General features: G+C 71.8%; 413 protein-coding genes, 7 tRNA genes and 1 pseudogene. 227 read left to right on the top strand and 194 right to left on the bottom strand.

From position 1 onward, the window contains the following. Positions 1-564: 564 nt before the first annotated feature. From H3H34_RS06705 to H3H34_RS06665, 10 genes are all read right to left on the bottom strand, one after another. Entirely contained in the window at positions 565-1,431 is an 867-nt protein-coding gene (locus H3H34_RS06705) for a DUF3883 domain-containing protein (protein WP_328831466.1), read from the bottom strand. After that, positions 1,431-2,033 (bottom strand): hypothetical protein, encoded by a 603-nt coding sequence (locus H3H34_RS13285; RefSeq protein WP_207790809.1) that lies wholly within the window; start codon positions 2,031-2,033, stop codon positions 1,431-1,433. Before H3H34_RS13285 ends, H3H34_RS06705 begins: the two co-directional genes overlap by 1 nt. 30 nt (positions 2,034-2,063) lie before the next feature. Continuing rightward, complete coding sequence (locus H3H34_RS13280; RefSeq protein WP_207790808.1) at positions 2,064-2,528, bottom strand: PDDEXK family nuclease; 465 nt, start codon at positions 2,526-2,528, stop codon at positions 2,064-2,066. A 15-nt stretch (positions 2,529-2,543) separates the two neighbouring features. Then, positions 2,544-2,828 carry a GIY-YIG nuclease family protein gene (locus H3H34_RS06695; protein ID WP_194744501.1) on the bottom strand — a complete coding sequence of 95 codons (285 nt, stop codon included), beginning with the start codon at positions 2,826-2,828 and terminating at the stop codon, positions 2,544-2,546. After that, on the bottom strand, positions 2,822-3,022 hold the full coding sequence (locus H3H34_RS06690) for a hypothetical protein (RefSeq protein WP_194751881.1): 201 nt from the start codon (positions 3,020-3,022) through the stop codon (positions 2,822-2,824). The genes H3H34_RS06695 and H3H34_RS06690 overlap by 7 nt, the downstream gene beginning before the upstream one ends. Positions 3,023-3,041: 19 nt before the next feature. Further along, on the bottom strand, positions 3,042-4,268 hold the full coding sequence (locus H3H34_RS06685; RefSeq protein ID WP_194744499.1) for a phospholipase D family protein: 1,227 nt from the start codon (positions 4,266-4,268) through the stop codon (positions 3,042-3,044). Continuing rightward, positions 4,265-6,037, bottom strand: a complete 1,773-nt coding sequence (locus tag H3H34_RS06680; protein WP_194744498.1) for a restriction endonuclease subunit S — start codon at positions 6,035-6,037, stop codon at positions 4,265-4,267. Before H3H34_RS06680 ends, H3H34_RS06685 begins: the two co-directional genes overlap by 4 nt. Next, positions 6,034-7,485 carry an HsdM family class I SAM-dependent methyltransferase gene (locus H3H34_RS06675; RefSeq protein ID WP_194744497.1) on the bottom strand — a complete coding sequence of 484 codons (1,452 nt, stop codon included), beginning with the start codon at positions 7,483-7,485 and terminating at the stop codon, positions 6,034-6,036. Before H3H34_RS06675 ends, H3H34_RS06680 begins: the two co-directional genes overlap by 4 nt. Next, the gene (gene hsdR / locus H3H34_RS06670; RefSeq protein ID WP_194744496.1) at positions 7,486-9,930 is read right to left on the bottom strand and encodes an EcoAI/FtnUII family type I restriction enzme subunit R; all 2,445 of its coding nucleotides are present in this window, start codon (positions 9,928-9,930) and stop codon (positions 7,486-7,488) included. Positions 9,931-10,177: 247 nt separating this feature from the next. Continuing rightward, positions 10,178-10,264: transfer RNA gene (locus H3H34_RS06665), tRNA-Leu, on the bottom strand. Positions 10,265-10,409: 145 nt separating this feature from the next. On the opposite strand from H3H34_RS06665, the gene H3H34_RS06660 reads away from it, so the two are divergent. The 5 genes from H3H34_RS06660 (at position 10,410) to gltB (ending at position 18,949) form a co-directional block, all read left to right on the top strand. Further along, on the top strand, positions 10,410-11,384 hold the full coding sequence (locus H3H34_RS06660; RefSeq protein WP_194744495.1) for a complex I NDUFA9 subunit family protein: 975 nt from the start codon (positions 10,410-10,412) through the stop codon (positions 11,382-11,384). Then, entirely contained in the window at positions 11,375-12,181 is an 807-nt protein-coding gene (locus tag H3H34_RS06655) for an undecaprenyl-diphosphate phosphatase (protein ID WP_194744494.1), read from the top strand. Before H3H34_RS06660 ends, H3H34_RS06655 begins: the two co-directional genes overlap by 10 nt. A 153-nt stretch (positions 12,182-12,334) precedes the next feature. Further along, positions 12,335-13,786, top strand: coding sequence for an NAD(P)-dependent oxidoreductase (locus H3H34_RS06650; protein ID WP_194744493.1), 1,452 nt, complete (start codon positions 12,335-12,337; stop codon positions 13,784-13,786). Further along, positions 13,786-14,364 (top strand): DUF2059 domain-containing protein, encoded by a 579-nt coding sequence (locus H3H34_RS06645; RefSeq protein WP_194744492.1) that lies wholly within the window; start codon positions 13,786-13,788, stop codon positions 14,362-14,364. Before H3H34_RS06650 ends, H3H34_RS06645 begins: the two co-directional genes overlap by 1 nt. Positions 14,365-14,413: 49 nt before the next feature. Next, entirely contained in the window at positions 14,414-18,949 is a 4,536-nt protein-coding gene (gltB, locus tag H3H34_RS06640) for a glutamate synthase large subunit (protein WP_194744491.1), read from the top strand. A 215-nt stretch (positions 18,950-19,164) separates the two neighbouring features. Here the strand turns inward: gltB and H3H34_RS06635 are convergent, their stop codons facing one another. Together H3H34_RS06635 and H3H34_RS06630 are read right to left on the bottom strand one after the other, a co-directional pair. Next, complete coding sequence (locus H3H34_RS06635; protein ID WP_194744490.1) at positions 19,165-19,590, bottom strand: acyl-CoA thioesterase; 426 nt, start codon at positions 19,588-19,590, stop codon at positions 19,165-19,167. Beyond that, positions 19,581-20,906, bottom strand: a complete 1,326-nt coding sequence (locus H3H34_RS06630) for a cytochrome P450 (RefSeq protein WP_194744489.1) — start codon at positions 20,904-20,906, stop codon at positions 19,581-19,583. The genes H3H34_RS06635 and H3H34_RS06630 overlap by 10 nt, the downstream gene beginning before the upstream one ends. 62 nt (positions 20,907-20,968) lie before the next feature. Between H3H34_RS06630 and H3H34_RS06625 the strand changes: the two genes are divergently transcribed. Beyond that, positions 20,969-21,667 (top strand): glutathione S-transferase N-terminal domain-containing protein, encoded by a 699-nt coding sequence (locus tag H3H34_RS06625; protein ID WP_194744488.1) that lies wholly within the window; start codon positions 20,969-20,971, stop codon positions 21,665-21,667. 34 nt (positions 21,668-21,701) lie between these two features. Here the strand turns inward: H3H34_RS06625 and H3H34_RS06620 are convergent, their stop codons facing one another. Genes H3H34_RS06620 through H3H34_RS06600 form a run of 6 tightly spaced genes read right to left on the bottom strand, consistent with a single transcriptional unit; the run spans position 21,702 to position 25,647 of the window. Then, the gene (locus tag H3H34_RS06620; protein ID WP_194744487.1) at positions 21,702-22,508 is read right to left on the bottom strand and encodes an acyl-CoA thioesterase; all 807 of its coding nucleotides are present in this window, start codon (positions 22,506-22,508) and stop codon (positions 21,702-21,704) included. Positions 22,509-22,558: 50 nt separating this feature from the next. Further along, positions 22,559-23,344 carry a peptidoglycan recognition protein family protein gene (locus tag H3H34_RS06615; RefSeq protein WP_194744486.1) on the bottom strand — a complete coding sequence of 262 codons (786 nt, stop codon included), beginning with the start codon at positions 23,342-23,344 and terminating at the stop codon, positions 22,559-22,561. Continuing rightward, complete coding sequence (locus H3H34_RS13845; protein WP_268978289.1) at positions 23,344-23,466, bottom strand: hypothetical protein; 123 nt, start codon at positions 23,464-23,466, stop codon at positions 23,344-23,346. The genes H3H34_RS06615 and H3H34_RS13845 overlap by 1 nt, the downstream gene beginning before the upstream one ends. 49 nt (positions 23,467-23,515) lie before the next feature. Then, entirely contained in the window at positions 23,516-24,196 is a 681-nt protein-coding gene (locus tag H3H34_RS06610) for a hypothetical protein (RefSeq protein WP_194744485.1), read from the bottom strand. A gap of 9 nt (positions 24,197-24,205) precedes the next feature. Beyond that, entirely contained in the window at positions 24,206-25,030 is an 825-nt protein-coding gene (locus tag H3H34_RS06605; protein ID WP_194744484.1) for a TrmH family RNA methyltransferase, read from the bottom strand. Beyond that, on the bottom strand, positions 25,030-25,647 hold the full coding sequence (locus H3H34_RS06600) for a DNA-3-methyladenine glycosylase family protein (RefSeq protein ID WP_194744483.1): 618 nt from the start codon (positions 25,645-25,647) through the stop codon (positions 25,030-25,032). Before H3H34_RS06600 ends, H3H34_RS06605 begins: the two co-directional genes overlap by 1 nt. Positions 25,648-25,729: 82 nt before the next feature. On the opposite strand from H3H34_RS06600, the gene H3H34_RS06595 reads away from it, so the two are divergent. Beyond that, on the top strand, positions 25,730-26,047 hold the full coding sequence (locus H3H34_RS06595) for a 2Fe-2S iron-sulfur cluster-binding protein (RefSeq protein ID WP_194744482.1): 318 nt from the start codon (positions 25,730-25,732) through the stop codon (positions 26,045-26,047). Between the two features lie 188 nt (positions 26,048-26,235). Here the strand turns inward: H3H34_RS06595 and H3H34_RS06590 are convergent, their stop codons facing one another. Continuing rightward, positions 26,236-26,736: an MmcB family DNA repair protein gene (locus H3H34_RS06590; protein WP_328831454.1), complete on the bottom strand. Its 501-nt coding sequence runs from the start codon at positions 26,734-26,736 to the stop codon at positions 26,236-26,238. 47 nt (positions 26,737-26,783) lie between these two features. Here H3H34_RS06590 and H3H34_RS06585 point away from each other — a divergent pair, with 47 nt between their 5' ends. Further along, positions 26,784-27,482, top strand: coding sequence for a DJ-1/PfpI family protein (locus H3H34_RS06585; RefSeq protein WP_194744481.1), 699 nt, complete (start codon positions 26,784-26,786; stop codon positions 27,480-27,482). Here H3H34_RS06585 and H3H34_RS06580 read toward each other — a convergent pair. Next, positions 27,464-28,831, bottom strand: coding sequence for a UdgX family uracil-DNA binding protein (locus tag H3H34_RS06580; RefSeq protein ID WP_194744480.1), 1,368 nt, complete (start codon positions 28,829-28,831; stop codon positions 27,464-27,466). The genes H3H34_RS06585 and H3H34_RS06580 overlap by 19 nt on opposite strands. Positions 28,832-28,836: 5 nt before the next feature. Further along, the gene (locus H3H34_RS06575; protein WP_194744479.1) at positions 28,837-30,066 is read right to left on the bottom strand and encodes a putative DNA modification/repair radical SAM protein; all 1,230 of its coding nucleotides are present in this window, start codon (positions 30,064-30,066) and stop codon (positions 28,837-28,839) included. A 150-nt stretch (positions 30,067-30,216) separates the two neighbouring features. On the opposite strand from H3H34_RS06575, the gene H3H34_RS06570 reads away from it, so the two are divergent. Continuing rightward, positions 30,217-31,077 carry an acyl-CoA thioesterase gene (locus H3H34_RS06570; RefSeq protein WP_194744478.1) on the top strand — a complete coding sequence of 287 codons (861 nt, stop codon included), beginning with the start codon at positions 30,217-30,219 and terminating at the stop codon, positions 31,075-31,077. Here the strand turns inward: H3H34_RS06570 and H3H34_RS06565 are convergent. The 5 genes from H3H34_RS06565 to H3H34_RS06545 form a co-directional block, all read right to left on the bottom strand. Continuing rightward, positions 31,065-32,468, bottom strand: coding sequence for a hypothetical protein (locus H3H34_RS06565; RefSeq protein WP_194744477.1), 1,404 nt, complete (start codon positions 32,466-32,468; stop codon positions 31,065-31,067). The two genes, H3H34_RS06570 and H3H34_RS06565, sit on opposite strands and share 13 nt — an antisense overlap. A 155-nt stretch (positions 32,469-32,623) precedes the next feature. Next, complete coding sequence (locus tag H3H34_RS06560) at positions 32,624-33,325, bottom strand: MgtC/SapB family protein (RefSeq protein ID WP_194744476.1); 702 nt, start codon at positions 33,323-33,325, stop codon at positions 32,624-32,626. Positions 33,326-33,402: 77 nt separating this feature from the next. Next, positions 33,403-34,071: a hypothetical protein gene (locus tag H3H34_RS06555; protein WP_194744475.1), complete on the bottom strand. Its 669-nt coding sequence runs from the start codon at positions 34,069-34,071 to the stop codon at positions 33,403-33,405. A 21-nt stretch (positions 34,072-34,092) separates the two neighbouring features. Beyond that, complete coding sequence (gene mgtE, locus H3H34_RS06550; RefSeq protein ID WP_194744474.1) at positions 34,093-35,478, bottom strand: magnesium transporter; 1,386 nt, start codon at positions 35,476-35,478, stop codon at positions 34,093-34,095. Between the two features lie 137 nt (positions 35,479-35,615). Then, positions 35,616-35,843 carry a hypothetical protein gene (locus H3H34_RS06545; RefSeq protein ID WP_194744473.1) on the bottom strand — a complete coding sequence of 76 codons (228 nt, stop codon included), beginning with the start codon at positions 35,841-35,843 and terminating at the stop codon, positions 35,616-35,618. 436 nt (positions 35,844-36,279) lie between these two features. On the opposite strand from H3H34_RS06545, the gene H3H34_RS06540 reads away from it, so the two are divergent. Together H3H34_RS06540 and H3H34_RS06535 are read left to right on the top strand one after the other, a co-directional pair. Then, positions 36,280-36,837: a TMEM165/GDT1 family protein gene (locus tag H3H34_RS06540; RefSeq protein ID WP_194744472.1), complete on the top strand. Its 558-nt coding sequence runs from the start codon at positions 36,280-36,282 to the stop codon at positions 36,835-36,837. Between the two features lie 294 nt (positions 36,838-37,131). Beyond that, positions 37,132-37,944: an abortive infection family protein gene (locus tag H3H34_RS06535; protein WP_207790807.1), complete on the top strand. Its 813-nt coding sequence runs from the start codon at positions 37,132-37,134 to the stop codon at positions 37,942-37,944. A gap of 88 nt (positions 37,945-38,032) precedes the next feature. On the opposite strand, the gene H3H34_RS06530 is transcribed toward H3H34_RS06535, so the two are convergent. Together H3H34_RS06530 and H3H34_RS06525 are read right to left on the bottom strand one after the other, a co-directional pair. Further along, a complete protein-coding gene (locus tag H3H34_RS06530) occupies positions 38,033-39,601 on the bottom strand; it encodes a cisplatin damage response ATP-dependent DNA ligase (protein ID WP_194744471.1) in 1,569 nt (522 codons plus the stop codon). A gap of 10 nt (positions 39,602-39,611) precedes the next feature. Then, a complete protein-coding gene (locus H3H34_RS06525; RefSeq protein WP_194744470.1) occupies positions 39,612-40,613 on the bottom strand; it encodes a ligase-associated DNA damage response exonuclease in 1,002 nt (333 codons plus the stop codon). A gap of 82 nt (positions 40,614-40,695) precedes the next feature. Between H3H34_RS06525 and H3H34_RS06520 the strand changes: the two genes are divergently transcribed. After that, on the top strand, positions 40,696-41,802 hold the full coding sequence (locus H3H34_RS06520) for a hypothetical protein (protein ID WP_194744469.1): 1,107 nt from the start codon (positions 40,696-40,698) through the stop codon (positions 41,800-41,802). A gap of 3 nt (positions 41,803-41,805) precedes the next feature. Here the strand turns inward: H3H34_RS06520 and H3H34_RS06515 are convergent, their stop codons facing one another. From H3H34_RS06515 to H3H34_RS06485, 7 genes are all read right to left on the bottom strand, one after another. Then, positions 41,806-42,960 (bottom strand): nitrilase-related carbon-nitrogen hydrolase, encoded by a 1,155-nt coding sequence (locus H3H34_RS06515; RefSeq protein WP_194744468.1) that lies wholly within the window; start codon positions 42,958-42,960, stop codon positions 41,806-41,808. After that, positions 42,957-43,844 (bottom strand): DUF1838 family protein, encoded by an 888-nt coding sequence (locus H3H34_RS06510; RefSeq protein WP_194744467.1) that lies wholly within the window; start codon positions 43,842-43,844, stop codon positions 42,957-42,959. The genes H3H34_RS06515 and H3H34_RS06510 overlap by 4 nt, the downstream gene beginning before the upstream one ends. 12 nt (positions 43,845-43,856) lie before the next feature. Then, positions 43,857-45,305, bottom strand: coding sequence for a flavin monoamine oxidase family protein (locus tag H3H34_RS06505; RefSeq protein ID WP_194744466.1), 1,449 nt, complete (start codon positions 45,303-45,305; stop codon positions 43,857-43,859). A gap of 2 nt (positions 45,306-45,307) precedes the next feature. Further along, complete coding sequence (locus H3H34_RS06500) at positions 45,308-46,159, bottom strand: hypothetical protein (RefSeq protein WP_194744465.1); 852 nt, start codon at positions 46,157-46,159, stop codon at positions 45,308-45,310. 4 nt (positions 46,160-46,163) lie between these two features. Further along, complete coding sequence (locus H3H34_RS06495; protein ID WP_194751879.1) at positions 46,164-48,806, bottom strand: TonB-dependent receptor; 2,643 nt, start codon at positions 48,804-48,806, stop codon at positions 46,164-46,166. A gap of 115 nt (positions 48,807-48,921) precedes the next feature. Then, positions 48,922-49,314, bottom strand: coding sequence for a c-type cytochrome (locus tag H3H34_RS06490; RefSeq protein ID WP_194744463.1), 393 nt, complete (start codon positions 49,312-49,314; stop codon positions 48,922-48,924). Beyond that, the gene (locus tag H3H34_RS06485; RefSeq protein WP_194744462.1) at positions 49,314-49,901 is read right to left on the bottom strand and encodes a DUF1330 domain-containing protein; all 588 of its coding nucleotides are present in this window, start codon (positions 49,899-49,901) and stop codon (positions 49,314-49,316) included. The genes H3H34_RS06490 and H3H34_RS06485 overlap by 1 nt, the downstream gene beginning before the upstream one ends. Before the next feature lie 110 nt (positions 49,902-50,011). On the opposite strand from H3H34_RS06485, the gene H3H34_RS06480 reads away from it, so the two are divergent. Genes H3H34_RS06480 through H3H34_RS06470 form a run of 3 tightly spaced genes read left to right on the top strand, consistent with a single transcriptional unit; the run spans position 50,012 to position 53,033 of the window. Beyond that, positions 50,012-51,415 carry an alanine/glycine:cation symporter family protein gene (locus H3H34_RS06480; protein ID WP_194744461.1) on the top strand — a complete coding sequence of 468 codons (1,404 nt, stop codon included), beginning with the start codon at positions 50,012-50,014 and terminating at the stop codon, positions 51,413-51,415. Then, positions 51,412-51,843 (top strand): OsmC family protein, encoded by a 432-nt coding sequence (locus tag H3H34_RS06475; protein WP_194744460.1) that lies wholly within the window; start codon positions 51,412-51,414, stop codon positions 51,841-51,843. The genes H3H34_RS06480 and H3H34_RS06475 overlap by 4 nt, the downstream gene beginning before the upstream one ends. Positions 51,844-51,881: 38 nt before the next feature. After that, positions 51,882-53,033 carry an Acg family FMN-binding oxidoreductase gene (locus tag H3H34_RS06470; RefSeq protein WP_194744459.1) on the top strand — a complete coding sequence of 384 codons (1,152 nt, stop codon included), beginning with the start codon at positions 51,882-51,884 and terminating at the stop codon, positions 53,031-53,033. Between the two features lie 3 nt (positions 53,034-53,036). Here H3H34_RS06470 and H3H34_RS06465 read toward each other — a convergent pair whose 3' ends face one another. Continuing rightward, positions 53,037-54,287, bottom strand: a complete 1,251-nt coding sequence (locus H3H34_RS06465; protein WP_194744458.1) for a CaiB/BaiF CoA transferase family protein — start codon at positions 54,285-54,287, stop codon at positions 53,037-53,039. 155 nt (positions 54,288-54,442) lie between these two features. Beyond that, a complete protein-coding gene (locus H3H34_RS06460; protein ID WP_194744457.1) occupies positions 54,443-55,201 on the bottom strand; it encodes an SDR family NAD(P)-dependent oxidoreductase in 759 nt (252 codons plus the stop codon). A gap of 75 nt (positions 55,202-55,276) precedes the next feature. On the opposite strand from H3H34_RS06460, the gene H3H34_RS06455 reads away from it, so the two are divergent. Continuing rightward, positions 55,277-55,663 (top strand): winged helix-turn-helix domain-containing protein, encoded by a 387-nt coding sequence (locus H3H34_RS06455; RefSeq protein ID WP_194744456.1) that lies wholly within the window; start codon positions 55,277-55,279, stop codon positions 55,661-55,663. On the opposite strand, the gene H3H34_RS06450 is transcribed toward H3H34_RS06455, so the two are convergent. From H3H34_RS06450 to H3H34_RS06425, 6 genes are all read right to left on the bottom strand, one after another. Next, entirely contained in the window at positions 55,570-56,382 is an 813-nt protein-coding gene (locus tag H3H34_RS06450) for an ABC transporter ATP-binding protein (protein ID WP_194744455.1), read from the bottom strand. The two genes, H3H34_RS06455 and H3H34_RS06450, sit on opposite strands and share 94 nt — an antisense overlap. Next, the gene (gene modB / locus H3H34_RS06445; RefSeq protein ID WP_194744454.1) at positions 56,375-57,040 is read right to left on the bottom strand and encodes a molybdate ABC transporter permease subunit; all 666 of its coding nucleotides are present in this window, start codon (positions 57,038-57,040) and stop codon (positions 56,375-56,377) included. Before modB ends, H3H34_RS06450 begins: the two co-directional genes overlap by 8 nt. Beyond that, on the bottom strand, positions 57,040-57,822 hold the full coding sequence (gene modA, locus H3H34_RS06440; protein ID WP_194744453.1) for a molybdate ABC transporter substrate-binding protein: 783 nt from the start codon (positions 57,820-57,822) through the stop codon (positions 57,040-57,042). Before modA ends, modB begins: the two co-directional genes overlap by 1 nt. A 215-nt stretch (positions 57,823-58,037) precedes the next feature. Beyond that, positions 58,038-58,124: transfer RNA gene (locus tag H3H34_RS06435), tRNA-Leu, on the bottom strand. 82 nt (positions 58,125-58,206) lie between these two features. Further along, on the bottom strand, positions 58,207-61,533 hold the full coding sequence (locus H3H34_RS06430) for a TonB-dependent receptor (protein ID WP_194744452.1): 3,327 nt from the start codon (positions 61,531-61,533) through the stop codon (positions 58,207-58,209). Positions 61,534-61,711: 178 nt separating this feature from the next. Beyond that, positions 61,712-61,784, bottom strand: a tRNA-Val gene (locus H3H34_RS06425). A 78-nt stretch (positions 61,785-61,862) separates the two neighbouring features. On the opposite strand from H3H34_RS06425, the gene H3H34_RS06420 reads away from it, so the two are divergent. After that, complete coding sequence (locus tag H3H34_RS06420; protein ID WP_194744451.1) at positions 61,863-63,056, top strand: serine hydrolase domain-containing protein; 1,194 nt, start codon at positions 61,863-61,865, stop codon at positions 63,054-63,056. On the opposite strand, the gene H3H34_RS06415 is transcribed toward H3H34_RS06420, so the two are convergent. Continuing rightward, on the bottom strand, positions 63,038-64,549 hold the full coding sequence (locus H3H34_RS06415) for a glucose-6-phosphate isomerase (protein WP_194744450.1): 1,512 nt from the start codon (positions 64,547-64,549) through the stop codon (positions 63,038-63,040). The two genes, H3H34_RS06420 and H3H34_RS06415, sit on opposite strands and share 19 nt — an antisense overlap. 112 nt (positions 64,550-64,661) lie before the next feature. Between H3H34_RS06415 and lepB the strand changes: the two genes are divergently transcribed. The 8 genes from lepB (at position 64,662) to H3H34_RS06375 (ending at position 73,621) form a co-directional block, all read left to right on the top strand. Further along, positions 64,662-65,462, top strand: a complete 801-nt coding sequence (gene lepB, locus H3H34_RS06410; RefSeq protein ID WP_194744449.1) for a signal peptidase I — start codon at positions 64,662-64,664, stop codon at positions 65,460-65,462. Between the two features lie 92 nt (positions 65,463-65,554). Beyond that, on the top strand, positions 65,555-66,190 hold the full coding sequence (rnc, locus tag H3H34_RS06405) for a ribonuclease III (protein ID WP_328831438.1): 636 nt from the start codon (positions 65,555-65,557) through the stop codon (positions 66,188-66,190). After that, positions 66,183-67,094 (top strand): GTPase Era, encoded by a 912-nt coding sequence (era, locus tag H3H34_RS06400; protein WP_194744447.1) that lies wholly within the window; start codon positions 66,183-66,185, stop codon positions 67,092-67,094. The genes rnc and era overlap by 8 nt, the downstream gene beginning before the upstream one ends. 25 nt (positions 67,095-67,119) lie before the next feature. Next, positions 67,120-67,857, top strand: a complete 738-nt coding sequence (recO, locus tag H3H34_RS06395) for a DNA repair protein RecO (protein ID WP_194744446.1) — start codon at positions 67,120-67,122, stop codon at positions 67,855-67,857. Between the two features lie 10 nt (positions 67,858-67,867). Continuing rightward, a complete protein-coding gene (gene parC, locus H3H34_RS06390; RefSeq protein WP_194744913.1) occupies positions 67,868-70,108 on the top strand; it encodes a DNA topoisomerase IV subunit A in 2,241 nt (746 codons plus the stop codon). 29 nt (positions 70,109-70,137) lie between these two features. Continuing rightward, entirely contained in the window at positions 70,138-71,475 is a 1,338-nt protein-coding gene (locus tag H3H34_RS06385; RefSeq protein WP_235945452.1) for a metal-dependent hydrolase family protein, read from the top strand. Further along, entirely contained in the window at positions 71,472-72,431 is a 960-nt protein-coding gene (locus H3H34_RS06380; protein ID WP_194744445.1) for an alpha/beta hydrolase, read from the top strand. The genes H3H34_RS06385 and H3H34_RS06380 overlap by 4 nt, the downstream gene beginning before the upstream one ends. Positions 72,432-72,562: 131 nt before the next feature. After that, positions 72,563-73,621 (top strand): hypothetical protein, encoded by a 1,059-nt coding sequence (locus tag H3H34_RS06375; RefSeq protein WP_194744444.1) that lies wholly within the window; start codon positions 72,563-72,565, stop codon positions 73,619-73,621. Positions 73,622-73,650: 29 nt separating this feature from the next. Here the strand turns inward: H3H34_RS06375 and uvrB are convergent, their stop codons facing one another. Then, positions 73,651-75,837, bottom strand: a complete 2,187-nt coding sequence (uvrB, locus tag H3H34_RS06370; protein WP_194744443.1) for an excinuclease ABC subunit UvrB — start codon at positions 75,835-75,837, stop codon at positions 73,651-73,653. 77 nt (positions 75,838-75,914) lie between these two features. Here uvrB and H3H34_RS06365 point away from each other — a divergent pair, with 77 nt between their 5' ends. Next, positions 75,915-77,351, top strand: a complete 1,437-nt coding sequence (locus H3H34_RS06365; RefSeq protein WP_194744442.1) for a DUF4403 family protein — start codon at positions 75,915-75,917, stop codon at positions 77,349-77,351. Here the strand turns inward: H3H34_RS06365 and H3H34_RS06360 are convergent. Next, positions 77,348-78,013, bottom strand: coding sequence for a hypothetical protein (locus tag H3H34_RS06360; RefSeq protein WP_194744441.1), 666 nt, complete (start codon positions 78,011-78,013; stop codon positions 77,348-77,350). The two genes, H3H34_RS06365 and H3H34_RS06360, sit on opposite strands and share 4 nt — an antisense overlap. Before the next feature lie 26 nt (positions 78,014-78,039). Next, entirely contained in the window at positions 78,040-78,891 is an 852-nt protein-coding gene (locus H3H34_RS06355) for an AAA family ATPase (protein WP_194744440.1), read from the bottom strand. Positions 78,892-79,007: 116 nt separating this feature from the next. Here H3H34_RS06355 and H3H34_RS06350 point away from each other — a divergent pair, with 116 nt between their 5' ends. The 16 genes from H3H34_RS06350 (at position 79,008) to H3H34_RS06275 (ending at position 100,009) form a co-directional block, all read left to right on the top strand. Next, on the top strand, positions 79,008-80,564 hold the full coding sequence (locus tag H3H34_RS06350) for a peptide MFS transporter (RefSeq protein WP_194744439.1): 1,557 nt from the start codon (positions 79,008-79,010) through the stop codon (positions 80,562-80,564). A 39-nt stretch (positions 80,565-80,603) separates the two neighbouring features. Next, positions 80,604-82,028 carry an amidohydrolase gene (locus H3H34_RS06345; protein ID WP_328831429.1) on the top strand — a complete coding sequence of 475 codons (1,425 nt, stop codon included), beginning with the start codon at positions 80,604-80,606 and terminating at the stop codon, positions 82,026-82,028. Then, positions 82,025-83,335, top strand: a complete 1,311-nt coding sequence (locus tag H3H34_RS06340; RefSeq protein ID WP_194751877.1) for an amidohydrolase family protein — start codon at positions 82,025-82,027, stop codon at positions 83,333-83,335. The genes H3H34_RS06345 and H3H34_RS06340 overlap by 4 nt, the downstream gene beginning before the upstream one ends. A gap of 93 nt (positions 83,336-83,428) precedes the next feature. Continuing rightward, positions 83,429-84,124, top strand: a complete 696-nt coding sequence (locus H3H34_RS06335; RefSeq protein WP_194744437.1) for an NnrU family protein — start codon at positions 83,429-83,431, stop codon at positions 84,122-84,124. Further along, positions 84,124-84,936, top strand: a complete 813-nt coding sequence (locus H3H34_RS06330; RefSeq protein ID WP_194744436.1) for an SDR family NAD(P)-dependent oxidoreductase — start codon at positions 84,124-84,126, stop codon at positions 84,934-84,936. The genes H3H34_RS06335 and H3H34_RS06330 overlap by 1 nt, the downstream gene beginning before the upstream one ends. After that, positions 84,933-85,676: a DUF3108 domain-containing protein gene (locus H3H34_RS06325; protein WP_235945436.1), complete on the top strand. Its 744-nt coding sequence runs from the start codon at positions 84,933-84,935 to the stop codon at positions 85,674-85,676. The genes H3H34_RS06330 and H3H34_RS06325 overlap by 4 nt, the downstream gene beginning before the upstream one ends. A 343-nt stretch (positions 85,677-86,019) precedes the next feature. Next, complete coding sequence (locus H3H34_RS06320; protein ID WP_194744435.1) at positions 86,020-87,357, top strand: ATP-binding protein; 1,338 nt, start codon at positions 86,020-86,022, stop codon at positions 87,355-87,357. Between the two features lie 178 nt (positions 87,358-87,535). Continuing rightward, on the top strand, positions 87,536-88,264 hold the full coding sequence (gene phoU, locus H3H34_RS06315) for a phosphate signaling complex protein PhoU (protein ID WP_194744434.1): 729 nt from the start codon (positions 87,536-87,538) through the stop codon (positions 88,262-88,264). 8 nt (positions 88,265-88,272) lie between these two features. Continuing rightward, positions 88,273-89,010, top strand: a complete 738-nt coding sequence (phoB, locus tag H3H34_RS06310) for a phosphate regulon transcriptional regulator PhoB (protein WP_194744433.1) — start codon at positions 88,273-88,275, stop codon at positions 89,008-89,010. 64 nt (positions 89,011-89,074) lie between these two features. Further along, positions 89,075-89,968: an SDR family NAD(P)-dependent oxidoreductase gene (locus tag H3H34_RS06305; RefSeq protein WP_194744432.1), complete on the top strand. Its 894-nt coding sequence runs from the start codon at positions 89,075-89,077 to the stop codon at positions 89,966-89,968. A 379-nt stretch (positions 89,969-90,347) separates the two neighbouring features. After that, the gene (locus H3H34_RS06300; protein ID WP_194744431.1) at positions 90,348-91,739 is read left to right on the top strand and encodes a hypothetical protein; all 1,392 of its coding nucleotides are present in this window, start codon (positions 90,348-90,350) and stop codon (positions 91,737-91,739) included. Between the two features lie 248 nt (positions 91,740-91,987). Further along, complete coding sequence (groES, locus tag H3H34_RS06295) at positions 91,988-92,302, top strand: co-chaperone GroES (protein ID WP_194744867.1); 315 nt, start codon at positions 91,988-91,990, stop codon at positions 92,300-92,302. A gap of 92 nt (positions 92,303-92,394) precedes the next feature. Then, on the top strand, positions 92,395-94,035 hold the full coding sequence (groL, locus tag H3H34_RS06290; protein WP_194744430.1) for a chaperonin GroEL: 1,641 nt from the start codon (positions 92,395-92,397) through the stop codon (positions 94,033-94,035). Positions 94,036-94,385: 350 nt separating this feature from the next. Next, positions 94,386-96,323, top strand: coding sequence for a S9 family peptidase (locus H3H34_RS06285; protein ID WP_207790806.1), 1,938 nt, complete (start codon positions 94,386-94,388; stop codon positions 96,321-96,323). Positions 96,324-96,378: 55 nt separating this feature from the next. Further along, positions 96,379-98,268 (top strand): PhoX family protein, encoded by a 1,890-nt coding sequence (locus H3H34_RS06280; RefSeq protein WP_194744428.1) that lies wholly within the window; start codon positions 96,379-96,381, stop codon positions 98,266-98,268. A 91-nt stretch (positions 98,269-98,359) separates the two neighbouring features. After that, positions 98,360-100,009 carry an acyl-CoA dehydrogenase family protein gene (locus H3H34_RS06275; protein ID WP_194744427.1) on the top strand — a complete coding sequence of 550 codons (1,650 nt, stop codon included), beginning with the start codon at positions 98,360-98,362 and terminating at the stop codon, positions 100,007-100,009. On the opposite strand, the gene H3H34_RS06270 is transcribed toward H3H34_RS06275, so the two are convergent. Then, a complete protein-coding gene (locus H3H34_RS06270; RefSeq protein ID WP_194744426.1) occupies positions 99,946-101,319 on the bottom strand; it encodes a Coenzyme F420 hydrogenase/dehydrogenase, beta subunit C-terminal domain in 1,374 nt (457 codons plus the stop codon). The genes H3H34_RS06275 and H3H34_RS06270 overlap by 64 nt on opposite strands. Continuing rightward, positions 101,240-102,979, bottom strand: coding sequence for an N-acyl-D-amino-acid deacylase family protein (locus H3H34_RS06265; RefSeq protein WP_194744425.1), 1,740 nt, complete (start codon positions 102,977-102,979; stop codon positions 101,240-101,242). The genes H3H34_RS06270 and H3H34_RS06265 overlap by 80 nt, the downstream gene beginning before the upstream one ends. An 80-nt stretch (positions 102,980-103,059) precedes the next feature. On the opposite strand from H3H34_RS06265, the gene H3H34_RS06260 reads away from it, so the two are divergent. Genes H3H34_RS06260 through H3H34_RS06250 form a run of 3 tightly spaced genes read left to right on the top strand, consistent with a single transcriptional unit; the run spans position 103,060 to position 105,601 of the window. Next, the gene (locus H3H34_RS06260; protein ID WP_194744424.1) at positions 103,060-103,902 is read left to right on the top strand and encodes a class I SAM-dependent methyltransferase; all 843 of its coding nucleotides are present in this window, start codon (positions 103,060-103,062) and stop codon (positions 103,900-103,902) included. A 14-nt stretch (positions 103,903-103,916) separates the two neighbouring features. Then, positions 103,917-104,921 (top strand): zinc-dependent alcohol dehydrogenase family protein, encoded by a 1,005-nt coding sequence (locus H3H34_RS06255; protein ID WP_194744423.1) that lies wholly within the window; start codon positions 103,917-103,919, stop codon positions 104,919-104,921. After that, positions 104,921-105,601, top strand: a complete 681-nt coding sequence (locus H3H34_RS06250) for a DsbA family oxidoreductase (RefSeq protein WP_194744422.1) — start codon at positions 104,921-104,923, stop codon at positions 105,599-105,601. Before H3H34_RS06255 ends, H3H34_RS06250 begins: the two co-directional genes overlap by 1 nt. Here H3H34_RS06250 and H3H34_RS06245 read toward each other — a convergent pair. From H3H34_RS06245 to H3H34_RS06230, 4 genes are all read right to left on the bottom strand, one after another. After that, a complete protein-coding gene (locus H3H34_RS06245) occupies positions 105,598-106,392 on the bottom strand; it encodes an enoyl-CoA hydratase-related protein (protein WP_194744421.1) in 795 nt (264 codons plus the stop codon). The genes H3H34_RS06250 and H3H34_RS06245 overlap by 4 nt on opposite strands. After that, on the bottom strand, positions 106,389-106,841 hold the full coding sequence (locus tag H3H34_RS06240) for a nuclear transport factor 2 family protein (protein WP_194744420.1): 453 nt from the start codon (positions 106,839-106,841) through the stop codon (positions 106,389-106,391). The genes H3H34_RS06245 and H3H34_RS06240 overlap by 4 nt, the downstream gene beginning before the upstream one ends. After that, positions 106,838-108,244 (bottom strand): carotenoid oxygenase family protein, encoded by a 1,407-nt coding sequence (locus tag H3H34_RS06235; RefSeq protein ID WP_194744419.1) that lies wholly within the window; start codon positions 108,242-108,244, stop codon positions 106,838-106,840. Before H3H34_RS06235 ends, H3H34_RS06240 begins: the two co-directional genes overlap by 4 nt. Before the next feature lie 118 nt (positions 108,245-108,362). Further along, positions 108,363-108,644 (bottom strand): 4a-hydroxytetrahydrobiopterin dehydratase, encoded by a 282-nt coding sequence (locus H3H34_RS06230; protein WP_194744418.1) that lies wholly within the window; start codon positions 108,642-108,644, stop codon positions 108,363-108,365. Between the two features lie 40 nt (positions 108,645-108,684). On the opposite strand from H3H34_RS06230, the gene H3H34_RS06225 reads away from it, so the two are divergent. Then, complete coding sequence (locus H3H34_RS06225; protein WP_194744417.1) at positions 108,685-109,086, top strand: metallopeptidase family protein; 402 nt, start codon at positions 108,685-108,687, stop codon at positions 109,084-109,086. Here H3H34_RS06225 and H3H34_RS06220 read toward each other — a convergent pair. Then, a complete protein-coding gene (locus tag H3H34_RS06220) occupies positions 109,083-109,790 on the bottom strand; it encodes an NAD-dependent deacylase (protein ID WP_194744416.1) in 708 nt (235 codons plus the stop codon). The genes H3H34_RS06225 and H3H34_RS06220 overlap by 4 nt on opposite strands. A gap of 91 nt (positions 109,791-109,881) precedes the next feature. Here H3H34_RS06220 and dapB point away from each other — a divergent pair, with 91 nt between their 5' ends. Further along, positions 109,882-110,676 carry a 4-hydroxy-tetrahydrodipicolinate reductase gene (gene dapB, locus H3H34_RS06215; RefSeq protein WP_194744415.1) on the top strand — a complete coding sequence of 265 codons (795 nt, stop codon included), beginning with the start codon at positions 109,882-109,884 and terminating at the stop codon, positions 110,674-110,676. On the opposite strand, the gene H3H34_RS06210 is transcribed toward dapB, so the two are convergent. After that, positions 110,673-110,846 carry a hypothetical protein gene (locus H3H34_RS06210; RefSeq protein WP_194744414.1) on the bottom strand — a complete coding sequence of 58 codons (174 nt, stop codon included), beginning with the start codon at positions 110,844-110,846 and terminating at the stop codon, positions 110,673-110,675. The genes dapB and H3H34_RS06210 overlap by 4 nt on opposite strands. 255 nt (positions 110,847-111,101) lie before the next feature. On the opposite strand from H3H34_RS06210, the gene infA reads away from it, so the two are divergent. The 4 genes from infA to H3H34_RS06190 are packed head-to-tail and all read left to right on the top strand — an operon-like array spanning position 111,102 to position 113,051. After that, the gene (infA, locus tag H3H34_RS06205) at positions 111,102-111,320 is read left to right on the top strand and encodes a translation initiation factor IF-1 (RefSeq protein ID WP_194744413.1); all 219 of its coding nucleotides are present in this window, start codon (positions 111,102-111,104) and stop codon (positions 111,318-111,320) included. A 22-nt stretch (positions 111,321-111,342) separates the two neighbouring features. Continuing rightward, positions 111,343-111,930: a Maf family protein gene (locus tag H3H34_RS06200; RefSeq protein WP_194744412.1), complete on the top strand. Its 588-nt coding sequence runs from the start codon at positions 111,343-111,345 to the stop codon at positions 111,928-111,930. Next, positions 111,923-112,873, top strand: coding sequence for a ribonuclease (locus tag H3H34_RS06195; RefSeq protein ID WP_194744411.1), 951 nt, complete (start codon positions 111,923-111,925; stop codon positions 112,871-112,873). Before H3H34_RS06200 ends, H3H34_RS06195 begins: the two co-directional genes overlap by 8 nt. Further along, complete coding sequence (locus tag H3H34_RS06190; protein ID WP_194744410.1) at positions 112,863-113,051, top strand: DNA gyrase inhibitor YacG; 189 nt, start codon at positions 112,863-112,865, stop codon at positions 113,049-113,051. The genes H3H34_RS06195 and H3H34_RS06190 overlap by 11 nt, the downstream gene beginning before the upstream one ends. Here H3H34_RS06190 and H3H34_RS06185 read toward each other — a convergent pair. Then, the gene (locus tag H3H34_RS06185; RefSeq protein WP_194744409.1) at positions 113,045-115,399 is read right to left on the bottom strand and encodes a TonB-dependent receptor; all 2,355 of its coding nucleotides are present in this window, start codon (positions 115,397-115,399) and stop codon (positions 113,045-113,047) included. The genes H3H34_RS06190 and H3H34_RS06185 overlap by 7 nt on opposite strands. Positions 115,400-115,534: 135 nt before the next feature. Between H3H34_RS06185 and H3H34_RS06180 the strand changes: the two genes are divergently transcribed. Genes H3H34_RS06180 through H3H34_RS06170 form a run of 3 tightly spaced genes read left to right on the top strand, consistent with a single transcriptional unit; the run spans position 115,535 to position 117,650 of the window. Next, positions 115,535-116,341, top strand: a complete 807-nt coding sequence (locus tag H3H34_RS06180) for a ThuA domain-containing protein (protein WP_194744408.1) — start codon at positions 115,535-115,537, stop codon at positions 116,339-116,341. After that, positions 116,338-116,886 carry a carboxymuconolactone decarboxylase family protein gene (locus tag H3H34_RS06175; protein WP_194744407.1) on the top strand — a complete coding sequence of 183 codons (549 nt, stop codon included), beginning with the start codon at positions 116,338-116,340 and terminating at the stop codon, positions 116,884-116,886. The genes H3H34_RS06180 and H3H34_RS06175 overlap by 4 nt, the downstream gene beginning before the upstream one ends. A gap of 5 nt (positions 116,887-116,891) precedes the next feature. Beyond that, on the top strand, positions 116,892-117,650 hold the full coding sequence (locus H3H34_RS06170) for an SDR family NAD(P)-dependent oxidoreductase (protein WP_194744406.1): 759 nt from the start codon (positions 116,892-116,894) through the stop codon (positions 117,648-117,650). On the opposite strand, the gene H3H34_RS06165 is transcribed toward H3H34_RS06170, so the two are convergent. The 5 genes from H3H34_RS06165 to H3H34_RS06145 are packed head-to-tail and all read right to left on the bottom strand — an operon-like array spanning position 117,647 to position 122,981. Next, positions 117,647-118,369 carry an SDR family NAD(P)-dependent oxidoreductase gene (locus H3H34_RS06165; protein WP_194744405.1) on the bottom strand — a complete coding sequence of 241 codons (723 nt, stop codon included), beginning with the start codon at positions 118,367-118,369 and terminating at the stop codon, positions 117,647-117,649. The genes H3H34_RS06170 and H3H34_RS06165 overlap by 4 nt on opposite strands. 7 nt (positions 118,370-118,376) lie before the next feature. Beyond that, on the bottom strand, positions 118,377-119,639 hold the full coding sequence (locus tag H3H34_RS06160) for a spinster family MFS transporter (protein WP_194744404.1): 1,263 nt from the start codon (positions 119,637-119,639) through the stop codon (positions 118,377-118,379). Positions 119,640-119,686: 47 nt separating this feature from the next. Continuing rightward, the gene (locus H3H34_RS06155) at positions 119,687-120,379 is read right to left on the bottom strand and encodes a TetR/AcrR family transcriptional regulator (RefSeq protein WP_194744403.1); all 693 of its coding nucleotides are present in this window, start codon (positions 120,377-120,379) and stop codon (positions 119,687-119,689) included. After that, positions 120,376-121,602 carry a cytochrome P450 gene (locus H3H34_RS06150; RefSeq protein ID WP_194744402.1) on the bottom strand — a complete coding sequence of 409 codons (1,227 nt, stop codon included), beginning with the start codon at positions 121,600-121,602 and terminating at the stop codon, positions 120,376-120,378. Before H3H34_RS06150 ends, H3H34_RS06155 begins: the two co-directional genes overlap by 4 nt. After that, a complete protein-coding gene (locus tag H3H34_RS06145; protein ID WP_194744401.1) occupies positions 121,599-122,981 on the bottom strand; it encodes an aromatic ring-hydroxylating oxygenase subunit alpha in 1,383 nt (460 codons plus the stop codon). Before H3H34_RS06145 ends, H3H34_RS06150 begins: the two co-directional genes overlap by 4 nt. 123 nt (positions 122,982-123,104) lie before the next feature. Here H3H34_RS06145 and H3H34_RS06140 point away from each other — a divergent pair. Beyond that, a tRNA-Gly gene (locus tag H3H34_RS06140) sits at positions 123,105-123,175 on the top strand. A gap of 43 nt (positions 123,176-123,218) precedes the next feature. Here the strand turns inward: H3H34_RS06140 and H3H34_RS06135 are convergent. Next, complete coding sequence (locus H3H34_RS06135) at positions 123,219-123,995, bottom strand: DUF2189 domain-containing protein (RefSeq protein WP_194744400.1); 777 nt, start codon at positions 123,993-123,995, stop codon at positions 123,219-123,221. 170 nt (positions 123,996-124,165) lie between these two features. Between H3H34_RS06135 and H3H34_RS06130 the strand changes: the two genes are divergently transcribed. Further along, on the top strand, positions 124,166-124,573 hold the full coding sequence (locus H3H34_RS06130) for a DUF1489 family protein (RefSeq protein ID WP_194744399.1): 408 nt from the start codon (positions 124,166-124,168) through the stop codon (positions 124,571-124,573). A gap of 148 nt (positions 124,574-124,721) precedes the next feature. Beyond that, positions 124,722-125,303, top strand: coding sequence for a murein L,D-transpeptidase catalytic domain family protein (locus H3H34_RS06125; RefSeq protein ID WP_194744398.1), 582 nt, complete (start codon positions 124,722-124,724; stop codon positions 125,301-125,303). Here the strand turns inward: H3H34_RS06125 and H3H34_RS06120 are convergent. Then, positions 125,258-126,469 (bottom strand): L,D-transpeptidase family protein, encoded by a 1,212-nt coding sequence (locus H3H34_RS06120; RefSeq protein WP_194744397.1) that lies wholly within the window; start codon positions 126,467-126,469, stop codon positions 125,258-125,260. The two genes, H3H34_RS06125 and H3H34_RS06120, sit on opposite strands and share 46 nt — an antisense overlap. An 80-nt stretch (positions 126,470-126,549) precedes the next feature. On the opposite strand from H3H34_RS06120, the gene H3H34_RS06115 reads away from it, so the two are divergent. After that, entirely contained in the window at positions 126,550-127,467 is a 918-nt protein-coding gene (locus H3H34_RS06115) for an isopenicillin N synthase family dioxygenase (protein WP_194744396.1), read from the top strand. Between the two features lie 178 nt (positions 127,468-127,645). On the opposite strand, the gene H3H34_RS06110 is transcribed toward H3H34_RS06115, so the two are convergent. The 7 genes from H3H34_RS06110 to dapA all read right to left on the bottom strand — a co-directional run bounded on the left by H3H34_RS06110 (position 127,646) and on the right by dapA (position 133,496). Then, complete coding sequence (locus tag H3H34_RS06110) at positions 127,646-128,149, bottom strand: CarD family transcriptional regulator (RefSeq protein WP_194744395.1); 504 nt, start codon at positions 128,147-128,149, stop codon at positions 127,646-127,648. A gap of 285 nt (positions 128,150-128,434) precedes the next feature. After that, on the bottom strand, positions 128,435-129,460 hold the full coding sequence (recA, locus tag H3H34_RS06105) for a recombinase RecA (protein WP_194744394.1): 1,026 nt from the start codon (positions 129,458-129,460) through the stop codon (positions 128,435-128,437). 130 nt (positions 129,461-129,590) lie between these two features. Beyond that, entirely contained in the window at positions 129,591-130,679 is a 1,089-nt protein-coding gene (locus H3H34_RS06100; RefSeq protein ID WP_194744393.1) for a hybrid sensor histidine kinase/response regulator, read from the bottom strand. 148 nt (positions 130,680-130,827) lie between these two features. Beyond that, entirely contained in the window at positions 130,828-131,487 is a 660-nt protein-coding gene (locus H3H34_RS06095) for a sulfite oxidase-like oxidoreductase (protein WP_194744392.1), read from the bottom strand. An 11-nt stretch (positions 131,488-131,498) separates the two neighbouring features. After that, the gene (locus H3H34_RS06090; RefSeq protein ID WP_194744866.1) at positions 131,499-132,044 is read right to left on the bottom strand and encodes a DUF2062 domain-containing protein; all 546 of its coding nucleotides are present in this window, start codon (positions 132,042-132,044) and stop codon (positions 131,499-131,501) included. Between the two features lie 79 nt (positions 132,045-132,123). Further along, on the bottom strand, positions 132,124-132,603 hold the full coding sequence (gene smpB, locus H3H34_RS06085; protein ID WP_194744391.1) for an SsrA-binding protein SmpB: 480 nt from the start codon (positions 132,601-132,603) through the stop codon (positions 132,124-132,126). 11 nt (positions 132,604-132,614) lie between these two features. Beyond that, positions 132,615-133,496, bottom strand: coding sequence for a 4-hydroxy-tetrahydrodipicolinate synthase (dapA, locus tag H3H34_RS06080; RefSeq protein WP_194744390.1), 882 nt, complete (start codon positions 133,494-133,496; stop codon positions 132,615-132,617). 93 nt (positions 133,497-133,589) lie between these two features. On the opposite strand from dapA, the gene H3H34_RS06075 reads away from it, so the two are divergent. After that, entirely contained in the window at positions 133,590-135,578 is a 1,989-nt protein-coding gene (locus H3H34_RS06075; protein WP_194744389.1) for a lytic transglycosylase domain-containing protein, read from the top strand. A gap of 24 nt (positions 135,579-135,602) precedes the next feature. On the opposite strand, the gene H3H34_RS06070 is transcribed toward H3H34_RS06075, so the two are convergent. Next, a complete protein-coding gene (locus H3H34_RS06070) occupies positions 135,603-137,111 on the bottom strand; it encodes an alanine/glycine:cation symporter family protein (RefSeq protein WP_194744388.1) in 1,509 nt (502 codons plus the stop codon). A 154-nt stretch (positions 137,112-137,265) separates the two neighbouring features. Here H3H34_RS06070 and H3H34_RS06065 point away from each other — a divergent pair, with 154 nt between their 5' ends. The 3 genes from H3H34_RS06065 to H3H34_RS06055 are packed head-to-tail and all read left to right on the top strand — an operon-like array spanning position 137,266 to position 139,755. Continuing rightward, complete coding sequence (locus H3H34_RS06065; RefSeq protein ID WP_194744387.1) at positions 137,266-137,931, top strand: ATP-binding cassette domain-containing protein; 666 nt, start codon at positions 137,266-137,268, stop codon at positions 137,929-137,931. Continuing rightward, positions 137,928-139,265 (top strand): ABC transporter permease, encoded by a 1,338-nt coding sequence (locus H3H34_RS06060; protein WP_194744386.1) that lies wholly within the window; start codon positions 137,928-137,930, stop codon positions 139,263-139,265. The genes H3H34_RS06065 and H3H34_RS06060 overlap by 4 nt, the downstream gene beginning before the upstream one ends. Positions 139,266-139,272: 7 nt before the next feature. Further along, positions 139,273-139,755: a DUF3299 domain-containing protein gene (locus tag H3H34_RS06055; protein WP_235945434.1), complete on the top strand. Its 483-nt coding sequence runs from the start codon at positions 139,273-139,275 to the stop codon at positions 139,753-139,755. 299 nt (positions 139,756-140,054) lie between these two features. Here H3H34_RS06055 and H3H34_RS06050 read toward each other — a convergent pair whose 3' ends face one another. Continuing rightward, positions 140,055-140,366: an usg protein gene (locus H3H34_RS06050; RefSeq protein ID WP_194744385.1), complete on the bottom strand. Its 312-nt coding sequence runs from the start codon at positions 140,364-140,366 to the stop codon at positions 140,055-140,057. Between the two features lie 215 nt (positions 140,367-140,581). Between H3H34_RS06050 and H3H34_RS06045 the strand changes: the two genes are divergently transcribed. Next, positions 140,582-142,768, top strand: a complete 2,187-nt coding sequence (locus H3H34_RS06045; protein ID WP_235945432.1) for a M3 family metallopeptidase — start codon at positions 140,582-140,584, stop codon at positions 142,766-142,768. Here the strand turns inward: H3H34_RS06045 and H3H34_RS06040 are convergent. Beyond that, entirely contained in the window at positions 142,754-143,950 is a 1,197-nt protein-coding gene (locus tag H3H34_RS06040; RefSeq protein WP_194744384.1) for a pyridoxal phosphate-dependent aminotransferase, read from the bottom strand. The genes H3H34_RS06045 and H3H34_RS06040 overlap by 15 nt on opposite strands. Before the next feature lie 28 nt (positions 143,951-143,978). Here H3H34_RS06040 and H3H34_RS06035 point away from each other — a divergent pair, with 28 nt between their 5' ends. Continuing rightward, the gene (locus H3H34_RS06035) at positions 143,979-144,416 is read left to right on the top strand and encodes an ABA4-like family protein (protein WP_194744383.1); all 438 of its coding nucleotides are present in this window, start codon (positions 143,979-143,981) and stop codon (positions 144,414-144,416) included. A 101-nt stretch (positions 144,417-144,517) separates the two neighbouring features. Next, the gene (ftsH, locus tag H3H34_RS06030; protein WP_194744382.1) at positions 144,518-146,476 is read left to right on the top strand and encodes an ATP-dependent zinc metalloprotease FtsH; all 1,959 of its coding nucleotides are present in this window, start codon (positions 144,518-144,520) and stop codon (positions 146,474-146,476) included. Positions 146,477-146,608: 132 nt separating this feature from the next. Here the strand turns inward: ftsH and H3H34_RS06025 are convergent, their stop codons facing one another. Next, entirely contained in the window at positions 146,609-147,529 is a 921-nt protein-coding gene (locus tag H3H34_RS06025) for a LysR family transcriptional regulator (RefSeq protein ID WP_194744381.1), read from the bottom strand. Positions 147,530-147,581: 52 nt separating this feature from the next. Between H3H34_RS06025 and H3H34_RS06020 the strand changes: the two genes are divergently transcribed. The 5 genes from H3H34_RS06020 to H3H34_RS06000 all read left to right on the top strand — a co-directional run bounded on the left by H3H34_RS06020 (position 147,582) and on the right by H3H34_RS06000 (position 151,808). Beyond that, the gene (locus tag H3H34_RS06020) at positions 147,582-147,722 is read left to right on the top strand and encodes a hypothetical protein (RefSeq protein WP_194744380.1); all 141 of its coding nucleotides are present in this window, start codon (positions 147,582-147,584) and stop codon (positions 147,720-147,722) included. 76 nt (positions 147,723-147,798) lie between these two features. Beyond that, entirely contained in the window at positions 147,799-149,808 is a 2,010-nt protein-coding gene (gene thrS / locus H3H34_RS06015) for a threonine--tRNA ligase (protein ID WP_194744379.1), read from the top strand. After that, the gene (locus H3H34_RS06010; protein WP_194744378.1) at positions 149,805-150,239 is read left to right on the top strand and encodes a TIGR01244 family sulfur transferase; all 435 of its coding nucleotides are present in this window, start codon (positions 149,805-149,807) and stop codon (positions 150,237-150,239) included. The genes thrS and H3H34_RS06010 overlap by 4 nt, the downstream gene beginning before the upstream one ends. Positions 150,240-150,270: 31 nt before the next feature. Further along, positions 150,271-151,155, top strand: coding sequence for an MBL fold metallo-hydrolase (locus tag H3H34_RS06005; protein ID WP_194744377.1), 885 nt, complete (start codon positions 150,271-150,273; stop codon positions 151,153-151,155). Continuing rightward, positions 151,152-151,808, top strand: a complete 657-nt coding sequence (locus H3H34_RS06000) for a DUF4230 domain-containing protein (protein ID WP_194744376.1) — start codon at positions 151,152-151,154, stop codon at positions 151,806-151,808. The genes H3H34_RS06005 and H3H34_RS06000 overlap by 4 nt, the downstream gene beginning before the upstream one ends. A gap of 175 nt (positions 151,809-151,983) precedes the next feature. Here H3H34_RS06000 and H3H34_RS05995 read toward each other — a convergent pair whose 3' ends face one another. Continuing rightward, the gene (locus H3H34_RS05995; RefSeq protein WP_194744375.1) at positions 151,984-153,537 is read right to left on the bottom strand and encodes an alkaline phosphatase D family protein; all 1,554 of its coding nucleotides are present in this window, start codon (positions 153,535-153,537) and stop codon (positions 151,984-151,986) included. Positions 153,538-153,583: 46 nt separating this feature from the next. On the opposite strand from H3H34_RS05995, the gene H3H34_RS05990 reads away from it, so the two are divergent. From H3H34_RS05990 to H3H34_RS05965, 6 genes are all read left to right on the top strand, one after another. After that, complete coding sequence (locus H3H34_RS05990) at positions 153,584-153,772, top strand: DUF1289 domain-containing protein (RefSeq protein WP_194744374.1); 189 nt, start codon at positions 153,584-153,586, stop codon at positions 153,770-153,772. Between the two features lie 9 nt (positions 153,773-153,781). After that, complete coding sequence (gene rpe, locus H3H34_RS05985) at positions 153,782-154,447, top strand: ribulose-phosphate 3-epimerase (protein ID WP_194744373.1); 666 nt, start codon at positions 153,782-153,784, stop codon at positions 154,445-154,447. 7 nt (positions 154,448-154,454) lie between these two features. Further along, positions 154,455-156,251, top strand: coding sequence for a heparinase II/III family protein (locus H3H34_RS05980; protein WP_194744372.1), 1,797 nt, complete (start codon positions 154,455-154,457; stop codon positions 156,249-156,251). Between the two features lie 101 nt (positions 156,252-156,352). Beyond that, a complete protein-coding gene (purH, locus tag H3H34_RS05975) occupies positions 156,353-157,930 on the top strand; it encodes a bifunctional phosphoribosylaminoimidazolecarboxamide formyltransferase/IMP cyclohydrolase (RefSeq protein WP_194744371.1) in 1,578 nt (525 codons plus the stop codon). A 4-nt stretch (positions 157,931-157,934) separates the two neighbouring features. Continuing rightward, on the top strand, positions 157,935-158,843 hold the full coding sequence (locus H3H34_RS05970) for a DMT family transporter (RefSeq protein ID WP_194751874.1): 909 nt from the start codon (positions 157,935-157,937) through the stop codon (positions 158,841-158,843). A gap of 80 nt (positions 158,844-158,923) precedes the next feature. After that, positions 158,924-159,706: an SDR family NAD(P)-dependent oxidoreductase gene (locus H3H34_RS05965; RefSeq protein WP_194744369.1), complete on the top strand. Its 783-nt coding sequence runs from the start codon at positions 158,924-158,926 to the stop codon at positions 159,704-159,706. 48 nt (positions 159,707-159,754) lie between these two features. On the opposite strand, the gene H3H34_RS05960 is transcribed toward H3H34_RS05965, so the two are convergent. The 6 genes from H3H34_RS05960 to H3H34_RS05935 all read right to left on the bottom strand — a co-directional run bounded on the left by H3H34_RS05960 (position 159,755) and on the right by H3H34_RS05935 (position 163,809). Next, a complete protein-coding gene (locus tag H3H34_RS05960) occupies positions 159,755-160,219 on the bottom strand; it encodes a fasciclin domain-containing protein (RefSeq protein WP_235945541.1) in 465 nt (154 codons plus the stop codon). Between the two features lie 125 nt (positions 160,220-160,344). After that, positions 160,345-161,718 (bottom strand): glutamate--tRNA ligase, encoded by a 1,374-nt coding sequence (gene gltX / locus H3H34_RS05955; RefSeq protein WP_194744367.1) that lies wholly within the window; start codon positions 161,716-161,718, stop codon positions 160,345-160,347. 86 nt (positions 161,719-161,804) lie between these two features. Further along, positions 161,805-162,212 (bottom strand): DUF6491 family protein, encoded by a 408-nt coding sequence (locus H3H34_RS05950; protein ID WP_194744366.1) that lies wholly within the window; start codon positions 162,210-162,212, stop codon positions 161,805-161,807. After that, complete coding sequence (gene gloB / locus H3H34_RS05945; RefSeq protein ID WP_194744365.1) at positions 162,202-162,936, bottom strand: hydroxyacylglutathione hydrolase; 735 nt, start codon at positions 162,934-162,936, stop codon at positions 162,202-162,204. Before gloB ends, H3H34_RS05950 begins: the two co-directional genes overlap by 11 nt. 1 nt (position 162,937) lies before the next feature. Continuing rightward, complete coding sequence (locus H3H34_RS05940) at positions 162,938-163,354, bottom strand: VOC family protein (protein ID WP_194744364.1); 417 nt, start codon at positions 163,352-163,354, stop codon at positions 162,938-162,940. Next, positions 163,351-163,809, bottom strand: a complete 459-nt coding sequence (locus tag H3H34_RS05935; protein WP_194744363.1) for an acyl-CoA thioesterase — start codon at positions 163,807-163,809, stop codon at positions 163,351-163,353. Before H3H34_RS05935 ends, H3H34_RS05940 begins: the two co-directional genes overlap by 4 nt. Positions 163,810-163,872: 63 nt before the next feature. Here H3H34_RS05935 and H3H34_RS05930 point away from each other — a divergent pair, with 63 nt between their 5' ends. From H3H34_RS05930 to H3H34_RS05900, 7 genes are all read left to right on the top strand, one after another. Further along, positions 163,873-164,580, top strand: a complete 708-nt coding sequence (locus tag H3H34_RS05930) for an SIMPL domain-containing protein (RefSeq protein WP_194744362.1) — start codon at positions 163,873-163,875, stop codon at positions 164,578-164,580. Between the two features lie 263 nt (positions 164,581-164,843). Next, complete coding sequence (locus H3H34_RS05925; protein ID WP_194744361.1) at positions 164,844-165,677, top strand: class I SAM-dependent methyltransferase; 834 nt, start codon at positions 164,844-164,846, stop codon at positions 165,675-165,677. Between the two features lie 70 nt (positions 165,678-165,747). Beyond that, positions 165,748-166,167, top strand: coding sequence for a hypothetical protein (locus H3H34_RS05920; protein ID WP_194744360.1), 420 nt, complete (start codon positions 165,748-165,750; stop codon positions 166,165-166,167). Between the two features lie 264 nt (positions 166,168-166,431). Then, complete coding sequence (locus H3H34_RS05915; RefSeq protein WP_194744359.1) at positions 166,432-169,314, top strand: TonB-dependent receptor; 2,883 nt, start codon at positions 166,432-166,434, stop codon at positions 169,312-169,314. Positions 169,315-169,414: 100 nt separating this feature from the next. Continuing rightward, entirely contained in the window at positions 169,415-170,848 is a 1,434-nt protein-coding gene (locus H3H34_RS05910; RefSeq protein ID WP_194744358.1) for a DEAD/DEAH box helicase, read from the top strand. 78 nt (positions 170,849-170,926) lie between these two features. Continuing rightward, positions 170,927-171,733: an enoyl-CoA hydratase-related protein gene (locus H3H34_RS05905; protein ID WP_194744357.1), complete on the top strand. Its 807-nt coding sequence runs from the start codon at positions 170,927-170,929 to the stop codon at positions 171,731-171,733. A 79-nt stretch (positions 171,734-171,812) separates the two neighbouring features. Beyond that, complete coding sequence (locus H3H34_RS05900; protein ID WP_194744356.1) at positions 171,813-172,277, top strand: flavin reductase family protein; 465 nt, start codon at positions 171,813-171,815, stop codon at positions 172,275-172,277. Here the strand turns inward: H3H34_RS05900 and H3H34_RS05895 are convergent. From H3H34_RS05895 to H3H34_RS05880, 4 genes are all read right to left on the bottom strand, one after another. Continuing rightward, positions 172,268-173,167 carry a DMT family transporter gene (locus H3H34_RS05895; RefSeq protein WP_328831390.1) on the bottom strand — a complete coding sequence of 300 codons (900 nt, stop codon included), beginning with the start codon at positions 173,165-173,167 and terminating at the stop codon, positions 172,268-172,270. The genes H3H34_RS05900 and H3H34_RS05895 overlap by 10 nt on opposite strands. Before the next feature lie 22 nt (positions 173,168-173,189). Then, positions 173,190-174,206: a threonine aldolase family protein gene (locus tag H3H34_RS05890; protein ID WP_194744355.1), complete on the bottom strand. Its 1,017-nt coding sequence runs from the start codon at positions 174,204-174,206 to the stop codon at positions 173,190-173,192. Between the two features lie 36 nt (positions 174,207-174,242). Then, a complete protein-coding gene (locus tag H3H34_RS05885) occupies positions 174,243-175,706 on the bottom strand; it encodes a replicative DNA helicase (protein ID WP_194744354.1) in 1,464 nt (487 codons plus the stop codon). A 110-nt stretch (positions 175,707-175,816) separates the two neighbouring features. After that, on the bottom strand, positions 175,817-178,069 hold the full coding sequence (locus H3H34_RS05880; RefSeq protein WP_194744353.1) for a S8 family serine peptidase: 2,253 nt from the start codon (positions 178,067-178,069) through the stop codon (positions 175,817-175,819). Between the two features lie 38 nt (positions 178,070-178,107). On the opposite strand from H3H34_RS05880, the gene H3H34_RS05875 reads away from it, so the two are divergent. Both H3H34_RS05875 and dapD read left to right on the top strand, forming a co-directional pair. Beyond that, entirely contained in the window at positions 178,108-178,803 is a 696-nt protein-coding gene (locus H3H34_RS05875; RefSeq protein ID WP_194744352.1) for a pyrimidine 5'-nucleotidase, read from the top strand. Beyond that, positions 178,800-179,618: a 2,3,4,5-tetrahydropyridine-2,6-dicarboxylate N-succinyltransferase gene (gene dapD, locus H3H34_RS05870; RefSeq protein ID WP_194744351.1), complete on the top strand. Its 819-nt coding sequence runs from the start codon at positions 178,800-178,802 to the stop codon at positions 179,616-179,618. Before H3H34_RS05875 ends, dapD begins: the two co-directional genes overlap by 4 nt. Before the next feature lie 37 nt (positions 179,619-179,655). Here dapD and H3H34_RS05865 read toward each other — a convergent pair whose 3' ends face one another. Genes H3H34_RS05865 through H3H34_RS05855 form a run of 3 tightly spaced genes read right to left on the bottom strand, consistent with a single transcriptional unit; the run spans position 179,656 to position 181,315 of the window. Then, a complete protein-coding gene (locus tag H3H34_RS05865) occupies positions 179,656-180,048 on the bottom strand; it encodes an HNH endonuclease (protein WP_194744350.1) in 393 nt (130 codons plus the stop codon). A gap of 49 nt (positions 180,049-180,097) precedes the next feature. Continuing rightward, positions 180,098-180,817 carry a dienelactone hydrolase family protein gene (locus tag H3H34_RS05860; RefSeq protein ID WP_194744349.1) on the bottom strand — a complete coding sequence of 240 codons (720 nt, stop codon included), beginning with the start codon at positions 180,815-180,817 and terminating at the stop codon, positions 180,098-180,100. Between the two features lie 12 nt (positions 180,818-180,829). Then, positions 180,830-181,315 (bottom strand): peroxiredoxin, encoded by a 486-nt coding sequence (locus H3H34_RS05855; protein ID WP_194744348.1) that lies wholly within the window; start codon positions 181,313-181,315, stop codon positions 180,830-180,832. 114 nt (positions 181,316-181,429) lie between these two features. Here H3H34_RS05855 and H3H34_RS05850 point away from each other — a divergent pair, with 114 nt between their 5' ends. From H3H34_RS05850 to pheT, 5 genes are all read left to right on the top strand, one after another. After that, positions 181,430-181,990 (top strand): YqgE/AlgH family protein, encoded by a 561-nt coding sequence (locus H3H34_RS05850; RefSeq protein WP_194744347.1) that lies wholly within the window; start codon positions 181,430-181,432, stop codon positions 181,988-181,990. 205 nt (positions 181,991-182,195) lie between these two features. Further along, the gene (rpmI, locus tag H3H34_RS05845; protein WP_194744346.1) at positions 182,196-182,399 is read left to right on the top strand and encodes a 50S ribosomal protein L35; all 204 of its coding nucleotides are present in this window, start codon (positions 182,196-182,198) and stop codon (positions 182,397-182,399) included. A gap of 10 nt (positions 182,400-182,409) precedes the next feature. Beyond that, positions 182,410-182,784 carry a 50S ribosomal protein L20 gene (gene rplT / locus H3H34_RS05840; protein WP_194744345.1) on the top strand — a complete coding sequence of 125 codons (375 nt, stop codon included), beginning with the start codon at positions 182,410-182,412 and terminating at the stop codon, positions 182,782-182,784. Positions 182,785-182,809: 25 nt separating this feature from the next. Beyond that, positions 182,810-183,883, top strand: coding sequence for a phenylalanine--tRNA ligase subunit alpha (locus H3H34_RS05835; RefSeq protein WP_194744344.1), 1,074 nt, complete (start codon positions 182,810-182,812; stop codon positions 183,881-183,883). Further along, entirely contained in the window at positions 183,880-186,240 is a 2,361-nt protein-coding gene (pheT, locus tag H3H34_RS05830; RefSeq protein WP_194744343.1) for a phenylalanine--tRNA ligase subunit beta, read from the top strand. The genes H3H34_RS05835 and pheT overlap by 4 nt, the downstream gene beginning before the upstream one ends. 10 nt (positions 186,241-186,250) lie before the next feature. On the opposite strand, the gene H3H34_RS05825 is transcribed toward pheT, so the two are convergent. Together H3H34_RS05825 and H3H34_RS05820 are read right to left on the bottom strand one after the other, a co-directional pair. Next, positions 186,251-186,934: an OmpA family protein gene (locus H3H34_RS05825; RefSeq protein ID WP_194744342.1), complete on the bottom strand. Its 684-nt coding sequence runs from the start codon at positions 186,932-186,934 to the stop codon at positions 186,251-186,253. 41 nt (positions 186,935-186,975) lie between these two features. Next, the gene (locus H3H34_RS05820; RefSeq protein WP_194744341.1) at positions 186,976-187,737 is read right to left on the bottom strand and encodes an alpha/beta fold hydrolase; all 762 of its coding nucleotides are present in this window, start codon (positions 187,735-187,737) and stop codon (positions 186,976-186,978) included. Positions 187,738-187,856: 119 nt separating this feature from the next. Between H3H34_RS05820 and H3H34_RS05815 the strand changes: the two genes are divergently transcribed. Both H3H34_RS05815 and H3H34_RS05810 read left to right on the top strand, forming a co-directional pair. Beyond that, positions 187,857-189,161 (top strand): hemolysin family protein, encoded by a 1,305-nt coding sequence (locus H3H34_RS05815; protein WP_194744340.1) that lies wholly within the window; start codon positions 187,857-187,859, stop codon positions 189,159-189,161. After that, positions 189,158-189,412 (top strand): hypothetical protein, encoded by a 255-nt coding sequence (locus tag H3H34_RS05810; RefSeq protein ID WP_194744339.1) that lies wholly within the window; start codon positions 189,158-189,160, stop codon positions 189,410-189,412. Before H3H34_RS05815 ends, H3H34_RS05810 begins: the two co-directional genes overlap by 4 nt. On the opposite strand, the gene H3H34_RS05805 is transcribed toward H3H34_RS05810, so the two are convergent. Both H3H34_RS05805 and H3H34_RS05800 read right to left on the bottom strand, forming a co-directional pair. After that, positions 189,402-189,875 (bottom strand): YcgN family cysteine cluster protein, encoded by a 474-nt coding sequence (locus tag H3H34_RS05805; RefSeq protein ID WP_194744338.1) that lies wholly within the window; start codon positions 189,873-189,875, stop codon positions 189,402-189,404. The genes H3H34_RS05810 and H3H34_RS05805 overlap by 11 nt on opposite strands. Further along, positions 189,875-190,489, bottom strand: a complete 615-nt coding sequence (locus H3H34_RS05800; RefSeq protein ID WP_194744337.1) for an SCO family protein — start codon at positions 190,487-190,489, stop codon at positions 189,875-189,877. The genes H3H34_RS05805 and H3H34_RS05800 overlap by 1 nt, the downstream gene beginning before the upstream one ends. 58 nt (positions 190,490-190,547) lie before the next feature. Here H3H34_RS05800 and H3H34_RS05795 point away from each other — a divergent pair, with 58 nt between their 5' ends. The 3 genes from H3H34_RS05795 to H3H34_RS05785 all read left to right on the top strand — a co-directional run bounded on the left by H3H34_RS05795 (position 190,548) and on the right by H3H34_RS05785 (position 193,019). Next, positions 190,548-191,132, top strand: coding sequence for an ankyrin repeat domain-containing protein (locus tag H3H34_RS05795; protein WP_194744336.1), 585 nt, complete (start codon positions 190,548-190,550; stop codon positions 191,130-191,132). An 85-nt stretch (positions 191,133-191,217) separates the two neighbouring features. Next, positions 191,218-192,477: an ActS/PrrB/RegB family redox-sensitive histidine kinase gene (locus tag H3H34_RS05790; protein ID WP_328831377.1), complete on the top strand. Its 1,260-nt coding sequence runs from the start codon at positions 191,218-191,220 to the stop codon at positions 192,475-192,477. Then, positions 192,462-193,019 (top strand): ActR/PrrA/RegA family redox response regulator transcription factor, encoded by a 558-nt coding sequence (locus tag H3H34_RS05785; RefSeq protein WP_194744334.1) that lies wholly within the window; start codon positions 192,462-192,464, stop codon positions 193,017-193,019. The genes H3H34_RS05790 and H3H34_RS05785 overlap by 16 nt, the downstream gene beginning before the upstream one ends. A 191-nt stretch (positions 193,020-193,210) precedes the next feature. On the opposite strand, the gene H3H34_RS05780 is transcribed toward H3H34_RS05785, so the two are convergent. The 5 genes from H3H34_RS05780 to H3H34_RS05760 form a co-directional block, all read right to left on the bottom strand. Then, on the bottom strand, positions 193,211-193,429 hold the full coding sequence (locus H3H34_RS05780) for a hypothetical protein (RefSeq protein ID WP_194744333.1): 219 nt from the start codon (positions 193,427-193,429) through the stop codon (positions 193,211-193,213). Between the two features lie 5 nt (positions 193,430-193,434). Next, on the bottom strand, positions 193,435-195,129 hold the full coding sequence (locus tag H3H34_RS05775; protein ID WP_194744332.1) for a patatin-like phospholipase family protein: 1,695 nt from the start codon (positions 195,127-195,129) through the stop codon (positions 193,435-193,437). Positions 195,130-195,131: 2 nt separating this feature from the next. Further along, positions 195,132-196,886, bottom strand: a complete 1,755-nt coding sequence (locus H3H34_RS05770; RefSeq protein WP_235945536.1) for an AMP-dependent synthetase/ligase — start codon at positions 196,884-196,886, stop codon at positions 195,132-195,134. Between the two features lie 92 nt (positions 196,887-196,978). Next, on the bottom strand, positions 196,979-198,847 hold the full coding sequence (ggt, locus tag H3H34_RS05765) for a gamma-glutamyltransferase (protein WP_235945430.1): 1,869 nt from the start codon (positions 198,845-198,847) through the stop codon (positions 196,979-196,981). Continuing rightward, entirely contained in the window at positions 198,831-199,859 is a 1,029-nt protein-coding gene (locus tag H3H34_RS05760) for a quinone-dependent dihydroorotate dehydrogenase (protein WP_194744330.1), read from the bottom strand. The genes ggt and H3H34_RS05760 overlap by 17 nt, the downstream gene beginning before the upstream one ends. A gap of 323 nt (positions 199,860-200,182) precedes the next feature. On the opposite strand from H3H34_RS05760, the gene H3H34_RS13985 reads away from it, so the two are divergent. Further along, a complete protein-coding gene (locus H3H34_RS13985; RefSeq protein WP_194744329.1) occupies positions 200,183-201,043 on the top strand; it encodes an AraC family transcriptional regulator in 861 nt (286 codons plus the stop codon). Between the two features lie 170 nt (positions 201,044-201,213). Here the strand turns inward: H3H34_RS13985 and H3H34_RS05750 are convergent, their stop codons facing one another. Continuing rightward, entirely contained in the window at positions 201,214-202,296 is a 1,083-nt protein-coding gene (locus tag H3H34_RS05750) for a phosphotransferase family protein (RefSeq protein ID WP_194744861.1), read from the bottom strand. A gap of 5 nt (positions 202,297-202,301) precedes the next feature. Continuing rightward, positions 202,302-203,570 carry a phosphoribosylamine--glycine ligase gene (gene purD, locus H3H34_RS05745; RefSeq protein ID WP_207790832.1) on the bottom strand — a complete coding sequence of 423 codons (1,269 nt, stop codon included), beginning with the start codon at positions 203,568-203,570 and terminating at the stop codon, positions 202,302-202,304. Positions 203,571-203,693: 123 nt separating this feature from the next. Here purD and xseA point away from each other — a divergent pair, with 123 nt between their 5' ends. From xseA to H3H34_RS05720, 5 genes are all read left to right on the top strand, one after another. Further along, positions 203,694-205,061, top strand: a complete 1,368-nt coding sequence (gene xseA / locus H3H34_RS05740) for an exodeoxyribonuclease VII large subunit (protein WP_194744327.1) — start codon at positions 203,694-203,696, stop codon at positions 205,059-205,061. Between the two features lie 50 nt (positions 205,062-205,111). Beyond that, positions 205,112-205,330, top strand: coding sequence for a DUF2093 domain-containing protein (locus H3H34_RS05735; RefSeq protein WP_194744326.1), 219 nt, complete (start codon positions 205,112-205,114; stop codon positions 205,328-205,330). After that, positions 205,327-206,181 (top strand): M23 family metallopeptidase, encoded by an 855-nt coding sequence (locus tag H3H34_RS13980; protein WP_194744325.1) that lies wholly within the window; start codon positions 205,327-205,329, stop codon positions 206,179-206,181. Before H3H34_RS05735 ends, H3H34_RS13980 begins: the two co-directional genes overlap by 4 nt. Before the next feature lie 173 nt (positions 206,182-206,354). Continuing rightward, a complete protein-coding gene (locus H3H34_RS05725; RefSeq protein WP_207790805.1) occupies positions 206,355-209,225 on the top strand; it encodes a TonB-dependent receptor plug domain-containing protein in 2,871 nt (956 codons plus the stop codon). A gap of 126 nt (positions 209,226-209,351) precedes the next feature. Next, positions 209,352-209,606 (top strand): hypothetical protein, encoded by a 255-nt coding sequence (locus H3H34_RS05720; protein WP_194744324.1) that lies wholly within the window; start codon positions 209,352-209,354, stop codon positions 209,604-209,606. Between the two features lie 15 nt (positions 209,607-209,621). Here the strand turns inward: H3H34_RS05720 and clpB are convergent, their stop codons facing one another. Together clpB and H3H34_RS05710 are read right to left on the bottom strand one after the other, a co-directional pair. Further along, positions 209,622-212,222 carry an ATP-dependent chaperone ClpB gene (gene clpB, locus H3H34_RS05715; protein ID WP_194744323.1) on the bottom strand — a complete coding sequence of 867 codons (2,601 nt, stop codon included), beginning with the start codon at positions 212,220-212,222 and terminating at the stop codon, positions 209,622-209,624. Positions 212,223-212,261: 39 nt separating this feature from the next. Further along, on the bottom strand, positions 212,262-212,756 hold the full coding sequence (locus H3H34_RS05710; RefSeq protein WP_194744322.1) for a hypothetical protein: 495 nt from the start codon (positions 212,754-212,756) through the stop codon (positions 212,262-212,264). 66 nt (positions 212,757-212,822) lie between these two features. On the opposite strand from H3H34_RS05710, the gene H3H34_RS05705 reads away from it, so the two are divergent. Then, positions 212,823-213,905, top strand: coding sequence for a PQQ-dependent sugar dehydrogenase (locus H3H34_RS05705; RefSeq protein ID WP_194744321.1), 1,083 nt, complete (start codon positions 212,823-212,825; stop codon positions 213,903-213,905). A 4-nt stretch (positions 213,906-213,909) separates the two neighbouring features. Further along, positions 213,910-214,482 carry a GNAT family N-acetyltransferase gene (locus H3H34_RS05700; RefSeq protein ID WP_194744320.1) on the top strand — a complete coding sequence of 191 codons (573 nt, stop codon included), beginning with the start codon at positions 213,910-213,912 and terminating at the stop codon, positions 214,480-214,482. 15 nt (positions 214,483-214,497) lie between these two features. Here H3H34_RS05700 and H3H34_RS05695 read toward each other — a convergent pair whose 3' ends face one another. The 3 genes from H3H34_RS05695 to clpA form a co-directional block, all read right to left on the bottom strand. After that, positions 214,498-215,418: a cyanophycinase gene (locus tag H3H34_RS05695; RefSeq protein ID WP_194744319.1), complete on the bottom strand. Its 921-nt coding sequence runs from the start codon at positions 215,416-215,418 to the stop codon at positions 214,498-214,500. Between the two features lie 122 nt (positions 215,419-215,540). Then, the gene (locus H3H34_RS05690) at positions 215,541-216,563 is read right to left on the bottom strand and encodes a right-handed parallel beta-helix repeat-containing protein (protein ID WP_194744318.1); all 1,023 of its coding nucleotides are present in this window, start codon (positions 216,561-216,563) and stop codon (positions 215,541-215,543) included. A gap of 448 nt (positions 216,564-217,011) precedes the next feature. Further along, entirely contained in the window at positions 217,012-219,348 is a 2,337-nt protein-coding gene (gene clpA, locus H3H34_RS05685; protein ID WP_194744317.1) for an ATP-dependent Clp protease ATP-binding subunit ClpA, read from the bottom strand. A 365-nt stretch (positions 219,349-219,713) separates the two neighbouring features. Here clpA and H3H34_RS05680 point away from each other — a divergent pair, with 365 nt between their 5' ends. Further along, positions 219,714-220,847 carry an endonuclease/exonuclease/phosphatase gene (locus H3H34_RS05680; RefSeq protein WP_194744316.1) on the top strand — a complete coding sequence of 378 codons (1,134 nt, stop codon included), beginning with the start codon at positions 219,714-219,716 and terminating at the stop codon, positions 220,845-220,847. Here H3H34_RS05680 and H3H34_RS05675 read toward each other — a convergent pair. The 7 genes from H3H34_RS05675 to H3H34_RS05645 all read right to left on the bottom strand — a co-directional run bounded on the left by H3H34_RS05675 (position 220,844) and on the right by H3H34_RS05645 (position 229,538). Further along, positions 220,844-221,575 (bottom strand): Npun_F0296 family exosortase-dependent surface protein, encoded by a 732-nt coding sequence (locus H3H34_RS05675; protein WP_194744315.1) that lies wholly within the window; start codon positions 221,573-221,575, stop codon positions 220,844-220,846. The genes H3H34_RS05680 and H3H34_RS05675 overlap by 4 nt on opposite strands. A 116-nt stretch (positions 221,576-221,691) precedes the next feature. Continuing rightward, positions 221,692-222,909, bottom strand: coding sequence for an acyl-CoA dehydrogenase family protein (locus tag H3H34_RS05670; protein ID WP_194744314.1), 1,218 nt, complete (start codon positions 222,907-222,909; stop codon positions 221,692-221,694). Positions 222,910-222,966: 57 nt separating this feature from the next. Further along, positions 222,967-224,067 (bottom strand): acyl-CoA dehydrogenase family protein, encoded by a 1,101-nt coding sequence (locus tag H3H34_RS05665; RefSeq protein ID WP_194744313.1) that lies wholly within the window; start codon positions 224,065-224,067, stop codon positions 222,967-222,969. Between the two features lie 70 nt (positions 224,068-224,137). Next, on the bottom strand, positions 224,138-224,782 hold the full coding sequence (locus H3H34_RS05660; protein ID WP_194744312.1) for a prolyl hydroxylase family protein: 645 nt from the start codon (positions 224,780-224,782) through the stop codon (positions 224,138-224,140). After that, complete coding sequence (locus H3H34_RS05655) at positions 224,748-225,071, bottom strand: hypothetical protein (RefSeq protein ID WP_194744311.1); 324 nt, start codon at positions 225,069-225,071, stop codon at positions 224,748-224,750. Before H3H34_RS05655 ends, H3H34_RS05660 begins: the two co-directional genes overlap by 35 nt. A gap of 12 nt (positions 225,072-225,083) precedes the next feature. Then, on the bottom strand, positions 225,084-225,554 hold the full coding sequence (locus tag H3H34_RS05650; protein WP_194744310.1) for a hypothetical protein: 471 nt from the start codon (positions 225,552-225,554) through the stop codon (positions 225,084-225,086). Between the two features lie 537 nt (positions 225,555-226,091). Continuing rightward, positions 226,092-229,538, bottom strand: coding sequence for an indolepyruvate ferredoxin oxidoreductase family protein (locus tag H3H34_RS05645; RefSeq protein ID WP_194744309.1), 3,447 nt, complete (start codon positions 229,536-229,538; stop codon positions 226,092-226,094). 136 nt (positions 229,539-229,674) lie between these two features. Between H3H34_RS05645 and H3H34_RS05640 the strand changes: the two genes are divergently transcribed. Both H3H34_RS05640 and tig read left to right on the top strand, forming a co-directional pair. After that, positions 229,675-229,758 (top strand) — tRNA-Leu (locus H3H34_RS05640). A 153-nt stretch (positions 229,759-229,911) separates the two neighbouring features. Then, positions 229,912-231,435, top strand: a complete 1,524-nt coding sequence (tig, locus tag H3H34_RS05635) for a trigger factor (protein ID WP_194744308.1) — start codon at positions 229,912-229,914, stop codon at positions 231,433-231,435. A gap of 40 nt (positions 231,436-231,475) precedes the next feature. On the opposite strand, the gene H3H34_RS05630 is transcribed toward tig, so the two are convergent. Next, positions 231,476-232,231, bottom strand: a complete 756-nt coding sequence (locus H3H34_RS05630) for a TorF family putative porin (protein WP_194744307.1) — start codon at positions 232,229-232,231, stop codon at positions 231,476-231,478. A 258-nt stretch (positions 232,232-232,489) separates the two neighbouring features. On the opposite strand from H3H34_RS05630, the gene parE reads away from it, so the two are divergent. Genes parE through H3H34_RS05615 form a run of 3 tightly spaced genes read left to right on the top strand, consistent with a single transcriptional unit; the run spans position 232,490 to position 237,122 of the window. Next, entirely contained in the window at positions 232,490-234,466 is a 1,977-nt protein-coding gene (gene parE, locus H3H34_RS05625; RefSeq protein WP_194744306.1) for a DNA topoisomerase IV subunit B, read from the top strand. Positions 234,467-234,512: 46 nt separating this feature from the next. Further along, a complete protein-coding gene (locus tag H3H34_RS05620; protein ID WP_194744305.1) occupies positions 234,513-236,267 on the top strand; it encodes a tetratricopeptide repeat protein in 1,755 nt (584 codons plus the stop codon). 9 nt (positions 236,268-236,276) lie between these two features. After that, a complete protein-coding gene (locus tag H3H34_RS05615) occupies positions 236,277-237,122 on the top strand; it encodes a 4-(cytidine 5'-diphospho)-2-C-methyl-D-erythritol kinase (RefSeq protein WP_194744304.1) in 846 nt (281 codons plus the stop codon). On the opposite strand, the gene H3H34_RS05610 is transcribed toward H3H34_RS05615, so the two are convergent. Both H3H34_RS05610 and H3H34_RS05605 read right to left on the bottom strand, forming a co-directional pair. Further along, positions 237,119-237,508: a hypothetical protein gene (locus H3H34_RS05610; protein ID WP_194744303.1), complete on the bottom strand. Its 390-nt coding sequence runs from the start codon at positions 237,506-237,508 to the stop codon at positions 237,119-237,121. The genes H3H34_RS05615 and H3H34_RS05610 overlap by 4 nt on opposite strands. Before the next feature lie 49 nt (positions 237,509-237,557). Continuing rightward, complete coding sequence (locus H3H34_RS05605) at positions 237,558-238,403, bottom strand: DUF815 domain-containing protein (protein ID WP_194744302.1); 846 nt, start codon at positions 238,401-238,403, stop codon at positions 237,558-237,560. A gap of 72 nt (positions 238,404-238,475) precedes the next feature. Between H3H34_RS05605 and yajC the strand changes: the two genes are divergently transcribed. The 3 genes from yajC to secF are packed head-to-tail and all read left to right on the top strand — an operon-like array spanning position 238,476 to position 241,384. Beyond that, positions 238,476-238,823: a preprotein translocase subunit YajC gene (gene yajC / locus H3H34_RS05600; protein ID WP_194744301.1), complete on the top strand. Its 348-nt coding sequence runs from the start codon at positions 238,476-238,478 to the stop codon at positions 238,821-238,823. A 7-nt stretch (positions 238,824-238,830) separates the two neighbouring features. After that, positions 238,831-240,423 carry a protein translocase subunit SecD gene (gene secD / locus H3H34_RS05595; protein ID WP_194744300.1) on the top strand — a complete coding sequence of 531 codons (1,593 nt, stop codon included), beginning with the start codon at positions 238,831-238,833 and terminating at the stop codon, positions 240,421-240,423. A gap of 10 nt (positions 240,424-240,433) precedes the next feature. After that, complete coding sequence (secF, locus tag H3H34_RS05590; protein ID WP_194744299.1) at positions 240,434-241,384, top strand: protein translocase subunit SecF; 951 nt, start codon at positions 240,434-240,436, stop codon at positions 241,382-241,384. Between the two features lie 374 nt (positions 241,385-241,758). Here secF and H3H34_RS05585 read toward each other — a convergent pair whose 3' ends face one another. From H3H34_RS05585 to H3H34_RS05575, 3 genes are read right to left on the bottom strand one after another with little or no spacing between them, the layout of a single operon-like run. After that, positions 241,759-242,730 (bottom strand): NAD(P)H-dependent flavin oxidoreductase, encoded by a 972-nt coding sequence (locus H3H34_RS05585; protein ID WP_194744298.1) that lies wholly within the window; start codon positions 242,728-242,730, stop codon positions 241,759-241,761. Then, positions 242,727-243,950, bottom strand: coding sequence for an NAD(P)/FAD-dependent oxidoreductase (locus H3H34_RS05580; RefSeq protein WP_194744297.1), 1,224 nt, complete (start codon positions 243,948-243,950; stop codon positions 242,727-242,729). Before H3H34_RS05580 ends, H3H34_RS05585 begins: the two co-directional genes overlap by 4 nt. Before the next feature lie 6 nt (positions 243,951-243,956). Continuing rightward, a complete protein-coding gene (locus tag H3H34_RS05575; protein WP_194744296.1) occupies positions 243,957-244,937 on the bottom strand; it encodes an isoaspartyl peptidase/L-asparaginase family protein in 981 nt (326 codons plus the stop codon). 99 nt (positions 244,938-245,036) lie between these two features. On the opposite strand from H3H34_RS05575, the gene H3H34_RS05570 reads away from it, so the two are divergent. Beyond that, a tRNA-Met gene (locus tag H3H34_RS05570) sits at positions 245,037-245,113 on the top strand. A 27-nt stretch (positions 245,114-245,140) separates the two neighbouring features. Here the strand turns inward: H3H34_RS05570 and H3H34_RS05565 are convergent. Genes H3H34_RS05565 through H3H34_RS05550 form a run of 4 tightly spaced genes read right to left on the bottom strand, consistent with a single transcriptional unit; the run spans position 245,141 to position 248,626 of the window. Continuing rightward, the gene (locus H3H34_RS05565; RefSeq protein ID WP_194744295.1) at positions 245,141-245,737 is read right to left on the bottom strand and encodes an ABC-type transport auxiliary lipoprotein family protein; all 597 of its coding nucleotides are present in this window, start codon (positions 245,735-245,737) and stop codon (positions 245,141-245,143) included. Further along, entirely contained in the window at positions 245,737-246,684 is a 948-nt protein-coding gene (locus H3H34_RS05560) for an MlaD family protein (protein WP_194744294.1), read from the bottom strand. Before H3H34_RS05560 ends, H3H34_RS05565 begins: the two co-directional genes overlap by 1 nt. Position 246,685: 1 nt before the next feature. Beyond that, the gene (locus tag H3H34_RS05555; protein WP_194744293.1) at positions 246,686-247,507 is read right to left on the bottom strand and encodes an ABC transporter ATP-binding protein; all 822 of its coding nucleotides are present in this window, start codon (positions 247,505-247,507) and stop codon (positions 246,686-246,688) included. 3 nt (positions 247,508-247,510) lie between these two features. After that, complete coding sequence (locus H3H34_RS05550; protein WP_194744292.1) at positions 247,511-248,626, bottom strand: ABC transporter permease; 1,116 nt, start codon at positions 248,624-248,626, stop codon at positions 247,511-247,513. Positions 248,627-248,677: 51 nt separating this feature from the next. On the opposite strand from H3H34_RS05550, the gene H3H34_RS05545 reads away from it, so the two are divergent. Both H3H34_RS05545 and H3H34_RS05540 read left to right on the top strand, forming a co-directional pair. Next, positions 248,678-249,169 (top strand): thermonuclease family protein, encoded by a 492-nt coding sequence (locus H3H34_RS05545; RefSeq protein WP_194744291.1) that lies wholly within the window; start codon positions 248,678-248,680, stop codon positions 249,167-249,169. Next, positions 249,166-249,813 carry an HAD family hydrolase gene (locus H3H34_RS05540; RefSeq protein WP_328831351.1) on the top strand — a complete coding sequence of 216 codons (648 nt, stop codon included), beginning with the start codon at positions 249,166-249,168 and terminating at the stop codon, positions 249,811-249,813. The genes H3H34_RS05545 and H3H34_RS05540 overlap by 4 nt, the downstream gene beginning before the upstream one ends. Here H3H34_RS05540 and H3H34_RS05535 read toward each other — a convergent pair. Together H3H34_RS05535 and msrP are read right to left on the bottom strand one after the other, a co-directional pair. Further along, positions 249,800-250,420, bottom strand: coding sequence for a protein-methionine-sulfoxide reductase heme-binding subunit MsrQ (locus H3H34_RS05535; RefSeq protein ID WP_235945428.1), 621 nt, complete (start codon positions 250,418-250,420; stop codon positions 249,800-249,802). The two genes, H3H34_RS05540 and H3H34_RS05535, sit on opposite strands and share 14 nt — an antisense overlap. Continuing rightward, positions 250,420-251,352: a protein-methionine-sulfoxide reductase catalytic subunit MsrP gene (gene msrP, locus H3H34_RS05530; protein ID WP_194744290.1), complete on the bottom strand. Its 933-nt coding sequence runs from the start codon at positions 251,350-251,352 to the stop codon at positions 250,420-250,422. Before msrP ends, H3H34_RS05535 begins: the two co-directional genes overlap by 1 nt. Positions 251,353-251,454: 102 nt before the next feature. Here msrP and H3H34_RS05525 point away from each other — a divergent pair, with 102 nt between their 5' ends. Then, positions 251,455-252,414, top strand: coding sequence for an alpha/beta fold hydrolase (locus tag H3H34_RS05525; protein WP_194744289.1), 960 nt, complete (start codon positions 251,455-251,457; stop codon positions 252,412-252,414). Here the strand turns inward: H3H34_RS05525 and H3H34_RS05520 are convergent. The 3 genes from H3H34_RS05520 to H3H34_RS05510 form a co-directional block, all read right to left on the bottom strand. Next, entirely contained in the window at positions 252,411-252,893 is a 483-nt protein-coding gene (locus tag H3H34_RS05520) for a hypothetical protein (RefSeq protein WP_194744288.1), read from the bottom strand. The two genes, H3H34_RS05525 and H3H34_RS05520, sit on opposite strands and share 4 nt — an antisense overlap. Positions 252,894-252,958: 65 nt before the next feature. Further along, the gene (locus H3H34_RS05515; protein WP_194744287.1) at positions 252,959-254,158 is read right to left on the bottom strand and encodes a pyridoxal phosphate-dependent aminotransferase; all 1,200 of its coding nucleotides are present in this window, start codon (positions 254,156-254,158) and stop codon (positions 252,959-252,961) included. Between the two features lie 67 nt (positions 254,159-254,225). Further along, positions 254,226-256,007 carry a chorismate-binding protein gene (locus H3H34_RS05510; RefSeq protein WP_328831347.1) on the bottom strand — a complete coding sequence of 594 codons (1,782 nt, stop codon included), beginning with the start codon at positions 256,005-256,007 and terminating at the stop codon, positions 254,226-254,228. A gap of 46 nt (positions 256,008-256,053) precedes the next feature. Here H3H34_RS05510 and H3H34_RS05505 point away from each other — a divergent pair, with 46 nt between their 5' ends. Next, positions 256,054-257,988, top strand: a complete 1,935-nt coding sequence (locus H3H34_RS05505) for a S9 family peptidase (RefSeq protein WP_194744286.1) — start codon at positions 256,054-256,056, stop codon at positions 257,986-257,988. A 7-nt stretch (positions 257,989-257,995) separates the two neighbouring features. Here the strand turns inward: H3H34_RS05505 and H3H34_RS05500 are convergent, their stop codons facing one another. From H3H34_RS05500 to H3H34_RS05490, 3 genes are all read right to left on the bottom strand, one after another. Then, a complete protein-coding gene (locus H3H34_RS05500) occupies positions 257,996-258,841 on the bottom strand; it encodes a mechanosensitive ion channel family protein (RefSeq protein ID WP_194744285.1) in 846 nt (281 codons plus the stop codon). A gap of 88 nt (positions 258,842-258,929) precedes the next feature. Then, the gene (locus H3H34_RS05495) at positions 258,930-259,217 is read right to left on the bottom strand and encodes a hypothetical protein (RefSeq protein WP_194744284.1); all 288 of its coding nucleotides are present in this window, start codon (positions 259,215-259,217) and stop codon (positions 258,930-258,932) included. Continuing rightward, positions 259,214-260,398, bottom strand: a complete 1,185-nt coding sequence (locus H3H34_RS05490) for a class I SAM-dependent methyltransferase (RefSeq protein ID WP_194744283.1) — start codon at positions 260,396-260,398, stop codon at positions 259,214-259,216. Before H3H34_RS05490 ends, H3H34_RS05495 begins: the two co-directional genes overlap by 4 nt. A gap of 150 nt (positions 260,399-260,548) precedes the next feature. Here H3H34_RS05490 and ahcY point away from each other — a divergent pair, with 150 nt between their 5' ends. Genes ahcY through trxA form a run of 7 tightly spaced genes read left to right on the top strand, consistent with a single transcriptional unit; the run spans position 260,549 to position 270,768 of the window. Beyond that, a complete protein-coding gene (gene ahcY, locus H3H34_RS05485; RefSeq protein WP_194744282.1) occupies positions 260,549-261,958 on the top strand; it encodes an adenosylhomocysteinase in 1,410 nt (469 codons plus the stop codon). Beyond that, a complete protein-coding gene (gene tsaE / locus H3H34_RS05480; protein WP_194744281.1) occupies positions 261,924-262,409 on the top strand; it encodes a tRNA (adenosine(37)-N6)-threonylcarbamoyltransferase complex ATPase subunit type 1 TsaE in 486 nt (161 codons plus the stop codon). The genes ahcY and tsaE overlap by 35 nt, the downstream gene beginning before the upstream one ends. Before the next feature lie 25 nt (positions 262,410-262,434). Continuing rightward, complete coding sequence (locus H3H34_RS05475) at positions 262,435-263,424, top strand: aminoglycoside phosphotransferase family protein (RefSeq protein ID WP_194744280.1); 990 nt, start codon at positions 262,435-262,437, stop codon at positions 263,422-263,424. Between the two features lie 58 nt (positions 263,425-263,482). After that, positions 263,483-264,175: a nucleotidyltransferase family protein gene (locus tag H3H34_RS05470; protein WP_194744856.1), complete on the top strand. Its 693-nt coding sequence runs from the start codon at positions 263,483-263,485 to the stop codon at positions 264,173-264,175. After that, on the top strand, positions 264,162-266,999 hold the full coding sequence (gene addB / locus H3H34_RS05465; RefSeq protein ID WP_194744279.1) for a double-strand break repair protein AddB: 2,838 nt from the start codon (positions 264,162-264,164) through the stop codon (positions 266,997-266,999). The genes H3H34_RS05470 and addB overlap by 14 nt, the downstream gene beginning before the upstream one ends. Beyond that, positions 266,990-270,400: a double-strand break repair helicase AddA gene (gene addA / locus H3H34_RS05460; protein ID WP_194744278.1), complete on the top strand. Its 3,411-nt coding sequence runs from the start codon at positions 266,990-266,992 to the stop codon at positions 270,398-270,400. The genes addB and addA overlap by 10 nt, the downstream gene beginning before the upstream one ends. Positions 270,401-270,447: 47 nt before the next feature. After that, on the top strand, positions 270,448-270,768 hold the full coding sequence (gene trxA, locus H3H34_RS05455) for a thioredoxin TrxA (RefSeq protein ID WP_194744277.1): 321 nt from the start codon (positions 270,448-270,450) through the stop codon (positions 270,766-270,768). Here trxA and H3H34_RS05450 read toward each other — a convergent pair. Then, positions 270,765-271,643 (bottom strand): glutathione S-transferase family protein, encoded by an 879-nt coding sequence (locus tag H3H34_RS05450; protein ID WP_194744276.1) that lies wholly within the window; start codon positions 271,641-271,643, stop codon positions 270,765-270,767. The two genes, trxA and H3H34_RS05450, sit on opposite strands and share 4 nt — an antisense overlap. Before the next feature lie 17 nt (positions 271,644-271,660). After that, positions 271,661-272,884, bottom strand: a complete 1,224-nt coding sequence (gene argJ, locus H3H34_RS05445; protein ID WP_194744275.1) for a bifunctional glutamate N-acetyltransferase/amino-acid acetyltransferase ArgJ — start codon at positions 272,882-272,884, stop codon at positions 271,661-271,663. A 219-nt stretch (positions 272,885-273,103) separates the two neighbouring features. On the opposite strand from argJ, the gene H3H34_RS05440 reads away from it, so the two are divergent. The 50 genes from H3H34_RS05440 to H3H34_RS05195 all read left to right on the top strand — a co-directional run bounded on the left by H3H34_RS05440 (position 273,104) and on the right by H3H34_RS05195 (position 314,581). Continuing rightward, a complete protein-coding gene (locus H3H34_RS05440) occupies positions 273,104-273,700 on the top strand; it encodes a PEPxxWA-CTERM sorting domain-containing protein (RefSeq protein WP_194744274.1) in 597 nt (198 codons plus the stop codon). Between the two features lie 145 nt (positions 273,701-273,845). Beyond that, positions 273,846-276,629 (top strand): preprotein translocase subunit SecA, encoded by a 2,784-nt coding sequence (secA, locus tag H3H34_RS05435; RefSeq protein ID WP_194744273.1) that lies wholly within the window; start codon positions 273,846-273,848, stop codon positions 276,627-276,629. A 66-nt stretch (positions 276,630-276,695) separates the two neighbouring features. Next, positions 276,696-277,526 carry a phytanoyl-CoA dioxygenase family protein gene (locus H3H34_RS05430; protein ID WP_194744272.1) on the top strand — a complete coding sequence of 277 codons (831 nt, stop codon included), beginning with the start codon at positions 276,696-276,698 and terminating at the stop codon, positions 277,524-277,526. Positions 277,527-277,588: 62 nt separating this feature from the next. After that, the gene (locus tag H3H34_RS05425; protein WP_194744271.1) at positions 277,589-278,848 is read left to right on the top strand and encodes an MgtC/SapB family protein; all 1,260 of its coding nucleotides are present in this window, start codon (positions 277,589-277,591) and stop codon (positions 278,846-278,848) included. 29 nt (positions 278,849-278,877) lie between these two features. After that, positions 278,878-279,657 (top strand): enoyl-CoA hydratase, encoded by a 780-nt coding sequence (locus H3H34_RS05420; RefSeq protein WP_194744270.1) that lies wholly within the window; start codon positions 278,878-278,880, stop codon positions 279,655-279,657. Next, the gene (locus H3H34_RS05415; protein WP_328831335.1) at positions 279,654-280,916 is read left to right on the top strand and encodes a Xaa-Pro dipeptidase; all 1,263 of its coding nucleotides are present in this window, start codon (positions 279,654-279,656) and stop codon (positions 280,914-280,916) included. The genes H3H34_RS05420 and H3H34_RS05415 overlap by 4 nt, the downstream gene beginning before the upstream one ends. Before the next feature lie 96 nt (positions 280,917-281,012). Continuing rightward, complete coding sequence (locus H3H34_RS05410; RefSeq protein ID WP_194751872.1) at positions 281,013-283,214, top strand: putative bifunctional diguanylate cyclase/phosphodiesterase; 2,202 nt, start codon at positions 281,013-281,015, stop codon at positions 283,212-283,214. A gap of 157 nt (positions 283,215-283,371) precedes the next feature. After that, positions 283,372-283,743, top strand: coding sequence for a 30S ribosomal protein S12 (gene rpsL, locus H3H34_RS05405; RefSeq protein ID WP_194744268.1), 372 nt, complete (start codon positions 283,372-283,374; stop codon positions 283,741-283,743). Between the two features lie 14 nt (positions 283,744-283,757). Then, on the top strand, positions 283,758-284,228 hold the full coding sequence (gene rpsG / locus H3H34_RS05400) for a 30S ribosomal protein S7 (protein WP_194744267.1): 471 nt from the start codon (positions 283,758-283,760) through the stop codon (positions 284,226-284,228). 36 nt (positions 284,229-284,264) lie between these two features. Next, entirely contained in the window at positions 284,265-286,337 is a 2,073-nt protein-coding gene (gene fusA / locus H3H34_RS05395) for an elongation factor G (protein ID WP_194744266.1), read from the top strand. Between the two features lie 51 nt (positions 286,338-286,388). Continuing rightward, on the top strand, positions 286,389-287,579 hold the full coding sequence (tuf, locus tag H3H34_RS05390) for an elongation factor Tu (protein WP_194744265.1): 1,191 nt from the start codon (positions 286,389-286,391) through the stop codon (positions 287,577-287,579). Between the two features lie 125 nt (positions 287,580-287,704). Continuing rightward, positions 287,705-288,019 carry a 30S ribosomal protein S10 gene (gene rpsJ / locus H3H34_RS05385; protein ID WP_194744264.1) on the top strand — a complete coding sequence of 105 codons (315 nt, stop codon included), beginning with the start codon at positions 287,705-287,707 and terminating at the stop codon, positions 288,017-288,019. A 97-nt stretch (positions 288,020-288,116) separates the two neighbouring features. After that, complete coding sequence (gene rplC, locus H3H34_RS05380) at positions 288,117-288,863, top strand: 50S ribosomal protein L3 (RefSeq protein WP_194744263.1); 747 nt, start codon at positions 288,117-288,119, stop codon at positions 288,861-288,863. Further along, positions 288,860-289,507 carry a 50S ribosomal protein L4 gene (gene rplD, locus H3H34_RS05375; protein ID WP_194744262.1) on the top strand — a complete coding sequence of 216 codons (648 nt, stop codon included), beginning with the start codon at positions 288,860-288,862 and terminating at the stop codon, positions 289,505-289,507. Before rplC ends, rplD begins: the two co-directional genes overlap by 4 nt. Before the next feature lie 2 nt (positions 289,508-289,509). Further along, positions 289,510-289,824, top strand: a complete 315-nt coding sequence (locus H3H34_RS05370; protein ID WP_194744261.1) for a 50S ribosomal protein L23 — start codon at positions 289,510-289,512, stop codon at positions 289,822-289,824. Positions 289,825-289,828: 4 nt separating this feature from the next. Continuing rightward, the gene (gene rplB / locus H3H34_RS05365; protein WP_194744260.1) at positions 289,829-290,665 is read left to right on the top strand and encodes a 50S ribosomal protein L2; all 837 of its coding nucleotides are present in this window, start codon (positions 289,829-289,831) and stop codon (positions 290,663-290,665) included. Positions 290,666-290,668: 3 nt separating this feature from the next. Then, complete coding sequence (gene rpsS / locus H3H34_RS05360) at positions 290,669-290,932, top strand: 30S ribosomal protein S19 (RefSeq protein WP_194744259.1); 264 nt, start codon at positions 290,669-290,671, stop codon at positions 290,930-290,932. Between the two features lie 3 nt (positions 290,933-290,935). Next, complete coding sequence (gene rplV / locus H3H34_RS05355) at positions 290,936-291,319, top strand: 50S ribosomal protein L22 (RefSeq protein ID WP_194744258.1); 384 nt, start codon at positions 290,936-290,938, stop codon at positions 291,317-291,319. 4 nt (positions 291,320-291,323) lie between these two features. Next, positions 291,324-292,019, top strand: coding sequence for a 30S ribosomal protein S3 (gene rpsC / locus H3H34_RS05350; protein WP_194744257.1), 696 nt, complete (start codon positions 291,324-291,326; stop codon positions 292,017-292,019). A 57-nt stretch (positions 292,020-292,076) separates the two neighbouring features. Next, a complete protein-coding gene (gene rplP / locus H3H34_RS05345) occupies positions 292,077-292,502 on the top strand; it encodes a 50S ribosomal protein L16 (RefSeq protein ID WP_194744256.1) in 426 nt (141 codons plus the stop codon). Between the two features lie 2 nt (positions 292,503-292,504). Continuing rightward, positions 292,505-292,726, top strand: a complete 222-nt coding sequence (gene rpmC / locus H3H34_RS05340; protein ID WP_194744255.1) for a 50S ribosomal protein L29 — start codon at positions 292,505-292,507, stop codon at positions 292,724-292,726. After that, complete coding sequence (gene rpsQ / locus H3H34_RS05335; RefSeq protein WP_194744254.1) at positions 292,726-293,007, top strand: 30S ribosomal protein S17; 282 nt, start codon at positions 292,726-292,728, stop codon at positions 293,005-293,007. The genes rpmC and rpsQ overlap by 1 nt, the downstream gene beginning before the upstream one ends. A 1-nt stretch (position 293,008) precedes the next feature. After that, positions 293,009-293,377 (top strand): 50S ribosomal protein L14, encoded by a 369-nt coding sequence (gene rplN / locus H3H34_RS05330; protein ID WP_194744253.1) that lies wholly within the window; start codon positions 293,009-293,011, stop codon positions 293,375-293,377. Further along, positions 293,377-293,694, top strand: a complete 318-nt coding sequence (gene rplX, locus H3H34_RS05325; protein ID WP_194744252.1) for a 50S ribosomal protein L24 — start codon at positions 293,377-293,379, stop codon at positions 293,692-293,694. The genes rplN and rplX overlap by 1 nt, the downstream gene beginning before the upstream one ends. Before the next feature lie 7 nt (positions 293,695-293,701). Next, on the top strand, positions 293,702-294,268 hold the full coding sequence (gene rplE / locus H3H34_RS05320; protein WP_408033950.1) for a 50S ribosomal protein L5: 567 nt from the start codon (positions 293,702-293,704) through the stop codon (positions 294,266-294,268). A 12-nt stretch (positions 294,269-294,280) separates the two neighbouring features. Then, complete coding sequence (gene rpsN / locus H3H34_RS05315; RefSeq protein ID WP_194744250.1) at positions 294,281-294,586, top strand: 30S ribosomal protein S14; 306 nt, start codon at positions 294,281-294,283, stop codon at positions 294,584-294,586. Between the two features lie 12 nt (positions 294,587-294,598). After that, positions 294,599-294,997: a 30S ribosomal protein S8 gene (gene rpsH / locus H3H34_RS05310; RefSeq protein ID WP_194744249.1), complete on the top strand. Its 399-nt coding sequence runs from the start codon at positions 294,599-294,601 to the stop codon at positions 294,995-294,997. A gap of 2 nt (positions 294,998-294,999) precedes the next feature. Next, entirely contained in the window at positions 295,000-295,533 is a 534-nt protein-coding gene (gene rplF / locus H3H34_RS05305) for a 50S ribosomal protein L6 (RefSeq protein WP_194744248.1), read from the top strand. Beyond that, entirely contained in the window at positions 295,533-295,886 is a 354-nt protein-coding gene (rplR, locus tag H3H34_RS05300) for a 50S ribosomal protein L18 (RefSeq protein ID WP_194744247.1), read from the top strand. Before rplF ends, rplR begins: the two co-directional genes overlap by 1 nt. A 2-nt stretch (positions 295,887-295,888) precedes the next feature. Further along, positions 295,889-296,581 (top strand): 30S ribosomal protein S5, encoded by a 693-nt coding sequence (gene rpsE / locus H3H34_RS05295; protein ID WP_194744246.1) that lies wholly within the window; start codon positions 295,889-295,891, stop codon positions 296,579-296,581. Between the two features lie 11 nt (positions 296,582-296,592). Beyond that, positions 296,593-296,781 (top strand): 50S ribosomal protein L30, encoded by a 189-nt coding sequence (gene rpmD, locus H3H34_RS05290; protein WP_194744245.1) that lies wholly within the window; start codon positions 296,593-296,595, stop codon positions 296,779-296,781. Positions 296,782-296,809: 28 nt separating this feature from the next. Next, a complete protein-coding gene (gene rplO, locus H3H34_RS05285) occupies positions 296,810-297,289 on the top strand; it encodes a 50S ribosomal protein L15 (protein WP_194744244.1) in 480 nt (159 codons plus the stop codon). A gap of 81 nt (positions 297,290-297,370) precedes the next feature. Then, positions 297,371-298,729 (top strand): preprotein translocase subunit SecY, encoded by a 1,359-nt coding sequence (gene secY, locus H3H34_RS05280; RefSeq protein ID WP_194744243.1) that lies wholly within the window; start codon positions 297,371-297,373, stop codon positions 298,727-298,729. 47 nt (positions 298,730-298,776) lie between these two features. Then, a complete protein-coding gene (locus H3H34_RS05275) occupies positions 298,777-299,418 on the top strand; it encodes an adenylate kinase (protein ID WP_194744854.1) in 642 nt (213 codons plus the stop codon). 200 nt (positions 299,419-299,618) lie between these two features. Next, complete coding sequence (rpsM, locus tag H3H34_RS05270; RefSeq protein WP_194744242.1) at positions 299,619-299,987, top strand: 30S ribosomal protein S13; 369 nt, start codon at positions 299,619-299,621, stop codon at positions 299,985-299,987. Beyond that, positions 299,987-300,376, top strand: a complete 390-nt coding sequence (gene rpsK, locus H3H34_RS05265; RefSeq protein ID WP_194744241.1) for a 30S ribosomal protein S11 — start codon at positions 299,987-299,989, stop codon at positions 300,374-300,376. The genes rpsM and rpsK overlap by 1 nt, the downstream gene beginning before the upstream one ends. 150 nt (positions 300,377-300,526) lie before the next feature. Continuing rightward, complete coding sequence (locus H3H34_RS05260; RefSeq protein WP_194744853.1) at positions 300,527-301,573, top strand: DNA-directed RNA polymerase subunit alpha; 1,047 nt, start codon at positions 300,527-300,529, stop codon at positions 301,571-301,573. A gap of 99 nt (positions 301,574-301,672) precedes the next feature. After that, entirely contained in the window at positions 301,673-302,086 is a 414-nt protein-coding gene (gene rplQ, locus H3H34_RS05255; protein ID WP_194744240.1) for a 50S ribosomal protein L17, read from the top strand. 82 nt (positions 302,087-302,168) lie between these two features. Further along, a complete protein-coding gene (locus H3H34_RS05250) occupies positions 302,169-303,314 on the top strand; it encodes an iron-containing alcohol dehydrogenase (RefSeq protein WP_194751869.1) in 1,146 nt (381 codons plus the stop codon). Next, complete coding sequence (locus tag H3H34_RS05245; protein WP_194744238.1) at positions 303,311-303,757, top strand: acyl-CoA thioesterase; 447 nt, start codon at positions 303,311-303,313, stop codon at positions 303,755-303,757. Before H3H34_RS05250 ends, H3H34_RS05245 begins: the two co-directional genes overlap by 4 nt. Before the next feature lie 22 nt (positions 303,758-303,779). Then, complete coding sequence (gene guaA, locus H3H34_RS05240) at positions 303,780-305,324, top strand: glutamine-hydrolyzing GMP synthase (protein WP_194744237.1); 1,545 nt, start codon at positions 303,780-303,782, stop codon at positions 305,322-305,324. A 62-nt stretch (positions 305,325-305,386) separates the two neighbouring features. Then, positions 305,387-306,724 carry an alkyl sulfatase dimerization domain-containing protein gene (locus H3H34_RS05235; RefSeq protein ID WP_194744236.1) on the top strand — a complete coding sequence of 446 codons (1,338 nt, stop codon included), beginning with the start codon at positions 305,387-305,389 and terminating at the stop codon, positions 306,722-306,724. A 32-nt stretch (positions 306,725-306,756) separates the two neighbouring features. Continuing rightward, entirely contained in the window at positions 306,757-307,143 is a 387-nt protein-coding gene (locus H3H34_RS05230) for an arsenate reductase family protein (protein WP_194744852.1), read from the top strand. Continuing rightward, positions 307,140-307,358, top strand: a complete 219-nt coding sequence (locus tag H3H34_RS05225; protein ID WP_194744235.1) for a hypothetical protein — start codon at positions 307,140-307,142, stop codon at positions 307,356-307,358. Before H3H34_RS05230 ends, H3H34_RS05225 begins: the two co-directional genes overlap by 4 nt. Before the next feature lie 32 nt (positions 307,359-307,390). Further along, positions 307,391-308,263: a 3-methyl-2-oxobutanoate hydroxymethyltransferase gene (gene panB, locus H3H34_RS05220; protein ID WP_194744234.1), complete on the top strand. Its 873-nt coding sequence runs from the start codon at positions 307,391-307,393 to the stop codon at positions 308,261-308,263. A gap of 88 nt (positions 308,264-308,351) precedes the next feature. Continuing rightward, positions 308,352-309,125: a tetratricopeptide repeat protein gene (locus H3H34_RS05215; RefSeq protein ID WP_194744233.1), complete on the top strand. Its 774-nt coding sequence runs from the start codon at positions 308,352-308,354 to the stop codon at positions 309,123-309,125. After that, positions 309,125-310,468, top strand: coding sequence for a PQQ-like beta-propeller repeat protein (locus H3H34_RS05210; RefSeq protein ID WP_194744232.1), 1,344 nt, complete (start codon positions 309,125-309,127; stop codon positions 310,466-310,468). The genes H3H34_RS05215 and H3H34_RS05210 overlap by 1 nt, the downstream gene beginning before the upstream one ends. Before the next feature lie 2 nt (positions 310,469-310,470). Beyond that, positions 310,471-311,850, top strand: a complete 1,380-nt coding sequence (gene der, locus H3H34_RS05205) for a ribosome biogenesis GTPase Der (protein WP_194744231.1) — start codon at positions 310,471-310,473, stop codon at positions 311,848-311,850. Continuing rightward, on the top strand, positions 311,847-313,346 hold the full coding sequence (locus H3H34_RS05200) for an AMP-binding protein (RefSeq protein WP_328831318.1): 1,500 nt from the start codon (positions 311,847-311,849) through the stop codon (positions 313,344-313,346). Before der ends, H3H34_RS05200 begins: the two co-directional genes overlap by 4 nt. After that, positions 313,343-314,581 (top strand): pyridoxal-dependent decarboxylase, exosortase A system-associated, encoded by a 1,239-nt coding sequence (locus tag H3H34_RS05195; protein ID WP_194744230.1) that lies wholly within the window; start codon positions 313,343-313,345, stop codon positions 314,579-314,581. Before H3H34_RS05200 ends, H3H34_RS05195 begins: the two co-directional genes overlap by 4 nt. Here H3H34_RS05195 and H3H34_RS05190 read toward each other — a convergent pair. The 3 genes from H3H34_RS05190 to fmt all read right to left on the bottom strand — a co-directional run bounded on the left by H3H34_RS05190 (position 314,578) and on the right by fmt (position 316,534). Continuing rightward, complete coding sequence (locus H3H34_RS05190; RefSeq protein WP_207790804.1) at positions 314,578-314,760, bottom strand: hypothetical protein; 183 nt, start codon at positions 314,758-314,760, stop codon at positions 314,578-314,580. The genes H3H34_RS05195 and H3H34_RS05190 overlap by 4 nt on opposite strands. 68 nt (positions 314,761-314,828) lie before the next feature. Further along, positions 314,829-315,629: a tRNA pseudouridine(38-40) synthase TruA gene (truA, locus tag H3H34_RS05185; RefSeq protein WP_194744228.1), complete on the bottom strand. Its 801-nt coding sequence runs from the start codon at positions 315,627-315,629 to the stop codon at positions 314,829-314,831. Beyond that, complete coding sequence (fmt, locus tag H3H34_RS05180) at positions 315,626-316,534, bottom strand: methionyl-tRNA formyltransferase (RefSeq protein WP_194744227.1); 909 nt, start codon at positions 316,532-316,534, stop codon at positions 315,626-315,628. Before fmt ends, truA begins: the two co-directional genes overlap by 4 nt. A gap of 15 nt (positions 316,535-316,549) precedes the next feature. Here fmt and recR point away from each other — a divergent pair, with 15 nt between their 5' ends. The 3 genes from recR to H3H34_RS05165 are packed head-to-tail and all read left to right on the top strand — an operon-like array spanning position 316,550 to position 318,550. Then, on the top strand, positions 316,550-317,158 hold the full coding sequence (gene recR, locus H3H34_RS05175; protein ID WP_194744226.1) for a recombination mediator RecR: 609 nt from the start codon (positions 316,550-316,552) through the stop codon (positions 317,156-317,158). 43 nt (positions 317,159-317,201) lie between these two features. After that, the gene (gene def, locus H3H34_RS05170) at positions 317,202-317,771 is read left to right on the top strand and encodes a peptide deformylase (protein WP_194744225.1); all 570 of its coding nucleotides are present in this window, start codon (positions 317,202-317,204) and stop codon (positions 317,769-317,771) included. Continuing rightward, positions 317,768-318,550, top strand: coding sequence for a polyphosphate kinase 2 family protein (locus H3H34_RS05165; RefSeq protein ID WP_194744224.1), 783 nt, complete (start codon positions 317,768-317,770; stop codon positions 318,548-318,550). The genes def and H3H34_RS05165 overlap by 4 nt, the downstream gene beginning before the upstream one ends. A 6-nt stretch (positions 318,551-318,556) precedes the next feature. Here the strand turns inward: H3H34_RS05165 and scpA are convergent, their stop codons facing one another. Continuing rightward, on the bottom strand, positions 318,557-320,716 hold the full coding sequence (gene scpA, locus H3H34_RS05160; RefSeq protein ID WP_194744223.1) for a methylmalonyl-CoA mutase: 2,160 nt from the start codon (positions 320,714-320,716) through the stop codon (positions 318,557-318,559). Between the two features lie 89 nt (positions 320,717-320,805). After that, entirely contained in the window at positions 320,806-320,964 is a 159-nt protein-coding gene (locus H3H34_RS05155; RefSeq protein ID WP_194744222.1) for a hypothetical protein, read from the bottom strand. Positions 320,965-321,138: 174 nt separating this feature from the next. Between H3H34_RS05155 and H3H34_RS05150 the strand changes: the two genes are divergently transcribed. Further along, positions 321,139-321,480, top strand: a complete 342-nt coding sequence (locus H3H34_RS05150; RefSeq protein ID WP_194744221.1) for a hypothetical protein — start codon at positions 321,139-321,141, stop codon at positions 321,478-321,480. 184 nt (positions 321,481-321,664) lie between these two features. Continuing rightward, positions 321,665-322,138, top strand: a complete 474-nt coding sequence (locus H3H34_RS05145; protein WP_328831310.1) for a PEPxxWA-CTERM sorting domain-containing protein — start codon at positions 321,665-321,667, stop codon at positions 322,136-322,138. On the opposite strand, the gene H3H34_RS05140 is transcribed toward H3H34_RS05145, so the two are convergent. The 7 genes from H3H34_RS05140 to rpmH all read right to left on the bottom strand — a co-directional run bounded on the left by H3H34_RS05140 (position 322,107) and on the right by rpmH (position 327,554). Then, positions 322,107-322,757 carry a peptidylprolyl isomerase gene (locus H3H34_RS05140; protein ID WP_194744219.1) on the bottom strand — a complete coding sequence of 217 codons (651 nt, stop codon included), beginning with the start codon at positions 322,755-322,757 and terminating at the stop codon, positions 322,107-322,109. The two genes, H3H34_RS05145 and H3H34_RS05140, sit on opposite strands and share 32 nt — an antisense overlap. 127 nt (positions 322,758-322,884) lie before the next feature. Beyond that, positions 322,885-324,303, bottom strand: a complete 1,419-nt coding sequence (locus tag H3H34_RS05135) for an NAD(P)H-dependent flavin oxidoreductase (protein WP_194744851.1) — start codon at positions 324,301-324,303, stop codon at positions 322,885-322,887. A gap of 67 nt (positions 324,304-324,370) precedes the next feature. Next, entirely contained in the window at positions 324,371-325,036 is a 666-nt protein-coding gene (yihA, locus tag H3H34_RS05130; protein WP_194744218.1) for a ribosome biogenesis GTP-binding protein YihA/YsxC, read from the bottom strand. Then, on the bottom strand, positions 325,033-326,781 hold the full coding sequence (gene yidC, locus H3H34_RS05125; protein ID WP_194744217.1) for a membrane protein insertase YidC: 1,749 nt from the start codon (positions 326,779-326,781) through the stop codon (positions 325,033-325,035). The genes yihA and yidC overlap by 4 nt, the downstream gene beginning before the upstream one ends. A gap of 7 nt (positions 326,782-326,788) precedes the next feature. Next, complete coding sequence (gene yidD / locus H3H34_RS05120; protein ID WP_194744216.1) at positions 326,789-327,061, bottom strand: membrane protein insertion efficiency factor YidD; 273 nt, start codon at positions 327,059-327,061, stop codon at positions 326,789-326,791. Continuing rightward, positions 327,058-327,381 (bottom strand): ribonuclease P protein component, encoded by a 324-nt coding sequence (rnpA, locus tag H3H34_RS05115; protein WP_328831657.1) that lies wholly within the window; start codon positions 327,379-327,381, stop codon positions 327,058-327,060. The genes yidD and rnpA overlap by 4 nt, the downstream gene beginning before the upstream one ends. Before the next feature lie 38 nt (positions 327,382-327,419). Then, positions 327,420-327,554 (bottom strand): 50S ribosomal protein L34, encoded by a 135-nt coding sequence (gene rpmH, locus H3H34_RS05110; protein WP_194744849.1) that lies wholly within the window; start codon positions 327,552-327,554, stop codon positions 327,420-327,422. 155 nt (positions 327,555-327,709) lie between these two features. On the opposite strand from rpmH, the gene H3H34_RS05105 reads away from it, so the two are divergent. Next, a complete protein-coding gene (locus H3H34_RS05105) occupies positions 327,710-328,852 on the top strand; it encodes an acyl-CoA dehydrogenase family protein (RefSeq protein ID WP_194744215.1) in 1,143 nt (380 codons plus the stop codon). A 164-nt stretch (positions 328,853-329,016) separates the two neighbouring features. Here the strand turns inward: H3H34_RS05105 and H3H34_RS05100 are convergent, their stop codons facing one another. The 9 genes from H3H34_RS05100 to H3H34_RS05060 form a co-directional block, all read right to left on the bottom strand. Beyond that, positions 329,017-332,373, bottom strand: a complete 3,357-nt coding sequence (locus tag H3H34_RS05100) for a TonB-dependent receptor domain-containing protein (protein ID WP_194744214.1) — start codon at positions 332,371-332,373, stop codon at positions 329,017-329,019. Positions 332,374-332,502: 129 nt separating this feature from the next. Then, the gene (locus H3H34_RS05095; RefSeq protein WP_194744213.1) at positions 332,503-333,249 is read right to left on the bottom strand and encodes a peptidase; all 747 of its coding nucleotides are present in this window, start codon (positions 333,247-333,249) and stop codon (positions 332,503-332,505) included. Further along, positions 333,246-334,115, bottom strand: coding sequence for a transglutaminase family protein (locus H3H34_RS05090; RefSeq protein ID WP_194744212.1), 870 nt, complete (start codon positions 334,113-334,115; stop codon positions 333,246-333,248). Before H3H34_RS05090 ends, H3H34_RS05095 begins: the two co-directional genes overlap by 4 nt. Before the next feature lie 39 nt (positions 334,116-334,154). Next, entirely contained in the window at positions 334,155-335,096 is a 942-nt protein-coding gene (locus H3H34_RS05085) for an alpha-E domain-containing protein (RefSeq protein ID WP_194744211.1), read from the bottom strand. Further along, a complete protein-coding gene (locus tag H3H34_RS05080; RefSeq protein WP_194744848.1) occupies positions 335,096-336,553 on the bottom strand; it encodes a circularly permuted type 2 ATP-grasp protein in 1,458 nt (485 codons plus the stop codon). The genes H3H34_RS05085 and H3H34_RS05080 overlap by 1 nt, the downstream gene beginning before the upstream one ends. 61 nt (positions 336,554-336,614) lie before the next feature. Beyond that, a complete protein-coding gene (locus tag H3H34_RS05075) occupies positions 336,615-337,292 on the bottom strand; it encodes a PEPxxWA-CTERM sorting domain-containing protein (protein WP_235945427.1) in 678 nt (225 codons plus the stop codon). Between the two features lie 98 nt (positions 337,293-337,390). Continuing rightward, positions 337,391-338,404: a DUF6600 domain-containing protein gene (locus H3H34_RS05070; protein WP_194744210.1), complete on the bottom strand. Its 1,014-nt coding sequence runs from the start codon at positions 338,402-338,404 to the stop codon at positions 337,391-337,393. Positions 338,405-338,418: 14 nt separating this feature from the next. Beyond that, positions 338,419-338,952: a GGDEF domain-containing protein gene (locus tag H3H34_RS05065; protein ID WP_194744209.1), complete on the bottom strand. Its 534-nt coding sequence runs from the start codon at positions 338,950-338,952 to the stop codon at positions 338,419-338,421. Continuing rightward, positions 338,949-339,530, bottom strand: coding sequence for an SH3 domain-containing protein (locus H3H34_RS05060; RefSeq protein ID WP_235945514.1), 582 nt, complete (start codon positions 339,528-339,530; stop codon positions 338,949-338,951). Before H3H34_RS05060 ends, H3H34_RS05065 begins: the two co-directional genes overlap by 4 nt. 77 nt (positions 339,531-339,607) lie before the next feature. On the opposite strand from H3H34_RS05060, the gene H3H34_RS05055 reads away from it, so the two are divergent. From H3H34_RS05055 to H3H34_RS05045, 3 genes are read left to right on the top strand one after another with little or no spacing between them, the layout of a single operon-like run. Further along, a complete protein-coding gene (locus H3H34_RS05055) occupies positions 339,608-340,612 on the top strand; it encodes a 2-hydroxyacid dehydrogenase (RefSeq protein WP_194744207.1) in 1,005 nt (334 codons plus the stop codon). An 18-nt stretch (positions 340,613-340,630) separates the two neighbouring features. Then, complete coding sequence (locus tag H3H34_RS05050; RefSeq protein WP_194744206.1) at positions 340,631-342,937, top strand: patatin-like protein; 2,307 nt, start codon at positions 340,631-340,633, stop codon at positions 342,935-342,937. Further along, positions 342,919-344,253 carry a serine hydrolase domain-containing protein gene (locus tag H3H34_RS05045; protein ID WP_194744205.1) on the top strand — a complete coding sequence of 445 codons (1,335 nt, stop codon included), beginning with the start codon at positions 342,919-342,921 and terminating at the stop codon, positions 344,251-344,253. Before H3H34_RS05050 ends, H3H34_RS05045 begins: the two co-directional genes overlap by 19 nt. On the opposite strand, the gene hisD is transcribed toward H3H34_RS05045, so the two are convergent. Both hisD and hisG read right to left on the bottom strand, forming a co-directional pair. Then, entirely contained in the window at positions 344,225-345,520 is a 1,296-nt protein-coding gene (gene hisD / locus H3H34_RS05040) for a histidinol dehydrogenase (RefSeq protein WP_194744204.1), read from the bottom strand. The genes H3H34_RS05045 and hisD overlap by 29 nt on opposite strands. Before the next feature lie 6 nt (positions 345,521-345,526). After that, a complete protein-coding gene (gene hisG / locus H3H34_RS05035) occupies positions 345,527-346,207 on the bottom strand; it encodes an ATP phosphoribosyltransferase (protein ID WP_194744203.1) in 681 nt (226 codons plus the stop codon). Positions 346,208-346,350: 143 nt separating this feature from the next. Here hisG and H3H34_RS05030 point away from each other — a divergent pair, with 143 nt between their 5' ends. The 5 genes from H3H34_RS05030 to rbfA all read left to right on the top strand — a co-directional run bounded on the left by H3H34_RS05030 (position 346,351) and on the right by rbfA (position 352,662). Beyond that, on the top strand, positions 346,351-346,932 hold the full coding sequence (locus H3H34_RS05030; protein WP_194744202.1) for an LSm family protein: 582 nt from the start codon (positions 346,351-346,353) through the stop codon (positions 346,930-346,932). Continuing rightward, positions 346,929-348,473 carry a transcription termination factor NusA gene (gene nusA / locus H3H34_RS05025; RefSeq protein WP_194744201.1) on the top strand — a complete coding sequence of 515 codons (1,545 nt, stop codon included), beginning with the start codon at positions 346,929-346,931 and terminating at the stop codon, positions 348,471-348,473. The genes H3H34_RS05030 and nusA overlap by 4 nt, the downstream gene beginning before the upstream one ends. A 42-nt stretch (positions 348,474-348,515) precedes the next feature. Continuing rightward, positions 348,516-349,292, top strand: a complete 777-nt coding sequence (locus H3H34_RS05020; RefSeq protein ID WP_194744200.1) for a DUF448 domain-containing protein — start codon at positions 348,516-348,518, stop codon at positions 349,290-349,292. Then, positions 349,289-352,162: a translation initiation factor IF-2 gene (gene infB / locus H3H34_RS05015; RefSeq protein WP_194744199.1), complete on the top strand. Its 2,874-nt coding sequence runs from the start codon at positions 349,289-349,291 to the stop codon at positions 352,160-352,162. The genes H3H34_RS05020 and infB overlap by 4 nt, the downstream gene beginning before the upstream one ends. Positions 352,163-352,230: 68 nt before the next feature. Further along, positions 352,231-352,662: a 30S ribosome-binding factor RbfA gene (rbfA, locus tag H3H34_RS05010; protein WP_194744198.1), complete on the top strand. Its 432-nt coding sequence runs from the start codon at positions 352,231-352,233 to the stop codon at positions 352,660-352,662. Here rbfA and H3H34_RS05005 read toward each other — a convergent pair. Beyond that, positions 352,659-353,858, bottom strand: coding sequence for an MFS transporter (locus H3H34_RS05005; protein ID WP_194744197.1), 1,200 nt, complete (start codon positions 353,856-353,858; stop codon positions 352,659-352,661). The genes rbfA and H3H34_RS05005 overlap by 4 nt on opposite strands. A gap of 581 nt (positions 353,859-354,439) precedes the next feature. On the opposite strand from H3H34_RS05005, the gene H3H34_RS05000 reads away from it, so the two are divergent. Beyond that, positions 354,440-355,216, top strand: a complete 777-nt coding sequence (locus H3H34_RS05000) for an SDR family NAD(P)-dependent oxidoreductase (protein WP_194744196.1) — start codon at positions 354,440-354,442, stop codon at positions 355,214-355,216. A gap of 89 nt (positions 355,217-355,305) precedes the next feature. Next, complete coding sequence (locus H3H34_RS04995) at positions 355,306-356,757, top strand: coniferyl aldehyde dehydrogenase (RefSeq protein WP_194744195.1); 1,452 nt, start codon at positions 355,306-355,308, stop codon at positions 356,755-356,757. 36 nt (positions 356,758-356,793) lie between these two features. On the opposite strand, the gene H3H34_RS04990 is transcribed toward H3H34_RS04995, so the two are convergent. The 4 genes from H3H34_RS04990 to mutM all read right to left on the bottom strand — a co-directional run bounded on the left by H3H34_RS04990 (position 356,794) and on the right by mutM (position 360,529). Continuing rightward, positions 356,794-357,126, bottom strand: a complete 333-nt coding sequence (locus H3H34_RS04990; RefSeq protein ID WP_194744194.1) for a hypothetical protein — start codon at positions 357,124-357,126, stop codon at positions 356,794-356,796. A 65-nt stretch (positions 357,127-357,191) separates the two neighbouring features. Continuing rightward, positions 357,192-358,553, bottom strand: a complete 1,362-nt coding sequence (gene dnaA / locus H3H34_RS04985) for a chromosomal replication initiator protein DnaA (protein ID WP_194744193.1) — start codon at positions 358,551-358,553, stop codon at positions 357,192-357,194. 795 nt (positions 358,554-359,348) lie between these two features. Beyond that, positions 359,349-359,618 carry a 30S ribosomal protein S20 gene (gene rpsT, locus H3H34_RS04980; RefSeq protein WP_194744192.1) on the bottom strand — a complete coding sequence of 90 codons (270 nt, stop codon included), beginning with the start codon at positions 359,616-359,618 and terminating at the stop codon, positions 359,349-359,351. A 98-nt stretch (positions 359,619-359,716) separates the two neighbouring features. Continuing rightward, positions 359,717-360,529: a bifunctional DNA-formamidopyrimidine glycosylase/DNA-(apurinic or apyrimidinic site) lyase gene (mutM, locus tag H3H34_RS04975; protein WP_194744191.1), complete on the bottom strand. Its 813-nt coding sequence runs from the start codon at positions 360,527-360,529 to the stop codon at positions 359,717-359,719. A 44-nt stretch (positions 360,530-360,573) separates the two neighbouring features. On the opposite strand from mutM, the gene H3H34_RS04970 reads away from it, so the two are divergent. The 6 genes from H3H34_RS04970 to H3H34_RS04945 are packed head-to-tail and all read left to right on the top strand — an operon-like array spanning position 360,574 to position 365,558. Continuing rightward, the gene (locus H3H34_RS04970) at positions 360,574-361,323 is read left to right on the top strand and encodes a class I SAM-dependent methyltransferase (protein WP_194744190.1); all 750 of its coding nucleotides are present in this window, start codon (positions 360,574-360,576) and stop codon (positions 361,321-361,323) included. After that, positions 361,324-362,844, top strand: a complete 1,521-nt coding sequence (gene ubiB, locus H3H34_RS04965) for a 2-polyprenylphenol 6-hydroxylase (protein ID WP_194744189.1) — start codon at positions 361,324-361,326, stop codon at positions 362,842-362,844. 50 nt (positions 362,845-362,894) lie between these two features. After that, positions 362,895-364,088 (top strand): bifunctional phosphopantothenoylcysteine decarboxylase/phosphopantothenate--cysteine ligase CoaBC, encoded by a 1,194-nt coding sequence (gene coaBC / locus H3H34_RS04960; RefSeq protein ID WP_194744188.1) that lies wholly within the window; start codon positions 362,895-362,897, stop codon positions 364,086-364,088. Continuing rightward, complete coding sequence (dut, locus tag H3H34_RS04955) at positions 364,085-364,531, top strand: dUTP diphosphatase (protein WP_194744187.1); 447 nt, start codon at positions 364,085-364,087, stop codon at positions 364,529-364,531. Before coaBC ends, dut begins: the two co-directional genes overlap by 4 nt. Next, a complete protein-coding gene (locus H3H34_RS04950; protein ID WP_194744186.1) occupies positions 364,528-365,283 on the top strand; it encodes a HesA/MoeB/ThiF family protein in 756 nt (251 codons plus the stop codon). Before dut ends, H3H34_RS04950 begins: the two co-directional genes overlap by 4 nt. Then, positions 365,259-365,558 (top strand): hypothetical protein, encoded by a 300-nt coding sequence (locus tag H3H34_RS04945; RefSeq protein ID WP_194744185.1) that lies wholly within the window; start codon positions 365,259-365,261, stop codon positions 365,556-365,558. The genes H3H34_RS04950 and H3H34_RS04945 overlap by 25 nt, the downstream gene beginning before the upstream one ends. 27 nt (positions 365,559-365,585) lie before the next feature. On the opposite strand, the gene H3H34_RS04940 is transcribed toward H3H34_RS04945, so the two are convergent. Then, positions 365,586-366,902, bottom strand: a complete 1,317-nt coding sequence (locus H3H34_RS04940) for an MFS transporter (RefSeq protein ID WP_328831291.1) — start codon at positions 366,900-366,902, stop codon at positions 365,586-365,588. Between the two features lie 50 nt (positions 366,903-366,952). On the opposite strand from H3H34_RS04940, the gene H3H34_RS04935 reads away from it, so the two are divergent. Then, entirely contained in the window at positions 366,953-367,567 is a 615-nt protein-coding gene (locus H3H34_RS04935) for a glutathione S-transferase family protein (protein ID WP_194744183.1), read from the top strand. Here the strand turns inward: H3H34_RS04935 and H3H34_RS04930 are convergent. After that, positions 367,564-368,445 (bottom strand): DMT family transporter, encoded by an 882-nt coding sequence (locus H3H34_RS04930; RefSeq protein ID WP_194744182.1) that lies wholly within the window; start codon positions 368,443-368,445, stop codon positions 367,564-367,566. The two genes, H3H34_RS04935 and H3H34_RS04930, sit on opposite strands and share 4 nt — an antisense overlap. 126 nt (positions 368,446-368,571) lie before the next feature. Here H3H34_RS04930 and H3H34_RS04925 point away from each other — a divergent pair, with 126 nt between their 5' ends. Beyond that, positions 368,572-369,147, top strand: coding sequence for a urate hydroxylase PuuD (locus tag H3H34_RS04925; protein ID WP_194744181.1), 576 nt, complete (start codon positions 368,572-368,574; stop codon positions 369,145-369,147). Positions 369,148-369,163: 16 nt separating this feature from the next. Here H3H34_RS04925 and H3H34_RS04920 read toward each other — a convergent pair whose 3' ends face one another. From H3H34_RS04920 to H3H34_RS04910, 3 genes are read right to left on the bottom strand one after another with little or no spacing between them, the layout of a single operon-like run. Next, the gene (locus tag H3H34_RS04920; RefSeq protein ID WP_194744180.1) at positions 369,164-369,802 is read right to left on the bottom strand and encodes a CoA transferase subunit B; all 639 of its coding nucleotides are present in this window, start codon (positions 369,800-369,802) and stop codon (positions 369,164-369,166) included. Then, a complete protein-coding gene (locus tag H3H34_RS04915; protein ID WP_194744179.1) occupies positions 369,786-370,751 on the bottom strand; it encodes an HAD family acid phosphatase in 966 nt (321 codons plus the stop codon). Before H3H34_RS04915 ends, H3H34_RS04920 begins: the two co-directional genes overlap by 17 nt. Positions 370,752-370,761: 10 nt before the next feature. Next, on the bottom strand, positions 370,762-371,469 hold the full coding sequence (locus H3H34_RS04910) for a CoA transferase subunit A (protein WP_194744178.1): 708 nt from the start codon (positions 371,467-371,469) through the stop codon (positions 370,762-370,764). Between the two features lie 64 nt (positions 371,470-371,533). Between H3H34_RS04910 and H3H34_RS04905 the strand changes: the two genes are divergently transcribed. Beyond that, the gene (locus tag H3H34_RS04905) at positions 371,534-372,166 is read left to right on the top strand and encodes a histidine phosphatase family protein (protein WP_194744177.1); all 633 of its coding nucleotides are present in this window, start codon (positions 371,534-371,536) and stop codon (positions 372,164-372,166) included. A 225-nt stretch (positions 372,167-372,391) separates the two neighbouring features. On the opposite strand, the gene H3H34_RS04900 is transcribed toward H3H34_RS04905, so the two are convergent. Next, entirely contained in the window at positions 372,392-373,105 is a 714-nt protein-coding gene (locus H3H34_RS04900; RefSeq protein ID WP_235945426.1) for a PEPxxWA-CTERM sorting domain-containing protein, read from the bottom strand. A 211-nt stretch (positions 373,106-373,316) separates the two neighbouring features. On the opposite strand from H3H34_RS04900, the gene rlmN reads away from it, so the two are divergent. Next, positions 373,317-374,498: a 23S rRNA (adenine(2503)-C(2))-methyltransferase RlmN gene (rlmN, locus tag H3H34_RS04895; RefSeq protein ID WP_194744845.1), complete on the top strand. Its 1,182-nt coding sequence runs from the start codon at positions 373,317-373,319 to the stop codon at positions 374,496-374,498. Positions 374,499-374,520: 22 nt separating this feature from the next. Here the strand turns inward: rlmN and H3H34_RS04890 are convergent, their stop codons facing one another. Together H3H34_RS04890 and nth are read right to left on the bottom strand one after the other, a co-directional pair. After that, positions 374,521-374,934 carry a hypothetical protein gene (locus tag H3H34_RS04890; protein ID WP_194744176.1) on the bottom strand — a complete coding sequence of 138 codons (414 nt, stop codon included), beginning with the start codon at positions 374,932-374,934 and terminating at the stop codon, positions 374,521-374,523. Continuing rightward, the gene (gene nth, locus H3H34_RS04885) at positions 374,931-375,644 is read right to left on the bottom strand and encodes an endonuclease III (RefSeq protein WP_194744175.1); all 714 of its coding nucleotides are present in this window, start codon (positions 375,642-375,644) and stop codon (positions 374,931-374,933) included. The genes H3H34_RS04890 and nth overlap by 4 nt, the downstream gene beginning before the upstream one ends. A 174-nt stretch (positions 375,645-375,818) precedes the next feature. Between nth and H3H34_RS04880 the strand changes: the two genes are divergently transcribed. After that, positions 375,819-376,310, top strand: a complete 492-nt coding sequence (locus H3H34_RS04880; RefSeq protein WP_194744174.1) for a DUF2244 domain-containing protein — start codon at positions 375,819-375,821, stop codon at positions 376,308-376,310. Here the strand turns inward: H3H34_RS04880 and H3H34_RS04875 are convergent. Continuing rightward, positions 376,307-377,008: an alpha/beta fold hydrolase gene (locus H3H34_RS04875; RefSeq protein ID WP_194744173.1), complete on the bottom strand. Its 702-nt coding sequence runs from the start codon at positions 377,006-377,008 to the stop codon at positions 376,307-376,309. The two genes, H3H34_RS04880 and H3H34_RS04875, sit on opposite strands and share 4 nt — an antisense overlap. Then, on the bottom strand, positions 377,001-377,354 hold the full coding sequence (locus H3H34_RS04870) for a ribose-phosphate pyrophosphokinase (RefSeq protein ID WP_194744172.1): 354 nt from the start codon (positions 377,352-377,354) through the stop codon (positions 377,001-377,003). Before H3H34_RS04870 ends, H3H34_RS04875 begins: the two co-directional genes overlap by 8 nt. A gap of 51 nt (positions 377,355-377,405) precedes the next feature. Here H3H34_RS04870 and hemB point away from each other — a divergent pair, with 51 nt between their 5' ends. From hemB to dksA, 4 genes are all read left to right on the top strand, one after another. Then, the gene (gene hemB / locus H3H34_RS04865) at positions 377,406-378,392 is read left to right on the top strand and encodes a porphobilinogen synthase (RefSeq protein WP_194744171.1); all 987 of its coding nucleotides are present in this window, start codon (positions 377,406-377,408) and stop codon (positions 378,390-378,392) included. Between the two features lie 6 nt (positions 378,393-378,398). Further along, positions 378,399-379,787, top strand: coding sequence for a leucyl aminopeptidase family protein (locus tag H3H34_RS04860; RefSeq protein WP_194744170.1), 1,389 nt, complete (start codon positions 378,399-378,401; stop codon positions 379,785-379,787). A gap of 10 nt (positions 379,788-379,797) precedes the next feature. After that, on the top strand, positions 379,798-380,709 hold the full coding sequence (locus H3H34_RS04855) for a C40 family peptidase (protein ID WP_235945425.1): 912 nt from the start codon (positions 379,798-379,800) through the stop codon (positions 380,707-380,709). A 395-nt stretch (positions 380,710-381,104) separates the two neighbouring features. Further along, the gene (dksA, locus tag H3H34_RS04850; protein WP_235945508.1) at positions 381,105-381,470 is read left to right on the top strand and encodes an RNA polymerase-binding protein DksA; all 366 of its coding nucleotides are present in this window, start codon (positions 381,105-381,107) and stop codon (positions 381,468-381,470) included. Between the two features lie 211 nt (positions 381,471-381,681). Here the strand turns inward: dksA and H3H34_RS04845 are convergent, their stop codons facing one another. After that, positions 381,682-381,840, bottom strand: a complete 159-nt coding sequence (locus H3H34_RS04845; RefSeq protein WP_194744168.1) for a YdcH family protein — start codon at positions 381,838-381,840, stop codon at positions 381,682-381,684. Positions 381,841-382,082: 242 nt separating this feature from the next. On the opposite strand from H3H34_RS04845, the gene H3H34_RS04840 reads away from it, so the two are divergent. Beyond that, entirely contained in the window at positions 382,083-382,280 is a 198-nt protein-coding gene (locus tag H3H34_RS04840; protein WP_194744167.1) for a DUF465 domain-containing protein, read from the top strand. Between the two features lie 21 nt (positions 382,281-382,301). Here the strand turns inward: H3H34_RS04840 and H3H34_RS04835 are convergent, their stop codons facing one another. After that, a complete protein-coding gene (locus tag H3H34_RS04835) occupies positions 382,302-383,456 on the bottom strand; it encodes an aromatic ring-hydroxylating oxygenase subunit alpha (protein WP_194744166.1) in 1,155 nt (384 codons plus the stop codon). 74 nt (positions 383,457-383,530) lie between these two features. Between H3H34_RS04835 and H3H34_RS04830 the strand changes: the two genes are divergently transcribed. The 3 genes from H3H34_RS04830 to H3H34_RS04820 all read left to right on the top strand — a co-directional run bounded on the left by H3H34_RS04830 (position 383,531) and on the right by H3H34_RS04820 (position 386,546). Beyond that, the gene (locus tag H3H34_RS04830) at positions 383,531-384,859 is read left to right on the top strand and encodes an AmpG family muropeptide MFS transporter (RefSeq protein WP_194744165.1); all 1,329 of its coding nucleotides are present in this window, start codon (positions 383,531-383,533) and stop codon (positions 384,857-384,859) included. A 101-nt stretch (positions 384,860-384,960) separates the two neighbouring features. Beyond that, complete coding sequence (locus H3H34_RS04825) at positions 384,961-385,818, top strand: GNAT family N-acetyltransferase (protein WP_194744164.1); 858 nt, start codon at positions 384,961-384,963, stop codon at positions 385,816-385,818. Between the two features lie 23 nt (positions 385,819-385,841). After that, complete coding sequence (locus tag H3H34_RS04820) at positions 385,842-386,546, top strand: M48 family metallopeptidase (RefSeq protein ID WP_194744163.1); 705 nt, start codon at positions 385,842-385,844, stop codon at positions 386,544-386,546. Here the strand turns inward: H3H34_RS04820 and H3H34_RS04815 are convergent. After that, entirely contained in the window at positions 386,543-387,142 is a 600-nt protein-coding gene (locus tag H3H34_RS04815; RefSeq protein WP_194744162.1) for a PEPxxWA-CTERM sorting domain-containing protein, read from the bottom strand. The two genes, H3H34_RS04820 and H3H34_RS04815, sit on opposite strands and share 4 nt — an antisense overlap. Positions 387,143-387,208: 66 nt before the next feature. Between H3H34_RS04815 and H3H34_RS13975 the strand changes: the two are divergent. Further along, positions 387,209-388,159: pseudogene (locus H3H34_RS13975) on the top strand (helix-turn-helix transcriptional regulator); the annotation flags it as partial. 89 nt (positions 388,160-388,248) lie between these two features. On the opposite strand, the gene H3H34_RS04810 reads toward H3H34_RS13975, so the two are convergent. After that, the gene (locus H3H34_RS04810; protein WP_194744161.1) at positions 388,249-390,237 is read right to left on the bottom strand and encodes a transglycosylase domain-containing protein; all 1,989 of its coding nucleotides are present in this window, start codon (positions 390,235-390,237) and stop codon (positions 388,249-388,251) included. A 125-nt stretch (positions 390,238-390,362) separates the two neighbouring features. On the opposite strand from H3H34_RS04810, the gene H3H34_RS04805 reads away from it, so the two are divergent. Next, complete coding sequence (locus H3H34_RS04805; RefSeq protein WP_194744160.1) at positions 390,363-391,598, top strand: argininosuccinate synthase; 1,236 nt, start codon at positions 390,363-390,365, stop codon at positions 391,596-391,598. A gap of 86 nt (positions 391,599-391,684) precedes the next feature. Further along, positions 391,685-392,752, top strand: coding sequence for an AI-2E family transporter (locus tag H3H34_RS04800; protein ID WP_194744159.1), 1,068 nt, complete (start codon positions 391,685-391,687; stop codon positions 392,750-392,752). On the opposite strand, the gene H3H34_RS04795 is transcribed toward H3H34_RS04800, so the two are convergent. Then, complete coding sequence (locus H3H34_RS04795) at positions 392,749-394,890, bottom strand: S46 family peptidase (protein ID WP_194744158.1); 2,142 nt, start codon at positions 394,888-394,890, stop codon at positions 392,749-392,751. The two genes, H3H34_RS04800 and H3H34_RS04795, sit on opposite strands and share 4 nt — an antisense overlap. A gap of 137 nt (positions 394,891-395,027) precedes the next feature. On the opposite strand from H3H34_RS04795, the gene H3H34_RS04790 reads away from it, so the two are divergent. The 3 genes from H3H34_RS04790 (at position 395,028) to H3H34_RS04780 (ending at position 401,843) form a co-directional block, all read left to right on the top strand. Then, positions 395,028-397,343 (top strand): ligase-associated DNA damage response DEXH box helicase, encoded by a 2,316-nt coding sequence (locus H3H34_RS04790; RefSeq protein ID WP_235945424.1) that lies wholly within the window; start codon positions 395,028-395,030, stop codon positions 397,341-397,343. A 167-nt stretch (positions 397,344-397,510) separates the two neighbouring features. Next, positions 397,511-399,076: a hypothetical protein gene (locus H3H34_RS04785; protein ID WP_194744156.1), complete on the top strand. Its 1,566-nt coding sequence runs from the start codon at positions 397,511-397,513 to the stop codon at positions 399,074-399,076. An 82-nt stretch (positions 399,077-399,158) separates the two neighbouring features. After that, positions 399,159-401,843 carry a TonB-dependent receptor domain-containing protein gene (locus H3H34_RS04780; RefSeq protein ID WP_194744155.1) on the top strand — a complete coding sequence of 895 codons (2,685 nt, stop codon included), beginning with the start codon at positions 399,159-399,161 and terminating at the stop codon, positions 401,841-401,843. Between the two features lie 96 nt (positions 401,844-401,939). Here H3H34_RS04780 and H3H34_RS04775 read toward each other — a convergent pair whose 3' ends face one another. From H3H34_RS04775 to gyrA, 6 genes are all read right to left on the bottom strand, one after another. Next, a complete protein-coding gene (locus tag H3H34_RS04775; RefSeq protein WP_328831278.1) occupies positions 401,940-403,022 on the bottom strand; it encodes a glycosyltransferase family 4 protein in 1,083 nt (360 codons plus the stop codon). After that, on the bottom strand, positions 403,019-403,834 hold the full coding sequence (locus tag H3H34_RS04770; RefSeq protein WP_194744842.1) for a UDP-2,3-diacylglucosamine diphosphatase: 816 nt from the start codon (positions 403,832-403,834) through the stop codon (positions 403,019-403,021). The genes H3H34_RS04775 and H3H34_RS04770 overlap by 4 nt, the downstream gene beginning before the upstream one ends. A gap of 226 nt (positions 403,835-404,060) precedes the next feature. Then, positions 404,061-405,053 carry an NAD(P)H-dependent glycerol-3-phosphate dehydrogenase gene (locus tag H3H34_RS04765; RefSeq protein ID WP_194744154.1) on the bottom strand — a complete coding sequence of 331 codons (993 nt, stop codon included), beginning with the start codon at positions 405,051-405,053 and terminating at the stop codon, positions 404,061-404,063. A gap of 4 nt (positions 405,054-405,057) precedes the next feature. Beyond that, positions 405,058-405,726: a hypothetical protein gene (locus H3H34_RS04760; RefSeq protein ID WP_194744153.1), complete on the bottom strand. Its 669-nt coding sequence runs from the start codon at positions 405,724-405,726 to the stop codon at positions 405,058-405,060. A 14-nt stretch (positions 405,727-405,740) separates the two neighbouring features. Further along, the gene (gene tsaD, locus H3H34_RS04755; protein ID WP_194744152.1) at positions 405,741-406,772 is read right to left on the bottom strand and encodes a tRNA (adenosine(37)-N6)-threonylcarbamoyltransferase complex transferase subunit TsaD; all 1,032 of its coding nucleotides are present in this window, start codon (positions 406,770-406,772) and stop codon (positions 405,741-405,743) included. Then, on the bottom strand, positions 406,769-409,519 hold the full coding sequence (gene gyrA / locus H3H34_RS04750; RefSeq protein ID WP_194744151.1) for a DNA gyrase subunit A: 2,751 nt from the start codon (positions 409,517-409,519) through the stop codon (positions 406,769-406,771). Before gyrA ends, tsaD begins: the two co-directional genes overlap by 4 nt. A 204-nt stretch (positions 409,520-409,723) precedes the next feature. On the opposite strand from gyrA, the gene H3H34_RS13550 reads away from it, so the two are divergent. Both H3H34_RS13550 and ettA read left to right on the top strand, forming a co-directional pair. Continuing rightward, complete coding sequence (locus tag H3H34_RS13550) at positions 409,724-410,353, top strand: PEPxxWA-CTERM sorting domain-containing protein (protein WP_235945422.1); 630 nt, start codon at positions 409,724-409,726, stop codon at positions 410,351-410,353. A gap of 110 nt (positions 410,354-410,463) precedes the next feature. Continuing rightward, positions 410,464-412,146, top strand: coding sequence for an energy-dependent translational throttle protein EttA (ettA, locus tag H3H34_RS04740; protein ID WP_194744150.1), 1,683 nt, complete (start codon positions 410,464-410,466; stop codon positions 412,144-412,146). A 155-nt stretch (positions 412,147-412,301) separates the two neighbouring features. Here the strand turns inward: ettA and acnA are convergent, their stop codons facing one another. Next, the gene (acnA, locus tag H3H34_RS04735) at positions 412,302-414,989 is read right to left on the bottom strand and encodes an aconitate hydratase AcnA (protein ID WP_194744149.1); all 2,688 of its coding nucleotides are present in this window, start codon (positions 414,987-414,989) and stop codon (positions 412,302-412,304) included. 124 nt (positions 414,990-415,113) lie between these two features. Here acnA and H3H34_RS13840 point away from each other — a divergent pair, with 124 nt between their 5' ends. Continuing rightward, entirely contained in the window at positions 415,114-416,199 is a 1,086-nt protein-coding gene (locus tag H3H34_RS13840) for a GGDEF domain-containing protein (protein WP_194744148.1), read from the top strand. Between the two features lie 118 nt (positions 416,200-416,317). Beyond that, the gene (locus tag H3H34_RS04725; RefSeq protein WP_194744147.1) at positions 416,318-417,064 is read left to right on the top strand and encodes a class I SAM-dependent methyltransferase; all 747 of its coding nucleotides are present in this window, start codon (positions 416,318-416,320) and stop codon (positions 417,062-417,064) included. Positions 417,065-417,072: 8 nt separating this feature from the next. On the opposite strand, the gene purB is transcribed toward H3H34_RS04725, so the two are convergent. After that, positions 417,073-418,389 carry an adenylosuccinate lyase gene (gene purB / locus H3H34_RS04720; RefSeq protein WP_194744146.1) on the bottom strand — a complete coding sequence of 439 codons (1,317 nt, stop codon included), beginning with the start codon at positions 418,387-418,389 and terminating at the stop codon, positions 417,073-417,075. A gap of 22 nt (positions 418,390-418,411) precedes the next feature. Then, entirely contained in the window at positions 418,412-420,037 is a 1,626-nt protein-coding gene (locus tag H3H34_RS04715) for an alkaline phosphatase D family protein (protein ID WP_194744145.1), read from the bottom strand. 58 nt (positions 420,038-420,095) lie between these two features. On the opposite strand from H3H34_RS04715, the gene H3H34_RS04710 reads away from it, so the two are divergent. Continuing rightward, entirely contained in the window at positions 420,096-420,278 is a 183-nt protein-coding gene (locus H3H34_RS04710; protein ID WP_194744144.1) for a DUF2256 domain-containing protein, read from the top strand. Further along, complete coding sequence (locus H3H34_RS04705; protein ID WP_194744143.1) at positions 420,263-421,039, top strand: class II aldolase/adducin family protein; 777 nt, start codon at positions 420,263-420,265, stop codon at positions 421,037-421,039. Before H3H34_RS04710 ends, H3H34_RS04705 begins: the two co-directional genes overlap by 16 nt. Positions 421,040-421,129: 90 nt before the next feature. Here the strand turns inward: H3H34_RS04705 and H3H34_RS04700 are convergent, their stop codons facing one another. From H3H34_RS04700 to trmB, 3 genes are read right to left on the bottom strand one after another with little or no spacing between them, the layout of a single operon-like run. Next, positions 421,130-421,579, bottom strand: a complete 450-nt coding sequence (locus H3H34_RS04700) for a (deoxy)nucleoside triphosphate pyrophosphohydrolase (RefSeq protein ID WP_207790802.1) — start codon at positions 421,577-421,579, stop codon at positions 421,130-421,132. After that, positions 421,572-423,017, bottom strand: coding sequence for a M48 family metalloprotease (locus tag H3H34_RS04695; protein WP_194744142.1), 1,446 nt, complete (start codon positions 423,015-423,017; stop codon positions 421,572-421,574). The genes H3H34_RS04700 and H3H34_RS04695 overlap by 8 nt, the downstream gene beginning before the upstream one ends. Then, entirely contained in the window at positions 423,014-423,718 is a 705-nt protein-coding gene (trmB, locus tag H3H34_RS04690) for a tRNA (guanine(46)-N(7))-methyltransferase TrmB (RefSeq protein ID WP_194744141.1), read from the bottom strand. The genes H3H34_RS04695 and trmB overlap by 4 nt, the downstream gene beginning before the upstream one ends. Before the next feature lie 96 nt (positions 423,719-423,814). Between trmB and H3H34_RS04685 the strand changes: the two genes are divergently transcribed. Then, the gene (locus H3H34_RS04685) at positions 423,815-425,188 is read left to right on the top strand and encodes an aromatic ring-hydroxylating oxygenase subunit alpha (protein WP_194744140.1); all 1,374 of its coding nucleotides are present in this window, start codon (positions 423,815-423,817) and stop codon (positions 425,186-425,188) included. Positions 425,189-425,228: 40 nt separating this feature from the next. Here H3H34_RS04685 and H3H34_RS04680 read toward each other — a convergent pair whose 3' ends face one another. Then, positions 425,229-425,486, bottom strand: coding sequence for a GlsB/YeaQ/YmgE family stress response membrane protein (locus H3H34_RS04680; RefSeq protein ID WP_194744139.1), 258 nt, complete (start codon positions 425,484-425,486; stop codon positions 425,229-425,231). Positions 425,487-425,516: 30 nt separating this feature from the next. Then, positions 425,517-428,006: an Rne/Rng family ribonuclease gene (locus H3H34_RS04675; RefSeq protein WP_194744138.1), complete on the bottom strand. Its 2,490-nt coding sequence runs from the start codon at positions 428,004-428,006 to the stop codon at positions 425,517-425,519. A gap of 403 nt (positions 428,007-428,409) precedes the next feature. Here H3H34_RS04675 and fliD point away from each other — a divergent pair, with 403 nt between their 5' ends. Next, the gene (gene fliD / locus H3H34_RS04670) at positions 428,410-429,849 is read left to right on the top strand and encodes a flagellar filament capping protein FliD (RefSeq protein ID WP_194744137.1); all 1,440 of its coding nucleotides are present in this window, start codon (positions 428,410-428,412) and stop codon (positions 429,847-429,849) included. A 25-nt stretch (positions 429,850-429,874) separates the two neighbouring features. After that, on the top strand, positions 429,875-430,306 hold the full coding sequence (locus tag H3H34_RS04665; protein ID WP_194744136.1) for a flagellar export chaperone FliS: 432 nt from the start codon (positions 429,875-429,877) through the stop codon (positions 430,304-430,306). 9 nt (positions 430,307-430,315) lie between these two features. On the opposite strand, the gene H3H34_RS04660 is transcribed toward H3H34_RS04665, so the two are convergent. Genes H3H34_RS04660 through H3H34_RS04650 form a run of 3 tightly spaced genes read right to left on the bottom strand, consistent with a single transcriptional unit; the run spans position 430,316 to position 434,038 of the window. Further along, on the bottom strand, positions 430,316-431,608 hold the full coding sequence (locus H3H34_RS04660) for an N-succinylarginine dihydrolase (protein ID WP_194744135.1): 1,293 nt from the start codon (positions 431,606-431,608) through the stop codon (positions 430,316-430,318). Continuing rightward, a complete protein-coding gene (gene astD / locus H3H34_RS04655) occupies positions 431,608-433,029 on the bottom strand; it encodes a succinylglutamate-semialdehyde dehydrogenase (RefSeq protein WP_194751866.1) in 1,422 nt (473 codons plus the stop codon). The genes H3H34_RS04660 and astD overlap by 1 nt, the downstream gene beginning before the upstream one ends. After that, complete coding sequence (locus H3H34_RS04650; protein WP_194744133.1) at positions 433,016-434,038, bottom strand: arginine N-succinyltransferase; 1,023 nt, start codon at positions 434,036-434,038, stop codon at positions 433,016-433,018. Before H3H34_RS04650 ends, astD begins: the two co-directional genes overlap by 14 nt. A 116-nt stretch (positions 434,039-434,154) precedes the next feature. Here H3H34_RS04650 and H3H34_RS13835 point away from each other — a divergent pair, with 116 nt between their 5' ends. Then, positions 434,155-434,643 (top strand): Lrp/AsnC family transcriptional regulator, encoded by a 489-nt coding sequence (locus H3H34_RS13835; RefSeq protein WP_194744132.1) that lies wholly within the window; start codon positions 434,155-434,157, stop codon positions 434,641-434,643. On the opposite strand, the gene H3H34_RS04640 is transcribed toward H3H34_RS13835, so the two are convergent. The 3 genes from H3H34_RS04640 to H3H34_RS04630 form a co-directional block, all read right to left on the bottom strand. Further along, the gene (locus tag H3H34_RS04640; protein ID WP_194744131.1) at positions 434,555-435,100 is read right to left on the bottom strand and encodes a TspO/MBR family protein; all 546 of its coding nucleotides are present in this window, start codon (positions 435,098-435,100) and stop codon (positions 434,555-434,557) included. The two genes, H3H34_RS13835 and H3H34_RS04640, sit on opposite strands and share 89 nt — an antisense overlap. A gap of 69 nt (positions 435,101-435,169) precedes the next feature. Then, positions 435,170-436,384, bottom strand: a complete 1,215-nt coding sequence (locus tag H3H34_RS04635; protein WP_194744130.1) for a hydrolase — start codon at positions 436,382-436,384, stop codon at positions 435,170-435,172. After that, positions 436,381-438,018 (bottom strand): thiamine pyrophosphate-dependent enzyme, encoded by a 1,638-nt coding sequence (locus tag H3H34_RS04630; protein ID WP_194744129.1) that lies wholly within the window; start codon positions 438,016-438,018, stop codon positions 436,381-436,383. The genes H3H34_RS04635 and H3H34_RS04630 overlap by 4 nt, the downstream gene beginning before the upstream one ends. Positions 438,019-438,079: 61 nt before the next feature. Between H3H34_RS04630 and H3H34_RS04625 the strand changes: the two genes are divergently transcribed. Continuing rightward, positions 438,080-438,170, top strand: a tRNA-Ser gene (locus tag H3H34_RS04625). A 135-nt stretch (positions 438,171-438,305) separates the two neighbouring features. Beyond that, on the top strand, positions 438,306-438,906 hold a 601-nt coding region (locus H3H34_RS04620; RefSeq protein ID WP_207790801.1), incomplete at its 3' end, for a tyrosine-type recombinase/integrase.

Below are 438,906 nucleotides of genomic sequence, written 5' to 3'. Positions count from 1 at the left end.
GGCCGTTCAGCCTAAGGTTCGGAGCATCGTCATGCCCCCCGGTAGCCGCGCTCCGGCTCTGAAAGCGCCGCCATGGAACCCATTGACAATCGGTTCCCCCGAAGCTCTTCGCCCGACACCGCGCCTTCAGGACGTCCAGTCCCGCACCAGTCCTGCCCAAGTCCCGCGCCTGTAGGGAACCCTGTCCCGGCCCAGTCCCGCGGCAGAGTCCTAGTGAATACAGAATATTTCCGATTAGTCAGCTAGTAAGACTGCACGGGCGCGTGCCCACGGTGTGACCATCCCCGGTAGAATCGACTGAAGGTCGTCCTATACGCCCCGGTTTTCGAGCCACGATCGAGGCGGGTTCAGGTCCACGAGGGCGTACCGCAGCCGCGGCCGCAAGATGTGGTTCCCGGGCTCTGCGAACGCCGAACGGGTTCCTACGCCAGGAACGTTGCTGACGCCTGTTCCTCCCAGCCGAGCCCGTCCGTTTCCCCACCTCGCAAGCCGCCCGCGACCCGGGCCTTGACCGCCCAACCCGTGGGCGCGCAACAGGGGCCGGGCCGGCAGCTTGGCCCGTCGTCAGTGCCAGCTGGCCATGAAGCTCGCAGGCGTAAGCGACACATGCGCATCGAGCGGCGGGCGGATTTCGAACGCCCTCGGATCGCGGCTGAAGTTCCACAGCCGCAAGAGACACCATTCGGCCCGCCGCTCGTCGGCGACGGCCAGTTCGTTGCGGCTGATATGAAAGGGTGTGCGTTCCCAGCCGTTGGTCGTCTTTACCTCGATCAGCCGGGCGCGGCCGTCGAGCTCGAAGCTGGCGATATCGAAGCCAGCGCCGTCTCCCTCTTCCTCAGCCACCCATCGCACCTTGCTCGCAAGGTCCTGGCGGCCGTGGGCGCTCAGATTGGCGCGTTCGTGCAGAAGCACCCGTTCTTCCCCCGCCCGGGCCAGCACCCGGTTGCGCGCATCACGGCCGGCCACGTCGAACTTCGCCGCCAGCGCACTCATCTGCTCGAGCTCCGGCGGCGGCGGCGTGTTGGATCGGGTGGGCGGTGGGCCGATCCAGAGCATGGCCCCCTCGGAAACGGCCGCGTGCATGCCATGGGGTCGCGCTGCCGTCCGCTCCAGCCATTGCGGGTTGCGCGCCAGCCAGCGCACCACTGCATCGACGAGCGACATCTGGAAGTTGAACGCCGGCTTGTAGCCCGGGATCCAGTCCTCCCCCAGGCCCTTCAGGACGGCGCTGATGTTCTGGTGCTTGAATTCGATCGAGCCCTTGCTCCGGCCCATCCGCGCCTGAAGCGCCCGGTTGTGCTCCGCCTTGTTGTAGGGCCGGCCCGCCACATCGTCGGCCAGCATCGCGAAATAGTCGGCGACGATGGCGTCATTCTCGGCCTCGGACCAGTCAGAGCCGTCCGTTCCGGTGCTGGATGATGCCCTCGCCACTATCCCACCTTGTCGAAATCGGGAAAGGCCAGCTTCAGGCGCTCGATCGTGTGCCGCCATTTCGGCGTCTTCGGTGCGCAGACGGTGTTCTGATTCCCGAAGAACCCCGGTTCGTCGATCGCGCGCTCTTCTGGAACGGTCACCGCCCATTGCACTGGAACGAAGTACTCGGACTTTTCAGGGTCATCCACATGCTCGCGGTGGTAGGAGGCGCCGTTCAGAACCTCCAGCGCTGGCATCATCTGGCCGTCCGGGCCGGGGAGCTCGAAGTCTCGCGCGCGCACCGGCGGGCCTGTCACTTTGCCGACGCCTACATAACCCTTCCCGGGGATTCTGACCCAGACTCGGTCGCCTTCCTTCAGCAGGTTGAGCGTGCCGCTGTACCAAGGGCCGCCGCCACCGCTGATAAAGCCGAAACGTCGGGCCTCCTCCCAGTTTCGGTGTTCCGGGCTCCCAAAAGACACATGGTATTCGCCGTTCCAGGGTTCCGTCTCACTCTTCCTGCTACCTGAGGAGGCCGCAAGCTGGGTGTCCACGGGGTCCAGCAGCCAGGCGCGGCTGAGCAGCTGTCCTTCCCCGGAGTCGAACACCTGGAAGCACATCACATTGATGGGAATGTCGCGCGCATTCAGCTAGCCGACGATTCGCTTGCTGCTGGCGTCCAGTTCCGCGGCCACGATCACGATCTGGTGGCTTTGGTTCAGGCTCTCCTCGTCCAGCGGCTGACCGAAGCGGGCCTGAAAGTCGGTCGCAAGGTTCCCGCCAGGCTTGAAGCGCCCATAGATCTGGGCAAGCGCCTGCGCATCCAGTTTTTCCGCCCAGGCGGCATAGTCGATGGCGTGCGCGACCACTTCGCGTGGCGTCCTGCCCTTCTTCAGTTCGATCAGGATCGCGCTGCCATCGGGCGCCAGGGCGAGCAGGTCGATCCGGCCGCCATGCCCCGTTTCTTGCTGCCGGCCGATGATCATCCACTCGGGCGACAGGATCGCTCGCTCGGCAACGATCATGCTTTCCAGCAAGGCTTCGCTGGCGATCTCTTTCTTCGGAAGGGGCGCAGGGCCTTGGCCGACGCGCCAGATGCTGTGGTGAATGGGCATGGGATCGCCGTCCGTTCAGGTTCGCTTGGCCTTGTTCCAGGCGGGATTGAGGCACCGGACCAGGCGCGCTTCCGCCGCCCGGCGGTCTGCGCGCGTGCTGCAAAAGCGGGTGAACCAAAGGTCGATCTGGTTTCCAGCCTTGGCCGCCTTCAGGATCGCGGCGTTGATCCGGCAGTTGGTCGGCTGCCCGCCTTTGAAGCCGTTCCGCGGCGACACATTGCCATAACCCCTTGGCCCCCAGCGCTGGCCGACATGATCGCATTCGCCAGCATAGACGGGGAACTGGTCGACGGTCAGCACATAAAGCCCGGGTTCGCTGCGTCCCCGGCCGATGCGGAACCGGCAGCAGGGCCCCTCACCAGAGGCGTGAACGGCAGCTGATTGACGTTTCGATAGCGCGCCTGCGGGAACAGTTCGAGCGGATTGCCACAGTTCTCCCGCTCCGGCTCGATCGAGCCGATGTGCTCCATCTCGAGACAGCCGATCTTCCGCAAGACCATCCTGCTTCTCCGGTTATTGCCGCCTGATCCGCTTTCTCGAGAACAGGATGAAGGAGCCCGAGTCCGGCGACATCTCGGGAAGCGCCTCGAACATCTCCCTCTGCGGCAACAGCTTTCGCTCCGGTTCAGCCCGGCCGGCTGCTTCAAAGCCGACCACCGGGCTCCACCGCTCTTTGCCCGCTTCGTCCGTCAGAACCTCCGGGCCGAGCAGTGGCTCCCACGTCGCTGCCTCCCGCTCGAAGCGATATTCGAAGCGGCTCTTGAGCTCGCCCCCGATTTGCGCGCGGACCTGCTGCTTGCCGGGGCTGAGCGTTGGGCGGAAGGGGCGAGACGTGGGCGTGAGCACCGGGCTGCGGCTGTCTCCGATGAACCAGTCGGCCTTCACTTCCGCCGAACCGGCATCGGAATCGATCGCCTCGACGTTGCCGACGAGAGACGTGGCCGCGTTCTGGAGACTGACCAGCGCACCGCTCGGCGAGGAGGGCAGGTGCGGGAAGAGGTGCAGGTGAACCTCGGTCTCGATGGCCTTCACCTCCTCGATCCGCCGGTCGAGTTCGAAGTAGATCCGTTGCCCTGGGCCAGGCCGGGCGCCGGGTGCCGCTTCTGCCAGAAGAATGATCGTCCGGCGGTTCTCGCCTTCGCGCGGCACGGCGCCTGTCTCGATGCGCAGCTGGTCGAGATAGTCCGCGTACCAGCGCGCATAGGCCTCCTTCATCGTCGTGTCGTAGGGCACCGCCTGGCGGAAGCTTTCGGCGACGTGGGCTCGCAGATCGGCGAAGACCGGTTCAGACGCGCGTCCCTCGATCAGCAGGCCTGCCTCTCCGTTGAGGCCGCGAAGGGCAAAGCCGGTCAGATTGTGCGAGCCGACGAGGGCGGCCGCCAAGCCATCGGCCATGTCGAACAGAAAGACCTTGCTGTGCAGCATCGGGCGCATCCGCGCGAAGGGGTGCTTGCGGCCGCCCGTCTTGCGGGTGTGACCGAGGTGCACGCGCGCCGCCTGTGCGGAGAGGCCGGCCCCGATCAGCGTGTCCAGAGCTTCGAAGGCCTGGAAGGTTGCCGCGCCCAGCACGAGGCGCGAGATCCTGCCCGCGGATGCGGATGTCCGCAGCGCATCGATGCCGTCTGGGGTGGCGAAGCCGGAGACGATCTGCGCCTCCCGGCAGCGCGCCAGCCGGTCGCGGATCATCGTGTCGACCCGGGTCTGCGGATGGGCGTGCAGAAGCGTGACGGTGACGCTCATTGCGCGGCTTCCCGTTCGGCAGGGGCGGGGGCGAGGGCCTCGTGCAGCAGGGCGGACAGCAGGCGGGTGCGGGTGGTGCTGGCGGTGACAAGGGCGGCTTCCAGTGCGTCGCAGAGCGCCATCAGCTCCTCCACCTTCGCCACGATCCGCCGCTGCTCGGCAAGTGGCGGGAGGGGGACAGGGATCGTCAATGCCTGAGCTTGGTTGAGTTTGGCTCTCGTTGCGCCCATCACCCTGCCGGAGTAGTCGAACACATTAAGATAATGGGCGACGAACTCTGGCAGGACCAGCACCGGTTGGAATACATGAGCATGGTTGTTCACCCAGCAGCGACCCCTGATGACATATGCCTTTGCGCGGAGCGGGTCGTCAAACGGAACGCCATCTTCACCAAGTAAGACAAACTCACCATCGAACAGGAAGTCGTCGATCCACCCCTGCTGCTGCGTGGCGCCGTAATAGGGAAACAAATCTCTCTGGTTTCTTCCTCTTATCCGGGCATCTCGCTCGGCCCCGTTCACGGGCACACGGCGATGGTCGAGACAGAACGTCACTTCCGCCAAACATGCGCACGCCCAATTAGTGGGCAGCCTAGAGTCAATCTCTGCCTCAACCCCTGCCCATGAAAGCTTGTCCGGCCTATGCTCCCCCGCCTTCACCAGCCGGGCCTTTTCGGCGGCGATGCGCTTCAGCAGTTCAGAGGCCGGTTCGTCGTTCGGGTCCTGCGGCACGAGTCTGCCGCGGACGGCGAGGTTGAGGATGGTCTGGCGCAGGGCCTTCACCTGGTCGGGGCGGGTGGTGAGGGGGCCAAGCGCATCGAGCGCGAAGCGGGCCGGGCCGGGGCCCGCGCCGCAGGCCGGCGCGGGGCCGGCGGTGCGGGGCTGGCCTTCGACGTCGGCGGCGGGCGGGGTGGCGGGTTCCTCCCCTTCGCCTGCCGGCTGGGGTTCGGGCGCGGTGAGGCGGGCGAGCGTGGCGGCGGTGAAGCGGTCGCGCGTCGCCTCGCGCGCCTGCCGGGCCGCCTCCAGCCGGTCGAGCAGCGCCATCAGCTCCTCCACCTTCGCCACGATCCGCCGCTGCTCGGCAAGTGGCGGGAGGGGGAAAGGGAGGACAGCGAAATCGGCATCGTTGATTGCCGGATAAGCCTGGCCGCGCTGACTTTCTTCAACGCACTCCACCATGAAGGGGCTGCGCAAGACGATCCATATGTATCGCGGCTCCACCAAGCCGTGGCCGTTCAGAACTGCGAACGCAGTGCTCGCAATAGGGGTTGGGTCAAAATCTTGGTCCAGAACCGCGACATTCAGCAAGTATGGGCGCACGCAAGAATAAAGAACGTCTCCTTTTCTGACAGCCTTGCGAGCACGACTTGGGGCTCCATCCTTCGATAAAATCTTCGGATTGGCGACGACCCCGACTTCTTTGTTGATAGAGGTTACGTCGATATAGGTGAAATCACGGTCGGGGACGCGCTGACCGCGGTCACTGGCAATCTCGCGTATGCGGACCCATCGCCAGTTGGCCGGCAACACAAATGGATCATCATCAACGGGTGGCAGCGCCTTCGCCTTGCTAATCTCTCCAGCCTTCACCAGCCGCGCCTTTTCGGCGGCGATGCGCTTCAAGAGTTCGGAGGCCGGCTCGTCGTTCGGGTCCTGCGGCACCAGCCTGCCCCGCACGGCGAGATCGAGCACGAAGCGGCGCAAGCGCGCGATGGCGTCGGGCGCATCCGCCACCCGCTCGTAGAGCGCCAGAAGGCGTTCGGCGTTCATCGGATGAGCGCCTCTTCGAGGATCGCCTTCAGCCTGGCGCGGAGCGCCGCCACCTCGCCCTCGGCCCGGTCGAGCTCGGCGAGCAGCGCTTGCGGGTCGCCATGGTCACCGGCGACGGTGTGGGGGTTTCTGATATCCAGGTTGTAGCCGCGCGCCCTGACGTCTTCCGCGCTCACCTTCCAGGCGCGTTCGCCCTCGGCCCGCCCCTCGCGCGCCGGGCCGCCCCACCAGGCCGCGCAGTCGGCCAGATGCTCGAGCCGGATCGGTTTCGTCATCGAATAGGCCTTCTGGCCTTCCGGCACCCGATGTTCCCAGAACCAGATGGTCTCCGTCGGCCTGCCCTTCTCGAAGAACAGCAGGTTGGTGCCGATCGAGGCATAGGGGCGGAACACGCTGTTGGGCAGGCGGACGATGGTGTGGAGGTTGCATTCGGCAAGGAGATGCTCCTTGAGCCGCGTCTTCACGCCTTCGCCGAACAGCGTGCCATCGGGCAGCACGACCGCGGCGCGGCCGCCGGGCTTCAGCAGGCGGATGATGAGCGCCAGGAACAGGTCCGCCGTTTCGCGGGTGCGAAAATGGGCGGGGAAGTTCGATTCGATCCCGTCCTCCTCCTTCCCGCCGAAGGGCGGGTTGGTGAGGATGATGTCCACCCGGTCCTTCGCCTCCCAGCTGATGTAGGGGCGGGCGAGCGTGTTGTCGTGGGCGATGAAGCTCGCGTCCTCGATGCCGTGCAGCAGCATGTTGGTGGTGGCAAGCATGTGGGGCAGCGGCTTCTTCTCGGTGGCGCGCAAGGATGCCTGCATCCGCGCCTCGTCCTCCGGGCGCTTCACATATCTGGCGCGCATGTGGCGGATGGCGCAGGTGAGGAAGCCGCCCGTGCCGCACGCCGGGTCGAACAGGATCTCGCCGGGCTTCGGATCGATCTGCTGCACCATGAAGGCGGTGACGGCGCGCGGCGTATAATATTCCCCGGCGTTGCCGGCGGACTGAAGATCGGCGAGCAGCTGTTCGTAGATGTCGCCGAAATGCTGGCGATCGGCGAGGTTGTTGAAATCGATCGCCGAGATGCGGTTCAGCACCTGGCGCATCAGCTGGCCCGATTTCATGTAGTTGTAGGCATCCTCGAACACGCCCTGGACGAGGCGGTGTCGGGCGGAGGCGACGGTGGGAAGCGCCTTCAGGCGCGGAAACAGGCGATCGTTGACGAAGGCGAGCAGTGCCTCGCCGGTCAGCCCTTCCGGATCGGCGGCCCAGGCCCGCCACTGGAGATCGGGCGGAATGGGCGAGCTGTAGTCATCGCGCAGCAGTTCCAGTTCCTGATCCTGATCGTCGATGATCTTGAGGAAGAACATCCAGGCCATCTGGCTGAGGCGCTGGGCATCGCCATCGACGCCGACGTCCTTCCTCATGATATCCTGGATCGCCTTGACGGTGGTGCGGACGGACATTCAGGCGACCTCTTCGTAAAGCTGGGACTGGAGCTCGCGGACGGCGGAATCAAAGCCGGCGCGGCCGCCGAACGCCTTCACCAGCTGCACCGGTGTGCCAAGCGCATTCAATGGCGCCAGGCGCAGGATGTTGGTATCGTCGAGGGTGAGGATGCCTTCGTCGGCATATTTGTCGAGGAGGGCCGCCAGCACGGCGCGGGCCTGCTCGCCGTGGCGGGTGAAGGCGTCCCGCTTCTTCACCTGCTCGGCGCGCTCGCGGCGGGTGAGGGGTTTCGCGTCGAAGGCGATGTGGCAGACGAGATCGAAGGGATCGAGATCCTTGCCGAGTTCGGCGGCGATGGCGTCGAGCGGAAGGCCTTCGGCCGCCAGTTCTTCCAAGAGCGCCTGCTTGCGCTGTTCGCCGTTCCAGCGCTTGAGGAAGGCATCGAGGCTCGCGAAGTGGCGGCGAAGTGCACGGCGGGTGAAATCGCGGAGCGATTCGGTGATGAGCCTGCCGTTCTCGTCAAGATACTCGACCCGCTCGGCGACGATGGTGGCGGAAACGCCATCGACATAGATCTTGGGGCGCCGGCCGGTGCCGTCGGGCATCGGTGGAGCCTCGCCATCGACGATCACTTCGTCTGGCGAGGGTTCGGCAGGAATGGGGCCGTCGGGATCGTCGGCATCGGCCCAGGGCGCGGCATCGGGCGGGGTCATGGGATCGCCGGGGCCGGGTTCGTAGATCTGCACCGGCTCCCCATCGAAGGCCGGGTCGGCGAAATGGCTGGTGGCGCCGCGGAAGTCCATCAGGGTGAAGTAGAATTTGCGGCTGTCTTCGTGGACGCGGGTGCCGCGGCCGACGATCTGCTTGAACTCGGTCATGGAGCCGACCTCGCGGTCGAGCACGATCAGGCGGCAGGTCTGCACATCGACGCCGGTGGAAAGAAGCCGCGAGGTGGTGACAAGGACGGGCCAGGGGCTTTCGGGATCGATGAAGTTGCCAAGCTCGCGCTGGCCATCGGGGTCGTCGCCGGTGATGCGCATCACGTAGCGGCTGTTCTGGGCGACGAGGTCGGCGTTCTCGTTGACAAGCGCCTGGCGCATCCGGCTCGCATGTTCCTGGTCGACACAGAAGATGATCGTCTTCTGCATCCGGTCGCCGCTCTCCTTCAGGAACTCGGTGACCTTGACGGCGACGAGCTTCGTGCGCGCGTCCAGCACGAGGGTGCGGTCGAAATCCTTCACGTTGTAGATGCGATCCTCGACCGGATTGCCGTCGCGATCGAGCTGGCCCTGTTCGGGGCGGTAGCCGAAGTCGCGGTCGATGTGAACCTTGATCACCTTGTAGGGAGCGAGAAAGCCATCGCGGATGCCCTGCTTCAGCGAGTAGCTGAAGACCGGCTTGCCGAAATAGGCGATGTTGGACGCATATTCGGTTTCCTTGGGCGTCGCCGTCAGGCCGATCTGGGTGGCGCCCGAGAAATATTCGAGGATTTCCCGCCAGGCGGAATCCTCGGCTGCGCTGCCGCGGTGGCATTCGTCGATCACGATGAGGTCGAAGAACCCGGGGGAGAACTCCCGGTAGAGCTTCTGCCGGTCCTCCGGCCCGGTGATGGCCTGGTAGAGGCCGAGATAGATTTCGTAGCTTGTGTCGATCAGCCGAGAAGGGCTCACGGCGGTGGTCAAGTCGGTGGTGGTGCCATCGGCGCGCTCGATCGTCTTGGCGCTGGTCGAGAGCTTCGCCATTGCGGGGCCGAATGGCTTGAAGTCGTTCACCATCGTCTGGTCGACGAGGATATTGCGGTCGGCCAGGAACAGGATGCGCTTCTTCGCGCCGGCCTTCCACAGGCGCCAGATGATCTGGAAGGCGGTGTAGGTCTTGCCGGTGCCGGTCGCCATCACCAGCAGGATTCGCTTCTGCCCCTTGGCGATGGCTTCGACGGCGGCGTTCACGGCGCTCACCTGATAGTAGCGCGGCTCCTTGCCGGACCCGTCGTCGAAATAGTTCTGGAGGACGATGGCTTCCGCTTCGTCCGTAAGCCCTTTCCAGATGCGGTAGCGATGCCAGAGTTGGGCGGGGCTCGGGAAAGCATCGGCTGCGAGCGTTCTTTCCCTTGGCCCTTCGGCGATGGTCCGGTCGTGAAAGACGAAGCCCGCGCCGTTGGAGGAAAAGGCGAAGGGGATGCCGAGAGTTTCGGCATAGTCGAGCGCCTGCTGGATCCCGTCTCCGACCGCATGGCTGCCGTCCTTCGCTTCGATGACGGCCAGGGGAATGTTCGGCTTGATGTAGAGGATATAGTCGGCGCGCTTGCCCTTGCCGCGCGAGACGAGCTTGCCGCGAACAATGATCCGGCCCTTGGTGAAGGAGACTTCCTGCCGGACCTGAAGAGCGAGATCCCATCCGGCGGCGACCAACGCTGGCGTGATCCGCTGGGTGCAGATATCCTGTTCAGAGAGCGCCGCCATTCTTCGCCGATTGTTACCAGCTTGGCGAACACCGGCAAGGCAAGGCTTGCTAGCGCGCTGGACAGGGATGGGCTCGCTTTGCCGCCCGTCGCGTCCTGTTGTCGGCCGGGAACGATGGCGCTCGCTGAAGCGTGGCCTGCCATGCGTTCACCGATTCACGGGCGTGCCAGATATAAGAAGGATTGTGGATGCAAGCCCGAGACAGCTTCTCAAAGCTGTGCGGCAGCAACGGCTTATGAGACAAAACTGGTGCCCAGGAAAGGACTCGAACCTTCACGGCCGCAAGGCCACTGGTACCTGAAACCAGCGCGTCTACCAATTCCGCCACCTGGGCAAGGGGCGCCGGGCGCGCGGCCCGCGAGCGCCGACGCCTACCCTCCGCGCCCCGGCCCGTCAACGGCGCGCCCGCGCCCTCATGCCTGCCCTGCCACCGCTCGCCCTGATTGCCGGGGGAAGGGCGCGCCGCTAGGAGCCCGTCCATGCAGCGGCTCGTCACCATCGTCGGCGGTTCGGGGTTCATCGGCCGCGTCCTCGTCGAGCGCCTCGCCCGCCGCGGCGACCGGCTGCGCGTCGCGGTCAGGAACCGCGCGCGCGCCATGCGCCTGAAGCCGCTTGCCGACGTCGGCCAGATCGAGATCCGCGCCGCCGACCTCCTTGATCCGCCCACGCTTGCCTCTGCCATGGAGGGGGCGGATGCTGCGGTGAACCTAGTCGGAATCCTCGCGCCTTCCGGCCGCTACGGCTTCGAGGCCGTTCAGGCCGAGGGTGCGGGTGCCGCCGCCCGCGCTGCCGCGGCCGCCGGCGTGCGCGCCTATGCGCATGTCTCGGCCATCGGCGCCGATCCCGCCTCGCCCTCGGCCTACGGGCGCAGCAAGGCCGAGGGCGAGCGCCAGGTCCGCGCCGCCATGCCCTCGGCCGCCATCCTGCGGCCGAGCCTCGTCTTCGGCCCCGACGACGGCTTCACCAACCGCTTCGCCGCTCTCATCGCGAGCGCGCCCGTGGTGCCCGTCATCGCCGGCGACACCCGCTTCCAGCCCGTCTACGTGGTCGACGTGGCCGATGCCATCATCGCCGCGCTCGACCGCCAGTTCGAGGGCCTGGTGCCGGCTCCTTCGGGCGAGACCTACGAGCTCGGCGGGCCCGACATCATGACCATGCGCGAGATCCTTCGTTTCCTCGCGCGTGCCACCGGCCATGCCAAGCCGTTCGTCGAAGTGCCGGATGCCGTCGCCCGTCTCATCGCCAGCTTCGGCTGGCTGCCCGGCGCGCCGCTCACCATGGACCAGTACAAGATGCTCGGTCGCGACAACGTGGCAGACCCCTCGCTCCCCGGGCTCCCCGAGCTCGGCATCACACCCACGGCCCTTGCGGCTGCGGCGCCGCAGTGGCTCGAGCGCTACCGCCCGGGCGGCCGCTTCGGCCGCCCCCGGCCGGATTCTGCCGCGTGGAGCTGAGCCCGCTTCTCCAGGCCATCCTCCTCGGCATTCTCGAGGGGCTGACCGAGTTCCTCCCCGTCTCCTCGACCGGCCATCTCATCCTTGCCTCCGAGCTCCTCGGCTTCACCGGCGAGGGTTCGGTCGCCTTCAAGGTCGCCATCCAGTTCGGTGCCATCCTCGCCGTCATCCTCACCTACTGGGGTCGCTTCTGGGGCGTGGCGGTCGGCCTGCTGTCGCTCCAGCGCGGCGCCGTCGCCTTCACCCGCAACATCCTCCTCGGCTTCGCGCCTGCGGTCGTCATCGGCGTCCTCGCCTATGACGGGATCCGCGCGCTGCTCGAGAACCCGGAGGTGGTCGCGGTTGCCCTCATCCTCGGCGGGCTCGCCATCCTCATGATCGAGCGGCTGGTGAAGACGGTGCGCGCGACCTCGGTCGAGACCATGCCGGCCGGCCTTGCCGCCGGGGTCGGGCTCGTCCAGTGCCTCGCCATGGTGCCTGGCGTCTCGCGCTCGGGCGCGACCATCATGGGCGGCCTCCTCATGGGCCTCGACCGCCGCACCGCTGCCGAATACAGCTTTTTCCTCGCCGTTCCCACCATGCTGGGCGCCACCGTCTACGCGCTGTGGAAGGAGCGCGAGCGCCTCTCGCTCGATGATCTGGGCCTGATTGCCATCGGCTTCGCAACCGCCTTCCTCGCTGCGCTCATGGTGGTCCGCTCGCTCGTCGGCTTCGTCAGCCGCCACGGCTTTGCGCCCTTCGCCTGGTACCGGATTGCGCTCGGCACCCTCGCGCTGGTCTGGCTCTGGGCCAGGTAGGTCCGGAACGGGACGAAAATGCGCACCGCGCAACCGGTCGTCGACGCGGAGGCTCGGCGCCTCGCATAGAAAGGTCAGCACATATGACCTATGGGGTAGCCTGCGGCGCGCGTGGCTGCTAGGGAGCGCGTCCGTCCGCAAGGGGTCCCCGCCATGGCAGACACGCCCATGCTCGCCTTCGTCCACCGGCCCGCGGCCGGTCCTGCCAAGCGGCCGGCGGCCGAGCGCACCCATGACTTCGCCGAGATCAGCGCGCCCTGGCCGGAACCCGAGGCGGAGGCGCAGGCCGCGCGCTGCTCGCAGTGCGGCGTCCCCTTCTGCCAGGTCCATTGCCCGCTCCACAACAACATTCCCGACTGGCTCATGCTGGCCGCCGAAGGCCGGCTTCAGGAGGCCTACGAGCTCTCCGCCGCCACCTCGACCATGCCCGAGGTCTGCGGCCGCATCTGCCCGCAGGACCGGCTGTGCGAGGGCAGCTGCGTCATCGAGCAGTCCGGCCACGGCGCCGTCACCATCGGCGCGGTCGAGAAGTTCCTGACCGACACCGCCTGGGAGAGGGGCTGGGTCGCGCCCCTCGTGCCGGGCCCGGCCACCGGCCAGTCGGTCGGGATCATCGGCGCCGGGCCTGCCGGCCTCACGGCCGCCGAGCTGCTGCGCCGCGAGGGCCACGCCATTCACGTCTACGACCGCCACGACCGCGCCGGCGGCCTCCTCACCTACGGCATCCCGGGCTTCAAGCTGGAGAAGGAGGTGGTGATGCGCCGGGTTGCCCGGCTCGAGGCGGGCGGCGTCCGCTTCCACCTCGGAACCGAGGTCGGCCGCGACATCGCCTTCGAGACGCTCCGCGCCCGCCACGATGCCGTCCTCGTCGCAACCGGCGTCTACCGGGCCCGCGAGGCGGGCGTTCCGGGCGCCGGGCGGCCGGGGGTGGTGAAGGCGCTCGACTATCTCATCGCTTCCAACCGCAAGGGGCTGGGCGATGCCGTGCCGCGCTTCGACTCGGGCGAACTCGACGCCCGCGGTCGGCGCGTGGTGGTGGTGGGCGGCGGCGACACCGCGATGGACTGCGTGCGCACCGCCGTGCGCCAGGGCGCTGCCTCGGTCACGTGCCTCTACCGCCGGGACCGGGCGAACATGCCCGGCTCGGCCCGCGAGGTCGCGCATGCCGAGGAAGAGGGCGTGGTCTTCCAGTGGCTTGCCGCGCCGCTCGCCTTCGAGGGCGAGGGCGCGGACGGCCCGGTCCGGGCGGTCCGCGCGCAGCGCATGCGCCTTGGCGCTGCCGACGTCTCGGGCCGCCGCGCCCCCGAGCCCGAGCCGGGAGCCGTCTTCACCCTGCCCGCCGATCTCGTGATCGAGGCGCTCGGCTTCGACGCCGAGGACCTGCCGGCCGCCTTCGCCGAGCCCGAGCTTGCCGTCACCCGCTGGGGGACCATCCGCACCTCGGGTGGCTTCGCGACCAGCCTGCCGGGCGTGTTCGCTGCCGGCGACATCGTGCGCGGTGCCAGCCTCGTCGTCTGGGCGATGCGCGAGGCGCGTGACGCGGCGGCCGAAATCGCGCAGTATCTGGCTGCCGCTGCATCCCGCGGCGCGAAGGAAGCTGCCTGATGACCTCCCGCACCCTCCCTGTCGCGGCGCTTGCCGCCGTCTTGGTTGCGCCCGTTGCCGTGCCGGCGCCTGCCGCCGCGCAGGATGCGACCGCCGCCGCCACCGCGCTCGTCGACCTCATCTCGCCGCTCGCCCAGGCCCAGCAGCAGCTCGAGGCCCAGCTCGGCGAGATGCGCAAAGGCGCAGCCGTGCGCGCCATGCTCGCCGGCAACCCGCGCTTCCAGATGGAGGCGGCCAAGAACCAGCCCGCCTTCAACCAGGGCATCGCCCGGATCGGGGCCATGCAGGCCGATGCCGTAGGGCCCATCATGCGCGAGATGGTGCCGGCCACCCGCAAGGCCACCATTGCGGCCTATGCCGCCGCCTTCACGCCCGCCGAGCTTGCCGCCATCACCGCCTTCTACCGGACGCCCGCGGGCCAGAAGCTGCTCCGCCTCCAGCCCCAGCTCCAGGCCGAGGTGAACAAGCAGATGGCCCAGCAGTTCGGCGCGCGCCTTGCCTCGGCGCAGCAGGCGCTCGCGCCCAAGATGGACGCCGAGCTGCGCAAGCTCTTCCCCGAGCAGGCGAAGCCCAAGTGAGGTCCGCCCTGCCCATGCCCGCCCGCCCGCTTGCCTGAAGGCCCTGCCGATGTTCGATCCGTCCCTCGAAGCCGCCCGCCGCCTCCTGGCCGAGACCGGCATGTACCGTCCGGAGTTCGAGGGCGATGCCTGCGGCGTGGGCCTCGTTGCCGCCATCGACGGAAGGCCCAGCCGCCGCGTCGTCGAGGCGGGCATCGAGGCCCTGAAGGCCGTGTGGCACCGGGGTGCGGTCGATGCCGACGGCAAGACCGGGGATGGCGCGGGCATCCACCTCGACCTTCCGGTCGCCTTCTTCCACGACTGCGTGGCACGCGCCGGGCAGAAGCTCCGGCCGGGCCTCACGGCCGTCGGCATGGTCTTCCTCCCCCGCACCGATCTCGCCGCGCAGGAGACCTGCCGCACCATCGTCGAGGCCGAGATCATCGCAGGCGGCCACGCCATCTACGGCTGGCGGCAGGTGCCGGTCGACGTCTCGGTCATCGGCCGCAAGGCTGCCGAGACCCGCCCCGAGATCGAGCAGATCCTGATTGCCGGCCCGGAGGACACGAGCGCCGCCGGCCGCGAGGCGTTCGAGAAGCAGCTTTACATCCTCAGGCGCCGGATCGAGCGGCGCATCGTCGAGGCCCAGATCCAGGGCTTCTACATCTGCTCGCTCTCGTGCCGGTCGGTCATCTACAAGGGCCTGTTTCTCGCCGAGAGCCTGTCGGCCTTCTACCCCGACCTTCTCGACCCGCGCTTCGAGAGCCGGTTCGCCATCTACCACCAGCGCTATTCCACCAACACCTTCCCCCAGTGGTGGCTCGCCCAGCCGTTCCGCTGCCTCGCCCACAATGGCGAGATCAACACCATCCGCGGCAACCGCAACTGGATGAAGAGCCACGAGATCAAGATGGCCGCCGACAATTTCGGCGACGCCTCGGAAGACATCAAGCCGCTCATCCCCGCCGGCGCCTCCGACACGGCTGCGCTCGACGCCGTGTTCGAGGCCCTCGTGCGCGCCGGCCGCTCGGCGCCCGAGGCCAAGGCCATGCTGGTGCCCGAGGCCTGGGGCAATGATGCCGACATGCCGGAGGCCCACCGCGCCATGTACGCCTGGTTCGCAAGCGTCATGGAGCCATGGGACGGCCCGGCCGCGCTCGCCATGACCGACGGCCGCTGGGTGGTGGCCGGCATGGACAGGAACGCGCTCCGCCCCATGCGCACCGTCGAGACCGAGGACGGTCTCCTCGTCGTCGGCTCCGAGACCGGGATGGTGCTGCTCCCTGAGGACCGGATCCGCGCCAAGGGCCGGCTCGGGCCCGGCGAGATGATCGCGGTCGACCTCGAGGAGGGCCGGCTCTACCGCCACCGTGACCTCGTCGACCGGATTGCTGCGCTTCACCCCTACGCGGACTGGGTGGCCGAGTTCACCGACTTCGCCTCCACCCTGCCTGAGGGCGGGCTGGTCCACGCTCCCCGGCTCGATGCCGACCGGCTCCGCCGCCTGCAGGTCGCCGCGGGGCTCACGCTCGAGGACATGGAGCTCATCCTCGCGCCCATGGTCGAGGACGCGAAGGAAGCCGTGGGCTCCATGGGCGACGACACGCCCTTGGCCGTCATCTCGGCCAACCCGCGCTGCATGAGCCACTTCTTCCGCCAGAACTTCAGCCAGGTGACGAACCCGCCGATCGACTCGCTCCGGGAACGGCGGGTGATGAGTCTGAAGACCCGCTTCGGCAATCACGGCAACATCCTCGACTGCGAGAACGGCCAGCCCGGAGTCATGGTGCTCGAAAGCCCCGTGCTGCTCAACGCCGAATGGGACCATCTCCGCCGCCACTTCGGCAGCTCGGCGCAGGAGATCGACTGCACCTTCGAAGTTGCCGACGGCCCTGCGGGTCTTCGCGCCGCCATCGCCCGGGTCCGCGCCGAGGCCGAGGAGGCGGTCCGCCGCGGCAAGTCCCAGCTCTTCCTGACCGACGAGCACCAGTCGCCGAGCCGCGCCGGCATCACCATGATCCTCGCTGCCGCCGCGGTCCACACCCACCTGGTCCGCCGGGGCTTGAGGACCTTCGCGTCCATCAACGTCCGCTCGGCCGAGTGCCTCGACACCCACTATTTCGCCGTCCTCATCGGCATCGGCGCGACCACGGTGAATGCCTGGCTTGCCGAGGAGGCCATCCACGCCCGCCACGCGAAGGGCCTGTTCGGCACCCGGCCGATCGCCGAGTGCCTCGAGCGCTACCGCACCGCCATCAACGACGGCCTCCTCAAGATCATGGCCAAGATGGGAATCGCCGTCATCTCGAGCTACCGCGGCGGCTACAATTTCGAGGCGGTCGGCCTCTCGCGCGCGCTTGTCGAGGACTTCTTCCCCGGCATGCCGTCGAAGATCTCGGGCGAGGGGTTCGCGTCGCTCTTCCAGTCCGCGCGCGACCGCCACGCGCTCGCCTTCCGCGCGGGCGTTGCGACCCTTCCCGTGGGTGGCCTCTACCGCTACCGCGCCGGTGGCGAGCCCCACGCCTGGGAGGCCCCGCTCATCCACACCCTCCAGGAAGCCGTCGCCACCGACAGCTACTCGCTCTTCCGCCGCTTCTCCGAAGGGGTGCGGAAGCTCCCGCCCATCTATCTGCGCGACCTTCTCGACTTCCGCCCCACGCGGCCGCCCCTGCCGGTCGATGCGGTCGAGTCGATCACGAGTATCCGCAAGCGGTTCGTCACCCCCGGCATGTCGCTTGGCGCGCTCTCGCCCGAAGCGCACGAGACGCTGGCGATCGCCATGAACCGCATCGGCGCCAAGGCCGTCTCGGGCGAGGGCGGCGAGGATTCCGCCCGCTTCCGCCCCTACCCCAACGGCGACAACGCCAACTCGACGGTGAAGCAGATCGCCTCGGGCCGCTTCGGCGTGACGGCCGAATATCTGAACGCCGCGACCGAAATCGAGATCAAGATCGCGCAGGGCGCGAAGCCCGGCGAGGGCGGCCAGCTTCCGGGCTTCAAGGTGACCGAGATGATCGCGCGCCTGCGCCACTCCACGCCGGGCGTCAGCCTCATCTCGCCGCCGCCCCACCACGACATCTACTCCATCGAGGATCTGGCCCAGCTCATCTACGACCTGAAGCAGGTGAACCCCGAGGCGCGCGTCTGCGTGAAGCTCGTCTCGCAGGCGGGCATCGGCACGGTTGCCGCAGGCGTCGCCAAGGCCCATGCCGACGTCATCCTCGTCTCCGGCCATGTCGGCGGCACGGGTGCCTCGCCCCAGACCAGCATCAAGTACGCCGGGACGCCCTGGGAAATGGGCCTCACCGAAGTGAACCAGGTGCTGACCCTGAACGGCCTGCGGCACCGGGTGCGCCTGCGCGTCGATGGCGGCCTCAAGACCGGGCGCGACATCGTGATCGCGGCCATCCTCGGCGCGGAGGAGTTCGGCATCGGCACGCTTTCGCTGGTTGCCATGGGCTGCATCATGGTGCGCCAGTGCCACTCGAACACCTGTCCCGTCGGCGTCTGCACGCAGGACGAGGCGCTGCGCGCCAGGTTCCGCGGCACGCCGGAGAAGGTCGTCAACCTCATGAGCTTCATCGCCGAGGAGACGCGCGACATCCTGGCCTCGCTCGGCATGCGCTCATTGGACGAGGTCATCGGCCGCACCGAGCTCTTGACCCAGGTCTCGCGCGGCGCCGAGCACCTCGACGACCTTGATCTCAACCCCATCCTCGCCAAGGTCGATGCGCCCGACCACCTCCGCACGCCGCCGGCCGGCTTCACCCGGAACCCGGTTCCCGACAGCCTCGACGCCGAGATCCTGAAGGATGCGCAGCCCCTCTTCGAGCGCGGCGAGCGCATGCAGCTCACCTACACGGTCCGCAACACCCACCGCGCGGTCGGCACCCGGCTTTCGGCCGAGATCACCCGCCGCTTCGGCATGACCGGCCTTGCCCCCGGCCACATCGCCGTGCGCCTGCGCGGCTCAGCCGGCCAGTCCTTGGGCGCCTTCGCCGTCCAGGGGGTGAAGCTCGAGGTGTTCGGCGATGCCAACGACTATGTGGGCAAGGGCCTTTCGGGCGCCACCATCGTGGTCCGGCCCATGGTCTCCTCGCCGCTGGCGACGAACGCCAACGCCATCATCGGCAACACCTGCCTCTATGGCGCAACCGCTGGCGAGCTGTTCGCTGCCGGCCAGGCGGGCGAGCGCTTCGCGGTCAGGAACTCGGGTGCCACCACCGTCGTCGAGGGCTGCGGCGCCAACGGTTGCGAATACATGACCGGGGGCACGGCGGTCATCCTCGGGCCCGTGGGCGCCAATTTCGCCGCCGGCATGACGGGCGGCATGGCCTTCGTCCTCGACACCGACGGCAGCTTCGAGCGCCGGGTCAACCCGGATTCGGTCGTCTGGCAGCGCCTCGCCTCGGCCCACTGGGAGGAGGTGGTGAAGGGGCTCGTTGCCCGCCATGTGGCCGAGACGGGCTCGCGCTACGCGGAAGGCCTCCTCCTCGACTGGGCAGGCACCCGTGCGCGCCTCTGGCAGGTCTGCCCGAAGGAAATGGTCGCCCGCCTCGCCCACCCGCTCAGCCAGCCCGCGCCCGCCCTCGCGGCTGCCGAGTGACGGTTCGCAAGACCGTCTCCGGCGGACCCTTTGCCGCGCGCCGTCGGGCCTCGACCTGCGGAGCCTAGGGGCCGGACGTGGCGCACGGCGCGGCCTGAGACCCCTGCCGGGCGCGGGGGAAGGGCATCGGCGCGCGGCCGGCAATGGGAGGGATGGCATGTGCTGCGGGCCAGGTCCTGTCCGCGCCCGCCTCCAGCGACTGCCCTCCTGCGCGCCTAGCCTGCGCTCACCGCGCGAGCCGCCAGCGCCGCCCGCATCGCCTCGCCCATGCCGTCCCGGTGGACCATCACGCAGGTCGCGAGCGCCATCGCCCGGCCCTCCTGGAACAGGCTGATGGCAAGCCGGTAGCTGCGGTTTCCGATGGCCTCGACTCCGACTCCGGCCTCGACTTCGGCCGGGTAGCTGCCTTGCGCCAGATAGTCGATGGCGATGTGGGCGATCATCACGCCCGCGGGGTCGATTGCAGACGCCTCGGCGCGCACCGCCATGTGGAAGCGCAGGCGCGCTTCCTCGAACAGCCGCGCGATCGCGACATTGTTGAGGTGCGCGTTCGCGTCCATGTCGCCATAGCGGGTCTGGAGGGAGGCGCGGAACGGGTAGGAGGCCGGCTCGCAGCGCCAGCCCTCGTCCTTCAGGCCCACCTGACCCGGACCGGCAGGGTCTTCAGCCCACTCACGAAATTGGCGATCGAGAGCTTCGGCTCGCCGGCAAGCTCGACGCTCGCCAGCTTCGGCAGCAGCTCCTCCCACAGGATCCGCATCTCGAGGCGCGCAAGATGCATGCCGAGGCAGATGTGGACTCCATGGCCGAAGGCGATGTGCGGATTGGGGTCGCGGTCGGCCCTGAAGACCATCGGGTCGGCGAACACCGTCTCGTCGCGGTTGCCCGACCAGTAGAACATGGCGAGGCTCTCGCCCTTGCGGATGAGCGAGCCGCCCACCTCGGTGTCTTCCACGCAGGTGCGCATGAAGTGCTTGACCGGCGTGGTCCAGCGGATGCTTTCCTCGACGAAGAGCGGGATGAGGCCGGGATTGGCCTTGACCTTCCTGAACTCGGCCGGGTTCCTCGCCAGCTCGCAGAAGCCGCCCGCAGTCGACGAGCTCGTCGTGTCGTGGCCGGCAGTCGCGGTGATCACATAGTAGGAGAGCGCCTCGCGCTCGGGGATGGGGGCGCCGTCGATCGTGCCGTTGGCAATCACGCTGGCCACGTCATCGCGCGGATGCGCGCGCCGGTCGGCCAGCATCTTGCCGAAATAATCGAAGAAGATGGCGGCGATCTTGAACAGGTCCACCTGCGGGTTGCCCGAGCCGCCCCAGTAGCCGGCCGCCTCGGTGATGTTGCGCGACCGGGCGACGACATCGGGGTCGATGGCGCCGAACAGCTCCTGCGTCAGCTTCAGCATCAGGGGCTCGTCCTCGCGCGGCACGCCGAGGATCATCATGATGACCCGAAGCGGGTAGAAGAGCGCGACTTCATTCACGAAGTCGAGCTCCGTGCCCTTCGCCTGCATGAGCGCGACATGCTCGCGCGCGATCTCGCGGATCTTGCCCTCGAGGTTCTGGCGCACGGCGCCGGGCTGGAACCAGGCGTGGGTGATCTGGCGGAGCTTGCGGTGCTCGGGGTCGTCGAGATCGACGAGGGTGCGGAAGAGGTGGGTGTCGCCCGAGACCTGGAGCGTCCACTGCTCGCCCTCGATGGGGGAGAGGTAGGTGCGCTCGCGGTTGATGAAGCGGTCGTTCGCCTTGGAGACGGCCACGATGTCGGCATGCCGCACGATCGCCCAGAAGGGCCTGTAGCCGCGGGGGCGGGCGAAGTGGAGGCCGGGCCGGTGGCGGAGCGCGGCATAGTCGGCGAACAGCTGCTCGGGCTCGGCGTAGAGATGGGGGTTGACGATCCGGTCGTCGATCGTCTCGGTCGTCCAGCCGGGGAACTTCTCGATCTCCGCCACGCTTGCCATCGCATCCCTCCGCAAACTTCCCTATGGGCCGCTGGCTTCTCCTTCCAGCCGGAGCCCGCCCCATGCCCGAGCCGCGCTACGATCTCCACTACTGGCCCACCCCCAACGGGCACAAGGTGACGCTGTTCCTCGAGGAGCTCGAGCTTCCCTACCGGCTCGTGCCCGTCAACATCCGAACTGGCGCGCAGTTCGACCCCGCGTTCCTGAAGATCGCCCCCAACAACCGGATGCCCGCCCTCGTCGACCGCGAGACCGGCATCCATCTCTTTGAATCCGGGGCGATTCTCCTGTGGCTCGCCGAGACGCACGGCGCCTTCCTGCCCGCCTCGGGCCAGCCGCGCGCCGAAGTGCTGCAGTGGCTCTTCTGGCAGATGGCGGGCCTTGGGCCGATGATGGGCCAGGCCGGCCACTTCCGCAACTACGCGCCCGAACCCGTGCCCTATGCGATCGAGCGCTACACCAACGAGTCGCTCAGGTTGCTGAAGGTGATGGACCGGCGCCTTTCGGACCGCGCCTTCCTTGCCGGCGATGCCTATTCGATCGCCGACATGGCCGCCTACCCCTGGGCCGTGCTCGCCGACCGGATCGTCGCCGAAGGCCCGGAAATGCCGCATCTCGCGCGCTGGATCGCGGCGATCCGGGCGCGTCCTGCCACGGAACGCGCCTATGCCAAGGCGAAGGACCCGATGTTCGAGACGGGCGAGATGACCGAGGAACAGAAGGCCATGCTGTTCCGCCAGTCGGCTGCGACCGTGCGCTAGGCTGCAGGGAAAATGTTCCACGTGGAACATTTTCCTACACGTCCCACAGGCGGAGGATCAGCGACTGGGAGGCGGTGGCGATGAGCTCGCCGGTCTCGGCGAAGATGTGCATCCGGCCATGGGCGAAGCCATGGGCGACGCCGTGGATCTTCACATCGCACAGAAGCCAGCGGGTCTCGACCATGCGGTGGAAGCGGATCGAGTTGTCGAGGCTGTTGCCGCCGGCGTCACGGCCGAGTGCCGGGCCAACGCCGCTTGGCACATAGTCTGCCACCACGCAGACGAAGGCGGTGTCGATGGGCCCCGCACCCGGCGCCGGCCGCGCCCAGAGCAGGATGTTCCCGTCCTCCACCCGGGCACCGCCGGCGCCGGGCCCGTGCATGGCCCCGCGGGCGATGCGGAAGTCCACGCGGGCATGGATGTCGTCGGGGTGGCGGCCGGGCCAGAGGGCGCGGGGCGGGCAGTCATCGGGCGGCGGCACGCGCGGGGCGAGGGTCCACTGCCCGCGCGCGGGGAGGTCCCGCCGGCCAAGGGCGGCGACGACGGTGAGGATCTCGCGGTCGCCGGCGGTGGCCGTGACCCGGGCCTGGCTCACCGCATTGCCCCGCACCCGTTCGGACACGTCGAACCGGACCGTCTCTCCCGGCCGTGCGTAGCTTTCATACTGGGCCGTGGCCCAGATCGCCGGCCGGCCCGTCACCGTCTCCAGCGCCCGGAGCGCGGCGCCAAGCCCCACGCCGCCGAACATGAACAGGCGGTCCGGCGGGCCGACGCAGACCGGCGGGGCAAGGGGAAGCTCGAAGGCGGTGGGCGAGATCTGGTGGAGAGCAATCCAGGACATGCGGCCGCCTCTCGCCCGGCCGGGCGCCGCCGGGCAACTCCCGCTTCTCGTCAGGCCAAGAGCTTCTCCCAGGTCTTCGGGCCGACGATTCCGTCGGGCACCAGGCCGTGCCGGCGCTGGAAATCCCGCACCCGGGCTTCCGTCATCGGGCCGAAGACGCCGTCCACGTTCGCGCCGGTGATGCCAAGCAGGCGCTGCAGCTCCTTCACGACGAACGGCGGGTTGCGCGGATTGCTGCGCCGCAGCGTCGGGCGCCCGTCGGCGGTCGCGGGCGGGATCTGCAGCGGCGGCGGCACGCCGTCGGCCAGGAGTGCGGCCACCTCGGCGCGGAAGGCGTTCATGTCGATCGTGTGCGGGTCGGGCTTGCGGCCCAGCGGGCGCGCATATTCCTTGTGGCCGACGCACATCTCGGCCGGCGCCCCCATGTGGCGCAGCAGGGCGGCGACGCCGCGCCGGTAGGCATCGAGCTGGACGGCCGGCCAGGGCTCGAAGCCGGTGTTCTCCGCCTCGATCCCGATGAAGGTCGCGTTGCCCGCAGTGATCCCGCGCCATTCGCCGACGCCCGCGTGGTTCGCCCGACCGGCGGCGACGATGTAATAGGTGCCGTCGCGCCCGAGGCCGAGCTGCGAGAGCGGGCCCGGAATGGCCGGGGTGCCGCTGACGAGCACCCGGAGCGACGGCATGTTGCCCTGGGCGGGCCCGGCGGTGTGGTGGCACATGACACCGCGCGCGCCCGGCATGGGGCCGCGGCCGCGGTTCACCCAGCCGTCCACCTCGGCAACCTTGAGGCCGGCCTGGCGGAGCACGGCAGGCATCCAGGTCAGCTCGAAGGCCATCAGGCCTCCCCGCCGACGGAGGCCGGAAGCTCCTCGTCGGCGCTGGTCTCGACCTCGCCTTCACCCGCGTTCCGGAACACGTCTTCGGCGTCTGCGCTCGGCTCGTCCTCCGGACCGGTCATCGTCATTCCCCCGAGATTTTGTTAACCATCCCATCGGGCCGGGGCGCCGTCAAGGACTCCAGCCGTCGGCCACGAGGCCGACCAGGCGCGGCGCACCCTCCGCCTCCCGGAACACGAGGCGGATCGCCCGCCGGCGGAAGTCGGCAAGCTCGGGGTCTCCATCCGCCTCCACCAGATACTCGACGACCCGTGCGCCCGGATAGACTTGCGCGATGTTGTTGAACGTGTTGCTCTGCCAGGCGGTGCCGTCGAGCGTCACGCGACGCTGGGCAAGCGCCTCTGCCGCGGGGACATGCTGCGCAACATAGGCTGCGGCAGAAAGGTCGATCGGGTCTCCGGAGCCCTCGGCGAAGCCCCAGCGTCGCGGGCGCGGGTCCTCGAACATGCGGGCAACCTCGGCCGGCGACAGGAGGACGTCGGTCTCCCGGTCGACGAAGGCGGAGGGCGAAACGCGCAGGCCCTGCGGGTGGACGTGTGTGGCGAGTGCCGCGCCGTTTCGCGTGGCAAGCGCGGCCAGCACCGAGTCCGCAGCCTCCCGGAGCGCGGCATCGGTCATCGCCTCGGGTGCGGGGACCGGGGCTGCGGCGGCGGAGGGGGCGGCGGTCGGGGAGGCCGCGGGCGGCGGCGCCACCGCGGGGGTGCCCTCGTCACGGCCCGCCCGGGCGAGCAGAAGGGCCGTCGCCGCCCCGGCGAGGAGGAGCAGGAGCGCGGCGGCAAGAGCACGGGGCATGCGCGCCTTCTAGCCGGGCGGACCGCCCGTGTCAGGCGCGGGCGGGGCGGGCGCCTCCTCGCGCAGCGTCTCGTAGAGGAGGAGCGCGCCGGCGATGGCGACGTTGAGGCTGTCGGCGCGCCCCCGCATGGGAATGCGCACGAGCTGGTCGCAGGCCTCGAGAAGGGCAGGCGGCAGGCCCTCGGCCTCGTTGCCGAGAAGGAGGAGGGCCGGCCGGCCGTAGGCGACGGCGCGATAGTCCCGCGCCGCGGGGTGGAGGGCGGCGCCCGTCAGCGTGGCGCCGTGGCGCGCCTTCCAGGCGAGGACATCGGCCAGGCTGGCATGGACCACGGGGACGGTGAAGATGGCCCCCATCGAGGCCCGCACCGCTTCCACCGAGTAGGGGTCGGTGCAGTCGCCCATGAGGATCATGCCCGAGGCGCCCGCGCCATCGCAGGTACGGAGCAGGGTGCCGAGGTTGCCCGGGTCGCGCAGCCGCTCGGCCGCGAGCAGGCGCGCGCCTGGGCGCAGGTCGGCAAGGCTGCGCGACGGGATGGGAAAGGCGGCAACCACGGCCTGGGGGTTGTCCTTGCCCGAAAGCGTGGAGAGCACTGCGGGCGTGCAGGGCAGAAGATCTCCCCGGCAGGCGCGCAGCAGACGGCGGATGAGCGGGTGGTCCTCGCGGTCGGCCGCGTAGGCCACCGCCTGCGGCGCCCAGCCCGCATCGAGCGCTTCGATGCCGATCCTGAGGCCCTCGGCCAGGAACAGCCCCTCGGCACGGCGGTGCTTCTTGTCCTTCAGCGCCCGGAGGCGCTTCACCCGGGCATTGGCGGCGGAGACGATGAGGTCGGGCATCAGAGGGGCGGGGCGCTGTAGCAGTGCCAGAGGAGATGGGCCGCGGCGCCCCGGTGCGGTCGCCAGGCCTCGGCCCGCGCGCGCAGCGCCGCCTCGCCCGGCCGCGCGCCGGCAAAGAACAGGCGCCCGGCCTGCACCCGGAGCGCGAGATCGGCCGCGGGGAAGGCATCGGGCCGGCCTTCGGCGAACAGGAGGTAGATCTCGGCCGACCAGCGGCCAAGCCCGCGCACCGCTGTGAGGAGGGCGATGGCGGCCTCGTCGTCGTCTGGCAGGGCGTGGAGCGGCAGACGACCTTCTGCCACGTGGGCGGCGAGGCTTCGCGCATAGGCCGCCTTCTGGCGGGAGAGGCCGGCCGCGCGCAGCGCGTCCACCGAGGCGGCGGCGATGGTGGCCGGGTCCTCGAGGTTGCCGAAGGCGGCGGCGAGCCGGTTCCAGATGGCGGCGGCGGCCGCGGTCGAGACCTGCTGGGAGACGATGGCGCGGAGCAGGCTGCCGTAGCCGCGCGGACGCTGGCGCGGCGGCGGCGGGCCGTGGCGGGCGAGCGCTTCGGCGAAGGCGGGCTCGACTTCAGCCAGTGCCCGGATGCCTTCTGCGAGCCGTGCGGTCTCGAGCCCCATCCTCTCCTTCCTCAGCGGCTTGCGCGGCCGCCGCGCGCCGCTATGGACTGCACCTGCGACCTTTCCAACCACGGGAGTGACCATGCCGACCCTCATCGTCGTCGACCGCAAGGGCAACGAGCGCGCAGTCGAGGGCGACGCCGGCCTCTCGGTGATGGAAGTCATCCGCGACAACGGGTTCGACGAGCTGCTCGCCCTGTGCGGCGGCTCGTGCAGCTGCGCGACCTGCCATGTGCACGTCGACCCGGCGTGGATGGAGAAGGTTGGCCCGCCGCATGCCGACGAGGCGGACCTCCTCGACAGCTCCGACCACCGGAACGAGCGGTCGCGGCTGTCGTGCCAGATCCGCTTCTCGGCCGAGCTCGACGGCCTCAAGGTGACCATCGCGCCGGAGGACTGAAGCCGAAGGCGGCTGGCGCCAGACGGAGCCTCGCTGCCAGCTTCGCCGCAGGCGCGGCCGGCCGGCGGGCCCGCTTCGCGGGCCTGGCCTGCGAACGTGGGCGCGACCGGACAGACGATTCCCGCCGAAGGCGCAGGGTGCCAGTGCGGAGCGCTGGCCGCCGGTGCGCCGCACGCCCGGCCGGCGGGCTAGCGGGCGGCGAACCCCTCGAAGCCCGGGTCGGCGAGACGGTGGGCGCGTTCGGCCGCGGTGCGGGCAAGCGCCAGCGTCACGGCGCGGCGGCGGGCCGCGGCAAGCGGGCGGGCGACCGGCGGCCGGACGAGCGCTGCCCCGTGGGCATCGGCCACGACGAGGCCAGCCTCCTCGGGAAGAAAGGCAGGCGCATCGAGAAGCGGGGCAAGATCCTCGGGTACCGCCCACAGGAAGGCGTCGCAGAAGTCACGATAGGCAGGCCACTTGCAGTCGCCGAGAAGATCGGCGCGCGAGGTCTTGACTTCGGCAATCCAGAGCGTTCCCTTAGGGTTCACTCCGAGGACGTCGGCGCGGCGGCCGTTGGCGAGCGTCACTTCACGCACGGGCGCGAAGCCGCTGAGCCAGAAGAGGCGGCAGACGCCGCGGGTGATGCCGGCCGTCAGGCCCTGCGGATCCGGACGGGAGGGCGCAGCCGGCAGGGGTTGCGGGCCTTGCACCGAGGTTCGGGGGGACGGCGAGGGAGGGTCTGGCAGGGGGGGCTGCAATGCGGGTCGTCTTCCTTCTCTATCCCGAGGTCACCCAGCTGGACCTGACCGGGCCGGCTCAGGTGCTGGCGCGGATGCCGGATGCCCGGCTCGACTTCGCCTGGAAGCGGCCGGAGCCGGTGATGTCGGACTGCAACCTCGCGCTCGTGCCGAGCGTGACGTTCGCCGACGCGCCGCAGGCCGAGGTGCTGGTGGTGCCCGGCGGCTACGGCGCAACCGACCTCATGAACGATGCCGAGGTGCTCGGCTGGCTCCGGGCGCAGGCGGCGGGGGCGACCTGGGTCTCGAGCGTGTGCACCGGCTCCCTCGTGCTGGCGGCGGCGGGGCTGCTCAGGGGGGTCAGGGCCGGCTGCCACTGGGCGTGGGGGCAGCATCTCGCGAAGTTCGGGGCGACCTTCGCGGCCGAGCGCTGCGTGCGGGACGGCCGGTTCGTGACGGCGGGCGGGGTGACCGCGGGGATCGACTTTGCCTTCCGGCTGGTCAGGGAGATCTGCGGGCCGGATGTGGCCGAGGCGATCCAGCTTGCGCTCGAATATGACCCGGCGCCGCTCGCCGGCGGGACTCCGGCGACCGCCCGGCCCGAGGTGCGGGCCATGCTGGAGACGGCGATGGCACCACGGATTGCCGCGCGGGTGGCCGCGATCGATGCGGCGGCCGCGGCGCTCCGGGCAGCGGAAGCTCACGCCGCGCGCGCCTGAGCCAGCGCCTGCGCAGCGCGGAGGTCGGCGACGAAGCGGGCGCGCTCGGCGGCGGCGGCCTCGGGGTTCTCGATCCGCAGCAGGAAGCTCGGGTGGACGGTGAGGAAGCCCCGCCAGCCGCCGGGAAGCCCGAGTTCGCGGCCGCGCTCGCGCCCCACGGTGACGGGCCGGCCGAGGAGCGCCCGGCCGGCCGAGGCGCCCAGCATGACGACGAGCGCGGGGCGGACGAGGGCGAGCTCCTGGTCGAGCCACCAGCGGCAGGCCTCGATGTGGCTGGCATCGGGCGACTGGTGGAGCCGCCGCCGGCCGGTTGCCACGAAGCGGAAGTGCTTGACCGCGTTGGTGACGTAGGCGCGGGCGCGGTCGATCCCCGCTTCTGCGAGGCAGAGGTCGAGGAGCTGGCCGGCGGGGCCGACGAAGGGGCGGCCCTCGAGGTCCTCCTGGTCTCCGGGCTGCTCGCCGACGAGCATGAGCCGGGCATCGGCCGGGCCTTCGCCGAAGACGGTGCGGCTGGCGGGGCCGTGGAGCGGGCAGCGGGTGCAGCGGGCGGCAGCGGCGGCAAGCCCCGCAAGGTCGGCGGGCTGCCCGGCCTCGAGCATCTCGGCCGTGCGGGCGGACGCCGCCGCGACCAGCCCCGGGATAGCGGCGGCCTCGGGGAGGTTCTTCCAGTATTTCTTCGGCATCTCGCCTGCCATGGCGGCCACCTTGAGGCGCGCGGGGTTGAAGATGGACCGGTAGTAGCCGGTCCAGAGCGCCTCGAGCGGGTCTTCTCCCGGCGCGTCGGCCTTCGTCGCGCCGGGGAGGATGTGGAGCCGCGCGCCGTCCCAGTGGGCCGAGGCCTCGGGGGTCAGGATGGTCCAGCGGTGGTTCGCGAAGCGGCGGATGAAGAAGCCGCAGTTGGCCCGGAGGATATGGTGCTCGGGCTCGAACCAGGCGACGAAGTGGGGGCCCTCGGGGTCGGCGAGCTCGCGGAAGCGGACGAAGGCGCGCATCTTGTGGATGTCGCGGCCGACCGCCTTCTCGAGCGCGAGGAGCCGGTCGGCGAGCGGATCGGCGCGGTCCTCGAGGAGGCGGCGGTCGGCGCGCAGGCGAAGCGCCGCCTCGTGGAGAAGGGCGAAGCGGGCGGGATCGGAGTGGCAGACGACCGCCTCGGCGAGTTCCGCAAAGCGGCGCGGGACGGCGAGCGGCGGCGCATCGGCCAGGCCCGGCGCCTCGGCGAGCGGCAGGGCCTCCTGCGGGCCGGTCTCCCACAGCACCTCGGCGGGGGGCGTGCCCTCGGCGACGAGGGCGCGGAGCGCGTGGCGGAAGCCCTCGAGGTCGGCAGGGTGGGCGAGGCGGACGCGGCGCATCCGCCTCAGCCGAAGAGGGAGAGCTGGCGCGGCGGCGGCGCGAGCGGGTCGGCCGTGTCGAGGAGCGCGGTCGGCCGCCAGTCGGGCGTGGTGACGAAGGGCTTCACCTTCGCCGGCGAGGCAACGAGGCGGGCAAGGTCGGCCCAGCGCAGCGTGCGGTGGCGGCGGCTCAAGAGGATGCGGCCGACGACCTTCGGCCCGAGGCCGGGGACGCGCAGCAGCAGCTCGCGCGGGGCCCGGTTCACATCCACGGGAAAGCGGTCGCGGTGGCGGAGCGCCCAGGCGAGCTTCGGGTCATGCTCAAGGGGAAGCCGGCCGCCGGGTGCCGCTGCGGCAATCTCCTGCAGGGTGAAGCCGTAGAAGCGGAGCATCCAGTCGGCCTGGTAGAGCCGGTGCTCGCGCGCGAGCGGCGGCGGTGAAGGCGGCAGGCTCGCGCTGGCGTCTGGGATCGGGCTGTAGGCGGAGTAGTAGACCCGGCGCATCGCGTGGCGGCGGTAGAGGCCGTCGGCAGTGGCGAGGATGGCGAGATCGTCGGCAGCATCTGCCCCGACGATCATCTGGGTCGACTGGCCGGCAGGGGCGAAGCGGGGGGCGTGGGCGAAGCGGCGGCTTGCGTCGCGCGCCTCGGCAATGCGTTCGCCAAGCACGGCCATGCTGCCCTCGATGCGCCCGGCGTCCTTCTCGGGCGCGAGCGCGCGGAGCGACTCGGCCGACGGCAGCTCGATGTTGATGGACAGCCGGTCGGCGTAGAGCCCGGCCTCGCGGACGAGCTCGGGCGAGGCGTCGGGGATGGTCTTCAGGTGGATGTAGCCGCGGAAGTCGTGCTCCTCGCGCAGCGTCCGGGCGACGCGGACGAGCTCTTCCATGGTGTAGTCGGGCGAGCGGATGATGCCCGAGGAGAGGAACAGGCCCTCGATGTAGTTCCTGGCATAGAAGCCAAGCGTGAGACGGACGACCTCGTCCACGGTGAAGCGGGCACGGCGCACGGAGGAGCTGCGCCGGTTGATGCAGAAGGCGCAGTCATACTGGCAGAAATTGGTCAGCAGGATCTTGAGGAGCGAGATGCAGCGGCCGTCGGGCGCGTAGCTGTGGCAGATGCCCATGCCTTCGGTCGAACCCATGCCGCGGCCGCCGAGCGCGGTGCGGCGGCTGGTGCCGGAGGAGGCGCAGGAGGCATCGTACTTGGCGGCGTCTGCCAGGATCTCGAGCTTCTCGCGCAGGGAGAGGGCCGGCATGTGTTCGGTCTATGTTCTCCGCGTGCGGGGCGCAAGGCGGAGCGCAGGGGGGCGCGGCGCCGAGGCGCGGCCGGCGCGGGGCGGGGGCCGGGTCTTGCCCCGCGCGGCCGGCCCGGCAAGGGGAGGCCTGCAACGGACAAGGGGGACGCCATGACGCCACTTGCGCGGCTCGTCGCACTGCTCGATGTCGAGGAGATCGAGGTCGACCTCTACCGCGGGACGAACGGCGACCCGGGCTGGATCCGCGTCTATGGCGGGCAGGTGGTGGCCCAGGCGCTTGCCGCCGCGCAGCGTACCGTGCCGGCCGAGCGGCCGGTTCACTCGCTCCACAGCTATTTCCTGAGGCCGGGCGAACCGAAGGTGCCCATCCTCTACCGGGTGGAGCGGGAGCGCGATGGCTCCAGCTTCACGACGCGGCGGGTGCAGGCCATCCAGCATGGCCGGCCGATCTTCTCGATGACGGCCTCGTTCCAGAGGGAAGAGCCCGGCTTCGCCCACCAGGCGCCCATGCCCGAGGCGCCGGCGCCCGAGACGCTGCTTTCGGAGCGCGAGCTCGAGGCGCGCAACCGGGAGCGGACGCCCGAGCCGTGGCGGACGCTCTGGGCGACGCGCGAGCGGCCGTTCGACTTCCGGCCGGTGAACCCGGTGGACCCCTTTGCCCCGACGCCGCGCCCGGCGCGCGCGCAGCACTGGTTCCGGACCGATGGCGAGGTGCCCGACGACCCGCGCCTTGCCGCGTGTCTCCTTGCCTATGCCTCCGACATGACTCTGCTCGACACCTGCCTCCTGCCGCATGCCGTGAGCTGGACCGACCCGAAGCTTCAGGCGGCGAGCCTCGACCATGCCATCTGGTTCCATGGGCCCTACCGGCCCGCGGCGTTTCACCTGATCGACCAGGCGAGCCATGTCGCCGGCGGCGGGCGCGGCCTGAACGAAGGGCGGATCTTCGCGCGCGACGGCACGCTCGTCGCCTCGGTCGTCCAGGAGGGGCTGATCCGCTACCGCAGCTGAGCCGGCCCGCCGATGGCAAGCGCGGCAAGGAAGGCGGCCCGGTCGCCCTGGGCGGCGTGCCGGCGGAGCCGTTCGGCCAGCCCGGCGAGCGCGCCGCCGTGCGGGCTCCAGGCGAGCGGCTGCAGCACGGCCTCGGCCTCGCTCAGCCGGTCCGCCTCGGCAAGCGCGTGGGCGTGGGCGAGGACGTTGGCGGGCACCTGCGGAGCGAGGGCCCAGGCGCGGGCGATGGCCTCGGAGCGCTCCGGCGCGCCGGCCGGAAGCGTGCCCGCAAGCATGGCAAGCGCCCGCCAGTCGGCCGGGTCGGCGGCCAGCGCGCGGGCGAGGAAGGCGCGGGCCCGCGCCTCGCCCTCGCCGACGGCGAGCGCCGCGGCCGCGCGCCAGCGCAGCAGCTCGGGATCGGCGGGCGAGGCGGCGACGAGGGCATCGAGCAGGGCGGTCCCCTTGCGCGCATCGCCGTGCTGGAGTTCGGCGATCGCGAGAGTTGCCGTGGCGAACGGGTCTTCCGGGAAGCGGGCGGCCTCGGTGCGGACTCGGACGAGGAGCGCCGGCGCAAGCCGCGGGTCGAGCGGCTCGGCCAGCACGACGCGCGGCAGGAGGAGGGTTTCGGCCGAGGAGGGAAGCGGGCGGACGGCAACGGGGACCTGCGCGGGCGGCGCGCGCTTCGCGCGGAAGAAGGCGAAGGCGCGGGGGTCTTCCCGGTAGCGCCGGAGCGTGCGCTCGAGCCTGTCGAGATCGGGCAGGATTTCGCTCCGGAACGCCTCGACCGGGTCCTCGCCGCGGCCGGTGCGCGCGAGGTAGGCGCGGAGCTTCGCCGGGCCGTCGCGCGTGCGGAAGAGCCAGTGGGTGAGGAGCCAGCTCTGGGCGTAGAAGAGTTCCGCCTGGCGGGGATCCTGCCGGTCGAAGGCGGCGCGGAGCAGGGCCTCCGGCCGCAGCCACTGGCCCTGGTCGATCCAGCGGAGCCGGTGCGGATCGGGGTGGCCGAACTCGATCCGGTTGGGCGCGAGGCGGGCGGTCATGAAATAGTCGGCGAAGCCCTCGACGTACCAGGCCGGGTAGGCGACGCGCGTGTCGGCGAACATGAAGTGATGGGCATATTCGTGGAGCAGGACGGTGCGGGCCTGGGCGGCGCCGGCGGCCGTCGAGACGAAGGCGGCGATTCCGCCGAAGGTCGCCCGGTAGAAGCCGGCGATGCCGGGGGGGAGCCGCTGGCCCGGCACCACGGCGGCAAGATCGGGGACGAGGTAGACATCTAGCCGGGGCAGGCCGGCGGGCAGGGCGCGGCCGGTGGCCTGGACGAGGAGGGCGCGATAGTCCTCGAGCTCGGCGACACGGGCGGCGGCCTCGTCCGCGCCTAGGGGTGCGAACAGGCGGAAGTTGGCGGATTCGGCCACCACCCAGCCGGCGCGGGCGGGCAGCGCGAGAAGGAGGAGGAGGCCGCAAAACGCTCGGGCAAGGGCGCCAGCGGGGGTGCAGAAGACGCGGCGGATGCCGCCTCGGCAGGCGGGCCGGTCCGGCCGCCTGGCTCGCCCGCAGGGACCTGCGGCCCTCATTCGGCGGGTGCTGGCGAAAGCCGCCAGCGCGCCGCCGTCACCTGCGGCTCGAGCGAAAGGCGGCCGATGATCTGCTCGATGGGGGCATCGGCCCTGCCCTCGCTCACCACCTCCGCCTCGACGGCGATGCGGTCGCTCTCCTCGATGTTCTGGCTGTCGAGGCGGCGCAGACGGAGGCCGGCGCTGGACACGCCCTGGAGGAGGAGGGCGCGGACATGGGCCTCGGCCTCGCCGCGGCTGACGACGGTGACGAGATAGCAGCGGTCGCCCTCGGGCTCGGGCACAGGCTGGGACTGGATGAAGCGCAGCACCGGGCGGAGCGCGACGTTGACCGCGATCACGAGCGCCGCGACGGCCGCGGCGCGCTCCCAGGCGCCGGCGCCGGCGAGCACGCCGACCGCCGCCGAGCACCACAGCGTTGCCGCCGTGTTGAGGCCGCGGACGTTGACTCCTTCGCGGAAGATGATGCCGGCGCCGAGGAAGCCGATGCCGGAGACGACCTGCGCTGCAACCCGGGTGGGGCTCGCTTCGCCGGGGAAGAGGTCGGCGAACAGGACGAAGCTGGCGGCGCCGAGGGCGACGAGCGTGTTGGTTCGAAGCCCCGCGAGCCGCTGCCGCCACTGCCGCTCGAGGCCGACGAGCGCGCCGAGGCCGACGGCGACGAGGAGGTTCAGCGCGGCGTCGAGCGTCTCGTCCATGGCCTTCCCCGATTCGGGCCCTACGGGAGCACCTGGTACCGCTGCCAGCAGCCCGGCGACGGGCGCAACTCCGAAGGCTAGAAGCGGAAGGCAGCCCCCAGCGTCATCCAGGTGGCGCGCTCGCCGCCGAGGTTGCGGCCGGCGACGAACTCGAGATCGATGTTGCCCGGCCGCAGCGTCGGGCGAAGCCCCAGCTGCATCCCCGGCCGCCCGGCGCCGGCGCCGAACAGCTCGGCGTGCAGCACGAGGCGCTCGGGGCGGAGCGTCTGCTCGAGGCGCGCCCCCCAGGTGACGCCGCCTTCGGGGCGCGCGATGAAGCCGCTCCAGCCGAGGTTCAGGTGGACGAGCGTGGAGCCCGTGGCCGCCCAGCTCAGCGCGGCGTTCGCGAAGGCCTCCGTATCCTCGCTGCGCGTGGGGACCCGCGCGCCCCCCGCAACCGACAGGCCGATCGCGCCGGCCTGCGCAGGCTCGGGCAGAAGGCGCGCCTTGGCCTGGACGCCGACGGCCGAGTCGCGCGCGCCCGAGAGGCGCTCGGTCTCGAGCGCGGCCGAGAACTCGAGGAAGGGCACGGCCCTTGGCGTGAAGGCGGGCACGAAGAAGACCCGGTGCCCGCCGGCCGTCACGGAGCCCCAGGTCTCGACCTGCCGTTCGCCGGCCGGCGTGACGAAGGAGTCGTCGGTGGCGTAGGGCCCCGACGCGCGCGCGGGGCAGGCGGCAGCGAGCGCCGCAAGGACGAGGAAGCGCATGGTCGATTCCCCCTTTGCCCGTCAGCCGCCGAGGAGGTCGGCGAGGAAGACGCTCGCGATGCCGAAGTAGATGACGACGCCGATGAGGTCCATGACGGAGGTGATGAGCGGCGCCGAGAGCGTCGCCGGGTCCACCTTCAGCGCCCGCGCGAGGAACGGGATGGTCACCCCGAACAGCGACCCGGCAACCGTGACGATGAGCATCGACAGCCCCACCACCCACAACACTTCGGGAAGCAGGCCTTCCTTGAAAATGAGGGCGAGCACCAGCTCGAGAACGGCCACGCCGATGCCGAGCGCGGCGGCGACCGGCACATCGCGCTTCAGGATCTTGAGCACGTCGCGCCAGACGGAATCCACCTGCCCCAGCGCCATGGCGCGGATGACGAGCGTGGCCGACTGGCTGCCGGTGTTGCCGCCCATGTCGATGATGGGGGCGATGAAGGCGGCGAGCACGATCACCTCGGCGAGGATCTCCTCCTGCGCGGCGACGAAGAGCGAGGAGATCATGCCGAAGGCGGTGAGGAAGGCGAGCCAGACGTAGCGCGCCCGGAACATGGTCCAGAAGCTCGAGCTGACCATGTCGATGTCGGGGCCGCCAAGGGCCGAGGTGCCGCCAAAGCGGGTGAGCCGGCGGGCGAGTGCTTCCTCGGCGACGTCGAGCGCGTCGTCGACCGTCACGATGCCGACCAGCATGTCGGACGAATCGATCACGGGAATGGCAAGGAGGTCGTAGTCGGCGATCTTCTCGGCGACCGATTCGCGGCTGTCGTCGACCCGGGCGAAGACGACGTCGGTCGTCATGATGTCGGCGACGCGCTGGTCGTCGGCGCTCACGAGCAGGTCGCGCAGCGAGACGACGCCGACGAGGCGGCGGTCCTCGTCGGTCACGTAGGCGTCGTAGATGGTCTCGCGGTCGGGCGCCTCGCGGCGGAGCGCCTCGATTGCCTCGCGCACGGTGAGCGAAGGCGCGAGGCGGGCGTAGTCCGAGGTCATGATCGACCCGGCCGTCCCTTCCGGGTAGCTCGCAAGCCGGCGGATGTCCTCGCGCTCGGCAGCGGCGAGGCCGGGGAGAAGCGCGTCGCGCTCGTCCTCGGGCAGCGACTTCCAGAGGTCGGCGCGCTCGTCGTGCGGCATGTCGGTGAACAGCCGCTGCAGCGCGGCGCGCGGCATGGCACGGGCGATCGCGACCTGCTGGGCGGGCGCGAAGTAGCCGAAGGCGCCGGCCGAAACGTCGGGCGGAAGGGCGGCCAGCACGGCGGCGACCTGCGCGGCCTCGAGCCCGGCGATCGTGTCGACGATGTCGGCCGGGGGCATGTCCTCGAGCGCGGCGCGGATGGCCTTGCTGTCGCCGGCGGCGAGGAGGGCGAGGAGCGCGTCCTCGGCGATCCGGGTGGTGGTTTCCATGGGGGTCTCCTGGCGGTCCGTGGGAGGAGCCGGCAGGAGCGGCGCTCAGCCGTCCCGCCGGGGCTGCGTCAGGGCGCCGGCCGCGCCGAAGGGCAGCGCGGCCGGCCGGGCTGGTCCGGGATCCATGGCCGGTCTCCTCAGGCAGCCGCGCGGGCGAGCGCCCGGTTTGCGAGCCGGGCCGCGAGACGCCGTGGTGCAGGCTTGGGCGCGCGTGCGAGCGGCCGCGCGGCGGCAGGCGCGAACCAGGGGTGGGCAACCTCGACCCAGCGGCAGACGAGCCCGCCAGGCGTTGCCTCCCACCGCATCTCGAGGCGGGCTGCTGGCGCCGCGCGGGCGCCATGGGGGAACTGCACGACCTTCGTCATGGGCCACCTCCTTTCCGCTTCCCGTGCGGGGGGTGGCCGGGGTGGCTCTAGGCGCGCACCTCGCGGCTCGTCCGGCCCGCGCCGGGAGCTTCGCTGCTGACGGGCGCTTCCGCGCCCAAACTCGAGCCTTCGTCCATCACGCTCTCTGTCGAGACACTCCGGTCCGGCCGGAGCCCGCGGCACATGGGCCTGTCGGCCTTCGGTGTCAACCCTTGCGTTGGCCGACGGGCGGGCCTAGGGCACGGGGGTCTTCGGGGAGTAGCCGACGGGGCGTGGTGCCCCGGCTCCGCGTCAACAGGCTTGGCCGTCCCGGCCTTTCGGGCGGCCATGGCGCGGAGGGCCGGAGGGCCTGGCGAGACCGACGGCGGGGGTGCCTGCCACGGGCCGGCGGGCGCGCCCGTCGTCGCCCGTCCCCCGGCCCCGGAGCGTTCCCGCCATGGAAGCCTTCCTCGTTTCCACGGGCCTCGTCGCCCTCGCCGAGATCGGCGACAAGACGCAGCTCCTTGCCATCCTGCTCGCCGCGCGGTTCCGCCGGCCCTGGCCGATCCTCGGCGGGATCGTCGCGGCCACGCTTCTCAACCATGCGCTCGCCGCAGCCGTCGGAGCAGCGGCGGCGGAGTGGCTTTCCGGGCCGTGGTTCGGCCGCGCGGTCGGGCTCGGCTTCCTCCTAATGGCCGCCTGGGCGCTCGTCCCCGACCGGGCCGACGAACCGCGCGTGCGCGACGGCGGGGTGTTCTGGACGACGGCGCTCGCCTTCTTCCTCGTCGAGATGGGGGACAAGACGCAGGTGGCAACCGCGCTTCTTGCCGCGCGCTACCAGGCGGTCGTCGCGGTCACGGCGGGGACGACGCTGGGGATGATGCTGGCCAATGCGCCGGCGGTGTGGCTGGGCGAGCGGATCACGCGCGTGGTGCCGCTCAGGTGGGTGCGCCTCGGCGCGGCAGGGGTGTTTGCGGCGCTCGGCCTCTGGGTGCTCGCCTTCGGCCTCGGCTGAAGGGGGCTGGGCTGTACGCGCCCAGCCGAGCGGGCGTCGGGCCGGGCGTTGCGCGGCCTGACCGGGCGTTGACCCTGTGGCGCCCAGTTCGGCGAGGCGTTGGGTATCTTGCAGACTTTTGTCCGGTTGCATTGATGCGGCTTTTGCGCATGCGCGCTCTCCTGCCCCGCCGTCTTCGCTCGAACGCGTGCGCTGAGCCTGTGCGAGATCGCAGCGGCGCGTGGGCTGAGGGCCTCGGAGGCTGATGTCGCGGCAGGGAAGACGCACGGCGCGAAACCAGATAGTCTGCTGGGCATGAGCATCGATGACGTCTTTAGTGCCCCTGCGCCAGGCCAGATTTCGGAGTTGCCAGCCGATCGACTGGAGCGGGCAATGGTCCTCCGCAATGGGTTGGTCGCCCTCTGCGAGGGAGCCAAGCGAATCGATGACGCCGTCTATCGGCTGCTGCGCCGGGAGCTGATGAACGACCCGGACGTTGCCCAACTGGTGCCGCCGTTCGTCCGCACGGCGCAGGACACCGGCGCGATGTGGGCGTTCCTTAAAGACCTCGCTCCTCAATGGGAGCCGCGTCGGCGGTTCGTCCGCGAACAGTTCGCCCCGCTCATCGAACGGCTGGAGCGAGGTGTACCACTGGCCGACTCGGTCATTTCCGACACGCTTACCGCATTCAATGCCGAGGCGGTCACTGCTGCATGGAACAAGGCCCTTACCCGCCGCGAATCCGATCCGACGGGCGCCATCACCATGGCCCGAACGCTGCTTGAGACGGTCTGCAAGCACATCCTCGAAGACGAGCAAGGAAATGCGTCCTACGCTCCGAACGACGACCTGCCGAAGCTGTATCGGCTGGTCGCGAAACGACTGAACCTGGCTCCAACGCAAGACACCGAAGAGGCCGTCAGGCGAATTTTTGGCAGCGCCATCAGCGTCGTCGAGGGGCTCGCCACGCTGCGCAATCGCGTGAGCGATGCGCACGCGCCGAACGGAAGACGGCCCTTCAAGGTCGCTCCGCGTCACGCCGCTCTGGCCGTGAACATGGCGGGAACTGTGGCCCTCTTTCTGGTGGAGACGGCGCAGGCGCGGTCGGCTGCACCCTCGGCATCATGAAAGGTTCTGCGCTGCGGAAAGCTGATCGGAGGACCGACAACCGGCGCCCCGTGCGTGTCCGGTCAGCAATTGGATGGGCAGGGGCCGGTCAGGGGCGGGCGAGTGCGGCAATGCGCTCGACCGTGTCGGCCTCGGCGGCCGGCTTGTCGGCGCGGATGCGGGCGATCCTCGGGAAGCGCAGCGCGATCCCCGACCTGTGTCGGGCGCTCGCTGCGACGCCCTCGAAGGCCACTTCGAGCACGAGCGCCTTCTCGACCTCGCGCACCGGGCCGAAGCGGGCGACCGTGTGTTCGCGCACCCACCTGTCAAGCCAGGCGAGTTCCTCGTCGGTGAAGCCGAAATAGGCCTTGCCGACGGGAAGGAGCGTGCCGTCCGGCCCCCAGGCGCCGAAGGTGAAGTCGGAGTAGAAGCTCGAGCGCCTGCCGTGGCCGCGCTGGGCATACATCAGCACACAGTCGGCCGTCAGCGGGTCCTTCTTCCACTTCCACCACAGCCCCGTCACGCGGCCGGCCAGATAGGGCGCGTCGCGGCGCTTCAGCATCACCCCCTCGATGCTGGCATGCGGCGGCCGGGCGCGGGCCTCGGCGAGCGCGGCGTGATCGGCCACGGGAACGAGGGGGGAGAGGTCGAAACGGTCGGGGGGAAGGCAGGCGATCACCCGCTCGAGCCTTGCCCTGCGCGCCGCCCAGGGGAGCGGGCGCAGGTCCGCGCCGCCTTCGGCGAGGAGGTCGTAGGCGCGCAGGAACACCGGCAGCTCCCGGAGCAGGCGGGCATCGGGCGCCTTGCGGTTCAGGCGCTGCTGGAGGGCATGGAAGCCGGCCGGGGTGCCATCGGGGCTGCGCACCAGAAGCTCGCCGTCGAGCGCGAGCGGGGTGTCGGGGAGCGCGGCGACGAGGTCGGGGAAGGCGGCGGAAATGTCGTTGCCGTCGCGCGAGAAGAGCCGGCGCTCGCCAGGTGCCGAGACCGCCTGGGCGCGGATTCCGTCCCACTTCCACTCGATGGCGTGCGCGGCAAGGTCGAGCGCCGCGGGCGCCTCGAGCGGGTGGGCGAGCATGAAGGGCCGAAAGCCGGCGCCGGGGCCAGCCTCGGGCCAGGGGCCGCGCCCCTCGGCCCAGGCGAAGAGCGCCTCGTAGGGCGGGGCGAGCCCGTGCCAGACTTCCTCCACCTCGGCGACGGGAAGGCCGAAGCGCTCGGCGAGCGCCACGCGGGCAAGCCGCGCGCCCGCCCCCACCCGCAGCGCGCCGGTCGCGAGCTTGAGGAGGGCGAAGCGGCCCGACGGGTCGAGCCGGTCAAGGAGTCCGGCGAGCACCTGGGGCGCGGTCGCGCGGGTGGCAGCGCGCAGGCGTTCGACCGCCTCGGCAAGGCTCGGGGGCTCGCCGCGCACCGGGCCCGGCCAGAGGAGGGAGACGGTCTCGGCGAGGTCGCCCACATAGTCGTAGGAGAGGCGGAAGAGGACGGGATCGACCCGCGCCTCGGCAAGCGCGCGGACGAGGGCCGGCTTGACCGCGGGAAGGTCGAGGCCGCCGGTGAGCGCCGCGAGCGCGAGGCCCCGGTCGGGATCGGGCGTGGTGGCGAGATGGTCGCCGATGAGACGGAGCTTGGCGCTGCGCTGCGGCGCGGTCGAGAGCGCGTCAAGCAGGGCGGCGAAGCGCTGCATTGGGGTCGGCTCAGTCCGCCTCGTCCTCGCGGCCGACGAGGTGGAGCGCGCGGGCGCGGAGCTGGCGCGTCTCGCACCAGTGGACGAGGGCGTCGTCACGGCCGTGCGTGACCCAGACCTCACGGGGGGAAAGCTCGGCGATGGTCGCCGTGAGCTCGTCCCAGTCGGCATGGTCGGAGACGATGAGCGGAAGCTCGGCGCCGCGCTGGCGGGCGCGGGCTCGGATCCGCATCCAGCCCGAGGCCATGGCGACGAGCGGGTCGGGCAGGCGGCGCGACCAGCGGTCGGCAAGGGCCGAGGGCGGAGCGAGCACGATGGCGCCCCGAAGTTCGTCCTTCGGCGTTCCGGCAACGGGGCGGAGATCGCCGAGCGGGATGCCATGGGCGGCGTAGAGCGCCATCAGCCGCTCCATCGCGCCGTGGAGATAGATGGGGGCCCGGTGGCCGGCCGCGCGCAGCAGGGCAACAAGGCGCTGCGCCTTGCCGAGCGCATAGGCGCCGACGAGGAGCGCGCGATCGGGGTTGGCGGCGCGGGCAGTGAGCAGGCGGGCGACCTCGCCCTCGGGCGGGGGGTGGCGGAAGACGGGCAGCGCGAAGGTCGCCTCGGTGACGAGGATGTCGCAGGGGATGGGCGCGAAGGGCGCGCAGGTGGGGTCGGGGACGCGCTTGTAGTCTCCGGTCACGACGATGACGGTGCCGTCGGGCCCCTCGAGGCGGATCTGGGCAGAGCCGAGGATGTGGCCGGCGGGGTGGAGGGAGACGGCAACGCCGGCGAAGTCCGCCCGTTCGCCACAGGCAAGGGGGTGCGGGGTGGCGGGCGCCTGGCCGCGCGCGGCCATGATGGCGAGCGTCTCGGCCGTGGCCCAGGCCTCGCCATGGCCGGCGCGCGCGTGGTCGGCATGGCCGTGGGTGACGAGCGCGCGGGCGACGGGGCGCGGCGGGTCGATCCAGACGTCGGCGGCCGGCAGGTGGAGGCCGTGGGGTTCGATGGCGATCCACGCGGGCGGGCGCATGGGGGAGACCTAGGGCCTCTTCCCGGCCGGTGCCAGTTCCGCGCGCTTGCGTCGCCGCCGCCGTTCCGGCAACGCGCGGCGCGTGGCTGCGCTCTTCGGGGGATTTGCCGTGATTCTTGCCTCTGCCGTTTCGGTTGCGGCCGCGGCCCAGGGCGGAGCGGCAGGGAGCGGGGGCCCCGGTTCGCAGGCCGATCCGCTGGCACCACGGGCGGGCGTGGAAGCGAAGGTCTCGCCGCTCGCCGAAGTGACGCTCGCCGTTGCCGATCTCGACGCGGTCGCGCGCTTCTTCGGCGACGGGCTTCGCATGGCCTGCACCCGCGCCCGGCTCGACGGCGAGCCAGCGACGCATTTCCGCCGCCACCATGGGCTAGCGGGCGACGGCCCGGTCGAGCTCCTCTCCTGCACGCGGCCCGGCGTGCCGGGTGCAGCGCGGGTGCGGGCCGTGCGCCTGGGGCCCGAAGCGCCGGCAGCGCGGCCGGGGCACGACGCAAGGCTTCCCGGCGGGCTCTCGCTCGGCTTTCCCTCGGCCGGCAACGCAGCGCTCCTCGAGCGGATCGAGGGGCTCGGCTTCCGCTCCTCGGCCGGGCTCACCAACATCACCCTGCCGCGCGGCGACGGCACGACCTACACGGTGGGCGAAGTCCATCTGCTGGCGCCCGAAGGCCTCTACGCGCTCGGCATCGACCGCGGGGAGATGGCCCCCGTCGGGCCGATCGACCATCAGGCAGGCGTGGGCGGGCCGGCCTATTCGGGCGCGATGGTCACCGACCTCGAGGCGGCCGCGCGCCTTCTGGGCTCGGTGGTCGGCTTCGAGAAGCGGCGCGAGGTCGAGCTCGAGAGCGCAGGACCCGAGGGCGGCCTCGGCCTTCCCGCCGGCACGAAGTTCGATTTCCAGCAGTGGTTCGCCCCCGGCGCGGCGAGCGGCTATGTCATCCTGATGCGCCTCAAGGCCAATGCCCGGCCGGCGGTGGCGCCGGGAGGGTTCGCAGCGCGCGGGCTTGCCATGTGGAGCTTCGAGGTGGCCGACGATCTTGGCCTTCGGGCGCAAGCCGCGCGGGCGGCGGGCGTTGCGGTTCGCGCCGGGCCGGCCGACGTGCCCGATGGCACCGGCTGCCGCCGGAGCCTGGTGCTCGACGGCGGCGACGGCCTCCTCGTCGAGCTTGTCGCGCGCACTGCCTCGGCCTGCTGACCCCTAGTTCCAGCGGCTCTGCCGGGAGAGATAGTCGAGCGCGGCCTTGCCGTCGGGCGGAAGGGTGCCGAGAAAGAGGCCGGGGGCATGGCGGGAGCGGTGCGCCTGGTATTCGGCCAGCACGAGATCGGTGTGGACGTTCGGCTGGCGGTGGCGGGCGCGGAACTCGGCGATCGGGATGGGCGCGAGCACCAGCTCCTCCACCTGGGTCTTCGCCTTCGCCACCACCTCGCCGCGGGGGCCGTAGAGCGCCGAGCCGCCGCCGCCGGCGGCCTCGAAGAAGCCGCGGATGCCGGGCGAGATGGCGTTGTTGCAGATGGCGGTGTAGACGCCGTTGTAGTAGCTGGTGGCCTGGACATCGAGCTCGGAGAAGCCGCCGCTCGCCGTGCGCAGGATGATCTCCGCGCCCTTCATCGCCATGGCCCGCACATATTCGAACTCGCGCTGGGTGGACGTGGTGGCGAGGTTGCCGAGCGGCGTGCGGGTGACGGGGACCACCGCGTCGCGGCCATACATCTCGACATAGCGGTCGAGCACATTGTGGATGGTGGTGGTGAACAGCTCGAAGCCGGCGAAGACGCCGATGATGTTGCGCGCCTTCCAGTGCTTGTCGGCGATCCGGCCCTCGCTGTCGATGAGCGTGGTGATGGAGAGCAGGTGGCCGGGCCAGTCCGGGTCGCGGGCGTAGGAGCCGAAGACAATCCAGCAGCCATGGCGGCGGGCGCGCGCGGCGATCGCCTCGGTCTCCTCGCCGGGGATGTCGATGGCGACGTTGAGCGCCTGCCGCCGGTCCCACTCCCAGGACCAGCCGGTGATCGGGAATTCGTGGAAGAAGAGGAGGTCGGCGCCGCCGCCATAGGCCTGGGCGGCGTCGATGAGCTCGAGCATGTGGGCGAGGTTCTCGGCCCGGCCGCGGCGGGCGGCGGCCGCGCTCGTGCCGTCGATCGGGCGGACCCGGCTCTGGACGATTCCGAGCCGCACCACCGGCCGGGCGAGCGGCACCGTCTCGTAGGTGCCGTCCGCGCGCACCGAGATGGCATCGGGCCCGCGCCCCATGGCGGCAGAGGCGGGGGCGGTCGGGAGGGCAGCGGCCCCCGTGCCGGCGGCAAGGCCGGTGAGAAGCGTCCGGCGGGAGATGTCTGCAAGCGGGTCGGTCATGGCTGGAACTCGAGCGGATCGGTGAGGATGCCCGGGTGCTTCGCTGCGACCTCAGCGAGGAAGGCGGGCGGGAGATCCTCGAGGCGGTGGGTCTTCATGCCGACCGCGCGCCAGAGCTGGGCGCCGGGCGTGCCGGGCGGCATCTCGAGCCAGGTCTGCCACTCGGTCTGGCTGGTCCAGGCGCTGGTCGCGGGAAGGCTGGTGCGCTTCGGGTCGAGGAGGTCGGCGGTTGCGACCACCCAGTCGTCCTGGGTATATTCGGTGCGGGCCCTGGTCGCGCCCTTGGGTGTCCAGCGGGTGAAGGCGACGCGGCTGACGAAGGTGACATCGCCCATGGTCACGAACTCGAGCCGCGGCGGCCGGCCGAAGACGGTCGACTCCATGGTGAAGTTGGCGCTGACCTTCGGCCCCGTGGGCGTGAGCACCGAGCCCGAGATGCCGCCGCGGAACGGCGGGACCGGCACGGTCCGGCCGGTGACCGGGTTGGTCCATTCGGAGAGATAGGCGCCCGTCTCCGGGTCGGTATAGAAGAGGAAGCTCCGCGAGACCGTCTCGACATTGCCGTCGGGGAGCAGGCGCGAGCGCGACACGCTGCCCCCCTCGTAATCGTAGAGGCGGCGGCCATAGTCGGCGATCGGCAGGCCCTCGCCGGGCGTCAGGCCGAACACCTTGCCGCGGCTGTAGCCGTAGAGCGGGCGGCCCGAGAGATCGCCCTGGAGCTTCGCAAGCGTCAGCATGTGGAAGCGCGGGTCGTCGAGCGGCAGGGAGGGGGCCGGACCGCGTGCGCGGCGGGGTGCGGCAGCGGCAGGCACGGCGGCGAGCGCCGCGGCGGAAAGGCCGGCGGCCGAGAGGCCGAGGAGGTGGAGGGCGTCGCGTCGGTCCATGGGGGCTCTCTCTCAGGCAGTCAGGATCTCAAGCGCAGCGCGCTGGCCGGATTCCATCGCGCCCTCCATGCCGCGGGCGACTTCGGCGGTGTGCTCGCCGGCGAAGTGGATCCGGCCCGCCGCCTTCGGCAGCGCGCTGGCGAAGCGGGCGATCTGGCCCGGCGCCCAGCAGGCATAGGCGCCGCCGGCAAGCGGGTCGCGCGCCCAGGAGAGGGTACGCAGCGGGCGCAGCGCCCCCCTGGTCGCGGGGCGGAGCCGGGCGAGGTCGGCGAGGATGGCGGCGGTGGCGGCAGCCGGCTCCATCCGGTCCAGCCGGTCGGCCTGGAAGCCCGAGACGAAGGCGACGAGGCTCGTCACCTCGCGCCGGTCGGGCCCGTAGCGCAGCGCGACGAAGCGGCCGGCGAGCGTGTCGGTCCACATCGAGGGCGGCAGGCCATCCTCCTCCCAGAAGCGGCGGCGGGGGACGAAATGGGCCTGGAACACGCGGTTGTAGGGCAGGAGGTCGATTCCTTCCTGCTGCAGCGGCGGAAGGGCTGGCGAGAAGCTGACGAGGCGCAGCGCGCTTGCCGGAAGGGTCACGATGACCTGCCCGGCGCGGAAGCTGCGGCCGTCTTCCGCGAGAAGGGTCACGCCCCGGTCGTCCGCCTCGATCCGGCGGACGACAGTGCCGAAGCGCACCTTCTCCCCGAGTGCGCGGGCCATGGCATCGGGCAGGCGCTGGTTGCCGCCGGCAATCGCGAAGGCGCCGGGCCCGGCAGCCGACATGAGCTCGGCGTTGCGGAAGATGTGGAACCACATGAGCGCCGACATGTCGTGCGCGGAGTTGGCGTAGCTCGGGTTGGTGGCGAAGCCCAGGCGGAGAGAGTCCGCGCTCCAGCCCTTCTCGAGGAGGAGGGCGGCAACCGGGCGGTCGTGGACCGCCATCGCCGGGTCGCGCCAGGCGGCCGCCTCGGGGAGCGGGTTGAAGGGGCGGAGCGCCGAGAAGCTGACGCTCCACGGCGGGCGCGCCCGCATCTCGCCCGAATAGGGGTTGAGAGGATGGCTCTCCCAGCGGGCGAGCGGGATGAGCTCGCCGCGCAGGCCGATCACGGTCGAGTCGGCGGTGAATTCGGTGCGCTCGCGCACGTCGACGAGGGCGAGGCCGAGGCTCCGGGCGCGGTCGACGAGCCGGGCATAGCCGCTGCCGATGCCGTTGCCGCCGGCCTCGGGCCGGCCGGGCACGTCGTCGAGGGTCCACAGCCGCCCGCCGGCGCGCTCGCGGCCCTCGAGCACGAGGACGCGCGCGCCCGCCTCGGCAAGGACGAGCGCGGCCTCGAGGCCAGCAAGGCCGGCGCCGACGACGATGACGTCGGCCGTCTCGGCAGTTCCGGAGGCGGAGGCGGCGGCCAGAGCGCGCCCGGGGGCAAGGGCAGCGGTGGCGAGCGCAGCGCCGGCGGCAAGAACGGTGCGGCGGTCGGGCATGGTCAGAACTCCGGCTCCGCCGCTTCGGGCGGCACGATCGCGCAGTTGACGAGCAGCTGCTTCAGGTTGAGGCCGATGCGGCCCGCGCTTGGCTCGGTCCAGCCATAGGCGATTTCACGGCGGGCGCCGTCCTCCACTTCGGCGACATAGAGGGTGAGCGAATTGCGGGTGAAGACGCCCGGCGCATTGTTGTAGGCCCAGGCGACGTTCCTCAGGCGGATGGCGAGCGTGCGCGGGGGCTCCTCGGCGGTGGTGAAGACGGCCTCGCCACCCTGGTCGGGAAGCGTGAAGGGCCCGTGGCGGCGGAAGGGGATGGCGCGGCCGCCGCCGACTCCGGGGATGTCGACATGGCAGGTGAAGCTGCGCGCGCGGCGGAAGCGGGCGAGGCGGGCGCGGTCGTCCCCCGGCCCCTCGAGGAGCACGCCCTCGGCAAGGAGCAGGGTGCGGCGCTCGCCGCGGCAGCCGGGGGCGGCGCTGCCGCCGAACTGTCCCGCCTCGCGGAGGAGGAGCAGGGGGCAGACGCCGGGGCGGTCGGTCTCGAGCCGGACGAGATCGCCCGCGGGCACGAGGCGCCAGGTCTCGGTGGCCGTACCGCGCGTCACGCGGAAGGCGCGGGGGTCGGCCGGGTCGGCGGCGATGGCAAGGGCCTGGCGGGGGTGGGTGACGGCGTCGGCCTCGGTGCCGCCGGGCCGGTTGCGGCGGCCCTCGAAATAGGCCTGCTCGATGGAATCCCACTGGCCCGGGAGCCAGCGGGCAATCACCATGAGGTCGCGCTCGGCCGGCGGCTGGTCGGTGCCCTGGGCCCGTGCCGCGGTGGTCACGGCAAGGAGGGCCGCCGCGGCGAGCGCCTTCACGCGCTTAGAACCGCTTGGCGAGCGTGGCGCCGACGTTGCGCAGCCGCGGCGGGGTCACCGCGAAGTCGCGGATGTTGGCCGAGGAGACGTTCTGGCCGAGGAGGAAGGCGATCGCTTCGCCGGGCCGCAGCGCCGGGCGGAAGAAGGTCTGGCCAGTGTCGATCGAGCGCAGGATGTCGACCGGCGTGCGATCATTGAGGGCGTTGGTGACGAAGACCGAGACGCTCCAGCCGTCGCGCTCGAGGCCGCCGCGGAGGTTGAGATTCCAGCTGTCGCCCGACCAGCCGAGGTTGTCGACCTGGATGAAGCGGCGGGATTCATAGGCAAGGTTGGCGCTCAGGAAGGCGGAGACGCGGTTGCCAAGCTCGAAGTCGGCGTCGCCTCCCAGCGTCAGCTGGTGCTTGGGCGAGCGCGGCAGCGTGTTGCCACGGGCATTGCCGCGCAGCGCAAGAAGCTCGTTGACGGCAGCGAAGCGGGCCGGCGCGGCCGCCGCGAGCGCGGCGAGATAGTCGGCATAGCCCGGCGAGCCCGGCGCCTGGAAGGGGGGCAGCGGTGCCCGGGCGTTGAGCGCGGCCAGATCGGCCGCAGTGATGTAGAGGTCGGCCTGGTCGTCGGCGATGAAGTTCTTGATCTTCGCGTCGATGAAGGCGTAGCCGAGGCGGAGCGAAAGCCAGTCGGTCGCCCGCCAGGCGCTCTCGAGCTCGAAGCCCTTCACTTCCGAGCGGCCGACGTTCGAGGTGAAGGAGAGCGAGCCGAGCACCCCGTCGCGGCGCTGGACCTGGATGGTCTCGGTCAGCTGCTGGTTCTTCCAGTCGATGTAGTAGAAGGCGCCATTGAGGGTGAGGCGGCGGTCGAACAGCTCGGTCTTGGCGCCGATCTCGTAGCTCCAGGCTTCCTCCTCCCTGAAGGTGTCGAGGCCGAGGCCGACGAGGCGGGCGACCTCGCTGTCGTCGTAGATGGCGTTGTAGGCGCCGGAGTTGAAGCCGCCGGGCTTGTTGCCCTTGGCCGCCACGCCGTAGACCATGACCGTGTCGGAGAGGCGGTAGTCGACGGTGAAGCGCGGCAGGAAGCTCTTGTAGGTGGCAACACCAAGCGGCGCCCGAATGTTACGGCGGAAGGTGGTGGTGCCGACGGTTGCCGTCGAGGTGCCGATGGTCTCGAGATCATCCTCCTGGTAGCGGCCCTCGGCCGAGAGGGTGAGGCCCTCGAACAGGTCGAACTGGACCTGGCCGAACAGCGCCCAGTTGTCGACGTTGTTGCGGAAGACCGCGTTGCGGACGATGCGGGCCGGGTCGTCGCCGATGACCCAGGGCCGCGGCGGAGGCCCGGGGAAGGTGAGTGCGGCGCTGAAATTGTCGCCGAGGCTGCGCTCGCGGTAGATGTAGGCGCCAACCAGGCCGCGCAGCCGCGTATCGGCAGGGCTCAGCAGCTTGACCTCGCCCGAGACGTCGCGCGCGCCCGAGCCGGTGATGGTCTCGAAACCGAGCACGCGCCGTTCGGTATAGTCCTGGTCGACGGCGGTCGTCTGGCGGAAGCGGTTCCAGGCGCCGATGCCAACCAGCGTCCAGTCCCCGAGCTCTTGGTCGATGCGCAGGCTGGTGCGGATGGTGCGCCGGTCGAGCGCGTGGGGGAAGCCGGCGGCCCGGTAGACGCTGGTGCTGAGGGAATATTGGTCGAGCGAGCCGATCTCGCCGCAGAAATAGCCGCGGGTGCGGGTGCGGGCGACCGGCCGGCGTGCCGGCGCCGGGCCCACGCCGATGATCTCGGGCAGGAAGCAGTTGAGCGCGCCGTTGTTGACGAGCTCGCCGGGGACGGGGAGCGTCTGGCCGGGGATACGGCCAAGCAGTGCGATGGGGAAATGCCCGTCCTGGTCCTCCATGTAGTGGACCCGGGCGACGATGTTCAGCGTCTCGTTGGGCGTGGCGCGCAGCGTCATGCCGACCGAGTTGGACTTCTCCCGGCCGAGCTTCTCGGCAGGATCAGCGAGATTCTCGTACTGGCCGCCGAACCGCCAGACGCGGCCGTTGATCTCGGCGTAGAGCCGGTCGCGCAGGATCGGCGCCGAGGCAAAGGCCGAGAGCTCGCGAAGCCCATCCTCGCCGAGGCTGAGCGCTGCCCGGCCGCGGAACTCGTTGTCGGGCTGGCGGGTGATGAAGTTGATGGCACCCGCGAAGGTGGCGCGGCCGAACAGCGCCGCCTGCGGGCCCTTGATGACCTCGACGCGTTCGAGCGTGTCGAGATTGTAGGCGGAGAGCGAGCCGAGGACGAACACGCCGTCGAGGAAGAAGGCGGCGTTGGGCGCGCCCTGGATGTTCGACATGCCGCGGATGACGGGGCGGTCGAAGTTGCGGCCGAAGGCCTGGCGGTAGGAAAGGCCCGGGGTCAGGTCGGCAATGTCGTTGACCGAGCGCAGCGTCTGCCGCTCGATCGTGTCGGCGCTGACCGCAGTGATCGAGAGCGGCACATCCTGCAACCGCTCCTCGCGCTTGCGCGCGGTGACGATGATGTCGTTGGGGGAGCCGGAGGCCGATGCCGTCTCCTGCGCGTGAGCAGCCGGCGCTGCGCCCGGCAGCGCGCCGAGCAGGAGGGCAACGCCAGCCACGCCGGAAAGAACGGCGCCCCGAACCGAAACATGATCCTCCAGCATCCCCGTCTCCCTGGCCCGAAGTGTTCCGGCTTCGCCGGATTTGTCCGGACAAGTTGCGGCCTTCGCGCGAACCTGTCAACAGGATGAACGGGCCGAAGCGTAGGCCGGCCGCAAGCTAGCGGGTGGCGGCCCTGAGATAGGCAATGACGGCCGCGCGGTCCTCGGGCTTCGGGAGGCCGGCAAACGCCATGGTGGTGCCGGGGACGGCCCGGCCCGGCCCTGCGAGGAAGCGGTCGAGCGCGGCTTCGTCCCAGAGGATCCCCGACTCGCGCAGGGGCTTCGAATAGGCGGCAAAGCCCGGCCGGCTGGCAGCCGCGGCACCGAACAGGCCGTGGAGATTGGGGCCCACCTTGTGCGGCTCGCCGGCAGCGAGCGTGTGGCAGGCGCGGCACTGGAGGAAGAGCAGGCGCCCGCGGGCGGCCGGGTCGGCGGTCTGGGCGGAGGCCGGAACAGACAGCGCCAGCAGCCCGAGCGCGGCGGTCGTGCAGGCGAGGCGGGCCGGGTGCATCAGCGCGGCACCTGCGGGATCGCGGCCGCCACCTCCGGGCCGGGCGTGCTGGCATAGGCGGGCGGCTGCACCCGGCCGGCCATGTAGGGCGGCGGCGGCAGCTCTGGGTGGACGGTGACGGTGAAGCTGCCGGCGGGCGGGTCGAGGCGGAGCGGGCGGATCCGTTCCTGGTATTCGCGCGAATACCAGAAGGCGCGCGCGTGGGCGAGGCAGGGGAAGCGCACGACGAGGATCGACTCGTTCGCCGGCGGGTCGCCTTCGAACACGTCCACCCGGCGCGGGTCGTTCAGATAATAGCCGTCGAGCGCGGGGTAGAGGCCCGAGGCGCGCAGCGCCTCCGCATAGCGGGCGAGGCGCTCGCGGTCGGCAAGCAGACCGCGCACGATCATGAGGACCGGCCGGCCGTCGCAGCGCTCGGGGTCGAGCGTCGGCTGCCCGGCAACCGGCGAAGGGACATCGCGCGGCGGCGGCTCCGCCGCCAGGGCGGGAAGGCCCGGCAGGGCGGCAAGGGCCAGAAGCACGGAAGGGACAAGGCGGCGCGCCGGCCCTGCCCGCCCCTTGCCCCAGCCAAGCGACGCGTCACCCATGCCGGCGCGCGCTATCCCCGGCGCGTGAGACAAGCAAGCCACCCGTGCCAGACGCCCGGAAGCGCAGCGGAGGTTGGTGTTCGCGCCGCGCCGGCCTAGGGTGCGGCGCGATGACCCTCGTCGAGATCGCCGCCGCCGCCATCGAGGGTCTGGCTGCGATCGTCTTCTTCTCGATTCCCGTCGCCGGGGTTCCGGTGCAGCTCATCGTGCTGTGGCTCGCCGCGGCGATGGTCTTTGCAACCTTCTGGCTCGGCGTGCCGCAGCTCCGCGGCTTCGCGCTCGGCTGGGGCGCGCTGTTCGGGAAGCGGCAGGATGCCTCCGCGCCCGGGGGAGTCTCGCAGTTCCAGGCGCTTTCGACGGCGCTTGCGTCCACCGTCGGGCTCGGCAACATCGCCGGCGTCGCCGTGGCGGTCGCGACCGGCGGGCCCGGGGCGATCTTCTGGATGGTCGTCATCGGTTTCTTCGCGATGGCGCTCAAGTGCGCCGAAGTGACGCTGGGGCTCATGTTCCGCGACGAGCTGGCCGGCGGCCGGGTGGTGGGCGGGCCGGCCACCACGCTGATGCGCGGTCTCGCCTCGATCGGCTTCCCGCGGCTCGGCCGGCGGCTGGCGCGGTTCCACGCCGTCTTCATGATCGTGGGCTGCATGTCGCTCTTCCAGGTGAACCAGGCCGAGATCCAGGCGGCAGCGGCCTTCGGCTTCGAGGCGCCCGCCCTGTTCGGCCTTGGCTTCGCCGTGCTGATCGCCCTCGTCCTCCTCGGCTCGATCGGCTGGATCGGCCGGGTGACCGGCCGGCTGGTGCCGGCCATGTGCCTCCTCTATGTCGCCGCCTGCCTGGCCGTGATCGGTGCCAACCTCGACGCGCTTCCCGAGGCGCTGGTCAAGATCGTCGCGCAGGCCTTCGATCCGGTCGCCGTGGCCGGCGGGGCGGTCGGCGTCTTCATCATCGGGATGCGGCGGGCCGTCTATTCCTCGGAGGCCGGAATCGGCACGGCCGTTGTCGCGCACGTCCAGGCGCGCACGCGCGAGCCGGCGAGCGAGGGGATGGTCGCGCTCATCGAGCCGTTCGTCGACACGGTCGTCATCTGCACGCTCTCGGGGCTGACGCTTGTCGTGACCGGCATGTACATGGAGGATCTGACGGGCGTGGCCATGACCTCGGCGGCGCTTGCCACCGTCATTCCCGGCGCACCCGCGATCCTCGCCGTCGTGGTCTTTCTCTTCGCCTATTCGACCGTGCTCGCGAACGGCTTCTACGCCGCCGAGGCCTTCCAGTTCCTGACGCGCCATTCGCGCTGGCACGAACTCGGCTTCAAGGCCGCCTACTGCGCGGCGCTGCCGCTTGGCGCGCTGCTCGAGCCGGGGCAGATCCTCGACATGGTGGACTCGGCCTTCTTCCTGATGGCCGTGCCCAATGTCATCGGCATCTATCTCCTCGCCGGGCCGCTGCGGCGCGAGGTGAACGGCTTTCTGGCCCGGCACGGGCAGGCGCGGGTGGTGGAGGAGAGGACATGAGCGCAGGCGAGATCGTGGCGCACGGCGCCGAGACGGGGGCGAGCGCCTATGCGCTGGCCATTGACGTGCGCGGCCACACCATCCTGGCGGACGAGCCGGTCGAGGAGGGCGGCGGCAACCTCGGGCCCAACCCCTATGATCTTCTGGTCGCAGCGCTCGCCGCCTGCACGGCGATGACGGTGCGCTGGTATGCGCTGCGCGAGCGCTGGCCGCTCACGCGCGTGGCCGTCGAGATCCGCCACCGCAAGGGCGGGCCGGGTGCAGCGAGCCCGCGGCAGGACGTGTTCGAGAAGTGCGTCACGATCGAGGGCCCCGAGCTCGACGAGGAGCAGCGCAAGAAGCTCCTGGACGTGGCGGCGAAGTGCCCGGTGCAGCGCACGCTCGAAGGCACGCCGCTCATCCTGACCCGCTGCGGGGACGCCGCCTGAGGTTGCCCTCGCCGCCCGGGCTTCCTATCGCCCCGGGCATGGCGGTCTCTCGGCGCACGGTCATCCTCGCAGGCGCGGGCGGGCTCGCGCTCGTCGGCGCGGGTGCGTGGTGGCGGGTGTCGCGGGTACCCGAGACGGCGACCGCGCCCTGGGATCTCGCCGGCCCGCCGCCCGCCGACGTGCGGCTCGATGCGTTCCGCCACGCCATCCTCGCCCCCAGCGCGCACAACCTCCAGCCCTGGCGCATCCGGCTCGATGGCGAGGACTCGGCGACGCTTTACTGCGACCTCGACCAGCGGCTGCCCGAGGCCGACCCGTTCGACCGGCAGCTGACCATCGGCTTCGGCTGCTTCCTCGAGCTCGCCCGCATGGCGGCGGCCGCGCGGGGAGTCGCGATGGAGATCGTCCCCTTCCCCGAGGGCACGCCGCCCGGCGGCCGGGAGGGCGGGCTCGATGCGCGGCCGGTGGCGCAGCTCACCTTCGCGCCGCGCGCGGGGCTGCCGCCCGACCCGCTGTTCGCCCATGTCGCCGCCCGGCGCTCGAACAAGGCAGCCTATGACCTGTCGCGCCCCGTGGACCGGCGCGAGCTCCGGCAGCTGACCGCGAACGGGCTCGACTGGCGGGTGCGCGGCACCACCACCCCCCGTTTCGTCGAACCCATCCGCGACCTGGTGCTCGAGGCGCTTGCGATCGAGCTTGGCACGCCGCGGGTCCATCGCGAGACCGTGGGCCTGATGCGGATCGGCGCGCGCGAGGTGGACGCCTCGCCCGATGGAATCGCGCTTACCGGCCCCGCCGTCGAGGCGGCGGCGGCAGTCGGCCTCATGACCCGCGAGGCGCTCGCCGAGCCGGGTTCGGCCATGTTCGAGACCGGCGCCCGGCAGCTTCGCGCAAGCCATGCCGCAACCCCGGCCTTCCTCTGGGTGGTGACCGACCGCAACGACCGCGAGAGCCAGCTGCGCGCCGGCCGGGTCTATGTGCGGGCCAACCTCGCCGCCACCTCGCTCGGCCTTGCCATGCACCCGGTGAGCCAGGCGCTGCAGGAATATCCCGAAGTCGCCGATGTCCATGCCCGCCTGCACGCGCTGCTGGTGCCCGAGGGCGGGCATGTGCAGATGCTCGCGCGTGTCGGCTACGGCCCTGAAGTGCCGCCCTCGCCGCGCCATCCGCTGGAGGCGAAGCTGGTCTGACGCCTATCGCGCCGCGGCAATCACGCCGGATGCCTCGAGCCGGGCGAGCTCGGGCTCGGCAAGCCCCAGCACCTCGGCGAGGATGGCGCGCGTATGCTCGCCGAGCCGGGGCGGGGCGGAGCGGACGCTGGCGGGCGTCGCCGAGAGGCGCTGCGGGTAGCCGACCACATGGATGGGCGTGCCGTCGGCCCGCGCAACGGTGGCGACCAGGCCGGTCGCTTCGACCTGCGGGTCAGCGAAGACCTCCGGCAGGCTGTTGATGGGGCCGGCCGGCACGCCGGCCTCGGTCAGCGCGGCCAGGAGCGCCTCGCGCGGGCGCTTCGCCGTTTCCGCCGCGATCTCGGCCTCGAGGAGCGCGCGATGGGTCTGGCGGCCGGCGTTGGTCGCGTAGCGCGGGTCTCCGGCGAGGTCGGGCCGGCCGAGCACGCGGGCAAGTGCTGCGAACTGCCGGTCGGAGCCGACGGCGATGATGAGCGTGCCGTCGGCGGCCGGGAAGTCGCGGTAGGGCACGACGGTGGCATGCGCGTTGCCCGAGCGCTGCGGCACCCGCCCGGCGTTGAGCCAGTTCGCCCAGTGGTTCGCGAGCATCGCCACCTGCGCCTGGAGGAGGCCGGCGTCGATGTGCTGGCCCTGGCCGGTGGCGCGCGCATGGTGAAGCGCGGCGAGCATCGAGATGGTGGCGTAGAGGCCGGTTGCGAGATCGGCGACCGGGATGCCGGCGCGCAAGGGGCCGCCGCCGGGCTCGCCGGTCAGGGACATGAGGCCGCCCATGCCCTGGATGAGGAAGTCATAGCCCGCTTCCTTCGCGCGCGGCCCGGTCTGGCCGAAGCCGGTGATCGAGCAGGTGACGAGGCGGGGGTTGGCCTTGCGCAGCTCGGCCGGGTCGAGACCGTGGCGGGCGAGGGTTCCGGTGCGGAAATTCTCGACGAGAAGGTCGGCATGGCCCGCGAGCGCGCGGATGAGGGCAGCGCCTTCGGGCTTTCCGAAATCGATCGCGAGCGCCTTCTTGTTGCGGTTGGCGGCGGCGAAGTAGCAGGCGTCCCCGCTGGCGTCGGGCAGGAAGGGCGGGCCCCAGCCGCGCGTGTCGTCGCCCGCGCCCGGGCGCTCGACCTTCCAGACGGTCGCGCCAAGGTCGGCGAGCGCCTGCGTCGCCCAGGGGCCGGCGAGCACGCGCGAGAGATCGAGCACGCGGACGCCGGCAAGCGGGCCGGGCGGGGCGGCTGGCGCAGGAGACGGCGGGGCGACGGAAGGCATGTGCGCGCCTTGCCGCCGGCCGGGGGAGCGTCAAGGGCCAGGGACGCGGGTCGCAGGGGCATGCCCCTCGCCCCTCCCCGCTCCGTTCGCGGATGCCGGCGGACCCGTTTGGGCGTCCCAAACGGTCCCTCGCCCGGCAGGCCGCCCGCTGGCGCTCAGAACTGGACGCGCTTGGTGTAGCCGCCGTCGATGACGAGGTTGGTGCCCGTCGTGTAGCTGGAGGCCGGGCTGGCGAGGAACACGACCGCCTTCGCCACTTCCTCGGGCGTGCCGAACCGGCCGAGCGCGAAGCCCGCAAGCGTTGCCTTGTAGAAATCGGGCATGGCGGTCTCGATCATCGACCAGTTGCCGCCCGGATACTTGATGGGGCCGGGGGTCACGACATTGACCCGGATGCCCTTGGGGCCGAGGGCCTGCGAGAGCTGCTTCGCATAGGTGATGAGCGCGGCCTTCAGCGCATTGAACGCCTGCGGCACGAGGAAGGTCTCGACCGCCGCGGTCGAGGACATGAAGATGATGGAGCCCGCGCCCGAGGCCTCGAGCGCAGGAGTGAGCGCATCCACGCCCTCGACGGCGCCGCGGATGTCGAGGAGGAAGGTCTTCTCCCAGTCCCCGGTGGCACCGGCGCCCGAGGAGGAGACGTTGTGGACGAAGATGTCGCAGCCGCCGAGCGCGTCGAGCGCGCGCTTCAGGAAATCGCGGTAGACCTCGACGCCGGTGAAGTCGAGCGCCTCGGCATGGACCTTGCCGCCGCGCGCGGCGAGGCTGGCCCGGGTCTCTTCGACCTGGTCGGGGTTGCGCGAGAAGAAGGCGATGTCAGAGCCCTCGTCGGCGAAGAGCTCGAGGCTCGCCCGGCCGATGCCGCGGCTCCCGCCCGACAGGATGACCTTCTTGCCCCTGAGACCGAGATCCATCGCTTGCCTCCCTTGCCGCTCCTGCTGCCCTTCTAGCGCCGGTCGGGTGGATTGCACCCGGCATTTCGGCGAGGCATGGAAGGGCGGGAGGTTGAGGTGGCGGGGAACGCCGGCAGGCTGAAGCTCAAGGCCCAGCTGATGCGCGGCGAGGAGATTGCGCTCGGGCCGGGCAAGGCCGATCTCCTCGCCGCGATCGCGGCCCATGGCTCCATCTCCGCGGCCGGGCGCGCGCTCGGCCTCAGCTACCGCCGCGCCTGGCTGATGGTCGACACGATGAACCGCTGCTTTGCCGCGCCGCTCGTCCGCACCCACCCCGGCGGGCGCCAGGGCGCCGAGCTGACCGACGAGGGGAGCGCCGTGCTCGCCTCTTACCGCGCGCTGGTCGCAACCCTCGAGGCGGCCGCCGGACCAGCAGCGGAGGGGCTCCTCGGCCGGCTGAAGCCGGAGCCTCCGTCCGGCTGAGCCGGAAGGTCGAGCGCGGCCCTGACCGCTTCGGAGGCGGGCGCGGCCAGCACCGCCTCGGGCGGACCCTCCTGCAGCAGCCGGCCGCCATCGAGGACGAGAAGCCGGTCGGCAAGCGCGCGCGCCTCGTCGAGATCGTGGGTGACGAGGAGGGTGGGCACGCGGATGGACGCGCGCAGCGCCTGAAGCTCGGCGATGAGCGCGCGGCGGGTGCGGCGATCGACGGCGGAGAAGGGCTCGTCGAGGAGGAGCACGGCGGGCTCGCGGGCAAGCGCACGGGCGAGCGCCACGCGCTGCTGCTGGCCCCCGGAAAGCTGGTGGGGCTTTCGCGCGCCGAGCCCCTCGAGGTGGACGAGGGCGAGCAGCGCTTCGGCGCGCGCCCGCCGCTCGCTGCGCGGGAGATGGCCCATCGCGGCCTCGACATTGGCGCGGGCGGACAGATGCGGGAACAGCGCATAGGCCTGGAACAGGAGGCCCACGCGGCGCCGGTGCGGAGGGAGGTTGAGGCCGGCCGCGCTGTCGGCCCAGATCTCGCCGGCGCAGGTCACGCGGGTCTCGGCCGGATGGTGGAGGCCAGCGATCGACCGCAGCACGCTCGACTTGCCCGCGCCCGAGGGCCCGACGAGCGCCACCAGCTCGCCGGGGGCAACCGCGAAGGCGAGATCGAGCGGGATGGGCGTGCTGGCGCGGAGCGCGACCGCCAGCCCCGGCTCAGCCATGCGCCTGGATCCGCCGGCCCAGCGACTGGACGGCGAGGATTGCGCCGACCGAGAGGAGGAGGAGGAGCGCCGACATCCGGCCTGCCGTCTGCATGTCGAAGGCCTGGACCGAATCGTAGATGGCGATCGCTGCCGTGCGCGTCTCGCCGGGGATGGCGCCGCCGACCATCAGCACCACGCCGAACTCGCCGATGGTGTGGGCGAAGGTGAGGACCATGGCGGTCAGGATGCCGGGAAGCGCCAGCGGCAGCTCGACCTTCAGGAAGGCGCGGAGCGGCGAAAGCCCCGAGACGGCGGCCGCCTCGCGCACCTCGCGCGGGATCGCCTCGAAGCCGCGCTGCATCGGCTGCACGGCGAACGGCAGGTTGGCGACCATGCAGGCAAGGAGCAACCCGGCGAAGCTGAAGGCGAGCGGGTGGCCGAGGAGCGCCTCGAAGAGCGCCCCGAGCGGCGCCGTGCCGGTGAAGGACTGGAGAAGATAGTAGCCAAGGACGGTGGGCGGCAGAACGAGCGGCAGCGTGACCAGCGCCTCGATGAGCCCCATGCCCTTCAGCCGGCCGAAGGCGAGGCTGCGGCCGAGCCAGAGACCGACGGGAAGGAGGACGAGTGCCGTGGCCCCCGCCAGCCGGAGCGAGAGGGCGAGCGCTTCGCCGTCCATCAGGGAGACTCGCCGGGCAGGACGAAGCCGTAGCGGCGCAGGATCGCGTGCGCCTCGGCCTGCCCAAGGAAGTCATGGAAGGCGCGCGCCGTGGCGCCGGCGCCCTTCATGAGCGCCATGCGCTGGCGGAGCTCGGCGTGCCAGTCGGCGGGGATGAGGGCGAAGCGGATCTTCGGCGCGATGGCCGGCGCGCGGGCGAGCGAGAGCGGGATGATGCCGCCCTGGGCTGCGCCCGAGACGGCGAACTGGGTGGCCTGCGCGGCATTCTCGCCAAGGACGAGCCGCGGCTCGACCGCCGCCCAGAGGCCGGCGCGGGTCAGCGCCTCGCGCGCAGCGCGGCCATAGGGGGCGTGCACCGGGTTGGCGATGGCGAAGCGGCGGATCCGGTCTCCCTTCAGTGCCTCGGCGAGGCCGGCAAGCTCCGGGTCGACCCGGACCGGCGAGCCGAGCGGCTGGGCATGGCCGATCCGGCCGATGGCGTAGAGGCGGCCCTCGTCCAGCGTGCGGCCGGCGGCGTGCAGCTTCGCGATGAAGCCCTCGTCGGCGGAGAGGAACAGCTCGAAGGGAGCGCCGGCAAGGATCTGCTGGGCGAAGCTGCCCGACGAGCCGAGGGTCACGCGGACGCTCGCGCCCGTCCTGCGGGTGAAGGCGGCGACCAGCTCGGGCATGGCGGCCTGGAGGTCGGCAGCAGCCGCCACCGGCGGGCCGGAGGCGCGCTGCGCGAAGGCCGGCGCGGCGGCGAGGGCGGCAAGGCCGAGGAGGGCGGAGCGGCGGGCGAGCATGCTGTATGCGTGCCGATACGGGAGCGCGGGCGGGCGCGCAACCGTGCCGGCCGGGAGGATGGGCGGCTGGCGGCCGCCCCGGCGGGAGGGAAGCCCCCGGGCCGGACGGGAAGCGCCGTCGGTCGGGCTCGAAGCAGGCCGCCCTGCGCGGCCGCCCGCACCCGGGCCGGACGGCAGGGTTGGTGTGGCGGCTGCCGGCCGGCCCGGCAGAAAGCTGGTGCGGGTGATCGGGATCGAACCGATACTCCGTTGCCGGAACCGGATTTTGAGTCCGGCGCGTCTGCCAGTTCCGCCACACCCGCGTGGCGCCCGGCTAGCGGTGCGAGCGGGCAAAGAAAAGGCCCGGCCGCGGGCAGCGGCCGGGCCCTGCCGCGCCAGACGCGCTCAGTAGGTGAAGCGCACGCCGAGCCGGACCGCCCAGGTCGAGATGTTGACGAAGTTGGTCAAGACCGGGTCCCGGAAGTTCGAGTAGACGTAGCGGGTGCAGGGCGCGGTGAGCGAGGTGGTGCCCTGGCAGGCCACGTTCACGATGGTGGCGTAGTAGGGAAAGGCGACCTGCCGGAGCGATCCGAGGTCGCTGTCGATCATGTTGAGGAAGTTCTCGAAGTCGGCGAAGGCCTCGATCCGCGAGCCGCGGAAGAAGGGGATCTGCTGGGCGACAGAGATGTCGAGCTTGTTGAACCGCGGCGACTGGCCAAGGTTCTTGGGAACGATCTGGCCCTGGTAGTCGGCGAGTTCCGAGTTGAGGACGAAGTTGCGGAACGCCTCGAAGGTGGCCGCATTGTTGTAGGTGACACGCGGGTCGGCGTCGATCGCCGACACGTTCGGCACGTAGAGGAGGTAGCGGTTGTTCGTGCCCGTGGTGCCGAAGACCGCCGAGCGGTTGGGCGTCGGGTCCTGGAAGGTGTGGCTGTAGCGCTGTCCGGCCACCGAGTTGAAGAAGAGGTCGATCCGGGTGGCGGCGTTCCTGAAGAATTCGCGCTGGTAGCCGAGGTTCACCCGGAAGGCGTTGTCGCGCTGGTAGATCGAGGTGCCGTAGGCGGCGTTGTTCGGGTCGGCCGAGGCGGCATTGTTGTAGTTCGAAAGCGCGACCGAGGAGGTGCCGGGGTTCTCGTCCTTGGCGCGCTGGAAGGTGTAGGCGAAGCCGAAGTCCAGACCCGACTCCCAGCGCTTGTCGAGGCGGGCGATGATGTTCCAGCTGTAGCCCTTGTCGGTGTTGGTGAGGAACACGTCCTGGTTGTTGCCCGAGGTGGGCGAGAAGGGCTGGTAGCGGGGCCGGCCGTCGGGAAGCGTGGGCTGCACCGTGTTGCGGACCGAGCGCAGGTCGGTCCAGGTCAGCGCATCGCGCACGCGCGAGTAGATGATGTCGCCGCCGAGGCGCCAGTCGTCGCCGAGCGGGCCGGCGTTCAGGCGGTAGTCGACGGTGCCCGAGATCCGCCACTGCGAGGGCAGCCGGAAGTCGGGGTCGAGCGCGTTGGTGGTGGCCAGCGCCGGCCCCTGGGCGCGGAGCAGGGTGAGGAGCTCGGCCGGGATGAACTGGCCGCCGCGGACGTTGTCGAGCGTGGCGGAGCCGAGGGCTGCCACCTGCGCGGGCGTAAGCCCCGGGATGCCGGGGATCGAGAAGGTGCCGTTGGCGTTGCGGATGACGAGCGTGGAGGCAAGGAGCGGCCCGGGGTTCGAGAAGCTGTTCGAGATCCAGACGTTGGGCGAGCCGCCGGCGAACAGGCCGGCCGAGCCGCGCAGCGTGAGCCGGTCGTCTGCCCGCCAGTTGATGCCGAAGCGGGGCTGGAGGATGCCACGGCCGTTGAGCGTCGCGTTGTTGGCGAAGCCGTAGCGGTCGGCGAAGGCCTGGTTGAAGAGCGGCCGGTCCCCGCTCTCGTAGAGGTCGTAGCGGAAGCCGTAGACGAAGGTGAGGTCGGGGCGGACGTCCCAGCTGTCCTGGCCGCCGAAGGTCCACTGGACGTTGGTGAAGATGGCCCGGACCGTGTCGATGTCGCCGCGCACGGGGGTGGCGATGAAGAGGTTGTTGGCGCGGCCCGCCTCGAAGTCGGCGATGGAGTCGAAGCGCCAGTTGCCCGAGACGTTCTGGGCGAAGAGGTTGTTGAAGCTCTGGGTGCGGCGCTCGAGGATCGCCTTCACGTCGTGGTTGTTCTGCCGCAGGCGGGCAAGGAACTCGATGCCCCAGGTCTTGACGTCAAGCTCGTTGGCCTGGCGGGAGATGTCGGGGCCGAACTGGATCCGGCCGGTGCCCGCCGGACAGGGCGGGGTGGGCGTACCGGTGGTCGGCCCGGGGGCGAGGCAGACCTGGAACTGGCCGAACTCGCGGCCGTTGTAGGGCACCTGGAGGCGCGTGTAGTCGTTGTAGCTGAAGCGCACCTGGGTCGAGAAGGCTTCGGTCCAGTCGCTGTTGAGCTGCAGCACCCCGTAGTGGTTGATGGAGCCCTGGTTGTAGGCGTTCGACTGCAGCGAGAGCGTCTCGTTGACGGCGCCCACCTGCGCAAGGCCGGTCTGGCCGGCAAGCAGGTTGCCCTCGTTGTAGATGTAGGTGGCCGCCAGCCGGTGGTCGTCGGTGATGTTCCAGTCGAGCTTGGCGACGAGCTTCTTGTCATCCTCCTCGACGTTGGTCGGCACGTCGAGCGGGTCGTAGTTGTAGCGCGAACCGCGGGCGATCTGCTGGATCCGGGTGATGTTCGCGCGTGTCACCGAATTGAGGGTGTTGCCGAAGCCCTCGCCGGCCGGGCCGACGAGTGCGGGCGTGGAGTTGTCAAGCTGCTCGTAGGTGACGGCGAAGAACAGCTTGTCCTTGATGATCGGGCCGGTCAGCTGGACGCCCCAGATCCGCGAGGTGAAGTCGCGGTTGACCTTCGTGCCACGGGTGTTCTTGCCCGAGAGGCTGTCGTCGTTGAGCGACCAGAAGCCGGTGAAGCCGAGCCGGTTGGTACCCGACTTCAGCACGGTGTCGACCGCACCGCCCTGGAAGTTGCCCTGCTGGATGTCGACGGGGGCGACCTGCACGGTAAACTCGCCGATGGCATCGAGCGGCACCGGCCCGCGCGCCGAGGCAAGGCCGCCAGCCTCGAGGCCGAAGGGGTCGCCGAAGGCGATGCCGTCGACGGTGATGCGGTTGAAGCGGTTGTTCTGGCCGGCGATCGAGATGGCGCCCGTGCCGTTGGTGGGATCAAGCACGACATAGGGGCTGCGCGCGGCGAGCGTGCGGACGTCGCGGTTGACGGTGGCGACGTCGCGGATGTCGTCTGCCGAAAGCACGAAGGCGGCGCCTGTCTGGAGCGAGATCGAGCTCTCCCGCGCCCGCGCCGCGGTCACCTCGATGGTCTGGCCCTCGGGAACAAGGAAGACGGCAAGGCGCTGCGGCTCGCCCGAGACGACGTTGGTAATGGTGGCGGTCGCCGAATCGAAGCCGGGTGCTGCGACCGTCACCTGGAAGGGACCGCCGATCCGCAGGTTGGCGGCGCTGAAGCTGCCCGAGGCATCCGAGGTCACGACCGAGCGCGTGCCGGTGGGCACGTGGACGATGGTGACGGTGGCGCCCGCGATCGGGGCGCCGGAATCGTCGGTCACCTGGCCGCGGATCGTGCCGGTGACGTCCTGCGCGAGCGCCGCGGGGGCAAGCGCAAGGGGTGCGAGGACGGCCGAGAGCGCGACGGTGGCGCGGAGGAGGCCGAGAAGGACCGGCGGACGCGTGGCTGCCATGGGAACTCCCGAATCGCTCAGCGGGGACAGGCACGCCGCCCCCGGAAAGTTGCCTTGCGACGCCTTTGGCCGGACTTCGTGAAGGAGCTGTGACAGCCGCCGGCAGCGCCGCCGACATGGCGGGCAACTGTTGTTGCGATGCAACGGCCAGGGGGCGGACCGAAACCCGGTCGGGCGGTGGGCGGTGACGGGATCGAACCGCCGACCTTCCCGGTGTAAGCGGGACGCTCTGCCGGCTGAGCTAACCGCCCATGTGGGCCGCCGGGCCTTGCCATGGCCGCCCCTGCTGCTAGCCGAGCGCCGCGCCGAGGCCAAGCGAGGGGACGAACATGCCGCACGGGTTCCGGGCCGGACGACTGGAGGCGATCGACCGCTTTCTTGCCGAACGCTACGTGGCACCCGTGCGGCTTCCGGGCACGCTGCTCCTCGTGGCGCGCGGCGGCGAGGTGGCGCTCCGTTCCGTGCAAGGGTTGGCGGACGTGGGCGCGGGGCGGCGCCTCGCGGAGGACACGATCTTCCGCATCTACTCGATGACGAAGCCGCTGACCTCGCTCGCGCTCATGATGCTTGTCGAGGAGGGGCGGATCGCGCTCGACGACCCGGTGTCGCGCCACATCCCGGCGTGGAAGGATCTCGGTGTGTTCGCCGGCGGCACGGCGCGGACCGGCTGGGTGACGGTGCCGCCGAAGCGGCCGATGCAGGTCATCGACCTCCTGCGCCACACCGCCGGGCTCACCTACGGCTTCCAGCTCCGCACCAACGTCGATGCCGCCTACCGGCAGAAGGGCATCGGCGAGATCGAGAAGCGCGGCACGCTTGCCGGCATGATCGAGGCGCTGGCGACGATCCCGCTCGAGTTCTCGCCCGGCGAGGCGTGGAACTATTCGGTGGCGACCGATGTCTGCGGCTGGCTCGTCGAGACCGTCTCGGGCCAGCCCTTCGCCGAGTTCCTCGAGGATCGGATCCTCGGGCCCGTCGGCATGGCGGACACCGGCTTCTTCGTGAAGCCTGGCAGCGAGGCGCGGCTCGCCACCTGCTACCAGCCGAAGCAGGGCGGGGGGATTGCGGTGCAGGACCAGGCCGAGACCTCGTCGTTCCTCGCCCCGCCATCGTTCGTCTCGGGGGGCGGCGGGCTCGTCGGCACGGCGGCCGACTATCTTGCCTTCGTCGAGGCGCTGCGCACCGGCGCGCACGACCTCGTCGGCCGCCGGACATTCGCCCAGATGACCGCGAACCACCTGCCAGGGGGCGCCGACCTGCCGGCGCTGTCGCGCTCGCTCTTCTCGGAAGCGGGCTATGCCGGCGTGGGCTTCGGCCTCGGCTTCGCGACGACCGTCGACTGGGTGCGGACGGGTCTTCCGGGCAACGACGGGGACTGGTTCTGGGGCGGGGCGGCGAGCACCTTCTTCTGGTGCGATCCGGCCGAGGAGCTTTCGGTCCTGTTCATGACCCAGCTCATCCCCTCCTCGACCTGGCCGGTGCGCCGGGAGCTGAGACAGCTCGTCTACGCCGCGCTTGCCTGACCCGGGCCGGCTGCCGCTTCGGCGATGAAGGCGCGCAAAGCCGCGGTGGCGGGGTCGGGCGGGCCGGCGCCGGCGCCGATGGCCTGCGCCAGTTCCTTGCCGAGCTCCACCCCCCACTGGTCGAACGGGTTGATGCCGAAGAGTGCGGCCAGGGCGACGGTGCGGGCCTCGGCAAGCGCGAGGAGGGCGCCGAGCCGGTCGGGCGTGAGCCGGTCCATGAGGATGGTCGCACTCGGCCGGTTGCCGGGGATGCGCCGCGCCGGGTCGGCGGCCTCGGGCCGGCCGAGGGCGAGTGCCGCCCCCTGCGCCAGGCAGTTGGCGAGCAGCTCGGCGTGGTGGGCCGGGTCGAGGCCGTGGCCAGGGGTGGCGACCGCCACGAACTCGACCGGGTCGGCGTGGGTGCCCTGGTGGAGCAGCTGGAAGACGGCGTGCTGCGCATCGGTGCCGGTGCCGCCCCAGAGGATGGGCGCGGTAGGGCCGTCGACCGGGCGCCCGTCTGCCGTGACCGACTTGCCGTTCGACTCCATCTCGAGCTGCTGGAGGTAGGCGGGCAGGAGCGCGAGGCGGACGTCGTAGGCGAAGACGGCGCGGGTGGGCCGGCCAAGCACCCGGGCGAACCAGAAGTCGGCCGTGGCAAGCCGGAGCGCGGCATTCTCTTCGAAGGGGGTCTCCAGCACATGCCGGTCCATGGCGTGGGCGCCGTCGAGGAGCGCTTCGAAGGCCGGCCAGCCGCACCGCACCACCAGCGGCAGGCCGACCGCGCTCCAGAGCGAGTAGCGGCCGCCCACCGTCTCGGGGAAGGCGAGGATCTGCGCGGCGGGGACACCGGCTGCGGCGGCCCGGCCGGGGCTGGCGGTGACGGCCGTGACCCGGGCCATGGGGTCTGCCACCCCGCCGGCGGCGAGCCAGCGGCAGGCGCTCTCGAGGTTGAGGCGGGTCTCGCGGGTGGTGAAGGTCTTGGAGACGGAGATGAGCCCGGTTCGCCGCGGGTCGAGGTCGCGCGTGGCCCGCGCGAGCGCCTCGCCGTCGACGTTCGACACCACCCGGACCTCGGGACCGTCGCCCCCGGTGCCGAGCGCGTCGAGGAGGAGCGCGGGCCCGAGCGCCGAGCCGCCGATGCCGAGGTGGATGAGGTGGGTGAGGCCGGAGGCGCGCAACCGCTCCGCCTCCGCCGCAAGCGCAGCGTGACCGCCGTGGGTAGCGCGGGTTGCAGGGTCGCGCAGCGCCATGTGGGTGGCGGCCCGGCCCTCGCTCGGGTTCACCTGTGCGCCGGCCGCAACCGCGGCGAGGAAGGCGGCCGCGCCGCGGCTCGCCGCGAACGCGGCGAGCGCTTCCACCACCTCGGCGCCGAGCCCGAGGCGCGACAGTTCGGCATGAAGGCCGCAGGCGGCGATCCGGTCGGCATGGCCCTCGGCCAGACGGTGCGCGAGCGGCGGTTGGGCGGCGGCGAGGCCTGCGAGGCGCTGGAGGGTGGCGGGGTCCGGGCCGGGCATGGCGCCCCCTAGCCGGGGCGCGGGGCGAGGAGAAGCCGAGCCGAAGGCGCGCCGCGCCGAACCGCCGTGTCGTGCTTGACACGGAAGGCGCGCGGAGCAACCGCAGGTTGCGATGCGCCCGTATCCCGACATGCTGATCGACCCTCCGCCGTTCGCCCCCGCGCGGGACCCGGCCGAGGTCGCGCGGCGGGCGCACGCGGCGAGGGGGCGGCGCATCGGCCGCGCTGCCCGTCGGCTGTTCGGCCTGGTCTCCGTGGCGGCAGCGCTAGCCCTCGGCGTTCGCGTTCTTGTCGCGGAGCCTGTTACCATCCCGAGCGGGTCGATGGCGCCGACGCTCCTCCCCGGGGACACGGTGCTCGTCGACAAGGCTGCCTACGGCTGGTCTCTGGCGTCGCTCCCGGCTCCGCTCCTGCGCCTGCTCGCGGCCCGGGTGGCGGTGGGCGAGGCCTCGCCCGAAAGCGCCGCTCCGGTCGCGCGGCTCGGGTCGAGGGCGGCGGAGCGCGGGGACGTGGTGCTCTTCGTGGCCGACCCGGCGTTGGGCATCGATCACGTGAAGCGGGTGGTGGCAGTGGGAGGCGACCGCGTCGCCATCCGTGGGGGGCAGCTCTGGCTCGACGGGGCGCCGGTGCCGTGCGAGCCCGTGGCGCCTGGCCTCTGCCGCGAGCGCATCGGCACGCGGGCCTGGACGGTGCGGATCGGCCCGGCCGGGCCGGACATGCCCGAGACCCGGGTGCCCGAGGGCCATTATTTCGTGCTCGGCGACAACCGGGCGGACAGCGCCGACAGCCGGGCGCAGCCCGGTGCAGGGGGCGTGGGGATGGTTCCGCACGGGCGGCTGGCGGGCCGGGCCGAGCGGATCCTTCCGTCCGCTGGCGGCAAGCCCGACGGGCGGCGGATCGGGTCCATCGAGTGATGGCGGCGGACACCTCCCCGGGCCGCTTGCCGGGACCCCTGGGGGAGGCCGCAGATGCGTCCGGCCTTGACGATGCCGCGTGGAGCCGGGAGGTGCTCGGGCACGACTTCGCCGACCCGCGGCTGCTGCTCCGGGCGCTGACCCACCGGAGCGTGGGCGCGGACAACTACGAGCGCCTCGAGTTCCTCGGCGACCGCGTGCTCGGGCTGTTCGTGGCCGACCATCTCTACCAGGCCTTCCCCGCCGCCCCCGAAGGCGAGCTCACGCGTCGCTTCCACCGCCTCGTCAGCCGCGAGACCTGCGCGGCGGTGGCGCGCGCGCTTGGCGTGCCGGAGCGCGTGCGGCTCAACCAGCAGGCCCGCAGCGACGGCGGGGCGGACAGCGACAACATCCTCGGCGACGTGATGGAAGCGCTCATCGGCGCGGTCTTCGCCGACGCCGGCCCCGAGCCCGCGCGCGCGCTGGTGCTCCGGGCCTGGGGGGACCGGCTGCTCACGCACGTGGAGTCGGCGAAGCACCCCAAGTCGGCGCTGCAGGAATGGGCGCTCGCCCGGAGCCTCGCGCCCCCGGCCTACGAGCTGGTCCGCCGCAGCGGGCCGCACCATGCGCCGCGCTTCGACGTGCGGCTGACGGTGGGCGACCTGCCCGCCGTCGAAGCCAGCGGCGGCTCGAAGCAGGAGGCGGAAACCCGGGCGGCGGAGCTGTTCCTCGGGCGGCTCGGTGGCTGACGCCGGCGGTGCGCCGCCCGCGGCCGCGCGCTGCGGCGTCGTGGCCATCATCGGCGCCCCAAACGCCGGCAAGTCGACGCTGGTCAACGCCCTCGTCGGCCAGAAGCTCGCGATCGTGAGCCCGAAGGTGCAGACGACGCGCACGCGCCTCATGGGGATTGCGCTGGCCGGGCCGGCGCAGCTTCTTCTCGTCGACACGCCCGGCCTCTTCGCCCCCCGCCGCGAGCTCGACCGCGCCATGGTGGCCGAGGCCGAGGCGGCTGCCCGCGACGCCGACATCCGCCTCCTCCTCGTCGACTCGGCGCGGGCCGCGCTGCCTGACACCCTTCCGGGCGCGGCGGGCGCGCCGGCCTGGCTCGTCCTCAACAAGGTGGACCTGGTGGCGAAGGCGCGGCTGCTGCCGCTCGCGGCCGAGCTTGCCGCGGCCCATGCGTTCGCGCGCGTCTTCATGATCTCGGCGCTGACCGGCGACGGCGTGGACGACCTCCGCGAGGCCCTGGCCACCGCAGTGCCGGAGGGGCCCTGGCTGTTCCCCGCGGACCAGCTGACCGATGCGCCGCAGCGGCTTCTCGCCGCAGAGCTCACCCGCGAGCAGCTGTTCCTCCAGCTCGGGGCCGAACTGCCCTATGCCTCCGCGGTACTCCCCGAGAGCTTCGAGACCCGGCCGGACGGCTCGGTCCTCATCCGCCAGCAGATCCTCGTCGAGCGGGAGAGCCAGCGGGCGATCGTGCTGGGCGAGCGCGGCCGGCGCATCCGCAGCATCGGCGAGGCGGCGCGGGCGGCGATCGGCGAGGCGCTCGGCACTCGGGTCCACCTGTTCCTGCACGTGAAGGTGATGCCGGGCTGGGCGGAGAACCCTTCCGTGCTGCGCGCCCTCGGGCTCCGGCCCGGGGCGCGGCGCTGAGGGGCAGACACGCTCACGGGGCCATATGGAGCGGCACGACGCGGCGCTGGTGCTGACCCTTCTGCCCCATGGCGAGCATGGCGCCGTGGTGCGCTTCCTCGGGCTGCGCGAGGGGCTGGTCGCAGCCTATGTCCACGGGGCCCGCAGCCGCGCCCGCCGGGCTGACCTCGCGCCGGGCAACCGCGTCCGCCTGGTGCTGCGCGGCCGCCTGCGCGAGCGCCTGCCGACCGCGACGCTCGAGGTGGAGGCGAGCCGCGCGCTCCTCGCCTTCGACCCCGCGCCCGCGGCAGCGCTTGCCTATCTCGTCGAGCTGCTGGCCGGCGCGCTGCCCGAGGGCGAGCCCGACCCGGCGCTCGCGGAACGGTTCGACGCGCTCCTTGACCGCATGACCGGTGGCGGCGATTGGCCGGCGGCGATGGTGCGCTTCGAACGCGACCTCCTCTCAGCGCTCGGCTTCGGGCTCGACCTCGGCGTCTGTGCGCTCTCGGGCCGGCGCGACGGCCTCGCGTTCGTGAGCCCGCGCTCGGGCCGCGCGGTCTCGGCCGCGGCCGCCGAGGGGCAGCCCTGGGCGCGCCGGCTGCTGCCGCTCCCCGGCTTCCTGTGCGAGGCGGAGGCCGAGGGCATGCCTGCGCCGGATGCGGAGGCCTGCGCGGCCGGCTTCGCGCTCACCGGTCACTTCCTCGCCCGTCACGTCTTCCCCGAGCGGCCGCGGGCGGAAGCGCTGCGCCGCGAGGCGCTCGCCCGCATGGGGCTTTCGGCCTGAGGCGCCCGGCGTGAGCGACCCGCCCGTGCCCGCCGTGCTTGATGCCCCCCTCGATGCGGCGCTTGCCGAGCGCTATCTCGTCTACGCGCTCTCCACCATCACTGCCCGCTCGCTCCCCGACGTGCGCGATGGGCTCAAGCCGGTGCAGCGGCGGCTCCTGTGGGCAATGCGCGCGCTGCGGCTTGCGCCCGACCAGGCCTTCAAGAAGTGCGCGCGGGTGGTGGGCGACGTGATCGGCCGCTACCACCCGCACGGCGACCAGTCGGTCTACGACGCGCTCGTCCGCCTCGCCCAGGGCTTCGCGCTTCGCTACCCGCTCGTCGAGGGGCAGGGAAATTTCGGCAACGTCGACGGCGATGGCGCGGCCGCCATGCGCTACACCGAGGCGCGCCTCACCCGCGCGGCCATGCTCCTCATGGAGGACGTGGACGCGGCCACGGTTCCCTTCCGCCCCACCTACAACGGCGAGGAGGAGGAGCCGGAACTGTTCCCCGCCGCCTTCCCCAACCTGCTCGCCAACGGCGCGCAGGGCATTGCGGTGGGCATGGCGACGGCCATTCCGCCACACAACGTGGCCGAGCTTGCCGCGGCTGCGACCCTTCTCCTCGACCGGCCCGAGGCCCCGCTCGCCGAGCTCCTCGCGCGGCTCCCCGGCCCCGACTTCCCGACCGGGGGCGTCATCGTCGAGCCGCCGGCGGCCATCGCCGAGGCCTATGCCGCCGGGCGCGGCGGCTTCCGCCTGCGGGCGCGCTGGCATGTGGAGGAGCAGGGCCGCGGCACCTGGGCGGCGGTCGTCACCGAGATCCCCTACGGCGTGCAGAAGGGCAAGCTCATCGAGGAGCTCGCCCAGCTCATCGCCGAGAAGAAGGTCGCAGCGCTCGAGGACGTGCGCGACGAGAGCGACGCCGAGATCCGCATCGTCCTCGAGCCGAAGTCGCGCAACGTTGAGCCTGCCGCGCTCATGGAGAGCCTGTTCCGCCTCTCCGCCCTCGAGGTACGGGTGCCGCTCAACCTCAACGTGCTCGGCCCCGACCGGACGCCGCGGGTGCTGGGGCTTCGCGAGGCCATCACCGCCTGGCTCGACCACCGGCGCGACGTGCTGGTGAAGCGCAGCCGGCATCGCCTCGCTGCCATCGCCGAGCGGCTGGAGCTGCTCGAGGGGTTCCTCGCCGTCTACCTCAACCTCGACGAGGTGATCCGCATCATCCGCGAGGAGGAGGAGCCGAAGCCGGCGCTCATGGTCCGCTTTGCGCTCACCGACCGGCAGGCCGAGGCGGTGCTCAACATGCGGCTCAGGGCTCTCCGCCGGCTCGAGGAGATGGAGATCGGCCGCGAGCGCGACCGGCTGCTCGCCGAGCGCGAAGGGCTCGAGGCGCTGGTGGCCTCGCCCTCCGCGCAGACGAAGGCGCTCAAGGCCGAGCTTGCGGCACTCGCGCGCGAATATGGGCCGGAGACCCCGCTCGGGCGGCGGCGCACCGGCTTCGGGGAGGCGGGCGAGGCGGTGGCGATTCCGAAGGAGGCGCTCGTCGCCCGCGAGCCCGTGACCGTGATCCTCTCGGCCAAGGGCTGGGTCCGGAGCCTCAGGGGCCACGCCGACCTCGGCGACTCCTCGGCGCTCAGGTTCAAGGAGGGGGATTCGCTCCACCTCTGGTTCCACGCCGAGACGGTGGACCGCATCCTCCTTCTCGCGCCTTCGGGGCGGGCGTTCACGCTCGAGGCCCACGCGCTTCCCGGCGGCCGCGGGTTCGGTGAGCCGGTGAGCCTCATGGTCGACTGGCCGGCGGGAGAGCAGCCGGTGGCGGCCGGCCCGGTGCGCGAAGGGGCGCGTTGGCTGCTCGTGGCGAGCGACGGGCGCGGCTTCGTGGCGCCTGCCTCCGCGCTGGTGGCCGAGACCCGCAAGGGCCGGCAGGTGATGACGCCGCGGGCCGGCGCGCGCCTCCTCGTGGCGCGCGAGGTGGGCCCGGGCCACGACCATCTCGCGATCGTGGGCGAGAACCGGAAGCTGCTCGTGATGCCGCTGGCCGAGGTGCCCGAGCAGGAGAAGGGCCAGGGCGTGACGCTCCAGAAGTACCGCGACGGCGGCGTCTGCGACGCCATCACGCTCCGGCTCGCCGACGGCCTCTCCTGGCCGATGGGCGGGGGCTCGGGGCGCATCCGGACCGAGAGCGACCTCGGGCCGTGGCTGGGCGCCCGGGCTGGCGCGGGCCGGATGGCGCCCACCGGCTTTCCGAAGGACAACCGCTTCCGCTAGGGAGCGGAAGGTCCGAGGGAGCGAGGCACATGGGCAGGATGGGTGCGCTGGTGAGGGCGGGCGTCGCCCTGCTCGTCGCGTGGGGCGGGGCAGCGGCGGCCGAGGAGCCGAAGCCGGCCGAGGTGCTGTTCCGGAACGTCCGGGTGTTCGATGGCACGTCGCCGCGGCTGTCGGCCCCGACCGACGTGCTGGTGCGTGGCAGCCGGATCGCCCGCATCGCACCAGGCCAGGTGGCAGCAGCGGATGCGCAGGTCATCGAGGGGCGGGGCCGGACGCTCATGCCCGGGCTCATCGACGCGCATGTCCACATGCACTTCACCTCGATGACGATGAAGTCGCTCTTGGCCCCCGACCTCACGCCGGCTGAGGCGGACGAGATGGCGGCGCGCTCGGCCAGGGAGATGCTGATGCGCGGCTTCACCGCCGTGCGCGATGTCGGCGGGCCGGTCTTTGCGCTGAAGGCCGGGATCGATTCGGGCAAGTGGCAGGGCCCGCGCATCTGGCCCTCAGGGCCCACCGTCAGCCAGACGGCGGGCCATGGCGACTATCGGCTGCCGAGCGAGGGCCCGCGCCGCTTCACCGGGCGGATGTCGCGCGCCGAGGCGTTCGGCGCCGGCTGGATCGCCGACGGCCGCGACGAAGTGCTGACGGCGGTGCGCGAGAACCTCCGCTTCGGCGCCAGCCAGATCAAGCTGATGGCCGGCGGCGGCACGTCGTCCGAATATGATCCGGTCGATGTCGCGCAATACACCTTCGACGAGCTGAAGGCCGCAGTCGAGGCCGCCGAGGACTGGAACAGCTACGTCACCGTCCACGCCTACACCGACCGGGCGATCCGCCGGGCGATCGAGGCAGGCGTCAAGTGCATCGAGCATGGCCAGATGGCCTCGGAAGAGACGCTGCGGCTGATGCGCGACCGCGGCGTCTGGCTCTCGCTCCAGGTGCTGCGCCCCACCACGCCCGACATGAGCCCGCTGCGCGCCGAGAAGCGACGGCCAGTGATCGAGGGCCAGCCGCGGGTGTTCGAAGCGGCGAAGCGGCTGGGCGTCAGGCTCGCCTGGGGCACCGACTTCCTTTTCGAGCCGGCGCTCAACAGGGAGCAGAACGCCAACCTTCTCGCACTCAGGCAGTGGTTCACGCCAGCCGAGATCCTGAAGCTCGTCACGCACGACAATGCCCAGCTCCTCGCGCTCTCGGGCCCGCGGAGCCCCTATCCGGGCGAGCTCGGGGTGGTGCGCGAAGGGGCGCTCGCCGATCTCCTGCTGGTGAACGGCGACCCGATCGCCGACATCGACCTTCTGGGAGACCCGGAGCGGAACTTCGCCCTCATCATGAAGGATGGGCGCATCTACAAGAACAGCCTGTGATCCGGCTGCTCCTTGTGCTCCTGCTGGCGGTGCCGGCGGCGGCCGAGCCCTGGCCGCTGCCAGGGAGCGAGGTCGTCTCCATCCCGGCACCGGAACTCGGGCGGAGCTACCGCTACGTCGTGGTGCTGCCCCCGGGCTACGAGAAGGCGCCGGAGCGCCGCTATCCCGCCCTCTTCTACACCGATGCGCCGCAGTCGACCGCGCTCATCGCCGGCATGGTGACGCGGCTTTCGGCAGGCGGCCGGGGGCTCGAGCCCGCGATCCTCGTCGGCCTCGGCTATGCCGAGGGCGACACGGGGCAGTACAGCCGGCGGCGCGACTATACCCCCACCAGGCACGGCGACATCGACGCGGTCTCCGACATGCCCGGCCGCCCGGTTGTCTACGGCGAGGCGGAGGCCTACCGGCGCCACCTCGAGACGGTGGCGCTGCCCGAGCTCGAGTGGCGCTTCCGCATCGACCCGGCCCGGCGCATCTACCTCGGCCACAGCTACGGCGGGCTCTTCGGGGTGCACGTGCTGCTGACGAAGCCGGAGATGTTCGCCCGTTACATCCTGATCTCGCCCTCGCTCTGGTACGACCGCCGCCTGATGCTGGCGCGCGAGCGGGGTTATGCGACCCTCAACCGGGACCTGCCGGCGAAGGCCCTCTTCCTCGTAGGGAGCCTCGAGACGGTGGAGGACCCCGACCCGGAGCCGTTCGGCGCGGCGCTCAACGCCATGGTGGAGGACCAGGAGGCGTTCGTGGCCGCACTGAAGGCCCGGCGCTACCCCTCGCTCGAGGTCGAGTCGCGGGTGCTCGAGGGCGAAGACCATGGCTCGGTCTATGTGCCGGCCGTGCGCATGGGGCTCGAATGGGCGCTGCCCGGCAGCGGCAAGCCGCCGCGCCTGCCCTGCCCGAAGGATGAACCCAACTGCCGCTACCCGCGCTGGAACCGGCTGGCGCCCGACCGCTGAGCCTGCCAGCTTCGGCCCCGGGGGCGCCTGGGCCAGCAGCAGGGATGCGCTCGGGCGACGCGGCAGGGGAGGGCAGTCGCGGCGGCAGGGCGAGCTTGCAGGCGCGCAAGATTTCGGCTGAACGCCCGGCAATGAAGGCGCTTCTTTCGCGGATCGTGGCGGGCCTCAGGACCGGTCTCTACCCGAACGAGAAGGCCGTCTCGACCAGCATCGTCGTCCCCATCCTGCGGCAGCTCGGCTGGGATGACTCGAACTCGTCCGAAGTCCGGCCCGAACATCAGACGGGCAGAGGCCGCGTGGACTTCGCCCTGTTCGGCTCGCCCCGCCAGCCGGGCGTGTTCGTCGAGGTGAAGGCGGTCGGCAGGGCAGCCGCGGCCGACGTGCAGCTCTTCGAATATGCGTTCCACGAGGGCGCGCAGCTTGCCGTGCTGACCGACGGCCGGGTCTGGAGCGTCTACGTGCCGGGCCAGCCCGGCAGCTTCGAGGACCGGAAGGTCCATCAGCTCGATCTCCTCGAGCGGACGGTGGACGACGCGGAGGCGCGGCTCGTCCGCGACCTGGCCAAGGATCGCGTCACGAGCGGCGCTGCGCTCCAGGATGCGCTGAGCGACTACCGGAGCAATGCCAGCCAGCGGATCGCGGCCGAGACGATCCCGAGGGCCTGGGCGGAGCTGCTTCGCGAGCGCGACATCCTCTTCAAGCTGCTGCGCGACCGCACCGAGGCGCTGTGCGGGCATGTGCCGGGCGAGGCTGCCCTGGAGGCGTTCGTCGCCACGCTGAACGGCGGCCAGCCGGTGCCGCCGCCTCTGCCCCAGCCGCCTGCGCCGCCGCCAAGCCCTCCTCCTCCCGGCGCTGGCCGGCTCGGCTGGAGGGTTCTCGACCGCCAGGCCTCCGCCCGAACCCAGAACGAGGCCCTTGCCGGGTTCCTGAACGAGCTGTTCCGGCGCTTTCCGGGCAAGGTGGAGCAGATCATCGCCGCCGTGGGCACCCGAACCCGGGCGCACATCGCCGATGCGCCCGAGCGCATCTACCCGAAGCGGCCCGACCTTGGCGTGAAGGGCCACGTCAGGCTTGCGACCGGGCACGTCCTCGGCACCCATGTCTCGCGGGAGGAAAAGCTGAAGATCGCCCGGCGTGCGGCGGCCGCCTCCGGCCTTGCCTGGGGTGAGGCGGCGTCGCTCGAGATCTGAGGCTCCGGGGCCGCCCGACCCGGGGAGCTTCAGGGCCGGCCCTTCATCCGCCGGGCCCTCGCCTTGCCCCAGCGGTCGGTGCGGGTGCCGGGCCTGCCGCCCTTCGCCTGAGGCTTGACGGGCGCCGCGGGGGGCGCGGCGAGCCCAAGCTCGCCAGCTTCGAGCCGGCGGATCTCGTCGCGCAGGCGTGCGGCTTCCTCGAACTCGAGGTCGGCTGCGGCAGCGTGCATGCGCTTCTCGAGCTCGGCGATGTGGGCGGCGAGGTTGTGGCCGACGAGGTGCGGGGTCTCCGCGTCGATCTCGACCGTCAGATGGTCCTTGGCTGCGACATGGCCCATGATGTCCGCGACCGCCTTCCTGACCGTCTCGGGCGTGATGCCGTGGGCCGCGTTCCAGGCGAGCTGCTTGGCCCGGCGGCGTTCGGTCTCGGCGAGCGCCCGCTCCATCGAGCCGGTGATGACGTCGGCGTAGAGGATGACGCGCCCCTCGGCGTTGCGCGCCGCCCGCCCGATCGTCTGGATGAGCGAGGTCTCCGAACGGAGGAAGCCCTCCTTGTCGGCATCGAGGATGCAGACGAGACCGCACTCGGGAATGTCGAGCCCCTCGCGCAGCAGGTTGATGCCGACGAGCACGTCGTAGACGCCGAGCCGGAGATCCCGGATGAGGGCGATGCGCTCGAGCGTCTCCACGTCGGAGTGCATGTAGCGCACCTTGAGTCCCGCCTCGTGGAGATACTCGGTGAGATCCTCCGCCATCTTCTTGGTGAGCGTGGTGACGAGCGTGCGGTAGCCCTTGGCGGCGGTTGCCTTCGCCTCGGCGATGAGGTCGTCCACCTGGTCCTCGACGGGGCGGACCTCGACCAGCGGGTCGACGAGTCCGGTCGGCCGGATCACCTGTTCGACGAAGACTCCGCCGGCCTCGGCCAGCTCCCAGGGGCCGGGGGTGGCGGAGACGCAGATGGTCTGCGGGCGCATCCGGTCCCACTCCTCGAACCTGAGCGGCCGGTTGTCGATGCACGACGGCAGGCGGAAGCCGTATTCGGCGAGCGTCACCTTCCGCGCCCGGTCGCCGCGGGCCATGCCGCCCACCTGCGGGATGGTGACGTGGCTTTCGTCCACGAAGAGGATGGCGTTGTCAGGCAGATACTCGAAAAGCGTGGGCGGCGGCTCGCCGGGCAGGCGGCCGGTCAGGAAGCGGGAGTAGTTCTCGATCCCGGCGCAGGAGCCGGTGGCGGCGATCATCTCGAGGTCGAAGCGGGTGCGCTGCTCGAGCCGCTGGTATTCGAGGAGACGGCCCTCGGCCTCGAGCTCCTTCAGCCGCTCGGCGAGCTCGTGGCGGATGGCGTCCACCGCCTGGGCGAGCGTGGGGCCGGGCGTGACATAGTGGGAGTTGGCGTAGACCTTGATGCGGTCGAGGCTGGCGATGCGGTTGCCGGTGAGCGGGTCGAACTCGGTGATCGCCTCGATCTCGTCGCCGAAGAAGGAGATGCGCCAGGCCATGTCCTCGTAGTGGGAGGGGAAGAGCTCGAGCGTGTCGCCCCGCACCCGGAAGCAGCCGCGGGCGAAGGCCTGGTCGTTGCGCCGGTACTGGAGGGCGACGAGCTTGCGCACGATCTCGCGCAGGTCCGCCGTCTGGCCCCTGGTGAGGCTGAAGGTCATGGCCGAGTAGGTCTCGACCGAGCCGATGCCGTAGAGGCAGGAGACGGAGGCCACGATGAGCACGTCGTCGCGCTCGAGGAGCGCGCGGGTCGCCGCATGGCGCATGCGGTCGATCTGCTCGTTGATCGAGCTTTCCTTCTCGATGTAGGTGTCGGTGCGGGGGACGTAAGCCTCGGGCTGGTAGTAGTCGTAGTAGGAGACGAAGTACTCGACCGCGTTCTCGGGGAAGAAGGACTTGAACTCGCCATAGAGCTGGGCAGCAAGGATCTTGTTGGGCGCGAGCACGAGCGCCGGTCGCTGCAGCTCCTCGATGACCTTCGCCATGGTGAAGGTCTTGCCGCTGCCGGTGACGCCCAGCAGCACCTGGGTGCGCTCGCCGGCGCGGACCTGGGCGACCAGCTCGGCGATCGCCGCCGGCTGGTCGCCGGCCGGCGCATAGTCGGAGACGAGCCGGAAGCGCCGCCCGCCCTCCGACTTCTCGGGGCGGGCCGGGCGGTTCGGCACGAAGTCTCGGCCGAGCGGGATCTCCTCGAGGCTGGTGCGGATCGCGATGGCCATTGAGCTTGGATGTAGGGGAGGGGGGCAGCCGCGGAAAGGACTTCGCGCGGGGCCGGGCAGCCGCTAGCGGCCGCTGGATGCCCTGCTCCCGGCTCCTGCTTCTCGGCCTGCCGCTGCTTGCCGCCTGCGGACAGCTCGCGACGCCCGCGCCGCCGCGCGCGGCCGCGGAGCCGGTGATCACGCCGCAGGTCTCGCGCGTGGGCCTCGTGCTCGAGGCCGGGCTGCCGGAGGTGCGCGCCGCCCTGGAGGCCGCCGTGCCGCGGACGGTCTATGCGGTGGACGAGGTGCGGGAGCGCTGCCTCCCGCCCAAGATCGCGTGCCGGCTGGTGGGGGAGGTGGTGCGCGGGCCCATCCGCGTCTCGGGCAGCGGGAGCGTCCTTGAACTCTCGATGCCGCTTGCCGGCGAGATCCGCGCCCGCGACATCCTCGGGGTCGTCGATACGCCCACGGCCACGGCCCGCGCCGTGGTGGACGCCAGCGTCCGCCTCTCCCTCGGGCCGGACTGGACTCCGGTACCGCAGGTGGACCTGCGCTGGCGCTGGGAGGAGGCGCCGGGCATGCGGCTGGGGCCGACGCGCGTCACCTTCCGCCACCAGGTGGACGCGGAGCTTGCGAAGCTCGCCCGCCGGATCGAGGCGGCGCTGCCGGCGGAGATCGAGAAGCTCCACCCGCGCGCGGCCATGGCCGAGGGCTGGGCGAAGGCGCACACCTCGATCCTCCTCAACCGGGAGAACCCCGAGGTCTGGATGCGGGTGACCCCGCGCGCCGCCGCGGTCGGCGCGCTTCGGGTGCGGGGCGGGCGGATTGCCCTGCCGCTGGTGGTGGAGGCCACCACCGAGACGTTCGTGGGCCACCGGCCGCCCGACCCGCCGGTGGGGCCGCTGCCGCCGCCCGCGCGCCTTGCCGCCGACGGCTTCCGGCTGGTCGCCCCCGTGGTGGCCGACTGGGAGGTTCTGGAAGGCGTGCTCGGCAAAGCGCTTGCGAAGGCGGCGGCGAAGGGCATCGTCGTCCCCGTGCTCGGCGAAGTCGACGCCCGCTTCGGCCGGCCGACCCTCTACGGCACCGAGGGCGGGCGCGTGGCCGTCGGCCTGCCGCTCGAGGCCCGCGCCGGGGTGGTGCGGGCCAGGGGTCTGGTCTGGCTGACCGGCGACGTCCGCAATGCGCCGAATTCGCGACAGGTCGAGGTCTCGAACCTCGAGGTGACGGGCGATCTCGAGGGGGCGCAGGGGCGGCTCCTGCTCGCGGTTGTCCAGGCCGAGCCGGTGCGCGAGGCGATCGCGGGCGAGCTTCAGCAGAATTTCACGCGCGATTTCGAGGCCCTCATGGGCAAGATCGACCGGGCGCTGACCGCCAAGCGCATCGGCGACTTCGTGCTCGACGCGAAGGTCCGCGAGGTCTCCCACGGCGTGCTCCGCCCGCTGGGGCAGGGGGCCTTCCTGCTCGTGGAGGCGAAGGGGGATGCCGAGCTGCGCTGGGCGCCCGAGCGGCCGCTTCGCCTCGCGATGCGCCGCTAGCGCCGCTGGAAGACGTAGGGGCCGGGGTTCGGCACCCTGAAGGCGACGCTGCCGTCGGGGAGCACGCCTTCCTCGGCGTAGGTCAGCGTGTCGCCGTCGAGGCGGATCTCGGCCGCCAGGGTCATGGTGCGGCCCGACTGTGCCGTCACGGTGCAGCCCGCGGGAATTCGGGCGACGAAGCCGCGCGCCGTTCGGCGGACGGGCAGCGTGCAGGCCTCGGGGTAGCCGATGACGTCGCGGGAGGTGAGCGTCCGCACGCGGTAGCCGTCGGCCGCGGCATCCCCGAGGCCGCCCGGCATGGCGGGCAGGAAGAAGTCCATGACGAGGCGGCCGCTTCGCCGGTCGCGGCGGAAGACCCAGAGGCGCTCGCGGCTCATCGGGCCGTCGGGGCCGCCGCTCCGCCAGAGGAGGTGGACGACGGTGCCGCCGGTGCCGGCGAGCGCGGGGGCCTCGACGATGCGGAACGCGGCGTGCTGGCGGTCGAGCCACTCGTAGGGCGTGCCGGCCGCGGGCGGGCGGTGGAGCGCCGGATCGGCGGCTGCGAACTGGGCGTCGTTCTCCCAGTTTCCGGAGAGCGCGGTGGCCGGGTCGGGGAAGGTGCCGAGCGTCTGGCAGCCCGTGGCGAGGACGAAGACCCCGAGCGCCGCGGCACCGCGGAGCATGCGCTGACGGGGGGACACGGGCCGACCTAGTTCCGCGCGCCCTCGCGACGGGCCATGAAGGCGAGCCGCTCGAAGAGCATCACGTCGGCCTCGTTCTTCAGAAGCGCGCCGTGGAGCGGGGGGATGAGCTTCCTCGGATCGCGCTCGCGCAGCATCTCGACCGGCAGATCCTCGTGCATGAGGAGCTTCAGCCAGTCGAGAAGCTCGGACGTCGACGGCTTCTTCTTGAGGCCGGGCACCTCGCGGATGTCGTAGAAGATGGTGAGCGCTTCCCGCACCAGCTCTTTTGCGATGTCGGGGAAGTGGACGCGGATGATGGCTTCCATCGTCTCCCGGTCGGGGAACCTGATGTAGTGGAAGAAGCAGCGCCGGAGGAAGGCATCCGGCAGCTCCTTCTCGTTGTTGGAGGTGATGATGACGATGGGGCGCTGGGTGGCCCTGACGGTCTCGCCTGTCTCGTAGACGAAGAACTCCATCCGGTCGAGTTCCTGCAGGAGGTCGTTCGGGAACTCGATGTCGGCCTTGTCGATCTCGTCGATGAGGAGGACGGGGACGGTGGGCGAGGTGAAGGCCTCCCACAGCTTGCCGCGGCGGATGTAGTTCCTGATGTCGGAGACGCGCGGGTCGCCGAGCTGGCTGTCGCGCAGGCGGGAGACCGCGTCATATTCGTAGAGGCCCTGCTGGGCCTTGGTGGTCGACTTGATGTGCCATTCGATCAAGGGGGCGTCGAAGGCCTTCGCCACCTCCTGGGCAAGCACCGTCTTCCCCGTGCCGGGCTCGCCCTTGACGAGGAGCGGCCGGCGCAGCGTGGCAGCGGCGTTGACCGCGACCTTGAGGTCGTCGGTCGCGACATAGGCGGAGGTGCCGGAAAAGCGCATGGAGGCTCCTTCTCGTGCCCGGAGGTGCCGCCCTTGTGGCCGCCGCGCCACGGCCATGCAATCGGAGATTTGGGAGGGCTTGCCGGGACCGGCCCCGCCGCGCAAGAGTGGCTGGCATGGCACCGCCCGCCGCCGTGGCCGAAGCCGGCCAGCGCACCCTTCTCGGCCACCCCCGCGGGCTCTTCGTCCTGTTCTTCGCGGAGATGTGGGAGCGCTTCTCCTACTACGGGATGCGCGCGCTCCTCATCTTCTACCTCACCAAGCACTGGCTCTTCTCGGACGGCGAGGCGGCGCTGGTCTACGGCGCCTACACCAGCCTCGTCTATATCACCCCGGTGCTCGGCGGCTGGCTTGCGGACCGCTACCTCGGCCAGCGCAAGGCCGTGCTCTACGGCGCCGTGCTGCTCACCATGGGCCACTTCCTCATGGCTTTCGAGGGCGACGGGGGGCAGGGGGACCCGGCCATCGCCATCTTCTGGGCGGCGCTGGCCTTCATCATCGTCGGCTCGGGGTTCCTGAAGGCCAACATCTCGGTCATCGTCGGCCAGCTCTACCCGCGGACCGATGTGCGCCGCGACGGCGCCTACACGATCTTCTACATCGGCATCAACGTGGGCGCGGCGCTCGGCACCATCGTCGCCGGCTGGCTTGGCGAGACCTACGGCTGGGCCTGGGGCTTCGGCGCCGCCGGGGTGGGGATGCTCCTCGGCCTCCTCGTCTTCGTGGCCGGCCGGCCGCTCCTCGAGGGCAAGGGCGAGAGCGCGAACCCGGCAGCGCTCGCGCGGCGCGTGGGCGGGCTGCGCTTCGAATGGGTCATCTACCTCGCCTCGCTGGGGGCCGTGGCCGGAATCTGGCTCCTCATCCAGTACCAGGGCTTCTACGGCCAGCTGCTCCTGGCCGGGGGCACCCTTCTCCTCGGCTACGTGCTGTTCGAGGCCTCGCGGCTCGACCGCGAGGCGCGCGAGCGGCTCTATGCCATCCTGTTCCTGATCGCGCTCCAGCCGGTCTTCTGGGGCCTCTTCGAGCAGGCCGGCGGCTCGATCAACCTGTTTACCGACCGCTACGTGGACCGGCAGGGCGTGCCCGCCACCCTCTTCCAGTCGATCAACCCCATCTACATCATCCTGCTCGGGCCGCTGTTCGCCGGCCTCTGGACCTTCCTTGGCCGGCGCGGGCTCGAGCCGTCGACGCCGGCCAAGTTCGGCCTTGCGCTCCTCCAGGTGGGCTTCTCGTTCGTGCTTCTCGTCTGGGGCGCGAAGGCGGCGGGCCCCGAAGCGCTGGTGCCTGTCATCTTCATCTTCCTCCTCTACCTCTTCCAGACGACGGGCGAGCTCTGCCTCTCGCCCGTGGGGCTTTCCGCCATGAACCGGCTGGCACCCCGGCACATGGCGAGCCTCGTCATGGGCGCATGGTTCTACGCCTCTGCCGGCGGCAACTTCGTCGCCGGGCTGATCGGCCGGGCGACCGGCGGCGAGGAAGGCGAGATGACGCGGGCCGGCGCGCTTGCCGTCTATGACCAGATCGGCTGGATCACCATCGGGGTCGGCGTGGCGGTCCTGGTGGTGGCGCCGTTCGTGAAGCGCTGGATGCACCTCGACACGCTCAGGGACGAGGAATCGCCCGAGACGGCGCCGGTGTCCGGGGCCCCGGGGCTCGAGGCGCGCGGGGCCTGAGGCGGGGACGCAGCCGCGTCGGGGGAGAGAGGAGAGCGCGTGGCGACAAGGGGAAGGTTCAAGACGTTCGGCACGGTGGTGCTTGCAGGCGCGCTCCTCTGCGCCTGCGCAACGACCGGCGAGCGGCAAGGGCGCGCGGCAGCCCGGCCTGCGGCGCCTGCAGCCGCCCCCGTGTCGAAGGGGGTGCCGGCGGACGCCGCCTTCGCCTCGACCTACCGGCCCTTCCCCGGCGTGCCGACCGTCATCGCCAACGTCACCATCTACGACGGCAGGGGCGGCCGCGTCGATGGCGGCGCGATCCGCTTCGAGAACGGCCGGGTGACGGCAGTGGGGCCGCAGGTGCCGACCGAGGGGGCAACCGTCATCGACGGGCGCGGCAAGTGGGTGACGCCGGGCATCATCGACGTCCACTCGCACCTCGGCAACTATCCCTCGCCCGGAGTCCAGGCCCATTCCGATGGCAACGAGGTGACCGGGCCGGTGCGCTCGGAGGTCTGGGCGCTGCACGCGGTCTGGCCGCAGGACCCGGGCTTTGCCCGAGCCCTTGCCGGCGGAGTGACCGTTCTCCACGTGCTGCCCGGATCGGCCAACCTGTTCGGCGGGCGGGGGGTCACCTTGAAGAACGTGCCCGGCGTCACCGCGCTCGACATGCTGATGCCGGGCGCGCCCTGGTCCTTGAAGATGGCCTGCGGCGAGAATCCGAAGCGGGTCTATGGCAGCCGCTCGCAGATGCCGGGCTCACGGATGGGGAATGTGGCCCTCATGCGCCAGACCTGGGCCAATGCCGAGAAATACCGCGCCGACCGGGCGCGGCCCTCGCCGCAGTTCCGCCGCGACCTCCAGCTTGAGACTCTGGCCGACGTTCTGGAGGGGAAGATCCTCGTCCAGAACCACTGCTACCGGGCCGACGAGATGGCGATGGTGATCGGCATGACGAAGGAGTTCGGCTACCGGGTTGCCGCCTTCCACCACGCGGTCGAGGCCTACAAGATTGCCCCGCTGCTCGCCGCGGAGGGCATCTGCGCGGCGCTCTGGGCCGACTGGTGGGGCTTCAAGATGGAAAGCTACGACGGCATCCGCGAGAACCTGCCCTTCGTCCACGCGGCCGGGGGGTGTGCCATCACCCATTCCGACGATGCGCATGGCATCCAGCGGCTGAACCAGGAGACGGCGAAGGCGCTCGCCGACGGGCGGCGGATGGGCCTTGAGATCCGCGACGAGGAGGCCTGGACCTGGATCGGCATCAACGCGGCGAAGGCGCTGGGGATCGCCGACAAGGTGGGAAGCCTCGAGCCCGGCAAGCAGGCCGACGTGGTCTTGTGGAACGGGGACCCGCTCTCGGTCTACTCCCGGCCCGAGAAGGTGTGGGTCGATGGCGCGCTCCTCTACGACGCGCTCGACCCGCGGCGGCGGCCGGTCTCCGACTTCGAGCTGGGGCACCCGGGCGAGGGGGATGTGAAGTGAGGCGGCGCGCCCTCGGTCTTCTGGCCGCGCTCCTCGTCCTGCTCCCCGCGCCCGCGGCAGCGCAGGAGCGGCTGGCACTCGCCGGCGGCCGCGTCGTGACGAACACGGGTGCGCCGGTCGAGGGCGGCACGGTGCTCCTCTCGGGCGGCCGGGTGGAGGCGGTGCTGCCGGCGGGCGCGGCCGCGCCGACAGGCTATCGTGTCATCGATGCTGCGGGCAAGTGGGTGACGCCCGGCATCATCGCCGGCATCTCGCAGCTGGGCGCGGTCGAGGTGCATGCGGTCGACGAGGCGAACGAGACGGTGGCGCGCACCGCGCCCGTCTCGGCCGCGCTCGCGCTCGAGGCGGGGCTCGACCCGGAAGAGACGGCGATCGCCATCACCCGGATCGAGGGGGTGACGGCCGCCGTCACGGCGCCCTTCCCGGGCCGCACGATCTTCGCAGGGCAAGGCGCCATCATCAGCCTCGGCGACGGGCGCCCCATTCGCCCGCGCGCCTTCCAGCATGTCGCCTATGGCGAGCTCGGCAGCCGGATCGCAGGCGGCTCCAGGCCTGCGGCCTGGGCCGAGATCCTGAACGCGCTCGACGAGGCGCAGCGCCTGAGGAACGGGCTGGTCTCGCCGATGCGGGACCAGCACCGCGATCTCCGTGTCACCCGCGACGATGCCGAGGCACTGGTCCCGGTGCTGACCGGCGCGCAGCCGCTTCTCGTGCGCGTCAACCGGGCATCCGACATCCGCCAGGTGCTGACTCTCCGCAACCGGTATCCCGGCGTCCGGCTCGTGCTCGTCGAGGCGGCCGAGGGCTGGATGGTGGCCGACGAGCTGGCGCGCGCCCGCGTGCCCGTCATCACCCTCGGCATGGACAATCTGCCCGGCCGGTTCGAGACGATCGGGGCCACCATGTCGAACGTGGGGCGGATGGTGGTGGCCGGAGTCACGGTCGCGCTCGGCACGCCCGACCTCGATGCGAGCTTCCAGCCCCGGCTCCTGCCGCAATATGCCGGGAACCTGGTGGCGCAGGGGCGGCTCCCGGGCGGGGTGGGCCTCTCCTGGGACCAGGCCTTCGCTGCCATCAGCCGGGCGCCGGCGGAGATCTTCGGCCTCGCTGACATGGGCCGGCTTGCGCCGGGCGCCCGGGCCGATGTCGTCATCTGGTCGGGCGACCCGCTCGAGCTTTCCTCGGCGCCCGAGGCCGTGTTCATCGCCGGGGTCGCCCAGCCGATGGAGAGCCGGCAGACGAAGCTCGCCCGGCGCTATCGGCCCGGCCAGCCGGAGACGGGGCTGCCGAAGGCCTGGATGCGCTGAGGCGCGCCGGCTGGGCGGGGTGCGCACACCAGCCGGTACCGGGGGGCTTTCGCGCAGGCGGCAGGGCTGGCAGAAGGGGCGGGGAGGCTGGCGATGGGGCTTTTCATCCTGCTGATGGCAGCGTTCGTCGTGACCCACATCGGGCTTGCGACTCCGCCGCTGCGCGATTCGCTGGTGCTGAGGCTCGGCGAGACCGGCTTCCGGATCGGCTACTCGCTGCTCTCGCTCGCCCTCCTCATCGGCGCAGTCCAGGTCTACAAGGGCCTGCCCGAGGATGCGCCGCTCTGGACTGCGGGTGTGGGCGCCTACCATGCCGCCAACCTCGTGATGCTCCTCGCCTCGATCCTGTTCGTCGGCGCGCTGACGCCAGCCAACCGGGCGCTCGCCGGCGTGCCGCAGCGGCCCGGGAACGAAGGGCCGACGGGGGTTCTGCGCTGGACCCGGCACCCCATGATGTGGGCCTTCGGCCTCTGGGCGCTGGTCCATGGCTGGCTCGCGGGCGACGCGCCAACCCTGGTGCTCGCCGCCGGCATCGGGACGCTCGCGCTCGTGGGTGCTGCCTTCCAGGATGGCAAGAAGGCGCGCCAGCTTGGCGCCGACTGGAAGATGTATGCCGCGCGCACGAGCTTCGTGCCGTTCGCGGCGATCGTGGCGGGGAAGCAGCCCGCCTCTGCGCTGTGGCCGGGCGTGGTGCCGCTGGTGGGCGGCATCCTCTTCTGGCTCGTCATGACCTTCCTCCACCCGAGCCTGATGCAGGCGCCGGTGGTTGGCATCTGGCAGTTCGTCTGATGGCGTTCGCCGGTCAGCGCGTGTGGGTGACGGGGGCCTCCTCCGGCATCGGGGCGGCGCTTGCTAGGGCCTTCGGCCGGGCCGGGGCCGAGCTCATCCTCTCGGGCCGGAAGGTCCCCGCGCTCGAGGCCGTGGCCGAGGCCGCCGGCGGCAATGCCGAGCTCCTGCCCTTCGAGGCCACCGACATCAACGCCCTTCCCGACATCGTCGAACGCGCGGGCCGAGTCGACCTCCTCGTCAACAACGCCGGCATCTCGCAGCGCAGCCTCGCCGAGGACACCGACTTCCAGGTCTACCGCACGATCATGGAAGTGGATTTCTTCGCGCCCATCGCGCTGACGAAACTGGTGCTGCCGCAGATGCTCGCGCGGGGCCACGGGCACATCGCGGCGGTGGCGAGCGTCGCCGGCAAGGTCGGCTCGCCGCAGCGCACGGGCTACTGTGCGGCGAAGCACGCGCTCATGGGCTTCTTCGACGCGCTCCGGACCGAAGTGGCGCACCGCGGCGTGAAGGTCTCGACCATCGTGCCGGGCTATGTGGCAACCCCGATTGCGACGCGGGCGCTGACCGCCGACGGCACGCCGCGGGGCGAGGGGGCCGACGAGGTGGACCAGGGGATCACGCCCGACGAGGCTGCCGCCACCATCCTCGACGGGCTTGCGAAAGGGCAGCGGGAGATCCCGGTGGGGGCGGAGGGAGGCATGGAGATGGCGCTTCTCGACATGAAGCGGCGGGACCCTGAGGGCCTGTTCGACCTGATGGAGAAGCTCGGCGCGGCGGTCGTCGCGAAGTTCGGAAAGGCCGCGGCATGAGCGGCTGGGCGATGCCGCACCGGACGATCTCGGGCCGGATCCGCTACACCAGCAACAAGCCGGGCCACGAGGGCCAGTGGCGCGGCCGGGAGGATTTCGCCTTCACCCACCATCGGGACGGGCGGGTGACGCTCCAGGCGCGCTGCGAGATCGCCGAGCCGGAGCCCGCGGTGCTCAGGCACATCGTCTATTCGCTCGACGAGAAGGGCCGGCCGTTCGACTGCCTGGTGCGGCTGGATGTCGGCGGGGCCTTCATGGGCTCGGGTCTCGTTGCCTTCGACTGGGCGGCGGGCACGGTCTCGTGCCGCAGCCACGGCCCCTCGATCGGCCGGCTGGAGCAGCAGCTCCCCATCGGCGAGGGGCTGGACGGCTTCGGCACCCACCCCATTGCCGGCGACGCCTATCTCACGAAATGCATGGACGTGGGCCGCGGCCCGCACCGGCGGCGCATCCGCGCGCTCCTTCCCTCCCCCGACCATCGCGGCGCGACCCCGCCGATGGTCGCCGAAGTGCGGATCGGCCTTGAATATGTGGGCGATGCCGAGGCCGAGTGCCCGGCCGGGCGCTTCCGCTGCCACCATTTCCGGTTCGTCGACGACGAGGGGCCCGGCATGGGTGGCAAGCCGCACCCGCCCTACGACATGTGGGTGACGGCAGACGCCGACCGGCTGTTCGTGAAGGGTGGCGTCGGCGGCGACATGGCGACCTGGTACGAACTGGAGACGCTCAGCCGGGACTGAGCGGCGCCCTGGCACGGAAGGGTGCAACGCCGGGACTGATGGGGATGCCAAGCAGTTGGAAGGCGGGAAGCACCGCCGCGCCCATGAGGAGGGGGATGCTGACGCGGCCCGACCTCGGGGCGAGTCGCCGCCGTGGTGGGCCCAGAGGGTTCCGGGGTTGGACCGGGCGAAGACGGCGATGATGTTGGCCGCGACGAGGGCGAGGGAGAGCAGCAGGAACAGGAGGACGGGGTGGGGCAGGCGGTTGCCGACCGCCTCGGTCGCCTTCGGCATCCGCGTGCGTCCGGCCGGACTGCCACGGCAAGGGTGGACAGGCTCAGGCCCGCTTTTCTAGGCTCGGGCCATGTGGATGCTGGCCGCGCCGCTTGCGGGGGCAGGGCTTGCCGCGTGGCTTGCCTGGCGTGCCGGGTCCGATGGTGCCACGGTTGCCGCCATCGGCGCGCTGTCGGGCCTCGGCCTTCTTCCCGCTGTCACACTGCGTCGCTATCACGTTGCGTCCCGCACCCCGATGCGCGACGAGGGAGAGGTGACGGCCAAAGCGGAATCCGGCGCGCGTCCGGTCTCTTCCGACCTCGTCTCGATTGCGGCGCTGGCCGAACCGGCGATCGTGGTCTCGGGCTCGTGGCGGGCGGCGGCGGCGAACGAGCAGGCCCGCACGCTGTTCGGCCCCCGGGTGGCAGGCAGTGACGTGCGCCAGTCGGTGCGCCACCCGGCGGTGCTTGACGCCTTGCGGCAGGCGATGGGCGGCGAGAGCCCAGCCACCCGGGAGGTGGGGGCGCTCGGCCACGCCGACGGCGCCTTCCGCGTGCGCGTGGTCGCGCTCGGGGAGGAGCGCTATCTCGTCACCTTCACCGACATCACCCAGGCCCGGCTCGCCGAACGGATGCGGGCGGACTTCGTGGCCAACGCCAGCCATGAGCTGAGGACGCCGCTCGCCAACATCTCCGGCTTCATCGAGACGCTGCTCGGGCCGGCGGCCGAGGACGAGCCGGCGCGCCGGCGCTTCCTCGAGATCATGGCGAAGGAATCGGCCCGGATGAGCCGGCTCATCGACGATCTCCTGTCGCTCTCGCGGATCGAGCTTGACAAATATGTCCGCCCGCAGGCCCCGCTCGATCTGGCGCCGCTTCTCGCCGACGTGGGGAAGACGCTCGCGATGCGGCTCGAGGCGGACGGGCGGCGCCTTCTCATCGACGTGGCGGAGGGCCTGCCGCAGGTGGTGGGAGACCGCGACCAGATCCTCCAGGTTCTGCACAACCTCGTCTCGAACGCCCTGAAGTACGGCCATTCGGGCACGCCCATCCGGCTCTCCGCGGCCCCGGTGGCAGCCAGCGCGCGGATGGAGGAGATGGTCCGCGTGAGCGTCGAGGACGTGGGCGACGGCATCGCGCCCGAGCACCTGCCGCGGCTGACCGAGCGCTTCTATCGCGTCGACACCGGCCGGTCGCGCTCCATGGGGGGCACCGGTCTCGGGCTTGCCATCGTCAAGCACATCGTCGAGCGGCACCGCGGCAGGCTCGAGATCTCGAGCCGCCAGGGCGAGGGCACCACCGTCTCGTTCACGCTGCCCGTGGTGCCGAAGCGGATCGATGAGCGGGTGGCCGAGGGCGGCGAGGAGGGGGGCGCGGCGACGCCGGACCGGGGCGGCGAGGCGCGTCATAAAACGGAAACGAAAGTGTAATGGGGGCCAAACAGGGCTTTCCTAGGGCGGGGAGGTGCAAAGCGATGGGTGCAAGGCGCAACGCCGGGCGGGTGGAGGAGCGGGCCGTTCGCGGCTGGCCGCGCGGCGTCGGGCTGCGGCTGGCGCGCGGGCGGGCGCTACGGGCACGGGGCCGACCCGGCGCCGGGTGGCGCGGCTGATGGCAACCGGGCCCGACGCGCCCCGCCCCTCGGGACGCTTCGACGAGGAGATCGACGAGCTCCGCACCCTTGTCTCCGAGATGGGCGGGCTTGCCGAGGCGCAGATCGCAACCGCGATCGATGCGCTGGTCCGCCGCGACGGCGACCTCGGCCTCCACGTGGCCGAGGCCGATGCCGAGCTTGACCGGATGGAGGCGGAAGCCGAGGCGAAGGCGGTGGCGATCATTGCCGGCACTGCACCCGGGGCCGAGGGCCTGCGGGAGCTCGTGGCGGCGCTCAAGATCTCCGCCATCATCGAGCGGATCGGCGACTATGCCAAGAACATCGGCAAGCGCGCCTCCTCCATGGCGGCGGCAGCGCCGGTGCAGCCGGTCGCCATCATTCCCGAGATGGGCCGGCTCGCCTCCTCGATGCTGAAGGACGCGCTCGACGCCTATGTCGAGCGCGATGCCCGCCTCGCGCTCGACGTGATGATGCGCGACACCTCGGTCGACGATCTCTACAATTCGCTGTTCCGCTCGCTCCTCACCTACATGATGGAGAACCCGCACCACATCACGCCGTCTGCCCACCTGCTGTTCATCGCCAAGAACATCGAGCGGATCGGCGACCACGCGACCAACATCGCCGAGATGGTGCACTTCCAGGTAACGGGCCAGCATCTCGTGGAGCGCCCGAAGGCCGACCAGACCCCCCTCTTCATCCAGCCCCGAACCGACAACCCCTGAGGTGACCGATGCGCGCCAGGATCCTTCTGGTCGAGGATGACAGCAACCTCGTCGAGCTCGTCCGCTACAACCTCGAGAAGGAGGGCTTCGAGGTGATTGCAACGCATGACGGCGAGGAGGCGTTGGCGCTCGCCGAGGACGAGCGGCCCGACGTCATCATTCTCGACTGGATGATCTCGAACCTCTCTGGCATCGAGGTGTGCCGCCGCCTGCGGCGCGAACCCGAGACGGCGGGCGTTCCCATCATCATGCTGACGGCCCGCGCCGAGGAGGGGGACCGGGTGCGAGGCCTCGAGACCGGCGCTGACGACTATGTCACGAAGCCCTTCAGCCCGCGCGAGCTGGTGGCCCGGGTGCGGGCGCTGCTCCGGCGGCTGCGGCCGGCGCTCTCGGGCGGGCAGCTCGAATATGGCGGCCTCGTGATGGACACGACCGCCCACAAGGTGACCCGCGACGGCGTTCCCGTGCAGCTCGGCCCCACCGAGTTCCGGCTGCTTCGCCATTTCCTCGAGCACCCCGGCCGGGTGTTCAGCCGCGAGCAGCTGCTCGACGCCGTGTGGGGCCGCGACGTCTACGTCGAGCAGCGGACGGTCGACGTCCACATCCGCCGCCTGAGGAAGGCGATCAACGGCGAAGACCTGCCCGACCTCATCCGCACCGTCCGCTCGGCCGGATACGCGCTTGATGCCGATGGCGTGACGGTGGCGGCCGGCACCGGCGCACCGGTCGGCGGCACGACGCGCTGACACCCTTCCTTCCCCGGCGCGCGGCCCCTATGGCCCGCCCCGACCACAAGAGAAGGGGTGAGACATGATCCGTTTCGACAATCGCGTCGCCATCGTGACTGGCGCCGGCGGCGGCCTCGGCCGGCGCTACGCGCTCGATCTCGCCGCACGGGGCGCCCGTGTGGTGGTGAACGACCTCGGGGGCGCGCGCGACGGGACCGGCGGCTCCGCCGCCATGGCGGAGGCGGTGGTGGAGGAGATCCGCGCCGCCGGCGGCGAGGCGATGGCGCATGGCACCTCGGTCACCGACGAGGCCGGGGTTGCCGACATGGTCGAGCGGGCGGTCGCGGCCTGGGGCCGCGTGGACATCCTCATCAACAACGCCGGGATCCTCCGTGACCGGACCTTCTCGAAGATGACGCTCGAGGACTTCCGCGCCGTGCTCGAGGTGCATCTCATGGGCTCGGTCATCTGCACCAAGGCCGTGTGGGACAGGATGCGCGAGCAGGCCTATGGCCGCATCCTCATGACCACCTCCTCGACCGGCCTCTATGGCAATTTCGGCCAGTCGAACTACGGGGCGGCCAAGATGGGCCTCGTCGGGCTCATGAAGACCCTCGCGCTCGAGGGCATGAAGTACAACGTGAAGGTGAACACCATCGCTCCGCTCGCGGCAACGCGGATGACGGAAGACCTGCTGCCGCCGGCCCTTCTGGAGCGGATGGGGCCGGAGACGGTCTCGCCGGCCGCCCTCTACCTGGTAAGCGAGGAGGCGCCGACGGCGGTGGTGCTGAACGCGGGCGGTGGCGGCTTCGAGGCCGCCCATGTCACGCTGACCAAGGGCATCCACGTGGCGCCCGAGGACATGACACCGGAGACGGTGGCCGCACGGATTGCCGAGATCCGCGACCGCACCGGCGAGCTGGTGCCCGAGACGGGCGCAGCGCAGGCGCAGGTCGCGCTCGCGGCGGGCGGCTGAGGCGCGCGCCCGGCCCGCCGTCTGGCAAGGCAGCCGGCACGCGGGCCTCGCGGGCACCTGCCGGCATTGCGGTTGACGCTGCGGCCCCCTGCAGGATGCCCGCGCACCCACGCGACCTCCTGTCGCGAGCGAACCTTCCCTGATCTGGCGGGCAGGTGCACTTGAGGGGCAGGTGCCCGAGGCCGGCCGCGCACCCTGCATGACGGGGATGTCCCGGGCAGCGGGCAGGCGATAGGGTCCATTCGTGGCCGAGGGGAACGGGGAGCCAAGGGTGCGGGCGTTCGGGCGCTCTCTTTAGGATTTTCTGCCGGTTTCCGAAGTCGAGCAGCGGCTGGTCGAGAATTGCCGCCGAGGGGAGCCAACGGAGCTAGGCGAAGCCGTGCCGGGCGCGATGACGGCGGGCACCCGCATCCGCGCCGGGCTGGTCCGGTTCCTCGCGCTTGGGGGAGACGACGGCCACCCGGTGCACGAGCGGGGAATTCAGCTTGTCGGCGCGTGGATCGACGGTGACCTCGAACTCCGGAACTGCGACCTGACGGCGCCGCTTCAGCTTCAAGCGTGCCGCCTTGGCCTGGTCGATCTTGGGTGGGCTCGGCTGCCCCTCCTGTCGTTGCGCGGGTCGAGGCTGGCAGGGGACCTCCGCGCCAACGGGGCCGAGATCAGGGGTGGCGTGTTCCTGAACGACGGGTTTCACGCCCGCGGGGAAGTGCGGCTGCTGGGGGCGAGCATCGGTGGCAGTCTGACGTGCCGCGGCGGGCGGTTTGAAAGCCCCGGCGGCGTCGTGCTCGGCGCCGACGGGGCCAGGATCGGGGGCAGCGTGTTTCTGGACAAGGGGTTTCACGCCCGCGGGGAAGTGCGGCTGATCGGGGCCAGCATCGATTGCAGTCTCGAGTGCAGCGGCGGGCGATTCGAGAACCCGAAGGGCAGGGCGTTCCTCTGCCAGGCCGCCCAAGTTCGCGGCGCGCTCGTCTGGCGCGACGTCGCGAGGGTTCAAGGCCAGCTCGACCTGACGGCGCTCAAGGTCGCGAACCTTGTCGATAACGCCGCGAGCTGGGAGACGGCGGACGGCGGCCTGATCCTCGACGGGTTCCAGTACGACCGCTTTGCCGGCGAGGCGAGCACCGATGCCGCCATGCGGATCGCCTGGCTGAAGCGGCAGGTGCCGACGCATCTGGGCGAGGCGTTCCGGCCGCAGCCGTGGGAGCATTGCGCGAAGGTGTTGCGGGAGATGGGCCACGCCGATGCCGCGCGCGCCGTGCTCATCGAGAAGGAGGCCCTTGAGCGGGCGGCCGGGCGGCACGGCGGGCGGTGGAGTCTCAGGCGGGCGCTGCACGGGTTCTACGGGAAGTCCATCGGCTATGGCTACCGGCCCGGGCCGCTCGTGGCTGCGACGTTGCTGGTCCATGCGCTGAGCACCGCCGTCTTCTGGCTTAAGGCCAACCCGTCGCGCCAGTGGTGGAGCGCGCCTGCCTATCTCATCCAGCCGACCGCGGCGGCCACGCAACTGCCCTGCCCGGCAGGCGATGGCTGCGGGCCGGAGGTGCCCGCCTACGACACCTTCTTGGCGCCGGCCCACGCGCTCGAGGTGATGATGCCGATCAGCAACCTCCGGCGCCCGCCGGAATGGAAGCTGCGGCTCCAGGACGAGCGGGGCGAATGGCTGACCGGCGGGCGGGCGCTGATGGCCTGGACATGGTTTCTGACGCTCTATGGCTGGCTGGCCGGCATCCTGCTGGTGCTGTGGGTGGGGAAGCTCATCAAGAAGGAGTGATGGCTGCTCGCCTGGCAGGCGAAGCGGGCCTTCGGGGGCGGCCGGCCTGGGCGGGGCGGCGGGCGCACGCGGGCGCTTGCCGGGCTGTCATCAAAATTTCGCGGAAGCGCGAGCGTGCGGCGTCTTGACCCGCGGGGGCCTTGCGCCTAACTGGATTGGCGTTGGCACTCGCAGGGAGTGAGTGCCAGCAGTATCCCCGGGGCGTGGTGGCGCCGCCGCCGGCCCCTTCGAAAGCCTGGAGGACACCAATGGCATTCACCCCGCTGCACGACCGCGTGCTGGTGCGCCGCATCGAGGCGGAAGAGAAGACCGCCGGCGGCATCATCATCCCCGACACCGCCAAGGAAAAGCCGCAGGAAGGCGAGGTGCTGGCCGTCGGCGCCGGCGCCCGCGACGAGGACGGCGAGCGGATCCCGATGGACGTCAAGGTCGGCGACCGCATCCTCTTCGGCAAGTGGTCGGGCACCGAGGTCAAGATCAACGGCGAAGACCTTGTGATCATGAAGGAAAGCGACATCCTCGGCATCATCACGCCGGCCGCGGAGGTCCGGAAGGCCGCCTGAGCGGCTGTGCCCGGCACGACGCCGGGCCGTGAGGCGACAACCGGCGGGGGCTGGAACCCACCGCCGCGAACGCGACTTGAGAGGAACGGAAGATGGCAGCCAAGGACGTGAAGTTCGGGCGTGACGCCCGCGAGCGCATCCTGCAAGGGGTCGACATCCTTGCCGATGCGGTGAAGGTGACGCTGGGGCCCAAGGGCCGCAACGTCGTCATCGAGAAGAGCTTCGGCGCGCCGCGCATCACCAAGGACGGGGTGACGGTCGCCAAGGAAATCGAGCTCAAGGACAAGTACCAGAACCTCGGCGCCCAGCTGGTGCGCGAGGTGGCCTCCAAGACCAACGATGTGGCCGGTGACGGCACGACGACGGCGACCGTGCTCGCCCAGGCGATCGTGCGCGAGGGCCTGAAGTCGGTCGCGGCCGGCATGAACCCGATGGACCTGAAGCGCGGCATCGACCTTGCCGTCGCCAAGGTGGTGGAAGAGCTCAAGGCGCGCTCGAAGCCTGTCTCGGGCTCCGCCGAGATCGCCCAGGTGGGCATCATCTCCGCCAACGGTGACCGCGAGGTGGGCGAGAAGATCGCCGAGGCGATGGAGAAGGTGGGCAAGGAAGGCGTGATCACGGTCGAGGAGGCCAAGGGTCACGAGTTCGAGCTCGACGTGGTCGAGGGCATGCAGTTCGACCGCGGCTACCTCTCGCCCTACTTCATCACCAACGCCGAGAAGATGCAGGTGGAGCTCGAGGAGCCCTACATCCTCATCCACGAGAAGAAGCTCTCGAACCTGCAGGCGATGCTCCCGATCCTCGAGGCAGTGGTCCAGTCGGGCCGTCCGCTTCTCATCATCGCCGAGGACGTGGAAGGCGAAGCGCTGGCGACCCTTGTCGTCAACAAGCTGCGCGGTGGCCTGAAGGTGGCCGCCGTCAAGGCGCCCGGCTTCGGTGACCGGCGCAAGGCGATGCTCGAGGACATCGCGACGCTGACTGGCGGCGAGATGATCTCCGAGGACCTCGGCATCAAGCTCGAGAACGTGACGCTCGCCATGCTCGGCCGGGCGAAGAAGGTGGTGATCGACAAGGACAACACCACCATCGTCGACGGTGCCGGCTCGGCCGAGGCCATCAAGGGCCGGGTCGAGCAGATCAAGGCGCAGATCGAGACGACCACCTCCGACTATGACCGCGAGAAGCTGCAGGAGCGGCTGGCCAAGCTCGCCGGCGGTGTCGCCGTCATCAAGGTGGGTGGCGCGACCGAGGTCGAGATCAAGGAGCGCAAGGACCGCGTGGACGACGCGCTGCACGCGACCCGCGCGGCGGTCGAGGAAGGCATCGTGCCCGGCGGCGGCACGGCGCTTCTCTATGCCACCCGCGCGCTCGAGGGCCTGAAGGGCGCCAACGAGGACCAGACCCGCGGGATCGACATCATCCGCCGGGCGCTCCAGGCGCCGGTCCGCCAGATCGCGGCGAACGCCGGCTGGGACGGCGCGGTGGTCGCCGGCAAGCTCCTCGAATCCAATGACACCAACCTCGGCTTCAACGCCCAGACCGAGGTCTACGAGGACCTGGTGAAGGCCGGCGTCATCGACCCGACGAAGGTGGTGCGGACCGCGCTCCAGGACGCGGCCTCCGTGGCCGGTCTCCTCATCACGACCGAGGCGACGATTGCCGAGCTGCCCGAGGACAAGCCGGCGGCCGGTGCCGGCGGCGGCATGGGCGGCATGGGCGGCATGGACTTCTGAGCCGAAGGCGGCCGGCGCGATGCCGCGAGGCATCGTCGCCGGACTCGCCGCAGGCCCGGCCGGCGGGTCCGGAAGGCCGCTTCGGCGGCTTGGCCGGCGGAAGGCGTGCCGGACCCCGACCGACGGGACCATGCACGAGGACGGGGCCGGGAGGGCGACCTCCCGGCCCTTCTCTTCTGTCCTTGAGCCTCTCCTCGGGCATCGCTATGCCGGCGGCTGCACCCGGCTCATGGGGGCCGGCGTGCCAGACCTGGGAGAGCCCCTTGCGGAGCCTGCGTCTTGCCGGGGCAGTCCTGCTCGCCGCTGCCCTCGCCTCCCATGCCCTGCCTGCCCAGTCGTCCGGAGCCCGAATGGACGAGACTCCCCTCATTGAACGTGCGCGGCTGTTCGGCAACCCGACCAGGGCGCAGGGCCTGATCTCGCCCGACGGCCGGTGGCTCTCGTGGATCGCGCCGTCGGAGGGCGTCCTCAACGTCTGGGTGGCGCCCGTCGATGCGCCCGGGAAGGCGCGCGTGCTGACGGCGGAGAAGGTGCGCCCCATCCTCCAGCACTTCTGGGCGCCCGACAGCTCGATGATCCTCTATGTGAACGACAGCGGCGGCGACGAGGATTTCCACCTTTACGGCGTGCCCGTGGCTGGCGGGCCGGCGCGCGACTTCACGCCCTTCCCGAAGACCCGGGCGCTTGTCGTCGGCACTTCGCACCGGCTGAAGGACCGCATCCTCGTCGGCCTCAACACCCGCGACCCGCGCTGGCACGACGTGCATTCGCTGGACCTGAAGTCGGGCAAGCTGACGCTGGTGATGCAGAACGACGGCTATGCCGGCTTCATCGCCGACGACGACCTCAACCTGCGGGTGGCGATCGGGCCCAACCGCGAGGGCGGGCAGGACTATTTCCGCATGAGCGGCACGACGGTGGAGGCAAAGCCTTTCCTGTCCCACGGGCTGGACGACAGCCAGACGACCCGGCCGCTGAACTTCACGGCCGATGGCAGGACGCTCTACTGGCTCGACAGCCGCAAGCGCGACACGGCGGCCGCCTTTGCCATGGACTTTGCGACGGGCCGGATGAAGCTGCTGGCGGAAGATCCCCGCGCCGACGTCGATCTCGCGCTGGTGAATCCGACGTCGGGCAGGCTCGAGGCGGTGTCCTTCACGTACCTCAAGCCCGAGTGGAAGGTGCTCGACCCGGCCGTCAGGGCCGATATCGATCGCCTCAACGGGCAGCTTGGCAACTGGCTGCTGCGGTCGCGCACCGATGCCGACGATCGCTGGACGGTGCAGGCCGATAATTCCGACAAGCCTTCGGCCACCTATCTCTACGACCGAAAGGCGGGCACGCTTTCGCTGATGTTCGTGAGCCGGCCCGAGCTGGTCGGGCTTCCGCTGGCGCCCATGCAGCCGGTCGAGATCCGCGCGCGCGATGGCAGGACGCTGGTGTCCTACCTGACGCTGCCGGTGGGCGCGGGCGATCCGCCGAAAGAGCCGCTGCCGATGGTGCTGCTGGTGCATGGCGGGCCCTGGGCGCGCGACCATTATGGGTATGTCCGCGACGTGCAGTTCCTGGCCAACCGAGGCTATGCCGTGCTGCAGGTGAACTTCCGGGGCTCGACCGGCTTCGGCAAGGCCTTCACCAGCGCCGGCGATGGCGAGTGGGGCAGGAAGATGCACGACGACCTGCTCGATGCGGTGAAGTGGGCGGTCGATCGCAAGGTGGCCGACCCGAAGCGGGTGGCGATCATGGGCGGTTCCTACGGCGGCTATGCGACGCTTGCCGGTCTTGCCTTCACGCCGACCGAGTTTGCCTGCGGCGTCGACATCGTGGGCCCGTCGAACCTCATGACCCTGCTGTCGACCGTGCCGCCCTACTGGGAATCGTTCAGGAAGCAGCTGATCGCGCGCATGGGCGATCCTGAAACGCCCGAGGGCCAGGCGTGGCTGAAGGAGCGCTCGCCGCTGACCTACTCCGACCGCATCCAGCGGCCGCTGCTGATCGGGCAGGGGGCGAACGACCCGCGCGTGAAGCAGGCCGAGAGCGACCAGATCGTCGCGGCGATGGAGGCGAAGAACATTCCCGTGACCTATGTGCTGTTCCCGGACGAAGGCCATGGCTTTGCCGTGCCGGCGAACAACATCGCCTTCATGGCCATCACCGAGAATTTCCTGGAGGCCTGCGTCGGCGGGCGCGCCGAGCCGATCGGGGCCACGGTTGTGGCCTCTTCGGCCCAGGTGCCGCACGGGGCGGAGTTCGCGCCGGGCCTGAAGGAGGCGCTTGCGGCACGCTGAGGCGCGCGACCGGCTGTCACTGGAGGTTCACGGGAGTCCGCCATAGGGCGGCGTCATGAGGCGACATCTGGCGGAGATCGTGGAGGCCCGGCTGAGCCGGCGGGGCTTCCTCGGCGGAGCGGCAGCGGCGGGGTTCCTTGCGACGGCGCCCGGGGTGGCGGCCGGGAGTGCGGTGCCGCCGTTCCGCTTCGACGAGATCGCCCACGGCGTGGACGCAACCCACCATGTGGCGCCGGGCCATGTGGCGCGCGTGCTGCTGCGCTGGGGGGACCCGATCCTGCCCGGTGCGCCCGCCTTCGCGCCGGGCGCACAGACGCCCGAGGCGCAGATGGGCCAGTTCGGGATGAACTGCGACTTCATCGGCGTGCTTCCGCTCGCCGACCGGGGCGGGCGCGAGCGGATGCTGCTCTGCGTCAACCACGAATACACCATCCCGACCCTCATGTTCCCGGACCTGTTCGACGCGGCCGGCCGGTTCGATCCGGCGCGCTACACCGCGCGCCACGCCGCGCTCGAGCAGGCGGCAACCGGCTGCTCGGTCGTCGAGGTGGAGCGCGGGCCGGACGGCTGGCGGCATCGGGTCTCGCCGCGCAACCGGGCGGTCAGGGCCTGGAACAGCGCCATTGCCATCTCCGGCCCCGCCGCCGGGGATGAGCGCCTCAGGACCGCCGCCGACCCGTCTGGCACGCGGGTCATCGGCACCTTCGGCAACTGCGCCGGGGGGATGACGCCCTGGGGCACCTATCTGACGGCGGAGGAGAATTTCCAGTTCTACTTCACCGGGACGCTCCCTGAAGGACATCCCGAGGCCGGGGCCTTCCGCCGCTACGGCCTTGGCGGCCGTGGCGACCGCTACCCCTGGGGCCGGTTCGACGCGCGCTTCGACATGGGCCGGGAGCCGAACGAGGCCAACCGCTTCGGCTGGGTGGTGGAGGTGGACCCGCTCGACCCCCGCGCCATGCCAGTGAAGCGGACGGCGCTGGGCCGCTTCTCGCACGAGGGCGCGGAGACCCATGTGAACGGCGACGGCCGGCTTGTCATCTACATGGGCGACGACGCGCGCAACGAATATCTCTACCGCTATGTCTCGAAAGGGCGGGTCTCGCGCGACCGGCGTGCGAACCGACGGCTGCTCGACGAGGGCGTGCTTTCGGTTGCCGTGTTCGACGAGAGCGGGCTCGACTGGCGGCCGCTCGTCTTCGGCGAGGGGCCGCTGACGCCGGCCAACGGCTTCCGCTCGCAGGCCGACGTGCTGATCGAGGCGCGCCGCGCCGCCGACCTCGTGGGTGCGACCCCGATGGACCGGCCGGAGGATGTGGAGGCGCACCCCACCAACGGGCGCGTCTACGTGATGCTCACCAACAACCGCGACCGGACTGCGCCGAATCCGGCGAACCCGCGGCTCGCCAATGCCTATGGCCAGATCCTGGAGCTGGTGGCGCCGGGCGGCGACCATGCCGCAGACCGCTTCGGCTGGGAGATGCTGGTGCTCTGCGGGCCGCCTGCGGACCCGGCAGCAGGCGCGCGCTGGGGGGCGGGCACGTCGGCGAATGGCTGGTTCGCCTCGCCCGACAACTGCGCGTTCGACCCGATGGGGCGGCTGTGGGTCGCCTCCGACCAGGGGAATGCCTGGCCCTTGACCGGCACGGCCGACGGCCTCTGGGCGCTCGGCACCGAGGGCCCCGAACGCGGAGTGGGGCGGATGTTCTTCCGCGTGCCTGTCGGCGCCGAGCTGTGCGGGCCACGCTTCGCCCGCGGCGGGCGCACCCTCTTCCTCTCGGTGCAGCACCCGGGCGCCGACGGCACGAAGGAATGGGCGCCCTTTGCGCGCGAGTCGACCTTCCACGACCCGGCGACGCGCTGGCCGGACTTCCAGCCCGACATGCCGCCCCGGCCTTCGGTCGTGGTGGTGGAGCGCGCGGACGGGGGCGTGATCGGGGCCTAGCGGCCGTCGCAGCGTCCCGTCCGGGGTGGGGCGTCGACGGGGGTTGCCCGCGGCGCCGCGCGGGCGCATGGGCCGTCGGGCAGGAGAGCCCATGCACCCGCTTCGCCCGCACGCGCGCCTTGCGACCCACGAGGTGTTCAACCAGCCGCCGCCGCGCGGCGACGAGGATCTGCTGGAGGGCGACCCCGTGCTGGCCCGCGGGCTCGCCGCCTTCGGCGGGGCGCGCTGGCGGGAGCGGATCGGGGCCTTCGCCCGCGCCTGCGGGGCGGCCGAGGTGCGCGAGGAGTCGCGCCTTGCCAACGCCAACCCGCCGCAGCTCCGGGCGTTCGACCGCTACGGCCACCGCCTCGACGAGGTGGAGTTCCACCCGGCCTACCACCGGCTGATGGCGCTGGGGCTCGAGGGCGGGGTCTCCTCGGCCGCCTGGGAGGAGGACGGCGGGCACCTGCTCCACGCGACGCTCCTCTATCTCATGACTCAGGCGGATGCGGGCGTCGTCTGCCCCATGTCGATGACCCATGCGGCAGTCGCCGCGCTCCGCCACGCGCCCGACCTTGCCGCGGCCTTCCTGCCGCGCATCCTCGCCCGGCGCTACGACCCGCGCGCCCTGCCGGCTTCGGACAAGGCCGGCGTGACGCTCGGCATGGCGATGACCGAGAAGCAGGGCGGCTCGGACGTGCGCGCCAACACCACGGTGGCCGAGCCCGATGGCGAGGGCGTCCGTCTCGTCGGGCACAAGTGGTTCTGCTCGGCACCGATGTCGGACGCCTTCCTGACGCTCGCCCGGCTGGACGATGCGCTGACCTGCTTCCTCGTGCCGCGCTGGCGGCCCGACGGCAGCCGGAACGCCTTCCACGTCATGCGCCTCAAGGACAAGCTCGGCGACCGGTCCAACGCGAGCTCCGAGATCGAGTATCACGGCGCCTTCGCCTGGCAGGTGGGCGAGGCGGGGCGCGGCATTCCCACGATCATCGGCATGGTGCAGGAGACCCGGCTCGATTGCGTCGCCGGCTCTGCCGCCGGGATGCGGGCCGCGCTCGTCGAGGCGGTGTGGCACGCCCGCCACCGCTCCGCCTTCCAGAAGCGGCTGGTGGACCAGCCGGCGATGACCGCCGTGCTCGCCGACCTCGCGCTCGAAAGCGCCGGGGCGACGGCGCTCGCGCTGCGGCTGGCGGCCGCCTTCGCCGACGCTGCCCGGGGCGACGAGCGCGCTGCCGTCTTCGCGCGGCTCGCCACGCCGGTTGCCAAGTTCTTCCTGTGCAAGCGGCAGCCGGGCTTCGTGGCGGAGGCGATGGAGTGCCTGGGCGGCGCAGGCTATGTCGAGGAAGGGCCGATGCCGCGGCTGTTCCGCCAGTCTCCGCTCAACGCGATCTGGGAAGGCTCGGGCAACGTCATCGCGCTCGACGTGCTCCGGGCGATCGGCCGGGAGCCGGAGAGCCTCGCGGCAGTCGAGGCCGAGCTTGCCGGGCTTGCCGGCCTCCACCCGGCGGGTGCGGCGCACCTCGAGCGGCTGGCCGCGTGGCGGGCGCCCGGAGCGCTCCACGAGGGGACGGCGCGCGCCTTCGTCATCGATCTTGCGCTGGCACTGGTGGCCGCCGCGCTGGTCCGGCTCGGGGAGGAGCGGCTCGCGGCCGCCTGGTGCGCCGGCCGGCTCTCGGCCGATGCCAGGCCCGCGCTCTACGGCGCCGGCGTGCCCGCGGCGGATGCCCGGGCGCTTGTCGAGGCGGTGGTGCCGGGCTGACCGGCTGCCGCCTGCGGCGACCTGAGGCCGTAGCGGGCGGCGATGGCGCGGACATGGGGCGGAACCATGTGGCGCATCTTTGCGGGCGCGTGGCGCTCAAGGTGGAGGAGCGTCTCGATCGCCTTCATCTCGACCCGCGCACGGGCGAATTCGAGGCCCTTCGGCGCGAAGCGGGGCATGAGCCGGCCGACGAGCGGGCGCAGCCACTTCGGCATCCGGCGCAGGGGGAGCCCGCCGGCCGCGCGGCGCGTGTTCTCGAGGAAGGCCTTCACATGGGGGATGCGGTCGCCCCGGTCGGTCACGGGCGAGAGGAGGATCTCGTCGCCGAGGAGCGCAAGCAGCTCGGCGCCGCGGCTGTTGCGGACGAGGAGCCACTGCTCGCCCTCGCCGCCCATGTAGCCGACGGTCAAGTCGGCGAGCGCGTTGGTGTAGTCGACGCAGGTGCGGCAGGTGAGCGGGAAGAAGTCGGCCGGCAAGTCCGCGATCGGCAGCTCAAGGAAGGGGATGAGCGTCTTCCGGCCGTCGTCAAAGCGGAGCTCGACCATCATGTCGGCGCGGAACTCGAGGTAGGAGATGGTCTCGGGCCTTGGCGACAGGAGGGCGAGGAAGCGGTGGAAGCTTTCGGTGGTGGTGTTGTCGGAGCAGGGGGTGCCGATCACGAAGATCGCCTCGAAGCCGAAGCCGGCCTCGATCTTCCGGAGCGCATGGACCTGGCAGGGGATGCCGATGACGGCGAGCCGGCGGTGGCCGCGATCGCGTGCCGGCTCGAGGAGGGCGAGGAGGGGCGCGTAGCCCATGCGCATGCCGCGCGCCGCCGCCATGGCGGCCGGCTCGGTGATGAGGGCGGGCACCGGCTTCCAGCGGTCGGCAGGGTCGGGAACCATGGCGAGCACGGCATCGACGGCGCGGGTCTCGAGCAGGCGCTCGGCGATGCGGGTGGTGATCCCCGTCCACTGCGCGCCGGGCCGCGGCGCCTTCAGGCGGGCGCGGTGCATGGCCTGGACCGGGCCGAAGAAGAGTTCGTCCGTCGACGTGTCGCGCGCCCGGCCATGGACCGCGCGTTCGGATGCGGCATAGTCGGGGCGGATGAACTGGCAGGCGCTCGCGCAGGCCCTCGGGTTGGCAAGGCGCGAGACGCCGCAGTCGGTGCAGAGCGCGCGGTGCGGCGCCGGCCGGAACGCCGGCGTCGCGAGCCCCTCGCGCGCGTCCCCGCGTGCCAGCCCGTCGCCCCTACTCGGCGGCGAGTGCCATGGGCCCGCGCTGCGGACCGCGGATGACCCTGCCGGGCCGGGCGCCCGTTGGCGCGCCATCGCGGAAGGTCACCACCCCCGACTTCAGGGTGGCGACATAGCCCTCGGCCTTCTGGAGCAGGCGCTTGCCGCCCGCGGGAAGGTCGAAGGCGAGCCAGGGCCGGCCCAGCTTCAGCCGGTCGAGGTCGATCACGTTGAGGTCCGCGAGCATGCCGGGTGCGATGACGCCGCGGTCGTCGAGGCCGTAGAGGCGGGCGGTGTCGTGGCACTGGCGGCGGATGGCAAGCTCGAGCGGGATGCGGCCGGACTTCCGGTCGCGCACCCAGTGCTGGAGGAGGAAGGTGGGGGAGGCGGCATCGCAGATGGTGCCGCAGTGGGCGCCGCCGTCGGAAAGCGAATTGACCGTGTCGGCGCGGCGGATGACGGGCTCGAGGAAGTCGAGATTGCCGTCGGCATAGTTGAGGAGGGGCAGGTAGATGAAACCGTTGCCCTCCTCTTCCATGAGGAGGTCGTAGGCGACTTCGGCGCCCGAACGCCCTTGCGCTGCGGCCAGCGCGGCGAGGCTTTCGCTACGGGGCGGCTCGTAGTCGAAGCCCTCGCCCATGCGATACTGGAGGAACCAGCCGCCGGCCACGATCATGAGGAGGCCCGCCACGTCGGTCTCGGGGAAGACCGATTCCTCGGCGATCATGCGGGCGCGGAAGGCGGGGTCACGCAAGCGCGCGAGCTTCCCCTCCCAGGGGAGCGGGGCGATCTCGGCCCAGGCGGGCTTGAAGAGGAAGGGGTGGACGGTGCCGCGCCAGTTCATGAGGATGCCGGTGGCACGCAGCGCGATCTGCGCGACGATGCGCGCGCCCTTCGCATTCTCGGCCTCCATGGCGGCGAGCTGCTCGGCAAGCGGCAGCTCCTTGGCCGGGCTCTCGAGCGCGGCGAAGGTGACGGGAAGCCCGGTCTCGCGCGAGAGCCGGCCCATCCACTCGAACTCGTTCCATTCGCGGCGGAGATCGGAGGCCATCTCGAAGACGCCATGGCCCACCCGGCCCATCGCGCGGCCGATGCCGAGGAGCTCCTCCGGCGTGGCGGTGGTGCCGGGCACCAGCTCGCCATCCACCGACTTGTGGAGGATGGTGCGCGAGGTGGAGAAGCCGAGCGCGCCGGCGCGCAGGCCCTCCTCGACGATCGCCGCCATGCGGGCGATGTCGGTCTCGGTCGGCGGTTCGTTCCGGGCTCCGCGCTCGCCCATCACATAGGCGCGGACCGCGCCGTGGGGCACGTGGGTGCCGACATCGACCGTGCGCGGCAGCTTCTCGAGCGCATCGAGATATTCGGGGAAGCTCTCCCAGTCCCACGTCATGCCCTCGGCAAGCGCGGTGCCGGGAATGTCCTCCACCCCTTCCATGAGCCCGATGAGCCACTGGTGCCGATCCGGGTGGGCGGGCGCGAAGCCGACGCCGCAATTGCCCATGACGACGGTGGTGACCCCGTGCCAGGCCGACGGGGCCATCTCCGGGTCCCAGGTGGCCTGGCCGTCATAGTGGGTGTGGATGTCGACGAAGCCGGGGGCGACGACGAGGCCCTTCGCATCGAGCTCCTCGCGGCCACGGCCGAGGTTCGTACCCACCGCGGTGATGCGGCTGCCGTCGATCGCGACGTCGGCCGCGAAGGCCGGCTTTCCGGTGCCGTCCACCACCGTTCCGCCGCGGATGACCAGATCGTGCATGGCTTGCTCTCCCGCTCCCGTTCGTCTTGAGACTAGCACGCCTGTGCCGGCCGGTCGCTGGCGAAAATGGGGAGCGGCGCATGGAGGACGACGAGGCAGGGCCGAACGCGGCGCAGATCGCCTTCTGGAACGAGGCTGGCGGGGCGGCCTGGGCGGGCTCCGTCGAGGCGCTCGAGCGGCAGATCCTGCCGCTGGGCGAAGCGGCGCTCGCGGCGCTCGGCCCCCGGCCGGGCGAGCGCGTCCTGGACGTGGGCTGCGGGGCAGGCGCGACGAGCCTGGCGCTTGCCGAAGCCGTGGGGCCGTCTGGCCGGGTGGTCGGCGTCGATGTCTCGCGGCCGCTCCTTGCCATCGCCGAGGCGCGCGGCGCTGCCGTTGCCAATCTCCGCTTCGTCGAGGCCGATGCGCAGACCCACGCCTTCGACCACGGCGGGTTCGATGCTGCCTTCTCGCGCTTCGGGGTCATGTTCTTCGACCAGCCGGTCGAGGCCTTCGCCAACATCCGCCGGGCACTCAGGCCGGGCGGGCGGCTGGCCTTCGTGTGCTGGCGGGCGCTCGCCGAGAATGGCTGGATGCGGGTGCCGCTGGCAGCGGCCATGCCGCTGCTGCCGCCCATGCCGCCGCCCGACCCGGAGGCGCCGGGGCCCTTCGCCCTCGCCGACCCGGCGCGCCTTGAGGCCATTCTCGGCGCGGCGGGGTTTGCCGGGCTCGCGATCCGGCCCCATGACGCCGAGATCGGCGGCAACGACCTCGATACCACGGTGGCGCTCATGCTGAAGGTGGGGCCGCTGGGGGCGGTGCTGCGCGAGGAGCCGGAGCTGGCGCCGAAGGTGGAAGGCGCGGTCAGGGACGCGCTCGCCCCCCATGTGCGCGACGGCGCCGTGTGGCTGCCCGGCGCAGTCTGGATCGTGACGGCAAGGGCCTGAGGAGGGAGGATCAGATGAAGGCGATGCGGCTGCGGCACCCGGCAGGAATCGACAGTCTCCGGCTGGAGGAGGTGCCGGACCCGGGCGCGCCGGGGAAGGGCGAGATCCGCGTCCGGATCCGCGCCTCGTCCCTGAACTACCACGACTACATCGTGGTTGTGGGCGGCATCCCGACTCCCGACGGGCGGATCCCCCTGTCGGACGGGGCGGGCGAAGTGGTGGCAGTGGGCGAGGGCGTGACCGAGTTTGCCGTGGGCGACGCCGTGGTCTCGACCTTCTTCCCCAACTGGCTCGACGGGCGCGCCATTCCCGGGGGTTTCGCCGGCGTGCCTGGCGACGGGGCCGACGGCTATGCAGTCGAGGAGGTGGTGGCGCCCGCCACCGCCTTCACCCGTGCGCCGAAGGGCTGGTCCCACGCCGAGGCGGCCACTCTCACCTGCGCCGGGCTCACCGCCTGGCGGGCGCTGGTGACCGAGGGCGGCATCAAGCCCGGCGACACGGTGCTGGTGCAGGGGACCGGCGGCGTTTCCATCTTCGCGCTCCAGTTCGCGAAGGCCGCGGGTGCGACGGTCATCGCCACCTCCTCCTCCGACGCCAAGCTCGAGCGGCTGAAAGCGCTGGGGGCCGACCATCTCCTCAACTACAGGGCCGTGCCCGACTGGGGGCAGGCGGCAGCAAGGCTGACCGGAGGCGGGGTGGACCATGTGGTCGAGATCGGCGGGGCAGGGACGCTTCCGGAATCGATCGCGGCCGTCAGGATCGGCGGGCATATTTCGCTCATCGGCGTGCTCGCCGGCTATGCGGGCCCCGTGCCGACGGTGCAGCTGATGGCCAAGCAGGTGCGGCTCATCGGCATCACGGTCGGCACCCGGCGCGAGCAGCAGGACATGGTGAAGGCGGTGGAAGCGAACGGCATCCGGCCCGTGATCGACCGGCACTTCCCGCTCGCCGAGCTGGGCGCGGCCTTCCGCCACCAGGAGTCGGGCGCGCACTTCGGCAAGATCGTGGTGGACATCTGATGGCCGCGCCGGGCGGGGAAGGGCCGCGCGTGCTGCGCGTCGACATCGTCTCCGACGTGGTGTGCCCCTGGTGCCTCATCGGCTTCCGCCAGCTGGAGAGAGCGCTCGCCGACCTCGGGGTCGAGGCCGACCTCCGCTGGCACCCGTTCGAGCTCAATCCCGGAATGCCGCCCGAGGGCGAGGAGGTGGCCAGCCACATCGCCCGCAAATATGGCGCGAGCGCCGAGCGGATGGCCGAGACGCGCGCGGCCATGGCGGACGTGGCCGCCGGGGTGGGCGTGGCCTTCCGGCCCGGGGTTCCGGCCCGCATGTGGAACACGCGCGACGCCCACCGGCTGCTGTTCTGGGCGCGCGACACGGGCAGGCAGACGGCGCTCGCGCTCGCCCTTTTTGACGCCCACTTCGGGCAGGGAGCGAACCTCGCCGACCATGGCGTGCTGGCCGATGCCGCAGACGCCGCCGGGCTCGACCGGGCGGAAGCCGCCGCCGTGCTCGCCTCGGGCCGGTTCGCCGATGCCGTCGCCAGCCTCGAGGCCCGCTTCGCCGAGATGGGGGTGACCGGGGTTCCGGCCTTCATCCTCGGCGAACGGGGCCTTGCGATGGGCGCGCAGGGGGTGGAGTGGTTCCGCCGGGTGCTGCCGCGCTTCCTCCCGGATGGGGTGCCGGGCGCGGCTGCCTAGCGGCCCTTCCAGACCGGCGCGCGCTTCTCGAGGAAGGCCAGCGGGCCTTCCCGCGCGTCCTCCGACGCGAAGACGCGCGCCGAGACCGCCTTCGAGACCTGCCACAGCTCGGATTCCGGGTGGTCGAAGCTCATCCGCGCAACCCTGAGCGACTCCCGGACCGACAGGGGCGCGTTCGCCATGATCGCCTTGGCCAGGGCCATCGCCTCGTCGAGCACCTTCTCTGCCGGCACCAGCCGGTTGACGAGCCCGAGCGCGTAGGCGCGCGGCGCATCGATGGGGTCCCCCGTTGCGACGAGCTCGAGCGCAATGCTCATCGGCAGCCGGCGGGTGAGGCGGAAGACGCCGCCGGCGCCCGCGTAAAGCCCCCGCTTCACTTCGGGCAGGCCGAAGCGCGCCGTCTCGGCTGCGACGATCATGTCGCAGGAAAGGGCGATCTCGCAGCCGCCGGCGAGGGCCGGCGCATTGACGGCGGCAATCCACGGCTTGGTGCGGGCCGCCTGGGCGAGGCCTGCGAAGCCGCCGTCCTTCGTGCCGAGGAGGTGGCCGCGGCCCTTGGAGATCTCGGCGAGGTCGGCACCTGCGGAGAAGGCGCCATCAGACGTGGAGCCGAGGATGACGACCCGGACCGCCTCGTCGGCCTCGGTTGCCTTGACGATCCAGTCGAGCGCCTCAGCGACGTCGCCGTTGACGGCGTTGCGCTTGTCGGGCCGGTTCAGGCGGACGAGGCCGACATGGCCGTCCACCACCTCGTAGAGAACTTCGCGGCCGACCGATTCGGGCTTGGTCAATGCTGATCTCCCTGTTGTGCCAAGCGGCGGGCGAGCGCGGCCATCGCGCCCGTGTCCCAGTAGAAGGGCCTGATGACGGCGACCTTGCCGTCGCGGAACTCGTTCACTTCCACGATGTCGTGGGCGAGGGGGCCGTCCGGCGCGTCGATCAGCATCCGGAAGAAGACGACGACCCGGCCGTCGCCGGCGGCCATGCCGAGCCGCTCGACCCGCGTGCCCGGCCAATAGCCGTACACGATGGCCGAGAGGCGCTGGAGCGCATCGCGGCCGCGGTAGACGCCGGCGTAGGGCATCGACTCGGCCTCGTGGATCTCGAGTGCCTCATGAAGCTCGGCTTCGGCTGCCGCCCAGTCGCCCCGGGCCGCGGCCTCGTAGAGCCGCCTGGCGGTTGCAAGGTTCGCGCGGTCCGCCTCTGTCATGCCGTCCCCGCCCGTGTCGTGCCCGCTCATGCCGCCGGCCGCCAGTGGCAGTGGAAGCCGCCCGGCACGCGCGCCGGCATGTGGATCTTCGCGACCGGCCCGGCGGCCACGTTCCTGGCATCGAGCACGGCAAGGAAGCTTGCGTTCTTCTGGCTGTCCCACACCAGGGCAAGGAGCCAGCCCTCGCCTTCGCCGGGCCCGTCGGCCACGAACACGGGCTCGCCGCAGTAGGCGCCCTCGCCGAAGGAGAAGCCGTCGCGCCGGCCGGTCTCGACGTCGATCGCGGCGATCATGTCGAAGCCGTCGATCCGGCCGGCGGTGGGCCGCGCCGTGCCGTTGACGAAGGCCTTGCGGTAGCGGCGGCCCTGCACCCGGTCATCGATGCGCGGGAACTGGATGTCGAGGCCGTCCACCTCCTCCTCGCGGAAATTGCCGTTGCCGCCGATCCGCCAGCGCTTCAAGGTGAAGCGGGTGTCCTGGTGCGAGGGGAGCGTGCCGTCCGCGGAGGGCATGAGCGGCGCGCGCTTCGAGCCGGCGACGTCGATGACGATGTCCTGCCCGTCGTCGAAGCTGCCGGCGACATGGAAGGCGAAGGTGGGGTCGGTCTCGAACCAGCGGACCTCGTCGCCGCCGTTGCCGCCTTTCGCCATGATGCCGAAGGCGGCGGGCTTGCCATCTTCCCAGGCAGCGACGGGAAGGCCCTGCATCGCCCGCTCGAGCGAGATGGTGACGGGCAGGCACGGGAAGACGACGTGGCGCTCGGTCAGCGCGAAGTCGTGCATCATCGAGGCATAGGGCTGGTCGAGCCAGGCGGTGTGGCGCTTGGCGCCGTGCGCATCGACGATGTCGTAGCGGATGGCGGTCGAGCCCGGGCCCTTCGCCCCGCAGCCGAAGGCGTGCATGGCGCCATCGGCCGGGTCGGTCTTGGGGTGGGCGGTAAACGGGCCGGTCACCGTGTTGCCGAAGGTCTCGTAGCCCTTCGTCTCGAGGGTGTCGGGGTCCATCGCGGTTGGCGGGCAGCCTTCCATGAGTGCATAGAGGGCGCCGGCGTGGGGCCAGATGTGGGTGTTGGCCGTGTTGTACTCCATCGGGCTCACCGACGGGTCATTGAAGCGCGGGTTGCCGAACACGCCGAACAGGCGGCGTCCGGCGGCGCGCTCCAGCTCATACTTGCGGGTGCGGACATAGCGGTTCTTCATGGAGGCGCGGCCATCGCCGATGCGGATGGCGTAGACCATGCCGTCGCCGTCGAAGACATGGTAGCGGTCCCCCTCCCTGGGCGGGTGAAGCGGGTCGGGCCCGTTGCGGTAGAAAGTGCCCGCGAGGCCTTCCGGGAGCCTGCCCTCGATGACGAGGTCGGGGGCGTCCATTTCGGCGCCGAAGGGCTGGTAGTAGCCCGTGAGATAGGGGTGGTCGGGGAAGGGCTGGGTCATGGGGCCTCCGCTGGCGCCGCCGGGGCGCTTCCTCGAGGGCGCGCCTAGCACGCAGGGGCGCGGCGCCAAGCTCTCGAAAACCGCTGCGCGCGCCGTGCGGCGGCTGCCCGGGCGCTGCTCAAAGGAGCGCGTCGATGGCCTTTGCCAGCGCGACGTCGCGCGCGGAGAGGCCGCCCGCGTCGTGCGTGCTGAGGCCGATTTCCACCCGGTTCCAGACGTTCGACCATTCGGGGTGGTGATCGTGGCGCTCGGCAAGAAGCGCGACGCGGGTCATGAAGGCGAAGGCCTCGGAGAAGTCACGGAAGCGGAAGCTGCGCCGCAGATGCTCGCCATCCAGCGTCCAGCCGGGCAGCTCGGTGGCGAGGGCGGCGCGGGCGGCGGCATCCAGCTTCTCGACCATGGCTGTTCCCCTGGGCTAGGAGGCGGAGAGGAGGTGACGCATGCCGACCATGGCACCGACGGCGGCGGAAATCGAGGCCCTGGCGCTGGCCGCGGCCGAGCGGCTGCCGCCCGCCTTTCGCGCGCACCTTGCCGACGTGGTGCTCCACGTCGCCGACTTTCCCGACGAGGAGGTCATGGAGGCGATGGACCTCGACAGCCCGTTCGACCTTCTCGGGCTCTACCAGGGCCACCCGGTGGGCTCGGAAGGCGCCGAGGCGACCGGCCGGCTGCCCCCCACCATCTTCCTCTACCGCCGGCCGCTGCTCGACGCCTGGGCCGACGGCGAGGACAGCCTCGAGGCGCTGGTGACGCATGTGCTCGTGCACGAGGTGGGGCACCACTTCGGCCTGTCGGACGCCGAGATGGAGGCGATCGAGGCGGCGGCGGGGGACGAGGGCTAGGCTGGCGCGCGGGCCAGCAGCTCGTCGACGAGGGCGGGAACGAGGGTTCCCGCGGGGCCGAGGCGGCGCTCGTGAAACCGCTCGGACATGGCGGATGGATCGAGGTTGAGCTCGAGCGTGCGGGCGCCGGCCGCGCGTGCCGTCTCGACGAAGCCGGCAGCCGGATAGACCTGCCCCGAGGTGCCGATGGCGACGAAGAGGTCGCAGGCGGCGAGCGCGTCGAGGATGCGGTCCATTCCGTAGGGCATCTCGCCGAACCAGACGATGTCGGGCCGGAGCGCGCGGGCACTGCACGCCGGGCAGGGCGGGAAGCCGGCGAGCGGCCCCGTCCAGCGGTGGCGTGCGTCGCAGGCGGTGCACCAGGCCGAGAGCAGCTCGCCGTGCATGTGGAGAAGGCGCCGGGCGCCGCCGCGCTCGTGGAGATCGTCCACGTTCTGGGTGACGATGAGGAGGTCTCCCGGCCATTCGCGGTCGAGGCGGCCGAGCGCAAGGTGGGCGGCGTTGGGCCGGACCTCGGCGAGGCGGGCCCGGCGGGCGTCGTAGAAGGCCTGGACCAGCGCCGGGTTGCGGCGAAAGGCCTCGGGCGTTGCCACGTCTTCCACGCGGTGGCCTTCCCAGAGGCCATCAGGCCCGCGGAAGGTGGGCACGCCCGATTCGGCCGAGATGCCGGCACCAGTCAGGATGACGATGCGCGGATAGGACATGGGCTGGACGCTAGGGCGCGGACGCGGGGAGGGGAAGGGGAGACTTGCGCCCGCCCCGCGCCTCGCCGAGGGAGGGCGCGAGGAGACGGCGATGCGCGGGGAGCGGCTGGCAATCGGGGTTCTGGGAGCGGGCGGGCGGATGGGGCGTGCGGTCATTGCCGAAGTGCTGGCGGCCGGTGACCTCGAGCTTGCCGGCGGCGTGGAGCGGCCCGGCCACCCCGCCTGCGGCGCTGCGCTCGGCAACGGCCTCGTGGTGGCGGCCAACGCGGCCGCCGTTGCCCACCGTGCCGACGTGCTCGTTGACTTCACCACGCCCGAGGCGCTCGCCGAGCATCTCCGCGCGGCCGAGGATGCAGGGGTGGCGCTCGTCATCGGCACGACCGGCCTGTCTCCCGCGCACCATGCGGCGATCGACGCGGCTGCGCGCAGCATCCCGGTGCTGCAGGCGGCCAACACCTCGCTCGGGGTCAACCTTCTGGTCGCGCTGGTCCAAGAGGCCGCGGCCCGGCTTCCCGGCTGGGACGCGGAGATCCTGGACCTCCACCACGGCGCCAAGCGCGACGCGCCCTCGGGCACGGCGCTGATGCTGGGCGAGGCGGTGGCACGCGGCCGTGGCGCCCGCCTTGAGGCCGTGCGGCTGCCGCCGCGCGACGGCCTCGGAGACCCGCGCCCGGCAGGCGGGGTTGGCTTCGCGGTGCTGCGCGGGGGGACTGCCGCCGGGGATCACCAGGTGCTGTTCCTCGGGCCTGGCGAGCGGCTGGTGCTGGGCCATGTGGCGGAGGACCGGGCGATCTTCGCGCGCGGGGCGGTGGCGGCCGCGCGCTGGCTCGCCGGCCGGGCGCCCGGCCGCTACCGCATGGCCGACGTGCTCGGCCTTGCGCCCTAGCGGGCCGGCAGGTCGAACCGAAGCAGGCTCAGCCGGCCTTCCGGGTCGCCCTGGCTCTGCGGCTGGGCCGCCGCGGCAACCGTTGGCTCTTCCTCGCGCTCGGCAGGCGCGAGCAGGAGGGTGCCGAGAAGACCCGCCACATAGCCGATCAGCAAAGCGCGCAGGAACATCGCTCCAACCTCGGATTCGCTCCTGCATCTTCTCTAGCCTTGGCGTGCGACGGCTTCCTGTATGGAATCGTCAAGAATCGTGAAGCGGGGCGGGGGGCGGCAGCCGGCCCAGCGGCGTGCGACTTGAATTCCGGACGTTTCTGGGCCATGTCTTGCAATCGGTGTGGCGCGTGACCGCCGCATGGCAGTGCTTGTGCCCGGCCGGTTGGCACTGCTCCAGGGGTCGAAACCGGCAGTCGTGATCAACTGAGGTGTATGCCGAAGGAAGAACTGCTCGAGATGCGCGGCACGGTGGTTGAACTGCTGCCGAACGCCATGTTCCGAGTCCGGCTCGAGAATGACCATGAGATCCTCGGTCACACGGCCGGCAAGATGCGCAAGAACCGCATCCGGGTGCTCACCGGCGACGAGGTGCTGGTCGAGCTCACCCCCTATGATCTGACCAAGGGCCGGATCACCTACCGCTTCAAGTGAGGCCGCCTGAGGGCGGCGCGGCATGACGGCCCCGCGGCTGGTTCTCGCCTCGGCGAGCCCGCGTCGGCTGGAGCTGCTGGCGCGCCTCGGCGTGGTGCCCGACTGCGTGGACCCTGCCGACATCGACGAGACACCGGCCAGGGGCGAGCGGCCCGAGCCCTATGTGGCGCGGATGGCGGCGCAGAAGGCAGCCGCGGTCGCCGCGCGCCACCCGGGCGCCGTGGTGCTGGCGGCCGACACGACCGTTGCCGTCGGCCGCCGGATCCTCGGCAAGGCGGAGACCGAGGCCGAGGCGCGCGCCTTCCTCGGGCTGCTGTCGGGGCGGCGGCACCGGGTGCTGACCGCGGTCACCGTGATCGATGCCGAGGGCCGCGCCCGGCATCGGCTCGACCGCACCCTCGTGGCCGTGAAGCGTCTGACCCCGGCCGAGATCACCGCCTATCTCGCAAGCGGGGAATGGCAGGGCAAGGCGGGGGGCTATGCCATCCAGGGCCGGTTCGAGGCGCATGTGCGCTTCCTCGCCGGCAGCTTCTCGGGCGTGATGGGTCTGCCGCTTGCCGCAGTGGCGCCGCTGCTTGCTGCTGCAGGCATCGCAAGATGCCATGGCTGAGGCCTTCCTCGATGAGCGGCCCGGCGAGACGCGCGCCGCCGTGGTGGAGGGGGGCGCGATCGTGGCGATGGACGTGGCCCGCGCCTTCGATGGTATCCAGCCGGGCGCAATCGTCGAGGGGCGGATCGGCCCCATGCTCGACGGGCGCGCCACGGTGCGGCTGGCCGGCGAGACCGGCCTTCTCGAGGGCCCGTGTGCGCTTCCCGAGGGGGCGGCGGTGCGGCTCGAGGTGGTGCGCGCGGCCATTCCCGAGGCCGGACGCTGGCGGCCGGCCAAGCTGCGCCTGGCAAGGCCGGGAGCGGCGCTGGCGCCGGCGCCGTCGCTTGCCGCGCGGTTGCGGGCCGAGGGTCTGGCGGTTCGCGCGGGCTTTTCCGAGGCCGTCGCCGAAGCGTGGGAGGCGCACTGGACCGAGGCCGAGACCGGCGAGGTGCGCATTCCCGGCGGGCGGCTGCTGCTTTCGCCTACGCCTGCGCTCCTCGCCGTGGACATCGACGGCCGGCCCGACCCCGAGGCGGCGGCGCGGGCGGTGGCGGCCGTCATCCGCCGCTTCGGCATCGGCGGGTCAATCGCCGTCGATTTTCCCACCCGGCCGGGCAGCGGATGGCGCAAGGCCGCCGCCGCCGCCTTCGATGCGGCGATGACGGGGATGGCCTACGAGCGGAGCGCGGTGAGCGGCTTCGGCCTCCTCCATGTGGTGCGCCCGCGTCTGCGGCCCTCGCTCCTCGACCGGGCCATGTTCGAGCGTGACCGCACAGCCGCACTCGCGCTTCTGGTGCACGCGCTTCGCGATCCGCGGCCGGGGCCGCTCAGGCTGGTGGCGCGGCCCGCCGTCATCCGCCTGCTGCGGGACCGGCCGGAACTTGTGGCAGCGGTCGAACGCGCGGCCGGGCGTCCGGTCGCGCTCGTGGCTGACCCGGCGGCGGGCGACGGGCATGTCGCCTGACGGGCCCCTCCGCTGCCCGCGCTGCCGGAAGGTCGCGGTCGAGGCGCACGCGCCCTTCTGCTCGGCGGCCTGCCGCGACCGCGACCTCCTCGACTGGCTCGAGGAGCGGTATGTGATTCCCGGCCCGCCGCTTGAGGACAGCGACGCCGGGCCAGACGGCGCGGCGCCGCCTCAGTAGTCGAAGGTGAACTCGAGCCCCCAGATGCGGCCGGCAGTGATGGTCGAGAAGTCGACGGGTGCGTTGGTGAAGGAGGCGATGGGGCGCGCGTTCGACAGGTTGCGGCCGAAGGCGATCACCCGGTAGCGGTTGTTGTCGGGCCCGCCGAAGCTGACGGTGGCGGCGGCATCGTAGAGCCAGACGGGCGGGATGCGGCCGCGCTGGCTGTTCAGGATCTCGCTGAACTGGGCGCTGGTGTGGCGGATGAGGCCGTTGACCGAGAGGTCCGCCCGGCCAAGCGACCGGAAGAAGGTGGGCGAGAGGGAGCCCGTCCACTTCGGGGCGCGGCGCAGCGCCAGCGGCGAGAAGTCGGCGGCGATGAGCGTGCCGGCCGGCTGCGGCCGAACCGAGACCCACTGGCCGCTCCCCGCGAAGGTGGGGAAGGAGCGGTAGCGCGCGTCGAGGTAGCCGAGCGAGCCATCGAGGCGGAACCAGTCGGCAAGCAGTGCATTGGCCTCGAGCTCGAAGCCGCGCAGCCGGGCAGAGGCGACGTTCCTGACCGTTGTCGAGGTGAAGCTGGGGGGCGGCGCGGGCTCGATCGCTTCCTCCTGCTTGTCCTTGTAGTCGTTCCAGAACAGCGCGCCGTTCACCCGCAGGCGGCCGGCGAGGAGATCGGCCTTGGCGCCAACCTCATAGGCGTTGACGAACTCGGGGTCGAAGGGCGTGGTCACGTCCCTGACAGTGCCGGCGCGGGCCGAGAAGCCGCCGGCGTTGTAGCCGCGCGAGTAGCTGGCGTAGAGGAGGATGCCGTCGGCCGGCTTCCAGTTGAGCGCGGCGCGCGGCGTGAACTCGAACCAGTCGGCCCTGGCGCTGCCGCTCGAGGTGAGCGGGCGGCCGGCAATGATGCCATCGAGGATCGAATAGGGCGCCGTGGGCGGCAGCGCGGCGCCATAGAACAAGGTCGAGATCTGCTTCTTGTCCCAGCTGGCGCGGCCGCCGAGCGTGAGCGTGAGGGTGGGCGTGATGTTCCAGTCCCCCTGGGCATAGAGGGCGGTGGTGCCGGCGCGGTGGAAATCCTCGTCGCCCGACCCATTGGCGTAGAGGACGCCGAGAGGCGCGGGAACGCCGGCCAGCGCCAGGTCGAGCTTGATCGCCTGGCGCAAGCTGTACTGGCTGTTGAACCAGAAGACTCCGGCGACGAACTGCACCGGGCCGGAAAGCGACGAGACGATGCGGGCTTCCGCCGACATCTGCTCGAAATCCTGGGTGCGGAAGACGTTGAAGGCGGTGCGCTGGGTGCCGTCGAAGTCGATGTAGACATCCTCGGTCGAGTGGCGCCAGCCGAAGACGGTCTCGAGTGCGAAGCGTTCCGAGAGCTCGAGATCGGCGTTGACGGTGAGCGCGTTGAGACGCGAGTTCTGGAAGTGGGGGTCGGTCACGCGGCTGCGGCGGTCGGCCGGGTTGTCGCAGTCGAGCGCCGGCGTGCCGCGCAGGCACAGGAGATCGGGGCCGAAGGCTGGCGTGACCGTGGCCGGGACCGGGGGCGTGCCGGTGAGCCGGTAGGGCAGCGGGTCGATCGTGGAGATCCCGCGCGGGAAATAGGGCGTGAGCTCGCTCTCGTCGCGGAAATGGTCCCAGGTGACGCGCAGCTCGCCGGGCCCGGCGCGGAGCATGACGGTGCCGGAGAGGCCCCAGCGGTCCTTGGCGCCGGTCGCGCCACCGGCGGGGTTCTCCCACAGGCCGTCATCCTGCTGCAGATAGCCGGCGATCTTGACCGAGAGCATGTCGCGGATGGCGGGCAGGTTCAGGACCGCGTTGACGTCGGTGCGGTCGGCGGTGCCGATGATCATCCGCGCCCGGAGGCCAAGTTCGCCGGTGGGCCTGGTGCGGAAGGCCTGGATCGCGCCGCCGGTCGTGTTGCGGCCGAACAGCGTGCCCTGGGGCCCGCGCAGCACCTCGAGCCGCTCGAGATCGAAGGTGTCGAGGAGGTTGAAGGCCGACGTGCCGAGATAGACTCCGTCGACGAAGACGCCGACGGCCGGATCGAAGCTCTTCTCCGGATCCTGCGAGTTCACGCCGCGGATCGAGATCTGCGAGAGCGACGGCCCGATCGCCACTTCGGAGATGATGAGGTTGGGGATGAGACCGGCGAGATCGCGGATGTCGCGGCCGTTGAGCCGCTCGATCGCCCGCTGGTCGAAGGCGGTGATCGCGATCGGCACGTCCTGGATGGCCTCGGCGCGGCGCTGCGCCGTCACCACGATGGTGTCGAGCGCGAGCGGATCGGCCGCCGCCTCCTGCGCCAGCGCCGGCGCGAGCGGCACCAGCGATGCCCCGGCCAGAATCCACCCTTGCCCCAAGCGCGCCATGGCCGTCTCCCTTGCCAGGATGGCCGGCACGAACCGTGGCCGCCCAACCTGTCTCCCTCGCCAGGAGCGCGATCGCTCCCGAAGTTTTATACAGGCCAGTATGGAAATCGCATCGCACCCGGGTAGCCGCAAAAAATGACAGCAGACTGTGGAGCTGGCGGCGGCACCGTGCAGCGCCGGATCGACGGGCATCTGGTGGCTGGAGGCAGCAGCCATGATTTCGACGCGGTGCGGCTCGACCTTCTCGCGCTGGCCGCGCGCGACCCGCGGCTGAGGCTCCGGGTTTCGGCGGGCTTCGAGGAGTTCCTCGACGGCGGCGAGCTCGCGCCGCCGGGCTTCCTCGTCTCCTACAGCTGCAATGTCGCGCCGTCGGACTCGGCGCTCGCGCGCCTCGCCCGCTTCGTCGCTGGCGGCGGCCGCTGGTTCGCGCTCCATGCCACCAATTCGCTCCTCGCGTGGCGCCCGGACGGCGTCTACTGCGAGGGGCTTTCGCATCCCTTCCTCGCGCTCTTCGGCTCGGCCTTCCAGGCCCACCCACCGATCGGCCCCTTCCGGGTGGAGCCGGTGTTGCCGCACCCGCTCACCGACGGGATCGGCCCGTTCGAGGTGACGGACGAGCTCTATCTCTCCGAGCTCTCCGAGGATGTGGTCGTGCTGCTGGGCACGCGCTTCTCAGGCCATGCGCCCGGCTTCGCGCGCGCCGACTGGACGACGGGGCCGGACCTCCGGCCGCTGATGACTCTGCGGCGCTTCGGCCAGGGCGAGATCCTCCATCTCGCGCTCGGCCACCGCCGTGGCCTCTACGATGCGCCGCACCGGGCCGCGGTGCTGCCGGCGCGCGAGGAAGGCGCCTGGGTGGTGCCGCAGTTCCGCACGCTTGTCGCGCGCGGGCTTGCCTGGGCGGCGGGCGTGGAGGCCGGCGCGCTCGAGGCCGCGGCGTGACCGCCCCGCGCCTTCCCGCGCTTGCCGATGCCGAGCTGCCCGAGGCGCTCGCGCCCGTGCTTGCGGCCTGGCCCTACCGGCTCCACCGCACGCTCGCCCATTCGCCCGAGAGTCTGCTGAAGTGGATGCCCTGGGCCGAGCATGTGCTGCTTGGCAACCGGCTGCCGGCGCGGGAGCGGGAGATCGTGATCCTGCGCGTGGCATGGAATGCGCGCTGCGCCTACGAGTGGGGCATGCACGCCATGGTCGCCCGGCGGGTGGGCATGAGCGAGGCGGACATCGCGGCGATCGTGGAAGGCGCGGCAAGCGCGCACTGGACCCCGGCCGAGGCCGCGCTCATCCGCGCCGTCGACGAGCTGATGGCCGAGAACCGGGTGAGCGATTCGACCTGGGCCATGCTTGCCGCACGGCACGAGCCCGCGGCGCTGGTCGATTTCCTCTGGCTCGCCGGCCAGTTCCTGACGATCGCCTGGATCCTGAACGGGCTTCAGATCGCGCCCGAGGCCGGGCTCGACCCGCTGCCCCCCGAACCAGCAGGAGCGTAACCGCCATGGACCTTGGCCTTGCCGGCAAGCGGCTCATCATCACCGGCGCGACCCGCGGGCTGGGGCAGGCGATCGCCCGCGAGCTGGTGGCCGAGGGCATGGAGCTTGCCTTCTGCGCGCGGACTGCCGAGGCGGTGGCAGAGGCCGAGGCCGACTACCGGGCGCGGGGGGCGAGGGCAAAGGGCTGGGTGCTCGACGTGCGGGATGCAGAGGCCTACCGCGCCTTCCTCGGCGAGGCGCTGGCCTTCCTCGGCGGCTGCGACGTGTTCATCCCCAATGTCTCGGCCAAGGCGGGTCTCGAGGGCGAGGCCCAGTGGCGCGCCAATTTCGAGGTGGACCTCATGGGCGCGGTGAGGGGCATGGAGGCGGTGGGCGAGGCGCTCGTGGACGCGAAGGGGGCGGCGCTGTTCCTCGTGACGACGGCCGCGCTCGAGCATTTCCCGGTGGTGCAGCCCTACAATGTGATGAAGGCGACGCTCATCGTCTACGCGAAGCAGCTGTCGCAGACGCTCGGGGCGAAGGGCGTGCGCGTCAACTGCATCTCGCCCGGCTCCATCTACTACCAGGGGTCGAGCTGGCAGCGCGCCGAGAAGGCCAACCCGGCCTTCTTCGAGATGGTGCGGAAATCGATTCCGGAAGGCCGGCTGGGCACGCCCGAGGAAGTGGCGCGGCTGGCCGCCTTCCTGGTCTCCCCGGCGGCCTCCTGGGTGAATGGCGAGAACATCGTGGTGGACGGCGGGCAGATCAAGCGCGTCCACTATTAGATGGTGGCACCCCCGTCGACCGGGAGGTCGATTCCGGTGACGAACCGGCTCTCGTCGGAGGCAAGGAAGAGGACGGCGTTCGCCACATCCTCTGGCGCCACGAGCCGGCCGAGCGCGCGGGCGAGCGGGTGGGCGGCCATGCGGCGGGCCCGGCCCTCGGGGTCGCCCGCGAGGTTGGCCGCCATCATCGGCGTCTCGGTCGAGCCAGGGTGGACGAGGTTGGCGCGGACGGGCAGGCCGCGGGCCGCGAAGTCGAGCGCGATGGCCTTCACGAGGTTGCGCTGCGCCGCCTTGGCCGCGGCATAGGCAGGCAAGGGGGCAGCGGGGCGCAGCGCGAGCGTCGAGCCGATGGCGACGATTGCAGCCGACGGCGCGGCCTCGAGCAAGGGACGCAGCGCCTGCGTGCCGGTGAGCACGGCGGTTGCGTGGACATCGAGGAAAGCCTGCCAGCGTTCGGGTTGAAGCTCGGCAAACGGCGTGAAACCGGAGATGCCGGCGTTGTGGACGAGGATGTCGAGGCGCCCCAATGGGGCCACATGCTGCGCGGCAAGCGCCTGCCACTGCGCGGCATCGGTCACGTCGAGGGGGAGGATTCCGGGCGCTTCGGCGCGGTCGGTGGCAAGCACATGGGCGCCCTCGGCCCGGAAGCGGGCGACGATTGCCGCGCCGATTCCGCCGGCAGCACCGGTGACAAGCGCGACCTTGCCAGAGAGCCTCATGCGCGCCTCACGCCGCGGCCGCCCGGATGGCGCGATAGGGGCGGAGCGCCAGCAGCAGGGCTGCCATGGCGAGCGGCGCGCAGGCGGCGTTGACGAGGGCAAGGCCGTAGCGGACGCCATCGGGGCCGGTGAAGAGCTGGTCGGAGAGCGCGCCGACGATGACCGGGCCGAGCCCGAGGCCGACCGTGTTGATGACGAGCATGTAGAGCGCGCTCACCTGGCCGCGCAGCTCGTTGGGGGTGGCGAGCTGGAGCGCGGTTGCCGCCATCGGGTAGGGCATGGTGCCGAGGAAGACGGATGGCGCGAACATGGCAAGCGCGAGTTCGCCAGACGGCATGAGGGGTGCAAGCCCGCCGAACAGGCCGGTGCCGAGGTAGCCGAAGGCGGCGACGCGAAGCGGCGCGTCGGTGACGCCGCGCGCGGCGAGCATGTCGCAGAGGCGGCCGGCGGCGAGCGCGCCGAGCGGCGCGAGCAGGAGGGTGACGAGCCCGTAGCCGAGGCCGACCTCGGCCGGAGTCCACTGGTAGGCGCGGGTGAAGAGGGCCGGAGTCCAGACGGCCGAGGCATAGCTCGACAGCGTGATGAAGGCGAAGCCGGCGAAGAAGGGGAGGAGGGCGGCGCGACGGGCGAGGACGTGGCCGGCGGCGTCAGCCAGCGGGACCGCACCCTCGCGGCCGCGGCCGCGCCGCGCCGGCTCGGGCATGACCAGGATGACGGGAGCGAGCAGCAGGCCGGGGATGGCGACGAGGACGAAGACGCGCTGCCAGCCAGCGAGATCGGGGAGGAGCGGCCATCCTGCGAACTCGGCCGCGCCGACGAGCGCCACGGTCGCGCCGCCGGCGACATAGGCAAGCCCGATGCCGATGAAGGCGGTCATGGTGAAGACCGACATGGCGCGGCCGAGCCTTTCGGGCGGGAACAGGTCGGCGATCATCGAGAAGGCGGCAGGTGCGAGCGAAGCCTCGCCGGCGCCGACGCCGACGCGGGCGGCGAACAGCTGGCCGAAGCTCCTGGCAAGCCCCGAGAGGAGCGAGCAGAGGCTGAAGACGAAGACCCCGGCGGCGATGATGATCTTGCGCGGCCGGGAATCGACGAGGCGGCCGATGGGAAGCGCGAGGAGCGTGTAGAACAGGCCGAAGGCGAGGCCCTGGAGCATGCCGAACTGGGTGTCGGAAATGCCAAGGTCGGCCTTGATGGGCTGGACGAGCAGGTTGACGATGATGCGGTCGAGGTAGGAGAGGATGTTGGCGGCGGCGAGGACCGCCAGCACGCCCCAGGCGAGCCGCGGCGCGGGCCAGCCGGGCGCGGCGGGCGAGGTCAGCGGCCGCCCTCCTCGGCGGCAGCAAGAGCGCGCGCGAGAAGCGCGCGGCCCTCGGGTGAGGTGACGAGAAGCCGCGTGAACGCGCGCAGCGCAGCAAGGCGACGGCTGCGGTCGCGGACGATGCCGTCCTGCTGGGTGACGCCCTCGACGAGGAACCGGACCGCGTCCCGCGCGAGGTCGAACCCGGCAACCGCGCGCAGATCGTCAGGGAAGATTCGCCCGGCGGCGTCGCGGCGGGCGTCGTCGAACGCCGCCATGGCGGGGCGGAAGAACTCCGCGAGCTCGGCGTCGGTGCGGGCGGCCTGGGCGAGCTCGGCGAAGGCCGCGAACACGGGCGATGCGGCCTGCTCCCAGGCGAGGTCGACGGCGCGCTCGGCGAAGTCGGGCCGGTCGCGCAGCCCTGCCACCCCCTCCTCGTAGAGCCGGACGCGCTCGCGCGTCACGTGGGCGACGAGCGCCTCGACCAGCGCCCGGCGGGTGGGGAAGTGGTAGATCATCGCCGGCCGCGACAGGCCGGCCTCGGCGGCCACTTCGGCGATCGAAAGGCCGGCGTAGCCTGAGCGGGCCAGGACCGCGATGGCCGCGTCGAGGATCCGGCGGCGGGTGCGCCCGCTCTTGGCGAACTCGCCCGCGCGCGGCGAGGTGGCGTCCGGAAGGTCGGGGAGCGGTTGGCGGCCGCGCAGGCTCATGCCCGGAACTCGAGCGGGAGCGCAAGCAGGTTGCGGTGGTGGAAATGGGTGCGGAAGGCAAGCGGCTCGGCACCTTCGGCGAGCGCGACGCCCGAGAAGCGGTCGAGAAGGGCCTCGAGCGCCATGGCCAGCTCGAGGCGCGACAGCGCCGCGCCGACGCAGAAGTGGAGGCCCATGCCGAAGGCGAGGTGGGGCGCAGGCGCGCGGCCGTCGAGGCGGATGGAGTCGTCATCGGGGCCGAAGACGGCCTCGTCGCGGTTGGCGGACGCGAAGCGGACGTGGAGCAGGCTGCCGGCGGGGATGGCGGTGCCGCCGAGGGTCTCGTCGGCGACGGCCTTCCGGAACTGGCCCTGGATCGGGCAGTCGAGCCGCAGCACTTCCTCAACGAAGCGGGGCAAGAGGGCACGATCGGCGGCGAGGCGCGACCAGAGCCCGGGCGTGCGGGCGAGCCGGAGCAGGGCGAAGGCAAGCGTCGCCGTCGTCGTCTCGTTGCCGGCGACGAGCAGCTGGGTGAGCAGCGAGAGGATCTCGCCCGGCGCAAGCGGCCGGCCTTCGACCTCGGCATTGGCAAGGAGCGTGATGGCATCCTCGCCCGCGCCGCCGCGGCGCGCCTCGACGAGCGCCATCATCGCCCGGTGGCAGGCGAGCGTCTCGCGGGCGATCTCGACTGCGCGATCATCGGAGGTCAGGAAGCCGAGCTCGTCGGCGAACGCGTCCGACCAGCGCTTGAGGGTCTCGTCTCCCAGGTGGCGCATGCCGAGAAGCTCGCCGATGACGGCGATGGGCAGCGGGACTGCAAGGGCCGAGACGAACTCGACCGGCTGGGCAGCCGGCAGGGCCTCGACCAGTTCGGCCACCCGGGTCTCGATGAAGGGGCGGATGCGGGCGAGCCCGCGCGGCAGGAAGAGCGGCGCAACCAGCGCGCGGAAGGCATCGTGGCTGGGGCCATCGTTGTGGGAGAGGGTGGGCGCAAGCGGCCAGCCCTGCTTGCGAATCTCGATCACCTCGGGTGGCAGGCCGCCCGCGCGCATGCCGGCGCGATCGACCGCGCTCGAGAAGCGCTCCGGCGCGCGCAGCACCTCGACGGCAAGCGCATGGTCGAGCACGTAGAAGATGCCGGTCTCGCGCTCGTGGAAGACGGGCGCTTTCGCACGCAGCGCCCGGTAGGCCTCGTGGGGGGCGGCCATGAAGCCGGGCGCACGGGGGGTGAAGGGGGCGGTCATGCCCGCGATCCCGCCTCGGCTTCGGCCATGAAGGCATCGAGGCAGGCGTGGAAGTGGCGAATCCGGGCTTCCTGGACGAGGCCGGTGACGGGGCCCGGGCTCGCCATCGCGTGGAGGCCCTTCTGGAGCGCGGCGAGGTTCGACATGTCCTCGTCGAACACGGCGGCGAAGCCGCCGAGCTCGGGCGCGGCGGCGTGGCTCTCGTCCGGGCCGATCTCGGTCACCTCGCGGGCGACGGGGATGGTCCTGCCCGGCGCCGGGGGCACCAGGAACATGACCTCCATGGTGCAGCAGTCGGGCGTGGCGCCCGGGAGGAAGCGGTAGACGAGGTAGGAGCCCCAGCCCGCCCAGAGCACGAGATTGGGGAAGACATGATACTGGATGGTGTCGATGAGCTCGCAGTCGGTTGCCTCCGCCACGTCGAGCCCCTCGGCGAGGAGCGCCCGGCGGCGCATGTCGGCAAGGGCAGCGCGGGCACTCATGCCGGGGGGAAGCTCGAGCGTGTCGGCCTTTGCGCCAAGCGCGGGCCGCATCCCGGCGCGGAACACCTCGAGCTCGGTGAGCGGCGGGCCGTTGGGGCTGGCAAGGCCCCGGGGCGAGATCATCCGGGTGGTGCGGCAGCCCTCCCAGACATCGTACTGGGTCATGGCATCGCCGAGATAGGTCATCGCCGAGCGGTGGGTCTCGGTGACGTGGAAGCTCTCGATGAAGGCTTCGAGCGCCACCTTCCAGTTGCAGCGGTGGTGCTTCTTCACATGGACCGCCTTGACCCGCGCCCCGAGGTCCCAGCCGCGCGTGGCATAGTGGGCGGGGAGGAACTCGAGGAAGCGGTCGAAGGGCTCCGGGTCGGGCGCGGGGTTGAGGAAGACGAAGCCGCCCCAGGTGGCGACATGGGCGCGGGGCAGGCGGAAGGCCGCGCGGTCGACGTGGGGGAAGTCCCAGCCGTTGACGAGGGCGCGGCAGCTGCCGTCGATGTTCCAGGTGAAGCCGTGGAAGGGGCAGCGGAAGGCCTCGGCATGCCCATCCGCCTCGCGCAGCATCCGGCCGCGGTGGAGGCAGGCGTTGACATGGGCGGCGACTTCGGTCGCGGAGACCCTGGTGACGAGGAAGGAGAGCCGGCCGACCGCGTAGACGACATAGTCGCCCGGTTCCGGGATGTCCTCGAGGCGGCAGGCCATCTGCCAGCAGCGCGGCCAGAGCAGCGCGGCCTCGCGGGCGGCGAAGGCAGGCGCGGTGTAGCGGCTGCGGTCGATCGGCTGGGCGGGCACGCGCGCCGTGCCGCAGTCGCGCAGCGCAGGCGGGACGGGCCGCGTCTCGGCATCGAGCATGGCCTGCACCGAGGGCTCGGGCGGGCAGGCGGATGGGCGCGTGGCCTCCATGTTGGCTCCGACTCTTTTCATACGACGATGTATGAAAGTCTGGGTCTCTGCAGCCTGCGCGATTGGGGAGGGGCGCTTGACCGGGGCCGCGTCCATCTCCTAGCTAGGCCTCGGCTGCCGGACGCGGGTATGATGTAGTGGTAGCCTGTCAGCCTCCCATGCTGAACGCGCGGGTTCGATTCCCGCTACCCGCTCCGGCGGTGTCGGCGATCGGACGCGGCCGGCGCGGTGGCTCGCTCAGGCGCCGCGGGCGGGCACCGCGCGGCGGTAGAGGTGCCAGGTCGCGTGCCCCAGCACCGGCAGCACCACGAGAAGCCCGAGGAACATCGGCAGCATCGCCGCGAACAGGAGCAGGGCGATGAGCGCGGCCCAGCCGAGCATCACGCCCGGGTTGGCGCGCACCGTCTGGACGCTCGTGATGATGGCGGTGATCACGTCCACCTCGCGGTCGACCAGCATCGGCAGGCTGATGACGGTGATGGCGAAGACGGCAAAGGCCATGAGCCCGCCGATCGCGCTGCCGACCACGAGCATGGCAAGGCCAGGGCCGGAGGAAAGGAAGGCGCCCGCGTCGCTGCCGAGCCCCGCCATGCCGGCATCGGCCAGGAAGATGGCGAGCACCCCGCGCGCGAGCACCACCCAGAAGCCGAACAGCACGAAGAGGAAGGCGCCCATGAGGATGAGCTGGTCATCGCCGCGGCCGCGCACGGCACCGAGGATTGCCGGCCAGCGCAGCGGGAGCCCGGCCTCGCGCCGCCGGCTCACCTCGTAGAGGCCGACGGCAGTAAAGGGCGCGATGAGCGGAAAGCCGGCCGCCGCGACGAGGAGCCAGGTGAGCCCGCCCCGGGCCATCACGCCGCGGGCGATGAGGACACCCGCCACCACGTAGACGGCCGCGAAGAACAGGCCGAACAGCGGCTGGGCCCGGAAGTCCGCCCAGCCTGCCGCGAGCGCGGCCCTGAGATCGCCGGCCTCGAGATGCCCGGCCCTGGTCATGGTGACTGCCGCAGCCATGGTCTCCCTCTCCTTGTCCCCGCCCCGATGGTGCGTCAGCCTTGGCCCGAAGGCAAGGGCGGGCACGAGGAGAACGGTGCGAGACACGCGCGCGGGCACCGTCACCCCCCGGGCCGGGCGCGACATCCCGGCCCTTGACCGCAGCCCGTCCGCGTCGCGAGCGGAAAGTCATGCCGCTTCACCTGACCCGCGTGGCCTTCGCCTGCCGGACGCTTGCCGACATCGCCGCCGCGGCCGAGCGGTTCGCCCTGCGGCTACCCGACGGCCGCCGCGTCGGCCGGGTCTCGAGTGCCCGCTTCCCGCGCCGGGCGGCGGAGCTTGCCGGTGGCTCGCTCTACTGGATCGTCGCCCATACGCTCGTCGCCCGGCAGGCCATCCTCGACATCGCCCCTTCGCCCGACGGGCCGGGCGTCGAAATCCGGCTGGCGCTCGACATCGTGGCGGTCGAGCCCACCCCACGCCGCGCCCATCAGGGCTGGCGCTACCTCGATCCGGCCGAAGCGCCCCCCGATCTCGACTCGCCGGACCCGCTGCCGCCCGCGCTTCGTCGCGAACTCGCCTCGCTCGGTCTCGCCTGAGCTGCCCGCAGTCTTGCTGCCGCGACATGCGGCGTGCTGCGAAGAGGCCGTGGTTCCGGCACTGCAATCCATCTCTCGCCGCGGTCTCCTCGGGCTTGCGGGCGCGCTTGCCTGCCTCGCCCCCGTGCGGCCTCTGGCTGCCTCGCCGATGTCCGGCCGCGACCGGCTGTTCGTCGAGCTTGCGCGCGAGGTGCTCGCGCGCCATGGCGCGCAGCGGCCGCTTGGCGACCGGGTAGGGATCGCGGACTTCGCCCTGCCCTCCCGCGCGCCCCGGCTGTTCCTCGTCGATCTCGAGGCGGGGCGCGTGTCTGCCCTGCTGGTCAGCCACGGCCGCGGCTCCGACCCGGGCCACACCGGCGTGCTCCAGCGCTTCTCCAACGAGGCCGAGTCGCACGCGTCGTCCGAGGGCTGCTTCCTGACGGGCGCGCACTACGTCGGGCGGCACGGCCGGTCGATGCGCCTCTGCGGCCTCGAGCCGAGCAACAGCAACGCCGAGGCGCGGGCCATCGTCGTCCACGCCGCCTCGTACGTGAGCCCGGCCATCGCCCGGGCGCAGGGCAAGATCGGCCGCAGCCACGGCTGCTTCGCCGTGGCGCCGGAAGACCTCGACCTGGTGCTGACCCGGCTCGGCCCGGGGCGGCTGCTGCTCTCGGGGCGGTTCCTGGGCGCGCCCGGCCCGGGCGCTCAGGCGGCGCAGTCGGCGCTTGCCGGGGTTCCGGCGGCGGCCTGAGCGGTCGAAGCGGCAGGCGGAGGGCTCAGGAGCGCGGCCGCGACCGCCGCGTCGCGGCCGTAGACGTCCGGCAGGAGGCGGAGCGTGCCATCGGGCGCGGCCTCGGCCGTGAAGTAGACCACGTACACCGGAACCGGCGCGGCCAGCGGCGCCTCGACCGTGCGGTCCGTCGCGACCGCCGCGTCGATCGCCGCCCGGTCCCAGGCGGTCCCGGCAAGCAGGCGCTCGGCAAGCTCGAGCGGCCGGTCGGTGCGGATGCAGCCATGGCTGAAGGTTCTGATTTTCCGCTCGAAGAGCGCCTTCGCCTGCGTGTCGTGCAGATAGACGGAAAAGGGGTTGGGCATCCTGAGCTTCATGCGGCCGAGCTGGTTGTGGGGGCCGGGCAGCTGGGTGACGCCCGTTGCTGTGCGCACGTAGCCGAGCGCGCGGGCGCGCGCGGGGTTGGCGGCCATGAGCCGGTTGACGCTCTCGCGCTGGATGCTCGCCGGCACCACCCACTCGGGGTTGAGGATGACGGCGGTAACGAGGGCCGAGAACTGGGGCGTGGGCGTTCCGGTCTTGCCGACGATGACGCGGTGCGTGGCCGTGACCTCGCCACCTTCCACAAGCCGCGCCTCGAAGGCAGGAACGTTGACGAGGAGATGGCGCTGGCCGAGGTCCCGCGGCATCCAGCGCCAGCGCTCGAGGTTGACGGCGAGGGTCTCCCTCGTGGTCGCGTCGGCGGTTGCGAGCGCCGCCTGGAGTGCCCGATAGGCGGCGTGGCGGGGCGGCAGGGAGTCGAGGGTTGCTTGCACGCCACGCCCACCGAGCGCCTGCGTCATCAGTGCGTCCAGCGTCTCGGGCCGGGCAATGGGCCCGGCAATGTGCCAGTGGCGGCGGGCCTCGGCCGGCGCCGCACCGGCGAGAAGGTCGGCGGCAAGGCGCCGGAAGGCGGCGGGTGCGAGCGCGGCGATGCGGTCCCGATCGGCCGCGCCCAGGGCCTGCCACAGCGCGTCGCGTCCGTAGCGGGCCGGATCGAGGCCGTGCGCGGCCGCGCCGTCGATCGCGGCAGCGAGTTCGGCCCCGGCGGCGAGCGTCCAGGCGTCGGCGGCCGCCGGTGCTGCAAGCGTCGCGGTAGCAAGGGCGAGGAGCGGGGCAACCACGCGGAAGATGCGGGCACGGACCATCGGCGGGCACCTGCCACGGCCGCCCCGGTCGCGTCCACCCGCGCTTGCAGGGGCGCGCCAGGGAGCCTAGCGCTTCCACCATGGTCGAAAGCCCGCTTGCACCCGTGCCGCTCGCGCTCGTCGAGGAGGATCTCGAGGAAGCTGCGCGGCGGCTGGGCGAGAGCTTCGCGGCCACGGGCTTCGCCATTGTCGAGGGGCACGGCATTCCGCCAGAGGTCGTCGAGGCTGCGATGGCCGAGGCAAGGGCCTTCTTCGCCCGGCCGCTGGAGGAGAAACTGGCGGCGCATGTGCCTGGCCAAGGCGGTGCGCGGGGCTACACACCCTTCGGGATCGAGACGGCAAAGGATTCGGACCTCTTCGATCTCAAGGAATTCTACCATGTGGGCCGGGAGCTTCCCGAGGGGCACCGGTTCCGGCCGTTCATGCCGCCGAACGTCTGGCCGGAGGGCCAGCCCGGCTTCCGCCCGGCGGCGCTTGCGCTCTTTGCGGCGCTCGAGGCCGTGGGCCTGCGCGTCCTGAAGGCGATTGCCGTGCATCTCGGGCAGGCGCCTGACGTCTTCGACGAGGCAGTCCGGGAAGGGAACAGCGTGCTCCGGCTGCTCCATTACCCGCCGGTGCCCGCGAATGCCCCGAACCTCCGCGCCGGGGCGCACGAGGACATCAACGTCATCACCCTGCTGCTCGGGGCCGAGGAAGCGGGGCTCCAGCTGCTGACGCGGCAGGGCGAATGGCTGGACGTGACGACGCCGGAAGGCGCGCTCGTCGTGAACGTCGGCGACATGCTCGAGCGCCAGACCGGGGGGCTCCTCCGCTCCACCACCCACCGGGTCGTGAACCCCGCGCCGGAGCGGCGGCACGTGCCGCGCTACTCCACCCCCTTCTTCCTGCACTTCCGGCCGGATTACCTGATCGCGCCGCTGGTGCCGAACCCGGAGATGCCGCCCATCACGGCGAACGATTATCTCCTCGAGCGGCTGCGCGAGATCCGGCTCATCTGACGGCGCGCGCCGTCCGGGGAAGCACCCGGGGCTCTCCCGCCGCTGGCGGCGCCGACCGCTGCGCCGGCCCGAGTTCCAGCGCCTGCCTGCCCAAGACTGTCGCGGGAGGTGGCCGGCGGGCCTGGCGGTGCGACGCTGCCGGTCGGCCCGCCGCCGGTCTCCGATTCCGGTCTCCGACTCAGGCCGCCTTCAGGACCTGCTCGATTTCCTTCTGCGCCGCCGGCTCGTCGATGTTCTTCATCGCCGCGAGCTCGCGGGCCAGCCGCGAGATGGCCGCTTCGTAGATCTGGCGTTCCGAGTAGCTCTGCTCCGGCTGGTCCTCGGCGCGGTGCAGGTCGCGCACCACCTCGGCGATCGAGACGAGATCGCCCGAGTTGATCTTCGCTTCATATTCCTGGGCGCGCCTCGACCACATGATCCGGCGGATCTTGGGCTTGCCCTTGAGCGTCTGGAAGGCGTTCATGAGCGTCGCCTCCGAGGAGAGCTTGCGCATGCCCACGGCCTCCACCTTGTTGACGGGGACCTTGAGCGTCATCCGTTCCTTGTCGAACCGGAGCACGTAGAGCTCAAGCTTCGCGCCCGCGATTTCGCTGGTCTGCACCTCGATCACGCGGCCCACCCCGTGCTTGGGGTAGACGACCGTGTCACCGACCTGGAACGCGAGCGACCGGGATGCTGCCATGTCCGTCCTTTCCTACTGGTCCTGCGCGGGTCGCGCCTCCGAAGGCCCGGCGGTCGGCCCGGGAACCATGAACCCGGCGACTGGCGTTCCGGTGGCGCAGGGCGCGGAGTCTCAGGGCTTCCTTGATCTCCACAACGGGCCAGCCTGGCGGAGCCGGGCCGGCTGCGGATGCCTCCGGAGGGGCCAAGCCGGGCTCGCATGCCCGACGCCGGCTTCCGGAAGCCTCATGCATAGCAGAATGATGACGGAAAGGCTACTGCCAATCCGCAGCCGGGTGCAGCCCTCTTACATCTCGTCGGCGGTGTCGGCCGTGGCCATCAGCGCCTCGGAGACGCCGCTCGCGTTCGCGCGGATGGCCGCCTCGATCCGTGCGGCAACGTCAGGATGCTCCTCAAGATACTTCTTGGCGTTCTCCCGGCCCTGGCCGATGCGCACGGACTCGTGGGAAAACCAGGCCCCGGACTTCTCGATGATGCCAGCCTTGACTCCAAGATCGAGGATCTCGCCGGTCTTGCTGATGCCGCTGCCGTACATGATGTCGAACTCGACCTGGCGGAAGGGCGGCGCCACCTTGTTCTTGACCACCTTCACCCGGGTCGTGTTGCCGATGATGTCGTCCCGGTCCTTGATCTGGCCGGTGCGACGGATGTCGAGGCGGACGCTGGCGTAGAACTTGAGCGCGTTGCCGCCCGTCGTCGTCTCGGGGTTGCCGTACATCACCCCGATCTTCATGCGCACCTGGTTGATGAAGATGACGATGGCGCGCGAGCGCGAGATGGAGCCGGTGAGCTTCCGGAGCGCCTGGCTCATGAGCCGGGCCTGGAGGCCAACGTGGCTGTCGCCCATCTCGCCCTCGATCTCGGCCCGGGGCACGAGGGCTGCAACCGAGTCGACGACGAGCACGTCGATCGCGTTCGAGCGGACGAGCGTGTCGGTGATCTCGAGCGCCTGTTCGCCGGTGTCGGGCTGGGAGACGATGAGATTGTCGGTGTCCACCCCCAGCTTCTTGGCATAGACTGGGTCGAGCGCGTGCTCGGCATCCACGAAGGCGGCGGTGCCGCCGGCCTTCTGCGCCTCGGCGATGACGTGGAGGGCAAGGGTGGTCTTGCCCGAGCTTTCCGGCCCGTAGATCTCGACGACGCGGCCGCGCGGCAGCCCGCCGATGCCAAGCGCGAGGTCGAGGCCGAGCGAGCCCGTCGAGATGGCCTCGATCTCGAGCGTCTCGCGGCTGCCGAGCCGCATGGCCGAGCCCTTGCCGAACGCGCGGTCGATCTGCGCCAGTGCCGCTTCCAGCGCCTTTTCCCGTTCCATCTTCCGTTCCGCCTCGCCAGAGCGACCCTTGGGATCTGGGCGTATCGGAACAAAGGGCGAAAGGGAAGGCCCCCGCCTCCGCCCCCGCCTCCCGGGCGCCTTGACTCCAGGGCTCGCCCCCCGGGCGCTGCTAGACCAGCGACTCGAGCGAGCGGCGGAGATCGGCGAGACGGTAGGGCTTGGGGAGAAAGGTGACGTCGAGCCCCTCGAGGGCTTCGCGGGCGCCGGCATCCGCGTAGCCCGAGACCAGCAGCACGGGGAGGCCGGGGCGGCGGGCGCGCAGCCGGCGCGCGAGCGCGATGCCGTCGAGGCCCGGCATGCGCACGTCGGAGACGAGGGCGCGCACCTCCGGGTGCCGGGCGAAGGCGGCCTCCGCGGCCTCGCCGCCCTCGACGGCGATGACCGCATAGCCCGCCTGCTCGAGGCCGCGCCGGGCGCAGGTGCGCAGCAGCTCCTCGTCCTCGGCAAGCAGGATGAGCGGCCTGGCGACCGGGCCTTGGTCCTCGCGGGCGGGTTCGGGGGGAAGTGCGGGCAGGTAGACGGTGAAGCAGGCGCCGCGGCGCGGGGCGTCGTCGAGGAGGAGGAAGCCGCCCGACTGCTTGACGAGCCCGTAGGCGGTAGGGAGGCCGAGCCCGGTGCCCGCGCCCTCGCCCTTGGTGGTGAAGTAGGGCTCGAAGATGCGGGCGCGAAGCTCGGGTGGCACGCCGGGGCCATCGTCGCTGACCGAGAGGGCCACATAGTCCCGGCTCGGCATGAAGCTCCGCGCCTCGGGCGGGAGGTCGTCCGCGGCCGTGCGCGCGAGCGTGATGGCGATGTGGCCGGGCCGCGCGCCGATCGCGTCGCGGGCGTTGGTGACGAGGTTCATGACCACCCGCTCGAGCGCCTGCGGGTCGGCCTCGACCAGGGCGCCGCGGCGGCTGGGGAGCGACAGCCCGATGTGGCGGCCGAGCAGCGCGCGGAGCATCGACTCCATCCGGCCGAGGAGGGCCGCGAGGTCGAGCCGGCAGGGGTGGAGCGTTTCCTGGCGCGAGAAGGCGAGGAGCTTCCTGATGAGGGCGCCGGCGCGTTCGGCCTGGCCGATGATCTCCCCCAGGTCGGCGGCAAGCTCGTCGTCGGGAGGGAGGCGGGCGCTCATCAGCTCGGCGGTTGCGAGGATCCCGCCGAGCATGGTGTTGAGATCGTGGGCGAGGCCGGCGGCGAGCAGGCCGACCCCCTGCATCCGCAGCGGCTCCGCGGCCGCGCCTCCGCCCGCGCCCTTCGTCCGCTCTCCCGCGACGGCTTCTCCCCGGAGCCCTTCCCCCCGCCGCGCTGTCCGGCCGGCGCCACCCCCTCGCCGTCGGCCGGGCGAGGCCGCGGCCCTTGGCCTCTCAGCCGTAGCGCTCCTCGGTCCAGGGGTCTCCGACATTGTGATAGCCGCGCACTTCCCAGAAGCCCGGCCTGTCAACGGCCGAAAACGCGATTCGGTTTAGCCACTTGGCGCTCTTCCAGAAGTAGTAGCGCGGGATGACCGCGCGCACCGGCCCGCCGTGCTCCCGCGAGAGAGGAACACCGTCATGGGAATGGGCGAGCAAACAGTCGTCTTCGGCGAAGTGCTCGAGGCGGAGATTGGTGGTGTAGCCGTCGTAGCCGTGGAGGATGACGTGGGCGGCCGACGGCAGCGGCTTCACGAGATCGAGGATGACCGAGGTCCGAACCCCGGTCCAGCGGTTGTCGTAGCGGCTCCACTGCGTCACGCAGTGAACGTCGGAGACATCTTCTGTCTGCGGCAGGCTGCGGAAGGCCTCCCAGTCGAGGGTGACGGGGTTGGCGACCGCGCCGTCAATGGTGAGCCGCCATTCGGCAAGCGGCACGTGCGGCTGGATTCCGAGATCGAGCACCGGCCAGCTGGTGACGAGCCGCTGGCCCGGGGGCAGGCGGAGCGAACGGTCCGGGTCGGGGTTGCCGGTGAGCAGCCGGCCGGCGCGCGCCCAGGCCTGCTTGGCCGCGACCAGCTTCGCCCGCGCGTCGGGGTCGTCGCCGCTACTCATGGGCGTGCCCGTCAGGCCGGCTCGACCGCGGCGCTGCGGCGCCGCAGGGTGCGCCGGCGCTGCCACTTGCGGGCGATCCAGAGGCGCCACCCGAGCTGGCCGGCGACGTAGCCGATCGCGGCTGCGGCCACGGCGAAGAGGATGAGGCCGAGGTAGGTGGTGCCCACCGTCTCGATCATAAGGGTCACCCATCGGTCGAGCGGGTTGTCGGTGGCGCCCAGCACGCGGTCGGCCTCGGCGCGGAAGTCGAGCAGCCACGCTCCGGCCTGGTAGGCGAGGACGTAGACGACCGGGAAGGTGACCGGATTGGTGACGAGGGTGGAAAGGGCGGCGACGGGCAGGTTGGCGCGGACGCCGAAGGCGAAGGCGGCCGCAAACGGCGTCTGCGCAATGGGGATCGCGAAGGCGGCGAACAGGCCGAGCGCCAGCCCGCGGGCGACGCCGCGGCGGTTGAACCGCCAGATGAGGGGGCTCGTCAGCTTGTGGGCAAAGGGGCGCAGGAAGCGGTTGCGCTCGAGCGCCTCGCGCGTGGGCAAACGCTTCAGCACCCAGTCCATCACGCCGCGGAGATAGTCCCTTGCCTGCCTGGACGGAAGGGCCGACCCCGCATGGCTGGCGCGCCGCCCCTGCAGCTGCTCAGCCCCGTTCGCGGAGCAGCCGGGCCTTCTCGCGCGCCCAGTCCCGGTCGCGCTCGGCCGCGCGCTTGTCGTGAAGCTTCCGGCCCTTTGCAAGCGCCAGCTCCACCTTCGCCCGGCCGCGGGCGTTGAAGTAGATCGAGAGCGGCACGAGCGTCATGCCCTCGCGGGCGACCGCGCCGTGGAGGCGGGCGATCTCGCGCGCATGAAGCAGCAGCTTGCGCGGCCGCCGCGGCTCGTGGTTGAAGCGGTTGCCGTGGCTCCACTCGGGGATGTTGGCGTTGACGAGCCACGCTTCCTCGCCGGTGACCTCGGCGTAGCTCTCGGCGATGCTGGCCTCCCCGGCGCGCAGCGCCTTCACTTCGGTGCCGGTCAGCACGATGCCGGCCTCGAACACGTCCTCGATGTCATATTCGTGGCGGGCCCGGCGGTTCTCGGCGGCAATCCGCGCCTTGACCGGCGCTGGCTTCGGGCGGGCCATGGCAGCGCGGCTCAGGGCGCGATGCCGGCGCGGGCGAGCGCGGCATCGACAGCCGCGCGCGCGGCCTCGCCTGGCAGCGGCACCGGCAGCCGGACCTCGGGCGACATGCCCCGCAGCAGCGCCAGCGCATGCTTGACGGGGCCGGGCGAGGGGTCGGCGAAGAGGGCGGTGTGGAGTGGCCACAGCCGGTCCTGGAGGGCGAGCGCAGTCGCGAAGTCACCGGCAAGCGCGGCGTTCACCTGCTCGGCGTTGAGCCGCGGGGCGACGTTGGCGGTGACCGAGATGGCGCCGTGGCCGCCGTGGGCGATGATGCCGAGGGTCATGTAGTCGTTCCCCGAGAGGATGAGGAAGTCGCGGCCGCAGAGCTCGCGGATCTCGGAGATGCGGTTGATGTCTCCGGTCGACTCCTTCACGCCGATGATGCGGGGGTGCTGGGCGAGCTCGGCCATCGTCTCGCTCGTCATGTCGATGCCGGTGCGTGCCGGGATGTTGTAGATGACGACCGGGATCGGGCTTGCGTCCGCCACTGCACGGAAGTGGGCAAGGAGCCCGCGCTGGCCGGGGCGGTTGTAGTAGGGGCAGACGACGAGCGCGGCATCGGCGCCGGCGGCGGCGGCGCGCGCGACGTGGTGGATGGCCACTGCGGTGTCGTTCGAGCCGCAGCCGGCGATGACCGGCACGCGGCCGCGCGCGGCGCGGACCGTGAGCTCGACGACGCGGTCGTGCTCCTCGATCGAGAGCGTGGCCGACTCCCCCGTGGTGCCGCAGGGCACGAGCCCCGCCGAGCCCTCCGCGATCTGCCACTCGACGAAGTCGCAAAGCGCCGCCTCGTCCACCCGGCCATCGCGGAACGGCGTGACGAGCGCGGGGAGGGAGCCGGAAAGGAAGGGCATGGGCGTCGGGTCCTAGGGCGTGGCGGGCAGGGGCGCCAGCAGTGGCGCGGCCGGTTCAGCCCGCCTAAAGCCTTGCCGATGCTTTCGCAACGGATGCGCCTTCCCGTCGTTTCCGCCGTTCTTGCCGCTGCCCTCGCCCTCGGTGCTCCGGCGGCCGCGCAAGGGAGCGAGGAGGCGTGGCTTGCCGCCGCCTTCCAGCGCAACGACATGGGCGCGGCAGCGCCGCCAGCCGGTGCGCCCACGCCGCTTGCCCAGGCGCTCGCCACCTGGGACTGGCTGCGCCGCGCGCGGAGCCCCGCCACGCGCCTGCCGCTTCCCGAGACGGCCGCCTGGCTTGCTGCCAACCCCGGCTTTCCCAACCACGCCGACATCCGCCGCCGTGCCGAGGTGCAGGCGGCCGACCCGGCGCTCACCTCCGACAGCGAGGCGCGCGCGTTCTTCGCCGCCGTCCAGCCCGAGACGGCAGCCGGGCGGGCGCGCTTTGCGCTCCTCACCCTCGAGCCCGAGCGGCAGGTCGTTGCCCGCCAGCAGGCCCGCGCCGCCTGGGTCTCGACCGGGGTGCCCGAGCCGCTCGAGCGCGCGCTCCTCGACCGGTTCGGACCGTTCCTGACCGCAGCCGACCATGCGGCGCGCGCGGACGCGCTGCTCTGGGCCGGCCAGACGACCGCCGCTGCCCGGATGCTGCCGCTCCTGCCCGAGGACGAGCGCGCGCTCGCCGCGGCGCGCCTTGCGCTGCGCACCAATGCGCCCGATGCCGAGGCGCGCGCGGCTTCGGTTCCGGCGAAGTTCCGCGAGCATGCCGGCCTCGTTCACGACCGGTCGCTCTGGCTCGAGCGCAACCGCCGGCTTGCGGACGCCGAGGCGCTGCTTGCCGGCGCCAGGGTGACGCCGGAGAGCATCACGGCGCCCCGCACCTGGCTGCAGCGGCGGCTCGCGCTCGGCCGCGCCGCCTGGCGGCGCGGCGACGCGCGGCTTGCCGAGCGGCTGCTCGCCAGCCACGGCATGACGATCGGCAGCGAGAGCCTTGCGCTGCCGCTTGGGGTGAGGGTCGATCTCTCCGACACCGAGTGGCTGGCCGGCTTCCTTGCGCTGCGGACGAACGGTCGGCCGGAGGAGGCCGCGCGCCACTTCGCCCGCTTCGGCCAGCTGGTGCAGACCCCCATCAGCCGCGCGCGCGGCGACTACTGGCTGGGGCGGGCGGAGCAGGCGCGGGGCAACTCGGCGGCGGCGACGGCGGCCTTCGAGCGGGCGGCGCAGCACTTCGACAGCTTCTACGGCCAGCTCGCCGCCGAGGCGCTGGGGCGCACGCCGGTGCTGCCGCGGGTCGCACCGGCTCCGGTTCCGGCGGAGATCCGTGCGGCGGTCGAGGCGCTGCCGCTTGCGCGGGCGCTGGTTCTCCTCGGGCGCATGGGCGATGGCGAGCGCCAGTCCCCCTTCGTGCGCGCGCTCGCGGCTGCCGTCTCCACGCCTGCCGAGCGGCGGGCGGCAGCCGAGCTCGGCCTCCGGCTCGACCGGCCGGACCTTGCCGTCTGGCTCTGGCGCGAGGCGCGGCCGGGCGGGGACCTCTCGCTTCTCGATCTTGCCTACCCGCGGCTGCCGGCCTCCGTTCCCGCCGACCGCTACATCTACGCCCACGCGATCGCCCGGCAGGAGTCGAGCTTCGACCGCTTCGCCCTGTCGTCGGCCGGGGCGCGCGGCCTCATGCAGCTGATGCCGGCGACCGCCGCGGATGTCGCGAAGCGCCTGGGGCTTCCGTTCGAGGCCCGGCGCCTCCTCACCGACCCGGCCTACAACATCCTCCTTGGCAGCGACTATCTCGGGCTCCGGCGGGACAATCTCGGCAACTGGATGCTGGCGGCCGCCGCCTACAATGCCGGCATCGGCAACGCGCGGCGCTTCATCGCCCAGAACGGCGACCCCCGGCAGATGGGGACGGAAGCCGTCATCGACTGGATCGAGGCCATCCCGATCGCCGAGACCCGCTCCTACGTGCAGCGGGTGACGGAGAACGCGGTCGTCTACTCCCTCCTCGAGCCCGGCCGGCCGGATGCCCGGCCACGGGCGTCCGCCTGGCTGCGCTAGGGCCTTGGCGTAGGGCGCGCGGCGCTAGAGCCGGGACTTGACCGGCTTCAGCGGATGCTCCGGGCCGGCGCGGCGGTCCCCGCGGGCAAGGGCGAACACCACGCCCGAAAGCGCGAGGAGCGCGACCAGGTTGGGCAGCGCCATGGCCGCGTTGGCGATGTCGCCGAGGCGCCAGACGAGCGTGAGGTCCTGGAAGGAGCCGACCCAGATGGCGAGGCACCAGAGGATGCGCCAGGCAAGGTGCAGCCGCCGCTCGCCCGCGGCCGAGGCGCCCGGCACCTGGTCATAGAGGAAGGTGATGGCCCGCTCGCCATAGTAGGACCAGGTGAGGAGCGTGGTGAAGACGAAGAGGACGAGCGCGACCGCGGCGACCAGGGTGCCGAGCGGGATCCCGGCCACGGGGAAGGGGAAGGCGGCGGCGAAGGCGCCCGAGGTCATGGCGAAGCCCGAGAGGTCGGACTGCCACGCGTGGGGGACCACGGCGACCGTGCCGTCGGGAAGCGCGTGGGTGAAGCGGCCCTCCACCGTCAGGATGACGAGCGCGGTCATGGTGCAGATGACGATGGTGTCGATGAAGGTGCCCATCATCGCGAAACGGCCCTGCGTTTCGGGATCGTCGGTCATGGCGACCGCATGGGCGATTGGAGTCGAGCCCTGGCCGGCCTCATTCGAGAAGAGGCCGCGGGCGACTCCGGCGCGGATGGCCATGATGATGGCAGCGCCGGCGAAGCCGCCGGTTGCCGCCTGCGGGCTGAAGGCGCCGGCGAAGATGCGCGAGAAGGTCTCGGGGATGGAGGGGAGGTCGAGGAGGATGGCGAGAAGCGCCATCAGGATGTAGGCGCCTGCCATCAGCGGCACGACGCGCTCGGCCACCGCGCCGATCGACCGGATGCCGCCCACGATCACCACGAAGACGAGCGCAGCCACCATGGCGCCGCCGATCGCATCGTCGAGCCCGGTCAGCTCGTTGATGGAGTCGGCAACGCTGTTGGCCTGGATGCCGTTGCCAGTGACGAGGGCGGAGAACAGCGTGCCGATGCAGAAGAGCGTGGCAAGCCAGCGCCAGCGGGGCCCGAGGCCCATCATGATGTAGGTCATGGGCCCGCCGCGCCAGTGGCCCTCCGGCGTCTTCTCGCGGTAGCGGATGGCAAGCGCGCCTTCGGCAAAGGCGAGCGCCATGCCGATGAGCGCCGTCACCCACATCCAGAAGATGGCGCCCGGCCCGCCAAGCGAGATGGCGGTCGCCACGCCGGCAAGGTTCCCGGTGCCGACCTGACCGGAAAGGGCGGTCGAGAGCGCGGCGAAGGGCGAGATCTCGCCGCTTCCGCTTCCCCGGCGGTCGCGCCCGAACAGCCCGGCGACCGCGCTGCCGAGCCGGCGCAGCGGGTAGAAGCGCAGGCCCGCCATGAAGAAGAGCCCGGTGCCGAGCAGCATGACCACCATGGGCGGGAAGGGGAGGACCTGCGCGCCGTTCCAGGTGCCCCCCCAGATGAAGTCGCTGAGGTTGACCACGCGGTCGATGACGCCTTCCATGGATGCTCCCTGCCTGATGCCCGGAGCCTGACGGGGCGGCGCGGAAATGTCGAGAGCCGGCGCGGGCGTCGCGGCGCGCGCCGGCCGTCCCTGTGGCAGGAGGGCCACCGCTGGCGGTTGCATGGCCCCGTGCCGATACCTTATCGCGCCGGTCATGCTTCTCGAGGTGGAGAACCTGTCCTTCCGCCACCCGGGCGGCGGCGGTGTCGGCCCGCTCGGCTTCACGCTGGCGCCTGCCGAGGCGTGCCTCCTCCTCGGCCCCTCCGGTTCGGGGAAGTCGACCCTCCTCCAGCTCGTCGCCGGCCTTCTCACCCCTGAGACCGGCACCATCCTGCTCGACGGCGAGCCCATGCACGCGCTCGGGCCCGCGGCGCGCGACGATCTCCGCCGTCGCACCACCGCGATCGTCTTCCAGTCTCTGCGGCTGGTCTCGGCCATCTCGGTCCATGCCAACCTCGCGCTTGCCCGCCGGCTCGCGGGGCTGCCGCCCGACCCGGGACGGATTGCCCGCCTGCTCGAGCGGCTGGGCCTGGCACCGCTTGCCGGGCGGCTGCCGCGGGCGCTCTCGCAAGGGGAAGCGCAGCGGGCGGCGCTCGCCCGGGCGCTGGTGACCGAGCCGCGGCTGCTGCTCGCCGACGAGCCCACCTCCGCGCTCGACGACGCCCAGGCGACGGCTGCGGCAACGCTGCTGCTCGACGCAGCGCGCGAGGCCGGGGCAGCGCTTCTCGTCGTGACGCACGATGCGCGCCTGAAGCCCCTGTTCGGCCGAGCCCTGGTGCTCGGTGCCGACGGCCGCCTCGCGGAAGACGCTGCGACGTGATCGGGCTTGCCCTTGCCTATCTGCGGGACCGCGCCGGCCAGACGGCGCTCAACGTGCTCCTGCTGGCGCTCGCGGTCGCCTCGCTCGTTGCCCTCCTCCTCGTCTCGGCGCGGGTGGAGGACCGGTTCGCCCGCGATGCCGCAGGCGTGGACCTCGTGGTGGGCGCGAAGGGTTCGCCGCTTCAGCTCATCCTCTCCGCAGTCTACCACCTCGACCAGCCGACCGGGAACGTGCCCGTGGAGACGCTGGCGCTGCTGCGCGCCGACCCTGGCGTCGCGCGGGCCATCCCGCTTGCGCTCGGCGACAATTTTCGCGGGTTCCGGATCGTGGGGACCGAGCCGGCCTTTCTCGCGCTCCATGGCTCCAAGCTTGTCGAGGGGCGCCTGTGGGAGGCGCCGATGGAGGCGGTGATCGGCGCCGAGGTGGCGCGGCGGACCGGCGCGCGCCTCGGGCAGAAGTTTCTCGGCAGCCACGGCCTCGGCGCGGACGAGGAAGGCGCGATGGCGCACGACCACGCCCCCTTCGTGGTGACGGGCATCCTCGCGCCGACCGGGACGGTCGCCGACCGGCTGATCCTGACCTCGGTCGAGAGCGTGTGGGACGTGCACGGCATCGCCCACGACGAGGCGCCCGGCTCTGCCCATGCGCACGACGACGGGCACGACCATGGCCATGCGCACGACCATGGCCATGCCCACGACCATGACCATGCCCACGCGGTGAAGGCGGACCCGGCGGGGACGGAAGGCGGCGCTGCCTCGCCGCTTGCGGCCCGGGGCGGGCCGGCGCCGGAGGTGACGGCGGTGCTGGTCTCCTATGCCTCGCCGGCCGCCGCCATCCGCCTGCCCGCGGCCATCAACCGCCAGACGGCGCTCCAGGCCGCGGTGCCGGCGCAGGAGACCGCCCGCTTCCTCACCCTCTTCGACGGGGCGATTGCCGGGGCGCGCGCGCTTGCGCTTCTGATTGCCGCGGCTGCCGCGCTCTCGATCTTCACCGTGCTGCTTTCGGCCGCGCGGGCGCGCGCCGGCGACCTCGCGCTGCTCCGGGTGATGGGGGCGTCGCCGGCCCGGGTGTTCGGCACCATCCTCGCCGAGGGGCTGCTGGTGGCGGCGGCGGGCGCCCTCCTCGGCCTCCTCATCGGGCACGCAGCGGTGGAGGCTGCCGCCCGGGCCTTCCCGACGCTGGGCGGGATCGGCCTTTCGGGGCTTGCCTTCCACCCGGGCGAGTGGGGCATCCTGGCCGGGGCGCTCGTCTTGGGCGCGCTCGCCGCGCTGGTGCCGGCGGCTGCCGGGTTCCGCACCGACCTTGCGGCAACGCTCGCCCGGGCCCAATAGGCGGCACATGCGCCAGATGCTCGCTCTCCTCCTCCTCGCGGCGGCCGCGCCGGCTCTTGCCTTCCAGGATGGCGGGCGGGCGCCGGTCGAGGACGTCTGGAAGCCGGCGCCGACGCCGAAGGGCGGGGTGTCGTGGCAGCTCCTCGAATCGACGAAGGAGACGACGCGGACGGATGCGCAGGGCTACATCCGCGCGAAGCCGGTGTTTCCGCCGGCGGTGAGAGCCCTTGCCGGCAAGCGGGTGCGGGTGGCGGGCTGGATGATGCCGCTCGAGAATGCGGCGCGGCAGCGCCACTTCGTGCTTCTCGCCTATCCGCCCGGGTGCCCCTTCCACTTCCACGCCGGGCCCACCCAGTTCATCGAGGTGAAGGCCGATACCGCCTTTCCGGTGGACATCGAGAACGCGCTCGTGGTGGAGGGGGTGCTGGAGCTGACCGGCGAGGACGAGAGCGGCATCTTCTACCGGCTTACGGGAGCGCGGCCGGGCTGAGGGGGGGCGGCCGGGCTGACGGGGGCGGAACACTGCGCCCCCCTGCCGCTGGCGCCCTCGCCGTTGCCGCTGCCGCCGCACCGCTGCCGCCCCTGCCGCCGCACCGCTGCCGCCCCTGCCGCCGCACCGCTGCCGCCGGGCGCGTGCCGCGAAGGCGGCAGGAAGGCGGGGGACGGGCCCTGCCACTCCGGCCCGCCTGCTCCTCGCTCCCGCCCTCGCCTCCGCCCTCGCTTCTGCCCTCGCGCCTGCCCCTCCTGGCCGGCCCAGCCCGCGGGGTGCTCCCCGTGCGGCTCAGGGGCTCAGTGCAGGCGGATGATCCCGTCCACGAGGCGCACCTCGGCCGGCTTCAGCAGCGCGGCATGGGCAATCCGGATCTCGTGGATGGTTGCCTCCACTTCGCGGCGCCAGTGGTCGAGGAAGCGCGCGAGCGCCGGGAACCTCGGTGCGACGTCGAGCGTCTGCCACACGAACTGCTGGAGGAGGGAGGGGTGGTCGGGCATCCAGTAATGGATTTCGGCCGTCAGGAGCCCGTGGCCCGCCAGGCGCTGCACGAAATCCGGATCCGCGCCCCGGTCCGACCCCCGGTGCGATCCCTGTCCGACATCCGTCATCATCGTCTCCCTTGCACTGGGTGCTCCGCTCCGCCGGACTTCTGTTCCTTCATCGCGCTGTCAGGTTGCTCCTGTCATGGCCCTGTCATGGCGATGCTTCCAGAGAACGGCGGCGGAGGCAAGACCCTGAGGTGGTAGGGGAAATCCGGCAGCACTCGGCAGAGCCGAGTGCCACGGGCTCGACACTGCCGCCGCCGCCTGTCAGGAGCGTGGCCATGCCCCCCGAGGCCCCCGACACGGAGGAGACTGACCCCATGGCCCTGCGCGCATCCGTCGCAGCCCTTGCCCTCGCGCTGGCCGCCGCGCCCGCCGCTGCCGAACCCGTCGCAGCCGATGCCACCGAGTCCGCCGCCGCCAACCCGCTGATCGGCGAATGGACGCTGCCCTACGGCGCGCCGCCCTACGACCGGATCCGGCCGGAGCACTACGAGCCGGCGATTGCCGCGGCCATGGCCGAGACCCGCCGTGCGCTCGATGCCATCGCGACCAGCCGGGCGCGGCCGACCTTCGCCAACACCATCGAGGCCATGGAGCGCGCGACCCTGCCCCTCTCGCGGGTGACGGCGGTGTTCTTCACGGTCACCGGCGCCAATGGCACACCCGAGATCCAGGCGATCGAGGGCAGGGTGCAGCCCATGCTCGCCCGCTTCCGGTCCGAGACCTACCTCGACCAGCGGCTGTGGCGGCGCGTGAAGGCGCTCCACGATCAACGGGACCGACTGAAGCTCACGCCGGAGCAGGCGCGCCTCCTCGAGGTCACGCACCGCAACTTCGTCCGCGCCGGGGCGGCGCTGGGCGACGCCGAGCGCCAGCGCATCGCCGCCATCGACGAGCGGCTCTCGGCGCTCGGAGTCGCCTTCGCCCAGAAGCTCGTCGCCGACCAGAAGGCCTCCGACCTGTTCCTGACCGAGGCCGAAGTGGCGGGCCTGCCGGAGGATGCGAAGGCCGCGGCCGCCGCAGCTGCAAGCGCGCGGGGGCAGGCCGGCTACCTCGTCGCCTCCACCCGCTCCGACGTGGAACCGTTCCTCACGCTCGCCACCAACCGCGCGGCGCGCGAGAAGGTCTGGCGCGCCTTCGTCATGCGCGGCGACAACGGCAACGCCAACGACACCAACGCCCTCATCCGCGAAACGCTCCAGCTCCGGCTCGAGCGGGCGCGCCTGCTCGGCTACCCCACCCACGCCCACTATGCGCTGGAAACGAGCATGGCGAAGACGCCGGAGGCAGCTCTCGCCCTCTCGCGCGCCGTCCTCGATGCGGGCCTCGCCCGGGCCCGCGAGGAGGAAGCCGAGCTCCTGAAGCTGGCCGCTGCCGACGGCCTCAACCGGATCGAGCCCTGGGACTGGCGCTTCTACGCCGAGAAGGTCCGCCAGCAGCGCTTCGCCTTCGACGAGGGGCAGCTGAAGCAGTATCTGCCCCTCGAGGGCATGGTCCAGGCGCTCTGGGAGACGGTCGACCGTCTCTTCGGCCTGAAGGTCGCCGAGCGCCCCGACATCCCGGGCTATGCGACAGGCGTGCGCGTCTTCGAGGTGAAGGAGGCGGATGGCCGCCACGTCGGGCTCTTCTATGCCGACTGGTTCACGCGGCCGACCAAGCGCCCGGGCGCCTGGATGAACGAGATCCGCACCCAGAACGGCCTCACCGGCGCCACCCCCATCGTCGTCAACAACTGCAACTATGTCGTGCCGGCCGCCGGCCAGCCCGCGCTCCTCTCGCTCGACGATGCCGACACGCTGTTCCACGAGTTCGGTCACGCGCTCCACGGCCTGCTCTCGGCCACGCGCTACCCCTCGCTCGCCGGCACGGCGGTCTACCGCGACTTCGTCGAGTTCCCGAGCCAGGTGCTCGAGCACTGGGTGACCGAGCCGGAGATCCTCTCCCGCTTCGCGAAGAACGCCCGTGGCGAGCCGATGCCGCAGGCGCTGCTCGAGCGCGTGCTGGCCGCCCGCACCTTCAACCAGGGCTTCCTGACCGTCCAGCAGCTCGCCTCGGCGATGGTCGACATGGAGCTTCACCTGCTGGCCGACATCCCCGCCGACTTCGACCCCCGGGCCTTCGAGGCCGCCACGCTCGCCCGGCTCGGCGTGCCCGAATCGGTCGGCATGCGCCACCGCCTCGCCCACTTCACCCACCTGTTCCAGGGCGGGGGCTATGCCGCCGGCTACTATGCCTACACCTGGGCCGAGGTGCTGGAAGCCGACGCCTTCGACGCCTGGAAGGAGGCCGGCGGCCCGTGGGACCGGACGGTCGCCGACCGCTACCGCCGCGAGATCCTGAGTGTCGGCAACAGCCGCGACCCGGCCGCAAGCTACGTGGCCTTCCGCGGCCGGATGCCGACCGCCGACGCGCTGCTCCGGAACCGGGGCCTCGCGGCGCCGGCGTCCGCGTCAGCCGCGCGCTGAGCGCCTCGCGACGAAGCCCGCCACCCGCCGGAGCCCCTCGGCAAGGCGCGCGTCTTCTGCCGTGAGGCTGAGGCGCAGGTGCCCTGAGCCTGCGCTGCCGAAGGCGGAGCCGGGCAGCGTGCACACCCCCGTTTCCTCGAGGAGAGCGCGGGCGAAGGCGATGTCGTCGCCGCCGACGCGGAGGAAGGCGAACATGCCGCCGTCGGGCGGAGCCAGCGTGCAGCCGGGCAGGTTGCCGAGGAGGGCGGCGGCCAGCCGGGCGCGGCGGGCGAAGCCGGCGCGGTAGGGGCCGAGCGCATCCTCCGGCAGCGCGAGGGCGGCGAGCGCTGCATCCTGCACGAACGGCGGCACGCCGAAGATCGCGGCAGCCGACCATTCCTCGAACGCGGGCATCAGCGCAGCCGGCGCGATCGCCCAGCCGATGCGGAAGCCCGTCATCGCGTGGCTCTTCGACAGGCTGTCGAGGACGATGGTGCGCTCCCGCGGCCCGTGGCGGAGCGCCGAGACGTGCGGCCCTCCGAAGGTGAGCGCGCCATAGACCTCGTCGGAGACGAGCCAGAGGTCGTGGCCAGAGCAGAGGTCCGCGAGCGCGGCGAAGCCTTCGGCGTCGATCGCGCGGCCGGTGGGGTTGGCCGGCGTGTTGACGAGCACGGCGCGCGTCCGCGGGGTGACTGCCGCGGCCAGCCGGCCGACATCGAGCGCGAAGCCGGGCGGCGCCATGGGCACGGCCACCAGCCGCGCGCCGGCGGCGGCGGCGGTCCCGGCGTAGGTGGCATAGTGCGGGTCGGGCGAGAGCACCTCGTCGCCCTCGCCGCAGACGAGGTGGAGGACCGCCGCGAGCGCTGCCTGGGCGCCGGGGAGCACGGCCACTTCGTCCGGGGAAACGCCCCGCGCAGCGGCGATGGCCGCCCGCAGCGCCGGCTCGCCCAGGAGCGGCGCGTAGCCGGTGCGCCCGGCCGCGAGCGCCGCGCGCGCGGCCTCGATGGCGGCCGCGGGCGGCGGATCCTCGGGCTGGCCGATCGAGAGCGCGATGACCTCGCGCCCCTCGGCGCGAAGGTCGCGTGCCCGGTCGAGGATGGCGAAGGCCTCGGCGGCGCCGGCTGCGAGCATTGGCGCAACGCGCGGCGCGAGCGGCGGGTGCGGCGGGCGCGTGAGGGGCGTGGCGGCCGGGCGGGTCGACATTGCCGGGCCGATAGGGCAGACGCGGCGCATGGCCAATGCCGAGATGCTCTTCTCGCTCGCAAGTGCGGCTGCTCTCCTCGGCTGGGCCATCCTTGCCGTCGCCGGGTTCCTGCGCGCCCGTGCGCCGCTCGTCCTTGCCGCCCGCCTCGTGGCGGCGGGGCTTGCCGGCCTCTATGTCGTGCTGCTCGCCCGCGGCGTCGCCCTTGGCCCCGGCCTCCCTGAAGGCGCTGGCTTCTCGACGCTCGCTGGCGTCGAGGCGCTCTTCTCCCGCCGCGAGGCCATTCTTGGCGGCTGGGTTCATTTTCTGGCCTTCGACCTCTTCGTCGGCAGCTGGGAAGCGGAGGACGCGGGCCGGCGGCGGATGCCGGGCTGGGTGCTCCTGCCCTGCCTCGCCCTCACCCTCTTCGCCGGGCCGGCCGGGCTCCTCCTCTACCTTCTCCTCGCGCTCGGCTGGCGCGCGCGCTGACGGCCGCCCCGGGCAAAGGGCCGCGGCATGGTAAGCCCGCGAGACTCCGATTGCGGGGGCCGCCGGCGCTGCCTACATTCGGCCTCGGAAACGGAGACCCCATGGCCGACAACCCGCGCAAGCCGCCCTCGCCGATGATGAAGAACCTGCTCCTGTGGGCGGGCATCCTCTTCGCGCTCGTCCTCGTGGTGCAGGTGGTGCAGGGCCCTTCGCGCAGCGAGCGCGGCGGGCAGGAGATCGCCTACTCCGAGTTCCTGAAGAAGATCGACGAAGGCCAGGTCCGCGAGGTGGCCATCTCCGGCCGCCAGATCACCGGCACGCTCACCAACGAGACCAGCTTCCGCACCTACAACCCGGGCGACATGCAGCTCATCGAGCGGCTGCGCACGCGCAACGTCCGCTTCGATGCCGTGCCCGAGGAGCGGCCGGGCCTGCTGCAGCAGATCGTGGTGGGCGCACTGCCCTTCCTCCTCATGATCGGCATCTGGATCTTCTTCATGCGGCAGATGCAGAACGGCCAGGGCCGGGGTGCCATGGGCTTCGGCAAGTCGCGCGCGCGCCTCCTCACCGAGAAGCATGGCCGCGTGACCTTCGACGACGTGGCCGGAATCGACGAGGCCCGCGAGGAGCTGCAGGAGATCGTCGACTTCCTGAAGGACCCGTCGAAGTTCCACCGCCTCGGCGGGAAGATCCCCAAGGGCGCGCTGCTCGTCGGCCCGCCGGGCACGGGGAAGACGCTGCTCGCCCGCGCCATCGCCGGCGAGGCGAACGTCCCCTTCTTCACCATCTCGGGCTCGGACTTCGTCGAGATGTTCGTGGGCGTCGGCGCGAGCCGAGTGCGCGACATGTTCGAGCAGGCCAAGAAGAACGCGCCCTGCATCATCTTCATCGACGAGATCGATGCAGTCGGCCGGCACCGCGGCGCAGGGCTCGGCGGCGGCAACGACGAGCGCGAGCAGACGCTGAACCAGCTGCTCGTCGAGATGGACGGGTTCGAGTCGAACGAGGGCATCATCATCATCGCGGCGACCAACCGGCCCGACGTGCTCGACCCGGCGCTGCTCAGGCCCGGCCGGTTCGACCGGCAGATCGTCGTCGGCCGGCCCGACATCGAGGGCCGCGAGAAGATCCTCCAGGTCCACATGCGCAAGGTGCCGCTCGCCCCCGACGTCAATGCGCGCGTGATCGCCCGCGGCACGCCGGGCTTCTCGGGCGCGGACCTTGCCAACCTCGTCAACGAGGCCGCCCTCCTTGCCGCGCGGCGGGGCAAGCGGCTCGTCTCCATGGCCGAGTTCGAGGACGCCAAGGACAAGGTGATGATGGGCGTCGAGCGCAAGTCCATGGTGATGACCGAGGAGGAGAAGAAGCTGACCGCCTACCACGAGGCGGGCCACGCCATCGTCTCGCTCCACGAGCCGGCCTCCGACCCCATTCACAAGGCGACCATCATCCCGCGCGGCCGGGCGCTCGGCATGGTGATGCGCCTGCCCGAGCGCGACAGCTATTCCTTCGCCCGCGACAAGATGTACGCGAACCTCTCCGTCGCCATGGGCGGCCGGGTGGCCGAGGAGATCATCTTCGGCGCCGACAAGGTGACGAGCGGCGCCTCGGGTGACATCCAGATGGCGACCGACCTTGCCCGCGCGATGGTCACGCAGTGGGGCATGTCGGAGAAGCTCGGGCCACTCAAGTACACCGAGAACCAGGAGGAGGTGTTCCTCGGCCATTCGGTGACGCGCCAGCAGAATGTCTCGGAGAAGACCGCCGAGCTGATCGACGCCGAGATCAAGCGCCTCGTGACCGAGGGCTATGAGCGGGCTCGCAAGATCCTTACCGAGAACATCGACCAGCTGCACGCGCTGGCCAATGCGCTTCTCGAGTACGAGACGCTGACGGGCGAGGAGATCAAGAAGGTGGTGGCCGGCGAGAAGATCGACCGTCTCGACCCGGCGAAGGCGAAGCCGGCGGTGGTGACCGGCGGCGTCGCCGGGATCCCGCGCGCGGGCAAGCGCCCGTCCGCCGGCTTCGGCGGCGATCCGGAGCCGCGTCCGGCCGCCTAGCCTGCGCCCGGCCCGGCGGGCAGGGCGGGCTCGGGGGGAGGCGGGGCTCGGGGGGAGGCGGGGCTCGGGGGGAGGCGCAGGGGGAGGCGGGCCTCGGGGGGAGGCGCACCGGTCGGACGGCCCGGCGCGCGGCTAGGCCGTTGCGGGTGCGACGGGGGGAGCGGGGCGCGGTCGGCGGCCTGGACCGAGGCCCTCGACGAGGGCATCGAACACGGCGCGGCAGCGCGGGCTCGTCTTCAGGTCCTCGTGCATGACGATGTAGAGCGGCAGCTCGGGCCGGACCGTGGCGGCGAGAAGCGGCACGACATCCGGCTCTCCCGCCACCGCCTCGACAAGGCAGAGGCCGATCCCGACCCCTGCACGGACGGCGGCCAGCTGCACCGCGAAGCTGTCGGTCGCAAGCCGGAAGGCGGTCCGTTCCGGCGCGTCCTTCCCCACGAAGTCCGCGAGGTCGATGGGCAGCCGGTCGGGGCCGATGAGATCGTGCGCGGCAAGATCGGCAAGGGTCTCGGGCGTGCCGCGCCGGGCGAGATAGGCCCGGTGGGCGTGGAAGCCCAGCCGGAACGGCGGCAGGCGCTTCGCGACGAGCGCGGTCTGGCGCGGCGCGAAGAGGCGCACGGCGATGTCCGCCTCGCGCTCGAGGAGGTTCTCGGCGGCATTGCTGACGGCAAGCTCGACCCGGACTCCGGGATGGCTGAGGGAAAGACGGGCGAGGATCGGTGGAAGCCAGTCCGCCGCGATGATCTCGCTTGCCGTCACGCGGACCACGCCGCTCGCGTCACCCGCGCCGGCGGTCGCCGTGCGGTGGAGGGCGGCGATCGCACGGGCCACGCTCTCGGCGTGGGGCCGAAGCGCCGCACCGGCGTCCGTGGGGACAAGGCCCCTGGGGGTGCGGACGAAGAGATCCCGGCCGATCTCCGCCTCGAGCGCGTCGACATGGCGGGCCAGCGTGGGCTGGGTGAGGCCGAGCGCCCGGGCCGCTGCGGAGAGCGAGCCGGTCTCGATGACGGCGAGGAAGCTCCGGTAGAGGCTCCAGTCGGGCGGCCGGCTCACGGATTTTCCTATAGCCGATCACCAAAGTTCTGCAATTTTGGTCGAGGCGGCAATGGGCGAGACAGGCGGTGCCGCGGGTGCCGGAATCGTCTGGCGCCGGGCGGCGAGGAGACGATCCATGATCCATGTTGTCACCATCCTGCTTGCGAGCTTCCCGCTCATCGCCCTGCTGACCGGTGTCGGCATGGCATGAGCCGGCCGGCGGGGTTGCCGGAGGCGGGCATGGGCCGCTAGGGCCGAAGGGGTCGAAGGTTCCGGAGACCCCGCCCGTGACGGCCCATGTCCGCATCTCGCTCCCCGACGGCTCCGCGCGCGAGATGCCGCGCGGAACGACGGCAGCCGAGCTTGCCGCGGCGATCGGGCCGGGGCTTGCGAAGGCGGCGCTGGCCGCCCGGGTCGATGGCGAGCTGGTCGATCTCGAGCGGCCCATCGAGCACGACGCCTCTGTTGCGCTGGTGACGGCGAAGGACGAGGCCGATGCGCTCGAGCTCGTCCGCCACGACTATGCGCACGTCCTTGCCGAGGCGGTGCAGCGGCTGTTCCCGGGCACCCAGATCACCTTCGGGCCCGCCACCGAGGACGGCTTTTACTATGACTTCGCTCCGCCGCCCGGGCGCGGTCCCTTCACCGAGGCCGACCTCCCCGTCATCGAGGAGGAGATGCGGCGCATCATCCGCGCCGACAAGCCGCTCCGCCGCGAGGTGTGGGACCGCGATGCCCTGATCGCCAGGTGGAAGGCCGAGGGCGAGCACTTCAAGGCCGAGTGGGCAGCCCAGCTTCCCGAGGGTGAGGAGATCACCGTCTACTGGTCGGGCGACGACTGGATGGACATGTGCCGCGGCCCGCACCTGCCGTCGACCGGCCGGCTGGACCCGGAGGCGTTCCGGCTGACCCGCGTCTCGGGGGCCTACTGGCGCGGCGACCCGCGGAACCCGCAGCTCTCGCGCATCTACGGCACCGGCTGGCTCAACCGGAAGCAGCTCGAGGCCCACCTCGCCCGGCTGGAGGAGGCCGCGAAGCGCGACCACCGCCGGCTGGGGCGCGAGATGGGCCTTTTCCATCTGCAGGAGGAGGCGCACGGCTCGGTCTTCTGGCACCCGAGGGGCTGGATGATCTACCGCCAGCTCGAGGCCTACATGCGCCGGCGGCTCGACGCGGCCGGCTATCTCGAGGTGCGCACCCCCCAGCTCATGAGCGCGCGGCAGTGGGAGCAGTCGGGCCACTGGGGCAAGTACCGGGAGAACATGTTCGTTGTCCCCGACGAGATCCCGGCCACGGAGGATGGGAAGCCGATCGTCTCGGGCAAGGGCGAGTTCCTGGCGCTGAAGCCGATGAACTGCCCGGCCCACGTGCTCATCTTCCGGCAGGGGCTCAAGAGCTACCGCGACCTGCCGCTCAGGCTGGCGGAGTTCGGCTGCTGCCACCGCAACGAGCCGCACGGCGCGCTCCATGGCCTCATGCGGGTGCGCCAGTTCACCCAGGATGACGCCCACATCTTCTGCCGCGAGGATCAGCTCGTCTCCGAGGTGGCGGCCTTCATCGACCTGCTCGACCGGGTCTATCGCGACCTTGGCTTCGCGCGCTACGCGATCAAGCTCGCGCTCCGGCCTGCGCAGCGCTTCGGGTCGGACGCGATGTGGGACTGGGCGGAGCAGTCGCTGAGGGACGCAGTGGCGGCGACCGGGCGCAACACGCCCGAGCACGGCTGGGAGGAGCTGCCAGGCGAGGGGGCCTTCTATGCGCCGAAGCTCGAGTTCCACCTCGAGGACGCCATCGGCCGCACCTGGCAGGTGGGCACCATCCAGACCGACACGGTGCTTCCCGAACGGCTGGATGCAAGCTACATCGGCGAGGACGGCGCGCGCCACCGGCCGGTGATGCTGCACCGGGCCATCCTCGGCTCGTTCGAGCGCTTCATCGGCATCCTCCTCGAGCACCATGCCGGGCGGCTGCCGATGTGGCTGGCCCCCGTGCAGGTGGTGGTGGCCACCATCGTCTCCGATGCCGACGGCTGGGCTGGCGAGGTCGCAGCGGCGCTTGCTGCGGCCGGGCTCAGGGTGGAGACCGATTTTCGCAACGAGAAGATCAACCTGAAGGTTCGGGAGCACAGCCTGATGAAGGTGCCGGTGATGCTGGTGGTAGGCCGGCGCGAGGCGGCCGAGCGCACGGTCGCGGTGCGCCGGCTCGGCGAGGAGCGGCAGGAAACGCTGCCGCTCGACACCCTCGTCCCGGCGCTCGTCGCCGAGGCCACCCCGCCCGACCTCAGGTCCGCAGCATGACCGCCGACATCCGCCGGCTCACCGACCGCTTCTCGGCAAGCCCGCAGATCACTCCGCAAGACGTGCCGGCGATCGCCGCGGCCGGCTTCGGCCACATTGTCAACAACCGCCCCGACGGCGAGGTGCCGGGCCAGCCGACGGGGGCCGAGATTGCCGCCGCGGCGGCCGCCGTCGGGCTCGGCTACACCGAGATCCCGGTCGACCACAGCGGCTTCTCGCTGGAGCAGGTGGCGGCCCTCAGAGCCGTGCTCGCGGCTGCCGACCGGCCGGTCCTCGGCTTCTGCCGTTCCGGCACCCGCTCGACCCTCCTCTGGGCCCTTGCCGAGGCGGCGGCCGGTGCCGAACCCGAGTCGCTCCTCGAGACCGCGGCGGCGGCCGGCTACGACGCGCGACCCGTGCTGCCGCTCATGCTCCGGCTGCGGCGCGCTTGATGGCCGCTCCGCCGCCCCCTAGGCCGGCGGGGTGAACGAGGCGTTCGAGAAGCTCGTGGCGGAGGCGCCCTACGGCAGGGCCGAGCCGCTCTCGCCTCTCGTGCGGCGGGTGCTGGCGCGCAATCCCTCGCCCTTCACCTTCACCGGCACCGGCACCTACATCGTCGGGCGGGGCGAGGTGGCGGTGATCGACCCCGGCCCGGCGGACGCTGCGCACATCGCCGCCATCCTCGAAGCGACCAAGGGCGAGACCATCGCCGCCATGCTCGTCACCCATACCCACCTCGACCATTCGCCCGGCGCAGTGCCGCTCAAGGCGGCGTGCGGGGCGCCGGTCTTGGGCTGTGCGCCGCTGATGCTTGCCGACGACGGCCCGCGGGCTGACGCCGGGTTCGATGCCGGCTATGCCCCCGACCGGGTGCTCGCCGACGGCGAGGCGGTCTCAGGACCGGGCTGGACGCTGCGCGCGGTCGCAACCCCGGGCCACACTTCGAACCACCTCTGTTTTGCACTGGAGGAGGAAGGTGCGCTCTTCACCGGCGATCACGTGATGGGCTGGTCGACGACCGTGGTGGCGCCGCCCGACGGCGACATGGCGGCCTACATGGCGAGCCTTGCGAAGCTGCTGGACCGGGACGACCGGCGCTACTACCCCGCGCACGGCGCGCCGGTCGAGGAGCCGCAGCGCTGGGTCAGGCACCTGATTGCCCATCGCCGCCAGCGCGAGGCGCAGATCCTTGCCCAGCTTGCGCGAGGGCCGCGGACGGTCCCGGAGATGGTGGAGGCCATGTATGCGGCCGTCGACCGCCGGCTGTGGGGCGCGGCGGGCCGGTCGGTGCTGGCGCATCTCCTTGATCTTGCCGCGCGCGGGGAAGTGGAACGCGGGGAGGGCGAGACCTGGGTGCGCCGGGCGTGAGGGCGGCGGCCGCGTTTCTTGCCGGGCTGGTGGTGGCGGCGACCGCGGGTGCGGCCCTGCTGCTGGCGGAGCCAGCGCTGCGGGCGCGCCTGCTGCCGGGCGCGGCGGTGCGGGGCGAGACGGTGGTGGCGGCGACGCTCGAGGCGGTGAGGCGCGAGCAGAAGCTCCTCGTGTTCGCGGCCTGGGTGACGGCCGACGTCACCTCGACGGTCCAGAAGACCTTCCTCGACCTGGCGGTGCCGGGAACCGCCATCACCAGGACGCTCATCGTGCCAGGCGAGGTGCGCTATGCGATCGACCTTTCGGCCCTGACCGATGCCGACCTTGGCTGGAACCAGGCAACCCGGACGCTCACGGTCCGCATGCCGCCGGTCGAGCCGCTCGACCCGGTGATCCGGCTGGAGCGGATGCGCATCTATACCGAGAAGGGGCTGCTCGCCGCCGTCACCGGCGTGGAGCAGATGGCAGACGAGATGAACCGGAAGGCGATCGCCCGCGAGCTGATGGCCCAGGCGAGGACGCCCGAGCTCATGCGGCTTGCCGAGGCGGCCGGCGCCGAGGCGCTGCGCAACAGCTTCCTCCTGCCGCTGCGCGCGGCGGGGCTCGAAGGCGTCAGCGTCGAGGTGGTGCGGCCGGCCGCGCGGGAGGAGTGACGGCAACGGCGGGGGCGATGCCGCACGCCGCGCGGAGCGGGCATGGCGGCGGAGCCGGCGCCGGGAGCGGCCGGGGCCAAGGGAGGCGGCGGGGCCGCAGCGAACCTCGCCCGCGCATGCTCCGGGCCGAAGCCGGTCTCCGCGCTCCGGCGGTCTGCCGCGGCGTGCCGCGCGCTCAGGCGCGCTCGAGCCGGGCTTCGCCGTCGGGCACGCGGAAGCGGGCGTGGGTGGAGAGCCGCCCGCCCGGGGCCCGCACCGTGTCCACCACCCGGAAGTCGCAGGTCCAGGCCTTGGGAGTCACCGTCATCACTGCATAGCCGCGCTCGTCGCGGACATAGGCGAGACCCGGGTTGCGGCGCAGGACCTCTGCGTGCTCGGGCCGCGTGCCCGGGCCGTCCGAGCCGGAGGAGATGGAGGTGGTCACGAACTCGACCGCCTGCGCCGGGCTGTCGGGCCGCGCGCCGGACCGGCGCACCTCGCCTGCCCAGTGCTGGTGCTCGTCACCGGTCAGCACCACGAGGTTCCGCACCCGCTCCAGCCGGCCGAGCAGCCGGTCGCGCGGGGCGAGATAGCCCGCCCAGCTGTCGACGTTCACGCCGCGCGGTTCGGGCTCGCGGCCGCGCTCGAGGTTCATCATCATCACCTGCTGGAGGAGCGCGTTCCACCGCGCCTCGCCGAAGCCCCGGACCAGCCAGTCCTCCTGCGCGCGGCCCAGCATCTCGGCCTTGGGGTCACGGATCTCGGGGCAGAGGCTTCCGAACCGGTCGCCGCAGGGCTGGTTGGTGCGGAAGGCGCGGGTGTTGAGGAGGCGCGCGTCGAGCAGGCGGCCGAAGCGGTACTGCCGCCAGGGCCCCGAGAGCGCGTTCCGCGGGAAGGCGTCGGCGCGCACCGGCATGAACTCGTACCAGGCCTGCATCGCCGCCGCCCGGCGCAGCAGGAAGAGATCGGCCGGCAGGTCCTCCTCGGGCGGGACGTCGCCGGCCCAGTTGTTCACCACCTCGTGGTCGTCGTAGCTCGCAAGCCAGGCCGCCGAGCGGTGCGCTTCCTGGAGGTCGAGGTCGAGCCTAATCTGGCTGTAGCGGCGGCGGTAGTCGTCGAGCGAGAAGGTCTCGGGGCCGTCGTGGCGGCGCACCGTCGGCACCATCTGGCCGAGCCCAAACGAGAAGACGGCCGCGCGCGGGCCGTATTCATACATGTAGTCGCCATAGTGGAAGATGGCGTGGCAGTCCTCGGCGGCGAGGTGCCGGAAGGCGGTGTAGAGGCCCGACTGATAGTCCTGGCAGCCGGCGACGCCGAGCCGCACCTCGGCCACCTCCGCACCCGGCGCGGGCAGGGTGCGCGCGCGCCCGGCAACCGAGCGTTCGCCGCCGGCCACGAAGCGGTAGTGGTAGACGCGGTCGGGGCGCAGCGTCTCGAGGGTCACGTGGACCGAGTGGCCGAGCTCCGGCCGCGCCACCACCTCACCCTCGGCCACGAGGGTCGAGAAGGACGGGCTCTCCGACACCTCGTAGCGGACGAGCGCCGGCCGGTTGCCGAGCCCGCGGTCGGGCTCCTGCGGCTTCGGGGCAAGCCGGGTCCAGATGACGAAGCCCCGGTCGTCGGGGTCGCCCGCCGCGACTCCGAACGGGAAGGGGAAGTCGACGAAGGACACGGGTGCGGCGAGGCGGGCGAGCGCGGGGGCGGCAAGCGCGGCACCGGCGGTGGCGAGGAGCGTGCGGCGGTCGAGCATGGCCCAAAGGCTTGCCCGCGTCGCGTGACAGGCTCAAGACAGGCCCATGCTGCTCGAGCCGAGCCAGGTGCCCTCGCCATGCCGAAACGTCTGCCGCCTCGAGCGGCGCATCTGCGTCGGCTGCGGGCGCACGCCGGACGAGATCGCCCGCTGGCCGACCGCCTCTGACCCGGAGCGGCGCGCCATCCGGGCCGCAGCCGCCGCCCGGCTTCCGGACTGCGCCCGCCGCCGCTAGGAGAGGGGGATGGACCCGAAGCCTCCGGTGCTGCTCGCGCCGTCCATCCTCGCGGCGGATTTCGCGCGGCTGGGGGAGGAGGTGGCGGCAATCGACGCTGCCGGCGCCGACTGGATCCACGTCGACGTCATGGACAACCACTTCGTGCCGAACCTCACCATCGGCCCGATGGTGGTGAAGGCGCTGCGGCCCTGGTCGGCCAAGCCGTTCGACGTGCACCTCATGGTGAGCCCGGCGGACGCGCTGGTCGAGGCCTTCGCCGAGGCGGGGGCCGACATTCTCTCCGTCCACCCCGAGGCTGGGCCGCACCTGCACCGGACGCTCGCGCGGATCCGGGCGCTCGGCAAGCGCGCGGGCGTGGTGCTGAACCCGGCCACCCCGCTCCAGGCGGTGGAGCCGGTGCTCGACATGGTCGACCTCGTACTGGTGATGTCGGTCAACCCCGGCTTCGGCGGCCAGGCCTTCATCGAGGGCGCACTGCCGCGGATTGCGGCGCTGCGGCGCATGATTGACCGCACGGGCCGGGCCATCGCGCTCGAGGTGGATGGCGGGATCGGCCCGGAGACGGCGGCCTCCGTCGTGGCCGCCGGGGCGACGGTGCTGGTGGCGGGCACGGCGGCGTTCCGCGGCGGGCGCGAGGCCTATGCCGGGAACCTCGCGGCCCTGCGCGGCTGAGGGCCACATGGCGGACGGGGAGGCGGACGGGGAGGCGGACGGGGAGGCGGGCGAGGAACGGCTGTTCCTCCGCCGGTCGGGCGAGGACCGCGGGCCCTCGCTGGTGGAGCGGATCGGCGACCGCCTGGCCGAGGCCGGGTTCAGGAGCCCCCTTCACCGGATGCGGCTCAAGGGCCGCTTCCCGCTCAAGCTTCTGGCCGTGCCGGTCGACCCGGTGCCGGGCGACCCCGACCGGGGGGCTCGGCTTGCGGCCGGGCGGCTGTTCCACTCGGGCTACGGCGTGCCCCTCTCTTCCGGGGCGCTTGACTCGCCCGATGCGCCCGCCCCCTGGCGGCGCTGGCTGCACGGGTGGGGCTGGCTTCGGGATGCGGCGGCGCGACCGCCCGAGGGCCCTGCCGAGGCCGAGCGGATCGAGCGCCTGGCGCGGCGCTGGCTCGAGCGTTTCCCCGACTATGACGCCGAGGCCTGGGCGCCCGACGTGACAGGGCGGCGGGTGCTCATGGCGATTGCGCACGCGCCGCTCCTCATGCCCCGGCATGACCATGTCCACCGCTCGGCGGTGCTGAACGGCATCGCACGCTGGACCAGGCACCTCGAGCAGGCGGTGCGGCGCCTGCCCGATGGCCTGCCGCGGCTGGAGGCGGTGGCCGGGCTTCTCGGCGGCGCGCTCCTGCTTCCCGGGCAGGACGAGCGGCAGGCACGGGCCGAGGCCATGCTCGCACCGCTGCTTTCGGCCCTGCTCGATGACGAAGGCGTCGCGGCCCTGCGCGGGCCGCTCGAGCTCGGCGCGGTGGGCGACCTTCTGCTGCTGCTTGCCGCCTTCTACGCGGCGCGCGGCCTGAACGAGGGGGCGGCCGTTGCCGGCGGGCTGGAGGCGGTGCGCCGCCGGCTGGGGGCCCTCGCCATGGGCGGCGGCCAGGTCTCCCCCTGGCATGGCGGCGCACCGAGCCCGGCCCAGCTCGCGCGGCTCGGGGTCCGCCCCTGCGGTGGCCCGGTGCTCTCCGGCGGCTTCGTCCGCCTCGAGGCGGGCGCCACGGTCGTGGTGATGGACGCGGGCCCGCCGCCCGCCGCCCGCCAGGCGCTTGCGCCGCACGCCTCGACGCTCGCGATTGCCGTGGCGGACGGAGGCGCGCCGCTCCTTGTCTCCTGCGGCGGGGCCTTCGCCACCGCCCCCGACGGGATTGCCGCGCTTGCCTTGCCCCAGGCGCTGGCCGAGGGCCTGCGGGCAACGGCGGCGCATTCGGCGCTCGTTCTTGCCGATACCAATTCCACGCCGCTGGCCGGTAGCGGCGCCCGCCGCCGGGGCGGCGTGGAGGAGGTTGCGATCGAACGGCGAAGCGGGCCCGAAGGGCAGCTCGTCGAGGCCGTGCACGATGGCTACCGGGGGCGTTTCGGCTTCCTCCACCGGCGCAGGCTGTGGCTTGCGGCAGATGGCGCCGATCTCCGCGGCGAGGATGTCCTCCTCCCCGCGCCCGGCCTTCGGCGCATCGGTGCGGGCGAGCCGCTGCCGCTTGCCATCCGCTTCCACCTGGCGCCGGGTACCGTCGTCTCGCTGACCGGCGCGGGAGACGGCGCGCTCGTGCGGCTCGCCGGCGCGAGGCCGCGCGAGGCGGCGGCCTGGGCGCTGCGCTGCAGGCTGCCCGAGGGGTTCCACCTGCGGATCGAGCCAAGCATCGCCGTCGACTGGCAGGGCGAGGTGCGGCCGACCAACCAGCTCGTGATTGCCGGCAGCGTCACCCGCGTACATCTTCCGGCCATCCCCTGGGCGTTCCGTCGCCAGTCGCGCGGCTCGGCGCACGGCTGAGGGCGCGCCCAAGTCCGGGCGCCGTGCATGGCTCACCGGCGCTTGCCGCCGCCGGCCGGCTGCGGCAGGTGGAACGCCTCTCGCGAATGCCGGGGGCCCCCATGACCGACCTTGTGCGCGTGCGCCGCGCGCTTCTCTCCGTTTCCGACAAGACCGGCCTCGTCGAACTGGCCCGGGCGCTCGCCGGCCATGGCATCGAGCTCGTCTCGACCGGAGGCACCGCGACCGCCCTCCGCGACGCGGGGCTTGCTGTCCGCGACGTGGCCGAGCTCACCGGCTTTCCCGAGATGATGGACGGCCGGGTCAAGACGCTCCACCCGGCCGTCCACGGCGGCCTTCTCGCGCTGCGCGGCAACCGGGCGCACGAGGCCGCGGCGGCCGCGCACGGGATCGCCCCGATCGACCTCCTCGTCGTCAACCTCTACCCGTTCGAGGCAACCGTTGCCCGCGGGGCGCCCGCGCCCGAGGTGATCGAGACCATCGACATCGGCGGCCCGGCCATGCTGCGCTCGGCGGCCAAGAACCATGAATTCGTGGCCGTGGTGACCGACCCGGCCGACTACCCCGCGCTCGTCGCCGAGCTTTCCGCGCATGCCGGGGCGCTTGGGCTCGCGACGCGGCGGCGGCTGGCGGCGAAGGCCTTCCGCCTGACCGCCGCCTATGATGCGGCGATCGCGGCGTGGTTTGCGGCCGGCGAGAGAGAGGCCTTCCCCGAGGTGCTGCCGCTCGCGGCCCGGCTGGTGTCGAGGCTCCGCTACGGCGAGAACCCGCACCAGTCGGCCGCCGTCTATGCCGCGCCGGGCGAGGAGGGCGGCCTCGCGCGCGCCGCACCGGTGCAGGGCAAGGAACTCTCCTACAACAACCTGAACGATGCCGAGGGGGCGCTCGCGCTGGTGGCGGAGTTCCGCGACGCGGGCCCGACGGCGGCCATCGTCAAGCACGCGAACCCCTGTGGCGTCGCGACCGCGGCCACCCTCGAGGAGGCGCTGCGGGCGGCGCGCGCCTCAGACCCCGTCTCGGCCTTTGGCGGGATCATCGCCGTCAACCGGCCGCTTGATGGCGCGACAGCGCGGGCGATCACGGAGCTGTTCACCGAGGTGGTCATCGCGCCCGAAGCCGACGCCGAAGCCCGCGGCGTCTTGGCGAAGCGCGCCAACCTCCGGCTTCTCCTGCTGCCCCTCCCCGACCCGGCCCGGCCCGGGCTCCTGCTCCGCAGCATCTCCGGCGGCTACCTTGCCCAGACCCGCGATGACCGGCTGCTGGACGAGCTTCGGGTGGTGACGAAGCGGGCGCCGACCGCGGCCGAACTCGCCGACCTCCGCTTCGCCTGGACGGTGGCGAAGCACGTGAAGTCGAACGCCATCGTCTACGCGAAGGACGGGGCGACCGCGGGGATCGGCGCGGGGCAGATGAGCCGGCTCGACTCGGCGCGGATTGCCGCCCGCAAGGCCGAGGAGGCGGCCGCTGCTGCCGGCTGGCCCCAGCCGCGCACGCTGGGGAGCGTCGTCGCGTCGGACGCCTTCTTCCCCTTCGCCGACGGCCTTGTCGCCGTCGCCGAGGCCGGTGCGACCGCCGTCATCCAGCCCGGCGGCTCGGTGCGCGATGCCGAGGTCATCGAAGCGGCCGACGCGCGCGGGCTTGCCATGGTCTTCACCGGCCTGCGCCACTTCGCCCACTGAGGCCGTGGACCGGCTGCGGGCACCCGGCCTTCTGCCTTCCGGCCTTGTCGGGCCGGCGTGGATGGTCGTCGCCTGCGTCGCCTTCGCCGGGCTCTGGGTCTTCATCCGCCTCGCCTCCGAGGCGATGCACCCCTTTGCGATCGTCTTCTGGCGCAACCTCATGGGGCTGCTCTGGCTTCTGCCCATGCTGCTCGCGACGCCCGGCCTGCTGCGGCCCGCCCGCGCGCCCGCCCATGTCCGCCGCGCGACCTCGGGGCTCGTTGCCACCTACGCCACCTTCTATGCGGTTGCGAACGCGCCGCTCGCGACCGTGCTTGCCATCAACTACACGGCGCCGCTGTTCGCGACCGTGGGTGCCGTGCTCTTCCTCGGCGAGCGGATCCGGCTGTGGCGCTCGGCGGCGCTCCTCCTGGGCTTTGCCGGCATGCTCCTGGTGCTGCGCCCCGGCGCGACCGAGATGACCGCCGGCCTCTGGGCCGCCGTCGTCTCGGCGCTCGCCACCGCCTTCTCGCTGGTGGCCATCAAGGCGCTCACCGGCACCGACGACCCGCGCGCGGTCGCCGCCTGGTCGTTCGTGCTGATGCTGCCGGTCTCCTTTCTCGTCGCCATCCCCTTCGGCCCGTGGCCGGAGGCGCGGCTGTGGCCGATTCTCGTGTCGCTTGGCGCCTGCGCGGCGGCCGGCCAGCTCGCCCTCTCGCGCGCCTTCGCCGCCGCCGAGGCAGGGGCGGTCATGCCCTTCGACTTCGTGCGCTTCGGGCTCATCACGCTGGCCGGTATCCTCCTCTTCGGCGAGCGTTACGATGCGCTGACGCTTGCCGGCGGGGCGATCATCCTCGGCTCGACCGTCTTCATTGCGCTTCGCGAGCGGCTGGCGCGGATTTCCGCGCGGCCGAGCGGCTCGCCCGACACCTGAGGCCCTCCCAAGCTCGGGAGGGGCAGGGGCGCCGGGCCGCGCCTAGGGCTCATGGCACTGGAAGCAAGGGAGACTGCAGAATGGAACTCCAGGGGTTGACGGCAGTGGTGACGGGCGGGGCGTCGGGCCTTGGCGCAGCAACCGCGCGGGCGCTGGCGAAGGAAGGCGTGAAGGTCGCCATCTTCGACCTGAACGCCGAGAAGGGCGAGGCCGTGGCCGCCGAGGTGGGCGGCGTCTTCTGTCAGGTCAACGTGACCGACGAGGCCTCGGTCGACGCCGGGTTCGCGAAGGCGCGCGCGGCCCTCGGCCAGGAGCGGATCCTCGTCAACTGCGCGGGCACGGGCAACGCCATCAAGACCGCCTTCCGCGACAAGCAGACGGGCGAGATCCGCCACTTCCCGCTCGAGGCCTTCAACCTCATCATCCAGATCAACCTCGTCGGCACCTTCCGCTGCATCGCGAAGTCTGCCGCCGGCATGATGACGCTCCCGCCCCTCAACGACTTCGGCGAGCGCGGCGTCATCATAAACACCGCGAGCGTCGCTGCCGAGGACGGTCAGATCGGCCAGGCGGCCTATTCGGCCTCGAAGGGCGGTGTGGTGGGCATGACGCTCCCGATCGCGCGGGACCTCTCGAGCGAGGGCATCCGGGTGAACACCATCCTGCCCGGCATCTTCGACACGCCGCTGCTCCAGGGCGCGCCGGAGAACGTGAAGGCCGCGCTCGCAGCGCAGGTGCCCTTCCCGAAGCGGCTGGGCCGGCCCGAGGAATATGCAAGCCTCGCGCTTGAGATGTGCCGCAACAGCTACTTCAACGGCGAGGACGTGCGTCTCGACGGCGCCATCCGCATGAGCCCGCGCTGAGCCTTCCGTCGACGCCCGGCCGGACGCGGTCCGGCCGGGCCATGCCGCCTAGCGGGCCGGCGGCAGGATGACGGTGTCGATCACGTGGATGACCCCGTTCGACGCGGCGATGTCGGGCGCGGTCACCGTCGCCTCGTTGACCTTGACTCCGTTCGTGCCGTCGATCCTGACCTTCGCGCCATTGACGGTTGCGACCTCGAGGGTCTTGCCGGCGAGCGCGGAGGACATCGTCTGGCCGGGCACCACGTGGTAGGTGAGGATCGCCGTCAGCTGCGCCCTGTTCTCGGGCTTGAGCAGGGTCTCGACGGTGCCGGCCGGAAGCTTCGCGAAGGCGTCGTCGGTGGGGGCGAAGACGGTGAAGGGGCCGGGGCCCTTCAGCGTGTCGACGAGGCCGGCCGCGCCGAGGGCCGCAGCGAGCGTCTTGAACTGGCCGGCGGCGACGGCAGTCTCGACGATGTCGGCAGCACGGCCGGCGGTTGCAGCAAGGGCGAGGGCGGCGGCAGTTGCCGCCATGAGCAGGGTCTTCATCAGGTACCTCCTGGGCAGGGCGGCCGGAGTGGCCGCCGGACCTGCGAGTTCGGGTCGCCGCGCCGGGATGCGACCTCGCGCAATCGGGAGGCGCGACAGGCTGCCGCCCCTCAGGCGCGCAGCCGGGCGAGCGCCTCGTGTTTGCCGATCAGCGGGAGGAGCGCGGCCATGTCCGGCCCGGAGGCGCGGCCGGTGAGCGCGAGGCGCAGCGGCAGGAAGAGGCTCTTCCCCTTGCGGCCGGTGCGCTCGGCAAGCGCGGCGGTGAGCGCGCCCCAGGTCTCGGGGCCCATCTCGAGCGTCTCAAGAAGGCGTGCCGCCTCGGCGAGGTAGGCAGCCTCCTCCGGCTGGGGCGGCGCGGCGACCGGCCCGTCGATGACCGCCTTCCACTCCGCCGCTTCGGCAAGGGTTCGGAGATTGCCGCGGACGGCAAGCCACTCCGCCTCGGAGAGCGGCACGCGGCCGGCGACCGCGGCGTGGGGCAGGGCGTGGAGGATCTTCGCGTTGAGCGCGAGAAGCTCGGCCTCGTCGAAGCGGGGGTGGGCACGGCCGAGGTGGGAGAGGTCGAAGGTCTCGATGAGCGGTTCATCGGACGTGACCGGCTCGACGGGGAGGCTGGTGCCGAGCCGGGCAAGCAGCGCCTTGACTGCAAGCGGCTCGATGCCGGCCGCGCGGAACTCCGCAACGCCGATCGAGCCGAGGCGCTTCGAGAGCTTGCCCTCGGTGCCGGTCAGGAGCGGCGCATGGCCGAAGGCCGGCGGCGGATGCCCGAGGGCCGCGAACATCTGCAGCTGGATTCCCGTGTTCGTCACATGGTCCTCGCCGCGGAGCACGTGGGTCACCCCCATGTCGATGTCGTCGACGACGGAAGGGAGCATGTAGAGCCAGCTGCCGTCGGCGCGGCGGATGACGGGGTCGGAGAGCGAGGCCGGGTCGATGTGGGAGGGGCCGCGGACGAGATCGTCCCAGCGGTGGGGAAGATCGGGGGAGAGGCGGAAGCGCCAGTGGGGCCGGCGGCCTTCGGCCTCGAGCCGGGCGCGGTCCGCTGCGGTCAGGGCCAGCGCGGCGCGGTCGTAGACGGGCGGGAGCCCCTGGGCGAGCTGGACCTTGCGCTTGAGTTCCAGTTCCTCGGGCGTCTCGTAGGCAGGGTAGGCGTGGCCTGCCGCGGCGAGCGCTTCCAGCACCTCGGCATAGCGCGCGAGCCTGTCCGACTGGCGGACCTCGCCATCCGGGTGGAGGCCGAGCCAGGCGAGATCCTCGCGAATGCTGGCCGCGAAGGCCTCGGTCGAGCGGGCGGCGTCGGTGTCGTCGAGGCGGAGCAGGAACCGCCCGCCGAGCTTCCGGGCCGTCAGCCAGTTGAGGAGGGCGGTGCGGATGTTGCCGACGTGGAGCCGGCCGGTGGGCGAGGGCGCGAAGCGGGTGACGACGGGTGCGCGAGCGGGGGCAGCGGCCGGAGCAGCGGGGGCCGGAGCGGGGGCGGAGGCCATGGGCGAGGCTCCAAGGGCCGGGGGCGAGCTGCTGTCAAGCGGAAGCGCGCGCCGCGCGGGCCGTGCCCATCGCCTCGCGCCCGCCGTCAGCGGGAGGCGAGGCGGCCGTTGTCCACCGGCTGGAAGGCGCCCAGCGTGCAGAAGCCGTAGCTGATGCTGCCGATGGGGTCGACCAAGTCGAACGGGTCTCCGGCGCAGACCTGGCCCGTGGGCACGCGCCACACGGCAATGCGGTTGTCGCCGATGGCCGGGCACGGCTCGGGGAGGGTGACGCGGAACCAGCGCGACGCGCTCTCGCGGACGAGGAGCGTCTTCTGGTCGATGAGGCGGGTTTCCTGGATATTGCGGAGCAGCATGCAGCGCCGCGGTGGATCGGTCTCGGGGAGTGCGGCGACGCGCGCGGATTCGGCAGCGCGCTCGGCGGCACGGTCGACCGCCCCGGCCGGTCCGGCGAGGGCCAGTGCCAGCGCAAGCACAAGGGGTTCAGAACGCATCCTTGGCTCTCCTCCGGGCCCCCAGTTCCGCCACGTCCGCCGCGCGGACGAAGGGGTTGGTGGCCAGCTCCTCGGCGAGCGTGAACGGAACCGTAGGTTCATTCCTCGCACGGGCCTCCTGAACGGCGGCGAAACGGGCGCGGAGGGCGGCGTTGTCGGGCTCGACGGTGATGGCGAAGCGGGCGTTGGCGAGCGTGTATTCGTGGGCGCAGAAGACGCGGGTATCGGCGGGGAGGGCCTTCAGCTTGCCGAGTGCCCTGAACATGTCTTCGGCCGTGCCCTCGAACAGCCGGCCGCAGCCCATGGCGAACAGCGTGTCGCCGCAGAAGAGCGCCTTCGCGGAGGGGAAATGGTAGGCGACGTGCCCGGCGGTGTGGGCGCCGACGAAGAGCACCTGTCCCTCGTGGGCGCCGAGCGTCACCGTGTCACCCTCGTCGACGGCGCGGTCGAGGCCGGGGATGCGCTCGGCCTCGCGCGCGGGCCCGATGACGGTGCAGCCGGTCGCGGCCTTGATCTCGGCATTGCCGCCGACATGGTCGGGGTGCCAGTGGGTGTTGAGGATGTGGGTGATGGCAAGCCCGGCATCGGCTGCCGCGTCGAGGACGGGCCCGGCAACGGCGGGGTCGACGACGGCGCAGCGCCCTGGCGCGTAGACGAACAGCCAGACGTAGTTGTCGGCAAGCACGGGCACGCGGAGCACCTCGGGGAGGGTGCCGGCGGCCATGTCACCAGGTTCCGATGTTGGGGGCAGAGGCCCAGGGCTCGCGCGGCGGCAGCGGCCGGCCTGCCTGGAGAAGCTCGATCGAGATTCCGTCGGGCGTCTTCACGAAGGCCATGCGGCCGTCGCGCGGCGGGCGGTTGATGGTGATGCCGGCGGCCGCGAGCCGGTCGCAGACCTCGTAGATGTCGTCGACGGCGTAGGCCACGTGGCCGAAGTTGCGGCCGCCGGTGTAGCCCTTCTCGTCCCAGTTGTGGGTGAGCTCGATCTGGGCGTCCTCGTTGCCGGGGACGGCGAGGAAGATGAGGGTGAAGCGCCCGGCCTCATTGTCGTAGCGGCGAAGCTCCTTCAGGCCGAGGATCTCGAAGAAGCGGATGGTCTCCTCCGGGTCGGAGACGCGGAGCATGGTGTGGAGATACTTCATGCGCCCTCCTTGAGCCGCCGGCCCTCGAGCGCCTCGACCGCGGCGGTGATCCACTCCGGCACCGGCGCCGGGCGACCGCGGGCCTCTGCCACATGCACCTGGACCTGGCGGATCGCTGCGCGAAGATCGTCATTGCCCTCGCCGTTCGCAAGGCCATGGAGCTCGCAGAGGAACTCGGCCGAGGTGCGGCCGATCCGGCCGGCGGCCACGCAGATGTCCACCTCCTCATCAAGAAGCATGGGGGCCCGATAGTCCACCTCGGCGCGGACGACGTGGAACTCGGCCTCGCCGCCGCTGATCGCGGTCCGCTCGAAGATGCCCGCTCGCCGCCAGTATTCGACGACGCCGACGTCGGCCCATTCGAGGTAGCGGGCGAAGTAGACGACGCCCTGGGCGTCGACCTCGGCGTAGCGGACGCGGCGGCGGAAGGCGAATCGGAAGTCGGCGCGCGGCATGGCTTGTCTTAGGCTGCCGTCGGGCGCAGGGCGAGCGGCAGGCGACCGGCGAGGGAGGCGGGCATGGCGGGCGGGCGCGAGACGCTGATTGCCGGCGCGCTGGTGGGCGTCGGCCTCGCCGCGGCCGGTCTCTTCATCGGCAGCGGCTTGGGGCGGGTGCGGGAGCCGGCGGCAGGAGTCACGGTGCGCGGTGTTGCCGAACGCGACGTAGAGGCGGACCTTGCCACCTGGACCCTGGTGACGCAGGCTGCCGGGACGGACCTCGCCGAAGTGCAGGCGCGGGCCGACCGCGACGCCGAGACCCTGAAGGCCTTCCTTGCCGCCCAAGGGTTTGCCCCGGCCGAGATCGCGGCACGGGGCGCGGGCGTCAACCAGTGGTATGATGGCCAGCGCGGCGTGATGAACATCACCATCCGCCAGCGCTTCCAGGCGCGCACCACCGATGTTGCCAGGATGGAGCGGGCGTTCGCGGCGCAGGCCGACATCATCCGCGCCGGCGTGGCGCTCGATGGCGACGGGGGTCAGCTCACCTACAGCTTCACCAAGCTCAACGACATCAAGCCGGAGATGATCGCCGAGGCGACGAAGGCTGCGCGCGAGGCGGCCGACCAGTTCGCCGCCGATTCGGGCGCGAAGGTGGGCGGCATCCGCACGGCAACCCAGGGGCTCTTCACCATCACCGGGCGCGACGGCGACCCTGGGCCCGGGACCGACACGCCGAACCAGAAGGTTCGCGTGGTGACGACCGTCGAGTTCCGCCTCGAGGACTAGGGGGAGGCGAGGCCTGCGAGAAGGCGGGCGAGCGCCACGAAGAAGACGAGGCCCGAGGCGATCATCAGGTAGTCCCAGGGAAGGAACGCGAGCGGGCCGATGGTCCGCCGGCGATCGGCGAGAGCGCAGCCGAGGGTGGCCGCCCCCGCGAGGCCAGTGACCGCGGCCAGCAGCGGGTCGAGCGCCAGCTGTCCCTCCCTCAGGGCTTGGAGCGGGCGGCCCGGCCGCCTAAGGAGCGCGCGGTCCAGTCTTCGGAGCTGCTCATGGTTCGCACCCTTCTCCTTGCCGCCGCGCTGGCGGCCCCTGCCGTCCTCGCCGCGCCTGCGCAAGCGAGGCGGGCGACCGAGGCCGAGGCGGCGGCCGCGCTCGATGCTGCCATCGCCGGGCCCTGGCGCTCCGAGGCGAACCGGGCGCGCGACCAGTATCGCCACCCGAAGGAGACGCTGCTCTTCTTCGGTTTCCGGCCCGACATGACGGTCGTGGAGATCGCGCCCGGCGGCGGCTGGTACACCGAGATCCTGGCCCCTGCTCTCAAGGGCCGCGGGCAGTACATCGCCGCGTTCAACAACCCGACCGTTTCCCCGGCGGCCGCGAAGGCGCGCGCCGCCTTCGTCGAGCGCTTCTCAAACCGCGACATCTTCGGCCAGGTGAACGTTGTGAACTTTGGCCCCGGCATCATGGCCTCGATGGCGGCGCCCAACAGCGTCGACCTCGTGGTTACCTTCCGCTCGATCCACGGGCTTCTCGGGAACGGCACGGCGGATGAGGCGTTCCGCGCCTTCTACACGGTGCTGAAGCCGGGCGGCCGGCTGGGCGTCGAGCAGCACCGGCAGCGCGAGGACCGACCGAACCTGCCCGGGGCCAACCAGGGGGGCTATGTGAAGGAAAGCCAGGTGATCGCGCTTGCCGAGGCCGCCGGATTCCGCCTCGTGGGCCGCTCCGAGATCAACGCCAACCCGAAGGACACGGCCGACTGGCCGAACGGCGTGTGGACCCTTCCGCCGACGCTCGCGCTCAAGGACCAGGACCGGGAGAAGTATCTGGCCATTGGCGAGAGCGACCGGATGACGCTCCTGTTCGAGAAGCCGGCTCGCTAGGTCCTTTCCGGACCGTTCGCGGCGGCGGGTTCAGTCGTCGTTCAAGCCGTTGGCGCGACGCCCTCGGGCCGTGTCCATCTGCCGTTCGTCCGCCTGCATCCGCTCGCTGGCGGCGTCTGTCGCAGTCGCGGGGCTTCCCGCGGCCGGGCAGATCGTCGGCGTGCCGGTGCAGCCGCTTTCGCCCGCGAGCACGACAGACGCCTGGGTTGCCGGCAAGCCGTCGAAGCGGGCCTGCATCGACGCGACCGCGATCGCGGGCGCCATCGTCATCGACCCGAAGACGCTCGAGCTCATCGACCGCAAGGGTCAGCACTTCCAGCTGACCTTCGGGCGGCCGTGCCCGCACCTCGGCTACTATGGCGGCTTCTATTTCCGCGCCGACGACGAGGGCCGGCTGTGCGCCTCGCGCGACCGGCTGCAGGGCCGCAGCGGTGCTGCCTGCGAGATCTCCGCGATCGCGCCGATGCGGCCCGCGCGGCCGCCCCGCTGACCTCGGGCGGCGGGACGGCGCCGCCAAGCCTGTCCTGTGGCGAATGGGCAACAGCTGACCGGCTGCGCTGCCCTGCCGGGCCTGGTCTCGAGCAGCGGCTGGACAAGCGCGCAGGAGGCTGTTTTGGTACCGCGTGTGCCCTGGGGAGGGACGCGGTGGGAGTTTCTGCGCTGCGAACGGCGCCGGCAGTGTCCGTTGCGCCCGCCATGCCTTCCCGGGAGGGCTTCGGCCGAACGGTCGGCCGCGAGGCGAGGGAGAGGGATCATGAACGGACGGTGGGGCACCAGGGCAGCAGCGCGGCTTCTTGCGGGCACGGCGCTGGCGGCGGCTGCGGCCGGCCAGGCACAGGTGGCGGAGACCACCGGCATCGGCGAGATCATCGTGACCGCCCAGCGCCAGGCGCAGAGCCTGCAGGACGTGCCGATCGCGATCACGGCCTTCTCGAGCGAGCTGATCGAGCGCCAGCAGATCAACGCGGCCCAGGATCTCCAGCTCTCGCTGCCCAACGTCGCCTTCACCAAGGGGAACTTCAGCGGCACGGTCAACATCACCATCCGCGGCGTCGGCGATGCCGCCGTCGCGACCTCGGGCGATACCTCGCTCGGCATCCACATCAACGAGATCCCGATCGGTCCCAACCTGTTCGAGGCCGAGTTCTACGACATCGAGCGGATCGAGGTGCTGCGCGGGCCGCAGGGCACGCTGTTCGGCCGCAACGCCACCTCGGGTGTGCTCAACACCGTGACCGCCCGCCCCGTGTTACGCGAGTTTCAGGCGCGCGGTCTCCTTGAGTATGGCAATTACGATTCGATCCGTGCCGAGGCGATGGTCAACGTGCCGGTGGGCGACACCATCGGCCTGCGCTTCGCCGGCAACTTCCTGAAGCGCGACGGCTTCACCGAGAACATCTTCACTGGCAACCGGATCGACGGCCGCGACCAGTTCTCGATCCGCGGCACGCTCAGGTGGGAGCCCTCGGAGCGCACCACGGTTGACATCATCGCCCAGCGCTTCGAGGATGATTCCAACCGCTCGCGGATCCAGAAGCAGCTCTGCCACCGCGACCCGACCGGCGTGCTCGGCTGCCTTCCCGACCGGCTGGAATATGAGAGCGTCAACGCCAACGGCACGCTCGGCGGCACCATCAGCAGCCGCGAGTTCTTCGGCGCCATCTCGGGCGGAGCGCTCGCGCCCTTCGGCATCGCCTCGGTCTACGGGCCGGACAACCACTTCGGCGTGGTCAACCCGCGCGACCTGCGCGTGGTGAACATCGACTTCGAGCCGCGCTGGCATTCGGAATCGACCTGGGTCCAGCTGAAGGCGCGCCAGGAACTGGGCGACAGCTTTACCCTGAACCTCTCCGGCGCCTGGGTGAAGGGCCGCCACCAGTCCGAGACCGACTACAACCTCATTGCCGGCAACCCGTTCAACTTCGCGCCTGGTGGCGGCATCTTCGCGCTCCGGAACTTCCCGCTGTTCGCGGCAGGGGCGGCGCGGCTGTTCCAGGGCAACACCATATGCGTCTCGTCGCCGAACCGCCGCTATGTCGGCTTCATCAACAACGAGATCGAGCGCTGTGCTGCGAACGACACCAACTTCGACAGCAGCCGCACCCACGCCGAGGCGTGGGTCGGCGAGGCGATCGTCGAATCGAAGTTCGATGGCCGCATCAACTTCCTGCTGGGCGGCATCTACATCCGCAACAAGGCGGGCTCGGACTATTTCGTGAACTCGTCGAGCCTCGACTATGGCGCGATCGTGCTCGGCGCAGCGAACGGCGGCCCGACCTCGGGGCTGGCCTCGCCCTTCTTCAACTCCGAGACCGACACCTATCGCCTGAAGGCCTACGGCATCTTCGGCGAAGTCTATTTCGACGTGACCGACAACCTGCGCTTCACCGGCGGTGTGCGCTACTCGAACGACGACAAGTTCGTCCGCGACAGGGCCTTCCTCTACAACCTGCCGGTACCCTACGGCACGCCGGACTTCACCGAGACTCCGATCTTCCGGGCGGCCTATGATGCCGACCCGTCGCGGCCCGGGCCGCAGCCCTTCCGCGAGGCCTCGGCGAAGTTCGACGCGGTGACCGGCCGGGCGGTCATCGACTGGAAGCCGACGACGAGCTTCACCGACGACACGCTCGTCTACTTCAGCTATTCGCGCGGCTACAAGTCGGGCGGTATCAACCCGCCATTTGACCCGACCCTGTTCACGGCACCCGCCACCTTCCAGCCCGAGTTCATCAACGCCTTCGAGATCGGCACCAAGAACACCTTCCGCAACGGCCAGCTGCGCGCCAACCTCACCGGCTTCTACTACGACTACAAGGGCCTGCAGCTTTCGCGGATCATCAACCGCACCAGCTTCAACGACAACACCGATGCCACCATCTACGGGATCGAGGGCGAGTTCATCGTGGCGCCCACCCCGCGCTGGCTGTTCAACGTGAGCGTCTCCTGGCTGCACACCAAGGTGAAGGAGCTGAGCCTCGTCGACGTGCGCGATCCCTCGGGCGGGCGCAACGACGCCGTCATCATCAAGGATCTGGCCGGTGGCGCCAACTGCGTCTTCCAGGTGCCGGGCAACCCGGGGCTGGCCAACGCCTTCGTCGCCGGGTTCAACGCGGCCGTCGGCCTCAGGCCGCCAGTGCCGGTGCCGGCGACCAACACGACGGGCGCCTTCTCGCTGTGCAACGCGCTGCGCGATGCCGCGCTCGGTGCCGGGATTCCGGTGGTGACCGAGGGCGCAAACCGCACGCTCCCGGCCGGCGTTCCCGTGCGCCTCGACGGCAACGAGCTGCCGAACTCGCCCGAGTTCAAGGTCATCCTGGGGGCGCAGTATACGCTGCCGCTGGGCAGCTCGGGCTGGAACGCAGTGATCCGCGCCGACTACAGCTTCACCGACGAGATCTATTCGCGCACGTTCAACCTGCCGATCGACCGGGTGCCCTCCTACGACATCCTTTCGGCGAATATCCAGTTCAACGCGCCCAACGACCGCTGGTTCATCCGCGGCTTCCTTCAGAACGCGTTCAACAGCGACGCCATCACCGGCCAGTATGTGACCGACCCTTCTTCGGGGCTCTTCACGAACGTCTTCACGCTGGAGCCCCGGCGCTACGGCATCGCGGTCGGCTTCAACTTCTAGCGTTCGGCGAGGGCCGGGCCGGGCAGCATCCTGCTGCCCGGCCTTTCGCTTCGATGAAACCGGCGCTAGAGGCGGACGCGTTCCCGCGAAGGCGTTGCCCTTGCCCTTCTCCGACCTGCATCTTTCCGAGCCCCTTCTCCGCGCCGTAGCCGAGGCCGGCTATACCGAGCCGACCGCCATCCAGGCCGCCGCCATCCCCCAGATCCTCATGGCCAAGGACTTGATTGGCGTCGCCCAGACCGGGACCGGCAAGACGGCAAGCTTCGTGCTGCCGATGATCGACATCCTTGCCGAAGGCCGGGCCCGGGCGCGCATGCCGCGCTCGCTCATCCTCGAGCCGACGCGCGAGCTCGCCGCGCAGGTGGCCGAGAATTTCGAGAAGTACGGCAAGCATCACAAGCTCTCGATGGCGCTTCTCATCGGCGGGGTCGCCTTCGGCGACCAGGACCGGGCGCTCGAGAAGGGGGTGGACGTGCTGATCGCGACTCCGGGGCGCCTGCTCGACCAGCACCAGCGCGGCAAGGTGCTGCTCTCGGGCGTGGAAGTGCTCGTCATCGACGAGGCCGATCGGATGCTCGACATGGGCTTCATCCCCGATGTCGAGCGGATCTGCGCCCTGCTCCGGCCCGAGCGGCAGACGCTCCTCTTCTCGGCGACCATGCCGGGGCCGGTGAAGACGCTGGCCGACCGGTTCATGACGAGCCCGAAGCTCGTGGAAGTGGCGCGGCCGGCCACGACCAACGCCGACATCACCCAGAAGCTCGTGCCGGTTGCCTCTCGCGACAAGCGCGCGACGCTGATCCGCCTCCTCAGGGCGCCGGAGGTGCAGACGGCGATCGTCTTCTGCAACCGCAAGACGACGGTGAGGGAGCTTGCCGGCGAGCTGAAGCGGGCGCGCTTCCGCGCCGGCCAGATCCACGGCGACATGGAGCAGGCCGACCGGATCCGCGAGCTCGAGCGCTTCCGCGCCGGCGAGATCGACGTGCTCGTTGCCTCCGACGTCGCCGCGCGCGGGCTCGACATCAAGGGCGTGTCCCACGTGTTCAACTTCGACGTGCCCTGGCACCCGGACGACTATGTCCACCGCATCGGGCGAACCGGGCGGGCCGGCGCCACCGGCACGGCCATCACGCTGGCGACGCCCGAGGACGCCGAGGCCGTCGCCGCGATCGAGAAGCTGACCGGCCTGAAGATCCCGCGCATGGGCGAGGGGGAGGGCCGCGCCGGTGCCGAAGGAGACGAGGCGCGCGGCGGCGACGCGGGGGCGGAGGCTCCGCCGGTCAAGGCAAAGGGCCGCGGGCGCGCCGGGAAGGGGAGGAAGAGCGAGAAGGCGCAAGAGGGAGAAGCCGGATCTGCCGCAGCGCGTGACGGCGGCCGCGGCAGGCGGCGCGGCAGCGAAGCGAAGCGCGCTGCGGGCGGCACGCGCCCGGCCCCTGCCGCACCCGCCTCGGAGCCCCGTGCCGCCGAGCCGGAGGCCGCCCACGGCTTCGGGGACGACGTGCCCGCCTTCCTCCTTGTCTCGGCACGGCGCTGAGGCTGCCGCTTTTGCCGGGTGAAGGCGGGCTGCTGCCGCCCTAAGCCGCGCGGCGCAACCGGGCCAAGGGGAGACCGCATGGAGTTCGAGCACATCCTCTGGAGCGAGGAGGACGGGGTCGCCACGCTCACTATCAACCGGCCCGACCGGCTGAACGCGCTCCACACCGGGGTGATTGCCGAGATGATCCGCGCGGTAGACCAGATCCGCGACGGCCAGTCCTCGGCACGCTGCCTCCTCCTGACCGGCGCCGGCCGTGGTTTCTCCTCGGGCGCTGACCTGGCCGGCGGCAGTGCCGGCGGCGGGGGCGGGGGGCGCTCCGGCCCGGTGGATGCAGGCGCCGTGCTCGAGACCCACTTCAACGTGCTCCTCGAGCGGCTCTTTGCGCTCCCCGTGCCGTTCGTGACCGCCGTCAACGGCGCGGCGGCCGGGGCCGGCTGCTCCTATGCGCTTGCCGGCGACATCATCGTGGCAGCGCGCTCCGCCTATTTCCTCCAGGCCTTCGTCAACATCGGGCTCGTTCCCGACGTGGGCTCCACCTGGATGCTGCCGCGCATGGTGGGCCGCGCGCGGGCGACGCGGATGATGATGCTGGGCGAGCGGATCCCGGCCGAGCAGGCCTACGAATGGGGCATGGTCTCGGAAGTCGTGGACGATGCCGAGCTCATGCCGCGGGCAACCGAAATCGCACGCAAGCTCGCGAAAGGGCCCACCCGCGCGCTTGCCCTCATCCGCACCGGCATTCGCGACTGCATGGACAAGACGCTGACCGAGGCGCTGATGGTCGAGCGGCGCAACCAGCTCGAGGCCGGCCGCACCGCCGACTTCGCTGAAGGGGTGATGGCCTTTCTCCAGAAGCGGCCGGCCAGCTTCTCGGGCCGCTAGGCTATCGGCGCCGGGGCGCGCCGGCCGTAGCCGGCCCGCCCGGCTTGCCTTTGGCCGCGCGGGCCGCTTTCAGGCGCCAATGGCGGATCATCGCGCGCTCCGGGATGCCTTCGGCTGCTTTGCAACCGGCGTCACCATCGTGACCGCGGTCGATGCACGAGGACGGCGCTTCGGCTTCACTGCGAACAGCTTCGCCTCGGTCAGCCTCGACCCGCCGATGCTGCTCGTCTGCCCGGCGGCGGGCGTCTCGAGCCTTCCCGCCATCCGCGAGACCGGGCGCTTCGGAGTCTCGGTGCTCGCAGGCGACCAGCGGGCGCTTGCCGAGCGCTTCGCCCGGCGCGGGGTGGACCGGTTCGCGGAAGGCGCCTGGGTCGAGGCCGAGTCGGGCGTGCCGCTGCTCGAGGGCGCGGCGGCCAACTTCGCCTGCGCGCTCGCGCACGACTGGCCTGCCGGGGACCATGTGGTGCTGGTCGGCCTCATCGAGAGCTTCCGCGCCGCGCCCGAGCGCGCGCCCCTCATGTACCTGCGCGGCCGCTACGCCTGAGCCGTGCGCGGCGGCGGGCTTGCGAGCGCGATGACCAGCCCGGCGAGCGCGAGTGCGGCGCCGAGCGCGGCGAGCGGAGTCCAGCGGTAGCCTTCGAGCGCGGTCGAGATGGCCATGGCGAGGACCGGAATGGGCACGCCGGTCCAGGCGGCCTCGGCGGGGCCGATCCGGCGGATGAGGTCGAAGTAGAGGCCGAAGGCGAGCGCGCTTGCCGCCAGGGCAAGGAACAGCAGGCCGGCGGCGTAGCTTGGCCGCGGGTCCCAGGCAGGCGGGCCGACGGTTGCAAGCGCGAAGACCGCGTCGACCCCGGCGCCCATCAGCATGGCCCAGCCGAGACCTGCGAGCGGCGGGAAGCGGGTGGCGGCCGGGCTTGCCTGCATGACGTTGGCGACCGAGGCGGAGAGCACCGCACCGCCCACGAGGAGGAGCCCGAGGCGTGCGTCGCCATCCCCGGCGGGCAGGGCAAGTTCGCGGGCGAAGAGGAGGCCGACGCCGACGATGCCGAGCGCCGAGCCGAGGAGAAAGCGGGGGGAGACGCGGCGGCCGAGGAAGAGCCGCGCAAGCAGGGCGTTCGGCACCATGAGGAGGGCGAAGGCGACCGCCGGGATGCCCGAGGGGATGTGGAGCTCCGAGCGGTAGACGAGGTTGAAGTTGAGGACGAACTGCATGAGGCCCAGCGCCGCGAGGAAGGGAAGGGACGCGCGCGGCACGGCCACCGGCAGGCCCCGGAGCCTCGACCAGAGGAGGAGCGCCGCGCCGCCGATGGCGAACCGGTAGGCCACCGACCAGCTGACGGGAACGGCTGCCAGCTGGTCCTTGATGACGATCCAGGTCGTCCCCCAGACGAGGACGACGGCGAGGAACTGGAGCGCGGCGCGGCGGTCGGGCACGGGCGGCAGCAGCCGGAGCCGGTCAGCCGAGCGCGGCAAGCGCCGCGGCGAGTGCCGCGACCGCCGCCTCGTCCTGGTCCCAGCGGACGACGAGGCGCACGGCCTCGGGGCCGGCGAGCTCCCAGTCGTAGAAGCCGAAGCCTGCAGCACGCAGCGCGGCCTTCTCCGCCGGCGCGAGGCGCAGGAACAGGCTGTTGGCCTCGACCGGCCAGAGGAGGCGCGCGCCCGCGGCCGCAGCGAGCCGGTCGGCAAGCGCGTTGGCGCGGCGCGCGGTCTCGAGCCACAGGCCCCCCTCGAGGTGGGCGAGGAGCTGTGCCGCAGCGAGCCGGCCCTTCGATGGCATCATGCCGGCCCGCTTGCGGCGGACCGGCAGCGTCTCGGCGAGGTCCGCGGCGAAGCAGACGATGGCCTCGCTCGTGCCGCCGCCGTTCTTGATGCAGCCGAAGCTCAGCACCTCCACGCCTGCCCGCCAGCTGAGATCGGCGGGGGCGCAGCCGAGCCGGGCGACGGCATTGGCGAAGCGCGCGCCATCCATGTGGACCCGAAGGCCGCGCGCCCTGGCGAAGCCGGCGAGGTCCGCTACCTCGGCGGGCGTATAGACGGTGCCGGCCTCGGTGGCGTTGGTGAGCGTGAGCGCGGCCGGCTGGACCTGGTGCACGTCGCCGCGGCGGCGGGCGAGCGCGGCCTCGAGCCCGGCGACATCGAGCTTCCCGGCACGTCCGGCCACCAGGATGTGCGAGGCGCCGTGGGTGAAGAAGGGGACGGCGCCGGCCTCGTCCACCTCGATGTGGGCTTCGGCATGGGCGAGGATCCCGCCCCAGGGCGGCACCATGGCGGCAAGGCCGAGCGCGTTGGCGGCGGTGCCGGAGGGGACGGGAAAGACCCGCACGGGGGCTTCGAACAGGGCCGAGAAGGCGGCATCGAGCCGGGCCGACCAGGGGTCGGAATCATAGGCGGCGGGCACGGCCGGCGCCGCCTCGGCGAAGGCGCGCGCGACGGCCGGGTGAACGCCCGCGGCGTTGTCGGAGAAGAAGTCCATGGCGGCCGGGTAGCAGGCGGGGGGCGGAAGGGAAGCTCAGGTCTCGTCGGCGGCGTCGCCGAAGCTCGCGAACTCGCTCATGAACACCATGTCGATGATGCGGGTGGCGCCGTGACGGTTCTTGCCGACGATGACTTCGGCCAGCCCGCGCAGCCGATACTCCTCCTCCTGCCAGCGGCGGAACTCGTCGGAGGCAGGGTCCGACGGGCGCTTCTGGGCGTGGTAATATTCCTCGCGGAAGACGAAGAGGACGATGTCGGCGTCCTGCTCGATCGTGCCCGACTCGCGCAGGTCGGCAAGCTGCGGGCGCTTGTCGGGCCGGGCCTCCACCTGCCGCGAGAGCTGGGAGAGGGCGAGCACCGGCACGTCGAGCTCCTTCGCCAGCGTCTTCAGGCCCCGGGTGATCTCGCTCACCTCCATCACCCGGCTGCCGTCGGCCTGGCGCGAGGTGCCCTGGAGCAGCTGGAGATAGTCGACGACGATGAGGCCGATCTTGTGCTGGCGCTTGAGGCGCCGCGCACGGGTGCGCAGCGCCGCGACCGTCAGCGCCGGCGTGTCGTCGATGAAGAGGGGCAGGTGCTGGAGCTCCTCGGCCGCGCGGGCCAGGCGGTTGAACTCCTCCTGGGCGATCTCGCCCTTCCGGAGGCGCTCGCTGTTGAGCTCGGCGCGCTGGGCGAGGATGCGGGCGGCGAGCTGGTCGGCCGACATCTCGAGGCTGAAGAAGGCGACGGCTGCTCCAGTGCCCGAGTTGCGGCCTTCCTCCTCGTCGAGCGCGCGGCGCCAGGCGGCGTTGAAGGCGATGTTGGTGGCGAGCGCCGTCTTCCCCATGGCCGGCCGGCCGGCGAGGATCACGAGGTCGGAGCGCTGGAGGCCGCCGAGCGTGCGGTTAAGGCCGGAGAAGCCGGTGGTGACGCCCGAGATGCTTCCGCCCGAGCGCTTCGCGCGCGCAACCATGTCGACCGCGCGGGTCGCGGCCTGGGCAAAGGACTGGGCGCCGCCCGAGATGTCGCCCGCATCCGCGATCCGGAACAGGTCCGCTTCCGCTGCCTCGATCTGCTCCCGCGGCGCGATGGCCTCCGACGTGTCGCAGGCGCGGTTGACCATCTCGGTGCCGAGGCGGATGAGGGCGCGCAGCAGCGCAAGATCATGCACCTGCCGCGCACAGTCCCGGGCGAGGAGGACGACGGCGGGATCCTCGGCAAGGCTTGCGAGATAGGCCTGGCCGCCGAGCTCGGCAAGCGCCGGGTCGTTCGCGAACAGCGGGGCCAGCGTGACCGGGCTTGCCAGCATGTTCTGGTCGACGAGGCTGCGGATGCGCGCGAAGATCCGGCCGTGGAGCGGCTCGGCGAAATGGTCCTCGCCGAGCGGCACGCCGAGCTCCTCGAGCAGCCGGTTCTCGACGAGAAGGGCGCCGAGCAGGGCCTTCTCAGCGTCGATGTTGAGAGGCTGGCGGGGCCCCGCGGGCGCCGTCTCGTCAGGCAGGCGGAGGAGGGTGGCCATGGCCGCTCTCTCGCGCGCATGGGCAAGCGGACGCAAGCCGGGACCGGACGATTGCGCAAGTCCGCTGGGGGCAGAGTGGGGGATGGCGTGGGGACGGGCTGGGGACAGGCTCAGAAGCCGAGGCGGAACCGGAGCGCTGCGCCGGTGTCGGCGAGGCCCTCCTGGTGCCCGGCGTGCGCCCGGTGGAAGAGCGAGAGGGCGAGCGGCCCGAACGCGTAGCTGCCCTCGACCGCCAGCTCGCGGGCACCCCCGCCGAGCAGGACCAGCCGCGAGTCGCCCGGCGCCGGCCTGATGCGAAGCGTGCCGCGGTCGAGCCGCTGCGGCGCGGCGGCCGCGAGCGCGAGCCGGCCCGGGCCCAGCGGGGCCTCGAGCCCGGCCGACCAGGCGGAGGAGCCGAGGCCGGACGCCTCATCGACGAGCCCGGCACCCGAGACCCGGAGCGCGTGCCAGCCGCGGCTGGCGGCGAGTCGCAGCGCGACGGGGCCAAGCCCGATGCGGGCGAGATCGACCGCGACGGCGCCGCCGAGGACGCGGCCCTCGGCACCGGCAATGCCGAAGGCAGGCCCGAGGCGGCTGCCGAGAAGGCCACCCTCCTCCGTTTCGGTGGCGAGCTGGACCGCGACCTCGACGGCGCCCCGCTCTGCCGCGAGCGCGAGGCTCGTGCGCGTGGTGTTGGCGTCTCCGCCGGCCGGTTCGCCGGGCCGCCGGCCGGGCTGGACGCTGCGGGTCCGCCCGAGGGCGAGCGACAGCGGGCCGACCCGGGTTTCGGCAACGAGGCGCTCGCGCAGCATCCCTTGTGCCGGCGAGAGGCCAAGCGCATCGGTGGCCACCAGCGCGGGGACGGCCCCTTCGCCCGGGAGCGGTGGTGCCGCGATCCCGCTGCCGGCGGCAAGCCGGAGGGGGCCGGCGGCGAGTGTGAGGCCCGCATCGGCCAGGCGGGCGCGCGCGGCGGCCGAGAAGGGCCCCAGGCCGCGGTGGGCAAGGCCGAGACCTGCATCCGGGTCGGCGCCGGGGGGAAGGCCGGGCAGGTGGCGGCGGGCGGTGCCGGTGAGCGCGAGCGTCGCCGCCCCGACGGAGAGGGACGCCGAGGCGGCCGCGGCCGGGCTTTCGAGAAGCGCGGCGCCGAGTCGCGCGGGGGAAGAGGGTGCAAGCGTCGCGCCGATGTCGAGCGTGTAGGGCCGGCCGTAGCCGTCCTCCACCATGATCTGGCCGAGCGCGGTGCCGAAGCTCGTGCCGAGCGCCGGGCCAGGGCTGCCGTTTGCGGTCAGCGAGACGGGGGTGCGGCTCCCGGCGAGTGTGGTCGGGCCCTGCGGCTGGAAGGCGCGGCCGATGTTGAGAAGGCCGCGGCCGGTCACCGGGTCGATTCCGGGTGCCCCGCGGTCATCGGCGGTGATGAGCAGGAGCTCGACGATCTGGGCGGCTGAGAGGTTGGGGAAGGCGCCGGCAAGGAGCGCGGCCGCCCCTGCCACGACCGGGGCGGCGAGCGAGGTGCCGGAGTAGAGGAATTCCTGGCCGGTATGGTCGAAGCTGCGGACGGCCGCGCCGGGCGCCAGGACATAGTTGTTCTGGGCGGCGCCCGCGCGGTTCGAGAAGCTCGCGATCTCGCCGGCAGCCGTCGCCGCGCCGACGACGATGACGAGCGCCGGGTTGGCGGCGGCGAGCGCCGAGCGGGGCAGGGGGTCGATCTCGGCTGCCGAATCATTGCCAGCGCCGATGACGAGGATGGTGCCATTCCCCGTCGCGCGTGCCCAGGCGGCGCGCACGGCCGAGGATCCGGAGGAGCCGCCGAGCGAGATGTTGAGCACCTTGGCGCCCGCATCGACGGCCGCATTGATGCCGGCGGCAAGCGAGCTGTCGGTGAAGCCGCAGCCGGCTTCGGTCGAGCAGCTTCCGGCGCGGTCGCCGCGCATCATGGCGATCGTCGCCTGCGGGGCGATGCCGACGATCGCGCGGTCGTTGCGGGCGGCGGCGATCACCGCGGCGACGGCGGTGCCGTGGCCGTCGTCGTCGCGGATGCTGCGGCCGGCACCAGTCACGTCGCGGCTCTGGGGCGCGATCCGGCCGGCGAACTCGGGGCTGTCGAGCGCGATTCCGGTGTCGACGAGGCCGACGGTCACCCCGCGGCCCTCGTGGCCGGCCGCCCAGACGGGGAGCACGTTCGCGCCCGTCGCTGTTCCCGTGCGGCGGTACTCGGGCGTGTCGAGGCTGTTCGCAGGAGTCGGGGCCGGGGGCGGGGGCGGCGGCGGAGGGACCGCTGCCGGCGCGACCGGGGGCGGAGAACCCCCGCCCGATGCGCAGGCGGCAAGCGCACTGCCCGCCAGCAGCAGCGCCAGCATCCGCCTCGTCCTGCCGCGGTCGGTCATGGCTTCACTCCCTCGCGTCCGCCTGCCAAAGGGCCCGCATGCACGGACCCGCGCCCGGCCTCCGCACCGACCCCCGCGCGGCGCTCGCCCATGTGGAGAGCTGGCTCTTCGACATGGACAACACCCTCTATCCGGCGTCCGTCAACCTGTTCGCCCAGATCGACCGGAAGATGGAGGCCTATGTCGGGCGCCTTCTCGGGCTTGACCGGGAGGGGGCTCGGGCGGTCCAGAAGCGCTACTTCCACGAACATGGAACGACCTTGAGGGGGCTGATGTTGAGTCACGGCGTCGACCCGCACGACTTTCTCGCCTACGTCCACGACATCGACGTCTCGGTGCTGGCGCCCGACCCGGCTCTGGCCGCGTCGCTGAAGGCCCTGCCGGGGCGGCGCTTTGTCTTCACCAATGGCGACCTCCCCTATGCCGAACGGGTGCTCTCGGCGCTCGGCATCCTCGACTGCTTCGAGGCCATCCACGACATCCACGCCATGGCCTATCACCCCAAGCCCGACGCGCGCGCCTACGACGGTCTCGTGGCGCGCTTCGGACTCGTGCCCGAGCGCTGCTTCTTCGCCGAGGACATGGCCCACAACCTGATGCCGGCCAAGGCCCGCGGCATGACGACGCTCTGGGTCAACAACGGGTCCGAGCGGGGGGCGCACGGCCATTCGCCCGCGTTCGTCGACTTCGAGACACATGATCTCGCCCACTTCCTCGCGGAGCTTGCGGCATGACGGAGGCGCTCGAGCAGGCCATCGCGGCGGCGTGGGAGGAGCGCGCGCACCTCACGCCCGAGACGCGCGGCCCTGCGCGCGCGGCCGTCGAGGCAGTGCTCGACGCGCTCGATTCGGGCACGCTCCGCGTCGCCGAGCCGCGCGACGGCGGCTGGGTGGTCCACGAGTGGGTGAAGAAAGCGGTGCTCCTCTCCTTCCGGCTCGAGGGGAACGCAGTGGTCTCGGGCGGCCCGGCCCCGGCCTATGACAAGGTGCCGCTCAAGACCGCGGGCTGGAACGAGGCCCGCTTTGCGGAAGCTGGCTTCCGGATGGTGCCGGGCGCGGTGGTGCGGCGCGGGGCCTTCGTCGCGCCGGGCGCGGTCCTCATGCCGAGCTTCGTCAACATCGGTGCGCGTGTCGGCGAGGGCACGATGGTGGACACCTGGGCGACGGTGGGCAGCTGCGCGCAGGTGGGCGCCAACTGCCACATCTCGGGCGGCGTGGGCATCGGCGGAGTGCTCGAGCCGCTGCAGGCCGCGCCCGTCATCATCGAGGATGGCGTCTTCATCGGCGCCCGCTCGGAAGTGGCCGAAGGCGTCATCGTCCGCGAGGGCGCGGTGATCGCGATGGGGGTGTTCCTCGGTGCCTCGACCAAGATCGTCGACCGGGCGACGGGCGCGGTCACGCGCGGCGAGGTGCCGCCCTATGCGGTGGTGGTGCCGGGCACGCTTCCGGACCCGGCGGGTGGCCCGGGCCTCGCCTGCGCGGTGATCGTCAAGCGGGTGGACGCGCAGACCCGCAGCAAGACCGGCATCAACGAGCTGCTTCGCGACTGACCGGGCCGGGCGCGCGGAAGCCGGGCCAGACTTCGTCTCAGGGGGGCAGCCGCGGCGGCGGCTCGCGCGTCTCGCCCGCAAGCCAGGGGCGCCAGCGGCGGAAGACCTCCGCGTCCATGTCGCGCTTCAGCGTGTTGCAGCGCTGGCAGGCGGCGACGCAGTTCTCGCGCGTGTCCGGCCCGCCGCGGGCGAGCGCCACCACATGGTCGATCGTTGCGCGCCGGTCGGTGCCGGCCTCGAAGGTGCAGCCGCAGTAGGCGCAGCGCTCGCCCTGGGCCTTGCGCAGCGCGACCAGCCAGCGCCGCCGCTGCTCGAGCATGGGAAGCGTGGCGGCATGGCGCGCCGCCCAGGCGGCCTCCATCTCCGCCTCCCGCTTCGCGGCAGCGCGGAGCGGCGCATGCTGCTCGGCATCGAGAAGAACGGCAGCCATTGCCGCGCGGCTGACCCCGAGGGCCAGTCGCGCGGGCGAGGCGCGAGGCTCAGGCGAAGACCTCGCGGGCGAAGAAGTCCTGCATCGCCTGCCACGAGCGGCGGTCGGTCCGCTCGTGATAGATGACGCCGGGGATGAGCTGGCCATTGGCTTCCGGGTTCGTGAAGCTGTGCATGGCGCCCGTGTAGCAGATCGTCTGGCAGTCGGCACCCGCAGCCGCCATCTCGGCCAGGAAGCCGTTCAGCTGCTCGTGGGGGACCAGCGGATCCTCCGCACCATGGCACACCAGGATCTTCGCCGTCACCTTGCCGGCTTCCGCCTTCATCGGCGTGTCGAGCGCGCCGTGGAAGGAGACGACCCCCTTCACGTCCGGGTTGCCGCCACGAGCGAGCTCGAGCACGGTCGAGCCGCCGAAGCAGTAGCCGATGGCGGCAATCCGGCCGTCGCAGGCGGCATGCGCCTTGAGCGCGGCAACCGCCGCGCCCGCGCGGGCGCGAAGCGCCGCCCGGTCGGCGAGCCACTTGCCGATGATCTCGAAGGCTTCCGGCGGAGCTGCCGGAATGTGCCGCTCGCCGAAGATGTCGGCGGCAAGCGCGACATAGCCGAGCTCGGCCAGCATCCGCACCCGCCGCTGCACCTGCTGGCCGAGGCCCCACGCCTCGTGGACGGCGACCACGCCAGGGAAGGGCCCGGCGCCGTCGGGCACGGCGAGGACGCCGAGGCAGCGGGTCTCACCGTCATGATATTCGAGATCGGTCACGGTCACCATCGTCTGCCTCCCTCAGCCGAGCTGTCCCACGAGGAATTCGGCCGAGGAGACCTTGAAGGCTCCCGGCTCCTCGATGTTGAGCTCGGTCACGATCCCGTCCTTCACCAGCATCGAGAAGCGCTGCGAGCGCAGGCCCATGCCGAAGCGCGAGGCATCCATTTCGAGGCCGAGCGCCTTCGTGAAGTCGCCGTTGCCGTCGGCCAGCATGGTCACCTTGCCGTCGGCCCCGGCGGCCTTGCCCCAGGCGCCCATCACGAACACGTCGTTGACGGCGAGACAGACGATCTCGTCGACGCCCTTCGCCCTGAGCTCGTCCGCCTTCTCGATGAAGCCGGGCAGGTGCTTGGCCGAGCAGGTCGGCGTGTAGGCGCCGGGCACGGCAAACAGGGCGACGGTGCGGCCGGCGAACAGCTTGTCGGTCTCGACCGGCTGCGGGCCGGCCTCGGTCATCGTCATGAGGGTGGCGCTGGGGACCCTGTCCCCTTTCTGGATCGTCATCTGCCGAATCTCCTCCGTGCCATCGGGCCACCGGCCTATGCCCGAGCGCAGCCGCGCGTGCCACCTGTTCAGGCGCGGAGGCGCGCCCTAGGATGCTACCTTGAGATGCAGGACATGCCCGACCCGCCCTACCTCGCCGGCCAGTTCCTCCTTGCGATGCCCGGGATTGGTGACCCGCGGTTCGAACGGTCGGTCATCGCCATGTGCGCGCACGACCCCGGCGGCGCCTTCGGCCTGTGCCTTCACGCCGAGCTCGAGGAGATTTCCCTCCACGAGCTCATGGCCCAGCTCGACATCGACCCCGGGGTGGCGCCCGATGCGCCGATCCTCGCCGGCGGGCCGGTCGAGCCGCAGCGCGGCTTCGTGCTCCATTCGCCCGACTTCGCGGGGCAGGACACGCGCTTCGTCGCCGGCCGCTGGGCGGTGACCGGCACGCGCGACGTGCTCGCGGCGATCGCCGAGGGCCGGGGGCCGCGGCAGTGGGTGGCAGCGCTCGGCTATGCCGGGTGGGGCGAGGGCCAGCTCGAGGACGAGCTCACGCGCCACGGCTGGTTCAGCTGCCCCGGGTCGCTCGCCCTCATCTTCGAGACCCCGGCCGCCGAGCGCTGGGCGCGCGGCTTCCGCGAGGCCGGCGTGGACCCGGCGATGCTGGTGGCTGACGCCGGCCGGGCCTGACCCGGCCCCGTCCCCGCGCCGGCCTCTCCGGCCCCGATCCGCCCGACGCCGCTGCGGCCGCAGCTGCCGCCGCAGGCGCCCGTACCGCTTGCGTTCCGCGCGGCGTTCGGTTAGGCGGCCGCGCTTCCCGGAGACACGGGTCGCCCGGCCACCCTGGGCTGCCGCGGCGACCGAAAGGCAGGCCGTTCCGGCCAAGGAGAGGAAAATGCCCAAGCTGAAGACCAAGAGCGGGGTCAAGAAGCGATTCAAGATCACCGCCACCGGCAAGGTGAAGCACGGGGTGGCCGGCAAGCGCCACCGGCTCATCAGCCATAACGGCAAGTATATCCGCCAGAACCGTGGCACCTCCGTGCTGTCGGACGCGGACACGCCCACCGTGAAGCTGTGGGCGCCCTACGGGCTGAAGTAGGAGATCCGACATGGCACGCGTGAAGCGCGGTGTGACCGCGCGCGCCCGGCACAAGCGGGTGCTCGAGCAGGCCAAGGGCTACTATGGCCGGCGCAAGAACACCATCAAGGTGGCCCGCCAGGCAGTCGAGAAGGCCGGCCAGTACGCCTATCGCGATCGCCGGGTGAAGAAGCGGACTTTCCGGGGGCTCTGGATCCAGCGGATCAACGCCGCCGTCCGCGACTTCGGGCTCACCTACGCGAGCTTCATGCACGGGGTGAAGCTCTCCGGCCTCGAGCTCGACCGCAAGATGCTCGCCGACATCGCCTTCCACGAGCCCGAGGTGTTCGCCGGGATCGTGGGGCAGGTGAAGGGCGCGCTGGAGTCCGCGCCGGCCACGGCCTGAGCGACGGCTCGGCGGGGGCCCGGGCATGAGCGAAGACGTGGACGCGCTGCGCGCGCGGCACCTGGCCGAGCTCGCGGCAGCGCAGACGCTCGAGGCGGTGGAAGCCGTGCGGGTCGCCGCGCTCGGCAGGGCGGGCACGGTGACCGCCCTCCTCCGCGCACTCGGGCGGATGCCGGCGGGCGAGCGGCTTGCCGCGGCGCCGCGCGTCCAGGCGCTGCGCGAGGAACTCTCTGCCGCAATCGAGGCACGGCGACGCACACTCGCGGCCGAGGCGCTCGCCCTCCGCCTGGAAGCCGAGCGCATGGACATGTCGCTGCCGGTGCCGCCGGAGCCGCAAGGGTCGATCCACCCCATCTCCCGGGTGATGGACGAGCTGGCCGAGATCTTCGCCGACCTCGGCTTCGCGGTGGCCGAGGGGCCCGAGATCGAGGACGACTGGCACAACTTCACGGCGCTCAACATCCCGCCCGAGCACCCGGCGCGGGCGATGCACGACACCTTCTACCTTGCCGGCGACCCGCCCGGCCGGGTGCTGCGCACCCATACCTCGCCGGTCCAGATCCGGACCATGACGGGCGGCCGCCCGCCCATCCGCATCATCGCGCCGGGCCGCGTCTACCGCTCGGACTCTGACGCGACCCACACGCCGATGTTCCACCAGGTCGAAGGTCTCGTCATCGACCGCGACACCCACATGGGCCATCTGAAGTGGACGCTCGAGACCTTCGTGAAGGCCTTCTTCGGAGTCGATGACGTGGTGCTGCGCTTGAGGCCCAGCTTCTTCCCCTTCACCGAGCCTTCGGTCGAGGTGGACGTGGGCTGCTCCTGGGAAGGCGGCCGGCTCCAGGTGGGCGGCGCGGCCTCCTGGCTCGAGATTCTGGGGGCCGGCATGGTCCACCCCAGGGTGCTGGCCAACTGCGGGCTCGACCCGGCGGAGTGGCAGGGCTTCGCCTTCGGCTGCGGGATCGACCGGCTGGCCATGCTGAAATACGGCATGACCGACCTGCGGGCCTTCTTCGACGCGGATCTCAGGTGGCTCCGGCACCATGGGTTCCGCGCGCTCGACGTGCCGACGCTCTCAGGCGGAATGGCGCCATGAAGGTGCCGCTCTCCTGGCTTCGCCGCTACCTCGAGACGGATGCGGATGCTGCCGCGATTGCCGATGCGCTGACTCGGCTCGGGCTCGAGGTGGAGGGCATCGCCAACCCGGCCGAGCGCCTTGCCCCCTTCACCATCGCCCGGGTGCTGACCGCCGAGCGCCACCCGCAGGCGGACAGGCTCCAGGTGCTGACGGTGGATGCGGGCATCGGCGAGGCCGTGCAGGTGGTCTGCGGCGCGCCGAACGCCCGCGCCGGGCTCGTCGGGGTGTTCGCGCCACCCGGCACCCATGTGCCGGGCATCGACCTCACGCTGAAAGTCTCCTCCATCCGCGGAGTCGAGTCGCGGGGCATGATGTGCTCGGCGCGCGAGCTCGAGCTCGGCGACGACCATGAGGGCATCATCGAGCTGCCCGAGGACGCACCGGTGGGCGCGGCCTATGCGCGCTGGGCGGGGCTCGACGACCCGGTCATCGAGGTGGCGGTCACGCCCAACCGGGCGGACTGCATGGGCATCTTCGGCATCGCCCGCGACCTTGCTGCCGCGAGGCTGGGCCGCCTGGTTGCCCCGGAGGTTCCCACGCTCGCGCCGGCCTTCCCCTGCCCGGTGCCGATCGCCATCGAGGATGCCGAAGGCTGCCCGGCCTTCTTTGCCCGCGCGCTCCGGGGGGTGCGGAACGGGCCTTCGCCGCAGTGGCTCAAGGATCTGCTCACGCGCGCCGGTCTCCGGCCGGTCTCGGCACTCGTCGATGTGACCAACTACATGTCGCTCGGCTTCGGCCGGCCCTTGCATGTCTACGACATCGCGCGGCTCCGGGGTGGCCTCACGGCGCGGCGCGCCCGCCCGGGCGAGACGCTCCTCGCCCTCAACGGCCGGACCTACGCGCTCGACGAGAGCATGTGCGTGATCGCCGATGAGGCGGCGGTGCATGACATCGGCGGCATCATGGGCGGCATGGACTCGGGCGTCTCGGAGGAAACGACCGATGTTCTGGTCGAGGCCGCCTGGTTCAGCCCGGCCCGCATCGGCGCCACCGGCCGGGCGCTTGGCATCGTCTCGGACGCGCGCGCGCGCTTCGAGCGCGGAGTGGACCCGGCCTTCGTCGGCCCCGGCCTCGATCTCGCGGTTGCCATGATGCAGGCGCTCTGCGGCGGCGAAGTCTCCGAGGCAGCCTGCGTGGGCGCACCCCCTGCGCTCGACCGGGTCATCCGCTTCGCGCCGGAGACGACGGCGCGGCTCTCCGGCCTCGACGTGCCTGCCGCCGAGCAGCGGGAGATCCTCGCGCGGCTGGGCTTCGCGGTGGACGGGGACCTCGCAGGGGACTGGGCGGTGCGGGTGCCCTCGTGGCGGCGCGATGTCGAGGGGCCGGCCGATCTCGTCGAGGAGGTGGTCCGGCTCGTCGGACTCGACCGGGTGGCGGCCGTGCCGCTGCCCCGGGAGCCTGGCGTGGCGAAGCCGGTCGCGACTCCGGCGCAGATGCAGGAGCGGCGCGTGCGCCGGGCGCTTGCCGCGCGCGGGCTCGACGAGGCCGTCACCTGGAGCTTCATCGCCGAGGCCGAGGCGGAGCGGTTCGGCGGCGCGGCCCATCGGCTTGTGAACCCGCTTTCGGCCGAGCTGGCCGTCATGCGCCCGTCGCTCCTGCCCGGGCTTCTTGCCGCGGCCCGGCGCAACATGGCGCGCGGCGAGCGGAGCGTGCGGCTGTTCGAGCTTGGCCGGCGCTATCTTGCCGAAGGCGAGCGGCCGACGGCCGGGCTCCTGCTCGCGGGCGACGCCGAGCCCCGCCACTGGAAGACGGGCAAAGCCCGGCCGGCCGACGCCTTCGATGCCAAGGCGGCAGCTCTTGCCGCGCTGGCGGCGGCAGGAGCGCCGGTCGAGCGGCTGGCGACGCGCCAGCCCGGGCCCGCCTGGTACCATCCCGGGCGCTCGGCCGAGTTGGTGCTGGGCAAGGCCGTGCTTGCCGCCTTCGGCGAGCTGCACCCGGCGCTCGCCGGCGACGTCGGTGCGGTTGCCGCAGCCGAGCTCTTCCTCGATGCCGTGCCGGCCTCGCGCGGGAAGCGGCCGCCCTACCGGCCGAGCCCGCTCATGCCGGTCCGGCGCGACTTCGCCTTCCTGGTGCCGGAGACGCTGCCGGCCGAGGCGCTGCTCCGGGCCGTCGCGGGGGCCGACCGCGCGCTCGTCGCCGAGGTCGAGCTCTTCGACCGCTTCACCGGCCCCGGCGTGCCCGAGGGCCAGGTGAGCCTCGCCATCGGTGTCACGCTCCAGCCGCGCGAGCGCACGCTCGCCGAGGCCGACCTTGCCGCGCTTGCGGAGGCGGTCGAGGCGGCCGCGGCGAAGCTCGGGGCGGTGTTGCGCGGCTGAGCGGCAGGGCTCAGCCGGGCAGGCGGCCGGCCTGGATCTGCTCCTGCGTCACCGGGATGAGCCGCATCTCGACCCGGCGGTTCCGCGCCCGGCCTTCGGGCGTGTCGTTGGAGGCGACTGGCTGGTTGAAGCTGAAGCCGCGGGTCTCGATCCGCGCCGGATTGACGCCAAAGCCGATGAGCGTGTCGGCGACCGCGCGGGCGCGTTCCTCGGACAGGCGCTGGTTGAGCGCGGCCGAGCCGGTGTTGTCGGTGTGGCCGAAGACGCCGACGATGGTCGAGGGGTAGCTGTTGAGGATGCTCGCCACCTGCTGCAGCTCGGAGCGCAGTTCGGGGCGCACCATCGCCGAGCCGGTCGCAAACGTGATGTTGTCCGGGAAGGTGAGCTGGATCTCGTCGCCGCGGCGCTCGACCTCGATCCCGGTGTTGGCGGTGGCGGCGCGCAGCTCGCGCTCCTGCCGGTCCATGTAGCCGCCGACCGCGCCGCCCACGATCGAGCCGACCCCGGCGCCGACGAGCGCGCCGGTGCGGCCGCCGATGGCGCCGCCGATGAGCGCGGCTCCTGCCGCGCCGGCGAGCGCACCCTTGCCGCCGCGGGTCATCTGCCGCTGGCCGGTGTCGGGATTGGTGGTGCAGGCGCCGGCCAGCAGCAGCGCTGCGATCGCGCCGGCGGCGGTCAGGGTGCGGGTCTCCATGTGCTCTCCTCTCTTGTCCCCCCGGTGGGGACGGCCCCCTTCTACTCCAGGCCGGCGCGGCGAAGCCAGCGGCGGATCATGGCCTCGACCTGCGGCATCGCCTCGAACTGAAGCATGTGCCCGGCGCACGCCACCTGCCCCGTTGCCACCCGCGGCGAGGCGCGTGCGAGGTCCGAGAGGCGGTTCACCGGCCGGTCGCAGCCGATGACGAGCGTCGGGACCTCGAGGGCCGCGAGCGCGGCGCGCGCGCCACCGTCCCCGTTCCAGGCGAGGATCGCGTCCCACTCGGCGCGGGCGAGCGTGGCGGGGGTGGCCGCCATGGCTGCGACCAAGGCGTCGAAGGCGGCCTCCGCCTCCGGGTCGAGCGGCCCGGTCAGCATCCCGCGGGCGAAGGCGGTCACGACCTCGGCCGGGGGGAAGCGCGCGAGCTTCTGGCCAAGCGCGCGGCCCGTCTCCATCGCCCGGTCGCTGGCGAGGAGGTGCGCCGGGTCGAGGAGGACGGCGCCCGCCACCCGCTCGGGGTGCCTGGCAGCGAACGCGAGCGCCACCTGGCCGCCCATCGAATGGCCGATGACGACGGCGCGCGCGGGCGCGACCGCGAGGAGCGCCTCGGCGTGGGCGGGAATGGAGACTTCGGGCCCCGGAGGGCTGGCGCCGTGACCGGGAAGGTCGACGGAGACGACCTCGCGCTCGGGGAAGGCTGCGGCGACCGGCGCCATCGCCCGATGGTCCGAGCACCAGCCGTGGACGAGGAGGAAGGGCAGGCCGCGGCCTGCGCCCCGGTGGCGCACGTGGTGGAGCATGGCCTGCGCCGTGGCGCATTGGCGCGGCGCTGCCAAGTGGCGGCCTCGCGATGCCGGGAGCCCCGCGTCGGCCGATTGTGCGCGGCCGGCCGACACGGCATAAGCGCGAGCGCCGCGCCATGTCCGCTTTTCCGTGGGGCGACGTCGCCCTCATCCTTGCCCTCATCCTCCTCAACGGGGTGTTCGCGGGTGCCGAGCTTGCCATCGTCTCCTCGAAGAAGCCGCGTCTCCAGCTTCTGGCGCGAAGCGGCGTGCGCGGGGCGGCAACGGCGCTTGCGCTCCACGAGGCGCCCGGCCGGTTCCTCTCGGCGGTGCAGGTCGGCATCACCCTCGTTGGCATCGCCAACGGCGCCTTTTCGGGCGCGCGCCTCGCAGGGCCCATCGCCGAGCGCCTTGCCGCGCTGGGCGCGCCGGCCGCGCTTGCCGGCCCGGTCGCGCTCTCGGTGGTCATCATCGTCGTCACCTATCTCTCCCTCGTGGTGGGCGAGCTCGTGCCCAAGCAGCTGGCGTTGAAGGCCCCCGAGCGGGCGGCCGCGCGCGTCGCGCCTGCGATGGCGGCGCTTGCCCGGCTGTTCGCACCCGTCGTCTCCCTCCTCGATTCCTCGACCGCGCTCGTCTTCCGCCTGTTCGGGGTCAGCCGCGAGGCCGAGACCACGGTGACCGAGGAGGAGCTGCGCTCGGTGGTGGCGGAAGCCGAGAGCGCCGGCGTCATCGAGGAGAAGGAGCGCGCGCTCATCACCGGCATCATGCGCATGGCCGACCGGAGCGCCCGGGGCGTCATGACGCCCCGGGTCGAGGTGGACTGGCTCGATGCGGATGCGCCCGAGGAGGTGGTGCGCGCGCGTCTTCGCGAGACCCCGCACAGCCGGCTGGTGCTGGCGGAGGGCGCGGTCGACCGGCCGATCGGGATCATCCAGTCGCGCGACGTGCTCGCCGCCCTCATTGCCGGCGGCCCGCTCGATCTGCGCGCGCTCATGCGCAAGGCCCCGGTGGTGCCGGATGTCGCGGATTCGATGGCGGTGCTGACCGCGCTCAGGGACTCGGGCGTGCCGATGGCGTTCGTGGTTGACGAATACGGCCACTTCGAGGGGATCGTGACTCCATCCGACCTGCTGGCCGCGATTGCCGGCGAGTTCCGCTCCGACCTCGACGAGGGCGAGGAGCCTTCGATCGTGACGCGGGAGGACGGCAGCCTGCTGGTGGCTGGCGGCATGCCGGCCGACGAGCTCGCCGAGCGCCTCGGGTTCACGCTCTCCGAGGAGAGGGACTACGAGACGGTCGCCGGCTTCGTGCTGGCCGCGCTCGAGCACATCCCCGAGACTGGCGAGCATTTCGACGCGCACGGCTTCCGCTTCGAGGTGGTCGACATGGACGGGCGCAAGATCGACAAGCTGCTCGTCCGCCGGGTCGAGGCGGAGGGATGAGACCCTGGGCGGCGCTTGGCCTGCTGTTCGTCCCGTGGACCCTCGTCGCCCTGCTGCTGCTGCTGGGGATGCGGCAGGGAAGCCGGCTGGTGTTCGACCTCGCCCGCTGGTCGGGCTACGCGGCCTCCGACGTCCAGCCGCTCGCCGACGCGCTCGGCGAGGCCGGGGTGGCGGGCCAGGCGCTCGTCGTGGCCGTCTGGCTGGCCGGCAGCGCGCTTCTCGTCGCGGTCGGGCTCATCTTCAGGCGCTGAGCCCGCCGGGTTCCGCCGGGCGCGGCGACTCGCCGACGATGTGGTCCTCGAGGTCGCCGGCTTCGGTCTCGCACACCGTCCAGCCGCGCACCGAAGCGCCCGCGCGGTGCACGGCCTCCGGGTCGCCGCAGACGAGGTGGTGCCAGGCCGGCAGCGGCCGGCCTTCCGCGACGAGACGGTAGGCGCAGCTCCGCGGCAGCCAGTCGAGCGTGGGCACGAGCTCGGGGCGGAGCTCGACGCAGTCGGGCACGCGCGCCTTTCGGTTGGCATAGTCGCGGCAGCGGCAGGTCTCGCGGTCGAGCAGCCGGCAGGCGACGTTGGTCCGGAACAGCCGGCCCGTCTCCTCCTCCTCGAGCTTGTGGAGGCAGCATTTGCCGCAGCCGTCGCAGAGCGCCTCCCATTCGGCGCGCGTGAGCTCGGCCAGGCCGAAGCGTTCCCAGAAGCGCTGGCGCAGCGCCGCCATCAGCGCACGTGCGCGGCAAGCATCGCCCGCACCGCCTCCGGCTTCGCCTCGGGGCCGGCGAGGAACGCCACCGGGCGGCCCTCGGGGTCGAACAGGTAGATGACCGCCATGTGGTCGACGAGGTAGGCGCCCTCGCTCGCACCTGGCACCTTCTTCGCATAGATGCGGAAGGCCTTGAGGGTCGCTGCGATCTCCTCCTCGCTGCCGGTGAGCCCGAGGAGCCGCGGGTGAAAGTTGGCGGTGAACGCGCGAAGTGCCTCGGGCGTGTCGCGCGCGGGGTCGACGGTGATGAAGAGCGGCAGCACCGTCGCGGCCCGGCGGGGGGCCTCCTTCTCGAACAGGGCGAGACCGGCGCCGAGGTTGGCGGCATCCACCGGGCAGACGTCGGGGCAGAAAGTGTAGCCGAAATAGACGAGGCGCCACTGGCCGGCGAGGCCCGACCAGGTGACACGCCGCCCCGTCTCATCGACGAGGGAGAATTCGCCGCCGATCGCGCTGCCGGCGAGGTTCCCCTTGGCGCTTCCGCCCGGCCGCAGGAGGACGAGCGCGACGGCAAGCGCCGCGGCAACGAGGAGGATGGCAAGCGCAGGCAGCTTCAGCGAACGGGTGGCCATTGGCCAGCCCTATGGAGTATCCGGATGCGCTGCGGTAGCCTTCCACAGCAGACCAGCCATGCCAAGACCGATCGCCCTCCTCCTCCTCCTCCTTCTCGCCGCGCCGGCGGCCGCCCAGTTCTCGGATGCGTTCAACTTCCTGAAGGCAGTACGCGACCGCGACGTGCTTGCCGCCAAGGGCCTCATCGACAAGCCGGGCAGCGTCGTCATCAACACGCGGGACCGAGACAGCGGCGACACCGCGCTCCACATCGTCACGCGCCGCCGCGATGCGCCGTGGATGCGGTTCCTGATCGAGTCGGGGGCGGATGTGAACGCCCGCGACCGCGAGGGGAACACGCCGCTCATCGTCGCCGCGCAGAGCGGCTTCACCGACGGAATCCGGCTCCTTGCCGCCTTCAAGGCCAACCCCAACCTGACCAACGCGCGCGGCCAGACGGCGCTCTTCCGGGCGGTGCAGCTGCGCGACGCCGCGGCCGTCGAGCTGCTGCTGGCGATGGGCGCGGACCCCGACATCCCCGAGCACCAGACCGGCCTCAGCGCCCGCGACATCGCCGCCGCCGACCCGCGTGCCGGGCCGGTCGGCAAGCTCCTCGCCGAGGCGCCAGCCAAGCGCCGCGCCGTGACCGGTCCCACCCTCTGACGGAGGCACGCGCGTGACGCCGGAGCCGACGCCTGCGCGTCCGCGCGGGGCCCGGCCGCTCGGCCTTGACCGGCCCGGCGTTCAGGTGCGCACGCTCATCCGGATCCGCTGGGCGGCGACCCTCGGCCAGCTGGCCACCACCCTCGTCGTCGGGCTGGGGTTCGGCTTCCCGATCCCGTGGTGGCCGGTGCTCGCAGCCGTTGCCGCCGGGGTCTCGCTCAACCTCGGGCTCATCTGGCTCTACCGCGCGCAGGACCGTCTCGACGGCGCCAGCGCCTTCTGGAACCTCGCCTTCGACCTCTTCCAGATCTCTGTGCTGCTGTTCCTGACCGGGGGGCTCCTCAACCCCTTTGCGCTGTGGCTCCTGGTGCCGGTCACCATCTCGGCGACGCTGCTTTCGCTGCGGGCCACGGCGCTTCTCGTGCTGATCGCGCTCGGGCTCCTCACCCTGCTCTGGCAGCGCGCCCTGCCGCTGCCCTGGGAGGACGGGGGCATCCACTTCCCGCCGCTCTATCACCTCGGCATCTTCATGGCGATCGGCCTCGGCATGGTGTTCCTCTCCGCTTACGCGTGGCAGATCTCGGCGCAGGCGCGGCGCCGGCAGGCGGCGCTCGTTGCCACGCAGGCCGCACTCGAGCGGGAGAGCCGCATGGGGGCGCTGGGCTCGCTCGCGGCGGCCGCCGCGCACGAGCTCGGCGGCCCGCTCGGCACCATCACGCTCATTGCCCGCGACCTCGAGGAGGCGCTGGGGAACGACCCGGCGATCGGGCCCGACGTCCGCCTGCTCGCCCAGGAAGTGGCACGCGCGCGCGACATCCTCGAGCGGATCGCCGCACGCGCCGAGGCGGAGGACCCCTTCCCCGAGGTGCCCCTGCCGGCGCTGCTCCGCGAAGTGGTCGAGCCGTTCGAGCCGACGCGCGTGCCGGTTGCGATCGACGTGCCGTGGCCGCCGCGCGGCGGGCCGGTGGTCCGCCGCTCTCCCGAGCTGCTGCACGGGCTTGGCAACCTGGTGTCGAACGCGCTCCGCCACGCCCAATCGGTCGTGCGGATCTCGGGTGGCGAATCGCCGCAGGAACTGTGGGTGACGATTGTCGACGACGGCCCCGGCTTCCCGGAAGAGCTGCTTCCGCGCCTCGGCGAACCCTTTCTCGGGCCGTCGTTTTCCGGCTCGGGAAGCACCGGGCTCGGCATCTTCATCGCGACCACCCTGCTCGAGCGGACGGGGGCGCGGCTGGCCTTCTCGAACGCGCCCGAGGGCGGCGCGCGCGTGGAAATCCGCTGGGCGCGCGCCGATATCGAGGTGGCCACGCCAGCGAAGGAGGAACGCCCATGGACACCAGCCTGACCGAGGCGCAGCCCGCGGCCCATGGCACGCTGCTTCTGGCAGACGACGATACCGCCTTCCGCCAGCGGCTCGCGCTTACCCTCGGGCGGCGCGGCTTTGCCGTGACGGCCGCCGCGAGTCTTGCCGAGGCGCGTAGCCTCATCCCCCAGCTAAAGCCCGACTACGCCGTGCTCGACCTGCGGCTGGGGGACGGCAACGGCCTCGATCTCGTGGCCGAGCTGCGACAGGCGCGCGAGGACACCCGCGTCATCATCCTCACCGGCTACGGCAACCTCGCGACCGCCGTGGCGGCGGTCAAGGAAGGCGCCATCGACTATCTGGCGAAGCCGGCCGACCCGGAGGACATCGTGAACGCGCTGCTTGCGCCCGAAGGCGAGAAGCCTGAGCCCCCTGCCGAGCCGATGTCGGCGGATCGGGTACGATGGGAGCACATCCAGCGCGTCTACGAGCTGTGCGACCGCAACGTCTCGGAGACGGCGCGGCGGCTCAAGATGCACCGCCGCACGCTCCAGCGAATCCTCGCCAAGCGCTCTCCGCGCTAGGACCTTGTTGCCCCAGCGCGGCCTCGGGGCGCACCGCGCTGCCTGGCCTCCCCGGCGCTCCTCGCCCCGCCTGCCTCCGGTGGCCCGCGGCCTCTTCCGCCTTCCCCGTCCCCGGTTCCGGCGGGCTGCCCTGCCGGGCACCGAGCCGTTCGCTAAAGGGGCTCCCCGCGCCGCGGGCGGGGCGGTGCGCGTCAGCTTCCGCCGTCGTCCGGCGCGGTGCCCGCGGCCTTGTCCAGCTGCTCGGCCTGGGCCTTCAGCAGGTCGGCGTAGGCTTCGGCGTGCTCCGGGTCGTGGCGCTGGGCGGCCATCGTCGCGACGAAGCGCTGGCCCTTCGCCAGCCGCGGCGGCAGGCGCCAGCCGGTCAGCTCGGCCGCGTCGAGGGTCGGAGGCTCCTTGTCCGTCTCCGCCATTGCGCTCACTCCTTCCGCGACTCGGCCTCCGCCTCCACCTTCGCCTCCGCCTCCGGCGGCGCGTCGGCAAGGAACGGCGCCATCCCCTGCGCGCGCCCCTGAAGCCCAGCGGCCCGCACCTCGTTCCCTAGCACGGCCTCCAGGCTTCGGTCAGCTTCCACGAGGAGAAGCCCGGCAAGCCGGCGGCTCCCGCCGCTGTCGGTGAAGATGGGAAAGCCGAGCTGGCCGTGCAACCAGTCGGGGAGCAGCCGGTGCTCGTCGGCCCGCATGAACATGGCGTCCGGACCCAGGCCCTTTACTACCACGTGCGCGGGCCCCTCGGCCGCCACCACCGCCCGCGCCACGGGGGAGAAGCCGCCGAGGCTCAGCACCGCGTCCGCATCCGCTTCCCGGTTCCAGGATTCGGCGACGGCCAGCTCCTCGTCGTCGGTCAGGCGGTAGAGGCTGGCGCGCAGGTGGGCGCCCGCATCGGCAGGGTCGAGTCCTTTGCGGACCTCGGCGGCGAAGGCGGCGAGCGCAGCGCTCGCCGCCTGCGGCCGCTCGACGAGCCGCCACGAGAGGACCCGCTTCGCACGGTCCTCCGCGTCGGCGATCGCGTCCTGCGCCGTCGTCCGGTCGAGGTCGAAGCGGGTGAGCTCGATGTCGGTTGCGAGCTTCACGACGATGACGCCCGGAATGAGGGCGAGTGCTTCGGCCTGGCTGCCGAAGATGCCGGTGCGCAGCACCCGGGGGAGGTAGCGCCAGATCCAGAGCCTTTGCTCCCCCTTGTGGCTCCCCGGCTCCTCGATCGCGAAGGCGATGATGGGAATCCTGAGGCCGAGCAGGCGCTCGCTGCTCCGGCGCTGGCTGGCGAGCGCGGCGACCGGCAGGTTGGAGAGGAGACCCCCGTCGACGAAGCGGGGCCCGGGCGCGGCGCCCGCCCGGTCCTCGCGCACCCGGGCAGGCGGGAACACGAGCGGGATGCTCATCGAGGCGATGACGGCATCTGCGACCGAGTGGAAGGGCGTGCGGGTCGCGTCGAACACCTGCATGCGGCCCGAATCGATGTCGGTCGCAATGACGCGCAGCGGCAGGAAGCGGTCGTCGATGAGGTCGATGAAGCGCACGAACGGCGCTTCGCGCGCCTGGTCGCGCGTGCGCCAGCGCGGGTTGGCGGCATCGAGCGCGCGGGAGAGCAGCATCTCGAGGAAGTCGCGGCCGCGCGCGCTCGGGAACCAGGCGAGGCGGACGAGGAGGCGGAGGGGCGCCGGCATGCCCCCGCGCAGGAAGATGATGCGGCTCGCGAGCCAGGTGACGCTGCCTGCGGCCACGAGGAGGGCGAGGGTGCCGAGCTGCCCGACCGCAAGCGAGACGAGGAGCAGGGGCAGGAGGAGCCGGAGCAGGAGCCAGTCGTGATTGCCGAGCAGGAAGATCGGGCTTTCCTGGTTGCGGCGGAAGATGTTCCAGTCGCACCGGGCGTCGCGGGCGACGATTGCATCGGGCCCGTAGCCTGCGGCAACCAGCGCAGCGACGATGGCGCCGGCCGATGCGCCGGCCACCCCGAGCGGCTGGATGCCGAGGGCCTGGAGGGCGCGGAGCGCGCCGACGTGGACCACGCCTGCCGCCCCGCCCCCCTGGAAGACGACGTAGGCGTAGCGCGGCACCGCCTTCGCCGGCTCGGTTGCGTCCGCCTCCGCTTCCACTTCCGCCGGCGCTGTCACGCCTAGGCCTTGTAGAGCGCGTCGAGCCGCGGGCCGTAGAGCTCCTTGAGCACGTGCCGGCGGATCTTCATCGACGGGGTCAGCTGCGCGTTCTCGACCGAAAACGGCGCATCGGCGAGGATGACGCGCCGCACCTTCTCGGTGACGGTGAGCTGGGCGTTGACCCGGTCGACCGCGGCCTGGACGGCGCGCAGCAGCTCGGGCGACGTGCGGGCGCTCTCGGGGTCGATGCCCTGGGTCCGCGCCCATTCGGCGACGAACTCGGGGTCAGGCACCACGACACCCACGAGATGCGGGCGCCTGTCGCCGTAGACCATGGCCTGGGCGATCTCGGGCTGGAGGGTGAGCATGCCCTCCACCTTCTGCGGCGCGATGTTCTCGCCCTTGTCGTTGACGATGATGTCCTTCTTGCGGTCGGTGATGACGATGTGGCCGTCGTCGTCGAGGAAGCCGATGTCGCCCGTGTGGAGGAGCCCGTCGACGAGCACGCGCTCGGTCTCCTCCGGGTTGTTCCAGTAGCCGTGCATGACGAGCTCGCCCGCGACGAGGATCTCGCCATCCTCGGCGATCTCGACGTGGACGTCGCGCAAGGGGGGGCCGACCGTGTGCATCTTGAGCTTTGCCGCCGGCCGGTTGCAGCTGATGACGGGCCCGGCCTCGGTCTGGCCGTAGCCCTGGAGGATGGTGAGGCCGAGCGCGGAGAAGAAGCGGCCCGCCTCGGGGTTGAGCGGCGCCCCGCCCGAGACCATGGCTTTCAGCCGGCCGCCGAAGCGGGCGCGGATCTTGCGCCGGAGCGTGCGCTCGACGAGGAGGTCGGCCGGCCGGTCGAGGAGGCCGAGGCGGCCGCGGGTCTGCCGCTTCGCCTCGAGCCGGCCCGCGAGCGCGAGCATCCGCGGCGCCAGCCCGCCCTGCTTCTCGATCGCTTTCAGGATCCGCGCGCGCAGCACCTCGAACAGGCGCGGCACCACCACCATGATGGTGGGCGAGACTTCCTCGATGTTGGCGGCGAGCTTCTCGAGCCCCTCGGCATAGGCGATTTCGCCGCCGAGGCCGATCGGCAGGAACTGGCCGGCCGTGTGCTCGTAGGCGTGGCTGAGCGGCAGGAACGAGAGGAAGCGTTCGCGGCCCGTGTCGGGGAAGTCGGCGCGGATGATCTCGATGCAGCCCGCGATGTTGTGGAGGATGGCGCCATGGTGCTGGCGCACGCCCCGCGGCGCGCCGCCGGTGCCCGAGGTGTAGATGAGGCAGGCGAGGTCGGCGCGCCCCATGCTGGCCTCGGCTGCCACCTCGGCAGGCGCGGCCGGATGGCGGGCAATGAGATCGGCCATGTCGTGGAACGCGAGCGCCTCGGCCTGGACCCGCCGCAGCGGCTCCATGCCGACGAAGGTGCGGCAGGTGCCGGTCTGGAGCGCAGCCTCGACGACGCCGCGGGCGAGTTTCGCCGTCGAGACGATGGCGGCCGAGGCCCCGCTGTTGGCGAGGATGTGCGCGTGGTCGCGCACCGTGTTGGTGGTGTAGGTCGGAACGGTGATGGCGCCCGCCGCCATGATCGCGAGGTCGGCGAGGGCGAACTCGGGCCGGTTCTCCGAGACGAGCGCCACCCGGTCCCCGCGCTGGACCCCGATCGCCCGGAGCCCGCGGGCAAGGCTTGCCACCTGCCGCGCGGCCTCGGCGTAGGAGAGGCTGCGCCACGCGCCCTCTGCCTTCCGCAACAGGAACGGCGCGTCGCCCTGCCGGACCGCCTGGGTGAAGAACATCTGGACGAGGTTGTTCCAGCGCTCGGTGTCGCGGCCTTCGGCGCGCTGGGCGGCCCGCAGCCGCTCGGCCTCGAGGATGTCGTCACGCCGGCTCATGCTCCCCCTCCGCGTGGTTGGCTTGCGCCTGCGCCGGCCAGCGGCGCGGCGATCGCCGCCCCCTCGCTGCGGGGGTCGGCCGCGCCTATCCAGCCGCTGCCGGCCCGGGCGACGGCGTTGGCCTTGAGCGGCAGCGTCGCGGGCTCGACCTGGTGGCCGAGGGCCTTCCAGGTGGCGGCCATGCCCTCAAGCCGCGAGCCGGCCTCGTAGCGGATGCCGCGCCGGTCGGCCATGATCCCGGGCACGGCGAGCGCCTGGTCCACCGGCATGCCCCAGTCGATCATGGCAATCACCGCCCGGGCCACCTGGGCGATGATGGTGGCGCCGCCCGCTGCCCCGACCGCTGCCTCGAGCCGGCCGTCGGGGGCGAAGACGAGCGTCGGCGTCATCGACGAGCGCGGGCGCTTGCCCCCTTCCACCCGGTTGAGCGCCGGCCGGCCGTCGCGGGTGGGGGAGAAGTCGAAGTCGGTCAGCTCGTTGTTGAGGAAGAAGCCGCCGACGAGGAGACCGGAGCCGAACGGCGCCTCGATCGTCGAGGTCACGTTCGCCAGCCGGCCGGCGGAGTCGGCGGCGACGAGGTGCGAGGTGGCCGGCACGTCGGCAAGCCGTCGCATCGCCCTTGGACGTTCGCCATCAGGGGTGCCGGCGGTGACGGCCGGCATGGCCCGGTCTGGCCGGATGAGCGCCGAGCGGCGGGCGATATAGTCGGGCGCGAGCAGCCCGGCGACCGGCACGGGGGCGAAGTCGGCATCCCCCGTCCACGCCTCCCGGTCGGCGAAGGCGAGCCGCATCGATTCGGCAATGAGGTGCCAGGCGATGGGGTCGTCGGGCCCGCGGGCGGCAAGGTCGAAGCGCTCGAGCTGGCCGAGGATCTGGAGAAGCGCGATGCCGCCGGCCGACGGCGGGCCCATGGAGCAGATGCGCCGGCCGCGGTAGCGGCCGCAGAGCGGCGGGCGTTCGGTCACCTGGTAGGCAGCGAGGTCTTCGGCCGTGAGAACGGCGGGGTTGGCGAAGGCGGTCGCAACCGCGGAGCTGATCGCGGCCGCGATCGGGCCGGTGTAGAAGGCGTCGGGGCCATCGCGGGCGATCGTCTCGAGGGTTGCGGCAAGGTCCGGCTGGCGCAGCAGGTGGCCTTCCGGCCAGGGCCTGCCGTCGGGCCCGAGGAAGACCGCCGCGGCGGCGGGCGAGGCCGCCAGCAGGTCGGCGCGGAAGGTGGCGAAGCGGGCGAAACGCTCGGAGATGATGATGCCGTCGCGGGCCATGGCGATCGCCGGCTGGAACAGCTCGGCCCAGGGCAGCCGGCCCCAGCGCCGGTGCATCTCCGCGGCGAGGCGGACGACGCCGGGCACGCCCACCGACCGGCCGCCCGGCACTGCCTCGCGGAAGCTCATGGGCGTGCCGTCGGGCTTCAGGAAGCGGTCGGGCGTGGCCGAGGCGGGCGCGCGTTCGCGGCCGTCGAGTGTGACAAGCTCGCCTGTGGCGGGGTCGTGCCAGACGAGGAAGGCGCCGCCGCCGATGCCGCTCGCCTGGCCCTCGACGACGGTGAGCGCAATCATGGTGGCGACCGCGGCGTCGGCGGCGGTGCCGCCCTTCGCCAGCATGAGGGCACCTGCCTCGGCCGCGCGCGGGTCAGCCGCCGAGACGACCGCGGGGCCGGTTGCGGAGGCAACGGGGCGGACCCGCTGGCCCCACTGCGGCTCGTAGGTGGCAATGCCGGCCGCGGTCTCGGCGGACGGCAGAGGCGCGGGGCGCGGCTGGGGGGCACAGGCCGCGAGTGCAAGTGCCAGAAGGCCTGGAAAGAGGCGCGAGAGCATCCGCCGCCTCGCATAGGGCCGGCGGCCGGCGCGCTCAACCTGTGCCGACATCGAGCCCCACGGCGTCTGCGACCTGCGGCAGGCCATCGCGCGCGAGAAGGGCAGCAAGCCCGGCGTTGAGGCGTGCCGGAAGGTCGATGCCCTCGAAGACGAGCGCGGTGTAGAGCTGGACGGCGGAGGCGCCGGCACGGAGTTTGGCGTAGACCTGTTCCGCAGTTGCCACGCCGCCGACGCCCACGAGCGGGAGGCGGCCGCGCAGCCTTCGTGCGAACCCGCGCAGCACGGCAGTCGAGGGCGTGAAGAGCGGTGCACCCGAAAGCCCGCCTGCCTCGCCCCGGTGGCGCGAGCGAAGGCCCGGGGGCCGGGCAAGCGTCGTGTTCGAGACGATGAGGGCGGCAACGGGTGCCGCAAGCACGGCCGCGGCGATCGCGTCCATCTGCGTCTCGTCGAGATCGGGCGCCACCTTCAGGAAGAGCGGCGGGCCGCCCGGGCCCCGGGCTTCGGCAGCAGCGGCGAGCAGCTCGGGCAGCGCCTCGCCCTGGAGGCCGCGCAAGCCGGGCGTGTTGGGCGAGGAGATGTTGAGGGTGATCCAGGCGGCCCGGTCGCGCACGGCAGCGACGGCGGCGGCATAATCGGCCACCCGGTCCGGGCTGTCGCGGTTGGCGCCCACGTTGACGCCCATGCGCGGGTGCGCGCGGAGCCGGGGCAGGGCGGCCGCGATGCCGCCGTTGTTGAAGCCGAGGCGGTTGATGACGGCGCGGTCCTCGGCGAGGCGGAAGACCCTGGGCTTCGGGTTGCCGGCCTGGGGGCGCGGGGTGAGGGTGCCGACCTCGACGAAGCCGAAGCCCACCCGCAGCATCTGCTGCCAGACGCGCGCATCCTTGTCGAACCCGGCGGCGAGGCCGATGGGCGAGGGGAAGGCGAGCCCGGCGAACCGGGTTGCGAGCGACGGGGGCGGGGGAGGAGCATCGGGAAGCCCGAAGGCCTCGATGCCCGCAAGGGCAAGCGCGTGCGCGCGTTCGGGCTCGAGCTGGCGCAGCAGGCGGGAGACGAGAGTGCGCATCGAACGGTCGCGATGGCGGGCTTGTCGGATTTCTACAATCCTTCCCACCCGAGATGCGCTATATGAACGCTGCGACCCAGGGACGGGGTCCGGCAGCCGCGGCGGTCGTCCGCCGCGACCGTCGGCCCCGCCCCCACTCTCCGGCCCCGGTGCGGCCTTGCCGGCCCCCGGGGCATCTTTTTGCTGCGTCGCAGTCTCGCGGATTTGACCTTTGCCGGCGACACGCGCAGGAAGGCCCGGCCCAGACGACGAAGCTAAGGGGTCGCGATGGCAAGGCTGCGGAGCGGTTGGCTGACGGCGACTCTCGCGCAGGCGAGGGCCGGGTGAGCGCGCCCGGGATCGCGCTTCGCTACTACCCGCCGGCGCCGTCGCTGCGCGCCTTCCTCTCGAGCTACTACGTCTTCGAGTTCCCGGCAGCGGAGATGCATGACGTGCTTCGTGCCGAGCTCGCCCAGGCGCGCTTCGTCGTCGCCGGTCACGGCAGCATCGCCTATGGCAACCGGCTGTTCCAGCCGATGCCGGCTGCCAGCCTTGCCGGCCCCTCGGGGGCAGCGATCCGGTTCCACGCCTTCGGCCCCTTCCGCCTGATCGGCGCCGGGCTCCTGCCCGCCGGCTGGGCGGCCCTCGTCGGCGAGGAGGCCGCCGCCTACGCCGACCGACTCGAGGACCTCTCGGGGCTGGCTCCGGCGCTGGTTGGCCGTGCCGTCGAGCGGATGCGCGACGCGCGCGACGATCGGGCGCTCGTGGCGGCTGCGGATGCGATGTTCGAGGGGCTCGCCGCCCGGGCCCGCACGCCCCCTCTCTGGCTCACGCGGACGACCGACCGCTGGCTCGTCGAGACACCGTCGCCCGACGTCAACGTCCTTGTCGAGCGGCTCGGCATGTCGTCCCGGCAGGTCGAGCGCGTGGTGGGCCGCGTCTATGGCGCGAGCCCCAAGTTCCTCGCCCGCAAGTACCGCACGCTCCAGGCAGCGGTCCGCCTCGGCCTGGAGCCGGAGCAGGGCTGGCAGGGAGCGGCCGGCACCGCCTTCTACGACCAGTCCCACTTCATCCGCGAGTTCCGCCAGTTCGTGGGCATGACCCCGGGCCAGTTCGTGGCACGGGGCGCGCCGTGGATCACCCGGCTGGTGATTGCCAAGCGGAGCGGTGCCGAAACGCTGCCCAGGCTCATCCGCGCGAGCTGACGCGGCGGCCGACCGCCCTTCACCCCATCCTTCCGGGCAACGCTCCCCGCCGTTTCGGCCCACTTTCCGTCGCGACCCGCTTCCCGGCTTCTCCTCGCCAACCCGGCCGACGTCGCGTTGGTCGCGCCCCGGCCGCCTGCCGCGAGCCGCCCCGGCCTCCCCCCCTTCCGTCAGCGGGCGCCGGCTTTGAGCGCCTGTTCCCACGCCCGCTCGGCCAGCGGCTCGACGGTGGCCGCCATCGCCTTGGCGTGCGGGTTGGACGCCGTGCCGCGCGCCACCCGCCCGCGGATCCCGTGGACGATCGCCGCCAGGCGGAACATGTTGTAGGCGATGCAGAAGTCCATGATCGCCGCGACCTCGGCCGGGTCGCGGCCGGTGCCGGCGCAGTAGCGGGCCACATATTCCGCCTCGGTCGGGATATCGAGGGCGGCTAGGTCCGCCTCGGCCAGTCCCACCGTGCCCGACGGCGGCATGCGATACATCATGAGATGGTAGGAGAAGTCGGCGAGCGGGTGGCCCAGCGTCGAGAGTTCCCAGTCGAGCACGGCGAGCACGCGCGGCTCCGCGGGGTGGAAGATCATGTTGTCGCAGCGGTAGTCGCCGTGGACGATGGCGGTCTCGTCGCCTTCGGGAATGTTGTCCGGAAGCCAGGCCACCAGCCGATCCATTGCCTCGACCCGGCCGGCGTCGGGGATGTCCTCCTGGTAGCTTTTCGACCAGCGTGCGATCTGGCGCGCGAAGTAGTTGCCCGGCCGGCCGAAGTCCCCGAGGCCGACGGCGTCGGGGTCGATGGTGTGGAGCCAGGCGAGCGTGTCGCACATCGCCTCGAAATGGGCCCGGCGGGTCTCCCGGGGCACGTCGGGGAAGGTGCCGTCCCAGACGATCCGGCCTTCCACGCACTCCATCACGTAGAACCAGGTGCCGATAACGGAGTCGTCCGTGCAGAGGCCAAAGGGGCGGGCAACCGGAAAGCCCGTGGGGTGGAGCGCGGAGATCACGCGATACTCGCGGTCGACCGCGTGGGCGGACTTCAGCAGCTGGCCCGGCGGCTTGCGCCGCAGCACGTACGACCGGCCTGGCGTCACCAGCTTGTAGGTCGGGTTCGACTGCCCGCCCCTGAACTGGCGCACCTCGAGCGGCCCCTCGTAGCCTTCGACGTTGGCCGCCATCCATTGGGCGAGCGCGCGCTCGTCGAAGCGATGGGCCTCGCGCACGGCATCCGTGCCCTCGAACTGCCTCTGGCGGCTTGCCATCTCGGTCATGCGCTTCTCCCGCCCGCCTCCCGGGCCAGCTCCCGCCAGCCGATATCGCGGCGGAAGCAGGCATCGGCAAAGCTGATCCTTTCGATGGCGGCATAGGCTTGCTGCGCCGCCTGGGCCAGGGTCGGGGCGTGGGTGCCGACGGTCAGCACCCGACCGCCGGCCGCCACCAGCCGGCCGCGCTCGCGCCGGGTGCCGGCGTGGAAGACGGTGGCGCCGCACCCCTCGAGCCCCGAAATCTCGCCGCCGGCCGCTGGCGCCCCGGGGTAGCCGCGCGCTGCCACCACCACGGCGATGGCCTTGCCCGGCTTCCAGAGCACCTCCGCGCCGGCGAGGTGGCCGGTGGCCGTGGCATGAAGGAGGGAGAGCAGGTCGCTCTCGAGCAGGAGCATGAGCGCCTGGCACTCCGGGTCGCCGAAGCGGACATTGTATTCGACGAGCTTCGGCCCCTCGGCCGTCAGCATCAGCCCGGCGAAGAGCACGCCCGAGAAGGGGGTGCCGCGCGCGGCCATGGTGGCGAGCGTCGGGCGGATGATGCGCTCCATCGTCTCGGCCGCAAGCGCCGGCGTGAAGACCGCAGCGGGTGCATAGGCCCCCATGCCGCCGGTGTTGGGGCCGGTGTCGCCCTCGCCGAGGCGCTTGTGGTCCTGCGCGGCAAGAAGCGGCACGGCATCGGTGCCATGGGCCAGCACGAAGAAGCTCACCTCCTCGCCTGCGAGGCACTCTTCGATGACCACCCCGGCGCCGGGGGAGGCGAACAGGGCCTCGAGCGCGGCCTCGGCCTCGGCCAGCGTGGCCGCCACCGTCACGCCCTTGCCGGCGGCAAGGCCATCGGCCTTGACGACGATCGGCGCACCGCAGCGGCGGACATGGGCGAGTGCTGGCGCAAGCGCGTCGAAGCGGGCCCAGGCGGCGGTCGGGATTCCGGCCTCGTCGCAGAGCGCCTTGGTGAAGGCCTTGGAGGCCTCGAGCCGGGCGGCCGCTGCCGAGGGCCCGAAGACGGGGATGCCGGCTGCAAGCACCGCGTCGGCAACGCCGGCGACGAGCGGGGCCTCCGGGCCGACCACCACGAGGTCGACGCCGCGGTCCCGGGCAAAGCGGGCGACAGCCTCCGGGTCGAGGATGTCGAGCCCGGGCTCCACCATGCCGAGCGCGGCCATCCCGGGGTTGCCGGGGGCCGAAAGCAGCCACCCAAGGCGCGGCGACTGGGCCAGCTTCCAGGCCAGTGCATGCTCGCGCCCGCCGCTGCCGAGGAGAAGAACGCGCAACCTGTCCGTGGGCCTGTCCATGGCCGCGGCGCCTAGGCGAGGCGGGGCGTGGCGAAAAGCCCCGGCAGCGCGTGCCCGTGGGAGGCCCTTGGCGGGTCGTCCGCGTCCGGGCTAGGCAGGGGCATGGCGAGCGCGCCTGCGAACATTCCGGAGCTCAGCGTCTCCGAGCTGTCGGCGGCCCTGAAGCGCACCGTCGAGGCCGCCTTCGGCCTGGTGCGGGTGCGGGGCGAGATCTCGGGCTTCAAGCGCCATGGCTCGGGCCACCTCTACTTCGCGCTGAAGGACGCCGACGCCGTGCTCGACGCCGTGATGTGGCGCGGCACGGCGCAGGGCCTGACCTTCCGCCCGGAGGACGGGCTCGAGGTGGTGGCAACGGGGCGGCTCACCACCTACCCCGGCCGCTCGCGCTACCAGATCGTGGTCGAGCGGCTCGAGCCCGCAGGCGTGGGAGCGCTGCTGGCGCAGGTGGAGGAGCGCAAGCGGCGGCTTGCCGCCGAGGGCCTGTTCGACGCTGCGCGCAAGCGGCCGCTGCCGTTCCTGCCCGAGCGCATCGGAATCGTCACGTCGCCGACCGGCGCCGTCATCCGCGACATCCTCCATCGCCTTGCCGACCGCTTTCCGCGCGAGGTGCTGCTGTGGCCGGTGCCGGTGCAGGGCGAGGGCGCGGAGCAGCGCATCGCCGCGGCCATCCGCGGCTTCGCCCGCCTGCCCGCTGAGCGTCGGCCCGACCTCCTCATCGTGGCGCGCGGCGGCGGCTCGATCGAGGACCTGATGCCATTCAACGCCGAGGAGGTGGTGCGGGCGGCAGCCGAATCGCCGATCCCGCTCATCTCGGCCGTCGGCCACGAGACGGATACGACGCTCATCGACTTCGCGGCCGACCGGCGCGCGCCCACGCCCACGGCGGCTGCCGAGATGGCCGTGCCGGTGCGCGCGGACCTCGAGCTCCGGGTGGCGGAGACGGGGCTCCGCCTGCGCCAGGCCATCGCCCGCCGGCACGGCCTGCTCGCCGAGCGCGTCGCCGGCCTCGGGGCCCGGCTGCCGCGGCCGGCCGCGCTCCTCGAGGTCCGCCGCCAGCGGCTTGACGACGCCGCCGAGCGGCTGCCGCGGGCAGTGCGGGCCCTTGCCGGGCGGGCGCGCGAGCGGTGCGACCGGGCTGGCGCGGCGCTTCCCGGTGCGCTTGGCCTGCGCGTCGCCCGCGCGCGGACGCGGCACGCGGCGGTTGCCGGCCGGCTGCGGCCGGAGCTGCTTCTGGCACGGCTGGAGCGGGGCCGGCAGGCGCTCGAGGCCACCTTCCGGCTCGCCGCCTCGCTCTCGCCCGATGCAACCCTTGCGCGGGGCTACGCGCTGGTGCTTGGCCCGGATGGCAGGCTGCTTCCCGACGCTCCTGCCGTGCGGAAGGCGGGAGATGTTCGCCTGCGCCTGCGCGACGGCGAGGTGGAGGCGAGGGTGGGCGGGCCGCAGGCGCCGGCTCAGGGCCGGCTGTTCTGAGGGTCTGGCGATGGGCGGGCCGAGGAGACGAACGACGTGAGGTGCAGGGGATGCTGAACCTTTCCGCCGGCCGACGGGCGCGGCTGCGCTACCTGCCCGGTTCCTACGAAGTGCTGGAGCAGGGCGACCACGTGGTCTGTGCGGTGACCGGCGAGCCCATTCCGCTCGCCTCGCTGCGCTACTGGAGCCGGGAGCTGCAGGAAGCCTACCGCGACGCCGAGGTTGCCAACCGCCGCTACCGCGAGGCGCGCGCCCTCGGGCTGCTGTGAGGCGCCGATACGTTCTGGCAGCCGGGCTGCTTCTCGCGCTGGGAGCACCTGCGCTCGCCGCGCCGTTCCGCATCGAGGGCCGCTTCACCCCTGGCGGGCTGGTGCGAGTGGAGCTGCCGCCCGGCGCGCGCGACTTCCGCGCGAACGGCGTGGCCGTGCCGGCGGCGGCACCGGGCGTCCATCTCCTGGGCTTCGGTCGTGACGAAACAGGCACGGTTCGCCTCACCGCCCGCGCAGCCGACGGCACGCTCCTCGTGACCGATGTTCCGCTTACACCGCGCACCTTCCGGGTCCAGCGGCTGCCCGCGCTCGGCACCACGGATGCCCCTTCGCCCGAATGGGTGGTGCGGCGGGAGACGGAGATTGCCCGCACAATCGCCGCCAAGCGGGTGATCGCGAGCCGGCCGGGAGAGGCGAGCGGCTGGCGGGAGCAGTTCCGCCTGCCAGTCTCGGGGCGGATCACCGGGGTCTACGGCTCGCAGCGCATCTTCGGCGAGCTGCCGCGCAACCCGCATTGGGGGCTCGACATCGCTGCACCCACGGGAACGCCGGTCCGGGCGCCGGCCTCGGGCATCGTCCGGCTTGCCGACGGGCCGTTCCTGATCGAGGGCAACCTCGTGCTCCTCGACCACGGTGCCGGGCTGGTCTCGGTCTACATCCATCTCCACGAGCTGCGGGTAAAGGCAGGGGATGCCGTCCGCGCCGGCGACGTGCTCGGCACCGTCGGCAGCACCGGCCGCTCGACGGGGCCGCACCTCCACTGGGGCCTGTCGCTGCTCCGCGCCGGAGAGGGTCAGGCGCCGTTCCAGGAGATCCGGCTCGACCCGGCGCTCCTGGTCGAGGCGCGCTGACCCGAACTGTTGCGGGCGCGCCACAGCGCCCTGGCCTCCGCGCGTCGGTCATGCGTCGGCCGCTTTACAGCTTTGCGGCAGTTCGGAGATAGGACGGGCGTTGAAGGCAGCCGGAAGGGCTCCGCTGCCGCTTGCGCCGGCGCCTCGCGCCGGATCGGGAAGGGGATCAGATCATGACCTATGTCACGCGCGTGGCGCTCCGGGGCGGGGTGGCCTCGCTTGCGCTTGCCATCGGGGCGTTCACGGCGCCCGCCGTTGCCCAGAGCACGGCCTCGGCGGAAGCGTCCGACACCATCATCGTGACCGGCACCCGCATCGTCCGGCCGAACATCGAGCAGTCCAGCCCGGTCTCGGTCATCGACGAGACCGAGATCACCTTCCGCCAGCCGCTCGCGGCCGAGGAATTCCTGCGCGAACTGCCGGGCGTGGCCCCCAACATCGGCCCGGCGGTCAACAACGGCACCAACGGCTCGGCCCAGATCGACCTGCGCGGCCTCGGCGCCAACCGGAACCTTGTGCTCCTCGATGGCCGCCGCGTCGTGCCGGCGACGACGGCGGGCGTCGTCGACCTCAACAACATCCCGGTCGCCCTCATCGAGCGGGTCGACGTGCTGACCGGCGGTGCCTCCACGCAGTACGGCGCCGACGCGATTGCGGGCGTCGTCAACTTCATCACCCGGCGCAACTTCACCGGCGTCGACAGCACCTCGACCATCGGTCTCGCCGAAGAGGGTGACGGGCGGATCTTCCGGACCGACCTCACGCTCGGCGCGAGCTTCGACGACGGCCGCGGGAATGTGGTGCTCTCGATCGGCTACTCGGATTCGAACCCCGTGCTCCAGGGCGACCGCCCGTGGGGCTTCGAATCCCTGTCGTCGACCACCGGGCGGCCCCAGGGTTCGGCGACGGCAACGCCGGCCACCATCCTCTTCCCGTTCACTGCAGCCGTGAACCCGGAAGCGGGCCGGCTCGACCTCGGGCGCACCACCAACTACAACTTCAACCCGCTCAACGTCTACCAGACGCCGCTCGAGCGCTACTCGATCTTCGTCAAGGGCAACTACGAGATCTCCGACCGGGTCGAGGTCTATGCCCAGGCGCAGTATGTGCAGTCGATCGTCGACCAGCAGATCGCGCCCTCCGGCACCTTCTTCTCGACGGTGAACCTGCCCATCTCGAACCCATTCCTGACGCCGACGATGCGCGAGCAGCTCTGCGCGGGCTACGGCATTTCGCCCGCGGATTGCGCCGTCGCAGCCACGGTCACCAATCCGAACGCGCCGGGCTACATCGAGCGGCCGATCCAGATCGGCCGGCGCTTCACCGAAGCCGGTCCGCGCCGCACCAACTTCAACACCGACATGTTCCAGGTGACCGCCGGCGCGCGCGGGCCGCTCACCGAGAACATCGACTGGGACGTCTATTTCTCCTACGGCGAATCCCAGCGGACGAACACGTCGCAGGGTCAGGGCCTGCGCTCGCGTCTCCAGCAGGCGCTTCGGGCGCGTGACCGGAACACCTGCGTCGACACGTCGAACGGGTGCGTGCCGATCAACCTGTTCGGCGCCGACGGCTCGATTACGCCGGCCATGTTCAACTTCCTGAACGTCGCGACCTTCAGCTTCAACAAGCAGCAGTTCATGACGATCCAGGGCACGCTCACGGGCGACATCGGCTACACGACGCCCTGGGCCTCGAACCCGATCGCCTTCGCGTTCGGCGGCGAATACCGGAAGTACAAGGGCGCAACCGGCGGCGACGGCCTCTCGGCCATCTCCGGCGAAGTGCTCGGCGCTGGCGCGCCGGCCCTTCCGATCCGCGGGCAGTATGACACCCGCGAATTCTTCGTGGAAGTGAACGCTCCGCTTGTTGCCGACAAGCCGTTCATCCAGGAGCTGACCATCGAGGGCGGTGCCCGCTTCTCCGACTATTCGACGAGCGGCACCAACTGGACCTACAACGCCGGCGGCGGCTGGTCGCCGGTGCCGGGGGTCCGGATCCGCGGCAACTACGCCCGCGCCGTGCGCGCCCCGAACCTCGGCGAGCTGTTCCAGCCGCAGGTCACCTTCCTCACCAACCGGACGGTGGACCCGTGCCAGCTGGCGCTTCCGCTCGGCAACCCGACCGTCCGCGCCCTCTGCGAGGAGCAGCTCCGTCTCGTCGGCGCGCCGCTCAGCCTCATCGGCACGATCCCGGCGCCGATCGCCGGCCAGATCAATGCCACCTCGGGCGGCAACCCCGATCTCGACCCCGAGATCGGCACGACCTGGACGGCGGGCGTGGTGCTCCAGCCGAGCTTCCTTGCCAACTTCACGGCCACCATCGATTACTACAAGATCCGGGTGGCCGATGCGATCAGCTCGCCCTCGCAGGCGGACGTGATCGACGGCTGCTTCGGCCAGTCCGACCCGCGCGACCCGCGCTGCCTCTCGATCCGGCGCAACCCGCTGACCGGGAGCCTCTCGGGCCCGAACGACACGACCTTCGGTCCGTTCCTCGGCTCGTCGAACCTCGGCAAGATCGCGACCGACGGCATCGACTGGTCGCTCAGCTGGCGCGCACCGATCGGCGAGCACACCTTCGGCATCTCGATGATCGGCAACTACACGATCTCGAACAAGTTCCAGGCGACCCCGACCTCGCCCAACCGCGAGTGCGCCGGCTACTATTCGATCTCGTGCGGCCCGATCCTGCCGAACCTGTCGTTCCAGGTGCGGCCGACGCTGAGCCTCAAGACCGGGACCGACATCTCGCTTCGCTGGCGCTACATCGGGGCGGTGGAACTGGAGCCGCTGGTCAACAAGGCGACCATCTTCGACGCCTACGAGTCGATCGACGCCTACAACTACATCGACCTCGCCATCGGCCAGCAGATCGGGGAGAATGTCCGGGTGACCTTCTCGGTCGAGAACCTCGCCGACAAGGATCCGCCGGTCGTCGGCAACACGGTGGGCACGACCGCCTTCAACAGCGGCAACACCTACCCCACCACCTACGACGCCATCGGCCGGAAGTATCGCCTCGGTCTCAACCTTCGCTTCTAGTCGGGGCGTCTCATCGGGGATGGGGGCGGGTCTGGCAGCGGGCCCGCCCCTTTTCGCTGCCCGGGTGCTTGACAGCCGGGCCCTGCGTCCGCGAGGGGCGTCGCCATCCCAACCGGAGGGCTCCCGTTGCGCGTTCCCGTCTTCGCCACCCTGTGCCTGCTGGCCATGCCTGCACGTGCCGAGGAGCCCGCGCCGGCGAAGCTCGACCGCAGCCATCCCGACTATGTGCGCTGCGAGACGATCACCGCGATCGGCAATCGTGCGAAGCGCGAGCGCGTCTGCAAGACCAACGCCGAGTGGAAGCGCCTGGCCGAGAACGCTCGCGGCAACGCGCGCGACGTGCAGGAGCGGGGGACGACCCTCTCCAACCCCGGAAACTAGGGAAGGGCTGCGGGCCTAGGCCGCCCGGCTCACGACTTCCGCCTCGACTTCCGGCACCAGGAGCAGCGCGCCGTCGGCGTCCTCGACACGGATGGTCGTGCCGTCGGGGACGGTGCCCGAGAGCAGCAGGTCGGCAAGCGGGTCGACCAGGTGGCGCTGGATCGCGCGCTTCAGCGGCCGGGCGCCATAGACCGGGTCATAGCCGACGCGCGCGAGCCACGCCCGCGCCGCCTCGGTCACGTCGAGGCGGATCTTGCGGTCCTTGAGCAGGGCTTCCACGCGCCTGAGCTGGATGTCGACGATCTTCCCCATGTGCTGCGGCGCGAGCCGGTGGAAGAGGATGATCTCGTCGAGCCGGTTGAGGAACTCGGGGCGGAAGGCAGCCCGCACCGCCTCCATGACCTGGGGCTCGGCCTGCTTCACGTCGGCGCCGTCGGGAAGCGCGGCGATGTACTGCGAGCCGAGGTTCGAGGTGAGGATGATGATGGTGTTCGAGAAGTCGACGGTGCGGCCCTGGCCATCGGTCAGCCGGCCGTCGTCGAGTACCTGGAGGAGCACGTTGAACACGTCCGGGTGCGCCTTCTCCACCTCGTCGAAGAGCACCACCTGGTAGGGCCGGCGGCGCACGGCTTCGGTGAGCACGCCGCCCTCGTCATAGCCGACATAGCCCGGAGGCGCGCCGATGAGCCGGGCGACCGAGTGCTTCTCCATGAATTCCGACATGTCGATGCGGACCATCGCCTGGTCGCTGTCGAACAGGAACTCGGCCAGCGCCTTGGTGAGCTCGGTCTTGCCGACGCCGGTGGGCCCGAGGAACAGGAAGGAGCCGAGCGGCCGGCCCGGATCCTTGAGCCCCGCGCGCGAGCGGCGCACCGCGCGCGCCACCGCCCGCACCGCGTCATCCTGGCCGACGACGCGCGCGGCAAGCCCTTCCTCCATGTGAAGGAGCTTCTCGCGCTCGCCCTCCATCATCTTGGCAACCGGCACACCCGTCCAGCGCGAGACCACCTGGGCAATGTCTTCCGCCGTCACCTCCTCGCGCACCATCGCCTCGGCCGAGGCCTTCTCGGCTTCGGCCAGACGCCGCTCGAGGTCGGGAATGATGCCGTAGGTCAGCTCGCCGGCGCGGGCGTAGTCGCCATTGCGCTGCGCCTGCTCCACCTGGAGGCGGGCAGCCTCGAGCTCCTCCTTGAGGCGCGTCGCCGCTGCGAGCTTCTCTTTCTCGGCCGCCCAGCGGGCCGAAAGCTCGGCGGCTTCGCCTTCGAGCCGGGCGAGTTCGGCCTCGAGGGTGGCGAGCCGGTCCTTCGAGGCAGGGTCGGTCTCCTTCCGCAGCGCCTCGCGCTCGATCTTCATCTGGATGATGCGGCGGTCGAGCGCTTCGATCTCCTCGGGCTTCGACTCCACCTCCATCCGCAGGCGCGAGGCAGCCTCGTCCATGAGGTCGATCGCCTTGTCGGGGAGGAAGCGGTCGGAGATGTAGCGGTTCGAGAGCGTGGCTGCCGCCACGATCGCGCTGTCGGTGATGCGCACGCCGTGGTGCAGCTCGTACTTCTCCTTCAGCCCGCGCAGGATCGAGATCGTGTCCTCGACCGAGGGCTCGCCCACGTAGATGGGCTGGAAGCGCCGCTCGAGCGCCGGGTCCTTCTCGACATGCTTCCGGTATTCGTCGAGCGTGGTCGCGCCGATGCAGTGCAGCTCGCCCCGCGCCAGGGCGGGCTTCAAGAGGTTCGAGGCATCCATCGCGCCCTCCGACTTGCCCGCGCCGATCAGCGTGTGCATCTCGTCGATGAAGAGGAGGATGTTGCCTTCATCCGCGCGGACCTCGTCCAGCACGGCCTTCAGGCGCTCCTCGAACTCGCCGCGATACTTGGCCCCGGCGATGAGGGCGCCCATGTCGAGCGCGAAGAGCGACTTCTGCTTGAGCCCGTCGGGCACGTCGCCATTGACGATGCGCTGGGCGAGCCCCTCGACGATCGCGGTCTTGCCCACCCCCGGCTCGCCGATGAGGACGGGGTTGTTCTTGGTGCGCCGGGCGAGCACCTGGATGGTGCGCCGGATCTCCTCGTCGCGGCCGATGACGGGGTCGAGCTTGCCCTCGCGGGCGGCGGCCGTCAGGTCGCGTGCATATTTCTTCAAGGCCTCGTAGCTGTCCTCGGCGGTAGCCGATTGCGCGGTGCGGCCCTTGCGAAGGGCCTGGATCACCTGCTCGAGCGCCTGCGGCGTCACGCGTGCCGCCTGCATGGCCCGGCCCGCTTCGGTGCCGGTCTGGATCGCGCAGGCCTGCAGCAGCCGCTCCACCGTCACGAAGGAGTCCCCGGCCTTGGCTGCGGCCTGCTCGGCCGCGTCGAGCACGCGCACGGCATCGGTGTCGAGCCCCACCTGGTTGGCTCCCGACACCTTCGGCAGGCTGGCGAGCTGGCGCTCGACCTCGGCGCGGGCCGCGGCGGCATCTCCCCCGGCGCGGGCGATGAGCCCGGCCGCCACGCCCTGCTCGTCATCGAGCAGGGCCTTCAGCAGATGGGCGGAGCCGATCCGCGGGTGTCCCTCACGGATGGCGATGGTCTGCGCCGCCTGGAGGAACCCGCGCGCCCGCTCCGTGAACTTCTCGAGATTCATGTGCTGCTGCTCCTGTTTGCCAAGGATATAGTGTGGCCGTCAGGCAACAGAAGGGGGCAGGCGACGGCCGACCAGCCACGCGAAGACGAAGCCGCCCACAAAGCCTCCCAGGCTCATGAGGAGGAAGCCGGGCACGGTACGGGCACCGGCAAGCGCCGAGAAGCCGAAGGCCAGGCGCAGCCCGAGCAGGAAGGCGGTAGTCGCCGCCCAGCCGGCGAGCGGGTAGGCGAGCGCGGAGAGGAGCTTGCCCACGCGCCGCCGCAGGACCGCGGCGACTGCGAAGGCGACGAGAAGGGCCCCGGCGATCACCGGCGCGAGCGTGGGGGCAAGGCCGAGGAGGTCCCGGGCGATTCCGGAAAGGCGCACGGGAAGGGGGAGCGCGACGTCAAGGTCGGCGAGCGCGGCCTGCACCATCAGGCTGTGGGCAAGGCTCATCGCTGCGAGCGTGACGAGAACCGCCGCCGCGAAGGCAAGGAGGCGCCGCCCCCAGCGCGCTGCCATGCCGCCCGCCTTCTCCGCTGCCATGCCCGCCATCGGCCCTCCTTGCCCCTGCCGCAGGCCCTCGTGTAGCGGAAGGTCAAACCGGCGGCGAGGGGCCCCATGCGCATCATCCTGTGGCTGCTGTTGCTGTTCGCGGCTCCGGCAGCAGCGCAGGCGCTCCGGACAGAGGTGGTCGCCGGCGGGCTGGACCACCCCTGGTCGATTGCCTTCCTGCCCGACGGCAGTGCCCTCGTCACCGAACGCGCTGGCGGCCTGGTTCGGATTGCCGGCGGCCGGGTGATGCGCATCCGCGGCGTGCCGCGGGTGCTGACGGGCGGCCAGGGCGGCCTGTTCGACGTGCGCCCTCATCCGCGCTTTGCCGAGAACCGCCTCGTCTATCTCTCCTATGCTCACGGTTCCCCCCGCGCGAACGGCACCCGGCTTGCCCGCGCCCGGCTCGAGGGGGACCGGCTCGTCGGCCTCGAGGTGCTTTGGACGGCGACTCCAGCGAAGCGCGGCCTCGTCCACTATGGCGGGCGCTTCCTGTTCCTGCCCGACGGCACCATTCTGCTGACCACCGGCGACGGCTTCGACTTCCGCGAGGACGCGCAGCGCCGGACGAGCCCGCTTGGCAAGGTGATGCGCCTGACCGAGGCAGGCCGGCCGGCGCCCGACAATCCCTTCGCCGGCACGGAGGGGGCGCTTCCCGAGATCTGGACGCTCGGCCACCGCAACCCGCAGGGCCTCGCCTTCGATGCCGTGCGCGGGCTGGTCTACGCTCACGAGCATGGCCCGCGCGGAGGCGACGAAGTGAACATCCTCGTCCCCGGGCGCAACTATGGCTGGCCGGTGGCGACCCGCGGCCGCGACTATTCGGGCGCGACCATCTCGCCCTATCGGCGCTATCCGGGCATGGAGGAGCCGCTCCTCGACTGGACGCCCTCGATCGCGCCGTCGGGGCTCGCCGTCTATCGTGGTGCCATGTTCCCCGAATGGACAGGAGACCTGCTCGTCGGCGCCCTCGTCGACCGCGAGGTCCGCCGCGTGCGGCTGTCTCCCGACGGGCGGCAGGTGCTGGGCCAGGAGTCCCTGCTCAAGGCGGCAGGCGCGCGGATCCGCGACGTGGCGGTGGCACCCGATGGCGCGGTCTGGCTCGCCACCGACGCGCCCGACGGCCAGGTGCTGCGCGTGTCGCGGCGCTAGGGCGATGACCATCCGCCACCCCGGCGCGGACGAGGCCGACGCGGTCATGGCAACGCTCGTGGCTGCCTTCGCGACCGACCCGGTTTCGCGCTGGGTCCTGCCCGGCCGAGCCCAGTATCTGCGCCTCTTCCCGCACGTGCTCAAGCACATGGGCGGCGCAGCGCTCTCGCTCGGGACGGCCCTCGCGACCGAGGATGGGCGCGCTGTCGCGCTGTGGCTGCCGCCCGGCCACGGCCCCGACATGGGCGCGCTGGCCATGGCCTTCGCCGACGCCGGGGTGATGCCGCCGGACGACGCGCCCGCCTTCTTCGCCGCCATGGCCGAGGCGCACCCCGGGGTGCCCCACTGGTATCTGCCCTTCATCGGAGTCGACCCGGTGGCGCAGGGGCGGGGCCTTGGCTCGGCGCTGATGGAGGCGGCACTCGCCCGCCTCGACCGCGACCGTCTCCCCGCCTATCTCGAGAACAGCAATCCCAGGAACCGCGCGCTCTACGAGCGCTTCGGCTTCCGGGTGGTCCGCGACATCCAGATCGGTGCGAGCCCGCTCATGCAGCCGATGTGGCGCCCGGCCCGCTGACGCGCCCACTGGCCTTCAGGGCGTCGGCGCGGCGGGCGGGGGAGAGCGCGGCGGGGCGCGGGCCGGGTCGGCGAGGAAGCGGAGCGAGAGGCCGCGTACGCCGAGCACCGCTCCCGGCTCCGGTCGGGCCCGGCGCGCATCGACGACGGTCACGAGGCCGCTGCCGACGACCGCGAGCCGGCCCCCCGCGACGACGAGCGCGGTGTCCTCGTCGATGCCGTAACCGAGGCGCGCCCGCGGCGGGAGCGCCATCAGCGCGGCGACGAGCCGGGGCAGCCGGTCGCGCGCGTTGAAGTGCTGGTCGACGAGGCCGGTGGCAAGCAAGCCGAGGCCGGGCGCGAGATCGACGAACCCGGCCCCCTGCCGGCCTGCAGCGGCTGCGGCGAGGGGGTCGCCGCCGGCGATCATCGGATCCGACATGGCGGCTGCGCCCGCCGACGTGCCGGCGATCACCGCTCCCTCGCGGTGGCGGCGGCGGATGAGGGCGAGCATGGGGGTGTCTCGGCCGTCGGGCGCCCGGAGCAGCCTTGCCAGCACTGCCTGGTCACCGCCGGTGAACCAGATGGCGCCGGCGTCGGCGATCTTCGCCAGTTCCGCGTCGCTCGCGCCACCTTCCGCCCACTGCGTCTCGTCTTCCGGCGTTGCCGGGTCGTCGGCGGCGGCGATGCGGACGAGGCGGATGTCCGAAGGGTCAGCGCCATGGGCCAGGAGCAGGGCGCGCGTGCGTTCAAACGCCTCGGCAGGCACGCCGGAAGCCGCCGGCACGATGGCGATGGCAGGGTTGCCCGCGGGGCGGCGGTCGAGGACGGCGCGGACCAGTGCCGCGTTGGTGTCGGCAATCGCGCCGCCGGCCATAACGAGCGGGCCGCGCGCGGCTGCGGATGCAGGAAGGGCGGCAGCGAGGAGGGCGACGACGAAGGCGGCCGGGGGACGCATGGTGCCCGCCTGCGCCAGAGCGTCCGGCGCTGCAAGGCCCCCGTATGCCTGCCCGCGGAGCCGAACGGAAGGCCCGCCCTTCCAAGGGAAGGGCGGGCCCGGGGCGGAAGGGATCAAGCTCGTCAGGAGCAGGGCTGGGTGCCGAAGGTCTTCAGCGGATGGTTCGTGATCACCCGGTTGTTGCACGCCACGGTGCCGGGGTTCGGGAACTCCGCCCGCTGGGTGATGTAGGGAAGGCCGAACCGCTCGATCCCCTCGATCAGGTTGCCGCGGACCTCGCAATCGGTGCAGTGCGCAAGGGCAATGCCGTGCGCGTGATCGGTGCGGACGGTGTTGTCGAGGAAGCGGACTCGCTCGGCGCTGAAGGTTCCGTGCATGGTCAGCCCTTGGCAGGCACCAAGCCCGGGCGCGTGCACGACGTTGCGGGCGACAAGGATGTCCCTGAGCGGGGGGCTTCCTGCCCAGTTCCACATTTGCAGGCAGTCCGGATGGTCGCCGTCGCGCCAGGTGCCCTCAAGCGCCGTGCACGCGCTGCGGGAAATCGGGCTCGAGCCGATGCGGACACCGTCCCGCCAGCAGGTCGACCAGCGCGGGGAGAAGTTCTCGAAGCGGTTGCCGCGGATGACCGCGCCCTGGACCCCGGCAAGGTTGATGCCATCGGACAGAAGCCGGGTGAACAGCGAGTTCGCGACCGTCACGTTGTTCGAGCGGGTGAAGGTGGCAGCGCGCATGGCGTGGCGGAAAGTGACGCCGCTGAAGCTGAGGTTCTCGCCGCCGTCGACGCTCAGACCCCGCTGGTTGATCCAGTTTCCGTCCGGCTCGAGGCCGCCGATCGCCTCGATCGTGCCGCCGATCCAGGTGAGGTTCCTGATGCCGTTCATGCGCAGGCCGATGATGGTCGCCGGGCCGCGCTGGCCCGTGGCGAGAATGGTGATCGGCAGCGTGCGGCCGCTGAGCGCCATGTTGGTGCAGGTGCCGTGGATCTGAACGACCGCATTGGCGGGGGCGGTACGAAGGACGCCGGGCAGTTCCGAGCAGTGGATGACGGTGGCGCCGGCGAGCGTCGCTTGCGCGTGGGTTGGCGCGGGGGTGATGAGGGGAGCAGCGAGGGCAGCCGCCAGCGTTCCCAGAAAGATGGGCTTCATGGATCGTCTCCTGCCGAACAGTCTGAAGCAGTTGCGTGACGTGATCTGTCACGCTTCCGCCCTGCTCTGGAGACGGCGGCGGATGGTGCCAATAAAGAACAATCGTCGTGAGCGCGAACGTAATTCTGACAGTCTTTAGCGTAGTCTGCTAGAAGTATTTACCTTGGATTTTCGTGAAAGGTGAGAACCATGAACAAGTTCTTGGTTTGCAAGCAGGAAGATAACGCCGGTTTTCCGAACGGAGATTGAGGCCCCGCGATCGCCCCGCCGCCGGGGCAGGGGGCGGGGCCAGCCAAGGCACGCGGCCCGGGCGTCCGTGGACGGGACCGGCCCGCGCTTCTGACGCGGTCATGCCAAGGAGCGACGGCGCGCCGACGAGCCGCGCGCTTATGCGCCGGGCCTTCGTGCGGCGGGACGGCCTGCCGCCCGCACGGCGCCTCTCCGGGCGTCAGGCCTTGTGTTCGCTCGGTGTCCGGCGGGCGCTGCGGCCCTTGCGCGTCTTGCGGCTCGGGGCTGCCGGCGTGATCTCGAACGCGAGCTTTCCGTCCTTCAGGTGTACCCGCACCTCACCCCCGTGGACCAGCTTGCCGAACAGGAGCTCGTCGGCGAGCGGGCGCTTGATCTCCTCCTGAATGAGGCGCGCCATGGGCCGCGCGCCGTAGAGCTTGTCGTAGCCGCGCTCGGTGAGCCACGCCTTCGCCTCGTCGGAGAGTGAGATGTGGACATCGCGGTCCGCAAGCTGGAGCTCGAGCTCGAGGATGAACTTGTCGACCACGCGGGCGACGACCTCGGGCGGGAGATAGTCGAAGGCGACGACGGCATCGAGCCGGTTGCGGAATTCGGGCGAGAACATCCGCTTGATCGCCTCCTGGTCCTCGCCCTCGCGGCTGACCGCGCCGAAGCCGATCGCCTCGCGCGCCATGTCGGCGGCACCCGCGTTGGTCGTCATGATGAGGATGACGTTGCGGAAGTCGACCGTCTTGCCGTGGTGGTCGGTCAGCTTGCCGGCATCCATCACCTGGAGGAGGATGTTGAAGAGGTCGGGGTGGGCCTTCTCGATTTCGTCGAGGAGGAGCACGCAGTGCGGGTTCTGGTCGACCGCGTCGGTCAAGAGGCCGCCCTGGTCGAAGCCGACATAGCCCGGCGGCGCGCCGATCAGCCGGCTGACCGAGTGCCGCTCCATGTATTCCGACATGTCGAACCGGTGGAGCGGGATGCCGAGGAGGGCAGCAAGCTGGCGCGCGACCTCGGTCTTGCCGACCCCGGTGGGGCCGGAGAAGAGGTAGGAGCCGATCGGCTTGTTGGGGTCGCGAAGGCCTGCGCGGCTGAGCTTGATGGCCGAGGCCAGCTGGGTGATCGCCGTGTCCTGGCCGAAGACGACGCGCTTCAGGTCCTGCTCGAGGGTGTGGAGGAGCTTCTTGTCGTCGGTCGAGACCGACTTCGGCGGGATGCGCGCCATGGTCGCGACCACCGCCTCGATCTCCTTCACGCCGATGACGCGCTTCCGCTTGGCCTCGGGCAGCAGCATCTGCGCCGAGCCGGATTCGTCGATGACGTCGATCGCCTTGTCGGGGAGCTTGCGGTCGTTGATGTAGCGCGCCGAGAGTTCAACCGCCGACTTGATGGCATCGGGCGTGTAGCGCACCTTGTGGTGCTTCTCGAAGGCCGCCTTGAGACCGGTCAGGATCTTGACCGTGTCTTCCACCGAGGGCTCGTTCACGTCGATCTTCTGGAACCGGCGCAGGAGCGCCCGGTCCTTCTCGAAGTGGTTGCGGAACTCCTTGTAGGTGGTCGACCCGATGCAGCGGATCGTGCCGCCCGAAAGCGCGGGCTTGAGCAGGTTGGAGGCGTCCATCGCCCCGCCGGAAGTGGCGCCGGCGCCGATCACCGTGTGGATCTCGTCGATGAAGAGGATGGCGTGGGGAAGCTTCTCGAGCTCGGCGACCACGTTCTTGAGGCGCTCCTCGAAGTCGCCGCGGTAGCGGGTGCCGGCGAGCAGCGCGCCCATGTCGAGCGCGTAGATGACGGCGGGCTTCAGCACGTCGGGGACGTTGCCCTCGACGATCTTGCGCGCGAGGCCCTCGGCGATGGCGGTCTTCCCCACGCCCGGGTCGCCGACGTAGAGCGGGTTGTTCTTGGACCGGCGGCAGAGGATCTGGATGGTGCGGTCCACTTCCGCCTCGCGGCCGATGAGCGGATCGATCCGCCCGGCCCGGGCCTTCTCGTTCAGGTTGACGGTGAACTGCTTCAGCGCGGATTCGGGCTGCTTGCGGCCGTCGGCCCTCTTCTCCTCGCGCGGCTGCTCCTCCTCCGCGCCGCGCGGAGTCTTGGGCTCCGACATGCCCGGTGCCTTGGCGATGCCGTGGCTGATGTAGGAGACGGCATCGAGGCGCGTCATGTCCTGCTGCTGCAGGAAGTAGACGGCGTGGCTCTCGCGTTCCGAGAAGAGGGCCACGAGCACGTTGGCGCCCGTCACTTCCTCGCGGCCCGACGACTGGACGTGGAGGATGGCCCGCTGGACGACGCGCTGGAACCCGGCGGTGGGCGAGGGGTCGACGCTCGAGTCGGCGCGCAGGCTGCCGAGCTCGGTGTCGAGGTAGCGGGTGACCTGGGCCGAGAGCTCGTCGAGGTCCACGCCACAGGCCTTCATCACCACCGAGGCGTGGGCGTCGGTGATCAGTGCAAGCAGCAGATGTTCGAGGGTCGCATATTCGTGGCGGCGGCGGCTGGCTTCGGCAAGCGCGTTGTGGAGGGTGGTTTCGAGATCGCGGGAGAAGGAGGGCATGCGGGTCTCCAGCTGGCCGCCGGGGCGGTCCCGACGGGTTACGACTGGAATGTCACCCTGCTTGAGCGAAAGTGCAAGGGGGCGAGACGGGGCGCGACGGCATGACGGGCAGGGCGCCGATGCCGGGCGACGGAACCCCTCTCCGGCTCCGCCGCCCGGGCGTCTTTCCGCCACCGCTCAACCCTGGACCCTCGTGCGACCTCCATGGTGGCACCAATTGTTAAATGCGCTGTCCAGCCGGCGATTGCAACCCGTCCCGGCTCGGTCCGTCGCACGCTCGCGCGCGTCTGCCGTGCCATTTCCCTGTCATGATTCGGTCAGAAGCGGATGATAGCGGCTCCGTTTGGGGGAAGGGGGAGTGCGTCGTGGACGGGTTCAAGCTCACGGCCTGGAACATCGCCTGGGCCGATACGCTTCTCACCGAGCTCGGCAGGCCGGGCGAGCCGGGGGCGGCCGCGGCCCTCAGGGCAGAGGCCATCGCTGCCCAGATCCGGCTGATGGACCCCGACATCCTCCTCGTTGGCGAGGGGCCCCGGGGCGAGGCGCGCGCGGCCGAGTTCATCGAGCGCGTCGCGCCGGCCTACCGGCTCGTCACCCGCGGCGATGACCGGCTCTACGGCATCCAGGGCCGGCAGTGGCTGTGGTTCCTCCTCCACGAGCGGCTGGGTGCCACGGCACGCCTCCTCCACCTCGACCGCTGGATCGGGCTGACCGAGGCCGGCTCGGGCGGCTTCTTCGGCGGCCGCAACGGCCCCCGCTGGCCGGTCGCCATGCCGCGCTTCGTGAAGGAAACGGGGCCCGACGGCCGGCCGAGCCTCTCCTACGACCCGGCGCGGATGCACCAGCACTACCGCAGCCCGCAGGTGCTCCTCGTCGAGATCGAGGGCTTCCGCTTCGAGATCATCGGCTGCCACCTGAAGTCGAAGCACATCGGCATGTCCCCGCCGCGCGGGGTTCTCGCGCCCGACGGCTTCGCGCAGCACCCCGAGTTTGTCGCGAAGGTGGTGGAGGCGCGCGCCAAGCTTGCAACCGAGGCGGCCAATGTCCGCGCCTATCTCGATGCCCGCTTCCTCGAGGATGCGGAGCATGCCGCGATCGTGGCCGGCGACCTCAACGACGGTCCGGGCAAGGAGCGGATCGAGCGGCAGTTCATGCTCCACGATCTTGTCACCAACATCCAGGGGGACGTGTTCTTCGCCTCGCGCTTCCTCAACCATGCCCTCTTCGACATGGCCGACGAGCAGCGCTGGACGGCGCGGTTCCGCGACACGCTCGATCCCCGCAGGCGCCCCGAGATCCTGCTCGACCACATCCTCTTCACCCAGGCCTTCACCGGGCCGGATCGGCCTTGCGCCGCGCCCTTCCGCGCCATCCGCCACGGCGGCCTTGTCGAGCATGGCGCGCACCACGAGGCCAACGCCGGCCTGCCGGCGGCGCTCACCACGAGCGATCATCGCCCCGTCTCGATGCGCTTCGCGCGCCGGTCGGCGGAGCCCTAGGCCCCGGCGCTCAAGGTGTCGCGGCGGCGGCGCATGGCAAGGCCGATGAGGCCGAAACCGACGATGAGCATCGCCCAGGTGCCGGGCTCGGGAATCGCGTTCCCGCTCATGTGCGTGAAGTAGCCCACGGTGTGGTTGTCGCTCTCGAAGCCAGTGCCGCCGCCGCTGTTGGTGAAGACCACCCGCGTCAGCCGCTCGGAGCCGGTCATGAAGAAGTTCACGAACACGAACGGCTCGTGGCAGGCGCGTCCGAAGGGCGCGTTGGGGTTGCAGAAGTGCTGGGGGGTGACGTTGGCCAGCACGTCGGCAGGCGTGAAGGTGAAGAAGAGGCTGGGCCCGTCATAGAAGCGGAGCAGGTTCCGCGAATCGAGCGCGGACAGCCAGAAGCCGAAGTAGTTCACGCCCTCCGGGCGGCTGGTCGCGAGCTCGAGCTCGTACTCAGCGGTGCCGAAGTTGACCGGATAGCGGCCGCTGCCCCCGGCGCCGCCCCAGAGGTCGGCCGGGATGATCTGGACGTTGCGGTAGGTGCCGGTGATGGCGCTGCCGCCGAAGCTGGTGGTGAAGGTCTGGCCGGGGCCGAGCGGGCGGGACTCGAAGGTCTCGACCCCCATGAAGTCGAAGGTGGCGGTGGAATTCTGGACGCCGGGGGCCTCATAGGTGACGACGACCACCGCGGCGGCCGGCGCGGCGGCGAGGACAGGCAGAAGAAGCAGCAGGGCAGGGGGCATGGGAGACCTCCGACCCCTGTCACGGCCACTGCCGGCAGATCTTCAGGGCGAAAGGGGGCGCCTTGCCACGCAGCCGGACGCCCCTTCGCGGCAGCGTCCCGACCGGGGCGGCCCGCTCAGAGCGGCTTCAGCTGGCTGAAGGGCGTGTCCTTGTCGGGCCGGAGGTCGCCGGGCAGGCCCAGCACCCGCTCGGCGATGATGTTGCGCAGGATCTCGTCGGTGCCGCCGGCGATCCTCAGGCCCGCCGACCACATATAGCTCTGCTGCAGCCGCTCGAGATCGGAGCCGGGGGTGACGGCGAGCCCGGCGCCCTCGGCGAGATCGAGGGCGAAGGCCGACATGTCCTGCATGGTCTTGGCCACGACCACCTTGGCGATCGACTGCTCGGGGCCGGGGATCGCGCCCTTCGAGAGCGCCGAGAGCGCGCGCATCTGGGTGAGCTTCACGCCTTCGTCGGCGATGTAGGTGTCGGCGATCCGCTGGCGCACGTCGGCCCGCTCGATCGCCGGGCCGGTGTCGGTCTCGATGCCCTTCGCCACCTCGAGAAGGGTGCGGTAGCCGGGCGCGTGGCGCGGCTTGCCGCCGACGGCCAGGCGCTCGTGCATGAGGGTGGTGAGCGCCACCTTCCAGCCATCCCCCACCGCGCCCAGGCGATGGCTGTCGGGGATGCGGACGTCGGTGAAGAAGACCTCGTTGAAGTCGGAGGAGCCGGACATCTGGCGGATGGGCCGCACCTCGACACCGGGCGCCTTCATGTCGACGATGAACATGGTGAGCCCCTTGTGCTTGGGCGCGTCGAAGTCGGTGCGCGTCACGATGATGCCGAAGTCGGAGCGGTGGGCGAAGCTGGTCCAGACCTTCTGGCCATTGACCACCCACTCGTCGCCGTCGCGCACCGCCCGGGTGCGGATCGAGGCGAGGTCGGAGCCGGCGACGGGCTCGGAGAAGAGCTGGCACCAGACCTCCTCGCCGCGCAGGGCCTTCGGTACGTAGCGGGCGATGATCTCGGGCGTGCCGTGGGTGAACACGGTCGGGATGCACATGCCAAGGCCGATGGAGTAGAGACCGGTCGGCACGTAGGTGCGGCTCTCCTCCTGGTTGAAGATGATCTGGTGCATGGGCGAGAGGCCCTGGCCCCCCACTTCCTTCGGCCAGGTGAGCCCGGCGTAGCCGGCGTCATGCTTCTTCGCCTGCCACGCCTTCGAGCGGGCGACGAACTCGTCGAGGCCGTAAGGCGCGGCCGGCGGCTCGAGATACTCGGCCGCATTCGCCTCGATCCACGCCCGGACCTTCGCGCGATATTCGGCTTCGGCGGGGGTGTCGTTGAAGTCCATGGCGTCCTCCTTCCCGTCGTCTCGTCTTCCCTCGGCCGTGGCCGGGCTTCCTCCCAGTCAGGCCGCGGCCCGGTTCCTGAGTTCCAGCGCGCGCACGAGCCGGTCGGCCCAGTGGGCGCGGGAACCCAGCGCGCCTGCGATCTGCCGGGCCCGGCGGTAGTAGAGCTGGCAGTCGTGCTCCCAGGTGAAGCCGATGCCGCCGTGGAGCTGCACCGACTCCTCGGCCGTGAAGCGCAGCGCATCGAGCGAGGCAACGCGCGCTGCTGCCGCAGCCTGGGCGAGCTCGGGCGCGTCCGAGCCCCAGGCCCAGCAGCCGTGCATGGCGTGCGCCCGGGCGAGCTCGCCCTTGATGTACATGTCGGCCAGCTTGTGCTTGACCGCCTGGTAGCGGCCGATGCGGAGACCGAACGCCTGCCGCTCCTTCGCATAGGCGAGCGTCATCTCCATCGCGGCTGCCGCCGTCCCCAGAGCTTCCCAGGCGTGGAGCACGGCGAGCCGCTCGGAAAGCGTCACCCAGTCGCCGGCCATGCCCAGCGGCTCGGCAGCGGCGCCCGCAAAGGTGAGGGTCGCCGCGCGGCGGACGAGATCGAGCGTCTCGGCTGGCGCGACCGTCACGCCGGGGGCCTCGAGCGGGACCAGCGCCATCGCCGGGCCGTCGGGGCTTGCGACCGTCACCACGGCGACCGTTGCCGAACGGCCGTCGGCAACGGGGGACTTGGCGCCCGTCAGCCTGCCGTCGTCGAGCCGCGCGTCCGGCATCTGCGCCGGGGATTTCGCGCCCTCGCTCCAGGCAAGGCAGCCGATCGCCTCGCCGCTGGCAAGCTTCGGCAGCCATTGCGCCTTCTGCGCCTCGGTTCCGGCGAGCAGCAGCGCCTCGATGACCGCCATGGTGGAAAGCAGCGGCACGGGCGCGAGGCTGCGGCCGACTTCCTCGGCGAGCACGCAGGCCTCGTCGGCGCCGAGCCCGAGCCCGCCGAAGGCCTCCGGAACGCGTGCTGCCGGCCAGCCCTGTTCCACCACCTTCGCCCAGAGCGCCGCGTCATGGGGGGCGTCGCCCTCCATCGCCCTGCGCGCGATGGCGGGGCCCGCCTCGGCGGCGAGGAACTTGCGCGCGGCCTCGCGCAGCGTCTTGGCGTCGTCCGACAGGTCGAAGTCCATGGTGCCTCCTCAAAGGCCCGACTAGGAGCGGCGGCCCGCCTTTGCGACCCTCCCCATAGCGGGAGGGCGGTCAGGCCGTCAGCGGCCGCTCGCGGTACCACTTGGTGATGACGTGCTTCACCCCCCGGTAGACCTTCATGCCCGCATGAAGCGTCTCGAAGTTGGGCCGGCCGCGGGCATCGAGGTTGTGCCAGGCGACGAGCTTGCCGGTCTCGGGCTGGATCGTCTTGTTGATCCGCCTGAAGCGGGTGGCGCCGCCTTCCTCGGGCACGTCGAGGTAGACCATGAGCGTCCAGGTGCGCTGGCCGCCTACCCGGCAGAAGCGCTCGAAGTCGGGCCCGTCGGGCTCGTAATAGTCGGTGTGCCAGCGGAATTCCTGCCCCGGGCCGTAGCGCTGGCCCTGGATCTGCTCGCCGTGGGCGTGCGGCTGGCCGGCAATCGCGTCCAGCATGGCATCGACCCGGGCGACGAGCGGGTCCTGCGGATCAAGCATGCAGGTCTCCGACGTGCGGTAGAACGGATCGCCGTTCGAGTCGGCAACGAGCGATGGGCGGCGGTCGGCGTCGATCCGGTGGACGAGGGCGGCGCAGGTTTCGGGGTCAAGGAAGTTCCGGCGGATGTAGAGGGTGAGGCGCCGGTCGGGCACCTTCTGGCAGCCGGCAAACGGGGCGGGGGCCGGGTCAGTCGCCACCGCCGCCTCCGTCCCCTCCGCCATCGCCCCAGCCCCCCGATGCGCCGCCGCCGCCGAACGTGCCGCCGCCGCCGGCAAAGCCGCCACTCCCGGAGGACGCACCGCCGCCGCCCCCATCCGCGCCGCTGTCGTCGCGCTGGAGGCGCTTCCGGCTGCGGCCCCCCGAAAAGGCGGTCCAGACGAGGAGCAGGCCGAACAGCACGAGGAAGAGCCCGACGCCCGGGATGGCCGCGCCAAGGAGCAGCAGCAGAAGACCGACGACGAGCAGCGGGCCGTTCGGTTCGAGCAGGATCGTGCGGCGCCCGCGCGTCATGGGCGCCGTCTATCAGGAACCGGGCGGCGGGTCAGCCTTGCCCCTGCCCAAGGTCTTGAGGGCCAGCCAGAGCGCGCCGGCGGCGGCGACGAGGCCGGCGAGCGCCTTCAAGAGCGTGGTGAGCGCGCCCGTCGGCTCCGTCACCGACTTGATTGCCCGGTCCGCTTCGCGCGCCGTCTCCTCGATCGCCGCGGTCCCGGCAACATAGACCTCGACGGTGCGCGAATCGGTGAAGGGCGTGCCGCGCGGGGCAAAGCTGCCGTCCGCCCGCTTCGTCATCACCCGGGTGCGGTTGGTGAGGTCGTGGCGGCCGGTTTCCTCGGCAGTCACCGTCCAGCGCCAGAGTGCCTGGTCGCTGGCGTAGAGATCCTGGAGCGCCGGGGTTGCGGGATCGATGGCGACGGCAAGGCCGGGGCCGGGCAGCAGGCTCGCCTCGATGTAGCGGCCGACTGCAGGGGCGAAGCGGCCTTCCCTGCCGGGCACGCCGGCGAGCGCGCGCGGGCGCGTCGCTGCCTGCGGTGCGCGAGACGATGAGCGTGACGCTGTCCCGGTCTCCCTTCCGCATTCGCTCGGGTGTCCGGAAGGCGCCGGTGCCCCGCGCCACGTTCCGGAGCATGGCGCAGTCCTCGGCCGGCATCCGCTCCTTGACGATGTCGCAGAAGGGAAGCTCTGTGCCGCTGCTGGCGGGAGGGGCAGGGCGGGCCGGCGCCGGCGTGGCCGGACGCGGCGCATCCGGAACCGGTGCGGGCGGCCCGGCGTCTTCGGGCGCGCTTCCGGCCGAGCCGCCCGGGGGCCGGGCCATTGCGGGTGGCCCGGCACCGGGCACGGTCGTTGCCGGCGGCGGGGGCGGGGGCGGCGGGGGCGGGGGCGGCGCCGCGAGGTTGCCGCAGCCGGCCGAAAGGAGAAGCGCGGCGAAAGCCACCATCGAACGCCCGGCCACGCGCTTCATGTCTTCCGCCTCCCCGCTGGCGCAAGGTGAATTCCAGCTGGGGGCGATGCCACCCGCCTGCGGGGTCCGGATCAGGCGGCGGCGCGGGCCGCGCCTTCGGGCGAGTCCCAGCGGGCCCAGAGCGCGGCCCGGCGCTTTGCCACGGCCTCCGCCGCTGCCGCCTTGACCGGGCCGAAGCCGCGCACGTCGAGCGGCAGGCGGGCGATCTCCACGGCAAGCGGCAGGCGTTCGGCCGAGAGGTCCGCGAGCAGCCGGTCCACCTCGGCCTCGTAGGCCGCGACCGCCTCGCGCTCGCTCCTGCGTTCCGGGTTGCGGCCGAAGGGGTCGAGCGCGGTGCCGCGGAGCGGCTTCAGCGCGCGCAGCAGCCGGAAGGCCGGAAGCGCCAGCCAGCCAGGAATGGCGTATTTCCGCGGCCGGCCGGTCGCCGGGTCGGTCCTGGCGAGGAGGGGCGGGGAAAGGTGGAAGGTGAGGGACGCGCGGGTGGCGAAGCTTGCCTCGAGCAGCGGCTCGAGATGTGCGAGGTGGAGCCGCGCCACCTCATACTCGTCCTTGTAAGCCATGAGCTTGTGGCCCGCGCGCATGACCGCCTCGGTCAGCGCGGTGGAACCGGGCGCGACGGCTGCCTCGGCCGCGCGCACCCGCTCGACGAGGGCGGTGTACCGTCGCGCCCAGGCGGCGTTGCCCCAGGCCTCGAGCCGGGCTGCGCGCGCGGCAATGCCAGCGTCGAGGGAAAGCGGCTGCGGCTCGGGCCGGAGCAGGGCTTCCACCCGCTCGGGCGCATGCGCAAGGAGCCGGCCGAGCGAGAGCGCCCGCCGGTTGAAGCCGACCGCGACGCCGTTCAGCTCGATCGCCTTCTCGATGGCCGCGAGCGGCAGGGGGACGAGGCCCTTCTGCACCGCGTAGCCAAGGAGGAGCATGTTGGCGCCGATCGCGTCGCCGAGGAGTTCGGTCGCGATCCGCTCGGCGGGCACGAAGTCGGCACTGCGCGCCGCTTTCTCGATCTGGCGGCGCACGAGCGCGGCACGGAAGTCGAAATCCCGGTTCCGCACGAAGTCGGCCGTCGGCGCGATGTCGGCGTTGGCAACCGCATGGGTCCGGGCGGTCGAGAGCATGTCGGCGGCGGCCCGGTCGGCGGCGACGACCGAGTCGCAGGCAAGGAGCAGGTCGGCCCCGCCGGTCATGATGCGCGGGGAGAGCAGCGCGTCGTTGCTGGCGGCAATCCGGACTGCGCTCCACACCGCGCCGCCCTTCTGGGCGAGGCCCGCCATGTCGGCGGTGGTCGAGGCAAGGCCGGCGATGTGTGCGGCCATGCCGAGGAGCGCCGAGACGGTGAGCACGCCGGTACCGCCGATGCCGGTGACCAGGATCGAGTGGTCGTGGCCGAGCGGTGCCGGGGCCGGCTCGGGAATGGCGGCAAGCGGAAGGGCGGCCGGGTCAGGCTTGCGCAGGGTCGCGCCGGAGACGGTGACGAAGCTTGGGCAGAAGCCCTTCAGGCACGAGAAGTCCTTGTTGCAGCTCGACTGGTTGATCCGCCGCTTGCGTCCGAGCTCGGTCTCGAGCGGCTCGATCGAGACGCAGTTCGACTGGACGGAGCAGTCGCCGCACCCCTCGCAGACCTCGGGGTTGATGACGACGCGGCGGTCCGGGTCGGGCATGAGGCCGCGCTTCCTGCGCCGCCGCTTCTCGGCCGCGCAGGTCTGGTCGTAGATGATGACGGTGGTGCCGGGCGTCTCCCGGAGCTCCTTCGAGACGGTCTCGAGCGCGCTCCGGTCGAGCACCGGCACGTCGGCGGGCATGTGGTCCGCCCCGCGGTAGCGGCCGACGTCCTCGGTCAGCACCACCACCTTCGCTGCGCCCTCGGCCAGCATCTGCCGGGCGATCCGCGCGACCGTGAGACCGCCCTCCACTGGCTGGCCGCCGGTCATGGCGACCGCATCGTTGAAGAGGATCTTGTAGGTGATGTTCACCTTCGCCGCGATCGCCTGGCGGATGGCGAGGATGCCGGAGTGCTCGTAGGTGCCGTCGCCGAGGTTGGCGAAGACATGGGGCTCGTCGACGAAGGGGGCCTCGCCCACCCAGGTTACGCCTTCGCCGCCCATCTGGGTGAAGGTCTGGGCACGGTCCATCCACAGCGCCATGATGTGGCAGCCGATGCCGGCGAGCGCGCGGCTGCCCTCGGGCACCCTGGTCGACGTGTTGTGCGGGCAGCCCGAGCAGAACCAGGGCGAGCGCTTGAGCGGCGGCGCGAAGGCCTTCGCCAGCGCCTCGCGGCGGGCGAAGTAGGCAAGCGCCTCCCTGACCCGGTCGGTTGCGTGGAAGCGGCTGATGCGCGCGGCGATCACGTGGGCGATCATGCCTGGCGTCAGCTCGTTGTCGGGCGAGAGCAGCCATTCGCCCGCCTCGTCGTGCTTGCCCACCACCACCGGGCGCACGTCGGGCTTCCAGTTGTAGAGCTGCCACTTCAGCTGGTGCTCGATGAACTCGCGCTTCTCCTCGATGACGAGGATCTCCTCGAGCCCTTCGGCGAAGGCGCGCACGCCGTCGGGCTCGAGCGGCCAGGGCATGCCCACCTTGTAGACGCGAAGCCCGATGTCGCGGGCGACGGCCGCGTCGATGCCGAGTGCGTGGAGCGCCTCCAGCGTGTCGGTGTAGGCCTTGCCCGTCGTCAGGATGCCGAAGCGGGGGCGGGGGCTGTCGAAGACGAGGCGGTCGATTCCGTTCGCCCGCGCGAAGGCCTGGGCGGCGAAGCCCTTGAAGCGCTGGAGGCGCGTGTCCTCCTCGCGCCAGATGTCGTTGGGCCGGATGTGGACTCCACCCTCGGGGAAGGCGAAGTCGGGGAAGACGATGGCGCGGCGCTCGGCCGCGGTGTCGACGGTGGCGGAGGTCTCGACCGTGTCGGCGGTGGCCTTGAGGCCCACCCAGGTGCCCGCGAAGCGGCTCATGGCCAGCCCAAGCAGGCCGTACTCCACGATCTCGTGGACCGAGGCCGGGGCGAGGAAGGGCACGAAGGCGGCGAGGAAGTTGTGGTCCGACTGGTGGGGAAGGGTGGAGGACTTGGCGCCATGGTCGTCGCCGACGATGGCAAGCACGCCGCCATGGCGCGAGGTGCCGGCGGCGTTGGCATGCTTCATCACGTCCATCGCGCGGTCGAGCCCCGGCCCCTTGCCGTACCAGATGCCGAACACGCCATCGTGCCTCGCGCGCGGGTTAAGCGCGGCCATCTGCGCGCCCCAGACGGCGGTTGCGGCCAGCTCCTCGTTGATTCCGGGCACGAAGACGATGTTGCTGGCGGCGAGCTCGTTCTTTGCCCGCCACAGCTCCTGGTCGAGGCCGCCGAGCGGCGAGCCCCGGTAGCCGGAGATGAAGCCGGCCGTGTCGAGACCGGCGGCGGCGTCGCGCGCGCGCTGGACGAGGGCAAGCCGCACCAGCGCCTGCGTGCCCGACAGGAAGATCCGCTCGGCCGAAAGGTCGTAGCGGTCGGCGAGGCTGACCTCGCGCAGGGCGGTGGCGACGTTCATGGCGAGTCTCCCGATTGGTCAGCTATACTGTCCTTTCTGCGAGGATGCAAGGCGCGCGGGGGCGCTGCAGCTGCGGCTTGCCTCGCCCGGCGTGCTTGCGATAGGGGCGCCGGTCGCTTGCCTCGGGTCTGCGAGCGCGGGTGTGGCGGAACTGGCAGACGCGCCGGATTTAGGTTCCGGTGTCCCTGACGTGGGGGTTCGAATCCCTCCACCCGCACCATCCGGCTGGCGTGCCCCGGGGTGCGGAGCCGGGCGACGGGGCCGGTCGCGCGGGCACGGAGGCTGGCAGCGGAGGCCCGGCGCGGCGGTGGCGGAGATCGGGCCGGAGAGCGGAGATCGGGTCAGAGACCGGGCCCAGGACGAGGATGAGATCATGCAGGTGACCGAGACCCTGAACGAGGGGCTGAAGCGCGGCTTCTCGCTCCGCATTCCCGCAGCCGACATTGACGCCCGGGTCGAGAACGCGGTCGCCGAGGTGGCGCCGCGCGTCCGCATGCCGGGCTTCCGCCCGGGCAAGGTGCCGGGCAACCTCATCCGCCGGATGCATGGGGCAGCGCTGCGGCAGGAGGCCATCCGGGAGGCGGTGGACGAGGGGCTGAAGGCGCTCATCGGCGAGCGGCAGCTGCGCCCGGCGATGCAGCCCTCGGTCGACCTCGACCGGCTGCCGGACGACGGCGAGGACCTCGTGGTCTCGGTCGACATGGAGATCCTGCCCGAGGTGCCCGAGGTCCTGACCGAGGGCATCGCGCTCGAGCGGCTGGTGGTCGAGGTGGACGAGGCCGAGGTCGAGGCGGCACTGGCGCGGCTGGCCGAGCAGCAGAAGCGCTTCGTCGAGGCCGAACCCGGCCATGCCGCGCGGCGCGGAGACCTTGTCGTCATGGACTTCCGCGGCACGGTCGGCGGCGAGCCCTTCGAGGGCGGCACGGGCACGGGCATGGAGATCGCGCTCGGCTCCGGACGGCTCATTCCGGGCTTCGAGGCGCAGCTGGAGGGGGCCATCGCCGGCGAGGAGCGCACCGTCAGGCTCACCATTCCGGCGGACTATCCCGCGCCGGCGATCGCGGGGAAGGAGGCCGAGTTCGCGGTCACGGTCACGGCAGTCCGGGTGCCCGAGATTCCGGCCGTCGACGATGCGCTCGCGAAGAACCTCGGGCTCGACGGGCTCGGGACGCTGAGGGAGCTTCTGAAGGAGCAGCTGGAGCGCGAGCTCGCGCCGCTCACGCGCACCTACATGAAGCGGAAGCTCCTCGACCACCTGGCAGCGCAGGTGGACTTCGACGTCCCGCCCTCGATGGTCGAGGCCGAGTTCCAGACCATCTGGGCGCAGCTGACCGAAGGCATGTCGGAGGAGGAGCGCGCGGCCGCCGAGGCCGAGCGCGGCGACTACATGCGCATCGCCACCCGGCGGGTGCGGCTCGGGCTGCTCCTCTCCGACATCGGCCAGAAGGCGGGCATCGGCATCACCCAGGCCGAGATGAACCGGCTGGTTGCCGAGGAGGCGGCGCGTTACCCGGGCCAGGAGGCGGAGGTGCGCAAATATTTCGCCGAGAACCCCATGGCCGCGGCCCAGCTGCGCGCGCCGCTCTACGAGGAGAAGGTGGTGGACCATCTGCTCGCGAAGGCGGCCATCACCGAGCGCCGGGTGACGCGCGCCGAGCTCGAGGCGGCCATCGCGAGCGAGGACGAGACGCCGCTTTCCCGCCTGCCGGCGCACGGGGAGCCCGGCCATGTCCACGGCCCTGACTGCGACCACGCCGATGCCCGCGCCGAGCCGGCGAAGCCGAAGCGGGCGGCGCGGGCGAAGGCGGCGGAGGCTGAGGAGGGCGGGGCCGACGCGCCCGCCGCGAGCGAGCCGAAGCCGACCCGCAAGCGGGCGCCGAAGGCCGGGGCGGAGTAGCGCCTGGCGGTCCGGGCGTGCCCGGGCCGCAACGGAAGCGTCAGAAGCTCGCGCCGATCGAAAAGACGAAGCCGCTCCGTGCGTAGCTGTTGAGACCGTTGCGTCCCCGATCGGGCAGGTCGTTGCCCGAGTAGGCGAAGCCGATGGTGAGCGGGTCGAAGCCGATGGCCGAGCCCGAGATGTCGACACCGATCAGCCAGTCGAACTTCCTGCGGGTCTGGCCGGTGTTGTCGACGACGACGGAGCCGCGCTCGGAGCCGATCGATCCCTTCACGGTAATGGGCGTCTCCGGGATCTGGAAGGCGGCCGAGCCGAACAGGTAGCGGCTCGAGCCGGCGAGATTGCCCTGGTCCGGCGCCCAGTTGAGGCCGGCGGTCAGCGACAGCGTGCCGATCTGGTAGCCGAGCGAGCCATAGACCTCGAAGAAGTTCACGCCGACGCCACCGGGGTAGAGGTAGGAGTAGAGGCCGACGGTGGTGGACAGCGGCCCGAGGTTGCCCGACCAGCCGCCGAAGACGTCCACTTCGGTGGTGGAGCCGCCGTAGGGCGAGATCGAGGAGGCCCAGGTGCCGATGAAGAGGCCCGAGCTGTGGCTGACCTGGAGCCCCCCCTGGATCGCCCAGTCCCGGTTGGAGAGGGTGACGCCGCGCCAGCGGTAGTCGGACACGAGCGTGACCGAACCCGAAAGCGTGAACGGCTTTTCCGCCTCCGCGTCCTGCGCGCGGACCGGCGGGCTCGCCGCGAGAAGCGTTGCGAGCGCGAAGAGGCCTGAACCCCCGAAGCGATGTCTCTTCATGTTGTTCTCCCAGCGAATCGACAGGTATGCCGCGGGTTCCTGCGCGCCGGGTTTCCCTCGCGGGGCGTGTCCCACCCTCTTGTCTCGCAACATGCCTGCCGATTGTGCGCTGCACAAGCCGGAATGTTCGTCAGGTGGCGCATCCGGCGCCTCGGCCGTCGGCTGTGGCGGTTGAGCCACATTGCCCGCAACTCGTTCCCCCGATGTTCCGCGCGGGCGATTCCCCTCGCCCCCCGACCGGGCTAGGGTTCCCTGGCAATGACCGACCTCTTCGCCGCCCCTGCTCCGGATCCGTCGGGCTACGATGCCCACCAGATCGAAGTGCTCGAAGGTCTCGAGCCGGTGCGGCGGCGGCCAGGCATGTACGTGGGCGGCACGGATGCCCGCGCGCTGCACCATCTCGCCGCCGAGGTGCTCGACAATGCGATGGACGAGGCGGTGGCGGGGCACGCCACTCGGATCGAGGTGGCCCTCGAGTCTGACGGCACGCTCGCCATCAGCGACAATGGCCGGGGCATCCCGGTCGATCCGCACCCGCGCTTTCCCGACCGCTCGGCGCTCGAGGTCATCCTGACGATGCTGCACTCGGGCGGCAAGTTCTCGGGCAAGGCCTACCGCACGGCGGGCGGACTCCATGGCGTCGGCATCTCGGTCGTCAATGCGCTTTCGGAGTCGCTCGAGGTGGAAGTGGCGCGCAACCGCACCCTTTACCGGCAGCGCTACGCCCGCGGCGTGCCCCTGGCCCCGCTCGAGACGGTGGGTCCGGCGCCGGCGCGGCGCGGCACCACCGTCAGGTTCCGTCCCGACCCGCAGATCTTCGGCGAGGGCGCGCGATTCTCGCCCGAGCGCCTGTGGCGCCTCGCGCGGAGCAAGGCCTATCTCTTCGGCGGAGTCGAGATCCGCTGGCGCTGCGCGCCGGGCCTTGCCTCCGAACGGGTGCCCGAGAGCCAGACCTTCCTCTTCCCTGGCGGGCTTGCCGACCATCTCGCCGAAGCGGTGGCCGGCGACGCCACCGTCACCAACCAGCCATTCGCCGGGCGGCTCGCCTTTGCCGACGGGCAGGGTCAGCTCGAGTGGGCGGTGCACTGGACGGTGGCCGGCGAGGGGCAGGCGAGCTGGTACTGCAACACCATCCCAACGCCCGACGGCGGCACGCACGAGGCAGGCTTCCGCGCCGCGGTCACGAAGTCGCTCAAGGCCTTCGCGGGGCTCGTCGGCCAGAAGCGGGCCGCCGAGCTGACCGCCGAGGACGCGCTCGCCGGCGCCATCGTCATGCTCTCCCTCTTCATCCCCGAGCCGCAGTTCCAGTCGCAGACCAAGGATCGCCTCACCTCGCCGGAGGCGGCGCGGCTGGTCGAGGGCGCGATCCGCGACATGCTCGACCACTGGCTTACGCAAGACCAGGAGCGGGGCCGGGCGCTCCTCGCCCACGTGCTCGACCGGATGGAGGAGCGGCTCGCCCGGCGCCAGGCGCGCGACGTTGCCCGCAAGACGGCCGTGCAGCGCCGGGCGCTCAGGCTGCCGGGCAAGCTGACCGACTGCGTCCGCCAGGAAGCGGAGGGCACCGAGCTCTTCATCGTCGAGGGCGACTCGGCGGGCGGCTCGGCCAAGCAGGCGCGCGACCGGCAGACCCAGGCGATCCTCCCCATCCGCGGCAAGATCCTGAACGTCGCCTCGGCGGCGGCCTCCAAGGTGCGCGAGAACCAGGAGCTCGCCGACCTCGCGCTCGCGCTCGGCTGCGGCACCCGCGAGCGCTTCGACCTTGCGGCGCTCCGCTACGAGCGCGTCATCATCATGACCGACGCCGACGTTGATGGCGCGCACATCGCCACGCTCCTCATGACCTTCTTCTTCCGCGAGATGCCGGGCCTCGTCGCTGCCGGCCGCCTGTTCCTCGCCCAGCCGCCGCTGTTCCGCCTGACCGCCGGCAGCGAGAGCGTCTATGCCCGCGACGAGGCCGAGCGGGACCGGCTGCTCGCCACGCGCTTCCGCGGGCGGAAGGTCGAGGTGGGGCGGTTCAAGGGCCTCGGCGAGATGCTGCCCTCCCAGCTGCGCGAGACCACGATGGACCCGGCGCGGCGCACCCTCATCCGCGTGACGCTGCCGTCCACCCACCAGGAGCAGCACGCCGTGCGCGAGCTCGTCGAGCGGCTGATGGGCCGGTTGCCGGAGCACCGCTTCGCCTTCATCCAGGCGCACGCCGCCGCCGTGGACGCCGAGGAGATCGACGCCTGAGACTTAGCCCTTTTCGCGCGCGCCTCGCTCCGGCATGATGCTTGGGATGCGCACCCGTCTCCTTGCCGTGCTCGTCTGCCTTGCGCCCGCCGCGCCGGCGCTCGCGACTGCGCGGCAGGATGCAGCGCTTGCCGCCTACCTGCGCGGCCGGGTGGCAGCGGGCGAGGACGATCTTGCGCGCGCCTCGGCCAACTTCGGCGTCGCGCTGGCGACCGACCGCGAGGTGCCCGAGCTGCGGCTCAACGCCTTCGAGGCGGCGCTGGTCTCGGGCGACCTGCGCACCATGACCCGGCTTGCCGACGAGCTTGCGGCCAATCCGCCCGAGCCCGGCGCGGCCTCCCGCTTCGGGTTCGGCGCGCCGGTCGTGGCGCTTGCCCGCGCAAGCGCCGCAGCGGCCGCGCGGGACTGGCGCGGCTTCGACGCCGCGCGCGCCGGCTTCCGAGACCCGCCGGGGGCGGCCACGCCGGTCATCTCCACCCTGCTCGAGGCGTGGAGCCGGGCGGCGCGCGGCAGGTGGGACGAGGCGCTCGCACCTCTCACCGGTGCCGAGGGGAACCCGCTCGCGCGCTCCTACTTCCTCGAGCATCAGGGCCACATCCTTGCGCTGGCCGGCCGCTACGCGGAGGCGGCGGAGGTCTATGCCCGGATCGTCGCGGCCGAGGGGGCGAGCGTGCCGCGCCTGCGGCTGCAGGCAGCCTCGACCGCGCTCGAGGCTGCGCGCGCGGAGCCTGCGAAGGCGGCTGCCTGGCGGGAGAAGGCCGTGCTGATTCTGGGGGGCGGGCCGCCGGCCGACCCGCTGCTCGCGGACGCCCGCGCGCGGCTTGCCGCCACGCCCGGGCTCGACGGCCGGCGGCTCGGCGGCCTCGTCCAGTCTCCGGGCGAGGGGCTTGCGCTCCTCTTCATGCGGCTTGCAGCCGACGCCAGCCGCGACCGGCCGCAGCCCTCCTCGCTCGCCTTCGCGCGCTTCGCGACCTTCGTCGCCCCGCAGATGGCCGAGACATGGCTGGTGGCCGGAGACATGCTCGGCCGCCACGGCCTCCACGCGCTTGCCATCGCGAGCCTCGACCGGGTGACCGCCGGACCCTATGCCCGCTCGGCGCGGGTCCGCCGGGCCCAGCTTCTCGCGGCTTCCGGAGACCTTGCCGGCGCCCGCGCCCGGCTTGCCGCGCTTGCCGAGGAGCCGGGCGCCGGCTTCGAGGACTGGGTGCGGCTTGCCGAGGTCGAGCGCGAGGCGAAGGACTATCGGGCAGCCGCCGAGAGCCTGTCGCGGGCCATCGCGCGCCTTCCCGACCCTGCCAGCCCCGAGACGGCCTGGGTCTGGTTTCTGCGGGGGGCAACCCTCGAGCAGGCCGGGGACTGGGCGGCCGCCGAGCCCGACCTGCGCCGCGCCGTCGAGCTCCAGGGCGAGAACGCGGTCTTCCTCAACTACCTCGGCTACTCGCTGCTCGACCGCGGGCAGTCGCTCGACGAGGCGGATGCGTTCATCGCCCGCGCCTTCAAGGCGGCGCCCGACAACGGCGCCATCATCGATTCGATGGGCTGGTCGAAGTTCGTCCGCGGGCACTTCGCGGAGGCGGTCGAGCTCCTTGAACAGGCGCGGGCAGCCGAGCCGCACGATCCGACGGTTGCCGACCACCTCGGCGATGCGCTCTGGCGCGTGGGCCGCCGGATCGAGGCGCGGCATGTCTGGACGTCGGCGCTCGCGCTCGAGCCGGACGAGAAGCTCCGCGCGCGCCTCGAGCGAAAGCTCGCCGTCGGCCTCGACCTCGCTGCCGCAGAGGCCGCGTTCGCCCGTCGCTGAGGGCCAGCCATGACCGGACGCGACCCGGCGCTCGCGGAGGCGGCGCCTGCCAAGGTCAACCTCGCGCTCCACGTGCGCGGCCGCCTGGCGGACGGCTACCACGCGCTCGAGACGCTGTTCGCCTTCACCCGCTTCGGCGATACGCTCACGGCCGAGCCTGCCGCGGACTGGGGTCTGCGCGTGGAAGGCGAGATGGCGGGCCTCGCCGGGCCGGAGGAGGAGAACCTGGTGCTCCGCGCCGCCCGGGCCTTCGCGGACGCCACCGGCACCCGCCGCCGCTTCCGCTTTCACCTTGTGAAGCGCGTTCCGGTGGCGGCCGGACTTGGCGGCGGCAGCGCCGATGCAGCGGCAGCGCTGCGCCTGCTCGACCGCGCCTGCGGCACCGGCCTCGGGCCGGCCGGCCTCCTGCCGCTCGCCGCCATGCTCGGCGCCGATGTGCCGGCCTGCCTCCTGAGCGTGACCGCGCGCGGCGAGGGCCGGGGCGAGCGGCTGACACGCGCGCCGTCCATGACCGGCATGCCCATCCTGCTGGTCAATCCGCGCGTGCCGGTGCCGACCGGGCCGGTGTTCCGGGCCTGGGACGGCATCGATCGCGGGCCGCTCGGGAACGATCCGCTCGCCGGGCGCAACGACCTCGAGGCGCCCGCGATCGCGCTCCAGCCGGTGATCGCCGAGGTGCTGGCCTGGCTCCGGACGCTGCCTGGCGCGCGCCTCGTCCGTATGAGCGGCTCGGGCGCCACCTGCTTCGCGCTTGGCGTCACTGCAGCGCGGGTGCCTGCCGGCTGGTGGAGCGTCGCCACCGAGCTCGTGGAGGGCCCGCCGCCCGCAGGCCCCGCCCCGCCCCCCGCCGCCTAGGCGGCAGCGAGCGCGTCCGTCACCCGCGCGGCCGCCTGGAACAGCCGCGCGCGGGCCGCCGGGTCGAGCAGGTCGCCAGCGATACGGTCGGCTGCCGCGCTGTCGGCCTCGGCGGCAGCGAGAAGCAGCCCGAGGAGCACCGATTCGTCCGGCGAGAGCGTGGCTGCGCAGGGCGGGAAGACGAGAAGCGGCTCCGGCCACAGCGAGACGGCGAGGTCCATGAAGGCAGCGAAGGCGGGAACCGCGGGTCCGAGGACGGGGGCGACTGCAGCCCGGGGATTGGCCCTGCGGCAGGCGAGCAGCACCCAGAGCCGGAGCGCGCGGGTGAGGCGGCCCTCGGCGTTGGCGTCGGTGCGGGCCACGGCGGGGGCGAATCGGCTGAGCACGGGGCCATCTCCTTCCTGACCGCATCCATATTGCGAACCGTTCGCAGTATCAAGAGTTGGACGATGCCGCCGCGCGCCGCGTGAGCACCTCGGTGCGATAGTGCCACGCCGTCCGCCCCGAGCGCCCGCCCCGCGCCAGTGCGAACGCCAGCGCATCCACCTCGTCGAGCGCAAGCCCCTCGGCCGCGAGATAGCCCCGGCACATCGCCAGATACTGCTCCTGGCTTGCCGCGTGGAAGCCGAGGACCAGCCCGAACCGGTCGGTGAGCGCGAGCGCGTCGTCCTCGGCGTCGCGCGCGTGGCGGGCGGCCTCGGCCGCCTCGCGCCGGGCGAGGTGGCGGTGGTTGGAGGTGACGGCGAGGCGCACGTGCGGGGGCCGGGCCGCAACGCCGCCGTCCAGCAGCGAGCGAAGCGCCCGCGCCCGCTCGTCGAGGCCGTCGAAGGCGATGTCGTCGACGAAGACCAGGAATGGGCCGCGTGCCGGCGCAAGCCGGGCGAAGAGCGCCGGCAGAGTCGCAAGGGCGCTTGCCGGAGTCTCGACGAGCGCGATGCCGATGTTCGCAGCGAGGCTGCGGACCAGCGCGGACTTGCCCATGCCGCGCGCCCCCCAGAGCAGCATGTCGTGCGCCGGGCCCCCGGCAGCCAGGCTCGCGAGGTTGCGCCGGAGCGCCGCGATCTGCGCCTCCACGCCCACGAACCGCGCCAGCGGGACCGTCGGGGCCGGCGGCACGGCCAAGAGGTGCTGCCCGTCCCAGCGCATGGCGCGCGCCGTCTGCGGGTCGGCCTCGGTCACGGGGGCGGGGGCGAGGCGGTCGAGCGCCGCGGCGATCCGGTGGAGCGCCGCCTCGATCCGGTCGCTCCGGCGGAGCGGCAGGCGCGCGGGCTCCCCCGTCATGCGCCCGGCCCTTTTGAAAAAGCCGTCGGGCGCGTGTAAGGCCCCCGCTTCTTCAGCCATCGAGAGCGCTCCATGTTCGGATCTCCTGCCTTCGCCCAGGCTGCCGCCGGCCCCGCCGGGGGCGCGGGCGCCTTCCTCATCCAGGTGGTGCCCCTCGTCCTCCTGTTCGTGATCTTCTGGTTCCTCATCATCCGCCCGCAGCAGAAGCGTCTCAAGGAACACCGCGAGATGGTGGCGGCGGTCAAGCGCGGCGACGAGGTGGTGACCGGCGGCGGTCTCGTCGGCAAGGTGACGAAGGTGACCGACAGCGAAGTCGAGGTGGAGCTTGCCCCCAACGTCCGCGTGCGCGCGGTGAAGTCCACGCTCACTTCGGTCACGCCGAAGGGGGCGCCGGCTGCCGCCAACGACGCCAAGGCCTGAGCCGCCGATGCTCGACTTCAGCCGCCCGCAGGTGCTCGGCATCCTCGGCGTCATCCTCGCCGGGCTCCTGTTCGCGCTGCCCAACTTCCTGCCCGCCAGCCTCGTGGCCCAGTTCCCCTCCTGGGTGCCGGGCGGCCAGCTCAACCTCGGCCTCGATCTTCGCGGGGGCTCGCACATCCTGCTCGAGGCCGACCCGGCCGACGTGCGCCGCCAGCGCCTCGAGATCCTCGAGGAGACGGTCCGCGCCGAGCTGCGCCAGGCAGACGGCGGCCCGATCCGCGTGACCGACCTTGGCACCCGCGACGGCGCCGTCACCTTCACCGTGCGCGAGCCTGCCGATCTCGACCGCGCGGTCGAGCTCATGCGCGGCCTTGCGCGGCCGGTCGGCGGCCTCACCGGTCAGCGCAGCTTCGACGTCGAGGTGCGCGACGGCACCCGCGTCGTCCTGACCCCCACGGCGGCCGGCCTCGCCGCCGAGACCGACAGCGCCATGGCGCAGGCGGTCGAGGTGATCCGCCGCCGGATCGACGAGCTCGGCACCCGCGAGCCCACCATCCTGCGCCAGGGCGCGAACCGGATCGTGGTGCAGGTGCCCGGCCTTCAGGATCCGGAGCAGCTGAAGGCGCTCATCGGCAAGACCGCGCGGCTCGAGTTCAAGCTGGTGGACACCGAGGCCGACCCGGCGGCGGTGGCAGAGGGCCGGGCGCCGCCGGGCTCGCAGATCCTGCCCTCGGTCGAGGGGCCGCCGGTCGTCGTCAAGCGGCGGCCGATCGTGACGGGCGACCAGCTCGTCGATGCGCAGCCAAGCTTTCAGGATGGCCTGCCGGTTGTCTCCTTCCGTTTCGATGCCACCGGCGGCCGGCGGTTCGGGCGCGCAACGCAGGAGAATGTGGGCAAGCCCTTTGCCATCATCCTCGACAACCAGGTGATCTCGGCGCCGCGCATCAACGAGCCCATCCTCGGCGGCTCGGGGATCATCCAGGGCAACTTCACCACCGAGAGCGCGAACGACCTCGCCATCCTGCTCCGCTCGGGCAAGCTTCCGGTCGAGCTCAAGGTCATCGAGGAGCGCACCGTCGGCCCCGACCTCGGCGCCGACTCGATCCGCGCCGGCGCGCTTGCGAGCATCCTCGCCGTCGTCCTCGTCGCGGCCTTCATGATCGCGACCTACGGGCGGTTCGGGGTCTATTCGGTCATCGCCCTCGTCCTGAACGGCCTTCTCATCCTCGGCATCATGTCGGGTCTTGGCGCCACCCTCACGCTGCCTGGGATCGCCGGCTTCGTGCTGACCATCGGCGCGGCGGTCGATGCCAACGTCCTCATCAACGAGCGCATCCGCGAGGAGCTGCGCAAGGGCCGGAAGGTGGTGACGGCGATCGAGACGGGCTACCGCGAGGCGTTCCGCGCCATCATGGACGCCAACGTCACCAACGTGATCGCCGCCGTGCTCCTCTTCTGGTTCGGCTCAGGCCCGGTCAAGGGCTTCGCCGTCGTGCTCACCATCGGCATCGTGACGTCGGTGTTCACGGCCGTCACCGTCACCCGCCTCATGGTCGCGCGCTGGGTCCGGGCCGCCCGGCCGGCCGCGCTTGCCCTCTAGGACCTTCCCGATGCGCCTCCTGAAGCTCGTGCCAGACGGCACCAACATCCCCTTCCTGCGCTACCGCAACGTCGGTTTCGCGCTCGCGATCCTGTTGACCGTGGGTGCCATCCTGCTGGTCGCGTTCCGCGGCCTCAACTTCGGCGTGGACTTCGCCGGCGGGCTCATGATCGAGGCGCGCTTCGAGGAGCCGGTGCCCCTCGACCGGCTGCGCGCGCAGGTCAATGCCATGGGGGCCGGGCAGGGCAACCTCCAGGCCTTCGGCGACCCGCGCACCGTCGCCATCCGCCTGCCGCTGCCTCCGGGCGACGACGAGGCGGTGCAGAAGGTGGTGGCGGACGTGCAGGCGAAGCTCCGCGCCGCCTACCCAGGCGTCGAGTTCCGCCGGGTCGAGACGGTCTCGGGCAAGGTCTCGGGCGAGCTCATCCGCCAGGCGGCGCTTGCCGTCCTCTTCGCGATGCTCGGGATCTCGGTCTACATCTGGTTCCGCTTCGAGTGGCAGTTCGGCGTGGGGGCGCTCGTCGCCCTCGTCCACGACGTGGCCGTCACCCTCGGTCTCTTCGCCCTCTTCCAGTGGGAGTTCAACCTGCCCATCATCGCCGCGGTGCTGACGATCGTCGGCTATTCGCTCAACGACACCATCGTCGTCTACGACCGGATCCGCGAGAATTTGCGGAAATACCGCAAGATGGACATGATCCCGCTGCTTGACCTCTCGCTCAACGAAACGCTCGCCCGCACCGTGGTGACCTCGCTCACCATGCTGATCGCGCTTGCCACCCTCGTCGTCTTCGGCGGGGAGGTGCTGTTCGGCTTTGCGATCGCGATGCTGATCGGCGTGGTGGTGGGCACCTTCTCGTCGATCTACATCGGTGCGCCGATCCTGCTGTGGCTGGGCGTGGGCCCGCACAGCTTCGTGCCCGCTGCAGCCCCCGGCGCCCGGGCGGAGCGCGTCGGCTGACCTGCCCGCGAGGGCTCCCTCGGGGAGCCCTCAGGGTGTCAGAGGCAGCAGGACGCGAGGTAGTTGACGGTTGCCTGCGCGGCCGAGCCGAGCAGGACGGCGCCGACAAGGAAGACAAGCCTGACCATGGGGCGAACATGGGGCAGGCGAGGGAAGGTTGCAAGACCTGCGCGTCCGCCATCCCGCCAGCACGCGTCCATGGCCTGCCCGGAGCCCGACCGGCTCGGCTGACCGCGCGCGGCGGCCCCTGCCGGGCCCTCCTGACACCTTCCGCGGCCCGGCGCATCCCCGGCCGGACGCACCGCGCCGCCAGCGTCGGACCCCCGTACTTCCCCTGCCTCCTACCCCAGGCGGTGCCTAGGCAGGGGGCGGGGCTACTCCGCGGCGAGCGCCACCGGCTCCTGCCCCAGGAGCCGCGCGCGCGCCTCGGCATATTCGCGCGCCAGCCGGTCGACGAGCTCGCCGGCAGGCACCACGGCCTTGACCGCGCCGATGCCCTGGCCGCAGCCCCAGATGTCCTTCCACGCCTTCGCCTCGGTGTTCCCGCCGCTGCCGAAGTTCATGGTGGAGATGTCGCCACGCGGCAGGTTGTCGGGGTCGAGCCCGGCGTTCCTGATGGAGGGCTTGAGGTAGTTGCCCCACACCCCGGTGAAGAGGTCGGAGTAGACGATGTCCTCGGCGCGGCAGTCGACGATCATCTCCTTGTAGCGCTCGTCGGCGCGCGCCTCCTTCGTCGCGATGAAGGCCGAGCCGATGTAGCCGAAGTCCGCGCCCATCGCCTCGGCCGCGAGCACCGCCGCGCCGGTCGCGATCGCGCCCGAGAGCGCGACCGGGCCGTCGAACCATTCGCGGATCTCCTGGACGAGCGCGAAGGGGGAGAGCGTGCCGGCATGGCCGCCCGCGCCCGCCGCCACGGGGATGAGGCCGTCGGCGCCCTTCTCGATGGCCTTCCGCGCGAAACGATCGTTGATGACGTCGTGGAGCACCACGCCGCCATAGGAGTGGATGGCCGCGTTCACGTCCTCCCGCGCGCCGAGCGAGGTAATGATGACCGGCACCCGGTACTTCACGCAGAGCTCGAGGTCGGCGAGAAGCCGGTCGTTCGACTTGTGGACGATGAGGTTGACGGCGTAGGGCGCGTCGGCCTCGGTCAGCTCGGTCGACAGGCGCTCGAGCCATTCCTCGAACTGCGGCAGCGGGCGGGCGTTGAGCGAGGGGAAGGACCCGATGATGCCCGCCCGGCACTGGGCGATGACGAGGTCGGGGTTGGAGATGATGAAGAGCGGCGCGCCAATCACCGGAATGCGCAGTCGCGCCTTGAGCTTCGCCGTCGTCGGGTGGGTCATGCCGCCTCTCCCAGTGCCTTCAGGGGAACGGACGGGTCGGCGAGCCGCTCGGGCGGAACCGAAACGCTCCGCTCGACGAGCCCGCGCCCGCCCATATAGTCTCGGGGCGCGTTGATGCAGTCGAGGGCGATGACTGCGCCAGCCCTCAGATAGACGAGGGACCAGCTGCCCGAGGCCGGGTCGCCGCGCACCACCCGGGCATCCGCGCCTGCGGAGAGCCCCACGGTCTGGAGCTTCGCGTCATACTGGTTCGACCAGAACCAGGGCAGCGCCCGGTAGGGCGGGGCACCGTCGCCGCCGAGGATCTCGGCGGCCGCGCACTTCGCCATGTCGGAGGCGTTCTGGACCGACTCGAGCCGGACCTCGGCGCCGCCGGCGAAGGGATTGGGGTGGAGCGCGCAGTCGCCGATGGCGGAGATGCCGGGCAGCGACGTCCGGCAGCGGGAGTCGACGCGCACGCCGTTCGGGCAGTCGGCGCCGGCCGCGCGCAGGGCTTCCACCTCGGGGACGAGGCCGATGCCCGCAATCACGAGATCGGCTGCGAGCCGCTCGCCGCCGTCCAGCCGGACCGCCGCGGGCCGCTCGTCGCCTTCGATCGCGACCACCCCGGTGCCGAGCCGCACGTCCACGCCGTGGCTGCGGTGGAGCGCGAGATACCAGTCGGAGACCTCGGGGCCTGCCACGCGCGCAAGCAGGCGCGGCAGCGCCTCGACCACCGTGACCGCATGGCCCAGCTTCGCCAGCACCGCGGCGGCCTCGAGGCCGATGTAGCCGCCGCCGACGATGACGATGCGCGGGGCGTCGGCAAGCGCTGCGCGCAGGGCATCGACATCCGCCCGGGTGCGGATGACGTGGGCGAGCGGGCCGCCCGGGCAGGCGAGGCGCCGGGCCTGCCCTCCGGCCGCCCAGATCAGCCGGTCGTAGCCGAAGTCCTCGCCCGAGGTGGCCGTCGCCCGCCGGTTGCGGACGTCGATGGCGCCGATGGTGACACCGGTGCGCAGCGTCACCCCCCGGTCTTCCCAGAAGGCCGGCGGGCGCAGCAGCAGCCGGTCTGCCGCCTTCTCGCCGGCCAGATACTCCTTGGAGAGCGGCGGGCGCTCGTAGGGCGGGTCGGGCTCGGCGCCGACCAGCGTCACCGGGCCGGTGAAGCCGCGCTGGCGCAGCGCGATCGCTGCCGAGGCGCCCGCCTGCCCTGCACCGACGATGAGCACGCCTGCCATGCACGCTCACTCGTCGGCGTAGATGTGGACGACCGGCGCCGACCGGGAGGTAACGGCGGCGCGGTACATGCCGGGCGCGTTCATGGCGAACACCACCTCGCCGTTCGCGTCCACGACGATGACGCCGCCGTCGCCCCCGAGGCTGCCGATGTCGGCAATCACGGCGTTGGCCGCGGCCTCAGCACTCTGGCCGCCGAAGCGGATGCGGTCACAGATCTGGCCGGCGGCCCGCGCGCGGATGAAGATCTCGCCCGAACCCGTGGCGGAGACGGCGCAGGCGCCGTTCTCGGCGACGGTGCCGGCGCCGATGATGGGCGAATCGCCGATGCGCCCCGGTGCCTTGCCGGTGAGCCCCCCGGTCGAGGTGGCGGCCGCCAGGTTTCCGGCCTGGTCGCGGGCGACCGCGCCCACGGTGCCGAAGCGGAGGGTGAGGTCGAACGCGGCGCTAGCTCCCCCTTTCTGAATCTCCTCCAGCATCCGCCGCCGCGCTGGGGTGATGAAGTGGCCATTCTCCACCTGCGGCAGGCCGTGAGCGCGGGCGAAGGCGTCGGCCGCCGCGCCTGCCAGGAACACGTGCGGGCCGGTCTCCATGAGCTTCCGCGCCAGCCGGACCGGGCTTTCGGTCGTCATGACGCCGGTCACGGCGGCGGCCCGGCGCGTTGCGCCGTCCATGATGGCGGCGTCGAGCTCGGTCGTGCCGGCGCTCGTCAGGGCCGCGCCCACGCCGGCGTTGAACTGGGGCGCGGCCTCGAGCGCGACCACCACGGCCTCGACGGCATCGACCGCCGTGCCTCCGGAGGCGAGGATGGCGCGGCCGCGCTCGAGCGCCCGGCCGAGCGCCTGCCGGATGGCCTCCTCCTCGCCGGGGGCGAACCGGCCCCGCTCGATCACGCCCGCCCCGCCGTGGAGCGCGAGCGCCCACTCGCCGGCCCTGGCCGGCATCAGCGCGACCAGTGCCGCGACTGCCGCGACGAGCGTTCTCGCCATTCTCCCTCCCTTCCGCTCATGCGGGCCGGCTAGGCCGACCGGCGCCGGCGCGCAACCGTTGACCGCGCCCTCCTTGCGCACTATCGGCCACTGCCTCGCGGCGGGGTAGCTCAGCTGGTGAGAGCGCAGGATTCATAACCCTGAGGTCGCGGGTTCAAGTCCCGCCCCCGCTACCACCCGCGCCACCGACAGGACCGCCGCCGCTACCCTCCTGCCCTCTGCACCCAGGCGGCGACGTCAGCGGCGACCAGATTAGCGGCCGCGTTGAGCGCGCGGCTCACCTCTCCCGGCTCGACCGCGGTCACCCGTGCGTCGCGCTCGAACCGCCGCTGGCGAAGGCCATCGGGACCGACAAGCGTCGCGTCGTAGCGGACGCGGACCCGCGGGCTCCCGCCGCGGACGTCGACGTCGAACAGGGCAAGCTCGCCGCCGAGCAGACGCGGCGCCGCCCGCCCCGTCACCCGCCGGTCGACGACGGCGACGCCGGCGCCGGCCAGCGTGTCGGCCAGCAGCCGCACGAACAGGCGCGCCGGCGGCTCGGCCCACTGGGCGGCCTTCAGATACTGCACCTCGGTCTCGGAGACCTGCACCGGAATGCGGGTTGTCTGAAGACTCGCAGGCGCACTGGCACCGAGAAGGGTGAGCGCCTCTCCCATGGCGACGGGGGCGAGGCCGGCCGGGCTTGCCGCCGGACCCGTGGCCGAGAGGGTGAGAAGGGCCGCCGGCGGCGGCGCGGGCGCGCCCACCTGGACGAGCGGGCCGCAGCCGGCGAGCAGCAGCAGGGGCAGGAGGTGGCGCATCACGGGCCCTTCGGCTGGTAGTCGGGAAGCGGCCGCCCGGCGAGGAAGCTCTGCGGGTCGCCTGCAGCGCGGTCGGCCAGCGCGTCGAGGCTGGCAGCGGTTCCCCGGAGCTCGGCCAGCAGCCGGTTGAGCTCGGGCACGGTGTCGGAGGCAAGCGTCGCCACGCCCGGCTCGGCTGCGGCAAGCACGCGGTCGAGCCGCGCGGCGGCGGCGTTGGTGGCGCGGGCGGCATTCCGGAGCTCGGCCAGCGCGGCCTGGCCGTCGGCCGAGACGAGCTTCGCGGTCGCGTCCGAAAGGGCTGCGACGCGCTCCGCTGCGAGGCCGGCAGAGCGCAGGCTGTTCCGCGCCTCCTCGAGCGTCGCCCCGAGCCGGGGGGCCTCCTTCGCCACTTCGGTCGAGGTGCGGTCGAGGTTCTCGAGGATGCGGGCGAAGTTCTCGCGGTTCTCGTCGGAGAGCACCTCGTTGAGGCGCGCCACCAGCACCGAGGCCCGCTCGACGACTTCGGGCGCGGTCTCGAGGATCTGGCCGAAGCCGGAGGGGCGCGTCGGGATGACGGGCACGCCGAACGGCCCGGGCTGGGTGATGGGCGGGGCGCCGCGGATGGCGCCCTGGAGCTGGATGACCGAGACGCCGGTGAAGCCCGAGGCCTGGAGCACGGCCGTGGTGCCCTCGAGGACCGGGACATCCTCGCCGACCGAGATGCGCACGCGGATGAACTCGGGGCTCTCGGGCATGAGGGCGATCCGCTCCACCTGGCCGACGGGAACGCCCGAGAAGGAGACGGTGGAGCCGACCGAGAGGCCGGCGACCGACTGGCGGAAGAAGAGGTCGTACTGGCGCTGGCCGCCGGTCGAGTAGTTGGAAAGCCAGAGGATGAAGGCGAACAGCGCCACGACGAGCGCGAGCGTGACCGCCCCGACGATGACGGTCGAACGCTCCGTTTCCACCTCAGCTCCCCCTCGCGCCTGCGTGCGCCAGCCGGGCGCCTGCCGCTGCCCGCCCGCGCGGCCCCAGGAAATAGTCCCGGATCCACGGATGGTCGAGCCGGGTCAGCTCGGCCACCGTGCCGGTGGCGAGCACCCGCTTCTCGGCAATGACCGCGACCCGGTCGCAGATCCGCATCAGGGTGTCGAGGTCGTGCGTGATCAGGAAGATCGTAAGCCGCATCGTGTCCCTGAGCGTCGCGATGAGCTCGTCGAAGGCGGCGGCACCCGGCGGATCGAGCCCGGCCGTCGGCTCATCGAGGAACAGGAGCGCCGGGTCCATCGCCAGCGCCCGGGCGAGCGCCGCGCGCTTGCGCATGCCGCCCGATAGCTGGGCCGGATACTTGGCGCCCGCTTCGCCGGGAAGCCCCACCATGGCGATCTTGTAGGCGGCGATCTCGTCCATGAGCGTCTCCGAGAGCGCGAGATGCTCCCGAAGCGGCACCTGGACATTCTCGGCAACGGTGAGGCCGGAGAAGAGCGCGCCCGCCTGGAACAGCACGCCCCAGCGCCGCGAGACGGCGAGGAGGTCGCGAGACGGGTCCGTCATCTCCTCGCCGAACACGGTGATGTGGCCGGCCACGGGCGTCTGCAGGCCGATGATGGAGCGCATGAGAACCGACTTGCCCGAGCCCGAGCCGCCGACGACCCCGAGGATCTCGCCCTCCATCACATCGAGGTCGAGCCCGTCGTGGACGAGCTGCGACCCGAACCGGTTGACGAGCCCGCGCACCGAGATGACCGGCGCGGCGCCGGGCGTGGCAGCCGGGGACGGCGCTTCGGCCATGGCTCAGACGAACCCGATCGCGGTGAAGAAGACCGCGAAGAAGGCGTCGAGCACGATCACGAGAAAGATGGACTGCACCACTGCCATCGTGGTGCGCTGGCCGACCGATTCCGCCGTACCCACCACCTGCATGCCCTGGAAGCAGCCGGTCATGGCGATGACCGCGCCGAAGAATGGCGCCTTGGCCATGCCGATCCAGAAGTCGGACATGGGCACCACCTCGCGGATGCGCTGGACATAGCTTGCCGGCGGGATGTCGAGCACGGTCCAGCAGAGAAGCCCGCCGCCGATGATGGCGAGAATCGAGGCGTAGAAGCCGATGAGCGGCATGATGACGGTGAGGGCGACGACCCGCGGGACCACGAGGACCTCGACGGGATCGAGGCCGATGGTCCGCATCGCGTCCACCTCCTCGTTGAGCTTCATGGTCCCGATCTGCGCGGCGAACGCAGAGGCCGAGCGGCCGGCGACCATGATGGCGGTGAGCAGGATGCCAAGCTCGCGGAACGTCGCCCGGCCGATGAGGTTGATGGTGTAGATCTGGGCGCCGAACTGCTCGAGCTGCACGGCCCCCTGCTGGGCGATGACGATGCCGATGAGGAAGCTCATCAGCCCGACGATCCCGAGCGCGTCGATGCCGGTCTCCTCCATCTGCCGCGAGACCGCGTGCCAGCGGATCCCGCGTTTCGAGACGGCGGTCCGGACCGTGACCAGAAGGACGGTGCCGACGAACCCGAGGCCGGCGCCCATGGTGCTCGCGGCGGCGATGACGGCCGCACCCGCCTTCTCGAGCTCGCGCAGCCAGGCCGGCCGCGTGTCGGGGCGGATGCTGCACGGCTGGTCAGCCTCGGCCACTTCGGCGAGCAGCCGGCGGGCATCGGCACTGGCGCCCGTCACCCGGCTGCCGGGACGGTCGCGCAGGGCCCGGTGGACGAGCCAGGCGCCGACGGTGTCGAGGCGGGTCACCGCGGCGAGGTCGATCTCGAGCGCGCCTTCCGGCTCCTCTGCGAGCAGGCGTTCGAGGCCGGCGGCCCGGTCGATCGTGAGTGCGCCCGCGAGCACCACGCGCCGCGGCTCGCTCCGCGTGCCGTCGCCGGCGTCGGCCTGCTGCGTTGCCATGGCGTTCGCCAAGGTTGCCCGCCACGGCGCGCGAATGCAAGGCCTGCAACGGTGGCCCGTTTCCTTGCCTTCCTTCTCGCGCTGCTCCTCGCTGCCACCCCGCTCCGGGCCGAGCGGTTCCAGGCTCTCGTCCTCCGGGTCAAGGACGGGGACTCGCTCGTGGTCGAGCGCCTGCCGCAGAAGCGGGTGAGCGAGATCCGGCTCGCCGGGATCGATGCGCCCGAGCTGGGCCAGCCCTGGGGCCCCTCGGCGCGCGCGGCGCTTCGCCGGCTAGTGCAGGGCCGGGAGGTGACCGTCGTCGTCGTCGATCGCGACCGCTACGGCCGCCTCGTCGGCAAGCTCTGGGTGGGCGGGACCTATGTCAACGCGGCGATGACGCGCTCGGGCAATGCCTGGGCCGTCCGCCAGTACGGGGCGGATGCCGAGGTCCGCGCCGGTCACGCAGCCGCCCGCCGGGAGGGCCGGGGCCTCTGGGCGCTGCCGCCCGAGCAGCGGATCCCGCCGGCCACGTGGCGCGCAACCAACCCGCGCGGCGCCCGGTGAAGCTCGCCGTCTACGACATGGACCGGACGATCACCCGCCGGCCGAGCTGGCTTCCCTGGCTCCTCTTCTGGGCCCGGCGCGAGGCGCCGTGGCGGCTCATGCTGCTGCCGCTCGCCCTCGGCCCGCTTGCGCTCTACCCGCTCCTCGGCCGCAAGGGCCTCAAGGAGGCGATGCAGCGGCTGCTGATGGGCGCGCGGGTGCCTCGAGGCCGCGTGGAGGCCGCGGCCGAAGCCTTCGCTGCCGCCTTCGGCGCCGCGGCCGAGCGTGCCGATGCGCTGGCCCGGATCGCGGCCGACCGCGCCGAGGGCTTCGAGCTGGTCCTCGCCACCGCCTCCTGCCGCTATTATGCCGAGGCGCTTGCCCGGCGCTGGGGCATCCCTCACGTGATCGCGACCGAGAACGTCATCGACGGCGGCCACCTCTCCCATCGGATCGCGGGCGAGAACTGCTACGGCGAGGCCAAGGCGCGCAGGCTCCGCGCCTGGCTCGGCGACCGGAGGCCGGATGCCTTGCGCGCCTACTCGGACCATGTGTCCGATGCGCCGCTCCTTGCCATGGCGACCGAGCCCGTCGCCGTCTCGCCTTCCCCCGCGCTTGCGCGCCTTGCTGCTGCGCGCGGCTGGCGCTGCGTCAGCTGGTCCTGAGCGCGCGGCGCCCGCGCGGCACCAGCCGCACGAGGAGGAGGAGGGCAAGCCCCCCGAGGTAGAGCCAGGGCTCCCACTGGAATCCCTTCACCCTCAGGAGGAAGTGGACGCAGGCGGCAACGCCGGCGACGTAGGCGAGCCGGTGAAGCGCCTGCCAGCGGCGGGCGCCGAGCCAGCGGATGGCAGCCGCCGTCGAGGTGGCGGCGAGCGGCGCCATGGCGAGGAACGCGACCATGCCGGCGAGGATGAAGGGGCGCTTGGCGGTCTCGGCGGCAAGGGCAGGGAGGCTCCAGTCGAGCTCGGCGAAGAGGAAGAAGAGGAGGTGCATCGCCCCGTAGGCAAAGGCCCACAGGCCGAAGAGCCGGCGCAGCGCCATCACCCCGCCCCAGCCCGTCAGGCGCCGCAGCGGCGTGCAGGAGAGGCTGGCAAGGAGCGCCCGGAGCGCCGCGAGCCCGAGCGCGTTGTGGGTGTAGGCGACCGGCTCGGCCGTCAGCATCCGCGAGCCGGGGTTCCAGGCGAGAAGCTCCGCCCAGCCCCAGAGGAGGAGCACGAGCGGCATGGCCATCACCCCGTGCGCAGCGGCCCTGAGGAGGGGGATTTGCGGCATCAGAAGAAGCGCTTCAGGTCCATGCCTGCATAGAGCCCGGCCACTTCCGGGTAGCCGTTGAACAGGAGCGTCTCGCGCCGGCGGAACTCGCCGATCCGCCGCTCGCGCGCCTGGCTCCAGCGCGGATGGTCGACGTTCGGGTTTACGTTGGCGTAGAAGCCGTATTCGCGCGGAGTCGCCATGTTCCACGAAGTCTCCGGCTGCGTTTCGACGAAGTCGATGGCGACGATCGACTTCACCGACTTGAAGCCGTATTTCCACGGCACCACGAGTCGGATGGGCGCGCCGTTCTGGTTGGGCAGGCGCCGGCCGTAGACGCCGACCGCAAGCAGGGTGAGCTCGTGCATCGCCTCGTCGAGCCGAAGCCCCTCGCGGTAGGGCCAGTCGAGGACGGGAAGGCGCAGGCCCGGCATCTGCTCCCGGTCTGCCAGCGTGCGGAAGGCGACGTACTTGGCGCTGCCGAGCGGCTCGACCGCGCGCACGAGGCTCGCGAACGGCACGCCCACCCAGGGGATCACCATCGACCAGCCCTCGACGCAGCGGAAGCGGTAGATGCGCTCCTCCCAGGGCGCCCGGGCGATGTAGCGGTCGACATCGAGCGTGAGCGGACTCTTCACCAGCCCGCCGACCCTGACCGTCCAGGGGCTGGGGCGGAGCGTGCCGGCGTTGCGCGCCGGGTCCCCCTTGTCGAGGCCGAACTCGTAGAAGTTGTTGTAGCCGGCGACATCGGCAAGCGGGGTGGGCGGCTCACCGGCGTCATGCGTGCGCCTCGTGGCGATCCGCGCCAGCTTCTCGGGGTCGGTCGAGGCGGCAGCAGGGGATGCGCCGACGGCGGCCATGGCGGCCAGAACGGCGCGGCGGTTCAGGTAAAGCGCCTCGGGGGTCACCTCGCGCTCGGGGAGAGCCCAGGACGGGGTTCGACGGACGTGCATGGCCTCTCCTATACGCGCGGCCGCAAACGGGGGTGACTCCCGACGCAAGGCCGCGCATGGCGCGGGGCGCGGCCGGTTGCCGCGGGACGAGGGAGAGGGGCCATGGAACGCTTCCGAGTGCAGAACGGCGAGGTGTCGCTCCACGTGGTGGCTGACGGCCCGAGGGATGCAGGCTCGCTTCCCATCCTCTGCGTCCACGGCTGGCCGGAGCTTGCGCACAGCTGGCGTCACCAGCTCGCCCACTTCGCCCGCGCCGGCCGCCGCATCGCTGCGCTCGACGTGCGCGGCTATGGCGAAAGCGACAAGCCGGAGGCGGTGGCAGACTACCGGCTGTCCGTCATCGCCGGGGACATCGCCGCCGTCATCGACGCGCTCGGCGGCCGCGCGGTGCTCGTCGGCCACGACTGGGGCGCGCCCATCGTCTACGCGACCGCCCTGCGCCACGCGGAGAAGGTGGCGGCGGTGGCCGGCCTCTCCGTCCCCTACGTGCCGATGGGCGACGTCTCGTTCCTCGACATGGCGCGGCAGATCTACAAGGACCGCTTCTTCTACCAGCTCTACTTCCAGGAGGAGGGGCGCGCCGAAGCCGAACTCGCGGCCGACCGCCTTGCGCTCCACAAGATCTACTTCGGCCTCTCCGCGGCCGGCACCGACCTTGCCTTTCTCATGAACAAGCCGCCGTCGGCCGGCCTGCTCGACGGGCTTGCCGCGCCCGAGCGGCTGCCCGACTGGATGCCCGAGGCCGACATGGCGGTCTTCGTGGAGGCCTTCCGCAGGGGCGGCTGGCGCGGCCCCATCAACCGCTACCGGGCGCAGGACCTCGACTTTGCCGAGCGCGAGCCGGTCAAGGGCCGCCCGCTCGCGCAACCCGCCTGCTTCATCGCCGGCGAGGCGGACGTGGTGCGCCACTTCGTGCCAGGCATGGACCTCTACGCCGACCCGGGCGCCTTCTGCACCGACTATCGCGGGACCACGCTCATTCCGGGCGTCGGCCACTGGGTGCAGCAGGAGGCGCCCGAGGCAGTCAATGCCGCCCTCGAGCGCTTTTTCGCCAGCCTCTAGCGACCGGCCGCGCAGGCAGCACGGAAGCGGGCGACGAGATCGGGGTCGGGCGCGGGGGCCATCGTCCGGCCGGCGAAGGTGACTGCAACCAGCCGGCCCTGCCGCGACATTGCCGGGAAGAGCTCGGCCATGTCGGGAACGGGCGCCTCCACCCGGCTCGTCCTGTCGGGAAGGCGCGTGCCCTCGGCCGAGAGGCTCCACTCCGCTCCGCCGAGGAACAGGGTGAGCCGGGTCGGGAAGCTCGCCGCCCCGGCGGCAGGCCCGCGCGGGGCGCCGCGCACGGTGATGGACAGGCGCGTTCCGTCGGCCGTGCAGCTGAAGCGGAGCGTCCCTCGCCCTCCGTCCGGCGGGCCGAACTGCAGCACTGGCGGCGAGGCGTCGGGCTCGACCGTCCAGCGGGCGCGGTGCGGCTGGGCAGGCGCGGCGGAGGCGGCAAGGAGGCCGAGCACCGGAACGAGGAGACAGCGGGCAGATGGCATGGCGTGCGCTGTGGGGCGTCGCCGGGCCGCGGGCAAGCCCGCTGCTTGCTGCCTGGAAGGCCGCTTCAGGCGAGCGCGGCGCAGGCCCGCTGGATCCGCCGGCAGGCCTCCTCGAGAAGCTCGGTCGAGGTCGCGTAGCTGATGCGGAAGGCGGGCGACAGGCCGAAGGCGCCGCCGTGGACGAGTGCCACCCCCTCGCTGTCGAGGAACCAGGTGGCGAGGTCCTCGTCCGAGGCGATCACCCGGCCGTCCGGCGCGCGCCTGCCGATGAGGGGCGCGCAGTCGGGGTAGACGTAGAAGGCGCCCTCGGGCCGCGGGCAGGAAAGACCCTCGCACTGGTTCAGCATGGAGACGACGAGGTCGCGCCGCGTCTGGAACACGCGGGCGCGCTCCTTCAGGAAGTCCTGCGGGCCGGTGAGCGCGGCGGTGGCTGCTGCCTGGGCGATCGAGCAGGGGTTGGTGGTGGACTGGGACTGGAGCTTCGCCATCGCGGCGATGATCTGCTTCGGCCCGCCGGCGAAGCCGATCCGCCAGCCGGTCATGGCATAGGCCTTGGAGGCGCCGTTGACGGTGAGCGTGCGCTCGAACAGGCGCGGCTCGGCGGCCGCCAGTGTCACGAACCGGAAGTCGTCGTAGACGATGTGCTCGTACATGTCGTCGGCCATCACGAAGACATGGGGGTGGGCGAGGAGCACGTCGGCAAGCGCCTTCAGCTCGGCTTCGGTGTAGGCCGCACCGGTCGGGTTCGAGGGCGAGTTGAGGATGAGCCACTTCGTCCTGGGTGTGATCGCGGCATCGAGCTGTGCCGGCGTCATCTTGAAGCCCGAGGCGGCCGGGCAGGGGACGATGACCGGCGTTGCCCCGCAGAACTGGACGATGTCGGGATAGGAGACCCAGTAGGGCGCGGGGATGATGACCTCGTCGCCGGGGTCGAGGGTGGCCACGAGGGCGTTGAAGATGGTGTGCTTGCCGCCGACGTTGGCCGTCACCTCGTCAGGCGCGTAGTCGAGCCCGTTGTCGCGGCGGAACTTGAGGCGGATCGCCTCCTTGAGCTCGGCCGTGCCGTCGACGATGGTGTACTTGGTCTCGCCACGCCGGATCGCGGCGATGGCCGCGTCCTTCACGTGATCAGGCGTGTCGAAGTCGGGCTCGCCGGCGCCAAGCCCGATGATGTCGCGCCCCTGGGCCTTGAGCTCGGCCGTGCGGCGGGTGACGGCGGCGGTCGCGGAGGGCTGGATACGGCCGATGGCGGCAGAGAGGATCATGGCGCAGGGTCCCGGCGGTTCGAAGGGCGCGGTCGCTTAGGAGGAACGGCAGCACCGGGGCAAGATGTCAGCTGGCCACCACGGCGGGGAACAGGCCGCGCAGCGCATTGCCGAGGAAGAGGCGCCCCGCGCGCCCGGCCTTGCGCACCGCGTCTGCGGGAAGGTCGGCTTCCACCGCCCGGCCGGTGGCCAGGAGCTCGGCGCGCAGCACGCCGGGCAGCAGACCGCGGCCGAGCGGCGGCGTCAGCAGGCGGCCGCCGTCTTCGACGAAGAGGCTGGTGAAGCTGCCTTCGGTTGCAAGCCCGTCGGGGCGGAGGAAGATCACCTCGAAGCTCCCCGCCGCCCGGCGCGCCGCGTCGTAGAAGGCGCGGTCGGAGCTCTTGTGGAACAGCCGCCAGTCCTCGGGCTGCACCGGAAGCGGCACGAGTGTCACCGGGGCCGGTTGCGGCGGCGGAGGCGGGGCCGGGCCGGCAGCGAGCGCCATCGGCCCGTCCTCGCCGAGGAGGAGCCGCAGCCGCTCGGGGCCTCCCCGGGGCGGGACACGCGCGAGCAGCCGCGCGGCCGCGTCCCGGTCGAACGGAAGCCCAAACCGCGCGGCCGAGGCCGCCATCCGCGCGAGATGACGCGCAAGAAGTGGCACCCGGCCGTCGGCCTCGCGGCGCATCGTCTCGATGAGGGTGAGCGGCGTGCGCCGCTCGAGAACCCGCGCCTTGGCCAGGCACTCGCGCCATTCGTCCTCGGCCCGGCTGTCGGCGACGATGCCGGAGCCGAGGCCGAGCCTCGCCACCCCCGGGCGGTCGGCCGCCAGCACGAGCGTGCGGATGGCAACGGCAAAGTCGGCGTTGACCGCACCGGGGCCAATGGTGCCGATGGCGCCGCAATAGATGCCTCGCGGTCGCGCTTCGATCCCGGCCAGCACCTCGATGGCGCGCAGCTTGGGCGCACCGGTGATCGACCCGCAGGGAAAGAGCGCTTCGAGGCAGTCGAACGCATCCCGCCCGGGCGCAAGCCCGGCCTCGACGTGCGAGACCATCTGATGGACGTAAGCGAGGCTCTCGATCCGGAAGGGGGCGGGCACCCGGACCGTTCCGGGCACGGCAACCCGCGCGCAGTCATTCCGGATGAGATCGGTGATCATCAGGTTCTCGGCGCGGTTCTTCGGATCGGCGGCGAGGGCTTCGGCCGCGGCCTGGTCCGCTTCGGGCAGCGGCGGGCGAACGGCGGTGCCCTTCATCGGCGCGGCGCGCAGCACGCCATCGGCAAGCGCGAAGAAGCGCTCGGGCGAAAGCGAGAGCCACCAGTGGCGGCCCGTGAAGACGAGGGCGGCATGGGGGGCAGGTGCCCGGGCAAGCGCGCGGGCGAACAGCGCCACCGGGTGGCCCGAGACCGGAAGCTCCGCCTGGAAGGTGAGATTGGCCTGGTAGATGTCGCCGGCGGCGATCAGGGCCTGGAGTCGGTCGACAGCGGCCCCGTGGTCGTCCGCGCCGATGGCCGCCACCGGCGGGCCCCAGTCGGCCGGTCGCTCCCATCCGGGCAGCGCAGCGAGCGCGACCATGCGCGGGGCGGCGAACGCACCGAACCACAGCAGCGGCTGGTCCAGCGCGGCGATGTGCCGGGCGAGCGCAAGGGCCGCGCGCGGCTCGAAGGCAGCAGCGGCCTCATAGGCAAGGCCGCCGGCCAGGTGGAGCCCTCGCCGCGCCAGTGCCCGGGCGCGGGCCAGCGCCGGGCCCACCTCCGCGACTGTGCGGGCCTCGACGATCTCGACGGGGCCGGCGAACAGCAGGCCCTGCCTGCCGCCACGTGGAAACAGGGCGAAGGGCTCCCGGGGAAATTCGGGTGGAGCAGCCACGGCCACGCTGCTAGCCCAAGCCGCGCATCACCGCGAGGGAGAGACCATGCTTCACATCCGCCGCCCTGTCGCCCTGCTCGCCGCGCTGCTCCTCGCCGGCCCGGCCATCGCGCGCGACCTTCCGCCGCCGCCGGCACTCCGGCTCGATGGCGTGCCGCAGGTGCCGGCCGCGCTTGCCGAGCGGGTGCGCCCGTGGATGGAGTTCCGCACCGCGAGCTTCCAGGGCTGGGACCCGGCGACGCGGGGGATGCTGATCACCACCCGGTTCGGGGATTCGAACCAGCTCCACCTCGTCGCCGGGCCCGGTGCCGCGCGCCGGCAGCTCAGCTTCGAGCCCGAGCCGGTGGCCGGCGGCAGCTTCGCGCCCGGCACCGCCGGCGGGGACGTGCTACTGGCCGCGGCCGACGTCGGCGGGGCGGAGAACTTCCAGCTCTTCCGCCTGGCCGAGGGGCGGATGCAGCTCCTGACCGACGGGAAGAGCCGCAACACCGGCGCCACCTGGTCGAAGGATGGGCGGCTCGTCGGCTTCGCGTCCAACGCGAGGAACGGCCGCGACACCGACCTCTGGGTGATGGACCCGCGCGACCCTGCCTCGCGCCGGCTGGTTGCCGAGCGGCAGGGCGGCGGATGGGCCTTCCTCGACTTCTTCCCCGGCGGCAGGTCGGCACTTGTCGCCCGTTATGTCTCGATCGAGCAGTCCGAGCTTCACCGGCTCGACCTCGAGACCGGCCTCGTCACCCCCGTCACCCGCGACCGCGGCAATGTGAGCTACGGTGGCGCCCGGGTCACGCCCGATGGCCGGATCCTCGCCACCTCCGACCGGTTCGGCGAGTTTCGCGCGCTCGGGGTCGTCGATCCGGCAACCGGGGTCTTCACCCGGCTCGGCGCCCCGGCCCGATGGGATGTGGAGGAGTTCGCCGTCTCGGCCGACGGGGCACGCGTTGCGGTCGTCACCAACGAGGCCGGCATCTCGCGCCTGAGGGTGCTCGATTCGCGCACCGGCGCGCTGCTCCTCGAACCCGAGGTTCCGGTAGGTGTCATCTCGGGCGTCGAGTTCGCCCCCTGGGGCGAGCTCGGCTTCACCCTCTCCTCCGCCCGCTCGCCGGGGGATGGCTGGAGTCTCACGCCCGAGGGCGCGCTGCGCCGCTGGACCTTTTCCGAAACCGGCGGGCTCGACCCGGCCCGGAACGTCGAGCCCGAACTCGTGCGGGTGAAGAGCTTTGACGGCCGCGAGGTGACCGGCTTCCTCTACCGCCCCGACCCGGCGCAGTTTCCGGGTCCGCGCCCGCTCCTCGTCAACATCCATGGCGGGCCAGAGGCGCAGTCGCGGCCCGGCTTCCAGGGCCGCAACAACTATCTCCTGAACGCGCGGGGGATCGCCATCTTCTATCCCAATGTCCGCGGCTCGACCGGCTTCGGCAAGACCTTCGTCAGTCTCGACAATGGCCCCTGGAAGCGCGAGGATTCGGTCAGGGACATCGAGGCGATGGTCCGCCACCTCGCCCGCGACGGGGGAATCGATGGCAGCCGGATCGGCGTCACCGGTGGCTCCTACGGGGGCTACATGACCTATGCCGCGCTCACCCTCTATCCGAGGCTGTGGCGCGCCGGGCTTGCCGTCGTCGCCATCTCCGACTTCGTCACCTTCCTCGAGAACACGGCCGACTATCGCCGCGACCTCCGCCGCGTCGAGTATGGCGACGAGACGGACCCGAAGCAGCGCGCCAAGCTGAAGGAGATCTCGCCGCTCGGCCGGGCCGACCGGATCGCCGTGCCGCTGATGGTGGTGACGGGAGCGAACGATCCGCGCGTGCCGGCGTCGGAAGCCGACCAGATGGTGGCGGCGGTCAGGGCGAACGGCCGCGAGGCGTGGCACCTCGTCGCTGCCAACGAGGGCCATGGCTTCCGCCGGAAGGAAAACCAGGACTACCAGTTCTGGACCAGCCTGCTGTTCTGGGAGCGCCATCTCCTCGGCGACTGAGCACCCCTCAGGCGGCGCGCGGGAAGGTCTCCTCGCGCTCGACATTGAACGGCGGCGGCAGCCCGAGCGCGCCCGCCGTCTCGACGATCGCGCGGTTGGTGTCGAACCAGACCTGCCAGTAATGGTCGGTGTGGCAGTGGGGCCTGACGGCAAGCACGGTCCCCAGCTCGTTGAAGTCGAGGATCTCGATGGTAGGCGCGGGCTCGGTGAGCACGTTGGGGATGGCGGCGAGCCGCGGCCGCAGCGCCGCGATAACGCCAAGCGGATCCACGCCATGGGCCAGCTGCATCGTGCGGTCGACGCGGCGGTGGGCATGGGCGGAGAAGTTGCGGATGACCTCGCCCGAGACCTTGCCGTTGCCGACGATCGCTTGGACATTGTCGGGCGTGGTGATGACGGTGTTGAACAGGCCGATCTCGGTCACCGTCCCCTCGACATCGCCGGCAACCACATAGTCGCCCACCTTGTAGGGGCGGAAGATGATGAGGAAGGCGCCGGCCGCGAAATTGCCGAGAAGCCCCGACCAGGCCGCGCCGATGGCAAGCCCGACGCCCGCCAGCAGTGCCGCGAAGCTCGTCGTCTCGATCCCGAAATAGCCGAGGATGGCGACGACGAGGACGATGTTGAGCGTGACATTGAGGATGTTGGCGATGTAGCGCTGGAGCGTCGCGTCGAAGTTGCGCGCGGTCAGCACCCGCTCGAGTGCGCGCACGCCGATCCCGATGAGCCAGCGGCCCACCATGTAGAGGGCAAGCGCGCCCAGCACCTTGAGGCCGAAGTCGACCGCGACCGGAAGATAGCGGTCGGAAAAGCTCGTGACTTCGCGCTCGATCGTGCGGATGTCCGGTTCCATGGGCTGCCCCCCCTGCGCGTGCGCCGCAGCCGATCCGGGCGCGTGCGCCGCAGCATAGACGACAGGAGCACGATTCGGGAGCGGCGCTTCAGCCTTTCGTGACGGGGGCGAAGAGCCGGGCGACGAAGGAGTCGCGTTCGGCAGCGAGCCGGGCTGCCGCCTCCGCCGGTAGCGCATAGCAATCGTCGAACGGCACGGTGGCCGATGTCACCGCGTGCGCGGCCCAGTGCTCGAGCCGGGCCAGCCGCTCGCGCGCGACCCAGTGCGCCTGGGCGAGCTCAAGCAGCATGCCAAGGAGCGTGTCGATGGCCGGGTCGTCGAAGAAGACCGGGCGCTTGCCCCGCGCCTCTTGGGGAAGCGGCGGGAAGTCGCTCACGCGGCCGGCCCCCGGAAGCCGCCGTAGCAATACCAGGTGACGCCGTCGCCGAGCCGCCCCAGCCGGTCGGACGCCTCGGCACGGTCGGCATCCGCAGCCGCGACGATGGCATCCGCCCCATACCAGCCGAGCGAGGGCACGCTGGCCTCGAAGAAGCCGTGGAATCCGGCCCGGGCGACCTCGTCGGCCGGCACCAGGTCGCGGTAGCCCCGGTAGTAGGGCTCGCTGTTGTAGTCGCTGTCCCAGTCGAGATAGAAGCCGTCGTAGGGAGAGAGCTTGGCGTTGGGCGGCAGCTCGTAGTGGAGCATGAGCCCCCCGGGCCGGAGCAGCCGGTGCGCCTCGCGGAAGACCGCGCGAATATCGGCTTTCGGCAGCTCGTGCAGGAACATCGAGGAAAACACGAGGTCGAAGCTCGCGTCCGGGAACGGAGCCCGCGTCGCATCCGCCTGGACGAAGTGCGCCTCGACCCCCATCGCCTGCGCCCGGGCATGGGCGTAGCGCAGGCAGGCCGGCGCGACGTCGATGCCGGTCACGCGCGCGTCCGGGTAGGCGCGCTTCCACGGCAGCGTCTGGTGGCCGACCGAGCAGCCGAGATCGAGCACCGCATCCGGCGCGAAGTCCGGCAGCCGGTGGCGGAGCCAGAGCGCGATCGACTGGCCGATGTCGTCGAGCGTCTCGCCCATGAGCCCGAAGGAGAAGACCGCAAGCCCGTTCTCGTAGAGCGCGCCGGCGGCAAGATCGTCGGCGCCGGCATCGAGATGGTAGTTGCCGGGCATCCGGTGGACATCGAGCGCTGCCACATTCTTCGGAATGGGGAGCCCGGGATCGAGGGTGAGCGTGCCGGCCGTCGTCCGGTCGGCGGCAAGGGCCCGGAAGCGGTCGGCAAGAGATCTCCGTTCGCGGTCGATGATGGGGCGCACGCTCGCCCACACCATGTCCTGCGCCTTGACCCGCGCTGCCGAATAGAAACGGAACAGCCGGTCGCCGCGCATGGCCGCATGCACGTCTCGGCCGGTGGCGCCCTCGGGCAGGGAGGGCGCGATCTCGGCCTCGAACCGCGCCTTCATCGCCGCGGCGAGCGGGTTCAGCACATGGTTCCTGAGACTCGAAACGAAGGCCTGGGCGGCCTGTTCGTCGGGCGTGGGGGAGAGGGCGAGGGCGGGCGTGACGAAACGGGACATGCGACCTCCATCCCCAACCTAGGCGGGTGACGCCGCAACGCAAGCGGGCTTGCGCGTCAGGTGAACCGACGGGAACCTCATTTAAAGAAAGTTGCAAGTCCTGCGCGGGAGCGCTAGGGGCTTCGTACCCGAGCCCGAGGAGAGACCGACGTGGCCACCCAAGCCAAGCCCGCCTTCACCGACTTTGCCGTCGCCGATCTCGGCCTTGCCGACTGGGGCCGGAAGGAAATCGCGATCGCCGAGACCGAGATGCCGGGCCTGATGGCGCTGCGGGCCGAATATGGCGCGAAGCAGCCCCTGAAGGGTGCGCGCATCGCCGGCTGCCTGCACATGACGATCCAGACGGCCGTCCTCATCGAGACGCTGGTGCACCTGGGCGCCGAGGTGCGCTGGGCCAGCTGCAACATCTTCTCCACCCAGGACCAGGCGGCCGCCGCGATCGCGGCCCGGGGCATCCCGGTCTTCGCCCACAAGGGGGAGACGCTGGAGGAATACTGGCGCTTCGTCGATGCCATCTTCCAGTGGCCCGGGACGACTGCCAACATGATCCTCGACGATGGCGGGGACGCCACCATGTACATCCTGAAGGGCGCCCGCTTCGAGGCCGGCGAGCCGCTGCCCGAGCCCGGGAACGAGGAGGAAGAGGCCTTCTTCGCCCAGATCCGCGCCCGTGCCGCCGCCTCGCCCGGCTTCTTCCTGAAGACCAAGGAAGCCATTCGGGGCGTGTCGGAGGAGACGACCACCGGCGTCCACCGGCTCTACGAGATCGCCGGCAAGGGCCACCTGCCGTTCCCGGCCATCAACGTGAACGACTCGGTCACCAAGTCGAAGTTCGACAATCTCTACGGCTGCAAGGAGAGCCTGGTCGATGGCATCCGCCGCGCGACCGACGTGATGCTCGCCGGCAAGGTGGCGGTGGTGGCCGGCTTCGGCGATGTCGGCAAGGGCTCGGCCGCGTCCCTGCGCAACGGCGGCGCCCGGGTGCTGGTGACCGAGATCGACCCCATCTGCGCGCTCCAGGCGGCGATGGAGGGCTATGAGGTCGTCACCATGGAGGAGGCGGCGCCGCGCGGCGACATCTTCGTGACGGCGACCGGCAATGTCGACGTGATCACGCTCGACCACATGCGGGCGATGAAGGACCGCGCCATCGTCTGCAACATCGGCCACTTCGACAGCGAGATCCAGATCAGCGCGCTTGCCAACTACCGCTGGGAGGAAGTGAAGCCGCAGGTGGACGAGGTGGTGTTCCCCGACGGCAAGCGGCTGATCATCCTGGCCAAGGGCCGGCTCGTGAATCTCGGCTGCGCGACCGGCCACCCGAGCTTCGTCATGTCGGCCTCCTTCACCAACCAGGTCCTCGCCCAGATCGAGCTCTGGACCAACGGCGCGGCCTACGAGAACCGGGTCTACGTGCTCCCCAAGCATCTCGACGAGAAGGTGGCGGCCCTTCACCTCGAGAAGCTCGGCGTGAAGCTGACCAAGCTCACGCCGAAGCAGGCGGCCTACATCGGCGTGCCCGAGCATGGCCCCTTCAAGCCCGAGCACTACCGCTACTGAGGAAGCCCTCGTGCTCGACGAGGCCGGGCTCCGCGCACTCGGGGCCCGGCTTGCCGCCGTGCTCGAGGCCGGAGACGTCGTGCTGCTGGCCGGCGACCTCGGGGCGGGCAAGACGACCCTCGCCCGCGCCATCCTCGCAGCACTTGGCCACGCGGGCGAGGTGCCAAGCCCCACCTTCACCCTCGTCGAGCCCTATCCCGCGCCGCCGCTCCGGCTTCCCGTCGTCCATGCCGACCTCTACCGGCTCGAGGCCGGCGCACCGCTCGACGACCTCGGGCTGGACGAGGCGCTCGAGGAGGGCTTGCTCCTCCTCGAGTGGCCCGAGCGCTTGGCTCCCGGCCGGTTCCCGGACGCGCTCCGCCTCCACCTCGATGGCGCCGGCGGCCCGCTCCGCCGCTTGACTTGGACCGCCGGTCCGGCATGGAACGGGCGCTGGCCGCTGCCTCGCTGACGAGGCGCGGCGCCATGAGGACTGCATGAACCCGCCGTCTGCCGCTCCTGCCTTCCTCGAACGGCATGGCTGGGCGGGTGCGAAGGTCGTGCCGCTTGCCGGCGACGCCTCCTTCCGCCGCTACTTCCGCGTGACCGACCGGGGCCGCACCGCCGTCCTCATGGACGCACCGCCCGACCTCGAGGACAGCCGGCCCTTCCTCTTCGTTGCCGAGTGGCTGCTCGCCAACGGCTTCCGCGCGCCGAGGCCCATGGCGGCGGATCTCGGCCGCGGCCTCCTCCTTCTCGAGGACTTCGGCGACCGGCGCATGGGGCCGGTGCTCGCCCGCGAGCCCGACCGCGAGGAGGCAGTCTATGCGCGCGCCGTCGACGTTCTCGTCGCGCTCCACCGGGTGCCGCCGCCGGCCGAGCTTCGGCCCTACGACCGCGCCGAGCTGCTGCGCGAGGTGCTGCTCTTCCCCGAATGGTATCTGCGGGCGGCCGGCGTCACGGCCGACCTCGAGACCTACGTCGCCGCCTGGGACGCGGTCTGGGGCGATGTCCTCGCCGAGACCGCGCAGGCCCCGGTGCTCGTGCTGCGCGACTACCACGCCGACAACCTGATGCTGCTCGACGATGCCGAGGGGATCGCCGGCCTCGGCCTCCTCGACTTCCAGGACGCGCTGGCCGGCCACCGGGCCTATGATCTCGTCTCGCTCCTGCAGGATGCCCGGCGCGACGTGTCCCCGCGGCTCGAGGCGGCCATGGTGGAGCGGTTCGTCGTGCGCGGCGGCATCGCCGACCCGGCTGGCTTCCGCCGCGCCTACGAGGTGCTGGGCGCCCAGCGGAACGTGAAGATCCTCGGCATCTTCGTGCGCCTGCGCGACCGCGACGGCCGCTGCGGCTATGTCGAGATGCTCCCCCGCGTGTGGCGGCTCGTCGAGCGCAACCTCGCCCACCCGGCTCTCGCACCGGTGCGCGCCTGGTTCGACGCGCACGTGCCGCGGCACCTGCGCGCGGACTGGTGCCGTGGCTAGCCGCGTGCGCGCTCCAGCGCCAGCGCCCGAGGCAGGCGCGCGCGTGCCGGAGGGGGCCATGGTGCTTGCCGCCGGACTCGGCCGGCGGATGCGGCCTCTGACGGCCACGCGGCCGAAGCCTCTCGTCGATGTGGCGGGCCGCACGCTTCTCGACCGCGCGCTCGCCACGCTCCGCGCCGGCGGGGTGCGCCGCGCGGTCGTCAACGTCCACTACATGGCCGACCGGGTGGAGGCGCACCTTGCCGCCCGCGACACCGGGCTTGCCATCACGGTTTCCGACGAGCGCGCCCAGCTGCTTGAGACCGGCGGAGGCATCCTGAAGGCGCTGCCGCAGCTGCCCGACCCGTTCCTCGCCATGAACGCCGACAACATCTGGGTGGATGGCCCGGTACCGGCCGTGAAGCTGCTTGCCGAGCGCTGGGACCCGGCCGAGATGGACGCGCTCCTCCTCATGGTCCCGCTGGCGCGCGCCTACTGCCACCGCGGAACGGGCGACTTCCACATGGACCCGCGCGGCCGCCTCTCGCGACGGCGGCCGGGCCGGGTGGCCCCCTTCGTCTTCACCGGGCTGCAGATGCTGTCCCACCGGCTGTTCGCCGGCGAGACGCTCCGCCCCTTCTCGATGAACCTCCTCTGGGACCGCGCGGCCGCAGAAGGCCGGCTCTGTGGCGTGGTGCATCAGGGCCTGTGGTTCGACGTGGGCACGGCAGCGGCCGTTCCCGAGGCCGAGGCGCTTCTTGCCCGGCTCTGAGGAGAGCCTGCCAGCGCCCGCCGGCGCCGGCCCGCGCATCCGCACCGTCGCCTTCGGCACGCCGTTCCTGCCTGCGCTCGCACGCCACTGTCTCGACACGCACGGCACCGGGCTCGGCCTCGCCCGCCTCCGCATCCTCCTGCCCTCGGCGCGGGCCCGGCGCGGGCTGGTCGAAGCCTTCCTCGCCGCGACGGGCGGCCGGGCGCTCCTCCTGCCGCGGATTGCCGCGATCGGCGAGATCGACGCGGGGGAGACGCTCGACCGCCTGCTCGAGGAAGGCGCCGAGCCGCTGCGCCCTGCCGTTTCGCCGCTGGCGCGGCGCCTCGCGCTTGCACAGCACCTCGCAGGAGAGGCCGGAAGCGCACCCGCTGCCGACCGGCTGGCCCGCGATCTTGCCCGCGTGCTCGACCTGCTCGCCGCCCACGGCGTCACCGCGCAGCAGCTCGCGGAACTCGAGGCCGAGGGCCTTGCCGCGCATCGCGCCCGCCGCCTTGTCGTGCTCGAGGCGATCGTCCACCACTGGCCGGGCGCGCTCGAAGACCGGGGGCTTCTCGACCCCGTCGCCCGGCGGGAGACGCTGCTGGCCGGTCTTGCCGAGAGGTGGACGCGCGCGCCGCCCGGCCCGGTGGTGGCGGCAGGCTTCGCCGCAGCGCCGCCCGCCGTCGCCCGCCTTCTCCGCGCGATTGCCCGGCTGCCGGAGGGCGAGGTCATCCTGCCGGGCCTCGACCCTCATGTCTCCCCCGAGGACTGGGCGGCGATCGGCGCGGCGCCCACCCACCCGCTCCATGGGCTCTACGCCCTCCTCGATGCGATGGGCGTGCAGCCGGCGGAGGCCGCGTGGCTGGGGCCGGAGGCAGGCGACCGCGCGCGCGCCCTGCTTGCCGCCTTCCGGCCCGCCTCGGGCGCTCTGCCCGCGGCGCGGGGTGACCCGCCGCCGGGGCTCGCGCTTCTCGAGGCGCGCGGGCCCGAGGAGGAGGCGCTCGCCATCGCCCTTGCCCTGCGCCGCGCGCTCGAGACGCAGGGGCAGACGGCTGCGCTCGTCACCCGCTCGCGCGCGCTTGCCCGCCGGGTGGCGGCCGCGCTCCGGCGCTGGGGCCTTGCCATTGACGACAGCGCCGGCGAGCCGCTGGCGCTCCGGCCGCCGGGGGCCTTCCTGCTTGCCCTCCTCGACGCTTCGGCCGAGCGCTTCCGGCCCGTGCCGCTGCTCGCCGCGCTCAAGCACCCGCTTGCTGGCGCCACGAGCCCCGAGGCGCGCGCGGCGTGGCTGGCGGGCGCGCGGGCGCTCGACCTCGCGCTGCGGGGGCCGGCGCCCGCGCCCGGCCTTGCCGGCATCGCCGCCCGCCTTGCCGGGGGGCGCGGGAGCGCCGCGCGCGACTTCTGGGCCGGGCAGGCCGCGCCGCGCCTCGCTCCGCTCGAGGCGCTGTTCGAAGCGGGCAAGCCTTCGCTTGCCGAGCTCGTTCGGGTGCTGGCCGACGTGGCTGCGGCCCTTGCCGGGGACCGCCTCTGGTCCGGGCCCGATGGCCGGGCGCTCGGCGAGCTGGTGGCCGCGGTTGCCGAGAGCCCGGACGCTGCAGCCCTCGAGGTCGGGCCGGAGGAAGCGCCGGCGCTGGTCCGCGCGCTCCTCGACGACGTGGCCGTCAGGCCGCCCTGGCGCCAGCACCCGCGCCTCGCCATCCTGGGGCCGCTCGAGGCCCGGCTCGCCCATGCCGACCTCCTCATCCTCGGCGACCTCAACGAGGGAAGCTGGCCCGCGCTCCCTCAGCCGGACCCGTGGCTGCCGCCCGCGGTCCGCCGCCGTCTCGGGCTTGCTGCGCCCGAGGCCCGGGTCGGCCTCGAGGCCCATGATCTCCTCTCGGCGGTTGCGGCGCCGGCGCTGCTCCTCACCCGCGCCCGCCGCGATGCCGCTGGCCCCACGGTCAGGTCGCGGTTCCTGCTGCGGCTCGAGGCGGCCTTCGGCCCGCTGCCCCGGGATTTCGAGCTCGAGGCGGCGCTCGCGCTCGATGGCGTGGGCCGCACCATCCGGCTGCCCCGGCCATGCCCCGCACCGCCGGCGGCCGAGCGCCCGCGCCTGCTGCGCGTGACCGAGGCCGACATGCTGGCCGCCGACCCCTTCGCTTTCTACGCCCGGCGGATGCTGGGCCTCGAGGAGCTGAAGCCGCTGGAGCAGGAGGCCGATGCGGCGGTGAAGGGCACCGTGGTCCACCGTATCCTCGAGCGGCTGGTAAGGGAGGCGCCGGCCGACCCGGACGCCCTCGTTGCCGAGGAACTCGCGACGCTCGGCGGGGACCCGGCGCTCCTGGCACTCTGGGGCCCTCGGGTCCGGCGGATGGTGGCGTGGGTCCGCGCACGGCTGGCAGCCGAGCGGGAAGCCGGCTGGCAGCGGTTCGAGGCGGAAGTGAAGCTCGCCGCCGACTGGGGCGGGATCCGGATCGAGGGCAAGGCCGACCGCATCGACATCCACGGCGACGGCCGCCTGCGGATCGTGGACTACAAGACGGGCAAGCCGCCGACCCGGAAGGCCTTCGAGGACCGCATGGCCCGCCAGCTGCCGCTGCTGCGGCTGCTCGTCGAAGCCGGCGGAAGCAGGGAGATCCATGGCGAGGTCGGACTCCTCGAATACTGGAAGCTTTCCGGCGGCCAGGAGGAAGGGACGGTGGTCGGGACCAAGTGGACCATCGAGCGCGCCACCTTCGCGCAGGACCTCCGCCAGCTCTTCGCCCGCTTTCTCCTTGGCGACGAGGCCTTCGTGCCCAAGCTCGTGCCGGTCTTTGCCGAGCAGTACCGCACCTACGACCAGCTTGCCCGGGTCGAGGAATGGCTGTGACGCGGCTCGACCCGGCGAACGCGCGCCACCATCTCGCCTCCGACCCCAAGGCCCACGTCTGGGTCAACGCCTCGGCGGGCACGGGCAAGACCCGGGCGCTCACCGACCGCATCCTCCGCCTGCTGCTCGCCGGCGCGCCACCGCAGTCGCTTCTCGCCATCACCTTCACCCGCACGGCTGCTGCCGAGATGCAGGCGCGCGTGTTCGACGCGCTCGCTGCCTGGGCGCGGCATGACGATGCCACGCTCGACGCGGCGCTCGCGCAGCTCGGCGAGACGCCTTCCGCCGCGCTTCGGGCGCGGGCGCGCGGTCTGCTGCTCCGCGTGCTCGATGCGCCGCAGGGCCTCGAGATCCGCACCATCCACGGGCTTGCCCAGTCGCTTCTCGCCGCTTTTCCGGTGGAGGCCGGGCTTCCGCCGCGCGCCGATCCGCTCGACGAGCGGCGCGCGGCGGCGCTCAGGCGGCGCGCGCTCACCGACGCCATGGCGGACTCCGCGCTTCGGCCCGATCTTGAGCGGCTCGCAGTCGAGGCGGGCGAGAGCGCCATCGAGGAGAAGCTCGGCGACCTGGTGCGGGCCGCGCGGGGCTATGCCGAGGTCGAGAAGGCCGGCGGCGCCGAGGCTTTCCTGCGCGGGCTCGTCGGGGTGCCCCCGGAGCCTTCGTGGCAGGAGATCCTCGAGAACGCCGTCGTGCCGCCCGCCTTCGACGATGGGGCGGCCGAGGCCTTCGCTCTGGCGATGGAGGCGCTGAATACGGATGCCAAGCGCGCCGAGGCCGCGCGGGCGCGCGCCTGGCTCGCGCGGGACGCCGCTGGCCGGGTGGAGGCCATCGAGGAGCTGTTTGCCTGCGTCCGCACCAAGGCCGGCGAGCCGCGCAAGCTCGATCGGGAGATCGAGAAGGTGCCGGCACTTGCTGAGCCGGTCCTGCGGCTGCTGGAAGCCACCGAGCGGCTGATCGATCTGCTCCGCGCCCGCGCCTTCGTCGCTCACGCCGGCGCGTGGCTCCGGCTCGGCATGGCGGTCTCGGCCCGTTACGCCGCCCTGAAGCGCGCCGAGGCGGCGATCGACTTCGACGACATGGTGGCGCTCGCCGCCGATCTCGTCCACGCCCAGGGCATGGCGAACGCGATCGCCGAGCGGCTTGACCGGCGCATCCTCCACGTCCTCGTCGACGAGGCGCAGGACACCAACGCCGACCAGTGGCACCTCGTCGAGGGGCTCTCGAGCGAGTTCGACGCCGGCGAAGGCCAGCACGGCGAGACGGTCCGCACCCGCTTCGTCGTCGGCGACTTCAAGCAGGCGATCTTCCGCTTCCAGGGCACGGACCCGGAGGTCTTCCTCGAGGTGCGCGCGCGCTGGAGCAAGAAGACGGCTGAAGCCGGCCGCCCCACGCGCGACGTGCCGCTGGTGCGCAACTTCCGCTCGGCCCCGCTTCTCCTTGCGCTCGTCGACCGGGTGCTCAGCAGTCTCGGCCCGCGCGCGCTCGGCCTGCCCGAGGGGGCGCCGCTGCCGCACCACGAGGCAGCGCGCGCCGACCTGCCCGGCCGGGTGCTGCTCTTCCCGCCGCATGTGGCGGCAGCGGAAAGCGGCGCGAACGGCGGGGAGGAGGGCGAGGAGCCGGCCGACCCGGACTTCGCCGCGAAGGTCGCGGCAGCCGTTGCCGCCATGGTCCGTGCGGACAGCCCGCATCGGCTGACGCTCACCGGCCGCGACGGGACGGCCCGCCCCGCCGGGCCCGGCGACGTGCTGATCCTTTTGCGCAAGCGCGGCGACCTCATGGGCATGCTGGTCCGGGCGCTCCATGCCGAGGGCCTTCCGGTTGCAGGCGTGGACCGTGCCCGGCTGGCCGAGCCGCTTGCCGTGCGCGATCTCCTCTCGCTCGTCCGCTTCGTCCTCCAGCCAGCCGACGATCTGGCGCTTGCCGAGGTGCTGACCTCGCCGCTCGGCGGGCTCGACCACGAGACGCTGCGCCGCCTCCGCCAGCCCGGCCAGACGCTGTGGCAGGCCTTCGCTGCCTCCGCCGACCCGGCCCACGCGGCCGCGCAGCGGCGGCTCCGCGACGCGCTTGCGCGTGCCGACTTCGCCGGCCCGCATGCCTTCCTCGAGGCGGTGCTCGCCGAAGGCGGGCGCGCGGCGCTCCGCGCGCGGCTGGGGCCGGAAGCCGACGACGGGATCGACGCGCTGCTCGCGGAGGCGCTCGCCTTCGAGGCCGACCGCCCGCCCACGCTCCAGGGCTTTCTCGCCCACCTCGCGGCAAGCGACGAGCCGCTGAAGCGCGACCCCGATTCGAGCCCCGGCCTCGTCCGGCTGATGACGGTGCATGGAGCCAAGGGCCTCGAGGCGCCCATCGTCGTGCTGGCCGATGCGCTGGCCGAGGGGAGGCCGCGCATCGACGCCTTCACCTGGCGTGACGCCGCCGGCCGGGCGGAGCTTCCCCTCGTCTTCGGCAGGGCCGACCGGCTGCCCTCAGCGCTCGCGCCGTTCGTCGAGGCCGAGCAGGCGGCCGAGCGCGCCGAGCGCAACCGCCTGCTCTACGTGGCGCTGACCCGGGCCGAGCAGGTCCTGCTGGTGGCCGGCCAGATTTCCCGGAAGGAAGCCGCGAAGCGCGAGACGGAGCCCGAGGCCTTCGACAGCTGGCACGACCGGATCCGCCGGGCGATGGAGGGACAAGGCGCGGCGTGGAGCGGGTCCTCCGACCTCGGCCGCCACCTGCGTCTCGAGCAGGGGCAGTGGCCGTCAGCCGGCGCGGCCTGCTCCCCGGCACCTCCGCCCGCGCCCGTCCCCGCCTGGACGCGGACCGACCCGCTCCCCGAGCCGTCGCCGCCGCGCCCCTTCACGCCCTCGCATCCCGCACCCGACTCCGCGCCACAGCCGCCGCCCTCCGACGCCCAGCGCGCGGCCGCGGCACGCGGCGTCCGCCTTCACGCCCTCTTCGAGCGGCTTCCCGGCGTGCCGCCGCCCGCGCGCGAAGCCTTCGCGCTGCGCCTGCTCGAGGCCATGGGCGAAGAGCAGCCGGCGCCGCTCGTCGCCGAGGCGCTTGCGGTGCTCAACGACCCCGTGTTCGCGCCGCTGTTCGGTCCCGACAGCCTCGCCGAGGCGCCGATCGCGGGCCATGTCGACGGCCTCACGGTCTCCGGCACGGTGGATCGGCTCCTCGTCACCCCCGAGCGGGTGCTCGTCGTGGACTTCAAGACGGGGCTTGCCGTGCCAGCTCGCGCCGAGGAGGCGCACCCTTCGCACCTGCGGCAGATGGCGGCCTATCGGGCGGTCCTCGCCGCCGCCTTCCCCGGCCGCCGGATCGAGGCGGCGCTTCTCTACACCGCGGGGCCGAGGATCCACTGGCTTCCGCCCGAGCTGCTCGCCGCCCACTGGCCTCCAGGCGAGCGGGAGGGCGAGGCTTGAACCGCGCGGCCCGCCGGCCATATCGGGCCTCGAAGGAGAGAGACTGCATGGCCACGCTCACCGTCACCGACGCTTCGTTTGCAACCGACGTCCTCAAGTCCGAGAAGCCCGTCCTGGTCGACTTCTGGGCGGAATGGTGCGGGCCCTGCCGCATGATCGCGCCCGCGCTCGAGGAGATTGCCGACGAGCTCGGCGACCGGCTGACGGTCGCCAAGGTCAACATCGACGAAGAGCCGGAGACGGCGCTCAAGTTCGGGATCCGCTCGATCCCGACCATGATGATCTTCAAGGGCGGCGAAGTGGTGGCGACGAAGCTCGGCGCCGAGCCCAAGTCGGCGCTGAAGCGCTGGGTGGAAGCCGCGCTCTAGACGCGCGCGAGGATCTGCCCTTCGCGGGGGAAGTGGACGGCGACAAGGCCGACCTCGTCCCCCTCGCGCAGGAGCGTGAACCCGTCTGCATCCTCGTGGACGAGCCGGCCTTCGACCGGCGGGTCGGCCGAGCCTGCCTGCGACACCCGCACGCGCGGGCCGTCGCCCAAGACGGAAGGGGCGCACGCCCGGGCTTCGGCCAGCGCCTCGGCGCCCGACATCGGCTGCGGTGCGCCGTGGCCCAGCGCCAGCACCCGCGCCGCCCAGGGCGCGAGCGGCTCCGAAACCGTCTCGACCGGCGCGCCGCGCGCAGCGAACCACAGCAGCATCGCGTGCGCGAGGTCGCCGTGGCCCGGCGCATCGCCTCCCAGATACGGCCGCCCGTCGGCAAGCATGCCTTCGAGCCGCTCGAGATGGGTGGCAAAGGCCTCGCGCAGGGCCGGCAGCATCGCCCGGAAGGCCTCGGGCTTGAGGCCGAAGCGGCGCTCGCGGTCGGCCCAGAAGGCCGCGGTCTCGGGAGTCGGGGCGGCCTCGGCCATCGGCCCGAGCGCCACGCCGACGGCGGCGAGGAAGGTGGCGCCGCCCGCTTCGATGGCAAGCGCCCGATGGCCGCGTCCGAGCGGCTCCGGGTAAAGCGTGGGCTCGGGCCAGCGGGCCTCCAGCGCGTCGAGGATGGCAAGCGTGTCGCAGAAGACGTCGGCGCCGATCTGCATGACGGGGGTGCGCACATAGCCTCCGGTCAGCGCCTCCTGCTCGGGCTTCGGGCAGATGGCGGGCACCTCGACCGACCCCCAGGCGATGCCCTTGAGGCCAAGCGCGAGGCGCACCAGCTCCGCCCATGGCGAGGCCGCGTAGTGGTGAAGGATGGGGCGCACGGGTCGGCCTCCTCGGCTCAGCTCCGGTAATCGGCGTTGATGCGGATGTAGCCGTCCGTCAGGTCGCAGGTGAAGACGGTGGCGCGCCCGTCGCCGAGGCCAAGGTCAACCTCCACCTCCACTTCTTCGCCGGCGAGATGGGCGGCAACCGGCGCCTCGTCGTAGCCGGGCACCACGGCGCCATCGGCGGCCACCAGCACGCCGCCGAAGCGGATGGCAAGCCGGTCCCGCTCGGCCGGCTCGCCTGCCTTGCCTACCGCCATCACCACCCGGCCCCAGTTGGCATCGCCGCCGGCGATCGCGGTCTTGACCAGCGGCGAGTTGGCGATGCTGAGCGCCACCCGCCGCGCGCTTGCGTCCGAGACGGCGCCGGTGACGCGCACCTCGATGAGCTTCCTCGCCCCCTCGCCGTCGCGCACCACGAGAAGCGCGAGCTCGCGGCAGAGATCGGCAAGGGCCACGGCGAAGGCGTCCGCCCCGGGGCTGTCCCAGCCGGTGAGCGGCACGTTTCCGGCGCGCCCGGTCGCGAAGGCGAGGCAGGTGTCGGAGGTCGAGGTGTCGCCGTCGACGGTGATGCAGGCGAAGCTTGCGGCATTGGCCCCCGCGAGCGCTTCCTGGAGGAAGGCGGGCGCGACGCAGGCATTCGTCACCACGAAAGCGAGCATGGTCGCCATGTCGGGGGCGATCATGCCCGAGCCCTTGACGATGCCGACGAGCGTGACCCGGGTGCCGCCGAGGAGCGCCTCGCGGCACGCGGCCTTCTCGAAGGTGTCGGTGGTGCCGATGGCGCGTGTCGCCGAGAGCCAGTCCCCCGAGCCCAGGCGCTGATGGGCCGCGCGCACGCCGGCGATGGCGCGCTCCGCCGGGAGCGGCACGCCGATGACCCCGGTCGAGGCCGGGAACACCTCGCGCGGCCAGCAGCACAGGAGGCGCGCCACTTCCGTGACCTGCGCGGCGCTCGCCGCGCGGCCCGCGGCACCGGTGAAGGCATTGCTGTTGCCGGCATTCACGACGAGCGCACGCGCTGCGCCGAAGGGCAGGTGGCGGCGGCAGGTCTCGACTTCCGGGGAGGGGCATTGCGAGCGGGTGGTGACACCGGCGACCGTCGTGCCGGGGTCGAAGGCGATGAGGAGAAGGTCGTCCCGCGCCCACGCCTTGTAGCCGGCGCGGGCCGTGGCGATCCGGGCGCCGGGAATGTCGGGGAGCTCCGGGAAGGGGCGGGCAAGCGGCGAGACGGGCATGGCGCGCGCCGTAGCGCAGCCTGGGGCGCAGCGGAACCGCTCGGGGTGCGCAGGGCTGTCTCGGCCGCCACTGTCAGATTTTTTTACGCTCGCAAGCCTGCTGGCGGGAGTCGCTTCGCGCTAACGCTCTGAAAACCAATCCCTCCCGCTCTACGGGGCGATTGGCACGAGTCTTGCTTAACGAGGACGGGGAAAGTTCGGCAGGGAAAGGAGAGCACAATGGCCATGCGGATCCTGGCGGGTGTGGCGGTGGTCGGCACCCTTCTTGCGGCAGCTCCCGTCATGGCGACGACTGCCGTCTACACCATCACGGGGTCGGGGACGGGCCAGCTCAACGCATCGGACTGGCAGGGTGCGTTCACCATCACGCTGACCGGGAACCTGGCCGACTTCTATCCGGATCCGAATGCCGACGTCCTTGATCCCCTCGTCTCGGCGGTGGTCGACATCCCCTCCGCGTCCGGCCTCGTCATCGTGGAGGCGACCCGTCTCGGGCTCAACTACACCAATCTGGCGGTCTTCTTCTCGCGGTCGGCATTCCTCAACAGCGGGCTCGACCTCTTCGATTTCTACCTTGGCGCGCCGGTCGACCTCTCGGCCAGCTTCGGCCCGGTGACCGGGTCCGGCGTCTTCGCGCTGCACCAGTTCGTCGATGTGCCGACCTCCGGTGGCCTTCTCACCTTCACGTCGTCGGGCGACGTCCGGTTCGCGGGCGTGGTCGGGCGCATCCCCGAGCCCGGCACCTGGGCGCTGATGATCGCCGGCTTCGGCCTCGTGGGCGTCGCGGCGCGTCGGCGGCAGACTGCCCTCGCCTGACAGGAAGTTCCGGCGCGGCTCCTGGCGGGCAGTCCCGCCCGGCAGCATGGTGAAGGCCCGTTCCCCGCGTTGACCCCTGGCCTCCCCGGGCCTATCTCGCGGAGCATGCGGGCGCGCGTGCGCCGCGTGGCGATGAAGGCTCCTGATGCTCGGTTTGAACAAGGTCGCCAAGGCCATCTTCGGCTCGTCGAACGACCGTTACGTGAAATCGCTCCAGCCGCTGGTGAAGGCCATCAACGCGCTCGAGCCACAGTTCGAGGGAATGACGGACGAGGCGCTGCGTGGCCAGACGGCGGCCTTCCGCCAGCGGCTGGCCAACGGGGAGCCGCTCGACCGGCTGCTGCCCGAGGCCTTCGCGACCGTGCGCGAGGCCTCGAAGCGCACCCTCGGGCTTCGCCACTTCGACGTGCAGCTGATCGGCGGGATCGTGCTCCACCGCGGCGAGATCGCCGAGATGAAGACCGGCGAGGGCAAGACGCTCGTTGCGACCCTTGCCGTCTATCTGAACGCCCTGACCGGCAAGGGCGTCCATGTCGTCACGGTCAACGACTATCTCGCCCGCCGCGACGCCGAGTGGATGGGCCAGATCTACCGCTTCCTCGACATGTCGGTCGGCGTCATCATCCCCAACCTGACGGATGCCGAGCGCAAGGCGGCCTATGCGGCCGACATCACCTACGCCACCAACAATGAGCTCGGCTTCGACTATCTCCGCGACAACATGAAATACAGCCGCGACCAGATGGTGCAGCGGCCATTCCACTACGCGATCGTCGACGAGGTCGACTCGATCCTGATCGACGAGGCGCGCACGCCCCTCATCATCTCGGGGCCGACGGAGGACAAGTCGGAGCTCTACATCGCCGTCGACCGGCTGGTGAAGACGCTGAAGCCCGAGCACTACGAGAAGGACGAGAAGTCGAAGTCGGTCATCCTGACCGAGGAAGGGACGGAGGTGGCCGAGCGCGCGCTCGAGGCCGCCGGGCTCCTCGTCGGGTCCAACCTCTACGACTTCGAGAACACCCAGGTGGTCCACCACCTGAACCAGGCGCTCCGGGCCAACATCATGTTCCGCCGCGACACGGACTATATCGTGAAGGGCGGCAAGGTCATCATCATCGACGAGTTCACCGGCCGCATGATGGAAGGCCGGCGCTGGTCGGAAGGGCTCCACCAGGCCGTCGAGGCGAAGGAGGGGGTGGAGATCCAGCCCGAGAACCAGACGCTCGCGTCCATCACCTTCCAGAACTACTTCCGCCTCTACCCGAAGCTTGCCGGCATGACCGGCACGGCCGCGACCGAGGCCGCCGAGTTCCACGACATCTACCGGCTGAACGTCGTCGAGATCCCGACCAACGTGCCCGTGCGCCGGCGCGACGAGGACGACGAATTCTACAAGACCGAGGCGGACAAATATGCCGCCATCGTCCGCGCCATCAAGGAGGCGAGCGCGCGCGGCCAGCCCGTGCTCGTCGGCACCGTCTCGATCGAGAAGTCGGAGAAGCTCTCGGCCTATCTGAAGGAAGCCGGAGTCGAGCACAGCGTGCTCAACGCCCGCTTCCATGAGCAGGAAGCCCACATCGTGGCCCAGGCCGGCCGGTTCGGCGCCGTCACCATCGCCACCAACATGGCCGGCCGCGGCACCGACATCCAGCTCGGCGGCAACGTCGAGTTCCGCATCCAAGACGAGCTTGCCGGCCTTCCCGAAGGGCCGGAGCGCGACGCCCGCATCGCCGAGATCCGGGCGGAGGTGATGGCGGAGCGCGAGAAGGTGCGCGAGGCGGGCGGCCTCTTCGTGCTCGGCACCGAGCGCCACGAGAGCCGGCGGATCGACAACCAGCTGCGCGGCCGCTCGGGCCGCCAGGGGGATCCGGGGCTGTCGCGCTTCTTCCTGAGCCTCGATGACGACCTCCTGCGCATCTTCGGCCAGCAGAACCTCCTGCACCGGGTGATGAAGGGCGGGCTCGCGGACGGCGAGGCGATCGTCCACCCCTGGATTTCGAAGGCGATCGAGACCGCGCAGAAGAAGGTCGAGGCGCGCAACTACGAGATCCGGAAGCAGCTGCTCGAGTACGACAACGTGATGAACGACCAGCGCAAGGTGGTCTACGAGCAGCGCGCGGACATCATGGACTCCGAGAAGGTCTCCGACGTGGTGCTCGACATGCGCCGCGACACGGTGGCCGACATCGTCGAGACCCACTGTCCGCCGGGCACCTACCCCGAGCAGTGGGACGTCGAGGGGCTCCGCAAGGCGGTCTCCGAGACGCTCGCGCTCGACGTGCCGATCGCCGCGTGGATGGAGGAAGAAGCGGTCGACCAGGAGATCTTCATCGAGCGGCTGAACGCGGCGCTCGATGCCAAGATGGAGGCCAAGATCGCCCAGGTGTCGCCCGAGACGTGGGTGCAGATCGAGAAGAGCTTCCTGCTCCAGTCGCTCGACCACCACTGGAAGGAGCATCTGGCAACCCTCGATGCCCTGCGCCAGGTCATCCACCTGCGCGCCTACGCCCAGAAGACCCCCATCAACGAGTACAAGAGCGAGGCCTTCGCCCTCTTCGAGCGGATGCTGAGAAACGTCCGCGAGGACGTGACCCGGCTGCTCTCGCTGGCCGAGTTCCGCCTCCCAGAGCCGCCGCCCATGCCCGAGCTCCCTGACTTCCTCTCGCTCGACCGGCCCCGCGCCGGCCCCGGCCCCGGGATGCCGGCGCTCGGGCCCCTTGGCGCGGCAGGTGCCGCCGCCAACGTCTTCGCACTCGGCGATGCGCTTTCGCCCGACGAGCTCGAGTCCGCCCGCGCGGTCGCAGCCCAGTATGGCCCCGCCTTCGTGCCCGAGGACCCGGAGACCTGGCAGCGGATCGTGCCGCGCAATGCCCCCTGCCCCTGCGGCTCGGGCAAGAAGTTCAAGCACTGCCACGGCACGCTCTGAAGGCGCGCTCCGGGGGCTCCAGGGACTGCCTTTCGCCTGCAACGTCGGCCGGCTAGGAACCGGGCCATGGACCCGGAGGCCGTCGCCGCGCGCTATTGCGCCGAGGGCTATGCCGTGGTGCGCGGCTTCCTCGACGGGGAGGCCGTCGCCGCGCTTGCCGCGCTGGCAGAGGCCGTCGAGGCCGAGGCGCTCGCCCACGGCCGCCCGTTCCGCCACGGCAACCTTTACTATGACACTCGCCCGGGTCCGCCGCCGGCGCTGCGCATGGCGCAGTGGCCCGTGTGGCACCACCCGGGCCTCGAAGCCTTCCGCACCCACCCGCGCTATGCGGACCTCCTTGCGCCCCTGCTCGGGCCTGACCTCAAGCAGATCATCCACCAGATCCACTGGAAGCCGAAAGGAGCCGGCGCCGACTTCGCCTGGCACCAGGACAGCCGCTCGCGCCGGCCGCGCGAGGCCTTCCGGAACCTGGCGACGAGCTATGTCCAGACCGGGCTTGCCATCGACCCGCACGACGAGGCGAGCGGCTGCCTGCGCGTGATCCCGCGCTCGCACCTGCTCGGCGAGCTCGGCATGGCGCAGGCCGGCCCGGTGCTCGGCCGCGCCCTCGACGATTCCGAACTTGTCGCCGCAGGGCTCGACCCGGCCGCGCAGGTTCCGCTCCACCTTGCGCCCGGCGATCTCGCGCTCTGGTCGCCGTTTACCGTCCACGCCTCGGGCGCGAACCGGAGCGGCCACGCCCGCCGCCTTCTCATCAACGGCTATGTCCGCGCCGCGGACTGCGACCGCGGCGAATGGGCCTTCCGTGCCGGCCGCCCCGTGCCTCTCCCGCCCAGTCCCAGCCTCGTCCACTGGGAGGGTCTTCTCGAGCGGCCCGAGCCCCACTACCCCGCGTGATGGCCGGCGGGCGCTGCGCACGCGGCTGTCATCAGATCTTCACCTTCTGCTAGGGGTCCGGCGTGGAGCGTCTCCCCGATCTCGCGCCCCTTGCGCTGGCGCTTGCCGTCGGCCTTCTCGTCGGGCTCGAGCGCGGCTGGCAGGCGCGCGCGGCCGAGGCCGGCACGCGCGTCGCCGGCTTCCGTACCTTCGGGCTGCTCGGGCTGGCCGGCGGGCTTGCCGCGCTCCTGCCGCAGCCGCTTGCCGTGATCCTGGTGGCGGGCGGCGTGACGCTCGTGGTGGCCGGCTATGTCCGCGCAAGTGCCGAGCCGCACGGCCGGTCGGCCACTGGCGCGCTTGCCGGGCTCATCACGCTCGGGCTCGGCTGGCTCGCCGCCTCGGGGCGGGGCGTGGAGGCGCTGGCGGTCGCGGCGGTCATGACCCTCATCCTCGCCTCGCGCGGGCGGCTCCATGAGCTGCTGCGCGGCATCAGCGGCGCCGAGATGGAGGCGGTGGCCCGCTTCGCCATCGTCGCGCTCGTCATCCTGCCCCTCATGCCGGACCGGTCGATGGGGCCGCTGGAGGCGTGGAACCCGCGCCAGCTCTGGCTGGTGGTGGTGTTCGTACTCGGCCTCTCGTTCGTCGGCTACGCGCTCACCCGGCGGCTCGGGCCGGGGAAGGGGCTTCTCGTCACCGCCGCGGTGGGCGCACTCGTCTCCTCCGGAGCGGTGACCGCGGCCTATGCCCGAAGGCTGCGCGAACCGGAGGCGCCTTCGGCCGCTCTTGCTGCGGGCATCTCGCTTGCCTCGGCCGTGATGCTCGCGCGGATGCTGGTGCTCACCGGCCTTCTTGCCCTTGGGGCCCTGCCATCGCTGGCCCTCGTCCTCCTGCCTGCGCTTGCCGTCCAGGTGCTGCTCGCCCTGCGGCTCGTCCGCAGTGCCGGTGGCACGGGCACCGCCGGGCCGGTCCGGCTGGGCAACCCGCTCGACTTCGCGCCGGCCTTCGGGCTGGCCGCGCTCGTCGCCGGGCTCGTCCTCCTCTCGCGCTGGCTGCTCAGGCAGGTGGGCGGGCTCGGCATCGGCGCGGTACTCGCCGTGACCGGGCTCGCCGACGTGGATGCCGCCATCCTTGTCCTCTCGCAGCTTCCGGCCGATGCCGTGGCCCCGCGGACGGGCGGCCTGCTGCTGGCCTTCGCGGCCATTGCCAACACGCTCTGGAAGACCGGCATCGTGCTGGCCATCGGCGGCGTGCGGCGCGGCTGGCCGGCCGCGGTGCCGCTCGTCGTCACGGCCGTCGCGATCGGCGGCTCCGCAGGGCTGGCGGCGCTTGCCCGGCCGCTCTAGGACGGGCAGACAGGGCGGGGAGGAACGGCATGGCGCTGGTCGAGGTCGAGGTCGCGGATGGCGTGGCGGTCGTCACGCTCAACCGGCCGGAGGCGATGAACGCGCTCTCGCGCGCGCTCCGGGCGGAGCTCGCGCGAGTGATGGGCGAGATGGACGCGCGCGCCGACGTGCGCGCCGTGGTGCTGACGGGTGCTGGCACCAGGGCCTTCTCGGCCGGGCTCGATCTCAAGGAACTGGGGGCCGACCCGGCCGCCATGGACGACGCGACCGGCACCACCGCCGATGCCAACCCCTGCCGTGCAGTCGAGCAGTGCCGGAAGCCGGTCATCGGCGCGATCAACGGGGTTGCCATCACCGGCGGCTTCGAGCTGGCGCTCGCCTGCGACGTGCTCCTGGCTTCCGAGAATGCCCGCTTCGCCGACACCCACGCGCGCGTCGGCATCATGCCGGGCTGGGGGCTTTCGCAGAAGCTCTCGCGCTTGATCGGCATCTCGCGGGCAAAGGAGCTGTCGTTCACCGGCAACTTCCTCGACGCCGCCACCGCCGAGCGCTGGGGCCTCGTCAACCGGGTGCTGCCTGCTGGCGAGCTGCTGCCGGCTGCGCGCCGGCTTGCCGCCGACATGGCCTCGATCGATCCGCATTTCCTTTCGGCCTACAAGGCCCTCATCGACGACGGCTTCGCCCTGCCGTTCGGGGAGGCGCTGGCGCTCGAGACCGGGCGCGCGCGGGTCGCCAACCGCGCCGTCAGCCCGGAGGAGGTGGAGCAGCGCCGCGCGGCGGTGATGGCGCGCGGAAGGGCACAGGGGTGACCCGCGCCCTCGTCGCCCTCGCGGCGGTCATGCTCGCCGCGCCCGCAGCCGCCGAGACGGTGGTCATCACGGCGGCACGCATGGTCGACGTCGTCTCCGGGCGGATGGTCCCGAACCCGGTCATTGTCGTCACCGACGGGCGGATCGTCTCGACCGACGGCAGCAGGGCCCCGGCCGATGCGAAGCGGATCGACCTTCCCGGCCTGACGCTGCTGCCCGGCCTCATCGACATGCACACCCATCTGACGAGCGATCCGCGGATCGGCCGCGTCGACCGGTTCCTCAAGACCGACGGCTACTGGACCCTCGTCGGCGCGGCCAATGCCGAGGCAATGCTCAAGGTCGGCTTCACGACCGTCCGCAACGTCGGCTCGGGCCGCTACGACGACGTGGCGCTGAAGCAGGCGATCGACGACGGGCGCATCCCGGGCCCCCGCATCGTCCCGGCAACGCATGCGCTCGGCGCAACGGGCGGCCACTGCGACAACAACTGGCTGCCCCCGAGCCTTGCGCAGAAGGCCGCCGGCATCGCCGACGGGCCCGAGGCGCTGCGCGCCAGGGTGCGCGAGGCGCGCAAGTTCGGTGCCGAGGTCATCAAGACCTGCGCGACCGGTGGCGTCTTCAGCCGCAACACCGAGGTGGGCCAGCAGCAGCAGCGCGAGGAGGAGCTTCGCGCCATCGTCGAGGAAGCGCGCATGTGGGGCCTGACGACCGCCGCCCACGCCCACGGCACTGCGGGCATCAAGGCGGCGATCCGCGCCGGGATCACCACGATCGAGCACGCGAGCCTCATCGACGACGAGGGCATCCGGCTTGCGAAGGAACGCGGCACCTTCCTCTCGATGGACATCTACAACACCGAATTCACCCAGGCCGAGGGCCGGAAATACGGCGTGCTCGAGGACAATCTCCGGAAGGACCGCGAGGTGGCGGACGCCCAGCGCGAGAATTTCCGCAAGGCCCATCGCGCGGGCGTGCGCATGGTGTTCGGCTCGGATGCCGGCGTCATGCCCCACGACCAGGCGCCGCGCCAGTTCGCGGTCATGGTGCGCTACGGGATGACGCCCTTGGAAGCGATCCGCGCGGCAACCGTCAACGCCGCCGAAGCGCTCGAGAAGACGGGCGACCTTGGGCAGATCGCGCCGGGCCGCTTCGCCGACATGGTGGCGGTGGCCGGCGATCCGCTCGCCGACGTGACCGAGCTCGAGCGGGTTGCCGTCGTCATCAAGGGCGGGACGATGGTGGCCGACCGCCGCTGACCGTCACAGCCCTTCCGCGCGTTCACGCTGGAACGCCCGCTCCAGAGCGCCTTTCCACGCTGAAAACGGCCAATGGTCGTGCCGTAACTTCCGGGCATGACGGAATCCCTGGGGCAGGGCGCCTCGTTCCGGCGCGAGGCGTTGCGGGTGGTCCTGCCGAACCTGCTCCTCGTGCTGCTGGTGGCTGGCGCGGCCTTCGGCCTTGTCCGCGACTACACGCTGACGGTGGATGGGCTCGAGAGCGAGCGGACGCGCCGCGCGCTCCACGCCGCCATTGAGCTCCAGCTCGAGGCGATGGAAGCGCTCGTCCACGACAACGCCTACTGGAACGACATGGCGCGGGCGAGCTACGTTTCGCAGGCGCTCACGCCCTTCTTCGAGGAAAGCTTTGCCTACGTGACGCGGGACGGCCGCGGCTATGACGTCGCGCTCCAGCTGCGGGCGGATGGCACGCCGCGGCTCGGCTACGCCGGCGGTGCGCCCCTGCCGGCGGAGCGGATTGCAAGGCCCTCGGCCGACCAGCTGGCCATGCGGTCGCGCCTGCCGGACCTGCCCCATGCCGCAAGCGGCCTGCTGCGCGCCGGGGACCGGCTCTTCTTCGTCGGCCGCGACGTGGTGCTTCCCGAGTCCGCGGAGCTTGCAGCGACAGTTCCCGCAGCAGGCCCCGACATCCTCGTCTTCGCCAAGGAGGTGGGTGCCGAGGAACTCGAGTCGCTCGAAAGGACTCTCCAGGTCAAGGGCCTGCGGCTTGCCTTCGACCCGCCCACGGACCGCGCTCACGCCCTCCGGCTGCCGCGGGACGATGGCGAGCCGCTGGCCTGGCTCACCTGGACGGGCACGCCGGTCGGCCAGCGGGCACTCGCCGAACTCCTGCCATGGCTGGCCGGGGTCGGCGCGCTTCTCCTCCTCCTGGGCCTGGCAGGCGTGCGCAAGGCTTGGCGGCAGGCCGAGGAGCTTGCGCGCCAGGCGCTGCTCGACGGGCTCTCCGGCCTGCCCAACCGGCGCGCCATCCGCGACGCGCTTGGGCGGGGTCTGCTTGGTGGCGGAAGCGTGACCGTCGCGATGCTTGACCTCGACGGGTTCAAGGCAGTCAACGACAATTACGGGCATATGGCCGGGGACCACCTGCTTCTAGCCTTCGCCCGCCGGCTCACCGCCATCTGCGGCGCCGACGGCCAGGTCGGACGCCTCGGCGGGGACGAGTTCGCCGTGGTGGTCTCGGGCCCCAACAGTCTTGCGCGCGGGCAGGACATCGCCCGGCGCCTGCTCGCCGTGCTCGAGGAGCCGTTCCGGATCGGCGAGATCACGCTCTCGATCGGCTCGAGCATTGGTCTTGCGCACGGCACGCTTGGAGAGGCGGACGCAAGCGAGCTCCTGCGCCGGGCGGATGTGGCCATGTATGCGGCCAAGCGCGGGGGGCGGGGACAGATGGTCGTCTATTCTGACGTCCACGACCAGCGGCAGGCCGATGCCCACCGGATCGAGCAGGAGCTCCGGGACGCGCTCAAGACGGGCGGGTTCGAGCTCGTCTACCAGCCGCTCATGGACGCGAGCGGCCGCCGCATTGTTGCGGTCGAGGCATTGCTCCGCTGGTCGAGCCCGAGCCTGGGCCGGGTCAGCCCGGCCGTCTTCATCCCCGTGGCCGAGGAGACGGGGCTCATCAACGCGATCGGCCTCTTCGTCCTCGAGCGCGCCTGCCGGGATGCGCTCCCCTGGGCGCCGCTGCGGCTCGCCGTCAACGTCTCGGCGGCGCAGCTCCGCAACCCCGAGCTTGCCGAGGAGATCGCGGCCATCCTCGCCCGGACCGGTTTTCCCGCCGCGCGGCTGGAACTCGAGCTGACGGAGACCTGCCTCGTCGAGGACGCGGATCGCGCGGCGGCCATGCTCGACCGCATCCGGGCGCTCGGCGTCCGCCTCTCGCTCGACGACTTCGGCACCGGCTATGCGTCGATCGGCTTCCTGCGCCGGTTCGCCTTCGACAAGGTCAAGATCGACCGCAGCCTCGTCGAAGAGGCGGTCCAGCGGCCGCAGAGCGTCACCATCCTCGAGGCGACTGCCCGCATCGCCTCCGCGCTCGACATCGAGGTCGTGGCCGAGGGCATCGAGACCGATGCCCATCTTCAGGTGGCGCGGCGGGTCGGCTGCTGCGCGCTGCAGGGCTGGCTGTTCCATTCGGCGCGAAGCGCGGAGGCCATTGCCGAGCTCCTCGGCCGGCAGGAGGCCGAGGGCGGGGAGCCGGCAGTTGACGCGCCGGGGGTGCGGCGCTATGGGCCGCGCTCGCTCACGGGCTGGTCGTAGGCATGGCCTAAACGCAGCTTCCGTCCGGAAGGTCGTGGCGCGGTGCGCCGCGCCGTCATGGTTCTCCCAACCCTTGAGCGGGCCACGGCAACGTGGAGGGCTCTCCCTCGGCACGGGGAGGGCTCGTTTGCTTTGGGTGAAGGTTCGAAGGACGCGCATGCCGACGATCAACCAGCTGATTCGCAAGGGCCGCGAGCCCCAGCGGGCGCGCAACAAGGTGCCCGCGATGGAGGCCTGCCCGCAGAAGCGCGGGGTGTGCACGCGCGTCTACACGACGACGCCGAAGAAGCCGAACTCGGCGCTCCGCAAGGTGGCCAAGATCCGGCTCACCAACGGCTTCGAGGTCATCGGCTACATCCCGGGCGAGGGCCACAACCTGCAGGAGCACTCGGTCGTGCTGATTCGCGGCGGCCGGGTGAAGGACCTGCCGGGCGTGCGCTACCATGTGCTCCGCGGCGTGCTCGACACCCAAGGGGTCAAGGACCGCAGGCAGTCGCGCTCGAAGTACGGCGCCAAGCGGCCGAAGTGAGAAGGTAGGAGCCCATGTCCCGTCGTCGTCGCCCCGAGAAGCGCGAGATCCTGCCCGACCCCCGCTACGGGGACCAGGTGCTGACCAAGTTCATGAACCTGGTCATGATGGAAGGGAAGAAGTCGGTCGCCGAGTCGATCGTCTACTCCGCGCTCGACACGATCGAGGCGCGCCTGAAGCGCGCGCCGCTCGACGTGTTCCACGAGGCGCTCGACAACGTGAAGCCCATGGTCGAGGTCCGCTCCCGCCGTGTCGGCGGGGCGACCTACCAGGTGCCGGTCGAGGTGCGCCCCGAGCGCGCCCAGGCGCTTGCCATCCGCTGGCTGATCGCGGCTGCGCGCAACCGCTCGGAAAAGACCATGTCGGCCCGGCTCTCGGCCGAGCTCATCGAGGCCTCGAACAACCGCGGCTCGGCCGTCAAGAAGCGCGAGGACACGCACCGGATGGCCGAGGCCAACCGCGCCTTCTCGCACTACCGCTGGTAACCCCTGCCCCGCCACGCCTTGCCGGAGGTCTAGACCATGCCCCGCAGCCACCCGCTTGAGCGCTACCGCAACATCGGCATCATGGCGCACATCGACGCCGGCAAGACGACGACGACCGAGCGGATCCTCTACTACACGGGCAAGTCCTACAAGATCGGCGAGGTGCACGAGGGCACCGCGACCATGGACTGGATGGAGCAGGAGCAGGAGCGCGGCATCACCATCACCTCGGCTGCCACCACCTGCTTCTGGCGCGACCACCGGATCAACATCATCGACACGCCCGGCCACGTCGACTTCACCATCGAGGTCGAGCGCAGCTTGCGGGTGCTCGATGGCGCGATCGCCGTGTTCGACGGCGTGGCGGGCGTCGAGCCGCAGTCGGAGACGGTGTGGCGCCAGGCCGACAAGTACCGCGTGCCGCGGATGTGCTTCGTCAACAAGCTCGACCGCACGGGCGCCAACTTCGAGCGCTGCGTGGAGATGATCCGCGACCGGCTCGGCGCGCGGCCGCTGGTCCTTTACCTTCCCATCGGCATCGAGAGCGACTTCAAGGGGCTCGTGGACCTCGTCGAGAACCGCGCCATCATCTGGCTCGAGGAGTCGCTCGGCGCCAAGTACGAGTTCCAGCCCATCCCCGAGGAGCTCAAGGAGAAGGCCGCGGCCGCGCGTGCCGAGCTCATCGAGACCGCGGTCGAGCAGGACGACCAGGTGATGGAGGCCTATCTCGAAGGCCAGGAGCCGGACGTTGAGACGCTGAAGCGCCTCATCCGCAAGGGCACCATCTCGTTCGCGTTCGTGCCCGTGCTCACCGGCTCGGCGTTCAAGAACAAGGGCGTGCAGCCGCTGCTCGACGCCGTCGTCGACTATCTGCCGAGCCCGCTCGACATCCCGCCCGTCCAGGGCGTGAAGCCCGACGGCACGCCCGACGAGCGGCCGGCCGACGACAAGGCGCCCTTCGCGGCGCTCGCCTTCAAGATCATGTCCGACCCGTTCGTCGGCACGCTCACCTTCGCGCGCATCTATTCCGGCACGCTCGAGAGCGCGTCGACCGTGCTCAACTCGACCAAGGACAAGCGCGAGAAGATCGGCCGGATGCTCCTCATGCACGCCAACAACCGCGAGGACATCAAGGAGGCCAATGCGGGCGACATCGTGGCCCTCGTCGGCCTGAAGGAAGTGACGACGGGCGACACGCTGTGCGCGCCCAACGCCCCCATCATCCTCGAGCGGATGGAGTTCCCCGAGCCGGTGATCGAGGTGGCGGTCGAGCCCAAGACCAAGGCCGACCAGGAGAAGATGGGCATTGCCTTGAACCGCCTGGCGCAGGAGGACCCGAGCTTCCGGGTGACCACCGACACGGAGAGCGGCCAGACCATCATCAAGGGGATGGGCGAGCTCCACCTCGAGATCATCGTCGACCGCATGAAGCGGGAATTCAAGGTGGAGGCCAATGTCGGGGCGCCGCAGGTGGCCTACCGCGAAGCGCTCGCCCGCCGCGTCGAGGTGGACTACACCCACAAGAAGCAGACCGGCGGGTCCGGCCAGTTCGGCCGGGTGAAGCTCGTCGTCGAGCCCGGCGAGCGCGGCTCGGGCGTCATCTTCGTCGACGAGGTGAAGGGCGGCAACGTGCCCAAGGAGTATATCCCGGCGGTCGAGAAGGGCATCCGGGAAGTGGCGCAGTCGGGCGCCCTCATCGGCTTCCCCATCATCGACTTCAAGGCGACGCTGGTCGACGGCGCCTACCACGACGTCGACTCCTCGGCGCTCGCCTTCGAGATCACCGGCCGCGGCGCGATGCGCGAGGCCGCGCAGAAAGCGGGCATCAAGCTCCTCGAGCCGATGATGAAGGTCGAGGTTGTGACGCCCGAGGAGTTCATGGGCGACTGCATCGGCGACCTCAACGCCCGGCGCGGCCAGATCCTGGGCACCGACACCCGTGGCAACGCGCAGGTGATCGAGGCCCTCGTGCCGCTGGCCAACATGTTCGGCTACGTCAACCAGCTGCGGTCGATGACCCAGGGCCGCGCGCAGTACACCATGCAGTTCAGCCACTACGAGGAAGTCCCCGCCAATGTGGCCGAGGAAGTCAAGGCGAAGCTGGCCTGACCTTGTCTCGCAATCGGGGTCGACAAAGCGTGGAGTGAAGAGGACAGGACAATGGCGAAGGCGAAGTTCGAGCGGACGAAGCCGCACTGCAACATCGGCACCATCGGTCACGTCGACCATGGCAAGACGTCGCTGACGGCGGCGATCACCAAGGTGCTGGCCGAGACCGGCGGCGCGACCTACACCGCCTACGACCAGATCGACAAGGCGCCCGAGGAGCGCGAGCGCGGCATCACCATCTCGACCGCCCACGTCGAGTACGAAACCGAGAAGCGCCACTACGCCCACGTCGACTGCCCCGGCCACGCGGACTATGTGAAGAACATGATCACCGGGGCGGCGCAGATGGACGGCGCCATCCTCGTGGTCTCCGCGACCGACGGGCCGATGCCGCAGACCCGCGAGCACATCCTCCTTGCCCGCCAGGTGGGCGTGCCGGCGCTCGTGGTCTTCATGAACAAGGTCGACATGGTGGACGACCCCGAGATCCTCGAGCTCGTCGAGCTCGAGGTGCGCGAGCTGCTCACCAAGTATGAGTTTCCGGGCGACGACATCCCCATCATCAAGGGCTCGGCGCTGATGGCGCTCGAGGACAAGCGGCCCGAGATCGGCAAGCAGGCGATCCTCGAGCTCATGCGCGCGGTCGACGAGTATATCCCGCAGCCCGAGCGGCCGCTCGACAAGCCGTTCCTCATGCCGATCGAGGACGTGTTCTCGATCTCGGGCCGCGGCACGGTCGTGACCGGCCGGGTGGAGACCGGCGTCGTCAAGGTGGGCGACGAAGTGGAGATCGTCGGCATCCGCGACACCGCCAAGACGGTGGTGACGGGCGTCGAGATGTTCCGCAAGCTCCTCGACGAGGGCCGCGCCGGCGACAACATCGGCGCGCTGCTGCGCGGCACCAAGCGCGAGGAAGTGGAGCGCGGCCAGGTGCTCGCCAAGCCCGGCTCGATCACGCCGCACACCGAGTTCAAGGCCGAGGTCTACGTCCTCTCCAAGGACGAGGGCGGCCGGCACACGCCGTTCTTCGCCAACTACCGGCCGCAGTTCTACTTCCGCACGACCGACGTCACCGGCACTGTCCAGCTGCCGGAGGGCACCGAGATGGTGATGCCGGGCGAGAACGTGCAGCTGGGCGTGAAGCTCATCGCCCCCATCGCCATGGACCAGGGCCTGCGCTTCGCCATCCGCGAGGGCGGCCGGACCGTCGGCGCCGGGGTTGTCTCGCAGATCGTCAAGTAGTAGGAAGAAGAGGCCGGCTGGCCGCCGAATCGTTCGGTGGCCGGCCGGTCGCTTTTTGACCAGACGGGTTCGACACAGGCGGAACGGCTGCGGATACGACGCGGGCGCGAGGATCGGGCAGGACCATGGAAACGCAGAACATCCGGATCAGGCTGAAGGCATTCGACTACCGGGTGCTGGACACGGCGACGAACGAGATCGCCGAGACGGCCAAGCGAACCGGAGCCGACGTGCGGGGCCCGATTCCGCTCCCGACCCGGATCGAGCGGTTCACCGTGAACCGGTCCCCGCACATCGACAAGAAGTCGCGGGAGCAGTTCGAGGTCAGGACCTACAAGCGGCTTCTGGACATCGTGAAGCCGACGCCGCAGACGGTCGATGCGCTGATGAAGCTCGACCTTGCGGCGGGCGTGGACGTGGAGATCAAGCTGCAGGGCTGAGACCCCTGCGACAGGGCGGGGGAAGCCCCGCGGAACATGCCCCCGAGAGGAGCCGGAGACGGCGCCTTGACGGGGCCTCTGTGCGAGAGGACGGACGATGCGGACCGGCGTGATCGCCAGGAAGGTGGGCATGACCCGCCTGTTCACCGAGGACGGGGCCCATGTCCCCGTGACGGTGCTGGCGCTCGAGGAGAACCAGGTGGTGGCGCAGCGCACGCCCGAGCGCGACGGCTATGTCGCGCTCCAGGTGGGTGCGGGCGCGGGCAAGGCGAAGGCGCTCACCAAGCCCGAGCGCGGGCACTTCGGCGCAGCCGAGGTGGCGCCCAAGGCGAAGCTCGCGGAGTTTCGGGTGGCGCCTGACGCGCTCGTCGCGGTGGGGGCAACGCTTTCGGCAAGCCACTTCGTGCCGGGGCAGATGGTGGACGTGACGGGCACCACGCAGGGCAAGGGCTTTGCCGGCGCCATGAAGCGCTGGGGCTTCGGCGGCCTCCGCGCGACCCACGGCGTTTCGGTCTCGCACCGCTCGCACGGCTCGACCGGCAACCGCCAGGACCCGGGCCGGGTGTTCAAGAACAAGAAGATGGCGGGCCACATGGGCGACCGCCGGCGCACCCAGCAGAACCTCGAGATCGTCATGACCGATCCCGAGCGCGACCTTCTCTTCGTGCGCGGCTCGGTGCCGGGGGCCAAGGGCAGCTGGCTTCTCGTGCGCGATGCGGTGAAGGCGCCGCGGCCGGAGGGCGCGCCCTACCCGGCGGGGCTCAAGGCGGCTGCAGCGCCTGCGGAGGCCGTGGCGGCGGCCGGGGATGCCGGCCAGGCGCCGGCCGGAGGCGAGGAACAATGAAGGTCGAAGTGAAGACGCTCGCGGGGTCGAGCGCTGGCGACATCGAGCTTGCGGACGAGGTGTTCGCCATCGCGCCGCGCGCCGACATCCTCCATCGTGTCGTCACCTGGCAGCTCGAGAAGCGCCGGGCGACGGCGCGCGCCGCGCGCGAGCGGGGCGACGTGGACCGCACCGGCAAGAAGTTCGGCCGCCAGAAGGGTTCGGGCAGCGCCCGCCACGGCAACCGCGCCGCGCCGCAGTTCATCGGCGGCGGCAAGGCGCATGGCCCCCGCCGGCGCGACTTCGACCCGTCGCTCAACAAGAAGATCCGGGCGCTCGGCCTGAAGTGCGCGCTCTCGGCCAAGGCGCAGGAGGGCAAGCTCCTCGTCGTCGACAACCTGGCGCTCGAGGCGGCGAAGACGAAGGTGCTGAAGGAGGGGCTCGCGAAGCTCGGGGTCTCGAACGGGCTGTTCGTCGACGGTTCGGCGGTCGACGTGAACTTCGCGCTGGCCAGCCGCAACCTCCACAAGGTGGACGTGCTGCCGGCGGTTGGCGCCAACGTCTACGACATCCTGAACCACGACCACCTCGTGCTGACCCGTGCGGCGGTGGCGGCGCTCGAGGCCCGGCTCGCCCGCGGGGCGGCGCCGGCGAAGGAGGCCTGACCATGGCGAAGGACAAGGCGCAGGCCGTCGATCTCCGCCACTATGACGTGGTGCGGCGGCCGCTCATCACCGAGAAGACCACGCGCGTGGGCGAGCACAACCAGGTGGTGTTCGAAGTGGCGCGCGGCGCGACGAAGCCTGAGATCCGCGCGGCCGTCGAGGCGCTCTTTGGCGTGAAGGTCACCGCGGTCAACACGCTGGTGGCCAAGGGCAAGGCCGGGCGCTGGCGCGGCCGCCCCTATGTGCGCTCCGACGTCAAGAAGGCGTTCGTGACGCTGGCGCCCGGCCAGTCGATCGACGTGACCACGGGAGTCTGAGGCGATGGCGCTCAAGACCTTCAACCCCACGAGCCCCGCCCGCCGCGGCCTCGTCCTCGTCGATCGCTCCAGCCTCTGGAAGGGCAAGCCCGTCAAGGCGCTGACCGAGGGCAAGACCAAGACCGGCGGCCGCAACAACATGGGCCATGCCACCTCGCGCGGCATCGGCGGCGGTCACAAGCAGCGCTATCGCCTGGTCGACTTCAAGCGCCGGCGCTGGGACGACCCGGCGACCGTCGAGCGGCTGGAGTATGACCCGAACCGCTCGGCCTTCATCGCCCTCATCCGCTACGGCAACGGGGATCTCTCCTACATCCTGGCACCCCAGCGCCTTGCGCCGGGCGACACGGTGGTCGCAGCGCGGAAGTGCGACGTGAAGCCGGGCAACGCGATGGAGATCGGCCAGGTGCCGGTCGGCACCATCGTCCACAATGTCGAGCTGAAGCCGGGCAAGGGCGGGCAGCTTGCGCGTGCAGCCGGCACCTTCATCCAGGTGGTGGGCCGCGACCGGGGGATGGTCATTGTCCGCCTCAACTCGGGCGAGCAGCGCTACGTCCGGGCCGACTGCATGGCGAGCGTGGGGGCGGTCTCCAACCCCGACAACGCCAACCAGAACCTGGCCAAGGCCGGCCGCGCCCGCTGGCTGGGGCGGCGGCCGCTGACGCGGGGCGTTGCCAAGAACCCGGTGGACCACCCGCACGGCGGCGGCGAGGGCCGCACCTCGGGCGGCCGGCACCCGGTGACGCCCTGGGGCAAGCCGACAAAGGGCGCGCGCACGCGCCACAACAAGGCGACCGACAAGATGATCATCCGCAGCCGCCACGCGAAGAAGAAGAGGTAGGGGATGGCACGTTCCGTCTGGAAGGGTCCGTTCGTCGACCTGCACCTCCTGAAGAAGGTGCGCGCGGGCGCGCGCGGGCCGATCAAGACCTGGTCGCGGCGCTCGACGATCGTGCCCGAGTTCGTCGGCCACACGTTCAACGTGTACAACGGCCGCAAGTTCATCCCCGTGTCGGTGAATGAGGACATGGTGGGCATGAAGCTCGGCGAGTTCGCACCCACGCGAACCTTCCACGGCCATGCCGCCGACAAGAAGGCGAAGAGGTAGGCGATGGCGAAGCCCGTGAAGCCCCGCAAGGTGGACGAGAAGGAAGCGCTTGCCGTGGCGGCCGCCGTGCGCGGCAGCCCCTACAAGCTCAACCTGGTGGCCGGCCTCATCCGCGGCCGCAAGGCCGAGGAGGCGGTGAACATCCTGACCTTCTCGAAGAAGGCCATGGCGGTCGATGTGAAGAAGTGCCTGCAGTCGGCGATCGCCAACGCCGAGAACAACCACAACCTCGACGTCGATCGGCTGTTCGTGAAGGAGGCGAGCGTGGGCAAGGCGCTCACCATGAAGCGGTTCGCAACGCGCGCCCGCGGTCGCTCGGCGCGGATCGTGAAGCCCTTCTCGCGCCTCAGGATCGTCGTGCGCGAGATGGACGAGGCGGGAGCGTAAGGGCATGGGACAGAAGACCTCGCCGATCGGCCTTCGCCTCCAGATCAACCGCACCTGGGACAGCCGCTGGTACGCGAGCGGCCCGGAGTATGGCCGGCTGCTGCTCGAGGATCTCAAGATCCGCGACTACATCATGAAGACGCACCCGCAGGCGGCGATTTCGAGGGTGGTGATCGAGCGGCCGGCGAAGCTGTGCCGCGTGTCCATCTACGCGGCGCGCCCCGGCGTCATCATCGGCAAGAAGGGCGCTGACATCGACAAGCTGCGGAAGGCGCTCTCCGCGATGACGAAGAGCGACGTGACGCTCAACATCGTCGAGATCCGCAAGCCCGAGATCGACGCGAAGCTCGTGGCGCAAGGGGTGGCCGACCAGCTGGAGCGCCGGGTCGCGTTCCGGCGGGCGATGAAGCGGGCGGTGCAGTCGGCGCTGCGGCTGGGGGCGGAAGGCATCCGCATTACCTGCTCGGGCCGGCTCGGGGGCGCCGAGATCGCGCGGACCGAATGGTATCGCGAGGGCCGGGTGCCGCTCCACACGCTTCGGGCCAACGTCGACTATGCCGAAGCCCAGGCCCACACGGCGTATGGCGTCTGCGGGGTGAAGGTCTGGATCTTCAAGGGCGAGATCCTCGGCCATGACCCGATGGCCCAGGACCGGCTGATGCTCGAATCCCAGACTTCGGGAGTGCGCCCGGCCCGGTAGGCGACGGTTCCCCGTCGCCTTATCGGAGGGCCCTCCCTCGACTGAAGGCGAAAGACGATGCTGCAACCCAAGCGGACGAAGTTCCGGAAGGCCCACAAGGGGCGGATCCACGGCCAGGCCAAGGGCGGTGCCACGCTCAACTTCGGCGCCTTCGGCCTGAAGGCGCTCGAGCCCGAGCGGATCACCGCCCGCCAGATCGAGAGCGCGCGCCGCGCCATCACCCGCCACATCAAGCGGCAGGGGCGGCTGTGGATCCGCATCTTCCCCGATATCCCGGTCTCGTCGAAGCCGGCCGAAGTGCGGATGGGCTCGGGCAAGGGCTCGCCCGAATACTGGGTCTGCCGGGTAAAGCCGGGGCGGATCATGTTCGAGCTCGACGGCGTGAGCCAGGAGGTGGCCGCCGGTGCCTTCGAGCGGGCGTCGGCGAAGCTGCCGATCAAGACCAAGATGGTCGTCCGGCTCGGCGAGGCGAGGGAGGGCTGAGGATGGCACGCGAGGATGTGAAGAGCCTGTCGGATGCCGACCTCGAGCGCCGGCTTGCCGAGCTCAAGCGCGAGCAGCTGAACCTCCGCTTCCAGGCGGCAACCCAGCAGCTCGAGAAGCCGTCGCGGGTGAGGGACGTGCGCCGCACCATCGCCCGCATCAAGACCGAACAGTCGGCCCGCGCCCGCGCTGCTGCGCGGCACGCCGGCCAGGGAGCCAGCTGATGCCCAAGCGTGTCCTTCAGGGAACCGTGGTCTCGGACAAGCCCGACCGCACGGTCGTGGTGCTCGTCGAGCGGCGGGTGCCTCACCCCGTCTACGGGAAGATCATCCGCCGCTCGAAGAAGTATCACGCCCACGACGAGGCGAATGCCTACCGGGTGGGCGACGTGGTGCGGATCGAGGAGTGCGCGCCCATCTCCAAGCTGAAGACGTGGCGCGTGATCGGCAAGGTGGGGGCGCGCGCCGTCGAAGCGGCGGACGCACCTGCGGAAGGAGTGGCCTGACATGATCCAGATGCAGACCAGGCTCGATGTTGCCGACAACTCGGGCGCGAAGCAGGTGATGTGCATCAAGGTGCTGGGCGGGTCCAAGCGCCGCACGGCCGGCGTGGGCGACGTGATCGTCGTCTCGGTCAAGGAGGCGCAGCCCAAGGGGCGGGTGAAGAAGGGCGACGTGCACCGCGCCGTCGTCGTGCGCACGGCGAAGGACATCCGCCGGCCCGACGGCTCGGTCATCCGCTTCGACTCGAACGCAGCCGTCCTCATCAACAAGAACCAGGAGCCGATCGGCACCCGGATCTTCGGGCCCGTCGTGCGCGAGCTTCGGGCCTCGGGCCACATGAAGATCATCAGCCTGGCGCCGGAGGTGCTCTGATGGCCGCGAAGATCAGGAAGGGCGACCGCGTGATCGTGATTGCCGGCCGCGACAAGGGCCGGGAAGGCGAGGTCATCCGCGCGCTCCCGAAGGAGGGGCGGGTGGTGGTCTCGGGCGTCAACATGGTGACGCGCCACCAGCGGCCGACCCAGGCCGATCCGCAAGGGGGCCTGAAGCGCTTCGAGGCGCCCATCCACGTGTCGAACGTGGCGCTCAAAGACCCCAAGACGGGGAAGCCCGCGCGGGTCGGCTTTGCCGTGCGCGATGGCAGGAAGGTCAGGGTCCTCAAGGGCTCGGGCGAGGTGATCGATGGCTGAGGAACGGATGAAGCCGCGGATGCAGCGGCTCTACGAGGAGCGGGTGGTCCCTGCGCTCATCGCGCAGTTCGGCTACAAGAACCGCCTGGCGGTGCCGCGGCTGGAGAAGATCACCCTCAACATGGGGGTGGGCGAGGCCACGCAGGACCGCAAGAAGGTGGAGGTGGCGGCCGCCGAGATGATGGCGATCGCCGGCCAGAAGCCGGTCATCACGCGTGCGAAGAAGTCGGTGGCCTCGTTCAAGCTGCGCGAGGGCATGCCGATCGGCTGCAAGGTGACCCTGCGGCGCGACCGCATGTACGAGTTCCTTGACCGGCTGATCACGATCGCGCTGCCGCGGGTGAAGGACTTCCGGGGCGTGAACCCGAAGAGCTTCGACGGCCGCGGCAACTACGCCATGGGGCTCAAGGAGCAGCTGGTGTTCCCGGAGATTTCCTACGACAAGATTGACCGGATCCGGGGTATGGACATCATCTTCACGACGACGGCCCGGACCGATGCCGAGGCGCGCGCGCTCCTTGCCGCGTTCGGCATGCCCTTCATCGGCGAAACGCCGGCGCGCGAGGCGGCCTGAGGAGAGCGGACGATGGCGAAGCTGAGTTCCATCAACAAGAACGAGCGGCGCAAGATGCTGGTCAAGCGCTATGCCGCCAAGTTCGCGCGGCTGAAGGCGGTGGCCGATGACGAGAGCCGGCCCGAGGAGGAGCGGCTGCTGGCGCGGCTGAAGCTCGCCGAGCTTCCGCGCAATGCGAACCCGACCCGTGTCAGGAACCGCTGCGAGCTCACGGGGCGGCCCCGCGCCTACTATCGCAAGTTCAGGCTGTGCCGGGTGCAGCTCAGGGAGCTGGCCAACAAGGGGCTTATCCCCGGCGTCACCAAGGCAAGCTGGTAAGGACGGGCTTCCATGAACATGACCGACCCCCTGGGCGACATGCTCACCCGCATTCGCAACGGCCAGGCGGCGCGCAAGGACAGCGTGGTCTCGCCGGCGTCGCGGCTGCGCATCAGCGTGCTCGAGGTGCTCCAGCGCGAGGGCTACATCCGCGGCTGGACGCGCGAGGAGCGGCCCGGCAGCCCGCCGACGGTGCGAATCGAGCTCAAGTATTTCGAGGGCCAGCCCGCCATCCGCGAGCTGAAGCGGGTCTCGAAGCCGGGCCGGCGCGTCTACTCGGGCGTGAAGGACCTGCCCCGGGTGAAGAACGGCCTCGGGATCACCATCGTCTCCACGCCCAAGGGCGTTCTCTCCGACGCGGAAGCGCGGGTCGAGAAGGTCGGCGGCGAAGTTCTCTGCCAGGTGTTCTGACCATGTCGCGCATCGGAAAGAAGCCGGTTCCCATTCCCGCGGGTGTCACGGTCGCCATCGATGGCGGCGAGCTCCGCGCGAAGGGCCCGAAGGGCGAGCTCGCCATGCGGCTTGCCGACGAGATCCGCTACGAGGTGGAGGGCAATGAGATCCGCGTGACGCCCGCCAACGACGGCAAGCGCGCGCGCGCCTTCTGGGGCATGCAGCGGACCCTCGTCTCGAACCTGGTGACGGGCGTCTCCCAGGGCTTCACCAAGGTGCTCGAGATCTCGGGCGTGGGCTATCGCGCCTCCGCGCAGGGCTCGACGCTGAAGCTGCAGCTCGGCTACAGCCACGACGTCGAGTATGCGCTGCCCGAGGGGGTGACGGCCCGGACGCCCGACCAGACGACGATCGAGATCTCGGGCGCGGACCGGCAGAAGGTCGGCCAGGTCGCGGCCGAGATCCGCCGCTGGCGCAAGCCCGAGCCCTACAAGGGCAAGGGCATCAAGTATCGGGGCGAGTTCATCTTCCGGAAGGAAGGGAAGAAGAAGTAATGGGCCAGCACCTCTCCCTCTTCGAGCGGCGCCGGCGGCGGGTGCGGACGGCGCTGCGTGCCAAGTCCGGCGGCCGGCCGCGGCTCTCGGTCCATCGCTCGGGCCGGCACATCTATGCGCAGGTGATCGATGACAGCCGGGGCCATACGGTCGCAGCGGCCTCGAGCCTCGAGAAGGGCTTCGAGGGGAGCGGCGCGACGGTGGCGGCGGCGGCGGCGGTCGGCCGCACGCTCGCCGAGCGGGCGAAGGCGGCCGGTGTGACCGCGGTCGTGTTCGACCGCGGCGGGTTCCTGTTCCATGGCCGGGTCAAGGCCCTGGCCGAAGCCGCCCGCGAGGGCGGACTGGAGTTCTGACGATGGCAGACGACATCCTTCCCGAAGGCGCCGAGGCGGGCGAGGTCGCGCCCGACCGGGGCGAGCGGCGCGGCCGCGGCCGTGGCGGCCGGGGCGGCGAGCGGGGCGACCGCGGCGACCGGCGCCGGGGCCGAGAGCCCGCGCTTGCCGACGACGGCCAGGAGCTCATCGAGAAGCTGGTCCACATCAACCGTGTCTCGAAGACCGTGAAGGGCGGCAAGCGCTTCGGCTTTGCGGCGCTGGTGGTGGTGGGCGACGGCAAGGGCCGGGTGGGCTTCGGCCACGGCAAGGCGCGCGAGGTGCCGGAGGCCATCTCCAAGGCAACGGCGGCCGCCAAGAAGGGGATGGTGCGCATCCCCCTGCGCGAGGGCCGCACGCTTCACCACGACGGCTTCGGCCACTTCGGCGCCGGCAAGGTCTATGTCCGCTCGGCGACGCAGGGGACCGGGATCATCGCCGGCGGGCCGATGCGGGCCGTCTTCGAATCGCTCGGGGTGGCCGACGTCGTCGCGAAGTCGGTCGGCACCAACAACCCCTACAATATGGTGCGGGCGACCTTCGCGGCGCTCACCGAACAGGCGAGCCCCAAGTCGGTCGCCCAGCGGCGCGGCAAGAAGGTGGCCGAGCTCCTCGCCCGCCGCGGCGACATCGCGCCCAAGGAGGCCGAGGCCGAGGCGGGCGCGCAGGTGGCCTGAGGAGACACGCGATGGCACAGAAGCTCAAGGTGACGCAGGTGGGCTCCCCCATCCGCCGCACCAAGGACCAGCGGGCGACGCTCATCGGGCTCGGCCTCAACAAGATGCACCGGACGCGCGAACTGCCCGACACGCCGGAAGTGCGCGGGATGATCGCGAAGGTGAAGCACATGGTGCGCGTCGAGCCGGTCGAGGGCTGAGGCGCGCGGCCACGAGGAAGGACAGGCGATGAAGCTCAACGAACTGCGCGACAATCCGGGCGCCCGGAAGCGTCGCACGCGCGTCGGCCGCGGGATCGGCTCGGGGCTCGGCAAGACCGCCGGGCGCGGCCAGAAGGGCCAGAAGAGCCGCTCGGGCGTGGCCATCAAGGGCTTCGAGGGCGGGCAGATGCCGCTCCACATGCGGCTGCCCAAGCGCGGCTTCAACGCGCCGAACCGCCCCTCCTACGCCATCGTCAACCTCGGCACGCTGCAGGCGGCGGTTGATGCCGGCCGGCTCGCCGAGGGCCAGACGGTCGATGCCGAGGTGCTCAAGGCTGCGGGCATCGTGACCCACGTGCGCGACGGCGTGCGTCTGCTGGCGCGCGGCGAGCTCCGGGCGCGGCTCGACCTGACGGTTGCCGGCGCCAGCGCCGCGGCCAGGGCGGCAGTCGAGAAGGCGGGCGGCACGGTGACCGAGACGCGCGCCCGCGACAGCGCCGAGGGCTGAGGCTTTTCAGGGGGGCGCCCGGTGCCTACATCGCTGGCAATCCGGGGCCGGGACGCGCGGCGCACGGCAAGGACCTAGGGAATGGCAACGGCTGCCGACACGCTCGCCCAGAATCTGAGCTTCGCCAACTTCTCGAAGGCGACGGATCTCAAGAAGCGCATCTGGTTCACGCTCGGTGCGCTCGTGGTCTTCCGGCTCTGCTCCTTCGTGCCGCTGCCGGGGATCGACCCGGTCGCGCTCGACCAGCTGTTCAACCGCACCGCCGGCGGCGTGCTCGACTTCTTCAACATGTTCTCCGGCGGCGCGCTCGAGCGCATGTCGATCATTGCGCTCGGCATCATGCCCTACATCACCGCGTCCATCGTGGTGCAGCTGATGAGCTCGATTCACGAGCCGTGGAAGGCGCTCAAGAAGGAAGGCGAGGCCGGCCGCAAGAAGCTCAACCAGTACACCCGCTTCGGCACCGTCATCCTCACCATCTTCCAGGGCTACGGCATCGCCGTCGGCCTCGAGGGCTGGGGCGCTTCCTCCGGCGTTTCCGCGGTCATCGATCCGGGCTGGTTCTTCCGCATCTCGACGATCATCTCGCTGCTTGGCGGCACGCTCTTCCTCATGTGGCTCGGCGAGCAGATCACCAGCCGCGGCATCGGCAACGGCATCTCGCTCATCATCATGGCGGGGATCGTCGCCCAGCTTCCCGTGGCGCTCGGCGGCCTGTTCGAGCAGGCGCGCACCGGGGCCATCTCGGTGGGCTTCCTGCTCCTCGTCATCGTCGGTGCGCTCGCCGTCATCGCCTTCATCTGCTTCGTCGAGCGCGCCCAGCGCCGGATTCTCATCCAGTATCCGAAGCGCCAGGTGGGCAACCGGATGTTCCAGGGGGACAAGTCCCACCTGCCGCTGAAGCTCAACACGCCGGGCGTTATCCCGCCGATCTTCGCCTCCTCGCTGCTGCTCATGCCGCTCACGGTGGCGCAGTTCGCCGGCGAGGGCGCGACGGGCGCCGGCGGCGACATCCTCCTCACCGTCACAACCGCCCTCCAGCACGGCGCGCCGCTCTACATGGCGCTCTATGCGGCGGGCATCATCTTCTTTGCCTTCTTCTACACTGCCGTTGTCTTCAACCCCGAGGAGACGGCCGACAATCTGAAGAAATATGGCGGCTTCATCCCCGGCATTCGCCCGGGGCAGAAGACGGCAGAATATCTCGACTATGTGCTTACGCGCATCACGGCGGTGGGCGCCATCTACCTCACCTTCATCTGCCTTCTTCCCGAGTTGCTCATCTCCCAGCTCGCGATCCCCTTCTACTTCGGCGGCACCTCGCTTCTCATCGTCGTCAACGTCACCATGGACACGGTCGCCCAGATCCAGGGGCATCTTCTTGCCCACCAGTACGAGGGGCTCATCCGCAAGGCGAAGCTCCGGGGACGCGGCCGGTGACGGGTGCCGCGACACCGTCCTGCGATCGCGCATCCGCCGGTCCCGTCATCATCCTCCTCGGCCCTCCCGGCGCAGGCAAGGGCACCCAGGCGCAGCGGCTCATCGAGACGCGCGGCATGGTGCAGCTCTCGACCGGCGACATGCTGCGCGCGGCTGTCAAGGCCGGAACGCCGGTCGGGTGCGAGGCGCGCGCCATCATGGAGCGGGGCGAGCTCGTGCCCGACTCGATCGTCTCCGGCCTCATCGACGAGGCGCTTGCGAAGACGCCGTGCGCAACCGGCATCATCTTCGACGGCTACCCGCGCACCCTGGCCCAGGCCGAGAGCCTTGATGCGCTGCTCACCGCCCACGGCCGCCACCTCGACCGCGTGATCGAGCTCGCGGTCGACGAGGACGCGCTCGTCGACCGGATCACCGGCCGCTTCTCCTGCGCCCGCTGCGGCGCGGGCTACCATGACCGCAACAAGCGGCCGCGTGTGGAGGGCGTGTGCGACGTGTGCGGCAGCACCGAATTCCGTCGCCGCCCCGACGACACCGAGGAGACGGTCCGGACGCGGATGGCCGAGTATCGCGCCAAGACCGCGCCCATCCTTCCCGTCTACGAGGCGCGCGGGCTCGTGGCGCGGGTTGACGGCATGGCGCCGATCGAGGAGGTGGAGCGGGAGATTGCCGCCCTGCTTCCGGCCTGACGAACCGGTCAGCGCGACGGCCTGGGTTTTTCCGGCTTGACAGGGAGGCGTGGGCTTCCTAGGCGCACGCGTCCTGATTCCCGCTCCTGTCGGCGCCCCTCGCGGATTCGTTCCGCTGCGCGGCGCGTCCGGCCCGGGAGTCGGGCGACGCAGTGAGATGAGGTGCCTCGCCCAGGGCCCTCGTGGAGCAGGAGCAGTCTGTGGCACGGATCGCCGGGGTCAACATCCCCACCAACAAGCGCGTGGAGATCGCGCTCACCTACATTCACGGGATCGGCCGCACCAAGGCGAAGGAGATCACCGCCAAGCTCGACATTCCTCCCGAGCGGCGGGTCCAGGATCTGACCGACGCCGAGGTGCTGGCCATCCGCGAAACGATCGACCGCGACTATCTCGTGGAGGGTGACCTCCGCCGCGAGGTGGCCATGAACATCAAGCGGCTCATGGATCTCGCCAGCTACCGGGGCCTTCGGCATCGCAAGGGGCTTCCGGTGCGCGGCCAGCGCACCCACACCAACGCGCGCACCCGCAAGGGCAAGGCCAAGCCGATCGCCGGGAAGAAGAAGTGATGGCACGCGAACCCCAGCGCCTGAAGCGCCGCGAGCGCAAGAACATCACCTCTGGCGTGGCGCACGTCAACGCCAGCTTCAACAACACCATGATCACCATCACCGACGCGCAGGGCAACACCATCGCCTGGTCGTCGGCCGGGACCATGGGGTTCAAGGGCAGCCGCAAGTCCACCCCCTATGCCGCCCAGGTGGCGGCCGAGGATGCGGGGAAGAAGGCAGCCGAGCATGGCGTGCGCACCCTTGAAGTGGAGGTGAAGGGGCCGGGCTCGGGCCGGGAGTCGGCGCTGCGCGCGCTGCAGGCCGTGGGTTTTCAGATCACGTCGATCCGCGACGTGACCGCCATCCCCCACAACGGCGTCCGGCCGCCCAAGCGGCGGCGGGTCTGACCGCCGCCCGGCCGGCCGGGGCCCGGCTGGCGCGGATGGCAAGGCGATCGGCCCCGCCAGAGCGTGCGCACGTCGGCGCGGCAGGACGGCGCAGGCAGCAGGACGGGGCAGGCAGCAGGACGGAGAAGCAGGAAAGGCGAGACGGGCGTGGTGGCAGCTTTCGCGAAGAACTGGCAGGAACTCAAGAAGCCGCTTGGCCTCGACGTGCGTCAGGTCGGCTCCCCCAATCGCAAGGCCTTCGTGGCCGAGCCGCTCGAGCGCGGCTTCGGGCTCACGCTGGGCAATGCGCTCCGGCGGGTGCTGCTCTCGAGCCTCCAGGGCGCGGCGGTCACGGCAATCCGCATCGACGGTGCGCTGCACGAATTCTCCTCGCTTCCCGGCGTGCGCGAGGACGTGACCGACATCGTCCTCAACGTGAAGCAGATCGTCGTCAAGATGCAGGGTGACCAGCCCAAGCGCCTGTCGCTCGCGGCGACCGGCCCGGGCCCCGTCACCGCGGGGCAGATCGCGACCTCGGGCGACATCGAGATCGCCAACCCCGATCTCGTCATCTGCACGCTCGACGAGGGCGCGACCTTCAACATGGAGCTCACGGTCCAGACGGGGAAGGGCTATGTGCCGGCGGCCGCCAACCGCCCGGCGGACGCGCCCATCGGCCTCATTCCGGTTGACGCGATCTTCTCGCCGGTCCGGCAGGTGGCCTACAAGGTGGAGAACACCCGGGTCGGCCAGGAGCTCGACTACGACAAGCTGACGCTGACGGTGGAGACCGACGGGTCGGTAACCCCGGATGACGCGGTCGGCTACGCGGCGCGAATCCTTCAGGACCAGCTCCAGCTCTTCGTGAACTTCGAGGAGCCGGCGGTCAGGACGGCGCCGGTTCCCGTGGCGCCCGGCGTGCCGGCAGAGGAGCCCACGAGCATCCTCCTGAACCGCAATCTCCTCAAGAAGGTGGACGAGCTCGAGCTTTCGGTGCGCTCGGCCAACTGCCTCAAGAACGACAACATCATCTACATCGGCGACCTCGTCCAGAAAACCGAGCCGGAGATGCTGCGCACCCCCAACTTCGGCCGCAAGTCCTTGAACGAGATCAAGGAAGTGCTCCAGTCCATGGGCCTTCGGCTCGGCATGGAAATCCCGGGCTGGCCGCCGGAGAACATCGAGGAACTGGCGAAGAAGCTCGAGCAGGAGTTCTAGGGCCGCCGAGGCCAACCCCAGTGCGCTCCGGGGGCAAGCGGGGCGTGGCCGGAGGTACCCGCCCCTGGGCGCGGCCTCCGCGACGAACGGAGAGAAGAGATGCGTCATCGCCTCGCCCACCGGAAGCTCGGGCGCACCACCGCCCACCGCACCGCCATGCTGCGCAACATGGCGGCCGCGCTCATCAAGCACGAGCAGATCGTGACGACGCTCGCCAAGGCGAAGGAGCTTCGGCCCTACACCGAGAAGCTGGTGACGCTCGCCAAGCGCGGGGGCCTCTCGAACCGGCGTCTCGCTCACGCGCGGCTCGGCGACGATGTGCAGCTTCGCAAGCTGTTCGACGTGCTTGCGCCCCGCTACGCCGACCGGCCGGGCGGCTATACGCGGGTGCTCAAGGCCGGCTTCCGCGCCTCCGACCAGGCGCCGATGGCGGTGATCGAGTTCGTCGACCGCGACCCTGCTGCACGCGGACAGGACTCGGGGCCCCGCGAGACCGCGGAAGAGGCGGCCTGAGGCGCCGGGGCGGGTGCGCCCTCGGCTGCGACCGCGCAACGATGGCTTGACCTGGGGCGGGCGCGCGCCACAGGAGTAGCCCATGCGCGGCTTGCGCTTCCGCTACGGTCCCGAGGTGGTGGCGGGGCCGGGCGTGGCCGAGAGCCTCGCGGCGCACCTTCCGCCCGGGCCGGTCCTGTTCGTGACGGATGGACAGCTCCTCGGCCTCGGCCTTGCCCGCCCGGCCCTCGCAGGCCTGCGCAAGGCGGGCCATGACCCCGTCGTCTTCGCTGACGTCGAGGCAGACCCGCCGGAGGCAACGGTGCTCGCGGCCGTTGCCGCGGGCCGGGCAGGCGGAGTCGTCTCGGTGGTCGGCTTCGGGGGCGGAAGCCCGATGGATGTCGCCAAGCTCGCCGCGCTCCTCCTTGGTTCGGGCGAGCCACTCGAAGGCGCCTGGGGCGTGGACCAGGCGAAAGGCCCGCGGCTGCCGCTCCTCCTCGTGCCAACCACCGCCGGCACCGGCTCGGAGGCAACCGGCATCGCGATCATCACGGTGGGGGAGACGGAAAAGCGCGGAGTGGTCTCGCCCCATCTGCTCGCCGACGCTGCCTTCCTCGACGCCACGCTGACGCTCGGCCTGCCGCGGCACGTCACAGCGGCCACGGGCATCGACGCCATGGTCCACGCGATCGAGGCCTTCACGTCCGCGCGGCTCAAGAACCCGCTCTCCGACGCGCTGGCGCGCGAGACGCTGCGGCTGCTGGCCGCAAACCTGCTGCGTGCCTGCGACGCGCCCGACGACCTCGAGGCCCGCGCGGCCATGCTGCTGGGCAGCCACCTTGCTGGCGTGGCCTTCGCGAACGCGCCCGTGGGCGGCGTGCACGCCCTTGCCTACCCGCTCGGCGGGCATTTTCATGTGCCCCACGGCCATTCCAACGCGCTCATGCTGGCGCCCGTGCTCGGCCACAATCTCGTCGCCGCGGCCCCGCTCTATGCCGAGCTGCTCGACTGTCTCGCCCCCGGCCATCCCGCTGCCGGCGCGATGCAGCGGGCGCGGGCCTTCATCGACCGGCTTGCCGACCTGTGTGCCGCCACCGGCCTTCCGCTTCGCCTGCGCGACGTAGGGGTGACGGCAGCCGACCTTCCGCTGCTCGCGGCGGAGAGCCAGAAGCAGCAGCGGCTGCTCGTCAACAACCCCGTGCCGATCGAAGAGGCGGACGCGCGGCGCCTCTACGAAGCCGCGCTGTGAGCGCCCGTGCCCCGCTTCGGCCCCGGGCGCACTACCGGGCCTGGCGCCAAATCCCGACCCGCTGGGCCGACAACGACGTCTACGGCCACGTCAACAACGTGGTCCACTACGCCTGGTTCGACACGGCGGTGAACGCCTGGCTCGTCGAGGCCGGCCTCCTCGACATCCACGCCGGTGCCATCATCGGGCTCGTCGTCGAGACCGGCTGCCGCTATGCGGCCAGCCTCGCCTTTCCGCAGATGGTCGAGGCCGGCATCGCCGTGGCGCGGCTCGGAACCTCGTCCGTCACCTGGCATGTCGGGCTGTTCGCCGAAGGCGCATCCGACGCTGCGGCCGAGGGCCATTTCGTCCATGTCTACGTCGACCGCGCGACCCGGCGGCCTGTGCCACTTCCGGCACCATGGCGCGCGGCCCTCGGGAGCCTGGCCCCTTCCGCCGGCTGAGCCGGCCCGCTAGGCCCGCGCGATGGACTCCATCCTCATCGTCGACTTCGGCAGCCAGCTGACCCAGCTCATCGCCCGCCGTGTACGCGAGGCGCGGGTCTACTGCGAGATCGTGCCGTTCGCGAAGGCGGCGGAAGGGCTGCGGCGCCTTGCGCCCCGGGGCATCATCCTCTCCGGCGGACCTGCCAGCGTGACCGAGGCCGAGGCGCCCGCGCTCGATCCTGCCCTTCTTCGCGCCGGCCTGCCCGTGCTCGGCATCTGCTACGGCCAGCAGGCTCTTGTCGCCGCCCTCGGCGGCCGGGTGGAGCAGGGCCACGCCCGCGAGTTCGGCCGCGCCCATGTCGAGGTTGTCGAGACCTCGGCCCTCCTCGAGGGCCTGTGGGCACCGGGCACGCGCCACCAGGTGTGGATGAGCCACGGCGACCGGGTCACCGCCCTGCCCGAGGGATTCCGCGTGCTGGCCCGCTCGGAAGGGGCGCCGTTCGCGCTCGTCGCCGACGAGGAGCGCCGGTACTACGGCACGCAGTTCCACCCCGAGGTGGTGCACACGCCCGACGGCGCGCGCCTGATCGCCCGCTTCGTCCGCACCATCTGCGGCGCGGCTGGCGACTGGACCATGGCGGGTTTCCGCGCCGCCAAGGTCGAGGCCATCCGCGCCCAGGTGGGGGAGGGGCGGGTGATCTGCGGGCTTTCGGGCGGGGTCGACTCGGCGGTAGCCGCCGTCCTTATCCACGAGGCCATCGGCAGCCAGCTCGCCTGCGTCTTCGTCGACCACGGGCTCATGCGGAAAGGGGAGGCGGCCGAAGTCGTCGAGCTGTTCCGGAACCACTACAACATCCCGCTGGTGGCGGTGGAGGCCTCCGACCGCTTCCTCGCCGCGCTTGTCGGCAAGACCGACCCCGAGGACAAGCGCAAGGCGATCGGCGCCACCTTCATCGACGTCTTCGAGGAGGAGGCGGGAAAGCTCGGAGGGGCCGAGTTCCTCGCCCAGGGCACGCTCTACCCGGATGTCATCGAGAGCGTCTCCGCCCACGGCGGGCCTTCGGTCACCATCAAGAGCCACCACAATGTGGGCGGCCTTCCCGAGCGGATGAAGCTGAAGCTCGTCGAGCCGCTGCGCGAGCTCTTCAAGGACGAGGTGCGGGCGCTGGGCCGCGAGCTGGGGCTGCCGGAGGCCTTCGTCGGCCGCCACCCCTTCCCCGGCCCCGGCCTTGCGATACGAATCCCGGGCGAGGTCACGCGCGCCGACTGCGACCTGCTGCGCGAGGCCGATTCCATCTTCATCGAGGAGATCCGGAATGCCGGCCTCTATGACGCCATCTGGCAGGCCTTTGCCGTGCTGCTTCCGGTGCGCTCGGTCGGCGTGATGGGCGACGGCCGCACCTACGACCGGGCGCTGGCGCTGAGGGCGGTCACCTCGGTCGACGGGATGACGGCCGATGTCTACCCCTTCGCGCCCGAGTTCCTCTCCGCGGTCGCCACGCGGATCGTGAACGAGGTCAGGGGCATCAACCGGGTGGTCTACGACATCACATCGAAGCCGCCCGGCACCATCGAGTGGGAGTAAGTGCGGCAAGCTTGCGCCGGCCCGCTAGAAGGCGCATGCGCAAGGCAGATCGGGGAGGCGCGGTGGCGGATCTTCTGGAACTCTCGCGCCGGGTGATTGACGGCGAGGTGGCCCTCGGCGCGGCGGGGCCGCTCAACCGGATCACCCACGAGCTTTCGGAGCTCGCCGACGGCATCGCGATGGTCGAGGCCTTCAGCCACGCGATCCTGTTCGCAACCGACGAGGGGCTCCTCGTCTTCGACACCTCGAACGAATGGGGCGGGGCGCGCGTGGTGGAGGCCGTGCGCGGCTGGAGAGAGGACCCCTTCGCGACCCTCGTCTTCACCCACGGCCACATCGATCACGTGGGCGGTGCCGGGGCCTTCCTTGCCGATGCCGAGGCGCGCGGGGCGCGCTGGCCGCGCGTGGTCGCACACGAGAATGTGCCGGCGCGCTTCGCCCGCTACCGGCTGACCGACGGCTGGAACCACGCCATCAACGCGCGCCAGTTCGGGCAGTTCCGCAGGCGCGGCTACGACCTTGCCGGGGCGGCGCGATTCCTGCCGGAGACCACGCCCGAGCCCGACACGCTCTACCGCGACCGTCTTGCCCTCGAGGTCGGCGGGCTTGCCGTCGAGCTGCGCCACGCGAAGGGCGAGACCGACGACCACAGCTGGGCGTGGATCCCGGCCCACCGGGCGATCTGCGCCGGCGACTTCTTCATCTGGGCCTTCCCCAACGCCGGCAACCCGCAGAAAGCGCAGCGCTACCCGCGGGAATGGGCAGCGGCGCTCCGGGAGATGGCCGGCATGGGGGCCGAGCTCTTCCTGCCGGCCCATGGCCTTCCCATCGCGGGTGCGGCGCGCATCCGCCGGGTGCTCCTCGAGGTGGCGGGCGCGCTCGAATCGCTCGTCCGGCAGACGCTCGACATGATGAACGCGGGTGCGCGGCTCGACGACATTCTCCATGCCGTGAAGGTCGATCCCGCGCTCCTCGAGAAGCCGTGGCTCGCCCCCGTCTACGACGACCCCGAGTTCGTGGTGCGCAACATCTGGCGGCTCTACGGCGGCTGGTGGGATGGCGAGCCGGCGAATCTCAAGCCTGCGCCGGTGCGCGCGCTGGCAGGCGAGCTGGCGGCGCTCGCCGGCGGCCCACGGCGGCTGGCCGAGCGGGCCGCAGCCCTCCTGTCCTCGGACCTGCGCCTCGCCTGCCACCTCGTCGATTTTGCCGCCGCTGCCGCACCGGAGGATGGCCATGTCCACGCCATCCGCGCGGCCGTCTACCAGGCCCGGCGCGATGCCGAGACGTCGCTCATGGCCAAGGGCATCTTCGGCGCAGCGGCCAACGAGTCGAAGGTGCGGGCCGGCGAGGGCCAGGCGCCTGGGGTCGCGGAAGGGGGTGGGCGAGGCGCGGAGGCGTGACGCGGCGCGCGGCCCGCGCTAGGGGCCGGGCGATGATCGTCATCCACCACAACCCGGCGTGCGGCACCTCGCGCAACGTGCTCGCCATCATCCGCGCAAGCGGCGTGGAGCCGGTCGTCATCGAGTATCTGAAGGAGGGCTGGACCCGGCCGCAGCTCCTCGGCCTCTTTGCCGCGGCCGGCCTCACGCCGCGGGCAGCGCTCCGGGCCAACGTCCCCGAAGCCGAGGGCCTCGCCGAAGCCGACGACGAGACGCTGCTCGCCGCCATGGTGGCGCACCCCGTGCTCGTCAACCGGCCCATCGTCTGTTCGCCGAAAGGGGTGCGGCTCTGCCGGCCGTCGGAAGCGGTGCTGCCGCTGCTCGACCGCCCGCCTCCGGTCGACTTCCGCAAGGAAGACGGGAGCCCCCTCGCCGCATGAGGCCGGCGCTCTTCCTCCTGCTTCTTGCGCCGCTTCTCGCCGGGTGCCTCGTCGGCCGCGCTGCGACCGGGGTCGTCAAGACGACGGGGAAGGCGGTGGGCACCGTCGTCGAGACCGGCTGGGACGCGGCGACCACCACGGCCGAAGAGGCCGAGGAGGACCGCGCGCAGGCCGCCGCGCGCGAACGGCGGCGGCAGGAGCGGTCGCCGGATTGACGCTCTCGGCCGCGCGGCCGCAAGGAGCGCGCATGTCCACCACCTACACGCTCGATACCGCAACTTCGCGCGCCCACCCGGTGCCCGAGCCGGTGCGTCGCCTGACCGTACCGGCGATCGCCGCGCGCAAGGTGGCGGGTCAGACGGCCGAGCCCGTCGTGATGCTGACGGCCTATACCGCGCGCATGGCCCAGCTCCTCGACCGGCACTGCGACATGCTCCTCGTCGGCGACAGCCTCGGGCAGGTCATCTACGGGCTCGACACCACGGTCCGGGTGACGCTCGAGATGATGATCGCCCATGGCGCGGCAGTGGTGCGCGGAAGCTACCGCGCCGTCGTCGTGGTCGACCTGCCCTTCGGCACCTACGAGGCCTCGCCCGAGCAGGCCTTCGCGACGGCCGCCCGCGTGCTGCGCGAGACGGGGGCGGCTGCCGTGAAACTCGAGGGGGGCGAGGTGCTTGCCCCCACCGTCCGCTTTCTCGTCGCACGCGGCATCCCGGTTGTCGGCCACGTCGGGCTCACCCCGCAGGCGGTCAACGCGCTCGGCGGCTATGGCGCGCGCGGGCGCAGCGAGGCGGAAGCCGCGAAGATCCTGGGGGACGCCCGCGCCATTGCTGCGGCGGGCGCCTTCGCTCTGGTGGTGGAAGGGGTGGTGGAGCCGCTTGCGCGCGAGATCCAAGGAGCGGTTGCCTGCCCCGTCATCGGCATCGGTGCGTCTGCCGCCTGCGATGGGCAGGTGCTGGTCATCGACGACATGCTCGGCATGTTCGAGCGGGTGCCGCGCTTCGTGCGGCGCTTCGACAGTCTGGCCGAACGCATCGACGCCGCGGCGGCAGCCTATGCCGCTGCCGTCCGGTCGCGCAGCTTCCCCGCCGAGGCGGAAATCTACCGGCCGAAGCCCTGAGCGGCCAGTTCATGTCCGGGCAAGGCACATTGCGCTTCGCACGCCGTGCGGTCTAGGAGGCCGGTCGGACCGCGACAGGAAAGAGACATTGGCCGAAACGCCCCTGCCCCCTGCGGCCCGCGCCGACGATGATCCCTTTCTGCGCGAGGTCGACGAGGAATATCGCCGCGACGTCTTCCAGAAGTTCCTGCGCGACTGGGGGCGCTGGCTCCTGCTTGCCGTGGGGGTGGGGCTGGTGGCGCTTGCTGGCGTCCTCTTCTGGCGCGAGCAAACCGCGCGCAGCCGGGAGGCCGTAACCGAGAAGCTGGTCTCGGCCTTTCGCGCCATCGAGGCGGGGAACAGCGCGGCCGCCGATGCCCCGCTCGCCGAGGTGCGTGCGGCCGGAAGCCCGGGCCAGCGGGCGCTTGCCGCCGTTGCCGAGGCCGGGCTTGCCGCCCTGCGCAGCGAACCGGAGAAGGCCATCGGCCTCCTTCAGGCGGTAGCGGCCGATGCGTCGGTCGCCCAGCCCCTGCGAGATCTCGCGACGGTGAAGGCCTTGCGGCTGCAGGCGGATTCGCTACCGCCCGAGGACATCCTCGCGCGTGCGCGGCCGTGGCTCGAGGGCGACAGCCCCTGGTTCCCGGCGGTGGCCGAGATCGCGGCAGCCGCGCATCTCAGGGCCGGCCGCGAGGCCGAGGCGGCAGCACTCTTCCTGCGGCTCGCCCGCACGGCGGAAGCTCCCGAGACCCAGCGCGCCCGGGCCGAGCAGATGGCCGCCATGCTGGGCGAGGACACGAGTGCGCTGGCGGACGACCTCGCCCCGGCAGCGCGGGCCGATGCCCGACAAGGGAGCCCGGCCTCCGCCGAGAAGGCCGGCGAATGATGGCCGTGCGGCCTCTCCTTGTCCTCGTCATGGCGGCGCTCGTGCTGGCGGGCTGCGCTCGCGGCGAGCGGCGCGGCCTGTTCCGCAAGGCCCCGCCGGCCAGCCAGACCATCGGGGAGCGCATCTCCGTGCTCGACTTCGAGCGATCGGTCGAGGCGGAGCCGGAGCTGCGCGACCTCGAGGTCGTGCTGCCGCCGGCGCAGGTCAACCCGGCCTGGAGCCAGGCGGGCGGGTCGGCCTCCAAGGCCATGGGCCGTGTCGCCCTGGGTCCGGCCGCCACGCCCCTGTTCCGGGTTTCGATCGGCCGCGGCTCGGATGCGACGCGGCGCCTCAATGCCACCCCCGTCATCCTCGCCAACCGGATGGTGACGATCGACACCGAAGGCCTCGTCCGCGCCTTCGTTGCCGACACCGGGGCCCTGCTCTGGGAACGGCGGCTGGTCTCCGCGCGCCGCCAGGCTGCCCGCCCTGCCTTCGGCGGGGGCGTGAGTCTCGAGGGCGACCGCGTCTTCGCGACCCTCGGGACCGGCGAGGCGGTCGCACTTGATGCGGCGACGGGCGCCGAGCTGTGGCGTGTCGCGATCGGCACGCCGCTCAGGGGTGCACCCACGATCGCCGAGGGGCGGGTGCTGGTGATGACCCACGACAACCGCCTGACCGTGCTCTCTGCCACCACGGGCGAGCAGCTCTGGCAGGTGACGGCAACGCTCGAGCCCGCTGCCATCCTCGGCCCCGGCGCGCCGGCTGTCGATCTCGGCACGGTGGTGGCCGGCTTCTCGTCGGGCGAGCTGTTTGCGCTCCGGGTCGAGAACGGCCGGACCGTGTGGCAGGATCAGCTTGCCCGCACCGGGCGCACCACCGCGCTCGGGGCGCTCTCGGCAATCGTCGCCTCGCCGGTCATCGACCGTGGCCGCGTCTTCGCCATCGGCCACGGCGGGCGGATGGTCGCGATCGAGCTCGCCACCGGCCAGCGCGTGTGGGAACGGAGCTTTGCCGGAGTCTCCACGCCGGCGGTTGCCGGCGAGTTCGTGTTCGTCGTCACCACCGAAGCGCAGGTCGTGGCGCTCACCCGGGGTGACGGCAAGATCCGCTGGGTGACGCAGCTTGCCAGGTTCGAGAAGCCGAAGAAGCGCAGCGGCGCCATCGAATGGGCCGGCCCGATCCTCGCCGGAGACCGGCTCCTCCTCGTCTCCTCGCAGGGCCGCATGGTCGAACTCGACCCGGCCGATGGCCGCCAGGTCGCCGAGCGCAGGCTGGGAGCGCCTGCCTATCTGCCGCCGGTCGTCGCCAACATGATCCTCTATGTCCTGACGGACGACGGCCGCGTCCAGGCCTTCCGCTAGCCATGCCCGGCGCGGCTCCCGCACCCGGGCGGCGTCTGCCGAAGCTGGTCATCCTCGGCCGGCCCAACGTGGGCAAGTCCACCCTTTTCAACCGGCTCGTCGGCCGCCGGCTGGCGCTGGTCGACGATCGCCCGGGGGTCACCCGCGACCGTCGGGAGGCCGAAGGCCGGCTGTTCGACCTCGTCGTGACCGTGGTCGATACCGCCGGGCTCGAGGAAGCCGAGGTCGAGAGCCTCGAGGGGCGGATGCGGGCGCAGTCTGCCGCGGCGCTGGCAGATGCCGACGTCGCCCTCTTCGTGGTCGACGCCCGCGCGGGCCTGACGGAGGGGGATCGCCACTTCGCGCGCTGGCTTCGGGCCGAGGCGCGCGTGCCGGTGGTGCTCGTCGCCAACAAGGCCGAGGGGAGGGCGGCCGAGGCGGGACTCGCCGAGGCTTTCGAGCTCGGCCTCGGTGAGCCGGTCGCCATCTCTGCCGAGCACGGCGAGGGCCTTGCCGACCTGTTCGCGGCCGTGGCCCCCTACCTTCCGCCTCCAGCCGAGGCGCCGCGGCCGGATGCGCCCGCCGACCCCGAGGCGGCACCGCTCCGGCTTGCCATCGTCGGCCGGCCGAATGCGGGCAAGTCCACCCTCATCAATCGCCTGCTCGGCGAGGAGCGGCTGCTGACCGGCCCGGAGGCCGGGATCACCCGCGACAGCATCCGCATCCCCTGGAGCTTCGAGGGCCGGCCCGTCCACCTCATCGACACCGCCGGCCAGCGCCGCCGTGCCAAGGTGGACGACCGGCTGGAGCGGCTTGCCCTTGAGGATGCGGACCGCGCCGTCGACTTTGCCGAGGTCGTCGTGCTCCTGCTCGACTCCACCCGCGGGCTCGAGGCCCAGGACCTCCGCATCGCCGCCCGCGTCGTTGAGGAGGGGCGGGCGCTTCTCGTCGCGCTCAACAAGTGGGACATTGCCGAGGACCAGAGCCGGCTCTTCAACGGGGTGCGCGCGGCGCTTGCCGAGGGCCTGTCGCAGGTGAAGGACGTGCCGCTCCTCGCCGTCTCGGGGCTGACCGGCAAGGGGCTCGACGCGCTCGTCCGGGCGGCCTTCGCCGCCCGCACCCGCTGGAGCCAGAGAATCCCCACCTCGCGGCTCAACCGCTGGTTCGAGGCGACCATCGCCCGCACGCCGCCGCCCGCACCGGGCGGCCGACGCATCCGCCTGCGCTACATCACGCAGGCCCGCACCCGGCCGCCGGGATTCGTCCTCTTCGGGAACCGGCTCGACCTGCTCCCGGGCAGCTACCGGCGCCATCTTGAGAATGCGCTGCGGGCCGACTTCGACCTCGCCGGCGTGCCCATCCGCATGACGTTCCGCAGCAGCCGCAACCCCTACGACCCGTGACTGGGCCTCTGCCAGAGCGTTTCGACCAGCTGCTCGACCGCCCGCCGGCGGAGGCGACCGCCCTCCACTGGCGCGGCGGCGGCATGACCTATGCTGAGCTCCGGCAGAAGGTGGAGGCGCTGGCCGCGGCGCTCGCCGCGCGCATCGCCCCGGGAGACCGGGTTGCCCTGTTCCTGCCCAAGCTCCCCGAGGCGGTCGTGGCCCTGTTTGCCATCTCGCGGGCCGGCGGCATCGGCGTGCCGGTGAACCCGCTTCTGAAGGGCCCGCAGCTTGCCCACATCCTCGCCGACTCGGGCGCGCGCCTCCTCCTCACCCACGCGCCGCGGGCTGCGCTCCTCGGCGGGGAGCCGCCGTGCCCGGTGCTGACCCTCGAGGCGGGCTGGCCGGAGCCCGCGCCCGGTACGCCGCCGGCTCCGCAGGCACCCGGCGGCGACGCGCTTGCGCTCCTCTTCTACACCTCCGGCTCGACCGGCCGGCCCAAGGGCGTGATGGTGACCCACGCCAACCTCCTCGTGGGCGCACGGAGCGTCGCCTCCTACCTCGGGACCTCGCCTGAGGACCGCGTGCTCGCCGTGCTCCCCCTCTCCTTCGACTTCGGCTTCTCCCAGCTGAGCACCGCCTTCCTCGCCGGCGCCTCGGTCATCCTCCTCGACTATCTCGCCCCGCGCGACGTGGTGGCCGCTGCCGTCCGCCATGGTGCCACCCAGCTGGCTGCCGTGCCGCCGCTCTGGGTGCAGCTTGCCGCGCTCGACTGGCCGGAGACCCGCCTTGCCACCCTCTCGGCGAGCGGCGGGCGGATGCCCGAGCCGACGGTGCGCGCGCTACGCCGGCGCTTCCCTGCCGCGCGGCTCCACCTCATGTACGGGCTCACCGAAGCCTTCCGCTCGACGACGCTGCCGCCCGAGCTGGTGGACAGCCACCCCTGGAGCATCGGTCGCGCCATCCCCGATGCCGAGGTGCTCGTCGTGCGCCCCGATGGCAGCGTCGCGGAAGACGGCGAGCCGGGAGAGCTCGTCCACTGCGGGCCGCTCGTCACCCGCGGCTACTGGGGCGACCCGGAGCGGACGGCCGAACGCTTCCGCCCCGCGCCTGCGGCCTCCCGCTACGGCGGCATGGCGGTGTGGTCGGGCGACACCGTCGTCCGCGAGGCGGGCGGGCTCCTGCGCTTCGTCGGCCGCCAAGACGAGATGATCAAGACGATGGGGATGCGCGTCTCGCCGACCGAAGTGGAGGAGCTGGCGATGGCGAGCGGGGCGGTCAGCGCCGCGATGGCGCTTGGCATTCCCGATGCCGAGGCCGGCATGCGCATCCGCCTGCTGGCGGTGCCCGCCGAAGGGCTCTCAGACGAAGCCGTCCGCGCCCGGCTTGCGGCGCATTTCCGCCGCGAGGCGCCAGCGCATCTCGCCCCTTCCGACATCCGCCTGCTGCCGGCCTTCCCGCTCTCGCCCAACGGCAAGATCGACCGCGTTCGGCTCCGCGCGGACCACGGGGCATGACCGGTCTCGACGCCCGTATCCCGCCGGGCTTCGGGCGCGACGCCGAAGGCCGGCTCCTCGTGGCCGGCCGGCCGGCCGAGGCCTGGGTGACAGACGCCGGGGACACGCCGCTCTTCCTCTACGACATGGCACTTGTCCGCCAGCGGATCACGGCCGTGCGCGCGGCCCTGCCGGCCGGGGTTCGCCTGCACTACGCCGTCAAGGCCAACCCCATGCCTGCGCTGCTGCGGGCGATCGCGCCCCTCGTCGATGGCTTCGACGTGGCCTCCGAGGGCGAGCTTGCCGCGGCCCTTGCCGCTGGCATGCCGGCCGAGCGGGTGGGGTTCGCCGGGCCCGGCAAGCGCGACCGTGAGCTCGAGGCTGCCATCCGGGCAGGTGCCGTGCTCTCGATCGAATCCGCCGGCGAGGCGGCCCGCGCGCTGGCGATTGCCAGGTCGCTGGGGCGGCGGGCGCGGGTGCTGCTTCGCGTCAACCCGCCGTTCGAGCTGCGCGGCAGCGGCATGCGGATGGGCGGGGGCGCGCGCCCCTTCGGCGTCGATGCAGTCGACGCGCCCGCCGTGCTGGCCTCGATGGCTGACCCTGCGTTCGACGTCCTTGGCCTCCACGTCTTCGCAGGGTCGCAGAACCTCGATGCGCGGGCGATCGCCGAAGCCCAGGCGGCGACAGTTGCCCTCGCCGCCGCCTTGGCGCCGCACGTGGCGGGGCGGGTGCGGTTCCTGAACCTCGGCGGCGGCTTTGGCGTGCCTTACTTTCCTGCCGACCGGCCGCTCGACCTGGCGGCCGTCGGAGACGCGCTGCGCCGCACCCTCGCCCGTACGCCACCTGCACTTGCCGAGACCGTCTTTGCAATCGAACTCGGCCGCTATCTCGTGGCCGAAGCCGGAGTCTATCTCGCCCGAGTCGTCGACCGGAAGATGTCTGCAGGCACCCTCTTCCTCGTGACCGACGGCGGCATGCACCACCAGCTGGCCGCCACTGGCAACCTCGGCGCAGGCGTGCGGCGCAACTACCCGATCGCGAACGCCTCGCGTGCCGGCGGTGCGCCGGAAGTCGCGACCGTCGTCGGCTGCCTGTGCACGCCGCTCGACCGGTTGGCCGAGAAGGTCGAGCTGTCAGCGACCGAGGTGGGCGACCTCATCGCGGTCTTCATGGCCGGCGCCTATGGGCGGACGGCGAGCCCGGAGGCCTTCCTCGGCCACCCGCCCGCCCGGGAGCGGCTCGTCGACGGCGGCTAGTCGCCGAAGAGCCTGTCCCTGATCGACTGGCCCTCGGGCAGCACGCCGCCGTCGCGGGCAGGGAGCAGGAGCTTGGCGGTGCCCACTCCGGCGGCCACGCCGAGCGCGAGGCCGACCAGCCAGACGAGGAGCGCGGTGCGTCCGCTCGGGCCTCTGGTCTCGCGCATGCTGGTGTCCACGCCTGTCGCTGTTCCCCCTAGCGCGGTTTATATGCAAGAACCATGCCAAAACCGAAAACAGTTTCAGGTCAACGCGCTGTGCCGAACGCGGCTGCGGCAACTGTAAAATCTTCCGACAGGTCCGGGTAGCGGGCGCCAGCGAAATGCAGGCCGTCTGGCGGCGCGTTGAGCCCGAGCGCGCTGCGGTCCCGCGCGGCCAGGGCCTCGCCCACCCGGGCCACGCTCCATCGGCCGAGCCCGACCAGCACGAGGGCGCCCACCATGGAGCGGACCTGGTGGTGGAGGAAGGAGCGCGCCGCTGTCCGCACCTCCAGCCGCTCGGCGTCGGTTGCAACGACGTCGAGCCGGTCGAGTGTCCTGACCGGCGAGCTGGCCTGGCAGTGGACCGAACGGAAGGTCGTGAAGTCGTGCCGGCCGACCAGCAACGCCGCAGCGGCGCGCATCGAGTCGAGGTCGAGCGACCGCGGCACCCGCCACGCGCGCCCCGCCTCGAGCGTGAGCGGAGCCCGCCGCATCACCAGCCGGTAGACATAGGCGCGGCCGATGCAGGAGAAGCGCGCATGGAAGCCGGGCGGCGCCACCTCGCAGGCGAGCACCGCCACCAGCGCGCCCTGGGCCCGCAGGCGCGCGTTCAGCGCCTCCATCAGCCGGAAGGGGGTGATCGCCCGCGCGACATCGACATGGGCCGGCATGGCCAGCGCATGGACGCCGGCGTCGGTTCGCCCGGCGGCGTGGAAGGTGGCGGCCTCGCCCGTCACCTCGTGGAGCGCGGTCTCGAGCGCCTTCTGGACCGACGGGCCATGGGCCTGGCGCTGCCAGCCCATGAAGCCCCTGCCGTCCCACTCCAGGGTGAGCCGGAAGCGCGTCATGCGAGGCGCGGATCGGGGCCGAGGCGCGCCCCGCGCAGCCAAGCCTCCGCCGACATGGCGGCACGGCCTGCCGGCTGCACCGTGAGGAGGCGGAGCACCCCCGCACCGCAGGTCACCCGGCCCGTATCGTCAACGCGTCCGGGAGGTCCTGCGGCAGCCGTGCCGGTCTCCGCTTCCGCTGCGCGCAGCTTGACGCGCTCGCCGCCTGCCTCGAACCAGGCGCCCGGCGACGGCTCCATCGCCCGGACCAGCCGCTCGAGCGCCTCGGCGTCGCGGTGCCAGTCGATCCGTGCCTCGGCCTTGTCGATCTTGGGCGCGTAGGTGGCGCGCGCCGCGTCCTGCGGCTCGGGCTCGATCTCGCCCAGGCGGGCAAGCGCGTCCACCATCAGCCGTGCGCCCATGGCGGCGAGCTCGGCGGCCAGCGCGCCGGCCGTCTTGCCGTCGACGGGTGTCGCGGCCTTGAGGAGCATGGGGCCGGTGTCGAGGCCGGGCTCCATCCGCATGATGGTCACGCCCGTCTCGGCGTCGCCGGCCATGATGGCGCGCTGGATGGGTGCCGCCCCGCGCCAGCGCGGCAGGAGCGAGGCGTGGATGTTGAAGCAGCCGTGGCGGGGCGCCTCGAGAATGGTGCGCGGCAGGAGGAGGCCGTAGGCGGCGACAACCGCGGCGTCGAGGTCGAGCGCGGCGAAGGCCTCGGCCTCGTCCCGGCTCCGCAGCCGCTCGGGCGTGCGGACGGGAAGGCCGAGCGCCTCCGCCCGCCGATGCACCGGCGACGGCGTGATCCGGCCCCGGTTCCCGGGGCGCGGCGGCTGGGTGTAGACGGCGCGGACCTCGTGGCCGGCCTCGACGAGCGCATCGAGCGCCGGCACGGCGAATTCGGGGGTTCCCATGAAGGCGAGGCGCATGGCAGGGCCCTAGCAATGGGAGCCGAGCCCGCGAAGCCTGCTGCCGATGCGCTTGAGGTGGCCCAGGCGCTGCTTGCGCGCCTGCCGGGCCTCGGGCCGCGGTCGGCGCGCCGCGCGCTGCTCCACCTTCTGAAGCACCGCGAACGGCTCCTCGCCCCCCTTGTCGAGGCGCTGGCCCGGGTGGATGCGGCGCTCGCCCGCTGCCCCGTCTGCGGCAACCTCGACGTGACGACCCCCTGCCGCATCTGCACCGACCCGAAGCGCGACCCGGCGCTCCTGTGCGTCGTGGCCGACGTTGCCGACCTGTGGGCGCTCGAGCGCGCGCGCCTCTTCCCCGGCCGCTTTCATGTGCTTGGCGGGCTGCTCTCCGCGCTCGACGGCGTCGGCCCCGAGGATCTCGCGATCGCGCCGCTCCTCGCCCGGCTCGACGGCGTCTCCGAGGTGGTGCTCGCGCTTGCCGCCACGCTCGAAGGGCAGACGACTGCCCACCATGTCGCAGCCCGGCTCCAAGGCTATCCGGTCAGGGTGAGCCAGCTCGCCCATGGCGTGCCGGTCGGCGGCGAGCTCGACCACCTGGATGAAGGGACGCTTGCCCAGGCGCTCCGGCTGCGCCGGCCGCTCTGAGGCGGGGCTTTTCACCGCTCCCGCGCGCGCCTAGATTGCCGCCATGGCCATCCGCCCCATCCTCGAAGTGCCCGACCCACGGCTGCGGCGCGTCTCCGCGCCCGTCGAGGCGATGACGGACGAGATCCGCACCCTCATCGCCGACATGTTCGAGACCATGTACGCGGCGCCCGGAATCGGGCTTGCCGCCGCGCAGGTGGACGTGCCGCTCCGGCTTCTGGTGATGGACTTGGGCGACGGCCCGCCTGACGCCGAGGGGAAGGGCACCCGCAACCCGCGCGTCTTCATCAACCCCGAGATCCTCGAGCCCTCGGCCGAGCGCTCGGTCTACAACGAGGGCTGTCTTTCCGTGCCCGACCAGTATGCCGAGGTGGAACGGCCGGCCGTCGTCCGCGCGCGCTGGCGCGACGAGCACTGGCAGGAGCATGAGGCCGTGCTCGACGGCCTTCTCGCCACCTGCCTCCAGCACGAGATGGACCATCTGAACGGGGTGCTCTTCATCGACCATCTCTCGCGCCTGAAGCGCGACATGCTGCTCAAGAAGCTCGCCAAGGCCCGGGCGGAGGCGCCCCGGAAGACCTCGCCAGCTCCGGCGCGCGTGCGGGCGGCGTGAGCCGCCTCGATTCGCTCGCCCACCCGAAGCCGCCCGAGGATCACGAGGCCCGTCTCAGGGCACTCCAGCTCCGGCTCTATGCGCTCCAGATCGCCTGCCGCCGCGCCGGTCGGGCCGGCCTGATCCTGGTCGAAGGCTGGGACGCGGCCGGCAAGGGCGGCCTCATCAAGCGCCTGACCGCCGAGCTCGACCCCCGCTTCTTCCAAGTGGTGCCAATCGCTGCCCCGAGCGCGCAGGAGAAGGCCGAGCACTGGCTGCAGCGCTTCTGGCGCCGTCTGCCGGCCACGGGGACGTGGACCATCTTCGATCGCACCTGGTACGGCCGGGTCCTCGTCGAACGGGTGGAGGGGTTCGCCAGCGAGGCGGAATGGCGCCGCGCCTATGGCGAGATCGTCGAGACCGAACGGATGATCGCGGCGACCGGCACGGTCATCGTGAAGCTCTTCCTCCACATCAGCCAGAAGGAGCAGGACGAGCGGTTCCGCGAGCGTCTCGAGAACCCGTGGAAGCGCTGGAAGATGGGCCCCGAGGACTTCCGCAACCGCCGCCAGCGCAGGGCCTATGAAGCGGCGATCGAGGAGATGCTGGAGCGGACGGAGAGCCCGTTCGCGCCCTGGCACCTCATCGGCGCGAACAGCAAGGCCCATGCCCGCATTGCCGGCCTCACCGCCATCGCCGAGCGGCTGGGGCACGGGCTCGACCTCTCGCCGCCGCCGCTCGCGCCCGATCTCGCCGCGCTCGCCGAAGCCGACCTCGGCGTCCGCCTGCAGGAGGCCTGAGCGCCGCTACTCGGCGGCCGCAAGCTCCTCGGCAGGCGGCATGTTGTGGCCAAGCAGGCGCAGGAGCTCGGCTGCCGCCTCGACGACGTTGGTGCCGGGGCCGAAGATGGCCTGCACGCCCCTCTCCTTCAGATAGGCATAGTCATCGGGCGGGATGACCCCGCCGGCGACCACCCGGATGTCGGGCCGGCCGGAGTCCTTGAGGGCCTGCACGAGCTCCGGGATCAGCGTCTTGTGGCCGGCGGCAAGCGACGAGGCCCCCACCACGTCGGCCCCGAAGTCGAGCGCGAGTGCCGCCGCCTCGGCCGGAGTCTGGAAGAGCGGCCCCACCATCACCTCGAACCCGAGGTCGGCATAGGCCGAGGCGACGACCTTGGCGCCGCGGTCGTGGCCGTCCTGCCCCATCTTGACGATGAGCACGCGCGGGGTGCGGCCGAGCCGGGATGCGACCGAGGCGATCCCCTCCTTCACCGCAGCGGTGAGCGGGTGGCGGGCAAGCCGCGGGCCGTAGATGCCGGTCACCGTCCTCACCTCGGCAACATGGCGGCCGAACACGCCCTCGAGCGCGTCGGAGATCTCGCCCAGCGTCGCGCGCGCGCGGGCGGCCTCCACTGCGAGGGCCAGCAGGTTCGCATTGCCTCGCGCGCCCTCGGCCAGCGCGGCAAGCGCGGCCTCGACGCGCGCCGGGTCGCGGCCGGCCTTCACCTTCTGGATCCGCGCGATCTGCGCCTCGCGCACGGCGCGGTTGTCCACTTCGAGGAGCTCGGGCACGTCGTCATTGGCCGGCTGGAAGCGGTTGACGCCCACGATCACCGTCTCGCCCGAGTCGATCCCGGCCTGCTTCTCGGCGGCGGCCTTCTCGATCTCGGCCTTGGGCCAGCCGGAGGCGACGGCAGCCGTCATGCCGCCCATCGCCTCGACCTCCTGGATAAGAGCGAAGGCCCTGTCGGCCAGCTCCTGGGTGAGCCACTCGACATAGTAGGAGCCGCCGAGCGGGTCGACCACGCGGGTGATCCCCGTCTCCTCCTGGAGGACGAGCTGGGTGTTGCGCGCGATCCGCGCCGAAAAGTCGGTGGGAAGCGCGATCGCCTCGTCGAGCGCGTTGGTGTGGAGCGACTGGGTGCCGCCGAGCGCGGCCGCCATGGCCTCGACCGTCGTGCGGATGACGTTGTTGTAGGGGTCCTTCTCCTGGAGCGAGACTCCGCTCGTCTGGCAGTGGGTGCGGAGCATCCAGCTCTTCGGGTCCTTCGCGCCGAAGCCCTGCATGATGCCCGACCAGAGCAGGCGCGCGGCCCGGAGCTTGGCGACTTCCATGAAGAAGTTCATGCCGATGGCGAAGAAGAAGGAGAGCCGGCCAGCGAAGGCATCCACCGGCAGCCCCTGCTTCATCGCCGCGCGCACATATTCCATGCCGTCGGCCAGCGTGAAGGCGAGCTCCTGCACCGCGGTCGCCCCAGCCTCGTGCATGTGGTAGCCCGAGATCGAGATGGAGTTGAACTTCGGCATCTCGCGCGCGGTGTAGGCGATGATGTCGGCCACGATCCGCATCGAGGGCTCGGGCGGGTAGATGTAGGTGTTGCGGACCATGAACTCCTTCAGGATGTCGTTTTGGATGGTCCCCTCGAGCTTCGCCCGCGGCACGCCCTGCTCTTCGGCTGCGACGATGTAGAAGGCCATGCAGGGCAGCACCGCGCCGTTCATCGTCATCGAGACCGACATGCGGTCGAGCGGGATGCCGTCGAAGAGGATCTTCATGTCCTCGACGGTGTCGATGGCAACGCCGGCCTTCCCCACGTCGCCCACCACGCGCGGGTGGTCGCTGTCGTAGCCCCTGTGCGTCGCAAGATCGAAGGCGACCGAGAGGCCCATCTGGCCGGCGGCGAGGTTGCGGCGGTAGAAGGCGTTACTCTCCTCCGCGGTCGAGAAGCCGGCGTACTGGCGGATGGTCCAGGGCCGCCCGGCATACATGGTGGCGCGGATGCCGCGGGTGTAGGGTGGAAAGCCAGGGAGGCCGGGCGGGAGCGCGGGCAGGTCGGCCTCGGTGTAGAGCGGCTTCACCGCAATGCCCTCGGGCGTGTGCCAGACGAGGTCGCGGCCCTTCACTTCCTTCGCGGCCAGCGCTTCCCAGTCGGCAAGGGTGGGATTGCTCGGGGTTTCGTCAGCCATGTCGCGCCTTTCCGGCGCGCTGCTAGCCATTGCCAGGCGCCCGGCGTCAACCTCCTGCAATCATCTGCGACGGCCCTGTTGCCAGCCGCTCAGCTGCCGGCGTGCCAGCCCAGCACCAGGTCGAGGAGGAACAGCATCGCCAGCGCGACGACGGCAAGCCCCGCCACGCCGGCCAGAAGCTCGGCCCGCATGTCCTCGCGCACTGGCTCGGCCGGCCAGACCTCATGGTCCCAGACGTCGTTCTCCATGTCCCCTCTCCCGCGCCAATCTGACGACACGGGAGGGATGTCTGTCAACCCGCAACAGATGCACCGGAGATTTCTCCGATTGACCAACTCCGATACAAATAAAATATCGAGACGTTGGCTTGGGGGCAGAGTTGTGGGCGCATCCTGCGCCATATTCCCGACGGAGCGTGTCGGATGAATGCCGATACCGTTGTGAGCCCGCGTCTCCCGGTCGCAGGAGTGTCGCTGGCCGCCAGTCCCGTCATTGCGGAGGATTTCGTGTCTCCGCGACCCGGCGGTGGCCGGGTGGTGGAACGCACGGTCTACACCTTCGCCTATGCGGAGATCTGGCAGACCGACAAGGATGGCAAGGACGCCACCGGCATACCCCTGCGCGCGGGATGGGTTGGGGCCCCGCCCGGAGGCGATTTCACTGCCATCGATGGTGGATGGAGCATTTTTGTAAGGGATGAGGTGCGGATGTTCGTTCCTCGCAATCCGAAACTGCCGGATGTGCGCCAGCGCATCACCGACTGAAGCGCGGAGTTGCGGCCAAGCCCGCCTGAGCCACGGTTCGCCGAAGATGAGTCCTCGCCCTCGATGAGTGGGGCTGCGAATGACCTCATGAATGAGGCCATCGTCCGCGACCCGGCAACCGGTCGCTTCATCCTTGTCGACGCATTCGGCACACTCCACCGGAAGGTCGGGGGCCTCCCGCGAGGTGCTCGTCCCGCCCCTCTTCGCCGACACGAACGGCGATGGCATCATTGGCACCGGCGACCTGCTCTACAGTCTTGTCGACCTGACCATCTGGCTCGAGCATCTTCCTTCCGTCTCGCTCGGCGACTCGTTCGTGATCGTCGACGGGCAGGTTGCCGAGCTTCCGGGAATGTGGTTTTCGACAACGCCGTTCATCTTCGATCCCGAGACCGGCTTCCGGTCAACGGGACTGTCCAGCAGTTCGCCAGCCGTCTACAGCCTCGGCAACGGGGCGCGCCGCTTCACCACCGCGGGTGCCGTCACCAACGCCACGCAAGGCTTCTCGGCGACGCCAGAGCCGACCAGTTGGGCCTTTCTTGTGGCTGGCTTCGGCATGGTCGGGATCGCGTCGAGACGCCGCCGTGAAGTGCAGACTCCCGAAGTTGGCGCTCCCGAGGCAGGTCTTAGGGCAGGCGGATGGCGCGCCCGATCCTGACCGGGGCGGCAAGCATCTGGCCCTTCATCGCGCCTTCGCCGGCGCTCGGGTCCACCGGGGAGTCGAGGATGGCCTTCACCACCTCCATCCCCTCGACCACGCGGCCGAACACGGCGTAGCCCGCCGTGTCCCCCTCGCCCGTGGCCTGCGCGTCGAGCGCGGGAAGGCCGCCGACGATGATGAAGAAGTCCCCGCTTGCCGTGCCGGGGGCGGCGCGCGCCATCGAGATGGCACCGTCGATATGCGAGAGCCCGGTCCGCGAGGTCGGCTCGTGGGCGATGGGCGGCAGCACCCGCTTCGGATCGTTCCGGATGCCGCCCTGGATCAAGCCGTGGCTGCCGTCGGACGTGAGCTTCAGCGCACGGTAGAAGCTCGCGCCGTCAAGCCGCTTCTCGCGCACGTAGCGGAGGAAGTTGGCCGCCGTCACGGGCGCGCGGTCCACCTCGACGGCAACGCGGATGGTGCCGAGCGGGGTCTCGAGCGCGACCGTCTCGGTCCGCGGCGCGGGGGCCTCGGCCCGTGCGGGGGCGGGGGGCGCGTTCTCCGCGCGGGCCGGCGCGAGCCCGGCCACGAGGAGGACGAGGAATGGGAGGAGGACGAGGAACGGCAGGCGACTCATGGAGGCCATGGTCGGTCTCTCCCCGCCCGGCGGCAAGTCCTCGCATCCGCCGCCATCCCCTGCGGCGCCGGTTGCGCCTCCCCGGCCCCTGCTGCGTGCCTCCCCTCCCGCCCCCGGGGGCCCGGGCTCAGTCCCCTGTCAGGATACGGTCGACGAGCTGGCGCACCGTCGGGATGAAGCCGTTGGAGTAGAAGGGGTCGGTGCGGAAATTGTGGGCGGAGTGGCCGGCGAACATCAGGTTCCGCTCCGGGTCGCCGCCGTGGGCGATGTCCTGCAGCGTCTTCTGGATGCAGAAGCTCCGCGGGTCGGCCAGACGGCCGGTGGAGTGGTCGCCATGGTCCTTCCAGGCGGAGAACTGGCAGTGGGAGAGGCAGCCCATGCAGTCCGCCTGGTCGCGGCGGATCTCGGCCTTCTTCTCGGGCGTGACGAACACGAGCGTGTTGTCGGGGGTCTTGAGCGCCTCGGTATAGCCCTGGCCGGCCCAGCCGCGGGCGCGCAGCAGGTCGTCGCGGGTGACATAGTAGGTCCGCCCGCGCGCCACGCCGACGTCGAGCACGAACTGGTGGTCGCCGGCCGCTTCGGTCGAGAAGGCGATCTGGCGCTCGGAGCGCGCCTCGAGCTCCTTCAGGAAGTCGTTGCGCACGGCCGAGGAGTAGAAGCCGGTCGGCGAAAAGCGGTGGAGGATGACGTCCCCCTCCTCGATCTGGGTGAGCTTCGCCTTCCACGCGTCGGGAATGGGGCTTTCCTGCGTGAGGAGCGGCCGGGTGCCGAACTGGAAGGCAATGGCCCCGAGCTCGGGGTTGTCGATCCAGTGGGCCCACTCGCGCAGGTACCACACCCCGCCGGCCATCACGATCGGCACGTCATCGGGAATGCCGCTCTCGCGCATGGTGGCGCGAAGCTCGCGCACGCGCGGGTAGGGGTCCTGCGGCTGCGCCGGGTCCTCGGCGTTGGAGAGGCCGTTGTGGCCGCCGGCGAGCCACGGGTCCTCGTAGACGACGGCGCCAAGCCACTCGGCCGCCTTGGAATAGGCGCGCTTCCACAGCGCCCGGAAGGCGCGTGCGGAGGAGATGATGGGGTAGTAGTTGACGCCGTAGGAGGCGGCGATCTCGGCAAGCCGGTAGGGCATGCCGGCGCCGCAGGTCACGCCGCTGACGAGGCCGCGGGTGCGCTCGAGCACGCCCTGGAGCACGCGCTGGGCACCGCCCATCTCCCAGAGAATGTTGATGTTGAGCGCGCCGCGGCCTGCGCGAAGCTCGTCGGCGGCGATGTCGAAGGCGCGCTTCACCTGCTCGACCGCGCCCTCTATCGCGTAGGCGATGAGCTCCTCGTGCCGGCCGACGCGCGTCTTCTCCCGGTAGACCTGAGGGATGGGCAGGCCGTTCTCGTCATAGCTGTCGGCGTTGACGGCAGAAACGGTACCGATCCCGCCGGTTGCCGCCCAGGCGCCGGAGGAGCGGTGGTTGGTGGCGGAAATGCCCTTGCCGCCCTCGATCAGCGGCAGCAGCTCGCGCGAGCCGAAGCGAAGCGTGTTGAGCGCGATCATCCCGTCCACTCCATCATGCCCGCCTAGCAGCAATCACGGCCGGATGCTCGCCCCTTTTTTGCCACCTTCAGGGCAGGATTGCCGCACGCACGGCAACCCGGAGCGCCGCGATGCCGAAGCCCCTCATCGCGCTCGTTGCCAGCACCTCCGGGTGGGCCGCCACGTGACCCCGCGCTTCGGCCGCCACTTCCCGTGCCACGGCGCCCGCGTCCTTCGCCTTGTCGGTCTTGGTCAGCACCAGCTGGTAGCTGACGGCCGCCCGGTCGAGCCGTGCCATCACTTCCCGGTCCACCGGCTTCAGCCCGTGCCGCGAGTCGATGAGGAGAAGCACCCGCCGCAGCGTGGGCCGGCCGGCGAGATAGTCGCCGACGAGCCGCGTCCAGCGTGCCACGACGTCCTTCGGTGCCTCGGCATACCCGTAGCCTGGCATGTCGACGAGGCGGAAGACGGGGGGGCTGCCAACGAGGAACAGGTTCAATTCCTGGGTGCGGCCCGGGGTGTTGGAGGTGCGGGCAAGCCCCGCGCGGCCGGCGAGCGCATTCAAGAGCGAGGACTTCCCGACGTTCGACCGGCCGGCAAAGGCAACTTCGGGGAGCCCGTCGGCCGGGAGCAGGTCGAGGCGCGGCGCGCCGAGCTCGAAGGCGACGGGGCCGGCGAAGAGCCGGCGCGCGGCCTCCTCGGCCTCCGCGTCTTCCGCCTCTCGCCCGACGTCTTCCCCCGCCGTCCCGGTCATTTGCCGCCAGAAGGGGCCGGCGCCGGGCTCGCGTACTTGCGGTTCAGCCACCACTGCTGGGCGATCGAGACGATGTTGTTGACGATCCAGTAGAGCTGCAGGCCGGCTGCGAACGGCGCCATCAGGAACATGAAGATCCACGGCATCCACGAGAAGACGAGCTTCTGCACCTCGTCCATGGGCGTCGGGTTCAGGCGGAACTGGAGCCACATGGTGACGCCAAGCAGGATCGGAAGGATGCCGACCGCGATCACCGCCGGCGGCTGGAAGGGAAGCAGCCCGAAGAGGTTGAGCGGGGTGAGCGGGTCGGGGGCGGAGAGGTCGCGGATCCAGAGGCCGAGCGGCTGGTGGCGGATCTCGATGGCGATGAGAAGCGTCTTGTAGAGCGCGTAGAAGATGGGGATCTGGAGCAGGATGGGCAGGCAGCCCGCGAGCGGATTGATCTTCTCGCGCCGGTAAAGCTCCATCAGTTCCTGCTGCTGGCGCACCTTGTCGTCCTTGTAGCGCTCCTGGATCTCCTTCATCTTCGGCGCGAAGACCTTGAGCTTCGCCATCGAGGCATACTGCCGGTTGGCGATGGGGTAGAGGAGCAGGCGGACGACGAGGGTAAGCCCGATGATGGCGAGGCCCCAGTTCCCGAACAGGCCGTGGAAGAAGGAGAGCAGCCGGAAGATCGGCTGGGCGATGAACCAGAACCAGCCCCACGCGAGCGCGCGGTCGAAGAGCGGCGCACCGAGCTCGTCGCGCACCCGGTTCAGGAGATCGACCTCCTTGGCGCCGGCGAAGAGATGGGCACGGCTTTCGGCGGCGGCGCCGGGGGCCACGAGCTCCGCCGGGGCCACGAAGTCGGTCTGGAAGCGGTCGCCTTCCGCGGCGTGGGTGAAGCGCACGTCGAGCGGCTGCTTCTGGTCGGGGATGAGCGCGGCAAGCCAGTATTTGTCGGTGATGCCGAGCCAGCCGCCGGTCGTCCGGAAGGTCTGCGGCCCGCGCTCGCGCAGGCGGTCGTAGCTGATGTCGCTCTCGAGCAGCCTGCCGTCGATGACGGCAATGGGTCCCACGTGGAGGTTGAAGGCGTCGCGCTCGGGCCCCGTGCCGGTGCGGTTCACGAAGCCGTAGGGGCGGACCGCGACGGCGCCGCCGCTGCCGTTCACCACCCGCTGGGTGGCGGTGAACAGGAAGTTCTCGTCCACCTCGAGGCGGATCTCGAAGGTCACGCCGGCGGGGCTCGTCCAGCTGAGGGTGAGCGGCCGGCCGGGCGCGAGCACGTCGCCGCTTGGCGTCCAGCGGGCATCGGCCGGCGGCGCGCCCGGCCCCGCCCAGCCGAAGCCGGCGAAGTAGGCGCCGGGCCCGGGCGAGGGGGCGAACAGCCGTACCGGTGGCGCGTTTGGCACAAGGCCGGTGCGATGGTCGGTGAGCACGAGGTCATCGATCCTGGCACCGACGAGATTGATCGAGCCGGAGAGTCGCGGCGTGCGGATCGGAACCCGGGGCGAGGCCGCGAGGGCTTGCGCGACCGTCTTCGGCGCCAGGCCGACGGCAGGGGCGGCAGGGGCGGGGATCGCCGCCTCGGGCACCAGAGGCCCGTCGGTCGCCGCGGACGGGGCGACCGCGGGGGCTGGCGCCTCGGCCGCGGGCGGCGGCGGGGGCGGTGGCAGGAAGTAGCGCTCGGCCAGGAACTGCCAGCCGAACAGCACGATGGCAGAGAGCACCACCGCGAGGACGAGGTTGCGGCTTTCCTCCTTCATGCGCGTCTCACCGCGTCTGGCCCTCGTGATCGGGCGGCGGCACCGGGTCGTGCCCCATGCCGCCCCAGGGGTGGCAGCGGGCAAGCCGCCGGATGGCGAGCCAGCCGCCGCGCGCGGCGCCGTGCACCCTGACCGCCTCGATCGCATAGGCCGAGCAGGAGGGTGTGAAGCGGCAGGAGGGAGGAAGCACCGCCGAGAAGGTGAGCTGCCAGGCGCGGGCAAGGCCGATGAGCAGCCACCCGACCGGGCCTGGCCGCGCCGGCGCGGGCTGTGCGCTCATGCGGCCACCCGGCCGGCCGCCCGGGCAAGCGCTGCCCGCGCATCGGCAAGCAGGGCCGCAAAGGGCCGCTCGGCCTCGAGCGGGCGGGCGATGAACACATGGTCGCATCCCTGCACGCCATGGTCGCGCAGGACGAGCCGCGCCATCTCCCGCAACCGCCGCTTCGCCCGGTTGCGGTCCACCGCGCCGCCAAGCTTGCGGCTGACCGTGAAGCCCGCGCGAATCCGGCCGAGGCCGTTCGGCCGGACGAGGAGGATGAACCCAGGTGTCACGATGCGGACCCCGCGGTTGGCGGCGAGAAAATCGGCGCGGCGCGTGATGGCCGGCAGCGGCCGGAAGCCGGCGGCTGCCGCACCCGTCAGACGCTGAGCTTCTTGCGGCCGTGCGCGCGCCGGTTGGCGAGCACCTTGCGGCCGCCGGGCGTTGCCATGCGGGCGCGGAAGCCGTGGCGCCGTTTGCGAACCAGCCGCGACGGCTGATAGGTGCGCTTCATCTCGCGGGTCCTTCACGTCGGTCATGGGCCGCGGGCGTGATCCGCCCCGGCAGTCTGGCGCGAGGCCATAGGCGAGCCTCCTTGCCGCGTCAACGCGCCTCCCTCTCGCTTCTGACGCTCCCGCAAGAGCCCGTCCGCTGCTAGGGGCCGGCCCCATGCACCCATTCGAGCTGACGGACGACCAGCGCGCCATCCAGGACATGGCCCGCCGCTTCACCGCCGAGGAAATCACGCCCCACGCCGCGCTCTGGGACGAGAAGCACATCTTCCCGCTCGAGACCCTCCGCAAGGCCGGCGCGCTCGGCTTCGGGGCCATCTACGTCTCGGAGGCCTCGGGCGGCACCGGACTCGGCCGGGTGGAGGCGGCGCTGGTCATGGAGGCCATGGCCCACGGCTGCCCCTCCACCTCCGCCTTCATCTCCATCCACAACATGGCGAGCTGGATGATCGACCGCTTCGGCGCCGAGCCGGTCAAGCGGCGCTACCTGCCCGCGCTCGTCACCATGGAGGCGATCGCCAGCTACTGCCTGACCGAACCGGGCTCCGGCTCGGATGCCGCCTCGCTCAAGACCCGCGCCGTGCGCGAGGGCGACCACTATGTCGTCACCGGCTCCAAGGCCTTCATCTCGGGCGGCGGGGCGAGCGACCTCTACGTCACCATGGTGCGCACGGGCGAGGATGGCCCGCGCGGCATCTCCTGCCTCGTCATCGAGAAGGGCATGGAAGGCGTCTCCTTCGGCGCGCAGGAGAGGAAGCTCGGCTGGCATTCGCAGCCGACCGCCCTCGTCCACTTCGACCATGTGCGCGTGCCGGTCGAGAACCGGGTGGGGGCGGAAGGGGAGGGGTTCCGCATCGCCATGGCCGGGCTCGACGGCGGCCGGCTCAACATCGGTGCCTGCTCGCTGGGCGGCGCCCAGCGCGCGCTCGACGAGGCGATCGCCTACACCCGCACCCGCCAGCAGTTCGGCCGCGCCATCGTCGACTTCCAGGCAACCCAGTTCAAGCTGGCCGACATGGAGACCGAGCTCCAGGCCGCGCGCGCGCTCCTCTACCTCGCGGCCGCGAAGGTGGAGGCGGGCGCGGCCGACAAGACGAAGTTCGCGGCCATGGCCAAGCGGTTCGCAACCGACGTCGGCTCGGCCGTCGTCGACCGGGCGCTCCAGCTCCATGGCGGCTACGGCTATCTCATGGACTATCCGATCGAGCGGCTGTGGCGCGATCTCCGCGTCCACCAGATCCTCGAGGGCACCAACGAGATCATGCGCGTGATCGTGGCGCGCGAGCTGCTTCGCCAGTAGCGGCGGGCAGCGGCGGGCAGCGCCCCAGGCGGGTCCGGTCCCGTTCGGCTTGCCTCGCGCCGCCCCGCGGACCGGGTTCCGAACCTGTCGTGCCCCGGCCGCTGCCCCCGCCGGCCCGCACCCCGCAAGGCAAGGCCGGCTGCCTCGCGGGGGGTGCCTTCGCCCTAGAACCTGCCGCGGGCGCCCACGAACACGAACCGGCCGAGCCCCGAGACCGGGTAGGCGCGGCTGGCGAGGTAGGGCTCCTTGTCCATGAGGTTGTTCACGCCGGCGCTCACGGTGATGTTCTCGTTCACCTCGAGCGCGATGTTCACGTCATGGATGAAGTAGTGCGGGGCAAGCCCTGCGGGGCCGAACTCGTCGTCGAGCCGCTCGATCTGGATCGCGCTGGCGATCGCCTGACGGCCGATCCACTGGAGGCGGTAGCCGAGCGTGAAGGGCCCGCGGTTCCACGCGAAGGTGCCAAGCCCGGCCCAGCGCGGCGCGCCTGTCTCGAGCAGGCCAGGGTTCACGAAATCGGTCCGCACCGGGTCGAAGAAGCGGTTGAGCTTCTCCACCCAGTTGCCCGTGAAGCCGATGGCAAACCCGTTGTTCCGCCATTCGAACTGGTAGTTCGCGGAGAAGTCGACGCCGGAGGTCTCGATCTTCCCGAAGTTGATCTGCGTCTGGGTGAGCGAGAGGAAGCCGAAGGCCGTCGGCGTGCCCCGGTCCTGCGGGCGCACCCGCCGCTCGAAGAGATCGCAGAAGCGGTTGGGGAAGGTGGGCAGGTCGTAGCAGGTGTTGACGATGTCCTGCGCCGAGACGGCTGCGATCGCGTCCTCGATCCGGATGGAATAATAGTCGGCCGAGAGCGTGAGCCCGGGGATGAAGCGCGGCTGGATGACGGTCCCTGCCGTCCAGCTGCGGGAGGTCTCTTCCTCGAGGTTGGGGTTGCCGCCGGAGGTGCCGCCGAAGCGGGCCGTCAGCGGGTCCTCGTAGTTCGCGAGGAAGGCGGCCGGGTTGGTGATTCCGAGCGCGCTGGCGGCCGCGGTGACGGCGGCGAGGCAGTTGCGCTCGCGGATCGCGCCGCGGGCCGGGTCGGATGACTTGAGCCGGGCGATCTCGGAGGCGTTGCACGGGTCGAGCGGGCGGAAGGTGGCGCCCTGCTGCGGGCTGAACAGCTCGAACACGTCGGGCGCCCGGATTGCCTGGCTATAGGTGCCGCGGAAGCGGATGTCGGGGATGGGCGCGTAGCTGCCGTTGACGTTCCAGGTGAGCGCGCCGCCCACCGTCGAGTAGTCGGCGTAGCGCACGGCGCCGCCGATCGAGAGGTCGTGGAAGAAGCGCCGCTCCTTGAAGACGGGGAGCAGCACCTCGCCGAACACTTCCTTCACGTCGAAGCTGCCGCCGGAGTCGAACACCTGGTTCTGGGCGTCGAAGACAAGCGACTTGTTGCCCGAGATGTCGCCGATGAAGGTGCCGGCCGGGCCGGCGGGCGAGCCGGGCGGGAGCAGGCCCTTGACCAGATCGTCGAGGATGTTCTCGGAGCGCTCCTTCCGGTACTCCCCGCCGACGACGAAGCTGACCGGGCCGCCGGGGAGCGAGAACCAGCGGGTGCTCTCGCCCGAGAGGAAGCCGGTGATGACCGCCTGGTTGATCTTGGCGCGGTCGGTCGTGGGCGTGGTGATGAAGTCCACGGCCTCCGGGCTGACCGAGAAGGCGCCGCGCAGGATGTTGGCCGGCTTGCACAGCCCCTGGCCCGGGCGGAAGGTGAAGAAGCCGCTCTCGATGACCGGGAAGACGTCGGAGCCGGGCGGCACGGCCGTCGGGTCGAGCTCGGAGCGGCAGACCGGGTTGCCGCCGGGTCCGCGCACCACGTCAAGGGCTGCGAACAGCCGGTCGTAGAGGACCGAGTTCGAGAAGGTGGTGCGCGACTTGGTCTGGCCCCACACCCCCGAGACCTCGTAGCGCAGGTGCTCGGCCAGGTCTCCCCGCAGCCCGCCGACGAAGCGCAGCGTCTCGCGCAGCGAGGAGGTGATGCCGGGCCCGAGGTCGAGGAAGTCGCGGCTGACGAGGAGGCCGCCCGACTCGATCACCTCGGGCAGCAGCACCGCGGGCACGAACGGGTTTTCCGGCGAGATGTAGAGGCTGTCGTAGAAGGTGTTGTAGTTGGAGCGGCTGGTCGTCCGGTTGCGGGCGTACTTCGCGTCGTAGAAGAACTCGGCCGCCGGCGAGAACTCGTAGCGGCCGGTGGAGTTGGCGAAGAGCCGCTGCGAGGCCGGCAGGAGCGAGGTCGCATCGCCGCGCTCGACCGCGCCGTCGCCGCCGAACTGGTTGGAGGCGGTCGAGATGATGCCGTCCTGGAAGATGCGGACCGAACCGTCGGGGTTGGTCACGTAGCAGCCGCCGCCGCCGAAGCCGGTCCAGCCGATGTAGCTTTCGTTGCAGTCGTTGATGCCGTTGCCGTTGATGTCGGCCCGCCAGAAGCCGTAGTCGGCGCGGAACAGGAGGCCGTTGTTGGCCGAGATGGCAAAGACCGGCTGGCGGCCGATGACGCGGGTGGGGGCGTTGCGCGCGCGGTCGATGAGCGCCTGCTCGGCGGCCGTCGGCGTGCGGCCGTCGGCGAACACCTGGTTGTAGATGGCGGTGCCGGGAAGCGGGATGGGCGGGCCGAAGCTGATCCGCGTGGCGCGCGGGCCCGGCCCGCCGATCCGGTAGAAGCGGGCGAAGTTCGGCATCGTCGCCGGGTCGATGTCGCCCTTCTGGAAGCGGAGCGCCGGGTTGGCGTAGGTCGTCGAGTTGTTGCCCCGGCCGTTGTCGCGGGTGAACGCGCGGTCGGAGAGCAGCACCTCGCTGTCTTCCGCAAAACCGGCCGAAAGCGTGAAGTTGCCGCGGTTCTCGCGGAAGTTCTTCCCCCAGGTGGCAGACATCCGGTAGCCCTGCCCGTCACCCTTGGACGAGGTGCCCGCCTGGCCCTCGACCTCGAGCCCCTCGAAGTTCTGCCGCAGCCGGTAGTTGACGACGCCGGTCACGGCATCGGCGCCATAGACCGCCGAGGCGCCGCCCGTCAGCACTTCCACCTGTTCGATGAGCGAGGGCGGGATGGTCGAGACGTCGACTGCCTGCCGGTCGGGCACGCCGGAGACGTGGCGGCGGCCGTCGACGAGGACGAGCGTGCGGTTGGAGCCGAGCTGGCGGAGGTTGAGGGTGGCCTGGCCGACCCCGCCGGCGCCCCGTTCGATCGAGTCTGCAACCGTGCCCGAGGAGATCAGGGCCGGGATCTGCCGGAGCGCGGCGGTCACGTCGGTGTTGCCGGTCTGGAGCAGCTCCTCGCCGGTGAGCGACTGGATCGGGATGGGCGCGACCGCATTGGGGTCGCGTGCCACGCGGCTGCCGGTCACGATGATGGTCTCGGCCGCCTCGGGCGCCTCGGCCACCGTGGTGGGGGACGGCTGCTGTGCGAAGGCGCCCGGCGCGGCGAGCAGCAGGGCGGGAAGCGAGACCCGGACAAGCGCCGCGGAGCGGAAGGCAGTCGACGGCATGGTTGGCACCCCTCTCGAAGTCGAGGGGGAAGACTAGGCCTCCTGTCATGCAACCGAAACGGGGAAGCGGGGGCGCAACGGGGCCTTGCGCGCAGTCCCGAGCGTCCTGTGGCGGCCGGGCAACAGAGCTCAGCCGTCGGCCGGGAGATAGGGCGGGTCGGGGATCGAATCCAGGGCTTCCTGGAGCGCCAGCTGCCACCTGAGGCCCAGCTCCTCGTAATAGGGGTCGCCGGCCTCGATCCGGAAGGTGATGGCGGCCGAGTGGCCGGGCTTCAGCACGAGGAGGTCCACGGGCAGGCCCACCGACAGGTTCGACTTGATGGTCGAATTCATCGACAGGATCCCGAGCTTCAGCGCCTCCTTGAGTGGCGTCCGGTAGAGGAGGAGCCGGTCGAGGATCGGCTTGCCGTACTTGAGCTCGCCGATCTGGAGATAGGGGGTCTCGATCCCGCACTCGATGAAGTTGCCCTCGCCGTAGATCAGGAAGAGGGAGGGCGCGCCGCCGCCGATCGACCCGCCGACGAGGAAGGAGGCCCCGGTCTGCACCGCCTCGCTGTCGACCGTCTCGTCGATCTCGTGGCGCGCCTGCTTCAGCGCATGGCCCACCACCTCGGCCACGCGGAACATGGTGGGCGCGGTCTCGACGAAGAAGAGCCCCTCGCGTCCCGGGATCCGCACGCCCTCGCGCAGCTTGTTGATGGCGGCCTGGGTGACCGAGAGCGACCCGGCCGACGCAATGGCGACGATCCGCTTGCCTTCCTCGCCGAACACGCGGAGCTTGCGGTAAAGGGAGATGTTGTCGATGCCGGCGTTGGTGCGAGTGTCCGCCAGCATCACCAGCCCTTCCTTGACGAGGAGGCCGACGCAGTAGGTCATTGCCGCTGCTCCTGCTGCTCCTGCCCGGCGAAGAGGTCGGGCTCGGCGCCGTCGGCAGGTGGGGCCGCAGGGGCCGCGCGTCCGTGGACCTGCACGGAAAGGCGCTCGGCCCCGCCGCCGCGGCGGGTGCCGCGCACGGGAGCGGCATCGAGCGAGTCGAGGCCGACGGCCACCCGCACATGGCCCTCGCCGGCGCAGATGCCATGGGTGGGGTCGAACGCGACCCAGCCAAGCCCGGGCAGGTGGAGCTCGGCCCAGGCGTGGGCCGCCTCCTGCTCCGGGTGGTCGGGGGCGGCATAGTGCCCCGAAACATAGCGCGCCGGGATTCCGAGGAGCCGCGCGGCCGTGACCATCACCTGCGAGAGATCCTGGCAGACCCCGCGGCCGAGCCGGAAGGCGGTGGCGGCATCGGTTGCCGGGTGGGTCACGTCGGGGTCGAAGGCCATCCGCCGGTGGATGCTCTCCATGAGCATGTGTGCCTGCGAAAGCGGGCTCTCGTGCTGGATGGTGCGGGCAAACGCAGCGAGCGCTGCGTCAGGCGTGGTAAGCGGGGTGGAGCGGAGATAGACGCCGAGCGGAACCAGCTCCTCGCCGGCGCCCACGATTCCGGCGCGGTCGGTCGTCAGCACCTCGCCCTCGACGTGGATGGCGAGCTCGGCGAGCGGCGCATCGGCGTAGAACATGTGCGCGAGGTTGCCGTGGGCGTCGGTGAAGGGCTTGATCGCGCCGTCTGCCTCGACGTCCACCCGCCAGCGCAGGATCGCCTGGGAGTCGCCCGGCCGCGGGGTCAGCCGCAGCACCTGGACGATGGCCGAGGCCGGCCCCTCGTAGCGGTAGACGGTGCGGTGGTCGATCAGGAGTCGCACGGCCGCCCCATGCCCGTCCGCGCCGCCCGCCACCAGAGGCTAGAACAGATGCTGTTCGGCGATCGCATCGCCCAGCGCATTGTTGTCCGCGATGAACTGGAGGAGGAACTCGTGGAGTCCGCGCTGGAAGAGCGTGTCGATCGTCTCCGCCTCCAGCCGCTTCAGCCCGGCAACCGCGAGCCGGTTGGCGGGGCCCTGCCGGCCGCGGTCGAGCGCGAGCCGGTCGAGGTAGAAGACCGCGTCCTCGTAGCAGGCGGCGAGCGAGCGTGGCATGGCCTTCCGGAGGATGAGAAGGTCGGCCACGAGCCAGGGCTTGACCGCATCGCGGTAGACCCAGCGGTAGGCGGTGAGCGCCGAGACGGTGCGCAGGATGGTGGTCCACTGGAAGTAGTCGAGGCTGCCGCCGACGGGCTCGGTTCGCGGCAGGAGAATGTGATACTTCTGGTCGAGCAGGCGGGCGGTGTTGTCGGCCCGCTCGATCGAGGTGCCGAGCCGCATGAACCAGTAGGTGGGCTCCCGCAGCTGGTTGCGGTGGGCGGCACCGTCGAAGGCGAGGAGGGACTGCTTCACTGTCTCGACGAGGCGCATGAGCGTCAGGGTCTCGCCCACGCTCGTGCCGAACCGCTGCACCTCGAGCCAGGCGGCGTTGATGGCCTCCCAGGTCTCGGCGGTGAGCGCAGTCCGCAGCGCACGGGCGTTGGTGCGGGCGCGCTCGAGGCAGCAGCGGATGGAGCTCGGGTTCGCCGGGTCGACGGCGAGGAAGCGGGAGACCTCGGTGTCGGTCATCCGCCGCCCGGTGGATGCGAAGGCCTCGGCGGCGCTTGCCGACAGGATCGCCGCCTCCCACGCCGTGCCGGCGCCGCCGTGGGTGGCCGGAAGGGCTGCCAGGCGGATGGTGGCATCGAGCAGCCGGCACAGATAGTCCGCGCGCTCGACGTAACGGCCGAGCCAGTAGAGGTTGGCGGCGTTGCGCGAGAGCATCAGGAGGAAGCCCGGGCATCGGTGCCGGGCCCGAGCACCCAGGTGTCCTTGGTGCCGCCGCCCTGGCTCGAGTTCACGACGAGCGAGCCTTCCCGCATGGCGACCCGCGTGAGCCCGCCCGGGATCACGGTAACGCCGTGCGCGCCAGTCAGGATGAAGGGGCGCAGATCGACATGGCGCGGCGCGATGCCGGCATCGGTCAGCGTCGGGCAGGTGGAGAGGGCAAGCGTCGGCTGGGCGATGAACTTCGCCGGATCGGCCCGAAGCTTCGCGCGGAAGGCCTCCACCTCGGCGGCAGTCGCGTGCGGGCCGACCAGCATGCCGTAGCCGCCCGAGCCGTCCACTTCCTTCACGACGAGCTCGGGCAGGCGGTCGAGCACCTCGGCCAGTGCCTCGGGCTCCCGGCAGCGCCAGGTCGGCACGTTGGGGAGGATGGGATCACGGCCGGTGTAGAAGCGGACGATCTCGGGCATGTAGCTGTAGATCGCCTTGTCGTCGGCGATGCCGGTACCGATCGCGTTGGCGAGGGTGAGGTTGCCGGCGTGGCAGGCGCGGACCAGGCCGGGGATGCCGAGAAGCGAGTCGGGCCGGAAGACCAGCGGGTCGAGGAAGGCGTCGTCCACCCGCCGGTAGAGCACGTCCACGCGGGCCGGGCCGGCGGTCGTGCGCATGTAGAGCACATCATCGTGGACGAAGAGGTCGGAACCCTCGACCAGCTCCACCCCCATCTTGTCGGCGAGGAAGCTGTGCTCGTAGTACGCGCTGTTGTGGAGGCCGGGGGTCAGGAGCGCCACCGTCGGCTCCCCGCGGCACCCGGGCGGGGCGACCGAGCGGAGCGTGGCATAGAGCTGCTCGGGGTAGGTCTCGACGGGGCGCACGCCGCCCTCGTCCGTCTCGCCGGTGATGAGCTCGGGCACGAGCCGCAGCATCACCTCGCGGTTCTCGAGCATGTAGGAGACGCCCGAGGGGGTGCGCGCATTGTCCTCGAGGACGAGGAACTCGCCCGGGCCGGTGCGGACGAGGTCGATGCCCGCAATGTGCACCCAGACGCCGCCGGCCGGGCGGAAGCCGAGCTGGTGGAGACAGAACTGCGGGTTCGCGAACACCAGGTCCTCGGGCAACACGCCAGCCCGCAGGATCTCGCGGGCGCCGTAGACGTCGGCGCAGAAGGCATTGAGCGCCGCGACCCGCTGCTTCAGCCCCTCCTCGACGACCGCCCACTCTTCCGCCGAGATGATCCGGGGAATGATGTCGAAGGGGATCAGCCGCTCGTCGGCATCCGGGTCGCCGTAGACGGCAAAGGTGATGCCGATCCGGCGGAAGAAGAGCTCGGCCTGGCGGCGGCGGGTCTCGAGCAGCTCCTGGCTCGAGGCAGCGAGCCAGGCGGCCACCTGGGCGTAGGCGGGCCGAACCGCCTGCGGGTCCACCCGCTCCGGATAGCCCCCGTGGCCGAACATCTCGTCGAACGCCGCACCCACTGCACGCGACTGTGCCGGGGCGGCGGGCGGCGCGCAAGCCTCAGGCGACGGCAGCCGTCCTCCGCCTCGGGCGCCGCAACACCCCGCCCACCAGGCCGAAGCCCGCCACCAGCATCGCCCAGGTCGCCGGCTCGGGCAGTGCCGGGCCCGTCCACGGAAGGGTCCGCACCTCGACGAACGAAGGCGAACTTCCCGTCATGATGTCGATCTGACTCCAGAGCTCCTCCGGCCCGGGCCAGAAGGTGGCGCCGCAGGTGGCGAAGCTCACGCGCCGCCGCTCGGGGATGGAGTCGCAGACATCGCGCGCGCGGCTGCGCCACCGCAGGGTGAGCAACGCCTCGTCGGCGCTTCGGCTGAGGTAAGCGCCGAGCGACGCGCCGAGAATCACTCCGCTGCCGTAGCCGGAGGTTTCGAGCACGAGGCTTCGCCACACCGGCTGGCCGGGCAGCAGGTCAAAGCCGTCACCGCCGAAATAGTCATTGCCCCAGAGCACCCAGCCGTCTTCGAACCGGTCCTCCCACCAGTAGCTCGCCCACTGCCAGACGAAGCTTGTCGTCACGTCCACCGGGTCGCCGGGGGCGAGGCCGCCGATCCGCACCTCGAGCGTCTCGCTTCCTGACGGAGTCCAGGTGATCATGTGCACGCCGGCCTCAACCGGGTGCGCGAGCGCGATGGCGGCACCAAGCATCCAGCCGACCGCTCCAGAAGCCTTGCCCATGCCGCTTTTCCCCGACGAGTCGCCAAGCTCGAATTATCACAAGCCTGCAATGCAGAGCAAGATGCGGAGAAAGGCGCCTGCGTGGCGGGACTGGCCCTTCAGGGTTCGTTCGCGCCCGCTCCCTCCTCGAAGCCGCCGCGCAGCCCGGGAGAGGGCCGGTACATCTCCGGTGTGCGCGCGGCCGGCGGCCGCGCGGCCCAGCCCGGGGCGGGCGCGGCCACGGGGGGCGCCGCGGACGGGGCGGGGGCTGGCAGCGGCTGCGGGGTCGCCAGCCCGGGGCGGTTCGGTGCTTCGGTATCGGCGATCCCGCCGGCCTCGGGCCAGCCGTTCGTGACGCGCGCCGGGGGCACGGGACGGGCCCAGCCCTCGCGGCCGCCCTGCAGGCGTGCCGGTTCCCGCGCGGGCGCGGAGTCGGACCAGGCGGGGGCGCGGTCCGGCAGGAGGGCGGCCGGAGGCGTGGCCGCCACCGGCAGCGGCGCGTTGGGCGTCATCCGCTCGAATGCGGCCCGGGGCGGGCGGGGCGCCGGCTGCCAGCCGGGCCGAAAGGCGGCCCCGCGCGGGGCGTGGACCCAGCCGGGGTAGCCGAAGTCCCAGCCGCGCGGCCCCCAGGTCCAGCTCCCCCCGCCGGCCCAGCCCGGCGGCGGCAGCGGCGCCCAGGCGTGCCAGCGGGCTGACCAGCGGACATCCGCCCAGTGCGGCGCGAACGCAGTGCCCGGCACCCAGAACCAGCCGAGCCGCGGGTCGAAGCCCCAGCGGCCGTAGTGGAAGACGACCCAGCCGAACGGCTCGTCGGCCTGCCAGGTCCAGCCCCAGCGCGCATGACGGATCCAGTGACCGAAGCGGTAGGGCTGCCAGCCGTGGCCCACGCGCGGCAGCCACACCCGGCCGAGGCCGGGGTGCGCCACCCAGCGGCCGTAGCCGGCAAGAGGGGCCATGAAGGCGGAGAGGGCAGGTGCCGGCCGGCCCCACCAGTCCGCCGCGGAGGGGTAGACCCGGCCGTTCTGCCAGCCGCCCGCCCCCCAGCGGTCAGCGTGGTCCCACGGGCCGGTCGCCGCGGCGGGAACCGCGAGGAGCGTGCCAAGCACAAGCGCGGCGAGAGCCTGGCGAGACATGGCCCAAGTCTCGGTCAGGCGGCTTGAACGGGTGCTGAAGCGGCCAGCCGGCGGCGACGCATGTCGGCGACCGCTGCGGCAAGGGCGCGCTCGAGGCTTCCGCTGCCGGCAGGCGCCGCGCCGAGCCAGAGCCCCAGCGTGACGGAACCGCCGTCGGGAAGTCGCACCGGCGCGGCAAGCGCGGCCGCGAGCGCCGGCGCCGGGTCGGCTTCCGGGGGGGCAAGCACCACGAACTCGTCGCCGCCGTGCCGGGCGAGCATGGCCCCGGCGGGGAGCGCGGCGGCAAGCCGGCGCGCCACCTCGGCAAGCACCCGGTCTCCGACCGCGTGCCCGTGTGCCCCGTTGACCGCCCGGAAGCCCGAAAGGTCGAGGAAGTGGAGCGAGGCGTCCCCTCGCGCCCGCTGCCACGCCCGGGCGAGTCCGCGCCGGTTGGGAAGCCCGGTGAGCGGGTCGGTCTCTGCCGTGCGCCGCGCCCGGCCGGCGGCCGCGAGCGCCGCCGCGGCCATGGCCCAGCCGGTGGCGGCGAGCGCCCAGGCGAGCCGGCTCACCCGCCGACCGCCTCGCCGGCGTAGGTTCCGAACCCCTGCTCGCGCAGGATCCACCCCGACCGCCCCTCCACCTCGATCCGGCACCAGCGCTCGGCGCAGGTCACGATCCGGCCGACCACGCCGGGCGCGGCCCGCCACACCGGTGGCGCGGCGAGGTCGGGCCGGGCATGGAGCGTGCGCGTTTCGCCAGTGACGAGGAAGGTCCGCTCGGTCGACAGCATCGCCCGGTCGACCCAGCCGGTCTCGCCCTCGGCATCGCGCACCTGCCGCCAGATGTTCCACTCGGCGATGACCTCGAGCGGGACGCCTGGCCGGCCGTCGGGGCGCAGGAGCGTCCAGCGCGCCGGGTAGGCGGTGCCGGGGCCAGCGCGCAGGTGGGCGCGCGTGGCCCGGAGCGACATGAAGCGCGGCACCGGCAGGCCGGAGAGGTTCCGGCGCGCATCGGGGCTCATCTTCGCCGGGTCCGCGCCTCCCGCCGGCGCGCCTGCGGCGCCCCCCGGCTGCACCCCCGCCGGCTGCGCCCTGGCACCGGCAAGCCCGGGCGCGAGGGCGAGGAAGAGAGCGAGAATGACCCGCATGGCTCGCACGGCGCGCCGAATAGGCCGGCCCTGCCGGCGCTTGCAAGGGAGGAAGGGCCTCCCCTATCGTCCGCCCCATGGCTGCCCCGCGCTTCACGAAGTTCGACCACAAGCCGCGGGTGATCGTGACGAGGCGGCTGCCGCAGGCGGTCGAGACGCGCATGGCCGAACTCTTCGACGTGACGCTGAACCTCGACGACCACCCGATGACGCGCGAGGAGCTTCTTGCTGCCGTCGCCGAGGCGGAGGTGCTCGCCCCCACCGTCACCGACACGATCGACGCCGGGCTCATCGCCGCAGCCGGACCGCAGCTGAAGCTCATCGCCAACTTCGGCGTGGGGGTGGACCACATCGACCTCGCAGCCGCCCGCGCCCGGGGCATCACCGTCACCAACACGCCGGGCGTCCTCACCGACGACACCGCCGACCTCGTGATGGCGCTCATCCTTGCCGTGCCGCGGCGGATTGCCGAGGGCGAGCGGATCATCCGCGACGGCAGCTGGACCGGCTGGTCGCCGACCGGCATGCTCGGCCACCGCATCACCGGCAAGCGGCTCGGCATCGTCGGCATGGGGCGGATCGGCCAGGCGGTGGCGGCGCGCGCGCGGGCCTTCGGCCTCTCCATCCACTACCACAACCGCAACCGGCTGCCGAAGGCGGTCGAGGGCCCGCTCGAGGCCACCTGGTGGCCGACCCTCGACGCGATGCTGGCCCGGGTCGACATCGTGTCGCTCAACTGCCCCGAGACGCCCGAGACGCACCACATCATCGACGCCAGGCGCCTGAAGCTCATGCAGCGCCACGCCTTCCTCATCAACGTCGCGCGCGGTACGCTCATCGACGAGGCAGCGCTCGTCGCCGCCCTCGAGGCCGGGCACATCGCCGGCGCCGGGCTGGACGTGTTCGAGCACGAGCCGGCGATCCACCCCGGGCTCCTCGGCCGCCCCGACGTGGTGCTGCTGCCGCACATGGGCTCGGCCACCTTCGAGGCGCGGCAGGAGATGGGCGAAAAGGTCATCACCAACATCCGCGTGTTCGCCGACGGCCACCGGCCGCCCGACCAGGTTCTCGAGGACTACTGAGCCCGGCCCGGGCCGCCCATGCGCGAGAAGGAGCTCCGCCTCGCCCTCGTCTGCTACGGCGGGATCAGTCTCGTCATCTACATGCACGGCGTCACCCGCGAGCTCTGGAAGCTGCTCCGGGCGAGCGAAGCGCGTCAGGCGGGCCGAAGCCTTGCCGCCGGCGACAGCGAGCCGGTCTGGCGCGCACTCCTCGACGCGCTCGGCACCGCCGTCGACCTGCGCGTCGTGGTGGACGTGATCGCCGGCGCGAGCGCAGGGGGGATCAACGGCATCCTCCTCGGCGCCGCCATCGTCCAGGGGCTCGACCTCGACCCCGTCACCGACATGTGGCTCGACGGGGCCGACATCGACCGCCTGCTCGACCCCGACGCGCGGCCCGGCAGCCGCTTCGTTGCCTTCTACAAGGAGCCGGTCGCCTGGTACGCGCGGAAGCGCTCGGAGACGCTCGCCACCCTCCGCTCCGACCGGACGGGCCGGGAGGTGGCCGAGAAGCTCGGCCGGTTCGTGCGGAGCCGCTGGTTCAAGCCGCCGTTTTCGGGCCCGCGCGTGGTGGCCATGCTCGACGAGGCCTTCGCCGCCATGGAAACGGGGTCGCGCGGCCCCGCGCTGCTGCCGGCCACGCTCGGCTTCGACCTCTTCGTCACCGTCACCGACTATTTCGGCACCCGCACGGCCATTCCGATCCACTCCCCCCCGGTCGTCGAGGAGACCGAGCACCGGCGCATCCTCGCCTTCCGCGCGCCGCCGGTCGCCGGCGCTGCCCCACGGGTTGGGCCGGAGGGAGGCGCGCCGCCCCGCCAGCTTGCGAGCCGCTTGAGCCTCGTCTTTGCCGCGCGCGCCACCTCCTCCTTTCCCGGCGCCTTTCCGGCCGCCTCGCTGGCCGAGGTGGACGCCCGCGCAGCCGAGACGGGCGCCGACTGGCCTGACCGGGCGTGGCTCGCCGAAACCCAGCTCAAGGGCGACCGGCCGGCCGAGGAGGTGCTCCTCATCGACGGCAGCGTGCTCGACAACGCGCCCTTCGGCCCCGCGATCGAGGCCATCCGCGCCAAGCCCGCCTACCGCGAGGTGGACCGGCGCTTCGTCTACATCGACCCGAAGCCGGGCGTGGACCTGCTGGGCGGCGGGCTCGGCCGCAACCGCCCGCCCGGGTTCCTGACGGCGATGCTCCGCGCGCTCGCCCAGATCCCCCGCGAACAGCCGATCCGCGACAACCTCGAGACGATCGCCCGCATGTCCGCTGCCGCGGCCCGCACCCGCGCGGTCATCGACGACATGACCCCCGACGTCGAGGCGGCTGTCGCACGGGCGGTCGGCCCGCGCTTCCTGCTGCTGCCGCTGACGCCTGCCCGGCTTGCCCGGGCGCGTGGCCACGTTGCCCGGCTTGCCGCCAGGGAGGCGGGCTACGCCCATGCCGCCTACCGGGGTCTGCGCCGCACCCTGGTGCTGGCCGACGCCGCCGCCCTTCTCGCAACCGCAGCGCCCGGCGCCGCAGCACCCGGTGACCTCGCCGACCGGCTTGCCCGCGGCGGCACGCTCGTGGACCCGGACCGGCTCGACCTCGGCTACCGGGTGCGCAAGCTGCGCTTCCTCGTCCGGCGGCTCAACGCCCACATCGAGGCGGCCCACGACGAGACGAGCCGCCGCGCGCTCGAGGCGCTGAAGGCCGCGGCCTATGCAGCTGACGCCACCTATGCCGCGCCCGCCGCCGCTGCGCGCCTGTCAGACGGCACCCGCGCCGCCGCCCGCGCGCTCCTGGCCGGGGACTTCGCCGCGGCCGCGCCCGCGCTCGAGGGGCTTGCCGCCGATCTCGCGCTCGAGGCCCTCGACCGCGCGGCCGACTCCGCCCTCCTCCAGGCGCTCGCTGCCCCCGGCCTTCCCGGCCCCGTGCGGCGCGCGGTGGTGCGGGACTGGCTCGGCTACCCCTTCTACGACAGCGTGCTCCTGCCGCTGCTTGGCGACGGCAACCCGGACAGCCTCGATGCCATCAAGGTGGACCGCATCTCGCCCGACGACATGGCGCTGCTTTCGGCCCGCGGCGTCGCACCCGAGCTCATGGGCTGGCGGCTCAACGCCTTCGGCGCCTTCTTCAGCCGCGCCTGGCGCGAGAACGACTATCTCTGGGGCCGGCTCAATGCGGCCGAGCGGCTCGTCGACATCCTGCTCTCGGCCGTGCCCGGCGACCACCCGGCAAGGGCTGCGGCCGATGGCTGGAAGGCGCGGCTGTTCCGTGCCATCGTCGCCGCCGAGCGCGCCCGGCTGGGGTCCGCCGGGCCGCTCCTCGACCGGATCGAAGGGGGGCTTGACGCATGGGAGGAGGGACGCTGACCGCCGGCATGGGCGGGTTCGGGCAGGTCGACCGCCGGGCCTTCCTCGCGGCACTCGCGACAGCTGCCGCACCGGCGCCCGCCTTCGCCCGCGCCGGCAGCCGCTATGCCCCGCTCGAGGCCTTCCTCGACCGCCAGGTGGCAGAGGGCCGGGTGCCGGGCGCCATCCTCGCCCTCGTCAGGCCAGGGCGGTTCCGGCCCGACTATCTGGCAACCGGCGTGACCGAATTCGGCGGCCGCCGTGCCGTCGATGCCGACACGCTCTTCCGCATCTACTCCATGACGAAGTGCGTGACCGGGATGGCCGCCATGCAGGCGGTGGGCGAGGGCATCCTCGGCCTCGACATGCCCGTGGCCGAGGTCTTCCCTGCCTACCGGGAGATGCGGGTCCTCCTCGACCCGGCGAAGGACTTGGCTTCGCGCCCGGCCGAGCGGCCCATGAGGCTGCGCCACCTCCTCACCCACACGGCGGGGCTCTCCTACACCATCTCCGGCGACGGCCCGCTCGAGCAGGCCTACCGCCGCCTGGGCCTGGCCCCGACGGGCAGCCTTGCGCTTCGGGAAGGCGATGCGCCGCCGCCGGACCTTGCCACCTTCGCCGCGCGGCTGGCCACGCTTCCCCTCATGTTCGAGCCCGGCACCGCCTGGCGCTACGCCGTCGGCCTCGACCTCGTCGGCGCCATGCTCGAGGCGCGCGAGCGCGAGCCCCTCGACCGGCTGTTCGAGCGCCGCCTGTTCCGCCCGCTCGGCATGGCGTCGACCGGCTTCGTCGTCCCTCCGGCGGACCGCGCGCGCTTCGCTGCCGCCTACGGCTGGGTCGACCCTGCCACCATGACGCCGGTCGACCGGCCCACGCGCGTCGATGGCCCGGATGCGAGCGACTATTTTCAGCGCCCCACGCTCCTTGCCGGCGGCGCGGGCCTTGTCTCCTCCGCGCGCGACTTCGCCGCCTTTGCCCAGATGCTCCTCAACGACGGCCTGTTCGAAGGCCGCCGGGTGCTGCCCGCCGGCATCGCCCGGCTTGCCATGGGCAACCTCCTCGAGCCCGGCGTCTTCTGGCAGCCGGGCCCGGGCATGCCTCCGGCGGGCTACGGGGCCGGCGGCTCGGTCACCCTGTTCGACACCCGCGCCGCCGACCCTGCAGGCACCCCGGCCGGAGTCTATGGCTGGGGTGGTGCTGCGGGCACGCTGTTCCACGTCGACCCGGTGCGCCGCTACGCGGTCGTCCTGCTCCTCCAGTATCTGCCGAGCAGCCGCTTTCCGGTGGGGCGCGAGCTCCAGCAGGCGCTCAACCAGGCCTTCCCAGCCGCAGCCTGACCGAGAGCGCGTGGGCCGAAAGCCCCTCGGCCTCCGCAAGCGCCGCCGCCGCCTCGCCCAAGGGGCCGAAGGCGGCCTCGGGCACCTCGAGGAAGGTGGTGCGCTTCAGGAAGTCCGCAACCGAGAGGCCCGAGGCGAAGCGGGCGCGCCGGCCAGTGGGGAGCACGTGGTTCGGCCCGCCGACATAGTCGCCGATCGCCTCCGGGGTCATCGCGCCGAGGAAGATGGCGCCCGCGTTCGTGATGGCGGCCGCGAGCGGCCGAGGCTCTGCCACCATCAGCTGCAGGTGCTCGGGCGCGAGCGCATCGACGAGCGCCGGCGCCTCGGCGAGATCCTCGAGAAGGATGGCGGTGCCATGCGCCTCCCAGCTCGCGCGGGCGACTGCCTCGGTGGCGAGCGTCGGCAGCAGCCGCTCCACCTCGGCCTCGACGGCATCGGCAAGGGCAGGGCTGTCGGTCATGAGAAGGGCCTGGGCGGCCGGGTCGTGCTCGGCCTGGGCGAGGAGGTCGGCTGCGACGAGGGCAGCAGGCGCGCTCCGGTCGGCCACCACCAGCACTTCCGACGGGCCCGCCACCATGTCGATCCCCACCTCGCCGTAGAGCTGGCGCTTCGCCTCGGCGACCCAGGCGTTCCCTGGCCCCACGATCACGTCGCAGCGCGGGACCGGGCCCACGCCCCAGGCCATGGCGGCGATCGCCTGGGCGCCGCCGATGCGGAACACCCGCGCGACTCCGGCAAGCTCGGCCGCCAGCATCACCTCCGGAACCAGCGCCCCGCCCCGCACGGGCGTTGCCATCACCAGCTCGCCGACGCCGGCAACGGCGGCCGGAATGGCGTTCATGAGCACCGAGGAAGGGTAGGCGGCGCGGCCGCCCGGCACGTAGAGCCCGGCCCGGGCGACGGGTGTGTGGCGCACCCCCATGCGCACGCCCGCGGCATCGGTCAGCGCGCGGTCGGCCGGCCGGAGCTCGGCATGGAAGGCGCGGATCCGCTCGGCCGCGAGCGCAAGCGCCGCACGGACGGGCGCTGCCACTTGCGCGGCCGCGGCCGCCCGCTCGGCAGCCGGCACTTCGGCATCCGCCTCGGTCAGGCGGATGCCGTCGAACCGGTGCGTGAGGTCGGCAACCGCCGCGAAGCCCTCGCGGCGGACCCGGCCGAGAATGGCCGCCACGTCGGCGGAGGGGTCGGTCCCGCCGTCGCGCGTGTCGGCAACCAGCGCGGCGAAGGCCGCCGCGAAGCCGGGGTCTCGCGTGCGCAGCCGCCGCACGGGGCTTCAGGCGGCCTCGGCGGCCCGCGCCCCGGCCACCGCGGCAGCGACGGCGTCGACGAGCGCACCGACGGCGGGGTTGGTCTTCATCGCAACCCGGTTGACGACGAGGCGCGACGTCACCTCGAGCAGGACGGCGTGCTCGACGAGGCCGTTCTCGGCAAGCGTCCGGCCGGTCGAGACGAGGTCGACGATGAGCGGGGCGAGGCCCATGGCGGGCGCAAGCTCCATCGCGCCGCTCAGGCGGATGCACTCGGCCTGGATGCCGCGCGCGGCAAACCAGGCCTTGGCCAGTGCCGGATATTTGGTGGCCACGCGGACATGGCTTCGCGTGGCGAGCTCGACGGCACGGCCGGCGGGGCCGGCGAGCGACAGCCGGCAGCGGCCGATGCCGAGGTCAAGGGGCGCGTAAAGCTCGGAATAGCCGAACTCGGCCACCACGTCGTTCCCCACCACGCCGAGCTGCGCCGCGCCGAAGGCCACAAATGTCGCTGCGTCGAAACTGCGCACCCGGATGACCTCGAGCCCGGCGCGCGAGGTGCCGAAGCGGAGCGCCCGGCTGGCCTCGTCGGCGACCGCCGGGTCGGGCCGGATGCCGGCGCGCGCAAGCAGCGGCAGCGCCTCGGCGAGGATCCGGCCCTTGGGCAGCGCCAGGACGAGCGGCGGGTCGGGCGGCAGGGGTGGCATGGCCGCCGCTTCTGCCGGGCCAGGCGCGCCGTTGCAACCGCGCCCGCAAAACCCTATAGATGGGTCGCCCCCTACATGGCGCGTTCATGCAGGACCGTCCGGAGATCGGCTCCGGGGGGGCGGAGGCCCGTTGGCGTTCGGACATGGCTGTCGACCGCGCCGATCTTCGCCATCTCATCGAGCCGGTGGTGGAAGCTGCCGGCTTCGCGCTCGTGCGCGTGCAGCTGTCGGGCGGGCGGGATCTCACGCTCCAGGTGATGGCCGAGGACCCTGCGACCGGCCAGCTCGACCTCGACCAGTGCGCGGCTCTCTCGCGCGCGCTCTCGCCGGTGCTCGAGGCGGCGGACCCCATTCCCGGGCCCTACCGGCTCGAGGTCTCCTCGCCCGGCATCGACCGCCCGCTCACCCGGCTGGCCGACTTCGACCGCTTCGTGCCCCACCAGGCGCGCATCGAGCTCGCCCACGGGATCGCGATCGGCGGGGCGATCCGCAAGCGCTTCCAGGGCGCGCTGGCCGGCGTTGCGGGCGAGGACATCCTGCTCGACGCCGAGGGGGTCGGGCGGGTGCGGCTGCCCTTTGCCGACATCCGCACCGCGAAACTGCTCTTGACGGATGCGCTGATTGCCGCGACCGCTCCGCTCGACATGCGCGGCGCGGACGTCGTCGTCGAGGAAGCGCCAGACGGCCGCAGGTCAACCCGAACACCCGGACAGGTACGCCAATGACACCGATTGCCGCCAACAAGGCCGAACTCATCGCGATTGCCGACGCGGTCGCCCGCGAGAAGTCGATCGACCGCATGATCGTGATCGAGGCGATGGAGGAAGCCATCCAGAAGGCTGCCCGCGCCCGCTACGGCGCCGACAACGACATCCGCGCCAAGATCGACCCGCGCAGCGGAGACCTCCGGCTGTGGCGGGTGCTCGAGGTGGTGGAGCAGGTGGACGACCACTTCAAGCAGATCGCCCTTGCCGACGCACGCGCCCGCGATCCGTCGGCCAAGGTCGGCGACTTCATCATCGACCCGCTGCCGCCCATCGAGTTCGGCCGGATTGCCGCGCAGGCCGCCAAGCAGGTCATCGTGACCAAGGTCCGCGACGCCGAGCGCGAGCGCCAGTACGAGGAGTACAAGGACCGCGAGGGCGAGATCATCACCGGGGTGGTGAAGCGGGTCGAGTTCGGCCACATCGTCGTCGACCTCGGCCGGGCCGAGGGTGTCATCCGCCGCGACCAGCAGATCCCGCGCGAGGTCCTGCGCGTCGGCGACCGGGTGCGGTCCTACATCATGTCGGTCCGCCGCGAGAACCGGGGCCCGCAGATCTTCCTCTCGCGCGCGCACCCCGAGTTCATGAAGAAGCTGTTCGCGCAGGAAGTGCCCGAGATCTACGACGGGGTCATCGAGATCAAGGCCTGCGCCCGCGACCCCGGCAGCCGCGCCAAGATCGCCGTCGTCAGCCGCGACAGCTCGATCGACCCGGTGGGCGCCTGTGTCGGCATGCGCGGCAGCCGGGTCCAGGCGGTGGTCCAGGAGCTTGCCGGCGAGAAGATCGACATCATCCCCTGGTCGGAGGACACCGCGACCTTCGTCGTCAATGCCCTCCAGCCGGCGCAGGTGACGAAGGTGGTGATCGACGAGGAGGAGGGCCGGCTCGAGGTGGTGGTGCCCGACGACCAGCTCTCGCTCGCCATCGGCCGCCGCGGCCAGAACGTCCGCCTCGCCGGCCAGCTCACCGGCCACCAGATCGACATCATGACCGAGGCGGCCGAGAGCGAGAAGCGGCAGCGCGAGTTCGTCGAGCGCTCCGAGCTTTTCGAACGCGAGCTCGATCTCGACGAGACGCTGGCGCAGCTGCTGGTCGCCGAGGGCTTCACCAGCCTCGAGGAGGTGGCCTACGTCGACCAGGAGGAGATCGCGTCCATCGAGGGGCTCGACGAGGAGACCGCGGCCGAGCTGCAGCGCCGCGCCGAGGAGGCCATCGAGCGCCGCGAGGCGGCGCTGCGCGAACAGCGCCGCGCGCTCGGCGTGGAGGATGCGCTCGCCGAGCTGCCCTACCTCACCGAGGCGATGCTGGTCCGCCTCGGCCAGAAGGGGATCCGCACGCGCGACGACCTCGCCAACCTCTCGACCGACGAGCTGATCGGCAAGGGCGACAAGCGCCGCGAGATCCCCGCCGGCGTGCTCGCCCCCTTCAACCTGACCGAAGAGCAGGGCAACGCCATCATCATGGCCGCGCGCGCCCACTGGTTCGCCGAGGACGCGGCGTGACGCGGCGGCCCCCTTCCCCCTTCGGTCCGGCGGGAGGCGCGCATGCGCTCCGCCGTCCATGAGCCGGCGCCCGCCTCTCCGGCTGTCCTGAGCCCCGCCGCCGACTCCGGCGCGGGGCCGGAGCGGCGCTGCATCCTGACCGGCGCCCGGGCGCCGCGCGCGGCGCTCATCCGACTGGTCGAGGCGCCCGACGGGCAGGTCGTCCCCGATCTCGCCGCTCGGCTGCCCGGCCGCGGCGCCTGGGTTGCGGCCGACGGCGCGATGCTCGCCGAGGCGGTCCGGCGCGGCACGCTTGCCCGGGCGCTCGCCCGCGCCTGGCGCCGTCCGCCGCCCCCGGTTCCGGCCGATCTCGCCGCCTGCATCGGTGACGGCCTCGAACGGCGCTTCCTCGCTCGTCTCGGGCTCGAGCATCGCGCCGGCCGCCTCCTCTTCGGCGCCGAGAAGCTCGACGCCGCCGCCCGGGCCGGCCGGCTGGTCGCCCTGCTCCACGCCGGGGATGCGGCCGCCGACGGGGTGGCGAAGCTCGAGCAGGCGCTGCGCAGCGGCGGGCGGGCGAATCCGTCGAGCTACCGGCTGCCGATCGAGCGCGAGCGCTTGTCCCGGGCGCTGGGCCGTGACAATATGGTTCACGTCGGCATCACGGACGGCAGGGCGGCCGCGCGGGTCTTGGCAGACCTGGCGCGGCTTCGTGCCTACGGGCGGCTCCCGCACGCACGGACATCGGCACCGCCGGAGCCCGGCGCGTGCGCGGACCCGGGCGAGGGGGCGGAGTCCGGCATCGCGCGGGGCGCCGCGCAAGCGAACGAAGGATCGGAATGAGCGAAGACGAGAAGCCGAAACTGGGGCTCCGGCCTGCCCTCGGGCTCAAGAAGACCGAGGTGAGCCAGGTCAAGCAGAGCTTCAGCCACGGCCGCACCCACAAGGTGCTGGTGGAGACCAAGAAGGCGCGCGTCTTCCGCAAGCCCGGTGATCCGGAGCCGGCGCCGGCCGCCGCCGCGCCCGCCGGGCGGGCTCCGGCCGCACCGGCGGCGGCTCCCGCTCGTGCGCCGGTCGAGCGCGCGCCGGCTCTCGTCGGCGCGGGCGGTGCCGCGGCCGAGGCCCGGGGGGCGCAAGGCCCCGTCGCCCGGGCCCCGGTCGCGAAGCCGGTCGCTCCCCCGCCGCCGCGGCCCGTCTACACCGATGCGCCGGTCGAGGTGCTCGCCCCGCGGCCGCAGCCGAAGCCGGCTGAACCTGTCGTCCCCGCAGCGCCGGAGCCGGCAGCGGCGCCAGAGCCGGCAGCCCGGCCGGCGGCGCCAGCTGCCGCGCCTGCTTCCGCGTCCGAACCGGCCCCGGAGGCCCGGCCATCGCCCCCGAAGCCGCCCGCGGCCGCGCCTCGCCCTGCCCCCGCCCCGGTCGTGCCGACCCTCTCGCCCGAGCTCGCGCGGATCCAGAAGGCGCTCCAGAACCCGAAGCTGTCCCCGCGCGAGCGCCAGCAGCTGATGCTCCGCCTCGCCGAGGAGGAACGGCTCCAGCGCGCCGAGGAAGCGCGGATCCGTGAGGAGCGGGAACGCGCCGAGCGCGAGGAGGCCGAACGGCGCCGGCAGGAGGAGAAGGCGCGCGCCGAGGCCGAGGAGCGGGCCCGTGCCGAGGAGGAGGCGCGGCGCGCCGCCGAGGCGCCCGCCATCGTCGTGCCCGCCGTGGAGGACGAGGAAGAGGACGAGGCCGGCCGCCGGCGTGCGGCGACGCTCCGGGCCCGGGTGCCAGGGCGGACCTCCGAGCCGCAGAAGCCCGCGCGCTCGCGCACCGATGACCGGCGCCAGTCCGGCAAGCTCACCATCGCCCGCGCGCTCGGCGACGACGACGGGATCCGCGCCCGCTCGATTGCCTCGCTCCGCCGCGCCGCCGAGAAGCAGAAGCGCGCCCACGGCGGCGGCGGAATGGCGGCTTCGGCCAAGACTCCGCGCGAGGTGCAGATCCCCGAGGCCATCACCGTCCAGGAGCTGGCCAACCGCATGGCCGAGCGCGGGGCCGATCTCGTCAAGGCCCTCTTCAAGATGGGCATGCCGACGACGATCACGGCCACCATCGACCAGGACACCGCCGAGCTTCTCGTCACCGAGTTCGGCCACATCGCCCGCCGCGTCTCCGACGCCGACGTCGAGATCGGTCTCGAGGGCGAGGCCGACCGCCCCGAGGACCTGAAGCCTCGCCCGCCCGTCGTCACGATCATGGGCCATGTCGACCACGGCAAGACGTCGCTGCTCGATGCGCTGCGTGGCACCGACGTCGCCGCCCACGAGGCCGGCGGCATCACCCAGCACATCGGCGCCTACCAGGTGCAGGTGAAGTCGGGCGAGCGGATCACCTTCCTCGACACGCCCGGCCACGAGGCCTTCACCGAGATGCGGGCGCGCGGCGCCTCCGTCACCGACATCGTCATCCTGGTGGTGGCGGCCGATGACGGGCTGATGCCGCAGACCATCGAGGCCATCAACCACGTCAAGGCGGCCAACGTGCCGATGATCGTCGCCATCAACAAGATGGACAAGCCCGGCGCCGACGCGAACCGTGTCCGCACCGCGCTCCTCCAGCACGACGTGCAGGTGGAGGCGATGGGCGGCGACGTGCTCGATGTCGAAGTCTCGGCCCTGAAGAAGACCGGCCTCGACGAGCTCGTCGAGAAGATCCTTCTCCAGGCCGAGCTTCTCGAGCTTCGGGCCAACCCCGACCGCTCGGCCGAGGGCGTCGTCATCGAGGCCAAGCTCGACAAGGGCCGGGGCCCGGTGGCCACCGTCCTCGTCCGCCGCGGCACGCTCCGCCAGGGCGACATCTTCGTCGTCGGTGCCGAATGGGGGAAGGTGCGCGCGCTCATCAACGACAAGGGGCAGACGGTGAAGGAGGCGCTGCCCTCGACACCCGTCGAGGTGCTCGGCCTCTCGGGCGTGCCGGCAGCGGGCGACCGGCTCGCCGTCGTCGAGAGCGAGGCCCGCGCCCGCGAGATCGCCGATTACCGGCAGAAGCAGGCAACCGCCAAGCGGACCGCGGCCGCGCCCGCCACGCTTGAGAGCATGTTCTCGGCGATGAAGGAGGCGAAGGCGCAGGAGTTCCCGATCGTCGTCAAGGCCGACGTTCACGGCTCGGTCGAGGCGATCGTGGCGGCCGTCAACAAGCTCTCGACGGACGAGATCCGGGTGCGCGTGCTCCACTCGGGCGTGGGCGGCATCACCGAATCGGATGTCACGCTCGCGCGCGCTTCGGGCGCCCTCATCATCGGCTTCAACGTCCGTGCCAACGCCAAGGCGCGCGAGGTGGCGAACCAGGCCGGCGTGCCGATCAAATATTATGACGTGATCTACGACCTTCTCGACGAGCTCAAGGTGGCCATGGCAGGCAAGCTTGGGCCGGAATATTTCGAGAACGTCGTCGGCCGCGCCGAGGTCCGCGCCGTCTTCCAGGCCGGCAAGTTCGGCAAGGCCGCCGGCTGCCTCGTCACCGAGGGCTTCATCAAGCGCAACCTCAAGGCCCGGGTGCTGAGGGACGACGTCATCGTCTACAACGGTTCGATTGCCTCGCTCCGGCGGTTCAAGGACGATGTCACCGAAGTGCAGAAGGGCTATGAGTGCGGCATCGGCCTCGAGGGCTTCCAGGACGTGCGCGAAGGCGACGTCATCGAGACCTACGAGATCGAGGAGCGCCTGCGCAGCCTCTGAGCGCAGGGCCGCGCGTCTCTGGGCGGGACCGGCAGGGGGCGGCATGAGCAGGGGCCATGGAGGACGGCATGAAGCGCAGCGTGGATGACGCCGGCCGGTCGCTGCGGACGCTCCGGGTGGGCGAGGCCATGCGCCACGCCCTTGCCGACCTTCTCGCCCGCGGCGCCCTGCGCGACCCGGCGCTCGAATCCCGCATCGTCTCGGTCTCGGAAGTGCGGGTCTCGCCCGACCTGCGCCACGCCACCGCCTACATCATGCCGGTGGGCGGCACCGCGGCAGACGAGGCCGCCGTGCTCGCCGCGCTCGAGGCCCATGCCCGGGAAATCCGCCAGGCCCTCGCGCGCGCCGTCAACACCAAGTTCGCGGCCGAAATCCGGTTCCGCGTGGACGAGAGCTTCGCCGAAGGCGCCCGCATCGACGCCCTGCTCCGCTCCCCGCGCGTCAGGCGCGACCTCGACCCGCCCGCCCCGCGCCGGCTTGACCCTGACGAAGAGGCCTAGGCTCTCCTCAGCCCTGCGCCTGACCGGAGCCGGAGAAGCAGGAGCCCGGCCATCACCGCGCCCACGCCGCCGAGTGCCGCCATGCTCCAGTAGCCATCCGCACCCAAGCCGGCGCCGTAGAGCCGGCCGGCCAGGTAGCTGGCCGCCGCGGTTGCCGGCGCATTGGCAAGGCTCTGGTAGATCATCTGCGCCGTCGCCCCCCGCTCGTCGCCGAACAGCAGCTGGATCCCGCGCATCGTGCCAAGGAAGGTGAAGGCGAAGGTGAGCGCGTGCAGCACCTGCAGCGGCACCAGCAGCAGAAGGCCCGGCTCCATCGAGAGGCCCACCCACCGCACCACCGAGGCAAGGCCGCCGAGGAGGATGAGGGTGGCGGGCGAGACCCGCTCGAGCCGCCCCGCCACGAACATGAGGAACAGGACTTCGGCGAAGACGCCGAGGGCCTGCAGCGTGCCGATGGTGAAGCCCGAGAAGCCCTGCGCGTCGCGCCAGATGAGGTTCGAGAAGATGTAATAATACTGGTGCGCGCCCTGGATGATGCCGGCCGCGAAGGCGAGCAGGAAGAACTCGGGCCGCTTCAGCATTGCGAGGCCCTCGGCGAGCCGCGCTGCGAAGGGCTGGCCCGCCTCGCGCTCCTGCGGCTCGGGCGTCATCTGCGTCGCGAGGAGCACCATCACCGCCGCCATCACGATCATCCAGGCCAGGATGGCGCGGGCATCGAACCAGTCGATGAGGAGCCCCACGCCGAAGTTGCCGAGGATGAAGGCGGCCGACGCGAGGCCCCGGGCGAACCCATAGGCCGGCCCCTCGCTCTTGCCGGTCAGGCGGAACAGGGCCGCCTCGAGGAAGGCGATGAGGCCCCACACCGTCACCTGTGTCACGAACAGGAGCGCGAAGTCCTTGAGCACGAGCCCGCGCGGGATGAGGGCGAGGAAGGCGAGGAGCGTGATGACCCCGAGCGCGACGATGGGGGTGCGCCGGTCGCGCCGGCCGTCGGCCCAGGCCGAGGTGAGCGGCCCGATGAGGATCCGCGCCAGGGTCGAGATGGTGAAGACGAGGCCGATGGTCTCGCCGGAGAAGCCGGCCACCGTCTCCATCCAGCGGCTGAGCCAGGGGATGAAGGCGCCGAAGAGCGCATAATAGGCCGAGACCGTCGCCGTCGCGCGCCAGGCGGTGGAAGCGGTCGAGTGGCTCGCCATTCCGGTCCCTTGCTGCCCCGGCACGCTGCCGGTTTGGTCCGGTTAGAAGGGCTCCGGCCAAGGAGCAACCGGGTCTTGGCGGCGGGGCGACATCCTGCCGTTCCTCTTGCTTCCGGCAGGCCCGCAGGCCGCCTCGCGCCCGGACCTTCCCCACGTCTCGCGCCGTGGCAGCCGCCAGCCGGGCGTCAGGCCGCCGGGGGCGCGGGCCCGACCCTCCTCGTCCTCGACGGTGCGACGGCCGGCTGCCTTGCTCTGACACGGCGCGCGTGACCCGGTGAATCTCCCTGCCGTCGCCAGCTGCATCGCGGCCCGAGGATCATGTGAGGGACCACGGGAGTCCTCACCGCGCGCAAACCTCTCCCCCGGAGCTGGCTCCAGGCCCAGCTGCTTGACGACGCGGTCTGCGAGCGTCCACCGGCAGGCCAGCCCGCCGCGTTTCGGACGTGAAGGCCGGGGCAGCCTCCCGGCGGCCTGGCCTCCGTCTCCGCGCGCACCCCGGGATGCCGTGACGCCGCGGTTCGAGCGCTCGCGTCTCCGGCTTGTCTGCGACGCCCCGCCCCGGCAAGGGCATGGCCGGAGGAATGCCCATGCCCAGTCTCTTCGACCTCACGGATCAGGTCGCGGTCATCACCGGCTCGTCGCGCGGGATCGGAAAGAGCATCGCGCACCGCATGGCCGAACATGGCGCCCAGGTCGTCGTCTCCAGCCGCAAGGCGGACGCCTGCGACGCAGCGGTTGCCAAGATCAACGCCGCGGTCGGCCGCGAGGCGGCAGTTGCCTGCCCGGCCAACATCTCGTCGAAGGACGACCTCCGGCGCCTCGCCGACTTCGCGCTCGCCCGCTTCGGCAGGGTGACGGCGCTCGTGCTGAACGCCGCCTCCAACCCCTATTTCGGCCCGATGACGGGAATTGCCGACGAGCAGTTCGTGAAGATCCTCATGAACAACGTCGTCTCGAACCACTGGCTCATCCAGATGCTCTCGCCCCAGATGCTCGAGCGTGGCCAGGGCTCCATCATCGTCATCTCCTCGATCGGCGGGCTCAAGGCCTCGACCGTCATCGGCGCCTACAACATCTCCAAGGCCGCCGACCTGCAGATGGTCCGCAACTATGCCGCCGAATTCGGCCCGCGGGGCGTCACCGTCAACGCGATCTGCCCCGGCCTCATCCAGACCGATTTCGCCCGCGCGCTGTGGGAAAATCCCGACATCCTCGCCCAGGCGACCGCCGGCTCGGCGCTCAAGCGTATCGGCCAGCCCGACGAGATCGCGGGGCTCGCCGTCTTTCTCGCCTCGAGGGCCGGGAGCTTCACGACCGGCCAGGCCCTCGTCGTCGACGGCGGCGCCACCATCGTCTGACGCCGGGCCGGAGCCCGGCCGGGCAGGAGACAGGGTGGCGCTTGCCGCAGCCGCCGGCCGCCCTATGTTCGCCTTTGAGGAGGAGCCCCATGAACGTCATCGCCGAGACCCACGCCCGTGACATCGCCGCGATGGAAGCGCTGCTTGCCCGCCAGAAGGCCGCCTTCACCGCCGAACTCCCCGTCTCCGCCGAAGTCCGCAAGGACCGCCTGCGCCGGGCCATCGACGCCGTCATCCGCCACAAGGACGGCTTCGTGAAGGCACTTTCCGACGACTTCGGCCACCGCTCGGCCGAGCAGTCGCTCATGACCGACATCATGGCCTCGGTGAAGCCGCTTCGCCACGCGCTTTCCCATGTCGAGCGGTGGATGAAGCCGGAGCGCCGCCGGCTCGACTTTCCGCTCGGCCTTCTTGGCGCGCGCGCCCATGTCGAGTGGGTCCCGAAGGGCGTGGTCGGCATCATCTCGCCGTGGAACTTCCCGGTAAACCTCACCTTCGCACCGCTCGCCAACGTGCTCGCCGCCGGCAACCGGGCGATGATCAAGCCCTCGGAGTACACGCCCGCCACGTCAGACCTGATGAAGCAGGCCATCGCCGAGGCCTTCGATGCGAGCGAAGTCGCCGTCGTCACCGGCGGGCCGGAGGTCGGCAAGGCCTTCTCAGGCCTTGCCTTCGATCACCTCATCTTCACGGGCGCGACGGCCATCGGCCGGCATGTGATGGCCGCGGCAGCCAGGAACCTCGTCCCCGTCACGCTCGAGCTCGGCGGCAAGTCCCCCACCATCGTCTCCCGCTCGGCCGACATCGCCCAGGCAACGCAGCGCATCGCCATGGGCAAGCTCATGAACGCGGGCCAGATCTGTCTCGCCCCCGACTGGCTCCTCGTGCCGGAGGAGAAGGAGGCCGAGGTGATCGATGGCCTCAAGGTCGCCACCGCCGCCATGTATCCGACGATGCTCGCGAACCCCGACTACACCAGCGTCATCTCGAAGCGGCACCGGGACCGGCTGGAGGGCCTGATCGCCGACGCCCGGGACATGGGTGCGCGCGTCATCGAGGTGAACCCAGCGAACGAGGACTTCACGAGGCAGAACACCAACAAGATGCCCCTGACGCTGCTTGCCGACGTCACCGACGAGATGACGGTCATGCAGGAGGAGATCTTCGGGCCCGTGCTGCCCATCGTCCGCTACCGCACGATCGACGAGGCGATCGACCGGATCAACGGCCGCGACCGGCCGCTCGGGCTCTACTGGTTCGGGACCGACCCGGCCGAGGAGCGGCGCGTGCTCGACCGCACCATCTCGGGCGGGGTCACCGTCAACGACGTCATCTTCCATGTTGCCGCCGAGGACCTGCCGTTCGGCGGCATCGGCCCGTCCGGCATGGGCCACTACCATGGGCTCGACGGCTTCCGGACCTTCAGCCACGCGCGGGCCGTCTACCGCCAGCCGAAGCTCGATGTCGCAGGGCTGGCCGGCTTCCGCCCGCCCTATGGCGAAAAGACCCGGAAGGCGCTCGCGCGCGAACTGAAGCCCTGAGGCGCCAGCGCGGCGCTGCTTCGGGCGAGAGGTGCCTCAGCGCGCCATCACCCGGAGCCCGATGTGGAGGGCAGGGCCGGAGGCGCCGTCGGGCGGCGTGTCGATGAGCGCTTGCCCCTGCCAGCCCTGACCCGCCAGCGGTGCCGCGGCGAGCGCGTTCGCGGCTGCTTCCAGCGCCTCGAGCCGCGCAGGGAGGGTTCCGCCGTCCTCCGCCGTGAGGCGAAGCCGGATCACCCAGGGCAGGAGGCTCTCCGGCGGCCGTCCGGGGTCTGTCGAGGGCTGCAGGCGTGGCACCGGCTCCGGCGACAGGCCGTCGACGTCGAGCCGCAGCCGGACTCCCTCTCCGGGGGCAGATTCGCCGAGCCCCACGGCATGTCCCGTCCGTGCGGCCAGCAGCGCTGCCAGGGCTTCGACCGCAGCGCCGAGCGTCGCCCTCAGCCGTCGAGTACCCGCTTCAGGTGCTGGATGTCGCGGTCGAGCTCATGGTCCTGCGCGCGCAGCGCCTCGATGCGCTTGACCGCGTGCATCACCGTCGTGTGGTCGCGCCCGCCGAAGCGCCGGCCGATCTCGGGGAGCGAGCGCGGGGTGAGCTGCTTCGCAAGATACATGGCGACCTGCCGAGGCCGTGCCACCTCGCGCGCCCGGCGGGGCGAGACGAGGTCCGAAAGCTTCAGGCGATAGTGCTCGGCCACGCGCCGCTGGATGTCGTCGATGGTGAGCTTGCGGCTGTGGGCGCGAAGCACGTCGGCGAGCACCTCGCGGGCGAAATCCACATCGACCGCGCGCCCGGTCAGGTTGGCGTAGGCGATCACCCGGTTGAGCGCGCCCTCGAGCTCGCGGACATTGGCGACGATCCGCCGGGCCAGGAACTCGATGACCGGGTCCGGCACTTCTGCGGCCGGCATGGCCGCGAGCTTGGCCTTGAGAATATTGAGGCGGAGCTCGTAGTCGGCCGGGTTGATGTCGGCAACCAGGCCCCAGGCGAGGCGCGACTGAATGCGGCTCTCGATTCCCTCGAGGTTCTGCGGGCTGCGGTCGGCCGAGATCACGAGCCACCGGCCGGCGCCGATGATCTCGTTCATGGTGTGGAAGAACTCCTCCTGGGTGGAGTCCTTGCCGGCGATGAACTGCACGTCGTCGATCATGAGAAGATCGGCGGAACGCAACTGCTGCTTGAAGCGAATGGTCTCGCGCTCGCGCAGCGCGGCCAGGAACTCGACCATGAAGCGTTCGGCCGAGAGGTAGACGACCCGGGCCGACGGCAGCCGGGCGAGCACGCTCTGGCCGATCGCGTGCATGAGGTGGGTCTTGCCCAAGCCCGTCGGCCCGTGGAGAAACAGCGGGTTGAAGCCCACCGTCACGCTCTGGCCGACGGCGCTGGCAAGCGTCAGCGCGGCGTTGAAGGCAAGCTCGTTCGACTTGCCGGTCACGAACTGGTCGAAGCTGTAGCGCGGCTCGAACAGCGGCAGGCCGAGGGGTTCGCCCCCCGGGGCGGGCGCCGGAGCGCCCGCCGGGGCGCTGCCTGCGGGCCCGATCGTGGCAGCGCAGGCGGACTCGAAGCGGACGCCTGTCACGCCCGGAAGCGACTCGGCGAGGGCGGCGCGGACCTCGTCCTCGAAATGGTTGCGCACCCAGTCGGCCATGAAGCGCGACGGAAGGGCGACCACCGCGCAGCTGCCCTCGATTCGGAGCAGCGCGAGCGGCTCGAGCCAGCTGGCGTAGGTCTCGGCTCCCAGCGCCTGGCGAAGCGCCCGCTTCGCAGCGTCGAGCCCATGCTGCAGCGAGCCCGGCGACATCGGCGGGCTCGGGCGCGTGGACGCCCCTCCGCCCGCCGGCCGGACTCGACTGGTCTCATCTGCAAACGCGCTGCGCAACTGCCCCTGATATGGCATGGACGCCTGAACTCCCGAACGGAGATGTGGTCGGCCGGTGGCACCCGGCGGCGAGGATGTCGCCCGTGCGTCCCCGCACGGGCCGGAAGCGGCGCTAGGGCCCGGATCTGGATCGCCGCGGAGACCTGGTGTCGCGCCCCGTGCGACCCACGGCTTCCGTTCCCGCTTCCGGTCTCTTTTCCGGACCTTGTCGTGCGCGCATGTCCCCTCGCATCGTCCACTTTGCCTCCCCGCCCCCACGCGAGGTGCGGGCAGACGAACCCGTCGGCTGCCGGATGGCTCCGGCAGCCTGTCCTTCGGAACGGAGCGGGCGACCCGACCCGCCCCTCACCAGCTCGGCATTCCTGAACCCGGAGCCCGATTCGCGGCTTCCGCCTTGCAGCTTCAGCGCGGGGGCCCGCCGCTTGCGACTAAACCAAAGAACCGCGCGCGGCTGCAAGGGTCAGAAATTCATGGAACTGCAAATAAATCGGTTGACAGGCCAAGGCTTTGGCACGCCGAGGGAATTCCCCAAGTGCCTGAAAAACCGCACGGAAGATGTGACATTCGGATTGCAGCAGCCGAATCGGCGCCCGCCTCAACGTATCAGCAACGCCCCGCAACTCGTTGGCGCAAGGCGCAAAGCGGGGATGACGCCCCCGACGTCAGGATGACGCTTTGATGACGAAAGGATGACGGAGCCCGCCGACTGGCGCGGCGTCAGGCCTCCGGCAGCGCGGCAATCCGCTTCGCAAGCCGGGAGATCTTGCGCGATGCGGTGTTCCGGTGGAGCACGCCCTTCGAGACCCCGCGCATCAGCTCGGGCTGGGCCGCAGCGAAGGCCTCGAGCGCCTGGGCGCGGACGCCCGACTCGATGGCCGCCTCGACCTTCTTGACGAAGGTCCGGATCCGTGACCGGCGGGCCTTGTTGATCGCCGCGCGGCGCGCGTTGCGGCGGATCCGCTTCTCGGCCGAGGGAGTATTCGCCATCTGCTCCACACACTCCGAAGGCGCGAGGGCGGCTCGGCCGGCCTCGCGGGAGCGGCCCGATAGCCGGCGCTCGCCAGCCGGTCAAGCGGCGGGCACGCTCAGCGCTGGCAGCGCCGGCAGGCGTAGGTCGCACGCTGGCCGAGCAGGAACCGCCGGAGCGGCCGTCCGCAGGCCGGACAGGGCTGGCCGGTGCGGCCATAGACCCGGAAGTGGTGCTGGAACGTGCCGAGCTCGCCCGAGACCGCCACATGGTCCCGAAGCGACGAGCCGCCGGCCGCGATGGCCTCGGCGAGCACCGCCTTCACGGCAGCTGCGAGCGACTCGAGGCGGGCAAGGGCAATCCGGCCTGCCGGGCGGGCGGGGGCGATTCCGGCCCGGAAGAGGCTCTCGCTTGCGTAGATGTTGCCGAGCCCGGCGACGACCCGCTGGTCGAGGAGCAGCGCCTTGATGGCGGCCCTCCGGCCGGCTGCCGCGTGCGCGAGGTGGGTGCCGTCGAAGGCGTCCGACAGCGGTTCCGGTCCGAGATCTGCAAGGAGCGGATGGCGGCCGGCTTCCGCCGTGGGGGCGAGGTGAAGCGAGCCGAACCGGCGCGGGTCGTGGAAGGCAAGGCGCCGCCCGCCCGCCTCGAGGACGACATGGTCGTGCGGCAGCAGGGGCTCCGGGTCCAGCCGGAACCGGCCCGACATGCCGAGGTGGAAGATGAGCGTGTCGCCGCGGTCGGTCTCGGCGAGGCCATATTTCGCCCGGCGCGCGAGGCGGAGGATGCGCGCGCCCTCGAGCCTCGCTGCGAGGTCCGGCGGCACGGGCCAGCGCAGGTCCGCCCGCCGCACCAGCACCCGCTCCAGCCGCCGCCCTTCGAGGAGGGGCGAGAGGCCGCGCACCACCGTCTCGACTTCGGGAAGCTCGGGCACCGCGCCGCCGTGACAGCAGGCCTGAGCTCGGGCAAGGGGCAGGCATGACCGAACCACCACCGGCGCCCGCCACCGTCCCCTTCGGTTTTGCCGACGTGCCGCCCGAGGAGAAGACGGCGCGGGTGAAGGACGTCTTCATGCGCGTCGCGCGCCGCTACGACCTCATGAACGACCTCATGTCGGCGGGCCTCCACCGGGCATGGAAGGACCGGTTCGTGGAGCTGGTGCGCCCGCGGCCCGGCGAGGCCATCCTCGACCTCGCCGGCGGCACCGGGGACATCGCCTTCCGCCTCGCCCGCGCGGGCGCCCGGGTGACGGTGGCCGACATCAACCCCGAGATGCTGGCGGTCGGCGAAGCGCGGGCCCGCGCGCGGGGCATCGCCGGGCTCGACTGGGTGGAAGCCAATGCCGAGGCCCTTCCCTTCGCCGACGGGGCCTTCGCGGCCGTCACCGTCGCCTTCGGCATCCGGAACGTGACCCACGTCGACCGGGCGCTTGCCGAGGCGCACCGCGTGCTCGGCTGGGGCGGGCGTTTCTTCTGCCTCGAGTTCTCGACGACCGAATGGCCGGGCTTCGCCCGCCTCTACGACCTGTACTCGATGCAGGTGGTGCCCCGGATCGGCGCTGCCGTCGCCCGCGATGCCGAGGCCTACCGCTACCTCGTCGAATCGATCCGCCGGTTCCCGCGCATGGAAGACTTCGCCGCCATGATCGAGGCCGCCGGCTTTCGCCGGGTCGCCGTCACCCCCATCCTTGGCGGGGCAGTTGCCATCCACCGCGGCTGGAAGGTCTGATTGCTCCTCGCCTCGCGCCACGCGCTGCGTCTTCTGGCAGACGCCCGCCGGCTGGCCCGGCACGGGGCGCTCCGGCCCTTCGAGCGCCACCCGGACGTGCCGGCGGAGCTCGGCCTTCTCGCGCGGCTGCTGCGGCTTGGCGCCTTCGCGCCCGACCCCCCGGACTTCGCCGGCGGCCTGCGCGCCTGCGGGCCGGCTGCAGTCAAGCTCGGCCAGGCGCTTGCCACGCGGCCCGACCTTGTCGGCGCCGAGGTGGCGGCCGACCTCCGCCGCCTCCAGGACGATCTCGAGCCTGCTCCCTTCGAGGCGATCGAGGCCGAGCTCGACCGCGCCTTGCCCGGCGGCTGGCGCGCCCATTTCGCCGAGATCTCCCGCCAGCCGGCGGGCGCGGCCTCGATCGCCCAGGTGCACCGCGCCGTCACCCACCGTGGGCAGGTGGTGGCGCTCAAGGTGCTGAGGCCCGGCATCGAGGAGCGCTTCACCTCGGCGCTTGCGAGCTACGCCTGGGCCGCCGACCGTCTGGAGGCGCTGGGCGGCGAGTTCGCGCGGCTCCGGCCCCGGCAGGTGATCGCCACCTTCCGCCAGTGGACGCTGGCCGAGCTCGACCTCCGGCGCGAGGCGGGCAACGCCTCGGAGCTGGCCGATGCCGTGCGCGCCGAGCCTGGCGTGCGGGTGCCGGCGGTCATCTGGGACTACACCAGCCGCCGCGTGCTCGCGCTCGAATGGGTGGAGGGCATCAAGCTGACCGACCTTGCCGCCGTCGAGGCCAGCGGGGCCAACCGGCCGGCGCTGGCGCGGACCGTCGTGCGCGCCTTCCTGGCCCAGGCGATCGGCCGCGGCTTCTTCCACGCCGACCTCCACCAGGGGAACCTGCTGCTCTGCCCCGACGGCCGCATCGCCTTCCTCGACTTCGGGATCATGGGCCGGCTCGACCGCCGCGCCCGGGTCTATCTGGCCGAGATCCTCTACGGGCTCATCACCGGCGACTACCGGCGCGTCGCCGACATCCACTTCGAGGCGGGCTATGTGCCGCCCTACCACGACCGCGGGGCCTTCGCGACGGCGCTCAGGGCCGTGGGCGAGCCCATCCGCGGCCGCGCCACCTCCGAGATTTCGGTCGGCGGTCTCCTCGACGGGCTGTTCGCCATCACCCGCAGCTTCGACATGGAGACGCAGCCGCACCTCCTGCTGCTGCAGAAGACCATGGTGATGGTGGAGGGCGTGGCGAGCGCGCTCGACCCCGACATCAACATGTGGGACGCCGCCAGTCCTTACGTGAAGCGCTGGATCCGGGACGAGCTTGGGCCCGAGGCGCGCCTTGCCGACCGCCTGCTGCGCGGTGCGGGGCTCATCGGCGCGCTTCCCGGTGCGGCGCGGCGCGCGCTCGCCCTTCTGCCGCCCGACGGCGCCGCTCCGCCCGCCATCCCGCTTCCGCCGCTTTCCCCGCCGCGGCCGGCCCGCTGGCCGTGGCTGGCGCTCGGTGCGGCGCTGGGGGCTGGCGCGATGGCGCTCCTCGGCTGAGCGGACCCTGCCGATTGGCAGCCGGCAGCGGCGCCGCTAGGGGCGGGAGCATGCTCGCCGGCAGGCGCCTCCTTCTCGTCATCGGCGGCGGCATTGCCGCCTACAAGGCGCTCGAGCTCATCCGACTCGTCCGCGCGCAAGGGGGCCACGTCACCCCCGTGCTCACGCGGGCGGCGCAGCAGTTCATCACCCCGCTTGCCGCCGCCGCGCTCGCCGAGACGCGCGCCTACACCGAGCTCTTCGACCTCGACGACGAGGCCGAGATGGGCCACATCCGCCTCTCCCGCGCGGCCGATCTCGTCCTCGTCTGCCCGGCGACCGCCGATCTCATGGCCAGGATGGCGGCGGGCCTCGCCGACGACCTCGCCTCCACCCTGCTTCTTGCCACCGACACGCCGGTCATGGTGGCGCCGGCCATGAACGTCCGCATGTGGGAGCACCCGGCAACGCAGGCCAATGTGGCGACCCTCCGGCGCCGGGGGGTGACGGTTCTCGAACCCGATGTCGGCCCCATGGCCTGCGGCGAGCATGGCCCGGGCCGCCTGCCCGAGCCCCCGGCCATTCTCGCGGCCATCGCCGCAGCGCTCGCACCCGGCGCGGGGCCGCTTGCCGGCCGCCATGCCCTCGTGACGGCCGGCCCCACGCACGAGCCGATCGACCCGGTGCGCTACCTCGCCAACCGCTCCTCGGGCCGCCAGGGCTTCGCCATTGCCCAGGCGCTCGCTGCCCGCGGCGCCCGCGTCACGCTCGTCGCCGGCCCGGTCGCGCTGCCGACGCCGCCGGGCGTCACCCGCGTGGATGTCGAGACCGCGCGGGAGATGGAGGCCGCCGTTTTCGCCGCTCTTCCGGCCGACCTTGCCGTGATGGTGGCCGCCGTTGCCGACTGGCGCGTCGAGCCGGCGGCGGCCAAGCTCGCCAAGGGGGAGGTGGCGCCGGCCCTCGCGCTCGTCGAGAACCCCGACATCCTCGCCCGCCTGGCCGCGCCGGGCCCGCACCGCCCCGCGCGGGTGGTGGGATTTGCCGCCGAGACGCACGACCTCCTTGCCCGCGCCAAGGCCAAGCTGGCGCGCAAGGGCTGCGACATGATCGTCGCCAACGACGTCTCGGGCGACGTGATGGGCGGCAGCCGCAACGCCGTCCACCTCGTGACGGCCGAGGGCGTGGAGAGCCTGCCGGAAGGGACGAAGGAGGAAGTGGCCGCCCGGCTTGCCGACCGCCTGGCCCGCTGGTTCGCACCCGCATGAGCGCGCCCGTCCTCCGCATTGCCCGCCTGCCCCACGGGCAGGGCCTGCCGCTTCCGGCCTACCAGACCGCCGGCGCGGCCGGCATGGACGTGTGTGCTGCCGAGGACCTCGAGCTCGCCCCCGGCGCTCGCGCGGCCGTCGCGACCGGCCTCAAGGTGGCGGTGCCGGAGGGCTTCGAGCTCCAGGTCCGCGCCCGCTCGGGCCTTGCGCTTGCCGACGGGCTTGCCGTGCTCAACGCGCCGGGCACGGTCGACTCCGACTATCGCGGCGAACTCAAGGTGATCCTCGCCAATCTCGGCGCAGCGCCGGTTGCGATCGCCCGCGGCATGCGGATTGCCCAGCTTGTCGTGGCCCCCGTCGTGCGCGCGGCGGTCGAGGAAGTGGCCGAACTCGAGCCGACCGCGCGGGGGGAGGGCGGCTTCGGCTCGACCGGGCGGGCATGACCCTCTCTGACCTCGAGCTCGAGCGCTACGCCCGCCACATCGTGCTTCCCGAAGTGGGCGGCGCCGGCCAGGCGCGGCTCAAGGCCGCGGCGGTGGCGGTGGTGGGGGCGGGCGGGCTCGGCTCGGCAGCACTTCCCTGCCTGGCCGCCGCTGGCGTGGGGCAGCTCACCATCGTGGACGACGATTGCGTCGCCCTCTCCAACCTCCAGCGCCAGACGCTCTACGCCACGGCCGACATCGGCCGGCCGAAGGCCGAGGTGGCGGCCGAGCGGCTGGCCGCGCTCAACCCCCATGTGTGCATCTTGGCGCGCGCGGAGCGGCTGACCGAGGCGAACGCCGCGGCCCTTCTTGCCGGCCATGACCTCGTGCTCGACGGCACCGACAGCTTCGCCGCCCGCGCGGTCGTCAACCGCGCCTGCGTCGCCCTCGGCCTCCCGCTGGTGGCGGCCGCCATGGGCCGGTTCGAGGGCCAGCTCGGGGTCTTCGCCGGCCACCTGGCCGATTCGCCCTGCTGGGCCTGCTTTGCCGGCGCGGCCGAGGACCGGCCGGGCGAGACCTGCGCGGCGCGCGGGGTTCTCGGCGCGCTCGCGGGCGTGATGGGGAGCCTGCAGGCGCTCGAGGCCATCCGCCTCCTGACCGGCTTTGCCGCCCGCCCGCCGGGCGAGCTTGCGCTCTTCGACGCCCTGACGCTGTCCCTCCGTCGCATCCGCGTGCCGAAGGATCCGGCGTGCCCGGTCTGCTCCTCGTCCTGACCGCGCGCGAAGGCCCGCGTGCCGCAGCCGCGCTCGAGGCGGCGGCGGTTGCAGCCGCGCTCGGCCGGCCGGTTGCGGTGCTGCTGAAGGGCCCCGACTTCACCGACTGTCCCCGCCTGGCCGCGCTCCGGGAGCTTGGCGCCGAGCTCTCCGCCTGCCAGGCGGCGATGGCGGAGGCGGGCGTCGCGGCGGCGGATCTGCCTGCCGGAGTCGCGCCGCGCGGGCTCGTCGCCGTCATGGCCGGGCGGGAAGACTGGCAGCTGCTCGTCGCCTGAGGCGGGCGTGAGAGGAATGGCCGGCCGTCAGCGCGGGCCGCTGTCGCGCAGCTGCCGGTTGCGGAAGGCGTAGAGCGCAAGCGCGAGGCAGCCGGCCGCGCCCAGCCAGTAGGGGAGCGCCGGGACAAGCTCGTAGAGGCCGATGCCAATGGCCGGCGCAGCGACGAAACAGGCGCCGTTGACGGCGGTGACCGCGCCCGCGACCGCGCCCTGGTCGGCGCGGTTGACGGCAAGCGACGCCCCGGCAGTGAAGCCCGGCCGCGTCATGCCGAAGCCCGCCGACTGGAGGGCGAAGGCGATGACGAGGGCATGGAAATCGTGCGCAAGCGCGATCCCCGCCGTGCCGGCGGCGGCCACCAGCGCGCCCCAGCGCATGAGCTGCGAAGGAGTCATGGCGAAGAGGCGCACGATGCCCCACTGGGCCAGGAGCGTCGCGGCGGCGCCGGCCATGAAGGCAAGCCCGATGAGCTTGGCCGACTCGCCTGCGGCGGCGCCACCCGCGAGCCGGTCGATGATGAGAAAGCCGAGCGCCTGGCCGGTTGCCGCCTGGAGCGAGCCGGTGGCAAAGCCGTAGATCATGAAGGCGCGCACGCGCGTGTCGAACACCGAGACGCGCCGCCGCTCGCCCGATTCGCTCGCGGCTTCCGCGGCAAGCACGTGCGCCGAGGAGGGTGCGCCGCCGACCGAAGCGATGGAGGCTGCGGCCCCCCGGCCGCCGCCGGGCGGCGGGGCATGGGTCGGGTCGTCGTCGGGCAGGCCCCGGCGCACGAGGAGGGCGACGACGGCGGCCACGCCGGCGAAGGCGAACATGGGCCCCGAGAGGCCGACTCCAGGGAGGATGAAGAAGGGGGCGACCGCCGGGCCGACGATGGTGCCGAGCCCGAAGGCCGAGGAGAGGAGCGCGAGCGCGTTGGTGCGCTCGGCCGGGGTCGTGCGGCTGGCGACGAAGGCCTGGGCGGCCGGGTTGGCGGCCGAGCCAAACACGCCGAAGAGCGCGCGCGCCAGCGTGAAGAGGGCGAAGGTGACCAGAGGCGCGATGAGGCCGCGCAGGCCGGCGAGGATGACGAGGGCGCACAGCAGCATCGAGAGCCCGAAGCCGCCGAGACCCACGAGGAGCAGCAGCCGGCGGCCGCGCCGGTCGGAGCGCAGCGCCCAGTAGGGGGCGGAGAAGGTCCAGATGAGGGCCGAGAGCGAGAAGACGAGCGCAATCCCCATGTCGGGGATCCGGATGGCCCGGCCGATGACCGGCAGCACCGACTGGAGGGCGGTGTTGCCTGCCGCTGTCACGAGAAGCGCCGCGAAGACGAGGGCGAAGTGGGTGCGCGGCAGGCTGGCGGGTGTCACGGACATGCTGCTAGGCGCCCGCCGGCACGCAGTTCAAGGAGGGAGGATCCATGCGTCTCTACGACAGCCTCGGCCCCAATCCGCAGGTGGTGCGCACCTTCATGGCCGAGAAGGGCATCGCGCTGGAGAGGGTGCCCGTCGACATCATGGGGGCCGAGAACCGGGGCGAGGCCTTCCGCGCCATCAACCCCCTCGGCCAGCTCCCGGCGCTTGCGCTCGACGACGGCACCGTCGTCACCGAGGTGACCGCCATCTGCGAGCTCCTCGAGGAGCTTCACCCGGAGCCGCCGCTCCTCGGCAGAACGCCCGCCGAGCGGGCCGAGACCCGGATGTGGCTGCGCCGTTTCGATCTCCTCGTCATCGAGCCCTTCACGCTCGGCTTCCGCGCCACGGTCGCGCGCGACTTCTTCAGCCCCCGGCTCCCGCTGCTTTCGCAGGCCGCCGGGGCCGAGATGCTCGCGCACTGGGCCGACCGCCTGCGCGTGCTCGACGGGCTGCTCGCCGGCCGCGCCTTTGTCTGCGGCGACCGCTTCAGCCTTGCCGACATTCCGCTCGGCTGCTTCCTCCGCTTCGCGCCGGCCGCCGGCGTGCCGCTGCCCGAGGGGCTTGCCTTCGTGCCGCCCTGGCTCGAGCGGCTCGATGCCCGCGGCACCTTCGCCGCCTAGCCCGCCGGGCTCGACGGCGCGGGAACGACGGCCCGCCGCGCCTGCCACAGGCAGGCCGCGATGATGACGAGCGCGCCAAGAAGGGTCCGCCACGACAGCGGCTCGGCGAAGAAGATCCAGCCGAACAGCGCTGCCCAGAAGAGCGCCGTGTACTCGAACGGGGCAAGCGTCTGCGCCTCGGCGCGGGCATAGGCGCGGGCGATGAACTGGAGCGCAACCGCGCCTGCGAGGCCCGCCCCCAGCACCAGCGGCCAGTCCGCGGGGGCGGGCACGCGCCCCTCGGGCAGCAGCAGGACGAAGGGCAGCAGCAGCGCCGCCGGGATGACGGCCCCGAGGATGCTGAGGATCGAGGGGCCGTCGCGGCTGGCCCGCGCCCGCATGAGGACGATGGAACCGGCGTAGCTCGCCGCCGAGACGAGGACCGCGCCCACGCCGAGCAGGCGCTCGCGCGGGATCGCGCTGACATCGGTGCCGACGGCCACCAGCACGCCGGCAAAGCCGGCGAGGATGGCAAGCAGGCTTCCCGCCTCCAGCCGTTCGCCAAGGAACAGGGCGGCAAGCGGCGGGATCATCAGTGGTGCCACGAAGGCGAAGGTGACCGCCTCGGCGAGCGGCAGGACGGTCAGGGACCAGAAGAAGAAATAGGCCGCGGCCGCGATCAGTACCCCGCGCAGCAGGTGGGGCGCGAGCATGTCCCGGCGCACCGGCGGGCGCCCCTCGCGCCACCAGAAGGGCAGGATGAAGACGAGCGCGGCAATGTAGCGCCAGAAGGTGGCGGCGACGGCAGGGTTGGTGAGCACGAGCGCCTTCATGATGGCGTCCATGGCGCAGAAGACGGCGATGCCGAAGAGGTAGAGGAGGATCGGCCCGCCGCGCATGGCCTCCCGCTCGCGGCCGCTCGCGAGGATTGCAAGCCCCCGGAAAAGGGGATTAAGGGGGTCCGCTTTCCGCGTGCTTGCGCGGCCTTGGCGCGGCGCGCGGCCTCATGGGGCAAGGAGTGACACATGGCAAAGCTTCTGGGCAATCTCTGGAACGCGGTGGGGCTTGGCGGCCTTCTCGCGATCATCGTGCTGTGGGGCTTCCACGGCGACAATCCCGCCCTCGTCAACGGGATCTTCCGCTTCCTCCACGTGCTGCTCGGCATCATGTGGATCGGCCTTCTCTACTATTTCAACTTCGTGCAGATCCCGACGATGCCCAAGGTTCCGGCCGAGCTGAAGCCAGGCGTTTCCAAGTACATCGCGCCGGAGGCCCTGTTCTGGTTCCGCTGGGCGGCGCTGTTCACGGTGGTGACCGGCCTCGTCATCGCGCTCCTCAACAACTATCTCGTCGAGGCGCTTACCCTCTCGCCCGGCTACCGCGTGATCGGGCTCGGCATGTGGCTTGCGCTCGTCATGGCGTTCAACGTCTGGTTCGTGATCTGGCCCAACCAGAAGAAGGCGCTCGGCATCGTCGAGGCGGATGCCGACACCAAGGCCAAGGCGGCGACGACCGCGATGATCTTCAGCCGCACCAACACGGTGCTTTCGCTGCCCATGCTCTGGTGCATGGTGAGCCAGGGCGCGCTCGGCGGCGTCTGACCCGCCGCCGGCCGGCTCAGGCGAGGTAGGCCGCGCTGGTCTTCGCGGCCACCTCGTCGGCCGTCACGCCGGGCGCCAGCTCGACGAGGCGGAAGGGGCTGCCCTTTCGGTCCGGCCGCTCGAAGACCGCAAGGTCGGTGATGATCACGTCGACGCAGTTCCTGCCGGTCAGCGGCAGGGTGCAGCGGGGCACGAACTTCGGCCGTCCGGCCCTGTCGACATGCTCCATCATCACGACGATCCGCGGCGTGCCGGCCACGAGGTCCATCGCCCCGCCCATCCCCTTCACCATCTTCCCCGGCACCATCCAGTTGGCGAGATCGCCGTTCTCCGCCACTTCCATCGCCCCCAAGATGGAAAGGTCCATGTGGCCGCCGCGGATCATCGCGAAGCTGTCGGCGCTCGAGAAGTAGCTGGTGCGCGGAAGCTCGGTCACCGTCTGCTTCCCGGCATTGATGAGGTCGGGGTCTTCCTCCCCCTCGAAAGGAAAGGGGCCCATGCCCAGCATCCCGTTCTCGGACTGGAGCGTGATGTCGACTCCTTCGGGCACGTGGTTGGCAACGAGCGTCGGCATGCCGATGCCGAGGTTGACGTAGAAGCCGTCCTTCAGTTCCCGGGCCGCGCGCGCGGCCATCTCGTCACGGGTCCAGGGCATCGGTTTCCTCCTTGGGTGTCCAGCGCGCCGCCTCGGGCACCACGTCGTCGAGCGTCAGCGGCGGGTCATTCCAGCGGCCGTACATGGGGTTGGGGATGAGGAACCAGCGCTCGCCCCAGAGCGGGCCGAAGACGGTCGCGGCAACACGCGTGCGCTCGGCCGGCGGCCGGCGGCTGCCGTCGGGGGCGAAGTCGATGGCATCGGCGAAGTCGCCCATCTGGTCGCCCACCTGCGCCAGCACGCAGAAACGCTCGGCGATCGCCACGCGGCGCGCGTGCTTGCGGCTGCTGCCGTCGGCATCGCCCTCGAGCCAGAGCGTGTCGCCGTGCACCGCCTCGCCGAAGCCCAGCCGCGCGAGCGCCCGCACCGTTGCCGCCGCATGGGCTGCCGAGCGGTTCGAGTTGAACACCGGCGTGATGCCGAGCTTCCGCAGCGCCTCGACCGCCGCGACCGCGCCCGGCACCGCGACGAGGCGGTCGCCGCCGTCCTTTTCCCACCGGGCCCAGCGCTTCGGATCGAAGGCGGCTGCCCGCCGCACCTGGTCGGCCTGCGCGCCCATGTTCCACACCAGCGTCTCGTCGATGTCGAAGACGACGGCCGGGCGGCGGAAGGTCAGGTCGCAGTCGCGCATGCGGGCCCGCCCGCCTTCCACCTCGCGCACGATCGCGCTCTCGAACCCGGAGCCGAAGTAGAGGTTGCCGAGCCGGGACTCCGCCTTGTCGACAAGCGCCCGGAAGCTGGCCTCGGCGAGCATCGCGGCTTCGGCCGTGCCGTAGGTCCAGGTGGTCGCCTGAAGCGCGGGCGAGACGGGCGCGGCCGCAGCCGGCGGCGGGGGTGCCGGGCGCGCGGCGGGGGCTGTCGCACAGGCACCAAGCAGCAGGGCAAGGCCGAGCGCGGCCGCCCCCGCCTTCCGCCTGGCCTCCGGCCGCCCGGTCTCCCATGCCGCCATCACCGCCTCCTCAGGCTGCCGGCCGCGCCCTCACCGTGCGCTGCTCGATGCGCTTCTCGAAGCTGCCCCGGAACAGCCGGTCCACGAAGACGGAGGGCGTGTGGATGCAGTCGGGGTCGAGCGCGCCGTCGGGCACCAGCTCCTCGACTTCCGCCACCGTCACCCGGCCGGCGGTTGCCGCCATCGGATTGAAGTTGCGCGCCGTCTTCCGGTAGACGAGGTTGCCGAAGCGGTCTCCCTTCCAGGCCTTGACGATGGCGAGATCCGCCCGGATCCCGCGCTCGAGGATGTAGGTCTCGCCGTCGAACTCCTTGTGCTCCTTGCCTTCGGCGACGACCGTTCCGACGCCCGTCTTCGTGTAGAAGCCCGGGATCCCGGCGCCGCCTGCGCGCATCCGCTCGGCAAGCGTGCCCTGCGGGCAGAACTCGAGCTCGAGCTCGCCGGCGAGATACTGGCGCTCGAATTCCCGGTTCTCGCCGACGTAGGAGGAGATCATCTTCCTGACCTGCCGGCTTTCGAGCAGGAGACCGAGGCCGAAGCCATCGACGCCCGCATTGTTGGAGACGATGGTGAGGTCCTTCACGCCCGAGTCGCGGATGGCGGCGATGCAGTTCTCCGGGATTCCGCACAGCCCGAACCCGCCGGCCACGATCGTCATGCCGTCGAACAGGAGCCCTTCGAGTGCTTCCGCCGCGTTCGCGAAGACCTTGTTGGCCACCCCGTTCTCCCTTGCCGATTCGTGCCGTTGACCGGCCCCTAGCGCCCGGCGAGAGGCGTTTCCAATGCCCGAGCCCCTCTATCTCGCCCGCCACGCCGAAACCGTCCACAACCGCGCCCGGCGGATGCAGGGCAACGCGGCGGTGACGCCGCTGACGCTCGCCGGCATCCGCCAGGCCGATGCCATGGGTGCAGCGCTTGCGGCCCATTTCCGCACCTCGGGCGAGCCGGTGCCGCCGCTCTGGTCATCCCCCGCCCCGCGCGCGCTCCAGACGGCGGCGATCGTCGCCGACCATCTCGGCATCGACTGGTTCGCCGTCCGCCAGGATGCCCGCCTTCGCGAGATCGAGGTCGGCCACTGGACCGGCCGCGACTATGCCGAGATCATCGCGCGCGAAGGCCCCATCCTCGACGAGGCGCGCCGCCTGTTCCGGATGCCCATTCCCGGCGGCGAACATTATGCCGACATCGCCGCCCGCCTTGCCGACTGGCTGGCGGACATGGCCGGCGCGCCCGCGATCGTCATCAGCCATGGCATGACGGCGCGCGTCCTGCGCGGCCTGCTCGTCGGTGGCCTGCCTTACGAAGGCGTGCCCATCGCCGAAGACGTGCCGCAGGGCTCGATCGTCCGGATTGCCGACGGCGCCGAGACCCTGCTCCTCACCGGGGCAGGCAGCATCGGGCCCCGGGTCGCCTGAGCGCAGCCGCAAGCCGCTCCCAGCGGGCAGGTTTCGGGACGCTGCGACCGTCCAGCGCCATTGGCTCGGCTGCCCCGGGGCATTGACCGAATCCGGACGCCGCCCCGCGCGGGCTTGGGCGGACATCGACCCGGAAGGCCGCACCCGGGCCTTGGCTCCCAGGCATCGGCGAAAGGAGCCGCGCCACCCGGGTGGCGCGGCCCCTCGCCCCCCCGCTGAGGTCCGTCAGGCCCGGGCGAGCCGCCGCCGCCGCGCCATGCCGCCGACGAGGCCGAAGCCGGCGATCAGCATCGCCCAGGTCGCCGGCTCGGGGATCACGCCCCCCGAGGGGAAGATCGCCGACAGGGCGAAATTGTCGATCCCCCAGCTCTCGTCAAGCCCGCCCTGGAAGCCGGCGCCGCCGAAGCGGATGGCAAGGCTGAAGTTTAGCGCCGTGTGCGGGAAGAGAAACTCGTAGCGCACCACCGTGTCGGGCCATACCGAATTGTAGCCGAGATTGGTCCCGGTCGAGATGACCGTGCCCGGCCCCACGTCGAACACCGTGCCCGAGGCGTTGTTCACCGTCCACTGGTAGCTCTGGCCGGCGAAGTCGACGAAGAGGATGTCGGGCGCCACCGTGCCGTTGACCGAATCCCAGCTGTCGATGAAGGCGATGTCGAACTTCAGGCGCAGATGGGTGTGGGCGCCAAGGCCGAACACCTGTAGCGTGGTCGTGCCGCTGGTGTCGTTGCGCAGCATCTTCGTGCCCATGCCCGGAAAGCCGACCGCGGACTGGATCGAACTTCCCCCATAGGAGACGGCAAGGATACCGAATGGGAATGGCCCCGGGGTCTCGAACTCGCTCGTCTCGAAGGTCGTCGACCAGACATTCTGCTCGGCAGCGAGCCCGGGCGCTGCCACCAGCAGCGCCGCCGAGGCCAGGGCTCCATGCAGCTTCATTGTTCCGCCTCCGTTGTAAACCAGCGCGAACACGTGCAAGTTTCGTGCCAAGGCCATCACATGCGTGAAATCAATGGGTTGCGCGCTTGCTAGGGTCCGGCTCTGTCAAACATTTTGACAGTTCTCCGCCATCACATGGCGAATGCCGGCGGCGGCCGGTCTTCCGCGCGCCGCTGCGAGCGCCTATCTGACGGCCGTGGACACGCCGCTCATGCCCATCCCCGGCCCGGTCGAGCCGGTGCCCGTGCCGCGCGCGCCGGCGCCGCGCGCCGATGGCCTTGTCGATCTCGTCGGCCTCGACCGGGCCGCCATCGCCGCTGCCCTCGTCGAGGCCGGCCTCGTCACCCCGCGCGAGGCCCGGATGCGCGCGCGCCAGCTCTGGCACTGGATCTACAGCCGCGGCGCGACCGACTTCGCGGCCATGACCGATCTCGCCAAGCCGCTGCGGCAGGCGCTTGTCCGCCACTTCACCGTCGGCCGGCCCGAGGTGGTGGATGCCCTCGTCTCGGCGGACGGCACGCGCAAGTGGCTGCTGCGTTCGGGCGGCGAGACGTATGAGGCGGTGTTCATCCCCGACGCCGACCGGGGCACGCTCTGCGTCTCCTCGCAGGTGGGCTGCACGCTCAACTGCCGCTTCTGCCACACCGGGACCATGAAGCTCGTCAGGAACCTGACCGCAGGCGAGATCGTGGGGCAGGTGCTTCTCGCACGCGATGCGCTCGGCGAATGGCCGAGCAAGCCGGAGGGGCGGCTCCTCACCAACATCGTCATGATGGGCATGGGCGAGCCGCTCTACAATTTCGACAACGTGCGCGATGCGCTGCGCGTGGTGATGGATGGCGAGGGCCTCGCGCTCTCGAAGCGGCGGATCACGCTCTCGACCTCGGGCGTGGTGCCCATGATGGCGCGCGCCGGCGAGGAGATCGGGGTGAACCTTGCCGTCTCGCTCCACGCGGTCAGGAAGGAGGTGCGCGACGAGATCGTGCCCCTCAATCGCAAGTGGGGCATTCCCGAGCTGCTCGAGGCCTGTGCCGCCTATCCGGGAGCCAACAACGCCCGGCGGATCACCTTCGAGTACGTCATGCTCGACGGGGTGAACGATTCGGATGCGGACGCGCGCGAGCTGGTGCGCCTCATCCGCGCTTACCGGATTCCGGCCAAGGTGAACCTCATCCCCTTCAACCCGTGGCCAGGAAGCCCTTACGCCTGCTCGCCCGACGCGCGGATCGCCCGCTTCTCCGCGATCATCTTCGAAGCCGGCATCTCGGCGCCCGTGCGCACGCCCCGCGGGCGGGACATCATGGCCGCCTGCGGCCAGCTGAAGTCCGCGTCCGAGCGCCTGTCCCGGGCCGAGCTTGCCGCCCGCGCGGCCGAGAAGGAGGCCGCGTGGTGACCCGGCACGTTCGGGAGGGCGGCTAGCGCTTCCGGGCGGTCTCGGCCGGCTTCATGGGCACGAACCGCCCCAGCCCGCAGCTTGCGCCCGTGTTGGGGCCGATGCCGGGGATGATCACCGTGATGATGTCGACGTTGCAGAGCAGGTTGAGCGAGGTCTGGTAGCCGAAGCTCTCCTGGAAGCCGAGCTGCGGGCACTTCGCCGGAAGGGTGTTGCGGAACACCTGGCCGTTGTCGAGCACGAAGTCGATGACCTGGTCCGAGAGCACCCGGGTCTCGCGGATGCGGTTGAGCTGGATGCAGTCCTGCGGTTCGCCGGCGGGAACCCAAGCGGACATCAGCGCCGCGCGTCGCTCTGCCCGCCCTTGCGCCGAGGCCGCTGTCGCGACCAGCAGTGCTGCCGCGAGGCTGGCTGCGGTCTTGCGGGAGATGCTCATGACGTCGTCTCCTCTTGCCCCCCAGTGCTCCCTTGCGCGGGTCGGCTGAACGCGGGCTTGACGCGGCGCGGCGTCTTCTGGGGCTTGGTCGTGGTCTTGTCGGGAAAGCGGCAGTCCTGCGCCACGGGGCAGCGCCAGCATTCGGGCGCGCGCGCCTTGCAGAGGTAGCGGCCATGAAGGATGAGGAGGTGGTGCGCGGCCTTCGCCCAGCGCTTCGGCACGCGGGCCACGAGATCGCGCTCGACGGCCTCGGGCGTCGTTCCGGCTGAAAGCCCGATCCGCCGTGCGACGCGGAAGACGTGGGTGTCGACTGCGAGCGTCGGTTCGCCGAAGGCCTCGTTCAGAACGACGTTCGCGGTCTTGCGCCCCACGCCGGGGAGCGCCTCGAGGCTCGCCCGGTCGCGCGGCACCTCGCCGCCGTGCTTCTCGAGAAGAAGGCGCGAGAGCGCGTGGACGTTCGCGGCCTTGGCCCGCCAGAGGCCGATGGTGCGGATGTGCGCGGCAATCCCCTCCTCGCCGAGCGCGACCATCTTCTCGGGCGTGTCGGCCACTGCGAACAGCCGCTTCGTCGCCTTGTTGACGCCGGCGTCGGTCGCCTGGGCCGAGAGCACGACCGCCACGAGGAGCGTGTAGGGGCTGGTGTAGTGGAGCTCGGTTGCCGGCGCCGGGTTGGCGGCACCGAGGGCATCGAAGATGCGTTTCACCCGCATGGCCGACAGCGGCCGGGCGTTCGCACCGCCCGCGGCGCGGCTCTCGGCCGGTTCCCCCCCGCCAGCGCCGCGCGCGCTCCTGCCCTCTCGCCCGGCCTTGTCCCGCGCCGTGCGAGCCGGTCTCGTCACCTTGCCGCGTAGCGGAGCGTCCATGTCCCTGCTAGGCCACAGCCCATGGCAGACGGCAAGCCGCCCCTCTTCCTTGACCTCCACCTCTGGCCCAACCGGTCCATGAACCCGCGCCACGTGCCTCTCGTGCTGGGCGGGGTGGGGCTCGTCTTCGCGCTCCTTGCGTTGCGCTTCCTGCTGCTGGGCGCCTGGCCGATCCTGCCGTTCCTTCTTGCCGACCTGCTGCTCCTCGGCTGGGCGCTCAGAGCCTCCTTCCGCTCGGGCGAGGCAGCCGAGCATCTCCGGCTTGATGCCGAGGCGCTCGAGCTCGTCCGCGTGAGCCCGCTCGGCGCCCGCCAGCGCCACCGGCTGCAGCCGCTGGCCGTCCGGGTCGAGCTCGAGCGCTTCCCCGATTCGCGCAACCGGCTCTGGCTCGCCAGCCGCGACCGGAGGCTCGCCGTCGGCAGCTTCCTCTCGGCGGCCGAGCGCGAGGCGCTCGCCCGCGAGATCGAGGCCGGGCTTGCCCGCTGGCGGTCCGGCCGGCCGCGCCAGCCCTAGCCGCGCGCAAGCCGGGCGATGGCGGCCGCCGTCTCGCCGGGCGCGGTCAGCGGCAGGTCGTGCCCCGACTCGATCACCACCATCTGCCAGCCGAGCCCTTCCGCCTGCGCGCGGCCGGCGGCCGGCCCGGCCATGCTGTTGGCGGCTGCCGCCACATAGGCCTTCGGCAGGCTGGCGAAGCGGGCAGGGAGCGGCGGCAATGGCTCGATGAGCGAGCGCCAGGGCATCGGAGTCGTCCGCCGCCTGGCCCAGGCATGGGCCGGATGGCCTTCGGGCACGTCGAAGGTGGCAGGGTCCGGCGCCGGCAGGGCGAGGCCGTCCACCAGCGTCGCCTCCGCTGCCGCGACGGCCTCGTCAGGCAGGCCATGGGTCAGCGCCTGGCCTTCCACCACCGGCACGCCATCGAGCGAGACGTAGCGCGAGATTTCGGGATGCGCGGTTGCGAGCGCGGCCGGAAGCGCGCCGTAGCTATGGCCCACGATCGTCACGTCGGTCATCTCTTCGGCGTCGAGCACGGCGAGGAGGTCGGCGGCGTGCTGGGCAAGCCCGGTCTCGGCCGAGAGCAGGTGCGCCCGCTCGCCGAGCCCGGTGAGGGTGGGGGCGACCACCCGAAAGCCCGCGCCGCGCAGCGCGTCGGCCACGTGCCGCCAGCACCAGCCGCCGTGCCAGGCCCCGTGCACCAGCAGGATCTCAGCCATCTTCCTCCCTCCACCAGTCGAACGCCCGGGCCTGGTGCGCCTCCACTAACCGCCGCGCTTCGGGCCCCTCGAACGGCCCCTCCCACGGATCGTGGGACTTGGAAAGCCACCAGCCCTGGCCGGGAATGCCGTCCGCCTGCCGCACCACCAGCACGGCCAACTCGGGCCGGCCCGCGCCGCGCTGCCGCGCATCCACCTCCTCGAGCGCGGCGCAGAGCTGGCCCACGTCGAACCGCCGGAAGGGCAGGCCGAACCAGGCGAAGACCTCGCCGTAGCTGATGGCGCGCCCCGCCTTCGCGCGCAGCACGAGGAGGGCTTCCAGCTCGTCCACCGGAAAGAGCGGCATGGGTGCGGGGCTAGCAGGCAGGAAGCGCGTCGGCTATCGGCGGCAATCCAGATGCGAGCCTTCCCCGAGACGCGGCTGCGCCGCAACCGCCGCACGCCCTGGCTTCGCGCGATGGTGCGCGAGACGGTGCTGACTCCTGCCAACCTGCTCTGGCCCGTGTTCGTGACCGCTGGCGCCGAGCCTGAGCCCATCGCCACCATGCCCGGCGTCGTGCGCCACCCGCTGGCGGGCCTCGGCGCCATCGCGCGAGAAGCCGCAAGCCTCGGCATCCCGGCGATCGCCCTCTTCCCCAACACGCCAGGTGAGCTGCGCACCGACGACGGCCGCGAGGCGCTCAACCCCGACAACCTCGTCTGCCGCGCGATCGCCGAGCTCAAGGCCGCGACCGACGCCGTCGGGGTCATGACCGACGTCGCGCTCGACCCCTACACCGCCCACGGTCACGACGGCCTCGTCGATGCTGCGGGCCGGGTCCTGAACGATGCCACGGTCGAGGTGCTCGTCGGCCAGGCCCTGAACCAGGCGCGGGCCGGGGCCGACATCCTTGCTCCCTCCGACATGATGGACGGCCGCATCGGCGCCATCCGCCGCGCGCTCGAGGCCGAGGGCTTCCCCGAAGTTCACCTCATGGCCTATTCCGCGAAATATGCGAGCGGCTTCTACGGCCCCTTCCGCGACGCGGTGGGGGCGGCCGGGCGCCTCAAGGGGGACAAGGCGACCTACCAGATGGACCCGGCCAACGCCCGCGAGGCGCTCGCGGAGGTTGCCCTCGATCTTGCCGAGGGCGCCGACAGCGTCATGGTGAAGCCGGGCCTTGCCTATCTCGACGTGGTGAAGGCGGTGGCCGGCCGCTTCGATGCGCCGGTCTTCGCCTACTGCGTCTCGGGCGAATATGCGATGGTCGAGGCCGCCGTCGCTGCCGGGATGCTGGCGCGCGAGGCGGTCGTGCCCGAGATGCTCCTCGCCTTCCGCCGCGCCGGTGCCGCGGGCGTCCTCACCTATCATGCGCCGTTCGCCGCGCGGCTCCTCGGTGCCTGACCGCGCATGACCGACTTCTCCGCCCTGCTTGCGCCCGACCGGGGCGAGGCCGCGGTTGCGATCCGTGCCGTGAACGAGACGGGCTTTCCCGCCTTTCGCGCCCGGCTGGGCCCGGCCGCGCAGGCCGCTGTCGATGGCGCAGGCTTCCGCGGCCGCGCCGACCAGGCGCTCGTGCTGCCTGACGGGGAGGGCTGGTTCCTCGCGCTCGGCACCGGGCCTGCCGATGGCCCACCGGGGCGCTGGACGCTGGCTGCCGCTGCCGCCGCCCTTCCCGAGGGCAGCTACCGCTTCGACGGGCCGCTCTCCCCGCTTGCGCTCCACGGCTGGCTCATGGCCCAGCACCGCTTCACCCGCTACCGCAAGGCACCCGACGCGCGCGGGCCTCGCCGGCTTCTGGTGCCCGAGCCGGCGGCGATTGCGCCGGCCGTGGCCGAGGCGGAGGCTGCAGCGCTCGTCCGCGACCTCGTCGACACCCCGGCCGAGGACATGGGCCCGGCCGAGCTCGAGGCGGCGGTGCGCGCGCTTGCCGAGACCACGGGCGCGCGCGTCGAGGCGGTCGCCGGCGAGGCTCTCCTCGAGCGGAACCTGCCCGCGGTGCACGCCGTGGGCCGGGCCAGCCCGCGGCGGCCGCGGCTTCTCACACTCGCCTGGGGCGAGCCGCAGCACCCGCTCGTCGCCCTCGTCGGCAAGGGGATCACCTTCGACACCGGCGGCCTCAACCTGAAGCCTGGCAACGCCATGGCGCTGATGAAGAAGGACATGGGCGGCGCGGCCCATGCGCTTGCCCTCGCCCGCCTCGTGATCGGCGCGCGCCTGCCGGTCCGCGTCCTTCTCGTCATCGCGACGGCCGACAACGCCGTCTCCGGCAACGCCCTTCGCCCGGGCGACGTCATCGCCACGCGCAAGGGGCTCAGCGTCGAGGTGGGCAACACCGATGCCGAGGGCCGTCTCGTGCTTGCCGATGCGCTGACGCTCGCCGGCGAGGCGGGGCCTGCCCTCATCCTCGACTTCGCAACCCTGACCGGTGCGGCGCGCGTCGCCCTCGGGCCGGACCTCCCGGCGCTGTTCGTAAACGACGAGACGCTGGCCACCGACCTGCTCGCAGCAGCGACCGAGGTCGAGGATCCGCTCTGGCGGCTGCCGCTCTGGGCTCCCTACCGCGAGATGCTCCGCTCGACCGTCGCCGACCTCGGCAACGTGCCCGAAGGCAGCTTCGCCGGCGCGATTGCGGGCGCCCTGTTCCTCACCCATTTCCTGCCCGACGCCGTGCCCTGGGCGCACCTCGACCTCTACGCGTGGAACGGGACGGCCCGCCCGGGCCGCCCGAAGGGCGGGGCCGCGATGGGCCTTTTCGCCGCCTTCCGCCTCATCGCGCGGCGGTTCGGGGGTGGATGAGGGCGAGGGCATGAGCGGAATGGCGGGCCGGAGGAGCCGTATCAGCGGGCGACGTTTCGCCGCGCCGCTGTCGCCCCTGGACCCTCGCATCGCCCCGTGGCGCCCCGATCTTGCCGACATCGCGCTCGCCGGGCTCGTCGCGGTGCCCCATTATGCGGCACCTGTGCTGCGCAGCGTGGCCGCGGAATCGGCCATGCTCCACACCCGCCCGGAGGCGGACTCGGAGGCGGCGAGCGAGCTTCTCCACGGCGAGACCTTCGCCGTCCTCGAGGAGGCGCGCGGCTGGGCCTGGGGCCAGGCACGGGCCGACGGCTACGTCGGCTACGTCCGCACGGAGGCGCTCGCGCCTGCGCTTGGCCCGCCTGCCGGCCCAGTATGGGACGCGACGGTCGGCCCGGGAGACGCGCTGCGGTTCGCGGCACCGGCGGTCAAGGCGCCGGTGGTGGGTGTGCTGCCGGCCGGGTCGAGGCTTCACGTGCGCGAGGCCGACGAAGCCTTCGTCATGATTGCGGACGGGTCCTTTGCCGGCCAGTTCGTCCATCGCCGCCACCTCCTGCCCGCGGGCGGTGCGGCCGATCCGGTGGAGGTGGCGAAGCAGTTCCTCGGGGCGCCCTACCGCTGGGGCGGGCGGACCCGCGCCGGGGTGGACTGCTCCGGCCTTGTCCAGATGGCCTGGCGCCTCTGCGGCCGCCCCGCGCGGCGCGACAGCGACATGCTCGTTGCCGATGCAGGGCCCGAGGTTCCGCCGGAAGAGCGGGCGCGCGGCGATCTGGCCTGGTGGCCGGGGCACGTGGGCCTCCTGGTCGACTCGGGCACGCTCCTCCATGCGAACGCGCACTGGATGGCGGTGGTCGTCGAGCCGCTGGCCGACGTCGTCGCCCGGATCGGCACTCCGGCACGCTGCCGCAGGCCGATGGCGTGAGGCGCGGCAGTGGCCTCGTTGCCCCCGCGCTGTCCACAGGCCGTCCGCCGCTTTGTCCCCCGCGAAATCGTCCTTTACAGGTCAGACTTTGCTTGCCCTTCTCCGGCACTTGCGGTAGAGCCCCCTGCGGGTTCTGGCAGCTCTCCTGCCGCTGTCATCCCGACGCGCGGGGGGCATGCCGGACATCGTGGCGACGCAGCCGCCAAGGGCGGCCGCACGTGATCCGGCGCGGCGGTCTGTCCGGCGTCTGTAGCGCTTCGCGTGGGGAAGGGCGGATGTCTGACATCACTCGGAAGGGCGAAGCGGCGGATGTCTTCGACACCGAGGCGGTGGAAGCCGCGCTCGCTGCTGTCGACCTGCCGCCCGACTATCGGCCGAGCGAGGCGGAGCCCTTCATGAACCCGCGGCAGCTTGCCTATTTCCGCCGCAAGCTCCTGCTGTGGAAGGCCGAGATTCTGGCCGAGGCGCGGGCGACCATGCGGCAGCTGCGCGCGGAGCCGCTGCAGGAGCCCGACGCGACCGATCGCGCCGCCTCCGAGACCGACTGGGCGATCGAGCTTCGCGCCCGCGACCGGCAGCGCAAGCTCCTCGCCAAGATCGACGCCGCGCTCGAGCGGATCGAGACCGGCGAATATGGCTACTGCGAGATCAGCGGGGAGCCGATCTCGCTTGCGCGGCTCGAGGCGCGCCCCATCGCGACCATGACGCTCGAGGCCCAGGAACGCCATGAGCGCGAGGAGAAGGTCAGCCGCGACGACTGACCCGCGACCGCGCGGACCGTGGGCTGGCGGCCGAACGCATCAAGGGAGCAGGGCGGGGCGGCAGGGGGCGGCGCGGCAGGGGCGGCGCGGCAGGGGCGGCGCGGCAGGGGCGGCGCGGCAGGGGGCGGGGCAGTGAACGACCAGCCGAGCGTCGCCCGGAACGCAACCTCCCCCACGGGCCCGGTTTCGGCCGGGCGCCCGGTCGACGTCCTCAGTCGCCCCGGACGATCGCGTCCTTCAGCCGCAGCTTCTCACGCTTGAGCCGGGCAAGGCGTACCGAATCGGGCAGCGGGCGACGAAGCTCGGAAGCGATCTCGCCGTCGATCATCCGGTGGCGGGTGCTCAGCGCGTCAAGGTGCGGACTGGTCATTCCCATGCCCTTTCCTGGCCGTCCGGCGCGCCTCGCGGGCGGCCGGATTTGGAAGCTAAGCACGCCCGGCGGCCTGCGGCAAAGCCCCCACATGTGGCGGCTCAGGCGAGCATCGGCCCCTACGGCTGGGGGCGCCTTCGGAATGCCCGCGCTGCGAGTCGCTCCCGCTTGACGGCTGTGCGCGCGCTTCGGCAAGGATCGGCAGGGGGCCGCCGTGCCGCCCGTCCGGAGGACATCGCCTGTTGGACGAGACCGAACTCAGGGCCCGGCTCGCCCGCCTGACCGAGGAGCACCGCGATCTCGACGCGGCAATCGCTGCGCTCGCCAGCGCCCCAGGGGCCGATGCGCTGCAGCTCGCCCGCCTCAAGAAGCGCAAGCTCCGGCTGAAGGACGAGATCCGCCTCGTCCAGGACCTGCTCATCCCCGACATCATCGCCTGAGCGACGCGGGCGCGGCCGGGCTCAGCCGGCGAGGAGCGCATCGACGCTGTGGTGAAACCGGGCGATCCCGCCTTCGAGCGCGCCAAGAAGAAGCCCGGGCACCGCCCCCGAGGCAAGGCCCTTCTGCCCCGCCTCGGCGGCACCGAAGTCCTCCGTCCCAAAGACCCGGCCGTCGAGCAGCGCCCAGCTCTTCGCCCAGTGCGCCTCCTCCTCGGGCGTCGCCGGGGGCGCGGGGATCAGCATGAAGTCCTCGACGAGCGTGCAGTCGACGGCCTGCGGCATCAGCACCATGAGGTTCACATAGTCGGGGCTGGCGACAAGCACGGTGCCGGGCAGCAGCTGGTAGGCGTAGGTAACAACCCGCCGGAGCGCTGCCCAGTCGGCGAGGTCGACGCCGTCGAGCCCGCCGACGCGCACCACGGCCGAGCGCATGTGCGGCCCCACCAAGTCGCCGCGGGTCACCCCATCCTCGAAGAAGCGGGCGATCGATCCGGCGTGGAGGCGCTGGACATGGTAGCTCTCGAGGAAGGCGTCCATCACGAGCTTCCAGTTCGCCTGCACACGGTGCGTGCGCCGCGCGTAGAGGTGCATGGCCGGGAGCCCGAGGGCGTCGAAGTCGGCCGCGAGCGGCCCGGTCACGTCGGCGAAGTCCGCCCCCTCGAACGGCGCCACCCAGACGAGCCCGCCCGCCTCGGCGTGCGGAACCGGCACCAGCCCGAGCGCGTCGCGCTCGAGCCCGGGGAAAGTCTCGGCGCGCGGCACCGCCTCGAGCCGGCCCGAAAGCCCGTAGGCCCAGGCATGGTAGGGGCACACGAGCTTCGGCAGGGGCACTGGCTCGGGCGCGTCGAGAAGGCGCGTGCCCCGGTGGCGGCAGGCGTTCCGGAACACGCCGAGGCGGCCGTTCGTGCTGCGGGTGAGAAGGAGGGGTGCCCCGAAACCATCGTGGGTCATCGCCGTGCCCGGCTCCGGCAGCATGGCGGACGGCCCGAGGCAGAGCGGCAGGCGGCCGAACAGGTGCGACCGCTCGCGGGCGAAGCGCGCGGGGTCGAGATAGCGGGCCGCGTCGAGGTGCAGCATCCGGGCCGGGGCTGCTTCGGGCGCAGCCGCGCGGCACGCCTCGGCAAGCGCAATCTGGCCCTCGGTAGGGCGTCGGGGAACGTCGAATGGTGCGTTCATGGGCCTCGCATCCAACGCCGTTCGCGCAGGCTCTGCAAGCTTTCCTTTCCGGCGGGTTGGCCTAGAGGAGCGGGATGGACGCTGCTCCCGCTCCTGCGCGTCGCTTCGGCGCGGCCCTTGCCCCCTTCCTCGAGCGCGGCCCGCTCGGTGCGCTCCTTCTCGGGCTCGCGTCGGGGTTCCCGTTCGCGATGATCGCCTCCACCCTCACCACCCGGCTTGCGGAAGCCGGAATCGACAAGCGGGCGGTCACGGCCTTCGCCCTCACCTTCCTCCTGTACAACCTCAAGTTCCTCTGGGCCCCGCTCGTCGACCGCATCCGCATACCGCTGCTTGCCCGGCTCGTCGGCCAGCGCCGGGCCTGGCTCGTCACCATCGCAGGCGCCGTGATGGCCGCCGTCACCTGGCTCGGCGCGGCCGACCCCGTCGCCGACCTGCCGCAGGTCGTGGCCGCCGCGCTCGCCGTCGCCTTCCTCGGCGCCACCTTCGACGTCGTCATCGACGCCTACCGTATCGAGAGCCTGAGACCCGAGCAGCTTGGCGCAGGCTCGGGCATGAGCCAGTATGGCTGGCGGCTCGGCTCGGCCGGCGCCGGCGCGCTTGCCCTGGTGGTTGCCGAACGAATGGGCTGGCCGGCCGCCTATGCCGCTGCCACCGTCTTCGCACTTCCCGCGCTTGCCGCAGCACTTCTTCTTGGCGAGCCTCCGGCCCGCGTCGCCGCCGTCGCCCAAGCCCCGCACCCGCGCCGGCTGGCCGAGCGCTTCCGCGAGACCTTCGTCGCGCCGATCGCCGACTTCGTGCTGCGCCCCAACGGCTGGATCGTCCTCCTCTTCATCCTCCTCCACAAGATCGGCGACACGCTCGCCAACCTCTCGCTCCGCCTGCTCCTGAACGACCTCGGCTTCTCGAAGGACGAGGTCGCCGCCTATGACGTGGGCTTCGGCCTCGTCGCAACCCTTGCCGGCATCTTCGTGGGCGGGCTCCTCTACACGCGGCTCGGCATGATGAAGAGCGTGCTCGCGAGCCTCGTCTTGATGGCGGTCTCGAACCTCTCCTTCGCCGGGCTGGCGCTTGTCGGCCACTCCAACCCCGTCATGGCCGCGGCCGTCGGCTTCGAGAACTTCGCAAGCGGGATCGGCGGGGTGGCAGTCGTCGCCTACCTGTCGTGGCTCTGCAACCTGCGCTTCACCGCCACGCAATATGCGCTTCTTTCCGCGCTGGCCTCCATCCTCGGCCGCTTCCTCTCGGGCACCACCGCCGGGGCCCTCATCGAGGCGCTGGGCTTCGTGAACTTCTACCTGCTGACAACGCTTCTTGCGCTGCCGGGCGTCCTTCTGTTCCTGTGGCTCATGCAGCGCGAGGATGAGCCACCGCGGCCGGGGTCCGTCGCTCCCGTCCCCGCCTGAACCCGCCTCTCCCGACGCGGCAACCTGTCATCGCCGAGCAGCCTTTCTGTCATATTTCTCCGCTAGCCACGCGCGGAGGATCCCGGAACGAGGGCGGCATCATGGCGAGAGTTTCGGCGTTCGGTTCGACGGCGGTGGCGGCGGACCTGCTTGCGGCCTCGCCGCACATCCACCGCCACGGGCGGCTCGACGTGCGGATCGCCACGTCGGAGGAGGAAATCGCGGCCGCCCAGGCGCTCCGCCACCGGATCTTCTACGGCGAGATGGGGGCAAGACCCACGCCGGAAGTGGCCGCTGCCGGCCGCGACATCGACCCCTACGACAGCATCTGCGACCATCTTCTCGTCATCGACCACGGCGAGGACGGCCGCCCGCACGTGGTTGGCACCTACCGGCTGCTGCGACAGGTCGTCGCCACCATGCACCGCGGCTTCTACTCGGCCGGCGAATATGACCTCTCGCCGCTCCTCCGCTCGTCGGAAGAGGGCGGGCAGCTCCTCGAGCTCGGGCGCTCGTGCGTCGCGCCCGAGTGGCGGAACAACACCACCATCGCGCTGCTCTGGCGCGGGATTGCCAGCTACCTCCGCATGCACGGCATCGGCTACATGTTCGGCTGCGCCTCGCTCCACGGCACCGATCCTGAGGTCCACGCGGCCGAGCTGTCCTACCTCTTCCACCACCACCTCGCCCCCGAGCCGCTCCGCGCCCGTGCGCTCGCCGCGCACTATGTGCCCATGGACCGGCTGCCGCGCGGCAGCTATGATCCGCGCATGGCGGCGCGCGCGCTTCCCCCGCTCATCAAGGGCTATCTCCGGGTCGGGGCCATGGTGGGGGATGGCGCCTTCGTCGACCGGCAGTTCAACACGGTCGACGTCTTTGTCGTGATGCCGGTGGAGCAGATCACCCGTCGCTACCTCGACCGCTTCCTCGGCGGCCGGGGCGCCAACGACAGCGACTGAGGCCGGCTCTCGGGGGGGGGGGGATGACAATCCGCGCCCTCCGGCTCGCGGGCCGCGACATTCCGCTTGCCATCCGGCGCAATGCGCGGTCGCGCCGCATCGTCATCCGGCCCTGTCCGCAAAGCCGCACCGTGCGCCTGACGCTGCCCGCGCGGGCACCCTTGCGGGCCGGGCTCCTCCTCATCGAGGCCAACCGCGACTGGCTCGAGGCCGAGGTGCGCCGGCGCTTCGTTCCGCCCATGCCGTTTCGCCCCGGCATGCGCGTGGCGTTCGCGGGCGGGGAGCTTCGCCTCGAGGGCGAGCCGGGGCGGCGCGCCCGCCTCGAGGGCGACCGCCTCGTCGCGGGCACCGACGGCGGCGGTTTCAACCGGCGCGCGGTGGCGCTGCTCCGCAAGGCCGCCCGCGCGCGCCTCGCTGCCGAGGCGGAGGCGCTTGCCCGGCCGCTGGGGCTTGCCATCACCGGGGTGCGGGTGGGCGACCCCGTCCGCCGCTGGGGGAGCTGTGCGCGCAACGGCCGGATCGCCTTCTCCTGGCGCCTGGCGCTTGCGCCCGACGAGGTGCGCCGCGCCGTCGTGGCCCACGAGGTCGCGCACCTGCTCCACTTTGACCACTCGCGCGCGTTCCACGCTGCGGCCGAGCGGCTGCACGGAGGCCCGCTCGAGCCGGCGACGGAGTGGCTCCGGCGCAACGGCGCCTGGCTTCACGCCTTCGGCGTGGAGGACGGCTAGGCCGCCTCGGCGACCCCTTGCGCCCGACGCGCGCGCCGCCGCAGCGCGGATCCCACGAGGCCGAAGCCGGCGATCAGCAGCGCCCAGGTGCCGGGCTCGGGGACCGGCGGCGGCGGAGGCGGCGGGCTGTCCCGCATCGTCACCAGCAGCCAGCCGCCGCCGCCGCCGGTGATCTCGTGTTCGCCCAGCGTCGTGAAGGACCCGGGCGGAAGCAGGAACTCGGCGTAGTAGGGAGTGGGGTCGGGATCGCCCACCAGCAGCCAGAAGTAGACGAGGTCCCCAAAATCTCTGGCAAACAGCTGGTGGGTCCCGCAGGAGTACCTGATGAACTCTGCCGGCCCGGTAAACAGAAAAACGCTGCAGCGAGTGTCGTCCGGCGTTTGGTAGCCCTCGGGGCCGCTGGCATCGATGAAGCCGACTCTGCCGAACTCGAAGGAGCCGGCGAGTTCGCCCGAATTGCCCTCGATCGTGGTGAAGATGTCATAGAACTGGAACCGATATTGGACCACGCCGGCCGCGGCCGGGGCGGCGCCCCCAAGGGTGAGCAGCGCCGCCGCGGGCACGCAGGCTGTGAAGAGACTCCGGGAAAGACGCATGACACACCTCCTGTTGCCCCGAAGGTAGCGCGATGCCGGGCCCGCCAGCCATGGAGCGGATGCTCCATGCGGCGCAGGCGCGCGATGGCATCGGCCGTTCCGCCTGCTAGGGTTGCTGGCGAGTGTGTCCGGGAGTTCGTCGACGTGCCGGCCGGCCCCCTCAGCCAGACCCTGCTTGCGCTCCATGCCGCCGCCCTCGCGGCCCCGCCGCTCGGGTGCCGGCAGGCGCTGCTCGTGGCGCTCCGGCCGCACATTCCCTTCGACTCGGCGGTCTGGGGCACCGGCTGCGAGACCCCGCCCCGGGTCTTCAGCGTGGACGCAGTCGACTTCGCCTCCGACCAGCTTGCGGCCTACGCCCCTTGGCAGCAGGCCGACCGGCTCCGTCAGGCCGCGGCCGCAGCGCCGGGCACGGCGTTCCGCAACGAGGATCTCGGCCCCATCGCGGACCACTGGGCCTCCGACATCCACCGCCTCTACTGCGCGCGCTTCGGCATCAGCCGAAGCCTCGCCATCGCCCAGCTCGACCGGAGGCTCAGGGTGGGCGAGCTCGTCATGCTCTTCCGCTCCGACCCTGAGGCCCCGTTCAGCGATGCCGAGCGCACGCTCCTCGAGGAGGTGCTGCCCCACCTCGTGCTCGCCGCCCGCCAGCGGCTGCTCGGCGACTTTCCCCGCCTTGCCGAGGGCGAGGCCGATGGCCGGGCGCTCGTGGACGAGGCCGGCCGGGCCGTCGTCTGCGACGCCGGCTTCTGCGCGCGCATGGAGGCGCTGTTTCCCGCCTGGTCGGGGCCGCTGCTGCCCGCGCCGCTGCTGCCGCTCGTGGCGCGCGGCGGCAGGCTTCGCCTGGCCGACCATGCGTTCGTCATGGAGCGCCGGCAGCGAGGGCGCCTCCTCAGCATCTATGCAGGGGCGCAGACTCCCCTGACGCCGGCGGAGCGCCGCGCCGCGGTAGCCTTCGCTGCCGGCCTGTCGGCCCGGGACGTGGCGGCAAGCCTGGGCCTGAGCCACCGGACCGTGCGCAACCAGCTTGCGTCCGCGTATGCGAAGCTCGGCGTCGGCAGCAAGGTCGAGCTGGTGCGCCGGCTCGCGGCGCAGGATGGACGCGGGCCTCAGGGGCCCGGGGAGGGGGCCGCGAGCGCGTCTTCCAGCCAGCGTTCGGTGAGCGGCTCCGGCGCAGGGTCCGGCTGGGCCACGGGTGGGGCTGGCGGCGCCTGCTCCTCGGAAAGCCCGTAGACTTCGGCATCGGGCTCGAGGCCGAACAGGCTCTCCTCGACGGCCGTGTTGAGCTCGCCGACTGGCACGCCTGCGAGCGCCGGGCCCATGAAGGCGGCAAAGGCCCGCGCCGGGGCCCGGCCGCCGGCAAGCCCGGGCACCGCCTTCGCATCGTCGCGGCCGATCCACACACCTGCCACCAGCTCCGGCGTGAAGCCGACGAACCAGCCGTCCCGGTTCGACGAGGTGGTACCGGTCTTGCCCGCAAGCGGCCGGCCGATCTGCGCGGCCCGGCCCGTGCCGGTCTCGACGGCAGCGCGAAGCAGGGCGGTCATGTGGGCCGCCACGTGCGGGGCGAGGAGGATGCGCTGAGGTGGCTCCTCGCGCCGGTAGAGGAGGCGCCCGTCGGCGGTGGAGACCGCGGTGATCCCGAACGGGCGCACCTCGCGGCCCTCGGCGGCCACCGTCGCGTAGGCCGCGGTGAGCTCGAGCAGCGTCACCTCCGAGGCGCCCAGCGCCATCGCCGGCTCGCGCGAGACGGGCGTGGTGATGCCGAGCCGCCGGGCCATGCCGGCAACCGTGCCGAAGCCCGCCTCGTTCGCAAGCCGCACCGCGACCGTGTTGATCGACCGCGCGAAGGCCTCACGCGCCGTCACCGTCCCGAGGAAGCGGCCGTTGTCGTTCCGGGGTGACCAGTTGCCGATGGTGATCGGCGCGTCGAGCACCGGGGTCTCGGGGGTCAGGCCATTCTCGATCGCGGCGAGATAGACGAAGAGCTTGAAGGCGGAGCCGGGCTGGCGGCGGGCGATCGTGGCGCGGTTGTAGGTGCTCGTCGCATAGTCCCGCCCGCCGACCATGGCCGTCACCTCTCCGGTCGTGCGCATGGCCACGATGGCCCCCTGCGTGCCGGGAGGAAGCGCCTTGTGCACGGCCTCCTCGGCGGCCCTCTGGTGCGCAGGGACGAGCGTCGTCGTCACCTCGAGCGGGGCGCTCGCCTCGTCGACCAGCGTCTCGAGCTGGGCCAGCACCCAGTCGGTGAAGTAGCGCACGTCGCCCTGGTCGCGCGGGATCGCGAAGCGGACGGCGGCGGTGTCCGCTGCCGCTGCCTGCTCGGCCGAAAGAAGGCCGGCGTCGCGCATGGTCTCGACGACCGTCGCGCCGCGTGCCCGGGCGCGCTCGGGGTCGGCCGTCGGCGCGTAGCGGCTGGGCGCCTTGACGAGGCCGGCGATGATCGCGGCCTCGGCAAGCGAGAGCGACTGCGCCGAATGGCCGAAGAACTTCCGGCTGGCAGCGTCGATGCCGTAGGCGCCGCCGCCGAAGTAGACCCGGTTGAGGTAGAGTTCCATGATCGCGCGCTTGGTGAACCTGCGCTCGATCGCCAGCGCGAGAATGGCCTCGCGGAGCTTGCGGTCCCATGTCTGCCGGTTGGTCAGGAACAGGTTGCGGGCGAGCTGCTGGGTGATGGTGGAGCCGCCCTGGACGGTTCGGCCGGCGCGGAGGTTGGCGAGGAAGGCGCGCGCGGTGCCGACAGGGTCCACCCCCGGGTGCCAGTGGAAGCGCCGGTCCTCCACCGCGATCATGGCGTCCACCATGTGCGGCGGGATCTCGTCATAGGCGAGCCAGCGGCCGAAGCTGGGGCCAACCGTTACCAGCTCGGTGCCGTCGGCTGCGCGGATGACGACCGACTGCCCCTGCGGGCTCTTCATCATCTCGCGGAAGCTCGGCAGCGACTGCGCCGTCAGCATGACCGCGGCCAGAAGGGCGAGCACCCCGAGCGCGAAGACCGCAAACCCGCCGAGGAGGAGCGTTCGCACCAGCCGTGCCGCGAGCGACCGGCGCGGCCGCGCAGGCGGGCGGCGATGCCGGGCCGGGGTCCGCTGGTCCATCTGCGTGGCTCCTCTACGCCCCCCTCCCGCCGCCGGCAAGGCGGGCGCCCCGCGGGCGTTGCCCACGCATGTCCCGCCCGCTAGGCGCGGCGGACGCAACCGGCGGCACAGGGCAGGAGACGGGCATGGCGGATCGGAAGGGCGAGGTGCGCAAGGTGGTGCTGGCCTTCTCGGGCGGCCTCGACACCTCGGTCATCCTGAAGTGGCTCCAGACCAGCTACGGCTGCGAGGTGGTCACCTTCACGGCCGATCTCGGCCAGGGCGAGGAGCTCGAGCCCGCCCGCAAGAAGGCCGAGCTCATGGGGGTTCGCGAGATCTTCATCGAGGACCTCAGGGAAGAGTTCGTGCGCGACTTCGTGATGCCGATGATGCGCGCCAACGCCCTCTACGAGGGCCAGTATCTGCTGGGCACCTCGATCGCCCGGCCGCTCATTGCCAAACGCCAGATCGAGATCGCCCGGATGGTTGGCGCCGACGCGGTCGCCCACGGCGCGACCGGCAAGGGCAATGACCAGGTCCGCTTCGAGCTCGGCTACTATGCGCTCGAGCCGGGGATCCGCATCATCGCGCCCTGGCGCGAATGGGAGCTTACTTCGCGCGAGGCCCTCATCGCCTTCGCCGAGGCCCACCAGATCCCCATTCCGAAGGACAAGCGCGGCGAGGCCCCCTTCTCGACCGATGCCAACCTCCTCCACACTTCGTCCGAGGGCAAGGTACTGGAAGACCCGTGGGAAGAGGTGCCCCCTTACGTCTATTCCCGTACCGCGAACCCAGAGGACGCGCCGGATGCGCCCGAGACCATCACCATCGACTTCGAGCGCGGCGACCCGGTTGCGGTCAACGGCGAGGGCCTGTCACCGGCGGCGCTCCTCGCCCGCCTCAACGACCTTGGCCGCATCCACGGGATCGGCCGGCTCGACCTCGTCGAGAACCGCTTCGTCGGCATGAAGTCGCGGGGCATGTACGAGACGCCGGGCGGTACCATCTGGCACGCGGCGCACCGCGGCATCGAGTCGATCACGCTCGACAGGGGTGCCGCGCACCTCAAGGACGAGCTGATGCCGCGCTATGCCGAGCTCGTCTACAATGGCTTCTGGTTTTCGCCCGAGCGCGAGATGCTCCAGGCCGCGATCGACCATTCTCAGGCCCATGTGACCGGCACGGTGCGGTGCAGGCTCTACAAGGGCAGCGTGACGGTCACGGGGCGGAAGTCCCCGCATTCGCTCTATTCCCTGCGCCACGTCACCTTCGAGGACGATGCGGGCGCCTACGACCAGAAGGACGCCGAGGGCTTCATCCGCCTCAACGCGCTGCGCCTCCGGCTGCTCGCCGAGCGCGCCCGCCGGCTGGCCGAAGGCTGACGCCGGCCCGGCGGCGGAGTCCGCGCCCGGGTCGGCAAGGCGCGGGCGTCCTTCCCCCCCGCGCCATTTCGGGGCATGGCGGCGTCATGAACGAGGCGCTGCGCCCGCCGCCCATCGTCGAGCGCCCCGCGCGGGCGGGGGAGGCCACGCGCGTGTTCCGCAACGGCCTCCTCTTCATGGCCGCCGTCGGCACTGCCGTCCTCCTGTGGCAGCTCTCGCAGCTCCTCCTCGTGGCCTTCGCCTGCGGGGTCGTCGCGATGATGGTCTCTGAACTTGCGGCAAGCCTGAAGCGCGGCCTCGGGCTCCCCTTCTGGCTTGCCTTCACGCTCGCCGTCGTGGTGCCGATCGCCTTCATCGTCGGCGCCTTCTCGCTCTTCGGCGCGGCGATGGCGGACCAGTTCGCGATTCTCCTCAAGTCCCTTCCCGGCGCGCTTGCGGCCGCGCAGGAGATGCTGATGGCGAGCGAGGCCGGGCGCCGCGTGCTCGCCGAGGTCCCCGGGCTCGTCCCCAGCGGCGCCCGGGTGTTCGAGCTTGTCCAGTCGGTGCTCTCGAACGTCGGCACCGTGCTCTCGATGGTGGCAATCATCCTCGTGGGCGGAATCTACCTCGCTGCCCAGCCCCGCCTCTACACGCGCTCCGCGCTGGCGCTGGTGCCGCCGGCGTCGCGCCTCGCCTTCGCCCGCACCTTCCGCCGGGTGGTGGGGGCGCTCCAGGCCTGGCTCCGGGCGCAGGGGGTGGGCATGGCCTTCGTCGGGGTCGCGACCGGGGCGGGCCTCTCGGCCGTCGGCATCCCGGGCGCGCCGGCCATCGGCCTCGTTGCCGGCCTGTGCGAGTTCGTGCCCTACCTCGGCACCTTCGTCGTCGCCATCCCCTCGATCCTCATCGGCTTCTCGATCAGCGTCGAAACGGGCATCTGGACCATCATCGTCATCGTCGCCGTGCAGCAGATCCAGGGCAACCTCGTCTCCCCCATGGCGCAGAGCCGGCTGGCCGACCTGCCGCCGGCGCTCACCATCTTCTCGCTCGTCACCTTCGGCCTCCTCATGGGGCCGCTCGGCGTGATCCTTGCCGTGCCCTTGACCGTCGTCGGGGTGGCGCTCCTGCGCGAACTCGTGATCGTCCGCCGCCGTCCGCCCCCGCGGGAAGCGGCCTAGGGCGCGACACCCATCTCGGCGAGCAGCCCGGCTGCGCCATCCACCCGCTCCATCACGAAGCGCATGTAACGGGCGTCCACGGAGATGGTCCGCGTGGTCGCCTCGTCGAACCACCAGTCAGACAGCATGCCCTCGAGCGTGCCGTCGAAGGCAAGGCCCACCAGCTCGCCCTTCGCGTTCAAGACCGCCGAGCCCGAGTTGCCGTTGGTGATGTCGGTGGTGGAGAGGAAGTTGACGGGAAGCGTGCCAAGCGAAGGCGAGGCGAGCGGGCCCCACTTGCCTTCCCGGAGCGCTGCCAGCAGGGCAGGGGGGCTGTCGAACGGGTCGCGCCCCGTGTCCTTCTCGAGAATGCCACGCGCGGTCGTGAAGGCCGTCCAGGCCTCGCCGTCGCGGGCCGGGCGCCCGCGCACATGGCCGTAGGTGAAGCGGAGTGACCCGTTCGCATCCGGGTAGAGCAGCCGGCCTTCGCTTGCAGCGTGGGCCATGACCGCGGCCATGCGCGCGGTGCGCGCGGCGTCGAGCCGCCCGTCGAGGTCCTTGCGCCGCGCTTCCGCCGCCATGTCCTGCGCGTAGGCCGCAACCGCGAGCTGGATGAACGGGTCGTCAGAGGCGATGAAGTCTGCGACCGGCCGGTCGAGCCAGGCGAGACGCTCCTTCGGGTCGGCAAGGCGGGTCTCCGCGTAGAGCCGGTCGAGACCGAGTTCGGCGATCTTCGCCTCAAGCGCGGTGTTGCGCTGCCCCGGCGGCAGCGTCGCCACTTCGGCCAGCGCCTGCTCGAGGATCGCCCGGTCGATCCGGGCGACATAGCGGCGGTCGATGAGGCTGAGCCGGTCGGCCAGCGCCTGGCGGTCGCGCTCCTGGAAGCCGGGCTTCCGCTCGGCGTCGGGCTTCATCTGCTCGTTCGCCCAGCGGTAGAGCGTGCGCGCGGCATTGAGGAGCTGCGCCCGGTTGAGGGTTGCGTTGACGAGGCGCGCCTCGTCGGCGGCGAGCGCCTGCGCGGTCAGCGAGTCGAAGTTGGCAATTGCGAGCCCGTGGGTCCGCCGGTTCGCCGGCCGCGCTGCCCACTGGGCGAGCCGCTGCTCCTCCGCGCGCTTCAGGCCCACGAGGTCGAACTGGCGCGCCACCGCGAGCTGCCCGGCGATCTTCTTGGCGAAATTGTCCGCGCCGGCCTTGATCGAGGCATAGGCGATGGTGTCGGCCTCGCTCCGCGATTCGCGGGCGATGAGGGCCGAATAGTCGGCGAGCATCCTCTGCTGGCGCGGGTAGATGCGGCCGTACCAGCCCTCGGTCTCGGCCGCGGTGCGGAAGCGTTCGGTGACCCCGGGGAAGCCTGCGATCAGCACGAAGTCGCCTTCCTTCAGATCGTCCCGGGCGATCCTGAGGTGCGCGCGCGGGGTGTAGGGCACGTTCTCCGCCGCATAGGCCGCCGGCTTTCCGTCGGGCCCCACATAGGCCCGGTAGAAGCTGTAGTCGCCCGTGTGGCGGGGCCATTGCCAGTTGTCCACCTCACCGCCGAAGTTGCCGACGCTCGCGGCCGGGGCGTGGACGAGGCGCACGTCGCGGATCTCGAGCATCCGCTGTTGCCAGTACTGCCGGCCGCCGAAGTAGCTCCTGACCTCGCAGCGGATGCCAGGCTCCGCTTCGCAGGCCGCGACGAGGGCCTTGCGGTTGGCCTCGAGCTGGCGGATGCGCGCGGCACCGGTCAGCTTCGGCGTCACCCCCGCAAGCATGTCCGTGGTCACGTCGTCGAGCGCCTCGATCACGAACACGCGCGTGCCGGGTGCCGCGGGGAGCTCCTCGGCGCGGGTCTTGGCCAGAAACCCGTCGCGGATGAGGTTGCGCCCGGCGCTGGCGTTGAACTGGATCGAGCCCAGGACACAGTGGTGGTTGGTGGCAACGAGGCCGTGAGGCGAGACGAAGCTCGCCGAGCAGCCGCCCAGCGAGGCGATGGCCCCCATGGGCGCGGCGGCGAGGTCTGCGAGCCGCTCGGGCGGAATGGCAAGCCCGGCCTCCCTGAGCTTCGCGGCCAGCGCCGGCGCCTGCCCTGGCATCCACATGCCCTCGGCCGCGTGGCCCATGCCCGGCACGGCGAGGGCCGCGGCAGCGAGGAGCTTGGCGAAGACGGCAGGTCGGCGCATCTCTCTCTCCCGTGACGGATGGACCGGGTCCTAGGCGGCAGGCGCCCCGCCCGCAACCGCGGCCGACCGGCCTTGCCTCCCCGGTTAAGGCATGGTTCGCGGCGCGCGGCTGGGAGGTCCGCGCTCACCAGCTGGCCATGGTGGAGGCCGCGCGGGCGGGCGCTCACGCGCTCCTCGTGGCGCCGACCGGCGCGGGCAAGACGCTCGCCGGCTTCCTCCCCGTGCTCGATGCCGCGGCCCGCGAAGGCTCCGGCCGGCCGCACCGGCTGCGCGCCGTCTACGTCTCGCCATTGAAGGCCCTCGCCGCCGACATCGCGCGGAACCTGACCGGCCCGATTGCCGGCATGGGCCTTGCGCTCCGGGTCGAGAGCCGCACCGGCGACACGCCGGCCGAGCGCAAGGCCCGCCAGCGGCGCGACCCGCCCGACATCCTGCTCACCACGCCCGAGAGTCTCTCCCTCCTCCTCACCTGGCCGGAGGCGCCGGAGCTGCTCGCCGGGCTCGAGACGCTCATCGTCGACGAGATCCACGCGCTTGCCCCCACCAAGCGTGGCGACCTCCTCGCGCTTGCCGCAGCCCGGCTTCAGGCGCTGGCGCCGGCGATGCGCCGGGTCGGCCTTTCCGCAACCGTTGCCGATCCGCCCGCGCTCGCGCGCTGGCTCGCCCCCTCGGGTCAGCAGGCGCGCATCATCGCGGGCGAGGCCGGCGCGCCGCCCGAGATCCGCATCCTCGTGCCCGAGGGCCGCATCCCCTGGTCCGGCCACAATGGCCGCCACGCCGCGGCCGAAGTGCTCCGGCTGATCGAGGCCCACCGGCAGACGATCGTGTTCGTGAACACCCGCGCGGTTGCCGAGCTCGTGTTCCGCGACCTCTGGGCCGAGAACGCGAAGGGGCTTCCCATCGGCATTCACCATGGCTCGCTCGCTCGGCAAGCGCGCGCGAAGACCGAAGCCGCGCTTGCCGAAGGACGCCTGCGGGCGGTGGTGGCCACCTCCAGCCTCGACCTCGGCCTCGACTGGGGGAACGTGGACCTCGTCGTCCAGATGGGGGCGCCGAAGGGAGCGGCCCGCCTCCTCCAGCGCACCGGCCGGGCCAACCACCGGCTCGATACGCCCTCCAGGGCCGTCATCGTGCCCGGCAACCGGTTCGAGTATCTGGAAGCGCTTGCCGCCGTCGAGGCGGTCAAGGCGCACGACCTCGAGACCGACCCGCCACGGGAAGGCGCGCTCGACGTGCTCGCCCAGCATGTGGTGGGGGTCGCGGCCGGCGCGCCGTTCCGCGCCGACGACCTCTTCGCCGAGGTGCGGACCGCCGCTCCCTATGCCGCCCTTCCGCGCGCGCGCTTCGAACGCGTGCTCGACATGGCTGCAACCGGGGCCTATGCGCTTCGGGTCTACGACCGGTTCCAACGCCTCAAGCAGGGGCCGGACGGGCGCTGGCGCCTCGCCCACCCCCGGCTTGCCACCCAGCACCGCGCGAACGCAGGGGTCATCGTGGAGGCGCCCGCCGTTGCCGTCCGGCTGGGGCGCGGCCGCGCGCTCGGCACCATCGAGGAGTGGTTCGCAAGCCAGCTCGCGGTGGGCGACAGCTTCGCCTTCGCCGGGCTGACGCTCGAGGTGACCGGCCACGGCGAGGACGGGCTCTTCACCCGCCTGTCGCGCCGGCCGCCGGCCATCCCCACCTACGTCGGCGGGCGCATGCCGCTTGCGACCAACCTCGCCGAGCGCGTCCGGGCCATGCTGGCCGATCCTGCGACCTGGGCACGGATGCCGGCCGACGTCCGGGAGTGGCTGGCGCTCCAGCGCAAGGTCTCGGTCCTGCCGCCGCCCGACCGCCTGCTCGCCGAGACCTTCCCGCGCGAAGGCCTCCACCATCTCGTGCTCTACGGCTTCGAGGGGCGGAACGCGCACCAGGCGCTTGGCCTGCTGCTGACCCGCCGCATGGAGCGCGCCGGCCTGATGCCGGCCGGCTTCGTCGCCTCCGATTACGCGGTCGCCATCTGGGGCCGGCGCGAGGTGGCAGACCCGGCGGCCCTGCTCGCGGCCGGCGTGGTCGGCGACGAGCTTCGCGCCTGGATCGAGGAAACCCCCTTTCTCCGCCGCGCCTTTCGCGACGTCGCCGTCGTCTCGGGGCTCGTGCCGCGCGGCGAGCCGGGCCGGCCGCGGCGGGCCCGGGCGCTTGCCGTCTCGACCGACCTCATCTTCGACGTGCTCCGCCGCCACGAGCCCGATCACCTGCTTCTCGAGACGGCGTGGGCCGAGGCTTCGATGCGCATCACCGACATCGCCCGGCTCGAGTCGCTCCTCGCCCGCGCCCGCGCGCATCTCCTGCATGTGCCGCTCGCCCGCGTGAGCCCGCTGGCGATCCCGGTCCTCCTCGAGGCGGGCCGCGAGCAGGTTCCGGGCATCTGCGAGGATGCCCTGCTCGAGGGCCTGCCGCTTCTCGAGGGCTGAGAGCGCGTTTCCGCCGCAGCCGTACGCCGCGCGGCGTCTGCAACAAATCCGTCACGGCGGAGTCATCCGAGCGTCATGGCGCGTCGGTAGGGCGCGTCGCGTCCGGGGGCGTCGGGACGCCGGTCGGGCACCGCATGTTTCTGCCATCCGGCAAAGAGGGGACTCCAATGTCGAACGCCAGCGGCTCGAATCTCCGCACCCTGCTCCTCATCGGCTCGGCGCTTGCGCTTGCGGCCTGCACCGGCGCGACCGACATCGCCTCGCCGGGCGAGGGGATCATCGTCCAGCCGCCCACGCCGACTCCGACACCGACCCCCACGCCGACACCCACCCCCACGCCGACGCCGACTCCAACCGGCCCCGAACCCGACTGCCCGCCCGGAACGACCAACGTCGGCCTCATCGTGGGTTTCCGCAACTGCCAGCTCTCCGGCGTCATCACCGGAAGCCTCCTGCTGCCCTTCCGCCCTGGCACGCTCTACTCGCTCTCCGGCCGGGTCGACGTTGGCCGCGACATCGGCGGTGACGGCAACAGGGCCGGTGGCTCGCCGGCGACGCTTGCCATCGAGCCGGGTGTCGTCATCTTCGGTTCCTCCGGTGCCGACTTCCTTCTCGTGAACCGCGGCTCGCGGCTGGTGGCCAACGGCACCGCCACGCGGCCGATCGTGTTCACCAGCCGTGCCAACATCGAGGGGGCTGCGGGTCCGGAGTCGATCGGCCAGTGGGGCGGCCTCGTCCTCCTCGGCCGGGCGCCGATCAACCGCTGCATCGGCACCGGCATCCCTGGCGGCTCGGTCAACTGCGAGAGCCAGATCGAGGGCACGACCAACGCCTTCTACGGCGGCGCCGACATCAACGATTCGTCCGGCTCGCTCCAGTATGTGCAGGTCCGCTACCCGGGCTTCGAGATCGCGCCGGGCAACGAGCTCAACGGGATCACGCTCGGCGGCGTGGGTGCCGGTACCGTCTTCGAGCATGTCCAGATCCACAACAGCTCGGACGACGCCTTCGAGTGGTTCGGCGGCCGCGTGAACGGCAAGTATCTGATTGCCACCGGCACCGACGACGACGCGCTCGACACCGACTTCGGCTACAAGGGGGTCAACCAGTTCGTGCTCTCGGTCGGCCGCTCGGCCGGGGGCGACCGCTCAATCGAGGCGGACACCTCGGGCAACGACCTGTTCGTGCCGAGGTCGAACCCGCTGTTCGCCAACATGACCCTCATCCACCGGCGTCCGCCCGCCGCCATCCTCCAGCGCGGCGGCACCGACTTCCGGATCTTCAACTCGATCGTCGCCCCCACCACCACCACCGGCTGCGTGCAGATGGCGAACCCCTTCACCATCAACCCGCCGGACGCGAGCCTCGACAAGGTGGGCCCGCCGGTCTTCCGTTCGACCTTCTTCTCCTGCGGCCCGACGACGGCGGTTGCCGGCACCGGCATCACGGTCGACCAGATCACGGCGATCCTGAACGGCACCAACGTCACGCCGGCCATCGAGACCCGGAACGTACTCAACGGGACGAGCACGCTGACCGGCACCTTCTTCCCCGGCGCCAACGAGCTTGCCGTCACCACGACGCCGGTCGCGTCGATCAACCCCTATCTCGTCAACACCACCTACATCGGCGCGTTCCGCAACGCGGACGACCGCTGGTTCGCCGGGTGGACCTGCGGGCTGGGCGGCACCGGCAGCCCGGCCTGCGAGGACTCGCCGAGGCCGCGGCCCTGATGCGCCGGGCGGGAGTGTCGGTTGCGCCCTGCGCCGCCGGCGCTCCCGCGCGCTTCGTCCGGTTCAAGCTTCGGGGGACATGATGACCGACCTTCTCACGCGCAGCAGCCTGCTCCTGCTGACGACTGCGCTTGCCGGCGCATCCGCCTTGGCACAGACTCCGCCCCCCATGGAGGCGCCCGCGCCGCCGCAGGAGGAGACGGAAATCGTCGCGCCTGGCGCCGGTGGTCTTGCGGCCGACGAGATCGTGGTGCGCGGCACGCGCATCCCGAACGTCATTCGCGCCACGCCGTCGATCGTCTCGGTGCTTTCAACCGCCGAGATCGCGCGAACCGGGGAGGGCGACATCGCCGGCGCACTGAAGCGCGTGACCGGCCTCAGCCTCGTTGGCGGCAAGTATGTCTATGTGCGCGGGCTCGGCGAGCGCTACTCCTCCGCGCTTCTGAACGGCCTGCCACTGCCTTCTCCCGAGCCCCTCAAGCGCGTCGTGCCGCTCGACCTCTTCCCGACCTCGGTCATCTCCTCCTCGCTCGTCCAGAAGACCTTCGCGCCGAGCTTCCCGGGCGAGTTTGGCGGTGGCGTCATCAACCTGACGACCCGCTCGATTCCCGCCGAGCGCTTCTTCGAGGTCGGGGGCTCGATCGGCGGCAATTCGGTCACGACGGGCCTGCTCGGCTATACCTACTTCGGCTCGCGCACCGACTTCACCGGCTTCGACGACGGCACCCGGCGACTGCCCTCCGCCATCCGCGACGCCAACCGGTCCGGTCGCCGACTGGAAGTGGGGACGGACTTCGGCCTGCCGTTCGTCCAGGCGGCAACCGCGAGCCTCGTCAACACGCCGACCACCCTCATTCAGAAGAACCCCAACATTCCGGCCGACATGAGCCTCGGCTTCGCGGCCGGGAACAGCTGGGACGTGGGCGACAACCGGTTCGGCATGGTCGTCTCCGGCAGCTGGGACAATGGCTGGCGCACCCGCGGCGGCCTTCAGCAGACCGCCTTCGGCGTGACCTCGACTCCAGACGGCAAGCGCGGCCTCAACCCCGACCAGGACTACCGCTTCTTCTCGACCGACAACAACGTCCAGGTGAGCGGCCTTCTCGGGCTTGCCTTCGAGTTCGGCGAGCACAAGATCCGCGCCACCAACTTCTTCGTCCGCGACACGCTCAAGGAAGCGCGGATGCAGCGGGGTCTCGACACCGTCAACGTCGGCGACGACGACGAGATCCTGCGCAGCTTCACGAGCTGGTTCGAGCGCCAGCTCTTCACCTCGCAGCTGGTCGGCGAGTTCCGCTTCGGGGATCTTTCCGTGACGGCCCGCGGGGCCTATGCGGAGAGCGGCCGCAAGTCGCCCTACGAGCGCTCCGACAGCTACCGCTTCGACGCGCGCGTGAACGATTTCGTCAACGACCTCACCCAGAACGGCAACTTCGCGCGGATCGCCTTCTCCGACCTTCAGGACCAGGTGATCGGCGCCAACCTCGACGCGGCCTACAAGCTGCCGCTCGACCGGCCCGTCACGCTCTCCGCCGGCTACGGCTTCTTCGACAACCAGCGCCAATCCGAACGTCGCGACTACCGCTACGTGCGCGCCAACGGCGCCGCGCTGCCGCTGGAAGTGGCGCAGCAGCGGATCGACTACCTGCTCTCCGACTTCAACGTCTACACCTACGGCGTGGTGCTGCGCGAGGTCTCCGGCGCGGAAGGGGCGACCTTCTACGAGGCAGGCCTCCGGGTCCATGCCGGCTTCGTTCAGTTCGATGCCGAGCTGCTCGACGGTGTCACCGTCACCGGCGGGGTCCGCTACGAGGACGCGACCCAGACCGTGAACCCGCGCGGTGTCTTCGCGACCGACCCGCCGCTCCCCCAGACGCGCATCGACCGCGGCTATTTCCTTCCCGGCGGCACCATCACCTGGAACTTCAAGGAGGACATGCAGCTCCGCCTGTCGGGCTCGCGCACCATCGCCCGCCCGCAGTTCCGGGAGCTCGCGCCGCAGCCCTATCTCGACATCGACACCGACCGCACCGCATTCGGCAACCAGTTCCTCGTCGACAGCCAGCTGCTGAACGCCGACGGCCGCTACGAATGGTACTTCGGGGAGTCCGACCGGCTGACCCTCGGCGGCTTCTTCAAGCGGATCAACAACCCGATCGAGACGGTGCCGTTCGAATCCGGCGGCACGTTCCTCATCACCTACGCCAATGCGCCGCGGGCGCGGCTCGTCGGCGGCGAGATCGAGGTGGTGAAGCAGTTCCCGCTCGATGGGCTCGGCATCGGGCTCCTGGAGGCCCGGCGCCTGCTGGTAAACGCCAACTATACCTATACCCGCTCGCGCATCCGCGTCCGCGAGGGGGACACGACCATCAACACGCAGGGGCAGGTTCTGCCCGCGTCAGCCCTGTTCATCGATGGCATCCCGCTCTCGGGCCAGTCGGACCATCTCGCGAACCTCGAGCTCGGCCTCAACCACCGGGACCGGCTCTCGGAGCAGACCCTCCTCATCGGCTACGCGAGCGATCGGGTCACCCAGCGCGGGCCCTCGGGCACGCCGGACTACAGGGAGCGGCCGGGCCTCCAGCTCGACTTCGTGTGGCGCGAGGCGCTCGAGCTGGGCCGCACGCCCGTCGAGCTCAAGTTCGAGGCGCGCAACCTCACCAACACCCGGTTCGAGGAGTATCAGGCGCTGGAAGACTCGCGGATCTTCCAGAACCTCTACGAGCGCGGGCGCACCTTCCAGTTCTCGGCCAACTTCAGATTCTGAGCGCTGGTGCAGAAGCGGGAAGGCCGGCGTTCGGTTCCCGGCAAGGGGGTTGGCTTGGGGCGCAGGCGCGGCAAGGTGATGCAGCGGCAGTCGTGCTCAGGCCACCTCCGCCTCCGCGCGCCGCGCGCGCCTCAGCCAGCGCCGCTTGCGCGGCGTCACGCCGAAGCAGTCTTCTAGCGCGGCCTCGAACTGATCCACCGCCGCCTCCCAGCTGAAGGCGCGCGCCCGGTCGATCGCGGCCGCGCGCGGGATGCGGAGCGCAAGCGCCACGGCGCTTGCCAGATCGTCGTCGAGGACGCCCGCGCCGCTGTCGCCCACCACGTCGAGCGGCCCCGGTACCGGGTAGGCGGCAACCGGCAGGCCGCTCGCCAGCGCTTCGACCAGCACGAGGCCGAAGGTGTCCGTGCGGCTCGGAAACACGAACAGGTCTGCCCCCGCATAGGCGCGCGCGAGCGGTTCGCCGGAGAGGGCACCGAGAAAGCGCACCTCGGGGAAGCGGGCGCGGAGCTCGGCCAGCGCCGGCCCGTCACCCACCACCACCTTGGTCCCCGGCGTCTCGAGCGCAAGGAAGGCCTCGAGGTTCTTCTCGACCGCCACCCGCCCGACGTTGAGGAGGATGGGGCGGGCAAGCCCGCGGTAGGCCTCGGGCGCCGGCAGGCCGGGGCGGAAGCGGGCGAGATCGACCCCGCGCGACCAGATCCGCGTCTGGCGGAGGCCATGGGTCGCCAGTTCCTGGGCCAAGGTCGGCGTGGCCACCAGGATCGCGCGGGCCGGGCGGTGGAACCAGCGCAGGTAGCGCCAGCCGTAGCGGGCAGGCAGTCCCGTCCGCGCTTCGACATAGTCGGGAAAGCGGGTGTGGAAGCTCGTCGTGAAGGTGCGGCGCACGCGCAGGCAGTGGCGGCGCGCCGCCAGCCCCAGCGGCCCTTCGGTCGCGATGTGGACTGCGTTCGCCGCATGCGCCTCGATGAGCCGGCCGACGGCACCGGGCCTCGCCAGCGCGAGCCGGATCTCGGGGTAAGTGGGGCAGGGGAGCGAGCGGAACCGGTCGGGCGAGATCACCAGCACGCTGGCTCCCCGGGCTTCCAGCATGTCGACCGTCGTCTGCAGCGTCCGCACCACCCCGTTCACCTGCGGCGCCCAGGCGTCGGTGACGAGCGCGAGGCGAAGCGGCGGGCTCACCCGCCCACCGCCGCGACGGCACGCCTCCGCGCCGTGGCTGCAGCCTCCGTCCGCTTGCGCGCGGCCCAGTCGATGAGCTCCATCCGCCCGTCCATGTGCTCGACGAGCGCGGTGCAGCTCTCCACCCAGTCCCCGTCGTTGTAGTAGGTGATGGCGCCCATCTCGCGGATCTCGGCCGAATGGATGTGGCCGCAGACCACGCCGTCGGCACCCCTCAGGGCGGCGGCATGGGCCACCGCCTCCTCGAAGGCGGAGATGAACTCCACCGCCCGTTTCACCTTGTGCTTGAGATGCGCCGAGAGCGACCAGTAGGGCAGGCCGAGCGCCCGGCGCGCGGCGTTGAACCAGATGTTGAGGCGAAGCAGCAGCGCATAGGCGTGGTCGCCGAGGAAGGCGAGCCAGCGGGCATAGAGCACCACGCCATCGAACTCGTCGCCGTGCAGGACGAGAAGCCGCCGGCCGTCGGCCGTCACGTGCACGGCCTCGGCCACCAGCTCGATGTCGCCGAAGGTGAGGCCCACGAAGTCCCGCAGCACCTCGTCGTGGTTGCCGGGGATGTAGACGACCCGCGTCCCCTTCTTCGCCATCTTGAGAACGCGGCGCACCACGTCGTTGTGGCGCGTGGGCCAGTACCAGCCCCGCTTCAGCCGCCAGCCGTCGATGATGTCGCCCACCAGGTAGAGCGTGTCGCACTTCACCGAGTGGAGGAAGTCCCAGAGCAGGTCGGCATTGCAGCCGGGGGTTCCGAGGTGCGTGTCCGAGATGAACACGGTCCGAAAGCGGAGCTTCGGCGGGCGCTCCTCCTCCTCCATCCAGGCCGGGCCCCCGGTCGAAACCCGCACGCCAAGCGCCTCGACGCGGAGAGCGGTCACTGCGGCCCTGCCGCTGACACCCTCGCTCCGCGGCCGCGCCAGCATGAGCGCGCCTCCTTGCGAGGCCCGATCCCCTGCCTTGTAGACGTTCGCACCATGGCGCCCCATATGTTGGGGGTGTGACAGGCGAATGAGAAAGGGGTGACGCTTGCGTGACAGCCGCGCGTCAGCCCTCGCCTTCGGCCTTCAGCGGGCGCGCCAGCAGGGCCTCGATCGCCTGCGCCGCCGTCATCCGCCCCTCGAGCAGGGCTGCCACGGCGGAACAGATCGGCATCTCCACCCCGAGCCTTGCCGCTTCCCGCGCCAGCACCGGGGCGGTTGCGACACCTTCGGCGACCGAAAGCCGCCCGGCGAGCGCGTCTGCCGCCGTCTCTCCCCGCCCAAGCGCCGCGCCGAGCGCCATGTTGCGCGACTGCAGGCTGCCGCAGGTCAGCACAAGGTCTCCGAGCCCCGAGAGCCCGGCAAGCGTCGCCGCCCGGCCGCCCCGGGCCACGGCGAAGCGTGTCATCTCGGCGAAGCCGCGCGCCACGAGGGCGGCGCGCGCGCTCTCCCCGAGGTCCGCGCCCACCACCACGCCGCAGGCGATGGCGAGGACGTTCTTGACCGCGCCACCAACCTCGGCACCGACGGGGTCGTCTCCGGCGTAGGGGCGCAACGCGGGCCGGGCGAGGCGGCGGGCAAGCTCGACCGCGTCTGCAAGGCGTTCGGCTGCAAGCGTCACGGCCGTCGGCTTGCCGGCCGCGACGTCGGCAGCGAAGCTCGGGCCCGAAAGCACGGCAAGCGGCACGCCCGGCGCCGCCTCGGCCGCGACCTCGGTCATGAGAAAGCCCGTCTCCGCCTCGATTCCCTTGGCGCAGAGAAGGAGCGCGGCAGAGGCGCGGCAGTCGAGGAGCCCGAGGATGCTGCGCACATGCTGCGCAGGAACCACCACCAGCCACGGCGCGCCGGCTGCCTCGCGGGCGATGGCGCCGAGATCGTGCGTGGCGCGGATGCCCGGGTGCAGCCGATGGCCGGGGAGGAAGAGCGGGTTTTCCCGCCGCGCGGAGATGGCGTCTGCCACCTCGCGCTCGCGTGCCCAGAGCAGCACGGGCGTGCCGTCGCCTGCGAGCACCTGGGCAAGCGCCGTGCCCCAGGCGCCCGCGCCGATGACCGCGATCACGCCTTCACGCCCGCCCGGCGCGAAGGCGCTGGAGCACCGGCTCGGCCTCGGCCGGCAGGCGCGTGTCGCCAATGGCCCGCGGGATCACTTCGTAATGGAGTTCCGGCGGATTCAGCGAGGCAAGCGCCTTGCCGGTGGCGACACCAAGCGCCACGATCCGATGCGGGGAAAGCGCCTCGCCCTGGGCTCGAACGCCCAAGGTCCACGCCCTGCGCCGCGCGGCGGCGGCTGGCGGGCGATTCTCTCGGGTGCGGAACGGCACCAGATTGATGAAGGCCGCGCGTGCCTCCGGCACCCCGGCTGCGCCGAGAACGGCCCGGATGACCGTTCGCCACAGGGCATGGCTCTTCTCCGCCTCGCGATAGACCCGGCTCATGCGCTCGAAGGCCGCAACGCGGGGCGTCCCCTCGATGGAATCGCGGAAGGCCCGAAAGGCTGCGTAGAGTTCGGCGTCGGTCGGATTGCCGGCGTATCGGTCACCCCCGCCGCCGGGAAAGTTGCCGACAAGAAGCAGGTCCCCCGACCAGTCTTCGCCGACCCAGCCCGGGGCGGCGGTCCCGACATTGTCCGGGTCGGAGATGGGCCGGTCGTCATGAGGGCCGAAGACCTCCTCTCGCGAGAGCGTGGCAACGCGATGAAAGGCGGTCACGATGGCATTCATGTCCCTGCTCATGCCGTCTCTCGTCCTCACGCCTTTACGCCCGCCCCGCGCACCGGCTCCGCGTCCGCGTCGAGCGGCCAGCGCGCGCGCGCCGGGGCATGAGGGTCATCGGCCAGCCCGGCCTGGCGCCGCTCGATCGCGGCCCAGGCCACCATGGCCGCGTTGTCGGTGCAGAGCGCCGGCGGCGGCACCACCAGCGGCAGGCCGTGCCGGGCGGCGAGCGCCTCCAGCGCCGCGCGGATGGCCGTGTTGGCCGCGACACCGCCTGCGGCGACGAGGGCGGTTGCGTCCGGCATGGCCGCAAGCGCCCGTGCCGTGCGGTCGACGAGGCAGTCGGTCACCGCCGCCTGGAAGCTCGCGGCAATGTCGGCGCGCGCGTGCCGGCGCTCGGCAACCGCCCGCAGCACCGCCGTCTTGAGGCCGGCGAAGCTGAAGTGCGGCTCGGCCGCGCCGACGAGGGGCCTGGGCAGGGGGACGGCCCGCGGATCCCCGGCGCGCGCGAGCCGCTCGACGGCCGGGCCGCCCGGAAAGCCGAGGCCGAGGAGCTTGCCCACCTTGTCGAAGGCCTCGCCGGCGGCGTCGTCGAGGGTGGTGGCAAGCCGCCGGTAGCGCCCTGCGCCTTCCACGGCGAGCAGCTGGCAGTGGCCGCCCGAGACCAGCAGGAGCAGGTAGGGGAAGGCAAGATCCGGCGCGACGAGCCGCGGCGAGAGCGCGTGCGCCTCGAGGTGGTTGACCGGTACGAAGGGCTTGCCTGCCGCGAACGCCAGCGCCTGGCCGGTCACCAGCCCCACCATGACCGCGCCGACGAGCCCGGGCCCGGCGGTGGCCGCGATCGCGTCCACCGCGCCGAGCGGCAGGCCGGCCTCGGCGAGGACCGCCTCGACCATGGGGGCCAGCCGCTCGACATGGGCGCGGGCGGCAAGCTCGGGCACCACCCCGCCAAAGGGGGCGTGCAGCTCCATCTGCGAGGCCACCCTGCTCGCAAGGATCCGCCGGTCCGCGCCGACGAGGGCGGCCGCCGTCTCGTCGCAGCTCGATTCGAGGCCGAGGACGATCACGCCCGGGCGTCTCCGGCCTCCTCACCCCCGGCGGCCGCCCCGCTCTCGCTGCCCTCCGGGGTGGCGGCGTCGTCGCCCTCCTCGTCGCTCTCGCGGATCCGCGCGGCCGAGACGACATGCTCGTCATCCGCCACCCGGAAGAGCGTCACCCCCATGGTGGCCCGCCCGGCGATGCGGATGTCCGAGACCCGCATGCGGATGAGCTTGCCCTGGTCGGTCACCAGCATGATCTGCTCGCTCTCCTCCACGGGAAAGCTCGCGACCACATGGCCGTTGCGGGCCGAGGTGTCGATGCCGACGATTCCCTTCCCGCCCCGGTTGGTGCGCCGGTACTCGTAGGCCGAGGAGCGCTTGCCGTAGCCGTTGGCCGTGATGGTGAGGATGAACTGCTCGCGCCGGCGCAGTTCCTCGAACCGCTCGGGGGAGAGGCCCTCGAGCGGCTTCGGGTCGGACTTCCAGGGCGCCGAGCGCAGATAGGCCTCGCGCTCCTCGGGGGTGGTGCCCACCCGGTTCAGGACCGAGACGGAGATCACCTCGTCTCCTTCCTCGAGGTCCATGCCGCGCACGCCCGTCGACGTGCGCGACTGGAACTCGCGCACGGCCGTGACCTCGAAGCGGATGACCTTGCCTGAGCGCGCGGCGAGCAGCACGTCCTGGCTTTCGTGGCAGAGCACCACGCCGACGAGGCGGTCGTCCGTGCCCTCGTCGAACCGGATGGCGATCTTGCCCGAGGAGGGAATGTTCGCGAAGGCGTCCATGCTGTTGCGCCGGACGAGCCCGCGCGCGGTTGCGAACATGACGTGGAGCCGGTTCCACTCCGCCTCGTCCTCCGGCAGCGGAAGGACGGTGGTGATCGTCTCCCCGGGGGAGAGCGGCAGGAGGTTGGCCATGGCCCGGCCGCGCGCCTGCGGCGAGCCTTCGGGGAGCCGCCAGACCTTGAGGCGATAGACCCTGCCGGCCGAGGAGAAGAACAGGACGGGCGCGTGGGTCGAGGCGACGAACAGCTCCGTCACCACGTCCTCCTCGCGGGTGGCCATGCCGGTTCGGCCCTTGCCCCCGCGCCGCTGCGCCCGGTAGGTCATGAGGTTGGTGCGCTTGATCCAGCCGGTCGCCGTCACCGTCACCACCATGTCCTCGCGGGCGATGAGGTCCTCGTCGTCGAGATCGTCGGCCTCGGCGATCTCGGTCCGCCGCGGCGTTGCGAAGGCCTCGCGCACGGCGCGGAGCTCGGACCGGATCACGTCGAGAAGACGCGCCCGGCTGCCCAGGATCGCGAGCAGATCGGCAATCCGGCCTGCGAGCGTCTTCAGCTCCCCGGCGATCTCGTCGCGGCCGAGCGCGGTCAGGCGGTTGAGGCGAAGGTCGAGGATGGCGCGCACCTGCGCGTCCGACAGCCGGTAGGTCGCGCCATCCAGCGCCTCGCCCTCCTGCTCGAGCTCGGCATCGTCGACAAGCCGGAGATAGGGGCGGATCGGCTCGGCCGGCCAGGCTCGGGCAAGGAGCGCCGCGCGCGCGTCCGCCGGGGTTGCGCTCGCGCGGATGGTCGCCACCACCTCGTCGAGGTTCTCGACAGCGACGACGAGGCCGAGGAGCAGGTGCGCCCGCTCGCGCGCGCGCGCGAGCTCGAAGCGCGAGCGCCGCGTCACCACCTCCTCGCGGAACTGGAGGAAGGCCTCGAGCAGGTCGCGGAGATTGAGCTGCTCGGGCCTTCCGCCTCTCAGCGCCAGCATGTTGACCGGGAAGGAGCCCTGCGCCGGGGTGTGCCGGTAGAGCTGGTTCACCACCACGTCCGGCACCGCCTCGCGCCGGAGGTCGAGCACGATCCTGACTCCCTCGCGGTTCGACTCGTCGCGAAGGTCCGCCACGCCCTCGATCCGCCGGTCCTTGACCGCCTCGGCGATCTTCTCGACGAGCGCCGCCTTGCCCTGCTGGAAGGGGATCTCGGTGATGACGACCCGGTTCGCGCCGCCTGCCGTCTCGTGGCCGACGCGCGCGCGCACCAGGATCGAGCCGCGACCGGTCGTCATCGCCTGGACGAGGCCGGAGGTCTTGAGGATGATCCCCCCGGTCGGGAAGTCGGGTGCCGGCACGTGGGCCATGAGGGCCTGGGCCGAGAGGCTGCGATCGTCGAGGAAGGCGAGCGCTGCGTCGACCACCTCGCCGAGGTTGTGCGGCGCAATGTTGGTCGCCATGCCGACCGCGATCCCGCCCGCACCGTTCACGAGGAGGTTCGGGATCCGGCTTGGAAGCACGGTCGGCTCCTGCTCCTGCCCGTCGTAGTTGGGCTGGAAGTCGACCGTGTCCTTGTCGAGGTCCTCGAGGAGGGCCATCGCCGCCGGCGAGAGCCGCGCCTCGGTGTAGCGCATGGCGGCCGGCGGATCCGGGTCCATGCTGCCGAAGTTGCCCTGGCCGTCGATGAGCGGCAGCCGCATCGACCAGTCCTGCGCCATGCGCGCGAGCGCGTCGTAGACGGCCGTGTCGCCGTGCGGGTGGTATTTCCCGATGACGTCGCCGACGATCCGGGCCGACTTGCGGTAGGGCCTGTCGGGGGTGAAGCCGTTCTCGAAGGCCGAGAAGAGGATGCGCCGGTGCACCGGCTTCAGGCCGTCGCGCACGTCAGGGAGCGCGCGCGCCACGATGACCGACATGGCATAGTCGAGGTAGGAGGCGCGCATCTCCTCGACGAGCGAGACGGGCGCAATGTCCCCGCCGGGCGCCGGCGGGACGGGAGCAACGGGGTCGGTCATTGCCAACCGGCTCTAGACCGTTCGGCGGCTGGCGCAAACGCCCCAGCGCGTGCGTCATCGTCCAGCTGTGTAAAATTTTCTGACAGCAGGCGCCGGGGAGCCAGGGCCGCGCCGAGAAGAATCAAGCACTTGTCCAAGCCAGAAGCTTGGCACGGAAATTGCACGTCGACCGGCTGCTGTCGCAGAAACGAAGGGGAGTCCATCATGCGCAAGCTTTCTGCTCTCACTCTGGCGCTTCTCGCCGCGCCCGCCTTCGCCACCTACCTGCCCGTCGGGCCACAGCTGAACGTGCCGCTTGCCACCGTCACCGGCGGCGGCTGGAGCCTCTGCTATTCCGCCACCATGGGCACGCCGTTCGGGTCGAGCGCAGCCGCCACGCTCGCCAACTGCGGCGCCGGCAGCCTCATCATGCTGGCCGGCCGCGAGACCGGCTCCAGCACGCTTCTCGTGCTGGCGCAGACCACCAAGGTCGACGCCTTCACCAACACGGGTGCCGCCGACAATGGCATCTTCACCACCTCCAACGGCGCCAACTGGTTCTATGCCGACAACTGGTCCTGGGGCTTCGCGCCTGCGGGTGGCGGCTTCCAGAAGCTTGAATGCAGCTTCACCCCGCCCAATGGCAGCATGTGCGTCCACACTTATGACTTCGTGGGCGGCTATTCGATCAATTCGATCGCCGGCCTCAACGGCTCCTCCGACTATGAGAAGCTCGTGTTCGTCTACACCGGCGGCGGTGGAGTCATCCCCGAGCCCGCCACCTGGGCCATGCTGATCGCGGGCTTCGGCCTCGTGGGGCTGGCGGCCCGGCGGCGTGCCACGGCCATCGCCTGAGCTACGCCTGATTCCAGAAAGGGGGCGGCGGTGGCAGCACCGCCGCCCCTTTGCGTTGGGCTGCCCGCTCGCTACATGCGGTGCTGCATCCCCCAGTCGAGCGAGCGCCCATGTCCCGCCAGTACAGCTTCGTCATGAAGGGTCTGACCAAGACCTACCCCGGTCAGCCCAAACCCATCCTCAACAACATTCACCTGCAGTTCTACCCCGACGCCAAGATCGCCATCATCGGCCCCAATGGCTCGGGCAAGTCCACCCTCATGAAGATCATGGCGGGACTTGACAAGGACTTCTCGGGCGAGGCGTGGCCGGCGGAAGGCATCCGCGTGGGCTACCTGCCGCAGGAGCCGCAGCTCGACCCCGCCAAGACCGTGCGCGAGAACGTGATGGACGGCGTGCGCGCGGTTGCCGACATGATCGACCGGTTCAATGCCATCTCGGCCGAGATGGCGGACCCGAAGGACGACACCGACTTCGACGCGCTCATGGCCGAGATGGGCGAGCTTCAGGAGAAGATCGACGCCGTCGACGGCTGGACCCTCGACAACCAGCTCGAGATCGCGATGGATGCGCTCCGCTGCCCGCCCGGCGACTGGCCCGTGACCAACCTCTCCGGCGGCGAGAAGCGGCGCGTTGCGCTCTGCCGCCTCCTCCTCGAAAAGCCCGACATCCTTCTTCTCGACGAGCCCACGAACCACCTCGACGCCGAGAGCGTCGCCTGGCTCGAGCAGCATCTGAAGGCCTACAAGGGCAACGTCATCCTCGTCACCCACGACCGCTACTTCCTCGACAACGTCGTCGGCTGGGTGCTCGAGCTCTACTACGGCCAGGGCATCCCCTTCGAAGGCAACTACTCCGCCTGGCTCGAGGCGAAGGAGAAGCGGGTCAAGCAGGAGCAGCGGGAGGAGGAGGCCCGCGCCAAGGCCATTGCCCGCGAGCTCGAGTGGATCCGCTCGAGCCCGCGCGCGCGGCAGGCGAAGTCGAAGGCCCGCATCACCGCGTTCGAGGAACTGGTGGCCAAGCAGGAGGTCCGCCGGCCCGGCGAGCGCGAGATCCTCATCCGCGTCCCCGAGCGTCTCGGCCAGGAGGTGATCGAGGCCAGGAACCTCACCAAGGCCTATGGCGACAAGCTCCTGTTCGAGAACCTCTCCTTCCGCCTCCCGCCGGGCGGGATCGTGGGCGTGATCGGCCCCAATGGTGCGGGCAAGACCACGCTCTTCCGCCTCATCACCGGCCAGGAACAGCCGGACTCTGGCACCATCACCATCGGCGAGACGGTGCGCCTCGGCTACGTCGACCAGAGCCGGGACCATCTCGACCCCAACAAGACGGTGTGGGAGGAGATCTCCGACGGCAACGACCGCTTCTACTTCGGCAAGGTCGAGGTGCCGACCCGCGCCTATGTCGGAGCCTTCGGCTTCAAGGGCGCGGACCAGCAGAAGAAGGTGGGCCAGCTCTCAGGCGGCGAGCGCAACCGGGTCCACATGGCGAAGATGCTGAAGGAGGGCGGCAACGTGCTCCTCCTCGACGAGCCCACCAACGACCTCGACGTCGAGACGCTGCGCGCGCTCGAGGAAGCGCTCGAGAACTTCGCCGGCTGCGCGGTCGTCATCTCCCACGACCGCTTCTTCCTCGACCGGCTCGCCACCCACATCCTCGCCTTCGAGGGGAACAGCCACGTCGAGTGGTTCGAGGGCAATTTCCAGATGTACGAGGAGGACAAGCGCCGCCGCCTCGGCGACGCGGCCGACCGCCCCCACCGGCTGCAGTACAAGCGCCTGACGCGGGCCTGAGCGGCCCGGGCGGCGCGCGCAAGGCCGTTCGCCGCCGGGAGCGCAGAGCCCGCGGCGGACCGGGCGGGAAGGGCTCACCCGGCGCACCGGTGCTCGGCCGCCGGCCTTGCCTCCCGCCGCCATCACCCGGCACCGTGCGTTGACGGCCCCGTCCCTCAGGCCGCGAGCTTCCTCAGCACGAACGGCAGGATCCCTCCGGCGTAGAAATAGTCGATCTCGTTTGCCGTATCGATCCGGCAGAGCGTCTCGAACCGCCCTTCGCTGCCGTCCGGCCGGCGGAACTGCACGGCAAGCGTCTGCCGCGGCGCAAGCGCGCCGAGCCCGGTGATCGTGAAGATCTCGTCGCCCCTGAGGCCGAGCGCATCGGCGCCCTCGCCGTCCAGGAACTGGAGCGGCAGTACCCCCATGCCGACCAGGTTCGACCGGTGGATCCGCTCGAAGCTCTGGGCGATGACCGCCCGCACGCCGAGGAGCCGGGTGCCCTTCGCAGCCCAGTCGCGGCTGGAGCCCGTGCCATACTCCCGGCCCGCCAGGATCACGAGCGGCGTGCCCTCGTCCCGATAGCGCATCGCCGCGTCGTAGATCGGCATCACCTCGCCGCTCGGGAAATGGGTGGTGAAGCCGCCTTCGGTGCCGGGCGCCACGCGGTTGCGGATGCGGATGTTGGCGAAGGTGCCGCGCATCATCACCTCGTGGTTGCCGCGCCGGGCGCCATAGCTGTTGAACTGGTCGCGGCTCACCTGCCGCTCGAGGAGGTAGCGCCCGGCCGGGCTGTCGGCCTTGATCGAGCCGGCCGGCGAGATGTGGTCGGTCGTGATGCTGTCGCCGAGGAAAGCGAGGACCCGCGCGCCGACGATGTCGGCAACCGGCTCGGGGACCATCGTCATGCCCTCGAAGTAGGGCGGGTTGCGCACGTAGGTGGAGGAAGGGTTCCACTGGTAGGTGTTCCCGCCGGTCACCGCGATGCCCTGCCAGTGCGCGTCGCCGGCAAACACGTTGGCGTAGCGCCGGCGGAACATCTCCGGCGTCACTGCCCCCGCCACCATCTCGGCCACCTCGGCGTTCGTCGGCCAGATGTCCTTGAGATACACCTCGCGCCCGCCGTCGGTCGTGCCGATGGGGGTCTCGACGATGTCGGTGCGGATCTCGCCCTTGAGCGCATAGGCGACGACGAGCGGCGGCGAGGCGAGGTAGTTGGCCTTGACGTCGGGGCTCACCCGGCCCTCGAAGTTGCGGTTGCCCGACAGCACCGAGGCCACCACCAGATCATGGGCGTTGATCGCCTGCGAGATGGGCGCGGGCAGCGGCCCGGAGTTCCCGATGCAGGTGGTGCAGCCATAGCCGACCAGGTTGAAGCCGATGGCGTCCATGTCGGCGGTGAGGCCCGACCGGTCGAAATAGTCGGTGACCACCTGCGAGCCGGGCGCGAAGCTCGTCTTGACCCAGGGCTTCGGCTTCAGGCCGAGCGCGCGGGCCTTCCGCGCGACGAGCCCGGCGGCGACCAGAACATTGGGGTTCGAGGTGTTGGTGCACGACGTGATGGCGGCGATCACCACGTCTCCGTGGCCGAGATCGTGGTTCGCGCCTTCGACCGGGACCCGCTTCCCTTCCTCGCCGGCTTTCCCGTAGCCGCCGGCAAGCTCCGCCATGAAGCTCTCGTCCACCTGGCCGAGCGGCACCCGGTCCTGCGGCCGGCGCGGGCCGGCAAGCGACGGCTCGACACGGCCGAGGTCGAGCTCGAGAAGCTCGGTGAAGACGGGGTCGGGCGTCGCCGCGTCGCGCCAGAGCCCCTGCGCCTTCGCATAGGCCTCGGCGAGCGCGACCCGGTGATCGTCGCGACCGGTGAAGCGCAGGTAGGCGATGGTCGTCGCATCCACGGGGAAGAAGCCGCAGGTGGCGCCGTATTCGGGGGCCATGTTGGCGATGGTGGCGCGGTCGGCGAGGCTGAGCGACTCGAGTCCCGGCCCGCAGAACTCGACGAACTTGCCCACCACGCCCTTCTTCCTCAGCATCTGGGTGACCGTGAGCACGAGGTCGGTGGCCGTCACGCCCTCGGCGAGCTCGCCGACGAGCCTGACGCCCACCACCTCGGGGATCAGCATCGAGACCGGCTGGCCCAGCATCGCCGCTTCCGCCTCGATCCCGCCGACCCCCCAGCCGAGCACCCCGAGCCCGTTCACCATGGTCGTGTGGCTGTCGGTGCCGACCAGCGTGTCGGGGTAGACGAACGGGGCGCCGTCCGGCCCATCGGAGACCCAGGCCACCTGCGCCAGATACTCGAGGTTCACCTGGTGACAGATGCCGGTACCGGGCGGGACGACCCGGAAGTTCCGGAGCGCCTCCTGACCCCAGCGCAGGAATTGGTAGCGCTCGTGGTTCCGGGCATATTCGAGCTCGACGTTGCGGGCGAAGGCCTGCGGGTTGCCGAAGTCGTCCACCATGACGCTGTGGTCGATGACGAGATCGACCGGAACCAGCGGGTTGATCCGCTGCGGGTCGCCACCGAGCCGGGCGATCGCATCGCGCATGGCGGCAAGGTCCACGACAGCGGGCACGCCGGTGAAGTCCTGCATGAGGACACGCGCCGGGCGGAACTGGATCTCCCGTTCCGCGCCCGTGCCGCCGCGCCAGCCCGCGAGCGCCTCGATGTCGGCGACCGAGACGGTCGTGCCGCCATCCTCGAAGCGCAGCAGGTTCTCCAGCAGCACCTTGAGGGAGAAGGGCAGGCGGGAGATGTCGCCCAAGCGCTCCGCGGCCTTCGCCAGGCTGAAGTAGCCATACCCACGGCCGTCAACCTCGAGGGTCGCCCGCGTGCCAAGCGTGTCCATGCCCAGTGCCGTCATGCCGCTCTCCCGCTCCTGTCCGTCCGAGCCCTAGGGCGCGCGAGAATCCCCTGCAAGGCAATCAAGCTCGCACCTCCCATGCCGTTAGGAAGGGGCGGGGGGCGGGGCGGCAGGAGCGGGCGGCGTGGACCAGGCAGTGCGGTTCGACGGGCGGGCGGAGCTCGAGGACGCGGACTCCGGCGATCTCGGCCACCCCGACCTCGCCCTCTACGACGCTGCACGCCAGATTTTCGTCGAGACCGGCCTGTCCCCCGAGCCACCCGTCTACGAGGTGATCTGGCTGCACCTTCGGGGCGAGGATGCCGCACTCAGCCGTGACGTCGAGCGCGCGATGGAGGCGGGGCGGCTCACCCGCGCGACCGTCCTTGATCTGCGCAAGAGCCATCTCGGCGAGATCGCCGCCGGCGAGATGCACGACATGGTGGCTGCCGCCCACGGCGCGGCCCAGAAGCTGGCGGAACGGCTGGAAAGCGGCCGCGACGAGATCGCGCGCCATGACCGCGTGATCCTCGCCGAGGATGACCTGCTCGCCGCCGGCAGCATCTCGCCCGCCGAGATCCTCGCCTGCATCAAGCGCCTGCGCGCCGCGAACGCGCGGGTGCTCGCGGCCAACCGGAGGCTGGAGGCCGATCTGGAGCATGTCAGCCGGGAGAATTCCCTGCTTCTCGAGCGCCTGGAGACTGCCGAGCGCAAGGCCAAGACCGATCCGCTGACCGGTCTCCTCAACCGCCGCGGCATGATCGAAGCGCTCCAGCAGGCGCTCGCCGCCGCCCAGGCCTCCGGCGCCCCGCTCTCGGTTGCCCTCATCGACATCGACCACTTCAAGCAGATCAACGACCAGTGGGGCCACGCCATCGGCGACGAGGTGCTGCGCTACCTCGGCAGCTTCCTCACCCACTGCCTCAAGAAGGCCGACGGGGGCATGGCCGGCCGCTTCGGCGGGGAGGAGTTCGTCCTCATCCTCCCCGGCGTGGCGCTGGCTGCCGCCTGCAAGGCGGTCGACTCCATCCGCGCCGCGCTCGCCCGCCAGGTGATGCGCCGTGCCTCCGACGGCGCCCGGCTCGGCAAGGTCGCCTTCTCTGCCGGCGTCGCCCAGGCCCGGCCCGGGGACACGGTGGAGCTGCTGCTCGACCGCGCCGATGCCGCCGTCTACACCGCCAAGCGCGCCGGCCGCGACCGCGTGCTGCCCGAACGCGCCGAGCTCCACTGATCTCGACCCCGGCCGGGGCGTGACAGCGTCGCCTTGACTTCGCAGTGGCCTGCGGCATGGCGCGGGCCATCCGGGCGCGATGCGCGGCCGCCGACAGGGGGCGACAGGGGGAAGGCCGATGACCGTTCCGCAACGCACCTCCTTCCTGCCCGTGGCCTCCGACACCCCCAGTGAAGCCGCGCCCCGTCGCCTCTCCGACCGGCTCGCAACGCTCGCCTTCGGCGCAGTCCAGTGGCCCTGGCTGCTCCGCAGCCTCTCCGGCGGCCCGACCGCCGCCCGACAGGAGCTCCTTGCCCTCCTCGAGCTGTCCGAGACCGCCCTCCCGCCGCTCGGCAGCTGGAAAGCCGATGCCTTCTTCCTGCGCATGCTGGCCGAGCACATCCGCGCCCATCGCCCCGACGTCGTCGTCGAGCTCGGCGCCGGCACCACCAGCTTCGTTGCCGCCCGCGCGCTCGCCCTCTGGGGCCGCGGCACCCTCGTCTCCTTCGACCAGCACGCGCCGTTCGTGGCCAGTGTCAGGGACTGGCTCGCGAGCCATGATCTTGCCGCCGACCTCCGCGTCGCGCCGCTCGGGCCGCCGCCGCCGGGCTGGCCGGGCGCCTGGTACACGCTCTCCAGTCTTCCCGAGCGGATCGATCTCCTTCTCGTCGACGGGCCGCCCTGGACCGTTCACCCGCTGGCCCGAGGTGCGGCCGAGACGCTCTTCGACCGCATTCCGGTTGGCGGTGTCGTCATGCTCGACGACGCCGCCCGGCCGGGCGAGCGGCTGGTTGCCGCGCGGTGGAAGAGCCGCTGGCCGCAGTTCCGCTTCCGCTTCGTGCCCGGCGGCACGAAGGGAACGCTCGTGGGCATGCGTCTCGCCTGAGCCGGCGCTCAGCGCCGGCCGAACACCCGCTCGAAGATGGCGTCCACCCTGGCAATGTGCGGCTCGAGAGCGAAGAGCCGGTCGAGCATCTCGGGCGAGAGCCGGGCCGCGACTTCGGGGTCGGCCTCGAGGAGCGCGCGGAAGGAAAGCGCGCCGTCCGCTTCCCACACCTTCATCGCGTTGCGCTGGACGGCGGCATAGGCCTGCTCGCGCGTCATCCCCGCCTGGGTCAGCGCGAGGAGCACCTGCTGCGAATGAATGAGCCCGCCCGTGCGCGCGAGGTTCCGCGCCATCCGCTCGGGGTAGACGACGAGCCGCTCGACGAGGCCGGTGAGCCGCGCGAGCGCGAAGTCGAGGTGGACCGTCGAATCGGGCGCGATCCCGCGCTCGACCGAAGAGTGGGAGATGTCCCGCTCGTGCCAGAGCGCAACGTTCTCGAGCGCCGGCATGACGGCCGAGCGGACCAGCCGGGCAAGGCCGGTCAGATTCTCCGAGAGCACCGGGTTGCGCTTGTGCGGCATCGCCGACGAGCCCTTCTGGCCGGGCGCGAACCATTCCTCCGCCTCCAGCACCTCGGTGCGCTGGAGGTGGCGGATCTCGGTGGCCAGCCGCTCGACCGAGGAGGCGATGAGGGCCAGCGTTGCGAAGAACATGGCGTGGCGGTCGCGCGGGATGACCTGGGTCGAGACAGGCTCGACCGCAAGCCCGAGCTTCTGCGCGACATGCGCCTCCACCCCGATCGGCAGGTGCGCGAAGGTGCCGACCGCGCCCGAGATGGCGCAGGTGGCCACGTCTGCCCGCGCGGCGACCAGCCGGGCGCGGGCGCGCTGGAACTCGGCGTGGAACCCGGCGAGCTTCAGGCCGAAGCTGGTCGGCTCGGCGTGGATCCCGTGGCTGCGCCCGATGGTGGGCGTGTGCTTGTGCTCGAAGGCGCGCGCCTCGAGCGCGGCAAGGAGCGAGTCGAGGTCGGCAAGCAGCAGGTCGCTCGCGCGGGCGAGCTGCACGGCAAGCGCGGTGTCCAGCACGTCGGAGGAGGTCATGCCCTGGTGCATGAACCGCGCCTCCGGCCCGATCTGCCGCTCGACCCAGGTGAGGAAGGCGATGACGTCGTGGCGGGTCTCGGCCTCGATGGCGTCGATCGCGGCGACGTCGATGGCGGGGTTCGAGGCCCACCAGCGCCAGGCCGCCTCGGCCGCGCTCCGCGGGACGAGGCCGTGGTCCGCCATCGCGTCGAGCGCGTGCGCCTCGATCTCGAACCAGATCCGGTAGCGCGTCTCGGGCGACCAGATGGCCGCCATCTCGGGCCTCGTGTAGCGGGGGATCATGCCCGCCGCCGCTAGAGGCGGGTCAGGCGATCTGCAACCGGTTGCTGCCGGCCGAGACGCGCGCCTGCGCCCGCGAGGCGAGCTTCGGCGCGCGCGCCGTCACGGGTGCCGTGAAGCGCCATTCGGCGACCGCCTCGCGTGGCGTCAGCGTCACGAGGGTGTAGCCGCGCTGGGAGGTCTCGCACCAGCGCAGGCCGGGGTTGGCCGCCATGAGCGCCTTGCCGAGCTCGCTTGGCGCGACGCCCGCAAGGTAGCTTTCGAACCCGGGCGAGCTCACCGACTGCGTCGCGAACTCCACGCCCGCCGGGCGGGAGTCGTTCACGAGATCGAAGGCCCAGGCATTGTGGCTGTCGCCGGCCAGCACGACCAGGTTCGCGCCCACCTTCTGCGCAGCCGCGAGCAGCCGGGCCCGCGCCGCCGGGTAGCCATCCCACGCGTCCATGTTGAGCGGCAGGCCAACCCGCGCCGCGGCCGCCCCCGCCTGCATCAGCGCCTTCAGACGACCGTCCGGATCGGGCGGCATGAGGGCGGCGGCATCGGCCGGTGCGCGCAGGTTCCCCATGATGACCTGCTGCGCAAGCACCTGCCAGCGCGCGCCCCGGCGCGCAGCCTCCTCCATCTCGCGGAACAGCCACGCCTCCTGCGCGGTGCCAAGAAGCTGGCGGTTGCCGGCAAGCCACTGCTCGTCGCGGAAGCGGACGAGCGCGGCGCCCATGTCGGTCGCGCCCTTGAGCGCCTCGGTCAGCGACAGCTGCCGGTCGCGCCCCTCGACACGCGTGTCGAGCCGCAAGAGTGTCGCCAGCCGGCCGATGTCGTAGCGGGCATAAGCCGCATCCGAGACCGGCAGCCACTCGCGGTAGGCCTTCCGCGCGGCGGCGAGGCGCGCGGCCCAGGGGCCCTGGCTCTGCGGCCGGTGGTTCTCCGCGCCGTCGCGCCAGGCGTCGTTGGCCACCTCGTGGTCGTCCCAGGTGGTCACCGACGGGAAGAGCGCATGAAGCGCCTGAAGGTCCGGGTCGGCACGGTAGCTCGCGTAGCGCGCGCGGTAGTCCTCGAGTGTCACCGTCTCGCCCGCGGGCTCGATCAGCCGGCCCGGCACGGCTGCCTTCGCCTCCGGATAGATGCCGCGGGCATATTCGTAGATGTAGTCGCCGACATGGACGACGAGGTCGATGTCGTCGGCGGCAACCGCATGGCCGTAGCCGTTGAACCAGCCATAGGGGAGGTTCGAGCAGGAGAAGAGGCCGATGCGGAAGAGCGGGGCGTCGCCCTCGGGAAGCGTGCGCGTGCGGCCCACCATGGACCGCGCCTTCGCCGGCCCCGTCCAGCGGTAATAGTAGGTGGTGCCGGGCGCGAGGCCCTCGACCGCGGTCTTGGCGCACCAGTCGTTCGCCGGGTCGGCCACCGCGCGCGCCCGGGCGACCGGCCGGGTCATGCGCGGGCTCGTCGAGACCTCGAGCTCGAGCTCCTCGGGCCGGTCGGCGGTGCCGACGAATCGGGTCCAGAAGAGCATCGACCGCGGCCCCGGCTCGCCCGAGGCAACGCCATGGGTGAAGCCCGCAAGCGGCGCTGCGAAGAGACGCCGGGGCAGGACGAGGCCGGCGCCGGCGCCGGCAAGCAGGGTGCGGCGGTCAAGGAGAAGGTGCGTCATGCCGCCTCCCTGCCGCGCAAAGGTTGCAGATGTGCGACTCCCCGGGCAGGGCGGGGCCATGCCGCGCGCCCCTGCCAAGGCCGACCTGCCGACGAAGACCTGCGCGCACTGCGGGCGCCCCTTCGCATGGCGCAAGAAATGGTCGCGCGACTGGGAGCAGGTGCGCTACTGTTCGGACGCGTGCCGGCGGAAGGTGCCGGCACTTGCGAAGCGGGAGGACGAGCCATGGCAACGCAGCTGAAGACGCCGGAGGATGTGCGCGCGCGCGTCTCGGAGGAGGAGTGGAAGCTCCGGGTGGAGCTTGCCTGCGCCTACCGGCTGGTCGCCCACTATGGCTGGGACGACCTCATCTTCACCCACCTCTCGGTGCGGGTGCCCGGCCCGGAGCACCATTTCCTCATCAACCCCTACAACCTCATGTTCGACGAGATCACCGCCTCCTCCCTCGTCAAGATCGACGTGGAGGGGAACCCGGTGATGGAGACGCCCTACATGACCAACCCGGCGGGCTTCACCATCCACTCCGCGATCCACATGTCGCGCGAGGATGCGCACGCCGTGCTCCACCTCCACACGCCCCACGGCCAGGCCGTCGCCGCCATGGCCGACGGGCTGATGCCCCTGACGCAGACGGCGCTCCTTGTCCGGGAGGATGTCGCCTACCACGACTACGAGGGGGTCGCGACCGACCTCGACGAGCGCGAGCGCCTCGTCGCCGACCTCGGCACGAAGAACGCCATGATCCTCAGGAACCACGGCACGCTGACGGTGGGGGCAACCGTGGGCCAGGCGTTCCTGCGCATGTATCTCCTCGAGCGCGCGTGCCAGGCGCAGGTGCTGGCGCTTGCCGGCGGCGCCGAACTGGTGAGCCGCCCGCCCCAGGGCACGCCCGAGAAGGTGGCAGGCCAGGTGAGCCGCGGCATGGAGGTCATCTCCGACATGCTTGCCTGGCCGGCCCTCATGCGGAAGATGGACCGGCTGGACCCCTCCTACCGCAGCTGAGGCCAGACGCGGCTCCGGCGGCACGCGCGGGGGCCTCCGGGCGGCCGGCGAAGGCGCGGGCGGCGGGCCGGACGGTGCCCGGGGGAAGGGCTAGAGGATGGCGGCGATCTGGCCGAGGAGCGGCCGGTCGGCCGGCGGCATGGCCAGCCGGAACAGCGCCGGCACCGGCAGCCACTGCAGCCGCTGGCCTTCGCGGGCGGCCGGCACCCCCTGCCACTTCCTGAGCGCAAAGGCGAGGAGCACCACCCGCGCGCGATCATAGGCGTGGCTTGCGAAGCCGCAGGGCGCAAGGCAACTCTCAGCCGTCTGGATCCCGAGCTCCTCGGCCAGCTCGCGCACCAGGGCGGCTTCCGGGCTCTCTCCCGGCTCGACCTTGCCGCCGGGGAACTCCCACAGGCCCGCCATCTCCCGGCCCTCCGGACGCTCGGTGACCAGCACGCGGCCCTCGCCATCCACCAGCACGCCGCAGGCGACGAGGAGGAGCGGCAGGCCGGCCGTGCCCGCGGCGCCGGGGCAGCCGAGGTCGCCCGCCTCAGCCATTGACGATGAGCTTCAGCTTCTCGCCGGGGACCAGCGGGCGGTTCTCGATTCCGTTGAGCGCGAGGAAGCGCGCGAGCTGGTTGTCGGGGAAGGCCATCCGCCGCGCGAGCGACTGCACCGTGTCCCCGGGGCGGACCGTCACCACCTCGACCCGGAGGCCCCGGCCCACTGCCCTGGCTTCCTCACGCGAGAGGCGCCGGAACGAGGCGATGAGCGGGTCGAGCGTGGCAAGCCGCCCCGGCGGGGCCTGCGTTGCGAACAGGAAGGCGCCGTCACCGTCCCAGCGATAGACGGTGATGCCCGCATCAACGACGCCCTGCCGGCCCGAGACGCGGGCGCGCGTGTCGAGCGTCTCGAGCCCGTTCACCCGCGTGCGGTTCACCTGCACGTTGCCGGGAACCCCGCCGGCCACCTGCCGCCACGCATCGCGCGCGACATCGTCGAGCGTGCCCCCCGGGGGGATCCGCGTGCCGGAGAAGACGAACCGGCTGCCGTCCGGCCCCACGCCCTGCACGGCCGACGGGCTGTTCTGGAGCCGGAACCCGGCCGGCGCATCGAAGCCGAAGCCGAGCTTCGCGTGGCGGAAGCTCGACCCCGAGACGAGTCCCTGCTCGGGCGCATCGCCCCAGGTCATGCCGTCGATCGCGGCGAGAAAGGCGTCGCGGTTGCGCCGGCCGCTGCCGGGCGCCACCCCCGTCTCTGCGGCGAGCTTCTCGGCGCGCGCCACGCGCGCTTCGGTCAGCGGGTGGGTGGAAAACCAGGAGGCGCCGCGGTTGCGTTCGGCCGAGGTCCCGCGCTCCACGATCTGCGCGCGGCCGAGCGCGGCGAGCATCGAGGCGGTGGCGAAGGGGTCGTAGCCCAGCTGCGTCATGTAGCGGAGCCCGAGCGTGTCCGCCTCATACTCCTGCTTCTGCGAGAACTGGCCGAGCACGCCGGCGCCAAGCACCTGCGCGCCCGCGCCGACGAGGTCCGAGCCGGTAAGAACGGTCGCTGCGACTGCGCCGATGGTGGCAAGGGTCGCCCGGCGCTGCGACCTCGCCGAGTGGCGCGCGGCGACATGCCCGGCCTCATGCCCAAGCACCGAGGCGAGCTCCGCCTCGTCGTTCATCATCGCAAGGAGACCCCGGGTCACGTAGAGGTAGCCGCCCGGCGTCGCCATGGCATTGGGGATCGGGCTGTCGAGCACGGTGATGGTGTAGTCGCCGGGCCGCGTGCCGGGGGAGGCCACCTGCGCCACCCGCTGGCCCACCTGCCGGACATAGTCGGCAAGCGGCCCCTCGATGCTGCCGCCGAACTCGCGCAGGATCTGCTCCCTCACCCGCGCGCCCTGGGCCCGCTCCGCCGCCGAAAGGCCCGCCGGCTGCGCCTGCGCCGGCGGCACGGGGCCCGCCATCGCCGCGACGAGCGCGGCCGTCACCAGCGTCCGGATCCGTCTCATGTCCGCCGATACTCCAGTCGCCACACTGCATGCCCCAGCGCCCGCGCCTTGCGCGCGAAGCGGGTGTCTGGCCAGTCGTCCTTCACCGCCTCCCAGTCCTCCGGCTGCTCCGCCGTCCAGAGGAAGTCGCGGCGCTTCTGCATCTCGATCAGCACGTGGCGAAGATGCACCGGGTGGTCCGTCGCCACCCTGAACAGCCCGCCCGGCGCCAGCGCGCGGGACACCGCATCGAGCGGCTCCGGGTTGACGAACCGGCGCTTGGCGTGGCGGGCCTTCGGCCACGGGTCGGGGTGGAGGAGGTAGACGGCCACCAGGCTCGCCGGCGCCAGCCGCTCGAGCACGTCGAGCGCATCGCCCATGTGGACCCGGACGTTCGAAAGGCCGCGGTCCTCCACGTGCGACAGGAGCCCGGCCACGCCGTTCAGATAGGGCTCGCAGCCGATGAAGCCCACCTCCGGCGCCCGCGCCGCCTGGAAGGCGAGGTGCTCGCCCTTGCCGAACCCCACCTCGAGCGCGAGCGGCCGGGGCGCCCCGAACAGGCTGACCGAATCGAGCGGCCCCTCGGCGGGGACGGCAAGCCGGGGCAGCACCTCCGCCACCAGCCGCTCCGCCCGGGGCTTCAGCGCATGGCCCTTGCGCCGGCCGTGCAGCCGCCGCCCGCGAGCCGTGGCGGAAGGCGCGTCGGTGGAGGCGTCCGTCATCGCCTCCCGGCATAGCGGCGAACCGCCCCACCTTGCAAAATGGGGGAAGGCGGGCGCCGGTGCATGGCGTTAGGGACGCACGGGAGGGAGCTTGCCATGGCCGACCGCAACCCGTCCGACCTGCCGCGCTGCCCTGGCGTTTCGGCCGACGACATCCTGGCGCGCGACGATCCGCCCGTGCCGGCGAAGCTCCGCGCCGACAGCTGGCGCGACTTCGGCACTGCCCCGCTCTCCGCCTCGCGCTACACGTCGGCGGCCTTCTTCGAGGCGGAGAAGGCCCACATGTGGCCGCGCGTCTGGCAGATGGCGGCCCGCGACGAGGAGTTCCCCGAGCCGGGCGACGTCGTCGTCTACGACAACCTCGGCAAGTCGGTGCTGCTGGTGCGCCAGCCCGACCGTTCGGTCAGGGCCTTCTGGAACGTCTGCCTCCACCGCGGCCGGCGCCTCAGGACCGAGGCGGGCCACGCCGCCGACCTCCAGTGCCCCTTCCACGGCTTCACCTGGAACCTCGACGGCAGTCTCAGGGACATTCCCTGCCGCTGGGACTTTGCGCATCTTTCGGACGAGGCCATGCATCTCCCCGAGGTGCGCGCCGCGCACTGGGCGGGCTACTGGTTCGTGAACTGGGACGGCAAGGCCCCGCCGCTCGAGGACTATCTCGCGCCGCTCCCCGAGCTCTTCTCCCACTGGCAGCAGGAACGGAACTTCACGGCGATCTGGGTCGCAAAGGTCATTCGCGCCAACTGGAAGGTGGTCGCGGAAGCCTTCATGGAGGCGTTCCACAGCATCACCACCCACCCGCAGATCCTGCCGTTCACCGGCGACTCGAACAGCCGCTACTCCGTCTGGGGCGACCATGTGAGCCTGGCGCTCACCCCCTTCGGCGTGCCGAGTCCGCACCTCGGGGACATTCCCGAGGAGGCCATCCTCGAGGCCTTCTCGGGAGGTGCGGGCCGGACGACGGGCGAGGCGATGCCGCTCGAGCTCAGGCCCGGCATGACGGCGCGCCAGGCCATCGGCGCCCGCAACCGCCAAGCGCTGCGCGCCACCGGCTTCCCGGGCGCCGACCAGGCGTCCGACAGCGAACTCCTCGACGCCTGGACGTTCAACGTCTTCCCCAACCTCTCGCCCTGGGGCGGCTACCAGACCAACATTGTCTACCGCTGGCGCCCCTGGCCCGACCAGCACGCGACGCTCATGGAAGTGCGGATCCTCGCCAAGGCCCCCGAAGGCCAGCCGGTGCCGCGCGCAGCCGAGATGCTGTTCCTGAAGGACGACGAGCCCTGGTCCTCGGTCACGGCCTGGGGCCGGCTCGGCGGCGTGTTCGACCAGGACATGGGAAACCTCCCGCACGTCCAGGAAGGGCTCATCTCCTCGCCCAATGACCGGGTCGAGCTCGGCCGCTACCAGGAAAGCCGGATCCGCCACCTCCACGCCACCCTCGACACGTATCTCGAGGGCCGCGTCTAGCGGGTCGGGTCCGCCGCGCCGGCCGGACGCGCCGGCCCGGTCAGCGCCTGCGCTCGGTGAGCGCCTGCCAGACGGCGAGCACGATCATCGCGCCCACGACCGAGCCGATGAGCCCGGCCGTCTGGCCCTCGCCGTAGAGGCCGAGCTGCTGGCCGATCCAGGTGAACAGGGCCGCGCCCACGACGCCGAGCACGGTCGTTGCAAGACAGCCGGAGGGGTTCTTCGGGTCGCGCGCGAAGAAGCGGGCGATGAGCCCGGCGACGAAGCCGATGACGATGGTCCAGATCCAGCTGCCCATGGGCCGACCCTCCTGCGGTGTGCGTAGCCCCTAGCCGCCGAAGGTGCGCTGCCACCAGCCCCGCCGCGGTGGCGGCGCGGCCGGTGCCGCCGGTGCGGGGGCTGGCTCGACCGCAGCAGCGGGCGCGGGCGGGGGTGCGCTCGCCTCCGCTGCAGCCACGGGTTCGGGCGCCGCTGCCGGTGCCGGCGGGGCCTCGGGTGCTGGCCCGGCCCCGGCGTCGGCGACTTCGGCGACCGGCTGGGGTTCCGGCTCGGCCGCGGCCTTGCGGCTGCGCCGCCGCGGCGCCGGCACGTCGCCGGAGGCGGTCGCCTCGCCCTCCGTGGCTCCCGCCGGCTTGCGCCCGCGCCGCGGCCGCTGGGTCGCTTCGGCCGGCTCCGCCGCGGCGCCTGACGCCGCGTCCGCCTCGGCCTCGGCCGGCGCGACCGGCGCCGCCACCCGGCCGCGGCCGCGACGCCCCGGCCTCGGCGCGGCAGGCGCGGGCTCGGCGCCGGCGTCGTGGGCAGGTTCCGCTTCGTCTGCGGGCGCTGGCGCCGGCTCCGAAGGCTCCGGAACGTGGGCCTCGTCGGCCTCCCCTTCCGCCCCGGCCTCCGCCGGCTGGGGTGCGGGCGCCATGGCGACGCCCCCCTCGCCTTCCTGCCGGTTGCGTCGGCCGCGGCCGCCGCGCCGTCGCCTGCGCTTCTTCCGGCCTTCGGCACGACCCGTCTCGCCCCCGCCCGGCGCGGCCTGCCCGTCGCCTGCGGCATCGGGCGTCGCGGCGGTCTCCTCCTCGTCGCGCGCCTCGTCCGCCTCGTCCGCGTCCTCGGCGTCGACGTCGGCAGCCGGCGCCGGCGCGGGAAGCGCCTGGCTCAGCGGCGCATGGGCCGGGGGCGGCCCGCTGCCCTCGACGGCAAGGCGCGCGCCGGCGAGCGTGGCATCCGGCACCACCTCCACGCCAATGCCGTAGCGGCCCTCGAGCTCCGCCAGTTCCCGGCGCTTGCGGTTGAGGATGTAGACGGCGACCGCCGGGTCGGCGCGCAGGCGGAACTGGCTCGCCCGGCCCTTGACCGCCTCCTCCTCGACGAGGCGCAGCGCCGAGAGCGCCGCCGAACTCTCGGTTCTCACGAGGCCCGAGCCGCCGCAGTGCGGGCAGGGCTCCGTCGAGGCCTCGAGCACGCCGGTGCGCAGCCGCTGGCGGCTCATCTCGAGGAGGCCGAAGGGCGAGATCCGGCCCACCTGCACCCGCGCCCGGTCGGCCTTCAGCGCTTCCTTCAGCGCCTTCTCCACCTTCCGGTTGTTGGCGCCGACCTCCATGTCGATGAAGTCGACGACGATGAGGCCGGCCATGTCGCGCAGGCGCAGCTGCCGGGCGATCTCCTCGGCCGCCTCGATGTTGGTCTTGAGCGCGGTCTCCTCGATGTTGTGCTCGCGCGTCGCCCGGCCGGAATTGACGTCGACGGCGACCAGCGCCTCGGTCTGCGAGATCACCATGTAGCCGCCCGACTTCAGCTGGACGACCGGGTTCATCATCGCCGCGAGCTGACCTTCCACGCCAGCACGCAGGAACAGCGGCACCGGGTCGGAATAGTGCTGCACCTTCTTCGCGTGGCTCGGCATGAGCAGCTTCATGAAGGCGCGCGCCTGCCGGTAGCCGGCCTCGCCATCCACCAGCACCTCGTCGATCTCGCGCGTGTAGATGTCGCGGATCGCCCGCTTGATGAGGTCGTTGTCCTCGTAGATGAGGGTGGGCGCCGTCGAGGCGAGCGTCTTCTCGCGGATCTCGTCCCAGAGCCGCGTCAGATAGTCGAAGTCGCGGCGGATCTCGGCCTTGGTGCGCGAGAGCCCGGCCGTGCGGATGATGGCGCCCATCGTCGGCGGCAGTTTCAGCTCGGCGATCACCGACTTCAGCCGCTTGCGGTCGGCGGCGTTGGCGATCTTGCGGCTGATCCCGCCGCCTTGCGCGGTGTTGGGCATGAGGACGCCGTAGCGCCCGGCGAGCGAGATGTAGGTGGTGAGTGCTGCGCCCTTGTTGCCGCGCTCTTCCTTCACCACCTGCACCAGCATCACCTGCCGGCGGCGGATGACGTCCTGGATCTTGTAGCGCCGCCGAAGCTGCATCCGCCGCCGCCGGAGCGCATCGGCTGCCGCCTCGTCGGAGGCGCCGTGCTCCTCGGGCCGCCCGTTCGCCTCGCTCTCCTCCCCCTCGCCCGCGCCGTTCGCGTCGCCGGCGCCGTTGTCCGCGCCGGCCTCCTCGGCCAGCTTCTCCTCCTCGCGAAGCAGCGCCTCGCGGTCTTCCTTGGGGATCTGGTAGTAGTCGGGGTGGATCTCCGAGAAGGCGAGGAAGCCGTGCCGGTTCCCGCCGTAGTCGATGAAGGCCGCCTGGAGCGAGGGCTCGACCCGCGTCACCTTGGCAAGGTAGATATTGCCCTTGATCTGCTTGCGGCTGGCCGCCTCGAAATCGAACTCCTCAATGCGGTTGCCCCGGACGACCGCGACCCGGGTCTCCTCCGGGTGGCGGGCGTCGATCAGCATGCGTGTGGTCATCAGAATGTCTCCGGGTGCGCAGGGCAGGGCCGCTGCGCCTCATGTGGCGGGCAGGGCAGAGCGCCCCGCCGGTGATCGCAAGCGGGCGGACGGCGCCGGGGGGTCCGGCTCGCTCCAGGGCGCGAGGGCCCCGGCCGGACAGCGCGCGCACACCATGCCGCACCACCTGCCGCCCGACCCTGACCTTCGCCCTTTCGAGATGCGCCATCCGTTCCAAGCCTCGCTTCCCCGTGCCCGGCGCCGTGCCGGAGGGGAAGCGGGGAAAGGTCCGAGCCATGCGGAGGATGCCGAGAGCGCGGACCCGCAGGTCCCCGACCGCGCTGCTAGCAGGGCAGGAAAAGCTCGGCAAGAAGCGCTTCCGAAACGCCTAAACGCCGAGTCTCCCCCGCCGTTTTGGGAGGGCATGAACATCCTCGGCTCCCTTGGCGCCGGCTCGGGCATCGACATGGCCACCCTGGTCAGGGATCTCGTCCGCGCCCAGCGCGAGCCGCAGGCGGCCCTTCTCCAGCGCCGGCAGGAGCGCGTGGAGGCGCGCATTTCCGCGCTCGGCCAGTTCCGCTCCGCGCTCGATGCGCTGAACACGGCACTCGTCCAGCGGGTGCAGGCGGGAAGCGTCTCGGCCGTCCCCCGCGTGTCCGACCCGACGGTCATGAGCCTCAGGGTTGCCCCCGGCACCACGCTTGCCCCGCAGACCGTCGAGGTTCGCGCGGTCGCCGCCGCCCAGGTGCTCGCCTCCGCGTCCCGAGCCGATCCGGCCGCGCCCGTCGGCCAGGGGACGCTCACCTTCCGCTTCGGCACGGTCGACGGCACCGGTCCTGCGACCGGCTTCACGCCTTCCGCCACGCCCGACCTCGTCGTCACCATCGGCCCGGCGGACGACAGCCTGACCGGCCTCAGGGACGCGATCAACGCCGCCGCGCGCGCTGCGAACGCGCCAGTGACGGCCAGCATCCTGACCGATGTCGACGGCTCGCGGCTGGTGCTGCGCGGCACCACCGGGCTTGCCTCCGGCTTCCTCGTGGAAGCGAGCGGAGACCCCGCGCTCGAGGCCTTCGCCTTCACCGTCGGCGGCGGGGATCTTGCGCGCAACGCCCGCGCGGCCGACGCCGAGCTCGTCGTCGATGGCGTGACGCTGCGGCGGCCGTCGAACCAGGTCTCCGATCTTCTCGACGGCGCCACCCTCAGCCTGCTGCGCGCGGCCCCCGGCGCTCCGGTCACGGTCTCGGCCGAGCGCTCGGCAAGCGAGCTTGCCGCCGTCGTCCGCGACTTCGCCGGCGCGCTCTCCGAGCTTCTGGGCATCGGCCGCGAACTCTCCCGCGGCGAGACGGCAACCGCAAGCGCCGGAGCGCTCGTTGCCGACTCGACCACCCGGCGCGTGCTCCAGTCGCTGACCGGGCTCACCACCCGCCCGCTCGTCACGCCCGACGGCGATGCGCCGACGCGGCTTGCCGAGCTTGGCCTCCGGCTGACGCGCGAGGGCACGGTGCAGGTCGACGAGGCGCGCCTCCAGCGCATGGTGGCCGACCACCCTGCCGCCGTCGAGCGGATGGTCCGCGCGCTTGCCGACCAGGGGAGCCTCCTCACGCCGGGCGGGCCGCTGCGCCAGCTCGGAGTCCAGCTTGCCGTCGCGGTCAACGGCCGCCCCGGCCAGCCCACCGCGCTCGCCCGCGAGGCGCAGGCGATCGCCCGCGCCCGCGCCGAGCTCGATTCGCGGATGGAACGGCTCGAGGCTGCGCTCACCCGGCAGTTCGCCGGCGTGGACACCGCCGTCGGCCGGACCCGCGCCACCCAGACCTTCCTCCAGCAGCAGATCGACCTCTGGCGCGCGAACCGCGACCGCTGATCGCCCGACATGAAGGACCCGAACCATGCCCCTCCCCGCCGCCGACCAGCTCCTCCGCTCCCGCCCCCACGCCCTTGAGGGCGACCGGACCGCCGCCCTCCGGCACTATCGCTCGGTCACCCTCGAGGCCCGGGTCGCGGCCGCATCTCCGCACGAGCTCGTGATGATGCTCTTCGACCGGCTGATCGCCCTGCTGCGCGAGGCGCGCGATGCCGCGGCCAAGGCCGAGGCGGTGCGGCGCGTCCGCGCGACCGAGCGCGCGCTCGCCATCGTCGACGGGCTCGATTCCACGCTCGATCGTGCGCGCGGCGGCGAGGTGGCCGAGGCGCTCGCGCGCGCCTACGCCATGCTCCGCGCCCAGCTCCTGGACGGAAGCCCGGGGGCGCTGGCCTCGGCGAGCTTCGCCGCCGAGGAGATCGCATCCGCCTGGCGGGCCATCGGCCGGCCGCGCGCCTGACGGCCCGGCTCAGGCTTCGCCGAGTTCCGCAGGCGCGATCCCGAGCGCCTCGAGCAGCGCCCGGCGCGCGGCGCGGCACTGGTCCATGAGGTCGGGGTTGCCGAGCTCTTCGGGCGCGATCCGCTCGGGCCACCAGCGCGCGACCACCCCTTCGAGCCGGTCAAGCGTCGCCGCGTCAAGGCGGAAGCGCGGGTCGACCGCGGCAAGCGCCGTCTCCGACAGCTGGACCCGGAGGCGGAGGCAGGCCGGGCCGCCGCCGTTGCGCATCGACTCGCGAAGGTCGAGCACGTGGAGCGCCTGGATGGGGTTGGCATTGTCGGCAACGACCCGCTGAAGCCAGCGCCACACCCGGGGGGTCTCCTCGGCCTCCTTCGGCAGCACCAGCGCCATGCCGTCGCTAACCGTCAGCAGCGAGGCGTTGAAGACGTAGGAGCCGACCGCCTCCTCGAGGCTGATCTCGTCCGCCGGCGCCTCGACAAGGCAGAAGCCCGGCACGCGCGCGGCAAGCGCCGCAACAAGCGCGTCGCGGTCGGCAAAGGCCTCAGCGTGGGCAAGCAGCACTGGCCCGTTCGCCACCGCCACCACGTCGTTGTGGAAGGCGCCCGCCTCGATCGCGGCGTCCGCCTGGGCGACATGGAGGGCAGCGGCAACGCCGTGCCGGCGCGCGACCGCCTTCGAGGCCCTGACGTCCTGCCGCGCGGGGAACCGGCCGCCGGCGTTCACGCCGTGGACGAACACCTCGACTCCGGGCGCCTCGTGGGCGGGCGCGAGGCGCAGGTGGTTGGCCGCGCCCTCGTCGCCGAAGCTCGGCGGAACGGGCCCGTGCACGGCGAAGTGGCGCCGGTCGGCGAAGGCAAGGCGGAGCTGGGCGAGCGTTGCAGGCCATTCCTGCGCGCGGTGCGCCATGGTCGCGAGGTTGGCGACCGAGAGGTGGGTGCGGCCGTCGGCGGTGTCAGCCGCAGGGCTCACGGTGGCGGCGTTCGCCGTCCACATCGGCGAGGCCGACCAGGCGACGGCGACGAGCGCCGGGTCCTCGGCATGGGCGGCCTTCAGCACCTCGGCATCCGTGCCGGCGAAGCCCATGGCGCGGAGCAGGCCGAGGTTCGGCCGTTCGTGCGGCAGGAGCAGGCCCTGCGGCAGCCCGAGCCCCAGCACCAGCCGCATCTTGGCCAGGCCCTGGAGCGCGGCAGCGCGGGGCGAAGACACGGCACCGGCGTTCCGGGTGGCGGCGAGGTTGCCGAGGCTCAGGCCCGCATAGTTGTGGCTGGGGCCGACGAGGCCGTCGAGCTGCAGTTCCGGCATCAGTCGAGCCCCGTGGCAAGGGGGGCGTGCGGGCGCGTGCCCTCGATCCCGGCAACCGGGAAGGCGCAGTAGTCGGCGGCGTAGAAGGCCGACGGGCGGTGGTTGCCGGACCAGCCGACGCCGCCGAAGGGCGCGGAGGAGGCGGCGCCGTTGGTCGGCCGGTTCCAGTTGACGACTCCTGCCCGGCTTTCCGCCCAGAAACGGTCGAACAGGGTGCGGTCCCCGCCCAGAAGCGCCGCGGCCAGGCCGAAGCGGGTTGCGTTCGCCTGCGCCATCGCCGCGGCGAAGTCGCGCACGCGGATCACCTGGAGCGCGGGCCCGAAGATCTCCTCGTCGGGCGCGGCATGGCCGGTCGTGTCGACGATGCCCGGGGTGAGGAAGGGGAGGGCGGGGTCGGGGCGGCACATCGGCAGCAGCACCCGACCGGGGAGCGCGGCGAAGGCGGCCTCGACGCGCGCGGCCGCGCGCCCGTCGATGAGGGGCCCCATGAACGGCTGCGGCTCGGCGAACGGCGGGCCGATCCGCATCCGCTCGACGAGGGCAAGCACCCGCTCGACGAGCGCCTCGCCAGGGCCCTCCGCGACGATGAGCCGGCGCGCGCAGGTGCAGCGCTGGCCGGCCGAGAGGAAGGCGGACTGGACGACGACCCGGGCCGCAGCGTCGAGATCGGCCTCGGCGACGTCCCAGGCGACGAGCGGGTTGTTGCCGCCCATCTCGAGCGCGAGGATCCGGTGCGGGGTTTCGGCGAATCGGCGGGTGAGCGCAGCGCCGGTCGCGGCCGAACCGGTGAAGAGCAGGCCGTCGATGTCGGCAGCGGCAAGCGCCGCGCCGGTCTCGCCACCCCCCTGCACCACTTCGAGGAGGCCGGCGGGAAGTCCCGCCGCGGCGAACAGCGCGGCAAGCTTCTCCCCCGTCGCCGGGGTCAGCTCCGAGGGCTTGAACACGACCGCGTTGCCCGCCAGCAGCGCCGGCACGATGTGGCCGTTGGGCAGGTGCGCCGGGAAGTTGTAGGGGCCGAGCACGGCAAGCACTCCGTGGGGCTTGTGGCGCACGGCCTGCATGGCGCCCGCCGGGTCGGCAGCGAAGGGCCGTTCGGTGGTGCCGGTGCGCACGCCATAGGCCTCGATCGAGATGGCGACCTTGGCGGCCACGCTCGCGGCCTCGCCCTTCGCTTCCCAGAAGGGTTTGCCCGTCTCCTCGGCGATGGTGCGGGCGAGGTCTTCGGTGCGGGCGGTGACCAGCTCGGCGAAGCGGCGGAGGAGCCCGGCGCGCTCGGCAAGCGGCGTGCGCGCCCAGGCCGGCTGGGCCGCGCGGGCGCGGGCCACGGCTTCGGCGACGGCCGAGGGGCCTGCGACCGGCCCTTCCCAGAGCAGCGTGCCGTCGTGCGGGCGGATGCTCCGCAGCAGCTCAGAAGGGGGCATGGATCACCTCCTCGCCCGCTCGGGCGCCGGCCGCCGCCGGCAGCCGGACCGTGCCGGCCGTAGTCTCGGCCGGGAGCGCCATCACCCGGAAGCCCGCGCGCCGGCCGAACCCGACGAGCCCGCAACGGGCATCCGCCGGCGGCGCTCCGGCCTCGACTTCGAGGCACCGGGCAAGCGCGACGGTGCGGATGCGGTCGGTCTCGACGTCGAGCGTCGGCCCGCCGTCGAAGATGTCGACATAGGCGTTGAAACGGAAGCCCTCGGCCTCGAGCATCCGCCGGGCCGCCCGGCCGTCGGGGTGCTCGACGCCGAGCACGGCGGCCGCGCTTTCAGGCAGCAGCGCCTCGTAGACCGGATACTTGGGCATGAGATCGGCGATGAACTGGTTGCCGTGCAGGCTGTTGAACCGGTCCGCCTCGACGAAGCCCATGCCGAAGAAGCGGCCGGCAAGCCCGTCCCAGAAGGGGGACGAGCCGTCCTCGCGGATCACGCCCCTGAGCTCGGCGAGGCAGCGGTCCGCCACCCGGGCGCGGTGGCGGGCCATGAAGAGGTAGCGTGAGCGGGCGAGGAGGCGGCCGAGCCCGCCGGCCCGGAGATCGGGGGCGAGGAACAGCCCGCCCACTTCGCTCGCGCCGTCGAAGTCGTTGACGAGGTGGAGCACGCGGGTGCGGAAGGTGCGGCCAAGCTCCCGGCTCTTCAGCGCGATCGTCGTGATCTTGTAGGAATAGAAGGGCCAGTCGGTGCCCACTTCGCCGAAGATGGCGGCCGTGCCGCCCACCCGGCCGCTGTGCCGGTGTTCGAGCACGAGCATGGTGAGCCCGGTGCGCGCAGCAGCATCGTCGGCCGCAAGCGTCGCCTCCGAGCGGGCAAGGCGCGCGGCAAGCGCGGCCTCGTCCTGCGGCAGGTTGGTGAAGCCACCACCGGTCATCTGCGCAAGCGCAACAAGCGCGGGCAGGTCGTCCGCCCGCGCGGTGCGCACCTGCCAGTCCTCGAGCGAGACGTCCGCCATGGGCGGCGTCTTGCCGCAAGCTGCGGCGTGCGTGTAGCGAATTCCTGCGGCTCCCGCCGCAGGATCTGCGGCGAACGCCCGCTGCTCTGCAAGGATGCCCGGAAGATGCCCTGCGCATGACCCTCGACCGGATCGACCGGCGAATCATCGCCATCCTCGAGCGCGAGGGCCGCATCACCAATGCCGCGCTTGCCGAGCGCGTGGCGCTCTCCCCGTCGGCGTGCCTCGCCCGCGTCCGGCGGCTGGAGCGGGCGGGCGTCATCACCGGTTATGGCGCCCGGGTAGACGCGGCACGGCTCGGCCCGGGCCTCACGCTCATGGCCGAGGTCACGCTCGCGCGCCACGAGCCGGCGGACTTCCGGCAGGTGGAGGCTCTGTTCCTGGCCGAGCCCCAGGTGCTCGAGGCCGCCGAGATCAGCGGCCGGTCCGACTATCTGTTGCGGGTCCGCGTCGGCGGCATGGAGGAGTGGCGCGCGCTTGCGGCGTCATGGACGGCCTCGGCGCCGATCGCGCGGATCACCTCGCAGGTGGTGATGCACGAGACCAAGCGCTTCGAAGGTCATCCGCCGCCCGCTCCGCCCGCCCCTCCCCCCGGGGGCCGTTGAGCGCGAGAAAGCGCCAGTTGAGGATGGCCGCCAGCGTTACCCACGCGTGGTAGGGCACCATGAGCCAGGCGGCGATCTGGTCGAAGCGCGCGAAGGCGATCGTGACGGCGAGGATGGAGAGCCAGAAGACGACCACCTCGGCCATCGCAAGGTCGATGCGCTTCCGCCCGAAGAACAGCCACGACCAGGCGGCATTCAGCACGAGGTGGACGGCATAGAGCAGGAGCGCGCCGCGCGCCGCCGTGCCGCCTGCCTCCCACACCCGCCAGGCGGCCACCGCCATCAGCACGTAGAGGAGGCCCCAGACGGCCGGGAAAGCCCAGTTCGGCGGGGTCAGCAGCGGTTTCTCGAGGCCCGCATACCAGGCGCCGGGGCGGAAGATGGCCCCCGTCGAGGCCGCGACCAGCACGGCACCGAGCGAGATCGCGAGCGCAGCAAGCGAGGCGCCATCGAACATGCCCAAGATATGGGGTGCCGCCCGGCCGGTGCCAGGGGCGCCGGGCAGGGCCGCGGCAGTCCGCCGCCCTCAGGCGCTTCCGGGCGGCAGCCCGTCGCGGGCAAGGCGCATGAGGGTGAGGGCAGCAAGGCGTGCCCGCTCGGCGAGGCTCTCGGTCAACAGGAACTCGTCGGCCGAATGGATGGCACCACCCCGAACCCCCATGGTGTCGACCACGGGGAGGCCAGCCGCAGCGAGATTGTTCCCGTCGCACACGCCGCCCGAGGGCTTCCAGCCGATCGCAAGCCCGAGGTCGGCGCCCGCCTCGCGCACCAGGGCGAAGAGGCGCAGCTGGTGCGGGTCGAGCGGCTTCGGCGGGCGGGCGAAGCTGCCGTGGCGGTGCGCTGCCACCTCGTGCGCGGCGGCCACCTCGGCGATGGCGGAATCCATGGCGGCAAGGGCCCGCGCCTCGGCGTCCCGGGTCGCCGGGCGGAGGTTGACCCGCAGCACCGCCGAGGCCGGCACGATGTTGTTCGGTCCGCCGCCGTCGATCCGCGCGACGTTGACCTTCAGGTCAGGGGCCGCAAGCCGTGCCAGCCGGAGCGCGAGGTCGGCGGCGGCGAGCACGGCGTTGCGGCCCTTCTCGGGTTCGCGGCCCGCATGGGCCGCCCGGCCGGCAAGATGGATCGAGAAGTTGCCCGAGCCCGGCCGGTCGCCGGCGAGCGTGCCGTCAGGCAGCGCCGGCTCGAAGGTGAGCGCGCACGCGACACGCGCGGCGCATTCGGCAAGAAGCGGCGCAGAGCCGGGGGAGGAGACCTCCTCGTCGGCGTTGAGCACCACCTCCCAGCCGAGCGCCTCGGCCCACGGGCTCGCCTCGAAGGCGGCGAGTGCCGCGCGCATCACCGCGATGCCCCCCTTCATGTCGGCAACGCCCGGCCCGTTCAGCACGCCCGGCTCAAGCCAGCGGACCTCCTGGAACGGGTGGTCCGCGCCGAACACCGTGTCGTAATGGCCGGTGAGCAGCACCCGCAGCGCCGCCTGGGGCCGCGTCGAGAGGTGCAGGTTGCGGCCATGGAGGAGGGGCACCACCTCGCCGCCTGCCAGCATCTGGGTGGCGGGCGCGGGGTCGCGGAAGGAGACGGGCCCCAGCGGCGCGAAGGCCTCGGCCAGAAGCTGCGCCATGCGCGCGAGCCCTTCGAGGTTGCGGCTGCCGGAGTTGACCGGCGCCCAAGCGAGCACGTCGGCAAGGAGGGCGTCGCCGTCGATCGTGGCAAGCGCTGCCTCTTCTTCGGCCCGAAGGCTCATGCACCCGGCTCCAGCCTGCGCCCGGGCGCGATCTCCGCCGGGTCGAGGCGGCAGTGGAGAAGGGCCGGCCGCGCGTCGAGCGCCGCCAGCGCGCGTTCGAGCGCAGGTGCGAACGCCGCCGTGTCCTCGACCGTCTCCGCGTGGAGGCCGAAGCTTCGCGCAAGCGCTGCGAAATCCGGGTTGGTGAGCGCCGTTGCCACCGGCCGCCCCGGATAGTGCCTGGCCTGGTGCATGCGGATGGTGCCATACTGGCCATTGTCCATCACCACGAAGAGCACGCGCGCGCCCTCGTGCATGGCAGTTGCCAGTTCGCCCGCGGCCATCAGGACATCGCCGTCTCCGGCCACGCAGGCAACGGGCCGCCCTGGCGCGACGAGGGCTGCGGCGATCGCTGCCGGCACGCCGTAGCCCATCGCCCCCGAGACGGGGGCAAGCTGCGTGCCAACGCGGCGGTGAAGGGTGAAGCGATGCACCCAGGCGGCGAAGTTGCCGGCGCCGTTGCAGACGATGGCATGCGGGCCGAGCCGCTCGCCGAGCAGGCGCACGACCTCGGCCGGGTTCACGCCGGCGGCAACGGCCGTGGGCGCGATCCACGCGGCGTGAAGGGCGGCAAGCCGCGCCACCCACGCGGGCCGCCTGGCGGGCGGAAGCGTGGCAAGCGCCGCCAGCATGGGCCCTGGCGCTGCGTGGATCGCAAGGCGCGGCTGCCACACCCGCCCGAGCGCGTCGGGGTCCGCGCAGGCGTGGACCAGCGCGCGGGATGCGAAGGCGTCATCGAGAAGGTCATAGCCCTGCGTCTCGTTCTCGGTGAGGCGCGCGCCCACCACGAGGAGCAGGTCGGCCTCGCGCACGGCAGCGACCAGCGCCGGGTTGGCGCCGAGGCCGAGTTCCCCGGCATAGTGGGGGTGGCGGTTGTCGAACCGGTCCTTGCGCCGCCAGGCGGTCACCACGGGAAGCCCCAGCCGCTCGGCGACGGCCTCGGCGGCCAGCCGATCGGCTTCGCGCCAGCCGGGCCCGCCGAGGAGCAGCACCGGCCGCTTGGCGGAGGCCAGCAGGGCTGCGAGCGTGGCAAGCGCCTCTGCCGACGGCGCCGGGGGCTCCACGGCCGCCGGGGGTGCCGCGGCAGCATCGCTGGGGAGCGCCAGCCGGTCGTCGGGCAGGACAACGACCACCGGCCCGGGCCGGCCGGACATGGCGCAGGCGAGGGCGGCGGCCACCTGCTCGCCGGCGCGGGCCGGCTCGCGCAAGGTGACCACGCGCTTTGCCACCGAGCCGAACAGGCGATGATAGTCCATCTCCTGGAAGGCCTCGCGGCCGACGCAATCGTCGCCGACCTGGCCGATGAGGAGAAGGAGCGGGGTCGAATCCTGCTGGGCGGTGTGGAGGCCGATGGCGGCGTGGGTCGCACCGGGTCCGCGGGTGACGAGGGCGACGCCGGGCCGTCCCGCGAGCTTGCCGGCGGCCTCGGCCATGTGGGCTGCGGCGGCCTCGTGGCGGCAGGTGACGAGCCGCAGCGGCATGTCGCGCAGGGCATCGAGGAGGGGAAGATAGCTTTCGCCCGGCACGCAGAAGGCGTGGGTGATGCCGGCTGCCACGAGGCTTTCGGCGATGACCGAGGCGAGGGTGCGCGCCATGCGCCCCCATGGCCGGGGTTGCGCGGGGGCTGCAACCCCTCTAGCGGGCTGGGGCTGCGCCGGAGCGGTGGCCGAGTGGTCGAAGGCGCTCGCCTGGAAAGTGAGTATGGGTCAAAAGCCCATCGAGGGTTCGAATCCCTCCCGCTCCGCCATCCGTTCTTTCCCGCCGCGTTTCAGCCCGTCTCACGCTGTCTCTAACACGTTGGCGGGGCTTGCATTTCTCCTCTCCCCGGTACCTCATGCAATCCGGCGCCGTCCCGCCAAGCCTCGCGTTCGCGGTGGGACGCATGGTGGGAGAGGAGCGGCTGGCGGGAAAGCTCACGGCGAAGCAGGTGGCGGGCCTGACGGCCCCCGGGCGCTACACCGACGGCGACGGCCTCATGCTCGTGGTGGACCGGGCCGGCCGGCGCTACTGGCGGCTGCGCTACCGCATCGACGGCAGGCGCCGCGACCTCTCGTTCGGGCCCGAGCGGCTGGTGTCGCTGCGCGAGGCCCGCGAGGCGGCAGCTGCAGCGCGTCAGCAGATCCGCGCAGGGGTCGACCCCCTCGCCAGCCGCAAGGCAGCCGCGGTTGCGGGCATCACCTTCGCTGAGGCCGCGCGCAAGGTGCACGCCGAGCACCGGACAGGCTGGCGCAACGGCAAGCACTGCGACCAGTGGTTACGCACGCTCGAGACCCACGCCTTCCCGCGGATCGGCAACCGGCCGGTGGCGTCGCTCAACCGGGCCGACATGGCCGAGGTTCTCGCGCCCCTGTGGCTCGCGCGGCCCGAGACGGCGCGCCGGGTGCTGCAGCGGATGCGCGCCGTCATCAGCTGGGCGGTGGGGCAGGACATCCGGGCGGAGGGGATCGACTTCGAGATCGTGCGCCGGGCGCTGCCGCGGCAGC

The sequence above is a fragment of the Thermaurantiacus tibetensis genome (assembly GCF_015354055.1).
GTDB classification, from domain to species: Bacteria; Pseudomonadota; Alphaproteobacteria; order Sphingomonadales; family Sphingomonadaceae; genus Thermaurantiacus; species Thermaurantiacus tibetensis.
This window is presented reverse-complemented; position numbering and strand designations above follow the sequence as displayed.

What these genes read in the sequence shown, in the direction of transcription:
- H3H34_RS13285 (WP_207790809.1), bottom strand. Translation starts at nt 2,033, where the DNA reads ATGTGCTTCCAGGTGTTCGACTCCGGGGAAGGACAGCTGCTCAGCCGC.
- H3H34_RS13280 (WP_207790808.1), bottom strand. Translation starts at nt 2,528, where the DNA reads ATGCCCATTCACCACAGCATCTGGCGCGTCGGCCAAGGCCCTGCGCCC.
- H3H34_RS06685 (WP_194744499.1), bottom strand. Translation starts at nt 4,268, where the DNA reads ATGAGCGTCACCGTCACGCTTCTGCACGCCCATCCGCAGACCCGGGTC.
- H3H34_RS06680 (WP_194744498.1), bottom strand. Translation starts at nt 6,037, where the DNA reads ATGAACGCCGAACGCCTTCTGGCGCTCTACGAGCGGGTGGCGGATGCG.
- H3H34_RS06675 (WP_194744497.1), bottom strand. Translation starts at nt 7,485, where the DNA reads ATGTCCGTCCGCACCACCGTCAAGGCGATCCAGGATATCATGAGGAAG.
- hsdR (WP_194744496.1), bottom strand. Translation starts at nt 9,930, where the DNA reads ATGGCGGCGCTCTCTGAACAGGATATCTGCACCCAGCGGATCACGCCA.
- H3H34_RS06660 (WP_194744495.1), top strand. Translation starts at nt 10,410, where the DNA reads ATGCAGCGGCTCGTCACCATCGTCGGCGGTTCGGGGTTCATCGGCCGC.
- H3H34_RS06650 (WP_194744493.1), top strand. Translation starts at nt 12,335, where the DNA reads ATGGCAGACACGCCCATGCTCGCCTTCGTCCACCGGCCCGCGGCCGGT.
- H3H34_RS06645 (WP_194744492.1), top strand. Translation starts at nt 13,786, where the DNA reads ATGACCTCCCGCACCCTCCCTGTCGCGGCGCTTGCCGCCGTCTTGGTT.
- gltB (WP_194744491.1), top strand. Translation starts at nt 14,414, where the DNA reads ATGTTCGATCCGTCCCTCGAAGCCGCCCGCCGCCTCCTGGCCGAGACC.
- H3H34_RS06630 (WP_194744489.1), bottom strand. Translation starts at nt 20,906, where the DNA reads ATGGCAAGCGTGGCGGAGATCGAGAAGTTCCCCGGCTGGACGACCGAG.
- H3H34_RS06625 (WP_194744488.1), top strand. Translation starts at nt 20,969, where the DNA reads ATGCCCGAGCCGCGCTACGATCTCCACTACTGGCCCACCCCCAACGGG.
- H3H34_RS06620 (WP_194744487.1), bottom strand. Translation starts at nt 22,508, where the DNA reads ATGTCCTGGATTGCTCTCCACCAGATCTCGCCCACCGCCTTCGAGCTT.
- H3H34_RS06615 (WP_194744486.1), bottom strand. Translation starts at nt 23,344, where the DNA reads ATGGCCTTCGAGCTGACCTGGATGCCTGCCGTGCTCCGCCAGGCCGGC.
- H3H34_RS13845 (WP_268978289.1), bottom strand. Translation starts at nt 23,466, where the DNA reads ATGACCGGTCCGGAGGACGAGCCGAGCGCAGACGCCGAAGACGTGTTC.
- H3H34_RS06610 (WP_194744485.1), bottom strand. Translation starts at nt 24,196, where the DNA reads ATGCCCCGTGCTCTTGCCGCCGCGCTCCTGCTCCTCCTCGCCGGGGCG.
- H3H34_RS06605 (WP_194744484.1), bottom strand. Translation starts at nt 25,030, where the DNA reads ATGCCCGACCTCATCGTCTCCGCCGCCAATGCCCGGGTGAAGCGCCTC.
- H3H34_RS06600 (WP_194744483.1), bottom strand. Translation starts at nt 25,647, where the DNA reads ATGGGGCTCGAGACCGCACGGCTCGCAGAAGGCATCCGGGCACTGGCT.
- H3H34_RS06595 (WP_194744482.1), top strand. Translation starts at nt 25,730, where the DNA reads ATGCCGACCCTCATCGTCGTCGACCGCAAGGGCAACGAGCGCGCAGTC.
- H3H34_RS06585 (WP_194744481.1), top strand. Translation starts at nt 26,784, where the DNA reads ATGCGGGTCGTCTTCCTTCTCTATCCCGAGGTCACCCAGCTGGACCTG.
- H3H34_RS06580 (WP_194744480.1), bottom strand. Translation starts at nt 28,831, where the DNA reads ATGCGCCGCGTCCGCCTCGCCCACCCTGCCGACCTCGAGGGCTTCCGC.
- H3H34_RS06575 (WP_194744479.1), bottom strand. Translation starts at nt 30,066, where the DNA reads ATGCCGGCCCTCTCCCTGCGCGAGAAGCTCGAGATCCTGGCAGACGCC.
- H3H34_RS06570 (WP_194744478.1), top strand. Translation starts at nt 30,217, where the DNA reads ATGACGCCACTTGCGCGGCTCGTCGCACTGCTCGATGTCGAGGAGATC.
- H3H34_RS06560 (WP_194744476.1), bottom strand. Translation starts at nt 33,325, where the DNA reads ATGGACGAGACGCTCGACGCCGCGCTGAACCTCCTCGTCGCCGTCGGC.
- H3H34_RS06555 (WP_194744475.1), bottom strand. Translation starts at nt 34,071, where the DNA reads ATGCGCTTCCTCGTCCTTGCGGCGCTCGCTGCCGCCTGCCCCGCGCGC.
- mgtE (WP_194744474.1), bottom strand. Translation starts at nt 35,478, where the DNA reads ATGGAAACCACCACCCGGATCGCCGAGGACGCGCTCCTCGCCCTCCTC.
- H3H34_RS06545 (WP_194744473.1), bottom strand. Translation starts at nt 35,843, where the DNA reads ATGACGAAGGTCGTGCAGTTCCCCCATGGCGCCCGCGCGGCGCCAGCA.
- H3H34_RS06540 (WP_194744472.1), top strand. Translation starts at nt 36,280, where the DNA reads ATGGAAGCCTTCCTCGTTTCCACGGGCCTCGTCGCCCTCGCCGAGATC.
- H3H34_RS06535 (WP_207790807.1), top strand. Translation starts at nt 37,132, where the DNA reads ATGAGCATCGATGACGTCTTTAGTGCCCCTGCGCCAGGCCAGATTTCG.
- H3H34_RS06530 (WP_194744471.1), bottom strand. Translation starts at nt 39,601, where the DNA reads ATGCAGCGCTTCGCCGCCCTGCTTGACGCGCTCTCGACCGCGCCGCAG.
- H3H34_RS06525 (WP_194744470.1), bottom strand. Translation starts at nt 40,613, where the DNA reads ATGCGCCCGCCCGCGTGGATCGCCATCGAACCCCACGGCCTCCACCTG.
- H3H34_RS06515 (WP_194744468.1), bottom strand. Translation starts at nt 42,960, where the DNA reads ATGACCGACCCGCTTGCAGACATCTCCCGCCGGACGCTTCTCACCGGC.
- H3H34_RS06510 (WP_194744467.1), bottom strand. Translation starts at nt 43,844, where the DNA reads ATGGACCGACGCGACGCCCTCCACCTCCTCGGCCTCTCGGCCGCCGGC.
- H3H34_RS06505 (WP_194744466.1), bottom strand. Translation starts at nt 45,305, where the DNA reads ATGCCCGACCGCCGCACCGTTCTTGCCGCCGGCGCTGCGCTCGCCACC.
- H3H34_RS06495 (WP_194751879.1), bottom strand. Translation starts at nt 48,806, where the DNA reads ATGCTGGAGGATCATGTTTCGGTTCGGGGCGCCGTTCTTTCCGGCGTG.
- H3H34_RS06490 (WP_194744463.1), bottom strand. Translation starts at nt 49,314, where the DNA reads ATGCACCCGGCCCGCCTCGCCTGCACGACCGCCGCGCTCGGGCTGCTG.
- H3H34_RS06485 (WP_194744462.1), bottom strand. Translation starts at nt 49,901, where the DNA reads ATGGGTGACGCGTCGCTTGGCTGGGGCAAGGGGCGGGCAGGGCCGGCG.
- H3H34_RS06480 (WP_194744461.1), top strand. Translation starts at nt 50,012, where the DNA reads ATGACCCTCGTCGAGATCGCCGCCGCCGCCATCGAGGGTCTGGCTGCG.
- H3H34_RS06475 (WP_194744460.1), top strand. Translation starts at nt 51,412, where the DNA reads ATGAGCGCAGGCGAGATCGTGGCGCACGGCGCCGAGACGGGGGCGAGC.
- H3H34_RS06470 (WP_194744459.1), top strand. Translation starts at nt 51,882, where the DNA reads ATGGCGGTCTCTCGGCGCACGGTCATCCTCGCAGGCGCGGGCGGGCTC.
- H3H34_RS06465 (WP_194744458.1), bottom strand. Translation starts at nt 54,287, where the DNA reads ATGCCTTCCGTCGCCCCGCCGTCTCCTGCGCCAGCCGCCCCGCCCGGC.
- H3H34_RS06460 (WP_194744457.1), bottom strand. Translation starts at nt 55,201, where the DNA reads ATGGATCTCGGTCTCAGGGGCAAGAAGGTCATCCTGTCGGGCGGGAGC.
- H3H34_RS06455 (WP_194744456.1), top strand. Translation starts at nt 55,277, where the DNA reads ATGGAAGGGCGGGAGGTTGAGGTGGCGGGGAACGCCGGCAGGCTGAAG.
- H3H34_RS06450 (WP_194744455.1), bottom strand. Translation starts at nt 56,382, where the DNA reads ATGGCTGAGCCGGGGCTGGCGGTCGCGCTCCGCGCCAGCACGCCCATC.
- modB (WP_194744454.1), bottom strand. Translation starts at nt 57,040, where the DNA reads ATGGACGGCGAAGCGCTCGCCCTCTCGCTCCGGCTGGCGGGGGCCACG.
- modA (WP_194744453.1), bottom strand. Translation starts at nt 57,822, where the DNA reads ATGCTCGCCCGCCGCTCCGCCCTCCTCGGCCTTGCCGCCCTCGCCGCC.
- H3H34_RS06430 (WP_194744452.1), bottom strand. Translation starts at nt 61,533, where the DNA reads ATGGCAGCCACGCGTCCGCCGGTCCTTCTCGGCCTCCTCCGCGCCACC.
- H3H34_RS06420 (WP_194744451.1), top strand. Translation starts at nt 61,863, where the DNA reads ATGCCGCACGGGTTCCGGGCCGGACGACTGGAGGCGATCGACCGCTTT.
- H3H34_RS06415 (WP_194744450.1), bottom strand. Translation starts at nt 64,549, where the DNA reads ATGCCCGGCCCGGACCCCGCCACCCTCCAGCGCCTCGCAGGCCTCGCC.
- lepB (WP_194744449.1), top strand. Translation starts at nt 64,662, where the DNA reads ATGCGCCCGTATCCCGACATGCTGATCGACCCTCCGCCGTTCGCCCCC.
- recO (WP_194744446.1), top strand. Translation starts at nt 67,120, where the DNA reads ATGGAGCGGCACGACGCGGCGCTGGTGCTGACCCTTCTGCCCCATGGC.
- H3H34_RS06385 (WP_235945452.1), top strand. Translation starts at nt 70,138, where the DNA reads ATGGGCAGGATGGGTGCGCTGGTGAGGGCGGGCGTCGCCCTGCTCGTC.
- H3H34_RS06375 (WP_194744444.1), top strand. Translation starts at nt 72,563, where the DNA reads ATGAAGGCGCTTCTTTCGCGGATCGTGGCGGGCCTCAGGACCGGTCTC.
- uvrB (WP_194744443.1), bottom strand. Translation starts at nt 75,837, where the DNA reads ATGGCCATCGCGATCCGCACCAGCCTCGAGGAGATCCCGCTCGGCCGA.
- H3H34_RS06365 (WP_194744442.1), top strand. Translation starts at nt 75,915, where the DNA reads ATGCCCTGCTCCCGGCTCCTGCTTCTCGGCCTGCCGCTGCTTGCCGCC.
- H3H34_RS06360 (WP_194744441.1), bottom strand. Translation starts at nt 78,013, where the DNA reads ATGCTCCGCGGTGCCGCGGCGCTCGGGGTCTTCGTCCTCGCCACGGGC.
- H3H34_RS06355 (WP_194744440.1), bottom strand. Translation starts at nt 78,891, where the DNA reads ATGCGCTTTTCCGGCACCTCCGCCTATGTCGCGACCGACGACCTCAAG.
- H3H34_RS06350 (WP_194744439.1), top strand. Translation starts at nt 79,008, where the DNA reads ATGGCACCGCCCGCCGCCGTGGCCGAAGCCGGCCAGCGCACCCTTCTC.
- H3H34_RS06335 (WP_194744437.1), top strand. Translation starts at nt 83,429, where the DNA reads ATGGGGCTTTTCATCCTGCTGATGGCAGCGTTCGTCGTGACCCACATC.
- H3H34_RS06330 (WP_194744436.1), top strand. Translation starts at nt 84,124, where the DNA reads ATGGCGTTCGCCGGTCAGCGCGTGTGGGTGACGGGGGCCTCCTCCGGC.
- H3H34_RS06325 (WP_235945436.1), top strand. Translation starts at nt 84,933, where the DNA reads ATGAGCGGCTGGGCGATGCCGCACCGGACGATCTCGGGCCGGATCCGC.
- H3H34_RS06320 (WP_194744435.1), top strand. Translation starts at nt 86,020, where the DNA reads ATGTGGATGCTGGCCGCGCCGCTTGCGGGGGCAGGGCTTGCCGCGTGG.
- phoU (WP_194744434.1), top strand. Translation starts at nt 87,536, where the DNA reads ATGGCAACCGGGCCCGACGCGCCCCGCCCCTCGGGACGCTTCGACGAG.
- phoB (WP_194744433.1), top strand. Translation starts at nt 88,273, where the DNA reads ATGCGCGCCAGGATCCTTCTGGTCGAGGATGACAGCAACCTCGTCGAG.
- H3H34_RS06305 (WP_194744432.1), top strand. Translation starts at nt 89,075, where the DNA reads ATGATCCGTTTCGACAATCGCGTCGCCATCGTGACTGGCGCCGGCGGC.
- groES (WP_194744867.1), top strand. Translation starts at nt 91,988, where the DNA reads ATGGCATTCACCCCGCTGCACGACCGCGTGCTGGTGCGCCGCATCGAG.
- groL (WP_194744430.1), top strand. Translation starts at nt 92,395, where the DNA reads ATGGCAGCCAAGGACGTGAAGTTCGGGCGTGACGCCCGCGAGCGCATC.
- H3H34_RS06285 (WP_207790806.1), top strand. Translation starts at nt 94,386, where the DNA reads ATGGACGAGACTCCCCTCATTGAACGTGCGCGGCTGTTCGGCAACCCG.
- H3H34_RS06280 (WP_194744428.1), top strand. Translation starts at nt 96,379, where the DNA reads ATGAGGCGACATCTGGCGGAGATCGTGGAGGCCCGGCTGAGCCGGCGG.
- H3H34_RS06275 (WP_194744427.1), top strand. Translation starts at nt 98,360, where the DNA reads ATGCACCCGCTTCGCCCGCACGCGCGCCTTGCGACCCACGAGGTGTTC.
- H3H34_RS06270 (WP_194744426.1), bottom strand. Translation starts at nt 101,319, where the DNA reads ATGGCGCGCCAACGGGCGCCCGGCCCGGCAGGGTCATCCGCGGTCCGC.
- H3H34_RS06265 (WP_194744425.1), bottom strand. Translation starts at nt 102,979, where the DNA reads ATGCACGATCTGGTCATCCGCGGCGGAACGGTGGTGGACGGCACCGGA.
- H3H34_RS06260 (WP_194744424.1), top strand. Translation starts at nt 103,060, where the DNA reads ATGGAGGACGACGAGGCAGGGCCGAACGCGGCGCAGATCGCCTTCTGG.
- H3H34_RS06255 (WP_194744423.1), top strand. Translation starts at nt 103,917, where the DNA reads ATGAAGGCGATGCGGCTGCGGCACCCGGCAGGAATCGACAGTCTCCGG.
- H3H34_RS06250 (WP_194744422.1), top strand. Translation starts at nt 104,921, where the DNA reads ATGGCCGCGCCGGGCGGGGAAGGGCCGCGCGTGCTGCGCGTCGACATC.
- H3H34_RS06240 (WP_194744420.1), bottom strand. Translation starts at nt 106,841, where the DNA reads ATGAGCGGGCACGACACGGGCGGGGACGGCATGACAGAGGCGGACCGC.
- H3H34_RS06235 (WP_194744419.1), bottom strand. Translation starts at nt 108,244, where the DNA reads ATGACCCAGCCCTTCCCCGACCACCCCTATCTCACGGGCTACTACCAG.
- H3H34_RS06230 (WP_194744418.1), bottom strand. Translation starts at nt 108,644, where the DNA reads ATGGTCGAGAAGCTGGATGCCGCCGCCCGCGCCGCCCTCGCCACCGAG.
- H3H34_RS06225 (WP_194744417.1), top strand. Translation starts at nt 108,685, where the DNA reads ATGCCGACCATGGCACCGACGGCGGCGGAAATCGAGGCCCTGGCGCTG.
- H3H34_RS06220 (WP_194744416.1), bottom strand. Translation starts at nt 109,790, where the DNA reads ATGTCCTATCCGCGCATCGTCATCCTGACTGGTGCCGGCATCTCGGCC.
- dapB (WP_194744415.1), top strand. Translation starts at nt 109,882, where the DNA reads ATGCGCGGGGAGCGGCTGGCAATCGGGGTTCTGGGAGCGGGCGGGCGG.
- H3H34_RS06210 (WP_194744414.1), bottom strand. Translation starts at nt 110,846, where the DNA reads ATGTTCCTGCGCGCTTTGCTGATCGGCTATGTGGCGGGTCTTCTCGGC.
- infA (WP_194744413.1), top strand. Translation starts at nt 111,102, where the DNA reads ATGCCGAAGGAAGAACTGCTCGAGATGCGCGGCACGGTGGTTGAACTG.
- H3H34_RS06200 (WP_194744412.1), top strand. Translation starts at nt 111,343, where the DNA reads ATGACGGCCCCGCGGCTGGTTCTCGCCTCGGCGAGCCCGCGTCGGCTG.
- H3H34_RS06195 (WP_194744411.1), top strand. Translation starts at nt 111,923, where the DNA reads ATGGCTGAGGCCTTCCTCGATGAGCGGCCCGGCGAGACGCGCGCCGCC.
- H3H34_RS06190 (WP_194744410.1), top strand. Translation starts at nt 112,863, where the DNA reads ATGTCGCCTGACGGGCCCCTCCGCTGCCCGCGCTGCCGGAAGGTCGCG.
- H3H34_RS06185 (WP_194744409.1), bottom strand. Translation starts at nt 115,399, where the DNA reads ATGGCGCGCTTGGGGCAAGGGTGGATTCTGGCCGGGGCATCGCTGGTG.
- H3H34_RS06180 (WP_194744408.1), top strand. Translation starts at nt 115,535, where the DNA reads ATGACAGCAGACTGTGGAGCTGGCGGCGGCACCGTGCAGCGCCGGATC.
- H3H34_RS06170 (WP_194744406.1), top strand. Translation starts at nt 116,892, where the DNA reads ATGGACCTTGGCCTTGCCGGCAAGCGGCTCATCATCACCGGCGCGACC.
- H3H34_RS06165 (WP_194744405.1), bottom strand. Translation starts at nt 118,369, where the DNA reads ATGAGGCTCTCTGGCAAGGTCGCGCTTGTCACCGGTGCTGCCGGCGGA.
- H3H34_RS06155 (WP_194744403.1), bottom strand. Translation starts at nt 120,379, where the DNA reads ATGAGCCTGCGCGGCCGCCAACCGCTCCCCGACCTTCCGGACGCCACC.
- H3H34_RS06150 (WP_194744402.1), bottom strand. Translation starts at nt 121,602, where the DNA reads ATGACCGCCCCCTTCACCCCCCGTGCGCCCGGCTTCATGGCCGCCCCC.
- H3H34_RS06145 (WP_194744401.1), bottom strand. Translation starts at nt 122,981, where the DNA reads ATGGAGGCCACGCGCCCATCCGCCTGCCCGCCCGAGCCCTCGGTGCAG.
- H3H34_RS06135 (WP_194744400.1), bottom strand. Translation starts at nt 123,995, where the DNA reads ATGGCTGCGGCAGTCACCATGACCAGGGCCGGGCATCTCGAGGCCGGC.
- H3H34_RS06130 (WP_194744399.1), top strand. Translation starts at nt 124,166, where the DNA reads ATGCCGCTTCACCTGACCCGCGTGGCCTTCGCCTGCCGGACGCTTGCC.
- H3H34_RS06125 (WP_194744398.1), top strand. Translation starts at nt 124,722, where the DNA reads ATGTCCGGCCGCGACCGGCTGTTCGTCGAGCTTGCGCGCGAGGTGCTC.
- H3H34_RS06120 (WP_194744397.1), bottom strand. Translation starts at nt 126,469, where the DNA reads ATGGTCCGTGCCCGCATCTTCCGCGTGGTTGCCCCGCTCCTCGCCCTT.
- H3H34_RS06115 (WP_194744396.1), top strand. Translation starts at nt 126,550, where the DNA reads ATGGTCGAAAGCCCGCTTGCACCCGTGCCGCTCGCGCTCGTCGAGGAG.
- H3H34_RS06110 (WP_194744395.1), bottom strand. Translation starts at nt 128,149, where the DNA reads ATGGCAGCATCCCGGTCGCTCGCGTTCCAGGTCGGTGACACGGTCGTC.
- recA (WP_194744394.1), bottom strand. Translation starts at nt 129,460, where the DNA reads ATGGAACGGGAAAAGGCGCTGGAAGCGGCACTGGCGCAGATCGACCGC.
- H3H34_RS06100 (WP_194744393.1), bottom strand. Translation starts at nt 130,679, where the DNA reads ATGCAGGGGGTCGGCCTGCTCGCCGCCGGCCTCGCCCACGATCTCAAC.
- H3H34_RS06095 (WP_194744392.1), bottom strand. Translation starts at nt 131,487, where the DNA reads ATGAGTAGCGGCGACGACCCCGACGCGCGGGCGAAGCTGGTCGCGGCC.
- H3H34_RS06090 (WP_194744866.1), bottom strand. Translation starts at nt 132,044, where the DNA reads ATGGACTGGGTGCTGAAGCGTTTGCCCACGCGCGAGGCGCTCGAGCGC.
- smpB (WP_194744391.1), bottom strand. Translation starts at nt 132,603, where the DNA reads ATGGCCCGCCCGAAGCCAGCGCCGGTCAAGGCGCGGATTGCCGCCGAG.
- dapA (WP_194744390.1), bottom strand. Translation starts at nt 133,496, where the DNA reads ATGCCCTTCCTTTCCGGCTCCCTCCCCGCGCTCGTCACGCCGTTCCGC.
- H3H34_RS06075 (WP_194744389.1), top strand. Translation starts at nt 133,590, where the DNA reads ATGCGCCTTCCCGTCGTTTCCGCCGTTCTTGCCGCTGCCCTCGCCCTC.
- H3H34_RS06070 (WP_194744388.1), bottom strand. Translation starts at nt 137,111, where the DNA reads ATGGAAGGCGTCATCGACCGCGTGGTCAACCTCAGCGACTTCATCTGG.
- H3H34_RS06065 (WP_194744387.1), top strand. Translation starts at nt 137,266, where the DNA reads ATGCTTCTCGAGGTGGAGAACCTGTCCTTCCGCCACCCGGGCGGCGGC.
- H3H34_RS06055 (WP_235945434.1), top strand. Translation starts at nt 139,273, where the DNA reads ATGCGCCAGATGCTCGCTCTCCTCCTCCTCGCGGCGGCCGCGCCGGCT.
- H3H34_RS06050 (WP_194744385.1), bottom strand. Translation starts at nt 140,366, where the DNA reads ATGACGGATGTCGGACAGGGATCGCACCGGGGGTCGGACCGGGGCGCG.
- H3H34_RS06045 (WP_235945432.1), top strand. Translation starts at nt 140,582, where the DNA reads ATGCCCCCCGAGGCCCCCGACACGGAGGAGACTGACCCCATGGCCCTG.
- H3H34_RS06040 (WP_194744384.1), bottom strand. Translation starts at nt 143,950, where the DNA reads ATGTCGACCCGCCCGGCCGCCACGCCCCTCACGCGCCCGCCGCACCCG.
- H3H34_RS06035 (WP_194744383.1), top strand. Translation starts at nt 143,979, where the DNA reads ATGGCCAATGCCGAGATGCTCTTCTCGCTCGCAAGTGCGGCTGCTCTC.
- ftsH (WP_194744382.1), top strand. Translation starts at nt 144,518, where the DNA reads ATGGCCGACAACCCGCGCAAGCCGCCCTCGCCGATGATGAAGAACCTG.
- H3H34_RS06020 (WP_194744380.1), top strand. Translation starts at nt 147,582, where the DNA reads ATGGGCGAGACAGGCGGTGCCGCGGGTGCCGGAATCGTCTGGCGCCGG.
- H3H34_RS06010 (WP_194744378.1), top strand. Translation starts at nt 149,805, where the DNA reads ATGACCGCCGACATCCGCCGGCTCACCGACCGCTTCTCGGCAAGCCCG.
- H3H34_RS05995 (WP_194744375.1), bottom strand. Translation starts at nt 153,537, where the DNA reads ATGCTCGACCGCCGCACGCTCCTCGCCACCGCCGGTGCCGCGCTTGCC.
- H3H34_RS05990 (WP_194744374.1), top strand. Translation starts at nt 153,584, where the DNA reads ATGCTGCTCGAGCCGAGCCAGGTGCCCTCGCCATGCCGAAACGTCTGC.
- rpe (WP_194744373.1), top strand. Translation starts at nt 153,782, where the DNA reads ATGGACCCGAAGCCTCCGGTGCTGCTCGCGCCGTCCATCCTCGCGGCG.
- H3H34_RS05980 (WP_194744372.1), top strand. Translation starts at nt 154,455, where the DNA reads ATGGCGGACGGGGAGGCGGACGGGGAGGCGGACGGGGAGGCGGGCGAG.
- purH (WP_194744371.1), top strand. Translation starts at nt 156,353, where the DNA reads ATGACCGACCTTGTGCGCGTGCGCCGCGCGCTTCTCTCCGTTTCCGAC.
- H3H34_RS05965 (WP_194744369.1), top strand. Translation starts at nt 158,924, where the DNA reads ATGGAACTCCAGGGGTTGACGGCAGTGGTGACGGGCGGGGCGTCGGGC.
- H3H34_RS05960 (WP_235945541.1), bottom strand. Translation starts at nt 160,219, where the DNA reads ATGGCGGCAACTGCCGCCGCCCTCGCCCTTGCTGCAACCGCCGGCCGT.
- gltX (WP_194744367.1), bottom strand. Translation starts at nt 161,718, where the DNA reads ATGGCCTCCGCCCCCGCTCCGGCCCCCGCTGCTCCGGCCGCTGCCCCC.
- H3H34_RS05950 (WP_194744366.1), bottom strand. Translation starts at nt 162,212, where the DNA reads ATGCGTTCTGAACCCCTTGTGCTTGCGCTGGCACTGGCCCTCGCCGGA.
- gloB (WP_194744365.1), bottom strand. Translation starts at nt 162,936, where the DNA reads ATGGCCGCCGGCACCCTCCCCGAGGTGCTCCGCGTGCCCGTGCTTGCC.
- H3H34_RS05940 (WP_194744364.1), bottom strand. Translation starts at nt 163,354, where the DNA reads ATGAAGTATCTCCACACCATGCTCCGCGTCTCCGACCCGGAGGAGACC.
- H3H34_RS05935 (WP_194744363.1), bottom strand. Translation starts at nt 163,809, where the DNA reads ATGCCGCGCGCCGACTTCCGATTCGCCTTCCGCCGCCGCGTCCGCTAC.
- H3H34_RS05930 (WP_194744362.1), top strand. Translation starts at nt 163,873, where the DNA reads ATGGCGGGCGGGCGCGAGACGCTGATTGCCGGCGCGCTGGTGGGCGTC.
- H3H34_RS05925 (WP_194744361.1), top strand. Translation starts at nt 164,844, where the DNA reads ATGGTTCGCACCCTTCTCCTTGCCGCCGCGCTGGCGGCCCCTGCCGTC.
- H3H34_RS05915 (WP_194744359.1), top strand. Translation starts at nt 166,432, where the DNA reads ATGAACGGACGGTGGGGCACCAGGGCAGCAGCGCGGCTTCTTGCGGGC.
- H3H34_RS05905 (WP_194744357.1), top strand. Translation starts at nt 170,927, where the DNA reads ATGGAGTTCGAGCACATCCTCTGGAGCGAGGAGGACGGGGTCGCCACG.
- H3H34_RS05900 (WP_194744356.1), top strand. Translation starts at nt 171,813, where the DNA reads ATGGCGGATCATCGCGCGCTCCGGGATGCCTTCGGCTGCTTTGCAACC.
- H3H34_RS05890 (WP_194744355.1), bottom strand. Translation starts at nt 174,206, where the DNA reads ATGGACTTCTTCTCCGACAACGCCGCGGGCGTTCACCCGGCCGTCGCG.
- H3H34_RS05885 (WP_194744354.1), bottom strand. Translation starts at nt 175,706, where the DNA reads ATGGCCACCCTCCTCCGCCTGCCTGACGAGACGGCGCCCGCGGGGCCC.
- H3H34_RS05880 (WP_194744353.1), bottom strand. Translation starts at nt 178,069, where the DNA reads ATGACCGACCGCGGCAGGACGAGGCGGATGCTGGCGCTGCTGCTGGCG.
- H3H34_RS05875 (WP_194744352.1), top strand. Translation starts at nt 178,108, where the DNA reads ATGCACGGACCCGCGCCCGGCCTCCGCACCGACCCCCGCGCGGCGCTC.
- dapD (WP_194744351.1), top strand. Translation starts at nt 178,800, where the DNA reads ATGACGGAGGCGCTCGAGCAGGCCATCGCGGCGGCGTGGGAGGAGCGC.
- H3H34_RS05865 (WP_194744350.1), bottom strand. Translation starts at nt 180,048, where the DNA reads ATGGCTGCCGTTCTTCTCGATGCCGAGCAGCATGCGCCGCTCCGCGCT.
- H3H34_RS05860 (WP_194744349.1), bottom strand. Translation starts at nt 180,817, where the DNA reads ATGGTGACCGTGACCGATCTCGAATATCATGACGGTGAGACCCGCTGC.
- H3H34_RS05855 (WP_194744348.1), bottom strand. Translation starts at nt 181,315, where the DNA reads ATGACGATCCAGAAAGGGGACAGGGTCCCCAGCGCCACCCTCATGACG.
- H3H34_RS05850 (WP_194744347.1), top strand. Translation starts at nt 181,430, where the DNA reads ATGCCCGACCCGCCCTACCTCGCCGGCCAGTTCCTCCTTGCGATGCCC.
- rpmI (WP_194744346.1), top strand. Translation starts at nt 182,196, where the DNA reads ATGCCCAAGCTGAAGACCAAGAGCGGGGTCAAGAAGCGATTCAAGATC.
- rplT (WP_194744345.1), top strand. Translation starts at nt 182,410, where the DNA reads ATGGCACGCGTGAAGCGCGGTGTGACCGCGCGCGCCCGGCACAAGCGG.
- H3H34_RS05835 (WP_194744344.1), top strand. Translation starts at nt 182,810, where the DNA reads ATGAGCGAAGACGTGGACGCGCTGCGCGCGCGGCACCTGGCCGAGCTC.
- pheT (WP_194744343.1), top strand. Translation starts at nt 183,880, where the DNA reads ATGAAGGTGCCGCTCTCCTGGCTTCGCCGCTACCTCGAGACGGATGCG.
- H3H34_RS05825 (WP_194744342.1), bottom strand. Translation starts at nt 186,934, where the DNA reads ATGGAGACCCGCACCCTGACCGCCGCCGGCGCGATCGCAGCGCTGCTG.
- H3H34_RS05820 (WP_194744341.1), bottom strand. Translation starts at nt 187,737, where the DNA reads ATGCTCCACCACGTGCGCCACCGGGGCGCAGGCCGCGGCCTGCCCTTC.
- H3H34_RS05815 (WP_194744340.1), top strand. Translation starts at nt 187,857, where the DNA reads ATGTCCGCTTTTCCGTGGGGCGACGTCGCCCTCATCCTTGCCCTCATC.
- H3H34_RS05810 (WP_194744339.1), top strand. Translation starts at nt 189,158, where the DNA reads ATGAGACCCTGGGCGGCGCTTGGCCTGCTGTTCGTCCCGTGGACCCTC.
- H3H34_RS05805 (WP_194744338.1), bottom strand. Translation starts at nt 189,875, where the DNA reads ATGGCGGCGCTGCGCCAGCGCTTCTGGGAACGCTTCGGCCTGGCCGAG.
- H3H34_RS05800 (WP_194744337.1), bottom strand. Translation starts at nt 190,489, where the DNA reads ATGGCCACCCGTTCGCTGAAGCTGCCTGCGCTTGCCATCCTCCTCGTT.
- H3H34_RS05795 (WP_194744336.1), top strand. Translation starts at nt 190,548, where the DNA reads ATGCCAAGACCGATCGCCCTCCTCCTCCTCCTCCTTCTCGCCGCGCCG.
- H3H34_RS05785 (WP_194744334.1), top strand. Translation starts at nt 192,462, where the DNA reads ATGGACACCAGCCTGACCGAGGCGCAGCCCGCGGCCCATGGCACGCTG.
- H3H34_RS05780 (WP_194744333.1), bottom strand. Translation starts at nt 193,429, where the DNA reads ATGGCGGAGACGGACAAGGAGCCTCCGACCCTCGACGCGGCCGAGCTG.
- H3H34_RS05770 (WP_235945536.1), bottom strand. Translation starts at nt 196,886, where the DNA reads ATGTTCTTCACCCAGGCGGTCCGGCAGGGCGACGCGCCGTTCCTGTTG.
- ggt (WP_235945430.1), bottom strand. Translation starts at nt 198,847, where the DNA reads ATGTCGGCACAGGTTGAGCGCGCCGGCCGCCGGCCCTATGCGAGGCGG.
- H3H34_RS05760 (WP_194744330.1), bottom strand. Translation starts at nt 199,859, where the DNA reads ATGCGCACTCTCGTCTCCCGCCTGCTGCGCCAGCTCGAGCCCGAACGC.
- H3H34_RS05750 (WP_194744861.1), bottom strand. Translation starts at nt 202,296, where the DNA reads ATGGCAAGCCGCCAGAGGCAGTTCGAGGGCACGGATGCCGTGCGCGAG.
- xseA (WP_194744327.1), top strand. Translation starts at nt 203,694, where the DNA reads ATGGCGAGCGCGCCTGCGAACATTCCGGAGCTCAGCGTCTCCGAGCTG.
- H3H34_RS05735 (WP_194744326.1), top strand. Translation starts at nt 205,112, where the DNA reads ATGCTGAACCTTTCCGCCGGCCGACGGGCGCGGCTGCGCTACCTGCCC.
- H3H34_RS05725 (WP_207790805.1), top strand. Translation starts at nt 206,355, where the DNA reads ATGACCTATGTCACGCGCGTGGCGCTCCGGGGCGGGGTGGCCTCGCTT.
- clpB (WP_194744323.1), bottom strand. Translation starts at nt 212,222, where the DNA reads ATGAATCTCGAGAAGTTCACGGAGCGGGCGCGCGGGTTCCTCCAGGCG.
- H3H34_RS05710 (WP_194744322.1), bottom strand. Translation starts at nt 212,756, where the DNA reads ATGGCGGGCATGGCAGCGGAGAAGGCGGGCGGCATGGCAGCGCGCTGG.
- H3H34_RS05705 (WP_194744321.1), top strand. Translation starts at nt 212,823, where the DNA reads ATGCGCATCATCCTGTGGCTGCTGTTGCTGTTCGCGGCTCCGGCAGCA.
- H3H34_RS05700 (WP_194744320.1), top strand. Translation starts at nt 213,910, where the DNA reads ATGACCATCCGCCACCCCGGCGCGGACGAGGCCGACGCGGTCATGGCA.
- H3H34_RS05695 (WP_194744319.1), bottom strand. Translation starts at nt 215,418, where the DNA reads ATGCGTCCCCCGGCCGCCTTCGTCGTCGCCCTCCTCGCTGCCGCCCTT.
- H3H34_RS05690 (WP_194744318.1), bottom strand. Translation starts at nt 216,563, where the DNA reads ATGAAGCCCATCTTTCTGGGAACGCTGGCGGCTGCCCTCGCTGCTCCC.
- clpA (WP_194744317.1), bottom strand. Translation starts at nt 219,348, where the DNA reads ATGCCCTCCTTCTCCCGCGATCTCGAAACCACCCTCCACAACGCGCTT.
- H3H34_RS05675 (WP_194744315.1), bottom strand. Translation starts at nt 221,575, where the DNA reads ATGCCCCCTGCCCTGCTGCTTCTTCTGCCTGTCCTCGCCGCCGCGCCG.
- H3H34_RS05670 (WP_194744314.1), bottom strand. Translation starts at nt 222,909, where the DNA reads ATGGACTTCAACGACACCCCCGCCGAAGCCGAATATCGCGCGAAGGTC.
- H3H34_RS05665 (WP_194744313.1), bottom strand. Translation starts at nt 224,067, where the DNA reads ATGGACTTCGACCTGTCGGACGACGCCAAGACGCTGCGCGAGGCCGCG.
- H3H34_RS05660 (WP_194744312.1), bottom strand. Translation starts at nt 224,782, where the DNA reads ATGGCGGAGGGGACGGAGGCGGCGGTGGCGACTGACCCGGCCCCCGCC.
- H3H34_RS05655 (WP_194744311.1), bottom strand. Translation starts at nt 225,071, where the DNA reads ATGACGCGCGGGCGCCGCACGATCCTGCTCGAACCGAACGGCCCGCTG.
- H3H34_RS05645 (WP_194744309.1), bottom strand. Translation starts at nt 229,538, where the DNA reads ATGAACGTCGCCACCGCCCTGCGCGAGGTCAGCCTCGCCGACCGCTAC.
- tig (WP_194744308.1), top strand. Translation starts at nt 229,912, where the DNA reads ATGCAGGTGACCGAGACCCTGAACGAGGGGCTGAAGCGCGGCTTCTCG.
- H3H34_RS05630 (WP_194744307.1), bottom strand. Translation starts at nt 232,231, where the DNA reads ATGAAGAGACATCGCTTCGGGGGTTCAGGCCTCTTCGCGCTCGCAACG.
- parE (WP_194744306.1), top strand. Translation starts at nt 232,490, where the DNA reads ATGACCGACCTCTTCGCCGCCCCTGCTCCGGATCCGTCGGGCTACGAT.
- H3H34_RS05620 (WP_194744305.1), top strand. Translation starts at nt 234,513, where the DNA reads ATGCGCACCCGTCTCCTTGCCGTGCTCGTCTGCCTTGCGCCCGCCGCG.
- H3H34_RS05615 (WP_194744304.1), top strand. Translation starts at nt 236,277, where the DNA reads ATGACCGGACGCGACCCGGCGCTCGCGGAGGCGGCGCCTGCCAAGGTC.
- H3H34_RS05605 (WP_194744302.1), bottom strand. Translation starts at nt 238,403, where the DNA reads ATGACGGGGGAGCCCGCGCGCCTGCCGCTCCGCCGGAGCGACCGGATC.
- yajC (WP_194744301.1), top strand. Translation starts at nt 238,476, where the DNA reads ATGTTCGGATCTCCTGCCTTCGCCCAGGCTGCCGCCGGCCCCGCCGGG.
- secD (WP_194744300.1), top strand. Translation starts at nt 238,831, where the DNA reads ATGCTCGACTTCAGCCGCCCGCAGGTGCTCGGCATCCTCGGCGTCATC.
- secF (WP_194744299.1), top strand. Translation starts at nt 240,434, where the DNA reads ATGCGCCTCCTGAAGCTCGTGCCAGACGGCACCAACATCCCCTTCCTG.
- H3H34_RS05585 (WP_194744298.1), bottom strand. Translation starts at nt 242,730, where the DNA reads ATGACCCACCCGACGACGGCGAAGCTCAAGGCGCGACTGCGCATTCCG.
- H3H34_RS05580 (WP_194744297.1), bottom strand. Translation starts at nt 243,950, where the DNA reads ATGGCAGGCGTGCTCATCGTCGGTGCAGGGCAGGCGGGCGCCTCGGCA.
- H3H34_RS05575 (WP_194744296.1), bottom strand. Translation starts at nt 244,937, where the DNA reads ATGGCGAGAACGCTCGTCGCGGCAGTCGCGGCACTGGTCGCGCTGATG.
- H3H34_RS05565 (WP_194744295.1), bottom strand. Translation starts at nt 245,737, where the DNA reads ATGCGCCACCTCCTGCCCCTGCTGCTGCTCGCCGGCTGCGGCCCGCTC.
- H3H34_RS05555 (WP_194744293.1), bottom strand. Translation starts at nt 247,507, where the DNA reads ATGGCCGAAGCGCCGTCCCCGGCTGCCACGCCCGGCGCCGCGCCGGTC.
- H3H34_RS05550 (WP_194744292.1), bottom strand. Translation starts at nt 248,626, where the DNA reads ATGGCAACGCAGCAGGCCGACGCCGGCGACGGCACGCGGAGCGAGCCG.
- H3H34_RS05535 (WP_235945428.1), bottom strand. Translation starts at nt 250,420, where the DNA reads ATGCCGCAAATCCCCCTCCTCAGGGCCGCTGCGCACGGGGTGATGGCC.
- msrP (WP_194744290.1), bottom strand. Translation starts at nt 251,352, where the DNA reads ATGCACGTCCGTCGAACCCCGTCCTGGGCTCTCCCCGAGCGCGAGGTG.
- H3H34_RS05525 (WP_194744289.1), top strand. Translation starts at nt 251,455, where the DNA reads ATGGAACGCTTCCGAGTGCAGAACGGCGAGGTGTCGCTCCACGTGGTG.
- H3H34_RS05520 (WP_194744288.1), bottom strand. Translation starts at nt 252,893, where the DNA reads ATGCCATCTGCCCGCTGTCTCCTCGTTCCGGTGCTCGGCCTCCTTGCC.
- H3H34_RS05515 (WP_194744287.1), bottom strand. Translation starts at nt 254,158, where the DNA reads ATGATCCTCTCTGCCGCCATCGGCCGTATCCAGCCCTCCGCGACCGCC.
- H3H34_RS05505 (WP_194744286.1), top strand. Translation starts at nt 256,054, where the DNA reads ATGCTTCACATCCGCCGCCCTGTCGCCCTGCTCGCCGCGCTGCTCCTC.
- H3H34_RS05500 (WP_194744285.1), bottom strand. Translation starts at nt 258,841, where the DNA reads ATGGAACCGGACATCCGCACGATCGAGCGCGAAGTCACGAGCTTTTCC.
- H3H34_RS05490 (WP_194744283.1), bottom strand. Translation starts at nt 260,398, where the DNA reads ATGTCCCGTTTCGTCACGCCCGCCCTCGCCCTCTCCCCCACGCCCGAC.
- tsaE (WP_194744281.1), top strand. Translation starts at nt 261,924, where the DNA reads ATGGCCCCTTCAAGCCCGAGCACTACCGCTACTGAGGAAGCCCTCGTG.
- H3H34_RS05475 (WP_194744280.1), top strand. Translation starts at nt 262,435, where the DNA reads ATGAACCCGCCGTCTGCCGCTCCTGCCTTCCTCGAACGGCATGGCTGG.
- H3H34_RS05470 (WP_194744856.1), top strand. Translation starts at nt 263,483, where the DNA reads ATGGTGCTTGCCGCCGGACTCGGCCGGCGGATGCGGCCTCTGACGGCC.
- addA (WP_194744278.1), top strand. Translation starts at nt 266,990, where the DNA reads ATGGCTGTGACGCGGCTCGACCCGGCGAACGCGCGCCACCATCTCGCC.
- trxA (WP_194744277.1), top strand. Translation starts at nt 270,448, where the DNA reads ATGGCCACGCTCACCGTCACCGACGCTTCGTTTGCAACCGACGTCCTC.
- argJ (WP_194744275.1), bottom strand. Translation starts at nt 272,884, where the DNA reads ATGCCCGTCTCGCCGCTTGCCCGCCCCTTCCCGGAGCTCCCCGACATT.
- H3H34_RS05440 (WP_194744274.1), top strand. Translation starts at nt 273,104, where the DNA reads ATGGCCATGCGGATCCTGGCGGGTGTGGCGGTGGTCGGCACCCTTCTT.
- secA (WP_194744273.1), top strand. Translation starts at nt 273,846, where the DNA reads ATGCTCGGTTTGAACAAGGTCGCCAAGGCCATCTTCGGCTCGTCGAAC.
- H3H34_RS05430 (WP_194744272.1), top strand. Translation starts at nt 276,696, where the DNA reads ATGGACCCGGAGGCCGTCGCCGCGCGCTATTGCGCCGAGGGCTATGCC.
- H3H34_RS05420 (WP_194744270.1), top strand. Translation starts at nt 278,878, where the DNA reads ATGGCGCTGGTCGAGGTCGAGGTCGCGGATGGCGTGGCGGTCGTCACG.
- H3H34_RS05410 (WP_194751872.1), top strand. Translation starts at nt 281,013, where the DNA reads ATGACGGAATCCCTGGGGCAGGGCGCCTCGTTCCGGCGCGAGGCGTTG.
- rpsL (WP_194744268.1), top strand. Translation starts at nt 283,372, where the DNA reads ATGCCGACGATCAACCAGCTGATTCGCAAGGGCCGCGAGCCCCAGCGG.
- rpsG (WP_194744267.1), top strand. Translation starts at nt 283,758, where the DNA reads ATGTCCCGTCGTCGTCGCCCCGAGAAGCGCGAGATCCTGCCCGACCCC.
- fusA (WP_194744266.1), top strand. Translation starts at nt 284,265, where the DNA reads ATGCCCCGCAGCCACCCGCTTGAGCGCTACCGCAACATCGGCATCATG.
- tuf (WP_194744265.1), top strand. Translation starts at nt 286,389, where the DNA reads ATGGCGAAGGCGAAGTTCGAGCGGACGAAGCCGCACTGCAACATCGGC.
- rpsJ (WP_194744264.1), top strand. Translation starts at nt 287,705, where the DNA reads ATGGAAACGCAGAACATCCGGATCAGGCTGAAGGCATTCGACTACCGG.
- rplC (WP_194744263.1), top strand. Translation starts at nt 288,117, where the DNA reads ATGCGGACCGGCGTGATCGCCAGGAAGGTGGGCATGACCCGCCTGTTC.
- rplD (WP_194744262.1), top strand. Translation starts at nt 288,860, where the DNA reads ATGAAGGTCGAAGTGAAGACGCTCGCGGGGTCGAGCGCTGGCGACATC.
- H3H34_RS05370 (WP_194744261.1), top strand. Translation starts at nt 289,510, where the DNA reads ATGGCGAAGGACAAGGCGCAGGCCGTCGATCTCCGCCACTATGACGTG.
- rplB (WP_194744260.1), top strand. Translation starts at nt 289,829, where the DNA reads ATGGCGCTCAAGACCTTCAACCCCACGAGCCCCGCCCGCCGCGGCCTC.
- rpsS (WP_194744259.1), top strand. Translation starts at nt 290,669, where the DNA reads ATGGCACGTTCCGTCTGGAAGGGTCCGTTCGTCGACCTGCACCTCCTG.
- rplV (WP_194744258.1), top strand. Translation starts at nt 290,936, where the DNA reads ATGGCGAAGCCCGTGAAGCCCCGCAAGGTGGACGAGAAGGAAGCGCTT.
- rpsC (WP_194744257.1), top strand. Translation starts at nt 291,324, where the DNA reads ATGGGACAGAAGACCTCGCCGATCGGCCTTCGCCTCCAGATCAACCGC.
- rplP (WP_194744256.1), top strand. Translation starts at nt 292,077, where the DNA reads ATGCTGCAACCCAAGCGGACGAAGTTCCGGAAGGCCCACAAGGGGCGG.
- rpmC (WP_194744255.1), top strand. Translation starts at nt 292,505, where the DNA reads ATGGCACGCGAGGATGTGAAGAGCCTGTCGGATGCCGACCTCGAGCGC.
- rpsQ (WP_194744254.1), top strand. Translation starts at nt 292,726, where the DNA reads ATGCCCAAGCGTGTCCTTCAGGGAACCGTGGTCTCGGACAAGCCCGAC.
- rplN (WP_194744253.1), top strand. Translation starts at nt 293,009, where the DNA reads ATGATCCAGATGCAGACCAGGCTCGATGTTGCCGACAACTCGGGCGCG.
- rplX (WP_194744252.1), top strand. Translation starts at nt 293,377, where the DNA reads ATGGCCGCGAAGATCAGGAAGGGCGACCGCGTGATCGTGATTGCCGGC.
- rplE (WP_408033950.1), top strand. Translation starts at nt 293,702, where the DNA reads ATGAAGCCGCGGATGCAGCGGCTCTACGAGGAGCGGGTGGTCCCTGCG.
- rpsN (WP_194744250.1), top strand. Translation starts at nt 294,281, where the DNA reads ATGGCGAAGCTGAGTTCCATCAACAAGAACGAGCGGCGCAAGATGCTG.
- rpsH (WP_194744249.1), top strand. Translation starts at nt 294,599, where the DNA reads ATGAACATGACCGACCCCCTGGGCGACATGCTCACCCGCATTCGCAAC.
- rplF (WP_194744248.1), top strand. Translation starts at nt 295,000, where the DNA reads ATGTCGCGCATCGGAAAGAAGCCGGTTCCCATTCCCGCGGGTGTCACG.
- rplR (WP_194744247.1), top strand. Translation starts at nt 295,533, where the DNA reads ATGGGCCAGCACCTCTCCCTCTTCGAGCGGCGCCGGCGGCGGGTGCGG.
- rpsE (WP_194744246.1), top strand. Translation starts at nt 295,889, where the DNA reads ATGGCAGACGACATCCTTCCCGAAGGCGCCGAGGCGGGCGAGGTCGCG.
- rpmD (WP_194744245.1), top strand. Translation starts at nt 296,593, where the DNA reads ATGGCACAGAAGCTCAAGGTGACGCAGGTGGGCTCCCCCATCCGCCGC.
- rplO (WP_194744244.1), top strand. Translation starts at nt 296,810, where the DNA reads ATGAAGCTCAACGAACTGCGCGACAATCCGGGCGCCCGGAAGCGTCGC.
- secY (WP_194744243.1), top strand. Translation starts at nt 297,371, where the DNA reads ATGGCAACGGCTGCCGACACGCTCGCCCAGAATCTGAGCTTCGCCAAC.
- rpsK (WP_194744241.1), top strand. Translation starts at nt 299,987, where the DNA reads ATGGCACGCGAACCCCAGCGCCTGAAGCGCCGCGAGCGCAAGAACATC.
- rplQ (WP_194744240.1), top strand. Translation starts at nt 301,673, where the DNA reads ATGCGTCATCGCCTCGCCCACCGGAAGCTCGGGCGCACCACCGCCCAC.
- H3H34_RS05250 (WP_194751869.1), top strand. Translation starts at nt 302,169, where the DNA reads ATGCGCGGCTTGCGCTTCCGCTACGGTCCCGAGGTGGTGGCGGGGCCG.
- guaA (WP_194744237.1), top strand. Translation starts at nt 303,780, where the DNA reads ATGGACTCCATCCTCATCGTCGACTTCGGCAGCCAGCTGACCCAGCTC.
- H3H34_RS05230 (WP_194744852.1), top strand. Translation starts at nt 306,757, where the DNA reads ATGATCGTCATCCACCACAACCCGGCGTGCGGCACCTCGCGCAACGTG.
- H3H34_RS05225 (WP_194744235.1), top strand. Translation starts at nt 307,140, where the DNA reads ATGAGGCCGGCGCTCTTCCTCCTGCTTCTTGCGCCGCTTCTCGCCGGG.
- panB (WP_194744234.1), top strand. Translation starts at nt 307,391, where the DNA reads ATGTCCACCACCTACACGCTCGATACCGCAACTTCGCGCGCCCACCCG.
- H3H34_RS05210 (WP_194744232.1), top strand. Translation starts at nt 309,125, where the DNA reads ATGGCCGTGCGGCCTCTCCTTGTCCTCGTCATGGCGGCGCTCGTGCTG.
- der (WP_194744231.1), top strand. Translation starts at nt 310,471, where the DNA reads ATGCCCGGCGCGGCTCCCGCACCCGGGCGGCGTCTGCCGAAGCTGGTC.
- H3H34_RS05195 (WP_194744230.1), top strand. Translation starts at nt 313,343, where the DNA reads ATGACCGGTCTCGACGCCCGTATCCCGCCGGGCTTCGGGCGCGACGCC.
- truA (WP_194744228.1), bottom strand. Translation starts at nt 315,629, where the DNA reads ATGACGCGCTTCCGGCTCACCCTGGAGTGGGACGGCAGGGGCTTCATG.
- fmt (WP_194744227.1), bottom strand. Translation starts at nt 316,534, where the DNA reads ATGCGCCTCGCCTTCATGGGAACCCCCGAATTCGCCGTGCCGGCGCTC.
- recR (WP_194744226.1), top strand. Translation starts at nt 316,550, where the DNA reads ATGGGAGCCGAGCCCGCGAAGCCTGCTGCCGATGCGCTTGAGGTGGCC.
- def (WP_194744225.1), top strand. Translation starts at nt 317,202, where the DNA reads ATGGCCATCCGCCCCATCCTCGAAGTGCCCGACCCACGGCTGCGGCGC.
- scpA (WP_194744223.1), bottom strand. Translation starts at nt 320,716, where the DNA reads ATGGCTGACGAAACCCCGAGCAATCCCACCCTTGCCGACTGGGAAGCG.
- H3H34_RS05155 (WP_194744222.1), bottom strand. Translation starts at nt 320,964, where the DNA reads ATGGAGAACGACGTCTGGGACCATGAGGTCTGGCCGGCCGAGCCAGTG.
- H3H34_RS05150 (WP_194744221.1), top strand. Translation starts at nt 321,139, where the DNA reads ATGAATGCCGATACCGTTGTGAGCCCGCGTCTCCCGGTCGCAGGAGTG.
- H3H34_RS05140 (WP_194744219.1), bottom strand. Translation starts at nt 322,757, where the DNA reads ATGAGTCGCCTGCCGTTCCTCGTCCTCCTCCCATTCCTCGTCCTCCTC.
- H3H34_RS05135 (WP_194744851.1), bottom strand. Translation starts at nt 324,303, where the DNA reads ATGATCGCGCTCAACACGCTTCGCTTCGGCTCGCGCGAGCTGCTGCCG.
- yihA (WP_194744218.1), bottom strand. Translation starts at nt 325,036, where the DNA reads ATGACCGGGACGGCGGGGGAAGACGTCGGGCGAGAGGCGGAAGACGCG.
- yidC (WP_194744217.1), bottom strand. Translation starts at nt 326,781, where the DNA reads ATGAAGGAGGAAAGCCGCAACCTCGTCCTCGCGGTGGTGCTCTCTGCC.
- yidD (WP_194744216.1), bottom strand. Translation starts at nt 327,061, where the DNA reads ATGAGCGCACAGCCCGCGCCGGCGCGGCCAGGCCCGGTCGGGTGGCTG.
- rpmH (WP_194744849.1), bottom strand. Translation starts at nt 327,554, where the DNA reads ATGAAGCGCACCTATCAGCCGTCGCGGCTGGTTCGCAAACGGCGCCAC.
- H3H34_RS05105 (WP_194744215.1), top strand. Translation starts at nt 327,710, where the DNA reads ATGCACCCATTCGAGCTGACGGACGACCAGCGCGCCATCCAGGACATG.
- H3H34_RS05100 (WP_194744214.1), bottom strand. Translation starts at nt 332,373, where the DNA reads ATGCCGTCGACTGCCTTCCGCTCCGCGGCGCTTGTCCGGGTCTCGCTT.
- H3H34_RS05095 (WP_194744213.1), bottom strand. Translation starts at nt 333,249, where the DNA reads ATGACCTACTGCGTCGGCCTCCTCGTCAAGGAAGGGCTGGTGATGCTG.
- H3H34_RS05085 (WP_194744211.1), bottom strand. Translation starts at nt 335,096, where the DNA reads ATGCTCTCGCGCAACGCCGCCAACCTCTACTGGCTCGGCCGTTACGTC.
- H3H34_RS05080 (WP_194744848.1), bottom strand. Translation starts at nt 336,553, where the DNA reads ATGTTCGGCCACGGGGGCTATCCGGAGCGGGTGGACCCGCAGGCGGTT.
- H3H34_RS05075 (WP_235945427.1), bottom strand. Translation starts at nt 337,292, where the DNA reads ATGGGCAAGGCTTCTGGAGCGGTCGGCTGGATGCTTGGTGCCGCCATC.
- H3H34_RS05070 (WP_194744210.1), bottom strand. Translation starts at nt 338,404, where the DNA reads ATGTCTCGCCAGGCTCTCGCCGCGCTTGTGCTTGGCACGCTCCTCGCG.
- H3H34_RS05060 (WP_235945514.1), bottom strand. Translation starts at nt 339,530, where the DNA reads ATGCGGGTCATTCTCGCTCTCTTCCTCGCCCTCGCGCCCGGGCTTGCC.
- H3H34_RS05055 (WP_194744207.1), top strand. Translation starts at nt 339,608, where the DNA reads ATGGCTGCCCCGCGCTTCACGAAGTTCGACCACAAGCCGCGGGTGATC.
- H3H34_RS05050 (WP_194744206.1), top strand. Translation starts at nt 340,631, where the DNA reads ATGCGCGAGAAGGAGCTCCGCCTCGCCCTCGTCTGCTACGGCGGGATC.
- H3H34_RS05045 (WP_194744205.1), top strand. Translation starts at nt 342,919, where the DNA reads ATGGGAGGAGGGACGCTGACCGCCGGCATGGGCGGGTTCGGGCAGGTC.
- hisG (WP_194744203.1), bottom strand. Translation starts at nt 346,207, where the DNA reads ATGCCACCCCTGCCGCCCGACCCGCCGCTCGTCCTGGCGCTGCCCAAG.
- H3H34_RS05030 (WP_194744202.1), top strand. Translation starts at nt 346,351, where the DNA reads ATGGCTGTCGACCGCGCCGATCTTCGCCATCTCATCGAGCCGGTGGTG.
- nusA (WP_194744201.1), top strand. Translation starts at nt 346,929, where the DNA reads ATGACACCGATTGCCGCCAACAAGGCCGAACTCATCGCGATTGCCGAC.
- H3H34_RS05020 (WP_194744200.1), top strand. Translation starts at nt 348,516, where the DNA reads ATGCGCTCCGCCGTCCATGAGCCGGCGCCCGCCTCTCCGGCTGTCCTG.
- infB (WP_194744199.1), top strand. Translation starts at nt 349,289, where the DNA reads ATGAGCGAAGACGAGAAGCCGAAACTGGGGCTCCGGCCTGCCCTCGGG.
- rbfA (WP_194744198.1), top strand. Translation starts at nt 352,231, where the DNA reads ATGAAGCGCAGCGTGGATGACGCCGGCCGGTCGCTGCGGACGCTCCGG.
- H3H34_RS05005 (WP_194744197.1), bottom strand. Translation starts at nt 353,858, where the DNA reads ATGGCGAGCCACTCGACCGCTTCCACCGCCTGGCGCGCGACGGCGACG.
- H3H34_RS05000 (WP_194744196.1), top strand. Translation starts at nt 354,440, where the DNA reads ATGCCCATGCCCAGTCTCTTCGACCTCACGGATCAGGTCGCGGTCATC.
- H3H34_RS04995 (WP_194744195.1), top strand. Translation starts at nt 355,306, where the DNA reads ATGAACGTCATCGCCGAGACCCACGCCCGTGACATCGCCGCGATGGAA.
- dnaA (WP_194744193.1), bottom strand. Translation starts at nt 358,553, where the DNA reads ATGTCGCCGGGCTCGCTGCAGCATGGGCTCGACGCTGCGAAGCGGGCG.
- rpsT (WP_194744192.1), bottom strand. Translation starts at nt 359,618, where the DNA reads ATGGCGAATACTCCCTCGGCCGAGAAGCGGATCCGCCGCAACGCGCGC.
- H3H34_RS04970 (WP_194744190.1), top strand. Translation starts at nt 360,574, where the DNA reads ATGACCGAACCACCACCGGCGCCCGCCACCGTCCCCTTCGGTTTTGCC.
- coaBC (WP_194744188.1), top strand. Translation starts at nt 362,895, where the DNA reads ATGCTCGCCGGCAGGCGCCTCCTTCTCGTCATCGGCGGCGGCATTGCC.
- dut (WP_194744187.1), top strand. Translation starts at nt 364,085, where the DNA reads ATGAGCGCGCCCGTCCTCCGCATTGCCCGCCTGCCCCACGGGCAGGGC.
- H3H34_RS04950 (WP_194744186.1), top strand. Translation starts at nt 364,528, where the DNA reads ATGACCCTCTCTGACCTCGAGCTCGAGCGCTACGCCCGCCACATCGTG.
- H3H34_RS04935 (WP_194744183.1), top strand. Translation starts at nt 366,953, where the DNA reads ATGCGTCTCTACGACAGCCTCGGCCCCAATCCGCAGGTGGTGCGCACC.
- H3H34_RS04930 (WP_194744182.1), bottom strand. Translation starts at nt 368,445, where the DNA reads ATGCGCGGCGGGCCGATCCTCCTCTACCTCTTCGGCATCGCCGTCTTC.
- H3H34_RS04925 (WP_194744181.1), top strand. Translation starts at nt 368,572, where the DNA reads ATGGCAAAGCTTCTGGGCAATCTCTGGAACGCGGTGGGGCTTGGCGGC.
- H3H34_RS04920 (WP_194744180.1), bottom strand. Translation starts at nt 369,802, where the DNA reads ATGCCCTGGACCCGTGACGAGATGGCCGCGCGCGCGGCCCGGGAACTG.
- H3H34_RS04915 (WP_194744179.1), bottom strand. Translation starts at nt 370,751, where the DNA reads ATGGCGGCATGGGAGACCGGGCGGCCGGAGGCCAGGCGGAAGGCGGGG.
- H3H34_RS04905 (WP_194744177.1), top strand. Translation starts at nt 371,534, where the DNA reads ATGCCCGAGCCCCTCTATCTCGCCCGCCACGCCGAAACCGTCCACAAC.
- H3H34_RS04900 (WP_235945426.1), bottom strand. Translation starts at nt 373,105, where the DNA reads ATGAAGCTGCATGGAGCCCTGGCCTCGGCGGCGCTGCTGGTGGCAGCG.
- rlmN (WP_194744845.1), top strand. Translation starts at nt 373,317, where the DNA reads ATGCCCATCCCCGGCCCGGTCGAGCCGGTGCCCGTGCCGCGCGCGCCG.
- H3H34_RS04890 (WP_194744176.1), bottom strand. Translation starts at nt 374,934, where the DNA reads ATGAGCATCTCCCGCAAGACCGCAGCCAGCCTCGCGGCAGCACTGCTG.
- nth (WP_194744175.1), bottom strand. Translation starts at nt 375,644, where the DNA reads ATGCGGGTGAAACGCATCTTCGATGCCCTCGGTGCCGCCAACCCGGCG.
- H3H34_RS04880 (WP_194744174.1), top strand. Translation starts at nt 375,819, where the DNA reads ATGGCAGACGGCAAGCCGCCCCTCTTCCTTGACCTCCACCTCTGGCCC.
- H3H34_RS04875 (WP_194744173.1), bottom strand. Translation starts at nt 377,008, where the DNA reads ATGGCTGAGATCCTGCTGGTGCACGGGGCCTGGCACGGCGGCTGGTGC.
- H3H34_RS04870 (WP_194744172.1), bottom strand. Translation starts at nt 377,354, where the DNA reads ATGCCGCTCTTTCCGGTGGACGAGCTGGAAGCCCTCCTCGTGCTGCGC.
- hemB (WP_194744171.1), top strand. Translation starts at nt 377,406, where the DNA reads ATGCGAGCCTTCCCCGAGACGCGGCTGCGCCGCAACCGCCGCACGCCC.
- H3H34_RS04860 (WP_194744170.1), top strand. Translation starts at nt 378,399, where the DNA reads ATGACCGACTTCTCCGCCCTGCTTGCGCCCGACCGGGGCGAGGCCGCG.
- H3H34_RS04855 (WP_235945425.1), top strand. Translation starts at nt 379,798, where the DNA reads ATGAGCGGAATGGCGGGCCGGAGGAGCCGTATCAGCGGGCGACGTTTC.
- dksA (WP_235945508.1), top strand. Translation starts at nt 381,105, where the DNA reads ATGAACCCGCGGCAGCTTGCCTATTTCCGCCGCAAGCTCCTGCTGTGG.
- H3H34_RS04845 (WP_194744168.1), bottom strand. Translation starts at nt 381,840, where the DNA reads ATGACCAGTCCGCACCTTGACGCGCTGAGCACCCGCCACCGGATGATC.
- H3H34_RS04835 (WP_194744166.1), bottom strand. Translation starts at nt 383,456, where the DNA reads ATGAACGCACCATTCGACGTTCCCCGACGCCCTACCGAGGGCCAGATT.
- H3H34_RS04830 (WP_194744165.1), top strand. Translation starts at nt 383,531, where the DNA reads ATGGACGCTGCTCCCGCTCCTGCGCGTCGCTTCGGCGCGGCCCTTGCC.
- H3H34_RS04825 (WP_194744164.1), top strand. Translation starts at nt 384,961, where the DNA reads ATGGCGAGAGTTTCGGCGTTCGGTTCGACGGCGGTGGCGGCGGACCTG.
- H3H34_RS04820 (WP_194744163.1), top strand. Translation starts at nt 385,842, where the DNA reads ATGACAATCCGCGCCCTCCGGCTCGCGGGCCGCGACATTCCGCTTGCC.
- H3H34_RS04815 (WP_194744162.1), bottom strand. Translation starts at nt 387,142, where the DNA reads ATGCGTCTTTCCCGGAGTCTCTTCACAGCCTGCGTGCCCGCGGCGGCG.
- H3H34_RS04810 (WP_194744161.1), bottom strand. Translation starts at nt 390,237, where the DNA reads ATGGACCAGCGGACCCCGGCCCGGCATCGCCGCCCGCCTGCGCGGCCG.
- H3H34_RS04805 (WP_194744160.1), top strand. Translation starts at nt 390,363, where the DNA reads ATGGCGGATCGGAAGGGCGAGGTGCGCAAGGTGGTGCTGGCCTTCTCG.
- H3H34_RS04800 (WP_194744159.1), top strand. Translation starts at nt 391,685, where the DNA reads ATGAACGAGGCGCTGCGCCCGCCGCCCATCGTCGAGCGCCCCGCGCGG.
- H3H34_RS04795 (WP_194744158.1), bottom strand. Translation starts at nt 394,890, where the DNA reads ATGCGCCGACCTGCCGTCTTCGCCAAGCTCCTCGCTGCCGCGGCCCTC.
- H3H34_RS04790 (WP_235945424.1), top strand. Translation starts at nt 395,028, where the DNA reads ATGGTGGAGGCCGCGCGGGCGGGCGCTCACGCGCTCCTCGTGGCGCCG.
- H3H34_RS04785 (WP_194744156.1), top strand. Translation starts at nt 397,511, where the DNA reads ATGTCGAACGCCAGCGGCTCGAATCTCCGCACCCTGCTCCTCATCGGC.
- H3H34_RS04780 (WP_194744155.1), top strand. Translation starts at nt 399,159, where the DNA reads ATGACCGACCTTCTCACGCGCAGCAGCCTGCTCCTGCTGACGACTGCG.
- H3H34_RS04770 (WP_194744842.1), bottom strand. Translation starts at nt 403,834, where the DNA reads ATGGAGGAGGAGGAGCGCCCGCCGAAGCTCCGCTTTCGGACCGTGTTC.
- H3H34_RS04760 (WP_194744153.1), bottom strand. Translation starts at nt 405,726, where the DNA reads ATGAGCAGGGACATGAATGCCATCGTGACCGCCTTTCATCGCGTTGCC.
- gyrA (WP_194744151.1), bottom strand. Translation starts at nt 409,519, where the DNA reads ATGACCGACCCCGTTGCTCCCGTCCCGCCGGCGCCCGGCGGGGACATT.
- H3H34_RS13550 (WP_235945422.1), top strand. Translation starts at nt 409,724, where the DNA reads ATGCGCAAGCTTTCTGCTCTCACTCTGGCGCTTCTCGCCGCGCCCGCC.
- ettA (WP_194744150.1), top strand. Translation starts at nt 410,464, where the DNA reads ATGTCCCGCCAGTACAGCTTCGTCATGAAGGGTCTGACCAAGACCTAC.
- acnA (WP_194744149.1), bottom strand. Translation starts at nt 414,989, where the DNA reads ATGACGGCACTGGGCATGGACACGCTTGGCACGCGGGCGACCCTCGAG.
- H3H34_RS04725 (WP_194744147.1), top strand. Translation starts at nt 416,318, where the DNA reads ATGACCGTTCCGCAACGCACCTCCTTCCTGCCCGTGGCCTCCGACACC.
- purB (WP_194744146.1), bottom strand. Translation starts at nt 418,389, where the DNA reads ATGATCCCCCGCTACACGAGGCCCGAGATGGCGGCCATCTGGTCGCCC.
- H3H34_RS04715 (WP_194744145.1), bottom strand. Translation starts at nt 420,037, where the DNA reads ATGACGCACCTTCTCCTTGACCGCCGCACCCTGCTTGCCGGCGCCGGC.
- H3H34_RS04710 (WP_194744144.1), top strand. Translation starts at nt 420,096, where the DNA reads ATGCCGCGCGCCCCTGCCAAGGCCGACCTGCCGACGAAGACCTGCGCG.
- H3H34_RS04705 (WP_194744143.1), top strand. Translation starts at nt 420,263, where the DNA reads ATGGCAACGCAGCTGAAGACGCCGGAGGATGTGCGCGCGCGCGTCTCG.
- H3H34_RS04700 (WP_207790802.1), bottom strand. Translation starts at nt 421,579, where the DNA reads ATGGCTGAGGCGGGCGACCTCGGCTGCCCCGGCGCCGCGGGCACGGCC.
- H3H34_RS04695 (WP_194744142.1), bottom strand. Translation starts at nt 423,017, where the DNA reads ATGAGACGGATCCGGACGCTGGTGACGGCCGCGCTCGTCGCGGCGATG.
- trmB (WP_194744141.1), bottom strand. Translation starts at nt 423,718, where the DNA reads ATGACGGACGCCTCCACCGACGCGCCTTCCGCCACGGCTCGCGGGCGG.
- H3H34_RS04685 (WP_194744140.1), top strand. Translation starts at nt 423,815, where the DNA reads ATGGCCGACCGCAACCCGTCCGACCTGCCGCGCTGCCCTGGCGTTTCG.
- H3H34_RS04680 (WP_194744139.1), bottom strand. Translation starts at nt 425,486, where the DNA reads ATGGGCAGCTGGATCTGGACCATCGTCATCGGCTTCGTCGCCGGGCTC.
- H3H34_RS04675 (WP_194744138.1), bottom strand. Translation starts at nt 428,006, where the DNA reads ATGACCACACGCATGCTGATCGACGCCCGCCACCCGGAGGAGACCCGG.
- fliD (WP_194744137.1), top strand. Translation starts at nt 428,410, where the DNA reads ATGAACATCCTCGGCTCCCTTGGCGCCGGCTCGGGCATCGACATGGCC.
- H3H34_RS04665 (WP_194744136.1), top strand. Translation starts at nt 429,875, where the DNA reads ATGCCCCTCCCCGCCGCCGACCAGCTCCTCCGCTCCCGCCCCCACGCC.
- H3H34_RS04660 (WP_194744135.1), bottom strand. Translation starts at nt 431,608, where the DNA reads ATGCCGGAACTGCAGCTCGACGGCCTCGTCGGCCCCAGCCACAACTAT.
- astD (WP_194751866.1), bottom strand. Translation starts at nt 433,029, where the DNA reads ATGCCCCCTTCTGAGCTGCTGCGGAGCATCCGCCCGCACGACGGCACG.
- H3H34_RS04650 (WP_194744133.1), bottom strand. Translation starts at nt 434,038, where the DNA reads ATGGCGGACGTCTCGCTCGAGGACTGGCAGGTGCGCACCGCGCGGGCG.
- H3H34_RS13835 (WP_194744132.1), top strand. Translation starts at nt 434,155, where the DNA reads ATGACCCTCGACCGGATCGACCGGCGAATCATCGCCATCCTCGAGCGC.
- H3H34_RS04640 (WP_194744131.1), bottom strand. Translation starts at nt 435,100, where the DNA reads ATGTTCGATGGCGCCTCGCTTGCTGCGCTCGCGATCTCGCTCGGTGCC.
- H3H34_RS04635 (WP_194744130.1), bottom strand. Translation starts at nt 436,384, where the DNA reads ATGAGCCTTCGGGCCGAAGAAGAGGCAGCGCTTGCCACGATCGACGGC.
- H3H34_RS04630 (WP_194744129.1), bottom strand. Translation starts at nt 438,018, where the DNA reads ATGGCGCGCACCCTCGCCTCGGTCATCGCCGAAAGCCTCGTGGCAGCC.